Consider the following 366,760-nt stretch of genomic DNA (forward strand, 5'->3'; position numbering starts at 1 on the left):
GTAATATACAGTTTAAAGTGATTTATTTTTTACTATTATTTAGTAGCCTATTACTTGCTTTTATCAAGCCAAAACAAAAATACGATGAGTTAGCTGAAAATTATAAAAAAGATTTGGAACAAAAAAATAATATTAATTTATCTAACTTATTTAAAGTTATGCAACAAAGAAAAGAGTTTTTCCATAAATTGGATGAGAATTATATCCAGCTATTTAAATCCTTACATACCGAAATAGGAAAATTAGGAGAAAATATTGAAAATTCCAAAAAACAGGAAATAGTTAAAGAAAAAGCTGATTTGCTAAAAATAACTGATAAGTTAAGAGACGGAGCTGAGTATCTAGATGAAGTAATTTCAGAAATCAAAAATGAAACTCAAATAAAGCTTTCAAAAATAGAATTAAAACCATTCTTTGCCACGATAATCAAATATTATAAAAAAAATAATTTCAATTCTACAGTAGACATCAGCACTATTTTTAGAACACAACATAAAGAGCTGGAAATTGATGAACAGCTAATACTGAATACCGTAATTACTTTACTCGATTATGGTCGACTAAGTTCCGAAAGTAATGTTGCACATTTTATATTCGAAGATACGTGCCTTGACTACGATATAAATTCTACTGATTTACCTCTAACTATCAGTGATGCCGTAAAAATAACTTTAATTTTTGCCCGAGTTAAACCAAGGCAGGATAATATCAATAATTTATTAAGCACCTCAAATGAAATATATAATAATTTTGTTTTTTTAGAAATAGCAAAAATAATTAAGGCTCATCAGGGTAAAATAGAAATTACCTTAAATAATGCGCAGGAATTAATATACACTTTAATAATTCCAACAAAATTTAGGGAAATTAAAGCAAAAAGAAAAACTGTACGGTGAGATAAAAGATTATTTCAGGTTTTGTAACTTTTCCTGTACGGCATTTTGACGCAAACGATTTTTTAGACTTGAGAAATCAATTATTTCGGCATTTTGATCTTGGCAAGCGCAAGCAAAAATATAACTCTTGTCTCCTTTGGTTTTTTGTAGACATTGCCCACAAATTCCTTTCATCATACATTGCATTAAAGAATTAACGCTAACAATTAATTCAACATTTTCACCAAATATTTCATTTTTTATATTTTGTACTGCTTCCATCATTTCGCTAGATCCGATAGCTATAATTCTATTGACGCTAGAATAATCTCCTCCCTGTGTTTGTATATATTTAATACCATCTATTACAGTACCGTGTGTGTATAGTATTTTATCCTTAAGCAAATGCGGCTTAAGTTTTATGTCATCCCCGTGAAAACGGGGAGCCAGCCTTTTGTCATGCTGAACTTGTTTCAGAATCTCTTTATTAGTTCTTGAAATAAATTTAGAAGGACTATTATTTTCTGGATTCCTGCCTTCGCGGGAATGACATTGGAGATGTTTGGAAGAGTCTTGAAACAAAGTAGGCAGATGAGAAAGCCCCTCCTCCTCATAACACCATATTACTTTATCTGCTATTTCTGCAATTTTTTCTGCATAAAACCTATCTGTTAATTTCTTATAGCCAGCAAAATACGTAATTTTACAATTATTTTTCTTCAAAGCTTGACCGATACTTAGTAAGACCGCATTACCGAGTCCCCCGCCGATAAGTACCACATTACTATCTTTTAATATTTCAGTCGGCGCACCGGTCGGCCCCATCAAAGCAACGGATTCCCCTATAGATAAATGTCTACATAAGTTACTAGATTGACCGCTTTCAAGAACTATTAAATAAATTAAACTTCTTTCTAAATCAACATATGCACCGGTAAGAGCCAGTGGCTCCATTAATTTTGTTACGTCATCTGAATAATTCTGTAAGCGGAAAAATTGCCCGGGCTTAAAATTTTGAGCAGCTGCTGGCGCGTGAATTACCAACTCAACTATTTTATCAGCTAAAATATTTATTTTTTCAATTTTGCTATTTAGTAAAGAATCAAGTTTAACAAAAAATTCTTTATAATTTTCTACTCTGAAAAATTTGTCATTCCGTGTCTTGATCACAGAATCTAATTTTTTATTTATACTTTCATACCCTTCTTTACTGCTAGCAAGAGCCTTAACTACACTACCGGCATATTTAGGGTCACAATCACCAAAGTAACTATATCTTTCTTCCTGCATTTCAATTTTTGCATTTTCAGTGCCGACTGCCATGATCACAGTTTTGGCTTTTACAGTTTTTAGCTGTATAGTTTTTTCTGCATTCTCGCTTTTACAGGAATGACCCCGAAATTCCACAGATTCAACATAATCATATTTATCGACGTTAATAGTATGTAACTGCATATTTTCAGCAAAATTTATACCGACCGCCATCGTCTGCATTAACTCCTCGTGATTTAATTTATAAGCAGGAGAATTTTGTAAATTTCCTCGATAATAAATAGTAATCCCTCCAAGTTCGTTAAAAATTTGTTTTACTTCACAAAAGTCTTTTGCATTCTTAAATAATTTTGTATGGCTAACAAATTCATTAGCTATTTCTCTATCTTCGAGCGTCCAGTCTTTTTCAACATAGCTTTTTCCGTGTTTTTTGACTGCTAATTCATATTTAGCAAAAAACTTTGCTACCTGCATTTTATAGTAATAAAAACTCTCCGTTGCTACATCAAGCGAAGTAAGCCCGCCACCGATTATTGCTATCGGCATTCTAATTACCATATTAGTAATGGATTTCTCCAAAAATGCACCGCTACTTTGTAATGTCATCAGAAAATCGGAAGCAGTTTTAACTCCCTTAGCAGCAAAATTAGCTGTTTCTAAAATTTTAGGCTGACCTGCCCCAATGCAAAAAGCTATATGATCAAACCCAAGCTCGAAAGCCTTGCTAGTTGTTATGTTACTGCCTAAACGTATTGCGCCGTAATATTTAAAATTTTTATTCCTTTCTAATATTAGCCTTAATATATCTAAATTATTTTTATCCCACCTACTAGTTATACCGTATTCAGCTACGCCGCCGAAGCCTTTCGGTATTCTTTCAGATAATCGCTGTTTATATTCTAACCAATATTTTATAGGCTTATTAATATTAAACGGCAGAGGCGTAACTTTCAGGCCGTCTATTGCTACAACGTTATGACCGGAACGCAGTAAATAATAACTAAGGCTAAAACCGGCAGGACCAAGGCCCGTTACTAAAATATTATATCCAGTTAATTTTTTTGGTAGTGGAGCAACAATATTCAAGGGATTCCAACGAGTGAGAAGTAAATATATCTCAAGCCCGTAAGGTAGCTTAAGCGTTTCCTCTAAAATATTTGACTCAATTAATGGAATATCTACCGATTCCTGTTTTTGATAAATACACGCTTTTAAACAATCATTACAAATTTTATGGCCTGTTGCCGCTACCATCGGGTTGTCAATAACGATGATTGCCAGAGCCGCTAAATTAAAACCTTGCGCTTTAACGTAATTCATCTCGGAAATTTTTTGTTTTAATGGGCAGCCTTTTAATGCCTCGTCGCTCCGTTCTTTACAATCACCATCATGCGCAAATCCTTTAGAACATGAATCTTTTTCTTGTTTATGGCAATAAATACAGTAATGAGCATTATTTAACGCTGCATTTAGGTTAAGAGAAGGATCAAAATAATCAAAATCGATTCTAACGTTTTTTTGATATTTAGCTATTTTTTTAGGATTAATTAGGTTATCTTTATCGACTTTTTGGGGTATGGTGAATAATACATTTTCGTTATTTAAGATGTCATTCTCACCATTTTTTATGTCATGCTGAACTTGTTTCAGCATCCCTTTATTAGCTCCTAAAATAGATTCAGGTCGACTATTGTTTTCTAGATTCCCGCTTTCGCGGGAATAACACTGAGCAACTCTACACGCTGCATATTGCGCTGCTATTTCCAGTTCCTTTGCAAAACTTTCTTCCTCTAATTGCCATTTAATTACTTGCTCAGCAAATTTTTGAGAAGTAAAATTTGTTCCTAAAAAATTATTTAGCTTTACATAAACATCGTCAAAATCAATTTCTTTTATTTTTTCAACAGGATATTTTTTTAAGGCATAACGCTGAATAAATTTTCTTTTACATTCGTAAATTATATCAAACTCTTTATGCTCTTGCCTTAATTTATTAACCGATTTAGAAATACTAAATAATTCAGCTAAAAAATCATCTAAAAAAGGGGCGATTTTTAATAAAAAATTTGAATAATCTTTTGGGAAAATATTATGAGGAGTAGAACGAAAAAATAAAATATCGTTATAAAGGAATTCGTCGTTTTCAAGCAAAAAACTTAAAAATATTCGGTCTAGTTTTTTAAGACCTTCTAAATCTAAATCATCTAAATTTAGATTGAAACCTAACTTCATAGGCTGAGCTTCATAAATAATAAATAACTTTTTTAGAAAAGCGTTTATAAAAAAGATAACTTACGCAAACAATAATAAATGCCACAATAATGGATTTAACAATTAGTAATAACTCCGGTAGCCTTCCTTCAATTACTAAAAATTGTGCAGGCCTAATAACTACAAAAAATGGATTAAGTTCAAAGAAAATCCTTTTTGATTCCGGTATCATAGAATATGGATAGACGATTGGAATAGTCCAATAAACCACGCTTAAAATAACAGTTAATATCTGAGGTATATCCCTGATATAGGGAGTTAAAAACGCCACTGCAATAGAGCCACTAACTACACAAATTATTAATGGTAATATAAGAACTGGAAAAAATATTATTTGCCAACTAAATTTTTCTGGAAATAATAAAATAAACGCAAAATACATTGCCGCAAATGAGCAAATTAAATTATAAACTTGCGATAAACTATCGGCTACTGGAAAGAAAGTTTTTGAAATCCTAACCTTTTTAACTATTTGATCACGTGTTACTAACGAATTTGATGATATAGTTAAGCTATTTATTATAAAAGTCCATAAAGGAAGACCTCCTACCAGATTCATTATCATGAATTCTCTTGGCTGTTTTAATAAAAAAGCAAAAAAGTAAGAAATTACCATTATGTGTACGAAAGGTTGTATCAAACTCCATAAAGACCCTAAAAAAGAATTTTTATTTTGGCGAGCTATAGATATTTTTACCAGTAATACTACTGATCTCCAGTATTTTTTTGAAAAAAAATACTTTATCATTTATGAATTTCTCTATTAAAAATTTTAAATATTTCGTTTGGGCTGCCGTCTGCAACAATACTTCCTTCTTGCAACAATATACATCTATTACAATTATCCTTAATGATGTCCTCTTCATGACTTACAATAATTGAAATAGGAGTATTCTTAAATTTATTTTTCATCAGCTTAAGCGACTTCTCTATAAAATATTTATCACCTGCAGCAAAAACTTCATCAAGTAAAAGAATTTGAGGATTTTGAAATATTGAAACCGAAAAAGCAAGACGTGATAGCATTCCTGAGCTATAATTTTTTATCAATAAATCAATTTTACTACCAAGGCCAGAAAATTCTATAATTTCTTGCTCAACACTTTTGCTATATTTATCTAACATATTATTATATAGCATCAGCATTTTAATATTTTCTCGGCCTGTTTGTTCAGGTTCGAAACCTACGCCCATATCAATAATAGCAGCAATATTTCCGTGAACTTTTATTTTTCCAGATTTTAACGGGTAAATTCCTGCAATTACTTTTAGAAGAGAACTTTTACTAGAGCCGTTACTACCTATAAAAGCAATCTTCTCTCCCTCATAACAAGAAAAATTAATATTATTTAATATAGGGATTTTTAAAGAAAATAATTCTCCTTTACCTAAAAAAAAATGTTTTAATCCTTGCGCTCTTTTATGTGTATCAATTCCCTCAACATACCCGTTGGCTATTTTTATAAAAATATTTGAAGGTTTGGATAACATATTAAACAGATTTATTAATCCATTCTAAAAGAGCTTTTTTTTCTGGTGCTCCTATTTTTATATCAACTTGTTTACCTTCTTTAAACAATATTAAAGTCGGAATACTCCGTATACCATATTTTGAAGGAATTTCTGGATTTTCTTCAATATTCATTTTTAGAATTTTTACCTTACTTTGTAATTCTTGGCTTAATTCTTCTATTATAGGTGTTAACATTTTACAAGGTCCACACCACTCTGCCCAAAAATCAACTACTACTGGTAAATCTGATTTCAATACTTCTTCTTCGAAAGAATTATCCGTTACATTATTTGTCATAATCACCTTAATTTTTTAATTTTCGATATTGTTTGTTGAGGTCATCCACATACGCGGAAATACTAATTATTTTTTAATGAGCTCTATAATAACGCTCCGCTCGAATTAGAAGGATATTTTACCTAACTTAAATTATAAGGTACTAGATTATAGTTGTAAACTATGAAAATTTTTTATTTTTTATAAATAGTTTTTTTTTGATTATAATATATTTTCATTATCAAGGCAGAGGTTTCTTCTATTGATTTCGTTGACACGTCTATAACAGGCCAATTTTTTTGATCACAAATCTTTTTAACTGCCAAACATTCTGCTTGGACTATTTTAAAATCCGTATAATTGTTATTTTCATTAATTTGCAGTAAAGTCATTCTAGCTTCACGTATTTGAATAAGCCTAGTGGGATTAATAACCAATCCTACTACTAACTGTTCAGTAATTTTTTCTAAAAAGTCAGGAAATGGACAATTATAAACATAAGGTATATTTGCAGTTTTCAAACCGTTATAAGCTAAATATACGGAAGTAGGAGTTTTCGAGGTTCTTGACGGGCCTATTAAAATAACATCGGCTTCAGATAATTCATTAACCATTTGTCCATCATCATGCCTGATAGCATAATCAATAGCATTAACCGTATCAAAATAAGTCTTATCAAATTTATAATTATAGCTTTGTTCTTTTTCTATTTCTATTCCTGAAAATGCCGATACTTCTTTAATGATTTTACCTATTACTGAAATACAGGGTATTTTTAACTCGTAACAAAATTTCATTAATGTTTTACGCAATTCCGGATCGGCGATAGTATATAAAACCATACCCTGTTTAGAATTAATTTTACTTAATACCTCATTTAATAATTCTAGGTTTCTAATCATCGGCCAATGATATAATTTCGGTTTAATAGTAGTAAATTGTACAAGCGCAGAGTTTGCCGCATATTTAGCAGTTTGAACAGAAGAATCTGAAACAAGGTGAATAATGAGCTTTGTCATAGGTTATACGCCTTATTGTGGATAATTTTCTTAATAACTTATTATTTTAGTACTAATTCTTATTAAAACATGTGCTAAATCCTTATTAAATAAGGCCTTTAGCGGCTAATTTTCCTTATGTGTTTAATTTGTGGATAAAATTGTGAATAACTACTCGAACGCCTTATAAAATAAAGTTTTTCGAGGATATAAACAAATATAACACCTAGTTATCCACTTTATAAAACTTACTATAAATTTATGTGGATTATTCTTATAAATACTGAATTGTTCACTAGTAATTAGAAAAAGAATTATGTTGATAACAATGTTGAAAAGAATTAATCTACATAAAATCAACCTCATATACAACTATAAAGAATATATTAATATAGTTATTTAATAGTAGCATGAATCAAATTTACGAACTTCTAAAAAACAACAATACCAAAATTCCAATCTGGCTTATGCGTCAAGCAGGTAGATACTTACCTGAATATATGAAAGTTAGAAAAACAGTAGGAAATTTTCTTGAATTATGTTATGACGTTGATAGAGCTACTGAAGTAACATTGCAGCCGATAAAACGTTATGGCTTCGATGCAGCAATAATTTTCTCCGATATCTTAGTATTGCCTCATGCTCTTGGCTGGGATGTAAGGTTTGAAGAAAATATAGGTCCGATATTAAAGCAATTTAAATCAAGAGAAGATTTTAAATATTTAGAAAATGATCCTAGTAAAAAGCTAGCGCCTGTTTATCAAATAGTTAAGAAAGTAAAATCTCAGTTGCCGAAAGGTACTTCGTTAATAGGGTTTGCAGGTAGTCCGTGGACAGTAATGAGCTATATATTGGAAGGAAAAGGTAAACAGGATTTTAAAACTAGTAAAAAATTTATTTATGAAAATAAACAATTAGCTAAAGAGCTTTTAGATGTTATTACTAAAAAAACCGCCGATCACCTTATAAATCAGGCAAAAGCGGGAGCGGATATATTAAAACTTTTTGATTCCTGGTCAGGAGTTTTAAGTAGTGAGGAATATATAGATTTTGTGGTGCAACCTACTAAAAAAATAATATCGGAAATAAAAAAATATTTTCCTAATATTCCGATTATAGGTTTTCCCAAGGGTTCAGGCTGGTTATATGAAAAATATATAGCAGAAACAGGCATAGATATTATAGCTTGTGATCAATATGTGCCGCTTGAAATAATGAAGTCGTGGAGTGACAAAATAACGGTACAAGGTAATTTAGATCCAATAGTGTTGCTTACAAATAAAGAAATTATTAAGGAAAAACTTGATAAAATTTTATCAAACTTTAAAGGCAAAAATTTTATTTTCAATCTTGGTCACGGTATTATGCCGGAAACTCCTCCAGAAAATGTTGAATTTTTAGTAAATTATATTAGGGAGCTTAGAATATAAAATTTAGTATGTCTAAAAAAATTGCCATTGTTCTTTTTAATTTAGGCGGGCCTGACAGCTTAAAATCGGTAAAGCCGTTTTTATTTAATCTATTCTATGATAAGGCAATTATTAATTTGCCGAATCCATTGCGCTTTATTATCGCTAAAATAATCTCTATCACGAGAAATAAAAAATCTCAAAAAATATATTCGCTAATCGGTAATAAATCACCTCTATTAGCTGAAACGAAAGAGCAAAAATTAGCACTAACCGAGGAACTACAAAAAAATATAAAAGAAGATTTTGAAATTTTTATAAGCATGCGCTATTTTTCACCGACTTCAAAAGAAATAACTAAGCAAATAGAAAAATATCAGCCATCAGAAATAATTTTATTACCATTATATCCGCAATTTTCAAGCACCACTACCGGCTCATCGATTAAAGATTTTATAAATAATTTTAATAGCAATATTGAGGTAAAAACAATTTGTTGTTATCCTGTACAAGAAGATTTTATCCGATCTCATATTTCATTGATTAAAGAAAAATTAATAGATAAAGTAAATTTCCGCATGATATTCTCGGCGCACGGGTTACCAGAAAAAATAATAAAAGCAGGTGACCCTTATCAATGGCAAATAGAACAAACCGTAAGATCCGTAGTCAAAGGGCTAAATATAGATGATTTGGATTATAAAATAACCTATCAAAGCAAGGTAGGACCGGTAGAATGGTTAAAACCGAATACCGAAGATGAAATAGAAATAGCCGGCAAGTTAAAGAAAAATATAATTATCGTTCCTATTGCTTTTGTTTCCGAGCATGTTGAGACTTTAGTAGAGCTTGATATGGAATATAAATTAATTGCAGATAAATACGGGATAGATTATACTCGTATACCGACCTTGAGAGTTACCAAAAATTTTATTAAAGGCTTAGCAAAAATAATATCAAAATTAATTAATATTAAAGCTAGTCAAGATAATAATTTAATAGTGAGCGCTGAAGGTAAAAGAATATGTCCAGAAAAATTTACAATGTGTTTGTGTAAAAATTAAGAATAAGTATTAAAAAATGGCAAATTATTACCTGTGGTTTAAAGCAATTCATCTGATATCAGCAATATGCTGGATGGTAGGATTGTTGTATTTACCTCGCGTGTATGTTTACCATACCAAGGCAAAAATTGGTGGAGAAGCCGATAAAATGCTGCAGGTGATGGAATTAAAGTTAATACGGGTTATTATGAACCCTGCTATGATCAGTACTTTTATTTTCGGTATCATAAATGCCTATATTTATGGAATAGTTGCGCTAGGAGTCTGGTTCCATGTTAAAATGTTAGCAGTTGTAATTTTAACTATTTTTCATGGATTACTTGCCAGATGGCGTAAAGATTTTGCCAATGGTAAAAATACTCATTCTGAAAAATTTTACCGACTTCTTAATGAAGTTCCCACTTTCTGTATGGTTGTAGCCGTAACCATGGTTATAGTAAAACCCTTTGAATAACCTAAAAAATTTCGTCATTGCGAGGAGGCATTTATGCCAACGTGGCAATCCAGGAAAAAATAACTAGATTGCTTCGCTTCGCTCGCAGTGACGGTATAGAGAGTCTTAGATTACCGCATCGTGGCTATCGAATTTCCTCACCACCAATATAACGGGGTAGAATCAATCCACGCAACAATGCCTTCTCACGATGACGTTTAAGGGTGTCCACGCCACAGAGTTTAGTTAAAATATATAAAAACACGTAATAATAACTTCTCCTAAATTCTCATCTTCATCTTTCAACCTTGTGGTAAAATTACGTCTAGTTAATTTTTTACCGTAGAACTAATTAGTTATTTATTCAACTTACAAAACAAAAATGCTTTTATATTTTGGTTGAGCAAAATAAATAAACAATCAATTTGTAAGGCATAGTATGAAAAATAATAACGAAGATAATAACGAAGATAATAACAAAGATAATAATAGTGGGTTTTTGAGTAGTTTGGTTGATTTGTCTAGTAGTATTGTCAGTAACCCTAGTAGTTATATCCCTAAATTTAATTCCCCCACCCCACCTAGACTCCTTCTTTCATTTAAAGAAATATTAGAGAATTATTTTAAAGATAAAGATAAAAGCCAACCGTTAGAATTTAATTTAACGAATATAGTAAAATCTTTTTCTTCTGAGATTGAAGCAGCTTACGCAGGTAGTAATATAACATTATCTTATAAAAATTCTACCGGTGTCAAAACTCTTATATGTCCAGAAAATATTTTAAGTTGGATTGAAGAAAATGCAAAATGGTGTGATAAGAGATGGTGGACTGAAGGAGTAAAAAGTGAACATGTATTATTACCTCTTCATATTAAGGAGCTTAATCTTCGCAATATAGTTTTTGAGGATGATAATATCTTAAGGCTCGCAAACTGGCTTAGAAACAATGATACAGTTTTAGAGTTATGTTTAATAGGACTCGGTTTAAATGACAAGAAAGTAATAGCTTTAGCAGATATGCTTAATATTAATAAAACTATAACACTACTTCATTTAGGACGTAACCCGGAAATAACAGAAGCAGGAAAAAAAGCTTTATTAGAAACAAGAGAGTTTAATGAGGTAATAAAGACTATTTTCGTTGATTGCAACCTAGGAGATAAAGGTACAAAATCTATAAATATTTTTGATGATAATGTTAAAGAATTTTTTTCAGAATATCTTGAAGATACAGCACTTACCAAAAAATTAAAATATTTAGAAGAGTTAGATAAGAAAGAGCAAGACAAAAAATTGGGTTTAGAAGTGTCTCCTGATTTTAAAGTTTCTTTGACTAAGCAAGAATTGCAAGAACTAATTTCTCAAAACGAACAGGTTAAAACAATATTAACTTCAATGATGATTGGAGATAATGAAATAAAAGGAATTAATGGAAAGGTTTCAGTAATTTTTGGAGCAAAAGGGTCAGGTAGAGATGACATTGCTGAGCTACTAAGTAATATAACAGAAGAAGCAGTAGTTCCTAACCGTATGGAAGTTTATGAAACAAAAAATACTAATTTTAAAATTCCGAGGAAATTGGAAGGACAAAATTCAACAATTATTGAATGCCCGAATATTGGAGATACAGGCGAAAGAAATAGTGAAGATATAATTCCCGCTATGTATTACCTTTGGCAAATATTTAATAATACAAAGTTATGTAATTTTGTACTTACTACCGATTATTTATTTAGAAATGATTTGTTTATTACTACTTTAATTAAGCATTTCGCTGAGGTTTTTAAAGATACAAATATCAATAATTGGTTACAAAATATTGATAAATTGAAAAATAGCATATTGTTAATAGTAACTTACGTAGATGAGGGAATAGGAGAAGACAAGATAAAAGCTTTTCTTGATTCATATGTAATAAAAAATGAATCCTCGAAACCAGATTCTGAAATTTATATAAAAATAGCAGAGGTTTTAAAAAATGCTGTAAATATTTTCTATAAGCCATCTAACGATAATAACAATCAAGCCTCTGAGTTAATAGAAATTAAAAATTTAGATAAGTTTGTTGAAGCTAAAGAATTGGCAGCATGTTCAACTATTTTTCCTGCAAACGCTTCGGCCGGATCACCGGAATTAGCAAAAGACTTATATGCTCAAGTCCGTAATAACATTTCTTTAATTAATGAAATTATATTAAATTTCTTTAATAGTAACCTGACAAATTTAACTGATGCTTATAAATCCTTTCATTCTCCTATTTTAAAACATTTACATCATGAATTAGAGACCAAAGCATTTTTTGAATATTGGCCTATTCTAAGATATTGCTTTCCTATAGATATCAAGCCTGAAAATAATGAATCCACAATTGTAGAATCTTACTTTCCCACGTTAGAGGAAATAATAAAGCTCAGAGAAGTTAAGACTGATAAAGATGAAGTGCAGGTGTTAGTTCAATATTTAAAGGTTATAAAAGACTTTTTCGGAAAAGAAAAAATTAGCAAAAAAAATAATAACACATTAGAGCTTAAGGCTCGAATAGATGATTTTATTCATATTTTAGAGCAACAAGCCAGATTCTTAAAATTCTTTGAAAAATTAACCAAAAAACCACCGATAAATCCATTTGAATCGGTAGTAAAAGAGATTAAAACTATTATAGAAAAAATGCTTGTTTCAGCTGTTAAGTGTATGAAGCTAGATGCAAAGCAACATTTAGAGTATTACGAAAAAGCAGTAGATTTAATAAAAGAATACCAAAGGCTTATAGGTATTAAAGTTAAGACTATTAAAAAAATAGAAGAATATCAAGAGCTTATAGATGCTGGAGTTATAGGCATTAAGGAGGTACAAAAATATCTAGCACTTATAGAAGTTGAAGTTAAAAGTATTAATGAGATACAAAAATATCTAGCACTTATAGCTGTTGAAGATAAAATTATTAAGAGAATAGATGAATATGTAGAGTGTACAGCTAATGGAGATAAAAGAGTTGAGGAAATAAAGTCGATTCTAGCCAGGGTTGAGAATGCTGAAAGTGCTGAGGATGCAACAAAGACGCTTAAAGATTATAAAATTAAAAGTATTGAGAAAACAAAAGAATATCAGGAGCTTATAGAAGTTGAAGTTGAAAATATTAAGAAAATAGGAGAAAGGAAGAAACTTATAGCTGCTGGAGATAAAAATATTAAGTCAATAGAAGAACGTAAGAAGCTTATAGCTTCTGGAACTAAAGATGTTGAAGAAATAGACCCTACAGCTGTTGTAACTAGAATTACTAAGAAAATAGAAGAATATCAGAAGCTTATAGCTGCTTTAAATATAAGTACTAAGGAGATGCAAGAAAATTTGGGTGAAGCCTATTATAATATAGGATTACTAAACCTCGAAAAAGCAAAAGCAATGACTAAATCGACAAAAGTCAAGAAATTGCAGCTAGAAATTGAAAAGTTAGAGAAAGCGATTAAGCAAATAGGAACTAATCAAGAAGAAATTAAAAAAGAAACAAAAAAAAATATTGAGCAAAATCAGCAAAAACTTGAAGAAATAGATAATATTAGGCAGAAGTATAGCGAGTTGCAAGAGAAGCTAGCAAAGGAAAAAGGTGAGCTAGTGTTTGAGCAAAAAAAGCTTAAACAAAAGGAGCAAGAAGCTAAAAAATTTGAGAAAATACTTAAACCAGAAAAAGAAGAGGAAAAAAATAAATATTTTAGTAAGGCTATAGAAAGTTTTATGGACTCTATCCAAGCTTATCACCATGTTTATAAACTTTCTCCTACTTCACAGAATTTATCTAAATTAGAGAAGCCATATAAAGCATTAGCTGATTCTTTGTTTAAGCTAGAAGATGAAACCGCATTAGGCTGCGCGCGCAAATATTATAGTATGATCGGTCATGAAACAGAGGTGCAAAAATATTTTCTACTTTTTGAAAATTTACTAGAAAAATTGGAGGGAAATTTATGGGAGCAAAGATCATTAGAAACTAATCGTGACAATCGGACAAAATTATCGGATAAAATAAAAGAAATAGTCAGTAAAAAAATAGCTAACAAAATAGCACAAGGTAATTATTTTAAAGATAAAGGGCGAACTGAGGCTGCTGAAAAATATTATGCAAAAGCAAAAGAATTAGAAATTGGAAATCTAAAAAAACAAGACGAGATAGAGGGAATGATTGAGGAATTAGTAAAAAATGCTACATCTTTAAAAAATGCTGCTAAAGATAAATTTATGGTGCCAAGAGATAAACAATTAAAAACCGGTCAGTTCTGGACTCCTTCTAAATTTACTGAACAAGAAAGACAAGAAATTAAAAAGGTAATAGCAACACATTTTCCTTGTAAGGATAACGCTAGTAATCAGTTGCAATATGAAATACCACCAGCCCTCAGTTCCTACGAAGAACTTTATGAGGTACAATTAGGAGGAGGGCTTTAACCAAAGCTTTCTCCCGGTTGATGTTATTTGCAAATTAATTCTAATTAATGGCTCAGGAAGTAAATGCTCGATTATTTCCGGCCATTCTATTAAGCATAAATTACCTTGCAACGCATCTTCTATACCGAGTTCATAAATTTCTTCAGGTGATTTTAACCGGTAAAGATCAAAATGATAGATCGTAAAATTCGGGGCTTGATAAGTTTGAAGAATATTAAAAGTCGGGCTACTAACTTGGGTATTAGAGCCGCAAAAATATTTAATAATTTCTCTACATAAAAATGTTTTGCCTGAGCCTAAATCGCCGGTAAATAATACAACGCTGTCAGGCCTTAAATTCTGCGCTAGACTTCTAGCAAAATCTTTTGACTCTTCTTCATTATTTAATAAGATTTCACGATTTAGCATAATGGAATTATTGTATGTGTATGTTAAGCACGCTTGATATCATTCTAGTTCAAACGGGAATCCAGATTTTCTTTGCCATGCTGAACTTGTTTCAGCATCTAATGCAAGAGATCCTGAAATAAATTCAGGATGACTATAATTTTCTGGATTCCTGTTTGAACTAGAATGATGTCCTATCGATTTTAGCGCACCATAAACAACGATCGGCTTGACCACGAGGATAGCGAGTGTTTAAGCTACTAACTTTTCACGTAATACTTCTACTAATTTATTAATTGCCTCGGTAGGATGCATATTCTCGAGGATAGCAAGTTCGCCTGCCAATCTATTTAATGCAGATTCGTAAAGCGTTCTTTCACTATAAGAACGATCATTATCAACATTTTTATGAAGATCACGTAATACTTCGGCGACGGCAACAATATTTCCCGAATTAATCTTACTTTCATATTCTTGGGCTCGTCTACTCCACATTCTATTGCCTTGTTTAGCTTTACCTTGGAGTGTAGAGTATATTACATCGAGATCTTTTTTACTTGCAACCGCTCTAAGACCAACAACAGCCGCTCGACTAACGGGAACTTTTAGCGTCATTTTATCTTGCGGGAAGGAAATCACATAAACTTTAATTTCTGTTCCAGCTAGAGTATGGAATTCTATATTTGTTACTTCTCCTACTCCATGAGATGGGTATACGATTCTTTGCCCTATTTTAAACTCAGATTGTGTTGACATATTTTAGTTCCTCCGTAAAATATTTAGACTTATACTAAGCTTAATATAGCATATTTTACTATAGTTAGAAAGTACTAAGTTTTATTATAATATATAGGCGCTATTAACAAAATTTATTTTACGGAGAGAGTCTAATTTAGTATTGTAATAATATTAATAAAATCCTATAACTTAATTATTAATTAAAAATAAACATTCATGTATAATATTTTTGTTACGATAATATTTTTATTATTTTTAAGCTCTTGTTCCGAAGATAAAACAACAGAGCAAGAGGTAAAGCCGATTCAGGCTACAAAACAAAATAGCGAGGTTTTAGTAGAGCAAACAAAAAATCCCGCAAGTATAAGTGAGCAGGTAACTCCTCAAAATAATGAGAATAATTTAGATGAACCGCCTACAGAAGCGGTTATTTCTGAAGAAGATAATAATCAAAAAATTGCTCCGCAAGATGAGACGCAAAACGAACCGGTAACAAGCAGTAATGAATTATCAGACGAATCTATCGTAAATTTCAATATAAACAAAAATGACATGGTTCTCGGAAATAAAGAAGCAAAGGCGATTATGGTAGAATATTTTTCTCCTACTTGTCCCCACTGTGCTTATTACCATACGGTAATTTTTCCGGAAATTAAGAAAAAATATATTGATACTAATAAAATAGCGTATGTTATTCGAGAATTTATTGGTAATAAACAAGACTTGGATGCCGCAATTTTAGCTCGTTGCAAAGGTGACATGGATAGTTTTCTGCAATTTCATAAAGTAATCTTAGAGCAGCAAGATAAATGGGCATATAGTAATAAATATCGTGAGTTGTTAACAAGTATCGGGCAAATAGGTGGTATTTCTCCTGAAGCTTACAAACAATGTTTAAGTAATGATAAAATTACGGAAATATTACTTGCTAATACTAATTTTATAGCAAAAACTCCAAATTTTAAAGGTACTCCGTCATTTTTTATAAATGGTGTACCAATTGAAGGATATGCTGTTAATAATATTTCAAAGGCCATAGAGAAAGTTTTAGAAAATGATAAAGAGAAGATTTAGCACTTCTTGATAGTAATGGACCCAGAAAAATTAAAAAATATAAAAAGAAGAATTAAGGAGTTTAAAACAACTGAGCTTACCCACTTAAAACCGAAGCAGCAAATTAATGCATTTACCCTAGCTGTAGATTTAGTTTCAGGAACAATGGTTGGAGTGTTTATAGGCATAACTATAGATAAATTATTTAATTCCACACCGTTATTTCTTATATTATGTATGATAATAGGAATTATTGCCGGATTAAATATAATTTGGCAGAGGTTAAAATAAAAAATGTCCCATAGCCCTTTACTTCAATTCAACGTAAATAAATTGGTCGAAATCAATTTATTCGGTATTGATATTAGTTTTAATAATTCAAGCGGTTATATGTTACTTGCCGTTATTTTAGCTCTAACTTATTTTTACATATCTCTACAAAAAAAACTTCTTATTCCTTCAAGGCTTCAGGCAAGTGCTGAAATGATATACGCCCTGGTTACCGGTATGTTAAATCAAAGTGTCGGAGCGAATGGACGTAAATTTATTCCGCTAATCTTCAGTTTATTCGTATTTATTTTATTTTGTAATTTACTTGGTATGATCCCTTATGGATTTACCGTTACTAGCCATATCTCGATAACTTTTGCTTTAGCTATCATGATATTTTTAACAATAACAATTGTCGGTTTTTACAATTACGGACTACGTTTTTTTACTATTTTTTTACCGCACGGTACACCGCTATGGCTTGCTCCTTTAATGATAATAATTGAATTATTTACTTATCTTGCAAGACCGGTAAGCTTATCGCTGCGGCTTGCTGCCAATATGATGGCCGGTCATATTTTGCTGAAAGTAATAGCAGGCTTCATGGTTTCTCTAATGATTTACTTGAAATTTATCCCACTTCCTCTTATAATTGTGCTAATCGGGTTTGAAATTTTTGTTGCAATCCTTCAGGCTTATATTTTTGCTATTCTTTCTTGTGTGTACCTTAATGATGCTATTAATTTACACTAGGTTCTGTGAACAAAATTTAAGTTATTTATATTTTAAGAGATTTTTTAGCGAAAATTAATAAGATTTTTGTAGGAATAGTTATTCATATTTCAAAAAAATCTTATAATTTGCAGCAAAAAAGAACTAAAATAGATTAATTTAAATTTTGTTCACAGAACCTAATATACTGCTCGTCTTTTAAGGATTGTTTTTTTCATTTTGATCTTAGGATTTATGTGCTCACTTAACTTAAGTTTTACGCTGCGCTCATTCACCTCCAAAATAAAACCTATTTCTTAAAATACTTCGCGTATACTACCGAAATTATGGTATAATATTTATTAATTAAAGTCGGAATTTAAATATGGATATGATCTCTTTAAAATATATAGGTGTCGGGTTTATGGCTATCGGTATGTTTGGTGCAGCACTCGGTGTAAGTAATATATTTAGCTCATTGTTAAATTCAATAGCTCGTAACCCTTCAGCTGCCGAGCAACTTCAAAGAATGGCATTAATCGGTGCCGGACTTGCCGAAGCGATGGGGCTATTTTCTTTTGTGATAGCGATGTTGCTTATATTTTCCTAACACCTTTGTCATTTTCACGCGGCGTTGTTGCATGGATACCCATGTCATTCCCGTGAAAACGGGAATCCAGTAAAAAACTTAAGTCATCCTGAATTTATTTCAGGATCTATTACAAAAAGATGCTGAAACAAGTTCAGCATGACAAAAACAGTCTGGATTCCCGTTTTTATGGGAATGAATCGAATCAGTTTTATCGATCCATGCAACAATGCCCACCTAGAGCGGGAATAACATTATAACAGTCCTTCATTTATGAGCAACATATGCCGCAATTTGATATCAACAATTATTATTCACAAATTTTTTGGTTAATTGTTACCTTTGGCATGCTGTATATTGCTACTTATAAATTTATAGTGCCTATTGCCGAGAAAATTTTAAGTAACAGACAGGTAAATATTCAGGCTAATGTAGAACAGGCGGATAAATTAACTTTAGAAGTAGAAAAATTAACTAAACACTATAATGAAGAATTAACTAAAATATCAAGTGAGATAGAAATCCATAAAAAAGAAGTAATAAATTCTTTAAAAGTTGATTTTTTGTTAAAAAAAACTAGTTTGGAAGAAGAATTAAAGCAGCAGTTAAAACAAAATTTTGAAGATATAAATATAGAAAAAAAAGTTTTTTGGTCTAATGAAAACGGTGTTTTAGCAAATCTAGCTTCCGATATAATTAAAAAAATTACCGGCGTGCAAGCTGATATAAATTTATTAAAGAAAATTACAAAAAAATAAGATGATGAATTTTTTAGATGAAAGCTTTTGGCTCGCTATTAGTTTTATATTTTTTATATATCTGGTTTACAGACCGATAAAAAAAACAATTTTAAAATCCCTGGATACTAAAGTTTTAGAAGTGCAGGAAAGGCTTTTAAAAGCCGAAAAGTTAAAAGATGATGCTGTTTTGTTATTCACTCAAATTAGTGAACAACTAAAAAAATTAGAAGTTTTGCGTAATCAAATGCTACAAGAAGGGCAAAAACATAATGAAGAAATAGTTGAAGAAAAAAATAAGGAAATAGGAGAATTTTTAGAACGTAAAAAGATAGAAGCTATTAAGTCAATTGAAAATTACAAAAGTCAAGCCAATAAAAATTTACAAGCCGAATTTTGCGAGGAAGTAATCAAATTAGTTTCGGAATATTTTCAATCATCCAAAAATCCTGATTTATTAGATAGCGATATTGCTAAAAATTTAATGAATAATCAAATTAAAAATTCGGATTATAAATATAATTAATTTTTAATGTTATTGCAGAGTATTGGTATCAAAGTGATATTAGCTTATCGTGATAACGTTGTTGTACGACTCAAGCTTTCTATATTCAAATCCCCCGCAGGCCGTTGTTGCGTGGATCAAAAACAGTGTTATCTCCGTCATTGCGAGGCGCTATAAGCGGCGTGGCAATCTAGAAATAGTAAATTTCATAGCATTTTTGCTCTTTTTTCTTAGATTGCTACGTCGAGAATACGTCTCTCCTCGCAATGACGATGTGTTTGTCAGCGTTTTCGATTTACGCAACAATACCTTTTTGCAAATGCAAGGAATTCAGAAAAATCCTAAAAAGTCATCCTAAATTTACTTCAAGATCAAATACGAAAAAATGCTGAACTTTGTTTCAGTATGACAAAAAAAGCCTGGATTCCTCACCTAGGTTCTGTGCACCTAATTGAATTATTATAATTTTGAGTTAATTTTTAGTGAAAATTAATAAGATTTTTGTAGGAATAGTTATTCATATTTCAAAAAAATCTTATAATTTGCAACAAAAAAGAACCAAAATTAGATTTATTTTAATTAGGTGCACAGAACCTAGAGTGGGATAACAATAACATCATTGTATATTACACCCCGTGACGTTCTGCGATTAAACTCTTTATCTCTCCGATGGCTTTGGCAGGATTTAGACCTTTTGGACAAGTTTTTGTACAGTTCATAATCGTATGACAACGGTAAAGTTTGAATGGATCTTCTAAATCATTAAGCCGCTCGCCAGTATGGTCATCTCTGGAATCCGCAATCCACCTATAAGCTTGCAGTAGAATAGCTGGACCTAAATATTTATCGCCGTTCCACCAGTAGCTAGGGCAAGCGGTAGAGCAGCAAGCACATAATATACATTCATATAAGCCGTCAAGTTTTTCTCGCTCTTTCAGAGACTGTAGTCGTTCACTGTTTGAAGGAGGTGGGCTATCAGCCTTAAGCCACGGCTCTATAGATTCATATTGAGCATAGAAATGGGCCATATCCGCTACTAAATCTTTGACCACTTTCATATGAGGAAGCGGATAGATTTTTATATCGCCGGAAATTTCTTCTATCGGTTTGATACAAGCTAAAGTATTTGTGCCATCTATATTCATGGCGCAGCTGCCGCAAATCCCTTCTCGGCAAGAACGCCTAAAGGTTAAAGTAGCATCTATTTCATTTTTAATTTTAATTAAAATATCCAAAACCATTGGACCGGTTTTGCTTAAATCTATCTCATAGCTGTCCATACTCGGATTCTCTTCCGTATCAGGATCATATCGGTAAATTTTAACAATGCGTGGCTGCTTTGCCGTAGCAGTTGCTTTATATAGCTTGCCGCCTCGTACAACAGAATTCGGTGGTAATCTTAACTCCGCCATAATTACCTCACATGCTTTTTCTTTTATATATGTTTTATGACATTCTCATAAAGGTGTAGTGTTGCATGGCTCAATAAAAGTGGCAATATGTCATTCCTGCGAAAGCAGGAATCCAGAAAAACCCTAGGAAGTCATCCTGAATTTATTTCAGGATCTATACTACAAGAGATACTGAACCAAGTTCAGCATGACTTAAAGGTATTGTCCTGGATTCCTGCCTCCGCAGAAATGACATAGAACGCGCTTTAAAATTATCCGTGCAACAAGGCCGGTCATACCTACGAAGACAGGAACGCTATAGAGGATTTCAAGACAACTTGTCATCCTTAACTTTGTTAGGCCGGCTTTTTGCTTTACTAACGGCTTTTTCGTTATCTATCTTAATCACCTGTGAAGCAGGTAAAGGAAAAGTGTTTTCCTCCTCAGAATCTAAAGGTTTGCTACTAAGTAGATTTTTAATCTGCTGCCCTGATAATGTTTCATACTCTATTAAAGCTTTAGCAAGTATATGCAATTGCTCAATATGCTTAGTTAAAATATTTTTTGCAAAATCATACCCTTCAGTAATAATTTTTTTCACCTCGAAATCTATTAATTCAGAAGTTTTTTCTGATCTTTCATCGTTACTTCTTCTGGTATATAAATCTTCATTGTTAGAGCCATAAAATATTGGTCCAACCGCATTACTTAAACCCCAGTCGGTAACCATGGCTTTGGCCATTCTAGTTGCCATTTGTATATCTGACGATGCACCAGAAGTTACTTTATCTTCACCAAATATAATTTCTTCGGCTACTCTGCCTGCCATGGCAACTGCAATATCTGCCTTCATTTTGTCACGTGCCATTGAGAAACGATCATTTTCCGGTAATCTCATAACCATTCCAAGCGCTCTACCTCTCGGAATAATAGTAGCTTTGTGAATAGGGTCTGAAGCGGAACAATAGAGGCCCACTAAAGCATGTCCACCTTCGTGATAAGCAGTTAATTTTTTTTCTGCATCGGACATAGCCATGGAACGACGCTCTACTCCCATTAAAACCTTATCTTTTGCTTCTTCTAAATCTGTCATATCTACTTCTTTTTTGCCTCGACGTGCAGCAAGTAAAGCAGCTTCGTTGACTAAATTAGCAAGTTCGGCGCCTGAAAATCCTGGAGTACCTCTAGCGATAATTCTAGGTAAAACTTTAGAGTTATATTTTATTTTTTTCAAATGTACTTGTAATATTTGTTCTCTGCCGTCAATGTCAGGATTAGATACTGTAATTTGTCGGTCAAATCTTCCAGGTCTTAGTAATGCTGGATCAAGAACGTCGGGGCGGTTAGTAGCTGCAATAATAACAACTCCCTCATTTGTTTCAAAGCCATCCATCTCAACTAGCATTTGATTAAGTGTTTGCTCACGCTCATCATTGCCTCCTCCCATGCCGATACCTCTATGGCGGCCTACCGCATCAATCTCATCAATAAAAATAATACAAGGTGCATTACGTTTGCCTTGTTCAAACATATCTCTCACACGGCTTGCTCCGACTCCAACAAACATCTCAACAAAATCAGAGCCTGATATGCTGAAAAATGGTACGTTGGCTTCGCCGGCTATTGCTTTTGCTAAAAGTGTTTTTCCTGTTCCGGGTAACCCTATTAATAAACACCCTTTCGGAATTTTACCACCAAGTTTTTGAAATTTACTAGGGTCTCTTAAAAAATCGACGATTTCAGTTAATTCTTCTTTTGCTTCATTAATACCTGCTACGTCTTTAAATGTAACTTTAGGTCCTTTATCCGATAATAATTTAGCTTTAGATTTTCCGAAACCCATTGCCTTACCGCCGCTATGCATTTGGCGCATAAAGAAAACCCAAACGCCGATTAATAAGAGCATCGGAAACCAAGAAATAAAAATACCAAATAAAGAATTCATTTTTGTATCAGGTGGTACGACTTCAATACTTACTTCATTATTGTTAAGGCGGTTTATTAAATCAGGATAATCAGGAGCATAGGTAGTAAAAGAAGAACCGTCGGAAGACGTTCCTTCAATTATTCTGCCTTGAATTTTTACCGAACTAACAGTTTTCTCATCAATTTTCGATAGAAAATCTGAAAAAGTAATATTATTTTTTCCGCCCATTAAACTATCGGACTGGAGAACATTAAAAAGCAATATTGTGAAAATAAAAATTGCTGCCCAGATTATAATATTTCTACTTTGATTATTCATTCTATACAACCTAACAAAAATGCGTAAAGCGTGATACGAAGCTTGGATTAAAAGAGACTTCAAAAATCTTCTTTGAAACCTTCATTTCGCTATCATAATATGATATATGTGGTATTGCTATAACTTTTTCAAGTATTTTAATCACCGGCAGGGTAAATAAAATTGCTATGTGGTTTCTGAAAGTTAACTCTTTTAATAATTCAGTATTTAAATATTTTCGTATCATGCTATAATCTTTCATTGTTAAGTTAGTTATATAGTACTTATTGCTCTGATCATTTTGTAGAATACGAAATCTATTATCCCAAATCTTTTCCCTGTTCTGTAATATTATATTTTGAGGGGGCTTTTTACCAAATTCCCGATATATTAGTAAATTATTTTGTACTCGTTTAACAACGCAACCGTGGATAGTATTTTTAAATATTATAGTAGTTTCAATCAAAGTTAATATCGGAGCTAGTGAGTAAAAACGTGCAGTATTTTTATTACCGCTAATTATTATTAGCAAAAAACTAATTAGCTGCACTTTTACTTCATCAGAAAATTTAGCAAATTTTATCAAATTTAACCGAGCAAAGCCATATTCATAAATTTTTACTGATGCCGCTATTGCAGCTATTAGCTCAGGTTTAAATTTACTTTCTAGCAGTTCATTAGCTCTAGCTTGCCTTAGCTGTATATCGGCTTTAACATATTCTATGCCCTTAGCTAATTTTTTTCTAATAACATTACGTTGATATTTATCCGATAAGTTAGATTCATCTTCAAACCATTTAATATTATTAGCAATTAAATAATTAACCAGTTCATTTTTTGGGATGTTAAATAAAGGCCTGGCTATTTGGATGTTATTATACCAATTAATATTACTACTACTTAAACCGAATATACCGCTTTTACGTTCTAATCTTATACAAAAATTTTCAATATAATCATCTTCATGATGAGCTGTTAAAAGAATTAATATATCAAGCTCGGTGCATAAATTCGTCATTAACTCATAGCGACCTTCCCTAGCTCTTTCTTGCAAATTGGAAAAATTATTTTGATGATCGAAATGTAATTGATAATGAGGATGTCCTAACTTATCGCTGACTTCTTTAATATATTTGTTTTCTAATTTTGATTGCTCTCTTAAATTATGATCGACGGAGATAACAAATAATTTAATATTATGCTCTTTTGCCCAAATATTTGTAAGATGTAAAAGAGCTATTGAGTCGCTACCTCCTGAAACGGCAATGGCAATTTTGGAGATAGGAAAACTATCAACTAGTTCATTAATATTATATTGAAATTTTTGATAGAGCATGTGTTTTATATTTTCTTGTATAACTTAGGATGTTATTCTAAAATGCGATATAAAAAAATAGGGTAATAAAGCATGTCGCCAAAATTTATGAATTTTTACGAAAAATATATGACTTTTGCTGGAACGATAGGTAATCTTATGTTTTATGTACAAGCGTATAAAATATTTACTTGTAAATCTGCAAGCTCGGTTTCGCTGCCAGCTTTTACGATTAGTGCCGTCGCTCTTACTAGTTGGTTATTATACGGTATTTTTTTAAAAAACACTCCTATTATAGTAGCCAATATAGTAGGGTTAGTAGGAGCTTTAATTGTTTTAGTGGCTATAATGGTTTATTAGTGTCATACAAAAAGTTTGATACAGGTAGATTTTTTGGATTTACCTGTATCCCGTATTTCTCTAGGTGCACAGAGCCTAGTATACTCCCTCCCAAATTCATCTTTTCTAAATCTTTCTAAATTTAGCTAGACTATTTCGTATCTTTTCCACTCATACCTTGTTTCTCAGAATATATTATAAATAACGTTGCAGGGATTATTATTAAAGCACCATGTAAGGTAGTCTTGTCAGGAAATTCATTAAAAACTATATAGGCCGCCAGCGCTGAAATTATTAATTCTAAATACCTATAAGGAGCGGTGGCTGTAGCATCCACCAAGGTAAAAGCTTTAAGTAAAAAGAACAAAATTAGACTGCCGCTACAGCCCAGAATAAATAATAAAGTTAACTCGAACATTGTTGGGGTTTGCCAATATTGTACTGCAGGAGGAACCGATACTATAGCGGTAACTATTGCTGAGTAAAATAACATACTAATCATCGACTCTTTTACCACAAACTTTTTGTTAATAATATCTAGCATGGCGAATGATATAGCTGCCAAAACAAAAAACAATATTTCGGGATTAAAGTCTGAAGCATGAGGTTTTAAAGTTATTACAACTCCTATAAAACCGATTAAGGTTACTACCCATCTTTGCCAAATAATATTTTCGTTAAGAAAAAATATGGCAAGCACCAATGTAAATAAAGGTATTGAGAAGCTAATAACGGTTGCGGTAGTTACGGGGGCAATAGTAAGGCCGTAAGTCCAAGAGGTCATACCGAAGAATAATAACAATCCTCTTAATATATGAACAAACGGGCGGCTAGTTTTTAAAGTCTCTGTACCGTAATAAACAACAAACGGCAGTAAAATTAGTGCGCTGAAAAGAAAACGGAAAAAAGCTACTTCAAAACTATGTAAACGAATACCAAGATATTTAGCTATAATATCGTTACCGGCACTACTTATCAAACTTAGCACAAACCAGCTAATACCGATAAGATATGTTTTTAGCGTACTATTCATTAATATATACTCCAACTTTATTATTATTTAATTTAATATCTTGCTTTTATTATAGAAGGAATTTATCTTTTATGATAATATACTGTACATCTTTATAAAAATTTAAAAAAGTTTATATATAGTACAGCAATATGTTTTAAGCAAGAAAAGGTTAGGATTTATGATAAACATAGTTAAAAAATTAGGTATATTCGTGTTTATCGCGGGTATTAGTGTTAACAGTTTAGCACAAGCTACAAGTCATGATGATAGTTCGAATTATGATACGGATTATTATGAGAACGAAGGTAGCTTAACATTTAAAGTACGATTAAGTGGTATACAGTCTAGTGCATCTCAAAAAGGCTTGCCTGCTCCCACGTCTTCTACTCCAGTTTCAGTCGGCAAATTTGTTGAAAATGGTTATGGTGGTGATGCTTCAACTACTATATTTTTCAATAACTATTTTGCAGCAGAATTATCACTTGGCATAAATCTCTTACGTACTAAATATGCCTCTTTAACTAATATAGCAAATAATTACAACGGTAATGTTGAAATCGGAAAAAGAAAAGATCTTTATATGATTCCCGGAACCGTTACAGCTCAATATCATATCGCACCTTACGGCGGGATAAGACCTTATATAGGTGCAGGATATCACGGTTCTTATTTTTATAATCAAGCGAAAGGTTTCAAAATAAAAAATGGTCATGGAGCAGTTGCGCAAATAGGTGTGGATTTTTATGCCAAGGATGATACGTTAATCAATCTGGATGTAAGACAATTTTTCTTAAGTCCAAAAGTTACTTATAAACCAAATTTAGTCGGCACTAATAACGTAACTTCTAAAGTTAAGCTTAATCCTTTGGTGATTTCCGCAGGTATCGGTTTTAATTTTTAAGTGGTATATGGTCATTTAAAATATTAGGTTATGATATATTTAAGTATACTGCTCGTATTTCAAGAATTAGATTTTATTTTGATGGGTGAGTGCGCGCAGCTTATACTTAATAAGTGAGCACACGAATCCCTGATAAAATGAAATCTAATTCTTGAAATACGAGTAGTATAATGTCATTACAAATTATCCAGTTATTATATTTAGTTTCGGCGATTTGCTTCATTTTATCGTTAAAGTTTTTATCTTCTCCTAAACAGGCTCGCCTTGGTAGTTATGTCGGTATTGGCGGCATGATAATCGCGGTTGGTATTACTTTTACCCTTCCTGATTTTGTTCATAAACTTCCTATTATAATAACTATTTTAGCTGGCGGATTAGTTGGCGGAGGCATAGCTAAAAAAATTTCGATGACAGCAATGCCCCAGTTAGTTGCTGGGTTTCATTCTTTTGTCGGGCTTGCCGCGGTATTTGTAGCCTATGCTGCCATATTGTCGCCGGAAAATTTGGGAATAGGAATAGCGGGCAATTTATTGGTTAGTTCCTTAATAGAGATTTCTCTTGGAGCGGCAATCGGTGCATTAACTTTTAGTGGTTCGATAATAGCTTTCCTCAAGCTACAGGGATTAATGAGAAGTGTGCCGATGAAATTTGACGGTCAACAATATATATGTTTGTTAGTAATGGTAATATTGGTAATTTTAACAATATTATTTATTCGTTCGGAAAGTATATTTTTATTTAATCTAATAATAATTTTATCTCTGCTAGCAGGAATATTGTTAATAATACCGGTTGGCGGGGCCGATATGCCGGTCATCGTCTCAATGTTAAACTCTTATTCCGGATTTGCAGCTGCAGGAATCGGCTTTACGCTTAGTAATAGCTTGTTAATTATTACCGGTGCATTGGTCGGAAGTAGTGGAGCGATACTTAGTTACATAATGTGCAAAGCGATGAATCGCTCGCTCATAAAAGTTATTTTTGGTGCGTTTTTAGCCGCACCTACAAGCTCTAGCAGTAGCATCGATAACGATAAAATAGCAAAAGTAAGTTGTCCTGAGGATGCAGCAGGTTTATTACGTAATGCCTCATCTATTATAATAGTTCCAGGTTACGGCATGGCGGTTGCGCAGTCGCAGCATATTATAAAAGAAATGGTTGATATATTAGAGCGTTCGGATATTAACGTTAGATTTGCCGTACATCCGGTTGCCGGAAGGATGCCAGGGCATATGAATGTACTACTTGCCGAGGCGAATATTGATTATGAAAAAGTATTAGAACTTGAAGAAATTAACCGAGATTTTGCTAATACTGATGTGGTGCTAGTTATAGGCGCAAACGACGTGACCAATCCTGCTGCTAAAAATGATCCGACTAGTCCGATTTATGGAATGCCAGTGCTTGATGTAGAAAAAGCTCGAACGATTTTATTTATAAAACGTTCAATGGCTGCCGGTTATGCCGGAATAGAAAATGAATTATTTTATTACGATAATACTTTGATGTTGTTCGGCGATGCTAAGAAGGTTGTTGAAGAAATCGTTAGATTTTTAAATGATGATTGACTTAAAGCTAATGTTTTGTTAAAAGTAATAGTCAAGTGATTTGAACTCGCCTACATCGTCGCTCGTCGGCTCACCTATTAGTTATAGGCTTCGCTCCTCGCTCCTTGTATGCAAATTCAACTGACTTGACTATATATAAATTTGCTTATTAATAGAAGCAGTATAACACAAACATTTTTAAATAATATTAACTATCATGAATGCGCAGAAAATGCTACCGCTTCTTCCAAAAGCCACGGCTATATGGTTACTTGAGAATACTTCTTTGACTTTCAAACAAATTGCTGATTTTTGCGGTATTCATGAATTCGAAATAAAAGGCATGGCAGACGGCGAAGTAGCACAATCCATAAAAGGATTAGACCCTGTTGCAAACGGTCAATTAACGTTGGAAGAGATTGAGCGCTGTAACAAAGACCCGAAGGCCAGCCTACAAATTGTTATTAGTTCAGCTTATGAGCTAGTGAATAGTAAAAAAAAGCAACGTGCTAAATACACTCCTATCGCTAGGCGCCAAGATAAACCTAGTGCAATTTACTGGTTACTAAGAAATTATCCGGCTATTCAAGATAATCAAATTATTAAATTAATCGGTACTACTAAATCTACTATAGCAGCTATTAGAGATCGTAGTCACTGGAATATGCACAGTATTCAACCGCGCGATCCTGTGTTACTCGGTATATGCAGTCAGGTAGAATTAAATAAAATAGTAGAAAAATTAGAATTTGCTTTAGGAAAAGCCCTAGAACGAGAAAATACTAATTCTTAGTTTTGTATTTAAAACCCCGTCATTGCGAGGAGAAATATAGTTTCGACGTGGCAATTCAGTTCTTGTCATGCTGAACTTGTTTCAGCATCTCAATAATGGATCCTAAATAAATTCAGAATAACTTTTTTCTGGATACCGTGGCGAGGCCTCGGTATGACAAAAGAAAAGGCTGGATTCCTGCTTTCGCAGGAATGACATAGAATGCGCTTTAAACCTACCCACCCAATAAAACTATCCCTCTCTTAATATTATCCTTTTATTATTTAGCTTCTGTGAACAAAATTAAAATTAATCTGTTTTAATTCTTTTTAGCTGCAAATTATAAGATTTTTTAGAAATAGATTAGCTATTCCAGCAAAAATCTTATTAATTTTCGCATAAAAATAGCTTAAAATATAAATAATTTAAATTTTGTTCACAGAACCTAGTTTTTTTATTATTATTAACATTAATAAAATTATAAATATTTATATGTCATACAAGTATCTTATTATTGGGGCTTTAATTATTATTCTTGCCGCTTTGTGTTTTCGTAATTATTTGCCTTCTCTTTCATTTTTTAATAATAAACCTCAATCGGTTATGAATAATTATGAGGAAGAACTGGCGGCATGCGAAGAGGCGATAAAGCTAAACCCGAATGACTTTGAAGCGTATGTTAATAAAGGAAATGTTTTTTTTGATTTAGAAAAATATGATCTAGCCCTTGAATTATATAATAAGGCAATTGAAGTAAATCCTAAAGATTCCACAGCATATTTTAATAAAGGTATAGTGTTTAACGAATTAGGAGAATACGAGCTAGCTATTGAGGCATATAATAAAGCAATTAAGGTAGATCCTGACAATTTTGAACGATATTATAACCTAGCAAATATTTTACTTGATTTAGAAAAGTATGATTTGGCAATTGAAGCATACAATAAAGTAATTAAATTAAATCCTGATTATGGAAAGGCATATCTTAATAAAGGTATAGTATTAGGAAAATTAGGTAAATATAATTTATCTCTTAAGTTATTTGATAAAGCAATTGAGTTAACTCCTCATAATCCCAAAGCATATTTTAATAAAGGCATGACATTACAAGAATTAGGAAAATATGATTTAGCTATCAAAGCATATAATAAAGCAATAGAGCTAGATTCCTATAAGCCTGATGCTTATGTTAATAAGGGAATAATATTTGGCATACTAAATGAGTACGATTTATCTATTGAGACATATAATGAAGCGATTAAGTTATACCCTAATTACTATAATGCCTATTTTAATAAAGGTACTACATTGTTATACGAATTTAAAAAATATAATTTAGCTATTGAAGCATTTAATGAAGCAATTGAGCTAAATCCTAAAGAACCCGATGTATACTTCAATCAAGGTACGGCTTTAGAAAAATTAGGCAAATACGACTTAGCTATTGAATCCTATAACAAAGCACTAGAACTAAATCCAAATGACTCGGAAGCAAAAACTCGAAAACAAGCGATATTAGATATACAAAAAGCTAAATCATAATTACACGGAAATATTTATATGCAGCAATTTAGTATTTATCAAACGACGCAGGAGTTGTTATTGAAAGCAATAATTCTTTTGGTAGAGAAATGCTATCACGGTAACCTTAAAAGTGTTGTTTTAGTAGCGGATAGTGAACAGCAAGAATTGTTAAACAAAACACTTTGGACATATTCAAGAAGGCAATTTATCCCGCACGGCAGTAAGCTTGACCCACTACCTGAAAAACAACCTGTATATATTACCGATGAGCTACAAAACCCTAATGACGCTAGCGTTTTATTAATTATTTCGCCTGCTCATTTAGAGAAGATTTTACAGAATAAAGAATATATTAATCACTTTCAAAGAATAATTATAATTTATGATGCACCAATCGAGTTAAAAGAATTGGTTTTAAAGGTGGAGAAACTAACTGTTGCGGAAAAGTTAGTTGATTGCTATAAACAAAATCCAAACAGCTCGTGGGTGAAGGTGGATATTTGAATACGTTATCGTCATGCCGTGGCTTGACCACGGCATGACAAGAGAAAAAGCTGGATTCCCGTCTTCACAGGAATGACAAAGGAGGAGTAGGAATGATATCCTATATACCAGAGTGATCAAAACATTACAAAATATGAAAAAACTATCATTTCAACAAATTATCCTAACCCTACAAAATTATTGGCAGGATTATGGTTGTGCGATTTTGCAGCCTTATGATGCACATGTCGGAGCGGGTACGTTCCACCCTGCGACAGTGCTGCGCTCGCTTGGTACTAAGCCGTGGAATGTGGCATATGTTCAGCCCTCAAGACGTCCAGGTGATAGTCGTTATGCAATGCACCCCAATAGAATGCAGCATTATTATCAATTTCAGGTCATCTTAAAACCCTCCCCCGATAATATTCAAGAGCTATATCTTAAAAGCTTAGAATGTTTAGGTATAGATTTAAAAACTCACGATATTAGATTTGTTGAAGATGATTGGGAGTCGCCGACTATCGGAGCTTCAGGGCTTGGTTGGGAAGTATGGTGTAATGGTATGGAAGTCTCGCAATTTACTTATATGCAGCAAATTGGCGGAATTGAATGCCGTCCTGTTGCCGGTGAGATTACTTATGGATTAGAGCGGTTAGCTTTATATATCCAAGGTATCGATGAGGTAAAAAATCTTGATTGGAACGGACAAACGGGTGAAAAAGCCTTAAAATACGGTGAAGTTGATTTTGAAGCAGAAAAACAGTTTTCCGAATTTAATTTAGAGCTGGCAGATAGTGATATGCTGCTAAGGCATTTTACTGATTATGAACAGCAATGCGCAGTATTAATTGAAAAAAATTTACCGTTACCTGCTTATTATTATTGTAGCCAGGCAAGCCATGTATTTAACCTGTTAAATGCTCGTGGTGTAATTAGTGTAACCGAGCGTGCTGCTTATATTTTAAGAGTACGTAATTTGGCAAAATTATGCTGTGGTAAATGGTTGGAGATGAATCAATGAGTGAATTATTATTAGAGCTTTTTAGTGAAGAAATACCGGCTTTTATGCAGAAAGGCGCCGAAGAGGCATATTTAAGTATCTTTACAAAAATTTTTGAAGAACAAGAAATATTTGCCAAAGTTCAGGTATTTTCAGGATCTCGTAGAATTACGGTTCATGTCACTCATTTACCGCAAGCTATTTTGCCGCAGGAAATAGAGATTAAAGGTCCGGCAGTAGAGGCTTCTGACGCTGCTATTCAAGGATTTTGTAAAGCTCATAATACTAGTAAATTAAAACTTTCTACTAAATTAATAAATAATCATTTATATTATTTTTTCGTTAAAAAAATAGCTGAAAAAGATACGAAAGAAATTTTACCGGAAATTATAGTTGCAGCTATTAATAGATATAGCTGGCCGAAATCGATGTATTGGGGGGATTATAAAATAAAATGGATTCGTCCCTTGCGTAATATCTTATGTATATTTGACGGTGAAATATTACCTTTAAAATTTGGTCATTTAACGGCTAATAATATTACCTATGCCCACAGGCTTAAAGATAATAAAGCCATAACAATTAATAATTTTGCTGAATATAAAAGTAAGCTTTTAGAAAATGATGTTATTTTAGAAAGATTAGAACGACAAGAAATGATCAGAATCGGTTTGCTTGAATTTGCAAATTCTCATAATTTAAGTTTGAAAGAAGATGAGCGTTTAATTGAAGAAGTAGCGGGGCTTGCTGAATTTCCTGTGGTAATGATCGGCAAGGTACCAGAAAAATTTTTAAAATTACCTAAAGAAGTGCTGATTTCTTCAATGCGAACTCATCAAAAATATTTTTGTTTGTTTGATAATAAAGGTAATTTTGCGCCATATTTTTTATTTATAGCTAACGGCAAATTTGCTGAGTCTGAGTTAGTTATTAAAGGTAATGAAAAAGTATTAGCGGCAAGGCTTGCCGATGCTTTATATTTCTATAAACAGGATTTATCTCATACCCTCGAATCACGATTGCCAAAAGTTGAGAGAGTAACATTTCATGCCAAGCTTGGTAATTTAAAGCAAAAAACGGCAAGGCTAGAAAGGATTTGTTATTATTTAGCTCCACAAAATAAATCACTACATTTAGCGGCTAAACTTTGCAAAAGTGATTTAGTTAGTGAAATGGTGGGAGAGTTTCCGGAATTACAAGGGATTATGGGTTATTATTATGCAACGCATGAAGGGCTTGAAGAGGAAGTAGCTAATGCAATTAGAGACCATTATAAACCGCAAGGCCCTTCAGATAATGTACCTACCGGCAACGCAGCGTTGCTAGCGATGGCCGATAAATTAGACAGCTTAGTTGGATTGATGTTAGCAGGTGAAGCCCCTAGCAGTTCAGGTGATCCTTACGCATTAAGACGCCAAGCACTTGGCATAATTAGAATAATATTAGAGAATAAGCTGCAAATAAATATTATAAAATTAATTAATTTTGCTGCTGATTTATATAAAGATTTATCTAGTAAGGATAATGATTTAATAAATTCATTCTTTGAAGAGCGAGCAAAATTTTATTTTAAGAATCGATATGATAGTTCATTAATTAATGCTGTACTCGATTTAAAAACAGATAATGATTTAGTTAATACCCAATTAAAACTTGATGCTTTACAAAAATTCCTAGCGAATGATGAAGGAAAAGAATTATTAAACGTTTATAAAAGAGTGAGTAATATTTTAGGTGAGAAGAGAATAGATGGCGAAATTGATACTAATATTTTTACTTCGAAATATGAAAAAGAATTATTTAACTTAATAACAAATCTTTCCGATCAAATTATGAATAGTGTTACTAATAAAGATTTTACCCAAGCTTTAACTTTATTAACTTCACTATTAGCGCCTGTTGCGGGCTTCTTTGATAATGTCCTTGTTAATGATGAAGACTCTAAAATTGCCAATAATCGCTTATTATTATTACAGGTAATATATAGTTTATTTCATAAAGTAGCAAAATTTAATTGTTTATGAATAAATTTCCGATGTCATTCCCGCGAAGGCATACTTATGTAGATATTCTAAGCGTCATTGCGAGCGACTATAAGGAGTGCGGCAATCTAAAAATAATAATTTCTCTGGTATTCTTTGCTATTTTTTCTAGATTGCCGCGTCGAGGTTATGCCTCTCCTCGCAATGACGTTTGATTATATGTATGAGCAAAATATGATCAATAAAGCAGCGAAATTTATTAGAGAAGGAAGAGTGGTTGCTTTTCCGACCGAAACAGTCTACGGGCTCGGAGCTGATGCTACCAATGAAGAAGCTTGCTTAAAAATCTTTCGGCTAAAAAATCGCCCTGCTATTAATCCACTAATTGTTCATGTGGCAAGCCTAGAACAAGCCAAAACTATTGGTGAGTTTAATGAAATTGCCGAGCTTCTAGCAACCAAACTCTGGCCCGGTCCTTTATCGTTAGTTGTGCCTTTAAAAGATATTGCAAATATAGCAGCGGCAGTTACGGCAGGACTTAAAACCGTAGCATTGCGTATGCCTGCTCACCCTTTAGCTTTAGAATTAATAGAAAAATCAGGAAAGCCAATTGCGGCGCCGAGTGCTAACCCTTCTAATTATATTAGTCCGACTAACGAGCAGCATGTTCAGGAACATTTTTTAGATAATCCAGAAGTTTTTATTTTATCGCCTGAATCCTATCAATCTAAATATGGTTTAGAGTCGACAATAATAGATACAACTTTAGAGCAGCCAACAATTTTAAGAGAAGGATTTATTACCGCGGAAACGTTAGAAAGAATATTAGGAATAAAAGTTTTTACTGTTGATTCAGCAGCAAAAGTTAAAGCTCCGGGAATGTTAGCTAAACACTATTCTCCAAAAGTGCCTGTTAGATTAAACGCAACAAATTTAGAAGATGGAGAAATAGCTTTGAATTTTGGCAGTAGCAATTTACAAGGTGAGTTTGCGTTAAATTTAAGTATAAGCGGCGATTTAGCTGAGGCGGCAGCAAATCTTTATACGCATCTAAGAACGCTGGATAACTACGCTATAAACCATAATATAACAAAAATTGCTATCGTTCCAATCCCTTCTATAAGTATCGGTATTGCTATCAATGACCGATTAAAAAGAGCTGCGTTTTAACACAATAGAGTTAAGGGTGAGTTGCAGTTTTTACCTCATTTAATACTACTTTATCAAAAGTAACAAAACGTCTTGAACTACATTGTTCGCCTTCAGCAATGATCATATAATCGCCAAAATCTGCTTTTCCTTTGCTATATTTTTCAAGTGCTGTTGTTATTACTTCTCTCTGTCCTATAGTTAGGCTAGGGCTATCGACAAGGGTTATTATTGCGTCATAAATTTCTTTTCGTGTAAATTTTTTTACTTTTAATACCCATGCAAACTCTAATATTGCATATGAAGAAATAAAAATAGAATTATTTTTTAAAAACGCTTGAGCTGTTTGTGCTTGTACTGCATCATCTTCAAGGAAAGCGCGTACCAAAATGTTAGTGTCAATTCCTATCATTTTCGATAACCGCAATACTGATAGCCTTATCTATATCAACTTTTTCATTTTGTACTCTATGCTTACCTTTGCCAAAAAATTTATCAATATTTTTTTGTATTGGGTATAACTCTAATACTTTATTATTTTTATAATTGATAATTAATTCAGAGCCTGAATGTAGTCCAAGTTTCGTTCTTATATTTTTAGGTATGACCACTTGACCTTTTGAAGAAACTATAACTTTATTGTTCATAAAATAATGTAAGTTGTATTGACTTACTTTATTAAAGTATATTTTATTATTTCTGTCAATGTATAATTTAATTAGGTGTACAGAGCTTAAGTCTAATTCTCACAATATTTTTCTATTAAAGAGTCCAAAATAGCCGCTGTTTCACTGTCTAAAATCCCTGAGAAATTACTAGGACGAAAATGTATTTGAAAAGAAGTTATTACTTGATGTGTTTGAGAATCCATTATGCCGGTGGCTTCAAGTCCATAGCCGTATTTTATAAATTTTTCCTGAATAGTTTTTATATCAAGAATATCTATATGAGGCATTAAAGATTTAACTTTTCCTACGTCATACCAAGCGCCTATGCCATTATCATAAAGTTGTTTCCATGGAAATAAAGGTCCTGGGTCCACTTTTCTGCTCGGCGCAATATCGGAATGAGCTATAATATCCGTGGGCTTAATATCGTAATTGTGAATAATTTGCTGGCATAAATTAATTACGCTATTAATTTGTTCTAGAGGATAAGGATGCCAAATTTTCTGATTTTTTTCATCTAGAGTAAAGCCTAAATTAACGATTTCAATACCGATTGAAGTGTCATTAATATTATTGCGTCCTTTCCAGTTGCTAACCCCTGCATGCCAAGCTCTATTTTGTTCTTCTACTAGCTGAAATATATGATTCGGATTTTGATCGTTTACTAAATAATGAGCACTTACCCTTGATCCAGTCAAGGATTCAATAGATTTTTCAAAATTCTGCTCAGTGTAATGTAATATTAAAAATTTAATACGGTTATCAAAAATTGTTGCTTTATAAGTAGTTTTGTCAATCGTGATCATATATTTAGTTCTTTTTATTTATAAATATACTCTTATAATAACAATAAATTATCCATAATGAAACCATGAAGCTATATTTGTATAATACTCTTACCGGCAATAAAGAAATTTTTCAGCCTCTAGATAAAGATTTGATAAAAATGTATGTTTGCGGCCCTACTGTTTATGATTATCCGCACATTGGTAATGCCAGATCGGTAGTAGTATACGATATATTATATCGTTTGCTTAAAAAAAATTTTAGTGCAACGAAGGTAAAATATGTACGTAATATTACTGACGTAGATGATAAAATCATTACTAGAGCAGCAGAGCTTAAAATTACTATAGGAGAGTTGACTAAAAAAATTACTGCTGAATTTCATCAAAATATGAATTATTTAGGGTGTGAGCCTCCGAATTTAGAGCCGCGAGCTACTGAACATATTGATGAAATGATCGAGATAATACAAAAATTGCTAGCAACAAATCATGCTTATATTGCTGATAATCATGTGTATTTTGATGTTTCAACTGCGCTGAATTATACGGAGTTATCTAATCGTGATTTAGAGGAAATGACTGCAGGTGTACGCATAGAAAATAGTAAAGCAAAAAAACACCCGCATGATTTTGTCCTATGGAAGCCGGCAAAACTAGATGAATTTTTACAAGCAAATTTTGAAAGCCCTTGGGGGCTTGGGAGACCTGGTTGGCATATTGAATGCTCAGCAATGAGTTATAAATATTTAGGCGAGAATTTTGATATTCATGGAGGGGGTAGCGACTTAATTTTTCCTCACCATACTAATGAAATTGCACAAAGTAGATGCGCTTTCCCTGGTTCGTTATATGCCAAATATTGGGTTCATAACGGATTTCTAACATCAAACGGAGAAAAAATGAGCAAGTCTCTCGGGAATTTTATTACCGTTAAAGACTTAATAGATAAAAAAATTTCCGGTGATGTAATGCGGTTATTTTTGTTAACTGCTCATTATCGTAAGCCCCTTGATTATAATGAGAAAGCTATAGAGGACGCTAAAAAAACCATAGATTACTGGTATAGGGCAACCCTGAATATTAGTATAACGAGTATCTCTATCCTACCGCAGGATTTTATGGAAGCGCTAAATGATGATATGAACACTCCGCTAGCGATAAAAATAATCAATGATTATGCTAAGCTAGTTTTTTCTGCGTCAAATGAAGAAGAAAAGCGTGTTAATGCCTCTTCTCTTCTAGCTTGTGCAAATTTTATCGGGTTAATGATAACGAAACCGCAAGAATGGTTTCATGCCGGGATAGATGAGGTTTATATTAATCAATTAATTGATCAGCGGCTAGAAGCAAAGAAACAAAAAGATTGGTCGCTTGCCGACCAGATCCGTAAACAGCTATTAGAGGAAGGAGTGATCCTTGAAGATAAAACGGATGGCACGACTATTTGGAGAAAAAACAAGTAGACTCTTGTAAATATTGAAATAAATATATATAATAATAGGGCTTATATTTTAGATTTTGTTATGAAGTCTATTTGGTGTCATTCCTGCTTTCGCGGGAATGACACCAACATGAAAAAGCCCTAGAAAATAAGCAAAAATTCACACGTAAGATATTAGAGTTAGTTCGTTTATTGAAATGAATCACATCTTGCGGAGGTACAAAACTAACAATTAAAGAGAATTATCATAATGTCAAAAATACAACCAGTTAATATTAAAAACCTACTTGACGCCGGCGTACATTTTGGTCACAAAACTACCCGCTGGAACCCTAAAATGGCTCCCTATATTTATGGCGATCGTGATGACGTCCATGTTATTGATTTAAGGCAGACCTCCGTATTAATGGGTGTTGCATTAAATGCAATTTATGAAACGGTAAAAAAAGACGGTAAAGTATTATTTGTAAGTACTAAAATTCAGGCAAGCGACATAATCGCTGAATATGCTGAAAAATGCGGTCAATATTATGTAAATCATAGATGGCTTGGCGGTATGCTTACTAACTGGAAAACTATTTCTGGTTCGATAGAGAAATTGAATAAACTTGAAAAAACTTTAGAAAACGAAGAAGCTTGTGCTGGTTATACTAAAAAAGAAATATTAGATATGAGTCGCAAGAAAGATAAATTACTTCTTTCATTGGGAGGAATTAGAAACATTCATTCTAAACCCGATTTATTAGTAGTAATTGACACTAACAAAGAGCATATTGCAATTAATGAAGCTGTAAAACTTGGAGTTCCGATCGTTGCGATTGTTGATACCAATTCTAACCCTGATAATATAGACTATCCAATTCCGGGAAATGATGATGCGATCAGATCAATTAGGCTTTATTGTAGTTTATTTGCCGATGCAGCTCTACAAGGGCTTGAGGAAGCAATGAAAGCTTCGGGAGTTGACTTGGGAGCTATAGAAGATCATGCAGAAAGAAATAATAAATCACCTCAAAATATTTCTAAATTTAAATCAAATAAAAAATTCTCTCAAACTAAAAATATAGGTGAAGAGATAACTACCGAGTTTGAGCAGGCATTAACTGCAACACCGGATAAAAAGGAAGTTTAAAATAGACAACTAAGTCTTGTCATTATAAAGAGGTGTCGCAATAGGTTATAGTATGTTCGATATCATTCCCGCGCAGGCGGGAATCCAGTCCTGTCATCCTGAGCTTGTTTTAGGATCTACTAAAAAGATGCTGAAATAAATTCAGCATGACAAAGAAAAGCCTAGATTCCTGTTTTCACGGGAGACACCCTTACGTAAAATAGAACAAAATACAAGGAGAAAATAAAATATGAGTGAAATAAACATAAGTGCTGCAAGTGTTAAGGAATTAAGAGAAAAGACCGGCGTTGGTATGATGGACTGCAAAAAAGCCTTAGTTGAAAATAATGGCGATTTTGAAGCGTCTATTGACTGGTTAAGAAAAAAAGGTTTATCTGCCGCAGCAAAAAAAGCCGGTAGAATTGCTGCAGAAGGTTTAACTGGCGTAAAAGTTGATGGTCCGGTTGGTGTTATTGTGGAAGTAAATTCTGAGACAGATTTTGTTGCACGTAATGAGAAATTTCAAGATCTAGTAAAAAATATTGCCGATCTTGCTCTGAAAGTAAAAAATATTGATGAATTAAAAGAAGCTAGATTATCAAACGGCAAATCGATTAATGAAGAAATCTTAGAAAATATTGCTACTATTGGCGAAAATTTAACTTTGCGTCGTATAGAGAAATTAGAAATCTCGGAAGGAGTAATCGGTTCATATATCCATAACGAAGTTACAAAAAATTTAGGCAAAATTTCCGTATTAGTAGGGCTTGAGTCACAAGCTAAAGATAAAGCTAAGTTAGAAGAAATAGCAAAGCAGATCGCCGTTCATATTGCGGGTAATAATCCACAAAGTTTGGATGAAACAGGTTTAGATTCTCAGTTAATAGAACGTGAGCGCAAAATATTTTTTGAACAATCAAAAGCAGCTGGTAAACCTGATGATATCATTGCTAAAATGGTGGAAGGAAGAATACGTAAATTCTTAGCGGAAGTTGTATTGCTAGAGCAGAATTTTTTATTTGAGCCTAAACTGCGAGTGTCTGAAGTTATTGCGAATGCTGCTAAGGAATTAGGTGCCGAGATAAAAATTACCAAGTTTATTAGATGTGAAGTTGGTGAAGGTATAGAGCAGGAAGAAAAAAACTTTGCGGATGAAGTAGCTTCTGTAATGCAAAGGTAATAATTATATTATAGTTATTACAAGTGTGAATACTCTAAACGTCCTTGTTGTCATTCCCGCGTAGGCGGGAATCCAGACTTTTCTACCTCCGTCATTGCGAAGAGACATTTATGCCAACGAAGCAATCTAATGAAATTTAAGAGAGATTGCCGCACAGCTCAGCTCCTCGCAATGACGTTGGGGGTATATCCACGTATCCACGCGGGTAATGCCACCTCACAATGACAGTGTTTTTGTAATGATTTCGATCCATGCAACAAGGCTTATAGTCGCTTACAATGACGAGTCTGAATATTTTCTAGATTCTCGTTTTCACATGAATGACATCAAAAATTCAAAATACCTACAAAATGTAAAAAATACAATTATATGAATAGAAGTAGATTAATTTTTTCTACCGGGGTTGCTAATACCTTTGAGTGGTACGATTATGTGCTATTTGGTCATTTCGCGCCTATTATCGGAGCTAAATTTTTCCCGAATGATGATCCAAATATTTCTTTACTGCAAGCTTTTCTAGTATTTGCAATAGGTTATTTGATGAGACCAGTCGGAGGAATATTTTTCGGCATTATCGGTGATAAATTTGGCAGAAAAATCGCCTTAACTACGGCTATATTTTGTATGTCCATTCCGACCGTACTAATTGGTATATTACCTACTTTCCATACTATAGGCATTACGGCCACTATATTAATGCTCATTGTTCGGATGCTACAAGGTCTTTCTATGGGCGGAGCACTTACAAGCTCTATTTCCTTTGTTATCGAACATACAAATAAGAAACAGCGAGGTTTTACCGGTAGTATCTCGATGTCGAGTATTTGCCTTGGTTTATTGCTTGGTTCTTTTGTCTCTTATCTTACAAAAAATATTTTAACCGCTGATCAATTTGACTATTTCGGCTGGAGAATTCCGTTTTTGCTGGGCTTTTTTATATTATTTGCCGGTCTCTATATTCAAAAATATGCTCCTGAAACTCCTGATTTTAAAAATCTTAAAAAACAGCATAAAGTTTTACAGTCACCTCTAAAAAAAGTGTTGGTTAAACATTGGTTTGATATACTAGTATCTATATTTATTAACGCTCCCGGTTCATTAATATTTTATCTGCATGCAATTTACCTAGTCTCATTTTTAAAAATTAATCGTGGTTTTACAGAAAATGAAGTAAATAGCCTTGCTAGCATATGCTATATAATTATGGCAGCTATAACTTTGCTTAGCGGTTATTTATCGGATTTAATAGGTCGCAAGCGAATTTTTGTCATAAATTTATTGATTATTATTGCAGCAACGCCGTTTTTGATTAAAATATTTGAAACTGGTAGTTTTGTTGAAGTTATTATCTCGCAAATGATACTGGCGGTTTTAGTGGCTAGCTATATCGGCCCAGAGCCAGCGCTGCAGGCAGAATTTTATCCAACAAATATCCGGAACACTGCGCTTTCTCTGTCCTATAACACGGCCACTAGTATTTTTGGCGGTACTACCCCGCTTGTTTTGGAGTATTTAGTACAAAAAACGGGGCATGTAACTTCAGCGGTTTATTATATAATGTTATTAAGTATACTAGGATTAATTGCGTTGTACTTTTATAAAGATCGATCAGAAATAAAAGAACTATAAAGGTAAAATGTTAATTTTTCCTTGACCTATATAATAATATATGGCAAAAGAGTTTTTATTGATGTTATTCTTGCAAAAGCGTTGTTATGTGGGGTAACGAAAAAAATGTCATTGCAAGGCGTAGCAACGTGGCAATCTAGAAAATAATAAATTTTATAGTATGTTTACTATTTTTTTAGATTGCTACGTCGGTACTACGCCTCTCTTCGCAATGACGATGTTTTTACAATTATCTAACTCATAAAAAATAAATAAAATTTTTGCTGCCATAGCTCAGCGGTAGAGCACTTCATTGGTAATGAAGAGGTCGGAGGTTCAATCCCTCTTGGCAGCACCAGTTCCTCTAAGGGTTGTAGGGCTTTACGCCTCTACATTCAAAACTCCGTATGCTCCTTTTATTCGCCTTTTGGATTGATTTTCGAGTGGTGTGATAGCTCGCTAAGTATTGCTCGTGTGGATCATAATTATCATATTTATTATAAGTAGATGGTCATACCGTGAAGCCGACGTTGTTATATGGGTGTTATACCATCATTGTGAGGGAGACATTGTTGAGTGGATCGAAATCGTTACAAAAATAACGTCATTGCGAGCGAAGCGAAGCAATCTAATCATAAAATTGCTACGTCGCCTAGCGGCTTCCTCGCAATGACGTTGAGAGTCTTAGAGTGCCGCAGCCACTTCATGGCTTCGCAATGACGAGTTCTTTGTTAATTTTCGAGCCATGCAACAATGCTGGTCAAGCCACAGTATTATAGCATTGAAAGCTTTGCAAAAATTTGATCCGTACAATAATGCTTCCTCACTACAACTTATAGGATTTAAATATATTAATATAAGCTAATAAATACATCCCGTGTATTTAAGAATTGTTGTAAATTATAAGTTAAAAAAATCTTTCTTCTTGCAATTTAGCGCTTTTAATCTTTAATAGAAAATGTTATAAGGATTAATCTAATAAATTAGGTTAATTTTCATGGAAGACATTAATTGCTGGGAAGAAAAATTTGAAGTTTGTGAGTATGCTGCAAGGCTGTTAGATAAGGTTGCTTATTTAAATAAATCAGCCCACCATCCCATAGATATTCGAGAAATCAAAAAAGGTATTTATTACGCTCGGAAGTATCACGGCACACAAATGCGCCAATCAGGCGATCCGTATTACTCTCACCCGATAGAAGTAGCTTATTTGTTAGCCGAGTATACGGCAATCGAAGTACCTAAGCTTTTTATACCTAGTATGTTAAATGCTGCATTGTTACATGATACGATAGAGGATACATCACTTACAGAAGAAAATATTGCTATTATTTTTGATAGAATTACAGCAACCCATGTAGAAGGTTTAACACGAGTGAAGCCTTACGGAAAGATCACTGCCGCAGAAAGTTTAAAGTTATTAATTCAACAAAAAAGGTATAATGTGGGGCTTATTAAAGTTTTTGATAGAATTCATAACTTACAAACGTTAGAAGCTAAATCTCTAGAAAAAGCTAAGAAAATTATACAAGAAACTATCAAAAGTTTTATCCCTTTTACTATATATCTCGGTATAACTCAAATAGAAGAAAAATTAACTGAATTATGTTATAAACATTTATCTCTTAATGCTCAAAAAAATTATAATATAATTTCTAAGAATAATTTCCAGCTTGACGCTCCAACTTTTCAAAATGATTTACCCCGAACTTACATCCTATAAGTAAAGGGATCATAACAATAAGCAAACCATATTGACCAAAATATTTTGTTAAATAGATTATCCCAAAAGAAGTAATAAGATACATTAAAGCTCTCGAAAGAGCATATATCATACTGCTATAGGTAAAACGTTTAAAAACTGGAAAATGTCTAAAAAATATTGAAACAGCGGGTACGGTATCAAATGAAAACATAACAAGACATAATTGTACCACAAGCACCTGTGATGGACTATTTAGCCTATTTAACAAATACGGAGAAACTAACATAAAGATAAATAATAAAAATAGCTTTACTTTTAGTATTTTAAAAGGATGTATTTTATAACTTAAATAACTTATAAACCCCAATGATCCTAAGTGAACCATTGAAACAATAAAATTTTGATGAATAACTTGTGGAGCAGTATAGCCAAAAGAATTTTTTAAAATTTCTCCACACGTAATATAAGTAAAATAAAAACATATTGGCCATGCACAACTTACTACAAAGAAATATATAGTTGTTTTTTTATCAACTTTTTCATTAAAAAGTACATCATTCTTTAGTTCTTCTTTATCAATATTCGCTTCTTCATATTTTTCTAAAAGCCTAAGTTTTGCATTTGCAAAATCTGGTGTTTCTCTTAGTGTAGTCCTTGCAAAACCACCAACTACAGCAATTATAGCCCCCATCCAAAAAGCAAGACGCCAATTAAGCCCAAAAGACGAGGTAACTAAAGCAGCCATACCTAGCGCAGCTGTCGTCCCTATTACTGAAGCAACCGCGATAAAAGAAACTACTGGATATTGAATTGGAGGTTTTGTAACTTCAGTTAAATAAAGTTCTGCTCCTACTATTTCACCTACAGAAGACATCCCTTGAACAGCACGACAAATTGTAACTAATACAGAAGCAAAAAATCCCATTGTCTGAAAAGTAGGAGCATTTGCCATAATAACACAAGAAAATGCCATTAAAATAGTTGTCATAATAACAGTTGATTTACGACCTAATTTATCTCCAATTCGACCGAAGATATAAGCCCCAATCGGCCTAAACATAAAAGTAGAGCAAAAGGTAAAGGCTGCAAGAAGAGAGGCCGCGTGAGGTTCATATTTTGGAAAGAATAGCTCATTAAGTAGTACTGCTAAATGAACATATAGCATTAAGTCAAAATACTCAAGAAAAGTGCCTATGGACAACAATCCAACCGCTTGTTTTTGATTTTTAGTTAAACTCCTCTGCTCTTTTTCATAATTTAACATTATTCTTTATATTTTAATTAAATTGCAAAGAAAATATGCTTTTTCTATTATAAGTCAAGAAAATTTTTATTTATTTAATTTTTTTGAAGTTTTTAGGAAAGGCGTTAATAAAACGCTTGAGGTCAGGGGTTCTGGGTGGTGCTCTAAACGTCATTGCGAGTAGCTGCAAGCGGTGTGGCAATCTAGCTTTTTTTTGTCATACCGCGGGCCCGCTACTGCACCCACATATCGGCACGATGTGCGCCTCCTCGCAATGACGCATGGGGTATATACACGCAACAACGCCTGCGTGGGAATGACATAAAGAGCGTAAGTAATTAGATTGCAGCAAAGCTACGCTCCTCGCAATGACTATTTTTGTAATGATTTCAAGTCATGCAACAATGCCAACTTTATAACTAAAAAATTTAAGGTTAGGATATAAGGCAGTCAGAAGTTATTTCTCCTTGCCCTACTCCCATAAGTTTTAATGAATTAATCTTAGATTTGATAGGAAAAGACTGTATTCCCTCACAAGATGTTTCCCAAGGTACTAATATCCATTCTTCGTCTATATTTAAATCCATAGGTTTCAAATCTTCATAACATACATGTAAACGCTCTAAATCAATAATTAAATTAATGACTTCTTCGTCGGCAGTTATATCATTTATAATATCAAATACTATTTTTTTCATCTTTGCAGAATTTTTCGGATATTTTAATTCAGCTTCCAAACATTCTTTATTTCCTAACTGTTGTCCTATAAGTATTGTTAAGTCGCCTATATTTGGGTTGGGCAATATATTATAACCGTTTCCATGATAATATAATTTTGCAAGTAAAAAACACGCTTCTTTTTCTTTACAAAGCATGGCAACCGTTAATAATACTACGAAATGATCAAATAATTTTGTTTGAACGATTTCTTTCTGAGTATTATAGATTGTAATTTTAGTCGATAATATTTTCGGTTTCAGAAATTTGTTAATAAATATTTTCATTTTCCAGGCAACCATAATAACGATAAAAAGTTAGGTAAGAACGATGGTTTTTATTGTAATTGCATGTAGTTTTGTATTTAATATTTCTCCAAGAGCATTTTTAACTAATTTATGTTGGTTAATTAAAGTAAGCCCATTAAACTGATGATCAGATATTTCGAGCGAGTAATGATCCTGATCCCCAACGAGATCAGTGATTTTTATTATACTATCCGGAAAATTTTTGCGGAGTGTTGCCTCGAGCTGTTCTATAGATATTGCCATTATTTTTTACTTTTTTGATATAAGATTAAATTGTATACTACTAATAAATTAAGAATTCTATTATAAAGTCTTAAACATACATTGATAAAATGCGTTCTTAGGCATATAATTGTTATCAACCAATTAAATTCTATATATTAATAACTATATGACAAAAGATACAGAAGAATTAAAAGAATTTATCATTGCCTGTTTGGAAGAAAAGAAAGCTGATAATATTGATATAATAGATTTAAGAAGCAGGAATAAATTAGCGGATTATATTATATTTGCCAGCGGTCGTTCTACTAAAAACGTCGGTGCAATAGCTGAATATATAGCTCTAGAGCTAAAACAAAAAGTTAATATCAATACTAATATTGAAGGCTTAGGTAAATCAGAATGGGTATTAATAGATGCAGGAACAATATTAGTAAATATTTTTTATCCCGAAGCACGAGCGCATTTTAAATTAGAAGAAATGTGGAAAAATAAATAGGCATATATTTTCATGAAAATGAAGCGTTATTGTATGGCTCGAGATCATTACAAAAATCGTCATTGCGAGGAGCGTAGCTTTGCTGCAATCTAGAAAATATTAGTCATCCTGAATTTGTTTTAGGATTTATTACAAAAAGATGCTGAAACAAGTTCAGCATGACAAGAGCTAGATTGCCACGTCGAGGCTACGCCTCTCCTCGCAATGACGATTTCGGTAGCCATGTAACAGCTGACTTAACCTTTCATAATTTTATTAATCATAAACGGGTATTTACAAGGTATAGATGAACGAACATATTCTCATCAATGTTATAATTTTGCTTGCTACAGCTGTTTTTGTTGTGTCAATACTTAAGCGCTTTAAATTAAGTCCTGTTTTAGGTTATTTAATTGCCGGTGCAGCGATCGGGGATCACGGTTTTAAAATAGTAACGTATGATCAAACTAAACTGCTTGGTGAATTAGGAGTTGTGTTCTTACTTTTTGCTATAGGCCTTGAGTTATCTTTTGAAAGATTAAAAGCCATGCGGAGATATGTGTTTGGTCTTGGAACATTGCAAGTTGTAACAACGACTATAGTAATTGCTGCCTCAATGGTGCTATTTGACGGTAATAGTAGTGCTGCTATTATCACTGGCGGTGGTCTTGCGCTTTCATCAACCGCTCTTGTTATGCAAGTAATTGAGGAAAGCCGTAGTCAATCAACGCAAGTCGGTAGAATTTCTCTGTCGATCCTCCTATTGCAAGATTTAGCAGTAGTACCCTTACTTGTAATAGTTCCGTTGCTTGCAGATAGTAATACCACATCTCTTGCTACGGCTTTGGGTGTTGCCCTTTTAAAGGCCATTACTGCTCTACTCACTATATTTATAGCTGGCCGAGTTTTATTACGTCCTTTATTTTCTTTTATCTCTGCGGAAAGTAATAGTGCTAACGAGCTACCTATCGCGATGACTTTATTGATAGTATTATCTGCTGCTTGGGCTACCGAGATTTTCGGTTTATCTCTAGCACTTGGAGCCTTTGTGGCGGGTGTATTGGTTGCAGAAACTGAATTTAGAGTACAAGCAGAAGAAAGTATTTATCCTTTCAAAAGCTTATTTTTAGGGTTGTTTTTCATGACAGTCGGGATGAATATTGACGCGTTAGAAATGTATAACAAAATATCGCATATTATTACTTTGTCCGTAGCATTAATTGCTATAAAAACTTTAATTATTACTGCTTTTTGTATCCTATTTGGCTTCAATAAAGGTGTTTCGTTTTATGCGGGCTTATTACTATCGCAAGGTGGTGAATTTGCTTTCATCTTATTTAGTTTAGGTAAAGAAAATGGTATTTTAGAAAAAAATACTGCGAATATATTGTTACTGGTGGTTACTTTTACAATGGCGCTTACTCCTTTACTTGCAGCTTTAGGAAGAAAACTTGCTGAAAAAATTGATAAAGGTCTTGGGAAAACTCCGACACAGTTAATTGAATTGGGGGCTAGAGATCTAACTAACCATGTTATAATTGCAGGGCTTGGTAGTGTTGGTAAAATGATAGCACGAGTTTTAGAAGCTGAGGGAACGAGTTACGTAATATTAGACCTAAATGATGAACGTATTAAAGAAGAGGCATCTAACGGTTTTCCGGTGTTTAAAGGCGACGTATCGCAAATTGATACATTAAAAGCTGTTGGAACTGAACGAGCCTTGGTAGTAATACTTACAATGAATAATCAGGTAACTATTAAAAAGTCGCTAAAGACAATCTCAAGTCATTTTATGGATATGCAAGTCGTCGTTAAGTTAAAAAATCTAAAAAATGCACGAGAATTTTATGATTTAGGAGCAACGACTATTATCCCTGAAAGTTATGAAACCGGTTTACAATTGGGAGGAACGGTTTTAAAACTCATTGGTATTAGCGAGCAAGAAATTAACCGTGTCAAAGGACAATTTAGATTAGGTAATTATATAGCCGCTAAGAGAGAAGATTTATTGGCTACAACAGAAGAAAATGACTAATATACTCGATGAATTTCAAAAATTGCCTAGCCTTCGCCAATTTGATTTTGATAGCGAATTTTGTAAAGCTCGTCTTTACGCATGTATTATTTATACACTTGCGCAGACTCGCTTTAAAATTCATCTATCAAAATCAAATTGTTCTTGGCTTTTGTCGTCTTATAAGATCGAGGGTGCTCACGTATTAAGTATACGCTCCGCTTCGAGGGCTTTAGACTCCTTGCTCTTTTTGAAGTTGATCTTCGTCTACCGTTTTTTCATTTTATTAATTATCATGGCGTTATCACCTACGGTTGAAGCGGATAATAAAAAATTACCTATTCCTCGTTTTGTTTCAATAAAATCTAATGAAGTAAATGCTAGAAGTGGTCCGAAGAGCAAATCCTTAATAGAATGGGTCTTTGTTAAAAAAGGTGAGCCGGTAGAAATCATTGCGGAATATGAACAATGGAGGCAAGTTCGTGATATCAAAGGTGAAGGCGGATGGATACATTCAAGTGTTTTATCAGGTAAAAGATCAGTAATTATCGCCGGTGATGAAGAAGTGGAACTTACCAAAAGTGAAAATCCTAAAAGTAGAGTAATCGCAAAATTAATACCTAAAATTCGCTGCGCTTTAAAAAAATGTAAAGCACAATTTTGTCAAATTTCTTGTAAAGATTACGTCGGATGGATCTCTAAAAAAGCTATTTGGGGAGTATATGAAGATGAGAAGGCGTATTAAGTTAATAACTTAAAAATATTATTTGTGTACGGTATCCAGAAAAATCATATTAAATTTGTTTCAATATTTATAAAAGACATTTGAAGTGAATCCAGAATGATGATAAGGCTGAATATTTTAGGGGCGGCGTATGATATCATGTTTGTAATAACTATATTACGATAATTATAATCTACACAATATTCCAGTTAAATCACGAAATGACAATAGAAAAAATATAAATATATGATTTCCATATTTAGTAAATTAAAGCAAAGTTTATCTAAAACCTCTAATAAAATATCGGAAGGGGTAGATAAAATTTTTTATAAGAAGAAGTTAGATAAAGAAACACTAGAAGAATTAGAAGAATTGCTAATTTCTTCGGATATGGGTGCTTTAGTTGCAAGTAGAATTATCGAAGATTTGAAATCCATAAAATTTGACAAAGAAGTAGATAATAATGTTATTAAAGAAACTTTAATCAAGCTAATACAGCAGTTATTAGCTAAATCTGAAATTCCTTTTACTTTGAATAAAAATAAACTAAACGTGATTTTAGTTTGCGGAGTTAACGGCGCAGGCAAAACTACCACTATAGGTAAGCTTGCATCACTATATCAAATGCAAGGTAAAAAAATAGCGATTGCCGCTTGCGATACCTTTAGAGCTGCTGCCGTAAATCAGCTTAAGGAATGGGCGAATAAAGCAGAGGCGTTATTTGTTACCGGTGAGGAATCAGCAGATCCTGCAAGCGTTGCTTATCTTGCTATACAGGAATCAATAAAACAAAATATCGATATATTATTTATCGATACCGCTGGCAGGTTGCATAACAAAAAAAATCTTATGGATGAACTAACCAAGATTGTAAAAGTTATTAAAAAAGCAGATGAGAACGCGCCTACTCATAGTATTTTAGTCGTGGATTCCATTACCGGTCAAAATGTCTATAATCAGGTAGAGCAATTTAATAATAGTGCTAACTTAACTGGTCTTATTGTTACTAAATTGGACGGTAGCGCAAGAGCTGGAGTAATCGTCGGTATAGTACAAAAATTTTCCTTGCCTATATATTTCATTGGCATAGGTGAGCAAATAGATGATTTAAAGATTTTTAATCGTAACGATTTTGCAAATAGTTTGGTTGGATTATAAAATAATTAATTTAGTTTGAATAAGGTTTTATACAACCTTATTCAAACTAAATTGTTAAAAGAAAAAGTTATTCCTACTTTATATCGATACAGAGTCAGTACTACCTAATAATGTACTTTCATCATCACCATTTTCATCAACCGGTGCTACTACTCCTTCTAATGACTCTAAAACATCTTTATCGGCGCTAATGATAGGTTCATTTGCTTGCGATGTAGGGTTCAATAAGCCTTGAGCTGATGGTATAAATGCCTCTAATATTGGTAAAAATTCGCTAATTTGCGAAGTTAATTTATTTATATTATCAGAAAAATCGGATATAATAACTAAATTTGGAAGCTCTTTTAATAGATCTGCTTGTAAGGATAGCTGATTTAAAGCCTTAAAAAAGTTTTTATCTTGTAGTATTAAATTACTTAAAAGAGCTTGATCAAGTAATTTATTTGCCTCTTCCAAGGAACTTGGTATTGTTGCAATTTGAGTTGTAAGCATTGAAAGTTCTTTAATCAGCGGCGTAGCCTGATTTAGCATATCGATTAATTTAGGAGTTTCTGCTGCAAGCTTTCCAACAGTACTAAGTGATGGAATTACCTCAATTTGTAGAAGGTTCATAATATCAAAAAGATTTTGAGCTTGCATTAGATTGTGGCTTATAATTATTGTCAAACTTTCAATTTTTGAATTAATTTGTGTAATATCAGGTAGTTGATTATTTTCTAAGTCCATATGATTCCTTTTAATTAATTATAATAAAAATAGCTAAAAATGCTATGAAAGTTGTTACTTATAGATTGCCGCCTCGCTTGTATAGGCTTGCAATAACGATTTTAGTTTACGCAACATCGCTAAACTAGAATAACCTCAACGGTAATTTTAATCGTTCGCAAAAATTGCTTAACTTTTATTCAGTAAGGTGTGGCATATCGCCAGCTAACTCTGCTTCTTTTTTTGCAAGATCATCTATATCTTGATAATATGCTGATGACATTAGATCCGTCGATGCTAAAAGTCCCGTTTTTAAAGGAGTATCAGGAATACCTGATTTGAACCACATTTCTGCCTCCACTACTACTGCAGCTACCTCTGTTTCTAAAACTATTTTTAAAGCATTCTTTATCAAATCTGGTTGTTTTTGAGGAGCAGTAGCTAACTCTTTTTGTTCTTCTATAGCAATAGCTAACTCTGTTCCTTTTTCTGGAGAATCATTTATCTCTAGCAAATCAAGTTTTATAGTCACTGGTTTATTAAATGTTAGCCATAAAGGCCCATTTCTTGTTACGGCATATCTTAGACTCCCTGAAACGGTTGCTCCTCCCTCTATTGGTTCTTCTAATGCAGGAGTAATAACAGGTAATGAACTGTTATTAATATCTGCGGTATGGTTTATAACCGATTCATTTTCAGTTGGTTGTTCAGCTATTTCGTCTGGAGAAGATTGGGTTCTTACAGGTAAAGTCGGTTTTTGTAATTCTGTATTCTGGTTTTCTTGTTCTTCTGAATTTTTTGACATATGATTCCTTTTAGTTGGTTATAACAAAAATAGAGAAAAAATAGCTAAAAATGCTATGAAAGTTGTTATTTATAGATTGTCATGTTCTTTCCAGTCGTTTGGAATGACGATTTTGGTTTGTGAAACGATGCCGAACTAGAGTAACTAAAAGTGATATTAAATGTTTACAAAAATTGCTTAACTTTTATTCACTAAAGTGTAGCATATTACCAGATAACTTTGCTCCTACCGGTGTATCTACTTCTGCTCCTATTATACTTTAACATTAAATTCTATAAGTTTAACGCTGGTTACTTTAGACAGTATCAATATCAAGGTTGATGGGCTTTCCTAACTCCTCAACCGCGTCTAATACTGTCGGCTCTATAGTAGCTGCAGCTGCCTCTACTTTTAAAGTTACTATTGAAGCATCAGCCACATCTAATTGCTTTTCTGAAGCGGTTGATCCCTCTATCTGCTCCTTCAGTGCAGGTGTAGTGACAGGTAATATACTATCATTAACATTTGTTATATGCTTTATAACCGATTCATTTTCAGTTTGTTGTCCAGCTATTTCGCCTAGAGAAGATGCGGTTCTTATGAGTGAAGTCGGTCTTTGTGGTTGTGTATTTTGGTTTGTTTGCTCTTCTGAATTTTTTGACATATGATCCCTTTTGATTGATTATAACAAAAACCTTAAGAAAGGTTAATAAACAGTATGACGGGGAAAAATATATAAAGTCAATATTTTAATTAAAAAAATTATTATTTTTTTAATTAAAGAGATAATAATTTTACAATATAATTTTTTGATCACATGTATATTGAGATAAAAAAATTAGGGGATGAGAGAGTAGTAGAGATTATATTTTGAGGTCATTTTTGCAAAAGTGAAAACTTTAATACGACTCAAATTTTTTCGAAATATTTGGTGTTAAGCCGCAATATGACAGCGAAATGACAATCATTTTTTTAATTATAAAGCAAAGTCCCGCTTGAATTAAAATGACATAAGAATGCGAGAAATGACATCGAATATATTAATTATTTTTGTGATTTGTCTTTATCTGAATTATTCAAAAAAGGGCTATTTTTTTGACTGTCTTTTGAAATTGAGATTTTTTCTTTATATTTTTGTTGTTCGGCTAAAAAACTCTGGGCTTCTTGTGATAAGCTATTATATAAATCACGTTTTTTCTTGTTAATTGCAACTATTTCTTCTCTATATTTTCTTATTTCATCACGTATTTCTGGTTTAATGCTACCTGCATATGCGTAAAAATCATCTATTGTTTTTTGTGACGTATTATCGGTATTTGAGAGGAGTTTAGCTGAATCTGTTTCCGGTACTGTAGAGGACGCGCTTGCAAAACTATTCATAGTTGATAAAAATATTGTCAAAATAGTAATATTTAAGGCTTTGTTTTTAATCATATAGCTCTCTTTAATAATATTTAAAAAATTGCAAAAATTTAAAAGCATCGGTATACTTAAGAATAATTAATATTATACAACATGATTATGTCATATAGTCAATTAAAAGATAGTTTCAAAGTTTTTTTTAATATTAAATATCGTGATATTGAAATCTTTGAGAAATTTTTTGTAGAAAAAGCAAGCGGTACGTCAATGTGCGAAATAAAATCCGTTACTATCGAGTCGCAGCCTGATGATATTTGGAGTTTTGAAGCTTATTATAATCATAAACCTAATATAGCTTTGTTAAAAAAACAAATTCAAGAGTTAGCGAAGTCTCATAACCTTGAAATTATTAAAAATTTCCATTTGGAAGAAATTGAGGATAAAGATTGGGTAGCATTCTATCAAAGTCAATTAACTCCTATAGAAACTAAGCGCTTTTTTATTAGCACAAAGCTGCATCAAGATACCTGTCCTAAAAATAAAATGTTGCTACTTATTGAAGCCTCCAGAGTCTTTGGAACCGGTCAGCACGAAACTACCTTAGGATGCCTCGAAGCTATGGAAGATTTAGCAGATATATACTCAAATGATTTGAATATATATAAAATATTAGATATCGGTACCGGCACAGGAATATTATCTTTTGCCGCTGAAAAGCTTTGGAAGAAAACGCAAATTTTTGCCTGTGATATTGATAAAATAGCAGTAGAAATAGCTGAAGAAAATGCTAGATTTAATGATTCCAAAGTAATTTTTTATAAAAATAGTGAAGATAAAATTTTACCTTCTAACTATAAAAATATTAAGTTCAGTTTGATAGTCGGTAACATTTTAGCTTTGCCGTTAATGGAATTATCAAGTGAAATCGGTTCGATGACTGAAATTGGTGGGTATCTTATATTATCGGGATTTCTTGATTACCAAATGGAACAGGTTAAAAATGCTTACCAATCGCTAGGGTTTACCGTTAAGAATGCCATATATAAAAATTCCTGGGTAATATTGATATTGCAGTTTATAGATAAGTAAATGATTGGAATTGACTTTTTGAACATATATCAGTATAATAACAAGCTATTTAACAGGGAAATTTAAACTTATGAGTACCACGAAAAGTGATGCTGAAAAAAATAATAATTATATTTCAGAGCTGAGAAGAATAATTTGGCCCATCGAGTGGCATGAAAACAAAAAATTCTTGCCGATGGCTTTTATGATGTTTTGTATTTTATTAAACTATTCGACACTTCGCTCAATTAAAGACGGTTTTGTAGTAACAGCTATCGGACCTGAATCAATAAGCTTCTTAAAAACTTATATAGTTTTACCATCGGCAGTTCTTGCGATGATAATCTATGTGAAGCTTTGCGATATTTTAAAACCAGAAAATGTTTTTTATACAGTAACGTCATTTTTCTTAATATATTTTGCAGTATTTGCTTTCATTTTATACCCATATCCTGATTTAATTCACCCTAATCCTGAATATATAGACTCCTTAAGTAGTAATTATCCGAATTTCAAATGGTTTATCAGAATAATCGGTAAATGGAGTTTTGCTTCTTTTTACGCAATGGCAGAGCTTTGGGGAACATTAATGTTAAGCTTGCTATTTTGGCAATTTGCCAACCAAATTACTAAAACTGAAGAAGCAAAGCGTTTCTATTCAATGTTTGGCTTACTTGCTAATTTGGCTTTGCCTGTTACCGCAGTAATTATCGGGTATTTTTTAAGTGAAAAAACTCAAATATTTGCTGAGCATTTGAAATTTATGCCGTTATTTATCATTATGATAGCAAGTAGCTTTATTATTCTACTATTATATAGATGGATGAATAAACATGTTCTTACCGATCCAAGGCTTTACGACTCTGCACTTGTTAAAGAGAAAAAAAGTAAAGCAAAATTATCGTTAGTCGAAAGTTTTAAAATGATTTTTGCTTCTAAATATATCGGTTTTATTGCTCTATTAGTTATAGCTTACGGTATTTCGGTAAATCTTGTGGAGGGTGTTTGGAAATCAAAGGTTCATCAATTACACCCGACAAAAGAAGCTTATACAATGTATATGGGGCAATTCCAAGCTTATCAGGGTGTAGCAGCGATTGCTTTCATGATTATAGGAAGTAATATTTTAAGAAAAGTATCGTGGATGACAGCAGCAATGATCACTCCTTTAATGATGCTAATTACCGGCATAGCTTTCTTTGTTTTCATTTTCTTCGATAGTACAATTGCTATGTATCTTACCGGTATATTAGCTTCTGGACCTCTAGCATTAGCGGTTATGATTGGTATGATTCAAAATGTTTTAAGTAAAGGTGTAAAATACTCGTTGTTTGATGCTACTAAAAATATGGCATATATTCCACTTGATAAAGATTTGAGAGTAAAAGGACAAGCTGCAGTAGAAGTTATAGGCGGAAGACTCGGTAAATCAGGAGGAGCGATTATTCAATCGACTTTCTTTATTTTATTCCCAGCTTTAGGTTTTGTTGAAGCTACACCGTTCTTTGCATCTGTATTTTTTGTTATAGTAGTATTGTGGTTGTATGCGGTTAAAGGGTTAAATAAGCAATATCAAGCTTTAATAACTACTAAATAATTGTTTATAGATTAAGGTTCTGCAGAGGAAGCGAGTTGTATTGTAGTTACCCGAATTGTCTTGCGAGAAGGCATTTATGTTGAGGTAGTAATCTGGTCTTTGTCAGGCTGAGCTTGTTTCAGCCTCTATTTTAGATACTGAAACAAGCTCAGCCTGACTATGTTTTTCTGGATTTTCGTTTGAACTAGCATGACATATTCAAAGCTAGATCTTCGTTTTAATAATATATTAAGTTGCATAGCATGAATATGAAAGCTAAAGCTAAAAGCCAAAGATCGCCATATGTTAAGAACTATAATAGTTGGCGTGTGAGAATTTTGTATTCTATCATTATCGGTTATGCAACTTTTTATTTTTGTCGGCAAAATTTTAGTATAGCAACACCTGCTCTAATAAATTATTTTGGTGTTACAAAAACTCAAATCGGCTGGATATTAACGGCCTCCTCTATAACTTATGGCATTAGTAAGTTTTGTAACGGCTTTATTAGTGACAGGACTAGCGCTCGTATATTTATGGTGTCCGGACTTTTAATAGTTGGTATTATTACTATAGCCTTAGGTTTTGCTGATTCCTTAATCGTAATTGGGATTTTGTGGATTGTTAGTAACTGGTTTCAATCAATGGGGTGGCCACCAGCAACACGGATGTTAACTCATTGGTTTGCTCCTAAAGAGCTTGGTACTAAATGGGCTTTAGGCGCTACTTCTAACCAGATAGGTGGTGCTTTTGCCATGGTAATTTGTGGTTATTTGGTTGAAGCTTATGGTTGGAGAGCGGCATTTTTTGTGCCGGGAGTATTTGCCTGTCTAGTTTCATTGTTTTTATTTAATCGTTTGCGTAATTCACCGAAAGAGGTAGGGCTTGGAACGGTTGAAGAGTATAAAGAATGTGAAGTGCAAACGTTAAATGATTATGAACGTTTATTAACTCCTGTTTTACTTAAAATGGTGTTCGGTAACAAATTAATTTGGTATGTTTGCCTAGCAAATATGTTTGTTTATATTATACGTGCCGGAATAATTTATTGGGCACCGACATTTTTATTGCAGTTAAAAAATATAAGTCTTGCGCATGCCGGTCTACAAATTGGTTTATACGAAGTAGTAGGGATACCCGGAGCTATTATTGCCGGTTCGATGTCCGATAAAATATTTCAGGGGCGCCGCGGCCCAATCGCAGCAATTTATATGTTAATTCTTAGTATAACTCTTATTTTATTTTGGCAAGTACCTATGCAGAGTGAAATATTAAGTATTACGATTCTTGCTTTAATTGGTTTCTTTATATCCGGCCCACAATTATTAGTAGGCGTCGCCGCTGCTGATTTTAGCACACGGCAAGCAGTAGGAACTGCTAACGGCTTTTCAGGTTTGTTCGGCTACCTGGGAGCATCGATTGCCGGGGTGGGTGTTGGCTGGATAAGTGATAAATGGGGATGGGATGGTGTATTTATATTTTTTGGTATGTCGGCCTTTTTAGGAGCGTGTTTATTCGCTTTGACCTGGAATCATTCTGCTAGTACATCAAAAAAACAGATGTCAAAATAAAATTTTAATAAACTATAAAAAAGGTTAATAATGACAATCGAATATACTTTTTCAATGATTAAACCGGATGCTACAAAAAGAAATTTAACCGGTCAACTTAATGCTTATTTAGAGAAAGCCGGTTTAAAAATTGTAGCGCAAAAAATGACTATTTTAACAAAATATCAAGCCGAATGTTTTTACGATGAGCATAGGGCAAGACCATTTTTTAATAGTTTAGTCGAATATATTACTTCCGGGCCAGTGGTTTTGCAAGTTCTTAAGGGTAGTAATGCTATTACTTTAAATCGTAAAATTATGGGTGCTACTAATCCAGGTGAAGCAGAAGCTAGTACAATTCGGAAAGATTTTGGTGAATCGATAGAAGCTAATAGTGTTCACGGTTCCGATAATCAAGATAGTGCTAAGAGAGAAATAAAGTTTTTCTTTGCTAAAAATGAAATTATAGAATAATAAATGCCTGAATATGACGTAATAGTTATTGGAGCAGGACATGCCGGCGCTGAAGCGGCTTCTGCTTCAGCGCGTCTTGGCGTATCCACTCTTTTAATTACGTTAAAACCAGAAAATCTTGGAGAAATGTCGTGTAATCCTGCAATTGGCGGGATTGCAAAAGGTACTTTAGTTAAAGAAGTTGATGCTCTCGACGGTTTAATGGGGAGAATTATAGACCAGGCAGGCATACATTATAAAATGCTAAACGAAACTAAAGGGCCAGCTGTATGGGGGCCTCGTGCTCAGGCTGATCGCAAGCTTTATAAAAAAGCAATGCAGGCTGCATTAACAAATCATGAGAATTTAACTTTACTTTATAACTCAGTAGAGGATATTAAAACTACAGATGAGAAAGTACAGGCTGTCATTTTAAAAGACGGTACAAAAATTCCATGTAAAAAAATTATCCTTACAACTGGGACATTTTTATCGGGTCTTATTCATATAGGTCAGGAAAAAATTCCAGCCGGTAGAGTTGATGAAGAACCTTCTTACGGCTTGTCTACTACATTAAAAAAAATAGGATTCAAGCTCGGTAGATTAAAAACAGGTACGCCGCCACGAATTGATGGACGTACTATTGATTATAGTAAAGTTGAATCTCAACCAGGTGATAAAGTCCCTCGTCCTTTTTCCGAATTAACTACTAATGTTCAAATTCCTCAAATAAATTGTTATATTACTAAAACTACCTCGCAAACGCATGATATTATCAGAAATAATTTAGATAAGTCTGCTATGTATTCAGGGCAAATAGAAGGAACAGGACCTAGATATTGTCCATCTATTGAAGACAAGGTAGTTAGGTTTAGTACTAAATCTGAACATCGCATATTTTTAGAGCCTGAAGGTATAGATGACTATACAATTTACCCTAACGGTATTTCTACTTCATTACCAAAAGATGTGCAGCTTGAATTAATAAAAACGATACCGGGCCTTGAAAATGCTATAGTACTTCGTCCAGGTTATGCTATTGAGTATGATTATGTTGATCCACGCGAGTTGAAAGCTACTTTGGAGACTAAAAGAATTACAGGTTTATATTTTGCTGGGCAAATTAACGGTACTACCGGTTATGAAGAAGCAGCAGGGCAAGGCATCATAGCAGGCATTAACGCTGCTTTAGCCATAAAAAATCAACCTCCTTTTGTATTAACCAGAGCAGCCAGTTATATCGGGGTGATGATAGATGATTTAATAACATTTGGTACTGTAGAGCCTTATCGAATGTTTACCTCAAGATCGGAATATAGATTATCAGTAAGAGCGGATAACGCTGATTTACGATTAACGCAGTTAGGTATCAATATCGGAGTCATATCCAAAAAAAGAGAAAAAATATTTATACGAAAATGCCAAGATATCAAAGAAGCAAAAAATTTAGCTGCCTCTTTATCTATAACTACAAGTCAATTAGCGAAAATCGGTATATTAGTTGCTCAAGATGGAACATATAAATCAGCTTTAGACTTACTAGCAATACCTAATTTTACTATAGATCAAGTAATTAAAATTTTTCCTCAACTCGCTAAAATAAATAATAATATTATACAATTACTTTATATTGATTCAAAATATTCTTCGTATTTAATAAAACAACAGGCAGATATACAATTATTTAAACAAGAAGAATCCTTATTAATTCCTCAAAGTATCAATTACTCCAAAATATCGAGCTTATCTATTGAGGTGTGTGAGAAACTTAGCTATTTTAAGCCAGCAACTATTGGTGCGGCACGAAGAATATCAGGAATAACGCCAGCAGCTGTTACAGCTATTATAATTTATTTAAAAACTAAATACCGTGATTAATGATTTTATTCCACGTGAAATAATAGAGGAATTAAAAGAATATCAAGAGTTAGTGTTAAAGTGGAATAATACTATTAATCTCGTGTCCAATAATAGTATTAAAGATTTTTGGTCGCGTCATATAATCGACTCTTTACAATTGCTACAATATATTGATAATAAAGATATATATTTAATTGATATGGGTTCAGGAGCAGGTTTTCCTGGTATGATATTGTCAATAGCAGGAATAAAATCGGTGATTTTAATAGAGTCGGATATTAGAAAATGCGCATTCTTGAAGAAAGTAGCAAATAGAAATGTTCAAGTCATTAATCAGAGAGTAGAAAAGGTTAAAGCCGCCTGCGAGGTGTTAACCTGTCGAGCTTTTGCTTCGTTAAATATGATATTTAATTATACTGAAAATATTTTGGTAAAAGAAAAATTTTTATTATTGAAAGGAAAAAATTATCACATCGAATTAGAAGAAGCAAGAAAAAATTGGTCATTTGATTATTCGGTGCATAAAAGTATGACATCTGAAGAAGGTAAAATATTAGAAATTCGTAATTTAGTAAAGATTACATGACTGTAAAAATAATCTCTGTAGTTAATCAAAAAGGAGGCGTTGCTAAAACAACCACTACGGTAAATTTAGCAACTGCTCTTGCTGCTATGGATAAGAAAGTTTTAGTGATTGATCTTGATCCTCAGGGAAATAGTAGTACCGGTTTTGGTATTAACCAGCGAGAAAGAAAAAATACTATTTATCAAGTGTTAATAGGTTCAATTAAGTTAAAGGAAGCCATACTCTCTACAAATATTTTAGGGTTAAATATAGTTACTTCAAACTCTAATTTATCTGCTGCAGAATTAGATTTAATAAATATGAAAGGTAGAGAATATTTATTAGTGAATTTACTTAAAGAATTAGAAGCTTGTTACGATTATATCATTATTGATTGTCCTCCCTCTCTTAATTTGCTTACAATAAACGCTTTGGTAGCGGCCGATGAGGTGTTGATCCCTATGCAATGCGATTTTTATTCGTTGGAAGGATTGAGTCATTTGCTAAAGACAATTGAAATTGTAGAAAAAAAGTTAAACCCTAAAATAAAAATTGCCGGCATATTGTTTACTATGTATGATAGGCGAAATCGCTTAACTGAGCAAGTTGAAGCTGATGTAAGGAAATATTTAGGGAAGCTAGTGTTTAAAACTGTTATTCCCAGAAATATTAAATTATCTGAAGCTCCTTCATACGGTCAGCCTGCTATTATTTATGACTATAAATGTTCTGGTTCTATTGCTTACATGGAGCTTACAAAAGAAATTTTAGGAAGACATGATGAAAAATAAAGGTTTAGGAAGAGGTTTGTCGTCGTTACTTGGCGAAGAGGTTATACCAGGTGCAAAAGATGAAATAATCCAAAATATTAATATTGATAAAATTAAGCCGAACGAAAATCAGCCAAGGAAAAATTTTGAATATGATAAAATAAAAGAACTAGCTGATTCTATAGCAAATAACGGTTTGTTGCAGCCGATTATTATTAATCATGATTATAAAATTATAGCAGGTGAAAGACGTTGGCGCGCATGTAAGCTGGCAAAAATTATTGACATACCGGTAATTATAAAAGATTTAGACGCTGGAGAAAGCATGGAAATTGCTCTAGTTGAAAATATACAAAGAGCCGATTTATCTGTAATAGAAGAAGCTGAAGGGTTTAAATATTTGGTAGAAAACTTTCACTATACTCCAGAAATGCTAGCAGAAAAGCTTAGTAAAAGTCGAAGTCATATAGTTAATCTTTTAAGATTGAATAAGCTACCGCAATCAATTAAGGATAAAGTAAACGAAAATCTATTAAGCATGGGACATGCTAGATGTTTGGTAAATCATGAGCATGCAGAAGTAATAGCGGAACATATAGTAGAGCACGGATTGAATGTGCGTCAAACTGAAGAAATAGTTAAAAAATGGTCTAAAGATGAGTATGTAAAATCTCCGGAAGAGGATTATCGAGTCGGAAAGCGTTTTTTAAAGGAAGGTGATAAAAGTAATGATCTACAATTGCTAGCAAAAACATTATCAGAAAAGTTTAATATAAAAGTAACAATAGAAAATTATTCTCTGGGAGGAAAATTAATTTTTCACTATAAAAATTTGGAAGAGCTAGATACAATTTTATTAAAATTCAGTTAAGGTAAAAATGAAAAAATATTTTGTAGAACTGAAGGAAATAAAACTGGTGGGAATTAAAGTACGAACAAATAATGATAAAGAATTTAATACTCAAACTGCTAAAATTGGTACATGTATACAGAAGTTTTTTTCTCAAGATTTAGTGCAGATACCGGATCGTAAAAAACCAGGAGTTACATTTTGTGCATATACCGAGTATGAAAGTGATCATACAGGAGGATACACATTTTTTATCGCGGAAGAGGTAAATTCAATAAATGAAATTCCTTTAAATATGCATAGTTTAATTATACCTCCACAAAAATACATAAAATTTACTACAGAACCAGGTGTAATGCCAGGCGTTGTAATAGATGGCTGGCAAAAAATTTGGAAGATGAATCCAGAACAATTAGGAGGCGATAGAAATTATAAAACTGATTTTGAGTTTTATGATCATAGAGCGGCAGAGTCAAAAAATGCGGTAGTAGATATATTCATCGGCATTAAATAATAATATAAGGAACTAATAATCTATGTCATATCAATATGTTTATGAAATGGATGGTTTGAGTAAAACTATCAACGGTAAACAAATTCTAAAAGAAACACGCTTATCATTTTTGCCCGGTGCTAAAATCGGTATAATAGGTCCCAACGGTGCAGGTAAGTCTACGCTGCTGAAAATTATGGCAGGAATTGACAAGGAATTTGATGGTAGAGCGTCTCCTGCCAACGGCATTAAAGTGGGTTATCTGCCTCAAGAGCCTCATCTTAATCCTAATAAAAATGTTTTTGATAACATTATGGAAGGGTTAAATGAGAAAAAAATACTTATTGATGAATTTAATGAAATAAGTAATAAATTTGCTAGTGAAATGACCGACGAGCAAATGAATAAATTGCTTACTAGACAAGCAGATTTGCAAGAAAAAATAGATGCTTGTGATGCGTGGAATTTAGAGCGTGAAATAGATATTGCAATGTTAGCATTACGTTGTCCGTCAAAAGAAGCTAATGTTGAAAAAATTTCCGGTGGTGAAAAAAGAAGAGTTGCATTATGTAAATTGCTTTTGGAAAAACCAGATATGCTGTTACTTGATGAACCAACAAACCATTTAGATGCAGAATCGGTTTCGTGGCTCGAAGATTTCTTAAAAAACTATAAAGGTACCGTAGTAATTATTACACATGACCGTTATTTTTTGGATAATGTTACCGAATGGATATTGGAAATCGATCGAGGTAATTGTGTTCCCTGGAAATCTAATTATACAAGTTGGCTAGAACAAAAACAAAAAAAGCTGGCATTAGAAAGTAAAGAAGAAGATGATAGGCAGAAACAGCTAAACCGTGAACTTGAATGGATCCGTCAATCGCCGAAAGCTAGGCAGTCTAAAAGTAAAGCTCGTATTACCGCTTATCAGGAGTTGCTTAATAAACACCAGGACCAAAAAAGTGATCCTACTCAAATTATCATACCAAATGGTCCTCGTCTTGGAGATTTAGTAATAGAAGCAGATCATATAGCTAAAAAATTTGGTGACAAAATATTATTATCGGATTTCAGTTTTAAAGTTCCACGTGGAGCAATCGTTGGTATAGTAGGTCCGAACGGCGCAGGCAAATCTACTTTATTTAATATTATTACAGGAAAATTAACATCGGATAACGGCTCAATTAAGCTTGGGCAAACAGTTAAATTAGGTTATGTTGATCAATCACGTGACCACCTTAATGATAATAAAACCGTATGGGAAGAAATTTCTGAAGGGCTTGACGAGTTACAGCTTGGTAGTAGAATAATAAAAAGTAGAGCTTATTGTGCAGCTTTTAATTTTAAAGGCGGAGACCAGCAAAAAAAAGTTGGTCAACTTTCCGGAGGTGAACGTAATAGAGTACATATAGCAAAATTGTTAAAAGAAGGGGCGAATGTCATACTCCTTGATGAACCTTCAAACGATCTCGACTTAGACACCTTAAGAGCGCTCGAAGATGCTATTTTAGATTTTGCTGGCTGTGTTTTAGTAATTAGTCATGATCGCTGGTTTTTGGATAGGATAGCCACGCACATTATCGCTTATGATAAAGAAGGTGATGCGACCTGGTTTGAAGGAAATTATCAGGATTATCACGATTATATGTTAAAAGAGAAAGGCGAAAATACTTTAAACCCTAGATATAAACATAAAAAATTAATTTAATGTCTTTAGGCGAAATAATAGTAGTTATATTAATAGCGTTATTGGTAATAAAGCCAGAAGACATTCCTATAATTATGAAAAAAATCCATGAAATAAAATCTTATTTTACTAATTTTAGAAACAAAACCATATCCTACATTATTAATGATGATGAGGGTAAAGAGCTAAATGAAGATATAGAACAATTAAATTTTTATTTGCAAAAGGTTATTAGTATAAATGGTAAGTATGATGGGGATTATACTTTAGAAAAAGTAAAACAAAAATATCATGTATTAACGAAAGAATCTATTAATAAAGAAGTTATGCAAAAGAATGATTATTAATCACGTTGTATTGGTTGATGAGCACGATAACGTGCTTGGGATAGAAGACAAACCGACCGTTCATAATTCTGCTACACCTTTACACAGAGGGTTTTCAGTTTTTCTTTTTAATAATGAAAAAGAATTATTAATACAAAAAAGAAATTCTAACAAAAAAACCTGGCCTACATTTTGGTCAAATAGCTTTTGCGGTCATCCGCGGCTTAACGAAAACTATGAGGATGCAGTACATAGGCACGCTAAATTTGAATTAGGTATGACCTTAGAAAAATTATACTTTATTAGTAAGTATCGTTATAAATTTACCTTAAATAATATTGTAGAAAATGAAATATGCCCGATTTATTTAGCTGTATCAAATGATGAGATCAATATAAATAAAGACGAAGTCGAAAAAGTAAAATTATTTCAATGGAATGATTTTTTGCTTTATTTAAAAGAATCTTTGCCAAATTTTACTCCTTGGTGTATAGAAGAAGTAAATATATTAGAAAAAAACAATATATTTAAAAAATTTATGGATTCGACTTTATAATTATAGTATAAGCACACCAAATCTCATAAAGCCCTTATTATATTAGGGGGCCTTGGATTGCAACAGTACCAAGAGGTGCTTTTCAATGAAATTTAAGGTATCTACGCGACAATGTATTTGCGGGAGTGACATTGAATATGCTTACCTTATCTGCGAACAATCATGTCCATAATCGGGGTCATAGCTCAGTTGGTAGAGTGCTTGGCTGGCAGCCAAGAGGTCGGGGGTTCGAGACCCCCTGGCTCCACCATTTTTTATTTTTTTTTCCAATTCACGCCAAATATTAAAATATTATATTAAATTCAAGGCTTTCACAGCCTACTAAGTCCCTTATCTATATTTTGTTTAACAAAATATTAAAATATATAGAATTTAATAAGGATATACTTATGTTTAGTTGGTCTCAAGCTTGCAATAAAAAACTAATAGAAGCAATAGAAGAGAGAAAAGAAATAGAAGCAGAAAAGCTAATTGCTAATATGTCTGACCACGCTATTAACTTTATTGATAAAGATAATAAAACAGTTTTGACTTATGCAGCTAGCAAAGGATTAGAGAAAATTTGTGAATTATTGATTAACAAAATGTCTGATCACGCTATTAATTACACATTAGCAGAATCTAGTGGAGAACTAGAAAACTTTATACAAAAGAAAATATCACATAATATCGTCTCTCATTCAGAAAATGAGCCATGGGGAATAGATATGTTAGGACAAAATGATTAAATAGAAATTAAAAATAATATTTTATATTTTAACAAAAACGATTAGCTTATATTAGCCTTTTTCTATATTGCTTGTAAATTTTGTTGTAGAAAATTTGTTGTAGAAAAAAGTGTCATTTATTTGGCTTCTTTGATTCCTTGAGGTTAGCAATCATACACTAGCCTCCACATTACTATTAGGTTTTCACGACTAAAATATACTAAGAATTTTGCCCCGGTTATTTGGCTGTAACTATTTTTTTTGCAATAAAAATTGGGTCACTTAAAGTAGTAACATATTTTTCAGTATTTTCGTTATTTAATAAATAAGTTTCCACTGTAAAGCCAACATCAGAAATAATATTGGGAAAATCCTGACCATAAATACGCTTATGATCCCACCCACAAATTTTTTCCACTTCTTCTTTTGGCATATCGTGCGGAGGGTACCAAGTTTTTTCAAGGCTTGAGTTATATGGAACGCTGAAAAAGGCAATACCACCGTTTTTTAGTACACGATAACATTCTTTAAATCCTTTTATGTGATCTTCCACATGTTCCATAATATGGTTGCATATAACAATATCAAAATAATCATCCGGATAGGAAATATCAGTTATATCAACATAAAATTTTGCATATTTACTTTTCTTAATATCACTAGAAATATAATTAGGATTACGTTTTAAACGTCTAAAAAGATTGGGTTCCGGAGAAAAATGTAAAATATATTTTTCTTCCAAGTTAATATTATGCTGTATCGTATAGTGAGCAAATAATCTATCTCTGGGGCGTGATGCACAATTCGGGCAACGCATTTCAGGAAGATTTTTACGCATACTAATAAAAGTTCCACTATAACCACAACAGGGACAGTTTCGTTTTTTCTTTTTTTTTAATAACTGGCCAGGGTGACGAATTATAGAGCGCATGCGTTCTATAATTTGAGTTAACATATTAATTCGGTAGTTAGAGGTCATTTGCTGACTATGCTAATATTTTGTATAGTATAAAAACAGCAAATTTAGTTGTCAACGTATTTTGCTATTGTCCTTCAGAGTAATTGCTTTCATGTAAATAAAAATCGTTTAAAAAGTGTCTGTTGACATCGTATTAAAGCATATAAGCCTTAACAATCGATTATATAGCGATTATATTTGTAAATTTTTCTGCAAATATCGAAAACGATATAGTAAGATGCTGCCATTCACCTTTACCTTTATCAATAGAAATATGATTTTCTATATCTTTGAGGGTAAGTACTGCAAGTTTTGGAATATCGTTGCTTAAATCCCATAAATGAAAGATTTACACTATTCCGTCATTTTGCCTTGCATATAAAAATCATAGGCTGTTTGGTAAAAACTAATAGCTTCTTCGGTTAAGAGCGGTAAATTAGAAATTTTTTGTTTTTCACCATTTGAGGATAATTTATAAGTTTGGGGTAGAGAGTTCGGACTTAGAATTACTAAATATTCGTTTTTCATAAAACCAAGCAATTGGTAAGTACTTATAAATGCTCTATTAGCAGGGGCGTTTAATATATCTTGCCCCCAGAGCTTACTTTTATATTCAAAATCCAATAAGCCGAAAATCGTTGGTGCTATGTCTATCTGACTTGCTAAATTATCTATTTTTCGAGGAGATAATATTTTAGGAGCATAAATAATTAAAGGTATGTGATACTTATTAACTGGTAATTCTGTTTTACCGGCGCTCGCAGCGCAATGGTCGGCAGTAATTACAAAAATAGTATTATCGAACCACCCTTTAGTTTTTGCTTTCTCTAAAAATTTACCAATTGCGTAATCGGTGTATTTAACTGCGGCATTGCGTCCTCCGCCGGATGGCAAATCAATTTTATTATCAGGAAAAGTATAAGGGCGATGATTAGAGGTAGTCATAATCAAAGAAAAAAACGGCTTACCGTTGCTATAATCCTGATCGGCTGTCTCAAGTGATTTATTAAATATATCTTCGTCGGCTACCCCCCAGATATTTGCAAAGCTTATTTCATTTGCCGTTAAGTTACTACGGTCAATTATATTATAACTGTTGCCAGTAAAATAATTTTGAAAATTATCGAAATAGCTATAGCCGCCGAAAATAAAGTTAATTTGATAGTTTCGATCTTTAAAAACAGTACCGATATTAAATAAATTTTGATTATCAGGTCTTCTAATAATTGAAGAGCCAGGAGTTGGCGGTACAGATAAGGTAATAGCCTCTAAACCTCGGACCGTTCTTGTACCTGTAGCGTATAGATTAGTAAAAAATATGCTGTTATCAGCAAGTTCATCCAAATAAGGCGTTATATTATCTGAACTCCCGAAGCTTTTCATAAATTTTCCGCTGAGGCTCTCAACAGTAATGAGTATAACATTATATTTATTGGCGGATAAAGTTTTTGGAGTAATAATGCGCTCTATGGAATTAATGGATAAAAATTTTGAATTATCTTTTTGAAGTAATGTGCGTACTATATTCAAAGCGTGTTTATCCTCTATTACTGGATAAAAACTATTATAATTTAAGCTATTATTAAAATAAGCAGAGAAAAATTCATAAGGACCGTTTTTACTTAACTCTGAGGCATATCGGTTATTAGAGAATTTAAGTTTTTCAGGACTGTAGAATTTAAAAGCCGTGAAACTACATATACTTAAAATAATTATCGCACTTAAAGAAGATTTAATTTTTATGTTATTTGCGGCAATAATTAAAGTTTTGCGTAACAAATAAGTAATAACTAAAGAGGCGGTCACAATGCCGATTGACATCTCGATATACGGCATGGATTCTTTCACAGTGCCAATAATTTCATGCGTATAAATTAAATAATCGACGGCAATAAAATTAAATTTTGTACTGAATTCGTCCCAAAAGGTAATTTCGGCAATTGTGATAAAGATCAAAAAACTGATGAAACAGCAGAAAAATATATAACAAAGTAATTGATATAAAAATTTCCACTTTGATAAGATTGAATAAAATAACAACGTTAAAATTAATGTTACTGGTAAAAAATAACTAAAGGATATTAGATCGTTAACTTCTCCTAGAATAAATATTAATGGCAAATCGGTAAAAGTAATTTGTCCGTATTGTAAAGCATAAATGCTTAAAACTATCCTAGTGATAAGCTGGAATAGTAAATAGGTTTTAGCGGTTAAATTAAATAGCGTTTTTAGCATGTTACTTAGCTATTTTTTTAGTGGCAAATAATGTAAGTATTGGTGCAGAGATAAAAATTGACGAATATGTCCCTGCAATAATTCCAAAGAATACTAATACACTAAAACTACGAATCGCCTCACCGCCGAAAATTACTAATGCCAAATTAGCAAGTAAAGTAGTAACTACCGTTAAAATAGTTCTTGATAATGTTTCGTTAATACTAATATTAATAATTTGAGAGATAACTTTTTTATGTGATTTGCGTAAATTTTCTCTGATCCTATCGTATATAACTACCGAATCATTGACTGAATAGCCTATTATTGTAAGAATTGCTGCTATGGTACTTAGGTTAAAATCTAGGCCCGTCATGCTCATAAATCCAAGGCTCAAAATAACGTCATGTACTAAAGCTACTAATATCCCGAGACCGAAATACCATTCAAACCTTAACCAAATATAAATCATAATCGCTGCAAAAGAGAATAGCATTGCTAAAATACCTGCCTTAATTAATTGTTGACCAACTTGTGGACCAACGAAATCCACTTTACGATATTCAAATCTATAAGGGAAATTTTCTTGTAAAGTACTTTTAATGAGTTCAATATTTTTCATTAAATTTTCTTCGCTACTGCTACCAAATCTAATAGATAAATCTCGTTTGCTGCCAAAATTTTGTAGTACTACCTCGCCGATACCAAGTCCTCCTAATACTTCGCGCATTTTGGGTAGGTCCGGTGATTGATCAAGTCTTACCTCGATAACGATACCACCGGCAAAATCAATACCGAAATTAAATTTATATACGCCTACCCATAATATGCTAATTAGCGATAATAGAATAGATAACGTATAACTTATTTTTTTAAAACTCATAAAATCAAAATTGATTTTATCGGGTAGCATTTTTAAAGGATATAGCTGCATTATTATAGTTTAATTAATTAATGTTATTTTGATTTCATAACAGCATATACAAAAAATTTGCCTATGCCAAGTATCAGATCGGTTAAAAATTATAGTTTAGGTTTAAATAAAGACATCCCTTAATCTTCTAATTACTAGTTATAATATTGATTGATAAAATATTAATCTCATGTTAGCTTGCTGGCAGTCAATTAAAATATATTTTATATGGAAGGAGGAGAGCCTGAAATAAGTTTTAAAGAATATAAGCAAGCTAAAGAAGCTTATAATAATTTAAAAAAATATAATTCTGCAGTAAAGGAAGTAATCAAAAATGAAAAAGCAGATCGTGCTGATAATCCTATAATAAATTATGCTCAAAACTTAGGGTCACAGCAGTATAAAACTTTACTAGGTTATAGAGTGCTTATTGAAGGATATTTAGCTACTCAAGATATTCCTAATATTAAATTAGCAAATATCAGCCGTCATATTGATGAAATGCGTTTACAAGCTAAAGAATATCAATTTATTTTTTCAACTTTCAGCAAAGCAATAAATAGATTATCTCAAAATGTAGAAAATATTGAGAGTCAAAATTCTGCTTATATTAGTTACATTAATATTTCAGATATAGGAGAAAAGCATGCCAATATTATAAAATATTCAAAAGAAAACGATAAATATTATCGTACTATTTATAATGCTGGTATGGATGCTGATATAGATAATAACAAACTAGATCAAAGTATTAAAGATAAATTAGTAGCAGCTAGCAAAAACAAAAGTTATAAAGGACTTAATGCTCCTCTCATACCTATTTATTCAGCAATTAAGTTTCCACTTAAAACGAAATATCAGTCAAAAGAAGGAATAAAAAAAGTAATGCTGCAGGAATTAAAAGATTCTAGGAATAGTAGCAAAAATAATGTTCGCGCCCATCGCCACACCATTGTGCAACATAAAAAAGATATAGAAGAACATCACAAAAAGTTTTTTGATAATCCTATAGTAGACGACAAAGCATTAATGACTAATGCGCAATTCCTCGGTAATTGTACTACTCGATCTATTCGTGAGGCTTTAAGACATAATATTGATAGTTCAACATTTCGAGAATTATATAATTATGTGACTAAAATTAAACCTTCGGAAATGCTTGAAATGCTAGAGAGTAAAATAAAGTCTTACGAAAACCGCTATGGTAAATCTTTAACAGCACGAATAAAAGATTTTGTTACGGCTGTAATAAAATCAGAAGAAAAAGTTGAAGATTTTTTTGCAGCTACAACCCACAGTTCGCCTACTTATAATAAATTATTATTAGATCGTTTGGCAGAAGAAAATGCAATACCTAATATATCAAAAGAAGAGAATAAAGAGTTATGGCATAAAGCTTTTTCTGCTATGGTTGAAAGTAAAGAGATAACGCTTTTTCCTAAGGATCAGGCAAGAATCAGAAAATGTTTCGAAGATGTTTTATGGACCCCGGATTCTTTTAACAATGAGATCACCGACGAGAATAAAGAGAATTTCATTACAACTTTACAATTAACTTTGTTACAAGATACTAATATTAGTTTAGACACAAAAGTTATAACTTTGGCTAGCATGGATAATATTCCCATAGAAATAGTTAAAAATATTGCATATGATGAGAGTTTAAGTGAAGAAAGAATAACCGAAGATAAATTTACTTATACAAAAATGCAAAAAGTAGAAAGGCCAACTTTTGATAAAGATACTTTTTTAGCCAGGAGAAAAAGTATAGAAAAAAATTTAATTAATAAAATAGCACCAACTGAAGAACTGATACAGCAACCACAACAAAAACAGTTAAAGGCAATTAAGAAAGAATTTGAGCAATATTCTTCTGACATAAGTATAAAAAGTAGTTCAAACCTCCATGCGCCTAAACCAAGGAGTCAAAGCCATCGTAATAGCGTTGATCAAATAACTCACTTATAAACATTAATATATCAAATAGGAAAAATTTTCTTAAAGATGTGTATACAAGTATCTAGGGTGAATATTTCGTCGTTGCTAAAATTATTTATATTCTTTTTTATACAAATAATATTTTCATCATGATTTTTACCGGCTGATTTTTTGCAAGGAAAGTATATATATAATCGATAATTATGATTAGCGATTTCTACAGGGTCTAAAATGATATAAGAATCGTCCGAATCAGAATTCTTTTCAGCAGAATAATTTGATATTATATTTTCTAGCGTTTCTTTAAATATAGGAGCTAAGTTATCATCATTTTTTAAGGAGTTATATTTTATAATCCTTACCTCTTCTAGTTGAAAATACTCTTTAATTTTACGAATAAATTCAAAATCATATTGTCGTTTACTTTCTGATTTAAAACCGTTAGTAACTATATTGTAAATAAGTTTCCTGTCTAAATAAAATTGCATTAATTTGAGATGCTTTTCTTGTAGTTCTTTAGCATATTCTCGTAATTTTACTACGAGAACGATAAAGATTATAAAAATCAACGGGTATGCTAAAAATTCTCCATTCATCATAATTGTACTCTAGTTAAAGATAAATCTTTTGAGGTATTGCTACCTGAAATTTTTCTAGTATTTTTATTAAAATTATATATAAATAACAAGAAAAATAATTCATCTATTTTTCTAATTTTTCAGTTTTGTATATTATATAATAAATTTCAAAAGGTTAAGTAGTTTTTATGTCTGAAGTAATAGTAAAAGAACAATTAGAGCAATATATAAATAAAATAGAGAGATTAGAACAAGAAAAAGCAGAATTATCTGAAGACATAAAAGATATTTTTCAAGATGCTTCTTCTCACGGTTTTGATGCCAAAGCAATGAAAGCTATCTTAAAATTAAAAAAACTTGATAGAGATAAGTTAGCTGAACAAGATGCAATGCTTGAGTTGTATCGCCAAGCTTTAGGTATATAAAATCTAATTAATAAAAAAATTATTAGAAATTTTTTGTTAATTTAATAGTTCCTTGATGGCTTCGGTAATATTTATGTAGGTGATAATTGTAGTCTAGAGAAATCTGGATACCTTTTATATAGGCGAAGATATTTCCTCCAATATTATAAGATAATTTAGGTTGTTTTGGCATAATATAGCTTTGCTCTAAACTACTATTTGCTCGGCTTATTATAGTTTTTGTTAACTTTTGGGTTTTCTCACTAAAACTTTGCTCAATAGAAGCTTGTAACGTTCCTCCTATTTTTATTGATGAAGAAATGTTTTTTGTCGGTAAGAGCAATTTTGTCCCGATAATACCAGTAAAAATATTATGAGATTTAGCTCTAATTAATGGATTTTGTATATTAACATCATTTTCGTTATGTGCAGCGTCATGAGAGCGCACATATTTTAAGCCGAAATTAGGTACGATAATCATTCCGTATTTAATAATATAGTTATAATTTAATAATGTTTCTAGGTTATAACCGTTGTTGAAATACTTGTTTTTAGAAGTGTATTTTATATTGTTAAGTGAATAGTTAGTGATATTTTTTACTTGATTACGTGCAATTGAAGCCACGCCTTGCAGAGTAAAGTTTTTTGGTAATTCTTTCTGCCCATAAATAGAAAATATATGACTTTTAACTAGCTCTTTGTCGCTATCTTTATTAGTTTTAAAATTAAACACTGAGCGTACATTACTATAAGTAATACCAATAATATAATTATTTATTTCAACATCAAAACCTATGCTACTGCCTTGCCATTTAGCTTTGTAACCGGAAATATTACAAATTGAATCTTGATTACTAATGCCATATAGACGACGAATCCAAATCCCTCTTTGAACATTAAAATCTTCATCACCGGCTCCTAGAGCAACTTTATATTGATTAATTCTATCAATAAGAAAATTGTTTACGTTTATACTTTTATGGCTATCAAGCTTAAAGGAAGTAGTTGATGGCTGTAGATTCTTTTCTCTCGTGTCTGTGGTGCTTGTTTCTTGTTGAGGTATTAATTCTTTTTGTTGTACATGGAATGGTTGTCCTTTCTCTGTCATTTCCGATGCTATTGGTTGGCTTAAATTTGCTGTATTTTCTTCTGTACTTTTTAAGTCTATTTCTTTTTCTGTTTCTTGTTGAGGTATTAATTTTTTTTGTTGTACAGGGAATGATTGTCCTTTCTCTGTCATTTCCAAGGCTATCGGTTGGCTTAAATTTGTTTGTTTTTTTTGTTCATCAAAATTATATTCCTCACCCCGCTCTAAAAAATTATCTCGTGCTATAACGTCAATAGTATCTTCAATGCCAACATCTTCGGGATATAAACCGATTAATTCTGTGCCGTCTTCTTCATCCCAAAGCCATTGATCATTATATTCTGATAGTGAGGCGCTATTGCTAGATTCATGATCGTTCTTACTATAATGAGGTAGCGAAGGAGCAGAAGAGGCTTCTACTTGCAAGGGATTTATAATAATTAATAAGCAAATAAAAGCAAAAGCAATAAAAAAATGGTTCAAAAAAGTTATCTTTTTAAACCATTTAGCTGTGAATCTACCGTTACTATTCATGTTAGATAAAACATACTTACTTAAATTTCTGAGTATTATAAGATAAAAGTTAATAAAAATCAAGTTATAGAAACATTTGTATAATAAGAAGCTTAAATTTTATTAATTTATTGGTAATGATATGGATAAATATGCATTTAGAATGTTTTAAAATGATTAGTGAGAACATAACTTTCTAAACATAAATTATTGTACTTAAAAATTAACTACCTATAATACTGGATTTAATCTAAAGTTGCAAAAATGATGCAATGCTTAAGAGGTGTTTTTGAGGAAGAGTATAACAACCTTAGCTTATGGTATTTTGTTAGTTTTATCTGCGGTATCGTTGTTTATTTTTCGCTAAATTTTGAGCCTTCTTTTTTAGTAATTTTTACTATTTTTCTTTTTTCTTTATTATTGCTTCTTACAAAAAAATACGGAATATTTTGGCAATTTAGTAGTGGACTCGTTATCGCTTTTGCCTTTGGTCTATTAATTAGTAAATATAGAGTTTTAAATTTACAAGGTAGTATTATCGGTAAGCCGATAATCACTGAGGTTATAGGTACTATTGAGAGCATCAAGCCGACTATTCACGGCGCACAAATAGTATTAAATGATATAAAAATAAAAAAAATTAATCGTAATATAAAAAAAGTTAGAATAAGTTTACCAAGAAAATATCTTAAAGAAATTATTGTAAGTGATAAAATTGGCTTGCTCGCTAAACTTTATAAACCGCAGGGTAGCATCTTGCCAGGAGGTTATGATTTTGGGTTTTATGCCTATTTATCCGAAATAGGTGCAAATGGCTATGCTATGTCTCCACCGAAAATTTTACTACATAATGACAAATCTACTAATAGTGTAATTTATAAAATTAGATTTGATATTTATCAAAATTTAGTAGAGAAATTAGGCTCGATTAAAGGTAATTTTGCAGCTGCAATATTACTTGGCGAAACGAAAGGCATCAATCGGCAATTAATGCAGGATATGAGGCAAAGCGGTATATCGCATGTACTTTGCGTATCGGGTTTACATTTATCGTTAGTGGCAATGATTTTATTTATATCAGCTCGTTTTTTATTAAATCTCTCTAATTACCTTTCCTACAATTATAATATAAAATTAATAGCTGCGCTTTGCTCGCTAATCGGTAGCTTTGGTTATTTAGAGCTAAGCAGTATGCAGATAGCTGCAACCAGAGCCTTTATTATGGCGGCGATTTTTATCTATGCCATCATTATAGAACGCTCCTGTTTTCCGCTTCGTTCTCTGGCCATTGCGGCTTTCATAATATTATCACTGAATCCTGAATATATATTTCATCCGAGTTTTCAGCTATCTTTTATTGCCGTACTCTCTTTAGTAGCAGGTTATGAATTTTATTTAAAAAATCAATGGTTACTCGGTAATAATAAAGGAATTTTTTCTTCAATAAAATTTTATATGGCATCAAATATTTATTCGAGCTTTTTAGCCAGCATTATAACCGCGCCGGTAGTAATAAATCAGTTTTTCATATTTTCAACTTACTCCATTCCGAATAATCTTATCGTTGTACCGATAATGTCATTTTTTTTAATGCCTTTAGCATTATTATCGCTACCTTTAATGTGGTTAAATATAGATGGCTTCATCTTAAAAATAATGGGTTTTTTCATTGATATAATTATTTACTCGGCAGAGTATTTTAATAACCTTCCGGCGGCAGTATGGTATTTCGGTTATATAACGAATTTGAGTATTATACTCTTTTTATTCGGTTTTTTCTGGATTTGCATCTGGAAAACGAAATGGCGACTTTGGGGGCTTATGATTATGGGCGTATCTTTTATATTAATGCTTTATTCGCCGAAGCCGGATTTAATATTTGATGCTGGCGCAAACGCTGTAGGGATTAAAAATAAAGATAACCAGCTAGAAATTTACGCTGACAAAATGCCGACATTTAACAGGCAGTACTGGGCTAACTGGTTTGGACAGAAAGATAGTCCTGTTTCTCCTTTAACAAATAATATTTTTATAACTAATCAAGGTTACAAAGTCATCATTAACTATGAAAATCTTTCAAAAAATAAAAAATGCGAAGAAGCAGAAATATATATTAATCTTCTTACCAATACTAAATGCCGCGGCAGCCTTGTTACTATTAACAAAGCTTTTTTAAATAGTGCGTCGGTAGTGCTTATCTTTTGTAATAGTACGAAATGCCAAATAAGAACCGGTAATATTAGCAATAGATTTAAGTAAAAATAATATTTATAGTAAACTAATATTAATTGAGAATGATACCGAAGAGCAAATGTATATTATAAAAAAATTCTTACAAATTTCCTCTAAGGGCTATAAAAAAATTTTAACAGAGCTGCGTCGAGAAGGCGGGCAAGCTCGGCTCATTGGCGGTTGTGTGCGTGATGCTTTGCTTAATAAAGATAGTTATGATATTGATATAGCAACTACTTTATTACCTGACGAAGTGATTAAAGTTTTATCAAAAGCGGATATAAAAGTCATCCCTACCGGTATAAAATTCGGGACTGTCACCGCTATCTTAAATAAAGAAAAATTTGAAATTACCACTCTTAGAAAAGACATTGATTGTAACGGACGTCACGCAAAAGTGCTTTTTACCGATAATTTTGCCGTTGATGCTGCAAGAAGAGACTTTACTATTAATGCCTTAAGCTACTGTCCGTTTGAAAATAAGATATATGATTATTTCAAGGGCCTGGAAGATTTAAAACTAAAAAAACTAGTATTTATCGGTCAAGCAAGCCAAAGAATTAAAGAAGATTATTTAAGGATTTTACGATTTTTTCGCTTCTCGAGTTATTATGCCGACCATCTCAACGACGAAGGGTTAGAAGCATGTAAAAATTTACAAGAAGGTTTAAAGATACTTTCACGAGAACGCATAAAAAGCGAAATGGATAAAATAATAATATCAAAAAATTCTCCTACAGTTCTGAAAGTAATGTTTGATACCGGAATATTATCGCTAATATTCTCCGTGAAATATTATGAAGTAAAATTCTTTGAGCAAGCCAGTTTTTTTAACCTGCAATTATCTACACGCTATGCGCTTTTATTATATAAAATAGAAGATTTAAAGCTTAATGTATTGATAAACTGGAAATATTCAAAACAGGATGCAACAAAAATATTTTCGATAATTACCTTAATAAATTCACCTAAAATAACCGAGTTTGATATGAAAAAAATTTGGTGGGAGAATAGCGCTTATAAAGAATATTTATTTGCCGCTACATTAATTGGTAAATTAGAATTTTCACAAATACAAATATTCATTGATAAATACGATCAATTAGAACGTTCTATTTTTCCTCTAACCGGTCATGATCTATTAAGAATAAATATAGAAAATAAAGAAATAGGCAAGCAATTGGAATATGTGAAAAACATCTGGATAGAGAATGATTTTGTGCAAACTAAATCACAATTGCTAACTTTTATAGAAAAATAAAAAAGTTATTGCTAGGAGATTCGAGCGTTGTTGCATGGCTCTTAAAAAGCGGTTAATGTCATTCCCGCGTAGGAGGGAATCCAGTAAAACATATAAAAAAACTTGTTTTTTATATGTTTATTTTATCAAATAATATAATTTTTGTATCCATATTAAGGTTATTTTTTCTGGATCTCCGTTTTCACGGGGATGACATCGAGGGCTTTTTAAAAATTGTCCGATACATAAGGCATAACATCGAACTCAAAAAAATACAATTATGAAAACTAAAATCCTATTCCTGATAATTTCATTATTAATTAGTCTTAAAAGCTTTGGAGATGAACATAAATCCAAGATAGTTACAAGCATTACGCCAATAGCTAGTATTGTTGCAATGTTAGTTAAAGATAAAGTTGTTATAGATAGCTTAGCCGTAAATAGCGGTTGTCCTCATCATTATCATTTAAAGCCAAGTGATCTTGCGAAAGTAAAAAATGCCGATATAGCTATTTATATAGATGAGAGATTTGATAGTTTTGCTGAGAAATTAATGCGAATGCACAGCACAAATATTATAAAGCTTAGTGATATCAAATCTTTAAAAATCATCAAGGATAATAACGAAATTAATTGGCATATTTGGCTAGACCTTGATAATGTTAAGATTTTGTTAGAGGAATTATCATTAATATTAGTGCAGAAACTGCCTAACCTACAGAAAGACATAAATTATAATCTTGATTTAGCTTTAAAACAGCTAGAAGATTTAAGTAAAATCAAAAAATATAAATTTGCTGGACTGCAAGATGTAATTTTACTAAACGATAGTACACAATATTTCTTTATCAATACAAAAATTAAAATTCAAAAATTATATAGCGTAAGTCAAAAAAGTTTAAAATATATAAGTAAGCTAGAAAAATTGTTAAGTAAGTCGGCTAATAAATGCTTAATTTTAGATACGCAGCAAGATGCAAGGCTTTATAAAAAATTAAACGCTAATATAGTGATGCTAGAAAGCGAAAATTGGTCGTTTGCGAATGTTGATCACCAAGTATTTTACCGGCAATATTTACAAATGATTAATCAGCTGGAAATATGTGTTGCTATTAACAAATAGTGATATTTTATTATTCAGCATTATTAACTAAAGATTGATATCGTCATTGCGAACGACTGAAGGAAGGGGCGGCAATCTAAAATTTCACTCGTTATTGCGAGCGAAGCGAAGCAATCTAGCTATTTTTTTTAGATTACCGCGTCGCTACACTCCTCGCAATGACAATATTTTGTAATGATTTCGAGACATGCAATAAAGCCTTCTTGCGCATGCGGGAGTAATATGGAATGTAGGTATAATTTATTTCTTCCATCTATTATGAAACCAAAACCACTGCCCTGGGTTTTGTTTAACCCATTCTCCTAAAATCTGATTAATATTTAACATGATGTTATAATAATCGACTTTATCATTGCCTGTTTGCTGCAATGTAAGAGGTGGATGTAATATTAATTTGAAATAACTGCCATGTGTACGAATTATTTGGCAAGGTATAATCGGATATTTAAATTGCAGAGCAATTTTGGCTATAGCATGCGGTGTCATGGCAGGAAGCCCTAAAAACGGCACTTCTATACCGTCATTCATTTTTTGATCAACCAGCATAGCAATAGCATGTCGTTGTTTTATTGCTTTAATTAAGCCTCTACTGCTTTCTGCGCCTTTTGGAATTAGACTTAATTTATCGCTAGTGCGAATTTCATTGATTAATCGGTTAACATACGGATTATTAGAGCGGCGGTATATTATGGAGAATTCAGGATAAAACTTATGGATAAGTTTAAGTGCGATATCCCAATTGGCAAAATGACCGGTAAATAATAAAAACGGTTGTCCGGTTTTTTGAAATTCTTCAATGTTTTCGATACCTATTATTTTTATTCTTCGCAATAACTCTTGCTCGGACATAGTACTAATATACGGGAATTCGCCGATAAACCTACCGAAATTATCCCAAGTTTGATCGATAATTGCTTCACTATCAAGGCTATCACCAAAAACGGCATGAATATTTTTTCGAGCAATTTTATTAACAGCGAGTAATATGCCGATTTTTCTTGCTATGAAACTACAAATATTTCCGGCTCGATCAATACCGAATAGGCCTAATATTTTCATTGCTGTAATAACAACAAAATATTCAAGTAAATATCTAATATTTTTTAAAAATTTTTGCATAAAGTAAGTCGTCTAGTTTTTGCGGGTTATCTATCAATAGTTCTACGTCACAACAAATTATTTCAGTATCTGCATCCTTTAAAGGCAAAAGTTTTACGTAATCTTTTCTAGTAGTGATAAGCGCGGCGTTATATTTTTTAGCGTTTGCCAGCAAATTTTCTAAATCTTTTTTTGAATAATTATAATGATCAGGAAAAATTTCACAACCTGCTATCGTTAAACCATAATTTTTTAGAGTAAGAAAAAAACGCTCAGGATTGCCGATGCCGCTGAAAGCAAAGTAATTTTTTGTTTTATCTATTTTTTTTGAGAGTACAATTTTCGCTTGTACTAATTTAGCAGTATAGGACATTAAAATATTAGGAGGGTTCCAATTTTCGGCACTTATGGCCATAATTAAATCGGCGGATTTTAGAGCTTTCTTTGGATATTCCCGCAAAGGACCTGCAGGAATTAAAAAACCGTTACCGAAAAGCCGATGAGCATCTACTGCTAAAATGGTACAATCCTTGTGGAAATTGGGGTTTTGTAGAAAATCATCGACTATAATTACACTAGGTTTAATCTCATTGATTAAAGGAATAATTTGTTGAATTTTCCTGGTAGCAATAACCGTACCATACTTGGACAATATTAAAGACTCGTCACCTACTTCTATAGCAGTATGGTGCTTTCTTACGATAATTGCCGTAGTAAGATCGCTGCCGTAAGCCTTAGTAACAATAACAAATTTTATATTCTCTACAGATAATAATTTTGCTAAGTGAATCACTATTTGAGTTTTGCCTGTACCGCCGACGCTGTTATTTCCGACACAAATTATCTTGGCAGGGAAAATAATAGGCCGTGCAAATAGTTTTCTTAAAAAACTTACAAGTAGATATATAAGGCTAAGGTGCCATAATAGATAGGCAATAATATTCCTGCTTTGCCAAAATTTAGGATATATAAGCTTAAACATTAATTATGACTATGTGATATAAAATCAAACGGATTAACGGGTTTATTATTTAACAAAATTTCAAAATGTAAATGCTCACCGGTGGCGTTACCTGTTCTGCCTTGAATACCTATAAGCTGTCCTCTTGTCACCCGACACCCTTCCTTAACATGCATTTCCTTTAAATGAGCGTATTTAGTAGTAATATTACGAAAATGCTTAATTTCTATAAAATTTCCGTAATCGTGAACTCTTGCAACTTTGGTAACTACGCCGGTTGCCGATGCATATACTGGCGCTGCTTTTTTAGCCTGTAAATCAATCCCTCTATGAAAACACTTTTTCTTTCTTTTCTTTTTATGGGGACTTTTCCGAACACCGTAATGGCTGGTAACTTTTGTATCGCATTCAGGCATCATTAAAGGTATAGAGCTAATTATTTTATCAACTTTTAAAAGCTCTGATATATTATTTTTTCCGTCGGGATTATAATTTTTTGCAAAATAACGAGCCTCGGCGCTAGACAAAAACTGATATTTTCCTTGTAATTGTGATAATAAATTTTTGATTACGACTATCTTTGGGCCGGCTGCTTTATTAAACTCTTGCGGCTTTTTGTTATGAAATTTCTGTAAGAAAATTTTATTTTTATTAGGGTTATTGATTATTAGCCCAAGATTTTTAGTATATAAACAGTTTTTACTGCCGTTTTCATTAGTAAGATCATACTGTACGACTAGCTCAGCATGATGTATTTTATATTTTTTCTCTAATTGTTGCGCAGTACTAGTAAGTAAGGTTTTATCGTGAGATGAATTAAAACTATTACATCCTTGTAGGACAAATATAATTAATAACAATAAATAATTTTTGTGTGAAGATAACATTATAAATAATTACTAGTAACTTTTAAATTTAAGGCCATAGTAAGGTAACCGCTTATTTGCATTATGTCATCTTTAATATTAGGCGGGTTAATTATCATCAGTCCACATTTTATCATGTTTTTATCAGAATGTAGAAGCTCATACTCAATAATTAGCGTTTCTTTAAAACCTATATTTTTATACTTGTGATAAAAATCTCTAATCAAAATTCGATCTTTAATTGGATACCAAATAAGAACGCAATTATTAAGTGCTCTGGATTTTATCTCTTTGATTGCTTCGAATAGCCTATCAAATTCATTTTTCACTTCAAAAGGTGGATCAAGAAAAATTAAACCTCTTTTTTCTTTAAAAGGGAGAAAAGCTTTAATAGCCGTATATGCATCCATTTCATAGGTATTCGATAATAAACTTTTTAGGCTTAAATAGTCTGCCGGGTGAAGCTCACAGGCAATTAAGCGATCATTTGGTCTTAATAATTTAGTAATTATCAAAGGTGAGCCCGGATAATAGTCCTGCCTGAAAGTTTTTACCAAATTTAAAAAAATTTGTAAAATATTAGGTAAGTCGGTCACAGACTTTGTAAAGCTTAGTAATTTTTTAATACCGGTTAAACTCTCGGATGTTTTTTGTGCCGCCTCTAAATTTAGGTCATAAATACCAACTCCGGCAAAACCGTCCAAAACCGCGAAAGGCTTTTCTTTTTTTTTTAGCTGTTCAATAAGAGCAATAAGTACTAAATGCTTGACGATATCAGCAAAATTACCTGCATGATAGATATGGCGGTAATTCATATAATGCTTTTTACTTTTTTAAATTATCCTTGTATCAATTTGCCGAATTAGTTATATATTATTAATGGTTTGCAATTTTTTTAGCAATAATTTTTGTGTTATACTATATAAATAAATTTTTTTCCAATAATAAGCTGCAGGCGATTATTTTAGGGGGAATCGGTTTGAGCATTATTTTTGCTTTAACTACTTATAAAACCGATGATCCTTGCTTTAATCTGGTAACAGAGCGTTATTCTGACAATTTGTTAGGAGTTTTTGGGGCGTATTTATCGGATTTTTTATACCAATTTTTTGGCATAGCTGCTTTCATCCTACCTATTTATTGTTTTATTTGGGCTAAAAACCGTTGGTTAGCGCAAAATAAGCGGATATTTGTTCGTATGATTGTAATGTTGTTGACAATCCTTAGTATGGCAACATTATTAGCCAAGCTTGAAATACCTTATTTGCGAGGAAGTGCTGGCGGAGCGATTGGAATAGTTAGTTTTAATTTCTTCAAACAATTTACAGGGCAACTTTATCTTATACTAATCTTTTTGACCTTTATTTTATTTGTTATTCTACTCGAAGTAAAATTTACCTGGTTAAAAGATTCTATAATAAATTTGTATAGATTCCTATCTTATCAAACACGCAATATATTATCCCGCTTATCACTGGCAAAATTTTTATTACCTAAAAAAGAAGAAGTAAATCGCTCAAGAGTTACTCCTTCTTATTTTGCTGCCCCGGAAGCGTTAATAAAGAATAAACCGGACGTTGCCAGGCAGGCAGCTAATATTCAGCCAAAATTTTTTAATAGAGCAGCATTGCCACCTAAAATTGAGCAAAATAGTCTATCGCCGTTACCTCCTGTTTCACTACTAAGGAATGCCGATAACCAACATATAAAAAGTGACTCTTCTTCGGAGCTTAAACAAAAATCAGAAAAATTATTAAGTGTATTAAGTGACTTCGGGGTTAAAGGAAAGATTATTAATATTAGTCAGGGGCCGGTAGTTACTTTATATGAATTCGAGCCAGCTGCAGGAACAAAAACTTCGAGGGTAGTAGGGTTATCAGACGATATAGCCAGATCACTTTCAGCTTTATCAACGAGAATAGCGGTGGTGCCGGGTAAAAACGTTCTTGGCATTGAATTGCCAAATAAGCATAGAGAATTTTTTTGCTTAAAGGAATTAATCGAGACGCCGGAATATCAGGATCATTCTATTTTATTGCCATTAATTTTAGGAAAAGATTTAGCTGGCAAACCTTTAATAGCCGATTTAGCTAAAATGCCTCACTTGCTTGTAGCGGGAACTACTGGCTCCGGTAAGTCGGTCGGAATTAATGCGATGATCGTCTCGTTACTCTATCGTTATACTCCTGAAGAGTGTCGGCTTATTATGATTGATCCAAAGATGTTAGAATTATCCGCTTATGAAGGGATCCCACATTTACTTACGCCTGTCGTAACCGAGCCGGCAAAGGCGGTGGTAGCTCTTAAATGGGCAGTGAAGGAAATGGAAAATCGTTATAGAATGATGTCGAATATCGGTGTTAAAAACATAGCCGGTTATAATGCCAAAATCTTAGAAGCGGCAAAACAAGGTAAAACGCTTGAGCGTACCGTTCAAACGGGATTTGATCACGAGACCGGCAAACCTACTTATGAAACGGTAGAGATGAATATGGAGAAATTACCATTTATTGTCGTAATCGTTGATGAAATGGCGGATTTAATGTTAGTGGCCGGTAAGGATATTGAGCTATCTATTCAAAGACTTGCTCAAATGGCAAGAGCTGCCGGTATTCATATTATTATGGCAACGCAAAGACCTTCGGTAGATGTTATTACCGGTGTAATTAAAGCAAATTTTCCTAGTCGTATTAGTTTTAAAGTTACTTCTAAAATTGATAGCCGAACAATTTTAGGTGAACAGGGTTCTGAGCAGTTACTTGGTATGGGAGATATGTTATTTATGGGTAATACTTCAAAAATTACCAGGGTGCATGGTCCTTTTGTCGATGAAAATGAAATTGAGAAAATTACCGATTATTTGAAAGAAACCGGTACACCCGAATATATTTCAGCAGTGGTTGAGCAATCCGATGAAGACGATAACTCTCTTGATAGTGCTAACGGTGATGGAACATCAGATGAAATGCTGTATAAAAAAGCGGTGCAAATAGTACGGCTTGAGCGTAAAGCTTCAATTAGTTACATTCAAAGGTCGCTCCGAATTGGCTATAATAGAGCTGCCATTTTAGTCGAAAAAATGGAACAGGATGGAATAGTCTCGCCGCCAAATCACACCGGAAAGCGAGAGATATTACTACCGGAGAAGTGAGTAGGCGTTGTTGTGTGAGTCGAATTTTTGATGTCATTCCTGTGAAAACGGGAATCTAGGCTTTACTTTGTCATGCTGAACTTGTTTCAGCATCTTTTTGTAATTAGATCCTGAAATAAATTCAGGATGACTATAATTTTTCTGGATTCCCGTTTTCGCGGGAATGACAGTATCAACTTAAGATCAATCTTTATTATAGAGCGATATATGCTAAAAGAAGAAGATAGAATTTTTACTAATCTGCAAGGTAAGGAAAGTCATGATATAAAAGCTAGTACAAAACGGGGGGATTGGGATAATACAAAGGGTTTAATTAGTAAAGGACAAGAATGGATAATTGAAGAGATTAAAAAATCGGGTTTAAGAGGCCGTGGCGGTGCCGGATTCTCTACCGGTATGAAATGGTCGTTTATGCCAAAAAACTCACTTAAACCATCTTATTTGGTGGTTAATGCCGACGAATCTGAACCGGGTACTTGCAAAGATCGTGATATTTTAAGGTTTGAGCCGCATAAATTAATAGAAGGATGTTTGCTGGCAAGCTTCGCAATATCAGCGCATACATGTTATATCTATATTAGAGGAGAGTTTTACAATGAAGCCTCTAATATTCAAAGAGCTTTAGATGAGGCGTATAATGACGGATTAATAGGTAAAAATGCTTGTAATTCCGGTTTTGATTGTAATATTTATCTACACAGAGGGGCGGGTGCATATATTTGTGGTGAGGAAACGGCATTACTTGAGAGCTTAGAAGGGAAAAAAGGTATGCCAAGGCTAAAGCCACCATTTCCCGCCGGTTACGGTTTATACGGTTGCCCGACCACTATTAATAATGTGGAATCTATAGCAGTAGTCCCAACTATTTTAAGGCGTGGAGCTGAATGGTTTAGCAGTATCGGCAAGCCTAATAATACCGGAACTAAAATTTTCTGTATTTCAGGTCACGTAAACAAGCCTTGTAACGTTGAAGAAAAAATGGGTGTGCCTTTAAAAGAGTTAATTGATAAATATGCCGGCGGAGTACGCGGCGGTTGGAATAACCTTAAGGCTATAATTCCCGGCGGGTCTTCGGTGCCGTTACTGCCTAAATCTTTATGCGAAGTAGATATGGATTTTGATAGTTTAAAGACTGCAGGGTCAAGCCTTGGAACAGGAGGTATTATCGTTATGGATCAATCCACCGATATTATTTATGCTATTGCAAGGCTTAGCAAATTCTATATGCATGAGTCGTGCGGGCAATGTACGCCTTGTAGAGAAGGGACAGGCTGGATGTGGCGGGTTATGATGCGCTTGGTACGAGGAGAGGCAAAAAAGCATGAGATAGATGAGTTACTTGAAGTAACAAAAGAAGTTGAAGGACATACTATTTGCGCTTTAGGTGATGCTGCCGCTTGGCCTATTCAAGGGTTAATACGTCACTTTCGCGGTGAGATTGAAGAGCGTATTAAAGAGTATAGTGTTGCGTGATTTTATCATTCCGAAATTGTCATTGCGACAACTAAAAGGAGCTTAGCAATATAGGCTATGCCAGCAATCGCAAGGAAATGTGAAGATTGTTGCATGGCTCGAATTTTGACCGTCATTGCGAAGAGATTCGTAGAATCGACGCGGTAATCTAGAAAACAATGTTTAGATTGCCACGTCGGCATAGATGCCTCCTCGCAATGACGTGGTAGTCTACGCTTCTTGCAACGATGGGGTAAGGCTATGCTCCTGGCAATGACGTTTAACCGTTTACGAATAACATTTTAATTATTTATAAAATAATATATGCAAACAAATATTGAACCACAGAAAAAACAAATAAATTGGCAGGAATGGCGTTCCTTTTCTTTTGTTATAGTAATTGCTTTAATGATTCGAATATTAGTCATGGAACCTTTTACTGTTCCGACTGCTTCAATGAAAGCGACTATTTTAGAAAATGATTATATCTTTTCAACAAAATATAGTTACGGCTATAGTAATTATTCTTTATCTTTTTTTGACTTTATTCCTCTTTTTAAAGGAAGAATATTTGCGCAGGAGGCACAAAGAGGAGATATAATTGTTTTTCGTCCTCCTCCTAATATGAATGTTAGATATATAAAACGCTTAATCGGTTTGCCCGGTGATAAAGTGCAATTAATTGATGATGTGATATATATCAATGATCAAAAAATAGAACGTGTAGAAATAGGCAACTTTGTAAGTGAGGAAGGGCTCAAATATATCAAATATAAAGAAACGTTACCAAATGGCGCAGCTTATTTTTCTTATAAGATTGCTCCGATCAACGGCAGGTTAGTTGAAAATAAACACGGTAATACAGAAATTTTTTATGTACCGGCGGGTAAATATTTTTTTCTTGGTGATAATAGAGATCAGTCAAATGATAGTCGAGTGGATTTAGGTTATGTACCTTTTGAAAACTTTATTGCTAAAGCACAATTTATTTACTTTTCTACTGAATTAAAGTTATGGGATAATGATATCGGTATTGTAAAACAAATACTTCGCATCGGTCCCTGGCTTTCCTCTATTAGATTTAATAGAATATTTAAAAGCCTTTATAAAATGGACATTGCTAATGACAATAATTGATCAAAAATTAAAATTAGAAAAGTTATTAGGATATAATTTTAAAGATAAGAATCTTTTAATCGAAGCATTAAGTCATCCGTCATTAAAACAACATAATTCTTCAAATCAATATATGGATTATGAACGGCTGGAATTTCTAGGAGATGCTATATTAAGTTTTCTAGTTACCGAAATTTTATTTACTAATTTTGCTGATTACGATGAAGGGAAATTAGCAAAAATTAGAGCTTATTTAGTTTGCAAGGAAACACTTTGCAACGTTGCCACCAAGCTTAATTTGAGTAATTATATTATAATGACCCAAGGGGAGGAACTCTCAGGAGGGCGGGATAATCCAAATAATATAGAAGATGCAATGGAGGCTTTAGTCGCTGCTATTTATCTTGACAGTGATATTAATATTGCACGCAAAATTGTTCAAAATCTCTGGGCTGAGTTTATTACTGTCAAGGATTTAACTAGTTATGACCCTAAAACTCCCTTACAAGAATGGGCGCAAAGTAAAGGATTCCATGTGCCGATATATAAGGTTATTAATAGGAGCGGTGCTTCACACTCTACGACTTTTACAGTCTCGGTAACAATAAAAGACCATTCACAAACCGGCACCGGTCATTCCATTAAAGAAGCCGAAAAAGATGCTGCACGAGAGTTGCTCCGCACAATTGGGCTGTTATGATGAATCAAACTCAAAAAACTATATCTGTCTGCATAATAGGTAGGCCAAATAGCGGTAAGTCGACCTTACTGAATAAACTTATCGGTCAAAAAATTTCCATAGTTACCCCAAAAGTTCAGACTACCCGCTCTATTATCACCGGTATAGTTACCATTAAAGATACGCAAATAATTTTGTATGACACGCCGGGTATATTTGAGCCGAAAAGTCGCCTGGAAAAAGCGATGGTCCGGAGCGCATGGTCAAGTTTACATAGTGCTGATATCGTAATGTTGATTATAGATAGCTTAAAGCCCCTAGACGAAATTACTTATGATATATTAAAAAAACTCTCCTCTCTTGAAATCATACCGGTATTTTTATTAAACAAAATAGATTTTAAATCTCAGTATATTGATGATATTCGAGCTAGTTTAACTACTACTAATCCTGAAAGCTTAATTTTGCTTATTTCTGCTTTATTCGGCACAAATATAGATAAGTTGCTAGAATATATTATATCCCAAGCAAAACCCTCGCCATGGCTTTATGAAGAGGATGATATGACAGATTTACCGATGCGTTTTTTAGCGGCAGAAATTACAAGGGAACAGTTATTTTTAGCTCTTCATCAGGAATTGCCTTATAAGTTGACTGTTCAGACTGAAAGCTGGGAAGAGCGTCCTGACAAATCGGTAAAAATTCACCAAGTTATAGTCGTGACAAGAGAAAGTTATAAAACTATAATACTTGGCAAGAGTGGCAGCAAAATAAAAGAAATCGGTGCGCAAGCTCGACAAGAAATGGAAAAGTTTTTTAATTGCCGAATACATCTTTTTTTATTTGTAAAAATTCGTGAGTTGTGGGAAGATAACCCCGATTTTTATCGTCATATGAAGTTATAATATTATTCCCCCAGGTGCATAGAATCTCGCTTCTCCTTATTAAAAGTCATTGTTTTATAAAAATTGAATTATAAAATCTCAAGCTAATAAAGTTTTATTACTCATAATATATAAAAATCCATGAATCATGGTTTTTTGTTGACAATGAAAATAATATATAGTAAAAATCCTTTCTAGGAATTTCTTTAATTTTTATCAATCTACTAACTTAAATGCTCTTGTTGTCATTAAGCCGATACAAGCTAATACAATAAATCATAACTAAAATTATGGTTGTAAAAATATAAAGCTTTTGCTAAAAGTCAACTGTTTTAAAGCGTAAATAGTTTTAAAACAACTGCTAATATTTAGTTTATAGCATATATATAAAATAAATTATTGAAATATAGTGAGTACAATAATACTATGAGTAAAGATGAAGACGATGAGTATACTGAAACATTAAAAGCTGTAAATAGTAAATTAATGAGCTTATCAGGTAATTTGATAGTGTTTAGATCAGATAGTGTGGAAGAGCAAAAAAAGATATCTAATGACTTAAAGATAGTAGTTAAGCAGTTAAAAAGTATGAGAAGAAATGTAGAAATGTATTTTATTATTATGTTATTACTGGTTATTAGTGTACTTCAAAAAATGTTATGGACGGATACAATTTCTAATCTTTTTTTCTCTTAAAATAAATGCTTACCTTAAAAATTCTTTAATTATGATTTTTGCTGCCGTTAGAGAAGAAGTTTGGCTTGATTTGAAACCTAGTTGCTTTAAAGCTGCTTGGCTTTCTACTATTTGTTCATTAGATTTTTCTGGATTTAATAGTAACTCCTCAAGTTTTGCACTAATCATGGAGGGGATACAATTAAACTGAATAAGTTCGGGTATGACTTCGGTGCCGGCTATAATATTGATTATAGAGGCATATTTTATTTTAATTAATAATTTTATAATAAGAAAACTAAGTAAATTAAGTTTATAAGCGACAATCATCGGGGTATTAGAAGCGGCAATTTCTAATATATTAGTCCCGGATTTTGCTAAAGCTAAGTCTGCCACGGCATAACTTTTTAACCGTTCATTAGAAAATACATAATTAAATTCTACATCTAACAAGAAAGACTTTATTATTTCTTCGTGACTTGGGTCGGCAAGAGGAAATATTACGGTAATATCGGGGTGATTTCTAGCAAGATTATTGATAGCAGCAATAAAAATAGGTAAATGTCTTGATATTTCTCCATATCTACTGCCGACCGTAACGCATAAAACTTTTTTGTTATCTAATATTTTAAACTCTTTGCGCAAAGCTAATTTATCATCATAAAATTTCTGTTCCATAATTGGATGACCAATATACCGACAATCAAGCCCCACTTTAATAAAATAAGGTGGTTCAAAAGGTAGCAACGCAAACAGGCAATTATAAATTTTAGCATATTTTATAGCTCGCCCTGGTTTATATGCCCAAACAGACGGTGCTACTATATGAATCATTTTTAGATTAGGTAAGATTTTTTTTAGCTGTTTTGCTACTCGATAAGTAAAACCGGGAGAATCTATAGTAATTAATATGTCTGGAGCGTTATTAATTATATCTTCTATTGTAAGGTTAATTAACCGCTTGATCTTAAAAATATTTGGTATAATCTCTATAAAACCCATTAGGCTTATTTCGGTAATAGGGAATAAGCTTTTAGTAATTCCTTCCTCCTCCATCAGCTTTCCGCCTATACCGGTGAATTCTAACCCCTGATTATTATTTTTCAGATGCCTGATTATTCTAGAACCGATAAAATCGCCTGATATTTCTCCGGCTATAAAATAGATTTTTGCCATTAATTCATTCTGTACAGCGTCATCGTGATCAATTAATATAAGCGAATTTTTTGGCATTCGCCTGTGCTCACGCAGTTTAGGCATGGCTGCACAAGCTTCTCCTTAAATTCATCTTATTTGAAGTTTTATGAATTTAGCTGTATATATAAAGTTTAAATTGATCTTCCGTCTTTTTTACTAAAAGCAAGGTGTGCTTTCTCAAGATTTTTTATAAATTTAGGGGAGTACGCCTTTATATCTAAGGACTTACCACCTTCATATTTTTTGGCCAAATTCATTCCTCCTTTTATCATATTATAAGCAAAATTCATTTTTTTTGTTTCGCCTGCTATTCTTTTTGGATTCATAAACATATAAATTTGATAAACGGCAAAACTTTTTACCAATCGTTTTAAATTCATCCTTGATTCTTTACTAATACCTTGGAGCTTGTCTTTTGGATTTGCCAGCCCTTGATTAGCTGATTTAACAATTTTAGAACGTTGCTGCATTAAATAACTACTGACATCGGCAACATTTTTATTAATAATTTTTTCACTTATTTTAAAATTAAAATTTTTCAACTTTCCAAAATATTTACGGATTAATATAATAATTTGTGTTTGTAATTTAGTTAAATCCATGCTCTGTTCTGTTAATTGTGCTAGTATCTTCTCTATTTCTTGTTCAAATTCTTCATTGTTGCTAAGCTCGGCAAAAATCTTTTCTGCTTCCGCCGATTCAAGTTGATATTCGCCGATACCCAATAAAGCTTCTTTTATTTGATCGGCAAATTGCTTAACTTCATCCGGTTTTTTTTTATCTTCTGCCATATTTGTCTGTAAAATTAGCTATAGGAAAGTTTATAGTAATATCTTATTTAAATATGTCTATAAAAAACTGTTATTAGAAAGATGTTGTTGCTTGGATCGCGAGGTTAATAAAAATAATTCTAGCATGGTAATGAAGAAGCGACTGTAAGGATTATGACTATCTAGTCATAATCCTTACAGTCGCTCGTAATAACATTTGAGTTATTTGCCCACCTCTAACTTAAAAGATAAAGATAATAATTTTAATTAGAAATTTGTGTAGAATTTAGTTGGTTATATAATTTATAAATAGTTTGCTCGGTGTTGCTAATTTTTTTATTAATCATTTTTAATAATTTCTCAGACGATTTTCCACTCGCTTGTCCTGATGAATGTAATTGTTCCGCTAAATTTTTAAGAGAATCTTGAATTTCTATAAAAGATTTTTTAAATTGTTCTTTAATTAATATAGAAGACCCTTCAAGTTCTTTAATTTTTAAATAAAGATTTTCTATTAATTGGTCTACTTTATTTTGCATTAGATTTAGCTGCTGCTTACGTCCCTCAGTAAGGTAACTAAAAGTCTCTTGCATTTTTGCATGGATTCTTACTTTTGCTGTGCGATCTAAATCCCAAGCTAAACCTACTTTGCTCATTAAATATATTATCCATTTATGAACGTCAAAATGATACCATTTTACGCCGTTACGATAATCTGATGGAAAAGCATGGTGGTAATTATGCCAATTTTCGCCAAGTAAAAATAGTGCCATCCACCAAATATCTCCAGCTGTTCCTTTATAGTATTTTTTGCTTCCGACAAAGTGGCATAGAGAATTAACACAAAACGTTGCCTGTTGTTGCAATGCGCGCCCTATTCCCATAAATAAAAAGGCCATGTAGCTTGACGCAATCGTACCGCCAATTAAATAACCAACAAATAAAGGTACGATAACATTCATAAAAATAGCTATTTGCCAATAATATTTTAATTGCCATTTTAATAATTTATTTCTACCGTGCTTTATCCATGTTATGCGGTCAATAGATTTGTAACTACCTTCGCCGACAAGCATCCATCCAAGATGAGACCATAAAAAACCTTCGATTTTATTATCAAATTTTAAAGGACTATGCGGATCTTGATCGTTGTCGGTATATCTATGATGCTTGAAGTGATTTGATGCCCATGATAAAGCGGGCCCCTGCAGTGTTCCTGCGGAAACTACTAATAAAATAAATTCAACATATTTATTTGTTTTATAAGAATTATGGGACCATAACCTATGCAAGCCGATGCCAACAGAAATATTGTAAATATAATAACTAACAACCATCAAAGTAATCTCGGTCCACCCTATTCCGTTAGTATTCCAATATTTTACTAAAAGTACTGTAAGCAAAAGAGGATAAAATATTAAAGCAAATAATGCGGGTTTATTAACTTTACCTAGCATATAATCAACCTAAATAATTAGTTTATTTTACAAATATAATACCATGTTTATTGATATTGTACAAAAGAATTTTTTATATATACGTTGATCAACTTTAAAAATTGGCTATGTCGTCTTTACAAGAGTTTTGATTTCCACACACCAGATGTAGATTCGATCCTTGCCTTGTAAACCGATTTCTCTTTTTAAGTTGATCTTCGTCTATAATTCAGCTCATGGCTTTCACTGTTCGGAAGCTCAAGACAATAGCCGAAAAAGCGAACTGTTTTTATAAGCTCTTCTTCTCCATTTGTATCTTTTAGTGCTTTTCTAATTCTATTTATATGAACATCTATAATACGAGAGTTATAATCTTTATTATTTTCTCCTAAATATTCCATTATTTTTTGACGGGAAAAAATAGTTGTAGGAAATTGTAAGAAAAGATGTAAAATTTTAAATTCTGTAGGACCAATTCGAACTATCTTGCCATTTTTATAAAGTTTCTGAGTATTTATATCTATATTTATATTCTTAAATTTAATTAAATTATCTTGCAAAATCGGTTTAGATCGCCTTAATAAATTTTTTATCATGTTCAATAATTGATCGGAAGAAAAAGGCTTAGGCAAGAACGAAATAAGATTATTCACCTGCAACTGGTTTGAAACTATTTTTTCAGGTGTAGATAAAAAAATTATAGGTATTTTATATAGTGCTTCTACTTTTCTAATCGCGGTTATTATCATTTTAGGTTCTGTCGGTTGCACACCGATTATAATTATAGTTGGTATAATGTTGCCAGAAAGTGCTTGCTCCAGGGTATTGGCTTTTATTATATCAAATCCCGCTCTTTCAATAATATTATATAATGGAACATTAATGGTTTCCTTAAGCTCTACGATTAGAATCTGAGGTAATAATTTATCAAGCACTTTAAATAACCTCTGTTAATTAATTAAAAATTGTACCTGAAAATTACCTTATTGAAAATTTTATTTAATAGTTTTGAGTTATTATATTAAATTATTAAAGGCTTTATAGCAAAATTCATACAGAAGAAAGATAAAGAAATATTATTTTAACTAAAGATAATACTTGAATTAAATAGTTTTAATTGTTATAAAGAAACTTTATTTTTAAGTTTGCTTGCTGGAGAGTTTTGTATATCATGAGCTTTTACGAATCAGTTTTTATTGTACGTCAAGACGTATCATTGAATGACATAGATAAAATCACCGATGATTTTATCAAAATTGTCAAAAATAATAACGGTATTGTTGTTAAAACCGAATATTGGGGTTTAAGGCCTTTGGCTTATAAAATCGGGAATAATAAAAAAGGGCATTATGTCTTTTTAGGCTTAAATACCGGTCCGGAAACAATAAAGGAACTAGAAAGAAAAATGCAGCTTAATGAAAATATTATTAGATTCCTTACGCAGAGAGTAGAGTCGATTAGTAGTGAGCCTTCACCGATATTAAAAACTCAAAATACAGAAAATGAACCTGTTATTGATGTAACGGTTAATAGTTAATAAGAATAGTCTTAAAGGTAAAGAATGTTGAGAAATAGCACCGAAGAAACAAGAAATCGTAAAATAGGAGAAAAACCCGCTAAAAAAGTATTTTTTAGAAGACGTAAAGGGTGCCCTCTTTCTGTTCCGAATGCTCCTATGATCGATTATAAAAATCCTGATTTGCTAGTAAAGTTTGTTTCTGAAGGTGGAAGAATGTTACCTAGCAGAATTACGAATGTTTGTGCAAAAAAACAAAGAAAATTAAAAAATGCTATTAAAGTTGCAAGAATTTTAGCATTATTACCTTTTGTATTTCAAATTTAAATAAAAGATAGTTAAATGGAAGTCATTTTAATTAAGCCGGTAAGAAAACTAGGAAAAATTGGCGAAATTTTCAAAGTAGCAAGCGGTTTTGGTCGTAATTATCTTTTGCCACAAAAATTAGCAGTGAGAGCTACTGAGTTTAATAAAAATTTAATTATTGAACAAAAACACGAGCTTGAAGAAACAGATAAAGTTATTAAAGAAGAAGTAGAAAAAGTTAACAGTCTTATCAAAGATCAAAAATTAATTTTTATAAGACAAGCATCTGATGATGGGAAGCTTTTTGGATCAGTAAGTAACAAAGAAATCGCCGAAAAATTAACTGAAAGTACATCTCACCCTATTTCATATTTGAATGTGATACTTGACAAGCAAATAAAATCTACGGGAATTTCATCAGTTGAAATAAGATTACATGCAGAGCTTAGTACAAAAGTTACAATAATAGTAGCAAGATCTGAATCCGAATCTCAAAGTTTTTTACAAGAAAGTAAAGCAGAAGAAGATGAATCTTTACCTGAGCAGCTTAACTAATAATCTATTTTTTTAATTATTTGCTCTATTCGTGCAGTGTTTTGCATGGCTCAAGAAAAGCAGCTGTCATTCCTAGCTAAAAGCAAAAATCTAGAAAGAAAACTTAAAATAAACAAAATTATATAAAACTTTGCTATATAATCCGCTTAAATATTTTTTGGATTGCTGTTTTCACGGGAAAGTGCTGTTGCACGACTCAATTTTTTAGCCGTCATTGCGAGGAGATTCATAGAATCGACGCGGCAATCTAAAAAAATAGATTGCTTCGCTTCGTTCGCAATGACGAAGTTATTATTTTTCTCTAGATTGCCACGTCGTTGCTATCGCAACTCCTCGCAATGACGGTGAGAGTCTTAAATTGCCATGTTGGAGCTACATCCCTTCTCGCAATAACGATGTTTTTGTAACGATTCTGATCCATGCGGGCAACGCTAGCGTGGGAATGACATCAAAAATTCGGGCCCCATGCAACAATTTGCACAATAATGCTAAGCTAGAATGTCAACATTAAGCTGGTACTTTCAAAATCTCTATCGCTCTTTTTTCAAAAGCATTAATCATTTTTTCCGCGGCCTTAGCAAAATAAGTGCTTATTAATTTATCTAATATTATTGATTGCATTTTAAAATCGATGTTAAATTCTATTAAGCTTCCTTTAACATTAGGTGAAAATTGCCATATATTCTTTAAATATTTAAAAGGTCCGGAAATAGCTTCGGCATTAATTACATATCTCTCATCATCTAATATTTGATAAGTAACGCTTGATTGATATTTTTCGGAAAAGCCTTTTACCTGTAATACTAGCTCGGCAATAATCTGCTCATCGTTTTTAGAAATAATTTTAGCAGCTGCGCACCAGGGAAGAAATTTAGGATAGGATTCTACATCTAGCACTAAATAAAATAACTCAGCGGGATTATAAGGTAAGATTTTTACTTGATTAAATGATGGCATAAAACTCGGTTAATTTCATATAGGTAAAGTATCCTGTATTGCAATCGTTTGATAAAATAAAAATTGATGAGTAGTGTAGCAAAAAGTATCAAGGTATAGATATTAAATTTCAGAGTGAGCTAAGCTACGCGTATCTCTTATACGTGAGCACAAGCGAGTATTGCAAAATTTAGTGTATAGACCTTAATGGTTGAAGCTATACTAAAAGTCTGTTACTTTGCCTTTATGTTGCCAATCGCCGTAGCGGGTGGGTTCTAAACCTTTAACACCCCCGATTTCTTTTTCTTTTGGCAAATTTTCTTCTTCTAATATATTATCTTTTTTATTATCCATAATCTTAATCCTTTTATGAAATTTTCCAATCTTAATAGAATTTATATTAATAGTACTTTAGCCGTAAATAGTGAAATAGAATTAACAAGCGATCATATACATTATATTAAAACAGTGTTGCGGCTTAAAGTGAATGAACAATTTCGAGTTTTTAATAACACGGATGGAGAGTTTATAGCACAAATTAATGCTATCGGCAAAAATAATTTATCGGTTACTATTACAAATCTCTTAAGAAAACCGACACCGATACTACCACTTACTATTGTCCTTGCGATAATAAAACCAGAAAAATTTTTGTTAGCGGTAAATATGGCCGTACAGCTCGGTGTTACTAAAATTGTGCCGCTAATTACCGAAAGATGTCAATTTAGAAATATTAAAAGCGAGCGTTTGCTAAAATGCGTTATTGAAGCGAACGAACAATCGGAACGTCTTACCATGCCGTTGATCGACACGGCTATTACCCTTGAAAATTATTTAGCCGCTACTGGTGACAATTTACTGTTATATGCCAACGAGCGAGAGGATAAAGCTAATTCGTTGCTTAAAGTCCTGTTACCGAATTCAAGCGATATTTCATTAATTATAGGACCAGAAGGAGGATTTACAGACGAAGAACTCAAAAAATTAGCAGATTACGAAAATGCTAAATCCTTTAGCCTCGGCGCTTATATCTTACGAACCGAAACCGCTGTTGCTGCTGGCCTTGCGCAGATAGCAATGGTTAGAGCATAGATTGTTGCGTGGCTTGAAATCATTACAAAAATCGTCATTGCGAGGAGCCTAGCGACGCAGCAATCTAGATAAAAAATAGATTGCTTCGCTTCGCTCGCAAAGCATTGTTGCGTGGATAATTAAAGCACGTTTTATGTCATTCCCGCGCAGGCGGGAATCTAGGGTAAAAAGCCTTAGCTTGTAAAGCTTTTATCTATGTAATTATCGTTACATCTTTAGTTTAATTTTTCTGGATTCCCGCCTACGCGGGAATGGCATAGGAGCAGCAGGAATGACATCAGAAATTCGCTCTACCCAACAATGCTCTAATATCCTTGCAGTTGCATAATTTTTGTAATATTTTCTAGGCTATCTTATATAATACATAATAATCCATTATGAAAACAATTTTACCCGATCGCTCCCTGCATATCCAAGCTAGGCTTAATTATATAGTAAGCCAAATTTTAGATGTTGCACAAGATAAAATTGCTATGATTATTTTATATGGTTCTTTTGCAAGAGGGGATTGGGTACGTGACCTACCTAACGGCTATCATAGCGATACCGATATTTTAATAATATTAAAAAAAGGTAAATATAAAGGGCATGCTACTTTAAGATTAAAAGATAATATATATAAAAGACTAAAAAAAACCGGAGTAATAAAACCTCAAATTATCCCCTATGATTCACGAATATCAATAATTCTTGAATCAATAGATGAAATAAATAGTCAGTTAGAAAAAGGACGCTATTTTTATACCGATATTAAAAAAGAAGGCATTCTTTTATATGATAATAAAGAATTTACCTTAAGCGAAGCTAAAGATTTACCTTGGATCGAGATGAAAGAAATTGCTGAAGAAGATTACGAATATTGGTTTAGTAGAGGTAAAGGTTTTTCAAAAGGGGCAAACACTTATTTAAATGATTCGGAATATGCTTTGTCAGCCTTTTCACTTCATCAAGCCACCGAAAGTTTTTATAGTACAATTTTATTAGTTTTTTCTAACTATAAACCAAAGCTACATGATATAGAAGAATTGGGCGGCAGAGCAGCAAATTATAATAGTGAATTATGGGAAATATTCCCTAAAGCAACTCCTGAGCAAAATGAATGTTTTGAATTGCTACAAAAAGCTTATGTAGATGCAAGATATGATAAAAATTATAAAATTAATAAAGAGCAATTGCTTTATTTGATTGAAAGAGTAGAAAAATTAAAAATGATAACGGAAAAAATTTGCCTAGAGCGGATTAATGGATAGGAATATTATTAAATATTTATGCAATCAATGATTTGTGTTTAGCACTATAGTAAAAATTCGCTCATCAATAAAATACAGCTAGCTCTTAGATCAAGATCGTAATCTATAGTATTATATATTAAGCGTTTAATGTTGGTGAATTTATCAACTAGTGAAGAAAGATTTTGAGTCGGTAATTTATTTAGTATTTTCTTCTCTAATTCAGTAAGTTCAACATTAATACCCGAAGATTTTTTTATAATTCTGTTCATTAAATGTAAAATACTATCAATAAATTCTAGCCACAATTCTCTATCTTTGCCGGAAAATTGGTTAATGAAAGCCAGCCTACTATTTAAATCCGTGTAATCGGCAATCGGTTTAATGAATCTTGCATATGATTCATTGCCGATAAAATATTTCGGTGATCTGACACTAATCTTAAAACATCGTGATCTTATAGTAGTAAGAATACTTGCGGCTTTTAAAGTAATTAGAAAAATATAGCTGTTTTTAGGGGTGTCTTCGAGAATTTTAAGGCAGGAATTTGCAGCGTTTAAATTCATCAAATCCGCTTGATATATTATAGCAACCTTGAAACCGGAAATAGCTGAACTTTTATTTAAGAATTCTTGCAGCTTTCTTATCTGAGTTATTGAAATATCTTTAGCGTTAGTCGCCCCTGAAATTTCTTTTGCAACAAAATGATAATCGGGATGATTTTCTAAAGCAATATTTTCTCCAAGTAGATTTTTGCAGATAAATTCTTGAACATCTTTTAAAGATTGATCTATATCACTACTTTCGATAAGCCAGCTATTATAAAGTTTTTTTTGCTTAAAACTAAATTTAAGACTTTCAATTATCATATTACTGTTTTTGTGATATTATTAAAAATATTGAGGTAAATATTTGAGGCCTTTCTTGGAGAAAACAAGCCTTGTTGCAAGGACGGATTTTCCATGACATTCCTGGAAAATCGAATCCATTATTCGTCGTTGCGAGGAGAGAGGTACCCCCAGACGTGGCAATCTGATTCTGCCATGCTGAACTTATTTCAGCACTTACTTGTAGTAGATGCCAAAATAAATTCAGGATGAATATTATTTCCTGGGCTGCCACGCTCCTTGCAGTCTCACTCGCAATGACGAGTATTAGTATTTTTCTGGATTCGCCCGTTGCTGAAACCAACATTAAGAGCGTTCGTACAGTATGGTGAGGCAAATCACGATTGACATCTTGCTTTTAAGAATTACTTGCTTCTTTCATTTTGCTACCGGCCTTAAAAACAGGTTGCTTATAAGCAGCGATACGCATTTTCTCACCAGTTTTCGGATTGCGGCCATCTCTTGCTGCTCTATGTTGAACCTCGAATGAACCGAAACCTATTAAGCTTACGCCTTTGCCCTGCTCAATTGCTTTAAGAATGCTTCTAGTAACCAAGTCAAGTGCTCTTTCAGCCTCAGCTTTAGTTAATGATTTATCTGTTTTGGAATGACCTAGATCAACCATTAAATTAATTAATTCTGCTTTATTCATAATGAAATTAACTCCCGTTTAGTGTTAAATCTTAAGTACTAATGATATATATACAACTAGCTATAATATACATCAATAGATATTTTTATTTTCAACGTATAAAAATGATTATAACAAACCATTAATTGACTGCAAACTAGAGTTATTTGAAGAGTTTAAATATTATCGTTTATTATGTAATTTCATAAAAAATGTAACCATTTTACATCAATTTCGGCTTTTAAGCTAAATGTAATTGAATAATTTTGATTGAAACATATAATCGGAAGTAAGATATTTCGTACCTAAATGATTTCGAGAATTAAATTTTATTTTAAGTATTATTCCTACCTCTAATCTGATTAAAGTAATCCCAATGGTTATATAAATGCTATTATCTGAAATTTGTATAAAGCGTCCCGTATTTGCAACGGTTTTAAGCTTAATTATCATAACACTCGGAGCAGTGTTTTTTACCAAGCTGCAAATTAGAGGCACGCCGGATATTTCCGTACCGGTTATTAACGTCACAGCGCTTTACGCAGGGGCTGATGCCTTATATATGGAGAAAGAAATTACTACCCGTATCGAGAAAGCTTTAAAAACAGTAAAAAATCTTGATTTTATAACCTCCCAAAGTTCAACGGGCCAAAGTAATATAACATTATCCTTTCTTTTATCTACCGATATTGAAGTAGCGTTAAACGATGTGCGTTCCAAAGTATCGGACATAACTTATATGTTTCCTAAAGATATGAAAGCTCCGTCGGTAGCGAAACTTGATGCTGATAGTTTTCCAAGTCTTTTTTTAAGTGTTGAAAGCGATCAGTATAATGATTTGGAGTTAACGAAAATTGTTGAAGATAGTTTACAAACCCCTCTAGATAAACTTGAAACAGTCGGGCAGTCAAATGTATATGGCGGAAACGATTATATAATGAAAATAGAACCTGATGCTAAAAAATTATATCAATATAAAATTTCTCCTTTGGAAATTGAAACGGCTATTACCGAACAAAATAAAGATTACCCGGCGGGAGTAATCAAGACGGGTATCAATAATTTTATTGTAACTCTTGCGGGATCTTTAACAAAACCGGAAGAATTCGGTAATATTATACTAAAAACTAGAGATAATGGCGTAATAAAATTAAGAGACGTCGCCAAAGTATATTTAGGTTCACCCGATCAGGACGTAATTTTTAGATATAACGGCAAAAGTTCTATAGCTCTTGGTCTTATAAAAGAGTCAAAAGCTAATATTATAGATTTATCAAATGAAGTCAGAGGGGTTTTAGACCAAATCAAAGCATCATTACCGAAAGGTATAAATGTTACTGTTGCATATGACGGTGCAACGCCGGTTAATGCTTCGGTCGATGCGGTGTTTCATACTATTTTTGAAGCATTAATATTAGTAATTTTAGTTACTTATTTGTTTCTAGCCTCGGCTAGGATTACTTTAATTCCGTTTGTAACGATTCCGGTGTCGTTAGTCGGGACTTTTAGCGTTATGTATGCAATGGGGTTTTCCATTAATATCTTCACTCTTCTTGCGATGATTTTAGCTATCGGCTTGGTGGTAGATGATGCAATTGTTATGCTTGAGAATATTTTTAGGTATAACGAAATGGGACATCCCCCAATGGAGGCAGCTTTTCTTGCTTCCAAAGAAATTGGGTTTGCAATTATTGCGATGACTATAACCCTTGCCGCTGTATTTTTACCTATCGGCTTTATTGAAGGTTTTGTTGGCAAATTATTTATCGAATTTGCCTGGACTTTAGCATTTTGTGTTTTACTTTCGGGCTTTGTTGCGCTGACATTAACACCGATGATGGCGAGCCGTATGATCAAAAAACATGATAAGCCATTACCAAAATTTCTAGCTAAATTTAATGAACTTCTACAATTTGTACAAAGTAAATATCTTTATTTTTTAAATCTTGTCTTTGATAATAAAAAGAAATTTTTGCTGGTTATTGCCTCATCTTTTATAGTGCTAATAATTAGCGGTAAATTTGTGCAAAAAGTTTTTGTACCTCAAGAAGATGACGGATTTTTACAGCTTTCTTTTACCGGTCCTGAAGGGTCGAGTATTGAACAATCGACAGCGGTAACCAAAGAAGCCGAAAAAATACTTGCAAATTATAAGGAAATACTCGGCTATCTAATGGTGGTCGGTTATAACGGTAGCGATAGCGTTTTTGCTTTTGTGCCTCTTAAGGATTGGAGTGAAAGGACACGCTCACAAGAGACTATTAAGAATATGCTTAATGCGCAATTTGCCCAAATACCTGGCATGTCGATTTTTGCCATGGATCCACGATCAATGGTTAGTAATAATGCCAAGAGTCCTATCGAGTTTACAATTCAAACCTCTCTTGAGTATGACGATTTAGATAAATTATCCGATAAATTTGTTGATTTGATGAAAGCAAATCCGATCTTTTCCAACGTAAACCGTGATTTACAATCCGCAATGCCAACAATTAACATCGATATTGATCGTGATAAAGCATATTTATATGGGATGAGTATGGGCAATATAGGAAGAACCGTACAATATTTACTAGCCGGTCAGCAAATAGGCGATTTTAGAATGGGCAACGATTTATATGATGTAATGCTGCAGTATAATTTAAAAGATCGTAGTAATATTAACGATTTTAGTAAAATTCTAGTTCCAGCAAAAAATAATACTATGCTGCCGCTTGAAGTAGTAGCTAAGATGACGGAAAAGGTATCGGTAAAATCATATGGGCACTATAACAATTCAAAAGCAGTTACTATTTCCTCAGACTTAGCTCCCGGCCAGAAAATCGGCGATGCGATAAAAGAAATCAATAATATCGGTGATAAGCTACTCGACCCTAGCACGACAATACTTGAATATATAGGTGAGATTAAACAAATGAACGAGTCGGACGGTAATATGCTTATGACTTTCCTGTTTGCATTAATATTCATCTATTTAGTACTCTCTGCACAATTTGAAAGCTTTGTTGATCCTTTATTAATATTACTGGCTGTACCTTTCTCAATAACAGGTGGAGTGTTAACCCTTTGGGTGTGCGGTAATAGCCTTAATATGTATAGTAATATCGGGCTTATTACTTTGGTCGGGCTTGTTACTAAAAATTCTATTATGATAGTAGAATTTGCAAATCAGCTAAAAGAAAAAGGTGCAAATGTAAGAGAAGCTATAGTTAAATCCTGTAGCCTTCGACTGCGCCCCATATTAATGACAACGCTTGCCGCAATAGTAGGAGCCGTACCGCTAGTAACTGCTTCCGGCGCAGGGGCAGCAGCTCGCAACTCCATCGGTCTCGTAATTGTCGGAGGTATGAGCATCGGGACTATATTTACTATTTTTGTTATTCCGGTGATATATCAAACTTTTAAACGAGATTAGTACAGCGTTGCCGGCGTGGATCGACCTTACCCCGTCATTGCAAGGAGATGCGAAGCATCAACGTGGCAATCTAAGACAACCCGTCCCGTCACTGCGAGCGAAGCGAAGCAATCTAGTTAACTTTATAAGATTGCCGTGCTTCTTTCAGTCGTTCACAATGACGTTTGGGATATCCACGCGGGCAATGCCTCGCAATTGCTTTATGCCAATCGAAAGGGAATTTTTCGGCAAACACTTTCCAAAAGCGCTTTATATAGATTTATTGCAAGCAGATATATCAAATTTATTTTCAGCATCCAAAGCGATTGAGGTAGGAAATTAATGCTCAAAAAGAGCTATCTACTATTATCGATGAAGTGCAAAAAGTGCCACTGCTTCTTGATGAGGTTCATCACTTAATAGAATCAAATAAATCTCTTCAGTTTATTCTTTGCGGTTCAAGTGCTGATTTAAAATCTTTTGTACATACTCTTTACTATAGACTTACTGTAGCTTTTATAAACTTTGCCTTTCTGCCTTCATTAATAGCTTTTTGGTGATATTTGGTTATTATATAATTATCGTGTGGTTGAGAGTAATCGCTATTGATAATTTTGAAATTAGGATTTTGTTGAATTAGCTTAAGGGTTTCATTAAAATAATCCTCAATATCTGAAGCAAATACAAAACTCCCATTGGTTTTTAATTTACTTTGTAAAATATTTAGCCGTTCCTTATTCAAAATACGTTTCTTTTTTTGTTTATTTTTAGGCCATGGATCGGGAAATAAAATATAAATTCCCTCTAATATTTTATTAGGTAATTTGTATAATATTAAATCTAAATTATTCGGCCAAAGTAAGAAATTTGTTACATTTTGTTCTTGCGCTAATTTCAAAGCATTTGCTACGCCATTTAAATATACTTCCGCACCGATAAAAAGCGCTTCTGGATTATTTTTAGCTTGATGGATAAAATGCTCGCCCATGCCAAAGCCTATTTCTAAAAATATCTTACGTTTCTCAGATTTAATTTTTTCAGGAGAAAATAGATGTTTCGGTAATTCTGTATCTAATAAATTTTGTTGCAAAGATGACAAGCTTTTACCGATTCGCCTCGCATAAGACCGATTTAAATTAGGATAAGATATCACGAGTACTCTTGAGTGTCCTTGTAAATCCTTACAAACATGATCGATAATATAACCATAATCAATGAAGATTTTACTTACCACTTCAGCTTGAAGATAGCCGATTTCTATTATCAACTTACCACTTCGCTTTAAAAACCTTTTAGCATTCTGTGCGATTATATAATAAGCCTGTAATCCTTCTTGCTCGGCAAATAATGCAGGATGCGGTTCGTAATTAATTGTCTCAACTGCCATCTCTGATTTTTCGGTGTTCGATATATATGGCGGGTTACTAACAATAAAATCAAATTTTTCGTCTTCTATATTTTCGAACCAGTCGCTATGAATTATTTTTATACGATTACTTACTTGATGCTTTAGAGCATTATTTTTAGCAACGCCTATAGCATCAAGACTTATATCGGTTGCAACTACCGTACTGTTTGGAAGTTCAAGCAATAAAGTGATAGCAATACAGCCGCTACCAGTGCCGAGTTCTAGTATATTGTCATTCCGTGGCTTGACCACGGAATCTAGGTGCGTTTTTTCTGGATTCCTGCTTTCGCGGGAATGACATTGAGAGAGGCGGGAATGACACTGAATTGCAATATCTACTAACAGCTCCGTATCCGCACGCGGGATTAACACATGCTTAGTAACGATAAATTCACGCGAGTAAAATTCTTTAAAACCTGTAATATACGCTATCGGCTCGTGTTTTAATCTTCTTTCTAACAGTTTTTTAAAAGCTTCTAATGATGCTTTAATTAATTGTTCATCCGCATGCGTAAGTAAATATTCAAGCGGCTTGCCTATAACATATTGCAGCAAAATTCTTGCTTCCAACTGCGGTGAATTAATCCCGATTTTTTGTAATTTATAAGCCGCTTTATTAAGACATTGTTGTATGGACATGGTCATAAAGCGGTATTTGTTAAAATGCCCTTCCTGTCATCCATGCTTCTTTTGTCATTCCCGCGAAGGCGGGAATCCAGTTTAAAGTCATGCTGAACTTGTTTTAGTATCTTTTTTAATAAGCACTGAGATAAATTCTGGATGGTTTTAAAAGTATTTTTTCTAGATTCCCGCTTTCGCGAGAATGACATTGAAGGTACTATAATCATTCTATAATTTCTTTCATATCTTCTGGCAGATCACAAGAAAATTCCATAAGTTCACCACTCACAGGATGAGTAAAGCTTAAATACCACGAGTGCAAGGCCTGGCGTTTAAAATTAATTAATTTCGCTTTTAAATCGGACGAGCTATAATTTACTTTTCTATCATTATTGCCGTATATCTGATCACCAACCACTGAATGCTTTAAGTGACTTAGCTGTACCCGAATTTGATGAGTTCTACCTGTGCTAAGTTTGCACTCGATCATGCTAATTGTACTGTTAAAAAACAACTCTATTGTTTTGTAACTCGTTACCGCTTCCTTACCGCCATATTTTAATATGGTCATTTTTTGGCGATCTATGCGGCTACGACCAATATTATTTTTAATAATTCCCTCTAATGGATTAATTACTCCCCATATTAATGCTTTATATTTGCGTATTACCTGACGTTTCTCTATTTGATTTGCAAGTGTCATATGAGCAAAATTATTTTTAGCAACGACCATTAAGCCGGAAGTATCTTTATCTAAGCGATGCACTATACCGGGTCTTTCAGGCGAACCGATATCAGATAAAACTTTAGTATGATAGAGTAAAGCATTAACAAGGGTATCCTGGTAATGACCAGCCCCCGGGTGTACCGTCATACCTGCAGCTTTATTGATTACGATTAAGTCTTCATCCTCATACACTATATCAAGCTTGAGGTTAGCAGCTTTCATTGTTACCGGTTCCGGCTCTTTCAGGGAAAATAATATAACATCATTCTCCTTGACCGAAACGTTGGAATCGGAAATAATTATTTCATTAATGTGTACGCAGGAAGCTTTGATTGCCTTCTGAATTTGACTTCTCGAGATACTCTTTTGCTTCGAAGAATTTGTATCAAAAAGGGCAATTATGGCTTTATCAAGTCTAAAGCCGTTTAGTTCAGGCGGCACATGGTATTTTATCATAGTAACAATTATATATTAAAACATAAAATGGATTATTTATTACAAAAAAACAACCAACTTAAATGGTTGCGAGCAATCGGTATAGAATATTATTGCTCAGAGTCAATAAAAGAAATAGAAATAAATAAAGTAATAAATCAAACAGAACTAGAAAATTCTAAAGTTGAAGTTATGAAAAAAAGTACAGTAATTGTTAACCCGTTATTTGAAGAAAATTCTAATATTAGCTTGGCAAGATCACTTGCTGACAAAGCTAATAATATAGCAGAACTAAAAGAATCGCTACTAAATTTTAATGGCTGTGATTTAAAGAAGCTGGCTAATAATACGGTATTTGGCGACGGCAACCCCAAAGCGCCGATAATGCTAATAGGCGAGGCTCCAGGTAATAATGAAGATTTGAAAGGTATACCTTTTTGCGGCGAAAGCGGAAATTTACTTGATAATATGTTGCTGGCTATCGGAGTTTCAAGAAAAGATAACGCTTATATCACTAATACAGTATTTTGGCGCCCGCCCGCTAATCGTCAACCGACCCTTGAGGAAGTTGATATTTGTCGGCCATTTGTCGAGAAACATATTGCGCTGATTAATCCGAAGCTAATTATTCTAGTCGGTAGTACTGCCGCAACTAGCTTACTCGGTAAAAACGCCGGTATTACCAAAATTAGGCAAGAATATTATTCTTACACTAACAAATATTTAACTGCGCCTATCCAAACCACGGCTATATTCCACCCTGCTTACTTACTACGGCAACCTATGCAAAAACGTACTTCTTGGTATGATTTGCTGAAGATTAAGGAGTATCTTGCGAATAAAAATTTAGTGTGATATATGTAACTAATTTTAGTTACATATATCAATAAGTATGTTATACTAGGATTTTAATTAGAAAGAATATTAAGTTGAGTTCAATAGATAAGCTTCTTAAAAGATTAAAATCAAAACCTAAGGATTTTACATGGGCTGAATTAGCTAGATTATTCGGTAACTTAAATTTTGAAGAAATTACAAGAGGAAAAACCGGGGGTTCTAGAAGAAAATTTTATAATAAGAAAACAGGATTAATTATTAACTTACACAAACCTCATCCCGAACCAATTATAAAGCTTTATTTAATTGAACAAATAATTAAAAAATTAGAAGAAGAAGGATTAATATGATAAGAAACGATTTTATAAGTTATAAAGGTTATCTAGGATCAGTACATTTTGATTCTTCAGAAGAGTTATTTTTTGGTAAAATAGAATTTATAAGAGATTTGATAAGCTATGAGGCTTCTGATGCCAAATCTTTAATATTATCTTTTCATGAAGCGGTAGATAGTTATTTAGAAGATTGTAGTACAGTTGGTAAAACATCTGATAAGCCATTTAAAGGTAGTTTTAATGTTAGAATTGAACCTGAGCTGCATAAAGAAGCAAGTTTATATGCGTTACAACATGGAGATACTTTAAATGGAATAGTTAAAAAAGCTTTAAATAAATTTATCCAATTCTGAAAAATTTTTTACAAAAACTATAATTTATTTTCTAATTTTCCTAAACTGGAGTTATACTTTTAATATACAGCTAAATTCAGAAAGGTTTAGACAGGATAAATTTAAAGACGCCCTTGCGGAGCGTACAAAAGTACGAGATATCAAGCTTTTTTAAAGACACTCTATAAAAAATACAAAGGTATATCCATATGGTTAATGAGAATGACAAGACTTCAGAATTTGCGGAATTAAAAATCAAAGATAAAATATTTAAGTTACCCATAAAAAAAGCTAGTATTGGGGAAGACGTCATTGACGTTAGTAAGATTTATGCCGAAACTGGTTATTTTACTTACGATCCTGGCTTTATGTCAACAGCTTCTTGTCAGTCGACCATAACTTACATAGACGGTGACCTTGGAATACTCCGGCATCGTGGTTATGACATTAAAATCTTAGCCGAACAAAGCGAGTTTTTAGAAGTAGCTTATTTATTAATTAACGGAGAGTTACCGAATAAAGAGCAATATGACAATTTTAATAAACAAATTACTCATCATTCGCTGCTTAATGAGCGGTTGAGAAATTTATTTCCGACATTTTGCAGTTCTGCTCATCCGATGGCTATTATGCTTGCAGCTGTCGGTTCGCTTTCAGGTTTTTATCCGGAGCTATTAAATTTTAAAAGTACCGATTACGAACTAACCGCTATCAGGATGATTGCCAAAATACCGACAATTGCTGCAATGTCTTATAAATATTCCATAGGACAGCCATTCATTTATCCTAACGATAGTTTAGATTTTACCGAAAATTTTTTATATATGATGTTTGCCACTCCCTGTGAAAAATATCAGGTAAATCCAGTAATAAAAAATGCTCTTAACAAAATATTTATTCTACATGCCGATCATGAGCAAAATGCTTCCACTTCGACCGTGCGGCTAGCCGGTTCATCTGGGGCTAATCCTTTTGCTTGCATTAGTACTGGTATTGCTTCTCTATGGGGGCCTGCACATGGTGGTGCTAATGAGGCAGTTATAAATATGCTGAAAGAGATTGGTACGCCCGAGAATATTCCAAAATTTATTGCTAAAGCTAAAGATAAAAACGATCCTTTTAGGCTAATGGGTTTCGGTCACCGGGTATATAAAAATTACGATCCACGCGCGGCGGTTCTTAAAGAAACTTGTAAAGAGGTATTAAACGAGTTAGGGCAGTTGAAAAATAACCCATTGTTACAAATTGCTATAGAGCTTGAAAGTATTGCTCTTAAAGATCAATATTTTATTGAACATAAATTATATCCGAATGTTGATTTTTATTCAGGTATTATTTATCAGGCTATGGGTATACCGTCACAAATGTTTACTGTACTCTTTGCCATAGCTAGAACCGTTGGCTGGATGGCTCAGTGGAAAGAAATGCACGAAGATCCGGAGCAAAAAATTAGTAGACCAAGGCAACTTTACACCGGTCATGTTTTGCGAGAGTATAGGGGAATTAAGGAGAGGTAAAGCATCTTTGATGTTAATATAAATTTTAATTGTATTGTCATTATAGTATGCTAATAATAAGTTAAATTTTATCTATAGAGAACCAAGGCATTATGTTAATCAACGGGCGGTCGGCAGCAGAGAGTACCGAACAAATATTAAAGCAATTAGCTACTTTGCCTTCAAGCTTTCCTGACTATAATAGTAATATAGCACCGAAGCCTATAAAAGAAGAAGACAGAAAAGCCTATAATGAAGCTGTAAATCTATACTATAAAGGAATAGATTTATTTAATAAAGGCGACAATATAAAAGCTTTAGATCAACTCAAAATAGCTGAACAAACTCCTGAGGTACAAAAAGATAATAGCTTTTTATCGTATATTGATACGGTTATGGCACGTACTTATCAAAAGCTTAATAAACCCGATATGGCGGTGCAAAAATTTCAAGACAGTATAAATTATTCTCTTGAAACTAAACAATATTACAATATCGAGAATATTTACAAAGAACTTGCTAATTTACATAAGGAGCAAGGTACTATAGCTCAATATAAAAGAGAACAAAGAAACATTTTATTGGCAAGTCAAGAGAGGGGGGATCAAGAAATAGAGTTAAAAGCAAGGTTAGCGTTAGGAGGAATTTATCGAGTTCAGAATAATCATAATGAAGCTATTGAACAATATTCGGCGGCTTACTCACTACAACAAGGGAAAGTTGATTATGATGCGGTTAGGGTAGAACAGCATGAGGTCGGTTTTTCTAATCAGGAAAAAATAGGTACTGATAATATTCAACAATGTGTAGCGGTAATTTTGTATGATCCTATTAGTAAAAAAACAGCTTTAGCACATGTTGACAAGTTTACCGATGCAAGCTCAATATATAAAGACGTGCTTAGTAAATTTCCGTCTAATACACAATTAAATGCTTACTTAGTTGGAGGGCGTGATAGAAGCGCCCAATCACTTGAAGTATCAGATGCAAATATAAAGAAAGTTACGAACGAATTAAATAAATATTCTACTATTAATATTAAATCGGCAGATATAGGAGATAAAGGCGCACCGTCCGGTATCGTGTTTGATCCTATGACTGCTGAGTTAGTTCATGCGGTTCCGGGTAAGGAAGATAAAACTACTGCTTTAAGGCAAGTAGCGTTAACTGTAGCATTAACTCCTAGGTTAAATTTTGCATTTGATTTAACCGAATCTAAAACTATTAAAGCTCCGATTTTAGCTCAACAACAGCAAGTACAAGTAATACAACAATATTATTATACTCCCCAAACTAAACCTGATAATACATCAGAAGTGTGGCAGAGTAACGCAATACTAACTCCATTTGCTAAAGCTGCAGAGGATATCCGACAAAATCATCCTCAATTAGTTAAAAATATTTTAAAAAGTATTATAGATTATGACGTAAATGAATTAAATATTGATAAGGATAAAAAAAAGGACCTGAAAAAAACTTTAACTAATAGAGCCGTCGAATCCTTAGCAGATAAAACTAAACCGCTATCAGCAATACGTTCAGAAATAAAAGATGAAATTGACAAAAATAACAGTAATGAGCCATTATCTAAATCTCAAGAAAATATATCTCTTCCTAATAAAAAAACTTTGCTAGAAAGAATGGATGATTTCATAGATCGTACTAGGGGAAAAATTATAAATGGATTCAAAAAATTTGGAAAACGTTTATCAAAGGTTTTTAAGACTGAGCAAAAAAAAGAAGCTATACCGCAACAACCTAAACAAATTAATCCTAATACTTCTCAAATAGAGAACAAAGCTATAAAGCCTAAAGATAACATAATACAACCGCCTCTTGCCACGCCGGTTAACAAAACCGTGCAGCAACAAAAGAATAATCAAGAACTATCAACAAGGTTATAGATAATGAAAATCGAAGTTAAATCTATAGAATATAAAATATCTGATCTAGCAGATAATTTAGTGCTTTATACAACTGAACTTAATGACGAAATTGCCTGTAGTTTTTTTTCTGCTGCGCTAGGAAAAGTAGCGCTAGCACGAAATGCTAATAGAGAGCAGTTAAATCAATTAATAAAAGAAATGAACCCTAATAACTTAATAGAAGAAGGGTTAATAAGAGTGCAAATAATCGGCGGTGATGAATCAGAAAAATCTCAAAAATATTTAGAACATCTTATTGCAATGTTAAAAACTATAGATAATCATGATAATATTATAAATGTAGTATCATTAGATACCGGCACAAGATTTCATTCGAATTCTTTTGAATTAGATTGTTATCATGGAGGAATAAGAGCTATCTAGTTTTTGTTGTTCTTCCTGCGTGGATACCAAAATCGTCATGTCGAGGAAGGACGTAGTCCCGACGTGGCAATCTAGTCTTTGTCATGCTGAACTTGTTTCAGCATCTAACTCAAGAGATCCTGAAATAAATTCAGGATGACAGGAAAGTATTATTTCTAGATTGCCGCATTCCCTTTGGTCGCTCGCAATGACGGTGCTGTTGGTAATTTTCGAGCCATACATGTCCCAAAGTTCTTCATCCCTTAGTGCTTATTAAAAAACATGTTATTAATTTTCTTAATAATATGTTGAGCAAGATAAACAGATGGTGGCGGATATTAGATTTGTCAGAGAGTTGAAAATTAGATTAAGTAAACTAAATTTATTGTGTGATAGAGAAATATATGAATCAATCTTATTAAGTTTTATAAAAGCTAACGAGGGGGAGCGATTATACGTATATTTAGATATTAAAAAAAATCATACGATAGGAATCGGCTTTAATATGGATACCTCTTATGCAGAAAAAATTTGGTACAAAATATTTGGTTCTTCTATTTCGTTTCAGCAGGTTAAAGAAGGGGAAAAATCTATTACTAAAGAACAGTCACAGCTATTGTTTAATTACATTAAGGCTAATAATCGCTTAGAACTTCAAACAATTTATAAAGAAATATGGAGTAAGCTTAAGGCTAATGAGCAAGTAATGATAGAGGATATGTATTGGAATGGCGGTAATAAGTTAGTCGGGATAAAAACTAATTTTTATCAAAATATGATTTTATACGGAACAAGTCTGGAATTAAAATATTTAATGATAGCTTTATTAGAAGTAAGGAAAAATTCTAACCCTGAGGGTAACCGTGGTATCCAAAATCGCCGTAACATACAAGCCGAAATGGGAGAGCCTTTATAACACTATTTTAGATTGCATTTGTGTTTGCAAGGCTATACCTTCAACCGTTTAAGCTAAAATGACTCAAGGCTTTATTGCACGGCTCGAAAAAAGCAGCAGTATGTCGCTCCCGCGTAGCATTATTGTGTGGATCGAAAACGCTGACACACACACCGTCATTGCGAGAAGGGACGTAAACTCAACGCCACAACCCAAACTCCACTCGTCATTGCGAGGAAGGGCGTAGCCCCGAAGCGGCAATCTAGAGAAACACTTAAAATAAACAAAATTATATAAAAAATTTGCTATATAATTTACTTAAATATTTTCTGGATGCTCGTTTTTACGGGAATGACATCAAAAATTTGAGCCATGCAACATGCTGTGACTAAAAGGAACGTGGCAATAAAAAATTAAGTCACATCATGAATAGAGAGGCGGAAACAAGTTCAACATGACAAGAACTAGATTGCCACGTTGGCATAAATGCCTCCTCGCAATGACGATTTTAGTAGCCATGCAACAATGCCTTACAAAATTCAAAAGGATAAATAAAAAAGGTCGGATTTTAGGTCCGACCTTTTCCTTAAAGATAATAGATATTGTAAATTTTATTGATGTACAACAGTTACAGCTCTACGATTATAAGCATAAGCTTCTTCGTTATCGCCCGGCATAGCAGGTCTATCTTTACCGTAAGATATAGTGCTTACTCTGCTACGCTCAACTCCTTTTTGAATTAAGAATTTTTGCGCTGCTGCTGCTCTTTTTTCGCCAAGCGCCATGTTATATTCTCTAGTACCTCTGTCATCGCAATGACCTTCAACGGTAGCTTTTACATGAGAGTGTCTAGATAACCAGCAAGCTTGTTTTTCTAATTCTTCTTTAGCTTTTTCAGATAAAGCAGAACTATTATAAGCAAACCATACTGCATTACCGGCATGTTTTTCAAAATCTCTTGTTAAAGAAGTTTCTTCCCCTTGACTCATCATACCGTCATTTTGTACAGCCTTTTTTGTAGTATTACAGCCAGCAAGAACGAACAAAGCAAGAAAAGCTAGTGTGATTTTTTGTATTGTCATAATTAAACTCCTTAAGTTTTAAAATAGTATTATTATTAGTATATTAATTATTTAGTCAATTGCCCCGAACAATAGAGTTCCTAACTAAAAGTTATGAAAATTAGTATATATTATTATTTTATTAGTTAAAAGACTAAAATATAACAAGATAACTTTACTAACTCTTAAATGTGGTAAAAATATCATTTCTATAATGTCTCAATCCGTTATTGCAAAGAGATTCGAAGAATCGATGTGGCAATCTAGTAAAAATACTCTGATTTATTATTTTCTAGATTGCCGCGCTCCTTGCAGTCGCTCGCAATGACGTTTGAGTATCCATGCAACACGCCCACTTTTACTCCTTAATTAAACTCTTTATTTTTTCTACTATATTTGTTAATTTGCTTATATCACTTCCGCCTGCTTGAGCAATAGTTGCTTGTCCACCGCCGCCGGTACCTCCCAAAAACAATGAAAGTTCTTTTGCCATATTACCGGCATTAAATCTATTGCTAATATTTTTACTAACCGCAACGGTAATGGATAATTTTCCGTTAGAATTTGCAATATATATAGCTATCAAATTTTCGGATTTTATTGTTAATTGTTCAGCAGCTTGGCGTAATATTTTATTATCTAAATTCTCAACAAATTTATAAAGTAATTTTATTTCTGCTACTTCTGTAGCTTCTTGAGAAATTTGCTCTATACTTAAATCAAGGGCTGCAACTTGCATTTTTAATAATTCTTTTTCTACTTCTTTAGTGCGGTTAAGAATATTGTTTACTTTATTAATCAGCTCATTTCTGTTGGTTCGTAAAATATTTTCTAACGACTTTAAGAAAAAATCATTATCTTTCATTAACTTTAAAACAAATTCTCCGCAGACGGCTTCTATTCTTCGTACTCCTGCTGCTATAGCGCTTTCGCTAACTATTTTAAAGCAACCGATATCACCAGTTCGCTTTACGTGCGTACCTCCGCATAACTCTAAAGAGTTATCACCTACTGAGACTACTCTTACTTCGGAATCGTATTTTTCGCCAAATAAAGCCATTGCACCGAGTTTAATTGCTTCATCATTGGACATTAAAGCAGTAGTTACTTTATGGTTATCTCTAATAATCTGATTTACTTTATCTTCAATTAAATTTAGTTCTTCAGCGGTTATAGCCTTGGAATGACTAATATCAAAACGTAAATAATCAGGCGCAACTAATGAGCCTTTTTGCGTTACGTGCTTTCCTAATATTTGCTGTAATACTGCATGTAAGATATGAGTAGCTGAATGATGAATTCTCAAATTTTGTCGATATTTTATATCAATAGTAAAATTAGCAGTATCGCCTTGTTTGATTTGTCCTTTCTTTAAAATACATTCGTGAACGATTATAGAACCTAAATATTTTAAAGTGTTAATTACTTGAATTTCACTATTTTGTGAAATAATAAGACCTATATCGCCCATTTGGCCACCCGACTCACCGTAAAAAGGCGTTTGATTGCTAACCAATAAAAATCGTTCACCTATTTCCTTATTATTATCTAATAACGAATTATTTTTTATTAACGCAATTACAGTAGCTTCCGCTTCATTCAACGTATAACCTAAAAACTCGGTGCTGCCGAATTCTTCTTTTATATCAAACCAAAGCCGATCAGTTTTAGATTCACCGGAGCCTAGCCATGATTGTCGTGCACGCTCTTTTTGTTGCTGCATATTTTGGTCAAAACCTGCATGATCAACTGAAATTTGCCTATTTTTCAGAATGTCTTCGGTTAGATCAAGTGGGAAACCGTAAGTATCGTATAGCTTAAATGCTGTTTCTCCCGATAATTTACTACCGCTTATTAATGTTTTTACTTCTTCATCAAGTAATTTTAAGCCACGTTCCAGGGTAGTTTTAAATCTAATTTCTTCTTGCTCTAAAATACTACTGGTAAAATCTTCTGCTCGTCTAAGTTCAGGGTAAGCATCACCCATTAAATCTACTAATTTCGGCAATAACTTATATATTAGAGGCTCTTTGCTGCCGAGTATATGCGCATGCCTCATGGCTCTACGCATAATCCGCCGTAAAACGTAACCTCTGCCTTCATTTGAGGGCATTATCCCATCGGCAATTAAAAAAGCGCTGGCTCGTAAGTGATCGGCAATTACTCGGTAAGAAAACTTAGCTTCGCCTTCTACTTTAACTTTTGCTATATTTTCAGTGAAGCTTATTATTTCTTTAAATAAATCTATCTCATAATTATTATGAACATTTTGCATTACCGCAGTAACCCGCTCAAGCCCCATTCCTGTATCGATCGATTGTTGAGGTAGCGAAATCCTAGTATCTTTATCTATCTGCTCATATTGCATAAATACCATATTCCAGATCTCGATAAAACGATCGCCGTCTTCGTCTTTAGTACCCGGCAAACCGCCCTTTACTTCTTCCCCGTGATCATAAAAAATTTCGGAGCACGGGCCACACGGGCCAGTATCACCCATCGACCAAAAATTATCATTTGTTTTAATTCTGATAATTCGCTCATCACTTAAATTAGCTATTTTTTTCCAATATGAAGCTGCTTCATCGTCAGTATGAAAAACCGTTACATATAGCTTCTCTTTAGGTAATTCAAACTCTTTTGTTAAAAGATTCCAGGCATAATATATAGCTTGTTCTTTAAAATAATCTCCGAAGGAAAAATTACCAAGCATTTCAAAAAATGTGTGATGCCTTGCAGTATAACCGACGTTTTCAAGATCGTTATGCTTACCACCGGCTCTCAGGGATTTCTGAGAGGTTACGGCTGTTTTATACGGCCTTTTTTCTTGGCCAGTAAAAACATTTTTAAACTGAACCATGCCGGAATTAACAAACATAAGACTTGGGTCATTGTGAGGAATTAAGGAACTCGCTGGCATATGAGTATGATTATTTAGAGAAAAGTAACTTATAAATTTACTTCTAACTTCTTCGGTGGTAAATTTAGTCATAATAAGATATTATTTAATGTGTCTTTTAAGTTCAAATCAGTTGATTACAAAATTTCTTTATACCTAAATGGTCATAACCAGTATAGTAAAAAAATATAATTAATTATGATTAAAGTAAAATTGATTTATAGAAAATATGTTTAATTTAAACGAACTACTAAATAGACAATTCTTTACAAAGCTTTTAGATAAACTTAAAATGCATTTCTGGTATAGAAAAAATATTGTTATTTTATTTGGCAATAAAGGCATTTTTCTTAGTGCTTTTATAAGAGATAAATTAGCAGAAAGTTTATTTGTTCCTTTTAGTGATTCCATAGATTTAAACTTATATAAAAGTTTTTTTCATAAATTTAAAAATTTTGATGTTTTTTTCTTGCTTGATGGCCCGGATTGTAAGATGCGCCATGATTCAATACCTATTTTAAAATCTTTAGTTAAAATCGATCCTATTGAACGATTTATCGACGGTTATTTTAATAAAGACGATATAACAGCGCATTATATTTATAAAATTTCTACAATTCCGAGTGAAATTTGGTCTACTTTAATTATGTCTAGCCCTTGCGTGCCTCCTTTAAGCGATGTAGTGAAAGGGGTTTTAGAGACCAGGTCACTAAATTTCAAAGGGATTTACTTTTTAGCTTTAGAATTTAAAGCCATCATTGATAACATAATAAAAAATACCGAACAAAATAAATATACCGATTATTTTCAGATTTGTGTTTTTATTCTAGAAGCAAGTGGAATTAAGTTTATTATAAAATATCAAAATAATATAATTTCTACCCAAACCTTTGAATACCCTCCCGATAAATCGGAGTCATATATTCAAGGGATTATTGAACAAGAGCTAACGGACTGTTTGTTATTATATAAAAATTACATTAGTAATTTAAAAAATGAAGTATGTATAATTTTTATAGTAGGAAATGAATTACAAATTTTATTACAACAATCAAATTTTGAAAATCATCCCATGATTTTTGTTCCTGTAAATGAAATATTAAACGAACCGGCTTTAATCTCCGGTAAATTTCTAGATACGAATATTAGCAAATTATTTATAAAATATAAAAAGTTCCAAGCTGTTAATGCTAACTTAAAAACAATAAAAAAACTTAATTTTGTTAGCTCGTTAATATTTAAATTATTTACTCTAGGAATGTTAATATTATTATTTATAGCCGCCATCATTAAATACCAAGTGTTGAAAAATAATAAAGAGGTGCTTTTTTTTAGTGAAAAATATTATGCCACGACACAAAATTATAATGAGATAAAACGTAAATATCCTTATATTCAAAACACTACCAATCTAGCAGATTTATATGTTATCGAAAAGTTATTGGAAATGCCAGTAATTTTACCTTTTGAACTTATAACCAAGCTAGATTCGGCTTTTAAAATAAAAGAAATTAAATGGGAATTAATAGATGTAGATAACACATTATTAATATCTAAAAGGCAACTAGGTATTAAAATACTTCTTGAGTTTATAACTAATAATTTATCATTAGAAGACTCAATGAAAAATTTAAATAATCATATAAATGATATCCATAATATTTTGAATCAAGGGGATATTGATTTCATCGTCACGATATCTAAAAATAGCATAATTAATATATCGGATAGAATAGTAATACCGTTATTTATTCAATATAAACGAAAAGGATAAAAATATGTTTGCAAGATATATTATGTATTTGAAAAATGTCATATTTTTTCAATTCGTTATATGTTTTTTTTGTTTTTCGTTAATTATTTGGATAATACAAGCTTTTGGAACAGAGTATGCAGACTCTACTGTTCGGGTCCAGAATGCTGAAGAAGCTTTAACGGAAGAAACTTTAAAATTATATTCAATAGTTAATTCTAAAGAAGAGATATTAAGTATTTATAAAAAATATACCGATTTAAGTATTCCCATATATAAAAATTGTTTAAGATACATGGAGCTTATACCGAAAATACAAAATCTTTCTGCTAAATATAAATTAAAAGAGCCTATTACCGTAACGATAGATGAAATATTTTTAAAAAATAATATTAAAGAATTTCAACAAGAGCAGGAAAAAATTAGAATAGACAATTATAGCGTAAACTTGAAATTTGCAACTTTGGATATTGTAACTTTTTTACAATTATTTCAAGAAATTTATTCTTATATGCCGCCTAATACTATTGTAACTTTCGTACGGATACGCAATGAGGAGGTATTAACTCCTAAAACTATTTATAAACTCTCAACTGCTGAACTTCCTGATTTTATTTATGCTAAATTAACTATGTATATTAGGGAATTAGTATCGCATGAATAATATTGATTCGCAGTTATTTAAAAAAGATATTATAGATAATTTTATTAATAATATTTCAAATCTTACCTGCTCAACCCTTGCACATATGATCTCTATAGATTATGCAATAAGACTATTTTCTAAGCCCGATTCTAAAAAATATATTTCTTCCTGTATTCTCAAGCTAAAATCTTTTTTGGGTTATAAAGTTATAAATGATGATAGTTTTTCAGTAGCTTTAACGTTATTTGCCGTGGCTATTGCACCTGTCGCCGGTGTGACTAGTTTTGAAAATAACGTTTTAGCACAATCCCAAGGACAAGACATAGTAGCGGAAAATCTAGTAAATATTTATTTTAGAGATATTGAGATAAATGCTGAAGATAGAGAAATAATAAAAAAAATATTTAAAAGTTTATTAAAAGAAAAAAATTCTAATAGTATAATCAATTATATTGAAGCTAATTCAAAATTATTTTGTACCTCCGTAAAATATGCAATAAAAAAATATCAAGGACAAGATGAGATAAATTTATACGTAAAAAAAGAAATTGATAAAATATTAGCAATTTCTTTAGAATTTACTGAAAAAAATAACACGTTTAAACAAACAACTGGTAAAATTGCCGGTGCTATTTGTGCGTTAGCAGTCGGAGCAATGAGCGTTGCAACGGCCGGCGTTGCTTTCTCTCTAATAGTTATACCAGCTTCTATCTTGGCTATAAAATATGCGCCTAAAATCGGTGAAAAAATCGGCGAGTTACTGTTAAATAGTGATCCGGTAATAAAATTGAAAGAGAAAAAAATTTCTGAATTTAAGACTGAAATTCAGAATAATAATCAAACTTTTTTGGCGAAGGAAAAAGTAAAAGAACGTAATAAAAATAAAGAGGAGGACATTATAGTTTCTCCTAGCAAGATAAATCTTGTAAAAGATAATGTTAATTTAGTTAAAAAATCGCAACAAGAACGCCAAAGATAGATAATTATTTTTTCCTTGTGAATGTAGAGTATTAACCTTATTATTCTTCTTTTGAGATATATAAAATAAAGTAATTTGATGAGAAAGATTGTAATATCTGGCATGATTGGCAACGCTCTTGAGTGGTATGATTATGCGCTGTATGCACAATTTGCTTATATAATCGGGCAACATTTCTTTCCAGATTCAGAAATGCGTGAAACGCTAACTTTTGCTGTATTTGCTGCTGGCTTTGTTGTTAGACCGCTCGGTGGTATCATTTTTGGCAATATCGGTGATAAATTCGGTCGCCGCATTGCTTTAGTATTAGGCATTATAACTATGGCAATACCTACCGCTGGCATTGGTTTATTGCCTGGTTATAACACTATTGGCATCGCTGCACCTATAATCTTGACTCTTATTAGATTAATACAGGGTTTTTCTCTCGGTGGAGAATTTAGCGGTTGTATATCTTATATCGTAGAACACGCTCCTTTAGAGCAAAGAGGTTTGGCGGGAAGTGCTTCTTTCGTTAGTATGTGCGCCGGTATGTTACTCGGTCTTGCTACTGCCGCCGGTTTTGCTTATTTTATGCCTGAAGATATTTTAAACGACTGGGGTTGGAGAATACCTTTTATTGCTGGTTTATTTATTAGTTCCGTAGGGCTGTATATTAGAAAAAATTTATCGGAAAGCCCTATTTATAAAATAGCAAAAGAAACCGGACGTTTGGCACGTTTTCCTCTTCGAGAAACGCTAACTAAATACTGGAAGGAATTAATTATAGCTCTAGGTCTTTATATTACGGTAACGGCGCCTTTTTATACTTCAACAGTTTTTATCGGTAACTTTATGAAAACGCTTGGGTATAATAATAATCAAAGCTCCATAGTTAGCAGTGCAATACTCATAACTATGATGGTTATATTCCCTATATCTGCTTATATTTCTGATAAAATCGGTCGTCGTCCGGTGTTAATATGCGGAATTATACTAATGATTCTGCTGGTTTATCCGATTTTTCTGTGCTTAGGATCGATGAATTTCTGCCTTGCCCTTCTTTCGCAAATAGTCTTTGCAGCGATTATTGCTATTTACATGGGGCCTATTCCAACCGTGCTAGTGGAGATATTTCCGACTAGCGTAAGATTTACGGGAGTTGCTCTTTCCTATAATTTAGCTGCGGCAATATTTGGTGGAACTGCTCCAGTAATGGGAATGATGCTTATAAAACTCACCGGTGATAATTATGCAATATCATATTATTTAATTGTGCTGACGTTAGTATCTTCTATAATCTTGCGGTTTTACAAAGAAACCTATAAAAAAAGTTTGATAGATAATTATGAGTGAAGTTTTTGAATTACCTCAAGGAGAAAATAAAGTTTTACTACATTCCTGTTGTGCGCCTTGCAGTGGTCCTCTTATGGAAAAAATTATAACTTCTGGCATAGATTTAACTATTTTTTTCTATAATCCCAATATTCATCCCAAAAAAGAATATGAATTACGAAAAAATGAAAATATTAGATTTGCCGAAAAGCATAATATAAAATTTATTGATGCTGATTATGATCCACAAAATTGGTTTGTACGAGCTAAAGGGATGGAATATGAGCCGGAAAGAGGTAAACGTTGCACAATGTGTTTCGATATGCGTTTTGAACGTACTGCTCTTTATGCTTACGAAAACGGTTTTAAAATTATTACCAGTTCCCTAGGTATTTCGAGGTGGAAAGACATGAACCAAATTAACGAATCGGGTATTAAAGCCGCTTCAAACTATGAAGGTATTATTTACTGGACTTATAATTGGCGCAAAGATGGCGGCAGTAGTAGAATGTACGAAATTGCTAAAGAAGAAAATTTTTATAAACAAGAATTTTGTGGTTGCGCTCCATCGTTACGAGATACCAATAAATGGCGAATAGCTAATAACCGTCCGAAAATTGAAATCGGTAAGGAATATTATAGCTAAGAAAGGAGAGTATAATATAATGTTACCCTCTATATCCAAGCATGCAGCAGCTCATAATATAATTGCGCTTAAGCGATATGGACAAAATTTCATTTTTGATAGCAGCTTATGCGATAAAATCGTCCGGGCTGCCAAGCTTGAGGAAAATAAATATGTCTTAGAAATTGGTCCGGGTACTGCTGGTTTAACTAGGTCGATATTACAAAAAAATCCTAAATCCCTAACTGTTATAGAAACCGATAACAGATGTGTTCCGTTATTGGAAGAAATCAAAGAAAATTATCCAGCTTTAAATATTATCCAGGGAGATGCGCTTAAAGTTAGTTTAGCTGAGTTAGATATAGTCAAATTAGCTTTATCATGCGGTAATAAAATAAATATTATTTCTAATTTACCTTATAATATAGGCACTGAATTAGTTATTAGATGGCTAAAACAGGCGGAGTTAATAGATAGCATGACTTTAATGTTGCAAAAAGAAGTCGTGGAAAGGATGTATGCGATTCCTGGTACAAAAGCCTATGGCAGATTGTCGGTTATCTGCCAGTTAATCGCTAAAATAGAGAAATGTTTTGATGTAGCTCCTACTGCTTTCTATCCGCCGCCTAAAATATATTCTTCTGTCGTTAAGTTGATGCCTTTAAAAAACTCGCTCCCTATCGCTATAATAAATAAAGTCGAATTAATAACAAAATTAGCCTTTGCAGGAAGGCGCAAAATGATTAAGTCTTCTTTAAAGAATATACCTAACATTAATGAGTTGCTTTTAAAATTACAAATTGATGGTAATTATCGAGCTGAAAACCTTTCACCACAAAATTATTTATCTCTAGCCGAGTTAATTTGTTAAATTTGTCATTCCTACGCAGCATTGTTGCGTGGATACCCTAAACGTCCTCGGTGTCATTCCCACAAAAGCGAGAATCCAGAAAAAAATAGTCATCCTGAATTTATTTCAGGATCTACTACTATAAGAGATGCTGAAACAAGTTCAGCATGACAAAGTAAAGCCTGGATTCCCTCTTTCGAGGGAATGACACCGAGGATGTTTAAGGTATCCACGCAACAATACCTAGCGAGAATGGCATAAAGGGCAGCGAGAATGCGTACTGACGAACCGATCCACACAACAATGCTTGCAGCGGCTTACAATAACACTGTAAAGGTATATTCATTGCGCTGTCCAACCGCCATCTATAAGAAGGCCGCTGCCTGTTATTGATGAAGCTTTTTCATCACATAAAAATAATACCAAATCTGCTATTTCACTTGCTTCAACAAATTTTTTGGTAGCTTGTGATTTAAGAATTACGTCTTTTAAAGCTGATTCTTCACTGATATGTCGAGCCTTAGCGGTATCCGCTATTTGATTCATTACTAGCGGGGTTTTTACGTAGCCCGGACAAATAGCATTTACAGTAATATTATTTTCAGCTACTTCAAGTGCAACAGTTTTTGTAAGGCCGAGAAGCCCATGTTTGGCTGCAACATATGCCGATTTAAAGGGGGAGGCGACGTAAGCATGAGCAGAGGCAATATTAATTATACGCCCGAAGCCGTTTTTTTTCATGCTAGGCAGGGCATATTTTATAGCATAAAAAGCGGCGATTAAATCTATACGTATGATTTGCTCCCATTTATCTGTTGGAAAATCTTCGATAGGAGCAACGTGCTGAATCCCAGCATTATTTATTAATATATCTATTTTGCCGAAATTTTTTATTATCTCTTCAAACATTTTGGTTATTTCAAACGCATTTGCTAAATTTGCTCCTTGATAGTTAATTGTATTAGCACCTAAATTTTTCAGTTCTAGAGATATTTCTTCAATTTCTTCTACTGAAGCAAAACCGTTAATGATGATTTTCGCTTGCAACTTCGCAAAGTGTCTTGCTATTTCAAGCCCTATACCGCTAGTTGAACCGGTAATAACTACTATTTTATCTTTCATTCGTTTCTCCTAACTTCGTATTTGTGCCTAAATTGGCATTTGTATTTTATATGAAAGTAACTTATGCTAGATATTATTTAAAGAAATATTTGATAAATTCATGGAAATTGTTGATAGTTTTTTTACATCTGTAACTTGTGCGGGCAAAGAAGTGCCTTTTGATCATCCCAAAGTTTATTTAGAAATTGATCCGAAAAAGCAAGAAATTAGTTGCCCTTATTGCAGTAAAAAATTTAAATTAGTTAAAAAATGACTATAAAGCTATTATCTGAAAATACTATAAATCAAATAGCTGCTGGTGAAGTTATAGAGCGCCCCGCTTCTGTTGTTAAAGAACTTGTGGAAAATGCCGTTGATGCTGGGGGCACTAAAATCGATGTGATTTTAGAACGAGCAGGAAAAAACTTAATTATTATCTCGGATGACGGCATTGGAATGTCCGATAAAGACTTAGAAATCGCTGTTGAGCGCCATACTACTTCCAAGCTTGATGAAAGTGATTTTTTAAATATTCATACATTCGGTTTTAGAGGTGAAGCATTGCCTTCTATCGGTGCTATTAGCAAGATGCTTATCAGCTCAAGGCTTAGAGGAAGCGATAAAGCCTATCAAATTAAACTAATCGGCGGTAGAGAGAAACAAATTATGCCTTCTATTCATAATGAAGGTACTAAAATTGAGATCCGTGATTTATTTTTTGCAACACCCGCACGGTTAAAATTCCTCCGAACCGATAAAACCGAGCTTACGGCTTCCGTTGACGTTGTCAAAAAAATTGCTTTAGCTCATCCGGAGATTTCCATTAGTTTATCCCATGAAGGCAAAAGCCTTATAAAAGTAAAAGGACAAAATAAAGATTTTGACAGTAATTTAAAACAAAGAATAATTGAAATAATTGGACAAGATTTTATCCAAAACGCTGCTTATATCGACTTTAAAACTCCTGAATTATCTATTTACGGTTATACTAGTATTCCAACATTTAATAGGGCTTCTACTGAGGATCAATTTTTATTTATTAACAACAGACCGGTAAAAGATAAATTATTACAAGTAGCTTTAAGAGTAGCATATCAAGATTATTTAGCAAGAGATCGCCATCCTCTAGCTGTTATATTTCTGCAAATCGATCCGCAATTAGTTGATGTAAACGTTCATCCGGCAAAGGCAGAGGTAAGGTTTCACGATCCCAATACGGTAAGAAATTTATTAATTAATGCTATTAAAGATGCTTTAAAAAACAAAAGTCATATTACTTCTACTAGTATTGCCGAAACTACCTTACAGCTGTTTAAAAATCCGCTTACTAATAATAACATTGCCATAAAAGCTCCAAGCTATAGCAGCCCAAACCATGTTTCGGATAAGATGAGTAGTTACAAACCACAAGCACCGGCTACACAAGGTAACTTTTGTCAAAAATTAATTGATACATTACCGCATGCCAAAATTGAAGCCGCAGTAGAGCAGCATATTCGGCAAGAACCTCAAGTAGTGCAAGAAAGTATAGAGTATAACTACAGACTAGGAGCCGCTAAAGCCCAACTACATAACACTTATATTATTTCGCAAACTGATGATAGTATTATTATAACTGATCAGCATGCAGCACATGAGCGCCTTGGCTATGAAAAAATTAAACAATTAATCGCTAAAGATGGACTAATTAAACAACGATTACTTATACCGGAAATAGTAGAATTGCCTGATGAAAAAAGAGCCGATCATTTATATGAGAATAAAGACAAGTTAGCTAAACTCGGTTTAACTATTGAAAAATTTAGTGAAAAATCAATTATAATTACAGAAATTCCAAGTCTGCTAGGTGAGGTTAACGTTCAACAATTAGTGCATGACTTGGCTGATCATTTATTAGATACTAACGAGAGTATTTCTCTGATCGAGTTAATCGAACACGTAACGGAAACATATGCTTGTCACTATTCTATTAGAGCAGGCCGAAAATTATCAGGTGATGAGATGAACGCTTTACTCCGGAAAATGGAAAATACGCCATTTTCTGGTCAGTGTAATCACGGAAGACCAACCTATATCGAGCTGAAGCTAAAGGATATAGAACGTTTATTCGGTCGTAAATAATTCTTTTTATATTTAAAATAATTAAATAAATCTAGAAAAAATTTATAAATTAATTTTAAAACTATTTTAAAACTATTAAGTTTTCAAAAATTTCTAATCAAAATGTAGAAAAAAATAAGGATAGATTAGTAGAAAAAAATATCAAAAGCTTTAGGTTCAGTGAACAAAATTTAAATTAATCTATTTTAGTTCTTTTTTGCTGCAAATTATAAGATTTTTTTGAAATATGAATAACTATTCCTACAAAAATCTTATTAATTTTCGCTAAAAAATATCTTAAAATATAAATAACTTAAATTTTGTTCACAGAACCTAGTAAAAGATAGGAGTTGGTGGACAAAGGTAAAGAATTTTCTTGGGCTTAAAGAATCGTATGAAGTTTCTAGTAAAGCAATAATAGGCATTGTTAAAAAAGAAGTGGAAACATTAGGGATAGCTTTAGAAGGTGCTGATAAGATTAAAAGTAAAGTCAAGAGCAAGTGATGCCTCAGTCAGTACAAAAAGAGTTAGCAGGACGCTCTCCTCGTTCACGTGGTTGAGTACTATTGTATTTTGTATTTTTGTTTAGATTGCTGAGTCGAGACTGTGTCTCTCCTCGCAAGGCATTGTTGTGTGGATCGGAAAACGAGTGCAATGTCATACCGTGGCCCCTCCCACTGTATCCAAAAAAATAACTTACAATGGTAATTGTTTTAGATTTTTAACTGGATTCCGTGAATAAATCAGGGAATGACATCAGTTTAGCTGTTCCACGCAACAATGCCTTCGAGGGAATGCACTGGAAAACATTTTAGGCATTTACACGGCATGCCTTCTCTTGGCAATGACGGCTAAAATTCGATATCCATGCAGGGGGTTCTTTTCCTCTGCGTGGATATATATCAAATTTACTTAGACTAATAAGGCATTAGCAGCAAATTTTTCTATCATTGGAGCAAATAAAACTTCCAACTCTTTCCTTACTTCTTCTTTATCTTCTATCTTTTTATTATCTTTATTTAAAACTATTTCATCGTTAGCTACATGAGTCATTACGGCATCAATAATTGCTTTTTTATCATGTTTACCGTCCATATATTTTAAAGCAAATTTTTCAAAGAAATTAATCCCGATCGGCTCGTGCTTTAAATTTGTCACCCACATAGCGGGACTATTACTAACTTGATATGACACAAATTTTGATGCTTTAGGTTTATCAAGATTCGGCGCACCTCTTTGTTTTTGCATGGTAATGTTAATATAACCTTGTAATACTAATTTCATGGCATTATTTAAAAGCTCAGCTTTTATTTCATTTAATTTAGTATTATGTAATTTTTTATTAGCTTCAACCGTAATTTTTTCAAAACTTAGCGGGTTATTAATATTTTCACTAAAACTGTAAAGGATAGCTTTCATATAAGGTGAAGAAGTCGTCAAATTAGATTCTTTATTATTGTTTAAAAAGAATTTTAAAGATTCGGTAGAATTATTAAGATCAACCTCGGTGACAGGTTTTTCCGGTACTATATTAAAGACCAGATTAAATTTAGAAATATCATCATTATTGATATCTCTATTTAATTTAATATTATTATGACATAACAAGGTAGTTCTGAAACGGCGATTAGTAATAAAATCTATATATTGCTCGGTTCGGATTATATCGTTCACCGCTTGAAGCTTTTCAGCGACTTTTGGCGGCATGTTACCAAGATACATAGTTGATATGTTACAATCGCTTAAATATTGTAAATTATGTTTTTTAGCTTCATCCATAAATTCATGGAAATAAAATTGAGCGTTATCTTCTGCTAAATGTTCATGACGTAAGTAGTGATCGCTTTGTTTAGCTAGCAGTTCTGCTTCGGTTTTTAATACTTCAGCATAAGGAGTTTTAGAGTTTTCTAAACTGTCTTTAACAAATTCAAGTAATAACCTAGACTGAGCAACTTTATCTTTTACATTGGTAAATGAGCTTGAATGATAAAGCATCATATCACGAATAGTGCGAACTGTATTCCACCCTGGTAGAGTATTATAGCTAATATATACTATACCGTTTTCACTTAAATTTTTATTACATACTTCAAAAATTTTATCTCTAACAAATTTCGGTACCCAGGAGATTACGCCATGGCAAATAATATAATCAAATTTGCCGAAAGACTCATTTATATCTGTTATAGAACAATGATGAAAGTCGATATTTTTAAGACCGAGCCCTGTTTTGTGCTTATTTGCTTCATCAATTTGTACTTTAGATAAATCAACGCCGACAAAGTGAGCTTTAGGATAATTGACCGCATGAGGTATTAGATTACCGCCTGCTGCACACCCAAGCTCTAGCACTTTAGCAGTTTCGAGAGGCGGCGGATTCATACCAAATAAGGTAGCAAGCGTAGTTAAATGATAAGGATTAGTTAGCGCATACGGATAGCTTTCATAAGGCACTTCATCATATGTATTTGGGATAGTTGCAAGTTTTTCGTTCATAGTTCTTCCTTGTAAGTTAAAGTTAGTAATCGTCATTGCGAGTGACTAAAAGGAACGTGGCAATCTAAAAAAACAATAACAATTTCGTCATTGCGAGCGAAGCGATCTAATTTCATAAGATTGCCGCGCTCCTTTTAGTCGCTCGCAATGACGTTTGAAATATCCGCGCAACAATGATTCCTCGCAATGACGGTGTTTTTTGCTGGAGTTTTCGATCCACACAACAATGCCTTCGAGGAAGGACATCAAAATTCCTATAGTAGGTATAACCCCATCACTTAAATATCTTACATTAAAATCTTTTAAATTGGCAACTTATAAGTAAAACCTATACCAAATTCTCCGATACCTATAGTTTTTTTGATAGGGTTTGCGGGTGTAAATTGTTGAGTGTCAATATTTAGAGTATTGTATTTAATTTTTACATTTTGAGCTACTTGCAATTTTGCAGCTAAATCAATGCTGAAATTTGGAGTTACATATTTTGAAACACCGAAACCGGCTTGCCATGCAAAACAATTAGTCGTGGTTCTCTTTACTTTAAAATATTCGGTATTTATTAAATCCCATTTAGAAGAGGTGGCTTTAACTTTTACTTGCGCTATACCGGCGCCGAAAATTACAAAAGGAGTAAAAGTTTTTACTTCTTGAAAATCATAAATAAGATTCATCATATATATGTTAGATACTACTTTAGTTTTACCGGGGGTTTTCGGTATAGTTAATCCATTACTTAAATCTTGCTGTGGTAATACGTAATGAAGGCGATATTTCGGTTGGTAAGTTGCTGAAAATTCAATAGCCATTTGCGGATAAAAAATATAGCCTATTTTACCGCTGTACATAGCCGATCTTTTTAAAGTAATCTCGGTATTTGAATGCTTATGACGAAATTTGCTAACGACCGGCTCTACTATCCCGCCTTCTGCCCCTATATATAAAAATCTTTGATCTGCCCCTACTTCTTCTTCGGCATAAGCAATTCCTACAATAATGCCAAAATAATAAATACAAATTACAGTGAATATTTTAGATAATTTAATCATAGAAAAAATAAATTTAAAAAAAGAACTTATTATATATGCGCTTCCGGCTCGGTCAACTAAAATTCTGCGTCAAATTTTTAGGTTTTATAATAATAGATGTTACAACTCCTGATATTAATAGAGTAATTGTAATGAGAAGAGCAATATAAGGAGGAATTTCTATAAAATGATGAATAAATATTTTTATACCGATAAATATTAATATTAAAGCCAATGAATATTTTATATATCTAAATCTTTCTACGATATTTGATAGGCAAAAGAACAAAGCTCTAAGACCTAAAATAGCAAAAATATTTGAGGTGTAGATTACATAAGGATCATTCGTAATAGCAAATATTGCCGGAATACTATCAATAGCAAACACTAAATCTATAGCTTCTATTAGTAGTAGCGATACGAAAAGAGGAGTGACGTATAATTTTTTGTTTAACGTGATAAAAAATTTATCTCCTTGAAGTTTAGAAGTAATATTTAAATACTTTGTTAGTATTTTATAAATATAGGATTTTTGTATATCAAAAGTTTTGTGTGATATATAGAAAGTTTTTATCCCGGTGATAATTAGTATTATGGCAAAAACATATAATATCCAAGAAAATTTAGTTATAATAATGATACCGCCGTAAATCATAATAGCTCTAAAGACTATTACTCCGATTATACCTAGAAACAATACTCGATGTTGATATTGTGAAGGAATAGCAAAAAATTGAAAAATCAACGAGATAACAAATATATTGTCGAGTGACATAGCTTTTTCGATCAAAAAGCAGGTAAAATATTCTCTAGTTCTATCGCCGCCCATAGTATAAAAGACGTATACACCGAATAAGCAAGCTACCGTAAAATAGAAAAGGCTAAAAAGTAAACTTTTCCGAAAACTCATCACGCTATTTTTTCGATGAGTAAACCCAAGATCGAAAATTAATAAGGCTGAGATTACAGTATAAAAAACAATCCAAGTCAAAGTTATTCCCTTATAAGTTTTTGAAGGTTACTTTTGTATATCAATGTTGTGTGGATACTGCAAACGTCATTGCGAGCGACTGCAAGGAGCGTGGCAATCTGGAAAATAATAATCTTCTCTAGATTGCCACGTCGAGACTACGTCTCTCCTCGCAATGACGAAGTGAAGCTGAGCCACGCAACGCTGTTTTCTCGCAATGACGATTCCGATATCCATTGCCTAATAATTTTCAAGCATTACCTATTTGCGTTGCAAAATGTACTTCATTTATTCCCAAATGCTTTAATGCGTCAGACCATTTATTCTCCGGGTGATCGGCAAAAATAAAATCTTTATCGCAGTCCATTATCAACCATAAATTATCTTCTAGCTCTTGCTCAAGCTGTCCAGCTTTCCAGGCTGTATAACCAACAATAAATAAACTATCTTTTGGGCCTTTGCCAAAAGCTATATCTTCTGAAATTTTGGGATTAGAACTTACCGCTAAATTATTTTGGAATTGCAAAAGCAAATTTTTATCATAATCGTTTGAATGAAGGAAAAATCCTTTTTCATGCTCAACAGGTCCGCCTAGATATATCGGCATCATGTAATTATCATCTATTTTATCATTCTTTATTTTAAAAAATGATTTATATTCTATATGATTTACTACCTGATTAAATATTAGCCCTACTGCTCCCTCCGTTGCGTGAGATAGCATATAAATTAAAGACTTATGAAACATTCCTTCTTTAATAACATGAGGCGTAGCAACTAAGGTCTTACCGGATAAATTATAAAAATCTTTATCGCTCATAATAATCTAATAGTTTAATTGAAATCATATAATTATAATATATGTAGTAGAGTAAATTATTCAATAGCAGTTAATAATAATATCGTTTATATTTATAATATATTACATATTTATATATTATTCTAATGATTACATTATTTGATATTACAATTTTTGCTATTATTACTATTTTTTCATTTGTTGGATTATATCAAGGAATAATAGGGTTTATTATTAGAGCGATAGGATTTATTGCATCTATAGCTCTCACTTATTTTTTATATCCTTACGCATTAGAAATAGTCCATAAATATACTACGAATGAAATTATAGAAATAATTTTTGCCGGTATTGCTTCGTATATTGTTTCTTTAATTATATGTATTTTTATAACCTATAAATTTCTTGCAGTAATTTCTTTCATGCGAGGAGGGTTTGTCGATAAATTATTAGGGTTATTTTCGGGATTTACTATCGGTCTCCTTACTTCAACGGTTTTATTTCTTATTACGGCAATGTTTACTTCTAATAGCTATTTAAAAAGCGAAACTTTTGAAAAATTTATACAAAATGCCGATAGTGATAAATATTCGGGGGTGCTGAAGAGATCGTTAACGACTAATTATTTAGATGAAATAAGCAAAAATGTTATAATGATAATACCTGCGAATAGTTTAGAATCAATCAAGATATTAAATAATAAGAATTCAGATAAGCTTAAAAAGAAATCTAAAAATGATCTACAAGATGAAAAAGATAAAATCTCTGTGCATATAAAAGATGATGAATAAATGAAATTATATAGTTTTGCCGAGCATATTTCAGAACTAAAGGCTCGATTATTTAGAATACTAGGCGTTTTTACTGTTGCTTTTATCATTTGTTACTATTTTAGCGATAATATATATAGTTTTTTATTAGAACCTTTAGCGAAGTTAAATCAGGGTAATTTAAGAAATATAATTTACACAAGCCTTACGGAAGCATTCTCAACATATATTAAACTTTCGGCTTTTTCTGCGTTATTCATTACTATTCCGGTTATAGCAATAGAATGTTATTTATTTATTAGCCCGGGCTTGCATCAGCATGAGAAAAAAATTATTGCCTTTATTCTTTTTATGTCACCGATTCTATTTTGGTGCGGTAGTATCTTCGTATTTTATTTTGTAATGCCGAAAGCGTGGGTTTTTTTCCTTAGCTTTGAAAAGCGTGATATAGTAGTACCGATAATATTAGAAGCAAAAATTAGTGAATATTTAAATTTAGTAATTCAGTTAATTATTGCTTTTGGGGTAGCTTTTCAATTGCCAATTGTTTTAATAATATTAAATATTTTAAAAATAATAAAGGTAAACGGATTACAAAAGAAAAGAAGGTTAGCCGTGGTAATTAACTTTATTCTTGCCGGAATATTAACCCCACCGGATGTACTAAGTCAGTTAGCGCTTGCAATACCGCTGCTTTTATTATATGAAATTTCAATTGTAATGTGTCGTTTTATAGAAAACCGAGGAAATTAAATGCTAGATATTAAATGGATTAGAGAAAATAAAAACATATTTGACGAGCTACTTCGCAAAAGATATATTGAGCCGATGTCGGCTAAAATTGCCAAATTAGATGAAGATAAACGAACAATCACTACTTTAATGCAAGAATTTCAGCATGCTCGTAAAGTAAAATCTAAAATTTTGGGTGAAATGAATCCCAAATCTGGTGAAATTTTCGAAAGCATCAAACGTGACGTAGAACACATAAATGAAAAGCTTGAAGAGCTTAACCTTAATTTAAATAATAATACCGAATTAAACGACATATTAAATATGCTGCCAAATATACCGGAGGATGACGTTCCATACGGTATTGATGAAAGCATGAATAAATTATTGCGCACTGAAGGTGAAACAAAAACTTATTCATATAGCAAACATCATTTTGAATTAGGCGAAGGACTCGGACTAATGAATTTTGAGAAAACGGCCAAAATGTCCGGAAGTAGGTTCGTAACGTTAAAAGGAGGGCTAGCAAAATTAGAACGTGCGTTAATTAATTTTATGATTGATACTCATACTAGCGAGTTTGATTTTGTTGAAATTTCACCACCAGCTTTAGTTCGGGATATAGCTATGTATAACGCCGGGCAATTACCTAAATTTGCTGATGATTCTTTTGAAACTACTAATAATTATAGACTTATACCGACCGCAGAAGTGCCGCTAGTAAATATGGTGGCCGATAAGATTATTGCACGGGAAGAATTGCCGATCCGTTACGTCGCGCATACGCCCTGCTTTAGGTCAGAAGCGGGTAGTAGCGGTAGGGATACCCGTGGAATGATTAGGCTACATCAATTTAGTAAAGTTGAATTAGTATCTATTACTACGCCCGAAGAGTCAAAAGGCGAACATGAGTATATAACGAATGCTGCCGAAACGATTTTGAAAAAACTTGATTTACCTTATCGTGTTATGCTACTTTGTACCGGTGATATGGGATTTTCTGCACAAAAAACTTATGACTTAGAAGTTTGGTTGCCTGGTCAAAAACAATATCGTGAGATTTCTAGCTGTTCTAATTGCGGAAACTTTCAAGCACGTAGAATGAAAGCAAGATATAAAGAGTTCGGTAGCTCGACAACTACTTTGGTTCATACTTTAAATGCTTCCGGTTTAGCAGTAGGGAGGACGATTGTCGCAATTTTAGAAAATTATCAGAATGAGGACGGTTCTATAACAGTGCCGGATGTTTTAGTGTCTTACATGAATGGATTACAAAAAATTTCTATAGGTGAAGAATAAATTGTTTTGTTAACACTAAATATTTAGAGTAAGATTTTAAAGTTAGAAGGATATGTTCATGGTATGATACCATTTTATACGCTTAAAAGCATTAACGTAATAGCGGCTTCTTCATATAACGGACCTTATCGGTAAATACTTATGTTTAGTGATTTAAGAAAAGTCGACAAAGATATATATAATAATAATGCGGAAGATTTTATACCTATCGCCTGTCATTATAACGAGAATACTTTACTCACTAAAGATGGTAAGTTGCTACAAATTATTCAAGTAAACGGCCTTAATTCAGAAAAAATTAGTGATAAATTATTTAATTTACGTGAAATAGTCCGGTCATCTATAAAAAAAAATATAACTAATCATGATTTTGCTTTTTGGATACATACTGTACGTGAAAAGCAAGATTTAGATGATCCTACTTTATATAAAAAATTATTAGCAGCCAACATCCATGAGTTATGGCAAAAGAAAAATTATTGGCACGATAAATTTGTTAATACCTTATATATTTCAATAGTTTATGATTCAACAGAAATTAAAGTTAGTAATTTTAATTCATGGGTAAATTCTTTATCTTCTAAATTAATTGTTGATTTTGAGAATAAATATTTGGATAGTGCTTTTCAAAAATTAAATAATGTTGCTGATAATATTCTTGGGGATTTACAGGAATTTGGCGCAGAAAAATTAGGAATAATATTTGAAGGGGATAAATCTTTTTCTGCTCCTATATATCTATTTAATCGAATAGTTAACCTTAGTGAAGATTATTGCTTAGTGCCGATAACTGATTTATCAAGCGCTTTGGGTAAAAGTAAATATGCAATCGGCGGTGACAAAATTACGGTTATTGATAATGAGGCAAATAAACAATTTATTTCCATACTTTCGATAAAAGAATATCAGGAAACTTCTTCTAACACTCTTGATAAAATTCTTCAATTACCTATCGAGCTGATAATAACAGAAATATTTTACTTTATCGATAAAAAGCAAATAACCGCTGCTTTAAAGGATCAGGATTATATTTTGAAAGTTAGTGGAGATAAGGTACTTAATGAATATAAGGGGATTAATAAGATAATAGAGCTGCCTGATGCGGCAAATCAGTTTTGTAATCACCAAATTTCTATTGCTATTATGGAAAATGAAGTAACCAAACTTGATAAATCTGTTGCTAAAGCCTCTATTGAACTTTCTAAACTTGGTATTGTTCACGTTAGGGAAGATATAAACCTCGAGCAAACATTTTGGGCGCAATTACCTGGTAATTTTGCCTTTATACGAAGAATGACGCCTATAATTTTAGATAATATTGCTGCATTTGCAGCGCTTCATAATGCTCCGCTAGGTAGTCAGTATAGTCCATGGGGTAGAGCGTTAACATTACTTAGAACGGAAAAAGGCACTCCGTATTTTATGAACTTTCATGACAAGACTGGAAAAGGAAATACCTGTATTTTTGGTACACAGAAAACCGGCAAAACTGTGTTGCTAAATTTTTTAATATCCGAAGCTACCAAATATAACCCGACAATATTTTATATCTCCAACAACAACGATTCTAAAATTTTTATTGAAGGCTTGGCAGGTAAATGGCTTACTCCGGAAAAGGAAATTATTAATCCTTTTTTATTAGATAATACAGAAAAATCACAAGCCTTTATTTTTGAGTTTTTAAAAGTAATATGTAACCACTGCGTTTCCCCCCTTACTGAACCGGAAATATCTTTTTTACAAAAATTTAGTATTAAAATCCTTTCTACGGAAAAAGAAAATCGTAATTTTTCTACTATTTTAAAATCAGAAGACTTTAATGTAGAAGGAGGAGAGCAAATACGTATAAAACTAAAAGAATTTATGGAAGGGGGGTTATATGAAGGAGTTTTTGACGGGACAAAGTTTAATATAACAGAGCAGAGTATAATTGGACTAAATTTATATAAGTTTTCAGAAGAATATTTTACGAAGCAATTTTACCCGACGGAGAGAAAGTTTTTAGAACAGTTTAATATAAATTTGCAAAAACACCAAAGTGTTTGTGCGGGCTTGATATATGCGCTTACTTATCATTTAACTTTAAGCGGAACAGCTTCTAAAATATTTGCCGCTGACAATCTTGATAAGCTCTATAAACCTGAGATTTATTATGATAACACAAAGTTGATTTTTGATAATTTAGCTCAAAATAACGGTGTTATGGTAAGTAACTTTGATTTTATTTATCTTAAATTATCCCCGGCTCATATTTTACAAAAATGGTTAGATTTAATTAATACTAAAATTACTTTACCGTCTGACGTAAAAATTGAGGATTTAGATAAAATTTTAGGTTTAAACAAATCTGAAATATCTAAATTATCACAATTTGCACTTTCTTCAAGAATGTTTTTAATTGATAAAGACGGTGAGTCTATTGCTTCTGAGCTAAGTATCGCTGCATTAACGGGTATTGTTCGTATTTTATCGGGTAAGGATAAAGAATTGGCTATTTATCAGGAAATATTAGAAAAATACCAGGGCCCTCCGGATAATTGGATTAATTATTTATATAATGCGTTGAATACAGTATATTAAGCTCAGTGTTATACCGTAGTCAAGTTTGCGTTGTTGCGCCGTGGCTCGATTTTACACTTGGTGTCATACCGGCGAAAGCCGGTATCTAACTTACTAATTTTGTTATGTTACTAAGTAGATTCTCTCTTTTGAGGGAATGACTCCGCTTATAAAATGAAGACGCGCAATAATCCTTTTGTAGGAATGAAATAGAACGCGCTAATCTATCCATAACGAAATTTGTATTATTAGAGTTTTAAATTGTTAAAAAAATATTACTTAGCTTTCTTACTTTTAATTTTTTCCTGTAATATTCAAGCATCTGTTTGGGGAAGCATCGGTACTTGTTTAACCGATCCTTGCAATTGTGGGCTGAGCGATAGAACTGAGGTTTGGAATAGTAACACTACCAACGCAGTATCAAAAACCTTTAAACCAGGCAGTTTATGTCCCCCATGGAATAAAAGCGATGGACGTGATGAAGATACTTGTTTATTACAATTTGATTATCCAGGCAGGTTCGCCCCTTTTTATTTACAAAGATGCGCCGAAGCAACTTCTGATAGTAGTTATTTTACTCCAAAGATTCGTATACGAATTCAAAGTTGTAATGCCGCCGCTTGCTGGGCCCAATCTGCTAATTTAAACTGGGATGGGGGGTGTGTAGTGTGGCCTACCGGTTACGGATTACCCCTAACACGAGTTTGTGCACGAATTGCGATACCTGAAATCCCGGCTGCTCCAGGCTTAAATGCTGACCCTGCGCCAGGTGATCCTGGTTACACTGCAGGAAAACATCTTAACGAGGTCGGTGCTGAAGAAAATGATGATCCGATAATCGGTGTGGACGGTCAAGTAATCACGCTTCAAAGTCCTAAACTTTGTGCTTATAGCGATCCAGGGCTTGTCAATCTTATATCTGATTCCGGAGCTCATATAGATGCACTGGATTGGAATCCTAATAGCCAACCTCTGCACTTTACCACAGAACTTAGCCCCGTTATAAAAGCATTAGAGTTTGTAGTTGATAAGGTCCAAGGGTCAAGCGTACCTAACTTATTAGCAAAGCTATTAGGAATGATAGGAAGTGATAATGAATTTTTTAAGGTTTTACAAAAAATATTTGAAACAATAGGTAAAATTTTTAATTTTTTTCCAAGCTTAATGATGAGCGTTGTTAAACAGTTCGGAACATTAAATCGGTCGGTAGATAGTTTTAACTTTGGCTGTATAAATTTACCTTTAGGACCTTTTCCTCCTCCTTTTTGTCCGTCCCTAGGTCAACTTACCGTTAATCCGCTTCTGCATAATATATGTTACCAAAAAAATTCCGACGGAACATTTAATCAGTCTTCAATTATAGCGCCTTGCGTAGTATCAAAATTACCGAATAATGTCGTGAATAATGCGGTGCGAGTTAGCTTTAATAATCTCATCCCATTATGTACCGGTGATACTCCTGATCTTACTACTTGTGTTAAGTTAGATGGGGTCTTTTCTTCAGCTGAAGGTATTCATGCAGCTACTAGTAATACGGATTTAGTAAAAAAATGTGATGTTGCTACTAAAGGTGCTCTATGTATTAAGACTGACATTCCTTTGTCATGTAGCGTAAAAGAAAATGGTTGTGATGAAGGTTTTAGGATTGTCTATTCTCAAAAAATGGGTAGTAGGTCTACTCCAAATGATTATTATATAAGCGATTTACCTGACTGCAATACAGCTAACCCAGATAATTCTGCCACATGTCAAGAGATATGGGGTGTCAATATCGGTGAGTTCGTTGATGTGAGCGTAAATTTTCCTCTGGTTCAAGATCAAAACAGCCTACCTATACAGCAAACTTTTTCATTAAAAGATAATAATAAAGATAATAATAAAGCTAGAAATTTCTATGCGCAAATTGTTAATACTACTCTTTCTAAAGTTACTGACACTAATATCCCTAAACAAGATCCGAAAAATATTTGTGTGTTTGAATCGGCTAATTTAGTCGATTGTCAAAAAAGAGTAGATAGTGGTTATAATCTTGCTGTTTATACGTGTGAGAGTAATCATGCAGGAATTAGCTGTTCTAATAATAGCTATTTCACTCCTCAGTTTATTGCTTCAATTCAAGTAAAAGATGACAAGGGCGATTTAAAGGAGACTAATAGTGTTGTTACACCTTTATCTTTTGCAGGTGACCCTAGTTCTAGTTCTACCGCGACAGAGAATGTAATAACGCTCGCTGGCTATAATTTTAGTTCTTCCGTAGCGTATATTCCTGCAATACCGCCGAAAGACCCGGCTGATCAATATATTGCAATGCCGTTTTCGGGTGCCAGGTCTTTAAATCAATTAACCATTTATGGAAAATATAAAAACAACGCAAAGCCTTATGATAAGAATTTAATACCTAATCCTAATGCCGTATATTTAAAATATTTGGAATATATAAACGGCAAATATATTCAAGGGGGAACTCATGCTTGCTTAATGCCAAAAGATTTCTTGCATTGTGCACCGCTACCTCCGCCGGCGCCGCCCGCAGACCCGACTGGTGCACCAATTCCGGTAGCACCGCAAACTAATCAGGTTAATTGTGTGCTTGCCAAGTTAACTGGTACTAATAAGGTTGATTGTAAGAAATTTAAAGATATAGCTAGTACTAAATACCTGAATCTTGGAATGTGCCAAGACACGCCAAGTCAATGTGCTTCAGATAATTCATCGGTTCCAGGTATTACTATTTACACTTGCGGAGCTACCGGTGCAACCACCAATTGTTATATTAATAACGATCGTTCAGATAATCCTGTATGCGTTCTAAGTCAGGATTATCAAGAAAGAATTAATCCTTCTGCTAATTTAGGAGCAGTATTAAACGATTCTCAATATTATACAGTTAAATATGAGCCGACTACTGATAATACTATCCCGCCTAATTATCTTGCTCCTGATGATACCGGTAAAGACCAGCCATATACGTTAGATAAGGCCGATGTTCGAGATAAAACTTTCCAGGAATTAAATCTTTGCGTCCCGATACCGATGCTTACTTGCTCTGCAATTACTACTCCTTCAAATGATAGCGGTAATGCTACCTGGCTTAAAACGGATGTAGGAGATATAGCTACCGGCACATGCAAAGATGATTGGATACCTATCGATCCGACTAAACCACTAGAGCGTTATTGTTTATTAAATTTCGATGCCAAAAATGCAAATTTTGAGAAGTTAGACCCAGGTGTTGGTTGTAAGGAGTTTGCCGGTATTGATATAAAACAAGATAATAGCCAATTCGTTGATGTGCCGGCTGGTAAGTATGACTCAAAGAGCAAAATCGGTAATTTTTCAATTGTTAATTCGTATAGTTTAACACAAGGAACGCACGGAGGTAATGGAAAAGTATTTACAACAAATATTTCTGTTGAAGTAGATACTAATATATTGAGAAATATTGAATATATTAAGATAAAAGAAGTCGAATATGATGATTGGTTATTGATAACAGTTAATAATCAAAAAGCATTTGTTGGGCCTAGCAATTTTGATATTAACAAATGTAAGAATAATAATTTAAATGACCAAGGAAAATCCACTAAGTATGAGGATATTGATATACTATCCTTATTAAAACCGAATCAAAAAAATATAATTTCTTTCCAGTTATGCTGTGTAGGAGGAGGAGGGTTATATTATAATATAGAATATAAAATGAAGTGGTGATCAATAGGTCATAATACCAAGGCCTTTCTTACGTGTAGATATTGTTCGTAGATACTAAAACCGTCATTGCGAGCGAACAGAGGGAGTCGGCAATCTAAAAATAATAAATAGATTGCTTCTCTTCGCTCGCAATGACGACGAAAGTTTTTTAGTTTTCCGCGTCGCTAAACGCCTTGCAATGGACTAGAAGTATTTTTAAGGCAGGTTAATAACGATTCATATCTTATAAGATCAGTTTTAAAGATATTTATTTTTGTAGTATTTTCTTCATCATTTATATTATTCTTGAGGTTAGCTATTTTCTCTGCTATTTCGTCATAGCTAAACTTAGTAACATCACTAGCAAATTCAGTTACTATATTAATGTTTTCTCTTGTAACCTCAGTCATACCTTTATAAACAAAATAAATAATATCGTGGTCGCTCAGGTTATTTATAAAAATCTTTACCAACCCCTCTTTTAAACTAGCAATTATCGGTGCATGGTTAGGCAGCACGCCAAATATGCCTTCTTCTCCTGGCATTGTCACCATTTTAGCTTTTGCTTCAAATACTACATTTAAAGGAGTAATTATTTTAACATTAATTGTTTCATTCATATTGATATGATTTTAAATTTCACAGCAAAAGCGGTAGGCGTTGTTGCAACGTCGTCATTGCGAGGAGGGACGTAGTCCCAACGCGGCAATCTAGAACCTTACCCGTCATTGCGAGCGAAGCGAAGCAATCTATTCTTTATTTTTAGATTGCCGCGTCGCTACGCTCCTCGCAATGACGAGAGTGATATATCCTTGCAATGATGGGTTTGTTATTATTCCCCTTTAATAGTTTTAGCCTTCTCTATAGCTTCTTCGATAGTACCGACCATGTAAAATGCGGCTTCCGGCAAATCATCATATTTACCTTCTGCTAAAGCTTTAAATCCTGAAATAGTATCAGCTAAATTTACGAATTTTCCCGGAGCGCCGGTAAATACTTCTGCCACATGGAAAGGCTGCGATAAAAATCTTTGTATTTTCCTTGCTCTACTCACAATTAATTTATCTTCTTCTGATAGCTCATCCATACCTAAAATAGCTATAATATCCTGCAATGATTTATAAGTTTGTAGAATTTGCTGGATCTTTCGTGCAACCTGATAATGCTCTTCTCCCACAATTAATGGATCGAGTATTTGCGAATTACTATCAAGCGGATCAACGGCTGGATAAATACCAAGCTCAGCGATCTGACGGCTTAACACTGTTGTTGCATCTAAATGCGCAAAAGAAGTAGCAGGAGCAGGATCGGTCAAATCATCAGCTGGCACATATATAGCTTGTACTGAAGTTATAGAGCCGTTTTTAGTAGAAGTAATACGTTCTTGTAATTCTCCCATTTCAGTTGCTAGAGTTGGTTGATAACCAACCGCCGAAGGAATGCGGCCTAAAAGTGCTGATACTTCTGAACCCGCCTGAGTAAAACGAAAGATATTATCAACAAAAAATAATACATCTTGCCCTTCATTCATATCTCTGAAACTTTCGGCAATGGTAAGTCCACTTAATGCAACCCTTGCTCTTGCACCCGGTGGCTCATTCATTTGTCCGTAAACAAGTGCTACTTTCGATTTTTTTGGCTCTTCAAGATTAATAACGCCGGCATCAATCATTTCATGATAAAGGTCGTTTCCTTCTCTAGTTCTTTCGCCCACTCCGGCAAATACGGTATATCCGCCGTGCGCCTTTGCGATATTGTTAATAAGTTCCATTATTAATACGGTTTTCCCAACTCCTGCCCCGCCAAATAGGCCGATTTTACCACCTTTTGCATAAGGAGCTAGCAAATCAACTACTTTAATTCCCGTTACTAACATATTTCGCTCGGTTGATTGATCGGTAAAAGCCGGTGCTTCTTTATAGATAGAAGAATAATTTGTAGTTTTAATTTCTCCTCTATTATCAATCGGTTGCCCTGTAACATTAATAATTCTGCCTAAAGTTTCAAGCCCTACCGGTATGCGAATAGGTGTACCAGTATCGGTTACTTCTATCCCGCGAATAAGTCCCTCCGTTGAGTCCATGGCAATACAACGCACCGTATCATCACCGATATGTTGAGCTACCTCTAACACTAATTTTTGATCATCATTATAGCACTCAAGGGCATTCAGAATCTGCGGTAATTTGCTGGTATTTGCAAATTTTACATCAACTACCGCTGAAATAATTTGAGTAATTTTACCGATATTTTTCGTCATTTTTTTGCCTTTAAACTTATGTAGTGTTAGTCTTATTGATGTTATTATTGCTGCTTTTGTCATGCCCGCCGAGGCATTAGAGTTGCCAGCAGCTTGGTTTTTTGGTGTCATACCAGCGAAAGCTGGTATCTCATTTTTGCTAAGTAGATTCCCTCTTTCGAGGGAATGACACCGAAAGCGCTTAGAATATCCACGCGGGAATGACATAAAGAGCAGTAAGAGCGATGTAAATAGGCTATATTGCTTCTGCGCCGGAAATAATCTCTATCAACTCATTAGTGATAATAGCTTGCCTTGATCTGTTTAATTTCAGCGTTAATTTATCAATTATATCATGAGCATTATTTGTCGCATTCTCCATAGCCGTCATTCTTGCACCTTCTTCACTTGCCATATTTTGCAATAATGCATAATTTACTTGAGAATTAACGTATAAATTAATCATATTAGCAATGAGATTTTCTCCTTCATATTCATAAAGAGAATTTATGGCTTTTTCTTCTTTAATCTCTGTATATTGTTCAACGGGTAAAATTTGTTGCGTAGTTGTTATTTGTATCATAGCATTTTTGAATTTATTAAAATATATCGAACAGTGACTAATTTCTGAATTTTCCACCGCTGTCATGATTTTTTGTTTTATTTGAAAAAGTAACTTCTCATCGAGCGTTTTTGACAATTCAAAATAGCTATCGATATAATTTGAATATTTCTTTTTAAGCACCTCATAACCTTTTTTGCCGACAATAATAAGCTTTATCTGTGCTCCTTTATTTTCCAGTTTCGTAATGTCAGTTTTTACCTGCTTAATTATCGAGGAATTAAACGTCCCGCATAATCCCCGTTCAGAAGTTAGCACTATCAACAAATGTGATTTATTTTCTAGAGATTTATTTTGCTGTTCACGCAAAAAAAATTTTTGGTCTTCTTCGGATAGGTTATATATATTATTGCTCGACAATATAGTTGCCATCATTTTTTGTATTGCTTCAACATAGTAACCGGAATTAACAATTTGGTTCTTTACTTTTGCAAGCTTAGCTGCCGATACCAGTTGCATTGCTTTAGTTATTTTTTGAGTAGACTTAATACTTTTTACTCGGGATCTTAGTTGTTTTAAGGTCATATTGTTTAATTTTTTAGGACAAACATTTTTGATGTTGTTCGCTATTGTCATGCCGTGGCTTGACCACGGCATCCAGTCTTTTTATTAAGGTTTTTTTGGATACCGTGGTCAAGCCACGGTATGACACCGAATGCGTTTTCCGTTCCACACAACAATGTGCCGCGCGGGAATGACAAACTAGCTTAAGAACCCTTTGACAAATTCCTCTAAAAACGCTTTTAACTTTTGCTCATTTTCGTCTGTGATACGTTTTTCATTTTTAATAGAGTCGAGAATATCTCTTTTATTAGCTCTCATTTCCTCTAATAATTTATGTTCAAATTCTTTAACTCTTTCTACTGGAACGTTATCTAAATATTTTTTAGTACCGATATAAATACTAATTACTTGTTCTTCTACGGGAAAAGGATGATACTGGCTTTGCTTTAATATCTCAACGAGCTTTTTGCCGTGATCGATAAGCTTCCGAGTAGCTTGGTCTAAATCTGAACCAAATTGTGAGAAAGATTCGAGTTCTCTGAATTGTGCCAGTTCAAGTTTTACTGAACCTGCTACCTGTTTCATAGCTTTTATTTGAGCAGCGGAGCCGACCCTACTGACTGAGATACCAACATTTACTGCCGGTCTTACGCCTTTATAAAAAAGTTCACTTTCTAAAAATATTTGTCCGTCGGTAATTGAAATAACATTAGTCGGGATATATGCCGATACATCGCCTGCTTGCGTCTCAATTATCGGCAGAGCAGTTAACGATCCGCCACCTTCTGCATCGGACATTTTAGCGGCCCGCTCTAGTAACCTTGAATGTAAATAAAACACGTCACCTGGGTAAGCTTCACGCCCTGGAGGTCTTCTAAGTAATAATGAAATTTGTCGATAAGCTACTGCGTGTTTACTTAAATCATCGTAAATAATTAAGGCATGCATACCGTTATCACGAAAATATTCCCCCATACTACAGGCGGAATAAGGTGCAACAAATTGTAATGCAGCCGCTTCCGACGCCGTTGCTGAGACGATAATCGTGTAATCCATTGCACCGGCATCTTCTAATTTTTTGACTATTTGTGCAACATTCGATCTTTTTTGTCCTATAGCTACATATATACAATAAATTTTATCTTTTTCGTCATTGAGGCTATGAGCTTGCTTTTGGTTAATAATAGTGTCGATAGCTATCGCAGTTTTGCCTGTCTGCCTGTCACCGATAATTAGCTCTCTTTGACCTCTACCGATAGGAATCAATGAATCGATAGCTTTAATACCCGTTTGAACAGGTTCGCTAACGCTAGCCCTAGCTATTATTCCCGGAGCTTTCATTTCAATATGCCGATACTTCTCTGCAGCAATATCCCCTTTTCCGTCAATTGGTTTACCTAAAACGTTAACAACACGACCGAGTAAAGCCTTACCGACCGGAACTTCTAAAATTTCTTTAGTTCTTTTAACCTTATCGCCTTGCTCTACTTGATTATCGTCTCCCATAATCACGGCACCTACGCAATCAGTTTCTAAATTAAGAACTAATCCCTTAACGCCTGACTCAAATTCTACTACTTCCCCGACTTTTACGTTATCAATACCGTATATTTTAGCTATCCTGTCCCTGATGGTTATTACCTGTCCTACTTCTTGTAATTCAGTAAGTTGATCGATATTTGCTATTTCTTTTTGCAATATTTCAGCAACTTCAACGGCTTTTAACTTCATTTGTTTATCTCATATCTAGTAGTTTTTAAGGTTTTAGCTATCTTCTCTAAACTTCCTTTTATGGAATAATCTTGCAAGATACTATCGTATTTAATTACTAACCCACCGATGATTGAAGGCTCTAAAGTAAAATGTATATCGATTTTTTGTTTTAATATTTCTTCTATATATTTCTGAGCCCAATCTTGTTCTTGTGACTTTAATATTTTAGCAGAAATAACCTCTACCGCTTTTATATTTTTACTTTCATCCAATAATTGATGATAGATTTTTACTATTTCTTCTAAAATAGACATACGAGAATTTTTTATTAATAACAATAAAAAATTTTGTACTATATTATTAATTTTAAATGTTTTTGCTAGTAATTGTATGGCTTTAATTTTATGAAGCTTATGAATTATAGGGGAAGACATAACTTTTTTGATATCAATATTATCATTGATAGCTTGATTTATAACCTTGATTTGCTCGTAAATTTCTTCTTCGCTGTTATTATCCTTACCATTGTTAAATAACGCAAAAGCATAATTTTTACTTAAGTTTTTTTGAGTCATGGTATTTTTTAAATATGTATAGCTCTCTCAAATGCTTGTAATACTGATTCTGCCGTCATTTCCGATAAAGTCGGATGCGGGAAAATACTATTCATCAAATCTAGTTCCGTACCTTCCAAATTTTTGGTAATTACATAGCCGTGAATTAATTCAGTAACTTCCCCTCCTATTAAGTGAGCGCCGAGTAATTCACCGGTTTTAGCATCAAAAATAGTTTTTATCATTCCTTCACTATCGCCGCTAACTAAAGCTTTACCGTTAGCCATAAAAGGAAATCTCCCGACTTTTAGCTGATAACCCGCTTTTTTAGCCCCCTCTTCCGTTAGTCCGACACTAGCTATTTGCGGAGAGGAATAAGTGCAGCCAGGGATATTCTGTTTATTAATAGGATGAGGTTTAAGTCCTGCAATAAATTCTGCTGCAATAATACCTTCATGACTTGCCTTATGCGCTAGCCAAGGACTACCCGCAACATCACCTATGGCATAAATTCCTGCTTCATCGGTTTGCATAAATTCGTTCGTGACTATATGACTATTTTCTAGTTTGACTTTAGTTTTCTCTAAGCCTAAATTTTCGGTATTTGCTACAATCCCGACTGCCATAAGCAAAATTTCAGTCGATAATTTATGTAATTTTCCGGCTACTTCAATTTCAATTTCTAATTTATCTTTTATTTTAGTTTGCTTTAAAAGTTTGGCATCAGTATAAAATTTTATCCCTTTTTTTTCAAAGCTTTTTCTGGCAATTAAAGAAATTTCGGCATCCTCGACGGGTAATATTCTGCTATGCGCTTCAATCACCGTAACATCCACGCCTAAGCTATTATAGAATGAGGCGAATTCTATCCCGATTGCTCCTGAGCCTACTATAACCATTGACTTAGGTAGTTCGTGCGGTATCATTGCTTCTTTAGAAGTCCAAATTTGTTGACCATTAGGCTCGAATCCTTTTAAAATTCTTGGACGTGCTCCTGTCGCTATAATAATATTTTTTGCTTTTATCGACGATTTACCGAGTGTTGAATCTATATTTATTACTTTATCGCTACTAAGCGTTGCTGTTCCTTCTATGACAGTAACTTTATTTTTTTTAAGTAATAATTTAACGCCGTTCGCTAGTTTACCGGATATTTCTCTTGAACGCTCAACTATTTTTTTTATATTAACCTTCGGGCTACTTGTTTCAATGCCATAATCTTCTGCATGTTTGATATGCTCAAAAATTTCTGCCGATTTAAGTAAAGATTTGGTTGGTATACATCCCCAATTAAGGCATATTCCTCCCAAATGCTCTTTTTCGATTAAAGCAACTTTTTTCTTTAATTGTGCTGTTCTAATTGCGGCAACATATCCACCCGGGCCACCGCCTATTACTACTAAATCGTAATTTTCCATTTCAAACTCGTTTAAGTTGTTTTTCTCTTTTATTTGTATAAATAAAACCTAAATATGTCATTCCCGCGGAAGCGGGAATCCAGAAAATTACAGTCATCCTGAACTTGTTTCAGGATATTTTTCAATAGATGCTGAAATAAATTCAGCATGACAAAAAAAAGCCTTGATTCTCGTTTTCACGGGAATGACACCGAGGATGCTTTTACCTATTCACGCAACAACACCTCCTCGCAATAACGGAGTATACTAATACTCTACACCCACAAAATATAACCCCCATGCTGGAGCGGTTGGACCTGCGGCTTTTCTATCTTTCGCCTCTAGCGCAATTTTAACTTGCTCTGCTTCCCAAAGATCCCGACCGACTAATACTAAACTGCCGACTATATTACGTACCATATGATGTAAAAATGACTGAGCAGTAAAGTAAAATCTTATTTCTTCATTTTCTTGAATAATATCAAGTTGAGATAAGGTTTTTATTGCTGATTTTGCCTGGCAGGCTGTAGCTCTAAATGAAGTAAAGTCATGATTTCCTAAAAGATGCAATGCTGCATTCTTCATAGCCTCTACATTTAGAGGCTCACTAACCCACCATGCCCTGTTAAAATCAATCACTAATCTATGAGGTCTATTAACAATTTTATACATATAATGGCGATTAACGGCTGAAAATCTGGCATGAAAATTATCGTCTACTAGCGTACATGCTCTTACCCCTACTACGTGAGGAAGAACAAAATGATTAATTGCTTTAACCATTTTATACGGTTCTATATATTTAGAAATATCGAAATGCGCTACTTGTTCTACTGCATGAACGCCTGCGTCGGTTCTTCCCGATCCCCAAACCGTTACTTGCTCGCCGCTAAATTTAAAAATTGCATCTTCTAATATCTGTTGAACCGTCATAGCCTCTAATTGCCTTTGCCAGCCTGCGAGACCCGTACCTAAATATTCAACACTAATTTTATATCGATAATGCATAACGTGGTTATTAATTAGAAAGCAAAGCATTGTTCTATGGCATTCTCGTATGGCGTTGTTTGGTAGAACAATTTTACTCCGTTATTGCGAGGAGATGAGTTAGCATCGACGCGGCAATCTAGAAAAAAATAGTAAAAAATACTATGAAATTTATTATTTTTTAGATTGCCACGCGACCGAAGGTCGCTCGCAATGACGATTATAATATTCCCTCAATACTACCTCTTGAAATCTTACCTCTTAAGCCTCCATTATGGAATCGGGATTATCGTTACGCTTCCCGTTGCTCCTGAAGCTGTTAAGCTTTTTAGATCTAATAGGATGTTTCAACTTACGTAAGGCTTTTGATTCAATTTGTCTTATACGCTCTCTAGTTACGTAAAATTGTTGTCCTACTTCCTCTAACGTATGATCGGTAGGCATACCTATGCCGAAACGCATTCTAAGTACTCTTTCTTCACGAGGAGTTAAAGTTGCAAGCACTCTGGTTGTTACTTCACGTAAATTTGATTGAATGGCCGCATCAATAGGTGCTACGGCATTTTTATCTTCAATAAAATCACCTAAATAACTATTTTCGTCATCTCCTACAGGATTTTCCAGACTTATCGGTTCTTTAGCTATTTTCATTACTTTGCGTACTTTATCGAGCGGCATTGAAAGTCGGCTAGCTATTTCTGCTGCCGTAGGCTCATAACCGAGTTCATTAAGCATTTGCCTTGAAGTGCGAATAATCTTGTTGATTGTTTCAATCATATGTACGGGAATACGTATAGTTCTCGCTTGGTCGGCAATAGCTCTGGTTATAGCTTGCCTGATCCACCAGGTAGCGTAAGTAGAAAATTTATAGCCTCTCCGATACTCAAATTTATCTACTGCTTTCATTAAACCGATATTTCCTTCCTGAATTAAATCAAGAAACTGTAAACCTCGATTCGCATATTTTTTAGCAATAGATATAACAAGCCGTAAATTGGCTTCTATCATATCTTTTTTCGCCTGTAAGGTTTGTCTTTCACCTTTTTGGATAGTATTTACTAATTTTTTAAATTCAACTACTGAAATACCTATTGCAGTTTCTATCGAAGATAACTCATTAATCATTTGATCAATATAGTTTACTTCATTGCTAATTAAATCTTTCCAACCGGCTTTTTTATTTTTTTTCAGCTGCTCTTTCCAGGCATTATTAATATTAACACCAATATATTCTGCTAGAAAGTTTTGACGACTAATCCCATATTTTTCAGCTAATTTTAAAAACACCGTTTCTTTATGTATTAAATCACGATTGATGCTATACATTTTACCCAGGATTTCTTCTATTCTTTTTGCGTTAAAATGAATGTCTGAAATTTCATTCACTAATAATTCTAAATTATCATTATATTTTTTACTATTTTGTAATGATTTTGCTTGAGTAGGCTTAGCATAATAGTTTTTTGCTTCCATTAATAATTCTTCGCATATATACGAAATTCTTTTCATTCGCTCAATAATATTCGGTAATATTTGTGATTCCATAGTAGATATCGATACAGTATGTTCTTCCTGCTCTTCATTTTCAGCATCTACACTATGATCTTCTTCAATTTCAGGTTCCTCTTCATGTATTATATTAGCCTCCAAATCGATCAAATCACGTAATAACATATCCCCGTTAACTATTTTTTCATACCAAGTTATAAAAGCTTTCATAGCGACGGGACTTGCGCATAACGACGAAATCATTAACTTCCGACCTTCCTCGATTTTTTTAGCTATCTCTATTTCATTCTCACGTGTCAACAAATCAACACCGCCCATATCCTTTAAGTATAACCTTACTGGGTCGTCAGTAGTCCCTAAAGTTTCTTCTTCCGCTTCTTCTTCAACGTCTTGGTCAACATTACTAGATAACTTAAACTCTTCGTCCATACCAATGTCTAGCTTAATTTCATCATCTTCCCCAGGTTCTAAAATATGAACGCCGGCATCAGCAAATTTTAATATTGCTTCTTCTAACTCGCTTACTTTTAAATTTTTATTGTTAGGAAGAGCTTTATTTATATCGTCATAAGTTACGGCTATTTTTTTAGCTTTAGCTTTTTTAACTAAACTATCTATTGTATTTACGTCGTTATTTATATTTGTCATACGTTATATGCCTAGATCAATTGTTAAAAGATTCATTTAAAATTTGAAGTTCGTTTGTAACTTTTAAAATTTCTTTTTGATATAATAAAGCTTTTTCAAATCCTTCAGTGTCTTTGGTTTGAATAATAGAAATATATTCCTGTTTTAGGCGCGTTAGGTGATATTTTTTAGATAACCATTGCCAAAATAAATCTAAATGATTATTATTTTTATTAAACGGCATACCTAAAAACAAATTGTCAGAGTTAGATAATAGCTTGAAAATCTCAAAAAAGCTAGTATTTTCCACAATCATCTCTATATCGCTTGCGGGGATATTATTATCGATAATCTCTTCAAAATACCAGTTACGGAAGTCTTCAAGTAATTTATTATTAAAATTTAAATTCTGTAAAAACTCTTTTACTTCTTCACTTTGTAGCATTTCAGGAAACTTAATTAATATGGCACAAAATGCCTGCTCCAATATTTCGAGCTCCGAATAATTCGGGCTTGAAGGAACTATGCTTAAATTTTTAGCATTATTTTTTCCCTTACTAACCAGATTTTGCCATATTTGATCTTTAAAAAATCTATAATAATTAGTGTTTAAATCTCTATCTGCTATTTTTCCGCAATAATCTTTTAAATTTTTCTCTAAAGTCGCTTTATCTTCTGCGGTTCTAAAAACTTTGCCGCTATATTCTATATACCAAATCATTTCCGAAAGACTAATTCTTTTCTCTAACAGATCAGTAAAAAATCCTACATTATGTTTATTAACTGCATCATCGGGATCCAAACCCTCCGGCAATCTAACGAAAGAAATTTTTTTATTACTATTTATTAACGGTAAGGCAAGATTAATCGCTCTTATACTTGCTTTCAATCCAGCAGCATCGCCGTCAAGGCATAATATAATTTCATCTCCCGCACGCCATAATTTTTGTAAATGACTTTCGCTAATAGAGGTACCTAAACTTGCTACCGCTTCTGTAAACCCTGCTTGATGAAGAGCAATGACATCAAAATATCCTTCAACTAAAATAGCACTATTTTTTTTATATGCGCTGCTAATTGCCTTATTTTCGCCATATAAAGTTTCGCTTTTCTGAAATACTATAGTTTCCGGTGAGTTCAAATACTTTGGCATGCCATCACCGATTACCCTACCGCCAAATCCGACTATCTTATTATATATATTCCTAATGGGAAAAGTTATACGATCATAGAATATTTCATATATTTTGCCGTTTTCTCGCTTGCCTATCAATCCTGCTTTTTCAAGTTTTGCAGACTCAATATTTTTTTCCTGAAAAAATTTTTGTAATTCTTTATTCGCTGGCGCAAAACCTATCGAGAATTCTCTGATTATTTCTTCCTTAATACCTCGACTATGCAAATAATTTAATATCCTAGGAGAAATTTGTGATTTAAAAAACTTATTTGCCAATTCTAAAATATTTAAAATCTCATCAGATTCTTCGTAAAACTCTTTTTGTTGTTCGGTTAATTTGGGTAATTCAATTCCGTAATCGCTAGCAAGCTTTACGGCTGATTCCGAATAGGATAAGCCGCTAATTTGTGCAGTAAATTTTATTACGTCACCAGATGCAGCGCAGCCAAAGCAATAGTAAAATCTTTTGGAATCGTTAACCGTAAAGGAGGGGGTTTTTTCTCTATGAAAGGGGCATAGCCCGACATAATTACCGGATTTTCTGTTTAAGGTTACTTTTTGCCGTATAACATCCGAGATGTTAATGCGATTTCTTAAAAGTTCGTAAAATTCTAATGGAACTTTCATTATATACTCGGTTAGAACTTGAAAAATTGCCTTACTCTTCTGCTTTCAAAAAATAGGCTCGGCGCAGTCGCTCCTCAAAATAAAATTCAATGTTTGAAATCGTTTGAGTATCCTATAATATAAAATTAAAAATAACAGTAGAAAGGCAATAAGCAAGCGGGATTAACAGGTTATCGTTAACACCGATTTGTTTTGAATAAAATTCGGCGGTAGTTGTGGCTATCGAGCTAATTATTATAACAATAAAACTTGTATTATATCCTATGAAAAAATAAACTAGCATACTGATAAAAATTGCTGAACTTAAGAAAGCGCCCGATCCTGCTATTGATTTGCCGTTATCTAAAGGCTCGCCTATTTTTATTCCAACTAAAGCCGCCAGGCAATCAGAGGTTATCAAAATTAACCATGAACAGATTACTAGATTTTTTGGAAAAAGAAGAGCGGTTATAAAAAACCCTAGCACCATAAAACTAACGCCGCTTAAGCGAAATGTGCCGTTAGCTTCTTCCAGTCTCATAATTTTCGTAAAAAATTTAGTTACAAAATCTCTAATTGTACCGTTATAATGCCTGGAAATATCTAAATATAAAGTAGCTGCTACCGCTATAAATAATAATAAAATAGCTATTAACTTAGAGGTTAATAGATAACATAATGGTACTACTAACGCAGATAAGTGGAAAATTTTACGCTTTAATTCAAAATTCAGGTCTATGTTTTTCATATATTTAAACAGCTTATACTTTTATTGTGTAGGTCGAAATCTTTGCAAAAAACATCGTCATTGCGAGCGACTAAAAGGAGCGCGATAATCTAGAAATAATAGCTGAATTGCTTTGCTTCGCTCGCAATGACGTCTGAGCTTTGTAGATTGTGCCGCACAGCTCAGCTCCTCGCAATGACGTTTAGGGTATCCACGCGCGGGTAACACCATCGCCCGACAACATTTTTATTAATTTATTAAAGGCTCATTTGACAAATTTTATTAATATAAATATACTGGTTTAACTATATTTAGACAAGATAATTATGACAAAATTCCCTATTACCAACAAAGGCTTTGAAAAATTAGAGCAGGAACTTAAACACTTAAAGCATGTAGAGCGCCCGAGAACTACTCAGGATATAGCTACTGCCAGAGAATTTGGCGATTTGTCGGAAAATGCCGAGTATGATGCAGCTAGGGAAAAACAGGCTTTTGTTGAAGGTCGCATTTTACATCTGGAAGATATTACGGCCAGAGCCGAAATTATAGACATATCAAAATTTTCGGGTGATAGTATAAAATTTGGTGCAACAGTTACATTAATTGATGATGAAACCGACGAAAAAGTTACTTATATAATTGTTGGGGAATATGAAGCGGATATAACTAAAAAAAGAGTGTCGATAGCTTCACCGCTTGCCAGGGCCTTGATTGGTAAAACGGCAGGCGACGTTGTAGAAGTTACTACGCCGAAAGGATTAAAATCTTATGAAGTACTAAAAGTAAAATACGAAGATATAGAACTTTAATCAAATTATAATTTATAAAGAAATTTATGTCTAATGACGAACCAATTAACGCTATAAAAATTGATCTCAACGATTTAAATACCTATCGTGATAATTTATCTTTGGAGGAAGCAAATAACTCTCATCCAGTCACAAATTTGTTAATGCTAAAGTCAGAACTTCAAGTTGAAGGGTTAAAAACATTACGTGATTCTCTTAGCTCTTCTACTAAACCTTCTCTTCCTGAATTAAAAGAAAAATTATTAAAAGACCTGGAATTACTTACAAAAAGGAAAGATTTTCAGGATGTTAAAAACATAAAGCGAAAATCAGAAAATTTTGAATTCAAAACAGAATTTTATGAGGAAATCAAAAAACCTTTTACTGAGCGTTCTCCTGAATTAAATAATTTTTTAACCTCGTGTGCTAATCTGATCGATGCTTCAGGAGGAAAAAATACTCTTACTACTACAGAAGTAATCTCGGCCAAAATGCTGCTGGAACTTGATCAACCAGATATAACTTCTGAGAATATGGCAGCTAGTCTGGAAAATAGACTAAATACTTACAAACAGGAAGTGCAGGAGCAAACTACCAAAGATATTGGTGGTACAACCACAGATATAAGAGGTAATACAGTTCAGGTTAATCCGCGGGCAGAAATCTTATTTAAAGATAAATCGGGTAATACCAAAATTATTAACGCAGAAACTCTAAAAAATGAATCATCTTTAACAGGAGAACAAAAAGATTTTATTACTACTTTATGGCATCAGGGTACATTTGGCGCAGGTTGGTTTCCTATTAATGCCTATACTGAGAATTTTCAGGATAAAATGCAGCAGCTTTATCCGAACGGTACTCCTGATATGAATAGGGAAAGAGATTTTTTAATGATTGAAGTAGCAGAAGATAATAAAGTAATAGTTCAAAGTAGATCTAATATGGGTATTCATATTGATCGTGCAACTTCCAACGAATCAGTAGACTATGCTCAAGGAGTGTTGAAAGTAGATATAACTAATTTAAAGGGAAAAGATTTTACCCCTGGCTGTGCCTCAGCAATGCCTGAAATGAATGTTTACATCTCGGAATTTAATAAAAATATTAGATATGACCTACCATTTGAGCTAAAGACTTCTACGGGGCTGCAACATGATGATCCAAGAAAAACTTTAATGAAAGATAAAAAAAATGCTTATACGAATGAAATAATTAATAACGGTCCTAAAGCTGAGCAAGCATTAGATTCATTAAGCGAATTATTAAATATTGATGCTGAGCTTTTGCCGACTGAAGGGCGTCGCCAAAGGCTTGCTGTGGAGTGTTACAATAAAATTGAATCGGGCAAAGAAAAGCAAAAAAAATTTTCTAAAAAACAATTAGAAAAATATTGTGATGAAAATAATATTGTGTTTTTAGATGATAAAGAAATGAAAAGATTAAAAGCCGGAATAATTTCTATACTAGAACCGATAGTTAAAGATGAAAAAGAAAGAGCTACTTTAGAAAATAATATAGGTGCAGCACTTAGAAGATGCGCTAAAATGGAAAACAAAGAAATGAGTTTTGCACAAAAATGGCGTGCAACTATTATTGATCCAATAAAACAACTTTTCAAAAAAGATAAATTAGAAGAAATAATAGCTCAACATCCGGAAATTGTTAAGGTTTTTACGCAAGCCAGTAGTACCAAAACTTCTTTATCTCAACAATCCCCTTTAAAAAGCATTAGAGGTCATGGCAGGTAGTATTTATTTCATATGGTGCAATTTATAACGATACCAGGATTATCAAACTACTTGGATACTTTAAAATTGATGGAAGAGCATGTTAACGGTATAATTGATGGCTCTAAAACAGAAACTATTTTTTTTGTTGAGCATTCGGAAGTTTATACTGCCGGTACTAGTTATCGACAAAATGAATTACTAAACCCCAATAATATCCCAGTAATCTATACCGGTCGAGGAGGAAAATTTACTTTTCACGGTAAGGGACAAAGAGTTATTTATCCTATTCTTAATTTAGCATCTATTAACCGTACCAAAGATTTAAAGTTATATATTAAAATGCTAGAAGAATGGATAATAAATAGTTTGCTTTATTTGGGCATTAAAGCATATATTATTAGTGATAAAGTAGGGATCTGGGTAAAAGAAAAAAATAAGCCTGCTAAAATTGCTGCAATAGGAGTGAGAGTAAAAAAATGGGTTACCTATCATGGGGTAGCTGTAAATATCTCAACGGATTTAGATAAATTTAACGGCATAATTCCTTGTGGACTAATGAATTCGGCTGTAACTTCTTTATCTCAACTCGGCGTTAATATCGACATGAATCAATTTGATAAAATTATTGAAATAGAATTTAAAAAGGTGTTTAATTGATGCGAAATATGCTTCTCGCCATTTTAACAATATTTGTCATGTGGGTTGGCGGTTTTGCATATTATTTCTATACAATCAATTCCTATAAAACAAATAATACTATTACTAACGGTATAGCAGTATTTGCCGGTGGCGGGCGACGAATTGAGACCGCTATCGCTTTATTAAAAGCCGGATATGCTCCTATATTATTCATTACCGGTATAACTTCACAAGATCAATTAAGAAATTTATTAAAAGAAAATGAGGTTAGAGAGGAGCAGGTAATATATGCGCCGAATAATATAATGTCGGAAGAGGATTATGCTAAAAAAACAACTGATTTTATCGTAGCTAATAACCTTACATCTCTGCGTTTAGTAACTTCTGCTTATAATATGCCTATAGCTCTAAAAGAATTAACTAAGGCAATGCCCCTAAATCGTCAAGTTTACGTAATTCCTCACTCAGTAGGTTCGACATCTATAAGCGGACAATATAAAATATTATTTAAATCGTATAATCAATATTTAATGAGTATTTTTTAAGTATTATTAACACCAGTTTAGGATAAGAGAAAATAAAAACCTGATACTTATGGGGTATACAAGCCATTAATAATTAATTTTTTGTTATAAAAAGATATATTACATAAAAATAGTAATAACTTAGATTAGGCATAAGCTAAAAACCTGACCTGAATGCTATATATAAGATAATTTGAAGGTATCCTTATCCTAAACTAGCGTTATTAGTATGTCATTCCCACATAAGCGGGAATGACATACTAGCCTAGAAATTTACTCGTATCTTAAAGCTACCTTGCTGCGCGAAGTATTTATTTGCAATATTCACATTGTAATTAATCCCATACTCCATCATTTTATGTTTAGCAGTCACGCCGGTACCGATGTTGAAGCTAGTTTTAGAATTAGTAATCTCACTACTTGGAAATGGATTCGCCATACCCGGTAACCTTATATCAATTGTGGAGGAATTATCTTTAAAGTGACGATGAACGAAACTATATAATTCCGGGGTTAAAATCATATGACCGGTATTGATATTTTTAGACGCTCTAAAACCGAGTATTCCTTCAAATGAGTCGGAGGTCGCTCCTTTAACCGTTAAATTTTGAAATGAAGTTCCGCTTTCAACATAGCTAGCATCTCTAGAGTTAGAATATCTAACTCCTGCCATCGGTTTTAAATTGAATGATTCGAAAGGCATATAATCATATCCTACTAAAATTTGTCCGATATAAGAGTATGATTTATGTTTACTGATTGCCGTTTGGGAATCCATCATCCCCCCTCCTAATATAACAAAACGTTGAGAATAATTTTTAACCAAACTATTACTATATAATGCAATACCACTAACAAACCAGTTACTATTCGGACAGTCATATAATCCGTATAAAGAGAAAATATCACTATTAATTTTATTTTCATCACCAAGTTTATCGCCTTTATGTTTTACTTTTGTATAAGCTTTAGTATAAGACGCACCAAGCAATAAATCATCAGTTAAAAAAGCGTCAAATCCGATGGTAGCACCGCTTGATTTAGTTTTATAATCATTCATGTCACCTTTCATTTTCTGAGAACTATTACCAATAAAAGGGTTTGCCCATACTCCGGCTTTTGTTGTTGATTCATCGCCTGACGATACTGCAGATACTACGCTACTCATTCTTGTTTCTACCATATTCACAACAAGAGTATTAGAGGGTTTTATGTGCACAGCAGCAGCTTTCGATGGCAGAACTTTATTCTGGTCCCTCAGTTGTGCTACTAGTTTCTCCACCTCTTGCGTGGTACCTTGATCCAGATTTTCTCTAAACTCCTTAAGCTCACCGTCTTCGAGATTATATTTGCTTAAGACTTCAGAGTGTTTATTATTATTTAAACTATATTCAGAATTTTTATCCTCTTTATCACTTACTATAAATAAATTTTCTTTACTCTCGTTATTATTACCTTCTGCATTATTGTTATCTTCTGCAGATAGTAAACTTACGGATTTCTCCTCTGTCGACAGCTCTTCTTTCCCACTTTCTGCTTCCTCTGCAGGATATAAAGTTAGTGAAGAGTTATTACTAGTTATAGACCATCTAACGAAACGTTTTTCTGTATCGTTAACAGAGTTATGAGTGATATTACTAGCTGTTGGCGCTGTTATACTATTTGCCTCTCCTTGTATTAATATGTATTCATCACCCCTTATATTGTTACTATTAAAATTAATTATTAGATTTGTTACTGTTGATAAATCTATACCGCCATTTTCAATTAATATATTACCTTGTGATTGCGCATTAATAGTCAATTGGTCTGAAAAAGCTGCTTTTCCATCATATTTTATTGTTGAATTACCTAAATCAATATTAGTGTTGCTCCCTTCTAAATTTGCCTTAACTTTAAGATTATTAAGGAATACTAAAGTTGCTTCATTTGCCGCAATATTAGCTGCGGTTATGTCGCCTGCAAATTTTGTAGTTGAGCGATTTGATAATGTAATATCACCAGTATTGTTAACTCCCTTCATAAATTTTGTTGTGCCGCGAGTAATGATTTTACCGGTACTGTTAAGATCGCTAGTGAAAATCGCACTATTAAAAATTATATCGGTAGCAAAAATTTCAGATTCTATTGCAAAATTCCCATTGCCTTGAAAAGTTATTTCTTTTAATTTTTTATTGTTAGTACCAAGTGAATAATTTTTAGTAGTTAGTGTTTTACCGCTTTCTGCAGAATCTATTATAATTTTACCATGCTCATTCGCTTGTGGCTCTAAGGATTGACCTAAAGTTATAGTCATATCATCATTTAGGTTAGCATTAGTTAGCATTAATGTAGAATTTTCTTCCTCAAAATTAATTTTATTGCCATTAGCCAGCAAATTAATATTTTGAGCGTTAGCATCAATTGCCAAGGTATTTGCTTGTAAAATTTTAATTGTTTCTATAGTGCCGATAGTTGCATCAGTTGCCGTGAGTCTTGGAGTATTAACAATAATTTCGGCTTTAGCGCCATTTAAGATGCCACCTTCAAATTTATAACCGTTATCTTTATTAGGGCCATCAAATATTAAAACATTTGCTTTATCAGCAAAATCTACTTCCCCTGTTAAATTACCGCCAATCATTATCAGGCTAATCTTAGGGTAGTTAAATATAAGTTTTTTTGTGTAAACATCCTCTTGTAACATCAACTCCTTACTATTTGCCTTTATTACACATAATGAATTATTAATAGTTCCTATCTTTCCGGTCATTATATTAAGTTCATCTCGTGATCTTCCTATATTCAACGTACCTTGACCATCTTTTGTAGTGATAATATTTCCTGCTACTATGGTGTTATTGTAAAAAGTTAAAGTTGTGTTATCAGCAAGATTGATCTTATCAGTTGTTATGTCGCTTTCGAACGTAGCGTCACCTATAATATTTATTGCTTTTAATGAGTTAGTAGCTCCTATTTTGCTGGTTATTAGATTCTCACCGTTTAAATTTAAAATACCCTTACTTTCCTCCCCACTAACATTTTCTATATCGCTAGTTAATACCGTATTTGTAAAAGTCAATATAGAATTAGCTTGTGCAAGTTGAATTACTTTAGGATTGATTGTTCTATTTTTAAATTGAGCTTCCCCCTCATTGATTACTATAAGAGTTGAATCAGTGATTGTGCCCGTGAATTCTGTATCTGTATTAACAGTTACTTGACCTCCTTTTACATCTCCGGCTAATGTTATTTTTTCTGAATTGTCGGAATTTACAATTAATGTTGCCTTTTGCTCTAACTCTATATTACCAAGAGCGGTATAATTATTTAAAGCTGCTTTTGTGCCATCTGTAAAATCTAAGGCTTCTGTACTAGTTCCGGTTAGCGTTAAAGACTGTCCATCTTTAATTTTAACTTTAAGCTTTTTATTGCTTCCTATAATATTATCAACTACTGAGCCTAAGCTAATGTTTCCTCTTATATTAAAAATAGCTGCCTGTCCATGTAAATCCAAGGCAAGTATATTATCGTCTGGACGACCGGTATTAATAGTTGCTTGCTTATCGTTTAATTGTAATGTGGAGCCAGAAACAAATTCTTTTTCGTCATCCAAACCATTTGTACCTTTTAATGGTGCTTGTGTGTTACCTAAATATATATGTCTAGTATTCTCACGACTTACAACACCTTTTGTACCCTTTTCTTTAGCCTGTCTAGCTTCCGGAACTGCTTTCTCTTCTGCTGCAAATGCGCCTTCACTCATTAACAAAGTTAAGCTAGACGCAGTTACTAAACCTGTTTTAAATATCTTGCTGAGAATTTTTTTAGAATTATTCATAATATCTTACCTGTTCTATTTATTAAAAAATCTTATATATTATATTTAAATATATTAACGGGCGGTAATATATGGTAATAGGTTTGTCTTGTCTACTAAATTATTAATAATAAGCAACTTTTGTGATATATAAGAAATTATTGTTATTTTTTAATAACAATTAAAATTTGTTAGTATTAAAGTTAGTATTTAAGGAAAGAAAAGTTGAAAGGTAAGAGTTATTTGAGCGGATCATGCAAGAAGCATTTTTTATATCATTTTGAGCTATTATAAACCATTATACGTAAAGTATGAATTGCTTTAAAGCCTAGGTAAATAGCGATGCGTTCTAATATTATTTCTTGCTGAAAAGAAATTTTTAAAGCGATTGAGGAATTTTCTGTTTGGATGTGCAGGATATTTATTTTTTGCCCTTTATGAATACCGGTAGTTACTTTTAAAGGATGAGTTCTAGTACTAATTTTGCTATCGACTATTTTACTCCAGTTAATCATAATATCCGGGAGAAGAGGATGCTGTTTGCTTAGGGCTCGTCTGATTATTAAATCTAGATTATCTTTAATAGGTTTCATTTGAGCAAACTAACTATAGTGAATGATATTACCGCTAAAGCCAGCATAATAGAGATAATAGGGTGATATAAGGAGGTTATAGACAATATCATTAAAAATATATTACAAACGGCAATGCTGCTTACCACTTGTTTATGAGTTTTGCCGTTTTTTACCGCTTTTTGAAAAAAATGTTTTAAATGAGGTTGCCAAATTTTTTCTTTATTAATAAGTCTAATTAATATAGTAAGCCCGCCATCGGTAATGTAGTAAAGAACTGCAATAGAGCAGGCGATGAATAAATGAAGACTGGAAGAGCTAAGTAAAAGCAAACAAAGCCCTGTTAAAAACCCTAGGCTAATGCTGCCTATATCTCCTAAAAATATTTGTGCCGGATGCCAGTTAAATATTAAAAAACCGGAGCAACACCCAAGTATAATAGTGCTTAAAGTAGTTATAAGATATAGATTTGTGATTGTATGAGATTGTAGGTAGCATAGTAATAATATCGTAATTGATAGATGAATTGTCTGCACGCAGCTAATCCCGTCTATACCGTCCATAAAATTATAAATATTTATAAAACCGCTTAAAGCAATAACTGCCAGGATAAAACTAATATATAAAGGTACAGGGTAAAGAACAAGAGAGGGGGTTAAAAATATGAAAACGGCTAAGGTGGCACAAATTAAATGAACTATTAACCGGATAAAAGCAGATATCGGTTTTAAATCATCCCAAAATGACACTGAGGCAATAATAAATAACAGCGGGATAATTTTTATTGAAGTAACAAACATGTTAGTGGTTAAGTATTCAAACACGCTAAAAGCGATAATTACGACAATTACGACAGCAAGTCCTCCTCCTCGAGGCGTCACTTTATTATGTGAACGGCGGCTACTTGGTATGTCCACTACTCCAAGTGAAGCAAGATAGCTAATTAATAACCGAGTTAGCAAGGTTGTTGCTATCATCGAGAAAATAAATAACAAACTATAGTTATTAATATAAGTCATAATGAGCATTTTTTATTATAAATAATAATAGCAAAAATCCATCATTGCGGAGCGGGCGTTGTTGCGTGGATTGTATGGTTATCACAAGTACAGTGTCATACCCGTGGCTTGACCACGGTATCCAGAAAAAACCTTAATAAAAAGACTGAATGCCGTGATCAGGTTACGGCATGACACCGCACGCTTTGCAAAAATTCGTTCCATGCAACAAAGTCGTCTAGCCCTGACGTCATTTTATGCGTTCATAGCAACATATTAGATTTAAAGCTAAAATAATTATTATTGCCTATGATCACGTGATCATGAACCGAAATATTTACAATAAGGCATGTTTCTACTATTTTAGCAGTCGTATCAATATCAGCTTTTGAAGGTTGCGAGCTACCGCTTGGGTGGTTATGAACCAGTATAATTGCACTCGCTTCATTAAATAAAGCCCGTTTTATTATTTCTCGCGGATATATTGCTGCCTGATCAATAGTACCCTGACTTAAAACTTCATCGGCAATTAAGACATTTTTCTTATTTAAAAATAATACACGAAATTGTTCAAGCGGCATAGTACTCATAGTAACTTTCAGGTAATCGACTAAAGCACTCCATGAGCCGATAATATTCGTATTTATTATTTTTTGTTTTAATACTCTATTTATTAATTCGCGCGTCACGGCAAAATTAATATATAAACTCTCATTTGTACCGTCGATGCTAAGCAATTTGTCTTTATCAAGGCTAACTAAATTATTAAGGCTTTTAAATTTATCCAACAATTTTTTTGCTAAAGGTTTCACATCTTTACGAGGGATAGCTGAAAATAATATAAGCTCTAGTAATTCATAATCAGAAAACCCGGAAGCTCCACTATTAATAAGGCGTTGTTTAACTCGTTTTCTATGTCCTATATAATGCGGTATATCATCTTGGCACTTAGTAATTTCAATAAGGCTTTCAACTTTTTCAATATCATTTTCATAGGTTAAATCCCAAACATTAAAATTGTTTAAATGCGAATTACTTTTCATAACGGTTTTTATACATATGGAGGAAAACAAAAATTTTTTGTTGATAAAGTAAATATTTCAAAACTATCTTTTGTGACTCCTATGGTATGTTCGAATTGTGCTGATAAAGATTTATCACGAGTAGTAACAGTCCAGTTGTCAAGCTTGCTTAAGTGAGTAGCATAACCGCCGGCATTTACCATTGGCTCGATGGTAAAAAACATCCCTTCTTTAAGTATAGCTCCAGTGCCTTTTGTTCCGTAATTTAATACTGCCGGTTCATCATGAAAAACCTGACCTATCCCGTGTCCTGTATAGTCCCTTACTACTGAATAATTATACTTCTCGGCGTAACTTTGAATAGCATAGCCTATATCACCGAGCCGAGTACCAGGCTTAACTATTTCAATGCCTTTCATCATAGCATCATATGTTACCTGAATAAGTCGTTTTGGTTTTATTGCTACATCTCCTACGTAATACATCCTACTGGTATCTCCGTACCACCCATCAACGATTACTGTTACGTCAATATTAATTATATCACCGTTCTTTAATGGTTTATCATTTGGAATACCGTGGCAAACCACATGATTTATGGATGTGCAAATTGATTTTGGAAACCCTTTATAATTTAAAGGTGCAGGAATAGCGTTATTCGTAATAATAAAATTATGACAAAGATCATTCAGGGTATTTGTCGTTACTCCGGGTTTTATATAGTCGGTGATAAAGTCTAAAGTTTCAGCTGCCAATCTCCCCGCTACCCGCATTTTTTGAAAATCTTCGGTTGAATGGATTTTTATATTCATAATACTATTAATTACTTTTTTATCTCATTGATACAGCATAACAGTTTTCTCTGCACGTGTAAATTCTAAGTTATAAGTAGATGTTTTACACTCGCCTAAGCTAGATTCTGTGAACCAAATTAGAATTTGATAAAGTTAATTAATCAGTGTATAATATAACACTTTTTAAATATACAAATTAATTATGAGCAAGAAGCTTTTTATCAAAACTTACGGCTGTCAGATGAATGTCTACGACTCCATAAAAATGCAGGATTTGCTTTATCCGTTTGGTTATGAAGCTACGGAAATTATGACGGATGCCGATATTATTATTTTAAATACCTGTCATATTAGAGAAAAAGCTGCAGAAAAAACATACTCCGAGCTAGGGCGCATTAAAAAGCTCCAGGATCAACGAAAGAGTCAAGGTTTAAATTCAGCAATAATTGTGGTAGCAGGATGTGTAGCACAAGCAGAAGGGGAAGAGATTTTCCAAAGAACGCCGTATGTAGATATTGTAGTCGGACCGCAATCATATTATAACTTACCTGAGTTAATTGCAAAAGTCGTCAGGCATGAAAAACATTTAATCAATCTTGATTTTGTCAAAGAAACAAAATTTGATAATTTACCGGAACAGTTATACCCTCAAGGAGCTAGCGCCTTTATTTCCGTGCAGGAAGGATGTGATAAATTTTGTACTTTTTGCGTAGTGCCTTATACTAGAGGTGCAGAATTTTCAAGAAATCTTGAGCAAATATATAGAGAATCATTAAAGGTGGTTAGCAGCGGTGCTAAAGAGATAACCCTACTTGGTCAAAATGTTAATGCTTATCATGGTAAAGATCCAGAGGATAAAGTTTGTAGTTTGGCAGATTTGATAAAGCATTTGGCCCAAATTCCAAATTTGGAACGAATACGCTATACTACTTCACACCCTATTGATATGTCCGATGATTTAATAAAACTGCATGGCATAGAACCTAAATTAATGCCTTTTCTGCATTTACCTGTCCAATCGGGTTCCAATAAAATTTTAAAAGCGATGAATCGGAAGCATGACCGGGATTATTATTTTGACATTATAAATCGCCTCCGGGCGGCGCGTCCAGATATAGTTTTATCTTCAGATTTTATTGTCGGCTTTCCGGGTGAAACTGATGAAGATTTTACAGATACCCTCGATTTAATTCGCAGAGTTGGATATGGGCAATGTTATTCCTTTAAATATAGTCCACGTCCTGGCACGCCTGGAGCATTAAAAAAAGATCAGATTCCGGAAAATATAAAATCCGAAAGGCTTGGTATATTACAAAAAGAACTGAGCAAACAGCAATTAGCTTTTAATGAGAGTTGTGTCGGCAGGGTTATGGAAGTTTTATTTGATAGAAGTGGTAAATTTGATGATCAAATAATCGGTAAAACTCCATATATGCAATCTGTATACATTCAAAATCCTAATAAAGATTTACTTGGCAAAATTATTGACGTAAAAATTACTAAGGCAGCAAGCAATAGCCTGGCTGGAGAGGTAGTATAGTAAGGGGTCCACGGTATCCAGTCTATAATGTCATAAAAAGACTCTAAAATTAAGTCTAGGCTTTATTTTTCTGGATACCGTGGTCAAGCCACGGTATGACATTATACTTATAATAACTACATAACATAATAAACATAAGATCAATCTTAATGTACAAATCATTATATCTTTATTTTAAAATTTTTAGCGTGCTGGTTTTAGTAGGTTTTGGCGTAGTTGCCTATTTAATCTATTATTATTCACGAGATTTACCGGACTACTCACAACTAGCAAACTATTATCCGCCGTCGGTGACCAGGGTTTATTCGCATGACGGGAAATTAATAGAAGAATATGCTTTTGAGCGTCGCGTATTCGTTCCTATTAATAGCGTGCCGAATTCATTGATTGAGGCTTTTATCGCAGCTGAGGACAAGAATTTTTTTAACCATCCGGGTGTGGACATTCCTGGTATAATTAGGGCGGCGATTTTTAATATCTCTAATTTGCTGCATCACCGTCGAGTGGAAGGAGGGTCTACTATTACCCAGCAAGTAGTCAAAAATTTCTTGCTAACAAATGAAGTATCAATACAGCGTAAGATTAAAGAAGCTATTCTGTCTTATATGATTTCAAACGCCTTTACCAAAGAGCAAATCTTAGAATTATACCTTAATCAAACTTTTTTCGGTCGGGGGGCGTACGGCGTAGCCATGGCAGCGCAGAATTATTTTAACAAATCAATTGAAGAATTAACCATTGCCGAATCAGCCTTTATTGCCGCTCTACCGAAAGCTCCTTCAAACCTTAACCCTGAAAAAAACTATAACAGGGTAAAGGCTCGCCGTGACTATGTAATAATGCGGATGTTAGAAGACGGTTATATTAGTCATGATGCGGCAAAAGAAGCAATAGATACACCGATTATTTTACAGAAACGCGATCGAAATGAAACTGTTACTGCCGGCTATTATGCAGAACAGGTGAGGGAAGAAGTAATTAAATTGCTAGGTAGCAAAGAAGAATTTTACACGGCAGGGCTTACTATTATTACCTCTTTAGATGCAAAAATGCAAAAAGCCGCTGAGAATTCATTAAGAAAAGGTATAAGAGAATATGATCGGAAATACGGTTTTAGAAAGCCGATAGCAAATATTGCTCTGGATAATTGGCAGGAAAATCTAAAAAAATTACCGCCTCCTCTCTCGCTTCTTGAATATAAATTAGCTGTTGTTCTAGAGGTAGCAGATAATTATGCTGAAATAGGACTTGAAAACGACAAAAAAGCTAAAATTCCTATTTCTGAAATGAAATGGGCAAAAAGTAATTTGAAGTCGGTTAAAACTATATTAAAAAAAGGCGATATAATAGCGATTGAGCCGGTAAAAGATCATTATGCCCTTAGACAAATTCCGGCGGTGAACGGTGCTATTATAGTTATGAATCCAAATACCGGTCAGGTACTGGCAAGTGTTGGCGGCTATGATTTTACCGCTAGTAAATTTGATAGAGTAACGCAGGCATTACGGCAACCCGGGTCCTTGAGTAAAACTTTTGTGTATTTAGCTGCATTAGAAAACGGTATTAAGCCTAATCAAATTTTTGAGGATGGACCGATAGAAATCTCTCAGGGTCCAGGCATGCCTAGCTGGCGCCCTAAAAATTATGAAGGAAAATTTTTAGGTCCAATTACCATGCGCACCGGTCTTGAGAAATCTAGAAATCTTATAACTGTCCGAGTGGCTATGAATGTAGGTCTTACAAAAATCGTTGATATAATTAAGCGTTTTGGAATTAATAGTGAGCCGAGGAAAGTTTATTCCATGGTACTCGGATCTATCGAAACTACGCTTGAAAAAATGACTAATGCCTATGCGATTATTGCAAATTCTGGGAAGAAAGTCTCACCGCATTTTGTAGAATTAATCAAGGACCGTAACGGTAAAATAATTTATCGTCGAGATAATAGAAATTGTGAATCTTGTAACGTCTCGGATACTGAGCTAGCAACAACAACGCTGACCATACGGGAAGAAAAATTATATATTGTTATAGATGAGGCTAGCAATTACCAAATTACCTCTCTTTTAACTGGAGCAATTGACAGAGGAACGGCATACTCTGCCAAAAAACTCGGTAAGATTATTGGCGGGAAAACGGGCACAAGTAACGATAGTAAAGATACCTGGTTTATCGGTTTCACGCCAAAAATAGTGGTCGGCAGCTATGTTGGTTATGATACTCCTAAAAGCCTTGGCAGGTCAGCAACGGGTTCTAGCGTGGTGTTGCCTATTTTCATAGATTTTATGCAAAATGCTTATAAAGACGAGCTTTCATTACCGTTTAAAGTACCGGAATCAATAAAGTTATTAGCAGTCGACAGAGCAACCGGCAAAATCACTCCGCAAGGTACTGTTATGGAAGCATTTAAGGTGAATAACATTCAACTACTTGAATCGGATGATTTTATTACGGATAATAATCTTTTTGATTATGTTCCAACTGAAAAAGATAACTCTCAAGAAATATATTAATGATTGAGCAAAATAATTCTTCCAAGCCTATAATAATTTTAGTCTGTCCTCAAATGGGTGAGAATATCGGCGCTACCGCTAGAGCAATGAAGAATTTTGGTCTGGAAGAGCTAAGAATAGTTAGGCCAAGAGACGGTTGGCCAAATGAGCAAGCGAGAAGCACGGCAGTCGGTGCAGTTAATATTATAGATAATACAAAAATTTACGAGACGCTAGAAGAAGCTATTAAAGATATTGAGTATCTTTACGCTACAACCTGCACAAAACGCACTATAAATAAAGAGTATGTATTTTCACGGGAGTTGTCGCTAAATTATCCTTACGAGAAAAAAGTGGGAATAATGTTCGGGCGAGAAAATAATGGGCTTAATAATGAGGAAATTTCGCTAGCTCATAAAATCATTACTATTAACACTACTGAGTTTAGTTCCTTAAATATTGCTCAAGCGGTAATTATTATATGTTACGAGTTATTTCGTAATAGAACTTCAGATAAAGATATTTATAATACCCAAAAATTAGCTACCCGCGCAGAGCTTAATTATTTATTAGAGCATTTATTTACTGAGTTAGACAAAAAGAATTTTTTTAAAGTGCCGGAAAAAACTCCGATAATGAAACAAAACATCACTAATATTTTTACTCGTATTGATAATTTATCCACTTCAGAAGTGCAAACATTGCGAGGAATTATAAAAGCTTTAGTTTCCTAAGCCAATGTTGCGTGGATAGGTTAAGCGTGTTCTATGTCATTCCCGTGAAAACGGGAATCCAGAAAATAATAGTCATCTTGAATTTATTTCAGAATATATTACAAGAGATGCGAACCAAGTTCAGCATGACAAAATAAAGTCTAAATTCCGCATACCTAAAGGGCCTTGTTGCATGGTTTAGAAAAAGCTCTCGATGTTATCTCGTTGATCGCAGGGATCCAAGAGCGAGCTTTTAATTTAAACCTTACTGTATTTATCCTTCTTATTACTGGATTCCTGCTTTCGCAGGAATGACATAAGGGACAGTAGAATGATATATTGCTGATTTTATCGATCCACACAACAATGCCTAGGCAGCTAGTAAACAAATTCACCACCTTACTAAAGCACTACCCCAGGTTAAGCCGGCGCCGATAGCCGTAAAAAGAATAACATCGCCTTTTTTTAATTTGCCGGAAGCTTTTAATTCGTTTAAAGCGAGAGGGATGGAAGCTGCTGAACAATTAGCGTGATTTTTTACCGTTTTGACTATCTTGCTTTGATCTAAATTTAACAATTCGGCAAGTTTATCGATGATTCTAACATTTGCTTGATGAGGAATAAAATAATCAACATCATTCACTGTAAGATTATTATCTCTTAATATTTCCTCTACTGATTTACCCATTTTTTCGATAGCATGACGAAATAATACTTGCCCGTTCATGACAATTTTACCGCTAATACCGTTCATACTTACACCGCCGCTTGTATAAAGCATTTCGGTATGGCTACCGTCAGAGTAAATCTTACTGTCTATTATTCCTGAGCTATCAAGGGTATGTTGTAATATTACGCTTCCTGCTCCGTCACCGAATAAAACACACGTGGATCGATCGTTAAAATTCAGTAGTGACGTCATTTTTTCAGCACCGACAAGCAATATAGTTTTGTATTGACCAGAAGCAATAAGTGAATTCGCTACCTGCAAACCATAGATAAAACCGGCGCACACTGCTTGTAAATCAAATGAAGGTATATTACTGGTAAGACCGAGATAACCGTGAAGTTTGGTAGCAACGGACGGAAAGCTATTATCCGGCGTGGTAGTACAAGTAATAATCAAGTCTATATCAGAGGCCTGTATATTAGCGTCTAATATAGCATTTTTAGCTGCTTTTAAAGCAAGATGGGAAGTATATTCGTCATCTTTTGCAACATGGCGCTCTGATATACCGGTTCTTGTCCTGATCCACTCATCGTCAGTATCTACATATTTTGCAAGTTCGTCATTAGTAACTACCCGCTCAGGTAAATACCCACCGCAACCAATAATTTTACAGCTCATACAAGTAAGCTTATGCTACTTCTTCTTCAACTTCTTTTTTCTTCATAACCACCTGACGACCGTTATATGTGCCGTCAATTTTAGATATGTGATGAGGAAGTTTATATTCTCCTGTTTGCGAATCGACTATTACGTTAACTTTACCAATCGCTAAGTGAGAACGACGCATATTGCGCCTTGATTTAGATGTTTTTTTCTTTGGAACTGCCATATTTAGTCTCTCTTTAATAAATCTATAATATGTAAAAAAAAGTATTTGTCAAATTAGCAGAGCAGTATATTATAATCTGGTAATAAAATCTAGGTATTTCAAATATAAATTTATGAAATCTTTTATAATTCCTGTTTTCAGTATATTAATCCTCCTAATGCTTGGCGGTTGTCAGACCATCGAAACTAGAGGGCAATTTATAGATAATACTTTACTTTCGCAGCTAGAAACTCGAAAACTTAATAAATTAGAAGTGAAGGAATTAATTGGCAGCCCGACTATCATACCTGATTATTCTCCAAATAATTGGTATTATATCGAAAGAACTATGTCGCAGCGGGCCTGGTTTAATCCAAAAGTTGAGCAGCAAAGAATAGTAAAAGTTACCTTTAATAATAATTTAGTACAGGAAGTTACGGTAATTAACGATTCTTATAAAGAAGATGTCGAAGTAATCCGGGAATATACCAAAACATACGGCACGGAACTTAACGGTTTACAAAAATTTGTTAAAAATTTCGGTAGGTTCAATGCAACTACTAAAAGCAGCAAGAAGAAGAAATAGGGGTAAGACACATCGTCATTGTGAGTAGTATGTTGCATAGCTCGTTTATGTCATTCCCGCGCAGGCGGGAATCTAGTAAAACCTATAAAAATTTGTTTTTTATAGGTTTATTTTATCAAATATGTAACTTTTATATCAATATTGAAACTATTTTTCTGGATTCCCGCCTGCGCGGGAATGACATCAAGTAAGTTTTATCGATCCACACAACACACTTAATCACCATCAATTTCCTGCTTGCAATATATTTAAGTATGATGTATAAAACTCTAGCTTCTTCCTCTTAAAACTATTCATTTTTAAAAGATGAATGTAATAAGACGGCCCCTTCGTCTAGCGGTTAGGACACCACCCTTTCACGGTGGGAACACGGGTTCGATTCCCGTAGGGGTCACCACATTTTTACATCTACAAAACTTTCCACACTAGATAATATTTTACAATTCTCGCGAAGGTGTTGTTGCGTGGATACTTCTACCATCATTGCGAGAAGGGGCGTAGCCCCGACGTGGCAATCTAAGACTCTTACCGTCATTGTGAGCGAAGCGAAGCAATCTAGCTAATTTCATAAAGATTGCCACGTCGGCATAAATTCCTCCTCGCAATGACGAACAAAATATTTTAGATTGCCGCGCTCCCTATGGTCGCTCGCAATGACGGTTTTGGATTCACGCAACGACGCTACCGTGGTCAAGTCTCGATATAACACTGTGCTTGTAATAACCGTAATGTGGTAAATCACAAGCCATACAACAACATTCCATGCTACAGCAAAATACTCAAGTTATCCCTTTATAGATGTTAATTCAAAAATTTTGTTTTTATATAACCTTTAGTGTTGTACTATAGAACCTAAAGTACCTCAAGTTTTAAATAAAATTTATTCGAAGCTGCTTATGAGTTCGGTATATCACATTCTTGACCATGCACCGGCAATTTATGCCGAAGATATGCAAGTAGAATATGAATTATTAGCGCAGCAATTAATTAAATCGGGGAAGCTGCGGGTAGATACGGACGATACTAGTAATTTTGCAAGATTCTCTGACCCTTCGGCAAATCTTAGTTTAATGGTGAGTAAAGAGGAATTAACGTTACCTTCTTTAATACCGGAAACCGCTAATCTTTTTAAAGCTTTATATAAAAATTCAATTTCCGATAAAAAAATTGAATCAATCTTCATCGATCTAAAAAAGCAAATCCACAAATTACGCCCCGTAAATAAAGAAATTACAGAAAAATTAGCGCGAATTTTCGTTCAATCGGCTCACCCGATTGTCATAAAATGGCTATTACTTGATAAAGTCGAAGTTTATATTACTTACTCCCATAATATCGGTGATATGATGGATATTGTCGATTGGCAACGTTCGGGATCTAATAGCGGTATGCAAAGTACTAACGGTAAGGATGTGGCTATTTTTGTTTCATGCGGCGGCAATCCATTTGCTGAGACAAACAAAGATCATCCGACTGTCGGTAATGGTTGGCCGGCTGTTGCCAGAATGCAAATTATTGCTGCTCAGGAACTTGGTCATTTTGCCGATATAAGGCGTGATGAGCATGGTAGACAAATCGGCCGCCATTCCGCTAATTTCTCTGGTACGAAAGCTACTCCTATTGCTCGAAAAGCGAGAAAGGACGACATAACAAATTGTAATGTCTTACTTCATAAATTACTTAAAGCCGGTATGAATAAACAAATTCACTATGAGACAAAGCTTAAATTTTATCACAAAAATAATATTCATGGTTTTAAAACCTATTGGCTAAATTTAATGATCTTGATATATAAATATAAGCTTTTAAATTACGCAAATAAGCACGAGCTAATTTTTGTTAGGAAATTCAAAGATGATCGATATATGGGTTTAATTATTGAAGCAATGTTTAAAGATATGCAAGCTAATTTATCGCCCGTAGCGGATGTTTACAAAAATAAAGACCCTGAAATTGAAGAGGCTATTGCGTGCATAGAAGCATTAGCACGAGTTCCGCAGCAAGCGATGAAATGGGGATATTTAACAACGATGGCGACTATGAAAAACCTTTATAAAATATATTATAATGAGGTTATACCTTCGCTAATAACAAATTATACGCTTATGACCGGCAAGCCTTACAAACGCAATTTTACAAAACCAAAATCCTGGATGAATTTATTTACTAAAATCAATATTTTTGGTAGTAGGAAATTGGAACTTAAGCCTGTAAGAGAGTTGTAGATATGTTATACTGTAACTGACTAAAGCATATGTTCTGTGTCATTCCCGTGAAAACGGGAATCCAAACTTTTATTTTGTCATGCTGAACTTGTTTCAGCATCTTTTTAATATATCCTGAAATAAATTCAGGATGACTTAAAAGTAGTTTTCTGGATTCCCCCCTCCGCGGGAATGACATAAGGAGCAGAGGGAATGACATCAAAAATTTGCATTAATAAGCATAAAATGATAATCTTGATTATTTGAGTTAACATAAATTACTATGCAACAAAATGATTCAGCTGAGCCGGCGGCCTTGTCAAAAAAGCAATTATTTGCTTTTTTTGGCATGGTTGTCGGAATGTTCATGGCAGTACTCGATATCCAAATCGTTGCAAGCTCCTTATCGGTGATAGCTGCAGGGCTTGCTGCTTCGACCGATGAACTTTCCTGGGTTCAGACATCTTATTTGATAGCTGAAGTAATTATAATACCTATTACCGGCTTTTTAGCTAGGTTACTCTCAACTAGAATATCCTATTTTATTGCTGCCTTCGGCTTTACTATCATGAGTATATTATGCTCTCTTGCTACTAATATTGAATCAATGATTATCTGTAGGGCTTTGCAAGGTTTTTTCGGCGGCGCAATGATACCCACCGTATTTAGTACTGTTTTTATAATTTTTCCTGCTTCTCAGCGTCCTAAGGTAACGATATTAATTGGTCTAGTAGTAACTGTTGCGCCGACGCTTGGTCCAACTCTTGGAGGTTATATTACAGAAGTTTTGTCATGGCATTTTATGTTTTTGCTTAACGTTATACCTGGGATTTTTGTATGTACTGTAGTTTTTCTTTATGCCGACTTTGATAAACCTAATTATAATTTACTGAAAAATTTTGACTTTATCGGTATAGCACTGCTAGCTATAACTCTTGGAACATTACAATATGTTTTAGAGGAGGGGAATAAAAAAGGGTGGCTGGAAGATACTGAAATATTGCTTTTAACTATTATGGTAGCTAGCGGTTTTATCGCATTAATTATTTGGGAGCTGACATTTGTTAATCCAATTTTAGATCTTCGAACGTTCTTATATAAGGATTTTACTTTTGGCTGCCTTTATTCTTTTGTGATGGGTATCGGCTTGTACGGAGCGGTGTATATATTGCCGTTATTTTTATTTACGATAGCAGGGTATGATACTGTACAAATCGGTATTACCATGATGGTAACGGGAGCGGCGCAATTTTTATCTGCACCAATTGCTGGCAGGATGCTCGGCGCTGGTGTCGATTTAAGAATAATGCTGATTATGGGGCTTGGAGGATTTGCTCTAGGCTGTCATTTAAACAGTTTTTTAACGCCGGATTCAAGATTTGCGGAGTTTGTTTTACCGCAATTTGTCAGAGGCTTATCTTTAATGTTCTGCTTTATTCCGACTAATAATATTGCGCTCGGTAATATGCCAAGAGAAAGAGTAGGGAATGCTAGCGGTCTTTATAACCTTACTCGTAACCTTGGCGGAGCCGTCGGTCTTGCGGTAATTAGTACTATTCTTACTAACTATACTAAAACTTTTTCCGGGTATTTGGGAGAAAATATTTCTTCTACTTCTATAAAAGCGGCAGAGCAACTGGCTTTTTTTACTCAATTATTAGACGGAAAAGTTAGCGATCCCGAAAAAGCTTCATATTTGTTACTTGCGGATCAAATAAATGCCGATGCGTTTGTAATTGCAATAAATAATATATTTAATATGATAGGGTTGATATTTGTGATGATTATGATTTTAATCCCTTTTACTTCTAATATAAAATTAACAAAAGCAGTAGATGCACACTAAAATATACTTAATTTATAAAGCTCCATTATATTTTTGCTGGTTACTGGTGGAAATATATAAATCTGCTTTTGCGGTTATTAAAATCGTTTGGCGCTGCAATATAAAAATAGAACCGACTTTTGAATGGGTTGATGCAGAAGGGTTGCCGGAAATAGGGCAAGTAATTTACGGTAATTCGATTACCTTAACGCCGGGTACTGTAACACTTGATATAAATAACAATATGTTATTAGTGCATGCGCTTGACAAATCATCAATTGACGATTTAAAAAACGGGGTTATGCTTAATAAGGTTAAGGGGATGTTGGGTGGATGTCACCCCGCGGCTTGATCGGTGTTGTTGCATGGCTCGGAAATTATACCAAATTTTCTGATGTCATTCTAGCTAAAGGCGGGAATCTAGAAAAAATACTTTTAAGTCATCCTGAATTTATTTCAGGATCTACATCTACTATAAGAGATGCTGAAACAAGTTCAGCATGACGTAAGTAAGACTGGATTCCCGCCTTCGCGGGAATGACATCGAGCGCTTTTAAGAGCCATGCAACAACGCTGGCTTGACCACGAGGGGACAACTTTGCAGGTTAATTGAATACATGACTATTTAGGAAAATATTATTTATGGATGAATATTTTAAACAAACAGGATTTTTATTTGGCGGTAATGCTGTTTTTATAGAAGAGTTATACAGGCAGTATTTAGCAAATCCGAATTCTGTTGATCAAACCTGGCAAGTATTTTTTGCGCAGATTAAAGATAATGAGACTGCAAAAGTTAATAAAACTACAGCTAAAGTAATTTTAGAAACAGAATCTATAAAATCACAAATTTCAGAAAAATCTATATTCACTACAAATAAATTTAATGTAGGAGCGCTAATAAAAAATTATCGTAAATACGCCCATTATTGTACGGAGCTTGATCCTCTAGAGCTTGAAGTTACTAAAACTAAAGCGGATTTAAAGCTTGGTATAGAGAATTTTGGTTTTACAAATGAGCAGCTAAATAATGTAATAGAACATAAATTTTTAGAAAAAACATATACGCTAGGCGAGTTAATTAATTTTCTTGATAAAACTTATGCAGGTCATATCGGCGTTGAATTTGAACAAATAGACAGTGCTGAAGAAAAAAATTGGTTATATAGTAAGCTAGAAAGTGAAACTACATTATCACCCGAGGAAAAAAAGATTATATTAAATGATTTAGCTGAAGTAGAAGGCTTTGAGCAGTATTTACATACAAAATTTCCAGGAGCGAAGCGTTTTTCGGTTGAAGGTGGGGACTCATCAGTTGTTGCTATGGATAAAGCTATAAACTTATCTTCTAGCTATGGCGTTGAAGAAATCGTTATAGGTATGGCACATCGAGGTAGGTTAAATACTGTTACTAAAATAGTCGGCAAACCTTACAAAGCTGTTATTGCCGGATTTATTAACGGCAGCGTATTTCCCGATGATTTAAACGTGTCGGGAGATGTAAAATATCATTTAGGATATTCATCAGATAGAATTGTAGGCGATAAAAAAGTTCATTTATCGATGGCTGATAACCCATCACATTTAGAAGCGGTAAATCCAATAGTTGCCGGAAAAGTTAGAGCCAAGCAAGATGCTAAACAAGATACGGAGCGTAAAAAAGTTAAAGCTATTTTAGTTCATGGTGATTCTGCTTTTTGCGGTCAAGGAGTAGTAGCCGAATGCTTGTCTATGTCAAATTTAGCTGCTTATAATACTGGTGGTATATTGCATTTTGTTATTAATAATCAATTGGGATTTACGGCTAATGCCAAGGACACCAGGTCGAGTAGATATTCTACTGAATTTGCTAAAATAATTGCTGCACCTATTTTACACGTCAACGGCGATGATATGGAGGCGGTGTTAAAAGTAACTAATATTGCCATAGAGTATCAACAAAAATTTAATAAAGATATTGTAGTTGAAATTATTTGCTATCGTAAATACGGGCATAACGAAGGCGATGAGCCAATGTATACGCAATCTATTATGTATAATGCGATTAAAAATAAATCGACGCCCGGTGCAGTTTATGCCGATAAGCTAGTACAGGAAGGAATAATTGATAAAAATTATTTTGCTAAACTAAAAGAACAATTTAAAGCTAAACTAGATCAAGAATATGAGCAAGCTAAAAACTATAAACAAGAGGCGCATTTTCTAGGCGGTTTATGGCAAGGCTTAACTCGCTCTAATGCTGAAATAGTTGCCACCGGTGTTAATAAAAAAACGTTGCAAGAAATAGGCGTAAAGCTATGTGAAGCGCCTAAAGACTTTGCAATTAACCCGAAACTTGTTAAATTATTTAACGCACGTAAAGCCGATTTAACAGAAGATAAACCTATTGATTGGGCAACTGCCGAGCAGCTTGCTTTTGCTAGCTTGCTTATTTCAGGCACAAAAATAAGATTTACCGGGCAAGATTCAGGGCGAGGTACTTTCTCACATCGCCATTCGGTATTACATAGTCAAATTGATGATACAAAATACATACCGCTAAATAATTTAACCGAGAAGCAAGCAAAATATGAAATAGCTGACAGTATTTTATCGGAATATGCAGTGCTTGGTTTTGAATATGGTTATTCTTTAGCCGATCCTCGGAACTTAGTTATATGGGAGGCACAATTTGGTGATTTTGCTAACGGTGCACAGATTATATTTGATCAATTTATTTCGAGCAGTGAAACTAAATGGTTACGTTTGAGCGGTCTTGTCGTTTTATTGCCTCATGCTTTTGAAGGACAGGGACCCGAACATAGCTCGGCAAGGCTTGAGCGATTTTTACAACTAGCGGCGGAGGATAATATGTATGTTGCTTATCCAACAACTCCCGCTTCTATTTTTCACTTACTTCGTCGTCAAATATTAAATACTACTCGTAAGCCGTTAATAGTGATGTCACCAAAATCATTATTAAGACATAAATTAGCCGTTTCATCACTTGCGGAGCTTGATGAGAAAACCAGTTTTAGACCAGTTTTAGACGAAGCCAATATCGACGCAAACAAAGTTACAAAAGTGATTTTATGTAGCGGTAAGGTTTATTATGATTTAAGTGAAATGCGCACGGCTAACAATATTACAAGTACGGTAATTATAAGACTAGAACAATTATATCCTTTTGAAAAAAATATAGTAGTAGAGCTATTAAAGAAATATAGTAAAGCTAAGGAATTTATTTGGTGTCAGGAAGAGCCAAAAAATATGGGAGCATGGAGTTATATAGTTTCTTATTTGGATGAAGCATTAAAAGAAGCAGGAATTAATGAACGATTTAAATATGTCGGGCGAGAGCTTTCAGCATCTCCTGCTGCCGGATCGTTGCACGTACATAACGCGCAGCAGCAGAAACTAGTGAGAAATGCGTTGGGGGTTTAATACCGATGTCATTCCCGCAAAGGCGTTGGTTCGCGTGGATATCCCAATCGTCATTGTGAGCGACTAAAGGGAGCGTGGCAATCTAACAAATAATAGATTGCATAGTATTTTTTGCTCTTTTTCTTAGATTGTCGCGTCGATGCTACGCATCTCCTCGCCATGACGAGGTAAGGTCGATCCACGCGGGCAATGCCTCCTCGCCATGACGTTTTAGGTATAATAATACCATACAGAAATGATATATTAGTAATTAAGGAGAAAACAATATGAGCGTTAAAATTACAGTACCTTCTCTCGGCGAATCGGTGACGGAAGCGACTATTGCCAAATGGTATAAAAAAGAAGGCGATGCCGTTAAAGTTGATGAGTTATTGTTAGAGCTTGAGACGGAAAAAGTCACGTTAGAAGTGAATGCTTCCGTTAACGGTACTATCGGTAAAATATTAAAAAATGAAGGAACGAATGTAGCAGTTGGTGAAGAGATAGGCGAAATTACTGAAGGAGCGGCAGGTGGTGTTGCAGAGCGGAAAGATGTTATAAGTTCTACGCCTCCTAAAGCTGCTCCACCGCAAGATGCTAATAAAACACCTACACCAATAACACCGGAAAAAATAGTAACAGCTAACAGCAGCCTTGCGCCATCCGTACAAAAATTGGTAACTGAGAATAAACTTGATTCGAATAATATAAAAGGTTCAGGCAGAGATGGAAGAGTCACTAAAGGTGATGTATTAGAAGTATTAAATACTCCTGTAAGTCAAACATCGAGCCCACAAGCAAGTCCTACAGTAAAAACAAATGACGATAGAGTGGAGCGTGTTCGTATGTCACGTTTACGTAAAACTATTGCCCAACGTTTAAAAGACTCACAAAATACGGCGGCTATTTTGACGACCTTTAACGAAATTGACATGTCGAAAGTAATAGCGCTGCGAGCACAATATAAAGAAGAATTTGAAAAAAAGCATAATGTAAAACTTGGCTTTATGTCTTTTTTCGTTAAAGCTACTATTGAAGCTTTAAAAGCGATTCCTTCGGTAAATGCTGAAATAGATGGCGATGATATTGTTTATAAGAATTATTACGATATCGGCGTAGCCGTTGGAACACCTCAAGGTCTTGTGGTTCCTGTTATTAGAAATGCGGATAGTTTAAGTTTTGCCGGCGTGGAACAGGAAATAGGAAGCTTAGCCAAAAAAGCACGAGAAGGGAAATTATCAATGACGGATTTATCCGGCGGAACGTTTTCGATTTCTAACGGCGGAGTATATGGCTCGTTGTTATCAACACCAATTATTAACCCACCACAATCCGGTATTTTAGGACTGCATAAAACAGAAGAAAGAGCCGTAGTAATAAACGGCAAAATTGAAGTGCGCCCGATGATGTATATTGCATTGTCTTATGATCATCGAATAATAGACGGCAAGGAAGGAGTTACTTTTTTGGTAAAAATTAAGGAACTTATTGAAAACCCCGAGAGATTGCTGTTAAATTTATAAATGTATTTGTTTCTCCTCACAAAATTTTGTTGTGTGGATACCAAAACCGTCGTTGCGAGGAGCGTAGAGACATGGCAATTTATTTAGAAGTCGTCTGCGTGTCATTGCGAGCGACCTTCGGTCGCGCGGCAATCTAGAAATAATAGTTTAGATTGCTTCGCTTCGCTCGCAATGACGGGAGTTTGATTGCCGCGTCGATGCTACGCATCTCCTCGCAATGACGGTTGAAGTATCCAAGCAACAACGTCCGTTCGTGATGACGAGTATTGGTTTTTTTCCGGATTCCTGTTTGAATAGAATGACATAGAAGTTAGAAATGCAAATTAATTAACTTGCAAGAATTCATTGTTTTGGAGTATAGTTCTTTATTAATAAAATGTTTAGAACTTACAAATAATGATAAAATGTACTCGCCGTATTGAATTTGATGCAGGGCACAGAATTATCGGTCATCAAAATAAATGTCAATTTTTGCACGGTCATCGATATAGCCTTGAGATAACCGCTGCTGCTAAAGAGACCAACAAATTAGGTATGATAGTTGATTTTGGTGAAATTAAGCTCTTCGCCAAAAACTGGATAGACGATAACTTTGATCATAGCCTTATATTACATCAGGACGATAAGGAAATAGGAGATAAAATAGCTAGCTGGACAGGTCAAAAAATATACTATATGCAGAACAACCCCACTGCCGAAAATATTGCATTGCATTTAAAAAATGATATTTTTCCTAAACTGTTCGTAAATCAGAGTTTTATTATTACTAGCATTAAGTTATTTGAAACGCCTAACTGTTTCGTTGAGGTATAAAAGAATGCGGCAATATTGTATAATTTTAACTACTATAAATAATTTACAAATTGCTCAAAAAATAACTTCTACTTTATTAGAATTAAATTTAGCCGGTTGCGTCCAAATAGATAATGTTAAAAGTTATTTTAAATGGGAAGGAAACATAGTTTCCGAAGATGAACACAGAATTTTAATCAAAGCTAACTCGGATAATTATCAAAAAATTGAAGAAGTAATTGTAAAAATTCATAATTATGAAGTGCCGCAAATAATAAAAATTGATATAGATGATGGTTTAAAAATATATTTAGATTGGATAGATTCAGAAGGAAAGAGGTTATAGCGAAACAACAATGCTCGATGTCATTCCTAGCTAAAAGCGGGAATCTAGAAAATTATAGTCATCCTGAATTTATTTCAGGATCTACTATAAGAGATGCGGCAAACTTGTTCAGTATGACAAAAAAAGTCTAGATTCCCGCCTTCGCGGGAATGACATCGGAGAATTTGGTATAATTTTCGAGCCATTCAATAACACCCCGTTTTCACGGGAATGACATCGGAGTACTTTTACCGCAGCTTACAACAATACCATAGGGTATAAGCATGACATCGACAAATTAAAGATTTAAAACTTAATAAGTATAGTATGAAATTATGGAAAAAAGTTACCCTAGGGTTAATCTTAGGGATTATATTCGGTATTTATTTATCTAACTATGTTTCTTACGTTAAGCCGGTAGGTGATATTTTTTTACGCCTGATTAAAATGATCATTGCGCCGTTAATTTTCTTTAGCCTGGTTTCGGGTATAACGAGTATGAAAGATTCGTCTGCACTCGGTAGGGTAGGGATGAAAGCAGTGTTAGCGTTTTTAGGAACCACTTTTTTTGCAACGGTTTTCGGGCTTGCGGTAGCTCTTATATTAAAACCAGGGCATGGAGTTAATATAGATTTCGGCGTTTCTCAGAATGTTTCAGTGGTAACCTCTTCTTTTAATATATTTGATTTTTTCGTACGCATCGTACCGGACAATGCTATAGGAGCTTTTGCTCAAGCGGATGTATTACAAATCGTATTTTTTGCAATATTTACTGGTGTTACTTTAAATAAAATGGGTACTACTGCTGAACCGATTATAGATTTAATTCATTTAATGTCGAAAATGATTTTGAAGATGATTTCATTTGTTATTCAGCTGTCGCCATACGGAGCTTTTGCTTTAACCGCTTGGATAGTCGGTACGCAAGGGATAGAAGTTATGGTGAGCTTGTCAAAACTGGTGGTAGCAGTAGTCATAGCAATGATATTCCAGTATTTGGTTTTCGGGGCGTTGATTTATATATTTTGTCGAGTATCACCGCTGCCATTTTATAAGAAAAGTTTAGAATATCAGATTTTAGCTTTTTCTACTTCAAGTAGTAAAGCTACGCTTGCAACAACAATGCAGGTTTGCCGTGAACGTTTAGGGATATCTGAGGCAAGCACCTCATTTATATTGCCTATTGGAGCCTCTATTAATATGGACGGTTTCGCTATAAATTTATCCCTCACTACCATATTTTTTGCCCAAATGATGGGAGTAACACTTGCGCCTCATGATTATTTAGTTATCATTTTAACCTCCACGCTTGGCTCTATCGGCGGTGCAGGTATTCCGGGAGCTTCTTTAATAATGTTACCTATGGTTCTCTCGTCTGTTCATTTACCTATAGAAGGGGTGGCTATAATTGCTGGTATTGATAGGATACTTGATATGTTGCGTACTACAATTAATATTACGGGTGATGCGACAATTACTATGATTATTGATAGTAGCGAAGGTACTTTAGATAAAGAAAAATATTTATCTTAAAAGTTTCTAGGTTCTGTGCACCTAATTGAATTATTATAATTTTGAGTTAATTTTTAGTGAAAATTAATAAGATTTTTGTAGGAATAGTTATTCATATTTCAAAAAAATCTTATAATTTGCAACAAAAAAGAACCAAAATTAGATTTATTTTAATTAGGTGCACAGAGCCTAGATTTGCAGGTGAATAGGTGAACGTCATTGCGAGGAGCGTAGCGACGTGGCAATCTAAACAATAATCATTCTGAATTTATTTCAGGATATTTTTCAGTAGATGCTGAAACAAGTTCAGCATGATAAAAGTCAGTGTTTTACACTCCTAAATTTTGTCCTTTCAAATTTTGTTCAGCAGATTGAGCATGAGATTTTGCCTGTTTTGCAGCAAGATCAACTACATGCTCATATTTTCCGCCGTTATTCAGTAATGAATGACCGCATTCATGTACTTTTTCTACATCTTCTTTGGAAAATTTATTAATAATCATATCTGTAATGGCATATAAAAATTTCCAGGATAATTCTATTCTTTCTTGCGTGGTAAGTTTCTTATATTCTTGTTTTTTATTATTAATTCCTAGGGGTGTTGTAATATCAGCAGTATTTTCTACCTTATTAACATTATCTCGACGAGTTGAGATTTTTTTATAAATTAGAAATATTATTAGTAGTAATAATATTGTTATAGCTATTAAAATATTGATATCTAGCATTGTTGTTCCTTCTTGATTAATTTGATTTAAGCTTTGCCTCTAGATTGACCTGGCACTTGTATTTTAGATATTACTGCAAGGATAGTCTGAGTTATGCCTACTATATTTTTTATCGCAGGAGCTAAATCTTTAAAATTACTAATCCCTTTAGGTAGTATAGCTTCCATACTTTTTTTAATAGTGTTCTCAACTGTTGCTACTAAAGTTTTTCCACTTGGGGATGTTTCTAACGTTGTTTTTAATTTTTCACCGATTTCTTTAACATTAGCAGCTGCATTACAACATGCGGATATTTTTTCAGCAAAAGAAGTTTGCGGATTAACAACTTTTAGCAATTCTTCTTTTGTTTTAGTTAAAGTATCTGAAATAGTTTTTTTTACAGCCAGTAATTTATCACTATTAATGTTTGCAGGAATAATTTCTTCCAAATCAGTTTTCATTTTCGATATTTTTTCTTCCACTTCCTTTGTACTAGTAGGAAGTGTTGCTGCAACTTCTATCACCTTCTTTAATGAATCTTTATTTTGAGTACTATTTTTAACTTCACTATTTACTTTTTCTAATGAATCTTTACCTAAATTTAAGTTAGCCACCTTATGCGGCGCTACTTCAATTTCCTCTGCAATCTCGGCTGTTTTTTCTGCTTTTTCATAAATAGGCCCAAGTTTTTTATCTTCTGCTAGTTTTGTCTGTATTGCTTGAATTTGTCCGCGCCATTCTTTTATTTTAGGTAATAGATTCTTATGATCAATAACATTATTTATCTTATCAAAAACCCCGCTCATTTTTATAAAAATACCGACTAACGGTGATTGTGTAGAAATAACACCGATTAATAAGGTTTCTAACGATTCAATAATTTTTTTAGAAGTTCCGGGATACATCTCATCTAACTTTTTTTCAAATTCCAGAATTTTTTGAAGAACGTCTAAAATTTTTTCTGCAACAGCACCATCAAATAGAAAAATATCCGTTGTTTTAAGTTGTTCCTGATAAGTATTTTCTATAGTTTCTAATAAGGCATCCTGAGCTTTGCCGATAGTGTTATTAAAAAGTGCTTCTATTGTTTCGGGATTTATTTCTTCCGTCTTTGAAAGCTCTAATAAAGAAGCTCTTAAAATATCCTGTAATTTTTTTTGTAAATCTTTTAGATTCAAGCCAAAAGCTTTGGTGACATTATAGGCTTTAGTAGAAAGTTTTTGCAATTGTACCTTTTGTTCTTCAGTTAAATTAGTAAGTTGGGTTAAACTAATAAATGACTGGGCCATAATCTCTCCAATTTGTTTACAGGCTTTAATACTTAACTTAAATCCTAACGTTAATAAAGTAAAATGTAAAACCTCTTACATAGTTATATTGCTCTTACCATTAATTTTTGTTATATTACGTGCTGGCATTGCTACAAAAATCTGTATTTTTTAGTTTTAAAACATCTATATCTTGCAGAGAGGAGCAAAATTCCTTAATCTTAAGTTATTTATAAAGAGATTTATGCGTAAATTAACTCTATTCATCATCATCCTATCTTTTGCTTCCTCGGCTTTTACTATTAATTTAGAAGAAGCTTTAATATCGGGGTATAATAATAATGATGATTTAAAATCTATTAGAACTAAATTTTTAAATGAAATTGAGGAATTTCCACAAGCTTTCTCCGGCTTTATGCCTAGAGCTTCGTTAGAAGCGGGTAGAGCGAATACTAAAAATAAATATAATAGTCAACTTATTAACCGAGCCTCACGAGATGTGGATAGTCAGCAAGGAGCATTAAAAATAGAGCAACCGGTATTTAACGGCGGTTCTAGTGTAGCTGCGCTTAAATCAGCACAATCTGCTTTTAGAGCAGCGCGGGGTGACTATTATGCTCAGGAGCAAAAAATTCTTTTAAGTTTGATCAATGATTATCTTAATTATTATGAAACTAAAGAAAAATATGAAATTTCTGAAAGTCGTCTGCGTACTAATATTCAGCAAGTAAGGACAGTCGAAGAGAAATTAAGGCTTGGCGAAGCAACTGAAATAGATATGGCGACGGCAAGAGCTGGTCTTGCTGCAGCAGAAACAGACAAACTGATTGCTTATGCTAATTTTCAATCAAAAAAAGCTGCATTTACTAAATCATTTGGTATGGAACCAAGCGGTATAAAAATGCCTCCTTTGCCTGAAAATTTACCAACTTCCTCAGATGAATTAATACAGAAAGCTATTAAGCTAAACCCTAAGATAGATTCGGTAAGGCATAGCGTGCATGCTAATAAAGCGCAAGAAATGGTACTAAAAGGCAAGTTATTACCACAAGTAGGCTTTAGCGTTCAAACAGGTAAAGCTTATTATAATCCGGAAGACCTTGGGAATAATAACATTAATAATAGAAGCACAACCTCGACTCTTTCTGTTACGATACCTATTTATTCGAAAGGAGGGGCAGAATATTCAGATATTAGAAAAGCAAAGAATCAAACTAGAAGTACGGCAATTCAACTTGATAATACGATAAAACAAGTTGAGGCTGACGCTATAAGTAGCTGGGAAGAATTTGCGGCAGCAAAATCCCGCATTATTTCTACTAATCATGGAGTAGAGGCGGCGCAAATATCATATGACGGAACAGTACAAGAAGAAATAGTCGGTTCTAAAACAGTATTAGATGTTTTGAGTGCCGAAGATAAATTATATGAGGCAAAAACATCACGTGTTGATGCCTATAAAGCTTCCATACTTGCAGCCTATCAGATAAAGTCCTTAACAGGTGAATTAACCGCTAAAAGCTTAAAGCTTAAAGTAAAATATTTCAGTCCTGAAGATGAGTTTAAAAATATTAAAAAGAAACTTATTATAGGTTTTTAAGTGAATAAGGAAGATAAAAAAACTCAAGATATGTCGATAGAGGAAATACTCAAATCAATCAAGGGTGTAATTAACGAACGTAAGCAATTAAATAATACCGAGCATGATGAAGATATACTTGAATTAACGGAAATAATGAACGATAAAGAAGAAGAGGAATCGAATGAATCGCTGAATACTAAAGATAAATTTAATTCTACTAACGAAGAGCCTTTAATATCACCGAAATTTGCTGCAGAAACCAGCAATATTTTAAAGAATTTTGCGCATACAATAAAAGATAAGCATTTAGAGGCTGTCACTTCTCCAAAAAATGTTCTTGAGGAATTAATAATCGAAATGTTAAGGCCGGAGTTAAGTAAGTGGCTGAACGAGAACTTGCCGACACTGGTAAAACAATTAGTAGAACGTGAAATAAAAAAATTGATACCGAATAATAAAAAATAAGGCTGTGATGTCATTATTGCGTGAATCGTTTTATGTCATTCCCGCGTAGGCGGGAATCCAGTAAAACCTATAAAAAACTTGTTTTTTATAGGTTTATTTTGTCAAATATGTAACTTCTATATCAATATTGAAGTTATTTTTCTGGATCTCCGCCTGCGCGGGATGACATCGAATAAGTTTTACCGATCCATGCAACAACGCCGGTCAAGCCATGGCATGACATTGTACTTGTAATAACCATAATACGGTAATTATGATCCATGCAGAGATGACTTCAAAAGTACTTTTAAAAAATAAATTAATAGGGGTATATGTTAAGTAAAATATACAAGATATTATTTTTCAATATATTATTGCTTACGGTACAAAGCTATGCAGTGCCGCCTTTACCTCCAGGTTCGCCGCCGCCCTTACCTATTCAAGAAACGGAGTCCGCCGTTTCTGTAAATGAAAAACCGCAAGAACTATCAACATTTGCTAAAATAAAACAATTTTTTTATAAACCGAAAGTTTCGCCTGCCCCTCAAACTATAGAAAAAGAAAACAAATTAGCTAGTAAGACAAATATTACTAATATAAATGAAGAGCCGGAAAAAGATAATGCGGAAGGAGAAAATTTAGAGCCGTTTATTGATCTTGGGGACGCTAAACTACCTACCGCCGCATCACACAATGTAGATCACGAATTAAAATCTCCTAATGATTTTCCTACTAATATAAATTTAGCATCTAATAATATTAAAGCTACTCCTATACCTATGACACCTAACGTACCAGCTCCAATGGTAAGCGTGCCTCCGCCGGCAGTAGTAAATCCTCCTACAGTAGCGCCTCAAGCGGTATCATCGCCGCCGCCGGTTCCTAGCTTTCCGCCTACGCCTATGCCAATAATTAATTCTCCTGTAAATGCTAAGGCAGTAAATACCACTACAACGCCTACTGCTCCGGTAGATAGTCCAGTTTCACCGCCGCAAGTCGTGCCGGCAACTGAATCCACCGATGAGACAAATTCCTCTAAAGGGCAAGCTTTACCTATAACGCCTAACGTACCTCCGCCGTTAATAACTACACCGCCGTCCACTCCTGTAAATATACCGCCGCCGCAAACGCCTTCTCTGCCTAATTCATCTATGCCTGAAGCAAATCCTGCCATTACAACTCAAACAGCCTCTCCTGCTGACGTAAAAGAAGATTGGGATGCGCCACTGCAACCGGTTAGGGTAGTCTCTATTGCTCAAAATCAATCAACTCCTTCACCCGTTTTAACTCAAAAAGTACAACAATTGACTTCCTCACCGATTGATGACAAAAAAATTACACCTACTCAGCCGGCAGAAGAGATTGAGTCTAACGTAATGTCCAGTGCAGCTACGAAATTTGCTAAAGATGAAACGCAGATGCTGCTTTTACCTAATGACGATATAGTTTTGGGTAAATTAACGGATCAGGCGAAATTAGAACAAATGGATATGTATTCTTACATAAAATTAGCACAGAAAAAAGAAGAATGGCTAGCAAATGCTACTCGACGAGAAGCGGTAAATAATTTCATTAAGTATGATGATAATTTAAACAAAAAGGCAATAATTTATTCAAATTTATCTTATTGTGATGCAATACAAAATGCTTTTACGGCGGTGAAAAAAAATAATCTTTTTTCGTTAAGAGCATTACTTGACGTTTATCCGATTTTACAAGACAAGAACAAAAGAGGCGAAACGCTTTTAACCGTAGCCGCTCAAAACGATAATTATTATTTAGCAAAATTTCTAGTAATTCGTGGTATTAGAATTTCCGCCCTTAATTCCGAATGTCAAAATGCTCTAGACATTGCTTTAGCAAGAAATAACAACAATATTACCTGTATGTTAACAAAAGCTAAAGGGTGGTGAATGTTAATATCGTCATTGTAAGAAGACACTGTTGTGGGGCGTCGGTGTCATTCCCGCGGAGGCGGGAATCCAGAAAAAATAGTCATTACTTTATTTATTTCAGCATAGAAAAAAAGTCTAGATTCCCGCTTTCGCGGGAATGACATAAGAGGCAGAGGGAATAACAGAATGCTGCTTTTATTAATCCACGCAACGCTTGCTTTCTTTAGGAGAATAGTTTAATTTATTCAAAAAATTATACTCTTTTGATTTCAAGAATTGCTCTTTCATTTTATCGAGGATTCCTGTACTCCCTACTAAGTTGTATGCTGCGTGCAGTCACCTCTCAAAATAAAATTCAATTCTCGAAATCATGCGAGTATACAATCAAATTTACCAATATATGAGTGATCTTTTCAGTTTTAACAACGAAAAAAAAACTAAAATCATCAATTCTTATAGTGCAAAAGATATTGAAGTATTAGAAGGTCTTGAGCCTGTTCGGAAAAGACCAGGGATGTATATAGGTGGTACTGATAGTACCGCTATGCATCATCTAGTTTCCGAGGTGCTGGATAACGCTATGGATGAAGCGGTTGCCGGCTTTGCGAATGTTATCGCTATAAAAATGCATGCAGATCATAGTCTTACTATCTGGGATAATGGCCGCGGGATACCTATAGACAACCATCCTAAATTTCCTGATAAATCAGCATTGGAAGTGATTTTAACTACGCTGCACTCCGGCGGCAAATTCTCAAGTAACGTCTATCAAACAGCTGGCGGATTGCACGGCGTTGGCATATCAGTAGTTAATGCTTTATCAAAATATTTAGAAGTAAAAGTTTATCAACAAGGAAAATTGTATAAGCAATCATATTCCAAAGGAGAAAAATTAACGGAATTAGTATGTGAGGATATACTTAAAAAACTAAAAGGTACAGCTATAAGCTTTGTTCCCGATCCTGAAATTTTCGGTGAGAATATATATTTTAATCCTAAAAAAATCTACGAACTTGCTCGTTCAAAAGCTTATTTATATCGCGGTGTTACTATCGAATGGGAATGTGAACTTGAAACAACGGCAGATATACCGAGCAAGGCTTTAATAAATTTCCCAAACGGTTTAAAAGATTATTTAACCTCAAAAATTACTACTGAAGATTTAATAACTCCTAATATTTTTTCGGGGAATACGGAAGGAGAACAAGGAGGAGCAAAAATTGAATGGGCAATTTGTTGGCAAAATAGTGAACAACAAGCATTTATCCAATCATATTGTAATACGGTGCCGACCCCTCTTGGCGGTACTCACGAACAGGGGTTAAAAAGTGCTTTATTACGAGGCCTCAAAGTATATGGTGAGATGGTCGGTAATAAGAAAGCCGCTAATATAACAATCGAAGATATTTTGGAAACCGCTTTAATAGTACTGTCGATCTTTATCCCTGAACCGTCATTTCAAGGACAAACTAAAGAAAAGCTAGTATCAAACGGTGTCAGTAAAATCGTTGAGAATATGATAAAAGATCATTTTGATCATTGGCTTAGTAGTGATAAGACAGCTGCAACTGCACTAGTTGAGCATATTATTAATATAGCCGAATATCGTATAAATAAGAAAAATGAAAAAAATATTTCTCGTAAAACCGCTACTCAAAAATTACGTTTGCCTGGTAAACTTGCCGATTGTACACGAACTTCGCCGATCGGTACGGAATTATTTATAGTAGAAGGCGATTCGGCTGGGGGTTCTGCTAAACAGGCGAGGAATAGAGAAACTCAGGCCGTACTTCCTTTATGGGGAAAAGTATTAAATGTTGCAAGTTCCACCGTGGAGAAAATTGTTAATAATCAATCGATTCAGGATTTAGAAATAGCGCTTGCCTGCGGTAGCTTGAAAAATTATCGTAGCGAAAATTTACGGTATGAAAAGATAATTATCATGACCGATGCGGATGTTGATGGTGCGCATATAGCCGCGCTTTTAATGACGTTCTTTTTTCTTAGAATGCCTAAATTGGTAGAGGAGGGGCATCTATATTTAGCAAAGCCGCCGCTTTATCGCTTAACTCAATCTAACAAAACTCATTATGCCGGCGATGAAGACGAAAAAACTGGCATGATAGCTAAATTATCTAAAGCCAGTAAAGCTAAAATTGAAATCGGTAGGTTTAAAGGTCTTGGCGAAATGATGCCTGCCCAGTTAAAAGAAACTACCATGAATCCTGAAAAAAGATCGCTAATAAAAGTTACTCTGGAAAATTTTAAGAATGTTGATAAAATAGTAGATGATTTAATGGGCAAGAAGCCAGAAAAGCGTTTTCAATTTATCTATGAGCAAGCTTTAGTTAAAATGGATAAAATAATAAATAACCTGGATATTTAGCTTTGTGGTTGTCGATGTCGTTCCTGTTATCCCTTATGTCATTCCTGCGAAGGCGGGAATGACATAAGGGGCAGTAGGAATGACATAGGGAACAGCTGGAATGACATCGAAGTTCAGGAGTAACATCCTATAATTAATTATATTTGGAATATTATGTATTTACGTTTAATTTTACTATTATTTTTTATCGCAAATATCACTTCTGCTTTTGCTGAAGAAGAGGAAGAAGTCAAAAATATCATAACTGATCAAGAAGGTTATAAACAGTTTCAAGAAGTATTTGAGTTGGTAGATAAAGATTATGTACAAGTTCCTGATAAGCAAAAAATGATTGATGAGGCAATTAATGGTATGTTAAGTTCTCTTGATCCTCATTCAAACTATTTTACCGGTGAAGATTTAGAAGATATATTAACTTTTACCGAAGGTGAATTTGGTGGAATTGGTGTTGAAATAATGTATGATAACGGCGCCATTAAAGTAATATCGCCAATTGATGATTTGCCTGCTTATAAAGCGGGCATTAAAGCTGGTGATTATATAGTTGGAGTAAATGATGAATTAGTTTCTTCTTTAGGTTTTAATAAAGCTGTAAAAACGATGAGAGGACCGTCTGGCAGTAAAGTTAAATTATTAGTGATTAAAGAAGAAGAGCCTAAACCACAAGAAATAGAAATTACTCGTGAAATAGTTAAGATAAAGCCGGTAAAAGCGCATTTAGAAAAAAGTAATATTGCTTATATTCGTATAACCACTTTTAATAAATTAACGATTTCAGAATTAAAAGATGCTGTAAAAAGATTAAAAACTGAAAGTAAAGATAATATTCAGGGCATTATATTAGATTTACGTAATAATGCAGGTGGTATATTAGAGCAAGCTATTGCTGTTAGTGAGTATTTTATTGATTCCGGAATAATCGTTACAACTAAAGGAAGAACTAAGGCAAGTAATAGTAAAGTTAGTGCTAATAGATTTTCATCAAAAGCTCCGAAAGTACCCGTAATAATTTTAATAAATGGTGGTTCTGCTTCTGCATCAGAGATAGTAGCTGGTGCTTTGCAAGATCATAAGAGAGCATTATTAATGGGTACAAAATCTTTCGGCAAAGGATCAGTTCAATCACTAATGCAAATTAGCCCAAGAGCTGCTATAAAATTTACTATTGCTAAGTACTATACGCCAAATGGTCGTTCCATTCAAGCAGAAGGTATTGAACCGGACATTATTATAAAACCAGAAAAAATTGAATATACGGAAGAAAAAAAGTTGGACATACGTTTTTCTGAAAGTTCTTTAAAAAATTATTTAAAAAATGATAAGGAAAAAGATAATGATAAAAAGTCTGATTCATCTAAAAATAAAGATAGTAAAAAAGAAACAAAAAAGAAAAATAATAAATCAGAAGAGGAGCAATTATCAGAATTATATAAAAAAGATTATCAATTTGCACGGGCTTATGATGTAATTAAAGGATTAATTATTAATAATCAGAATAGTCAGTTAAATACAAAAATTGAGGGTAAGTAAGTATACTCGATGCTCTATGTCATTCCTGCGAAGGCAGGAATCCAAACTTTCTAACTTTTGTCAGGCTGAACTTGTTTCAGCATCTTTTTTAGTAGATACTGAAATAAATTCAGGATGACGACAAGACTGGATTCCGTGGTCAAGCCGGTGTTGTTGCATAGCTCGGAAATTATACCAAATTCTCCGATGTCATTCCCACGAAGGTGGGAATCTAGAAACTAAAAGGTGTAACACTATAAATTTTACAACTAAAAGCTTAAATTATTTTACCTTTTTCTGGATTCCCGCCTTTAGCTAGAATGACATCGAGCGCTTTTAAGAGCCATGCAACAACGTCGGTCAAGCCACGGAATGACAAACGCCGTAAGCCAATGCCCTAAGGCAATCTTTACAACAAAAAGATCAAATATAATGAACCAAAATAAATATATAGTAAGGTTGTCATTCATTATATTATTTCTTAATATTATCATAAATATAATGCTTTATCGTTATTTTATGATAAAGGAAATGATCTTAAAGCAAGTTGCCGCAGAGAATAATCAAATTTCCGAACTTTACATAAAAAATATTTGGAATGCTCATCCAATAGCAACAGGTAAGTTGCATAACGTTGGGTATATGAGTCTATTAAAAGATCAAGATTTTATTGAATTTGCTAGCGCTTCTGCTAACTGGTTTACTAACCTTAACGCTAATATTTCTTTATACGATCTTAAAGGTAATAAATTTATCACTAGTAATCTGCTTAATATGTATAGTGTAAAACGTTACCGAAGCGATAATTTATATGAAATAATTACTACAAAAATTGATAGATATTTTTTAAGAGAATTTATTGCGAGTGATACACTTAATAAAGTGTTTCAAGGAATTACAAGCCATGTATTATTACCTAAAGTAATAATAGAAAATGAAAGTAATAATACAATAACAAAAGCTTCTTTTGTTACAAGCTATATCCCTATAATAGATAAAGATGTATATAATTTTCCAGTGGACGGCGTATTAGAAATTAATACTGATATTACTGCTCAATGGGCAAATATATTAGAACTTGAAAAAAAAGTTTTTATAACATTTATCATTATTTTCATAATATTCTGTACGATAATAATTAGTAATACTAATTATGCTAGGCAGATTATAGATCAGCAGCTTACAACAAATAGGAATTTAAAAGCTGAGATAATTAAAGTAGAAAATACTAGCTCGTCAAATACTAAGTTTTTTGCTAATATCAGTCATGAACTGCGTACCCCTCTTAATGCCATAATAGGTTTTTCGGAGATTTTAATGTCAGAAAAAGACATTACGAAAAATAGTAATTATATAAAAGATATTAATGATGCCGGTAAACATTTACTTGCAATGATTAACGATATTTTAGACCTTTCTAAAGCCTCTGCCGATAAATTAAAAGTAGATAATATCGATCTCGATTTAAATAAATTAATAATCTCTTCAATAACCCTTGTTAAACCAAGGGCGGATCAAGCAGGAGTAACACTAATTGATAACCTGCCAAAGGATCATATTATTATAAAAGCTGACCCTAAGAGGCTTAAACAAGTATTATTAAATCTTTTATCAAATGCAGTTAAATTTACTAATGCAGGCGGGAGCGTAACAATAAATATTGAACAAAATGAGCCAGAAAAATCTGTATATATAAAAGTTATAGATACTGGTATCGGTATTGAAGAAAAAGATATACCGAAAACATTATCGGCATTCGGGCAAATTGATAGTGAGCTTAGTCGAAAATATGAAGGTACGGGGCTTGGATTGCCCTTAACAAAAAAGCTAGTTGAGCTTATGCATGGTAAGTTTAATTTAGAAAGTAAAATAAATGAAGGAACAACGGTAACTTTGACTTTTTTCTGTGACGGAAGTATGGAAGTATAAAAAAATATGGAATAATAGAAATTTTTTGGTATACTGCTCCTGGATGAAGAGTTAAGAGCGGTCACCTCGTGGCTTGACCATGGGGTCTAGAAAAAAGTCATGCTGAACAAGTTTGCCGCATCTTTTTAGTAGATCCTGAAATAAATTCAGGATGACAACAAGACTGGATTCCGTGGTCCAAGCCACGGCGTGACAACCGTTTTCTTTAAATTGACACCATTGCTAGAACGACATCAAAAAAATAAAAAATATATGAAAATAATTACATTAATAATTACTGTTTTATTACCCTTCTACGCATTTGGAGATAGCCAGGCAATAAAAAGTAAAAGCTTAAATTTTGTAGTAAATAACGATTATGAAAGTAGATTAGATGAGCAAGAAAAAGAAATTCAGCGCTTACTAGGGAAGATTGAAATTTTAGAACATAAAATTGGAATAATCACAAATCAGTCAAATATTATAAAATCTGATGAAAGCATTAACCAAGCAGCAGAAGTTGATTCTGCTCCTGATGTATTTGATGTATCAACTTTAGAAGAAATAAATAATAGCCCTAATTCTCAAATTCCTGTAGAAAGCAAAAAAAATGTAGAAATAACCGACAAACAGGCTTATGATCTAGCTCTTGCTTCTTTTAAAGATGGCAATTTTGCAGAAGCCGAGAAAAAATTTGCTGCTTTTATCAATACTTATCCAAAAAGTGCAGTAATTAGTAATGCTTATTTTTGGTATGGTGAAAGTTTTTTTAAACGCAAGGATTTTAACAAGGCGGCAATTAATTATTTAAAATGTTATAAGGAATCGCAAAAAGGTCCTAAATCTTCTGATGCTTTACTAAAATTATCACTATCACTTGGTGAATTAAAGAAAACCCAAGAAGCTTGTAACATACTTGTAAAACTTGATAAAGAGTTTCCGACTAATCGTTCTGCAACGTCTAAAAAAATGGCAGAGGATGCGAAAGTTAAGTTTGGTTGTAAAAATAAACAAAGTAAATAAAAATGTCTGATATTTTAGAAGAAGTATTAAACGATCAAAATGAAGAAAAAAGGTTAAAATTTTTCAAAAAGATTTTGCCTGTCATTATAGTTTTTGCAATAATTATTGTGATTATAATGATAGTCAATAATAAGTATAAAGATAAACAAATTAAAAATAATCAGGAAAACGGTGACATTTTTGTTAAAGCCATAGCTATTGAAACAATCGAAGGCAATAAGGCTTTGGCATTTAATACCTTGGAAAGTTTAAGTAATACAAGTAATAACAGAATAAAAGAAATTGCTTTATTAGAGCAAGTTGCTATAAAAATTTCTGAAAAGAATTATTCAGATGCTAAAGCTTTATTAGAAAAAATTATTCAAAATACCGATTATCAAGAAATAACAACGGCTTATGCCCGTGTTTCATGGTTAAGTTTAATTATTGACGAAGAAAATTTAAACAATTTGGATAGAGAAAAGGCGTTAACATATTTAAAATATTTTAACGATGAAGAAAAGGCTTTTTGGGCTACCGCCAATCTTATAAAAGCAATTTGGGATATCAAAAATGATATGCCGTATGCAGCAAAAGAAACTTTAAAAATACTAATAGCATCAAATAACGCCCCGGAGCTAACAAAAGATCAAGCCAGAGCTTTGCTTTCAAATTTAGATATTAATAAGGACAAGAGAATATGAATAAACTAGCAATCTTATTACTACCTTTTATTTTAATTTCTTGTAATGGGCTTGGACCTAAAAGGGTAAAAAATATTGTGGAATTAACTCCAAGGCTTTCTGAGCAAACTAACGAAGCTGTATATTTGGATTCTAATAAAAATAGCTTTTTTACCCCTGAACTGTTAAAAAATAAAGCATATTCTTTTAGTAAGTATAAAACTATCACCGAACCGGTTTTTGTTGATAACATAATTTATACCTTAGATATGCGATCAAATATATCGGCATTTTCGAAAGACAAGAAAAGTACAATCTGGTCGTATAATATTAGTAGACATAAACAAGATAATTATATTGGCGGCGGGATTTTGCATCATAATGGTAAATTATATATAACATACGGTTCAAGGTTACTAGTAGTATTAGATGCAAAAACAGGGCATGAATTAATAAGGAAAGAGTTACCCGATATTATTAGAATTAAGCCGATTATGCTAAGCGAAAATACTATTTTAGTTCAAACTATTAGTAACCAGGTTATTGCTTTAAATATGCAAACCCTAAATACTACTTGGCAACATGAGGGAATGGTTGAGGTTTTATCGACTAGCTATCAAGTGGCGCCTATATTAGTTCATGATCGTGTTATAGTTACTTATAGTTCAGGGCAGATTTTGGCTATTAATATTAAAAATGGGGAGATCCTTTGGAGTTTTGAGCCTGTAAATCCTGAAAGTACGGCTTTGCCAAATTTTGAAGAAACAGGTATTTTATGCTCGCCTATTAGTGATAATGATAATTTATATATTGCAAACGGCATGGGTAAAATAATAAAACTAAATATAACAACTGGAAGAATTGTTTGGCAAACTGATGCTAAAGATGTTCAATCAATGTCATTAATCGGGAATAGCTTATTCGTAACAAATAATGCTCGGCAAATTGCCGGTATAAGCCTTGCGTCAGGTCAAATAAAATTTGTTGCTGATTTAAATGAGGGTAAGGATATTAAAAAATTAAAATCAGCAATTTTCTTAGCGCCATTAATAAGTAAAGATAATACAGGTCAAAATTTAGATATTATTTCCGTTAACGGAGTTTTGTATAGTTTTCGATTAGATGAAAATGGTCATTTAAAAACGGCGCCGACAATTACAAAAATTATCAAAAATATTCAATATTATGGGATAAACGATAATGATATGTATTTTTCTACAGATAAAGAAATAATATTCGGTATGAAAAATCTGTAAATCTGTGAAATTATATACTGCTCGTATTTTGAGAATTGAATTTTATTTTGAAGGGTGAACGCACGCAGCCTATACTTAATAGGTGCCAAAATATAATAACTTTAATGATTGAATCCCCTGATAAAATGAAAAAACAATTCTTGAAAGATGAGTAGTATATTTAACTTGACAAATAACCTGATTTAATGCTATTTAATGAACTCAAAATAATCTTAATTTAAATAATTATAATTAAAAAGATATTACTGTGAAAACTTATTCTGCAAAACCCTCGGAAATTCAAAAAAAATGGTGGGTTATAGACGCACAAGACCTTGTTCTTGGAAGGCTTGCTAGTAAAGTCGCTAATATATTGCGTGGTAAACATAAGCCTACTTTCACTCCTCATATGGATTGTGGAGATAACGTAATTATAATTAACGCCGAACATATAAAATTAACCGGTAAAAAAGCCGCATTAAAAGACGGTAAAATATATTACAGACATACAGGGTTTCCAGGTGGAATAAAGGAAACTACTGCCGGGAAAATTTTAAGCGGTAAATATCCTGAGCGTGTTGTTAAGATGGCCGTAAAAAGAATGATTACCAGAAATGTCTTGGGTACAAAACAAATGAGTAATTTATATGTTTACGCTAAAGAAGATCATCCTCATCAAGCACAACAACCGGTAGCTTATGATTTTGCTGCTCAGAACCCTAAAAATAAAAAATAATTTATAATATGACAGAATTAAAAATTAAAACTGAAAAAGAACCTTTAATTCAAAAAAAATTATCGGTTATACCTTCTAAAGAAATATCTGATAAGAAAGATTCAGGAAGTATCGGCAAATTTTATGCTACTGGTAAAAGAAAAAACGCTATCGCCAGAGTTTGGATAAAAGCCGGTAAAGGAAAAATAACCGTTAACGAAAAAAATATAGATCAATATTTTACTTCTAATACTCATGTTAAAACTATTTTACAACCGTTTATTTTAACAAAAACTAGCGGACAATATGATGTAATTTGTACTGTTAAAGGCGGGGGGATTTCTGGACAAAAAGGTGCTATTTTACATGGGATTGCTAAAGCGCTTGATATATCAGCTCCGGAATTTCATCCGCTATTACGTAAAGGTGGATTTTTAACACGTGATTCTAGAGTTGTAGAACGTAAAAAATACGGTCAACGTAAAGCACGTAAGAAAACACAATTCTCTAAACGTTAAGATATTATTTGCAACTATTTATGTCGTTCCCGTGAAAGCAGGAGTTGTTTCTGTGGCTTGAAAAAAGTGTTGTGTGTCATTCCTGCTTTAGGTGTGGGATCCAGAAAAATAATAGTCATCCTGAATTTATTTCAGGATATACTAAAAGATGCTGAACCAAGTTCAGCATGACAAGGAAAAGTCTGGATTCCCGCCTTTAGCTAGGAATGACATAAGAATGCAGGAAATGACATAATAATACTGCCTATTTAATAACTCTTATAACTTTTTTAGTTCCTCTGGCGGGGTAGCTCAGTTGGTTAGAGCGACGGAATCATAATCCGTATGTCGGGGGTTCAAATCCCTCCCTCGCTACCATCAATATCACGATTAATAAAATATATAAATTATAGTTCATTGTATATTATTCTAGTTCAGCATTGCTATTATCGATACTTCAAATCTCATTGCGTAACTTGATAAGCCTTGTTGCATGGTTCAAATTTTGGTGTCAATTCTAGCTGCGGCATTGCTCACGTGTATATCTTCAACCGTTAAGAGGTATTCACGCAACAATACCTTTTCTCAAAAGAGGGAATCTACTTAACAATATAACAAAAGTTAGATACCAGCTTTCGCTGGTATGACACCAAAAATTTGAATCATGAAGCAATGCTTGTAGAGGTAAGCCATGACGATTTGAGTATTCAAGCAAAACGGCCCCGCGGAAATAACATAAACGTCATTGCGAGCGACTAAAAGAAGCACAGCAATCTAGAAAAAACAATGTTTAGATTGCCACATCGGCATAAAGGCCTTTTCTTGCAACGACGGGGTAAGGGTCTGGCCCTGCAACAAGACCTTTAGTTGCTCGCAATAATAAATTTTATTGATTAATACGCTCTAGGCAAATTTTTTCTGTAATATTTTTTAATTTTTCTACTCTCTCAATAAGATATTGTAGTTGCTCTTTAGTAATTTTATAATTTCTGTTATATCTCGCTTCAACATAAGCTTTTTTTAGTAATTCAAAACATTCTTTTTGTTCAGGAGTTGCTTTAGGGAATACTTGCCATAATTCACTATTATAATTTGCTACTCTGCTCTCTATTTTTTTTATGTCGTGTAGTTTTGGTTTATAATTAGAAAAAACTAATAAAATGCTACTGTAAAAACTTTCCGTAGCTTGATGAAGATAAAAAGCACTATGTCTAAGGCTTTCTCTTTCTAAATTACTTTTAGAATCTATAAGAAATCCTGCTCCAAAATCAAACCACTCTTCATAATAATCTTTAGCAATTTCTTTCATCTCGCTCCAGGGCAAATCTTTAGCGTTGCTAAGTGTAAATTCACCGCTATCATATAAAAGAATACCCTCTTTTTTGATATCCGTGTAAAAATAACGCCTTTTTTCTAATTGCTCATTTATCTCCTCCATTGATTCAAGAATTATAGATATCTCTGAATCATATGGGATAATTTGAGGTTTTATAATTCCTTTTTTTTCTACCTTTTATATATTTTATCTTCTACCCTTAAGGTAGCGTGTCCTTTATATTTACCTTTTTTGAGAATTATCAAAATATCAGTATCGCTATGATAGCCATTAGGTAGGTCACGCACCCAATCGCCTCTTGCAAAAGAGCCATACAAGATAATCATAGCGATTTTATCTTGTGCAATATCTAAGATTTGGCTTACTACATAATTAAGCCTAACTTGGATATGCAGGGATCGATCAGGTAAAATTGTCTTCATAATGGATTATTATGTATTATATAAGATAGCCTAAGAAAATATTACAAAAACTAGACTACTGCAAGGGTATTAGATGTATTGCTTGGTGGATTAATTCTACATCGTCATTGCGAGGAGATTCGTAGAATCGACGTGGCAATCTAGAAAAAACAATGTTTAGATTGCCGCGTCGGCATAAATACCTCCTCGCAATGACGTAGTGGTCTACGCTCCTCACGTTGAGATATCCACACAACAACGCCATCCGACGTTGTTGCATGGCTCTTAAAAGCGCTCGATGTCATTCTAGCTAAAGGCGGGAATCCAGAAAAAGGTAAAATAATTTAAGCTTTTAGTTGTAAAATTTATAGTGTTTACACCTTTTAGTTTCTAGGTTCCCGCCTTTAGCTAGAATGACATCGGAGAATTTGGTATAATTTCCGAGCTATGCAACAACACCACGCCATCCTCGCAATGACGATTGAGGGTATCCTCGCACGCAACAATGCAGAACTAGAATGACATAAAACACATTTTAATTTTCTATATAACAATGCTTTGGGGGAATATATTTACAATTAGAAGTAAGGAATTTTGGTTGCGGGGGCTGGATTTGAACCAACGACCTTCAGGTTATGAGCCTGACGAGCTACCGGGCTGCTCCACCCCGCGATAATAATACGAATCTAGAAAATAATAAATCTCATAGCATTTTTGCTATTTTTTTCTAGATTGCCAAGTCGACACGAGGTGCTTCCTCGCAATGACGGTGTTTTTTGTAACGATTTCGATCCATACGACAATGCTTTTCTACAAGACGTTGTTGCGTGGGTCAAATTTTTGCAAAGCGTTCAATGTCAGCCGTGTCTTGACCCCGGCATCCAGTCTTTTTACTAAGATTTTTTCTGGATACCCTGGCGCGGGGCCACGATCTACTTGTAATAACTTAATCTTACTCTGCTTCCGGTTTTTTTGGTGCACCAAAAGAAAGACCGGAGAATTTTTTATTAAAATCACTAATGCTTTTATTAGATTGATTAACAACATTTCCCATATCTTTGTTCCAAGCCGGATGCTTTCTATAATCAACATCCATTAAAATCTCACCGGTAGGATGAGCGGACATTGTCTTAAAAGTATCGCTACTAATCTTAATTAAAAAATCTTTATATTCGGGATGTATGCCGCTTTTCATAATGTCCCTGCCAATTTATTCTGAATTATTTTTCTTTTAATAGCTTTTGCATTATCGGATAAAATATTATTAGACACTTTTATCATATATTCATCAAAACCACCGGCTTTTTCTACCGAACGTATGCATTTTGCATTTACTGACAGTCTATATTCCTGAGCGGTTGCATCGCTTGTAAATTTAACGGATCTTAAATTAGGCTCAAAACGCCTTCTGGTTTTGCGTTGCGAATGAGATACATTATTGCCGTACAAAACACCCACACCAGTGAGCTCACACCTACGAGACATAAGTCAAATACCTTAAACTTAACTATAAATAATTTATGAGAATATAATGTAAATATAAAGAGGTGTCAAGGGCTCTTTAGAGATAAAAGCTTTTTAATTTAACTATTTCAAACTTAAATTTCAAATACATCTAGCATAGAATATAAGCCGGGAGGTTTATCGGCTAACCAAATAGCGGCTTTAATTGCGCCCTCGGCAAAAGAATTCTTATTAAGAGCCTGATGCTGCAAGGTTATAGTTTCATCGTTCCCCAAGAAATATATATCATGTATGCCGGGGATATTCCCGCCGCGTATTGAAGTAATGCCGATTTCGTTATCTTTCCTTGTAGTGTTACCACGATTAAACACCGCATATTCATGAAAGTTTAAACCCTTTGCCGCTGCAATTATTTCACCAAGTAAGATAGCCGTTCCGGAAGGTGCATCTTTTTTAGCTCGGTGATGGGTATCTAAAATTTCAATATCATAACTGCTATTAAGAGTTTGGGCAGCTATTTTAGCTAAAACTCCTAGTAAATTAGCCCCCAGGCTCATATTAGCAGAATATAAAATAGGCAAAGTTTTTGCAGCTGCTTTTATATAATCCAATTGTTGCGGTATTAATCCGGTAGTGCCGATTACTAATTTAGTATTGTGCTTAAGAGCATAATCTATAAGTTTTTCTAACAGTGTCGGGGTCGAAAAATCAATAATCACGTCAGAATTTTTACAAAAATTATCAAGTTTTTTTAAATCACTTGAGCTATTAAATTTTTCAGAAATTTTACAATGACTGAATTTTTCGATTCTTTCTATAATCGTTTGTCCCATTTTACCGCTGAAACCACAAATTCCAATATTTATAATCATTTTAATTCTTTATATGATTTTAAGAAGTATAATAATGGGTTTGAATCATTTTTTATAGCGGTATGAATAACCTCACCAATAAATATAATATGATCGCCGGCGTTATAGCTTGTAACTTTCTGGCATTCAATATGACAAGTTGCCCCATCTATTAACGGGCATTCGCTATATTCTCCTTGCGTATAGGAAATATTTAAAAATTTATCTGACTGATGCCTGGAAAAATGCTTTGAGATATCAATTTGATTTTCTGCTAAAATACTCACAGCAAATTTATCGCTATTATTAAAACCGTCAATACTAAAAGCCTTTTCATCAAGACAAAAAGATACCAGAGACGGCTTTAAAGACACGGAAGTAAAAGAATTTGCCGTAAATCCGAAAAGTTTACTGTCATAAGAAGTTGTTATAACAGTAACGCCGGTAGGGAAGCGACTCATTGCTTTTTTAAATGCCTCTTCCTTTATTGTACTAACCATTTTTTCATAATTTTATTGAGAGTCCCATCTTTTTTCAGCGAGTTGATTGCTTCATTAACTTCTTTAACAAGTCCTGAGTTTTTAGACATGGCTATAGCAAATTTTGAAGAAAAGCCTTCTAAATTACAACTTGCTAAATTTTGGTTATTTTCTTTAAACTTTATAGACTGGAATTCTTCAAGAATAACAACGTCTATAACTTTTGATTTTAATTCTTCGACTAACATTAAATTATTTGATAAAGAATTAATTTTAATATTGATTTTTTGCGCTAGTTCTTGAGCGGTTTTTTCCCAGCTGCTACCGAGTTGTGCGCCTACTATTTTATCGTTTAAATCGTCAATGGTTTGTATGTTATCATCAACTCTATATAACATTGATAATTTTGATTCTCCGTAATTACCGGAAAAACTAATATATTCTTCACGTTCCGGCGTAGCGGAAAGTGCGGCTATAACAACATCAACATTTTGACTAACCAGGGCTGCAAGTAATCCGTTGAAATCAAAGTTTTTTATTACGACTTTTTTGTTTAAACGTTCGCCTATCGCATTAATAATATCAATATCAATCCCAACAATTTCACCATTTTGAATAAATTCATAGGGTGGGTTATCCGCAGAAGTGCCGACGATTATATTACTCTCAGCTGCTTTCTTATCGCAGCTAATTAGTAAAAGGGATAATAAAAATATTTTTAGTAATTTCATAAAAATAATCTTTTAAATTAAAAGTATGGTGTCACACCATGGCTTAAATAGCCTTATTGTATGACTCGAATTTTCAATGTCCTTCCCGCGAAGGTGTTGTTGCGTGGATACCCTAAACGTCATTGCGAGGAGCTGTGCTGTGCGGCATCTAGAAAATAATAATTTCATAGCATTTTTAGCTATTTTTTCTTAGATCGCCGTGTCAATTCTTCGCCTCGACACGCAATGAAGGTGTGTTTGTCGGCGTTTTCGATCCACGCAACAATACCTTCCCGCGTAGGTGGAAATCCAGAAATTTTTTAAACAAATTATAGAGTAAAATTTATTATGCGATTATACTCGCTCTAAGCTTTTTTTGAATTCCCGTTTTCATGAGAATGATATAGAACATGCTTTAACCTATTCATGCCACCATATTATAAGCAAATCATCAAACTCTTAGTAACTCGTTAACAGCAACTTTACTTCTGGTATTCTTATCAACCTGCTTTACGATAACTGCGCAATAAAGTGAAGGCTTGCCGGTCTCTTTTGCCGGAAGAGTACCCGGTACTACTACCGAATAAGGCGGTACCCTGCCGTAAATAATTTCTCCGGTCTCTCTATATACTATCTTTGTGGAGGCGGAAATAAATACCCCCATACTAATTACGGCCCCTTCCTCTACTATTACGCCTTCTGCTATTTCTGATCTGGCGCCGATGAAACAGTTATCCTCTATTATTACCGGCTTTGCCTGCAATGGTTCCAATACTCCGCCTATTCCTGTGCCACCTGAAATATGACAGTTTTTACCGATTTGAGCGCAAGAGCCAATAGTTGCCCAGCTATCAACCATTGTTCCTTCATCTATATAAGCGCCGATATTAATAAAAGAAGGCATAATAATAACATTTTTAGCAATATAACAGCCAGTTCTGATAAAAGCTCCTGGTACTATACGTACTCCGGCTTTTTTAAAAACGCTGTCATCGGTATCCGGTAAGAATTTAGCAGGGATTTTATCGTACCAGTTTTTATAACTACCGGTGTAAATTTGCGACTCGGTAATAATAAAATATAACAATAGTGCTTTTTTTACCCATTCATTTACCTGCCAGTTATTTTCTCTTTTTTCACAAGCCCTAATAATACCATGATTTAAATCATGTATAATAATATTAAGTAGCTTTCTAACATCTTTTAGCTTTGCGGGAGTGTGAATTAGTTGATCTTTTATTTGCCAAGCTTCTTCAATTTCTTTAATATAAGCTATACTATTCATATTTCAGGAATTATTTTTTTATTTTATCAGGGAATTCGCATACTCACCTATTAAGTATAGGCTGCGTGTGCTCACCCTTCAAAATAAAATCTAATTCCTGAAATATGAGCAGTATAGCATAATACTGTATAGGTCTATATGATAAAAATAATAAATCACTTTACTATTAAGTCAATTTATAAAATATAATAATTCAATGTATATTAACTGTCCTGGCTGCCATACGAAATTTATTGTCTTAAACGAACAAATAGGCATAAACGGTCGTAAAGTTAAATGCTCTAAATGTCGGGAAGTATGGTATCAAAAATTAGATTGTAAGATTACCAAGTTAACTGATTTCGGTAAAATTGAAGAAAATTTTGAATCTATTAAAAATGAAGTATATATAAACCCTGGCAGTTTGCCAGTATTGTTACCTTCCAAGCCTCCCAGCTATAGTTTTTTTCCTTTGTTATGGATAAGTTTTATTATTTTTTCTTTAATAATATTGTTAGAGGATAATTGTCGATTTTTATTTAAATATAACGAGTTAAAAATTGAAAATATTTTAATAAGAGATATTAAAGATACTAATAAAATAAAAGTCTCGTGTAAAATAGTTAATCCATTAAATTATCAAATATCAATACCTTTAATTAGGGTCAGAATAATTGATAAAGATCGAAAAGTTTTAGCTTCTTATGTAGTTGATAAGATGAATATTAATATTTCTGCTAAGCAAAAGTTAAATATAGAAATGGAGGTTGATAACATGCCCTATTCTGCTAAGTATTTGGATATTACCTTGGGTAATAAATTAGATTTTTTGCTTAAATAAAATTTATTAAAGCTTTTTAAGTGGCGATTAGAGATCAACTACTATTCTTTTTCTTGGAGGAAGATAGACGCTTTCATCATCTGTAGACGAAATTTTTTCCAAAAGCCCAATAAAACGCCCTTTATTGGGTACTAATTTTACTATTGACCACCCTTCCTGTATAAATTCCTTTATTTGCTCTATTTCTAATTTGTGCTCAGAAAAAGATACAATTTTTTGTGCTAAATTTTGCATTTCCTTCCCTATTAATTAATAAAAGTTAGCTATTGTAATATATTAATAATAAAAATCAATTAATTTTTGTTTATTTGTGAAGAATAAAAATTATAAAGCCTAAGAAACAATAATTATTAAGTATATTTTTTAGTATAAATATATTTAATAATAATAACGTTTTAGTTGAATAATAAATAATTTAGTGGAATATTAAAAATAATGCAATAATAAATATAATAAAAAGTTAAAATAGTATGGGTTTTTACACTAATTATTAATAATTTATTACATATATATGGTTATTGTAGGTAAATATTGTTGTGCGGATGGTTAAAACATGTTTTATGCTAGGTGCACAGAACCTACCTCTCCATAAGATAAAATGCAAAAATATAGTTATCATTTTGCAGTATCTCAGAATATTTGTAATAAATTTGGCAAACTTGTTTGGTATAACAAAAAAAGTCTAAATTTTTTATCTAAAGCAGAAATGATGTAATAGAGAAGAACTTTGTTGCTTGGCTACCAAAATCCTCATGATGAAGCGCCTCTTAACGTCATATACATCAAGTATAAGCATATTTTTATATTAATTTTGTCGCCTAATAAATGTTGGCATTCCAATTAAATTTTTCATATATTTAGGACAATTTAGACAAGCCGTAGTCATTTCGCGGCTTCACTATGGTGGGTAATTTTCGGTCCATATAATGTACTACTGCGTATTAGTACTCATAAAATTCAAGCTTTTTTCCATTCAAAAATAATTATAAGGTTAAAAAACATCTCTTCTTGCAATTTATTACTTTAAATTTTAAATAGAAAATGTTATAAGGATTAATCTAATAATTTAAGTTAATTTTATGCAAGATATTAATTACTGGGAAGAAAAGTTTGAAGACTGTTGTTATTCTAAAAGATTATTAGATAAGATTACTTATTTAAATAGATTAGTAAAGCACCAAGTGGATCTTAGAGAAATTAAAAAGGGGATTTACTACGCACGAAAATATCATGGCGCACAAATGCGTCAATCGGGTGAGCCTTATTATTCTCATCCGATAGAAGTTGCGTATATGGTAGCAGAGTTTGGCGCTTATGAAGCTCCAAGACTTTTTACTTCTACTATATTAAATGCAACTTTATTACACGATACTATTGAAGATACAAAACTTACAGAGGAGGAAATTAGTAATATTTTTGATAAAGATATTGCCAAACATGTAGAAGGCTTAACGCGCATTAAACCTTACGGAAAAATTAGCGTTGAAGAAAGTATAAATTTACTAATGAAACAAAAAAGACATGACACAGCACTTATAAAAATCTTTGATCGAGTACATAACTTGCAAACTTTGGGAGTCAAATCACCTGAAAAAATTCAGAAAATTATAAAGGAAACATTAGAACATTTTCTATATATTTGTGCATATTTTGAGATATATACTGTAGAACATACCTTAGTCAAACTTTGCCGTGAAATGTTCGAACAACAAGCTAATTTAAAAAGAATGGCTTTAAAGGAAAAAATCCTTAAGGCTGATAATTACCTCGAAGTTTTTCAAGCAATTCAAAATGGGTAACCCCCCAATAAAAAGCTATTCCAACCGGCATCATAATGAGAAGGATACTATAAGTGCCTAAAATATTTACTAGAAAAACCATACCAAACGAAGTAATTGCATATATAAAAATTGTTGAGAAAGCATATAAAACAGTAGAGTAAGTAAATCGCTTAAATACCGGAAAGCTTTTGAGAATTATAGGAGTAGCCGTACTAGTAGTGATGCTAGTCATGATTAATAATATTTGTATTTTAAATATATCAAAGTCGGTAGTGGCATTATTTAAAAAATAAATACTAATCGGCATAGCCACTAAAAACATAATTGCTCTAACTTTTAGTATTTTAAGCGGAGGAAATTTTAAGGTTAATAAAACTAACAAAACCATTAAAACTAATTGAGCAACAGAAACATAAAAATTATTTTTCATGACTTCAGCAGGAGAATAATTGAAATTTGTTTTTAGTAAAGATGCACAATGAACGTAAATAAGGTAAAAACAAGCTGAGCCTGAAATTACAACTAAAAAATAAGCTAAGGCAGTTTTTTTATTAACTTTTTCCTCAATATATTCTTTGTAAGGTAGCTTTTGAGTGTTTATGCCAAAATCTTCTAAAGTATTTTTTATTCGTCGTTTTGCATCAACAAATTCTGTTGATTCTCGGAGTCTAGTTCTAGCTACCAGTCCTACCAAGGCTATTATAGCGCCGCCCCAAAAAGCGTAACGCCAGTTTAAAAGATAATTGGCACTAATAACACCAAATGCCAATGCGGCCATACCGCCAAAAAGAGAAGCGATAAGTATGATACCTACATATATATATTGAGCAGGCGGTTTAGTTGTTTCTGTTATATACAATTCTGCTCCTACTATTTCTCCCATTGAAGATACGCCTTGTGACATACGGCAAATTATCATAATCCAAGAAACTATAATCCCCTTTTCCTCAAAAGTTGATAGATTAGCCATAACTAAACATGATATCGCCATTATAAAGGTAGTAATAATCACGGTAGATTTACGCCCGATATTATCTCCAATCCAACCTAATATAAAAGCTGCAAATGGTCTTAAGACATAAGTAGAGCAAAAAGCCGCTGCCGATAAAAGTGAAGCAACTTTAGGATCTGATTTAGGAAAAAATAAATCATTAAGTAGCACCGCCATATGAACATACAGCATTAGGTCAAAATATTCTAAAAAAGTGCCGATAGATAGTAAGCCGATAGCTTCTTTTTGCTTACGGGTTAAGCTTCTTTGCTCATCATGATAGCCTAGCATATGGTATTTTATATTTAATTAAAATTGCAAAAATTGGTTTTTCTTTCCTGAAAATTAAGAAGTTTTTTATAGGTATAACTTCTATTACAATAATTTTTAGTATCAAGTTTAATAATTTTATCTTTAAATCGTCATTTTCAAACTAATCAAAAATAGGTGCTAGGGGATAAACTCAATCATTGAAAACAATAATTTCCCGTTGCATGAATACTGCAGCGCTCATACAACGGCCCCCTAGCATAATTTACTAAGGTCTTAATACAAATGTTTTGCAACGATGGAGTTTAAACACCATTAACGGAGGTTATTGTAACAAAATAATAAAGATAATCAAGTAAATTAAGTTGTTCCTGGGGGTTATCAATCTAATTTTTGGTTGTAGTGATATTTAAAATACACAAAATAATATTTTAACCTTACTATTGTAGATATAAATTATTTAAATTAATAAAAAATTCAAAATAGTCTTTGATTTTTTGATACCAATAGTTTATTTTATCTATAATTAAATCTACTTATGAGAAAATAATGAAAACTGCAATCGATGAGGTTAGTTCACAAAATTTGTTAAAAGCAGTTATTAATGATGAGAAAATGAATTTAAAACTGCTTCTTGACGAAGGAGTCAATCCTAATTTTATTTGTGAAAACGATAACACACCATTACATTTTGCAGTTATATTAGGTTTTGAGGAAGTAGCAAAAGCTTTGTTAGGGGCCGGGGCGTCTCCTATTGCTTGTGCAATCCATGGCCTTAATTCTTTTCATTTAGCGGTTATGTATAATCATTTCCCTATAGCGCAGTTTTTTCTAGCCGATGAAAAAATTAGCAAGAATATAATAAATATTCCTGACGGTTATGGATTTACTGCTCTCCATCATGCGGCTAAAGGAGGTTTTATAAATATGGCTAAGCTTTTAATACAAAAAAATGCCGATCCTAATATTAAAATCTCTGACGGTTACTATTCAGGTAAAACCCCTTTAGATTTAGCGCCGCAAGTTTTATTAGATGAAATTAAAGAAGAGTTAGATTTATTGGGTAGTTGGTAAAGTTAGGCTCTATGAACAAAATTTAAATTATTTATATTTTAAGATATTTAGGTACGATAATTAATAAGATTTTTACAGTAATAGCTAACCTATTTCTAAAAAATCTTATAATTGGAAGTATAAAAAGAACTAAAATAGATTAATTTAAATTTTATTCACAGAGCCTAGATAATTATGCCCTTAATATTACCTAATAAAAACTAAATTATTGTCTGAAGAATCGCCAATACTAAATTTGTAATTTAGATATGAGAAATTTTTTAACTCTGCAGGGTTATCGATTAAGTGAGTAGCTATAACATTAACCATATTCCCACGGGCTTTTTTAGCGTTTATACCGATAGTTTGTAATTTACCGTTTTTGTGTTCTTTAAAAAATACGTTAATTATCGGATATTTGAGAATAGTAAGGTCAATTGCAGAAGAATATTCTGCAGAAGCGAGATTGAGTAAATATTTATTCTGGTGTAGATCAAGCAGCCTGTTAATATAATTCGTAATCTTTTCCTGCCAAAAGTTAGCAAGATTTTTTATTTCAGGTAATCTGCCTGCCATTTCCAAACGATAAGGTCTAATAGCGTCTAAAGGTTTTAAGGCGCCGTATAATCCCGATATAATAAATAAATGTGACTGTAAAAAATTTAATTGCTCCAAATTAAATTCTTCAGCCTTGATATTATTATAAACATCCCCTGCATAAGCAAAAATTGCCTGTTTAGTTTGCTGGACCTCAAAATTCTGAAATCTTTGTCTATTAATTTGTGCAAGATTTGGGCTTACATTCATTATGTGTATTAATTGTTCCTCAGAATAATTTTTAAGTATTGCAGTAAGAGAGTTTGTTGTACTTAAAAATGCTGGTATACTCGAATCATTAAAGGAAATAGATTTATCAAAGTTAAGAGTTTTTGCAGGAGAAATTATACTAAGCATATTTATTAACTAGGATTGTGGATAGCATTATGTCATTCTGCGAAAGCAGGAATCTAGGTTCTGTGCAGCTAATTAAAATAAATCTAATTTGGTTCTTTTTTGTTGCAAATTATAAGATTTTTTTGAAATATGAATAACTATTCCAGCAAAAATCTTATTAATTTTCACTAAAAATTAACTCAAAATTATAATAATTCAATTAGGTGCACAGAACCTAGAAAAAAGAAAAAATACTTTTAGCGGCAACCTGAATTTATTTTAGGATATACTAAAAGACTCTGAAACAATTTCAGCATGATAGGCACTGGATTGCTACGTCGAGATTACGTCTCTCCTCGCAATGACAAGGGCTTGAAAGAGCTTAAGGAATACGTGCGACAGTGCTAGCTATATTTCTATTTGTGTCTTCTATTGTTTTAGTAATAGCCGGAGTCGGGTCAGCCTGAACCGTTAAATTAGGATTCGGCTTACTATTAGCTTTATCTTTGCAGCCTATTAAGACAGCAGCGGCGCAAAAAATTATTAAATAATTTTTATTCATAAAAGACCTGAATTTAATAAATATAATATAAAGTAACTTGTTGCTTAGTCAATGTCAATATTATTAAATTATCTATAACGGATATTGCCTAATAACTACAGATACGTCATTGCGAGCGACCAAAAAGAGCAGGGCAATTTTATGAAATTAGCTAGATTGCTTCGCTTTGCGATCTTGTTGCATGGCTCAATAAAAGTGGCAATATGTCATTCCGTTGATCGCAGGAATCTAGGAAATATTTATACTTGTCATTGCGAGGAGCTGAGCTGTGCGGCAATCTCTCTTAAATTTCATTAGATTGCTTCGTCGCGGCATAAACGCCTCCTCACAATGACGGAGGTAGAAAAGTCTAGATTTCCGTTTTCGTGGGAATGACGTCCGAAATTCGATCCATGCAACAAGGCCTTCCTTCGCTTGCAATAACGTAAGGTTGTAACGCTTGAATAATAATCGATGCTATCGTTATCACATGAATGCCGGCTATATTTTTTAGATCAGAAGAGTGTATAGTGTCTGTTATATAAACATTACGTATCGCAGAATTTTTAATATTTTCTAGCGAGCCGGCTGAAAGTACCGCATGAGTTACAAATGCATCAACTGCTAAAGCAGAGTTATCCATCAAAAATTTAGCAGCTTTACAAATAGTCTCGCCACTATCAATTATATCATCGATTAATATACAATTTTTTCCTTTAACATTGCCGGTTATTGCTATCATTTCGCAAATATTATTAATATCTCTTTGTTTATTAATAGTGGCTATATCTATATTAAATACATTATTAATTTTCTGAGCGCGTTCTATACTACCTTTATCAGGCGCAACTATAGTAAAATCATTATAGTTTTTTAGAAAAGGTAAATACAAACCTAAAGGACTAAGATTTTGAATAGGAATTTCAAAAAAATTTTCTATTTCGGGAGAGTGTAAGTCAACAGTTATTATAGAAGTTGCACCGGTGGTTTTTAAAAGATTGGCTATTAATTGCGCCGGCATTGCAGTGTTATTAGAAAATTTACGATCTTGTCGACTATAACCGAAATAGGGCATTACTACGATAATTTGTTTAGCATAGCTTTTTTTTGCGACATCTATTAATAATAACAATTCAATTAAATGATCATTTGCTGGTCTTGAAGTCGACTGAACTATAACTACATCCTCATTATAAACAGATTGTAGAATTTCTACCTTTATTTCAGTATCGTTAAAATGTATAGTTAAAGATTCTATATAATCGGCATTTAATTCTAGGGCCAGATGTTTTGCTAAAGCTTTGTTACTATTGCCAGCTAAAATTTTCATTTGAGGTTTGTATTTTTTCAGGATTGACCGGTATTGTTGCTAGTGTTGATATGTCATTCCCGCAGAGGCGGGAATCCAGAAAATAATACTCATTACTTCATTTATTTCAGGATCTACTACAAGAGTTGCTGAACCAAGTTCAGCATGACAAAAGGAAAGACTGGATTCCCGCTTTCGCGGGAATGACATACTACTACTTTATAGAGCCATATAACGATTTCCGTTTTCACGGGAATGACATAGAGCGTGCTTTAACTTGATTCACTCAAGAATAAACTAAATAGAATGCTTTTGTAAATTTTCTACTAATTTATCAAATCCTTCATTTTGTAGGGTATTAGTGAATTCTTCCTGTTGAGCATTGATAAGGCTGATGCCTTCAGTTGTTATATTAGCGACTTTAAAAATTCCTTTTTTTATTTCATGTATTAAATATTCTACTGTAATGGGTTCTTGACCCTTATTGTTAATTATCTTCATCGTTACTATAAAATCTGTAGGGTTAGGTCCTGAGCGAACTCCTGTTATTTTTGGTTGTTCACCTTTATAGTCTTTTATTAAATCAGTGTAAGCTTTAGTAACATATTCAGAATATACCCCGACAAATTTTTTAATTTGCCCTGGGGATAAAGTTTGTCTACCAATTCGACCAATAGTATAATGAGCCATCCAGTCAAAATCTAGATTATTTTTCATTAAGTTCTGTGCTTTCGCAATTTTGGCTTTTTGAGTTAAGTTAGGATTATTAAGTATAGCGGAAGCATCTTGTGTAAGCTTGGTAATATATTCGTTCAAGCCTGCAGGAACGGTATTATCTAAAGAATAAGCAGCGAAAGAAATACATAATAAAAATATACCGGTAATAATTTTCTTCATATGAGCCTCTATGATTTAATTAATATTTTGTTTTAATTGTCGGGCATTTAAAATTTGTCGGGTATTGAATTGATGCTTCACGAGCTTGGTGTAAAGCCGATCTAATAGCAATATAAGGATCAGTAGAGTTTTTCATAACATAATCACTGAATGGTAGTACGACATATCGGTCATTTATTTTGTTAACTCCTAAAATTATTAATTCAAAATCCCTATGAGTATAATAAGTTGTAGGATTAAGTGCGTAGTTTGTAAATAGCGAATCTGTCATATCACGACCGTTAGTACTTCCAATTATGGGTAACACTAAATAAGGACCGGGCCCGACACCGTAATGCGCTAAAGTGCTACCGAAAGTTTGTCTGTCCGCAGGAAGGCCTACTTTGTTTGCTACATCAAACAAACCTCCTACTCCAAGTGTTGTATTGATCAGAAATCTCCAAACACTCTTCATAGTTTTATTATAGTTTAACTGTAGCCCAAAATTTACGGTAGTAAGAGGCGTATCAATATTATCGACGAAACTGCTAATTCTGGCTTTAGTATAATCGTTGGTAACTTTCTTATAACCCACAGCTAAAGGACGTAAGAACAAATAATCTAGTACCGAATTAAAAGCAAAAATTTTGCGATTTAATTTTTCATACGGATCGTAAATTTGGCTGCAGCCTACAGTGCTATTATTATAATTATATTTATCATCATCAACATACTCAAGATCAGCATTAGCAGTAAAAGAGCAAAGGATGGTAATGAATAAAGTAAAGGGTATTAATATCTTCATAATTTAATTAGTTTTTTTGCACACTACAATACAATATTTATTATTTTCTGCCAGTATTAATTTTTGAGAATTTAATATTGTAAATTTAGTGGCATTTAAGGTGGTGATAATTTCATCAAAATTAAAAATAAATTCTTTTCTTTTGGAAGAAAAGCTTGTACTTGCAGCAATCGGTAGACAAAAGGCAAAATATCCTGAATTATTTAGTAAGGAATAAACGGCATCAAAATAAGTTTTTAAATTGTTAGTAAAGGATAAGGCGCAAAAACTCAATATTACGTCAAACTTATCAGACGATTGTTTTATAAAATCCGGTATCGAAATATCTAATATTTGATCATAAATTTTGGTATTAGGATAATATGCGCTTACTAAATTATTCATGCGATTAGAGACTTCAACACCGCTTAGGCTAAAGCTTTCGGGGAAACGTTTTTGAATTTCGTAGCCTACAAGCCCAGTATTACTACCTAATTCTAAAATAGTATAATTATCAGGTAAATCAGTGATATTATCTAAAGTTTGACGGATGAAGCTATAAGGAAGGTGAGTGTTATTGTCGTTATGAAAATTATTAGTATAGTAACTTGCTATTAAATCCCTATATTGTTGCCATAATGCTTGCGGTATCTCATTAGCATTTTTATAATTTTGTAAAAAAGTTTTTAGTCCAATTTTATCTTCTATGGAAGATTTTTGTGCGTAATCTAAGGCGGTTGAATAATCATTTTTTAAAAAATAAGTTAAAGCTAGCCAATAATATACTTTAAGGTCAGAAGTTTTTTGCTCTCGGGACGCAAAGAATTTATCGACTAATTTAAATCTTAATATTGCATCACTTAGATTTCCTTTATATAAATGATCGATTCCCAGGGCAAAGTTGGTCTCTTTTAAATGACTAAATTTATATTTACAGTCATTATAGTAATTTATAACTTCTAAAATCCTGGTTTTGTACCAGTTAGGAATATTTTTTATTTTATAACAATAAAGTTTTATCTTATCTTTTATTTTGGAAATTAGTTTACTACCAAACATGATATCTAAATTTTATTTAATAATACAAATATATATCTTACCAATGTCATCGTCAACAAATTAGAGGGTAGTTATGTCCGTTATTTCTAAACGCTTAAGCGCTATTAAGCCTTCACCAACTTTAGCAGTGGTGAAAAAGACGCTTGAACTGAAAAAAGCTGGAGTAGATATTATTTCACTCGGAGCAGGAGAACCTGATTTTGATACGCCGGATAATATTAAAGAGGCGGCAATTAAAGGAATAAAAAGCGGATTTACCAAATATACCAATGTTGACGGTATGCCTCTTCTTAAACAAGCTGTACAAAATAAATTTAAACGTGAAAATAATTTAGATTATGAACTTGATGAGATAATAATATCTACCGGTGGTAAGCAGGTTATCTATAATTTATTCATGGCCTCTTTAAATGAGGGGGATGAGGTGATTATTCCTGCGCCATACTGGGTTTCCTATCCTGATATGGTATTACTTGCAGGAGGTAAGCCGGTATTTGCTAATTGCGGAATTGAAAGTAAATTTAAGCTAAGTAGCGACATATTAGATGGTTTAATTACACTCAAAACTAAATGGCTTATTATTAATTCACCAAGCAATCCGACTGGCGCCGGTTATTCTTATGAAGAGTTAGAAAATATCGCTAAATTACTACGAAAATACCCACATGTTAATGTAATGTCGGATGATATTTATGAGCATATTATTTTTGATGATTTTAAATTTTATACTTTAGCGCAAATAGCAAATGATTTAAAAGATAGGATATTTACTGTAAACGGCGTATCTAAAGCCTACTCTATGACGGGATGGCGAATAGGCTACGGCGCGGGTTCTAAATCTTTAATTAAAGCTATGGGGATTATACAATCACAAAGTACCTCAAACCCTTGTTCGATTAGTCAAATGGCGGCTATCGAAGCTTTAAACGGTCCACAAAATTTTATTAAGCAAAATGCTTTGAATTTTCAGAAAAAGCGTGATTTAGCTTTATCAATTTTAGAAAGAATGAAATATTTTAGCTGCTATAGACCGGAAGGGGCGTTTTATCTATTCGTTAAATGTGATGAAATATTTGGATTAAAAACTTTGGCAGGAATGGTTATTAAAGATAGTAATGATTTAGGGGAATATTTACTTGAAGAAGCAAAAGTTGCAGTAGTACCCGGAATTGCTTTCGGTTTGGAAGGGTATTTCAGAATTTCTTATGCGATGTCTATTGAAGATTTAGAAGAGGCTTGCTTGAGAATAGAGAAAGCCTGTAATATACTAAACTAAGTTGATTAAAGTATTTTTATTATAAGCACTTTCGATGGTATTCCCGCTAAGTGTTGTTGCGTGGAACGATTTTACCTCGTCATTGCGAGCGACTCCCTCCCTCGTCATTGCGAGGAGGGGCGTGGCTCCGACGAAGCAATCTAAACAAAAAACATTATGAGCTTTATTGTTTTTTAGATTGCCGCACTCCCTTCGGTCGTTTGCAATGACGGGGTGGTATCCACGCAACAACGCCTCCTCGTAATGACGGTGAGAGTTTTAGAGTGCCACGCCCTGACTTCTCGCAATGACGGTGTTTTTGCGCCGATTCTGATCCACGCGGGCAATGTCTACGCAGGAATGATATAAAAACCACCTAAACCAACAAAAAAACATGAGAAAAGCTTTTAAGAAATTTCTAAAAAATAATAATTGTGCAACTAACATAATCACGGTTTTATTATATGGTTATCTAAAATTTGTTTATTTTACTTCAAGGCAGAAATTTATATTTCCGGAAGGAGTTAATAAAGAAAAATTTTTAGCAGAGCAAGGAGTGATTTTTGCTTTTTGGCATAATATGCTTGCTTTAAGTCCCTGTATGTTTAAAGAGCATAAATATCTTTATGCTTTGATATCTCCGCATTTAGATGGTAAATTTTTAAATAATATAGTTAGTAAATTCGGTTGCGGGGTTATAGTCGGCTCTACTAATAAAAATCCTATTGGAGCATTGAAAATAATCATTCAAAAATTATCTAAAGGCGATAATGTAATAATTACACCCGACGGTCCTAAAGGGCCGGTTTACAAAATAAATAGCGGTATTACTGAAATTGCACGTAAATATAATAAAAAATTAATCCCGGTAGTTAGTAATACCTCAAAATATTTTTTGCTAAAAAGTTGGGATAAATTAATAATGCCGCTGCCTTTCGGTAATATAACAGTTATATTCGGCTCACCCCTACAGCTTACTAATGATAAAGAACAAAATGATATTAACCTTGAGAAACAGTTAGTTAGTTTAACACAGAGTTTACCAAAAAAATGATGTACTTATATAATATATTAAGTTTTGTACTTTTCCCGGTATATTTTATCATAATTTTTATTCGGTTACTAGTAGGCAAAGAAGATATAAGTCGAGTAAGAGAGCGATTTGCTTTAGGGAAGAAAAGGAAAAATAAAGAGTTTTTAATCTGGATACATGCGGCGAGTGTTGGGGAGTCAGTAGCTGCTTTGAATCTGATCAGGAGTATCAATAAACAATTTCCAAAAGTACGTTTTCTGGTTACTTCCTGGACAGCTAGCTCTGCGAGAATATTAACGGCTAAATTGCCTGAAATAGCGGTTCATCAATTCCTGCCGATTGATAATATTATTTTCGTCAGGAAATTTTTAAGGAATTGGCAACCTGATTTAGGAATTTTTATTGAATCCGAATTATGGCCGTGCGTAATTAGTGAAGGAGCTAAATATAGTAAATTATTATTATTAAACGCGCGCATTTCTGATAAATCATTTAAAGCATGGCAAAAAGCAAAAAGTTTTTTTACTTTAATCGTTAAAAATTTTAGTAAAATTATTGTACAAAGCGAAGTTGATCGTCGAAAATTTAATGATTTAGGCGTTACCGATGTAACCAACCTGGGTAACATTAAATTTGCCAATCAAAAACTTGAGGTAAATAAGCAAGAATTAGCTTTGTTAGTTACGCATCTTAAAGATAAGCGTATTATTGTGTTTGCCAGTACTCATCCGGAAGACGAGAAAATAATTTTTCCTATTCTTCTTAACTTAAAGCGACAATTTCCCGATTGTTATTTTATTTTAATCCCACGTCATCCTGAACGTATAAAGTCAATAATTGATAATTGTGTTTCGTTAAATTTAGCAGTTACCGCTAAGTCACAAAGTAACTTACCAGTTTTAAGTGATGACCTTTATGTTGTTGATAAATTCGGTGAAATGGGCTTGTTTTTTTCTTTAGCGGCAATTTCTTTTATTGGCGGTTCTTTTAAGCAAGGTGGGCATAATATATTAGAAGCAGCATATTTTGCTAATTGTATTATCTTCGGTCCGGATATGAGTAAAAATACCGATATTGCCAAAGGCATACTACAACATAAAGCTGCTGTCCAAATCAAAAACGGTGAAGATTTACTAACTAAACTAAAGTATCTACTTGAGCATAATAATTCTCTAAAGCTTAAAAATTATCGTGAAAATGCTTTAAAATTTGTTGAGAGCAACCAAAAAGTCTTAGATGAATATTTAAAAATAATTACTAAGTTTTTACCATAGCTGAAATTTAGTTAATAAAAGTAGAATTTCTGAAATAATATTTGACTTTTAATTGCGATATGATTAAATAATCCTATTTACTTATGAAAGGAATATTTATGTTTACACAAGATCCAGAAACTATACGTAAAATTGCAAATCAACAGGTTGCTGAAGATCTTCGTTATCAAAAACAAAGAAATAAATCTTCATCTGACAGTAAAGATGGAGAATTGCTTGGGGCGGTAATAGTAGTCACAGGCTATGTGGCATATCAAGGAGTAAAATTTCTGGGGAAAGCTGCTGTGGAAGGCGGGAAGGTGGCAATAAAAGGAAGTAAAATTGCTGGTAAAACTGCAACAAATGCTTATAAATTACACAAAGGAGATATTGAAATTGTAAGTAGGGATAATGAAGGGAATATTATAGCAAAAGCACCGGAGCTTGCTCTCGCTGAACCTCAGGAGAATGATACTTTTTCTAAAAGGGAAAAAATAAAAGAATGGATTGGCAAAGGAGTAAAAAGAAGTAAATCAGCTAGTGAATTGATAACAAGTGCTTATAAATTAACTACTAGTACAACAGAAGTAGTCAGTACTGATGAGGAAGGTAAACAAAAAATTATTATTACAGCTCCTAAACCGACAATGCAATGTATATCTTCTAAAATGACGCCTTTTATTTATGAGAAACATACTTACGGCGAAGTGCGTGAAGATATTATAAACATTATAAATGTTCCGCTAAAATATAAGTTTGATAACAAAATTATTGAAGTTACGGCATATAGAAATCTTACTTTTACCGATACTATAAAGTCAGGTAGTTCATTTGTGTTAAAATACGCTTTAAGTAATCGAGTTGATGAAAGAACCGACTTTAATAAAGCTTGCTTTGAAATTAATTATGATGCGAACGGTAAATTACAAAAATTAGCTTTACCGACTCCTCCGTTACTTTGCCATATTCCTCATTATCCTGTGTTAATCGGCTATAACAATGATCTATATGTTGTCCCGGTAAATAGCGGACATTATGTGCATTTAATTCATAAAATAGCTGAAAATTACGGAGTGATAGAAATCGGGAGTAATAATCCTAAATATCATATAGAAGCTATATATGATTAATAATTCCTACTTTAAATTTAGACTTCTTTTTGCAATAAGCGAATTATTATAATCTGCTATCCGCATTGTTTTAAAAAGAATTTATAAAGTATGAGTGAATCATAACAAATCCCCGCAGTTTTAAGATTACCGCCTAAGTTATTAGTTTCCTTGCATAAAGTACTTCAAGATGTTATGTTATCCGCACTAGATTTATCGTAAAACATAATGCTTGAATATTTTATAAAATTTTCTCCTCATATTCTTTTTATTGTTAAAGGAACGCTAATAACTTTAAAATATAGTGTGATTGCCGTTATATTAGGTTTACTAATAGGGGTGTTATTAGCAATTTGTAAAGTGAGCAAAAATTTTGTATTACAATTATTTGCAAATTTTTATACTTCTATTTTTCGCGGTACGCCTTTGCTTATTCAGCTAAGTATTATGTATTTCGGCTTGCCTTATTTAATCGATATTAAGCTTAGCGTGTTTGTTGCAGGAATTATTGCTTTTTCTCTTAATTCAGGGGCGTATGTTTCGGAAATAATTAGAGCCGGTATTAATGCGGTTGATAAGGGGCAAGTTGAGGCGGCAGAAGCGCTTGCGATACCTAAGGCGTTAATAATGAAAGATATAATTTTACCGCAAGCAATTAAAAATATATTTCCTTCATTAATAAATGAGTTGATCAATTTGATAAAGGAATCGGCAATTATTTCCACGATCGGTGAAATGGATTTAATGCGCAGAGCAACAATAGTTTCAGGGGAGACGTATAATTACTTTTTCCCTGCTCTTATTGCCGCTTTCTGTTATTACATTTTGGTAATGATAATCAGTAGTGCAGCAAAAATAATAGAGAAAAAGCTAATAGTTAGTTAAAACGTTCTTGCTTTTATGGAAAAAGTAATTATAATTTAAATTTAGTGCTGTCTAAATCTAAAAAAATCTAAATAATTAACCTAATATACGTGTCAAGTATTTAAGAATTGGATTTTATAAGCTTGGATAAAGAGTTTATAAAGCATAATAATATTGTGAATAAAGTTTTTTTGGAGTGTTTTTTTAATGCCGACATATAATCAATTAGTGCGTTTTGGGAGAAAATCAAAAACTCGTAAAACGAAATCTCCGGCCCTAGAGGCTAATCCTTTCAAAAGTGGTGTTTGTCTGGTGGTCAAAACAGTGACTCCCAAAAAGCCTAACTCTGCTCTACGTAAAATTGCCACGGTGCGTTTAAGTAATAAAAGAAGTGTTAATGCTTATATACCAGGTGAAAAGCATAGTGTGAAAGAGCATGATAGAGTTTTGGTTAGAGGGGGGCAGGTGCCTGATCTTCCAGGGGTGAAATATCACATAGTACTTGGTGCTTATGATATTCAGGGTGTTAAAGGACGTAAGCAGGGTCGCTCACGTTATGGCGCTTCCCGCAAACAGGCAGTAGCTGCAAAAAAATAATTAATAGATAGAGAGAAAATAAGATGTCACGTCGTCACGCCGCGGAAAAGCGGGTAATTTTACCTGATATGAAATATAACAGCTCTTTGCTGTCAAGATTTATTAATAATATTATGAAAGAGGGTAAAAAAACTCTTGCAGAAAAAATAGTCTATTCGGCCTTTAGTAAGATAGAAAGAAAGCATAAAGTTGATCCTTACGAGGCTTTTAATAATGCTATGAATAATGTAAAGCCATATCTGGAAGTGACTTCGGTTAGAGTCGGCGGGGCTAATTATCAAGTGCCAGCTCCTGTAGATGAAAGACGGGGCTATGCTCTTGCATCTCGTTGGATTATTATTGCTGCATCGAAACGATCCGAAAAAATGATGATCGATAAACTGGCGGAAGAGTTATTTGAGGCGTCAAATAATAGAGGTGCGGCTATTAAGAAAAAAGAAGATACTCATAAAATGGCTGAAGCTAATAAAGCTTTTTCTCATTTTAGTCCTAAAAAAATGAAATAAGGTAAGATGTTGAATGAGTGAGAAAGCGAAGCTTGACGATATTCGTAATATCGGTATATGTGCGCATATTGATGCAGGTAAAACTACGACTACGGAGCGTATTTTATTTTATACGGGAAAATCGTATAAAATAGGTGAGGTCCATGACGGTGGTGCAACCATGGACTGGATGGAACAGGAGCAGGAGCGTGGTATTACCATTACTTCGGCTGCTACTACCTGTACATGGAATGGAAAGCAGATTAATATTATCGACACGCCCGGACACGTTGATTTTACTATTGAAGTAGAAAGATCCTTGCGTGTTCTTGATGGTGCGGTTGCCGTATTTGACGGTGTAGCAGGTGTTGAGCCCCAATCAGAAACCGTTTGGAGACAGGCGGATAAGTATAATGTTCCCAGAATGTGCTTTGTTAATAAAATGGATAGAATGGGGGCAAATTTCTATAGATGCGTAGAAATGATAAAAGATCGTTTGGGTGCAAAGCCGCTTGTTCTGCAATTACCTATCGGGATTGAGGAGCATTTTAAAGGTCTGGTGGATTTAGTAAAAATGCAGGCTGTAATCTGGAAAGATGAATCTTTGGGTGCCGAGTATTCTTATGAAGAAATTCCTGCAGATATGTTGGAGTTAGCTAAAAAATACCGTGCTAGTTTGCTTGATATGGTTGCTGATCTAGATGATCAGGTGATGGAAAAATATTTGTCGGGTGAAGAAGTAACGGAAGAGGAAATTAAGAGATTAATAAGGATAGGTACAATAGGAGCTAAATTTTATCCGATTTTATGCGGTAGTGCTTTTAAAAATAAAGGTGTACAGCCTTTACTAGATGCGGTAGTAGATTATTTACCTTCGCCAGTTGATATCGGAACAGTAAAAGGTGTGGAAGTTGATACGGAAGAAGAGCAGGAATTTCCAATTTCGGTAACAGAGCCTTTTTCTGCGCTAGCTTTTAAAGTAATGACTGATAAATATGTAGGTACTTTAACATTTATTAGAATATATTCCGGTAAAATTACCGTGGGTACGACGGTCATGAATACCGTAAAAGAGAAAAAAGAAAGAGTCGGTAGAATGCTTTTAATGCATGCTAATGAGCGTGAAGATATAGAAGAGGCGGGTGCTGGTGCTATTGTAGCATTAGCGGGGCTTAAAAATACTACTACCGGTGATACTTTGTCTGATATGGATAGACAGGTTATATTAGAAAGAATGGAATTTCCGGAGCCGGTTATTGAGTTGGCTGTAGAGCCTAAATCAACTGCCGATCAGGAAAAAATGGGTCTCGCGCTTGCGCGTCTTGCGTCTGAAGATCCGTCATTGAGAGTGTCTAGCGATCAGGAAACAGGTCAAACAGTTATTAAGGGGATGGGTGAGCTTCATCTGGAAATCATCATTGACCGTATGAGAAGAGAATTTAATGTTGAGGCAAATATCGGTGCGCCTCAGGTAGCTTATCGTGAAACTATTACCAAGGCTTGTGAAATTGATTATACGCATAAAAAACAATCAGGCGGTGCTGGTCAGTTTGCTCGTGTAAAAATAATGTTTGAACCGCAAGAGGCGGGATTGGGATTTGTTTTTGAAAGTAAAATTGTCGGTGGAGCGATTCCAAAAGAATATATTCCCGGAGTAGAAAAAGGATTAGAAAATATTCGGGAAACCGGCGTTATTGCAGGTTATCCGATGATTGATTTTAAGGCTACTTTGCTTGATGGAGCATTTCATGATGTGGATTCTAGTGTTTTGGCATTTGAAATTGCTGCAAAAGCTGCTTTTAGAGAGGGTATGCCGAAGGGTAGTCCAAAACTACTTGAGCCAATTATGAAGGTTGAGGTTATTACCGCTAATGAGTATATGGGTGATATTGTTGGTAATTTAAATAGCCGTAGAGGCTCTATTCAAAGTATGGAGCCACGTGCTAATGCGCAAGTAATTACTGCTGATGTGCCTTTAGCCGAAATGTTTGGTTATGTTAATATACTTAGATCTTTATCACAGGGAAGAGCTCAATATAGTATGGTATTCTCCCATTATGACCAGGTGCCAACGCAAATAGCGGAGGCTATTAAAGCTAAAAAATAAAGATAAAGATAAAGATAAAGATAAAGATAAAGATAAAGATAAAGATAAAGATAAAGATAAAGATATAAAAACGCGCCTTGTATTGATAAGGATTTTTGTAAATTATATTGATTTGTTTTTAAAAATATGATAGGAGTGTAGCTCAATTGGTAGAGCGCCGGTCTCCAAAACCGGAGGTTGCGGGTTCGATGCCTGTCGCTCCTGCCACCTTTGTACAAAGTAAAAATAATTTGGAATTGGCAATTTAAGGCATATGTTTAAGGAAAATAAAATCTATAAGTTTTTTGAACAAGTCAAACAGGAAACTTATAAAGTTGTTTGGCCTACAAAAAAAGAATTAATTGCTTCAACGTCCATAGTGGTGGTGGCGGTTTTTATTTTTAGTCTGATTTGTTTGGTATTAGATTACGGTATACATAATATAATACAAATTTTACTTAACATTGGTAAATAGCCGGTAAATAGGAAAAATTGTGATAGAGCAAAGCATTAACGATATATTGTTGACAGATTCTAAAAAATATGAAATGCGTTGGTACGCTATTCATACAGTGTCGGGTTCTGAGAAGCGCATAAAGCAAATGATAATTGATCAGATTAATAAACAAAAAATGTCAGAATTTTTTGAAGATATAGTGGTGCCGGTTTATGGTGTGCCTGAGGTTAAGCGAGGAAAGAACGTTAATACCGAAAAGAAATTTATGCCGAGTTACATCTTAATAAAGATGTATATGAATGATAAAGTTTGGCATCTAGTGAAAAATATACCGGGGGTGACAGGTTTCTTAGGAAGTAAAACTACACCGACTGCTCTTCCGGAAAGTGAAGTACAAAGAGTTTTTAATAAGGTAGAATCAGAAGCTAAAGAAGCTAAAGATTTTAATTTATTTGAAATTGGTGAGTTGGTAATAGTGACTGAAGGGCCATTTGAAACTTTTACCGGCATGGTGGAGGAAGTCGATAATGAAAAAAATAAGCTATGGGTTTCAATATCAATTTTTGGTAATAAAGCAACTCCAACAGAATTAAGTTTTACCCAGGTAAGGAAAAATAATTAAAGTTAAGATTTATATAAATAGCTACTAAAACAGTTTTTTATAAACAAAAGTTTTTCATAAAAACTAAAAATTAAATTTGCTGCTTTAAAAAAATAATAAGAGCAAATAAAGTAAGGATTTATCAATGGCAAAAAAAATAAAAGGTTATATTAATTTAATTATTCCGGCAGCTAAGGCTGCTCCGGCTCCGCCTATTGGGCCCGCGCTCGGTCAGCGAAAAGTCAATATTATGGAATTTTGTAAAGCCTTTAATGCCGCAACACAAAATATTGCTCCTAATACGCCTTTGCCTACTGTAATTACTGTTTATGAAGACAGTAGTTTTACTTTTAAAATTAAAACACCTCCTGCGTCTTATTATTTGAAGCAGTATGCTAAAATTGAAAAAGGATCAAAGGCTACTAAAAAAGAGGTAGTAATTGGTAAAGTTACTATGGATGATTGTCGTGAGATTGCTAAACTTAAAATAGTTGATCTTAATACTAATGATATTGAAGCGGCGGCAAAAATTATTCGTGGTACCGCTGAGTCTATGGGATTGGAAGTTGTAGGGAATTAATCATATGTCAATAAACAAAAAAACTGCTAACATTAAAGCTAGCGGCGGTAAAAAAATAAGACAAGCTAGAGAAAAATTAGATATATCTGCTTTATATAATTTAACAAGCGGTATTGAATTTTTAAAGTCTACATCATATGTAAAATTTGATGAAACTTTAGAAGTAGTAATGAAATTAGGCGTGGATCCAAGACATTCAGATCAGATGGTACGGGGAGTTATTACTTTGCCTGCTGGTACAGGTAAAGAAGTAAAAGTCGCGGTTATTTGTAAAGAAGACAGAGTAGAAGAGGCAAAAAAAGCTGGGGCGGATCTTGTTGGCTCAGTAGATATTGTTGAAGAAATTAAAGCCGGCAAAATTAATTTTGATATTTGTATAGCAACCCCAGATATGATGTCTGTGATCGGTTCGGTTGCACGAATTTTAGGACCTAAAGGTTTAATGCCTAACCCTAAGCTTGGTACCGTAACCGTAGATATTACAACTGCCATAAAAAATGCTAAAAGCGGGCAGGTAGAATATAGAGCAGAAAAAGCAGGTATAATCCATGCGGGAATCGGAAAATTATCTTTTTCGGCAGCGGATTTATTGAAAAATTTACAAGCTTTTATTACAGCGGTCGTCAAAGCAAAGCCTTCAGGTGTTAAAGGAAATTATTTAAAGGCAATATATTTATCATCTACTATGGGACCGTCGGTAAAAATAGATTTAGCTAGTATAGTATAGTAAAAAGCATTAATACATAGACTTAAATTTTAGAGCAAAATAAGCTATGCGTATCTTCAAGCGCAAAGGAAAATTGTAAAATATTTAACGTGTAAACTTAATGATTAAAAATTATACTATAAATTAAGTGTATAATAAGTATAAGGAGTAATTAAAAGTGTTAAGATCGGAAAAACCAATAGTTGTAGAAGAGCTTGAAAAGATTTGCAAAGAATCAGCGTCTATAATTGTTGCCCATTATCATGGATTAACTGTTAGCCAAATTAGTTCACTTAGAGAATCTCTTAAAGTTAAAGGAGCCGGTTTTAAAGTTGTTAAAAATACTTTGGCCAAAATAGTTATTAATAGGATAGCCGCCAACAACGTAGGGCTAGATAAAGCTGCTAACTTATTTACGGGTCCTACCGCAATTGCTTACTCTAAAGATCCAGTTGAAGCAGCGAAACTAGTTGTAGATTTTGTTAAAGCTAATGACAATCTTAAAATAGTAGGTGGTATAGTTAATGATCAAGTATTAAATGAACAGTCAATAAGAGAGCTTTCTAAGTTGCCATCCTTAAATGAACTTAGAGGTAAAATTATAGGATTGTTACAAGCTCCTGCTACAAAATTAGCAGGTGTATTACAAGCGCCGGCTTCAAGTTTGGCACGAGTGGTGCAAGCGTATGTTAATAAAAATTAATTAAGATATTTAAAGTAAAAAGGAAAAAACTATGACAGATTTAGCTAAACTTGAAAAAGAATTATCAAGCTTAACAGTAATGCAAGCAGCTGACCTTGCAAAAATTCTTGAAGAAAAATGGGGTGTTTCTGCTGCTGCACCTGTTGCTATGGCTGCTGCTGCACCTGCTGCTGCTGAGGCTGCTGCTGAAAAAACAGATTTTGATGTGATCTTAGTGAGTAGTGGTGAGAAAAAAATCGAAGTAATTAAAGTGGTAAGAGAAATTACCGGGCTTGGCTTAATAGAAGCTAAAAATTTAGTAAGTGAAGCTCCTAAACCGATTAAACATGGTGTAAACAAGGAAGAAGCTGAAAAAATTAAAGCAAGCTTAGAAACGGCTGGCGCAAAAGTTGAATTAAAATAATCCAAGCTTAATTTTTAATTATAAAATTTATAATAGTATATTTGCATTTATGTAGATGTTTAAGAGATTGTGTCTTGTTAATGCATTTAGAATTATTATAAAGATTATTATTAGAACAATAAAAACGTCTTGATGTTATTTTTGTAAAGTTAAAGATTCAGAAAATAAAATATCCTAAATTTATTTTAAGATATAATTATAGAGAGATGCCAAACTTATTCGATATGACAAAAAGTTCAAACTTTTGTTTTTACAAAAAGCTATTTATTGTATGGATCAAAACTATTAAAAAAGACCCCTCGCTGTGAATGGGTTCGATAGTCACGGCTTGGAGGTCTAAAAAAATAATACAAAAATACTTTGAAATTATTATTCTTGAACCGTTGTACTGCTTTCAATGGTTTGTAATGATGTTTTATGGTATGCAACAATAATAATGCCCTTATCAAGAATGATATCAAAAGTTTGAGTCGCGCAACATGGTGTTACTATGAATGTAATATCTATGCAAAAATAATATCAAAGGGTTGTCGTTCATGCAGATAGCACATTCTTAACAATATTTTTTTATAGGTTAACCTAAACAATAACGTGGTAATCCAAAAAAATATCAATGGTCTAGCTAGAAGTACTCACAATACAAAAATTATTATGAAATTTATAGTAATTTAGTCACCTTAAAATAAATTTAAGATATTTTAAGGTGACTAATAAATAAAATAACTACTATAATTTTTTTAAATTTCTGTGGTATTTTCTATACTTTTTTGTAAATAGGGATAAGTAAAGTATATTTAGCACTATTTTATAAAAGCAACAATTTAAGAAAAAGCTTAAAATAAGAAAAATTATCTGATTTAGGTTTTACTTATTGATTAAATTAAAAAATTTAAGTCATTTCAATTAGTAATGGCGTCAAAAATACGCTTCATGCAACAATAGCTTCTTGCTGTATAATATTTTATCGGCAAAAAGAAGTAAAAATTTATCGGCAACAGTTTTATTAGGAGATTATATGGCTTCATTAAGGGATAATATTACAACTCAGCCCTTGTCAAATAGTAAAAGAATAAGAAAAAATTTTGGACACATAAATTTAGTAGCAGATATACCAAATTTAATTGAAATTCAAAAAAATTCCTACGAGAAAAATTTTTTACAGCTTACGATAAAAGATGTAGACAGAAAAAATAAAGGATTGCAATCAATATTAAACTCTATTTTTCCTATTTCTGATCCTTCAAATATTGCTAATTTAGAATTTGTTAAATATGAATTTGATGCGCCGAAATATGACGTAGAAGAGTGCAGTCAAAGAAGCTTAAGTTATGCTGCTCCTCTTAAAGTAACTTTAAGGCTTAGTATCTGGGATATTGATGAAGATACAGGCGCAAGAGAAATTAAAGGTATTAAAGAGCAAGAAGTCTATATGGGAGATATCCCGTTAATGACAAAAAACGGTACTTTTATTATTAATGGTACGGAGCGAGTAGTAGTTTCTCAAATGCATCGTTCTCCTGGAGTATTTTTCTACCATGATGAAGGTAAAGTCCACTCCTCAGGAAAGTTACTATATTCCGCTAGAGTTATTCCGTATAGAGGATCATGGCTTGATTTAGAATTTGATGCTAAAGATATCGTTTATTTTAGAATAGATAGAAAAAGAAAGCTCTATGCTACGAGTTTACTTAGAGCAATAGGGATGACTACTAATGAAATTATAAAATTTTACTATCAAACGGTAAATTACTTAGCTAAAGATAAAGGTTGGGCGGTTGAGTTCATGCCAAAATCTATTGCTGCTCATCGTTTAACAAGTGATTTAATAAATGCTGATACGGGGGAAGTAATACTTGAGGCGGGTCAAAAAATTACTCCACGCTTAGCTAAAAAATATGTAAGCGAAGGAATAAAACATATTTTAGTAACGCATGAATCTCTAATCGGTAAATACCTGTCAGAAGATTTAGTAGATCCGATTAGTAATGAAATACTAGCCGGTGTTGGTGAAATGATTACTGCCGATATGCTGAAAGTTATTTCCGAGCTAAAAATTACATCTGTCGGAGTGTTGGTTATAAATCCTCAGTCAGGTCCTTATATAAGAAATACTTTGTTTGCTGATAAAAATCAGGACCGTGAGTCAGCTTTATTTGATATAGTTAGGGTATTAAGACCTGGAGAGCCAGCAAATATTGAAGCTGCGGAAGCTTTATTTCATAATTTATTTTTTGAGCCGGAAAGATATGATCTTTCAGAAGTTGGTCGGATAAAAATGAATTCCAGGTTAGAGCTTAATATACCTGAAGAAAATACTATTCTTACCACTGACGATATCAAGCATATTTTAAGGGTTTTGGTAGAGCTTAAGGATGGCAGGGGGATCATAGATGATATCGATCATTTGGGTAATAGAAGAGTTAGATCTGTTGGAGAATTGATTGAAAATCAGTTTAGAATAGGTCTTGTCCGTATGGAGAAGTCGGTAATTGAAAGAATGTCGGCAGGTGACGTTGATACCGTAATGCCTCATGACCTGGTGAATTCTAAAATTTTGGTTTCCGTAGTAAAAGAATTTTTCAGTACTTCGCAACTATCGCAGTTTATGGATCAAACTAATCCATTATCGGAAATAACTCATAAAAGAAGATTGTCGGCCCTTGGTCCCGGAGGCTTAAGCCGTGACAGAGCCGGTTTTGAAGTGCGTGACGTACATCCTACTCATTACGGTCGTATTTGCCCTATTGAAACGCCGGAAGGTCAAAATATCGGTTTAATTAATTCGATGGCTACTTATGCTAGAATTAATAAACACGGTTTTATTGAAAGTCCTTATAGAAAAGTTATAAACGGAAAAGTAACAGACGAAGTAATTTATTTATCTGCGATTGAAGAAGGAAAATATAAAATCGGTCAAGCTAATTCTAAAGTTGATAAAAATGGCGTACTGCAGGACGAAGTTATCAATTGCCGAATTGAAGGCGGTAATTTTGCTTTGACAGAACCGAATGAAGTAGATTTCATTGATATTACTCCTATGCAAATCGTGTCTATTGCGGCCTCGCTTATTCCATTCCTTGAGAATGACGATGCTAACCGTGCTTTAATGGGATCAAACATGCAACGGCAAGCCGTGCCTTTAATTAAGTCAGATGCGCCTTTTGTCGGTACAGGAGTTGAAGGAGTAGTAGCAAAGGATTCGGGGGCGTCTGTGCTTGCTTTACATGATGGGATAGTTGAGCAGGTGGATTCAAATAGAATTGTAATTAGAACCATGCAGGAAAGATCTGACGGATCACCTTCTGTTGATATCTATAATTTATTAAAATTCCAGAAATCTAACCATAATACCTGTATCAATCAAAAACCTTTGGTTCAGGTCGGTTATCATGTTAAGAAAAATGATATTATCGCTGACGGGCCGAGTACCGATAATGGGGAGATTGCATTAGGCAGAAATGTGCTGGTCGCCTTTATTCCATGGAGCGGTTATAATTTTGAAGATTCAATTTTAATATCGGAAAGGATAGTAAAAGAAGATGTTTTTACCTCTATTCATATTGAAGAATTTGAAGTTATTGCCAGAGATACGCGACTTGGTCCTGAAGAAATTACCCGTGATATACCTAATGCAAGTGAGGAAAGTCTGCGCCACCTTGATGAGGTAGGAATTATTTACGTCGGTGCAGAGGTAAAATCCGGAGATATTCTGGTCGGGAAAGTAACGCCAAAAAGTGAATCGCCGATTACGCCGGAAGAAAAATTACTCAGAGCAATTTTCGGAGAAAAAGCTTTTGATGTTAAGGACTCGTCATTGCATGTGCCTTCAGGAGTTAGCGGTACGGTAGTAGAAGTGAGAGTATTTTCTCGTCGGGGAGTCGAAAAAGATGAGAGAGCTATAGCTATCGAAAAGCAGCAAATAGAAAAACTTGCTAAAGATAGGGATGATGAATTAGAAATTATTGAGCATTTTGTTTTTGCAAGGTTAGAAAAAATTCTTATAGATCAAATAATCGTTAACGGACCTAAATCTGTCAAAGCCGGTCAAACGATTACTAAAAAAATGTTAGAAAATTTATCTAAAGGACAATTCTGGCAGCTCATAGTTGAAGATTCGACCATAATGAGTGAAATTGAGCAAATAAAACATCATTATGATGAGAAAAAAGATATTCTTAATAAAAGATTTACTGGTAAGGTAGAGAAGTTACAAAGTGGTGATGATTTGCCGCAAGGTGCTTTAAAGGTGGTCAAAGTATTTATTGCTACTAAACATAAATTACAACCTGGTGATAAAATGGCCGGAAGGCATGGTAACAAAGGGGTTATTTCTCGTATAATGCCGGAGGAAGATATGCCGTTTTTAGAAGATGGGACAGTAGTAGATATTGTGCTTAATCCTCTTGGGTTGCCTTCAAGGATGAATATCGGGCAAATTTTAGAAACGCATCTCGGTTGGGCATCAGTCAATTTAGCCAAAAAAATATCCGGGTTAATTACTCAATATAAAAATGAAGAAATAAGTATAAAAGAGATTAAGTCTTTTATCTCTCATTTATATGGTGAAAGTGCTAACCAAATACTAAACATGTCGGATGAAGAGATTATTAATTTTGGTCGTGAAGTTAGTAAGGGAGTATATTTTGCAACGCCGGTATTTGATGGGGCAAAAGTTGAGGATGTTAAGGAAATGCTAAAGCTTGCCGATCAGGATACTTCAGGGCAGGTAAAACTAATTGACGGCAGAACGGGCGAATATTTTGATCGTCGTGTTACCGTTGGGCAAAAATATTTACTAAAATTACATCACTTGGTTGATAATAAAATTCATGCACGTTCTATCGGGCCTTATAGTTTAGTGACTCAACAGCCTCTGGGCGGAAAATCACATTTCGGTGGGCAACGTTTTGGAGAAATGGAATGTTGGGCATTACAGGCTTACGGTGCTGCTTATACATTACAGGAAATGTTAACCGTTAAGTCGGATGATGTAAACGGCAGAATCAAAATTTATGATTCCATAGTACGTGGAGACAATAATTTTGAGTCAGGTATCCCTGAATCTTTTAATGTAATGATAAAAGAATTCAGGTCTTTATGTCTTAACGTAAAACTTGAAGATACAACTTCAAGTTAGAAGTTTGATCAAGCTATCATTGTGATAGGAAATTGTTGAGAGGTTACCAAAATCGTCATGGCGAGGCGCTGCAGGTCTTGTCGCATGGCTCGAATTTTTGGTGTCATACCAGCGAAAGCTGGTATCTAATTTTTGTTATATTGTTAAGTAGATTCCCTCTTTCGAGGGAATGACGCCTAGGACGTTTAGGGTATCTACGCAACAATACCTTCCTGCGAAAGCAGGAATCCAGAGAATATTTAAGCGGATTATATAGTAAATTTTTATATAATGCTGCTTGTTTTAAGTGTTTTTTCTGGATTCCCATTTTCACGGGAATGACAATTGCCACATAACAATGCTGGCTTGCAATAACGGCCTAGATATTGAATAGAAATACGAATAATATAAACCGTCTTATAAATTTTAAGGAAAAATATTTATGACTGGAGTGGTAAATTTTTACGGGCAATTAAGTAATACTCAGCAATTTGATCAAATAAGGATCAATATAGCTAGTCCGGATCAAGTGCGTTCATGGTCTTTCGGTGAAGTAATGAAGCCGGAGACTATTAATTATCGTACTTTTAAACCAGAAAAAGATGGTTTATTTTGTGCTAGAATTTTTGGTCCCGTAAAAGATTACGAATGCCTTTGCGGTAAATATAAGCGTATGAAAAACCGTGGTATTACCTGTGAAAAATGCGGTGTTGAAGTTACTGTTTCCAGAGTAAGACGTGAAAGAATGGGACATATAGAGCTTGCAGCTCCTGTAGCTCATATCTGGTTTTTAAAATCATTACCGTCAAGAATTAGCACACTTCTTGATATGACGATGAGAGATATAGAAAAGATATTATATTTTGAAAGTTATGTGGTTACTGATCCGGGCTTATCGGTTTTACAAAAAGGTGAACTTTTATCGGAAGAAGAATTACAGAAAGCTAAAGATAAATACGGCGAGGATGCGTTTACCGCTTCTATCGGGGCTGAGGTTGTTCAGCAAATGCTTGCCGAACTAGATTTTCCAAAATTAAAAGAACAGTTATATGAAGAATTATTAAATACTTCTTCAGAAGTTAAAAAGAAAAAGTTAGTAAAACGTTTAAAATTAGTTGAAGATTTTCTTGAGTCGGAAAATAAACCTGAATGGATGATTATGAACGTCTTACCGGTTATTCCGCCGGAAATAAGACCGCTTGTTATGCTTGACGGAGGGCGGTTTGCAACATCTGATCTTAATGAACTTTATCGTCGGGTAATTAATAGAAATAATCGTTTAAAAAGACTTATTGATTTAAGAGCTCCTGACATAATAGTTAGAAACGAAAAAAGAATGCTACAGGAAGCGGTTGATGCTTTACTTGATAACGGTCGTCGCGGTAAAGCAGTAAAAAATGCTAACAAGCGTCCTTTTAAATCATTAAGCGATATGTTAAAAGGTAAACAAGGGCGTTTCCGTCAGAATCTTTTAGGTAAAAGGGTCGATTATTCCGGTCGTTCCGTTATCGTGGTAGGGCCTGAGCTTAAATTACATCAGTGCGGTTTACCGAAAAAAATGGCTTTGGAATTATTCAAACCGTTTATTTATTCCAAGCTTGAATTATACGGAATTGCTACCACCATAAAAGCAGCTAAAAAAATGGTTGAAGCTGAAAAGCCAGAAGTGTGGGATGTATTAGAAGAAGTTATAAGAGAGCATCCCGTATTACTTAATAGAGCGCCTACCTTACACCGCCTTGGAATACAAGCATTTGAGCCTTTACTGATAGAGGGTAAGGCTATCCAGCTTCATCCGTTAGTTTGTGCTGCCTTTAATGCAGATTTTGACGGCGATCAGATGGCTGTACATATACCTCTCTCGATTGAAGCCCAGCTGGAAGCTAGGGTGTTTATGATGTCTACTAATAATATCTTAAGCCCTGCAAACGGTAGACCGATTATTGTTCCGGATAAAGATATAGTTCTTGGTCTTTACTACTTAACCCTTACTTTTGATAATGAAGTAGGTGAAGGGATGATCTTTGCTGATTTAGCAGAAATGGAACATGCTTTATATGAAAAAGCCATAACTATTCATACGAAAATAAAATTTCGTCGGAATCAGTTGAATGCCGAAGGAGAAATGAGTGCTACTATAGTTGATACTACTTTCGGTAGATTAATGGTCGGCGAATTATTGCCTCCTAGTCCTAATATAGGATTTAAATTTATTAATAAACCGCTAACTAAAAAAGATATATCGGCAGTAATAGATTTAGTATATCGTCATTGTGGTCAGAAAGCGACAGTGATTTTTGCTGATCAATTAATGAAGCTCGGATTTAAATATGCCTGTTCTTCAGGTATTTCCTTTGGTATGGACGACATGGTTGTGCCAAAATCCAAATGGAATCATATAGAAGAAACACGCACTGAAGTAAAAGAATTCGAACAGCAATATTCCAACGGTTTAATTACCTACGGTGAAAAATATAACAAAGTAGTGGATTCATGGTCAAGATGTACCGATAGGGTGGCAAATGACATGATGAAAGAAATTGCAACGCCTGTAGTTAATGATGAGCCAAATCATCAGAAAATAAATTCTATTTACATGATGGCTATTTCAGGTGCCAGAGGGTCATTTGCACAAATTAAACAGTTAGGCGGTATGCGCGGTTCAATGACTAAATCAAATGGTCAAATTATTGAGACGCCAATTATTTCCAATTTCTATGAAGGGTTAACAGAATTTGAGTGTTTTATCTCTGCCAATGGGATGCGTAAAGGGCAGATAGATACAGCTCTAAAAACTGCAAGTTCCGGTTATTTAACAAGGAAATTAGTAGATGTTGCGCAAGACTGTATTATTACGGAAATGGATTGTGGAACAAGTAAAGGTATCGAAGTAAAAACTATTATTGATGGCGGTGAAGTTATGGTAACGCTTGCCGATCAAATTTTAGGGCGTACAGCCGCTATTAATACTTATCATCCAGTTACTAATGATTTAATTCTAAGTACGGGTGAGTTAATTGACGAAGCTAAATTAGAAGAAATCGAATCTGCGGGTTTAGACAGGTTAATGGTTAAATCGGTTCTAACGTGCGAAAGTACTACTAGTATATGTAGTACATGCTACGGTAGAGATCTTGCTACTGGCGCATTAGTGGCTGAAGGTGAGGCTATCGGAGTAATTGCAGCGCAATCTATCGGTGAGCCAGGGACGCAGTTAACTATGAGAACTTTCCATATTGGCGGTGCTGCAACTAAAGGAGCAGAAATTTCTTCGGTAGAAGCCTCATATGATGCAAAAGTTAAAATTTTAAGCCGTAACGTAGTTATTAACTCCGAAGGGCGTAAAATTGTTATGAGCCGTGCTTGTGAATTATTATTACTTGATGCTAACGGTAATGAGAAAGCACGTCATAAAATACCATACGGTGCTAGGTTGATCGTTGATGACGGAGATATGGTTATTAAAACACAAAAATTAGCCGAGTGGGATCCTTATACCGTGCCGATTATCACGGAAAAATCTGGTAAAGTCTTGTTTAAAGATATGGTAGAGGGAATGTCAATTCGCGACGTAACTGATGAAGCAACAGGTATTGCCAGCAAAGTAATTATAGAATCAAAACAATATTCACGTGGTGCAGAATTGCGCCCCCGTATTCAGTTACTTGATAGTAAGGGAGAAGTTATTACCTTATCAAACGGTTTAGAAGCTAGATATTACTTACCGGTCGGAGCAATTTTAAGCGTAGAAGATGGAGTACAAATATCGGTGGGTGATATAGTTGCGCGTATTCCGAAAGAATCAACTATGACAAAAGATATTACTGGCGGATTGCCAAGAGTTGCAGAGCTAGTAGAAGCAAGGCGTCCGAAAGATCATGCCGTGATTGCCGAAATAGATGGAAGAGTTGAATTTGGTAAAGATTATAAGTCGAAGAGGCGTTTAGTTATTCATCCAAGCGACGGCTCGATGCCTATTGAATTTATGGTACCGAAAGGTAAACACGTAGTAATCAATGAAGGCGATTTTGTTAAAAAAGGTGATTTGTTGATTGACGGTAACCCAGTACTTCAAGATATTTTAAAAGTAATGGGAGTAGAAGTACTCGCTAATTATATAGTAAAAGAAATTCAAGCTGTGTATCGCCTGCAAGGGGTAAAAATTGACGATAAACATATAGAAGTAATAATTCGTCAAATGTTACAAAAAGTAGAAATTACTGATTCCGGTGGAACTACTTTATTAGTAGGCGAAAAAATAGATCGTCGTGAATTTGCAGAGTTCAATGAAAAAGCTACTAAAAATGGTTTGAAACCTGCTGAAGCTCAGGCAATATTACAGGGTATTACTAAAGCTTCTCTGCAAACTCGTTCATTTATTTCTGCTGCTTCATTCCAGGAAACTACAAGAGTTCTAACCGAAGCTGCTATTGCAGGTAAAGTTGATAAGTTACTAGGGTTAAAAGAGAATGTTATTGTCGGACGTTTAGTACCGGCGGGAACAGGTTTCTATATGAACAAAATGCGTAAGCTCGCAGCAAAACTCGATCAAGAGAATGCCTCTTAGTATTTCGGTTTCATTGTCATTCCCGTGAAGGTATTGTTGCATAGATCAACCAAACATGTTATTCCGTGATTTATTCACGGAATCCAGGTAAAAATCTAAAACAATTACCATTGTATGTTTTTCTGGATACAGTGGGAGGGGCCTCGGTATGACATTATACTCGTTTTGTCATCCACGTAACAATACCTTCTCACCTGTGCGGAAAGGTATTATTATATGAGTATCTCAAACGTCATTGCGAGGAGATTCAAAAAACCGCGTGACAATCTAAAAAAACGGTAAAAACTCTATAAAATTTATTATTTTTAGATTACCGAGCGACCAAAGGTCGCTCGCAATGACGATTATAAGGCCACGCAACAACCTCTACTCTTTCGCTTCCTCTATCTGCTCAATCTTATCATTTACTTCAACTTCGATAATTTCTGATTTAGAGGAAACGATTTGATAACGCTCTAGCGATTGTAGTAATGTTTTACTGCCTGAATCAATTCCGAGTTTTTGAATATTTTTAACTCGTGAAATAAAACTACGATTAAATGAGCCGGCAAATTTATCATAATTAGTAACCATATTTTGTAAATTATTACCAATTTTTTGGGAATAATCAGCCATAGTACCTATTGAACCTAATAACTTCCTGACTTCTTCTATAATTACTTTATAGTTTTCTGAGCGGCGATGATCGGTAATTTGAAATCTAGCAAATGATAACATATTCATAATCCCGCTAGGGCCTACCGGAAATATATTATTTGTCCAAGCTTTTTGTAGGAAATTAGGATCGGCGATAAGGATTTTCTCAACGGCTTGTTCGGTCGGTAAAAACATTAATGTTATAATATTATTATAATGTTCTTCTTTATTATGTAAATTGGCTAAAATATTTTCAGCATAATCTTTATTAGCAAGAGATTTTAAATGATAATTCATAGTTTTGCTAAGATTTGCCGGATTTTGCTCATCTACTAAAAACTTAGAAGCTTTAGCATCAATAACCATTAAATTACCGGAAGGAAGAAAAATTAATGCGTCAGGTCGCAGGCGTGCGTTATCTTGCGTTGTTAAACCGTATTGAATGATGAAATCTAAATTAGGGCGTAAGCCCGATGATTTCAAAATATTCTCTAAAGTAATTTCGGCAAGTAAACCTGCGCCGATTGGGGAGAGTAGAGACTGCTTAATTAAATCGACAGTCCCTTTTGACTGCTCGATATCTTTATTTAATGCTCCTACCATCGTAATTAACCGCTCAAACTCGCTGTTAAATTTTCCTGAAGCAGTAGCGATATTTTTCTCCGACAGTTCCCTTGCTGCCGTATTCTCCATTTTATGAATTTCAATTAATTGCTTGGATAAATCCTTGCCTAAATCAAATAAGGCAGCTTTTGCTGATGAAAATGATTCACTTCTTATTCTTTCAGAATCTTTAATAGTCTGCTCTTGATATTCTATTTTACAACTAAGTTGTTCGATTTTTTGTAAATACGTTATTTTTTCTTGATTAAGCAACTGCTGGCTATTAGTTAGCTCTATATTATGATCGGCTAAAAATTTTAACTCAGTTTTTAAGGTTTTAATTTTAATATAAAACAAAATTATTAGAGCTAATAAGCTAATTGCTGTAGTTATGATAGTGCATAATAAATAAGGCATAGATATAGAAATAATTTTTAATATTAGATAATAACTAATACAAAATATATTTGCACTAGTTATTTCACTCTATCCTCTAGCGGCCCTAAAGGCTGTGCGGGTTTTAGAAGGGCCGGAGTTAGCAAGAACTTTGTTTTTTTTTCGATATTGGTTAAAAAAGAAAGATGATTATTATGAGGTTGTTGTATAACTGCATATTTATCCCATTCCGAATATTGTCTATTAAGATTTCCTTGAGGTTTTTGTGGACCATAAACTTCTATATTACCGAATTGATATTTTCTTAGCGGAAATAGCTCATGATCGTAAAAATAATCATTTGGAAATCTTTTACGTACACTCATATTAGTATATATAAATTTATTATCTTCTTGGTGAAAGATAAAAATATCTAAGCAGACTTTTTTACATATGGTATAAATTTGGTCATGTCTTATTTCGTAGCCAAGTTTTGTAAATTCTGGGAATATTTTTTGAAGTTTTATTTCCTCCTCATGTATTATGCCAATATCCAGGTCATCATCAAAAGGGATTATTCCTTTATGTCTTACGGCACCTAAAAGAGTACCACCTTCAACCCAGTAATTTATGTGATGTTTGACAAGTATCTCATGCGTATCTTTCATTAATTGATACATATTAAGTGCTGTAGTTTCACTAATAGTATAGTTTTTCACTTGTTTATCGGTAGGTGTAACATAGCGCCAATCATGCTCCCATACATAAATATAAGTAAGCCAGGAACCAAAAATAATTATTGCTAGTCCTGCAAGTTTATTGGAAGTTTTATTTATAGACATAATTTAGTTTTGAGTAATGTTAATCTCAATTTTATCTTCCGGTAAATAATATTTTATAGATACCGCTGATGTTACGCTCTTTAAATCTGCTGTTAAATCAGGCGATAATTCTATACCTTTAACCTCAATTAGAGTGATAGGAGCTTTAATTGAAAGATTTTTCTCAGCTTTAAATTTGCGCACTAGATCCAGGATTTCTAATAAACCTTCTGCCTGTTTTGAATCTATAATGTAGTTTAAATTATTATAATTCGGCCAATTTCCTTTTTCATGTATGGATTTCCCTTCACTATATAAAAGCTGATAAATCTCTTCAGTGATATGAGGCACGAAAGGAGCAAACAGCTTCAATAAGACCTGCATTACATGATAAAGAGTAAGGATAGCACTATATTGTCCTATAGTATTTGTATTGTTTTCGTTATAACTTCTGGTTTTACTAATTTCCAGATAATTATCACAAAATACCGACCAAAAGAATTTTTCTATCCAATGCATAGCATTTGCATATTCATAATTCTGCATCTCAACTGTTACCTGTCTGATTAACTCTATTAGCTTGTTAATCATCCATTTATCTAAATTATGAGTAATTTTTTCGCTTACTTTTAAAAGATCGCTATTTTTGTCTTTTTCATCTAACTTATCAAAATGAATAGAAACGAATTTTGCGGCATTCCATAGTTTATTAACTAATCGTTTGCCATTTTTCATTACGTCTTCAGAATAAGCGGTATCAGCTCCAAGTTTTGAGCTTGCTGACCAATAACGAATAACGTCAGCGCCGTACTGTTCTAACAGCTTTTCAGGTATTAAAACATTGTCTTTTGATTTGGACATTTTACTGCGATCTTCAGCCAAACACCAACCGCTAACCATAATATTTTTCCATGGCAAAGTATTTTGATGTAAATGAGCCTTTAAGATAGTGTAAAATGCCCATGTTCTAATTATTTCATGAGCTTGCGGTCTTAAATCCATCGGAAATAATTTGGCGTGTCTATCTCCATTAACGGCTAAATTATCAGAAATGCCATGAGTTGAAAGGTGCGGCGATACCGAGCTCGTTGCCCAAGTATCCATTACGTCATAATCAGGCTCTACTTCATCTGCGGTATAACCGGCAGGCAAATCCTTTAGCGGATCAATCGGCAATTGTGAAATGTCGGCGTATAAAACTTTGCCTTCTTCGCCGACTCGTTTGGAATACCAAACAGGGAAAGGCACACCAAAATAACGCTGGCGGCTTATACACCAGTCCCAAGCTATAGAGTTAATCCAATTCTGTAGCCGAATTTTCATATTTTCAGGATGCCAGTTTAATTCATTTGCTCGCTTAAGCAATTCCTCTTTATGGTCTATCGTTTTCACAAACCATTGCGGTACGGTTAATATTTCAAGCGGCGCTCCTGAACGCTCAGCACATTTTACGGTATGAGTAATCTCTATTTGTTTTATAAGTAAATTTTGCTCTTTTAAAATAGCTATTATTTTCTCTCTAGCTTCTTTAATTTTTAAACCGTCTATAGCAATATTATGCGGAAAATCTATCGTGCCTTTTTTAGTAATGATGGTTTTTAAAGGTAAATTATGAGTTTTCCACCAGGTAATGTCGGTTTGATCGCCGAAAGTACAACACATTACAAGCCCCGTACCTTTATCGAGTTGTACTAAAGGATCGGCAAGTAGAGGTACTTTAACATTAAAAAGCGGCGTTACGGCAAATTGACCTACTAAATGTTTATAGCGCTCATCTTCGGGGTGATAAAACACTGCTACGCAGGCAGGTAATAACTCCGGTCTTGTAGTAGCTATAGTAATAGGTTCATCCTTTTCAGTTTTAAAGTTAATATAATTCATCTGAGAGGTTTTCTCGATGTCTTCAATATCGGCTTGAGCAAGAGCCGTACCGTCAACTGGATCCCACAAAATAGGTTGATTATTGCGATAAACCTCGCCTTTCTGTACTAAGTCTAAAAAAGACATTTGAGATATTTTGCGAGATAGCGGGCTAATAGTTTGATATTCTAAATTCCAGTCTACGGATAAGGCAATTTGATTAAATAAATTTCTAAATTTTTCTTCTTCGCTTTGAACTACCTCCTCGCAAACCTTAATAAATTGTTCACGATCCATGTGAGACGCTTTAATTTTTTTTTGTTTCTCTACTAAACGTTCCGTCGGGAGACCGTTATCGTCAAATCCCATCGGGTAAAAAATATTTTTGCCCATCATACGCTGAAATCGTACGATAAAATCCGTTTGCGTATAGCTATAAACATGCCCGATATGTAATTGTCCTGAAACCGTCGGCGGAGGAGTATCGACTACAAATGTTTCTTTTTTAGCTATATTTTCGTCATAAGCATAAATTTGCTTTTCTTGCCAAAATTGTTGTAACTTTTTTTCACTTTCAGAAAAATTATAATTCTTTGGAAATTCTTTCATATGATTTGTAATTATTAAGAATACTATTATAAAGGTTATAAGTTATTATGACAATAGATGACGCTACATAAAAAGATTTTTATATTTTTTATTTAATTTTGTGGGTACATGTTCATAAAGTATTAATATAATCAAACAAGTCATCGAAATTAATATTGATGTAAATGTGTAACCAATAAAGTCGACGCAGATCGATGATATACTTATAAAGATAATCATTAATAAAGTAATAGCAATATTTATAAATGTGATTACATAACCTATTTTAGAGCTATTAGTATCATTTAATATATTGGATAATGAGATTGAATAAATTGATTGATATATGAAGATTAAGGTAAAATATAATAACAATGCTAAGAACTCAGTATCAATATAATTTATTACAGATATGATAATACAGTTTGTAATTATACCCAGTAATACAAAAGTATTTTTTTTAAACTTGGTTGCTGCATACACGGTCCCTAAAACTACTGCTATATTTGCTATTATTTGAAACAATGCCACATGATTATAACTACCCACCTCAAATTTTGATGGAATAAATATTCTAGATATTTGGTAATACCCAAAAAAGAAGAAATTGGATAAAATTATATAAAATAAATTTTGTAATTGAGATTTATCCCTTACAATATCTTGAAAGCATCTGGATAAGGAATATGATAATACTGGTGCTTTATCATTTTTTAGATCAAATTTATAACATTTAAAAAAAATGTAGCAGTAGCATAATAAAGATATTATACAATTTATTAAATTAATATTTAATATTTGTATAAAATTATTGATATTGGGGATATATATTAGTAGCATTCCTGCTAAAAAAGATCCTAAAGTTTTAGAATTATTAAAAAAAGAAAAACACTGTTGATGTAATTTAGGGTCAATGTATCTTTTAATAGATGTAACAGCTGTACTTCTATTTAATGCTTCTAGTAATCCTCGCAGCGAAATTATTATATACAATATATGTAAGTCATTTAAAGTTATATAAAACGTAGTAGTAATTAATAGTAAATTAAGAATGTTATTAATTAACAACACGTTAATGCTACGAGAATGATTGCTTATTTTAGCAATCAAACTACCGCTTATTATAGGAAGAACCCAAATAATTGAAAAAACTGAAGACGATAAAAAAAGGGAATGTGTGTCATCTAAAATTTTTTTAGATACAAAAATTAACAATACAACGTTTGATATTGCATGGTTTAGAGAAGCGATATAAATTAGTAAAAAACGTATATCTTTGAAAATATTAAACAATTTGTTAATTTATATATATTTCTTCAGTTTCATATAATTCTTCTTGAAACTCTTTTTTATAGAATAGTAAAGTATTTTCAAAAGCTTTTAAAAGTTCGTCTTTATTTTTACCTATACCAAAATAAGGATTATGATGTTGATAATATCCAAATATTTTTTGACAATCTTCATGATATTTACGAGTATCTAGTATATGATAATGCCAGAATGTATCAATGTCTTTAGAAGGTGGTAAATCTAGAAATTCATATTTTACTCATAAAAACAACATACGCTTATATTGTTCTTCTACTATATTCAATTTTTGTTTACTCCACCCTTCAAATTCTTTTTCTTGCATTTTATTTTTTTGTTTTATAATATCAAGAGATATTATATTATTCCATATAGTATTTAATTCTTTGTTTTTTTCTATTATATTACTCATAATATTGCTTCAGATATAAACTAACTTCTTAATTTAATAAAGGGATATAATTTAATATCCCTTTATTATTATTCAATCTGTACAACATGCTGGAGTAGCTGGTTTTTTTATTAAAATAATGTTTTCCATATTTTCCTCATTAATTATTATTAGTTCTCAAATATGAGAACCGGAATTAATAAAATAGCATAAAACAATTTTTAATAAAAACTATTAGCTAAAAGTTAGTTATATATTTAAATTTTGTTGTAAAATTACACCTTTTAGTTGCGTCAATTAAAACCATTATAAATTTTTGTCAATTTTAAAAATGCCAAACAAATTCTTTCTTGCTTTGAAGCTGATGAGGCTAAATAGCCCTACCGGTTATCTATTAGTATTTTTCCCAGCGCTTTTTGGGATATTACTTGCTAAGCCTACAATAGTAGAATTAATAAAATTAGTATCAATATTTTTTTTGGGTAGTGTAATTACCAGAAGCGCAGGCTGTATAATTAATGATATATTTGATAAGAATTTTGACAAACACATTGCTAGGACTAAGGAAAGACCTTTAGCAAATGGGTCGTTAACTGTTAAAGATGCCTTACTTTTACTAATTATATTATTAATTTCCTCCTTATTAATTTTATTATCATTAAATAAGACGGCTATATATATCGGTTTTCTCGCCTTTATAATGATTATATTATATCCGTTAATGAAACGTTTTACTCATTTCCCACAAATATTTTTAGGTTTTACTTTTAATATAGGTATTCTCATAGGTTATACTGCGGTAACAAATACAGTTACTTTAGCGGCTTTTATAATGTATTTAGCTTGTTGTAGCTGGACAGTCGGGTATGACACGATTTATGGTTTTATGGATTTAGTAGATGATAAGAAAATAGGTGTGAAATCACTAAGTATATATTTAGAGAACAGACATTATAAATTTTGGCTATATAGTTTTTATATAATTTTTATATTATTATTTATCTTATCTACAAATATTGCTAACTATAATGTCGACCATCTACCTATTTTAGCTGCGTTAATATTATTAATATTGCAAGTAGGCACTTTAAATATTTATAATCCTGCTAACTGCCTTATAAGATTTAAGGCTAATAATTATGTTGGGTTAATTTTAAGCTTAAGTTTGCTGTATTAACTATTTTACATTACGAGATCAAAATTGCTAGAAAGAAAAAATTAATCGTTTTCCAAATGATCTTTTAAAAATTCAGGAGCAAAATCGGCACCATTAGACCACGTAATAGTTTGTAACTCTGCATCTAGCATTACTTTTTTAAAAAAATTTTTATCTTTCAGAGGTTCAAACATTAAGCCTTTTAGATGTTGATATAAATCTATATTACCTCTCGTACCGTCATCAAAAGATAGGTATAGAGAATAATCTTGAATATATTTTACTGATGTTACATGTAGCATTTTTTTACTCTAAAGGCGCAATAGAATTTAATGGTTCACCGGTTTGAGTTCTACGCCAATTATCTAATAATTCTTCTTTGTGTAAAGAAAGCCATTCTATAACTAATTGTAAAGCTCTTTTTGGAAATTTTCCTTCCATTACTTTACCTCGCATTGAAACTATTATCTCATAATCACCATATTTAGCATGAAAATGAGGAGGATTATGATCTTTCCAATACATCATAATTACAATACCAAGGAAACGGCTAATTACAGGCACAATAAATATCTTTACAAATCTATTAATAGCTTATTTTAATATATTTCTAATGTTATTTCAAGTTTCTTTACTACGATTAGGTTTAGTAATACCAGCTTTATCGTTTTTATAGATAAAATTCTTAATAACCGGTACGATAAACTGCTTAAATTTACTACCACTAAATACGCCGTAATGTCCTGCTCCTTCTTGCAAATGATATTGTTTCATTTCAGATGGAATATTAGGACAAAGCTCTAATGCTGCTTTTGTTTGACCAACCGCTGCAATATCATCAAGTTCTCCTTCTATTCCAAGTAAGGCACATTTTGTAATATTTTTCAAATCGATATGCCGATCTTCAGAGACTAATTTTCCTTGCGCTAAAGAAAATTCCTGAAATACTTCTTCGATTGTTTGCAAATAAAATTCCGCAGTCATATCCATGGTAGCTAGATATTCATCGTAAAATTTAATAGTATGATCGGCTTTTTGAGTATTACCTTCTAGCAAATTCTGTAACAATTCTAGATGTGAATCTATATGGCGCATTATATTCAAACTCATAAAGCCCGAGAGTTGTAAAAATCCTGGGTAAACTCTTCTCCCGTGCCCAGGATAATTAGGGGGAACATTCATAGTAACGTTTTTACAAAACCATTCCATGCTTTTGCTTAAAGCAAATTCGTTAACTGCTGTGGGGTTTTTTCGTGCATCAATTGGTCCGCCCATCAAAATCATTGAGTTTGGCACGTTAGGGCTATTATTGCCAGACATTATACTAATCGCAGCAAGTAGTGGTACAGTAGGCTGACAAACCGCCATAGTGTGAGTATTAGGTCCTATGAAATTTATAAATTCGATTATATAGTCGATAAAATTATCCATATCAAAATTGCCAACTTCCGTAGGTACCTCATTTGCTTCTGTCCAGTCGGTAATATATATATCACAATAAGGTAATAATTCCTGTGCGGTAGAGCGGAGTAGGGTAGCATGGTGGCCAGCCATCGGAGCAATTATTAATAATTTCGGCATTTCCTGTTTAACGCCTGCTTTAGAAAAATGCTTTAATTCACAAAACGGTTTCTCTAAAATAACCTTTTCATTAATTTTATAGGTTACTTTATCAATAATAGTTTCAGTTATATTAAATTGAGGTTTTTCATATTTCCGGAGCATGCGTTCGGAAAGGGTGAGATAAGCATGCATAATTCTTGCATAACCGTTGTCTTTTAACGATTCATCTTCTAAAGCTTCCGTTAAAATTTTTATGCCTAAATGAGCGGGTGCAATTTGTGCTCTAAGCCCTTCTAGCATATAATACGTATAATTATCCATATTTCCCCTTTTTGGTAAATAATAATTAATTTAGTTTAATATTAAAACTTAACTAAAGCATCAATTTTATATTTTAATGTTTAAGTTTTTATAATTAAGTGGTAATAATATACTAGGCTCTGTGAACAAAATATAAATAATTTAAATTTTGTTCACAGAGCCTCCTCATCTTGCGAAAATTGTTCCTGCATTTTGTTAGGGATTCACGTGCTCACTTATTTTATATAGGTTGTGCTCGCTAACCCCTCAAAATAAAGTTCAATTTTCGAAATATAAGCAGTATATTTGAGCACTGTAAACATTTAAAAAAAATTTTTTGATATGAATAAAAAGACTATAGCTTTAGTCGGTAGACCGAATGTTGGAAAATCGACCTTATTTAATCGTTTAAGCATTAGGAAAAAGGCTGTTGTCCACGATCAACCTGGTGTTACGAGAGATAGGAAATATGCGGATGCTGCAATTGCTTCGTTGGAGTTCAGAGTAATTGATACGCCTGGGCTTGAAGAAATAAAGCACGAAACAGGTCGAGAGTTAAATGTACGATTAATGGAGCAAACAACTAAGGCTATTATTGAATCGGATATAATTTGTTTTATGGTCGACAGCAAAAGTGGCATACTGCCCGATGATACATTACTTGCTCATTTTATTAGGCAATACAATAAGCCGACTATACTGATAATAAATAAATGTGAAGGGCGTTTTGATTTTGCTAAAGAATATTATCAACTTGGTTTTGATAATATGGTAGTTATTTCAGCCGAGCATGGCGTCGGTATGGCAGAGCTTTATGATGCAATAGTTGTAGAGCCTTCTAAAGAAGAGAGTGAAGAAAATAACATTAGTGATCCTATAAAAGCTGATTATATTCAAATAGTAGTAAGCGGTCGACCAAATGCCGGAAAATCTACTTTTATAAATAGCCTAATCAATGATGAAAGATTATTAACCGGGCCTGAGGCCGGATTAACCCGTGAATCAATTGAAATTGATTGGCAATATAAAGGCAATAAAATAAAATTAATAGATACTGCGGGTTTGCGTAAAAAATCTACTATCAGTGAATCACTTGAAAAATTATCCGCTTCAGATGCTATTAATAGCATCAAATTTGCTAACGTAGTAATTTTAATGATTGACGCCTTAGCACCGCTTAAGCAACAAGATTTAAATATAGCAAGCCATGTAGTAGATGAAGGGAGAAGTATTGTTATAGTAGTGAATAAATGGGATTTGGTTAAGGAATCCGAAAAGCAGAAATTTAAAGAGGAATTTGATTATCAGGTATCTACTAATTTACCGCAAATTAAGGGCGTACCAGTAATATATATTTCGGCCATTAATAAGAAAAATATAGAGCAAGTACTTGACGCTTGCGTTAACATTTACAATATCTGGAATAAGAAAATAACGACTAGTAAATTAAATGAATGGCTTGGGTTTACTACTGAGGAACATCCATTGCCCCTGCAGAAAGGCGGTAAGCGCATTCGGGTAAAATATATGACGCAAATAAAAACACGCCCACCGACTTTTAAATTATTCTCTAATAACCCGGAAAAAATTACTGACAGCTATACAAAATACTTAGTAAATAATTTACGGGAAGCTTTTGAATTACCAGGTATTCCTATTAGGTTTATTTATGTTAAAACTAAGAATCCGTATGTATAGCTTTTTGTTTAGATTGCCACGTCGATTCTTCGAATCTTCTCGCAATGACGAAATCATCGCTTCCAGGTAACAATGCCATTTAAATAAGTTGTATGTTAGATAATAATCTCTTTCTATCATCCTAGTAATTTCATAATGACAATTTGAATTTACAATATAGTTTTAATAAAATAAAGGCAAGTTTTAAGTGTAATGTCTATTTTGAATACCCTTCAATTTTATTATACAACTCCTCTATATAATGCTTTACTATTCTTAAAATTTTAGCTTCAGGGCTGAGATTTTTAGCTGCCCATTTTTGTATCCACGGCTCGGCTAGCTGCCACATATTAACGTTCGTATCTAGCTGTTGCCCAATTCCTTCAACCATGACTAAAGTTTTTTGTAACAACAATAACTGCGGTTGCACCTCCATGCCGAAATCTTCAGTTATTTTAAATAAATGCGCTAGTAATTTACCCACAGAAATATTTTTAGTAGCTAGCCCGACGATGGGTTCAGTAACAGCCCGACAGCTTTGCGCGAATAAATCTAAATCTGTATTTGCAGGAATATAACCTGCTTTTAAATGTGTTTTAGCAACTAATTTGTAATCACGATTAAGAAAACCGAATAAACTTTCAGCAACCGCTAACCGATCTTTTTCGGTGAGTCTTCCCATAATACCAAAATCAAGCAGAATTATTTTACCTTGCTCGTTTACTAAAATATTCCCGGGATGTAAATCGGCGTGAAAAAAACCGTCTCTATAGGCTTGATTAAAAAACATCACGGCAAATTTTTGAGCTATTACTGAAAGGTTTAATCCTAATTCTTTAAGTTTGTGAGTTTCATATATGGAAATTCCATCCACCCATTCAGTAGTTAATATATTTTCAGACGTAAACTGCCAGTATATTTTAGGGATACATATATCGAGATCATTACGAAAATTATCGGTAAGTTCAGAAGCTGCAGCGGCTTCAAGGCGGAGGTCAAGCTCATGTTTCATGGTTTCCCTAAATTTCCTGATCACTGCGAGTGGTTTTAACCTCTTTAGCTTGGTAAATTTAGAAGCAAGTTTAGCAAGAAAATATAGTAACTTAATATCTCTATTATATTTTTGATGAATATCAGGACGTAAAATCTTTATTGCAACAAATTCACCGGTGATCAATTGGGCTTTATGAACTTGTGAGATTGAAGCTGCAGCTATTGGGGTGTCATCAAAGTGTTCAATGTCGTTCTCATCTCTCTTTATGTCATTCCCGCGTAGGCGGGAATCCAGTTTTTCTTTGTCATGTTGAACAAGTTTGCCGCATCTCATAATAGATCCTGAAATAAATTCAGGATGACTATTATTTTCTGGATTCCCGCTTTCGCGGGAATGACCTTGGTAGCTGCGGGAATGATATTGACTTTGAAAAGCCTTTTGAACCAATCCCCTCGCTACCCTACTATCAAAGGGCGGTAATTTATCTTGTAAAAATTTTAGGTGTTTTGTTACATCTAAGCCTACCAAATCAGGTCTTGTAGAAAGTGTTTGACCGAACTTAATATAGATGGGTCCAAGCTGCTGTAAACAATTAGTCAGTCGTTTCCCGAAATCCTCCCGCGGTTTCTTTATTAGAGATAGCGGGGAAAATATTAGCGTCAAAATATAGCCGATAATTTTAATATGTAGGGGTATTTTAATATTGCCCGGGTAGATTAAAATTTGCTCTTTACTAATACTTCTGAGTATATGTAATAAATTAAAAAATATATTCATAATTTGTAAGCGCTGTGAATGGCGACAACGCCGTTAGTAAGGTTCTTATATCGTGCTTCTTCAAAGCCGGCATTCTGAATCATTATTTTAAAATCATCCTGCGAAGGAAATAGCTTAATACTTTCAACTAAATATTGATAAGCTTCTTGATTATTAGTAATCATTTGCCCGATTTTTGGAATAATATTAAAAGAATAAAATTCATAAAAATTTTTGAAATAACTTTCATTTACTTTAGAAAACTCAAGACATAAAAACTTCCCCATAGGCTTTAAAACCCGATAAGCTTCCTTTAAAGCTTTATCAATATCAGGGACGTTTCGAATCCCAAATGCTATGATGTAATAATCAAAACTATTATCGGGAAACGGCAAATTTTCAGCATCAGCAATAGTATAATTAAGGTTTTGTAACAAATTAAGATCGATTGCCCGTTTTTTAGCATTGTCAAGCATCTCTTTATTAATATCACAAAGAGTTATGTGCAGCTCCGAGCTACGAGCTTTAGCTTTTTGAGCAAGTTTTAAGGCAATGTCACCCGTGCCACTAGCAACATCTAGTATATTTGCGTTCAAATTTGGAATTTGCTTGATAAATTCAGCTTTCCATAAACGATGAACTCCAAAGCTCATTAGATCATTCATTAAATCATATTTGCCTGCAACCTGCGAGAAAACATCATTTACCAAATTCTGTTTATTAGCAAAATCAACTTTTTTGAAGCCAAAATTTGTCTGGTTCATAATTTATAATAATTTATAATATTAGCAATTATAAAACACGTAGCACAAAATGCCAGAACTTCCTGAAATAGAAACACTAAAAAACTCTCTTGAGCAAAAGCTAATAGGGCTTGCTATAAAAAATATAGAGCAGAAAAGAGATAATTTACGTTATAAATTATCATCAAATCTAGCCGCAGAAATTTTATATGCAAATATTTTGATAGTAAGGCGCCGTGCAAAATATCTCATTATTGATTTAAATAATGGTTATTCTTTAATAGTTCATCTTGGTATGAGCGGACGCTTCACACTGCAGCCGTATGATTATAAAATTAAAAAACATGATCATATAATTCTTGATCTTACCAGTAACGAAAAACTAGTTTTTAACGATGCCAGGCGTTTTGGAATGATTTACAGTTATGAAACCAGGTTTTTAGAAGAAAAGTTTTTTAACAATTTAGCCATTGAGCCTTTGTCGGATCTACTAACTAGTGAATATTTAAAGAGTAAACTTATTAATCGCAAAGTACCGATAAAAAATTTGTTAATGGATAATAAAATTATCGTTGGGGTGGGCAATATTTATGCTTCCGAAAGCTTGTTTTTAGCTAAAATTAATCCAAGTAAATTAGGTGCCGATTTAACTCTTGAGGAAATAACTAAATTAACTACTGCAATCAAAACTGTTTTGGCAAAAGCTATTCTGGCCGGCGGCACTACTCTTAAGGATTTTGTTAGTGGTGATAACAACCCAGGATATTTCAAACAGCAACTTGCAGTTTATAACAGAGAAGATAAAAAATGTCTGAATTGCGACGGAATAATTATTAAATTAAAACAATCAGGCCGGAGTAGTTTTTATTGTTCTGCTTGTCAAAAATAATGTTATGCCGTGTTCAGCCAAGAAGTGTGCTAACGCTCCCGATGTCATTCCCGCGAAGGCGGGAATCTAGGCTTTTTTGTCATGCTGAACTTGGTTCAGCATCTAATTTAAAAGATCCTGAAATAAATTCAGGATGACTTTGATTTTCTGGATTTCCGTTTTCACGGGAATGACATCAAAAAATGCTACACAATAAATATAATTTTGAAAAGATTTAAAACTATTAGTTGACATTTATTTTATTAGTGTCTATAAGCCTTTTCACTAAACAAATTTCAATTAATAGTTATTTTGAATATGAAAATAAAACCCGTTATTATGGCAGGTGGTCAAGGCACAAGATTATGGCCGTTATCACTCTCAATAAAGCCAAAGCAATTTTTGAAGACTTCCCTAGAGCTAAGTTCATTACAAAAAACCCTGATTCGGAATAAATCATTCGGTGTGCCACTGGTAATTACCGGTGAAAGATATGAATTTATAGCTAAAGAACAAGCAGCAGAAATTAATGCAGAAATAGAATTAATTACCGAACCGTTGGCAAAAAATACTGCTATGTGTGCGGTTATTACGGCGTTAACTGCAAAGAATGACGGTTTTGATACTGTGATATTGTTACCGTCAGACCATTATATATCGGATGAAGAGAAATATTTAGCAACTATTAATAAGGCTTTAAGTTATGTAGAAAAATGGGCAATTTGTACTATCGGTATTCCTATTGATCGACCAAATACCGAATATGGATATATAAAAGCAGAGACTATTTTTGCTGAAAATATTTATCAAGCTAATCATTTTATTGAAAAACCTTCCTTAGAGCATATCCATAACTATATACAAAGCGGGGGGTATTTTTGGAATTCGGGAATTTTTATTTATAACATCGATTTTTTATTAAATCAAATACAAGAATTTCAGCCTGATTTGCTCGATATAGCAGAAAAAGCACTAAATTTGGCTAAAAAAGATAAAAATATTACAAAACTGGATTTAGAAATTTATAATAAAGCTAAAGCCGTTTCTATCGATCATGCCGTAATAGAGCATATTCCTCAAATGATTATGATAAAAGCAAATTTTGCTTGGAGCGATGTCGGTACCTGGCACTCATTGTGGCAAACTAAACAAAAGGATATAACCGATAATTATTGTGAGGGAAACGTTGTAGTTAGCGATACGACAAATTCTTATATTAGCTCCGATAATAAACTCACCACGGTAGTGGGACTTGATAATATAATTGTTATCAATAGTAAAAACGGTTTGTTAGTAGCGGATAAATCAAAAGCTGCCGAAATAAAACAGCTAGTGATGCACATGGAAGAATATAGAATATAACAATATTTATAATGATTAATAAATTTTTACTAATATAATGCAAATAACTAAAAATATTTTAATCAAAAAAGAAAAAATGAAAACTAATTTTGAAAAAGCTAAAATACTTATTGATACACTTGTCGCAGCAAATTTATATTCTTGCCCGCATTACGAAATTTTTAAAGATACTTTTTCTCAAGTAATAAACGATGAATTAAAAAATTTTGAAATAAGTTTACAGATCGGTGATAATAAAACATGTTATTACCTTTCTAAAATTTATGAATTAGGAATTGGTGGACAACAAGATAAATATATAGCAGATTTATTTATAGTAATTGGTAAAGAATTAGAAGATGAAAAATGCAGTAAAATATTTGCGTCGAATCCTGCTAAATATGTATGGTATGAGCCTGCTGCAAGTAAATTTATTACAGGTTATATAGGAAAAAGCTCAAATATTCCTTTTGAAGATGCAATAATTTCTGCTCACCAGCCTCCTGGTTATAATGAGCTTTTTGACTCTAATTCTAATGAATTTATCCAACCATTAGGAGCTATCGCCTCTTATGAAACAAATTTTTAATCTGAAGTTTTAATTGCCCATAATGCTCCAAGAGCTGCTACAGTTATATATATCCCGATCGATAAAGAACTATTTGTTACATGCCAGAGCCCTAAACAAATCGAAGGAGTGAGGCGGCCAATTAGTGAAGAGCCAATACTACTGCCGATTCCGACTAACATATATTTATCGGGTGTTTTAAATAAATCATTTAACCAACAATTTAATGGGCATAGAAATGTTATTCCCAAAATTATAATCCATATTCGGACAAAATTAACATACCATAAAGAAGCGTTATTAAGAAATAGCCATAAGGGAATTATGGTTAAAACCATGATGCTAAGAGTATAACCAAGTATTTTTATGTAAGGTAATTTTTCTACTAAACGCCCAATGATCGATATCATTACCATATCAAAAATTAATAGCGCCGTATTAAAAGCCATCATTGTTTCCAGAGAGATATTAGTAATAAGCGGAATAAAGCTATTCATAAACACAAAAGGTAGAATATAAGTTAAGTAAGAAAAACCGACTGTAAGACTAACTCGCAAAATATTTAGTTTGTTATTCCAAATTGTAATGAGATCATGCAAAACTGTCATTCCTGCGAACGCAGGAATCCAGTAATTTTTTTTGTCATGCTGAACTTGTTTCAGCATCTTATTAATAGATCCTGAAATAAATTCAGGATGACTATTATTTTCTGGATTCCCGTCTTCGCGGGGATGACATAAAGGAATATGGGAATGACATATAATAGAATCACTTTTCCTTAAAAAATAACCTATAAGCGCTGTGAGCCCGCCGAATATAAAACACACTCGCCAATATTTATTATAATCTATATCTAAAATTATAGTACTAATAAACGAGGCAAAAATAATGCCGACCATAGTAGAGGTTTGATAAAGATATGAAGCTTTAAGTGCTTTTCGCTGTTCTTTATTCTCTAAAATGTATAATTTAGCAATAGCGCATTCACCTTCAGAATATATTCCCTGTAATGTTCTGATAATTACCAATAATAGTGGAGCAAGCCAACCTATTTGGGCATGAGAGGGTATTAAGCCAATTAGAGCGGTGGTTAGAGCAACGCCAATTAAAGAGTGAGATAGAGCAAAAACCCCGCCGTATTTTTTAGCAATAATGCCAAAAAAATAAGAGCCGATCGGACGTGTAAATAAAGAGGTTGCAAGAACGCTATAAGTAAGTATTAGACCTACTATTTTATCATGATTCGGAAAAAAAATCTTGGCAAGCAGAGGCGCAAGAAATCCGTAAATTGCAGTATCGAAATGATCAAGCGCATTACCGATCAGGATTGATATATCTCTTTTATTAAAAGAACTTTTCATCTATAGTATTTTTAACTTTTTATGAATACGATTATAATAAATGAATAACTTAAAGCCAGGAAAATTTATTACTTTTGAAGGTGGAGAAGGGTGCGGTAAATCTACGCAAAGTAAGATGTTGCACCAATATTTATTATCAAAAAATGTTCCTGTTGTTTTAACGAGAGAAATAGGCGGAACTGGCGTAGCTGAAAAGATGCGGGATATTTTGATTCATGAGGATTTACTTCCCATGTCAGAATTATTACAAGTTATGGCAGCTCGCTATGATCATATTCATAAAAAAATTCTTCCTAGTCTTCAGGAAGGTTACACCGTTATTTGCGACAGATTTATAGATTCTACCGCTTGTTATCAAGGGCAATATCCAAAGATAGGCAGAGATTTGGTCTATAATTTGCATAAATCTTTAATGACGGATATTATGCCAGATATTACATTTTTTATAGACGTGAAACCGGAAATTGCTATAGAGAGAATAGCTAAACGAGATGCTAATAATAAATTTGATATAAAAGATTTAGATTTTCATCAAAATATTTATAATGGCTTTAAAGAGTTAGCAGAAAAATTCCCAGAGCGGATAATAACTATTGATGCCTCAAATTTTGATACCCAGATAATACATAAAATGATAATAAATCGGTTAATATGAATAATACTTATTACATCACCACCCCTATATATTACGTTAACGACGTGCCACATATTGGGCATGCTTATACTAGCGTTGCGAGTGATGTGATTGCGCGTTTTATGCGCCTCAGTGGTAAGGAAGTCATGTTCTTAACTGGTACCGATGAACACGGACAGAAGGTAGAAAAGGCGGCACTAAATAAAAATATAGAACCACAAATATTTACCAATCAAACCTCGGCAAGTTTCCGTAATCTTATGGAATCAATGAATATTTCCAATGATGATTTTATTAGAACAACGGAGGCAAGGCATAAAGGAGCAGTCGCTATTTTCTGGCAAAAACTATTAGCTAATGGTGCTATTTACGAAGGTTTTTATGAAGGCTGGTATGCGGTGCGTGATGAAGCTTTTTATGATGAATCGGAATTAACAAGCGAAGGGCTAGCTCCAACAGGTGCGCCTGTTGAGTGGGTCAAAGAACCGAGTTATTTTTTTAACCTGTCAAAATGGCAAGATAAGCTCCTTGCTTTTTATGAAGCAAATCCTGACTTTATTAAGCCGGTAACTAGGCGTAATGAAGTGATCAGCTTTGTTAAATCCGGCTTGCATGATTTATCTGTATCCCGTACTAGTTTTAATTGGGGAATTAAAGTCCCAAATGATAAAGAACATGTAATTTATGTTTGGCTTGATGCTTTAGTTAATTATATTTCTGCTTTAGGCTATCCTGACGAGAGCGGTAAATACGGTAAATTTTGGCCAGCTAATTTGCATGTTGTCGGTAAAGATATCGTTCGCTTTCATGCAGTTTATTGGCCGGCTTTTTTAATGGCAGCAGATGCGCCTTTACCTATTTCCGTCATGGCTCATGGTTGGTGGACAAATGAGGGGCAAAAAATTTCCAAGTCGCTCGGTAATGTTATCGATCCGTTTGAACTAGTAAAAGAGTTCGGGGTTGATCAGGTTCGATATTTCTTAATGCGAGAAGTTACTTTCGGCGCGGATGGTAATTATTCCAGAGCAGCTTTAATTAGTAGGATTAACAGCGAGTTATCAAATAAAATAGGTAACTTAATGCAAAGGACATTAGCTTTTGTTTATAAAAATAATGAAGCCTGTGTGCCTCTGGTCGATATAAATCGGGTATATGAATTACCTTTGTTAGCAACGGCTAGTAAAATTGCCGTACATAATATAGAATTAATGAAAAATCTTGAGATTAATAAAATACTCGAAAATATTCTTAGTTTAACCGAAGAAGCAAATATTTATATTGATAAAGAAGCACCTTGGAATTTAAAAAAAACCGACCCGATAAAAATGCTGGAAGTATTATATACTCTTCTAGAATCATTGCGTTATATTGCTATCATGCTCCAGCCTTTTACGCCTTCGGCGGCAAATAAAATGCTTGATCAATTGGGAATAGCGGAAGAAAAGCGAAGCTTTAAATATTTAAGCCATGAATATGCTTTAACGCCTTCAGCAAGTATTTCAGAGCCTAGCGTAGTGTTTCCAAGAGTAGAAAATGCTTAGAGAATCACCATTTCTGCAAATATTTATGTCATTCCCGCGCAGGCGAGAATCCAGTAAATACCTAGTTATTCTGGATTTATTTTAGGATATATTAAAAGATACTGAAACAAGTTCAGCATGACAAAAAAATCTGGATTCCCGCCTGCGCGGGAATGACATAGAATACGCTTAACCTATGTATAAATATAGAAATATGAACAATGATATGTTAATAGATTCTCATTGCCATCTTAATTTGCTTGCAGAGGCAGATAATTTAGACGAAATAATTAAAAGAGCAGAAGAGAATAACGTTAAATATCTTCAAACTATTTGTACTAAGTTAGAGGAATTACCTAATATTTTGTGCATAGCAGAGAAATATAAAAATGTCTTTGCGAGCGTAGGCGTACATCCTTGTGAAGTAATAAATAATATGGGGCAATGTCATTCCCGCGAAGGCGGGAATCCAGAAAAAAATATAAATAAGTTATCAGACAAGCTTATTACTCTAACTTCTCATCCTAAAATTATCGGAATTGGCGAGACTGGTCTTGATTATTACCATACGCCTTATGATAAACAGCAGCAAAAAGATTCTTTTGTACAACATATGTATGCAGCAAGTGTAACAAAATTACCTATTATTGTACATACAAGAGAGGCTGAAGAAGATACAATTGATATCCTAACTAGCGAAATGAAAAATGCTAATTTTCCTGGGTTAATACATTGTTTTACTTCTTCAAAAGATTTAGCAAAAAAGATGTTGGATATCGGTTTATATATCTCTATGTCAGGGATTATAACGTTTAAAAATGCGTTAGAGTTACAAGAGATAGTTAAATACGTACCGCTTGAAAGGTTATTAATTGAAACCGACTCGCCTTATCTCGCTCCCATTCCTATGCGAGGCAAACAAAATGAACCGGCTTTTGTCAGATATGTTACTGAAAAAGTTGCTGAACTAAAGGGTATAACTAGTATAGAAGTAGCAGATGCTACTACTCATAACTTCAAAAAATTATTTTTTAAATTTGAGAAGTATATAGATAACAATCTATAATTATCTCAACTAGCAATTTAAGATTGAAAATTTTTGTTAACCAATATATTATTTTTAATAGTATGTTAATTAATAATTCATATCGGTAATTATTATGGAATTTAATCGTAAAAATGCAATTATTAGTTTTTTAAAAGAACATGAAAATCAAAAATTCACTCCTTATGATATAGCTAATGGCTCGTAGCAAACTATCCCGAAGAAGCTAGAAGAAAAGCAAATACAAGTAAAAATAAGCAAATAGTAAAAGCCAAAACTCAAAAAGAAAAAATTAAAGAAGTTACAAAGGCTTACGCAGGTGAAATTAGTAGAGGTAGGTTTGATGAGTGGAGATCAGTATCTAATATCAAGACAGAATCAGAACCTCAAGTAATGTTATATTATACTCGAAATCCTAACTACCAAATTGATAATCAACGAGTAACAAATTTAAAAGATGAAGTAAGCAAAGAAGAGGATATAACAGAAGAAGAAGCCTATAAATTACTAAAATTATATCTTGATGAATTAGGTATCTATAGTATGCAAATTAAACATAATTTTTCCTCAAATAAACAAGGAGCTGGAGGAAATATATGGTTACATCCTGATTGGGTAGGGATGGAAGTTCTTAATAAAAAATGGAGTAAACTGATCAAAGATTGTGCTAAATATCATGGAGGGAAGCAAGCAAGGCTTTGGTCTTTTGAAGTAAAAAAGAAAATAAGCCGTAGTAACGTAAGAGAGTTTTTCTTTCAAGCTTTATCAAATTCTTCATGGGCACATTATGGCTATTTAGCTGCTCCTATTCTAGATAACCCTGGAGATGATACTAGGCATGAACTCGAAATGTTATGCACTAGGCACGGAATAGGTTTTATTTTAATAAATACGATATTCCCTGAAGATAGTAAAATATTAATTCCTGCTAGAGAAAGATTTGATATAGATTGGAATATGGCTAATAGGTTAGCAGATGAAAATAAGGATTTTGAAAATTATCTCAATAAGGTTGATATGTTTTGTATGAAACCAGAAAAAAACGTGCTAGAAAATACCTGGTCTAATATTAATAAACTTAAAGAAAATATAATAAAAAGAAAAAATAACTACTAGCATTTTCTTATATTTATTAAATACAAATATAGGAAGCTTTTTGATTTGCTAATTATAGTAAATTAGTTTGAATTAGGAATAATTTCTATATCATCTTTTAATTTTTTTGAAACATATCTCATACCGTAACTGGACTACATTAGCGTTATTCGCTACCTCTCCAAAAAAATAAAATATTTCCTATAAATCATCCCTAATTCAAACTAATTCACTATAAATCTGCTCAATAACCCAATTTCCATTGTAATAAATATGGGTGCCTAATAACTATAGACCTCGTCATTGCGAAGCTGCGAAGTGGTTAGGCGTTGGTTGTAGGGCTCGATTTTCATCGTCATTGCGAGGAGATTCGTAGAATCGACGCGGCAATCCAGGAAAGAATAGCTAAAAATGCTATGAAACCTATTATTTCTAGATTGCCGCAGCCACTTCGTGGCTTCGCAATAACGTTTGGGGAGTACCCACGCAACAATACCTCCTCGCAATGACAAGTATAAATATATTATTCCGGTAAATATTTTACCAATATATAAGCTGGAATAAAGCAAAGAGTCGATAATATAAAAAAGCATGGCCACCCAAGATAAGTAGCATTAAGCCCTGATATACTGCCTAAAAATATAGGAGTAATAGAAGCAATAGAAGTTAATATCGCAATTTGCGTTATACAATATTTTTGAGTGCAGCACTTTAGTTGATAAGAAAAAAATGGGGCAAGTGTTAAGCCCATAGTAAATTGTTGAAGAAAAACTACTATATATAATGCTATAAGATCTTTGGCGCAGTAATAAAGAAATAAAAAAGATAAAGCGGATAAAGCGTGGCAAACTAATACTTTTCTGAATAACAACCGATAATCATATTTACGACATAAATACCCTCCTAAAAACCCCCCAAAAGTAGCAGCACACAAGCCTAAAGCTTTATAACCGAATGCAAGCTGTGTTTTTGAATAACCGATATCTACGTAAAACATGTTAGGCATAACGGACAGAAAGCTATCTTGTAACCTATAAAGTAGCATAAAGCTGACGATCAGAAGCCATTTAGGTTTTTTGATAAAATCGTGAAAAGCGGACAAAAATTTTGATCGATTTTGAAGAGTATTAGAATTATTAATATTAAAAGAATAAAAAATTATTAAGAATAATGATGGCAGACATAAAATTGCCATAATTCGATAAATACTTTCCCAGGAGATTATAGTCGATAAATATAATGCGCCGGAGCCTGCAACTAATATACCGATTCTAAATCCTGTAGTACAAGCTGCTTCGCTTAAGCCCCAATTTTTACTATTAACAAGTAATATTTGGGATGACTGAATAAGTATTCCATAGATGGAGGAAAAAAATCCTAAAATTATTAAAGATAGAGCAAATAATACAAAATTATTATCAGGTTTGAAAAATGTTAAAGCATATAAACATATAATACAACCAAGTAATGAAAGGATTAAGCAGTATTTATATCCTTGAGATACAAGCTTTGAAAAACTTATTTTTTCAAGCAATGGGCCCCATAAAAATTTAAATATGTGAAGGACGTTTACTAAACTAAAAAGCCCGATAGTTATTTTACTAAAACCAGATTCTCGAAGCCAAAATGACAAAGTAGAACCACTAAGTAAAAAAAATAATCCGGAAGGAAAAGTTATCGTTAAAATAAATAAAATACTAAAAGCAGGTTTTAGTTTTACAATAATAAAATTTATGAATTTAAACCTCGTTGTTGTTTATAGTTAATATTTTTGATGTCACTCTCGTGGGAGCGTTGTTGCGTAGATCGAATTTTAGCCGTCATTGCGATGGGAGGTACGTAGTCCCGACGTGGCAATCTAGTTCTTGTCATGCTGAACTTGATTCAGCATCTCTTGCAAAAGATCCTGAAATAAATTCAGGATGACTTAATTTTCTAGATTACTTCGCTTCGTTCGCAATGACGAGTTTTTATTATTTTACTGGATTGCCACGTCCTAACTACGACCCTTCTCGCAATGACGAGTATAAGTCTTTCCTGGATTCCCGTTTTCACGGGAATGACATCGAGTACGCTTTAACTGATCCGTTCAACAGTGCCTTTGTATAATATACTAGGATGCCTTGCTGTTCCTGTTACTACTATTAAAAGTTCTTTTACGAGAATTATCAAAAGCACCTGCCTTTCTTGGCGAATTATTTCTCGGGTTATTATCATCTCTCCTATTATTACCACCGAAAGATTTTCTACCATTATCAGTACCAAAAGGCTTTCTACGGTTATTTTTCCCCATAAGTTCGCTACGTTCAGTAGATTCTCCTTGATTTATTAAACGATCAATAGCTTTCCATCTCATAATATCATCAGGGCAAATAAATGATAAAGCATTACCTGTTGCGCCGGCTCTACCGGTTCTACCTATTCTATGTAAATAATCCTCTGGGCACATCGGCAAGTCATAATTAATAACATGCTGGGTATGAGGTATATCAAGACCACGAGCAGCGACATCCGTTGCTACCATTATTCTATGGCGTGACTGGCGGAAGGATAAAATTACCCGTTCACGTTGACGCTGACTTAAATCTCCATGAATAGCTTCCGCTTTATGGTTTTCTGATTTTAGCATCTTAGCCAACTGATCTGCCGAACGTTTTGTTTTAACAAAAATAATAACAGAACCGTCGCGAGTATCTAGCTGTTTTGTAAGTTCACCAAATTTTTCTCTATCCGATATCCTTAAAGATTCTTGTTTTATTTCCGGTGCGGCTTTATTAGCTGAACCTACGGTAATACGAACAGGATCCTTTAAATATTTTTGTGACAAGCTAACAATATGCTTGGGCATAGTAGCAGAAAACATTAAAACCTGTCTTTTTTCAGGAAGATATTTATTAATTTCTTCTAGCTGCTCTTTCATTCCCATATCAAGCATTCTGTCCATTTCGTCAAGTACTACTATACCGATACTATTTAGTTTTAAGGTACCGCGAGTTAAGTGATCGATAATTCTTCCTGGCGTTCCGATAACTACTTTAGGGTTGTTTTTTAGCTGTCTAAATTGCTCAGGCATCGGTTCACCGCCAATTAATACCGCACTACTCATTTTTAATTCTTTTGTTACGCTTTTTAAAGCATTGCATATTTGACTTGCTAGTTCTCTTGTCGGTACAAGCACTAAAGCAGTAGATTTAGTATTAATAAAGGAATTGATAATAGGTAATAGGTAGGCAAGGGTTTTTCCTGAACCTGTTTGACTAGAAGCAAGAATATCTGCTCCGTTCATCGCAAGCGGTATCGCCTGTTTTTGAATTTCAGTTGCGGTAGTGATGTTTATTTTTTCGAGTGATGAAATTAATTCATCGGGTAAATTAAAATTTTTCATTATATATAAATCCAATGTTAGTTATTTATAGTCAATTTCTCTAGGTTTGTAAGATAACGACCTCGCTATCCGATTTCTCTAGAATCGACTATATGATTAAGTTAGAATATGCACATTAATTAGCGCTGTTAATAAAATTAATTTTAAAGCTAATTAAAGCTTTTTGTTGTAAAAAATAAAAGTAATTATTCCTACAAAAATCTATTTAATTACCAATTTAAAAATTTTTTAGCAGTGCTTAGATTATGATAAATTATCCCTATATAAAAATCGTTGTATAGCATAAATTTTTAATACCATCTTAAAACAGAAGAGCAAAAATCATTTGAGCAAAGTAAATCAGCAGGTTTACTATATAATTTTACTTTTCAAATATCTCCTGAATTTCTATTTCTAACTAGAAATGATATAAAAAAAACAATTTGCCGATCCATGTAACAACTTTGCATTTAGTATTAAAGATAAGTTATTTTTTCATAATTTCAAAAAGACTTAATGTAATCTGTGAGATAAAATACATAATTTATTTAATAATACTTAAATAAGCTTAAATTTTTATCAAGTGCATAGTAAAAACTTATTCTTGAAAACTAAATTAGTATATTATGTATAAAAACAAAATATTTTATCTTGATGAAAATGACAAGGCTATCCAAAACTTAAGGTCTTGTTAACGTTAGTTTTGGATAACTGCTTTTGGTATTTTTAAGTATGTTTATTTAAGTTGGAGGTTAACAGCGGAAACTTTTCCTTTGTTATCTTCAAGATCATAACTTATAGCTTGGTCTTCGTTAAGATTACGAATTCCTGCTTCTTCAACAGCCGAGATATGGACGAACACATCTTTACTACCGTCATCCGGTTGAATGAACCCATAACCTTTTGTTGAATTAAACCATTTAACTTTACCTGTAGACATAAAAACCTTTATTAGATAGAAATTGCTTATCTGAATTTAATTGTAAAATCTTTAACAAAAATTTAGACTTATTACCGATTGATAACAGAAAATTATTTTGTTAAAAAGTGTACTTACATAAACTCATTATGTAATAACTACCTTATATTGTGCTACTTGTCAATAATATGCAAAAGAAATTTTTACTTTCTGACTTTAATTTAACATATTATTACTATTTTGTCACTATTAAAGTTAAACACTATTAAAGTTAAATAGCATAAATTTATAAAAGTACTTGCATTTTTATATTTTTTTTATTAGTCTGTCACCTTGAATTGTATACAGTATACAAATGCCCGCGTGATGGAATGGTAGACATAACGGACTTAAAATCCGTGGGGCGCAAGCCCTTGCCGGTTCAAGTCCGGCCGCGGGTACCATTAGCCAGTTTTTGGCAGCTCTATCTTACCACACCCCACATTACTTTAGTCATTTTTAATATCATCATTTCCTCTTTATTGGCTACTCTCTAGCACACAACTGCCACTTTTGTATTACAGTAGAAATTTTTTTACATTAATATTATTAATTATTTATATTATTTTAAATAAAACATGCTCTTATTAATTAAATGAAAATATTAATAGTTCAGTATGTCGAAAGCAGTAACTAATGATCTCACCAAACCTAAAGAATTAAAAGCCCTTTATATATTGGGGCCTAACATGCGTCCTAATCCTCAAGTTTTAGAGCTGTATAACAGAGAAGATTGCTTGGTAATAGGAGATGGAAAAAAAGAAATTAAAATAAATGATATAGCAAAAGCGCTCAAAAAGCAGAATTTGCAAATAGGAGCTAATACTAGAACTGATATTTCAGCTCATGGTCTAAGAAATAATAAAGAGCATACTTTATCTTTAGAAAATGTGGAAATTAAAACAAAAGATTTTTTACAACAATTACAAGAATTGTCACTATCTAGTCCCTTATATGTTCACATATGGTCATGTTATGGAGGAACCGCAAACAAAGATATAAAAGTTTTAAAACCCGGCAGCATAATAGTAACACATATAAAATCCAGTTACACTGAACTTACAGACTGTGGATATTTCTCTCTTCTGCATTCTCTTACTCGTTATATAAAAGATAATAGTTTAACTCCTCATTTGCAGTATCTTTATGATCAGCTGGAAAATTATCAGGCTACCACTTTTAATCAAAAAGAGAATGATAATAACATTATAAAATTCAAAACTATTCGCAACCCTGCAGAAGGTTCAAGCGCTAATATAATTTCCAATATTTTACAAAAAAAAGTTTCTGAGGAAGAATTGCATAAGGAATTACAAAATTATTTAAATTTTGAAGAAAAACGTTTTTATGAATTAGTAGGAAAATATTTAACTTCTGAAGATATTGAAAAATTTCAGAGTTATATCGGTAATATTACTAATGAAAATGTTAAAAATTATATTGCAGGTACATTAACAAATTTAGTTAATTCCGTTGCTGGAGGCGCAATCATCAAATCTAAAATCGAAATAAGGGCTATTTTAACTAATATACTAAATAATTTAGATACTGAGTTAATAAACCGGAGTATTTTAAATATTACGCCTTTGTGGGTTGCTGTTTGGAGTAACAATTTAGATTTGGTTAAAGCTTTATTAGATAAAGGAGCAGACCCTAATACCATATATACGATAGGCGTATCAGTGTTATATAATGCCTGTAGTAAAGATTTTAATGAGGTAGCAAAATTATTATTAAATCAACCAGAAATCAACCCTAATTTTCATCCTAATATAAACGCTATACCTTTAATGAGTGCATGCGCTAGAGAAAATTTAGAATTAGTAGAAATTTTACTGCAAAAAGGAGCTTCTCCCAACTGTGTAAATAGTAAAAAGAATACGCCATTAATTACAGCTTGTAATAATAATTCTACAAAAATAGTAGAGCTTTTGTTAGAGAAAGGAGCAAATCCTAATTCAGTAGGCCTTAAAGGGCTTATTCCATTAATTATAGCTTGTAATAATAATTCTACAGGGATAGTAAAGAGTTTATTAAATAAAGGAGCAGACCCTAATGTTAGCGATCCGCTAGGGAATACCCCTTTATTTGTCGCCTATAAATATCATTCTTCAAAAATAACTGCAATGTTATTAGAAAAAGGAGCAAATCCTAATATTTTTGATCATAATACAGGTGCTACCCTCTTATACAGTACATGTAATTATGGAGATGCTAGAATAACAGAACTTCTAATAAAATATAAAGTTGATCTTAATTTACCTAATGTTGATGGCTCTACTGCCTTGTTTACTGTATGCGACCAAGGTGATTTGAGGTTGGCAAAACTTTTATTAAAAAATGGAGCTGACATAAATAAATCTAATAAAAATGGTGAAACCCCTTTACTTTTAGCTTGCAGGAGCGGAAATTTAGAATTAGTAAAACTTTTAATAGAAAAGGGAGCAAATTTAGAAATAGAAAACAGCAAGAATAATCTTATAGCTACTGCTGAAAAATATAGAAATATGAAACTAAAAGCATTTTTGGAGGAAAAAATTAATGGAAGTAAAGAATTAATCAACCTTGATAACCCAGGCAACTTATTCTATTTTGGCCCTCCCCCTAAAAATTCTAGACCTTATAAAAGCCTACCTATTAATAAACAACCTGAAGGAATAAACCAGCAGAATGAGAGAACATGGGTAAAATCATTAAATACTAATCTATCATCAAGCCTTGCGCGGCATAATTTTTTTCAGCAAAATCCTGGTGCTACTAATAAAGCATTAAAGGAGATAAATTTAGTAATAGACACAGCGCTAGAAAGAATAGAAAAGGTAAATCATGTCGGTAATCAGGAAAGTGTACAAATAAGAAACGCCTTATCTGATGTGCTTAAAGAAATGCCTATTGATAATTTAATACAAAATAAAAAAGAAATAGCAAATTTAATTACTGAAGAATTAAAAGCTAATAGAACAATTGATAATAACAACAATAATACGGAGTATAAAATTTCTACAGAAAACTTAATAAAAATAAAAAGGCGGTTACTAATTACGTATGGTCATAAAGTACAATCACAAATAGCAAATACTACCAGAAATATTAAAGCAACTAAATGGCAAAGCTATATTAAAGATAATTCAGGTAAAGATAATAAAGGCAGAGGTTAAGAATAAGAAAATTCCTCTCCTGTTAAATCTACGGGATATTTTTTTAAATAATCTTCCTCAAAATCTGTAAAACTTTCTGTAGATAATGATTCGGTAGTGTGGTATCCATTAATTATCTTTTCTAAAAACATTTTTACTGGTTTATTTGTAAAATACTCATATTCTTCTAGGAATTCATTAAGAATTTCTAACTTTTTAATATATCCTGCTAAAGCTTCTTTATCGTTTTTAACATGACTAACTTCTAAAACTTCTAATTTTAATTTTACAAACTCTTCTAAAAATTTAATATATTTGTCTTTATCATGATTAATAAATCCTATTGATTTAATAAACGTAGTTGGAGACTCGTCTATTATTATATCCATATCAAGAATAATATCTATCGTTCTAAAATCTTCATCAAAAAATGCCATTTCAAGTTTGATCAAATCTTTAAGTTTAGTATTACTTTTTTTTACTAGATGCGGGATAAATTTACTAAACTCTCCAAGTTTATTAAACTTTACAGTAAAATCAGCATTATGTTTTAATAGTATTTTCACTCCTTCTAAATTCTGAGTGCGAGTAAGTATCTCAATAAGTCGCTCGCCTTTATCATTTTCAGCATCTACATTAAAACCGATAGAAAGCAAAAACTCCAGCCGTTTCATACTATTTTGTTCAATTGCTCTAAATAAAGATGCTTCTTTTGCTTTTTCGGGTAACATTTAAAATTTCTATTAGTAAATTAAATATTAATAAATAAATTATATTAGCTAAAATGTCAATAAACAGTATGGTCTTAATTAATTTGGACTCACCTGTTTGCCTCGATCCATTAAAAGTTTTAGCGATTTGCTTATAGTTCTGGCGTGTAAGAAAGGCATTGCTCAAGTAATTTCTTTAAGCTATTATAGTGAACAAATTATATATCTGGTGTATGTTCATAATTAGTGATACTCCTCTGCCACCGTCATTGCAAGCAAAGCAATCTAGCTATTTTTTCTAGACTGCCACGTCGATTTTATGAATCTCCTCGCAATGACGGTGTTATAGTGAAATATATTAAATTATACATACCCTGGGTAACTCTTATTACATTAATTATATTTATTGATTTATATGTTTATTCAAACTGAAAATACTCCTAATCCAAATGCCATTAAATTCTTTCCGGGGTTGCAGGTTAGTCCTGAACAGCCGATATTTTTTAGTGAATTGCCTGAGGTAAAAGGAAAAAGTAAATTAGCGGAATTATTATTCGGGATAATTAATGTAAAATCAGTATTTTTCGGTAGCGATTTTATTACTATTACCAAGCATGATGAAGGGAATTGGCAAACATTAAAGCCAGAAATTTTAATGGTTATTATGGATCATTTCATTGCTGGTTTTCCGGTGTTTGATGATTCAAGCGTACCTGTAGATATCGCTGATAAATATAATACCGAAAATCTTTCCGAAATTGAAAAACAGATTATAGAAATTATTGAAACCAGAGTCCGTCCATCTGTTGCTATGGATGGCGGTGATATAGTCTATAAAGGATTTGAAAATGGTATAGTAAAGCTGGAGCTTCACGGATCGTGTGCCGGATGTCCGAGTTCTAGTATTACTTTAAAAAACGGTATCGAATCAATGCTAAAACATTTTGTCCCGGAAGTTGAAGCAGTTGAAGCGGTAGACGAAGAGTAAAGCTTAAATATATCTTTATTATGGGACTTATACTAGAGCCATTTAGAAAAGCAGCTTAAAGTGTAAAGAAGTTTACAGAGCCATACAAAAACGTCCATTCTTTATTATAAAAAATTTTTTTAAGAAATGCTTATCTATAGATATATAGTAAATTATGCTTAAAGTTAAAAAGTAAAAAAATCCTTTGCTTTTTAACTAAATAGTAATATCTTCCTTTAAATTTTTTAAAGGAGTAAATTTATGAAAGAAAAAGAATTACCGTTGTTATTGCAAAGAATTAATAGCCGTTGTGAAGCAAAAGAAGTTGAAGAGATATTAAGTAAAGGTGTTAATATTAATGCTACTGATGAAGTAGGGAAGAATGCTTTACATTATTCTGTATTAAATTATTTAGATGTTTATGCTGACATAATTAAAGTTTTAATAAAAGATGGAATCAATATTAATCATTCAGATGCCCCAGGTAATACACCATTATATTATGCAGCTCATCTGAGGAATAATATAGTTGTAAAGCTTTTAATAGAAAATGGCGCTAAAATTAATATTACTAATACACAAGGTAAAAAGCCTATAGATATTATACAAGATCGCACAGAAGAGACAGCACAAATATTAAATATAGCAGAATTAGTAGACCAATTTGTTGAAGGGAAAGAATTAAACAAAATAAATATTAAGTTATTAGATGATCAATGGGGCAAGGGAATATTTTTAAATAGGTTACAAAATATTATTGATAATAAAGGATTGCCATATGATTTAGATGCACAAAAATATAGCGGTACAATATCTTCTGAACTTTCTAATAAAATAGAAGAAAAAATTAGTCTATACTCCGAAGCTAATGAAAATTTAAATATATTAGAAGCTAATCTTCTTAATCGCTGTGAAGATTTGTCACCGGTGCCTATAAGTTTACTTAAAAACCAAAAATTCTTTCTTCAGGAGGAAGGTGAAAAATTAGAACATTTTTATAACTCTAATTCACAATTTAAAATACCAGGGAATTATTTACTTGATCTGGTAAATAATCATTATCAAACATTTATTGACTTTATTACTGCTCCAGAGGGAAGGGTTATTTTACAACAATTACTAAATATTAGTAATGAAAATAAGGTTAATAAAAATATAAAAGATACAATAAAGCGTATAGCACATCACTGGGAAAATATTGAGTTAAATACTGACTTTTTAAGTAAGTATAGTCTCAAAGAAACTACAGAAATGCTTTTAGGAGATGAAGTTAAGTCTATAGGAGACAAAAATGGATTTATAGAAGAAGAATAAATAGCTCTAATATTTTAGGGTAAAAAATTGTCCTGAAATATTTCTTGTCCGGGTTTTGCGTACGATTTCTCACCAATTTACTGTTTTAAAATTTGTAGCAGAAAAGAGTTAGAAATCGTACACAGCCGGCGTTGTTGCGTGGATATCCCACGCGTCATTGCGAGCGACTATAGGGAGCGCGGCAATCCAGAAAATAATAAATTGCATAATATTTTTTTCTAGATTGCCACGTCGGGGCTACGCCCCTCCTCGCAATGACGGTGTTTTTGCAACAACGCCTACACAGTCTGAAAAGTCTTAATCTCGTTTCTTCCTTAAAAAAGCCGGTATATCGTGAATATCCGATTCCGGTTTAGTCTCTCGGTTATCGTCTGAGGTAACTATAATATTCTTAGTTCTTTCAGGAGTTTGGGAATTCGGAGTTCTCAAAGAATTCCACATTCTGCCTAAAAATGAAGATTTTGAAGCTTCTTCTATCGGTTTATTTGCCGTATTTACCGGCAAGCTTTGAGTATTTTCTGTTAAATCCTGTAAAGAATTCTCTATGACTGTTTCTTCAATATTATACTGATTAAACTCAGGGATTTCTTCTATCTCTGTCGAGTGTGATATATTCTCGATATTTTTACTTTCCTGCGATGTTAAAGTAATTGAAGCTTTTGAAGCTATTATTTTATCAGCATCAATGCCTGTTGCTACAACCGATACCCTAACAAGGCCGTTTAATTCGGGGTTAAAGGTTGAACCGAAAATAATATTTGCTTCCAAGTTATCAACTTCTTCCCTAATTCTGTTAGCTGCATTATCAACTTCAAATAAAGTCATGTCGGAACCGCTAATGTTAATTAACACTGCTTTAGCGCCACGCATTGAGCTGTGATCAAGCAAAGGATTTGAGATCGCTGCTTCTGCTGCTTTAATAGCTCTATCTTCTCCGGTTGCTTCACCCGTACCCATCATTGCTTTACCCATTTCGCTCATTATGGCTCTAATATCGGCGAAATCAAGGTTAATAAGTCCCGGCATAATCATTAAATCCGTTATACCTCGGACTCCTGCATGAAGTACATCATCTGCCATTTTGAAAGCATCAGCAAATGTTGTTTGCTCGTTTGCTATACGAAATAAATTTTGATTTGGTATGACAATTAAGGTGTCGACGAATTGCTGTAATTCTATCAGCCCTTTATCGGCTGTTTTCATACGATGACCGCCTTCAAAATGGAAAGGTTTAGTCACTACGCCGACCGTAAGAATACCTAATTCCTTAGCAATCTTGGCAATAACTGGTGAAGCGCCCGTACCGGTGCCACCGCCCATACCGGCGGTAATAAATACCATGTTACTACCTTCTAAATAACTGCGAATTTCATTCTCCGATTCTTGAGCGGCCATAGCCCCGACTTCCGGTGATGCTCCTGCTCCAAGACCTCTGGTAGTTGTGACGCCTAGCTGGATTTTATTGTTACATAAGGAATGCTCAAGCGATTGGGCATCAGTATTGGCTACCACAAAATTAGCACCTTGTAGCTTAGAAGTGATCATATTATTTACTGCGTTACTGCCGGCTCCGCCTATGCCGAAAACCGTAATAACCGGCTTAAGTACTATATTTTCTGGTGCTTTAATGCCTAGGTTCATAATTATTTTTTACCTGATAAGTATTTTTGCTTAAGTATAATAAAAATTAAGCAATATTTCTATAGTCTTTTATGAAAAATGCGGATTATTTTCCTTTAATAATAGTACGCCGTTATTATGACATGCTTTAATTAATGCTTTATCGTTAGTAGCTATAGGAAGTCCCTCATGTATGGCAGTTAATAAATAAGTTGTATCATATGAAGTAAGATTGTTATTTCTTGCGGTTTGGGTAATTTCATGTATAGAAAAATTAAAATTTGATATGTTAAGAGGTAGAGAATTATATAAATCTATAAATTTAACGGTATCGGCTATATGTAATCTATTACGTTTTTCTGATACCAATAATGTATTAGTTATTTCAAGTTTCCAAAGAGAAGGTACTATAGCTCCGTGCTTCATACAATAATTTAACACAAATTTTGAATATTCATTATTCTCATCTTCAAAACACCATGTTATAGCTATAGAACAATCTAGTATAAAAGAGAGATTATTCATCTTTTGCCTTCATCTCTAAGCTCATTAATAGTATAAGGTGCCAATGTCTTGCCTTTACTAAATTCAGCAAATTTTTCTACAATATTTTCTATTTTAGGTCTTGTCGTGATTGGTATAAGTAGGGCAACTGGTGTATTGTGTTTACATATAGTAATCTTCTCACCGTCTTGTACACGTTGTATAAGGTTTGAAAAATGAGTTTTTGCTTCAAATAAATTAATTTGATTAGGTAGATGTTGTTTCATATAGATAATATAATAAATTAAACTAGTTCAATACTAGTCTATTTTGCTAATATTGTCAACCATATTTTCAGCTACTACTATTTTATCAAATTCTTCTGCCGATAATAAGTTTAATTGTAGTGCCGCTTGCTTTAAAGTTATTCCTTGCTTATAAGCTTCCTTGGCAATTTTTGCTGCATTATCATAACCGATATGAGGGTTAAGAGCAGTAACTAACATAAGAGATTGATCACGTAAATTATTAATTCGTTCTATATTAGGTTCAAGGCCTTTTATACAATGAGTGACAAAGCTATTAACGCTATCCGAAAGTAACTCGATAGACTGTAGAATATTATATATAATTACGGGCTTAAAAACATTCAGTTCAAGATGACCGTTTGAGCCGGCAATCGTCACGGTTACATGATTACCCATTACCTGCGTACACACCATTGTTAAAGCTTCGACTTGTGTCGGATTAACTTTACCGGGCATAATAGAAGAGCCTGGCTCGTTTTCCGGTAGATGTAGCTCACCGAATCCGCACCTTGGACCTGAACCAAGTAATCTTACATCATTGGCTATTTTCATTAAACTAACGGCTATCGTGTTAAGTGTGCCAGAAAATTCTACTAGCGCATCATGAGCGGCCAGTGCTTCAAATTTGTTAGGAGCTGTTTTAAAAGGATGTTTAGTATACTCGGCTACTTTCTCGGCAAATTTTATATCAAATCCTGCAGGTGAATTTATACCTGTCCCGACTGCCGTTCCGCCTTGCGCAAGTAAATAAACTTTTTTAAGGGCGTCCTCTATCCGTTCTAACGCATAAGCGATTTGAGTAATATAACCGGAGAATTCTTGTTTTAAAGTTATCGGAGTAGCATCCTGCAGATGGGTGCGCCCTATCTTAATAATTTTATCCCAATTTTGTGATTTATCTTGCAAACTCGTTAATAAATTTGTAAGTGCCGGTATTAATTGTTCTTTTGTTGCAAGCACGGTTGCTATATGCATGCTGGTTGGAAAAGAGTCATTTGACGATTGTCCATTATTAACATGATCGTTGGGATGAACAGGGGATTTACCGCCTTTTTTGCCTGTTAATTCTTCATTAGCAATAGAGGCTATCACTTCATTCATATTCATGTTTGTCTGTGTACCTGATCCGGTTTGCCATATTACTAACGGAAAATTATCGTTAAATTCGCCACTTAAAATCCTATCGGTAGCTTTGTATATTGCGGCTGCTATTTTAAGTTCAAGGCTACCTAATTCTTGATTAGTGAGTGCTGCACATTTTTTTAAAATCGCTAAAGAGCGAATTAAAACCAAAGGCATTTTCTGCCCACCTATCTTGAAATTTTCTAAGGATCTCTGAGTTTGAGCGCCCCAATAAAATTGCTCTTCTATTTTAATCTCGCCGAACGAATCTGTTTCTGTTCTGTAATTTTTCATATATTGTTTAATTTTTTCGTAAAATGATCGCTTATTAGCTGTAGGCCTAATTGTTTACATAATTTTGCAAAACTATAATATAATTTATCTTTTAATGAAAAAGTTATTAAGCTATTAGAAAGAAAGGTTAAGGTATTATTTAACATAATATCACGATTAAAATTATAGAATTTCTGCCATTGATGTATTTCAGGATCGTTAGACAAAGCATTATGTGGGTAGTTTATATTTTCAATCACTGCCTTACCTTGATAAATATCAAATGTTATTTCGTCAATTAAATTTTTGTCTTTTAAATTACTAATTATATCATCCAAAAATTTACCAAGAATTGCTTTGGTCAGTATTTGCTCTTTTTGTTCTTTTATAAGCTTGTCTACTTGCTGTTCAAAATTTTCAATAATTTTTTTATTTTGTTCTGCATTTTCCTGCATGACGTACTCTTATTGAGGTTATTGTTTATTGTAAAGAAATTTATGAACTTGCGTAAAGCGTGTTATAGACGCTGTTACCAGTATCTCTATATTAGTATAATATCAATTAAATAGGATTTAAATATTATTTTACAGTAGCTTATTCTTTACCTGCAAGTAAATAAAAAATGAACTAAAAATAATATTTATTTAGAATGTTTTATATATAGTGAATGAAAGACTATAGAAGCGGCATTTGATACGTTAAGGCTTTCTACCTTGTTTGAAATAGGTATTTTCACTAAATAATCGCACGTTTCTCGTACCAATTTTCTTATTCCTTTATCTTCTGAGCCAAGTACTACAACGATTTTATCTGAAAGTAATTTATCGTTAAAAGAATTTACCCCTGCGGCATCGAGACCGACAATCCAAAAACCTTGTTTTTTTAGATATTCCATAGTCATACGTAAATTAGTAACTTTTATAATTTGAACTAATTCCAAAGTACCTGATGCGGCTTTAGCAATAGTCGCATTTTCGTCTGGAGAATTATCTGAAGGTAATATTATCGTATTAATTTCAAAGCCGGCGGCGCTACGAATAATCGCGCCAATATTTTGAGGATCGGTTATTTGATCAAGAATCGCAATTTTACAATTTGGATTAGTGGCGTCAATATCCTTAATATTATCAGAAAAAATAGTTTTAACTTTAGCTGCTATTCCTTGATGTACTTGGTTTAAACCTAAATATTTAGAGAAATCATTGTTAGCTATGATTTTGTAAGGGTGTAGGCTTATTAATTCCTTATTATTTTTAAAAATGTCATCCGTGCACAAAATACTGTCAATTTGACGTTTTGGATTTTTAAGAGCTGAATATACCGGGTGTTTTCCGTAAAGATAATAAAAGTTTTTAGAGGGGGTCTCTTTATTTCGCATGTTATTAAAAACCTAGAACAATTTATTCTTGACATAAGTTACTATTTATTATAGAAACTTACAACTAAATAAACGTGCTAGCTGCTATTTGTTTATTTGATGATTCGGCAAAAGATTTTTTTATGTCCTAATACTAATTTCTATTGTGCTTTACAGTGAATTAGTCTATTTATACGGTAAAGTTCTTTAGGAGGGGTGGCCGAGTGGTCAATGGCAGCAGACTGTAAATCTGCCCGCGTAAGCGTACGAAGGTTCAAATCCTTCTCCCTCCACCATACTAAAAGGTTTAGGGGAGCTATCGGTCGTTTTTCAATAATATTATTTTTGAAAAATGATTGGTAATGCGGGTGTAGTTCAATGGTAGAACTCCAGCCTTCCAAGCTGGTCGCGTGGGTTCGATTCCCATCACCCGCTCCAGACATTTAGTAATAAAGTTTGTGAAGATTTAGCAAGATAAATAAATATACACTTTAAAAAAATCAATTTGTATTAAAACTTAAAAAAATTGTAGAGAGTAAATAATATGGCAAAAGCAAAGTTTGAAAGAAATAAACCACACGTTAATATAGGTACTATCGGTCACGTGGATCACGGTAAAACTTCTTTAACGGCGGCAATAACAATAGTGCTTGCCAAAGAAGGTGGAGCAAAGGCAACAGCTTACGATCAAATCGATGCAGCTCCTGAAGAGAAGGAGAGGGGTATAACAATCTCTACTGCACACGTAGAATATGAGACTAAAGCTAGGCATTATGCTCACGTAGATTGTCCGGGCCATGCCGATTATGTAAAAAATATGATAACGGGTGCTGCTCAAATGGATGGAGCAATACTGGTAGTTTCTGCTGCCGACGGCCCAATGCCTCAAACAAGAGAGCATATATTATTAGCTAAGCAGGTGGGTGTTCCAGCTATGGTTGTCTTTTTAAATAAAGTGGATATGGTTGATGATCCTGATTTGCTTGAATTAGTTGAAATGGAAGTAAGAGAGTTATTATCAAAGTACGATTTTCCTGGTGATGATATACCTTTTATTAAGGGTTCTGCACTCCAAGCATTAGAAGGTAAGCCTGAAGGAGAAAAAGCTATTCATGAATTAATGACTGCCGTAGATAGTTATATTCCTCAGCCAAAAAGAGAAACTGAGAAGCCATTCTTAATGCCGATAGAAGATGTGTTTTCTATTTCTGGAAGGGGTACTGTTGTAACTGGTAGGATTGAAGCGGGTGTAATAAAAGTCGGTGAAGCTATAGAGATAGTTGGAATAAAAGATACTCAAACTAGTACTTGTACTGGGGTGGAAATGTTTAGAAAGCTTCTTGACAGCGGTGAAGCAGGGGATAATGTAGGTATATTATTACGCGGAACAAAGAAAGAAGATGTACAACGAGGGCAAGTGCTAGCTAAACCAGGTAGTATAACTCCACATGATGAATTTCAAGCTGAGGTATACGTGCTTAGTAAAGAAGAGGGGGGGCGTCATACTCCATTTACTAATAATTATCGTCCGCAATTCTATTTTAGAACAACGGATGTTACTGGTACGATAGAATTACCGACTGATAAGCAGATGGTTATGCCTGGAGATAATGCTAATTTTAAAGTTAAGTTAATTTCTCCGATTGCTATGCAAGAAGGTCTAAAGTTTTCTATTCGCGAAGGTGGTAGGACGGTTGGAGCAGGAGTTGTATCAAAAATTATAAAATAAGTTGTTTCATAAATGCTCGTTATCCTATATAATAAGCATTTATTATTTTGAGATATATCAAACACATTACTAATAGTGTTGTTTTGGGTAATCTTGCTGTTTGTAAATAAGGTTTACTAAATGAAAAATAGTCAAAAAATCAAGATTCGTTTAAAGTCATTTGATCATCGTATTCTTGATCAAGCTACGAAAGAAATAGTCGGTGCTGTTAAAAGAACTGGTGCTGATGTTAGCGGGCCTATTCCTTTACCAAGAATGATTGAAAGATTTACCGTAAATAGATCTCCTCACGTGCATATAAAATCAAGGGAACAATTCGAGATTAGAACCCAGAAAAGATTGCTTATTATTAGCTATCCAACCCCGCAAACCGTTGATGCTTTAAAGAAAGTTGATTTGCCTGCAGGTATTGATGTTGAGATTAAATTAGAGAGTGGGGAGTAATGAGAACTGGTATAATCGCCCAAAAAATTGGTATGACTTCAGTATTTAACGAAAAGGGAGAAAGGGTTACTCTTACCTTGGTAAAAGTTGATAACTGTCAGGTTGTTGCGCATAAAACTGAAGAAAAGCATGGGTATAATGCTATAGTTATTGGCATAAAAGATAAAAAAATATCGAGAGTAACCAAGCCTCTAAAACAAATATTTGCTAATGCTAAAATAGCTCCTAAAGTCAAACTAAAGGAATTTAGAGTTTCCAAAGACAATTTTATTGATATAGCTGCTAATTTAGAGGTGGATCATTTTGCTGCCGGTCAATTTATTGACGTGTCAGGAACTACTATAGGTAAAGGTTTCGCTGGTAGTATGAAAAGGCATAATTTTAGAGGGCTTGAGGCTTCTCATGGTGTGTCGATATCTCATCGTTCTCACGGTTCTACGGGAGGAAGACAAGATCCGGGTAAAGTTTTTAAAAATAAAAAAATGGCTGGGCATATGGGGTGTCAAAAAATTACCATTCAGAATCTGAGAGTATTTGGAGTCGATAAAGAGCGTGGTGTTATTATGATTAGTGGTAGTATTCCTGGTTCCAAAGGTTCTTACCTTTGTATTAAAGACGCAGTAAAGAAGGTTTTGATAGTTATATAACAGATTTAAGAAAATAAATTAAAGAATTGCCGTGTGATTTGTAAACGCAAGGGAGCATAGGTAATAACTATAAAGAGCAAAAGCCTGGGATGTTGTCGGTGTATGGAAGTATTTATACCGATGCAATCAATTTTTTACCCTGAATCTAATAAAAAATACTGACATAAATTTAGTATAACATTTTTTTCAGCGTGTTCGCAATTACGGTTTCTAGAGTTATAGAAGATTATATAGGTTAAACAAACATGAAGACTAAAATATTAAATCTTGCAAATGAAGAAGTAGGCGAGGTTAATTTAGATGAAGATATATTTGCTTTAGAATTCATCAGGGAAGATATTATAAAGCTTGTTATTGATTGGCAGCGTGTTAAGGTAATGTCTGGTACCCATCAAACTAAAACGGTATCAGGGGTATCCGGTACTACGAAAAAGCCGTTTAAGCAGAAAGGTACAGGTAACGCAAGGCAGGGTTCATTACGGTCTGCTCAAATGCGCGGCGGTGGTGTAGCTCACGGTCCAGTATCCAGAAGTCATGCAACAAAATTACCTAAAAAAGTCAGAAAGCTTGGGTTAATGCATGCTTTGTCAGGAAAATTGGCTGAAGGAAAATTATTGATAATAAATTCTTTAAAGTTAGATGAGCCGAAAACTTCTGTTCTTGCTAATATATTAAATAAATTTCAGGGAAAAAGTTTTTTTGTAATTGACGGAAATGAGGTTGACGTTAACTTTTCTCTGGCGGCAAAAAATATACATAATACCGTGGTGGTTCCACAAATAGGAGCAAACGTTTACGATATAATACGTCATGAATATGTGTTGATGTCAAAAGAGGCGGTAGATGTTTTAGAAAAGAGGTTAAAATGAATTCTTATAAACATTACGACTTAATTAGAAGGCCGGTTATAACGGAAAAAACTACTGCCCTTTCTGAGCAGAATAAGTTTACTTTTTATGTAGATCAGGTTGCTAAAAAACCCTCAGTTAAAAAAGCTATTGAAGAAATATTTAAAGTAAAAGTTAAAAAAGTTAATATTTTAAATGTGAAAGGCAAGAAGAAAAGGTTTAAAGGGTTTAACGGGTGTCAATCTGATAGGAAGAAAGCTATTGTGACATTGGAAAAAGATCATACTATTGATTTTACTGGAGGAATTAAATAAAATGGCTTTAAAGAAATTTAACCCAGTCACCCCTTCACTTAGAGAGTTAATACAAGTTGATAAAGCTAGTCTTTGGAAAGGCGATCCTTTTAAGCCTTTAACTAAAGGAATAACTAAAACTGGTGGAAGAAATAATCAAGGTAGAATTACATCGTGGCATCGAGGCGGCGGGCATAAAAAGTTATATCGTCTTATTGATTTTAAAAGAAATAAATTAGATGTATTTGCTACCGTTGAAAGAATAGAGTATGATCCGAACCGTACTGCTTTTATTGCGTTAATTAAATTTGAAGACGGTGAATATTCTTATATTCTAGCTCCGCAAAAATTATCTATAGGTGAGAAAATAATATCTAGCAAAGAGGCCGATATCAAAATTGGTAATTGCCTGCCTTTAAGATTTATTCCTGTTGGAACTACTTTGCATAATGTTGAAATGAAAATAGGTAAAGGCGGTCAGATTGCAAGATCGGCTGGTACTTCGGTAGATTTGGTGGGTAAAGATTCGGGATATGCGCAAATTAAGCTTAGGTCGGGTGAATTTAGATTAATACTTTTAGATTGTAAAGCTACTATAGGCGTTGTTTCCAACTCGGATCAAAAAAATATTAACTTAGGAAAGGCCGGCAGAAATAGATGGTTAGGGCGTAGGCCACATGTCAGAGGAGTAGCTATGAATCCGGTTGATCATCCACATGGCGGCGGCGAAGGTAAAACTTCCGGCGGGCGTCATCCCGTTACTCCTTGGGGATTCCCGACTAAAGGTAAAAAGACTCGTAAAAATAAATCTACTTCAAAGTTTATTATCAAAAAAAGAAAGTAATTAAAATTAGGTATTAGTTATGGCGCGTTCGGTTTGGAAAGGGCCTTTTGTAGACGGTTATTTAATAAAAAAAGTACATAAGTTAATGGAATCCGGTAAATCAGAAATGATTAAAACCTGGTCCAGAAGGTCAACTATCTTACCTTTTTTTGTCGGTTTTACATTTTCGGTACATAACGGAAATAAGTTTATACCGGTTTCCGTGAGTGAAGAAATGGTTGGAAGAAAATTAGGGGAATTTGCGCCGACTCGAACATTCTACGGTCATGGAGCAGATAAAAAAGTTAAAAGAAAATAAATTATATTATATGGCACAAGTAAGTAAAAATTTTGCTACGGCAAAAGCTAAATCTATTAGAGTTAGTCCAAGAAAGTTAAATTTAGTTGCGGCTTCTATCAGAAATATGAAAGCTTCGCAAGCATTAGTGCAGCTAACTTTTTCACCGAAGCGAATTGCGCACGATGTAAAGAACTGTTTGAATTCTGCGATTGCTAATGCTGAAAATAATTTAGGTCTGGATATAGATAGATTAGTTATTACAAGTGTTACGGTCGGTAAAGCTTTAGTAATGAAAAGAGTGATGCCAAAAGCTAAAGGACGGGCAGCTCGAATTAATAAATTTTTTAGTAATCTCTATATTACTGTTACAGAAAAAGAGGAGAATTAAAATGGGACAAAAAATTTGCCCGCATGGTTTTAGAGTTGGACCAACATTAATTAAAGGATGGGATTCAGTATTATATGCTGAAAAACATTATAAGACTCTTTTTATACAAGATATAAGGATGAGAGAATTAATAAATAAAAATTATACTCAAGCTCAAGTTAGTCGGGTACTTATTGAAAGGCCTTCAAATAAAAGTGTTATAATTAATATTTATGCAAAAAAGCCGAATATCATTATCGGTAAAAGCGGTAGTGAGATTGATAAATTAAAAAAGACTATAGAAAAAATGGCTTCTTTAAAAGAAGTTTATATTAATATTCATGAAGTAAGAAAATCTAATATTGATGCTCCAATAGTTGCGCAAAATATTGCTTCACAACTTGAAAAAAGAGTTTCCTTTAGAAAAGCAATGAAGACAGCTATTCAAGCTTCTTTCAAGCAAGGAGGACTTGGTATAAGAGTTAGTTGTTCAGGGCGTCTTGGTGGAGCTGAAATTGCCAGAACGGAATGGTATAGAGAAGGAAGGGTCCCTTTGCATACCTTAAGAGCCGATATTGATTATTCAACGGCAGAAGCTATAACTACTTACGGAGTTATAGGCGTAAAGGTTTGGATTTACAAAGGTGAGTACACCGAAAATAAAAAATATAATTAATTTTAAAGTGCAAAAATGTTAGCTCCAAAAAAACAAAAATTTAGAAAAGCTCATAAAGGACGAGTCACTTCAAAAGCAAAATCAGGTACTATGCTTGCTTTTGGTTCTTTTGGATTAAAATCTATAGATGGTTGGCGAGTGACTGCAAGGCAAATAGAGGCAGCAAGAAAAGCAGCAACCAGATGTATGAAAAGACAAGGTAGGTTGTGGATAAAAATCTTTCCTGATTTGCCCGTTTCTAAAAAGCCAGCAGAAGTAAGAATGGGTAAAGGTAAAGGAGCGCCAGAATTTTTTGCAGTAAGAGTTTCTCCTGGAAGAATTATGTTTGAAATTGAAGGAGTGGAAGAAAATATAGCCCTTAGAGCTTTAGAGCTTGCTAGCGCTAAACTACCGGTAAGAACAAAGATAGTGAGACGTTATGACTAATTTAAAATCCTTTAAAAAAGAGCTGGCTCCTAAAACTATGGAGGAGCTTAACAAAAATCTTATTGATTTAAAAAAAGAATTATTTAATTTAAGGTTTCAACAGACTTTAGGAGAATTGAAAAACACAAGTAGGTTTTCTTTTGTTAAAAAATCAATTGCGCGTATTAAGACCGAATTAACCAAAAGATCTGAGAGCGAGGAATATTAAAATGCCAAAAAGAATCTTACAAGGCGTTGTAGTGAGTTCAAAGGCTGATAAAACTATTACAGTAAAAGTAGAGCGTAAATTTCAGCATCCAATTTATAAAAAATTCGTAAAAGTATCTAAAAAATATGCCGCTCACGATCCTGAAAATAAATTTCAGGATGGAGATAAAGTTAATATAGTAGAAAGCCGTCCTATCTCAAAAACAAAAACATGGATAGTATTGAATGACGATTATATCGAAAGTAATTAAATTTGCGTACTAGGTAATAAGTAGTAAATCCTGTAAGTAATAGGTAAAACGAAATTAATAACGTAAACAGGTTTAGATCTTTTGCTAATAAAGACTTTTAGTCTTTGACTTTATCGAATAGATTGTTTATTTTGTGTTTTGTTAAAAGTATTTAAGTGGAAGTAATTTATGATTCAGATGCAAAGCATCTTAGATGTTGCGGATAATTCCGGTGCTAAAAAAGTTATGTGTATTAAAGTCTTAGGAGGTTCTCATCATATGGTAGCTAAACTTGGTGATGTTATCGTAGTTTCGATTAAGGTAGCTATACCTGGAGGAAAAGTTAAAAAAGGTGATGTATACAAAGGATTAATAGTTAGAACTAGAAAAGGAGTTGGAAGAGCTGACGGTAGTACAATAAAATTTGATAAAAATGCAATAGTACTTTTAAATAAGCAAGGTGAGCCTATAGGTACTAGAGTTTTCGGTCCTGTAACTAGAGAATTAAGAGCTAAAAAATTTGTTAGAATAATGTCGCTTGCAGAGGAAGTATTATAAATGATTAAGTTAAAAGTTAAAAAAGGTGATGAAGTTATCGTTATTACTGGAAAATACAAAGGGAAAAAAGGAAAAATACTAAAGGTTTTTCCTGAAGATAATAAAATTATCGTTTCTGGTATAAATTTGGTGAAAAAACATACCAAACCAAGCCAAGTAAGTGAGGGTGGAATAATAACTAAAGAATTACCTATACATATCTCGAATGTCGCTCATATCGATCCTAAAACCGGTCAATCTACAAAAGTAGGTTTTAAAATTTTAGCAGACGGTTCTAAAGTAAGGGTGGCGAAAAAATCAGGAGAGATTATCGGTAAGGAAGGTAAATAATGTTATTAAGATTTAAAGAGTTATATACTCAAGAAATTATAAAAAATTTGCAAAAAGAATTTTCTTATAAAAATAAACATGAAATACCGGAAATAAAAAAAATCGTTATAAATATGGGGGTAGGTGCTGCGGTAGCCGACTCTAAAGTAATGAATAACGTTGTTAATGACTTAACTTTAATTTCTGGACAAAAGCCTGTTGTAACGTTAGCAAGAAAATCTATAGCAACTTTTAAGCTTCGTGAAGGAATGAAAATAGGGTGTAAAGTTACTTTACGTAAAGATAGAATGTATGATTTTCTCGAAAGATTAGTAATTGTAGCGCTGCCGCGTGTTAAAGAGTTTAGAGGCTTTTCCTATAAAAGTTTTGATGGGAAGGGGAATTTTACTTTTGGATTAAAGGAGCAAATAGTTTTTCCTGAAATTAACTATGATAAAATTGACGTAATAAGGGGTATGGATATTACTATTGTTACAACAGCTAAAAACGATAAAGAGGGTAAATTATTACTTTCGGGCTTTAATTTACCTTTTTATAATTAATTTTTAGGATATGTAAATGGCAAAATTAAGTTCTATAAAAAAAAATGAAAGAAGAAAAAAAATTTCACAAAGTTTGTATAGTAAGCGTACAAAATTAAAAAACAAAATTTACGATAAAAATATCTCGTTAGAAGAGCGTTTTTCACTAGTTATAACTCTTGCTCAATTACCAAGAAATTCAGCTGCTATTAGAGTAAGAAATAGATGTGAATTAACAGGGAGACCAAGAGGTGTGAGCAAAAAATTTGGTATTTCAAGAAATATGTTGAGAGTTTTAGCTGGTAAAGGTTTGGTACCTGGGGTAATTAAGGCAAGTTGGTAAGAATTAAGGGGTATATAATATGTCAATGAGTGATAACGTAGCAGATATGTTAACTAGAATTAGAAACGCTTATAAAAGTAAATTAATAAGCGTTTATCTTCCTAGTTCAAAAATGAAATGTGCAATTTTAGACGTGCTACAAAAAGAAGGATATATAAAAGAGTATAGAATTACTCAAGAAAATAATATTAGCCATATTGAAGTAGATTTAAAATATTCTAGCAAGGGTGAGGCTTCTATACGTGAAGTTCATAAAGTTTCTACCCCTGGAAGAAGGGTATATTCAGCAATCAAGGATTTAAAAGGATACTATAATAATATGGGTATTTATATTCTTTCTACTTCGCATGGAGTAATGTCAGATAGAGAAGCTCATATTCAAAATGTTGGCGGTGAAGTAATTTGTAAAGTGTTTTAAGGTAAAAAAATGTCACGTGTTGGAAAATTACCGATTATTGTACCGGAAGGAGTAAAGATTGGCTTAGAAGGGTTAGAGGTGAATGTGTCGGGACCCAAAGGTCAATTATCGAAAGCTTTTAAAGGAAATATAGAAATTTTATTAGAAGATAATAAAATTTTAGTAAAGCCATTAGCTCAAAATAAAAGTGCTCGTTCTATGTGGGGTACTACAAGAAGTATAATATCTGGTATGGTTAAAGGGGTAAAAGAAGGTTTTAAGTTAGAGCTGGAAATTAATGGCGTCGGTTATAGGGCTATGGTGAAAGGAGATTATTTAAATCTAATGCTTGCCAAAAGTCATAATACAAAAATTGAAATACCTAAAAATATCAAGGTTGATGTTCCTAAACAAAATATAATTATTTTAGAAGGAGTTGATAAAGAAAAATTAGGTCAATTTGCAGCCATTATTATAAAACAAAGGCCGCCTGAGCCTTATAAAGGTAAAGGCATTAAGTTTAAAGGTCAGTATATACCAAGAAAAGAAGGCAAGAAAAATTAAAATTTAAGAGTTAAATATGCATAGTGCGAAACTTAAGTTTAAAAGAAGGCAAAGTAGAGTAAGATATAAAATATCTAAATTGTCTAATAGACCTAGATTATCTATTTTTAAATCAGGAAGGCATATATACGCTCAATTAATTGATGACTCAAAATCAATAACGATTGCTTCTGCTTCAACTTTAGACGAAAAAATTAAAAAATTAAAAAAATCTAATTGCAATGTAGATAACGCTACCAAAATTGGTGAATTAATAGCCGAAAAAGCTATTTTAAAAGGAATAGAAGAGGTTGTGTTTGATCGAGGCGGATATAAATACCACGGTGTTATAAAAGCTCTAGCTGATGCAGCAAGGAAAAAATTAAGATTTTAGGTTAAGGTTATTATAAATGTCTAAAGTTAAAAAAAACGAAGAAGCTGTAAGTGAAACTTTAGTTGACGTAAATAGGGTTACTAAAGTAGTGAAAGGTGGACGAAGATTTTCTTTTTCTGCATGTGTAGTTGCTGGGGATCGAGCAGGTAAGGTAGGTTATGGTCACGGTAAAGCAAAAGAAGTGACCGAAGCAAGAGGAAAGGCAACTCAAGAAGCTAGAAGAAAAATGGTAAAGATACCTCTTTATCAAAATAGAACAATTCATCATGATGTTATAGGGAAAAGTGGAGCTGCTAAAGTAATTTTAAGAAGGGCAAAAGCAGGTACGGGCGTTATTGCCGGTGGTGCTATGAGGGCAATTTTTGATTCTTTAGGAGTACATGATATTGTTGCTAAGTCGTTAGGTTCTAGTAATGTATATGCGATGATTGCAGCAACATTTGATGCCTTGAATAAACTTTCTTCTCCCAAAACTATTGGGCTAAGAAGAGATAAAAAAATAAACGAAGTATCAATAAAAGCTACTGATCTTCAAATAAATGAATAAAATTGTTTAATAATATCATACTGTAAATGCTAGAAGGTTTGAGGGTGATTAAGAAACTATGAGTAATACAAAAGAAAAAAAATTAACCGAAGCACAATTTAAAGTTACTCAAATTAAAAGTAGTATAGGTCGTAAATATGATCAAAAACAAACTTTAATTGGACTTGGTTTAAATAAAATTGGTAGAGTTGTTATTGTTGAAGCTACTAACTCAATCAAAGGCATGCTTAAAAAAGTTGAGCATTTATTAAAAATAGAAAATATTAATTAGAGTCTCAAAATGAAATTAAACGAATTATATAATAATTTTGGTTCTAAAAAAAATAGAAAAAGAGTAGGACGCGGTATCGGAAGCGGAAAAGGCAAAACTTGCGGAAGAGGTGTGAAGGGTCAAAAATCTAGGTCAGGTGTGGCAATAAAAGGTTTTGAAGGGGGGCAAACTCCTATAATAAAAAGGTTGCCAAAAAGAGGTTTTAATTCTTTGTCGCCTAAAAAATATAATATCGTAAATATTTACGATATTGAAGCTTTATTATTAGAAGGCCGTTTGAACGAAACGGAAGTAATTACTAAAGAAAAATTAGTAGAGGTCGGATTAATTAAAAATAGTAAAGCACTAGTTAAATTATTATCGGTCAGTAGCGAAGATTTTGCTGCTCCTCTATCATTTAAGCTAGACTCCTATTCTGCTAAAACTAAAGAATTGATTGAAAAAGCCGGCGGGCAGACATTATAATTTATGAATTCATCTTCTTCAAAAAAGACTGGCAATGATCTTGTTAATCGTATTATTTTTACGGTTTTAGTTCTTGTAGTATGCAGATTTGGATCGTTTATACCTATTGCAGGTATTGATTCAGTAGTTTTGAATAGTGTTGCTGAGCAAAATCAATCTGGCATACTTGGTATGTTTAATATGTTATCGGGCGGTTCTTTGGGTAGAATGTCTATTTTTGCTTTAGCGGTTATGCCTTATATAACTGCTTCGATCATTATTCAATTGATGTCGGTAGCTTATAAGCCTTTAGAGAATTTAAAAAAAGAAGGTGAAGTAGGAAAAAGAAAAGTCAATCAACTATCAAGATATTTAACAGTTGTATTAGCTTCTTTTCAAGCTTATGGAGTAGCTATAGGTTTAGAATCGATAATCACTGCTACCGGACCGGTAGTAACTATATCAGGTGTTTTTTTTAAAGTTACTACGGTAATTACCTTAGTTGTTGGAACAATGTTTTTGATGTGGCTCGGAGAGCAGATCACTTCTCGAGGTATAGGAAACGGTACTTCTCTAATTATATTTATCGGTATAATTTCAGGCGTACCCAGTGCTATTATAAATATGTTTGAATTATCTCGTAAAGGAGCTCTATCGCCGTTAGTAGGAATAACTGTTTGTATAGGCGTAGTTATACTAATAGCGATAATAATTTTTTTTGAAAAAGCGCAGAGAAAATTATTAGTTCAATACCCTAAAAGGCAAGTAGGAAATAAGATTTATGGCGGAGAAGCAACGCATATGCCGCTCAAGCTTAATACTGCGGGAGTGATCCCTCCTATATTCGCTAGTTCGATTTTGTTATTTCCTGCGACTCTTGCAAATTTCTCTACTAATAATTCAGAAATTATGGGAAGGTTAACATATTATCTAGGTCATGGAAAACCTATATATATTTTGTTTTATATTGCTTTAATAATGTTTTTTAGCTTTTTCTATACAGCTATAGTATTTAATTCTGAAGAAACAGCAAATAATTTGAGAAAATACGGTGCTTATCTTCCTGGAAAAAGGCCGGGCAAAAATACGGCGGAATATTTTGATTATATACTCACTAGACTTACGGTTATAGGGGGGGGGTATTTAACTATAATATGTGTTATACCTGAGCTATTAATGAACAAATATGTAGTGTCACTTTCTTTAGGAGGAACAAGTTTTTTAATTGTAGTAAATGTAGTTCTTGATACATTTACCCAAATTCAAACTCACTTATTTAGTAGTAAATATGAAGGGTTAATGAAAAAAGTAAAATTAAAAAATTAAAAATGGACGAGAAGTGATAATAATTCTTATAGGTCCACCAGGCGCAGGAAAAGGAACTCAAGGAAAGAAATTAGCTGAGAAATGTCATTTACCACATATATCAGTCGGAGATATATTTAGAATAATTACTACTTCTGTAAGTGAAGAGAGTAATTTGATTAACAGCTATATAAAACAAGGAAAACTTATTCCTGATAAAATAGTAAATGAAACAATTAAAAATTTTTTATTATCAGATAAGTACAAGAACGGTTATATATTAGATGGATATCCTCGTAATTTAGAACAAGCAAAATTTTTTAAAACTATTGTTGAGCAGCAAACAAAAACTATCTACTTTAATATTTCTAACGAAGCAGTGGTTAAAAGAATCTTGGGTAGATATAGCTGCAAAAATTGTGGCAAAATATATAATGATTATTTTTTTAAGCCTAAAGTTGAAAATATTTGTGATAACTGTGGTTTAAGCGTGTTTATTCATAGAAAAGACGATAATGAAGAAACTATAAAAAAAAGAATAGAAGAGTATAAAATTGAAACATCTCCATTAATAAACTATTATAAAAATAATGGAGAGTTTTATATGATCGATGCGAGTAGAAAAGAAGAAGAAATAGAAAATGAATTAGATAAAATATTAAAAACAAATTGACTTTATAAAAGATTTTTATATTATTTTTTTAGTCATTAGTGAAATTTTGGAGATTATTTGTGGCAAGAATTGCGAGCGTTAACATCCCGGACAATAAACGTCTAGTAATAAGTTTAACGTATATTTACGGACTTGGTAATACTATTGCAAAAGAAATTTGTGATAAGACAAAAATTCCGGAAAGTAAAAAAGTTAAAGATTTAAATGATCAAGAACTTATCAGCTTACGTAATATTATTGAAAAAGAATATAAAGTGGAAGGGGATTTAAGACGAGAAGTTAACCTGAACATTAAAAAGAAAAAAGATATAAGATGCTTTCAAGGTCTTAGGCATATACGCAAATTGCCAGTTAGAGGGCAAAATACTCATTCTAATGCTCGTACTAGAAAAGGAAAAGCCGTGGCAATTGCCGGTAAGAAAAAAGCCGTAAAATAATAGAGTAAAATATAAGATGAATCAGATTAAAGTTAAGAAAAAAAAGAAAACAATTACACTTGGTATTGCGCATATACAAGCAACGTTTAATAATACTATCATCACTTTTACTGATGTTCAAGGTAATGCAATATCTTCATCATCGGCAGGAAGAAGCGGCTTTAAAGGTGCTAGGAAAGCAACCCCTTATGCTGCACAAATAACTGCGGATAAAGCTTCTGAAGAAGCAAAAGAATATGGGCTTAAAACTATTTCTATTAGAATTCAAGGGCCGGGAGCACAGCGTGAATCGGCAATGCGCGCTTTGTTTGGGCAAAATTTTGTAATTACATCAATTTTAGATGTTTCAGCCGTTGCACATAATGGAGTAAGGGCGCCAAAAAGAAGAAGAGTATAAGAGAGATATAGGTATAGAATGTTATCGCTAAGTAAAAATTGGAACTCTTTAATAAAGCCACATAAAGTAGCTTATCAAAGCTCTCCTGAAACTAACAATATTGCAAAAATTATAGTTGAGCCATTAGAGAGAAGCTTTGGTTTAACTCTAGGTAATGCTATGAGAAGAGTTTTGCTTTCTTCGTTACAGGGAGCAGCTATAACCTCTATAAAAATTCCTGGAGTAGTGCATGAATTTTCTTCTGTTCCCGGAATAAAAGAAGATTTAGTTGACATAGTTTTAAATATTAAGGCTATAGCGATAAAAATGCATGTAGCAGAGAAAAAAGTTGTAAAATTAAAAGTTTTGGGCCCGTGTGTAGTGACGGCCGGAATGATTGAAACAGGTCATGACGTAGAAATATTAAATCCAGAACATGTAATTTGTAATTTAGCTAAAGGTAAACAGCTAGAAATGGAATTAACCTGTAGAGTTGGAAAAGGCTATGTAACTAGTATAGGTAATAACGAAGAGAATTTACCTATCGGAGAAATTGCTATAGATGCTTTATTTAGTCCTGTAAAAAGAGTTACTTATAGAGTTGAAAATACTAGAGTTGCTCAGGTTACTGATTACGACAAATTAATTATGATAGTAGAAACTAAAGGAGATGTTTCTCCAGAGATGGCTATAGGTTTAGCTGCTCGTATTTTACAAGAGCAATTGCAACCTTTTATTTCTTTTGAAGAGCAAGAAGAAGATAAGCAAGATAAATCAGAATCTTTACCTTTTTCACCTTATTTACTTAAAAAGATAGAGGAGCTAGAATTATCCGTTCGCTCACAAAATTGTTTACAAAATGAAAATATAGTTTATATCGGTGATCTTGTTAAAAAAACAGAAGCTGAAATGCTGAAAACACCAAATTTCGGTAGGAAATCTTTAAATGAAATTAAAGAGATATTATTAAAATTTAATTTAAAATTTGGTATGGATTTACCTGACTGGCCACCAGAAAATATACAAGAGTTATCTAAACGATACGAGGACTTCTATTAATTTTTAAGGCTAAATTTAGGATATATAACACAAATGCGACATAAAATTAAAGGTAGAAAGCTCAATAAAACTAGTAGTCACAGACAAGCAATGTTTGCTAATATGGCTGTAGCGCTTGTTATGCATGAGCAAATACAAACAACGTTACCAAAAGCTAAAGAATTAAGACCTTATATAGAAGCTTTAGTAACTAAAGCTAAAAATAATAATCTTATAGCTCGAAGAAGCGTATTATCTAAGATAAAAGATAAAGTTGCAGTAGAAAAGCTTATTACTGTCTTAGGAAAAAGGTATAGTGACCGTCCGGGAGGATATACTAGAATAATAAAAGCTGGTTTTCGTTACGGTGATTTAGCACCGATAGCTTATATTGAGTTTGTTGATAGAGATATCAAGGCTAAAGGAAACTTAAATAATCAAGAGCTTGATACTAAAGAAAAGATTAAAAAATAAGTAATAAATTTGTACAGGGATTAAGATGGCTAATCATTCTTCAGCAAAAAAAGCTGCAAGGCAAACTATAAAAAAAACTTTAATTAATAAAAAAAGAGCAAGCGCAATAAAAACTTATATTAAAAAAGTTCTACATGAAATTAATCAAGGTTCAAAAGATAATGCTAACCTTGCTTTTGTTACGGCGCAATCTAAAATAATGAAAGGAGTGAAAAAAAATATTATTAAATTGAATACTGCTTCACGAAAAATTAGTCAATTATCTCAAAGAATTAAACAAATGTCTCAAAAAGAGGCTTAACCGCATAATTATTTTTCGAGATTTGTTAGCTAATTGAAAATAATGATCTAACTCTTAAATTCTTAATTTTTTTATTAAACAATATCAATATTAACTTGGTTATTTATTAAAACTAGCACATATTTTGCTTATAATTAAGGGCGATTAGCTCAGTTGGTAGAGTATCTCGTTTACACCGAGAGTGTCGGCGGTTCGAGTCCGTCATCGCCCACCATTCGCCATTTTCTGACAAATTCACGAAGATATCAAACGGCGGACGCAAGCAATAATCAGGCTCTTCGGCGTTTAAAGAAAGGTTAGATAACATTAAATCTTTCTAGTAATTCTTCTTTAAATTAACCTCAACTCATTATTTATATTTCTAGTTAAGTTTCTATTGCATTCTTAAAACTCCTTATTAAATTCTATTATTTTTAATAAAATATTAAAAATAATAGAATTTAATAAGGATATAATTATGTTTTTACAACAGCTTCAAACTTCACAAGAAACAACGTCAATAAAAACACCGAATGAAAGATTAATAGAATTTTTAATTTTAAATAAAAAAGGCTTAGTAATAGAAGCCTGTAGTTTAAGAGAAGATGCTACGACGCTTAGTCTTAGAAAAAAGAACATGAGTGATACTGAAATAATAGAAATAGCTGAAATGCTTAAAGTTAATTCTACTCTTAGAACTCTTGATCTTGGGTGTAATGAAATAGGCGATATAGGAGCGAAAAAATAACTGAAATGCTTAAAGTTAATTCTACTCTCACATCGCTTAATCTTTCCTACAACAACATAAGCGAGAATGGAGCAAAGGAAATAACTGCAGCACTTAAAGACAATTCTACTCTTACATCACTTTATCTTTACTGTAACAACATAGGCGAGAATGGAGCAAAGGAAATAGCTGCAGCACTTAAAGATAATTCTACTCTTACATCACTTTATCTTTACTGTAACAACATAGGCGAGAATGGAGCAAAGGAAATAGCGGCAGCACTTAAAGTTAATTCTACTCTTAGAACTCTTGATCTTTATGATACCAACATAGGCGAGAATGGAGCAAAGGAAATAGCGGCAGCACTTAAAGTTAATTCTACTCTTACATCGCTTAATCTCAACTGTAACAACATAGGCGAGAACGGAGCAAATGAAATAGCTGAAATGCTTAAAGATAATTCTACTCTTACATCGCTTTCTCTTTATGATACCAACATAGGCAAGAATGGAGCAAAGAAAATAGCTGCAGCACTTAAAGATAACTCTACTCTTAGAACGCTTGATCTTGGAGATAATAAAATATATGACAGCGGAGCAAAAGAATTAATTGAAATGCTTGAAGATAATTATACTCTTACAGAGTTTAACCGTTTTCGCAACCAAATAAGCAAAAACAATATAGAGCTTATTAATAGTTATGTAAAAAGAAACAAGCGTATAGATGATCTTGTAAAAGAAAAAATTACTGCAAAGACTATAGTTTTAGAAAAAGACTTAAAAATAGAATGGCAGACTGAATTAAACGCGCAGATACGCATTGAAAAACTTACTACATTTGAGAATATAGTAGCAAAAATGTCAGCTAAATTAAAAGATGACATTAATATTGGCAAAAAAGATAAAGATATAATACAAAACAGCCTAAAGAAAATAATAAATAAGGTACAAAAGATTATCCGATAAAACTGATATAAAAAAGGTAACGGAGAGTGTAAAAGAACTTATAAGCGATAAAATTACTAAAGCAAAAATTGCAGTCGTGGAAGAGGATTTAATTGAAATGATAGAACAACAAAGTAAGCCAAGCTATGATGTTACCGTAAATAAAGCAGAAGAAATAATTTACGATAATAATGAGCTTTTTTTAACCGGGTTAAGCTTAGAGAATGATCAAACACCAACAGCAGGTTGATATCATGTTAGGTAACGAATAAAAGTCCTATTTTAAATTTTTATACTGCTTGTGAATTTTGTTGCATAATAAAGCTGCACTTATTACTGTCTTTTTTTATAGTAGAGGTTAGCAAATTGTACACTAACCTCTATAAATTCTAAAAGGCTTTCAAGGCCTTTTAGAATTTCTTCAAAAATCTGTACGCTTTTTTATTAGCTTTCCGACTTAATTTTTGCTCAATATAATTCTCTTTCGAGCCGTATAGAGTTTCTGTACAACTAATTAAAAGAATCCTAAATTAATTATTGTATTAAATACCCTTAAGATAAAAATAATTTAAATTTTATTTGTAGAGTCTAGGTTCAGTGAACAAAATTTAAATTAATCTATTTTAGTTCTTTTTTGCTGCAAATTATAAGATTTTTTTGAAATATGAATCACTATTCCTACAAAAATCTTATTAATTTTCGCTAAAAAATATCTTAAAATATAAATAACTTAAATTTTGTTCACAGAACCTAGTTAATTTTTGAGAAAATGTAATCTTTACTTTAAGTTTGACCAAATACGATTTTTGGCAATATAAAATAATATGGTAAATATTACCAGGAACATCATTACTTTGAGCCCCATCGATTTACGATGTTCCATTTCCGGCTCTGCTGCCCATTGTAGGAATATCGCAACGTCTCTGGTCATTTGCTCGATGGTGGCAGGAGTGCTGTCTATATAAGTTACCTGTCCATTTGTGAGCGGCGGCGGCATAGCGATTTGGTCATTAGCAAAATATGGATTATAGTTTAGCCCAGGCATTAATTTAAAGTCAGCAGGCGCATCAGCATAACCAGTAAGCAATGAATATAAATAATCCGCTCCGTCATGACGAGCTTTAATAATCAGCGACAAATCCGGCGGGTGAGCACCATTATTTGCAGCCCTTGCCGCTTGCTCATTTGGATAAGGTTCTACAAAACGATCAGACGGCAAAGCAGGTCTATCAAACATTTCACCTTCATCATTAGGCCCGTCCTTGACAGTATAACCCTTGGCTATTTCTTTTATTTCCTCCTCGGAAAAACCTATATCCTTCAAATTTCGATAGGATAAATTATGTAGACCGTGACAAACACTACAAACTTCTTTATAGACCTGAAAGCCCCGTTGTGCTGCCTCGCGGTCAACACTACCAAACACCCCTCCAAACGGCCAGCTCATCTTTTTCGGCGGTAAAGCTTCGTTGGCAAGTGTTAGAGTGGAAATCAAGAATAATATAAAAAAACAAGAAAATAATTTATTGTACATATATCATCATTTTTATAAGCGTTATTGCATGGATTTAGTTCTCGATGTCATTCCTGCTCCCCGTATGTCATTCCCGCGTAGGCGGGAATCTAGAAAATACTTATAATCGTCATTGCGAGGAGCGTAGAGACGCGGCAATCTTTCTAAAATTTCATGAGATTGCTTCGCTCGCAATGACGTGAGAGATTAGCTGAAATTGCCATGCCATGACTACGTTTCTCCAATGACGGAGGTAGAAAAGTCTGGATTCCCGCCTACGCGGGAATGACATAGACCATGCTTTTATTATCCACGCGGACAATACCTTTAGCTAGGAATGACATACTGCTACTTTCTCATATTCAAAATCTCGGCCACTTCAAGAGCTGCATAGGTGAATATGCTACTTGCTCCTGCGCGTTTAAAGCTTATTAACGATTCTAATAAAGCTTTATGCCAGTCCAAGGCTCCCGCTTGGGCGGCAAATTTTAGCATAGCATACTCACCACTAACCTGATAGGCAAAAATTTTAGTATTAAAATTATTGGTGGCTTCTCGAATGACATCCAAAAATGGCATACCCGGTTTGATCATTACCATATCCGCTCCTTCAGCTATATCATGTTCTATTTCAAGCATTGCCTCTTTTATATTGCGAATATCCATCTGATAGCTGGACTTATCTAAATAATTCTTTTTATTACTCCCTAATCCATCTCGAAAAGGACCGTAAAAGCTTGAAGCATATTTAGCGGCGTAAGCAAGAATATTAACATTGATAAAACCTTCATGATCCAAATACTCCCTGATAGCCATAATACGCCCGTCCATCATATCGGAAGGCGCAACAACATCTGCGCCGGCTTTAGCAAGAACCAGAGCCTGATTACATAAAGCTTTAACAGATTTGTCGTTATCGACTTCATCGTGATGAATAATACCGTCATGACCGCTAAGAGTATAAGGGTCTAACGCAACATCACATATTATACCGATATCGATATTAGCGTTTCTAATACTGCGTATTGTGCGGCAAATTAGATTATCCAGATTATAAGCCTCATCAGCATTATCACTTTTTAGTTTTTCATCAATACAAGGAAATAAAGCAATAGCTTTAATACCTAACTCCGCTGCTTGTTTAGCAGTTTCTATAACCTGGTCAATAGATAAGCGGTATATATCGGGCATAGTTTTAATTTCCTGCCTTTGATTATGCCCCTCAACAACAAATAACGGCAAGATTAAATCATTTACCGTTAAATGATTCTCTGCTAACAGTTCACGCAGCCAATAGGTTTTTCTATTTCTTCTTAAGCGTACTAATGGATACATAGATTTAAGCTCTTTTATTTTTAATTATACTAATAAGATCGCTTACTAATTTCAATAGTTTATTAGGCTCTTGTAATTTTTTATCAAGAATATTATAATGCCTTAATTTTTTAATAAATAATTAATTTCTAAAGTAAGTGTCATGCCTAAGAAAAATAATAAAAAACAAATTCAACCTAATACCAATCAAACTAGTAGCTATTCAGTAAAAGCTGACACACAATTTTTAAAAGAAGCAATAAAGTTTTTAACAACAGATGCTGTTAATAGGACAAATTTAATTAGTGTGGCTATAGACAGTAAGAATTTACAAATATTTGAATTGTTTGAGAAGAATAATGGCAAACTAACAGCAAGAGAAGCTTTTGAAGCATCAAAATATGTTATAGCTAATGATAGAGTAGATATTTTAAAATATTTTATGGAAACATTAAAGTTAGATTTTGGTAAATTTCAAAAAAATCAACTTTAACACCTATTTTTCACTTATCTGTAGTATATGAAGCTAAAAAGTGTATTGCGTATCTTCTTGATAAGAAATATGACATAAATGAGTTAGATAAGGATAAATGTAAACCAATAGAGGCTGCTATAGTATTTAAGCATACAGAAATTGTTAAATTGCTTATACAAAAAGGAGCCGAAATTGATTTATCCGTAATGTGTAAATTAGCAATAACATATAATAAAAATGAAGCATTAAAATTAATAAATTTTATGCCTGATAAATTGCAAAGTTTTTTCCTTTCTTTAAATTATTCCAATATTATAGGTGATATCGTTGTAGATGAAAATATATCTAATGGTTTAAAAAAGCAGACGGAATCGTTTCGACAAGGTTTAGTATATATAACAGAACAAGCTAAAGTTAGAGAAAACTATTATAAACTTATATTAGGTAAAGAATATCATTTACTTTCTAAGGTAATAAGAGAACAACAAGAATTTGTTAATAATAAAATTTTTCAATTAAACTCTGCAACTTATGATAATGATACTAAAGAAGAAATTATAGAGAACGTATTATACGTAATTTCGGAAGCAATTAATATTCATAAAATCTTTAAGTTTAACACAAGAAAAAAATTAGAAGATTCTATTATAGAAATTTTAGAAAAAAATAAAAAATTCTCAAAATATTTTTCAGAAAAATTAGTATCATTTTGTCTTAATTTAATGAAAGAGACTCATAATACAGGAAAATATTTAGAATCTATAAAATATGCTAAACTAATTGAAGAAAATTTAGAGGTAATAGAGGTTTGGTCAGAAAAGAATAAATCAAATTTTTTAAGAGAGCTAGGATTGGTTTATTCTAATTCTGACTTTTTAAAAGGATTGGATTATTTGTCTAAAGCAGAGTTGTTAGCATCTGACGATAATATAGTAATAAATAAATATAATATTTATCTTGATCATTTGAAGGATTACAATGCAGCGTTTGTAGAAGCAGAAAAAATAACTGATAGCGATCTTAAACTTTTAACAATAATGTTTACTTATAAAAAAATTTTGATTCCACAAAATATATCAGCTTTTAACGATATATTATTGAAATATAATTTTGATAAGTTATCTCCTGAAGAATTTAAAAATGATACTTCTAAGACTAAGATATATTATTCTATACAAGCACAAATACATCAAAATGCCGAAGAACATCAATTAGCTCGTAACATATACGATAAACAATTGGATCAAGCTATAGTTAACAATAAAACAATTTGGTTTTATGAAGTAATGTATGACTATTTATTGTCATTTCTTGATCAAAAAGACTGGAGTAATGGATGCAAATTTTTAAGCAAAATATACAAAAAGTATCCTAACATTTTAAATACTCATAATATTTTAGCATTAAAAGCTTTAGAGTTCTTTTTTTTCAATCAAGACGAGAAATATTTAGCCAAGAGTGATGAAATTTTAGCGAATATTAAAAAGGAAATGTTGAGTGATGAAAAATGGACAAATTTTATTCAAGAAGCTTACTTGGACAAGTTATATAGTACATGGAATAATCAAAAAACAAAAGAAAATTTGCCTATTTATATAAAAAATATAAAAGGATTATATGAATATTCTTTAAATAATTCTAATATCTCTGCTGAGAATATTGAAAAACTCTCAAATTTATTAAAGTTTGGAACGGTAATACAAAATTTAATAAAATCTTCGAATTTATCTACCGATCGAAATCTTGATGATTCTACACATATAGAGAAGCCACACGAGAAAGAAATAGAAATAATAGAAAGTTCTATTTCCAATATAATACTACAAGAGCCGTTTATGAGAGCTTTACCTAAAGCACCAAAAATAGGTTTTGAAAGCATAGAAGAACTGATAAAAGCAGAAGATTATGTAACCCTTGCACAGCATCAAAAACAAGTTTTTAATTATTTTAAATTCAAAAAAGCAGAATTACAACAACAACAAATACAAGAATTCTTTGGTATTAAAAAATCAATTTTATGGCATGCTGAGGAAGGCGAGTTTAGCTCAGAATCAGAGGAAGTCGTCAAAATAAATAGTAAAAAAAATCTTTATGCTGTAATTGATCCTAAATTAAGCAATACGCTCGACCCTATAACTCATGATATATTTGTTAAAGCTTTACATAAGGAAGAGGTTGACAGAGCAAAAGGCCTCTCAGGCATAAAATATTTTTTTAGTGATTCTATAGCAGAATTAAAATCACTTAGTTTAGATCTTAGATTATATGCCAGTAAGACATATTATAACGGTAAGAATGAATTAATAGTGTTTAATAAAGCAGGAAATCATGACGCTATATCTAGAGTCGCACACGAAAAAATGCAGCATATAGACGTAAGCGGGTATGATGATCCAGTATCGGTTACTGGGGATTATTCATTAAACATTGAGTAATAAGGAATTCAATAAAAACTTTTAGGATCGATATCGATTTTAACAAGACAACTTGCTGGAATTTTAATTAAGCTTAACCAGAATTTTAAATATTTTTGGAGATTGAATTTTTTATCAGCTACAACGAGGATTCGAAAGCGATATTTGCCGGCAAGTTTTGACATTAAAGAGCTAGCTGGTCCTAGAATTTTTGCCCTAGTATTTGGGGCAATTCTTACTAAATTTTTAGCTATTGCAAGTATTTTATGCTCATCGGTACCGGATAAAATTATCGAAGCCATTTTCGTAAAGGGCGGCATATCTGCGGTTTTTCTTGTTTGCAATTCATACTGAAAAAATGCCTCTTCATCTGAGTTAATAATATGACTAAAAATCATATTATCAGGATAATAGCTTTGCATTAATACGATGCCTTTTGCTTCACCTCTTCCTGCTCTACCTCCTACTTGATGGAGTAACTGATACGTTCGCTCGCTTGAACGTAAGTCAGCGTTACTACTCCCAAGATCGGCATCAATTACACCGACTAGAGTAAGATTCGGGAAATGATAACCTTTAGTAATCATCTGTGTTCCTATCAGAATATCAATTTCTGAATACTCCATTTTATGAAGCAGGTCGGCTATCTTTTCCGGCTTCCCTAAATGGTCTTTACTGATTACGGCAATTCTACCATTCGGAAAAAGGGATTTTGTTTCTTCTTCTATTCGCTCTATTCCAGGCCCGCAGATTGTCAGCGCTTCATCTTCCTTACATTCCGGACAATTCGTCGGGATTCTGCTCGTATAACCGCAATGATGACATTCAAGTTTTTTAGTTCTTTTATGCACGACTAACCAAGCTGAGCAAGATTTACAAGTAAAGCGATGACCGCAAAGCTTGCAGAGCATTAAAGGGGCATAACCTCGGCGATTAAGAAATAGCAGGGTTTGCTTATTATTTTTTAAATTTTCAGCAATAGCAGTTATTAAAGGCTTAGATAAATAAGAGTTTTTTGACAAATCCTCCTTTTTCATATTAATTATTTCTATTGTTGGCATAGCAGCATCTTTATACCGAGAAGCCAAAATAATTAACTGATATTTTCCTTGCTCTACATTATATATTGTTTCGATAGAAGGAGTAGCGGAGCATAAAATAATTTGTGCCTTGTCAAGTCCTGCTCTTATTACCGCCGTATCCCGTGCATTATATAATATGCCGTCATCTTGCTTATAAGAATCATCATGCTCCTCATCAACAACTATTAAACCGAGGTTTTTATACGGCAAAAAAAGGCTACTACGTGCTCCTATTATTATTTTGACTTTATCGCTTAATATCCCTCTTAAAATCGCTTTCTTTTTAGCTTTGGATACTCCGGAATTCCACACCACCGGCTCAAAACCGAAACGCTCAGTGAAGCGGTTAATAATTTGCATGCTTAAAGCAATTTCCGGCAGCATAACTAGCACCTGTTTACCCTGTTTCAGGTAATCGGTAATTAGATTAAAATAAACTTCCGTCTTACCAGAGCCAGTAACTCCTTTAATTATTATAGGCTTATCGGTTTGCTTTATTAACTTAACTGCCTGGTGCTGTTCGTTAGATAAATCCGGCAACGTAAAATCTGTTTTTATTAACTGTTCTTTAATTTTAATTGGTTTCTCGGCAATATCTATGGGTAGTACTAATTTAGCAATCCCTCCTAATTCACTTAAATAATATTCACTCATCCATTTTATTAATTCTAAAATTTCTGAATTAAGCCTAAAACCCAGCGATATTTTTTCTATTATCGCTTTAAGCTTTGCTTTATCGGAAGTAACATTAAGCTCCCATACTATCCCCGTTATTTCTTTATTTCGAAAAGGCACTGTTACCAAATCACCGATATGTAAATCTAGCTCGAGCGGAACTATATAATCCAATGGAAATAACTTCGGTAGCGGTAATAATATTTTAGCTATTTGCATAATTGGTCATATATTTTATATAGTTACTAAAAATACTATTAGGTACTATATCTTTTTCATGGTACATTATTATATACTATTTTAAATTAATATAGAACTAATTATGATATGTAGAGCAAAACTAGCAAAAGGAGGAAAAGTTTCTATACCTTCTTTATGCCGGAAGTACTTAAATCTAAAAGACGGAGAAGAAATAATTTTTACTCTTAAAGAAGGAGAAGTAATTATATCTCCTTTGAGATTTATTCTAAAAAAAGCTCGTAATACAGTTAATAAATATCATCCTTCTGAAGAAAGCTTAGTAGACAAATTAATCGAGCAGCGCAGAAAAGAGGCTAAAGATGAATAAGGTAATATTTGATGCCTCTACCCTTCTTGCTTTAATAAAAAATGAACCAGTAAAGGTAAATCTAGAAGAGTTTTTAGGCAATGTGATTATGTCAACTGTTAATGTTTCCGAAGTAGCAGCAATTTTATTACAATCAGATATGTCAGAACAGGAATGTAAAGATTCTATCGAACCTTTTATTAATTCTATTATTTCTTTTGACCAAGAACAATCTTTTCTTACAGCTTCTCTTAAGAAAACAACAAAACATAAAGGTCTATCACTTGGAGATAGAGCATGTATTGCTCTTGGCATGAAACTAAACCTGCCTATCTATACTGGTGATAAAGCTTGGAACGATTTAAAAATTATTAATATAAATATTATATTAATAAGATAAGGTTTTTATTTAAAATGGAGCAAAAGAAAAAAATAGTTATAGCGATTTCCGGGGCATCGGGAGCCATCTACGGCATCCGGTTACTTGAAATATTAAAAGAGCAGAATATTGAAACTCATTTAGTAATTTCAAAAGCTGCGTGTATTACCATAACCGTAGAAACCAAATATTCTATAGAGCAAGTTAAAAATTTGGCAAGTTATCATTATAACGTTATGGATATGGGCGCTGCTATCTCAAGCGGTTCATTTAAAACTCTAGGTATGATAATAGCGCCGTGCAGTATGAAAACCGTAGCATCAATTGCTCATTCATTTGAAGATACTTTAATTAGCAGAGCCGCAGGAGTAGTATTAAAGGATAAAAGAAAGCTTATTTTAATGGTTAGAGAAACTCCCTTTCATACGGGGCATTTAGAAAACATGCTAAAAATTTCTAATTACGGCGGAATAATAGCACCGCCTGTACCGGCTTTTTATAGTAAACCGGAAAAAATAGACGATATAATTAATCATTCGGTTAGCAGAGTATTGGATTTCTTTGATATAGATACTAAATTAATTAAACGCTGGCATGGATTATAAGAAGGTTTGTTGCGTAGATTCTTCTTCAATTATTATTGCGAGCTGTACCGCAAGCAGATTGGCAATCTCAAGTATCTCCGTTATTGCGAGGAGATATTTTACGTGGAGGCCCCAACGTTATTGCGAGGAGATTTGCAGAATCGACGCAGCAATCTAAGATAACCCATCCCGTCATTGCAAGCAAAGTGAAGCAATCTCGCTGTTATTTTTCTCTAGATTGCCGCGTCGTTGCTATCGCAATTCCTCGCAATGACAGTTGAGATATCCACGCAACAATGCCACGCGGAAATAACATAAACGTCATTGCGAGCGACTAAAAGGAGCGTGGCAATCTAATGCAATAACAAATTTTATTGATTAATCCGCTCTAGGCAAATTTTTTCTGTTAGCATTTTTAATTTTTCTACTCTCTCAATTAGATAAAGTAACTGCTCTTCACTAATTCTATAACTTTTATCGTATCTTGCTTTAACATAAGCATCTCGGAGTAATTTAAAACACTCTTTTCGTTCAGGCGTTGCCATAGGAAAAACTTGCAATAATTCACTATTATAATTTGCTGCTCTGCTCCCTAATTTTTTTATGTCGTGTAGTTTTGGTTTGTAGCGAGAAAAAACTAATAAAATGCTACTGTAAAAACTTTCAGTGGCTTGATGGAGCAAAAAAGCACCAATTTTAAAAGCTTTTTCTTCTAAAGCATTTTTAGAAGCTTTTAAAAAATATTTACCACTCTCAAACCACTCTTCGTAATCATCTTTTGCAATTTCTTTTACTTCACCCCAAGGTAAATCTTTAGCTTCACTAAGTGTAAATTCTTCGCTATCATATAAAAGAATACCCTCTTTTTTAATATCGGTATAAAAATAACGTCCTTTTTCAAGCTGAGTATTTACCTCATCTATTGATTCAAGAATTATAGATATCTCTGAATCATATGGAATAATCTGATCTTTTATTACTCCCGTCTTCTCTAACCTTTTATATATTTTATCTTCTAATCTTAAGGTAGCGTGTCCTTTATATTTACCTTTTTTGAGAATTATCAAAATATCAATATCGCTATGATAGCCATTAGGTAGGTCACGTACCCAATCACCTCTTGCAAAAGAGCCATACAAGATAATCATAGCGATTTTATCTTGTGCAATATCTAAGATTTGACTTACTATATAATCAAGCTTAGCTTGGATTTTAAGAGAGCGATCAGGTAAAACGGTTTTCATGGTTGATTTTCGGAATCGTTAATGAGGTAATTCACTCTCTGAATCATCTAATCCTCCAAGAAGGGTTGTTGCTAAGTCTTCTGATTCTTCAGAAAAGTTATTGATTATTGAAGCGAAAATTGCTACCCAAGTGTTTACAAAATTTTTTGCAGTTTCTTCTACATAAATTGTTAGTTGATTAAGTAATGAATGTTCTTCAGCTTTTGCAAAATATTCATTGCTTTCTGTAGTTTTTCCCAACTTTTTATAACAATTTCCAATTTTTATTAAAAGTCTATTTGCGGTTAGAAAATAGTATATAAATGTTGTCTCTTTTCGTGTTTCTTCAAGTACATTAAATTCTTCAAGTGATATTTTTAATAATTCTTTTATATCATCTGTTTTCATTAAAATATTCCTTATTTCTTTATTAAAATTGTCTTGCGTAAAATAAAGTCTAACCCTGGAAATAATTTTAAATAACTTACTTTTCTAAATAATTAAGAAGAAAATAAAAAAATAGTAAAAGGCTAGCTAAAAAAGGTAAAGAAAAAAAGAAATTTTTTTTACCCGGCCTGTGAATATTTTTAAATCCTATTTGAGGTTCTTCAGCATTTTTAATTGCAAATAAGTTTTCATCTTTGTTAATCATTTTTAACCCTTACAGTAAATTTATGTGTATCTCATATCTATATAAATTACAATCTGCTAGCAGTTAAAAAGGTGCCAGGGGTTAAGCTCCGTCATTGAAAACAACAACCTTCCATTACACTTCATGACGTTTGATCACTTATAGTAACAGACCCCTGGCATAATTCTATTAACCAGGCTTAACAGATTGGTTTTGTAACAATGGAGCTTAAACATTATTAGCGGCTTTCTACATTAATATAATAATTTAAAGAGTCAAGAGATTTTAGTTGTTAACATAAAGAAAAATGTAATTCTTAGTTACTAATTAGCTTCTAAAAATTAAAAATATTCTCAGCATAGATAATTTTTGCTAAAATTTGCTTTTAAATATGTAATAAGTTAGTATCTTACTGTGAAGAAAATATATTTTTCAATAAAGTGAAATTACTAAATATGAGTCAAGAAATAATCTCTATAAATCAAAATTCAAAAATTAAGCCTCATTTATTTCATCTTGTAGAGCCAAGCCCTTGGCCGATACTTATATCATTTGCCTTACTTGTTTTAGTTAGCGGTGCTACTCTATTTATGCATGATTATAGATTCGGAACTTATGTTTTGATATGCGGTGTTGTTTCAGTAGTTCTTTGTTTATATTTATGGTGGAGAGACGTAATAAAAGAAGGGATAATAGAGAAGCAACATACCACGCCTGTTAGAGCCGGTCTTAGAATAGGGATGGCACTATTTATTTTAACGGAAATAGTATTTTTCGGGGTGTTTTTTGCTTCTTTTTTTAAAGCTAGCTTATCCCCGGTGGGTATTCTTGATGGCGTATGGGTAGTAACAGAAGGTATTTGGCCTCCTCTTTCTATTAAGACTTTTGATCCTTTTGATATTCCTTTTATTAATACCTTAATATTGCTGTTATCCGGTAGTACGGTTACTTGGGCGCATTATGCACTGGAAGAAAAGAATCAGAAAGATTGTATTACCGCTCTGGGTCTTACCGTATTGCTCGGAATATTTTTTACTTTAATGCAAGCCTATGAATATCATCATGCAGCTTTTAATTTTACGGATGGAATATATGCGTCTAATTTTTACTTAGCCACCGGTTTCCATGGCGCTCATGTAATAATTGGGACTATATTCTTAATAGTGTGTTACTTTAGAGCAAAAAGAGGAGATTTTACAAATAACGATAATGGCCATTTAGGTTTTGAATTTGCTGCGTGGTATTGGCATTTTGTCGACGTAGTGTGGTTATTTTTATATACCTTTGTATATGTATTAGGTAAATGATCATAATTTGTGATTATAATGTTACTTAAAATATTTGTTTTATACTTATTTTATCATATAAAATAAGTATATTTGCATATACTAAGAAGTTGATTAATATGTAAATAGAGTGTAACATAATTTAAATATAATTATCGAGGTAAATTTATGAATCTTAAGAAGTTAAATACAGAACCAATAGAGCAAGACGTACTAGCGCGTCTATTGCTAGCCTTTTTTAGCGTAGCTATTATTATGATGTCATTTGATAGTTTTGCAAGTGGTACGACTACTGATCCTGTCGGGAATGCGCTATGTAACATGATAGTGATTTTTAGAGGCAATACAGCAAGGGGAATAGCGATTGTTGGTATAATCGTTCTAGGGATTCAAACTCTTAGAGGTAAATTACAATGGGAAGTAGCTTTAGTGATAATAGCTGCTATTATCATATTATTTAAAGCGCCCGCTATAGTAGACATGGTATCAGATAGTACTAATGCAGCCTGTGGAATTACAAGTATTCCATAACCAACAATAAAATATTAATTAATTATCGAGGTAAATTTATGAATTTTAAGAAGTTAAATACAGAACCGCTAGAGCAAGATGTAATAGTGCGTCTATTGCTGGCATTTTTGGGCCTGGCTATTATTATGATGTCATTTGATAGTTTTGCAAGTGATGCGACTGCGACTGCTGATCCTGTGGGGAATACTCTTTGTAAGTTGATAAGTACATTTCAAGGAAATACGGCTAGAGCAATAGCAATTATCGGTATAATTGTTTTAGGAATTCAAACTCTTAGAGGTAAATTACAGTGGGAAGTAGCTATAGTTATAATAACGGCAATTATAATATTATTTAAAGCGCAGGATATAGTTAGTGTGATAGCCGGTAGTGGTACCTGCACAACTGGTTAATAAGAGTTTAATAAGGAGTAGAGTTTTAAAAACTCTACTCCTTTGTTACAATGTCATGCCGTGGATTGACTACGGTAGGCGTTGTTGTGCATGGAGTGATTCTACATCGTCATTGCGAGGAGATACTAGTATCTCCTCGCAATCTAAAATAAAATTTTCTCGATTGTTGGGTTGCTTGCAGTGGCTCGCACAATGGCGGTTTTGTTATTAATTTTGTGAGCCATGCAAAAACGCTGATTTGAACATGAAATTCAGTTTTACTAAGCTTTTTTCTGGATACCGTGGTCAAGCCACGATATGACACTTGATTAACCTCGGAATTATATAGCTATGTAGCATTAATCCTTTATCTGTTAGATAGATATTTTTATCTGATTTTATTAAGTTTAATGTTTGGTAATACTGTAATAGGTCGATATCTAATATATCAGTTAACTTCATGCCGATTTTTTGCTCTAGACTATCAATATTTATTCCGCCTTTAAGACGTAACCCCATCATTAATATTTCCTCCACCATTTCCTGCGTCGATAACTTAATTTTAGATTGAATTCCTACATTTGAATCATTAACGATTTGAAGCCATTTTTCCGGTTTATGCCACATCATTATACTATGAGCTATTTGTGGTTTTGAATTTTCAATAATTCTACTATGCGCGCCAGGCCCGATACCTAAATAATTATCATAATGCCAGTAAGCCAGGTTATGCATACATTCGTGATTTGGTATTGCATAGTTAGAGATTTCATATCTAAAATAATTATTAGATTCTAGATAGTGATTGGTCCATTCATACATTTCGGCAGCTTGATCAGAGTCTGGAATTGTTAAACTACCTTCTTTGAATAGTTTATAAAATAAAGTACCTTTTTCAATAGTTAACTGATATAAGGAAATATGCCCGCTAGTGAGTTGCATAGCTTCCTGTAATTCCTGTTGCCAATCTTTTAAAGTTTGGTTACTTCGAGCATATATTAAATCAAAAGATATTTTAGAAAAAATTTTGCGAGCTGCTTCAATTGTTTTTATAGCCTGCGCAGCGTCATGCTGCCTGCCTAATTGTTTTAAGTCATCTTTTCTTAAAGATTGTACACCGATTGAAACACGATTTACTCCGGCTAATTTAAATGATTGAAATTTGTTAGTCTCAAAAGATGTTGGGTTTGTTTCTAACGTTATTTCTGTTTGATCATTAATATTTGCCAGTTCTTTTAGTTTATTTATTATTCCTTCTACTACAAATGGCTCCATCAAAGAAGGAGTGCCGCCGCCGAAAAAAATAGATTTTATGTATCTGCTGTGAATTATATCTTTAAAATGATCAATTTCTTTTTCATAAGATTTAAGCCAAAGATGATGATCTACTTTATTTGTAACATGCGAATTAAAATCACAATAGGGACATTTTGACAAGCAAAACGGCCAATGGATGTAGATACTTAAGTGTTGCATAAAGGAAAATGTATGTTGCGTGGACTCGGATCGTCATTGCGAGCATTTGCTAGTGTTGTTGCATGGCTCGAATTTTTAATGTCATTCCTGCGAAAGCAGGAATCCAGTAAAACATATAAAAAACTTGTTTTTTATATGTTTATTTTATCAAATATATAATTTTTGTACCAATATTAAGGTTATTTTTTCTGGATTCCCGCTTTTGCGGGAATGACATCGAGCGCTTTTAAGAGCCATGCAACAACGCTTGTGCCTCCTCGTAATGACGAGCTTTTGCTACTTTTATCGAACTGTAAGCTGTTTATTATTATCAATAATCTGGTTTAAAACGAATTTTTTTACTTTTTCGAAAGCAGTATTCTCGATTTGTCTGATACGTTCTTTAGAAATGTTATATTCAGTGCTTAAGATGTCCAAAGTTTTAGGAGAATCTTGTAATTTACGTTCAGTTAAAATACGAAGCTCTCTAGCATTTAAAATTTTCATTGCTTTAGATAATAAACTTCTTTTGTTAGTAAAATCTTGTTTATTAATGAGTAAAGTCTCTTGATTTGGGCGAGTTTCGGGCAAAAGTTCAATTAATTCTCCTACACTACTATCATCATTATTAATAGAATTATTTAAGGATATATCAGCTCCAGAAAGTCGAGCATTCATTTCCGCCACTTCATTTGTCGTTACCCCAAGTTCGCTTGCAATTTGAGTAAAATCTTGAACTGTGACGGCTCTTGAATATAAATTAGTAATTTTATGTTTAATTTTGCTGAGACTAAAGAATAACTTTTTTTGCGCGACGGTAGTACCCATCTTTACTAACGACCAAGATTTTAATATATATTCTTGAATAGAGGCTTTAATCCACCACATAGCATAAGTAGATAAACGAAAACCTAAATCGGGATTATATTTTTTTACTGCCTGCATTAGACCAATATTTCCTTCTGAAACGAGTTCTGTTAAAGGAAGCCCGTAAGTTCTATAGCCGCTAGCGATTTTTGCTACTAATTTAAGGTGGCTAGTTACTAATTTGTGAGCAGCTTGCAGATTATTGTCTTCAAGGTAAGATTTTGCCAGTGAAAATTCTTCTTCCTGTGAGAGAGAAGGTATTTTATTAATTTTTTGTAAATAGCTATAAAATCCTGATTCAACAGAAACTGCTAGTGCATTAATATTATTAGCCATATTATTACTATTATCATTAAATTATTTTCCTATAATACCATATATATTATCTAAAATAAACTAATTAAAGGGCAGCGTTGAAAAAATCCAATAAAAATTTAGCAACTTCTTTATTAGGGCTAATAGTTAGTATGATATTACTAAGTTTTGCCTCCGTGCCGATTTACAATTTATTTTGTAAAGTCACGGGGTACGGCGGTACTACCACGCGGGAAGTAATAAATATATACTCTCCTGAAAAGGGAAGTAGAGAGATAACTATAGAATTTGATTCAAATGTCGATAAAAATTTGCCTTGGCGTTTTGTACCTAAACAACAGAAAGTTCAACTTGTACCCGGACAAAATACTTTAGTTTTTTATGAAACAGAAAATTTAGGTGATAACGATATAATAGGTACTTCTATTTATAACGTTACACCTAATAAAGCCGGTAAATATTTTGTTAAAATTCATTGTTTCTGTTTTGAAGAACAATTATTAAAAGCCGGCGAGAAAATACTTATGCCGGTAACATTTTTTATAGATAAAGACTTTGAAAATGATCCGGAAATGAACGATGTAAAAGTGATTACCTTGTCTTATAGCTTTTTTAAAGTAAGAAACAACTAAAAATCTTAGTTATTATTAATTTTTAAATAGCTTATTGTAATTTACTTAAAAATCTATTATAATGCACTGTTTGTTTAAAGTCTTAAGTGAGGCACAACTAAATATTTTTACCATGATGAACTGGATTAATGAAGAGTCTACTGTGGTGGTGGCAATGTCTGGAGGAGTTGATAGCTCAACGGTTGCTGCTATGCTATGTGAGCAGGGGCATAAAGTAATCGGGATTACCTTGCAATTATATGATCACGGTTTAGCCGTTAGTAAAAAAAACGCCTGTTGTGCGGGGCAAGATATTTATGATGCAAAAATGGTAGCGGCGAAATTAGGTATTCCTCACTACGTACTTGATTATGAAAGTAAATTTAAAGATTCAGTAATTGATAATTTTGTTGATAGCTATATGCAAGGGGAAACACCTTTGCCTTGCGTCCAGTGTAATCAATCGGTAAAATTTAAAGATTTATTAAAAACGGCGAAGGAACTTGGGGCGAGGCGCTTGGCTACCGGTCATTATGTTCGAAAAGTTATTGGAGATAACGGGGCAGAGCTGCATACTGGGCTTGATCCTCTAAAAGATCAGAGTTATTTTTTATTTGCTACTACGCAAGAGCAGCTTGATTATCTGCATTTTCCTTTAGGGGGTTTAACTAAAGAAGAAACACGGCAAGCGGCAACTAGATTCGGTCTTGGGGTAGCAGATAAACCGGACAGCCAGGATATTTGTTTTGTACCGGATGGAGATTATCGTTCAGTAATTAGTAAAATTCGTAAAGATGCTAATGAAAAAGGTAAAATAATTCACATTAATGGTTTTGAGCTAGGTACTCATAACGGGATTATCAATTATACTGTTGGGCAGCGTCGTGGGCTTGGTATATCATCTCATGAACCTTTATATGTAGTAAAAATTGATCCGATAACAAAAATAATATATGTAGGACCAGAATCAGCTTTAGAAGCGTACGAATTTATTATAAAAGATGTTAATTGGCTAGGGAAAGAAATTAAGGAAGGTGAAAAACTTGAAGTAACTGTTAAAATTCGTTCAATGAGACCGCCTACGCCTGCTTATGTAAGTAAAGTAAGCAATTCTAAAATGAAAATAAAATTATTGGCACCGGAAAAAGCGGTAGCTCCAGGGCAGGCATGTGTTATATACGATAATAACAGAGTACTCGGTGGCGGCTGGATTACTAGGGAGATAGGGAGTGTAATACCAGAATCGTCATCGCGAGGAGATTCGTAGAATCGACGTGGCAATCTGCTTTTGTCATGCTGAACCTGTTTCAGCTTTATTAAGAACATCCTAAAAAAATTCAGGATGACTTATTTTCCAGATCGCCATGTCGTTACGCTCCTCGCAATGACGATGTTTTTACAATGACACTATGGAACAACTAAAAATTTATTTTATAATTTGAGGAAATAATGAGTTTTTTAAATAAAAAAAGTTTTGCATCGGTAAAGGAATTAGGAAGTGCTAGCGGTCTTGCTAAGACCCTTGGAGCATTTGATTTGGTAATGTTGGGATTGGGTGCGATGATTGGTACTGGGGTATTCGTTACTACCGGGATGATTGCTGCAAAATTTTCTGGCCCAGCAGTAATGTTATCTTATGCGATTGCAGGTGTCACATGTATTTTCGTAGCGCTTGTTTATACCGAGCTTGCTACAATGCTTCCGACTTCCGGAAGTATTTATACTTATTCCTATGTTGCATTCGGTGAAATATTTGCCTGGTTAATAGGTAGTGTAATAATTCTTGAGCTTGGTGTCGCAGCAGGAATTGTTGCAGCTGGATGGTCAGGTTATTTTCAGGGAATATTAGAAGCTGGGGGAGTATATTTACCAAAAATGTTGACGACTGTACCAGCGAATGGTGGAATAATAAATTTGCCAGCTTTTTTAATTTCGGTGTTTATAGGATTTATTTTATTTTTGGGAACTAAAGACAGTAAAAGGCTAAATGCAATTTTAGTTTTTATAAAAATGGCAGCGATTTTTGCTTTTATACTTGCGTCAGCTCCTCATTTTAATCCAGTAAATTGGGAAAATTTTATGCCGTTTGGCTTTGGTAATGTTATAGTTGGTTCTTCAATATTATTCTTGGCGTTTACAGGATTTGGAACAATCGCAACGGCTGCTGAAGAATGTAAAAATCCAAAACGTGATATAATGATTGGCATAATATTTTCGCTTGTTTTAACTACTTTAGTATATGTTATTATGTCAGGTCTTGTTACAGGTATAGCACCTTTTGATCAATTAAATAATGATCAGCCTCTTGCGTATGCACTAGCACTTAATAACAGTAAAATTGGCTCAGCAATTGTTTCAACTGGTGCAGTTTGCGGTATGATGACAGTTCTTATGATGAATATATATGGAACTTCCCGTATTTTTTATGCTATTGCCCGTGATGGCTTACTACCGAAAAGCTTTGCAAAATTGCACCCTAAATATGATAGCCCGTACATTACAATTATAATATTTTCAGCACTTGCAGCGTTGCTTGGAGGTTTTTGTCCTATTGATATTACAATGCAATTAACTTCTATGGGTTCTTTAATTGATTATACTACTGTTGCTATAATAGTAATGCTTTTCAGAATTAAATTACCAACTGCACAACGTCCTTTTAAATGTCCTATTGTATTTATTATTGCTCCCCTTATTATTTTTGCTTGTATATATTTATTATTTGCACAAATGTATGGCAATGAAATATATAAGGGCAATTTTACTCTATTAACAGCAGGGCGTGCCTTAATATATTGGTTTATTGCAATATTTGGGTTATATATAGTAAGATCGTTTTTTATGAAGAAAGGACAAGAGTAGATAAGCCAAAATGACCGATAAGCTTAGACCTTTACGTGGAATGAAAGATCTGTTGCCAGATGATTATAAAGTTCACGATTATATAATCAACAAAGCAAAAGCTATCGGGACATTATACGGCTATAAACAAATGAGTACGCCTATCTTGGAATATACCAAGGTCTTTAATCGCTCAATGGGCGAAAGCTCCGACGTCATCAGTAAAGAGATTTATAGTTTTTTAGATAAAAGCGACGAATCTGTAGCTTTACGTCCCGAATTTACTGCCGGGATTGTTAGGGCCTTCATCTCAAACGGTTTGCAGCAAAAACTCCCCTTAAAATTTTTCTCATACGGTCCTGTTTTTCGTTATGATAGACCGCAAGCAGGACGTCAAAGGCAATTTCATCAACTAAATTATGAGTATATCGGTGCTAGCGGTTCTTATTCCGATGCTGAAAGTATAAAGCTGGCGGTTGATATTCTCGCAATTCTTGAAATAGAAAAAGATGTAATTTTAGAGCTTAACTCTTTAGGATGTGCAGAGTCCAGGGTAAATTATCAGCAAAAATTAGTAGAATATTTAAATGATTTTAAAAATGAATTATCAGAAGAGAGCAAAATAAGGCTGCTTAAAAATCCTATGCGAATTCTTGATTCAAAAAATGAAAATGATCAAAAAATAGTAGCAAACGCTCCGATCTTATCTGAATATTATACTGATGAAGCTAAAAAATATTTTGATGAATTACTAAAATATCTTGATGGCTTAAAGGTTAAATATAAGATTAATTCTCGCTTAGTTCGCGGGCTTGATTATTACTGCCATACTGCTTTTGAGTTTACTACTACAAAACTTGGGGCGCAATCGACTATACTTGCCGGCGGGCGTTATGACGGTCTTAGTAAAGTTATGGGCGGTGAGAATGTTCCTGCGATCGGCTTTGCTGCCGGAATTGAGCGGCTTGCGCTAATAAAAGAATATAATATATCTTCAATAAGACCGGTATTTATTTTACCTATCAGTGAAAATAATATTGAACATTGTTTAATAATTGCCGATAAATTTCGCGGGCAGAGTATTCCCATAATTATGGATGCTGCAGGAAAAATGACCAAAAGAATGCAGCGAGCAATTGCCGAAAATGCTAAATTTGTTATTTTTATCGGTGATGCCGAGCAGGAAAATAATAATCTCAAATTAAAGGATTTGGACAAGGAAGAAGAATATTTAATAAGCTTTGAACAAGCTATTACTGCTTTAAAGTGAAATCCTCCTGGTTTGAACCTTTTAACTAAAAAACTGGTAGTAATTGTATTATTTTTTATCCCGCAGGAACTGTGTGTTCAAGAGTTAAACCTACCATATAAAGGTACTGCTTTTATTTATACCTTACCTTTAACGTTACCACTAATTGATAACCCTGTTGATACTGGATGGTCTGAGGTTAAGCAAAACCCGATACGTGTATAATTGTTACTAGTAGTAGTATAATATACTGCTACTTTAAATAATCTATTTTGAGAAGGTAACGCAGGAATGATATGGTTTAATTAACTAAATTTTTTAAGGTATATCATGCTGGCGAAAATAATATAATTGATAACAGGGTAAAAGATTCAAACCAAGTAGTACAGGAATTGTCGGAAGCTAAATCTTTTGAGGTTTTTGAACATCTAATGTTAGGGGCATCCCAAGCAGAGTTAGCAAGGTTGGGTGGAGAGGGTGAGGCAGAAAAAGCACTAGAATCAACTAATAAAGCTCTCAGTCTTGATCCTTCAAACGATGAAGCTCTTCTGTTAAAAGCGATAATATTAAATTATTTGTTAGCTAGACACACGTATTTAATATACTATAATGATATAGGCTCTGTGAACAAAATTATTAAAGCTCTGGATGAAATATTAAATACAAATCCTCAAAGTAAAAGTGCTTTGATATTAAAAGTGCGTGCACTGTTTGATTTAAAAAAACATGAAGAAGCGTTAAATATCTGTAATAAATTATTTGAATTAAAACCGGTTAGTCCAGTAATTATACATATTAAAGGAGTAGTGTTAATACTTTTAGGGCAAAATGAAGAAGCTATCAAGCTTATAGATGAATCTATTTTATTAGATAGCGCGTTTGCTGTATGGCAGGAAGCTAAAGAAACTTGTTTAAACCATATAACTGAATCTAGAGCAGTTGTACATAATATATAATCTTGTCAAAAAATTTTAATACTTACTATTCGGTTGCAAATATTGTTTTTTTGCAACCGAATTAAAAAATAATTAATTGCAGTGCTTCTATATTAGTAATAATTTGAAACATTAACGCAATTAACATATTCTTAAACAAATTAGATCAAAAAAATATTAACCTCATTTTTTTAGTTAATTCAAATGTTTTATCAGTACTGTAAGGATAAATAAGGTTTATAAATGGCTGACGATAAGGATAAACAGGATGATGCGCAGCTAAAAAATGCGATTAGTGCCATCAAAGCGCAGCTTACCGCTGCTACAAATCCTGCCGAATTCGCAAGGTTAGGCGGTGAAGTTGCTGGTCTTTTATCCAGTACTAACAATCCAGAATTAACAGAGCAGATTAAGAATCTGCAAGCTGCCGTAACTGCCAAAGAAGAAAACGCTCAGCAAAGAGTTTCCTCTGGTATAAATTCCCAAAATAATGAAGCAGAAATTTTAAGGCAAGTAGACCCGCAGGAACTCGCAGAACAGCAAAAATTAGAGGATTTACATAATGAGCATAAAAGACTTGGCGAGAAGTATGAGGAATTTTTAAAGAATTCTGATAAATATATTGAAGAAAGAAAAAAAGAGAATGAGTTATTAAAGGGTATAAATGCTGATCTTGATGCTGGTAAAGAAATTGACCCAGAAAGATTAAAGGAATTAATTAAAACCCCCGAACAAATCAAAGCTCAACTTGCAGAGCGGCAGGAATTATATAAGTATCACGCTGAAACTAATAAGCATCACGATACTGTTATAGCTCAAGATAAAAAGAATAGGGAAAAGCTTGCTAAGCTTGAAAGAGAACGAGAAGAAAAGCTTAAAGCCATCAAAATTCCTGAGCAGCCTACCCCTATTGAAAAGTCAGGACTTAAAGTTGTCGACAATAATATAGATCAACAAAAAAAGGTGATAGCCGACTTCCAACCTACAGTCAAAGAAGCTGCTGAGCGGAAAGCAGGAGCGGATAAAAGCATTGCAGATGTAAAGAAAGAATATAAAAATATAGAAAATGAAACTATTGGTCTTAAAGAAAGAATAGCTAAACTTAAAGAAAAAAATCCTCAACAGCATGAAATATTAAGCAATACAGTTAATTTATTAGAAGCTCAACAAGAGGCGATTAATACTGGCATAGTCAAAGATACTGAGCAAAATAATACACTTTCAAAAGATGATATTAAATTTCCTCCAAAAACAGATGAAATTAAATTACCAATACCTCCTCCTTTTGAAGAAATTCCTATAGCTGCACAACAAAAACTTTCACCTGAAAAAATTACCAAGCAAACAGTATTGGAAAAATTAAAGCATACAGTTGGTGATATAGTCATAGGTTTAAAAGAAAAATTTGGCTTTCAGCCGGTACCTGATAATGAAGCAGCAACAGCAAAGAAGCAATTAAGAATCGGTTTGGAAAACCAGAAATCAACACCAGTAAATAGCAAAGGACCTGAATCTGCTAAACAATTAGCTAAAAATAACCAGAAAAATAAAAATGAAGGTCGTACTAGGTAAAATAAATTAAGAGGAGTAATATGGCAAAAGAAAAGTTATTAACAATTAATGAGGGATATAACAGAGCTCTAGAAACGTTAGAAATGCTTAAGGAAGTTCCGGCAGGAAGCAGAAACGAATTTATAAAAGATTATAATAATGTTAAAATCGGTTTAAGTGATGCTTTACTTTTTGGTAAAGCTGAAACTTGTATAAATCTTGCTTATATTAATAGAGAGGGCTTACATGGCAAAAAGAGTGAATATAATTATAAGTTATTTTTAGTTATAGGAAGCAAGCTAGGCAATAATGCTTGCACAAAACAATTATCGACTTTACATAATATAAATGAAGTTGAAAGAGAAGCTTCAATATGGGTAGGTTTTATAAACACTAATACTAATAAGAAAAAGCCGGATGAAGAAATAACAGCCAGAGACATATCAGATATACGTATCCGATTAGAAGCCACTCTTTCAGATAATGCAATTAAACTAGATACATTTAAGGAACATTACTGGCTTAAATCTCATGATGACCAAATAGTAGTAAGTACTCACGATAACCATACTTCTCACTCTACTTATCATAATGACGATGTTCATCTTGGTGGACAAACTGATTTTCCTAACACAAATGCCAAGCCTGTTAAAAAATCTTTTAATTGCGATATATTATAATTTCTTCTTAAAATTCTCTGCTCAAAATGAAGCGTTTTAACCCACGCTTCACCCAAAGTTAAGGCAATGTATTAACGCTCTTCTTAAAATCTTCAAAAAATTTAATAAATAAAAAATATCTCTTGACTTATAATAGAAAAAGCATATTTTATTTGCAATTTTAATGAAAAATGTAAAGAAAATGTTAGGTTATGACATAGAGCAGCGACTTTTAACAAAAGAACAAAAACAAGCTATCGGGTTGTTATCTGTCGGCACCTTTCTTGAATATTTTGATCTAATGCTTTATGTACATATGGCCGTATTGCTTAATGAGTTGTTTTTTCCTAAAGCCGACCCTCAGGTTGCTTTTATTTATTCTGCTGCTGCTTTTTGTTCAACATATTTACTAAGACCACTAGGTGCTTTAATATTCGGCTGGATTGGCGATACTATAGGTCGTAAATCAACAGTTATTATTACAACTATCATGATGTCTTTATCATGTTTAGTAATGGCTAATTTACAAACTTATGAAGAAGCCGGAGCTAAAGCAGCATGGCTAGTAACAGCTTGTCGTATAGTACAAGGTATGGCGTGTATGGGGGAAGCTGTAGGAGCAGAACTTTATTTGGCGGAGATGGTAAAGCTTCCTGCAAGATACATGGCTGTATCTTTAGTAACAGTTTTTGCAACTTTAGGAGGAGCTGCAGCTTTAGGTGTAGCCTCACTTGTTACCTCTTTTGGATTTAACTGGCGTTTAGCATTTTGGTTTGGAGCAGTAGTCGCCTTCATTGGTTCATTAGCTAGAACAAATTTAAGAGAAACCCCAGAGTTTGTTGATGCAAAAAGAAGAATTAAAAAAACCTTTGAAAAAGCTAAGATAGATACAAAATATTTAGAATCTAATCCCGCTTGGCAACAAAAAGTTAGTAAAAAAACATCTTTGGCTTACTTTTTAATTGAATGCACAGGACCTTTATGGTTTTGTATAACATATATTCATTGCGGGAACATTCTTAAGGAAAATTTTAATTTTACTCCCGCACAAGTAATACATCAGAATCTTATTGTCGGTTTGGTAGAATTAATAGCTACGATTGTCCTTTCTTATTTGGTTTATAGAATACACCCCTTAAAAATTCTTAAAGTAAGGTTAATTATATTCAGTATTTTTGCTATAATATCACCTATCTTATTAAGAAATGTATCTAATTTTTATGAATTATTCTTTTTTCAAATATTTATTGTAATATTTGCACCAACAGGCTTTACCGCATTTGCAGTATTTTGTATGTATTTTCCTGTTTTTAAACGTTTTAAGTATACTAGCTTTATTTTTGCAACATCTCGTGCATTAATGTATGCTGTTGCCTCTTTTGGTATTGTTTTTTTAACTAATCATTTTGGTTATTGGGGATTATTATTAATTATTATTCCCGTGCTTGTAGGCTATAGATTTGGATTAAACCATTTTAAAAAGTTAGAGATAGCATCTGGAAATTATTTTTAGCAAGAAAATTAGCATTTTCTTCATGTTCATTTAAAATGCTTAAACAAAGTTGAATAAGCTTATTTTCTAATTCATAATGAACGGTGCTAGCAATAGGCAAGAATGTCACTAAAGTTTCATGAACAGTCTTCCTTTGTTTTTCTGGAGATTGTGCTCTAATAGTTTGTAAATTATGAAAACGATCGCATAATTTAATAATTAATAACTTTGTATTTTCATTATAAAATAATATATTCATTATTTCAGCTGCGCTAAGCTTGTTATCTATTTTTACTCTTGTTAGCGCCTCTACTTGAATAGCTATCTCTCTTCCAAAAATTTTTGTGATCATTTTTTCACTAAGATATGTGTCTTCAATAGTATCATGAAGCAAACTAGTAATAATCGTATCAGCCGTGAAAAAATTTACTTTTCTGTAAGCAGTAAACTCTGCTGCCATATAAGCAACTTCTATCGGATGAGAATAATACGGGTCGCCTGATTGGCGCATTTGTGTGCCGTGATATTTTCGTGCGTAATAAATACCCTTTTTGATTTCTCGAAGGTCTACCGGCTGCTTTACTAACGTGTTTAAATAAGTAACCTTATCTAACAGCCTTGCAGCATACTCACAAACTTCAAACTTTTCTTCCCAGCAATTAATGTCTTGCATAAAATTAACCAAAATTATTAGATTAATCCTTATAACATTTTCTATTGAAAATAGAAAGCAGAAAATTGCAAGAGGAAGTATTTTTTTAACTTATAATTTATAATAATCTTTAAATATTATAAAATAAAACATTAAATTAGCTTAACTTTATTGCTGCTGTTTTATGGGATGCACAATTAAACTTAAAATTCGCTCTTGTAAATCATAACGTCGTCATTGCGAGGAGGCATTTATGCCGACGTGGCAATCTAGTTAAATCTAAGAAAGATTGCCGCGCTCCTTTTAGTCGCTCGTAATGACGGCGCAAACCTAAAGTTAAGGCGTTTTATTAACGCCTATCCTAAAAACTTCAAAAAATTTAAATAAATAAAGTGATAATGAAGCGTTTAAGCCACATTTCATTTTTTTATCGCAAAAGGCGAAAACTCTTCTTGACTTTCAACAAAAAAGATATAGTTTTTTAGCATTCAATTAATAAGTTAAGAAAATGTTAGGCTATAAGAAAGAGCAAAGAAGTTTAACAGGAGAACAAAAAAAAGCCGTAGGCATACTTTCTATAGGGACTTTTCTTGAATATTTCGATTTAATGCTATATGTTCATATGGCAATACTTTTAAATAAATTATTCTTTCCTGAATATGATCCTTTCACCTATTCTTTACTAGCTGCTTTTTCTTTTTGTTCTACTTATTTGTTACGACCTCTCGGTGCTTTAATATTTGGCTATATTGGAGATCATTTAGGAAGAAAAACAGTAGTTATTTTAACTACTATGTTAATGGGTGTAGCTTGTGCTATTATAGGAAGTTTTCCTACCTATGCAACAATAGGTATAACTGCTTCTTGGGTTCTTACTACATGTCGAATAGTTCAAGGTATGTCGGCAACAGCAGAATCTAGAGGAGCGGAATTATATTTAACCGAAAGTTCAGCTCCTCCTATACAATATCCGTTAGTAGCGATGATAACAGTTTTTTCTGCCTTAGGTACTACCTTTGCTTTAGGTATTGCATCAATTTTTACTAATCAAAATATTTATCAACATGAATCAAGTTGGCGAATAGCTTTTTTGATTGGTGCAGGTATTGCATTTGTTGGAACAATTGCAAGAACTAGTTTAAAAGAAGCCGACGAATTTTCAAATAAAAAAAATAAGCTAAAGTTAATGCTTAAAGAAAATGGCATTGAATTTAATGAAATTAATGAAGAAATCGATAAAGATTTTATAGATCAAAAAGTTCCTAAAGCAACCTCAGTTTGGTATTTCTTTATTCAATGTGCTAGGCCCCCATGCTTTTATTTCGTATATATTTATTGTGGTGATATATTAAGAAGAGAATGCGGATTTACCCCTAATCAAATTATTAGTCAAAATTTTTGGGTATCAATAGTAGATTTGATAGGTATTATAGGTCTTACATTTATAAGCTATAAAATCCATCCTTTAAAAATACTTAAAACAAAACTCTATTTGTTTTTTATTTCTCTTGTCTTTTTTCCTATAATGTTAAGATATAATCCTACTCCTGATTATATCTTTATTTTTCAATGTTTAGCTGCATTATTTGTATTTGATCATGTACCCGCTGCTCCAATATTTTATAAGTATTTTCCAGTTTTTAAAAGATTTACGTATACTAGTATGCTAAGCGCAATAGCAAAACTACTTACTTATGTTATAACATCATTTGGTTTAGTGTATACTACTAATTATTTAGGGTACTGGGGATTATTCTTAATTTTTATTCCAGTAGGTATAACATTTTTTATGGGAGTATCTTATTTTGAAAGAATGGAGAAAAACGAAACATAGAATTTACATTAATATTATCATTTTTCACGATATTAAATTTACTAGCATGTTTATAACATTCTTTGTATAGAAGATCGCTAATTAAAGGCATTTCAAGAACTTCGCTTAAAATTAAAAAGCTTTTTAAAGTTTCTTTTATAATTTTTTGGATTTTTTCAGGAGATTTAGCTCCCAAGGTTTGTAAGTTATGAATTCTATCAAAAATTTTAATAAGTCCCGTATCATGCCTTTTTTGCTTAAACAATAAAATTAAGCTTTCTTCCGCACTGATTTTACCATAAGGTTTGACACGCGTTAAACCTTCTACATGTCTTGCAGTGGTGTCATCAAAAAGCTTTCTAATTTCCTCTTCTGTAAGCTTTGTATCCTCTACCGTATCATGCAACAATGCCCCATTTAGCATACTTGGGATAAAAAGCTTAGGTACTTCGGTTGCCGTATACTCGGCTAACAAATACGCCACTTCTATTGGATGAGAGTAATAAGGGTCGCCTGATTGGCGCATTTGTGTGCCGTGATATTTCCGTGCGTAATAAATACCCTTTTTGATTTCTCGAATATCTACGGGCTGCTTTACTAACGTGTTTAAATAAGTAACCTTATCTAACAGTCTTGCGGCATACTCGCAAACTTCAAATTTTTCTTCCCAGCAATTAATGTCTTCCATGAAAATTAACCAAAATTATTAGATTAATCCTTATAACATTTTCTATTGAAAATAGAAAGCAGAAAATTGCAAGAGACGGTGTTTTTTTAACTTATAATTTATAATAATTCTTAAATATTAGAAATAAAAATATTAAGTTAGCTTAACTTTTTCTACATTTCTGCTATTCTTGCTCTACCTTTTTATTCAGCAAAGATAAATCCACCTCGCTTAAAAACACTACTCGTTCTACCTTAGGAACTATCCGACAATTACCGGCATTACTTGCAGTGGCAAACCAGCACACAACGACTGCTACCCACTCTAAATTTGGTAAAGTTTTTGCCATCTGTTCCATGGCAAGCAGCATATTAGCTTTACCGGAATAGTTATGTATATTGAGGTAATTTTTACCCCAAAAATCAACTGTTTTCCTGCCAACTTTAGTACGGTATTGTTTGTAATGTACTGTGTTTGAGTAAACAAATTCTCCGGCTCCTGGAATAAGAACGATTTCCTTGATTTTATCCTCAACACTCGGCTTAATTTGTGTTTTCTTTCTAACTTCAAAAGTAAAATTAGGGATGCAATTACCAAATTGTGCAAGCGGTAAATCTTCAAATACTATGTAACATAATCCTCTATAAGCGGGGTAAGTACCTGGAGTTTTATATTTAGCGATAATATCATCGGGTAATTGCTCTTCAGTTCCTAAATGAATATTAAATTTACCTTGGCTAGCTCTAAGCGTTCCTTCAGTTAACAAAGTACCATCTGCCCAAATACGTATTATTTCCTCGATTTCCCCCTCGCATATAGCTATAGCAAGACTTGCGGAGTAATTATAATTAATTACTCTTCTAAAATCATCTTCGCCATATTCTTCAAAACCCTTAGTCTCAAACTCCTTAATATCTGTTGCCCAAATGATGTTACCTGCAAGCCTTATAGTTCCGTAAACTTTTGGGATTACCTCACCATAACTTGAGATTTGTACTTTAAGATCATTTAATCTCGCCCCTTCTCTTATATTAGAGCTAAAATTGTCATTAGTTTTTTTCTTTTTACCAAATAAATTACCGATGGCTGCCCCTAGCACCGCACCTTTGATAGCTCCTCCGGAACCTCCAAGCATTAGCCCAAAAGCTCCGCCTACTACCGGCAGTATTGCACCCAAACCAAACATTATCTTGAACTTAACCTATCAATACCAGGCAGATCAGGCTCACCACGGAAATTGATAATGTTGTTAAATTTCTCTAGGCAGGTGCGGCTAGCTTTATCGCAGCCGGCAACTATAGTAAACTCATCGCCTATATTAATAATATAAGGCATCGGTAAAACTAAATTGATGCGACTATTAATAAAACTTTTTACTTCCATTTGTAGATTAATATTTTTGCCTGTCTGCCAGCTGATATAGCCATAAGTAAACCAATTATTATCTTGCGTTAAAGAAGCAGCAGTAAAAATTTGTTGGTCAATTATTTCAGTTACTGCGGCATTAACTGTAAAAGCTGGTTGATTTAAATTAAATCTGCAACGCTGATCTCCTAAGTTCGCTCTGCAGTGTGGAGTATAACTTTCGCACATAGTTTGTGATAAGAATTGCGTTAATCCCCTTACTTCAGCATGAAACAGGTTTTTATTTAAAGTGACTTCCCCGAGCACACCACGCTTTTGTATTATCTTTCCACTTTCAGGTAGCAGGTAATTTACTAAGAATATTTCTACTTCTGCAAAATCATATTTGCCGGCTAGCAACTTTATTTTCGTTATTTTATTGTCATGAAATTGTCCTGCTAAATCCAAATTGTCGACTGCCATGTTACTATTGCTTTCTACGTTAGTCGGAGTAAAACCTGCTATAGAGTCATATTTTATATTATCAATAAATAAGGCTTGGTCATGGTCGGTAAAGGTGAAAACTCTATTATCTTTTCTGGTTAGCTTCCAGCAAGTAGCGAGTGTTGTTACCTCATTACTTAGATGATTTTTAAGTTGTGAGGATAAATTTCTCATGAATTTTATTATACTCGTATCTCAACCAAAGGAATATTGCCCCAAGACCCTATAGCGAAACTATCTAGTGACAAATCTAAATGATCGGTATCAAAACGCACTGGGACGTCAAATTCAAAATCGGCGGTTATTTCTTCACCATTTCGTGGAGCTAGGTTAAACGTTACAATACCGGTGGTAAAATCAATGCTAAATCCTTGATCTATAGGCATCGAGTCAATATAAATTTTACAAAAATTATTATTTACCGGTTTATTGATGATGCGGGTGTAGTTATAATCACCGCTTATATATTGTTTTACTAATTGAAATTCTTTTTGCTGACCGTTGCCGTTGCCGATTATTTGATGAGCAGCTCGATAATCTGCGAAATCTTTATAACGAAACCCTATCGCTCTGCCTCGTCTACTTCTGAAAAAAGCTATTAGCTGCTGCCATTGCTTCTCAGTTTTTATGCCGCTACTTATATCGTATCTAGCTCGCGCCTCTTGCCAATTAATATTACGCTGCTCATGTCCACTAAAGGTTGTGACTATGTCAGTTGAAAATTGCGGTCCACCCTTAGAGCCGTAAGATATTTCCGGCGGAAATTGTACCTCAGCAAAAGCAGTTATCATTATAAATTACGTTTACTTCGGGAAATCTGCCTTGCCATATCAGCGGTAATTTGATTGCGGCTTTGATTAAATGAAGCAATATCGGGCGTTTGAATATTCATATTAACAACGATATTACCGCTATTTGCTGATTGTATTTGGCTTAAAGGTGTTACAGTGCCGATAGAATTTGGGATAAATAACTCCGGCTCACCACCATCACCGACAATATGGGCTTTATTTGGGCGAACTGTGCCACCTTTTGCAAAGAATCCACCGAATTTAGAGCCAAAACCTGATAAAATTCCGCTCGCTCCTGATTGACCACTTCCGTTACTACTACCGAGTAACCCACCGCCGCCGCTTGTGCCTATGATATTCTCTTTCAGAGTCATTTTTAAAATATCACTTTGCAGTTCCTTAAAAAAATCACTGCACACTTCCTTTAAACTTTTAATATGACCGCCTGCACCAAAAGCCGCATCGGCAAAATTATCAATTAAACTATTAGCACTTTCTTGTGATTTTTCCTTAATTAAATCAAATACATCTTTGCTATGTTCGCCGAATTTATCTAACTGCTCTTCGCTTTGTTTTAAGGCTCTGTTATAAGTATCTTGATCTATTAAGCCTTGTTTTAGTAATTTATTTAGCTTCTCAATTTGACCGTTATGTTTTTCAAGGGGTGTTCTAGTTTGCTTAAATATTTGTGTAGCATCACTCATTAGCTCGTTACTTTTACTCATAACTGCCATATCTTCTTTTTAGGAAGATTTAGTTTAAAGGTTTCAACTATGCGTGGCGATTCAAGTACTTTATTATGCTTCTCTGCAGCTTCGCTGCTTTTGTTGAACCATTTTGTTAAAGTCACAAGTCCTGCAACTGTTGCCGATATTGCAATTGCCGTTAACCCCAAAGGATTTGCCATCAAAGCTACTGTAAAAGCTCTTACTGCCATAGTAGCAGTGACAAACCAAACGGCAAGCTTCAAAGCAAGGATCACCTCTATAGCCGTTATAATAAAAGTACTTGCCTGATGACCTTCACGTATAGCTCCAAAAAAGCTTGTTACAACTGGCAATATCGGCACTAAGCAAGAGGTAATTAAACTTATCAGCACTGTCTGTAATTTATTCAATTCATTATTAAATTGTGCCATGGCTTTACAATCCTCTTCGGATAAAGAAACGCCGAGCCTTTGTGCTTCTTCTCGCATTTGCTGAATTCCAACTGCCCCTTGCTCCGCAATTTGTGCTAATGCTGAACTCTCAGAACCAAATAATTTAGTAGCAATAGTTGCTTTATCTGAAGAATTATTTAATCTCTCAAACTGGGTTGCGATCTTCTCTAATTGCTGATCAGGACTTAAAGCTACTAGCTCCTTAGCCGATAAACCAAGAGCCGCAAGTGCATCTTTTGCCTCACCACTACCGCAAGCTGCCTCCTGAATTTTCGCAGACATCGCAGTCAAACCTGAAGTTAAAGCATCAAACTCCACACCTGAGCTACTAGCTACATATTTTAACTCCGATAAACTGCGAGTCGATATATCAAGTTTAGCTGACAATTTACCAATCTGCTCGCCGCTATCGATTATTTTCTTCAAAGCATGAGTGCTGAAGGCAGCAGTAAGAGCTGTACCGATCTTACCAAAACCAAAACTTACTTTACTGGTTAATTCTTGCAGTTTCTTAAAATTCTGCTTCAGCCTGCCAAACGCTTCTCTAGTCTTATCAATTCCTCGAAATGTTACCCTGACTTCTTTAGTAGTCATACTACCTAATTATAATAATTTTTATTTCTTCTAATAATTTATTTTTGGTGTATTTTTATACTAAAATTTAATCTATAAAGAAAATATGCAGAAGTATCGACAATATTTAATTTTAAGTCTTACATTAATGTTTATTCAAGTTAACCAAGGCTTGGCATTAGATAATGCAACTAATTATTCGATAGATTATTATAATAAGGGGAATGATTTAGCTACTTTAGGAAAATACGAGTTAGCTATTGAAGCTTATGATAAAGCTATTGAACTAAATTATAATAATTTTACTATATATAATAACAAAGGAAATGCTTTAGTAGAGTTAGGAAAATATGACCTAGCTCTTGAGGCTTATGATAAAGCAATAGAGTTAAACTCTAATGACCCTAATACATATTATAATCAAGGTATTGTTTTAGAAAAATTAGGTAAATATGACCCAGCTCTTGAAGCTTATAATAAAGCAATTGACTTAAGTCCTAATGACCCTGAGATATATAATAATAAAGGTCTTCTTTTAGCCAAATCAGATAAGTATGATTTAGCTCTTGAGGCTTTTAATAAAGCGATTGAGTTAAATCCTAATAATTCTGAATTATATAATAATAAAGGTACCGCTTTATATAGTTTACATAAGCTAGATAAATATGACTTAACTCTTGAGGCTTATAATAAAGCAATTGAGTTGAACCCTAAGAATTCTGAAGCATATTATAACAAAGGCCTTATCTTAGGTAAATTAGCTAAATATAAATTGGCACTTGAAGTTTTTAATAAAGCTATTGAATTAAATCCAAATGATTCTGAATTGTATTATAATAAAGGTCTTGTTTTATACTATTTAAATAAATATGATTTAGCCATAGAATCTTATGATAAAGCCATTGAGTTAAATAGTGATCCTGCAGCATATAACAATAAAGGTACTATTTTATACAGTAAAAGAAAATATAATTTAGCTATTGAAGCTTATAATAAAGCTATTGAACTTGATCCTACTAATTCCAAGGCCCAACGTAATAAAAAACGCTTATTGAATTTTATTAAATAAAAAATACTTAGATACTTTGACCGTATTATTTTCTTAATTTACCCTGTTCTCTAATTTTCTTAATTTTAAAATAAGCGAGCCAATGATACCATTCGTCTACCGTCATTTGCTCTATTTCTGCAACTGTTTTATGTAACACTTCAGCGAGTGCAAATTTGATTTATATAAAAACTTCTGGATTATTTTCCTTTGTTCTGTAACTTACCGAAAATAGAAGAGTTGCAACAGATACTAGTTGATCACCCTCTGTATTCAAAGTTATATCGGTTGACAACAAACGGCAGTCCTTACAAAGCTTCTTTAACGTTAAACTATTTGCTACCAACTTTTCAACCTCTGCCGTTATATTATCAATCGTAACATTCACGTCCCTGGTTGCTTTGGTATAACATTCAACAACTATCTTAACGTTGCGATCCTGCGAACGAGGTGGGCTTATGGTTGAGGTAATTACCTCTTCATTAGGAGAAAATACGATAATACCGGGTAGCGACGTAAACTCCATAGTGTAAAGCCTGCTATCATAAACCTTAGTACCTACCGAAGTTTTACCCTGCAATAGTTCAACAAAAGCGTGCCTTATCTTGGTTCTTGCGTGCATAATTTAGTTTTGTCGCTCTAAAAGTAGGCTAGCCCAGCCGCTGCCGTCAGGTTTAATCTCAATAATGAGGTAATCCTTTTTTTTCACTGTTAGGAGGTCACCATATTCAACTTCCGTAATATCATCCTCGCTACACTCAAATATCGGCTTACTACTAGCAATTCCGCTCATGCCACTATCTACTTCAAAATATTCCTCGCTCATAATTCCCTGAATTAATTACATAAGGCTCTCCAAGTGCTGGCGTTAAAGTAGCATTAATTGCGAATCCTTATTCAACATCTAAAAACTCGTTAAAATCTTCTTGAAACGGCATAATTATAATTTTTACTTTAATTTTTTATAATTTAATGATATACTTACTTAAGTAACTACTTAGATGAGGTAAATATAATGACTAGGTTAAGTATAGATATTTCAGATGAATTACATAAATTTTTAAAAGTTCATACTGCTTATAAAAATGAGACAATAATGAATTATGTAAGAGAAGCTATTTATAGCAAAATAGAGCAGGAAAAAGAATTAAATGCAGATTCTATTAAAGCTTTAGAAGAATCAAAACAAGGTTCTAATATAAATGAATATTCCTCTTATCAAGAAATGTATAAAAAGCTTAATTTAATATGATTCTACAAACCTCTACCAAGCGTTTTGAAAAAGAATTATTACTTATGCATAAACGTGGTAAAGATATCAAGAAGCTAATTAAAGTTACTAACTTATTAGTAGAAAATATTAATGCTGGTATGGCTCATCATTTGTTATTACCGCCAAAATATTGCCTACATAAAATTGTAAATATGAGTAATATCTGGGATTGTCATATTGAGCCTGATTGGCTACTACTTTATTACCTAGATAGTGAAGTTTTAAGATTAGAACGTACCGGTACACATAGTGATTTATTCAAATAGAAAATTTAATTATTTCTTGCCACTGCAAAAGATTCGGGGTGTCTAATGGCGATGTCAATGTCTTGCATAAGCCTGATGCGGATCCCGCCGCTAGTGCCTAAAGCGTATGGATCCACTAACACGTCAAGTACGCCCCATTGTCCGATGATTAAATCAGCAAAATTACCGAATAATAAAGTATCAGCTGGCATTTGATTAGTTGTTCCGACTTTGTAGCCGTTTAAATAGCCAAAGCTCGCATCGTTACCTTTGCTTTCCCAGATGAATTGGGCAGTACCATCTGCTTTTTCGGTCTGCTTTAAGTGTCCCCGAAGTGCTGCATTACATAAATATCCAAGACTGCCGATATCAGCATTTTTGGCGGCTATGCTACTCTCTAAATCTACTATTTTACCAAAATCAATCTGCTCATTATCAGCAATATTAATTCTATTTATTTTGTGATTTAATATGCCCAAAGGTTCAGCGCCTTTGCCGCTTCCCATTATAGCTGCTCTATCAATCTCAAGTGCGATAGTGGTTGCTAAATCATCTCGTACTAATTGCTCAATATCAGGGCTTGCTTGTAATATCAGCTTACGGCTAAAATCGGTATAAGCTGCTATGCTTTTTGGAGATAATGTTACCTGCCCAAACGTTTGCTGCGATTTCTGCGGCGATTCTCCTTCAGCTACCCAAAAAGCTGTAGCTCCTCCCATTTGCTTTGGTATAGCAATATCACCCTGCAAGCCACTCATGACTTTAGCACCCATCTGCCGTACTAACATTTTATTGCGTAGCAGCTCTATAAAATTACCTCTTAAATAATCGGTAGGAACTAAATAACCACCAGCAGTATTAACTAATTTTTGTAAGTCTCTTTTTTCATAATTTTGCTCTAGCATCACATCCATTGGAATGAAAAAGCTGGCAGGCTCTCTTCCCATACGCTTTGCTACTTCAAATGAAGCGTCATGCTCAAGCTCTGCGCCTTTCCAATTTCCAGCAGTTGCTGCTTTCAGCTCGAACTTGTAATCTAATTCCGCTATTACCGATTACATTAGTTGAGGTACGCTTTAAAAATCTTCTGGCATAATCGTTATTAATACATAATTCTCGTGATCTATTACGCATTAACTTAAGGCTCTTGTAAATTTCGGCATCTGCGGACAAGCCGCTACTTATCCAGTCGGACGTTAGCCTATTTATGCTTGCTGCACTATATCCGCGCTTTGATTGCGTCTTTTGCTTGAACAAATTGAATATGTTAGGGAGTTTCATTGATAGGAGAGTTATTGATTTAAAGAGCAGTAAATTTTACTTTAACTAAATTGTTACCGCTAATTCCTTTGTTAAGCTGTTCTTCTTGCAAATTTCGTGCATATTCAGATTTGTAAACATCACGCCATTTTAGCAGTTCTGCAGGACTTAAGCGTGATAGACTTCTGCCACTAATTGAGTAAGAAAGCTGATCACGGCTGGCTTTACCGAGTATGGTTGCTTGTAGCGCATCAAGTACTTGTTTAACGTGACTACGACCGTCGTAAGAATCAAGCAGCGCTAGATTAGGCTTAATGGTTAACTCACCATTTTCAATAATATATTGTAGTTCTTCTTTGATAACTCTTGACTGCCACCAATAAATAGCAGGAGAAAATTTACTAGTTTCTTCAGAACTTAAACGAATAGTATAATAATTATTTTCAGCTACAGCCTTAACCTCAAACCTATTCTCAAAATTACGAAAGCAATAAATTAATTGCCAACCGTCTTTTGTAGGATAATCAGTTAACTCCTTCTGCCACTGCACAGTTTCACCGACTGTAAAGCTGTTGGGTTCAATATTTGAAATAGTCATTTTATATTTACCAGTTTTTGACAAAACTGCTAGAGACAGGTTTTCTGACAGGGATATAGTTAACTAATTCTACTTTTTCCTCTTCTTGAATTTGAGGTTTTACTGCCTGCATCTTGCTTGCCAGAACTTCTAAATTTGGATTTAATATATGCAGTGCCGCCAAAGCATAAACCCTGCAGTCTAAAGCTTCATTACGTCGGCCGCTAGGCTTTTCCCACTTGCGAACAGGAAAACCTTTATTATAACGAGTTACGCATTTCTCCGCCGTTAACTGCTTAAAATATTGCTCGTCGTATTTAGCTGGGAAATGACAATAACCAGCTCCTACTTCAGTGATCTTAAGCCTACTATAAATCATTTCTTTTGCTGTATCAGTACCGATAGAAAATAATTTAACTCGCATTTTATTAGCAATCGAAGGACGGCTTACTAATGCTTTACCGGTAATAGATGAGCCTTTAACGGCAAATACTCGGCGCATTTGTCTTTTTTTGCAGTAGCTATAAACGCTTTGCGTATGATGACCGCCTGAGTCTATGCAAACGCAGGAGATGCGAAGCTTGATGCCTATATTATTCGTAAAATTTTGCTCTAAAATATTATCTAAATCTTGCCATACTTCATTTTGAGCAGGGTCGCCGTAAATTACTTTATAACCAAGCGACCAACTCTCTTCGCCTACTGCCCAGCCGACTATTTCCAGCTCTAACCGATCATTTTGGACATCTACGCCAGCGGTAATTATGACGATTTCTTTTGGAATTAAATTGCCCCAGTTTTCTTTGCGAGCTAATAAATTCGTTTCATCAACGCTATCGCCTGCTTCTTCCCACGTTTCACCGAGTGTGGTATTTACCCAAGTTTTAAGAGTTTCAGGCATTAGCTTTGCTTTAAGGAATTCACAAGCTATTTTACTCCAACTAACCCAAGGCGAATAAAGCTCGCTCAAATGAAATCCTGCAACGTTACCGCTTATCCCTTCCGCTCGCCACTGCCCATTTTTTAGCATTAACTGCTTATCAGTATCATAAAGAATGCACCGCTGAGCTTCACAAATATAATGCGCTTCTTCAGGCTTACCTTCATCCCATTTAACTTGTGACCATTTTAAAATTTGATATTTACCGCAATGCTTACAAGGTACGTAATAGCGTCTTTGATCACTTTGTAAATATGCTTGTTCAATTCGGCTTAAATCTTTGATGGTAGGGGTAGAAGTTAGAACTATTTTACGATTCCAGAAGGTAGTGGCTCGTTTTTTGGCTAAATTAACTGGATCGCCTTCAGCCCCGGCACTTGCTGGGTATCTGTCGACTTCATCACATAAAACAATCCGAACAGGTCTGCTTGCAAGTGAAGACGGCGAATTACTACCAGCCATAGTAATATGACCGCCGGGGAATTTCTTATATAATATTTTATTGCCGGAGTCTCTACTTCTCGGGTCTTTAACCAGATTCCTGAATACCTCACTATCTCGCAGCATTGGACTTAACCGATCAGTTGACCAACTCTCCGCCAGTTTCTCGGTAGGCTGTACTACCAACATCGGTGCGGGGTCTTGGTGAATGTGATAGCCGACTATATTATTGATGATTTCCGTTTTGCCGACCTGCGCCGAGGACATTACAACGATCATCTCTATTCGTGAGTCATTCAGAGCATCCATAATAGCCCGCTGATACGGGGCTTTATTAGTGTTCCAGCTACCGGGCTCGGAACTTGCTTCACTCGATAATTTGCGATACCGATCCGCCCACTGTGATACAGTTAATTTGGGCGGTGGTTTTACTATCTTTACTGTCTTCTGAATAATCGTCTTCTGATTCACAACTATAATTACTTAACTCTAATAAAGCTGTATGTATTTCTTTCTCAAGTAAATTAGATACTGCTGCAAAATCATTATTAAGAGCTATTATTTGCCTTGCTAGATTGTTTGGAAGTCCTAGCATCCTTGCTCTAAAAGCAAGTAGCAGATTTGCCCAGCTCAATTCCACTTCCGTAACCGATAAATATTTACCCCCTAATATTGCTACCTCGAGTTCCGCCTTATCTGCTTGGGCTTTTAATAATCGAAGTTTTTGAGTATGTAAGTTACCGGTATTATTATTTTTATTTGTTACTTGTTGTTGTAAATATTTCTCATAAGCTCGGATACAACTTACTAAATCGTAATTGCTGTTAACAGGCTTGGGCAATATACCCTCCTTAACTAACTGCTGAATTCTACGAGTAGTTAAACTCAACGCTTTGGCTATGTCAGATAATTTGTAAATAGTAGAATTCATATTTAGTATATTTACTAAAAGGGAGGGGGCAAATTGTCCCTATCCTTTATATTAAACTTTAACCCATTACAAATTGTCACGACTTGGTTATTTCTAGGTTGTGACGAAATAGTAAATTGTTATATTTCGCTTTTTATTGTTATTGTACAAACTGAAACCCTTATATTTACAAGATTTCTGCTGTTTAAATTCTTAAAACGAAGCGAAATGCTAAAAAATTCCTATCGCTAGGAGAGGTGTGGGGTGGTCAGTTACCCGCGAAACGAAATCACGGGAAGTACCTTTTGAGTATATTAGACTCTTAAGTTTAAGTTGACTTAATATTTAATGTTAGTATATCTTTAATGTTTTAATTAGTTTAAATTATTATGCTACCTACAAGCGAAGATAAACCGCTACGATGTCAAGTCAAAATTATAGCCTACTCTACGTCTCTAATCCCTGAACATATCAAAAAAAATTTACATGAAATAATTTTAGAACCACAGGTTAAGGCAATTATTGGAGAAGAGTCTATCGAATTAAGTAATAATACGTTTGATAGAATACATACCTATGCCGTTGTTAATAACGAGTATAATCTTATAGGAGATGTGCCGTATTCATAATAATATTTTATTATTTAGCTGTATTAAGTGCATAGTTAAAGCTTTCTGTAAACACACGATCCCAATGTTTGTTGAACGTTGTTACCGCCATATCTTTAAAACCAAAGCGTGCCTTTATGTTGGCTTTAGGTGTGAGGCTGTACAACCTCTGCAACCTACTACCTGGCAGGCGCTTGTATATGGAGTTACCTAACTTAAATACATTTTTGTTACCTTCTTCCTTTCTTAAAGCATTCGATGCTCGTGCCTTGCGTGGTACGTTAGCGGTTGGAACGGCTATTAACTTACCTGAATAAGGTCTTTTTATGCCGCCTTCCTCTTGAATGTTTGCAAAGTGAGCTTTAGTATAAACAGCTGAGCTTCGTACATATTTGGTTGCAAACTGGACCTTAATACCTGTTCTTTGTCTTCTATCCCACCAGTTCCTACTGTTATTGAAGATACGAGGGATAGCTTTGCAAATTCTATCTTGAGATAGTAGTGCTATTTTATTCAAAGCAAGTGTAGTCCCAAATGGTAACTGCTTTTTCTCCAATATATCCATATAACGTTCTATATATTTGATGTTACTATTAACGTTGATAACAAAGCTCATCGTTTTAATTTATTCCAACCGGTTTATATTTTGGATTATGCAGTAATGCAGCTATACCTATTATTACCCCATCATTCCCAAAGTTATCAGTTACCGTTATTACCGATCTAACATAATTTTTAGCTCCAATATAGCCCATCATAAATCTTGTATTAATATCGGGTGCTGCTTTTAGCTCAATAATATTGCCGTGATTCTGTTCGTTACTTACTATTTCGTCATCGGTACAATCTACAAAATTAGCATTTTGATCGTCTGAGTGTTGCAGTTTAATTTGTATATACCGATTATTATTTAACTGACCCAATGAAGCTCCGACTAACACCAAAAAAGTTAAGCTATCGAATCCAGCTGTTTTTACTGCTTCGATATTATCTTTGTTTGCGTTGATTGCTACCGGCGGTAATAATTGCTCTAAATCACTATTGCTAATTTCTTCTCTAATTATTGCCATATCCCCCTTTGTCTTGCTCTACTAATTTCATTCTTACATACCATTATACTACTCGGATTCCCTGATAGCAATAGGGTTTTAGAAGTATTATTTTTAAAATAATTTAGCTTTATCTACATCCTTATTATATTAATTAATTCTTCTTGAAATTATTATTTTAAAACTAAATCGCTATGGCTTTTTTAGGTAATTTTTGGTAAATTTCAACTAAATCATCGAGTGCTTCACGTAGCCGTACGCTGCCAGCTCCTTTAATCCATTGGGGTATTTGCTTCAATTCAAATTGCCGTATTGGCAGCTCCTGCAAACAAAAATGCTCTATGATTTCCTGCGATTTCTTATTTAGTTTGGTAAATATCAGCTTGTGGTTATGCAGTGCATCAATTTGGTTCTCAAGTCTAGCCGTGTTATAGCTGCTTTTAATCTTGCTTAGTGCTTCAATCTTAATAAAACTCCCTCCTGATCGTAAACTTAAAGCTCGTTCGTAATTACTCACTAACCGATCAGCTGCCCTAAATTGCTCGTAACTTATACCACGACATTTGCCGGGCGTAACTCCATTCTTTAAGTCTTCAGCGCGGCAACGGTAAAACTTAGCAATGGGTCTTTTGTCGTGTTTTGATATTTCTACTGTTTTTAATACTTTCATTTTTTTCTCAATATTTTTTTAACTTAAACTTTTTACTTTTTACCCGCACCGATTATCCCGTTAAATAAAATTGGGCTTACTAAAAGTAGCTCTTTATTTATAAAGGGGGTAAAATGCAACAATCAACAAAACCTCTGTAGCTTGTATTAGGAATAGGCTTGTAGCACATTCTATAATTGCACTCTTGATTGCAGAACAAATGCAATTATAAAAGCCCGTGGAACACCCATAAGTAATAGGCTTACAAGCTATTTCATGATTGCATTCTTGATTGCAGCAAATACAATCATCGCTGCAATCATTCTATTACCCATAACTGATTATTAGGCATTTTTTCTTTACGTTCGTCTCCTTCATTTTTAAAATGAGTAGGTAGTATTTTTATGTAATCTGATTGAAAAAGAAAAAATAGAATTACATTTTTATACGGAAAATTGTATTATTCATAGATATTCTACTTCCCAAGAGCGGATGATGTGGAATTTATTTGTTATGCTTGCTCAAAACTACGTTGACAGTCTTAAGGATAATATAAACCGAGCTATTGCACAAAAATTACGTGAGGAAGGCTGGGTAAGTACTGCTCCTATAGGCTATTTACATGCTAAGGATGATATCTCGGGAAGAGGGAAAAGTACCATTGTTGTTGATGAAACTAGAGCACCACTAGTAAAGAAGATATTTGAGTTTTACGCTACCGGTAATTATAGCCTTATACAAATCCTTAAGAAAACCAAAGAATGGGGTTTAACTAATTCAAGAGGTAATCAAGGACATTTGTGTAAATCACATATTTATAAAATAATATAGAATCCTTTTTATTACGGAGTAATGAGATTGCTAAAAACGGGCAAAGAATACCCGCATAAATACCCTACTATTATTGATAAAAGCTTATTTGATGCTTGCCAAAAAGTACGGCTTAATTGGGGCAGAAAGTCGCAAGGTAAATATAGAGAAAAGGAATTTATATTTAGAGGATTAATTAGGTGTGCTAATAGTGATCGTATAGTAACTCCCGACCTTAAAAAGAAAACTTACACTAATGGCAAAGTAGGGCAGTGGATTTATTTAAGAATGTGGAAAGCAGAGGATCATACAAAAGCTATATATATACCTGAAAAAATACCGTTGCAAGAAGTCGAGAATGTATTTAAATCGATGAAACTAACTCCTGAATTTCGGCAGGAAGTAATTACCTATATAAAAATTCTGCAAATGCTGAGAAAGATTACCATAAAAGGCGATTAACCGAGCTTTATACCGAAAATACTAAAATTAAAACTCGTATGGATAGATTAATGGATTATTTCCTTGATGGCGAATTAAGTAAAGAATAACACGAAGCAAAACGATTAGAATTGAAACAAAAACGAGAAGATAACATAAAAGAAATCGAAGCACATAATAAAGCGGATGATAGCTTTGCAAAAATGCTAATTTCCTTAGTGGGATTGGCTTCTAACGCCTATCAGACCTTTATAGGTTCGACTATTGCAGAAAAAAGGGGTTTAATAAATTTAGTGTTTGCTAACCTAACGTTAAAACCTGAAAAGCTTGAGTTTATGCTGCGTCCGCCGTTTGATAGCTTCATAAAAACACGTGAAATCTGCGAGTGGCGCACCCGAGAGGAGTCGAACCCCTAACCTCATGATCCGTAGTCATGTACTCTATCCAATTGAGCTACGGGTGCTAGTGAAAAATGTTTTTAAAATTAAACATAATAGAAGAAAATTTCCTCTATAAGCAAATCAAATCACAATATTACTGATACTTTGCAGCATATCTAAAAGCTCATGTCTTGTCAAGGAAACATACTTTTAAAAAACTACAATTAATAGTTGCAAATTTAAAATAAATAAAATATATTAGCTCGCATAAAATTAACAAGAGAAAAAGATGACTAAAATTTTTAAATTTATAATAATGGGTTTATTTTTTATAAGTAACCTAAGCTATGCAGAGAATATATCGGAGGCAGCTAAAAAAAATCTGCAAATTATTAATTCCTTAAAAGTTGAAGAAAAATGGCAAAAAGGAGAAATCATTAATTGTAAAACTGGTGAAATTATAGAGCAGTATACAGGTGAGCATAAAAAAACCGGCAGTCGGCTTACACATGACGGTTGTTTTGTTTACGCTGTTTTATCTTCTCTTAATATTTCTAAAAATTCCTTACCGCCTCATCCTGAATTAGATACGGGTTTTATTCCATTACTAGCAAATAAACAAGCTGACTGGTATGAGACGGAAGGAAATAAATGCGGATGGAGTTATATTAAAAATAAGGATAGAGAGGATAATTTTATCCAGGCACAAAAACTAGCTAATCAAGGATATCTGGTTGTAGCAACATATAAAAATATCAATCCTAAAAGAGCCGGTCATACTGCTATCGTTATTCCAAGTGACAAAGATATAGAAAAAATTAAGAAAGATGGACCGGATATTGCTCAGGCCGGTACATATAATTCCTCATGCAGTTCCCTGAAAAAAGGTTTTAGAAATAAAAAAGATGTGTTCAAAAATAATGAAATTAAATTTTATTATTATAAAAATTAATAGCTAATAAATACGCATATTATAAGCTAAAAAGGGGGATACTAAACGATAAGGCGAATATTTTAAATTTATAAAAATGAATAGATAAAATTTGTCAGCTGCAATGTAGGGTAGTGAGGGGAATATAATACCAATAGCGGGCATTGCTAACTAACGAGAGATTAGCTAAGAATTTAACGTCATTGCGAGGAAAATTACGAAGTAATGGACGAAGCAATCTAGTAAAAAAACGCTAAAATTAACACTTTTTTATTATTTTTATGGATTGCCGCAGCCACTTCGTGGCTTCGCAATGACAGTATCTCTCGTTAGTTAGCAATGCCCGATAGCGTTGCTGAATAGCTTAAATTGTGTAGACCTAAAATATTAAAAGTTGTCCTCTTAGGTTATTTAATATATTATTTTAATGAAAAATTTTATAAGAAAATACTGTGAAAAAACATTGGCAATATTTATTTTTTATTTTTCTGTTAATTACAGGACAAAACTATAAAGCTTGGTCATTAGATGAAAAACCTCCTTCTTATGTTGATTACTATAACAAAGGCGCCGATTTATATAAGCTAGGTAAATACGATTTAGCCCTTAAGGCTTTTAATAAAGCTATTGAGTTAAACTCTAATTATTTTGAAGCATACAATAATAGAGGAATAGTTTTTAGAAAATTAGGTAAATATGATTTAGCTCTTGAGACTTATAATAAAGCTATTGAGTTAAATCCTAATTTTACAGAAGCATATAACAATAAAGGCTTTACATTATATAAGTTAGGTAAATATGATTTAGCTCTTGAGGCTTATAATAAGGCTATTAAATTGAATTCTAGTTATTTTGAAGCTTATAACAATAAAGGAGTAGTGTTAAACGAGTTAGGTAAATATGATTTAGCCCTTAAGGATTATAATAAAGCTATTAAGTTAAATCCTAATTGTACGGAAGCATATAACAATAAAGGGAATGTTTTAAGTAATTTAGGTAAATACAATTTAGCCCTCAAGGCTTATAATAAGTCTATCGAGTTAAATCCTTTTTATTTTGAAGCTCTATATAATAAGCAACTATTATTAGAAAAAATGAAAGGTCATAGCCATTAGTTATAGTTATTGATTATTAAAGCTTTATTGCAAAGAAAGTATTATTGCGTGGATTATAATTATTACAAGTAATAGTGTCATGCCGAGGTCTCACCACGGCATCCAGTCTTTCATTAAGATATTTTTTCTGGATATTGTGGGTTAAGCCACCATATGACACCGCACGCTTTGTGCAAAAATTCGAGCCACGCAACAATGCCTCGCAGAAATGATAAGGTTTAATTATCACAACAAACTTTTGATCTGTTCTTGCTGTAACTTTTCCTCTTCCTCTAACTTATTTAAAAATTTCTTATAAAAATTATCCGTAACATAGGTAAGTTCCATATCAAAGCCGAGTTCAGGAGCTTCAAGTATAATTGAACAATCCTCATCTGTAAAAGCGGCGCTTTTATTTCCTCCCATTTTTATATCTTTTTTTATTAACACATATTTATTTGTTAAAGCGGTGTAAAATTCTTCAAATCGGTTTTTATCGATTGTTAAAATTACGGCTTCTACGATGTTGAAATCATTACATATTACCAACGCCTGTGATATTTTTTCTAAATTAATGTCTTTAATATCTATAAAATAATTATATCCTTGCCAATAATTGGATTCTTTCTTAATAACTTTGTATTTTTTTATTATGTCACTTACTGTTGCTTTATTTAACTCAAGACCTATAGGAACAGGCATTGCATAAGAATTCATACAAAAAAATATGACAAGTATAAAAAACAAAATATTTAAGGGCATGAGAAGGATGTATTTATTTTATACCCCTTAAATAACATACATGTTATAAATTTTCAACTGAAAATTGCACAGTAATTTTTATTATTAATCAAAAAATGAAATTAATATATATTATTATAGTTAGTATAGAAATTATTTGCTATTTTTATTAAGGTCCAGTAGGTTCTCTAATGGTTTGTGATAGTTATTTTTGGATTTTTCCATGTTGATATTTAGTATAGTTTTCTTTAAAACTGTTTCTGTATTACTAAGCGTTGTAATAGGTTTTTTGGCAGGTAAATACTCAAATGTCGAAAAAGATAGTATTTCTTCCTTATTATTTTATTTTATCTCGCCTATAGTATTTTTTACTATTCCTGCTAGTACTACCCTTACACTTTCTGCCTTAAGTGTTACAGTCGTAACGTTTATCATTGCTACTTTACTCTCATTATTTTCTTATTATTTCTTTGGTAAATTCTGGCAAGATCATACCCGTAATATTATAGCATTATCAGCAGGCACAGCAAATGGCGGCTATTTTATGTTGCCTATAGCTGCCGCTCTCTTTGATGACTATACTTTAGGTATTTATATGATGGCGGTGATAGGCGTAAATATTTATGAGTCTTCAGTAGGGTTTTATATTTGCATGCGAAGTTTTGCTAATACTACGGATAGTATTTTAAAAGTAATCAAGCTGCCTATTTTAAATGCTTTTTTATTAGGCTGTTTATTTAGTTTTTGCGGTCTTACCTTACCAGATTTTTTAGATGACTTTTTGTATAATATGAGAGGAGCTTTTTCTATACTCGGTATGGTCATGGTCGGTCTTGCCCTTTCAAGTCTTCAAAAATTTGAGGTAGATATAAAATTTACTCTGGCTACTTTTACGGCAAAATTTTTGTTTTATCCCATTGGAGTAGGTATTTTTATTTTATTTGATCATTTTGTTACCAAATGGTATAATAATGATCATTATAATGCTTTAAAGCTGCTTTCTACGGCACCGCTTGCTGCGAATACCATAGTTATAGCTAATTTGCAAAAATTTTATCCCGAGAAGGTTGCCGCTACAGTTTTTTTATCTCTGCTTTTTGTAGTAATATATATGCCGACTATGGTAAGTATATTTTTAAATAATTTAAATTAACCCTTTAAACTATAAGAATATCGGTAGCACGAATGCAAATAAATTCAATTAAAATCAACTCTTATATTAATTGGTTCTCTGCTCAATATGTCCCCTCTCATAAAATTTCCTATCTAGAATTTGGTAATCCTGAAAACCCTAACGTAATAGTATGCGCGCATGGTTTAACCAGAAATGCTCACGATTTCGATAAAATAGCCGAGGGGTTAAGTAGTAAATTTAGAGTAATCGCTTTAAGTTATCCGGGGCGCGGCGATAGCGAAAATTTTGAAATAAATAAGCATTATAACTATCATGTCTATGTTAAAGATACTTTGATTTTTTTAAAAAAATTAAATATTAAAAAACCAATTTGGCTTGGTAGCTCTATGGGCGGCATAATTGGCATGATACTTGCAAGTCGATATAAAGATTTCTTTAAGGCGATGATATTAAACGATATTGGTCCGTTTATCTCTTCTGCTCCTCTAGTTAAAATCGGCAGGTATGCTAAAAAAACCGTTATTTTTGATGATTTAGATAGTGCAAAACAATATTTAAAACTTATTTACTCTCAATTCGGTATTAGTGACGAAGAAGATTGGGACTATTTAACTAAATATAGCTTTATTCCTACTCTTGGAGGGAAATATAAAATGAATTATGACCCCGGCATAGTTCACGGCATGTCAATTGACAATACTACGCCAAAAGATGTAAATATGTGGACGATATGGAAACGAATGGTATGTAAATTATTAGTGATTCACGGGGTAAAATCTGATATTTTAACAGAATCCACTATTGAAGAAATGCAAAAAACGAAAGACTTTGACCTTTATGAAGTAAGCTATGCCGGTCACGCTCCTTCATTAATGAATCCTGATCAAATTAATTATATAAAATCGTGGTTGGAAAAAATTTAATAGGTAATGTAACGCCATATAACCATTTTCGCGCGAAGATTAAAACGCTCTTGATGTCATTCCCGCGAAAGCGGGAATCCAGTCTTTTCTTTGTCATGCTGAACTTGTTTCAGCATCTTTTTTAGTAGATCCTGAAATAAATTCAGGATGACTATAATTTTCCTGGCTTCCCGCTTTCGCGGGAATGACATAGTAGCGACAAGACTAAACCCTATATAATACATATAGCCACATTAATAAAACAATAAAATACATATTATGAAAATTACAACAAAAGTGTTAATAATAGGTTCAGGTCCTGCAGGGCTTAGCGCAGCAATTTATACGGCAAGAGCAGCCTTAAAACCAATACTAATTCACGGCAATCAACCAGGAGGGCAGCTTACTATTACTACTGATGTTGAAAATTATCCGGGCTTTGCGGCAAGCGTGCAAGGACCATGGCTTATGGAGCAAATGACTTTACAGGCAAAGAATGTCGGTACTGAGATTATAAGTGATTATGTAGAAAAAGTTGATTTATCAAAAAAACCTTTTTTAGTTTTTACTGGTTCCGGCGTGGAATACGAAGCAGAAAGTATAATTATTTGTACTGGTGCGGAAGCAAGGTGGCTTAATATTCCTTCAGAGAAAAAATTCCAAGGATTTGGGGTATCGGCTTGCGCTACCTGTGATGGGTTTTTCTTTAAAAAACAGGAAATAATAGTAGTGGGCGGAGGTAATAGCGCTGTTGAAGAAGCATTATATCTAACTAACCATGCAAGTAAAGTTACGATAATACATCGCCGCGATGGCTTTAGAGCCGAAAAAATATTACAAGAGAGATTGTTTAAAAATCCAAAAATATCGGTAATTTGGGATCATGTTGTCCATGAAATAACCGGCAGTGAAAACCCGGCTTCAGTCACCGGCGTAAAAATTCAAAATGTTCATAATAAAGAAGTAAGTTTAATTAATTGCAGTGGAGTATTTATAGCTATCGGTCATCAACCTAATACCGGTTTATTTAAAGGACAAATTGAAATGGATAGTGAAGGATATATCATCACCAAACCGAATTCGACTAGGACTAGTGTAGAAGGAGTATTTGCTGCTGGCGACGTACAGGATAAAATTTTCCGGCAAGCTGTCACCGCCGCAGGCACCGGTTGTATGGCAGCCCTTGAAGCAGAGAAATTTTTAAATAGATGATATTATAACTTTAAGTTGTGTGGATACCTACCCTGTCATTGCGAGCGACTGAAAAGGAGCGTGGCAATCTAATCATAAGATTGCCACGTCGCCTAGCGGCTCCTCGCAATGACGGAGAAGTTGGATGGCCACGGGGCGCCAAGAGCACCTCGCCATGACGTTTGAGCGAACAGTATTATAATTTCCCCTGGTTACTTATCAATGCTATTACTTGCGGAACTATTTCCCAAATTTGCTTCTTTAAGGTCAGTAAAACTTTTTTTGGCAGATACCGACTTGTCTACAGCTTTTTGTATTTGTAAATTTTTTTGCTGTATCTCTTGAGTGGTTTCTTTCAATAAATCGTGAAGCTCTAGAGGGTTATTAACAGCAGGGACTTTTACTGCCTGCTGCGTTGACTGATTTTTACTTAAATTTCCTTTTATTTGATCTTTTTGCATATTTAAATACTCCTATATTTCACGGTTTTTAAATATTATAGTATTGTTAACTAACAGTACCTGTCAAGATCAAAATTATTTATAATCATTAACCGGTTTAAATATCAAAAGCAGCTTCAATACAAGCAAAAGTTGCAATTTTTAATATCTCATTAGCACTAGCGCCGGTTTGTAAAATTTGAACAGGCTTTTCAAAACCGTTGATTATTGGGCCAATAAAGCTATTTGAAGAAAATTCCTGTAGTAATTCGGTAGAAATAGCTGCAGTATTTAAACCGGGCATAATTAGTACATTTGCTGCCCCTGACAATCGACAAAATTTATATAATTTACGTGAATTAGGATTTAATGCAACACTTACCGACATCTCTCCGTCATACTCAAAATCTCGTTGCTCACTATCTAAAATCCTTACTGCATCATTTATACGCATCATCTTTTCTTTATCAGAACTACCAAAATTTGCATATGAAAGAAGTGCAACTTTCGGCATCATTCCCATATTTTTAGCGATGTCGGCTGTTTGAATAGCAATTTGTGCTAATTCCTCGCTGGTCGGATATTCAGTAATACTATTATCGGCAATAATAATGTTATGATCTTTAGCTATCATAATGGAATAGCCTAAAATCCTGTTGTTAACTTTAGGAGAAATTACTTTTATAATATCTGCTAAACTGCTTGCATAGCTCTTAGTAATCCCTGTTAGAACCGCATCGCCATCACCACATGCTACCATACAGGCGGCAAAAATATTTTTATCCGTTTTGACTAATTTTGCACAATCTCGGTAGAGATATCCTTTGCGCTGCAACCTTTCATATAAATAATCAATATATTTATCAATATTCTCATTAATAGCCGCATTCATTATTTCTATGTCATCTAAATTAGTATCTTGCCCTATTTTTTTTAAAGTCGCTTCTATTCTTTCAGCCCGTCCCACTATAATAGGATGACCTAGCTTATCATCACGCATCATAATTGCCGCCATAATTACTTCTTCCTCTTCTCCTTCGGCAAATACGATTCTTTTAAGAGGAGCATTATGGATTTTTTCGGCAAGCAAACTCATGTAATTAGAGGTAGGATTTAACCTGCTTGCTAATTCTTTCTTATATTTATTAATATTAAAGTCGGTGATTTTAGCAACTCCACTATCGATAGCAGCTTTAGCAACAGCAAGCGGGATAACGGTAATTAACCGGGGGTCGAAAGGCACCGGGATAATATAATCGGGCCCAAAAACCATTTTATAGCCAAAATAAGCCTTATATACTTCTTCTGGTACCGGTTTTCTGGCAAGTTTTGCTATCGCCTGGGCAGCTGCTATTTTCATTTCCTGATTAATAGTTTTAGCTCGAACGTCCAACGCTCCACGAAAGATATACGGAAAACCCATAACGTTATTAATCTGGTTATTATAATCAGAGCGGCCCGTAGCAATAATTGCATCGCTTCTAACTGATCTTATTTCCTCTGGAGTAATTTCCGGATCAGGGTTAGCCATGGCAAAAATAATCGGATTTTTTGCCATTTTTGCCACCATTTCTTTTGATACCGCACCTTTTGCAGATAAGCCAAGAAATACGTTAGCCGACTCCATAGCTTCTGAAAGAGTACGTAAATCTGTCTTTTGTGCATACATCTCTTTCCATTTATTCATACCGCTAGTACGACCTTGATATATTACTCCCTTCGTATCGCACAAAATTATATTTGACCTGTCAGCTCCAAGAGCTATCAACAACTCAATACAAGCAATAGCTGCTGCTCCTGCTCCGTTTACAACAATTTTAAGATCATTAAACGAGCGGTTAGTAAGGTATGCAGCATTTATCAGCCCGGCAGCCGTAATAATTGCTGTCCCATGTTGATCGTCATGAAATACCGGTATATCCATTATAGATTTTAACTTTTCTTCAATTATAAAACATTCAGGAGCTTTAATATCTTCAAGATTAATCCCTCCGAAACTATAATTAAGGTATTTTACCGCATTAATAAATTCCTCAGGATCTTCCGTATTAATTTCCAAATCTATGGCATCAATATCAGCAAAATTTTTGAACAAAACTGCCTTTCCTTCCATTACTGGTTTTGAAGCAGCGGCCCCTAAATTACCGAGCCCCAAAACTGCAGTGCCGTTAGATATCACAGCAACCATATTGCCCCTAGCAGAATATTTATAAATATTATCAATATTCTTAGCAATCTCAAGGCAAGGAGCCGCAACACCCGGAGAATAAGCTAGCGATAAATCTTGCTGTGTTACTAGCGGCTTAGTTGCTAAAATAGCAATTTTACCCGGCTTACCTTTGTTATGATATTCTAATGCTTCAGCGTAATTGATTTTATTCATTTCTTCCATGATAACTTATATTTATATTACTTGATTGTAATTTATAGCTTCTAGCGTTTTAGAGCAAGAAATTATTGATAGGTTTTTTAATCTTGCTCGTGTGAACTGATTATGTCATTCCTGCATAGGCGTTGCTTGGATCGAAAAAGCGTTCGATGTCACCCCGTGGCTTGACCACGGGGTCCAGGAAAAATAAACTGGTATTACTGACCCCGTGGTCAAGCCACGGGGTGACAGAATTGAAACTAACCCACACAAGCAACGCCGGTTTTTTATGCACAAATATTTTAAGTATTAACTAATTAAAGTATTATTAATTAGTTAATTGATTTATTAATAATAATTACCTATAGTGACGTTCTAATTAATAATTAAATGAAGTAAAATAATATGCCTAAATTAATAGTAAAAGAGAACGCTTTAAGCCCTCATGTAATATTAAGTACAAATAATGCTCAGCTTAATTTAGCTGGACCAAGCATTGCTATGATTAATATTCCTGTTTCTGCTCTCTATATAATAAATGGAATTACTGATGTTGAAGTTTTTGATAATTGTGATCTTATAATTGATAGTAGTGAACTACCTTTAAATAATATTAATATTTTTCAGGGCACTATAAATTTAAATAATAATTATGAAGGAACAGTGCCAGTAGCTATTTCTATAGAGGAAAATAGTAAATTCACTCAAACCGGTAAGGATTTGCCGATGAGTTCAGTAACTATAAGTGCTCAAGCAGACTTTAATTTCACTCATTATGGAGTAGATTATAATATTCATAATTCAGCGCCCTCGCTTAGTAGTCAATCGTCTGCCAATGGAGCAAATATTACTTTACTTCCTGGAACTGGAGCTAAAATAGACATAAAAAATCCCCATGAAAAACTAAGCATTCTTAAAAAGCTTGAATCAACAAAACTTAAACTTAACGATTTCAAATACTGTGAAAAGTTTTTAGATTTACTATCAGAAAATAATAGTTTATCTGAGGATATAACCGAGATTAATTCTTATATCAATCGGCATTATTTTGAGCTTACAGGAGTTGTAAAACAACATTCTACTATACATTTAGGGCAGAAGAAAGAGAATGCTTTAGGAGTGCTACCTGATGAAGTCTTAACGCATATTTGCTCTTATTTAAATTTGAATGATGTAGTACAATCAGAGTTAGCAGGAGAAGCCCCTAGTTTTACAGGGGAGTAAAATTAAGTTTTTATGTCATTCCCGTGAAAACGGGAATCCAGAAAATATATAGTCATCCTGAATTTATTTCAGGATATATTAGTGAGATGCTGAAACAAGTTCAGCATGACAATAAAAAGACTGGATTCCTGCCTCCGCGAGAATGACATAGAAGGTAGCAGGAATGACATCGAAAACATATACCTCACCCCAGTATATACATAATAATCGACAAAGTGATGAGTGAGAAAAAAGTAGTAAATGTTATAATCGACGCCATTGATTCCGGATCGCCGCCAAGTTGACGGGATAATACGTAAGCCGTGCTTGCACAAGGCAAACAGCTATATAATACTCCTACAGATTTGTTAACACCGTCAATTGACATTAGCCATAAAACTATTACTGTAACCAACGGGAAAGCTATTAATTTAATAAAGCTAGTTAATAAAACATTAAACAGCAGTTCTTTATGAATAGTAAATCTAAGACCTGCGCCGACATTTAACATTCCGATCGCTAAAGCAGCATTTGATAGGCTATCTAATGTTTTCTTCAAACCTAAATGCAGCTCAAGATTAGAATAATTAAACATAAATCCGACAATACTTGCGATAATTAACGGATTACGAATTATTAACTTAACCATTAAAAGAATGCTAGTTTTAAGAGTAGTTGCCACTGATTTATCGGGAATATAATAAGCAAAACTTATGACTGATAAAATATTAGTGAAAATAATCATATAAGAAGAGATAACGGCAACTATAGCCAGTCCTTCTTGACCTAGTAACGGAGCGCTTACGCCAAAAAAAATATAACTATTGTAACGAATCGAACCTTGAAATATTGAGGTAAATTGTGCTTTATCAATATTATATTTTTTCTGATAAATAGCTAAGCTAATAGAGATAATACAAGTAGATATAATAAGAGCGAGTACTAGTTTAATTATTGATGAAACGCTTAAATCGGCAGTAGATACATAATTAAAAAGCATTGCCGGAAATAATACGAAATATGATAGTTTTTCTATCCCTCGCCAAAATTCCTCAGAAGTCAACCATTTTGTTTTGATAATACTACCAAGGATAGTAATCAAAAAAATAGGTAAAGTACTGGAAAAAATATCGTTCATTGTTTGCGTAACATAATTTAGGTCGTTATTAGTAGAGAGGCAGTATTATTGTAAGAGCTATGTCATTGCGAGGAGGCATTTATGCCGACGTGGCAATCTAGAAAATAATAATTTTCATAGCCTTTTTATTATTTTTCTTTAGATTGCCGCGTCGTTGCTATCGCAACTCCTCGCAATGACGATGTTTTTTGCAACAATTTCCGATTCAAGCAATTATGCTGAGCTAGAATGACATCTTAAGCACTTTTACTCAACTTCTCTTTAATCAATTTTATCGTTTCTGCTACTCCGAAAAGCTTTATAAAAGTTCCAAGTCTTGGACCTTCATTTTGTCCGAGCAATATTTGATAGAGTTCTTTAAAATAATCACGTAGATTTTCATAGCCGGCTTGCATGCCAATATCATATATTTTTTCTTGAATTTGTTCAGCGCTTATATCATCTGTTAAACTAGCTAGCATTTTTAAAACATCTTCTAAAATAACTCTATGTTTAGCTGCGGGCGTTAAATATGATTTATGTGCTTTAACAAAATCATTAAAATATTTTACTGCAAAATCTGCTAAATGATCAAGATATAAAGCAGTTTTAGCTGTTGCTTTGGGCTCATATCTTGTAATAAATGCCCAAAGCGCTGATTTATCTGAAGGATTACATACCGATGCCAGATTCAAAAGTAATGCGTAAGTGATGCCGAAAGTTTCAATTTTTGGCACATGCCCATGATGAATATGATAAACAGGATTAGCTAATTTTTTTACGAAGTCTTCTTCTGCATGATATTTTTTATTAAAAGTAATATATTCATCAACATTTTTGGGAATTATATCAAAATATAACCTTTTTGCTCTGGTCGGTGATTGATACATAAAAAGTGACATACTTTCAAGCGGTGCATATTTTAGCCAATCATCAACACTAATACTATTGCCTTTAGATTTAGAAATTTTTTCGCCGTTTTCATCTAAAAACAATTCACAACATAATTGTACCGGCGGAGTGCCTCCAAGAATTCGGCAAATCTCGGAATAAAGTCGTGCATTGGCCAGATGATCCTTGCCGTACATTTCATAATCAACGTTTAAAGCTGCCCATCGCATCCCAAAATCCGGCTTCCACTGTAATTTACAATGTCCTCTTGTTACTGGTACTTCGACAAATTTACCTGCGTCATCCTTGTAGGTAACTGTTCCACTAGTCGGATCAATTTTTTCAATAGATACCTGTAAAACTTTACCAGTATCAGGACAAATAGGCATAAAAGGTGAATAGGTTGCCTTTCGCTCTTCTCGAAAAGTTGGCAACATTAACTCCATTATTTCGTCATATTTCTCAAGCACTCGTATCATCATCTCATCAAACATGCCTGACTTATAACACTGCGTACTACTAAAAAACTCATATTTAAAGCCGAATTTATCAAGGAATGATCGCAATTTAGCATTCATATGATGACCGTAACTTTCATATTCGCCGAACGGATCAGGAATAGCGGTTAACGGTTGATCCATATGCGCAGCTACCATTTCAGGATTAGGGATATTACTCGGCACTTTACGTAATCCGTCCATATCATCAGAGAAGCAAATTAATTTTGTCGGAATATCGGATAATTGTTTAAATGCTTCTTGCACCATAATTGTTCGGGCATTTTCCCCGAAAGTGCCTATATGCGGTAGTCCTGAAGGGCCGTAACCCGTTTCAAATAATACATAACCTTTAGCAGGAGCTTTACCTTGCAAATGATCTAATATTTTTTTAGCCTCTAAAAAAGGCCAAGCATTCGACTTTATTGCATCTTCAAATATTTCTGACATTCTTTTTTATTTTATTTGTGCTATATTAACAATAAAAGCAATCTACACTAAATTTAACGAATTGTAAAATATGACTTGCGTTTTTTATAGTTTTAGACAATTTTATTCTTTAAGGTTATAAAAATATTCAGATATAATTATGTTAATTACTTCAATTATAAATTTCATTCGAAAAGATAATTTTCGTGTCCTTCATTTAGGAGTAATTGCGATTTCCATACTAGCTCTTTCTGCTGCGTATTTTGCTGAATATATATTACATTACACCCCTTGCCCTTTATGTGTATATGAAAGATTTCCTTATCTAACTTTAATTAAAATTTCCTTAACTGCTTTAATAATTAAAAAATTAAGTAAATATAGTTTAATTTGTGTTCTCCTTACTATCCTCAGTTCTTGCGTATTATCAAGCTATCATAGTATGGTAGAGCGAGGAATAGTACAGCCAAGCAGCCTCTGCTCCTCAATGATCCGTATCCCTAAAGGCTTATCTATAGCCCACATCAAACAAATGCTCTACTCGCAGCCGATTACTTCCTGCACTAAACCTGCAATCAAAATCCTTGGTGTTTCTATGACTGAGTATAATTTGTTGTTAAATCTTTGCCTTTTAGTAGGACTATTAGTCATTTGGTTTTATCCAAAGGATAAGTACAGCGTCATACCGTGATCAAGTCAGCGTTGTGTTGCATGGTTTTGATGTCATTCCCGCGTAGGCGGGAATCCAGAAAAAATAGTCATCCTGAATTTATTCAGGATCTATTACCAAAAGATGCTAAAACAAGTTCAGCACGACAAAGGAAAGCCTGGATTCCTGCTTTCGCAGGAATGACATTAACCGCTTTTTAAGAGCCAAACAACAACGCCGACTTGGATCGCCGCATGACACCATACTCAACTATATTAGTGTTGCCGGGTTGATATGATAATATCAAATCATATCAATTAAAATACATAAAATTATGCTCGGTAAGATATTTGGCTCGCTCGGTGGCGCACTAGGTAAATCTATAGGCGGCGGTATATTCTCCACAATAGGTAGATTCGCCGGTAAAACTTTCGGTGATTATCTGGACCAGTTAAACCATAAGCCCGAAGAATATCATCAATATAAAAATATCAGGGAAAGTTTTCATTTATCTACTGCTCATTACGGTGAGCCAATACCACTAATTTTTGGCCTGGCACGAGTTAACGGTAAAATAATCTGGGCAAAACAAATTAAACAAATTGAGAATACTACTTCCTCCAAGGAATATTTTCCTTACTTTCATCAAATTAGAACTACTCATAGTTTGACGGAATATAAATATTATTTATCATTTGCTATTAGCATCTGCGAAGGAGAAATTGCAGAAATTACAAGAGTGTGGGCAAATGATGAACTAATAAATTTAGGTAAATATAAATTTCGATTATATTTGGGTTCAGAAACTCAAACACCTGATCCTTTAATTGAAAACTCTTGCGGTATCGGTAAAACTCCTGCTTTTCGCTCTCTTAGTTATTTAGTATTTGAAGATTTACCGCTAGAGGATTTCAACGATTCTATCCCAAATTTTTCATTTGAGGTAACAAGAAAACCTAATATACCTATAGCAGCCAATCACGTAATTACTGAGAATTTAATAAGCGCAATCAATATGATCCCAGGATCAGGCGAATATGTCTATGATACGATAGTACAATATAAAACAATAGAAAGCTCTTACGGCAGCTTCATCAACCGCGCACCAATTAACTCACATAATTATCTTAATATTGCCAATAGCATATTTAGCCTTAATCAATTACAAACTACCTGCCCAAATATAAAATGGGTAGCACCGGTAGTTTCTTGGTTTGCCGATAATCTAAATACTGAATTATGTAGCATAAAACCCGCTATAGAGTTTAACGATTCTTATACTAAATATTCAGCAGAGTGGCAAGTAAGTCATTATACTCGCAAGACCGCTAAAATTATTTCTAAAGATAATAACAATAATCCTAATTACGGCGGTAGCATTAACGATGCTAGTTTACTTCGTTATCTGCAGGAACTTAAAAAGCGTAATCTAAAAATTATGTTTTATCCAATGTTTTTTATGGATGTACCAGGCAAGCCGTGGCGTGGTTATGTCACCGGCGCATCCGATTCTATCCATCAATTTTTTAACAAGGCAGATGGCTATAATAATTTCATCCTTCATTATGCAAGGCTTGTTAAAGATTATGCTGATGCTTTTATTATTGGTTCGGAGCTTATCGGTATTACGAGTATTAAAGATTCTGCTGATAATTTCCCCGGAGTTAATGAACTTATAAGACTCGCTAAATTGGTTAAAGAAATAGTTGGGGTGAGAGTATTAGTCACTTATGCAGCCGACTGGTCGGAATATCATCATACAAACGGCGGCTGGTATAATTTAGATCCGTTATTTGCTTCTCCCGATATTGATTTCGTTGGTATAGATGCCTATTTTCCTTTAACTCGCACTCTAAACTCGCAAATAACGCGCGATGAAATTATTAAAGGCTGCCAATCAGGAGAAGGCTATGATTATTATTTAGACTATGAAAGGCAACAACAATCTTTATCTGCTGCCTATGCTTGGAAAAATTTAAGATATTGGTGGGAAAATCATCATTATAACCCTAACGGCTTGGTTACAACTTGGCAGCCGAAAATGAAAAAAATATGGTTTACCGAGTTTGGCTTTCCTTCGATCGATAAAGCACCGAATCAACCAAATGTATTTTTTGATCCTTTCTGTCAAGACGGTGGAGTGCCTAAATATTCCTCCGGTGCTACGGATTTTACGGTGCAACGTAGCGCTATCAAGGCTTTTTTAGAATATTGGCAAGAAGAGGAGTATATTGAAGAAATGTTTTTATGGACTTGGGATGCGCGCCCTTATCCTGCTTGGCCGCATGGTAATATTTGGAGTGATAATCATTTATGGGAAAAGGGACATTGGGTTAATGGTAAATTTGGTGTTTGTAGTTTAGCAGCGATAATTCTAGAATTATCTAATAAATGCGGTATTGCATTGCACAAAGTCGACATCTCTACTATTGATGAGACAATAGAAGGGTTAGTGCTAAATAAAGCTTTATCAACGATAGATATTATCAATTCTTTAAGAATATTTTATTTTTTTGATATTTTAGCTAATAATCATAAGCAAATTAAATTTATTAAGCGGGGTTACGGTGATTCGCATAATTTAGATCAAGGAGCTTTAGTAAAATTATCGGATAATAGTTATTTAAAACAAACCGAAATACCTAAAGAAAATATTATCAGTAAAATTACGATTAACTTTATTGATCGTTTTAATAATTATCAAAATTGTTATTGTTACATAAATAACGAAAATTCTTCAAATAACCCACCTTTAGCCATAAAAATCCCTGTTATTTTATCTCTTGCGGATGTTGAGAGGGTAGGACAATTAATTTTAAAAAATGCTGCTTTGGAAAGTAAAATAATAAAATTCGTAATATTTTCCATCTTTCATGGTTACAAACCTGGTGATTTTGTAATATTAAATTATTTTAGTTATCGATATCAAATAAGAATAGTTAGTATTGAACTATCAAACCTTACTTCTTTAATTACCGGTATTATCGATGAAGCAGGTGCCTATTATTTACCAACAACAGGCACCTCTAATATAATAGAATCAACTAGCTTGGAGGAAACTAAATGCACCCTTCTTGATTTACCTTTTAATGTCGTAAATACCAATGATAAACCTTATCTAGCCGTTTATTTACAAAGTAATATTAATCAATTTTTATATGTCTCTGATTCCAACGACAATTATGTAAAAATAGCTAATTTAACTAAACGTACTTATATAGGATATGTAGTTAAGTTTGAAAATGCTACAAATATTAATGTTTCAGAAACTGATACAATATCTAAAATTGTTGTTAGCTGTAAAAATTTTGAGGATTTAGTAAAGAATGATTGGAATTTGGCAATATGGGGTTCTGAAATTATTAAATTTCAAAAATGGCAAAAATTAGATATTAATACTTATCAAATTCAAGAAATAATGAGAGGAAATTTTTCTACTCAACAATTCATATCTTCTCATGGAAATAATGAACACTTTATTATATTAGAGCATAGTCCTAATATAATACCGGTATCGTCTAAATTAGAAAATAAAGAGATATATTTTAAAGTCGGTGACCTTAAAGCACAAAAAATTAAATTTCAAAATAGGGCTAAAATTGGTTAAAACTGTTTTTTCTCGCAACGGCATTATTGCGCGTGTTTATTCTAGACGTCTGGGCTAAGCGATTGCAAGGAGAGTGGCAATCTAAGACTCTCAGCGTCATTGCTTCGCCTCGACAGCGTTGTTTCATGGCTCTTAAAAAGCAGTTAATGTCATTCCCGCGCAGGCGGGAATCTAGTAAAACATATAAAAAACTTGTTTTTATATGTTTATTTTATCAAATAATATAATTCTTACATATATATTAAGGTTATTTTTTCTGGATTCCCGCCTGCGCGGGAATGACATCGGAGCCATGCAACAATGCCCGAATCTCCTCGCAATGACGCTTAGGCATTCACGCAACAATGCTTTAATTAGGTGCGAGTTTTTTTCTTTCCTAGTTTAGGCTTGGCTTTAATTTTATTATTAGAAGCAAGTTTAATAGAAGATTTAGATGAAGGAACATTAAAATGCTGATCTAATAAATCTATCATTTGTTTATCCCTGGAAATTGCTGTTTTGCCGCCGGTAACTACGGCAATTAGAGATTTACTGTTTCTGGAAGCAGTAGTTACTAAATTAAAACCGGCAGGGGTATGATAACCAGTTTTTAACCCATTTGCACCCGCATAATTTTTAGTAACTCTATTATGACCCTGTACAATATTACCTCTAAAAACAAAGCTAGTTTTTGAAAATAAAGGATAAAATGAAGGGTAATTTTTTTGTAATGCCAATGCTAATTTAGCAATATCTCTTGTCGTAGTTTGCTGCAAAGGATCATGCCAACCTGAAGCATTTTTAAAGTAAGTATCTTTCATCCCTAATTGACGTGCACGAACATTCATTAAATGAGCAAAATTTTTCTCTGAGCCTTTCATATCTTCCGCTACCGTTACTGAAATGTCATTAGCAGATTTTACGATTAAAGCTAAAATTGCTTCTTTTACGGTAATAGTTTCACCAGCTTTCAAACCAAGTTTACACGGAGGCATTTTGGCTGCTTTTTCCGATACGATTAATTTTTTATTTAGGGGTAACTTGCCGGATTCGATTGCTTCAAACATTAAGTATAAAGTCATAAGCTTTGTTAGAGAAGCGGGATAAATCCTGATTTGAGAATTACGAGCATGTAAAACCTTGCCGGTTTTTGCATCTACTACCAGGCTAGTTTGAATAGGGGCCTTCGGTGAAATTTTGATAGTTTTTTTGGCGTAGCTTATCGGCGCAGTAAAAGTTACAATAAAAATGATAAAAGATAACAGAGATTTTTTTAACATAAAATTTTTTTATAAATTTTAGATGTATCTTAAAGATATCATTATCGTATGATTGGCAACGACGAAATTTAACTATTCATGCAGGTATAGCATATTATAAATTTTAATTCAAATCCACTTTATTATTAAGATAAACTAATATACCAAGCCCAGGCAAGGCTAAAATTATAGTTAATACAAAAAAACCGTCCCATCCGAGTATATTTACTAATTTGCCGGCATAGATAGTGACCGTATTGTTACATAATGTGGCGGCACTACTAAGTAACGCATATTGCGTAGCTGAATATTTTTTATTACACAAATTGCCTATATAACCGACTAAAGCCGTAGCACCCATAGCAGCAGCAAAATTTTCTATGGAAATAGCAACTAATAATGCTTCAAAAGAAGGTGCTTGATGATTAAGCCAAATAAATGCAAAATGTGTAAAGCTTTGTACTATGCCGGTGATAATCAACCCTTTGAAATTTCCAAGTCTATGCATTACAATTCCGCCGGCAAAACCTCCTACCAGCGTTGCAATTAATCCATAAAATTTAGCAATTAAGGCTATTTGTCCTTTGGTATAGCCGAGTTCTATATAAAAAGGTGATGCAACGGCGCCAAGCATAGCATCGCCTAATTTGAAAAATATTACGGCTAAGAGTATAGTTATTGCAAATTTGCGAGTAAAAAATTCTTTAAAAGGATTAATTACGGCATGCGACCAGGAAGCAAAGGAAATGATGTTAATTGTTTCTCGTATTATTTTTTTTTCTTTAACGGTTATGATAAAAATTGTTGCAATGGCAAAAATTACTCCCATACCGAAAAATGTTGCCTGCCAATTGTCACCTGTTATTTCTGCAAAATATAAAGCACCGGCACCGGTAATAAGCATGCCGATTCGGTAACCAAGTACGGCTGTGGCACTAGCTAAGCTTTGTGTATCCTGATCAAATTTATCAATACGTAGAGCATCAGCGGCAATATCAAATGTGGCGGATAAAAAACCAAGGGCTATAGTCAAAAAATATAATAAAGTTAAAGAGATTGCTGGCTTGACACTGCTCATAATAATCAGCACTATGGCAATTAAACTAGAGCATAATATAAGCCAGCCTTTTCTATGGCCGAACTTACTTAATAACGGCACCTTAAAACTATCAATCAAAGGTGACCAAAATACTTTTAAAGAGTAGGATAATCTAGCAACTGCAAAGGTAGTAATAACGGCAATGTCAATTCCTGATTCCTTTAACCATACCGAGAGCGTGGAAAAAATTATAGCAAGAGGCATGCCGCTAATCGCTCCTAAAATTAATATTTCAAATAATCGATAATCCTTGAAGGTTTTTTTTAAGAGCATAGATTTAATTAAGTAATTTATTAAAGAACGATTTACATAATTCTGTATTTAAAGGTGGGATATTTTAAATTTTTGTTGTTGCAAGTAAAAGTATATCTACTATATACAAGTTATTAATATAAATAAGTAAAAGTTATTATGCAATCAGAGAAAAATTTTATCCTGCAACCTGTGCCGAAAACATGGAAAGAAATATTTCAAGAACTTGCTTCAATTTCAACTGATGATATTTTAATTGATAGAGAAGATTTACCTTTGCAAGAAAGGAAGATTTTGAATGATATATTTATTTAAAAAATTTCTAAATTTCTGTTGGCACTAGAATAACATTGCTCTAGGTATTTTCTAATCCACGCAATAATACTCGCTCATTTAATTCTCATCTACCCCTTAGTGCTAGCATTTTTTCAGTTATATTATCTTTAGCTTTTACAATTAAAGGTAATATATGAAAAAGATAATATATAGCAGTCAAACTTTCCAAAATATGATAATAAAGTCGTCTACTAATAATGAAGTAGTAATTTCTGGTTATGCGAGTGTTTATAATGTTACGGATCATCATAACGATTTAATCATTAAAGGAGCTTTTGCGTCAGCCTGTCATAATAACGTTAGGTTTCTCTGGCAGCATGATAGCAAGAAACCGATAGGTATTATTACACATCTATCGGAAGATGATTACGGTTTAAAAATGGAAGCGGTAATTAATAATAAAGTTAAAGCGGGTAGTGAGGCAATAGAGTTAGTAAAGCAGGGAGCGATAGACGGCTTATCTATTGGATTCTACGTCAAAATGTCAAATTACAACGAATCAAAACAAAGAGTAATTACCGAAGCAGAATTAGTGGAGGTAAGTATTGTCACTTTTCCGGCTAACCATAATGCTAAAATTTTATATATAACTAAGCAAGCGGATAATATGGAGCAAGATATAATAACCAAAGATGTAATAACCGATCAAATTAATCGGTTACAAGAAAAAATGCATAATATGCACAATTTTTTAGAAAGGCCGCACGGTTTAAATATAGAAGATAACGAGTATAAAACTGCTTTTATCGACTATGTACGTAAAGGAGAGGAAAGTGCATTTATCCGTAAGTCATCTTTGAATAGTAATATTGAAGAGGGCGGCGTACTGATATTGCAAACTTTGTATAATAGTATTATTAGCGAAATTAATGCTAGATCGCCGATGAGGCAAATAGCTTCAATTGAAACAATTTCTACCAATGCTCTTGATGTGATAAGCGAAAATGGTAAATTTACCAGTGGTTGGGTTGGAGAAGTTGATTTAAGGGAAGAAACACCGTCTGCAAAGTTAAAACAACAAAGGATTTTTGTACATGAGCTTTATGCCCAGCCGAAAGCAAGCCAAGCATTACTTGATGATACAACGATTAGGGTGGAGAACTGGTTAACGGAGCGTTTACGGGATAGTTTTGTTAAAATGGAGAATGACGCTTTTATTAATGGTGATGGAGTAAAAAAACCGAAGGGTATATTATCGCCTGATAACAGTAAAATAGAAAAAATTAAGATGGGTAACAAAATCGAGCCGGAAAAATTGTTAGATTTTATTAATTCTCTTAAAGAAGAGTATTTAGCAAATGCAACGCTGTTAATGAATCGTGTTACCTTATCGGAAATACAAAAACTAAAAGACAATAACGGGCGTTTTATTTGGCAGCAATCGCTTTCCGAGTCGTTTAAACAAACTATTTTTGGAGTGCCAGTTATTTGCTGTTCGGATATGAAGGCGATTGGAAAAGACAACTGCGCTATTGCCATCGGTGATTTTAAAGCAGGCTATAAAATAGTTGATCGTAGCGGCATTAATATTATGCGTGATCCTTATACCGAAAAGCCTTTTGTTAAATTCTATGCAGTAAAAAGGGTAGGGGGCGACGTAGTAAATCCTGAAGCTATTAAGCTTGGGTTGTTTGGCTAAATTGTCACCCCGTGGCTTGACCACGGGAGCTAGTATTTTTCTGGATGCCGTAGTCAAGCCACACCATGATATGAGGGTTAAAATATGTTCCACAAAAATAATTTTCAGATTATTAAAATATTTCCACAAAAAATATGGAGTTTAGAACAGGTAAAAAATTATATGCGAATTGAAGGTAATTATGATGATGACTTAATATTAGGAATAATTGATGCGGCAATCACTGCGGCAGAGAATTTTACCAAATTAAACTTTATCTCAAAATATGTAAAATTTATTTGTAACACTCAAGGTAAAAATAATTTTGCCCTAAAATATCAGCCTATAAAAGAAATAGTGAAAGTAACAAAACAATTGAAAGATCAAATAGTGGAGCTGACTAATGATCAATATTTTTTTGATAACGATATTTTAAGGTTAAAGCAGAAATTAGCGAATGATGAATTGATTGTAGAATATGTTAGCGGTTTTGAGGAGAATAATATTCCTCACTCGATAAAACACGGAATTATGCTGCATATTGCTGAAATGTATGATCGTCAGGGGCAAAGCTCAGTCGGCTTATCACCGGAAGTAAAGAATTTATATTTGCCATATAGAAATATCCAGATTTAGGTAAGAAAATGACAAAATCAATAGTAAGAAATTTTCAACATCAAATTAAGTTTTTAGAGAATTTTGCTGCAAATGTTATAGATAAAGATCGTTGGGAAGAGAAGTTAACCGTTTATGCTGAAATAAAACCTTTATGCGATAATAAATTTATTGCCCTGGAAAATATTAGTTTCAGGCATGTAATAACAGAAGGTTTTTTTCTTTTTAAAATTAGGTTTGTAAAAAACATCACTACTAAAATGCGTATTTTATTTAAAGAGCGACAATTTGAGATTAAACGCATTATTAATATTAATGAAAAAAGTAAATTTTTAAATATTATAGCGTTAGAAATATATGTATTATAATGTTATCGGTGATTTTCAGTTAAGCTTATATAAGTTGCTTGCAAACGATATTGAAATAAAGCAAAGCGTTGATCAAATATATCTTTCTGTTATGCAAGATGCAAAATATCCGTTTTTGTTAATTAATATGCTAAATATTGATAATATGGCAAATCTGAAACAAAATATTTCCAGAATAGAATTTGAAATATGTATTTTTGCTAATGATAAAAATCGTAATATTTCAGTATCACTTGCTGATAAAATTATGAATAAAATAGCCGTAGATTCATTTGAATTACAAAATTATATATTAGCCGGTATAAAAGCCGGTAATATGAAATTCCAAAATAGTAAAGATTTAATTACTACAAAACTAACGATAAATTATCAAGCTTTATTAAAACAGGAAATAATTAGGTAAATTATGGTACATTTAATCGAGGGAATCGATATTAGTAATTTAATTCGAGCAACAAATAAGTTCGAAGAGTTTCGCTTGCATTTAGACACAGAGCAAAATAAAGCAGGTAGTATTAAGGCGTTTGAATTTTGTTATGAATTGAGCTGGAAAACAATGAAGCGTTTCTGTGAAAAAGCTGGCAAAACTCCTTACACTTTAAAAGAAATATTTCGAGAGGCTGCCATTAGCGGTTTAATTTCAGATCCTCGTATATGGTTTAAATTTATTGAAATTCGTAATATTACTGTTCATACCTATAATGAAGAAAATATTGAAAAAGTTATTAGTATTTTTGATGATTTTTCAAATGCGTTAAATGAACTTTTAAGGAATTTGGAGAAGTATAATGATCTATCTTGATAAACAGGATTTATTGATATTACACTCTATACTACAAAAATATCCATATAAGTTTTATGCTTATGGGTCACGAGTTAAAAATACTTATAAAAAATTTTCTGACCTTGATCTTTGTATTATGGAAAATATTAGTGATGACATATTTTTTGAAATTCAAAATGCTCTTGAGGAATCTGATATATCGATAAAAATTGATATAAAAAGATGGTTTGTAGATATGAACGCAGGGTTTCGTTCATTGATTGAAAAGGATATAACTCCTCTATTACTCAAGAATTAATGAAGTAAATCTATGAATTTTCATAATATACGTATGCCGGAATTTATTGAAGTTTGTGCAGTAGGAAAGGCGGAGTTTTCTACTTCTCATGCTTTAACTATGTCGGGGCGAGAAGTGCGGCATTTAGACTGCGCCCATGCCTGTCAAAAATACTTAATTAAAAATTGCTTTTTAAGTAATAACGAATTTAATCAGTTTAATAGTTTTTTTAAAGCTCGGCGAGGTAGTAATTTTAGCTTTAGGTTTAGAGATTATGCGGATTATAAAGTAACTGGTGAATTTATTGCTAAAGGCGATGGAAGTCAAAAGCAATTTTACTTAAGTAAATTATATGATGATCCTATTTTTCCTTATAACCGAGCTATTACTAAACCCGTAGAAGATAGTATAGTATTATATATTAATAATGTGAAAACTGATTATGCTGTGGATTATAATCAGGGAATAATAACTTTACCAAAAGCTTTGGAACAGGAACAAATTTTAACTGCCGATTTTATGTTTGATGTAGCTGTAAGATTTAAAGGGGATAGTTTTGAATATACTTATTGTAGCGATGGATCAATTGCCTTGTCAGATTTAGAGTTAACGGAAGTAATAGTATGAGTATTTTATCATCCTTGAATATTTCAAAGCTAGAAAATTTTATTTATTGTTTTCAAATTAAATTGCCTGAAGGAAGAGAGTTATTTTTGACAAGTAGCGATCAAATTATTAAAAATAATGAAATAAGTTTTTTGCCAAATTCAGGTTTATTTGTAAAGCAAGGGGAGTTTAACGATTCTGCACAAAATTATATTATTATAGAGGGAATATTTGAAAACGGCGGGATAGAGAAATTTATGGATTTAAGAAATGCGGAAGTAAAAATAATGCTATATACCGACAATATTTTCGAGCATTTCATAACATATTATTGTAGTATCTATACAAAATATGATCTAAATTTTAAAATGTATTTACAGCCCGAAACGGTAAAATATAATCAAACTGTAATTAATAGCTTTAGTAAAAGCTGCCGTACGAATTTCGGTGATGCTAAATGCAGCGTAGATAAAAGTTTATATAGTGTGACCTATAACGTAAAAGAAGTTTTTAAGAAAAGCTTTACTATAACAAATATGGATAAGGAAAGCGGATATTATATAAGCGGAGAAGTTAGGTTCGGGGATAATTTATTTAACAGTAGGATACTTGATCATTTAAATAATTTAATTATAGTTGAAAATGTTATACCGGAAAATGTTAAAGCGGTAGGAAGTGTAACGCTTACTAGCGGCTGTGATAAAAAATTTATAACTTGTTGCAATAAATTTAATAATGCTATAAATTTCAGAGGTGAACCTTTAATCCCTGATTATAATTTTATAAATGTTAATTTAAATGAATAAAAATTTCATATGGCTTGATTCTATAAAACTTATTTGGCAGGAGAGTGTCAATATATTTGATTGCTTCAAAGCTATGCATAAGAGGAAAGAAATATATTTAGCTGATTATTTTAAAATAATTGAAGATGATTTAAATTGTGCATTTCACAAAATAAGAAATGACAAAAAATAGAAATTAGTATGAAAGAGACTAAAAGTTTTTTTACAAAGAATAATAGATTGAATAAAGGTTATTCAAGGTCTTTAAATTCGCGTGAGTTGGATAATAATTTTTACCGTAAGAAATTTGAGCATATTTTGCCACCGATTGATTTAATGACTGAGTATGAAAATATTTATCCCGGTACTTTAGAAAAATTAGTAAATATGGCGCAGAAAGAACAGGCGCATCGACATAATTTAGAGTTGAAAAATCTAGGCATTCAAGAAAAAGCTGCTAAAATTAGTAAAGTATGTGCACTAGTATTTGGAATATTTTTATTAAGTTCAATAATATTTCTTATTTTACTTGAAAAATATATTGTTGCTAGTATTTTAGTATTATTTATTATTGGTTTTGGGGTAATCCTTTTACAAAAGATTAATAAGAAAAATGAGCATATAAAAAGTAAAACTTACACAAATTCATAGGTTTATAAGTATAATTACTTATAACTGTTGTGAGTAATATAATAATTTAAAATAATACGGAGATAGGTTTATTTCTAAAGTTAAAAATAATTTTCCTAAAGCGAATAAAGATATTAGAGCTAGTAAAGTTCGTTTAGTCGGCGAAAATGGTGAAATGCACGGTATTGTAAGTATCAGGGAAGCAATAGAGGCAGCAGAAAAGGCTGGGCTCGATTTGGTAGAGATTTCCCCCAATGCTGAACCACCGGTGTGTAAGATTTTAGATTTCGGTAAATTTAAGTATGAAAGCAAAAAACGTGTACATGATGCACGTAAAAAGCAAAGAGTTATAGTACTTAAGGAGATGAAATTTAAGCCTAACATTAGCCAGGGTGATTTTGACGTTAAAGTTCGTAAGATAAAAGAGTTTTTAAAAGACGGCGATAAGGTAAAAATTTCGCTATGGTTTAAGGGTAGGGAAATTATTCATAATGAACTCGGTAAAAAATTATTTGAGCGTATCGAAACAGAATTAGAAGGCCTAGCAAAGATTGATCAAGCTGCTAAAATGGAAGGTAAGCAGATTATTATGATAGTAAGCCCTGACGTTAAAGTAGTAGTGAAGTAAAAATTTGTCTCGTCCTTGCGAGAAGATTCGATAGCTACGACGCGGCAATCTAGAAAATAAATAGTCATTGACTTCATTTATTTCAGGATCTACTACAAATGGATGCTGAAACAAGTTCAGCATGACAAAGAAAAGCCTGGGTTCCCGCCTCTGCGGAAATGACATAACTAACTCAGGTTATACAACATAATACTCATCTCACAAATCTTAAAAATTAAATTATGCCAATTAAAATTTTAATGCCGGCCTTATCTCCTACAATGACTGAGGGTAATATTGCTAGGTGGTTAAAAAAAGAAGGGGATCAAATTAATCCTGGAGAAGTAATTGCCGAAATCGAAACTGATAAGGCAACCATGGAAGTAGAAGCGGTTGACGAAGGTATTCTTGCTAAAATATTAATAGCTGAAGGAGCAGAAAACGTACCAGTCAATTCTCTCATTGCCGTTTTGACTGAAGAAGGAGAAGACGCTTCTTTAGTTGATAATTTTATTAAAAATAATTCTGCCGTGAAATCTGCAGAAAAATCATCCACTGAGCCTCAATCATTGCCAGCTAATAATGCAAAAGCAGAAAACTTCTTAACAGAAAAACCTGAAAATAATAATAATGGAATATACTCAAAACAAAAGAGTATATTTGCATCACCGCTTGCAAGAAGACTAGCCGCTATTGATAATATTAGTCTTGAAAATATTAAAGGTACTGGTCCGCACGGTAGAATCATTAAGAAAGACATATTAGAAGCTTCTACCACTTCTGTTAAATCAAATGAAAAAACCATATCAAGAAATGCAGAAGAATATTATTTGGTTCCGAATAATAATATTCGTAAAATTATAGCTAAACGTTTGCTTGAATCAAAACAGACAATCCCGCATTTTTATTTGTCTATTGAGTGTAATGTCGATAAGTTACTGGATATAAGAGAAGATATTAATAAATCATTTGGCAATGATAAATCTCAAAAAATTTCCGTAAATGATTTTATTATTTTAGCAGTAGGAAAAGCTTTAAAAGAAGTGCCTGCTGCAAATGCTAGCTGGCAAGATGAAGCAATTAAATATTATAGTAATATAGATATTTCGGTGGCAGTAGCAATTGAGGGCGGTTTAATTACTCCCGTGGTTAGAAATGCTGATCAAAAAAACATTGTTAATTTATCTCGTGAAATGAAAGAATTAATAAAAAAAGCTAGAGAAAATAAACTTACGCCGTCTGAATTTCAGGGCGGGGGGTTTAGTATTTCAAATCTCGGCATGTACGGTATCAAAAATTTCAATCCTATTATTAATCCCCCACAAAGTTGTATCATAGGGGTAGGTGCTAGCTCAAAACGTCCGATAATAGTAAATGATCAAGTGAAAATAGCAACTATTATGGATGTTACGCTCTCTTCCGATCACCGAGTTGTGGATGGAGCGGTGGGGGCGGAGTTCCTAGCTTCATTCAAAAAGTTTATAGAGAGCCCTGCGTTGATGCTGTTGTAGTATGGAAGGTTAAACATGTTCAATGTCATTACCGCGAAAGCGGGAATTCAGGCTTTGTCATTGCAGACTTTATCATTGCGAAGAGATACGCAAGTACCGACTTGGCAATCTCTCTTAAATTTCATGAGATTCCCTTCGTTGGCATAGATGCCTTCTCACAATGACGGATAAAGGAGCTGAATTCCTGCTTTTAGCGAGGAATGACATACTACTACTTTTAATGACATCTTAATTTGATAACAACAAAAATATATGAGTTTTTCCGATAATTTAACAAAGATTTTAGATAAACACGAAGAGTTATCTAAAAAATTATCTACTGGTATAATCGGAGAGGAATTTGTTAAAGCTTCTAAAGAATATTCAGAACTTGAAAATATAGTTGAGAATATTAAAGAATATAATAAAACTATAGAGGAACTTCGGCAGGTAAGAGCGCTTAAGCTAGAGCCGAATTTAGATAATGAAACTTATGAAATGGCTAATGATGAAGTGAATCGCCTTGAAGATTTGACTCCTAAATTAGAACGTGCAGTAAAAATAGCACTTTTGCCGAAAGATGAAGCAGATAGTAAAAGCGCTATTATTGAAGTGCGAGCTGGTAGTGGCGGTGAAGAAGCTGCACTTTTCGCGGCAGTATTATTTAATATGTATCAAAGATATGCAGAATTAAAAAAATGGCGTTTTGAGATATTGTCAATTTCTGATACTGGTATAGGCGGCTATAAAGAGGCTACTGCTTCAATAAAAGGAAAAGACGTATTTTCTAAATTAAAATTTGAGTCCGGTGTTCATAGGGTGCAAAGAGTACCGGAAACTGAATCAAACGGTCGAACTCACACTTCTGCTGCAACCGTTGCCGTACTTCCTGAAGTGGAAGAAGTTGACATAAAACTTGAGGAAAAAGATTTAAGGATTGATACTTATCGTGCTTCAGGTGCCGGAGGTCAGCACGTTAATACGACGGATTCGGCAGTTCGGATTACTCATATTCCTACCGGTATCGTGGTTGCATTACAGGATGAAAAATCTCAACATAAAAATAAAGCTAAAGCGTTAAAAATTTTAAGAGCTAGAATTTACGAAGAAGAACGCCGTAAAAAAGACCAATCCCGCGCAGATACTCGTAAAGATCAAATCGGTTCAGGCGATAGATCAGAGCGTATACGTACCTACAACTTTCCTCAAAATCGTGTATCCGACCATAGAATAAATTTAACTCTTTATAAAATAGAAGAAATAGTAAAAAACGGTCAATTAGATGAACTTATAGAGGCACTAGTTGCAGATGATGAAGCAAAAAAGCTTTCAGAAGTGTAATATTTCTCTGCGTTAAAGAATTGACTCGCGTTGTAGGGAATTCATGTAAGATATTATTGTGTAGGTCAAAATCGTTAAAAATATCGTTATTGCAAGCGCCTAAAAGGAGCGTGGCAATATAGCTTTGTCATGCTGAACTCGTTTTTGCATTGTTGCATGCCTCAATAAAAACAGTGATATGTCATTCCGCGTAGGCAAGTATCCAAAAAATATTTATATTTATCATTGCGAAGAGATGTGACAAGCTATCTTAAATTTCATAAATTGCTTCTTTGGCATAAATGCTTTTTTGCAATGACAGAGAGACGACCCTTATGCCGGAATGACATAAAAAATTCGAACTATGCAATAACGCTACTTTTCCTAGGCTCTAATACAAAAATATCGTGAAATAAATGAAGTAACGACTATCTTTATTCTAAATTGCTTGTTGCTATCGCGACTCCTCGCAATGACGTTTAATATATGATACAATTGGCATTTTTAAATTTTTAAAATAAGTTCCTCCTGCAAATTTTCGTTGCAAGAGGAACCCTAACTATACTAATTTAATAATAACTATTTCTCACTATGGGAGCTTCTAGAGTGAGAACTATGGGTATTATCATGACTATGTTTTCCACCTTCATGACCCATGGCAGAAGCAGCTTTACTTCTTTCTTCGGCAGAAGAATCTTTACTCTTCATCGTAGCCGCTGCATGAGATAGGTTATTATTATGTTTGTCTTCAGTTTTATGATTATTATGGGTATTTTTATGATTGGTCATAATAGCCTCCTTAATTAAAACGGTTGAACATTATTAGCAAGTCTGTAGATTAAAACAATCTACGATAGTAAAATATTTACATGTTAATTTTATGTCAACTATTTTTTTATATTTTTATAATTTAATTTTTTCCAATTAATATTATAGTTGTTTTTCAATCTTGACTTGTTAAAATAACAGGAATATATTTAAATTATAAAATATTCAAACAGGGAGGAAATTATGACAACTTTAGTTGGAACTCAAAAAAATTTTGTTACCGCTCTTAAAGAACTTATAGAGCTTGATTATGACGCAATAGAAGCTTATGAAGCAGCTATTAATAGAATTAAAAATGAAGAATATAAAAACAGACTGCAAAAATTTAAAGAAGATCACGAGAGGCATGTGAAAGAATTAAATAATCTGTTAGTTATTCATAAAGAAGAAGTTGTAAAAGGTCCGAGTGTAAAACAGTGGCTAACCAAAGGTAAGGTAGTACTAGCTAATTTAGTAGGAGATGAGGCTATATTACATGCTATGCTAACAAATGAGGAAGATACGAATATGGCGTATGAAAGATTAAATAACCATCCCGAAAAATGGCAGGATGCAGCAGAAATCCTAAAACAGGGGCTTTCTGATGAGAGAACTCATAAAAGATGGATTGAAGAAAACGAAAATAAATTAATTTAAATTTTGTTCACAGAGCCTAGT

Annotated in this window: 352 protein-coding genes, 11 tRNA genes and 6 pseudogenes (1 of these 369 only partly in view); 229 read left to right on the forward strand and 140 right to left on the reverse strand. The window is 33.2% G+C overall.

All coding sequences use genetic code 11. The features are described from left to right. On the forward strand, positions 1-896 hold the end of the coding sequence (locus tag OTR29_RS00490; RefSeq protein ID WP_422228712.1) for a sodium:solute symporter family protein. It extends 1,942 nt beyond the left edge of the window; 896 of the gene's 2,838 nt are visible here — the last part of the coding sequence; its start codon lies beyond the left edge, outside the window; the stop codon is at positions 894-896. A gap of 9 nt (positions 897-905) precedes the next feature. Here OTR29_RS00490 and OTR29_RS00495 read toward each other — a convergent pair whose 3' ends face one another. From OTR29_RS00495 to OTR29_RS00515, 5 genes are all read right to left on the reverse strand, one after another. Then, positions 906-4,379, reverse strand: a complete 3,474-nt coding sequence (locus OTR29_RS00495) for an FAD-dependent oxidoreductase (RefSeq protein ID WP_422228713.1) — start codon at positions 4,377-4,379, stop codon at positions 906-908. Between the two features lie 10 nt (positions 4,380-4,389). Next, positions 4,390-5,166 carry an ABC transporter permease gene (locus OTR29_RS00500; RefSeq protein WP_422228714.1) on the reverse strand — a complete coding sequence of 259 codons (777 nt, stop codon included), beginning with the start codon at positions 5,164-5,166 and terminating at the stop codon, positions 4,390-4,392. After that, positions 5,163-5,909, reverse strand: coding sequence for an ABC transporter ATP-binding protein (locus OTR29_RS00505; protein ID WP_422228715.1), 747 nt, complete (start codon positions 5,907-5,909; stop codon positions 5,163-5,165). Before OTR29_RS00505 ends, OTR29_RS00500 begins: the two co-directional genes overlap by 4 nt. Position 5,910: 1 nt before the next feature. Then, positions 5,911-6,228 (reverse strand): thioredoxin, encoded by a 318-nt coding sequence (gene trxA, locus OTR29_RS00510; protein ID WP_422228716.1) that lies wholly within the window; start codon positions 6,226-6,228, stop codon positions 5,911-5,913. A 173-nt stretch (positions 6,229-6,401) separates the two neighbouring features. Beyond that, the gene (locus OTR29_RS00515; RefSeq protein WP_422228717.1) at positions 6,402-7,226 is read right to left on the reverse strand and encodes a pyruvate, water dikinase regulatory protein; all 825 of its coding nucleotides are present in this window, start codon (positions 7,224-7,226) and stop codon (positions 6,402-6,404) included. 389 nt (positions 7,227-7,615) lie between these two features. Between OTR29_RS00515 and hemE the strand changes: the two genes are divergently transcribed. From hemE to OTR29_RS00535, 4 genes are all read left to right on the forward strand, one after another. Next, a complete protein-coding gene (hemE, locus tag OTR29_RS00520) occupies positions 7,616-8,635 on the forward strand; it encodes a uroporphyrinogen decarboxylase (protein ID WP_422228718.1) in 1,020 nt (339 codons plus the stop codon). Positions 8,636-8,643: 8 nt separating this feature from the next. Next, positions 8,644-9,678 carry a ferrochelatase gene (hemH, locus tag OTR29_RS00525; protein ID WP_422228719.1) on the forward strand — a complete coding sequence of 345 codons (1,035 nt, stop codon included), beginning with the start codon at positions 8,644-8,646 and terminating at the stop codon, positions 9,676-9,678. A gap of 16 nt (positions 9,679-9,694) precedes the next feature. After that, positions 9,695-10,132: a protoporphyrinogen oxidase HemJ gene (gene hemJ / locus OTR29_RS00530; protein ID WP_422228720.1), complete on the forward strand. Its 438-nt coding sequence runs from the start codon at positions 9,695-9,697 to the stop codon at positions 10,130-10,132. A gap of 418 nt (positions 10,133-10,550) precedes the next feature. After that, positions 10,551-14,552, forward strand: a complete 4,002-nt coding sequence (locus OTR29_RS00535; protein ID WP_422228721.1) for a hypothetical protein — start codon at positions 10,551-10,553, stop codon at positions 14,550-14,552. On the opposite strand, the gene tsaE is transcribed toward OTR29_RS00535, so the two are convergent. The 3 genes from tsaE to OTR29_RS00550 are packed head-to-tail and all read right to left on the reverse strand — an operon-like array spanning position 14,535 to position 15,695. Then, complete coding sequence (gene tsaE / locus OTR29_RS00540) at positions 14,535-14,960, reverse strand: tRNA (adenosine(37)-N6)-threonylcarbamoyltransferase complex ATPase subunit type 1 TsaE (protein ID WP_422228722.1); 426 nt, start codon at positions 14,958-14,960, stop codon at positions 14,535-14,537. The genes OTR29_RS00535 and tsaE overlap by 18 nt on opposite strands. A 39-nt stretch (positions 14,961-14,999) precedes the next feature. Further along, positions 15,000-15,176, reverse strand: coding sequence for a hypothetical protein (locus OTR29_RS00545; RefSeq protein ID WP_422228723.1), 177 nt, complete (start codon positions 15,174-15,176; stop codon positions 15,000-15,002). 15 nt (positions 15,177-15,191) lie between these two features. Then, the gene (locus tag OTR29_RS00550; RefSeq protein ID WP_422228724.1) at positions 15,192-15,695 is read right to left on the reverse strand and encodes a CarD family transcriptional regulator; all 504 of its coding nucleotides are present in this window, start codon (positions 15,693-15,695) and stop codon (positions 15,192-15,194) included. A 198-nt stretch (positions 15,696-15,893) separates the two neighbouring features. On the opposite strand from OTR29_RS00550, the gene OTR29_RS00555 reads away from it, so the two are divergent. From OTR29_RS00555 to OTR29_RS00580, 6 genes are all read left to right on the forward strand, one after another. Continuing rightward, positions 15,894-16,751: a DsbA family protein gene (locus OTR29_RS00555; protein ID WP_422228725.1), complete on the forward strand. Its 858-nt coding sequence runs from the start codon at positions 15,894-15,896 to the stop codon at positions 16,749-16,751. Positions 16,752-16,766: 15 nt separating this feature from the next. Beyond that, positions 16,767-17,021 (forward strand): AtpZ/AtpI family protein, encoded by a 255-nt coding sequence (locus tag OTR29_RS00560; protein ID WP_422228726.1) that lies wholly within the window; start codon positions 16,767-16,769, stop codon positions 17,019-17,021. A gap of 3 nt (positions 17,022-17,024) precedes the next feature. Next, positions 17,025-17,753 (forward strand): F0F1 ATP synthase subunit A, encoded by a 729-nt coding sequence (locus OTR29_RS00565; protein WP_422228727.1) that lies wholly within the window; start codon positions 17,025-17,027, stop codon positions 17,751-17,753. Positions 17,754-18,096: 343 nt separating this feature from the next. Further along, positions 18,097-18,321: a F0F1 ATP synthase subunit C gene (locus tag OTR29_RS00570; protein WP_422228728.1), complete on the forward strand. Its 225-nt coding sequence runs from the start codon at positions 18,097-18,099 to the stop codon at positions 18,319-18,321. Between the two features lie 263 nt (positions 18,322-18,584). Next, entirely contained in the window at positions 18,585-19,058 is a 474-nt protein-coding gene (locus tag OTR29_RS00575; RefSeq protein WP_422228729.1) for a F0F1 ATP synthase subunit B family protein, read from the forward strand. A gap of 4 nt (positions 19,059-19,062) precedes the next feature. Continuing rightward, positions 19,063-19,563 (forward strand): F0F1 ATP synthase subunit B family protein, encoded by a 501-nt coding sequence (locus OTR29_RS00580; RefSeq protein WP_422229051.1) that lies wholly within the window; start codon positions 19,063-19,065, stop codon positions 19,561-19,563. A 605-nt stretch (positions 19,564-20,168) separates the two neighbouring features. On the opposite strand, the gene OTR29_RS00585 is transcribed toward OTR29_RS00580, so the two are convergent. The 3 genes from OTR29_RS00585 to tilS all read right to left on the reverse strand — a co-directional run bounded on the left by OTR29_RS00585 (position 20,169) and on the right by tilS (position 24,493). After that, complete coding sequence (locus OTR29_RS00585; RefSeq protein ID WP_422228730.1) at positions 20,169-20,954, reverse strand: succinate dehydrogenase iron-sulfur subunit; 786 nt, start codon at positions 20,952-20,954, stop codon at positions 20,169-20,171. A gap of 307 nt (positions 20,955-21,261) precedes the next feature. Further along, on the reverse strand, positions 21,262-23,178 hold the full coding sequence (ftsH, locus tag OTR29_RS00590; RefSeq protein WP_422228731.1) for an ATP-dependent zinc metalloprotease FtsH: 1,917 nt from the start codon (positions 23,176-23,178) through the stop codon (positions 21,262-21,264). Positions 23,179-23,188: 10 nt separating this feature from the next. Beyond that, positions 23,189-24,493: a tRNA lysidine(34) synthetase TilS gene (gene tilS, locus OTR29_RS00595; protein WP_422228732.1), complete on the reverse strand. Its 1,305-nt coding sequence runs from the start codon at positions 24,491-24,493 to the stop codon at positions 23,189-23,191. 72 nt (positions 24,494-24,565) lie between these two features. Here tilS and OTR29_RS00600 point away from each other — a divergent pair, with 72 nt between their 5' ends. Next, on the forward strand, positions 24,566-24,832 hold the full coding sequence (locus OTR29_RS00600; RefSeq protein ID WP_422228733.1) for a SemiSWEET family sugar transporter: 267 nt from the start codon (positions 24,566-24,568) through the stop codon (positions 24,830-24,832). A gap of 130 nt (positions 24,833-24,962) precedes the next feature. Here OTR29_RS00600 and OTR29_RS00605 read toward each other — a convergent pair whose 3' ends face one another. Continuing rightward, positions 24,963-25,844 (reverse strand): DMT family transporter, encoded by an 882-nt coding sequence (locus tag OTR29_RS00605; protein ID WP_422228734.1) that lies wholly within the window; start codon positions 25,842-25,844, stop codon positions 24,963-24,965. Between the two features lie 160 nt (positions 25,845-26,004). Here OTR29_RS00605 and OTR29_RS00610 point away from each other — a divergent pair, with 160 nt between their 5' ends. The 8 genes from OTR29_RS00610 to OTR29_RS00645 all read left to right on the forward strand — a co-directional run bounded on the left by OTR29_RS00610 (position 26,005) and on the right by OTR29_RS00645 (position 35,205). After that, a complete protein-coding gene (locus tag OTR29_RS00610; RefSeq protein WP_422228735.1) occupies positions 26,005-26,727 on the forward strand; it encodes an OmpW family outer membrane protein in 723 nt (240 codons plus the stop codon). A 170-nt stretch (positions 26,728-26,897) separates the two neighbouring features. Then, the gene (locus tag OTR29_RS00615; protein ID WP_422228736.1) at positions 26,898-28,295 is read left to right on the forward strand and encodes an NAD(P)(+) transhydrogenase (Re/Si-specific) subunit beta; all 1,398 of its coding nucleotides are present in this window, start codon (positions 26,898-26,900) and stop codon (positions 28,293-28,295) included. Between the two features lie 196 nt (positions 28,296-28,491). Next, on the forward strand, positions 28,492-29,067 hold the full coding sequence (locus OTR29_RS00620; protein WP_422228737.1) for a cell cycle transcriptional regulator TrcR: 576 nt from the start codon (positions 28,492-28,494) through the stop codon (positions 29,065-29,067). 471 nt (positions 29,068-29,538) lie between these two features. Next, positions 29,539-30,588, forward strand: a complete 1,050-nt coding sequence (locus tag OTR29_RS00625) for a tetratricopeptide repeat protein (RefSeq protein WP_422228738.1) — start codon at positions 29,539-29,541, stop codon at positions 30,586-30,588. Between the two features lie 18 nt (positions 30,589-30,606). Further along, positions 30,607-31,074, forward strand: coding sequence for a DNA polymerase III subunit chi (locus OTR29_RS00630; protein ID WP_422228739.1), 468 nt, complete (start codon positions 30,607-30,609; stop codon positions 31,072-31,074). Between the two features lie 133 nt (positions 31,075-31,207). Continuing rightward, positions 31,208-32,074 (forward strand): glycine--tRNA ligase subunit alpha, encoded by an 867-nt coding sequence (locus OTR29_RS00635; protein ID WP_422228740.1) that lies wholly within the window; start codon positions 31,208-31,210, stop codon positions 32,072-32,074. Next, on the forward strand, positions 32,071-34,077 hold the full coding sequence (gene glyS, locus OTR29_RS00640) for a glycine--tRNA ligase subunit beta (protein ID WP_422228741.1): 2,007 nt from the start codon (positions 32,071-32,073) through the stop codon (positions 34,075-34,077). Before OTR29_RS00635 ends, glyS begins: the two co-directional genes overlap by 4 nt. Before the next feature lie 192 nt (positions 34,078-34,269). After that, positions 34,270-35,205, forward strand: a complete 936-nt coding sequence (locus OTR29_RS00645; protein WP_422228742.1) for an L-threonylcarbamoyladenylate synthase — start codon at positions 34,270-34,272, stop codon at positions 35,203-35,205. A gap of 10 nt (positions 35,206-35,215) precedes the next feature. Here the strand turns inward: OTR29_RS00645 and OTR29_RS00650 are convergent, their stop codons facing one another. The 3 genes from OTR29_RS00650 to OTR29_RS00660 all read right to left on the reverse strand — a co-directional run bounded on the left by OTR29_RS00650 (position 35,216) and on the right by OTR29_RS00660 (position 36,658). Next, on the reverse strand, positions 35,216-35,596 hold the full coding sequence (locus OTR29_RS00650) for a type II toxin-antitoxin system VapC family toxin (RefSeq protein ID WP_422228743.1): 381 nt from the start codon (positions 35,594-35,596) through the stop codon (positions 35,216-35,218). Further along, on the reverse strand, positions 35,583-35,831 hold the full coding sequence (locus OTR29_RS00655) for an AbrB/MazE/SpoVT family DNA-binding domain-containing protein (RefSeq protein WP_422228744.1): 249 nt from the start codon (positions 35,829-35,831) through the stop codon (positions 35,583-35,585). The genes OTR29_RS00650 and OTR29_RS00655 overlap by 14 nt, the downstream gene beginning before the upstream one ends. Positions 35,832-35,923: 92 nt before the next feature. After that, positions 35,924-36,658, reverse strand: a complete 735-nt coding sequence (locus tag OTR29_RS00660) for an N-acetylmuramoyl-L-alanine amidase (protein ID WP_422228745.1) — start codon at positions 36,656-36,658, stop codon at positions 35,924-35,926. 65 nt (positions 36,659-36,723) lie between these two features. Between OTR29_RS00660 and cysS the strand changes: the two genes are divergently transcribed. The 6 genes from cysS (at position 36,724) to OTR29_RS00690 (ending at position 43,703) form a co-directional block, all read left to right on the forward strand. After that, the gene (gene cysS, locus OTR29_RS00665) at positions 36,724-38,103 is read left to right on the forward strand and encodes a cysteine--tRNA ligase (protein ID WP_422228746.1); all 1,380 of its coding nucleotides are present in this window, start codon (positions 36,724-36,726) and stop codon (positions 38,101-38,103) included. Positions 38,104-38,331: 228 nt separating this feature from the next. Further along, positions 38,332-39,213, forward strand: a complete 882-nt coding sequence (gene rpsB / locus OTR29_RS00670; protein ID WP_422228747.1) for a 30S ribosomal protein S2 — start codon at positions 38,332-38,334, stop codon at positions 39,211-39,213. A gap of 229 nt (positions 39,214-39,442) precedes the next feature. Then, positions 39,443-40,372 carry a translation elongation factor Ts gene (gene tsf, locus OTR29_RS00675; RefSeq protein WP_422228748.1) on the forward strand — a complete coding sequence of 310 codons (930 nt, stop codon included), beginning with the start codon at positions 39,443-39,445 and terminating at the stop codon, positions 40,370-40,372. A 369-nt stretch (positions 40,373-40,741) separates the two neighbouring features. Continuing rightward, positions 40,742-42,001: an MFS transporter gene (locus OTR29_RS00680; protein WP_422228749.1), complete on the forward strand. Its 1,260-nt coding sequence runs from the start codon at positions 40,742-40,744 to the stop codon at positions 41,999-42,001. Between the two features lie 262 nt (positions 42,002-42,263). After that, a tRNA-Thr gene (locus OTR29_RS00685) sits at positions 42,264-42,338 on the forward strand. A gap of 639 nt (positions 42,339-42,977) precedes the next feature. Further along, a complete protein-coding gene (locus OTR29_RS00690) occupies positions 42,978-43,703 on the forward strand; it encodes an HD domain-containing protein (RefSeq protein WP_422228750.1) in 726 nt (241 codons plus the stop codon). On the opposite strand, the gene OTR29_RS00695 is transcribed toward OTR29_RS00690, so the two are convergent. The 3 genes from OTR29_RS00695 to OTR29_RS00705 form a co-directional block, all read right to left on the reverse strand. Further along, a complete protein-coding gene (locus OTR29_RS00695; protein WP_422228751.1) occupies positions 43,636-44,949 on the reverse strand; it encodes an MFS transporter in 1,314 nt (437 codons plus the stop codon). The genes OTR29_RS00690 and OTR29_RS00695 overlap by 68 nt on opposite strands. Before the next feature lie 413 nt (positions 44,950-45,362). Beyond that, entirely contained in the window at positions 45,363-45,932 is a 570-nt protein-coding gene (locus tag OTR29_RS00700) for a hypothetical protein (protein WP_422228752.1), read from the reverse strand. Between the two features lie 30 nt (positions 45,933-45,962). Then, positions 45,963-46,196, reverse strand: coding sequence for a BolA/IbaG family iron-sulfur metabolism protein (locus OTR29_RS00705; protein ID WP_422228753.1), 234 nt, complete (start codon positions 46,194-46,196; stop codon positions 45,963-45,965). A 148-nt stretch (positions 46,197-46,344) separates the two neighbouring features. Between OTR29_RS00705 and rsfS the strand changes: the two genes are divergently transcribed. The 4 genes from rsfS to ftsY all read left to right on the forward strand — a co-directional run bounded on the left by rsfS (position 46,345) and on the right by ftsY (position 50,549). After that, the gene (gene rsfS, locus OTR29_RS00710) at positions 46,345-46,674 is read left to right on the forward strand and encodes a ribosome silencing factor (protein ID WP_422228754.1); all 330 of its coding nucleotides are present in this window, start codon (positions 46,345-46,347) and stop codon (positions 46,672-46,674) included. Between the two features lie 286 nt (positions 46,675-46,960). Beyond that, a complete protein-coding gene (locus OTR29_RS00715) occupies positions 46,961-48,688 on the forward strand; it encodes a monovalent cation:proton antiporter-2 (CPA2) family protein (RefSeq protein WP_422228755.1) in 1,728 nt (575 codons plus the stop codon). Between the two features lie 274 nt (positions 48,689-48,962). Next, entirely contained in the window at positions 48,963-49,412 is a 450-nt protein-coding gene (locus tag OTR29_RS00720) for an SH3 domain-containing protein (RefSeq protein WP_422228756.1), read from the forward strand. Positions 49,413-49,637: 225 nt separating this feature from the next. Next, complete coding sequence (ftsY, locus tag OTR29_RS00725) at positions 49,638-50,549, forward strand: signal recognition particle-docking protein FtsY (protein ID WP_422228757.1); 912 nt, start codon at positions 49,638-49,640, stop codon at positions 50,547-50,549. 78 nt (positions 50,550-50,627) lie between these two features. Here the strand turns inward: ftsY and OTR29_RS00730 are convergent, their stop codons facing one another. The 4 genes from OTR29_RS00730 to OTR29_RS00745 all read right to left on the reverse strand — a co-directional run bounded on the left by OTR29_RS00730 (position 50,628) and on the right by OTR29_RS00745 (position 53,472). Then, complete coding sequence (locus OTR29_RS00730) at positions 50,628-51,275, reverse strand: hypothetical protein (RefSeq protein ID WP_422228758.1); 648 nt, start codon at positions 51,273-51,275, stop codon at positions 50,628-50,630. Positions 51,276-51,450: 175 nt separating this feature from the next. After that, positions 51,451-52,059 carry a hypothetical protein gene (locus OTR29_RS00735; protein WP_422228759.1) on the reverse strand — a complete coding sequence of 203 codons (609 nt, stop codon included), beginning with the start codon at positions 52,057-52,059 and terminating at the stop codon, positions 51,451-51,453. A gap of 295 nt (positions 52,060-52,354) precedes the next feature. After that, positions 52,355-52,702 (reverse strand): hypothetical protein, encoded by a 348-nt coding sequence (locus tag OTR29_RS00740; RefSeq protein ID WP_422228760.1) that lies wholly within the window; start codon positions 52,700-52,702, stop codon positions 52,355-52,357. A 380-nt stretch (positions 52,703-53,082) separates the two neighbouring features. Then, positions 53,083-53,472 carry a hypothetical protein gene (locus OTR29_RS00745; RefSeq protein WP_422228761.1) on the reverse strand — a complete coding sequence of 130 codons (390 nt, stop codon included), beginning with the start codon at positions 53,470-53,472 and terminating at the stop codon, positions 53,083-53,085. A gap of 87 nt (positions 53,473-53,559) precedes the next feature. Between OTR29_RS00745 and OTR29_RS00750 the strand changes: the two genes are divergently transcribed. The 14 genes from OTR29_RS00750 to OTR29_RS00815 all read left to right on the forward strand — a co-directional run bounded on the left by OTR29_RS00750 (position 53,560) and on the right by OTR29_RS00815 (position 65,885). Next, on the forward strand, positions 53,560-54,489 hold the full coding sequence (locus tag OTR29_RS00750) for a 50S ribosomal protein L11 methyltransferase (protein ID WP_422228762.1): 930 nt from the start codon (positions 53,560-53,562) through the stop codon (positions 54,487-54,489). A gap of 70 nt (positions 54,490-54,559) precedes the next feature. After that, the gene (tlc1, locus tag OTR29_RS00755) at positions 54,560-56,065 is read left to right on the forward strand and encodes an ATP/ADP exchange transporter Tlc1 (protein WP_422228763.1); all 1,506 of its coding nucleotides are present in this window, start codon (positions 54,560-54,562) and stop codon (positions 56,063-56,065) included. Positions 56,066-56,307: 242 nt separating this feature from the next. Continuing rightward, complete coding sequence (locus OTR29_RS00760) at positions 56,308-57,615, forward strand: MFS transporter (RefSeq protein ID WP_422228764.1); 1,308 nt, start codon at positions 56,308-56,310, stop codon at positions 57,613-57,615. 30 nt (positions 57,616-57,645) lie between these two features. Next, positions 57,646-58,068, forward strand: a complete 423-nt coding sequence (ndk, locus tag OTR29_RS00765) for a nucleoside-diphosphate kinase (protein ID WP_422228765.1) — start codon at positions 57,646-57,648, stop codon at positions 58,066-58,068. Positions 58,069-58,071: 3 nt separating this feature from the next. Beyond that, complete coding sequence (mnmG, locus tag OTR29_RS00770; RefSeq protein ID WP_422228766.1) at positions 58,072-59,925, forward strand: tRNA uridine-5-carboxymethylaminomethyl(34) synthesis enzyme MnmG; 1,854 nt, start codon at positions 58,072-58,074, stop codon at positions 59,923-59,925. Further along, on the forward strand, positions 59,921-60,493 hold the full coding sequence (rsmG, locus tag OTR29_RS00775) for a 16S rRNA (guanine(527)-N(7))-methyltransferase RsmG (RefSeq protein WP_422229052.1): 573 nt from the start codon (positions 59,921-59,923) through the stop codon (positions 60,491-60,493). The genes mnmG and rsmG overlap by 5 nt, the downstream gene beginning before the upstream one ends. Beyond that, positions 60,490-61,263 carry a ParA family protein gene (locus OTR29_RS00780; protein ID WP_422228767.1) on the forward strand — a complete coding sequence of 258 codons (774 nt, stop codon included), beginning with the start codon at positions 60,490-60,492 and terminating at the stop codon, positions 61,261-61,263. Before rsmG ends, OTR29_RS00780 begins: the two co-directional genes overlap by 4 nt. Then, positions 61,250-62,113, forward strand: a complete 864-nt coding sequence (locus OTR29_RS00785; RefSeq protein WP_422228768.1) for a ParB/RepB/Spo0J family partition protein — start codon at positions 61,250-61,252, stop codon at positions 62,111-62,113. The genes OTR29_RS00780 and OTR29_RS00785 overlap by 14 nt, the downstream gene beginning before the upstream one ends. 7 nt (positions 62,114-62,120) lie before the next feature. Further along, positions 62,121-62,606, forward strand: coding sequence for a GyrI-like domain-containing protein (locus OTR29_RS00790; protein WP_422228769.1), 486 nt, complete (start codon positions 62,121-62,123; stop codon positions 62,604-62,606). 22 nt (positions 62,607-62,628) lie between these two features. Further along, positions 62,629-64,296: an energy-dependent translational throttle protein EttA gene (gene ettA / locus OTR29_RS00795; RefSeq protein ID WP_422228770.1), complete on the forward strand. Its 1,668-nt coding sequence runs from the start codon at positions 62,629-62,631 to the stop codon at positions 64,294-64,296. Continuing rightward, positions 64,296-64,622: a Sec-independent protein translocase subunit TatA/TatB gene (locus tag OTR29_RS00800; RefSeq protein ID WP_422228771.1), complete on the forward strand. Its 327-nt coding sequence runs from the start codon at positions 64,296-64,298 to the stop codon at positions 64,620-64,622. The genes ettA and OTR29_RS00800 overlap by 1 nt, the downstream gene beginning before the upstream one ends. After that, positions 64,612-65,157, forward strand: coding sequence for an isopentenyl-diphosphate Delta-isomerase (gene idi / locus OTR29_RS00805; RefSeq protein ID WP_422228772.1), 546 nt, complete (start codon positions 64,612-64,614; stop codon positions 65,155-65,157). Before OTR29_RS00800 ends, idi begins: the two co-directional genes overlap by 11 nt. 174 nt (positions 65,158-65,331) lie before the next feature. Continuing rightward, a tRNA-Ala gene (locus OTR29_RS00810) sits at positions 65,332-65,407 on the forward strand. A gap of 139 nt (positions 65,408-65,546) precedes the next feature. Beyond that, on the forward strand, positions 65,547-65,885 hold the full coding sequence (locus tag OTR29_RS00815; RefSeq protein ID WP_422228773.1) for a hypothetical protein: 339 nt from the start codon (positions 65,547-65,549) through the stop codon (positions 65,883-65,885). Between the two features lie 217 nt (positions 65,886-66,102). On the opposite strand, the gene OTR29_RS00820 is transcribed toward OTR29_RS00815, so the two are convergent. The 3 genes from OTR29_RS00820 to secF all read right to left on the reverse strand — a co-directional run bounded on the left by OTR29_RS00820 (position 66,103) and on the right by secF (position 69,970). Beyond that, the gene (locus OTR29_RS00820; RefSeq protein WP_422228774.1) at positions 66,103-66,819 is read right to left on the reverse strand and encodes a class I SAM-dependent methyltransferase; all 717 of its coding nucleotides are present in this window, start codon (positions 66,817-66,819) and stop codon (positions 66,103-66,105) included. Positions 66,820-67,176: 357 nt separating this feature from the next. Beyond that, entirely contained in the window at positions 67,177-69,057 is a 1,881-nt protein-coding gene (locus tag OTR29_RS00825) for an LTA synthase family protein (RefSeq protein WP_422228775.1), read from the reverse strand. 1 nt (position 69,058) lies between these two features. Then, positions 69,059-69,970 (reverse strand): protein translocase subunit SecF, encoded by a 912-nt coding sequence (gene secF / locus OTR29_RS00830; protein ID WP_422228776.1) that lies wholly within the window; start codon positions 69,968-69,970, stop codon positions 69,059-69,061. 207 nt (positions 69,971-70,177) lie between these two features. Here secF and OTR29_RS00835 point away from each other — a divergent pair, with 207 nt between their 5' ends. Then, positions 70,178-71,917, forward strand: a complete 1,740-nt coding sequence (locus OTR29_RS00835) for a hypothetical protein (RefSeq protein ID WP_422228777.1) — start codon at positions 70,178-70,180, stop codon at positions 71,915-71,917. 11 nt (positions 71,918-71,928) lie between these two features. Here the strand turns inward: OTR29_RS00835 and OTR29_RS00840 are convergent, their stop codons facing one another. Then, positions 71,929-72,486 carry a hypothetical protein gene (locus OTR29_RS00840; protein ID WP_422228778.1) on the reverse strand — a complete coding sequence of 186 codons (558 nt, stop codon included), beginning with the start codon at positions 72,484-72,486 and terminating at the stop codon, positions 71,929-71,931. 167 nt (positions 72,487-72,653) lie between these two features. Here OTR29_RS00840 and OTR29_RS00845 point away from each other — a divergent pair, with 167 nt between their 5' ends. Continuing rightward, positions 72,654-72,890 (forward strand): DUF2312 domain-containing protein, encoded by a 237-nt coding sequence (locus tag OTR29_RS00845; RefSeq protein WP_422228779.1) that lies wholly within the window; start codon positions 72,654-72,656, stop codon positions 72,888-72,890. Between the two features lie 22 nt (positions 72,891-72,912). Here OTR29_RS00845 and OTR29_RS00850 read toward each other — a convergent pair whose 3' ends face one another. Then, entirely contained in the window at positions 72,913-74,439 is a 1,527-nt protein-coding gene (locus OTR29_RS00850; protein WP_422228780.1) for an autotransporter outer membrane beta-barrel domain-containing protein, read from the reverse strand. Positions 74,440-74,736: 297 nt separating this feature from the next. Between OTR29_RS00850 and OTR29_RS00855 the strand changes: the two are divergent. From OTR29_RS00855 to OTR29_RS00870, 4 genes and pseudogenes are all read left to right on the forward strand, one after another. After that, a pseudogene (locus OTR29_RS00855) lies at positions 74,737-75,243 on the forward strand (hypothetical protein); the annotation flags it as partial. Between the two features lie 225 nt (positions 75,244-75,468). After that, positions 75,469-76,728: pseudogene (locus OTR29_RS00860) on the forward strand (ComEC/Rec2 family competence protein); the annotation flags it as partial. 52 nt (positions 76,729-76,780) lie between these two features. Further along, positions 76,781-77,962, forward strand: a complete 1,182-nt coding sequence (locus tag OTR29_RS00865) for a CCA tRNA nucleotidyltransferase (protein WP_422228781.1) — start codon at positions 76,781-76,783, stop codon at positions 77,960-77,962. A gap of 259 nt (positions 77,963-78,221) precedes the next feature. Next, on the forward strand, positions 78,222-79,064 hold the full coding sequence (locus tag OTR29_RS00870) for a metal ABC transporter solute-binding protein, Zn/Mn family (RefSeq protein WP_422228782.1): 843 nt from the start codon (positions 78,222-78,224) through the stop codon (positions 79,062-79,064). Between the two features lie 240 nt (positions 79,065-79,304). Here OTR29_RS00870 and OTR29_RS00875 read toward each other — a convergent pair whose 3' ends face one another. The 4 genes from OTR29_RS00875 to OTR29_RS00890 are packed head-to-tail and all read right to left on the reverse strand — an operon-like array spanning position 79,305 to position 82,804. Continuing rightward, on the reverse strand, positions 79,305-80,183 hold the full coding sequence (locus OTR29_RS00875; protein ID WP_422228783.1) for an LpxL/LpxP family acyltransferase: 879 nt from the start codon (positions 80,181-80,183) through the stop codon (positions 79,305-79,307). Further along, a complete protein-coding gene (gene lpxK, locus OTR29_RS00880) occupies positions 80,158-81,144 on the reverse strand; it encodes a tetraacyldisaccharide 4'-kinase (RefSeq protein ID WP_422228784.1) in 987 nt (328 codons plus the stop codon). The genes OTR29_RS00875 and lpxK overlap by 26 nt, the downstream gene beginning before the upstream one ends. Next, positions 81,144-82,010: a M23 family metallopeptidase gene (locus OTR29_RS00885; protein WP_422228785.1), complete on the reverse strand. Its 867-nt coding sequence runs from the start codon at positions 82,008-82,010 to the stop codon at positions 81,144-81,146. Before OTR29_RS00885 ends, lpxK begins: the two co-directional genes overlap by 1 nt. After that, complete coding sequence (locus OTR29_RS00890; protein ID WP_422228786.1) at positions 82,010-82,804, reverse strand: 23S rRNA (adenine(2030)-N(6))-methyltransferase RlmJ; 795 nt, start codon at positions 82,802-82,804, stop codon at positions 82,010-82,012. Before OTR29_RS00890 ends, OTR29_RS00885 begins: the two co-directional genes overlap by 1 nt. Before the next feature lie 95 nt (positions 82,805-82,899). On the opposite strand from OTR29_RS00890, the gene OTR29_RS00895 reads away from it, so the two are divergent. The 6 genes from OTR29_RS00895 (at position 82,900) to OTR29_RS00920 (ending at position 89,967) form a co-directional block, all read left to right on the forward strand. Further along, positions 82,900-85,140 (forward strand): DNA translocase FtsK, encoded by a 2,241-nt coding sequence (locus OTR29_RS00895; RefSeq protein WP_422228787.1) that lies wholly within the window; start codon positions 82,900-82,902, stop codon positions 85,138-85,140. Between the two features lie 207 nt (positions 85,141-85,347). Then, on the forward strand, positions 85,348-86,613 hold the full coding sequence (nuoF, locus tag OTR29_RS00900; protein WP_422228788.1) for an NADH-quinone oxidoreductase subunit NuoF: 1,266 nt from the start codon (positions 85,348-85,350) through the stop codon (positions 86,611-86,613). Between the two features lie 303 nt (positions 86,614-86,916). After that, the gene (gene lepB / locus OTR29_RS00905) at positions 86,917-87,729 is read left to right on the forward strand and encodes a signal peptidase I (protein ID WP_422228789.1); all 813 of its coding nucleotides are present in this window, start codon (positions 86,917-86,919) and stop codon (positions 87,727-87,729) included. After that, on the forward strand, positions 87,716-88,408 hold the full coding sequence (gene rnc / locus OTR29_RS00910; protein WP_422228790.1) for a ribonuclease III: 693 nt from the start codon (positions 87,716-87,718) through the stop codon (positions 88,406-88,408). The genes lepB and rnc overlap by 14 nt, the downstream gene beginning before the upstream one ends. Beyond that, a complete protein-coding gene (gene era / locus OTR29_RS00915) occupies positions 88,405-89,292 on the forward strand; it encodes a GTPase Era (protein WP_422228791.1) in 888 nt (295 codons plus the stop codon). The genes rnc and era overlap by 4 nt, the downstream gene beginning before the upstream one ends. Before the next feature lie 405 nt (positions 89,293-89,697). After that, positions 89,698-89,967 carry a hypothetical protein gene (locus tag OTR29_RS00920; RefSeq protein ID WP_422228792.1) on the forward strand — a complete coding sequence of 90 codons (270 nt, stop codon included), beginning with the start codon at positions 89,698-89,700 and terminating at the stop codon, positions 89,965-89,967. Between the two features lie 9 nt (positions 89,968-89,976). Here OTR29_RS00920 and lpxB read toward each other — a convergent pair whose 3' ends face one another. The 4 genes from lpxB to OTR29_RS00940 form a co-directional block, all read right to left on the reverse strand. Continuing rightward, the gene (gene lpxB / locus OTR29_RS00925; RefSeq protein WP_422229053.1) at positions 89,977-91,122 is read right to left on the reverse strand and encodes a lipid-A-disaccharide synthase; all 1,146 of its coding nucleotides are present in this window, start codon (positions 91,120-91,122) and stop codon (positions 89,977-89,979) included. A gap of 152 nt (positions 91,123-91,274) precedes the next feature. Continuing rightward, positions 91,275-91,934: a DUF5394 family protein gene (locus tag OTR29_RS00930; protein ID WP_422228793.1), complete on the reverse strand. Its 660-nt coding sequence runs from the start codon at positions 91,932-91,934 to the stop codon at positions 91,275-91,277. 242 nt (positions 91,935-92,176) lie between these two features. Beyond that, positions 92,177-93,370: an acyl-CoA desaturase gene (locus OTR29_RS00935; RefSeq protein WP_422228794.1), complete on the reverse strand. Its 1,194-nt coding sequence runs from the start codon at positions 93,368-93,370 to the stop codon at positions 92,177-92,179. Between the two features lie 185 nt (positions 93,371-93,555). Further along, positions 93,556-94,284 carry a winged helix-turn-helix domain-containing protein gene (locus OTR29_RS00940; protein WP_422228795.1) on the reverse strand — a complete coding sequence of 243 codons (729 nt, stop codon included), beginning with the start codon at positions 94,282-94,284 and terminating at the stop codon, positions 93,556-93,558. Between the two features lie 236 nt (positions 94,285-94,520). On the opposite strand from OTR29_RS00940, the gene rpsF reads away from it, so the two are divergent. From rpsF to rplI, 3 genes are read left to right on the forward strand one after another with little or no spacing between them, the layout of a single operon-like run. Beyond that, positions 94,521-94,886 carry a 30S ribosomal protein S6 gene (gene rpsF, locus OTR29_RS00945; protein WP_422228796.1) on the forward strand — a complete coding sequence of 122 codons (366 nt, stop codon included), beginning with the start codon at positions 94,521-94,523 and terminating at the stop codon, positions 94,884-94,886. Positions 94,887-94,910: 24 nt separating this feature from the next. Then, on the forward strand, positions 94,911-95,192 hold the full coding sequence (gene rpsR, locus OTR29_RS00950; RefSeq protein ID WP_422228797.1) for a 30S ribosomal protein S18: 282 nt from the start codon (positions 94,911-94,913) through the stop codon (positions 95,190-95,192). Between the two features lie 15 nt (positions 95,193-95,207). Next, entirely contained in the window at positions 95,208-95,726 is a 519-nt protein-coding gene (gene rplI / locus OTR29_RS00955) for a 50S ribosomal protein L9 (protein WP_422228798.1), read from the forward strand. Positions 95,727-96,233: 507 nt separating this feature from the next. Here the strand turns inward: rplI and OTR29_RS00960 are convergent. Then, positions 96,234-96,683, reverse strand: coding sequence for a type II toxin-antitoxin system RatA family toxin (locus OTR29_RS00960; RefSeq protein ID WP_422228799.1), 450 nt, complete (start codon positions 96,681-96,683; stop codon positions 96,234-96,236). Positions 96,684-96,884: 201 nt separating this feature from the next. After that, positions 96,885-96,998, reverse strand: a pseudogene (locus OTR29_RS00965) (DUF1674 domain-containing protein); the annotation flags it as partial. Between the two features lie 33 nt (positions 96,999-97,031). On the opposite strand from OTR29_RS00965, the gene OTR29_RS00970 reads away from it, so the two are divergent. Both OTR29_RS00970 and OTR29_RS00975 read left to right on the forward strand, forming a co-directional pair. After that, positions 97,032-97,754, forward strand: coding sequence for a 16S rRNA (uracil(1498)-N(3))-methyltransferase (locus OTR29_RS00970; protein ID WP_422228800.1), 723 nt, complete (start codon positions 97,032-97,034; stop codon positions 97,752-97,754). A 377-nt stretch (positions 97,755-98,131) separates the two neighbouring features. Beyond that, complete coding sequence (locus OTR29_RS00975) at positions 98,132-99,004, forward strand: HEPN domain-containing protein (RefSeq protein WP_422228801.1); 873 nt, start codon at positions 98,132-98,134, stop codon at positions 99,002-99,004. Between the two features lie 44 nt (positions 99,005-99,048). Here OTR29_RS00975 and OTR29_RS00980 read toward each other — a convergent pair whose 3' ends face one another. Further along, on the reverse strand, positions 99,049-99,852 hold the full coding sequence (locus OTR29_RS00980) for a DNA polymerase III subunit delta' (protein ID WP_422228802.1): 804 nt from the start codon (positions 99,850-99,852) through the stop codon (positions 99,049-99,051). A 376-nt stretch (positions 99,853-100,228) separates the two neighbouring features. Continuing rightward, a complete protein-coding gene (locus OTR29_RS00985; RefSeq protein ID WP_422228803.1) occupies positions 100,229-100,522 on the reverse strand; it encodes an HU family DNA-binding protein in 294 nt (97 codons plus the stop codon). 367 nt (positions 100,523-100,889) lie between these two features. On the opposite strand from OTR29_RS00985, the gene OTR29_RS00990 reads away from it, so the two are divergent. Next, on the forward strand, positions 100,890-103,916 hold the full coding sequence (locus OTR29_RS00990) for an efflux RND transporter permease subunit (RefSeq protein ID WP_422228804.1): 3,027 nt from the start codon (positions 100,890-100,892) through the stop codon (positions 103,914-103,916). A 365-nt stretch (positions 103,917-104,281) separates the two neighbouring features. After that, positions 104,282-104,455, forward strand: a complete 174-nt coding sequence (locus OTR29_RS00995; RefSeq protein ID WP_422229054.1) for a hypothetical protein — start codon at positions 104,282-104,284, stop codon at positions 104,453-104,455. Here OTR29_RS00995 and trmB read toward each other — a convergent pair. Further along, positions 104,392-105,948 carry a bifunctional peptide chain release factor N(5)-glutamine methyltransferase PrmC/tRNA (guanosine(46)-N7)-methyltransferase TrmB gene (gene trmB / locus OTR29_RS01000; protein WP_422228805.1) on the reverse strand — a complete coding sequence of 519 codons (1,557 nt, stop codon included), beginning with the start codon at positions 105,946-105,948 and terminating at the stop codon, positions 104,392-104,394. The genes OTR29_RS00995 and trmB overlap by 64 nt on opposite strands. 199 nt (positions 105,949-106,147) lie before the next feature. Continuing rightward, positions 106,148-107,107: an RluA family pseudouridine synthase gene (locus OTR29_RS01005; RefSeq protein ID WP_422228806.1), complete on the reverse strand. Its 960-nt coding sequence runs from the start codon at positions 107,105-107,107 to the stop codon at positions 106,148-106,150. A gap of 27 nt (positions 107,108-107,134) precedes the next feature. Here OTR29_RS01005 and OTR29_RS01010 point away from each other — a divergent pair, with 27 nt between their 5' ends. The 6 genes and pseudogenes from OTR29_RS01010 (at position 107,135) to OTR29_RS01035 (ending at position 112,395) form a co-directional block, all read left to right on the forward strand. Then, positions 107,135-107,941 carry a uracil-DNA glycosylase family protein gene (locus tag OTR29_RS01010; protein ID WP_422229055.1) on the forward strand — a complete coding sequence of 269 codons (807 nt, stop codon included), beginning with the start codon at positions 107,135-107,137 and terminating at the stop codon, positions 107,939-107,941. 74 nt (positions 107,942-108,015) lie between these two features. Further along, positions 108,016-108,273, forward strand: coding sequence for a type II toxin-antitoxin system HicA family toxin (locus OTR29_RS01015; protein WP_422228807.1), 258 nt, complete (start codon positions 108,016-108,018; stop codon positions 108,271-108,273). Further along, positions 108,270-108,611, forward strand: coding sequence for a type II toxin-antitoxin system HicB family antitoxin (locus OTR29_RS01020; protein WP_422228808.1), 342 nt, complete (start codon positions 108,270-108,272; stop codon positions 108,609-108,611). Before OTR29_RS01015 ends, OTR29_RS01020 begins: the two co-directional genes overlap by 4 nt. Before the next feature lie 188 nt (positions 108,612-108,799). After that, a complete protein-coding gene (locus OTR29_RS01025) occupies positions 108,800-110,107 on the forward strand; it encodes a citrate synthase (protein ID WP_422228809.1) in 1,308 nt (435 codons plus the stop codon). A 590-nt stretch (positions 110,108-110,697) separates the two neighbouring features. Further along, a pseudogene (locus OTR29_RS01030) lies at positions 110,698-111,189 on the forward strand (hypothetical protein); the annotation flags it as partial. Positions 111,190-111,993: 804 nt separating this feature from the next. After that, positions 111,994-112,395: a hypothetical protein gene (locus OTR29_RS01035; protein WP_422228810.1), complete on the forward strand. Its 402-nt coding sequence runs from the start codon at positions 111,994-111,996 to the stop codon at positions 112,393-112,395. Positions 112,396-112,476: 81 nt separating this feature from the next. On the opposite strand, the gene OTR29_RS01040 is transcribed toward OTR29_RS01035, so the two are convergent. Beyond that, on the reverse strand, positions 112,477-112,617 hold the full coding sequence (locus tag OTR29_RS01040) for a hypothetical protein (protein WP_422228811.1): 141 nt from the start codon (positions 112,615-112,617) through the stop codon (positions 112,477-112,479). Positions 112,618-112,699: 82 nt separating this feature from the next. Here OTR29_RS01040 and OTR29_RS01045 point away from each other — a divergent pair, with 82 nt between their 5' ends. Beyond that, entirely contained in the window at positions 112,700-113,290 is a 591-nt protein-coding gene (locus OTR29_RS01045) for a hypothetical protein (protein WP_422228812.1), read from the forward strand. A gap of 590 nt (positions 113,291-113,880) precedes the next feature. Here the strand turns inward: OTR29_RS01045 and pal are convergent. Next, positions 113,881-114,351: a peptidoglycan-associated lipoprotein Pal gene (pal, locus tag OTR29_RS01050; RefSeq protein WP_422228813.1), complete on the reverse strand. Its 471-nt coding sequence runs from the start codon at positions 114,349-114,351 to the stop codon at positions 113,881-113,883. 337 nt (positions 114,352-114,688) lie between these two features. Next, on the reverse strand, positions 114,689-117,322 hold the full coding sequence (gene alaS, locus OTR29_RS01055) for an alanine--tRNA ligase (protein WP_422228814.1): 2,634 nt from the start codon (positions 117,320-117,322) through the stop codon (positions 114,689-114,691). A 136-nt stretch (positions 117,323-117,458) separates the two neighbouring features. Here alaS and OTR29_RS01060 point away from each other — a divergent pair, with 136 nt between their 5' ends. The 6 genes from OTR29_RS01060 to rsmA all read left to right on the forward strand — a co-directional run bounded on the left by OTR29_RS01060 (position 117,459) and on the right by rsmA (position 123,417). Next, the gene (locus tag OTR29_RS01060; RefSeq protein WP_422228815.1) at positions 117,459-119,003 is read left to right on the forward strand and encodes a hypothetical protein; all 1,545 of its coding nucleotides are present in this window, start codon (positions 117,459-117,461) and stop codon (positions 119,001-119,003) included. A gap of 4 nt (positions 119,004-119,007) precedes the next feature. Continuing rightward, positions 119,008-119,646, forward strand: a complete 639-nt coding sequence (locus tag OTR29_RS01065) for a hypothetical protein (RefSeq protein ID WP_422228816.1) — start codon at positions 119,008-119,010, stop codon at positions 119,644-119,646. Further along, entirely contained in the window at positions 119,639-120,607 is a 969-nt protein-coding gene (locus OTR29_RS01070) for an RP853 family protein (protein ID WP_422228817.1), read from the forward strand. Before OTR29_RS01065 ends, OTR29_RS01070 begins: the two co-directional genes overlap by 8 nt. 78 nt (positions 120,608-120,685) lie before the next feature. Then, complete coding sequence (locus OTR29_RS01075; RefSeq protein WP_422228818.1) at positions 120,686-121,942, forward strand: metabolite/H+ symporter; 1,257 nt, start codon at positions 120,686-120,688, stop codon at positions 121,940-121,942. Beyond that, complete coding sequence (locus OTR29_RS01080; protein WP_422228819.1) at positions 121,935-122,567, forward strand: epoxyqueuosine reductase QueH; 633 nt, start codon at positions 121,935-121,937, stop codon at positions 122,565-122,567. The genes OTR29_RS01075 and OTR29_RS01080 overlap by 8 nt, the downstream gene beginning before the upstream one ends. A 19-nt stretch (positions 122,568-122,586) precedes the next feature. Then, on the forward strand, positions 122,587-123,417 hold the full coding sequence (rsmA, locus tag OTR29_RS01085) for a 16S rRNA (adenine(1518)-N(6)/adenine(1519)-N(6))-dimethyltransferase RsmA (protein ID WP_422228820.1): 831 nt from the start codon (positions 122,587-122,589) through the stop codon (positions 123,415-123,417). A 321-nt stretch (positions 123,418-123,738) separates the two neighbouring features. Here rsmA and OTR29_RS01090 read toward each other — a convergent pair whose 3' ends face one another. Then, on the reverse strand, positions 123,739-124,518 hold the full coding sequence (locus OTR29_RS01090) for a 3-hydroxybutyrate dehydrogenase (RefSeq protein WP_422228821.1): 780 nt from the start codon (positions 124,516-124,518) through the stop codon (positions 123,739-123,741). A gap of 100 nt (positions 124,519-124,618) precedes the next feature. Here OTR29_RS01090 and OTR29_RS01095 point away from each other — a divergent pair, with 100 nt between their 5' ends. Next, a complete protein-coding gene (locus tag OTR29_RS01095) occupies positions 124,619-124,771 on the forward strand; it encodes a zinc-finger domain-containing protein (RefSeq protein ID WP_422228822.1) in 153 nt (50 codons plus the stop codon). Beyond that, positions 124,768-126,618, forward strand: a complete 1,851-nt coding sequence (gene mutL / locus OTR29_RS01100) for a DNA mismatch repair endonuclease MutL (protein WP_422228823.1) — start codon at positions 124,768-124,770, stop codon at positions 126,616-126,618. The genes OTR29_RS01095 and mutL overlap by 4 nt, the downstream gene beginning before the upstream one ends. A gap of 891 nt (positions 126,619-127,509) precedes the next feature. On the opposite strand, the gene OTR29_RS01105 is transcribed toward mutL, so the two are convergent. The 4 genes from OTR29_RS01105 to OTR29_RS01120 all read right to left on the reverse strand — a co-directional run bounded on the left by OTR29_RS01105 (position 127,510) and on the right by OTR29_RS01120 (position 131,908). Continuing rightward, positions 127,510-129,093 carry a methyltransferase regulatory domain-containing protein gene (locus tag OTR29_RS01105; protein ID WP_422228824.1) on the reverse strand — a complete coding sequence of 528 codons (1,584 nt, stop codon included), beginning with the start codon at positions 129,091-129,093 and terminating at the stop codon, positions 127,510-127,512. Positions 129,094-129,395: 302 nt separating this feature from the next. Next, positions 129,396-130,139: an outer membrane protein gene (locus OTR29_RS01110; RefSeq protein ID WP_422228825.1), complete on the reverse strand. Its 744-nt coding sequence runs from the start codon at positions 130,137-130,139 to the stop codon at positions 129,396-129,398. 52 nt (positions 130,140-130,191) lie between these two features. Continuing rightward, entirely contained in the window at positions 130,192-131,109 is a 918-nt protein-coding gene (locus OTR29_RS01115; RefSeq protein ID WP_422228826.1) for a TerC/Alx family metal homeostasis membrane protein, read from the reverse strand. Between the two features lie 229 nt (positions 131,110-131,338). Next, positions 131,339-131,908: a YqgE/AlgH family protein gene (locus tag OTR29_RS01120; protein ID WP_422228827.1), complete on the reverse strand. Its 570-nt coding sequence runs from the start codon at positions 131,906-131,908 to the stop codon at positions 131,339-131,341. 125 nt (positions 131,909-132,033) lie between these two features. On the opposite strand from OTR29_RS01120, the gene OTR29_RS01125 reads away from it, so the two are divergent. The 5 genes and pseudogenes from OTR29_RS01125 (at position 132,034) to OTR29_RS01145 (ending at position 140,958) form a co-directional block, all read left to right on the forward strand. Beyond that, positions 132,034-132,678: a CvpA family protein gene (locus tag OTR29_RS01125; protein ID WP_422228828.1), complete on the forward strand. Its 645-nt coding sequence runs from the start codon at positions 132,034-132,036 to the stop codon at positions 132,676-132,678. After that, positions 132,679-133,424, forward strand: a pseudogene (gene tatC, locus OTR29_RS01130) (twin-arginine translocase subunit TatC). It abuts the gene before it with no gap. Then, positions 133,411-134,688: a serine--tRNA ligase gene (gene serS, locus OTR29_RS01135; protein ID WP_422228829.1), complete on the forward strand. Its 1,278-nt coding sequence runs from the start codon at positions 133,411-133,413 to the stop codon at positions 134,686-134,688. The pseudogene tatC and the gene serS overlap by 14 nt, the downstream one beginning before the upstream one ends. A 141-nt stretch (positions 134,689-134,829) precedes the next feature. Beyond that, a complete protein-coding gene (locus OTR29_RS01140) occupies positions 134,830-137,268 on the forward strand; it encodes a VirB4 family type IV secretion/conjugal transfer ATPase (protein WP_422228830.1) in 2,439 nt (812 codons plus the stop codon). Between the two features lie 240 nt (positions 137,269-137,508). Continuing rightward, complete coding sequence (locus OTR29_RS01145; RefSeq protein ID WP_422228831.1) at positions 137,509-140,958, forward strand: hypothetical protein; 3,450 nt, start codon at positions 137,509-137,511, stop codon at positions 140,956-140,958. Between the two features lie 164 nt (positions 140,959-141,122). On the opposite strand, the gene OTR29_RS01150 is transcribed toward OTR29_RS01145, so the two are convergent. The 10 genes from OTR29_RS01150 to OTR29_RS01195 all read right to left on the reverse strand — a co-directional run bounded on the left by OTR29_RS01150 (position 141,123) and on the right by OTR29_RS01195 (position 153,620). Beyond that, complete coding sequence (locus OTR29_RS01150; RefSeq protein ID WP_422228832.1) at positions 141,123-141,557, reverse strand: F0F1 ATP synthase subunit epsilon; 435 nt, start codon at positions 141,555-141,557, stop codon at positions 141,123-141,125. Positions 141,558-141,769: 212 nt separating this feature from the next. Beyond that, complete coding sequence (gene atpD, locus OTR29_RS01155) at positions 141,770-143,197, reverse strand: F0F1 ATP synthase subunit beta (RefSeq protein WP_422229056.1); 1,428 nt, start codon at positions 143,195-143,197, stop codon at positions 141,770-141,772. 235 nt (positions 143,198-143,432) lie between these two features. After that, a complete protein-coding gene (gene atpG, locus OTR29_RS01160) occupies positions 143,433-144,323 on the reverse strand; it encodes an ATP synthase F1 subunit gamma (protein WP_422229057.1) in 891 nt (296 codons plus the stop codon). Positions 144,324-144,500: 177 nt separating this feature from the next. After that, complete coding sequence (gene atpA / locus OTR29_RS01165) at positions 144,501-146,033, reverse strand: F0F1 ATP synthase subunit alpha (RefSeq protein ID WP_422228833.1); 1,533 nt, start codon at positions 146,031-146,033, stop codon at positions 144,501-144,503. Next, the gene (gene atpH, locus OTR29_RS01170; RefSeq protein ID WP_422228834.1) at positions 146,030-146,590 is read right to left on the reverse strand and encodes an ATP synthase F1 subunit delta; all 561 of its coding nucleotides are present in this window, start codon (positions 146,588-146,590) and stop codon (positions 146,030-146,032) included. Before atpH ends, atpA begins: the two co-directional genes overlap by 4 nt. 8 nt (positions 146,591-146,598) lie before the next feature. Next, positions 146,599-147,987: a dihydrolipoyl dehydrogenase gene (gene lpdA / locus OTR29_RS01175; RefSeq protein WP_422228835.1), complete on the reverse strand. Its 1,389-nt coding sequence runs from the start codon at positions 147,985-147,987 to the stop codon at positions 146,599-146,601. Positions 147,988-148,233: 246 nt separating this feature from the next. Beyond that, positions 148,234-148,974 (reverse strand): tRNA pseudouridine(38-40) synthase TruA, encoded by a 741-nt coding sequence (truA, locus tag OTR29_RS01180; protein WP_422228836.1) that lies wholly within the window; start codon positions 148,972-148,974, stop codon positions 148,234-148,236. A 240-nt stretch (positions 148,975-149,214) separates the two neighbouring features. Next, positions 149,215-151,110, reverse strand: coding sequence for an RNA polymerase sigma factor RpoD (rpoD, locus tag OTR29_RS01185; RefSeq protein WP_422228837.1), 1,896 nt, complete (start codon positions 151,108-151,110; stop codon positions 149,215-149,217). A gap of 16 nt (positions 151,111-151,126) precedes the next feature. Beyond that, positions 151,127-152,893: a DNA primase gene (gene dnaG, locus OTR29_RS01190; RefSeq protein WP_422228838.1), complete on the reverse strand. Its 1,767-nt coding sequence runs from the start codon at positions 152,891-152,893 to the stop codon at positions 151,127-151,129. A gap of 112 nt (positions 152,894-153,005) precedes the next feature. Further along, positions 153,006-153,620, reverse strand: coding sequence for a hypothetical protein (locus OTR29_RS01195; RefSeq protein WP_422228839.1), 615 nt, complete (start codon positions 153,618-153,620; stop codon positions 153,006-153,008). Positions 153,621-153,922: 302 nt separating this feature from the next. Here OTR29_RS01195 and greA point away from each other — a divergent pair, with 302 nt between their 5' ends. From greA to OTR29_RS01215, 4 genes are read left to right on the forward strand one after another with little or no spacing between them, the layout of a single operon-like run. Continuing rightward, complete coding sequence (gene greA / locus OTR29_RS01200; protein WP_422229058.1) at positions 153,923-154,411, forward strand: transcription elongation factor GreA; 489 nt, start codon at positions 153,923-153,925, stop codon at positions 154,409-154,411. 26 nt (positions 154,412-154,437) lie between these two features. After that, positions 154,438-156,141 (forward strand): hypothetical protein, encoded by a 1,704-nt coding sequence (locus tag OTR29_RS01205; protein WP_422228840.1) that lies wholly within the window; start codon positions 154,438-154,440, stop codon positions 156,139-156,141. A 12-nt stretch (positions 156,142-156,153) separates the two neighbouring features. After that, on the forward strand, positions 156,154-156,780 hold the full coding sequence (gene lipB, locus OTR29_RS01210; RefSeq protein WP_422228841.1) for a lipoyl(octanoyl) transferase LipB: 627 nt from the start codon (positions 156,154-156,156) through the stop codon (positions 156,778-156,780). Continuing rightward, a complete protein-coding gene (locus tag OTR29_RS01215; protein WP_422228842.1) occupies positions 156,777-157,307 on the forward strand; it encodes an ElyC/SanA/YdcF family protein in 531 nt (176 codons plus the stop codon). The genes lipB and OTR29_RS01215 overlap by 4 nt, the downstream gene beginning before the upstream one ends. Positions 157,308-157,551: 244 nt before the next feature. On the opposite strand, the gene OTR29_RS01220 is transcribed toward OTR29_RS01215, so the two are convergent. The 5 genes from OTR29_RS01220 to map all read right to left on the reverse strand — a co-directional run bounded on the left by OTR29_RS01220 (position 157,552) and on the right by map (position 164,489). Beyond that, positions 157,552-161,106 carry an autotransporter family protein gene (locus tag OTR29_RS01220; RefSeq protein WP_422228843.1) on the reverse strand — a complete coding sequence of 1,185 codons (3,555 nt, stop codon included), beginning with the start codon at positions 161,104-161,106 and terminating at the stop codon, positions 157,552-157,554. Positions 161,107-161,360: 254 nt separating this feature from the next. After that, on the reverse strand, positions 161,361-161,678 hold the full coding sequence (locus OTR29_RS01225; RefSeq protein WP_422228844.1) for a DciA family protein: 318 nt from the start codon (positions 161,676-161,678) through the stop codon (positions 161,361-161,363). Beyond that, on the reverse strand, positions 161,675-162,676 hold the full coding sequence (locus OTR29_RS01230) for an MraY family glycosyltransferase (RefSeq protein ID WP_422228845.1): 1,002 nt from the start codon (positions 162,674-162,676) through the stop codon (positions 161,675-161,677). Before OTR29_RS01230 ends, OTR29_RS01225 begins: the two co-directional genes overlap by 4 nt. 242 nt (positions 162,677-162,918) lie before the next feature. After that, positions 162,919-163,698, reverse strand: coding sequence for a RadC family protein (gene radC, locus OTR29_RS01235; protein ID WP_422228846.1), 780 nt, complete (start codon positions 163,696-163,698; stop codon positions 162,919-162,921). Positions 163,699-163,706: 8 nt separating this feature from the next. Next, entirely contained in the window at positions 163,707-164,489 is a 783-nt protein-coding gene (gene map, locus OTR29_RS01240; RefSeq protein WP_422228847.1) for a type I methionyl aminopeptidase, read from the reverse strand. Between the two features lie 184 nt (positions 164,490-164,673). Between map and miaB the strand changes: the two genes are divergently transcribed. The 3 genes from miaB (at position 164,674) to OTR29_RS01255 (ending at position 169,237) form a co-directional block, all read left to right on the forward strand. Then, entirely contained in the window at positions 164,674-166,011 is a 1,338-nt protein-coding gene (miaB, locus tag OTR29_RS01245; RefSeq protein ID WP_422228848.1) for a tRNA (N6-isopentenyl adenosine(37)-C2)-methylthiotransferase MiaB, read from the forward strand. A gap of 149 nt (positions 166,012-166,160) precedes the next feature. After that, a complete protein-coding gene (locus OTR29_RS01250; RefSeq protein ID WP_422228849.1) occupies positions 166,161-168,524 on the forward strand; it encodes a penicillin-binding protein 1A in 2,364 nt (787 codons plus the stop codon). After that, positions 168,524-169,237 carry an RNA methyltransferase gene (locus OTR29_RS01255; protein WP_422228850.1) on the forward strand — a complete coding sequence of 238 codons (714 nt, stop codon included), beginning with the start codon at positions 168,524-168,526 and terminating at the stop codon, positions 169,235-169,237. The genes OTR29_RS01250 and OTR29_RS01255 overlap by 1 nt, the downstream gene beginning before the upstream one ends. 370 nt (positions 169,238-169,607) lie before the next feature. On the opposite strand, the gene OTR29_RS01260 is transcribed toward OTR29_RS01255, so the two are convergent. Continuing rightward, positions 169,608-170,564, reverse strand: coding sequence for a beta-ketoacyl-ACP synthase III (locus OTR29_RS01260; protein ID WP_422228851.1), 957 nt, complete (start codon positions 170,562-170,564; stop codon positions 169,608-169,610). 10 nt (positions 170,565-170,574) lie between these two features. Beyond that, a complete protein-coding gene (rpmF, locus tag OTR29_RS01265) occupies positions 170,575-170,775 on the reverse strand; it encodes a 50S ribosomal protein L32 (RefSeq protein ID WP_422228852.1) in 201 nt (66 codons plus the stop codon). A gap of 112 nt (positions 170,776-170,887) precedes the next feature. On the opposite strand from rpmF, the gene OTR29_RS01270 reads away from it, so the two are divergent. The 11 genes from OTR29_RS01270 to OTR29_RS01320 all read left to right on the forward strand — a co-directional run bounded on the left by OTR29_RS01270 (position 170,888) and on the right by OTR29_RS01320 (position 182,944). Then, positions 170,888-171,340 (forward strand): outer membrane protein assembly factor BamE, encoded by a 453-nt coding sequence (locus OTR29_RS01270; protein WP_422228853.1) that lies wholly within the window; start codon positions 170,888-170,890, stop codon positions 171,338-171,340. A gap of 322 nt (positions 171,341-171,662) precedes the next feature. Continuing rightward, a tRNA-Glu gene (locus OTR29_RS01275) sits at positions 171,663-171,737 on the forward strand. Positions 171,738-172,236: 499 nt separating this feature from the next. After that, positions 172,237-173,565: a DUF2748 family protein gene (locus OTR29_RS01280; protein ID WP_422228854.1), complete on the forward strand. Its 1,329-nt coding sequence runs from the start codon at positions 172,237-172,239 to the stop codon at positions 173,563-173,565. Positions 173,566-173,827: 262 nt separating this feature from the next. Then, positions 173,828-175,390, forward strand: a complete 1,563-nt coding sequence (locus tag OTR29_RS01285) for a DHA2 family efflux MFS transporter permease subunit (RefSeq protein WP_422228855.1) — start codon at positions 173,828-173,830, stop codon at positions 175,388-175,390. Next, complete coding sequence (locus tag OTR29_RS01290; protein ID WP_422228856.1) at positions 175,380-175,721, forward strand: Na+/H+ antiporter subunit E; 342 nt, start codon at positions 175,380-175,382, stop codon at positions 175,719-175,721. Before OTR29_RS01285 ends, OTR29_RS01290 begins: the two co-directional genes overlap by 11 nt. Beyond that, positions 175,703-175,873, forward strand: coding sequence for a hypothetical protein (locus tag OTR29_RS01295; RefSeq protein WP_422228857.1), 171 nt, complete (start codon positions 175,703-175,705; stop codon positions 175,871-175,873). Before OTR29_RS01290 ends, OTR29_RS01295 begins: the two co-directional genes overlap by 19 nt. A 138-nt stretch (positions 175,874-176,011) precedes the next feature. Then, positions 176,012-178,792: a 2-oxoglutarate dehydrogenase E1 component gene (locus tag OTR29_RS01300; RefSeq protein WP_422228858.1), complete on the forward strand. Its 2,781-nt coding sequence runs from the start codon at positions 176,012-176,014 to the stop codon at positions 178,790-178,792. A gap of 266 nt (positions 178,793-179,058) precedes the next feature. Beyond that, entirely contained in the window at positions 179,059-180,294 is a 1,236-nt protein-coding gene (odhB, locus tag OTR29_RS01305) for a 2-oxoglutarate dehydrogenase complex dihydrolipoyllysine-residue succinyltransferase (protein WP_422228859.1), read from the forward strand. Positions 180,295-180,690: 396 nt separating this feature from the next. After that, positions 180,691-181,107 (forward strand): 6-pyruvoyl trahydropterin synthase family protein, encoded by a 417-nt coding sequence (locus tag OTR29_RS01310; RefSeq protein ID WP_422228860.1) that lies wholly within the window; start codon positions 180,691-180,693, stop codon positions 181,105-181,107. Positions 181,108-181,111: 4 nt separating this feature from the next. Beyond that, on the forward strand, positions 181,112-181,432 hold the full coding sequence (gene cutA / locus OTR29_RS01315) for a divalent-cation tolerance protein CutA (protein ID WP_422228861.1): 321 nt from the start codon (positions 181,112-181,114) through the stop codon (positions 181,430-181,432). Between the two features lie 306 nt (positions 181,433-181,738). Beyond that, on the forward strand, positions 181,739-182,944 hold the full coding sequence (locus OTR29_RS01320; protein WP_422228862.1) for a dicarboxylate/amino acid:cation symporter: 1,206 nt from the start codon (positions 181,739-181,741) through the stop codon (positions 182,942-182,944). Positions 182,945-183,252: 308 nt separating this feature from the next. Here OTR29_RS01320 and OTR29_RS01325 read toward each other — a convergent pair whose 3' ends face one another. Both OTR29_RS01325 and OTR29_RS01330 read right to left on the reverse strand, forming a co-directional pair. Further along, positions 183,253-183,651 carry a DUF2660 domain-containing protein gene (locus tag OTR29_RS01325; protein WP_422228863.1) on the reverse strand — a complete coding sequence of 133 codons (399 nt, stop codon included), beginning with the start codon at positions 183,649-183,651 and terminating at the stop codon, positions 183,253-183,255. Between the two features lie 26 nt (positions 183,652-183,677). Then, positions 183,678-184,919: a hypothetical protein gene (locus OTR29_RS01330; RefSeq protein WP_422228864.1), complete on the reverse strand. Its 1,242-nt coding sequence runs from the start codon at positions 184,917-184,919 to the stop codon at positions 183,678-183,680. Between the two features lie 223 nt (positions 184,920-185,142). Between OTR29_RS01330 and OTR29_RS01335 the strand changes: the two genes are divergently transcribed. The 12 genes from OTR29_RS01335 (at position 185,143) to OTR29_RS01390 (ending at position 199,132) form a co-directional block, all read left to right on the forward strand. Further along, a complete protein-coding gene (locus tag OTR29_RS01335; RefSeq protein ID WP_422228865.1) occupies positions 185,143-186,498 on the forward strand; it encodes a TolC family protein in 1,356 nt (451 codons plus the stop codon). After that, complete coding sequence (locus tag OTR29_RS01340) at positions 186,499-186,945, forward strand: DUF2497 domain-containing protein (protein ID WP_422228866.1); 447 nt, start codon at positions 186,499-186,501, stop codon at positions 186,943-186,945. A gap of 311 nt (positions 186,946-187,256) precedes the next feature. Further along, the gene (locus OTR29_RS01345; RefSeq protein ID WP_422228867.1) at positions 187,257-188,837 is read left to right on the forward strand and encodes a hypothetical protein; all 1,581 of its coding nucleotides are present in this window, start codon (positions 187,257-187,259) and stop codon (positions 188,835-188,837) included. Positions 188,838-189,219: 382 nt separating this feature from the next. Continuing rightward, positions 189,220-191,205, forward strand: coding sequence for a DNA topoisomerase IV subunit B (gene parE / locus OTR29_RS01350; protein WP_422228868.1), 1,986 nt, complete (start codon positions 189,220-189,222; stop codon positions 191,203-191,205). 153 nt (positions 191,206-191,358) lie between these two features. After that, positions 191,359-192,735: a S41 family peptidase gene (locus OTR29_RS01355; protein ID WP_422228869.1), complete on the forward strand. Its 1,377-nt coding sequence runs from the start codon at positions 191,359-191,361 to the stop codon at positions 192,733-192,735. 411 nt (positions 192,736-193,146) lie between these two features. Beyond that, entirely contained in the window at positions 193,147-194,643 is a 1,497-nt protein-coding gene (locus tag OTR29_RS01360; protein WP_422228870.1) for a sensor histidine kinase, read from the forward strand. Between the two features lie 252 nt (positions 194,644-194,895). Next, positions 194,896-195,645 carry a tol-pal system protein YbgF gene (gene ybgF, locus OTR29_RS01365; RefSeq protein ID WP_422228871.1) on the forward strand — a complete coding sequence of 250 codons (750 nt, stop codon included), beginning with the start codon at positions 194,896-194,898 and terminating at the stop codon, positions 195,643-195,645. A gap of 2 nt (positions 195,646-195,647) precedes the next feature. Beyond that, the gene (locus OTR29_RS01370; RefSeq protein ID WP_422228872.1) at positions 195,648-196,328 is read left to right on the forward strand and encodes a DUF2659 family protein; all 681 of its coding nucleotides are present in this window, start codon (positions 195,648-195,650) and stop codon (positions 196,326-196,328) included. Further along, on the forward strand, positions 196,325-197,563 hold the full coding sequence (locus OTR29_RS01375; RefSeq protein ID WP_422228873.1) for an outer membrane protein assembly factor BamB family protein: 1,239 nt from the start codon (positions 196,325-196,327) through the stop codon (positions 197,561-197,563). The genes OTR29_RS01370 and OTR29_RS01375 overlap by 4 nt, the downstream gene beginning before the upstream one ends. A gap of 247 nt (positions 197,564-197,810) precedes the next feature. Continuing rightward, a complete protein-coding gene (gene rplM / locus OTR29_RS01380) occupies positions 197,811-198,278 on the forward strand; it encodes a 50S ribosomal protein L13 (RefSeq protein ID WP_422228874.1) in 468 nt (155 codons plus the stop codon). Between the two features lie 8 nt (positions 198,279-198,286). Then, positions 198,287-198,775 (forward strand): 30S ribosomal protein S9, encoded by a 489-nt coding sequence (gene rpsI, locus OTR29_RS01385; protein WP_422228875.1) that lies wholly within the window; start codon positions 198,287-198,289, stop codon positions 198,773-198,775. 280 nt (positions 198,776-199,055) lie between these two features. After that, positions 199,056-199,132, forward strand: a tRNA-Met gene (locus OTR29_RS01390). A 508-nt stretch (positions 199,133-199,640) separates the two neighbouring features. Here the strand turns inward: OTR29_RS01390 and OTR29_RS01395 are convergent. The 9 genes from OTR29_RS01395 to dapD all read right to left on the reverse strand — a co-directional run bounded on the left by OTR29_RS01395 (position 199,641) and on the right by dapD (position 205,280). Further along, the gene (locus OTR29_RS01395; RefSeq protein ID WP_422228876.1) at positions 199,641-200,192 is read right to left on the reverse strand and encodes a HEPN domain-containing protein; all 552 of its coding nucleotides are present in this window, start codon (positions 200,190-200,192) and stop codon (positions 199,641-199,643) included. Positions 200,193-200,260: 68 nt separating this feature from the next. Further along, positions 200,261-200,512, reverse strand: a complete 252-nt coding sequence (locus tag OTR29_RS01400; RefSeq protein WP_422228877.1) for a nucleotidyltransferase domain-containing protein — start codon at positions 200,510-200,512, stop codon at positions 200,261-200,263. A 574-nt stretch (positions 200,513-201,086) separates the two neighbouring features. Beyond that, a tRNA-Met gene (locus tag OTR29_RS01405) sits at positions 201,087-201,163 on the reverse strand. Between the two features lie 280 nt (positions 201,164-201,443). Beyond that, positions 201,444-201,686 (reverse strand): 50S ribosomal protein L31, encoded by a 243-nt coding sequence (locus OTR29_RS01410; RefSeq protein ID WP_422228878.1) that lies wholly within the window; start codon positions 201,684-201,686, stop codon positions 201,444-201,446. Beyond that, positions 201,683-201,976 carry a 50S ribosomal protein L28 gene (gene rpmB / locus OTR29_RS01415; RefSeq protein ID WP_422228879.1) on the reverse strand — a complete coding sequence of 98 codons (294 nt, stop codon included), beginning with the start codon at positions 201,974-201,976 and terminating at the stop codon, positions 201,683-201,685. The genes OTR29_RS01410 and rpmB overlap by 4 nt, the downstream gene beginning before the upstream one ends. A 113-nt stretch (positions 201,977-202,089) precedes the next feature. Beyond that, positions 202,090-202,824, reverse strand: coding sequence for a 4-hydroxy-tetrahydrodipicolinate reductase (dapB, locus tag OTR29_RS01420; protein WP_422229059.1), 735 nt, complete (start codon positions 202,822-202,824; stop codon positions 202,090-202,092). Next, positions 202,824-203,306 (reverse strand): flavin reductase family protein, encoded by a 483-nt coding sequence (locus OTR29_RS01425; protein ID WP_422228880.1) that lies wholly within the window; start codon positions 203,304-203,306, stop codon positions 202,824-202,826. The genes dapB and OTR29_RS01425 overlap by 1 nt, the downstream gene beginning before the upstream one ends. Further along, positions 203,291-204,016, reverse strand: coding sequence for a substrate-binding periplasmic protein (locus tag OTR29_RS01430; protein ID WP_422228881.1), 726 nt, complete (start codon positions 204,014-204,016; stop codon positions 203,291-203,293). Before OTR29_RS01430 ends, OTR29_RS01425 begins: the two co-directional genes overlap by 16 nt. Before the next feature lie 430 nt (positions 204,017-204,446). Continuing rightward, on the reverse strand, positions 204,447-205,280 hold the full coding sequence (gene dapD / locus OTR29_RS01435) for a 2,3,4,5-tetrahydropyridine-2,6-dicarboxylate N-succinyltransferase (RefSeq protein ID WP_422228882.1): 834 nt from the start codon (positions 205,278-205,280) through the stop codon (positions 204,447-204,449). Positions 205,281-205,476: 196 nt separating this feature from the next. On the opposite strand from dapD, the gene OTR29_RS01440 reads away from it, so the two are divergent. Then, complete coding sequence (locus tag OTR29_RS01440; protein WP_422228883.1) at positions 205,477-206,100, forward strand: MJ0042-type zinc finger domain-containing protein; 624 nt, start codon at positions 205,477-205,479, stop codon at positions 206,098-206,100. Positions 206,101-206,127: 27 nt separating this feature from the next. Here the strand turns inward: OTR29_RS01440 and OTR29_RS01445 are convergent, their stop codons facing one another. After that, positions 206,128-206,334: a DUF2674 domain-containing protein gene (locus tag OTR29_RS01445; RefSeq protein ID WP_422228884.1), complete on the reverse strand. Its 207-nt coding sequence runs from the start codon at positions 206,332-206,334 to the stop codon at positions 206,128-206,130. Between the two features lie 845 nt (positions 206,335-207,179). On the opposite strand from OTR29_RS01445, the gene OTR29_RS01450 reads away from it, so the two are divergent. Further along, entirely contained in the window at positions 207,180-207,899 is a 720-nt protein-coding gene (locus tag OTR29_RS01450; protein WP_422228885.1) for an HD domain-containing protein, read from the forward strand. Here OTR29_RS01450 and OTR29_RS01455 read toward each other — a convergent pair. Then, positions 207,850-209,163, reverse strand: a complete 1,314-nt coding sequence (locus OTR29_RS01455) for an MFS transporter (RefSeq protein WP_422228886.1) — start codon at positions 209,161-209,163, stop codon at positions 207,850-207,852. The two genes, OTR29_RS01450 and OTR29_RS01455, sit on opposite strands and share 50 nt — an antisense overlap. 528 nt (positions 209,164-209,691) lie before the next feature. Here OTR29_RS01455 and OTR29_RS01460 point away from each other — a divergent pair. Next, positions 209,692-210,216 carry an ankyrin repeat domain-containing protein gene (locus OTR29_RS01460; protein WP_422228887.1) on the forward strand — a complete coding sequence of 175 codons (525 nt, stop codon included), beginning with the start codon at positions 209,692-209,694 and terminating at the stop codon, positions 210,214-210,216. A 186-nt stretch (positions 210,217-210,402) separates the two neighbouring features. Here the strand turns inward: OTR29_RS01460 and OTR29_RS01465 are convergent, their stop codons facing one another. From OTR29_RS01465 to OTR29_RS01490, 6 genes are all read right to left on the reverse strand, one after another. After that, positions 210,403-211,149, reverse strand: a complete 747-nt coding sequence (locus OTR29_RS01465; protein ID WP_422228888.1) for a YaaA family protein — start codon at positions 211,147-211,149, stop codon at positions 210,403-210,405. A 361-nt stretch (positions 211,150-211,510) separates the two neighbouring features. Then, complete coding sequence (locus OTR29_RS01470; RefSeq protein ID WP_422228889.1) at positions 211,511-211,690, reverse strand: hypothetical protein; 180 nt, start codon at positions 211,688-211,690, stop codon at positions 211,511-211,513. Positions 211,691-212,039: 349 nt separating this feature from the next. Continuing rightward, the gene (locus tag OTR29_RS01475; protein WP_422228890.1) at positions 212,040-212,999 is read right to left on the reverse strand and encodes a ribose-phosphate diphosphokinase; all 960 of its coding nucleotides are present in this window, start codon (positions 212,997-212,999) and stop codon (positions 212,040-212,042) included. Between the two features lie 276 nt (positions 213,000-213,275). Beyond that, on the reverse strand, positions 213,276-213,875 hold the full coding sequence (locus OTR29_RS01480; protein WP_422228891.1) for an MlaC/ttg2D family ABC transporter substrate-binding protein: 600 nt from the start codon (positions 213,873-213,875) through the stop codon (positions 213,276-213,278). A 19-nt stretch (positions 213,876-213,894) separates the two neighbouring features. Continuing rightward, positions 213,895-214,659: an MlaA family lipoprotein gene (locus OTR29_RS01485; protein WP_422228892.1), complete on the reverse strand. Its 765-nt coding sequence runs from the start codon at positions 214,657-214,659 to the stop codon at positions 213,895-213,897. Positions 214,660-214,662: 3 nt separating this feature from the next. Beyond that, positions 214,663-215,697: a methyltransferase gene (locus OTR29_RS01490; RefSeq protein ID WP_422228893.1), complete on the reverse strand. Its 1,035-nt coding sequence runs from the start codon at positions 215,695-215,697 to the stop codon at positions 214,663-214,665. Between the two features lie 73 nt (positions 215,698-215,770). Between OTR29_RS01490 and OTR29_RS01495 the strand changes: the two genes are divergently transcribed. From OTR29_RS01495 to rpoC, 17 genes are all read left to right on the forward strand, one after another. Further along, complete coding sequence (locus tag OTR29_RS01495; RefSeq protein WP_422228894.1) at positions 215,771-216,973, forward strand: pyridoxal phosphate-dependent aminotransferase; 1,203 nt, start codon at positions 215,771-215,773, stop codon at positions 216,971-216,973. Between the two features lie 373 nt (positions 216,974-217,346). Then, on the forward strand, positions 217,347-218,006 hold the full coding sequence (locus OTR29_RS01500) for a lysophospholipid acyltransferase family protein (RefSeq protein WP_422228895.1): 660 nt from the start codon (positions 217,347-217,349) through the stop codon (positions 218,004-218,006). Beyond that, entirely contained in the window at positions 218,003-219,259 is a 1,257-nt protein-coding gene (gene waaA / locus OTR29_RS01505) for a lipid IV(A) 3-deoxy-D-manno-octulosonic acid transferase (RefSeq protein WP_422228896.1), read from the forward strand. The genes OTR29_RS01500 and waaA overlap by 4 nt, the downstream gene beginning before the upstream one ends. 98 nt (positions 219,260-219,357) lie before the next feature. Beyond that, the gene (locus tag OTR29_RS01510) at positions 219,358-220,368 is read left to right on the forward strand and encodes a hypothetical protein (RefSeq protein WP_422228897.1); all 1,011 of its coding nucleotides are present in this window, start codon (positions 219,358-219,360) and stop codon (positions 220,366-220,368) included. Positions 220,369-220,575: 207 nt separating this feature from the next. Beyond that, entirely contained in the window at positions 220,576-221,232 is a 657-nt protein-coding gene (locus OTR29_RS01515; protein ID WP_422228898.1) for an amino acid ABC transporter permease, read from the forward strand. Between the two features lie 186 nt (positions 221,233-221,418). Beyond that, positions 221,419-221,808 (forward strand): 30S ribosomal protein S12, encoded by a 390-nt coding sequence (gene rpsL, locus OTR29_RS01520; protein ID WP_253310106.1) that lies wholly within the window; start codon positions 221,419-221,421, stop codon positions 221,806-221,808. Between the two features lie 23 nt (positions 221,809-221,831). Continuing rightward, positions 221,832-222,314, forward strand: a complete 483-nt coding sequence (gene rpsG, locus OTR29_RS01525) for a 30S ribosomal protein S7 (protein WP_422228899.1) — start codon at positions 221,832-221,834, stop codon at positions 222,312-222,314. 13 nt (positions 222,315-222,327) lie between these two features. Next, positions 222,328-224,400 carry an elongation factor G gene (gene fusA / locus OTR29_RS01530; protein WP_422228900.1) on the forward strand — a complete coding sequence of 691 codons (2,073 nt, stop codon included), beginning with the start codon at positions 222,328-222,330 and terminating at the stop codon, positions 224,398-224,400. A 131-nt stretch (positions 224,401-224,531) separates the two neighbouring features. Next, positions 224,532-224,607 (forward strand) — tRNA-Trp (locus tag OTR29_RS01535). A 46-nt stretch (positions 224,608-224,653) separates the two neighbouring features. After that, a complete protein-coding gene (gene secE, locus OTR29_RS01540; RefSeq protein ID WP_422228901.1) occupies positions 224,654-224,854 on the forward strand; it encodes a preprotein translocase subunit SecE in 201 nt (66 codons plus the stop codon). 19 nt (positions 224,855-224,873) lie between these two features. Then, a complete protein-coding gene (gene nusG, locus OTR29_RS01545) occupies positions 224,874-225,458 on the forward strand; it encodes a transcription termination/antitermination protein NusG (RefSeq protein ID WP_422228902.1) in 585 nt (194 codons plus the stop codon). Between the two features lie 124 nt (positions 225,459-225,582). Further along, positions 225,583-226,017 (forward strand): 50S ribosomal protein L11, encoded by a 435-nt coding sequence (gene rplK / locus OTR29_RS01550; RefSeq protein ID WP_422228903.1) that lies wholly within the window; start codon positions 225,583-225,585, stop codon positions 226,015-226,017. A 4-nt stretch (positions 226,018-226,021) separates the two neighbouring features. Continuing rightward, positions 226,022-226,744 carry a 50S ribosomal protein L1 gene (gene rplA / locus OTR29_RS01555; protein WP_422228904.1) on the forward strand — a complete coding sequence of 241 codons (723 nt, stop codon included), beginning with the start codon at positions 226,022-226,024 and terminating at the stop codon, positions 226,742-226,744. A gap of 157 nt (positions 226,745-226,901) precedes the next feature. Next, the gene (gene rplJ / locus OTR29_RS01560) at positions 226,902-227,426 is read left to right on the forward strand and encodes a 50S ribosomal protein L10 (protein WP_422228905.1); all 525 of its coding nucleotides are present in this window, start codon (positions 226,902-226,904) and stop codon (positions 227,424-227,426) included. A 31-nt stretch (positions 227,427-227,457) separates the two neighbouring features. Then, positions 227,458-227,829, forward strand: coding sequence for a 50S ribosomal protein L7/L12 (gene rplL, locus OTR29_RS01565; RefSeq protein WP_422228906.1), 372 nt, complete (start codon positions 227,458-227,460; stop codon positions 227,827-227,829). 1,015 nt (positions 227,830-228,844) lie between these two features. Then, the gene (gene rpoB, locus OTR29_RS01570; RefSeq protein WP_422228907.1) at positions 228,845-232,966 is read left to right on the forward strand and encodes a DNA-directed RNA polymerase subunit beta; all 4,122 of its coding nucleotides are present in this window, start codon (positions 228,845-228,847) and stop codon (positions 232,964-232,966) included. Positions 232,967-233,387: 421 nt separating this feature from the next. Beyond that, a complete protein-coding gene (gene rpoC / locus OTR29_RS01575; RefSeq protein ID WP_422228908.1) occupies positions 233,388-237,512 on the forward strand; it encodes a DNA-directed RNA polymerase subunit beta' in 4,125 nt (1,374 codons plus the stop codon). Positions 237,513-237,878: 366 nt separating this feature from the next. Here rpoC and OTR29_RS01580 read toward each other — a convergent pair whose 3' ends face one another. From OTR29_RS01580 to OTR29_RS01600, 5 genes are all read right to left on the reverse strand, one after another. Beyond that, on the reverse strand, positions 237,879-239,168 hold the full coding sequence (locus OTR29_RS01580) for a DNA recombination protein RmuC (RefSeq protein WP_422228909.1): 1,290 nt from the start codon (positions 239,166-239,168) through the stop codon (positions 237,879-237,881). Positions 239,169-239,227: 59 nt separating this feature from the next. After that, entirely contained in the window at positions 239,228-239,968 is a 741-nt protein-coding gene (locus OTR29_RS01585) for a LicD family protein (RefSeq protein WP_422228910.1), read from the reverse strand. A 3-nt stretch (positions 239,969-239,971) separates the two neighbouring features. Further along, complete coding sequence (locus OTR29_RS01590) at positions 239,972-242,416, reverse strand: valine--tRNA ligase (protein ID WP_422228911.1); 2,445 nt, start codon at positions 242,414-242,416, stop codon at positions 239,972-239,974. A 63-nt stretch (positions 242,417-242,479) separates the two neighbouring features. After that, positions 242,480-243,688: an MFS transporter gene (locus tag OTR29_RS01595; RefSeq protein ID WP_422228912.1), complete on the reverse strand. Its 1,209-nt coding sequence runs from the start codon at positions 243,686-243,688 to the stop codon at positions 242,480-242,482. A 256-nt stretch (positions 243,689-243,944) separates the two neighbouring features. Next, complete coding sequence (locus OTR29_RS01600; RefSeq protein WP_422228913.1) at positions 243,945-244,115, reverse strand: hypothetical protein; 171 nt, start codon at positions 244,113-244,115, stop codon at positions 243,945-243,947. A gap of 310 nt (positions 244,116-244,425) precedes the next feature. Between OTR29_RS01600 and ubiA the strand changes: the two genes are divergently transcribed. After that, on the forward strand, positions 244,426-245,271 hold the full coding sequence (gene ubiA / locus OTR29_RS01605; RefSeq protein WP_422228914.1) for a 4-hydroxybenzoate octaprenyltransferase: 846 nt from the start codon (positions 244,426-244,428) through the stop codon (positions 245,269-245,271). Positions 245,272-245,312: 41 nt separating this feature from the next. Here ubiA and OTR29_RS01610 read toward each other — a convergent pair whose 3' ends face one another. From OTR29_RS01610 to OTR29_RS01620, 3 genes are read right to left on the reverse strand one after another with little or no spacing between them, the layout of a single operon-like run. After that, positions 245,313-245,552, reverse strand: coding sequence for a DUF2442 domain-containing protein (locus OTR29_RS01610; RefSeq protein ID WP_422228915.1), 240 nt, complete (start codon positions 245,550-245,552; stop codon positions 245,313-245,315). 4 nt (positions 245,553-245,556) lie between these two features. Beyond that, entirely contained in the window at positions 245,557-245,814 is a 258-nt protein-coding gene (locus OTR29_RS01615) for a DUF4160 domain-containing protein (RefSeq protein WP_422228916.1), read from the reverse strand. 57 nt (positions 245,815-245,871) lie between these two features. Beyond that, positions 245,872-247,134, reverse strand: a complete 1,263-nt coding sequence (locus tag OTR29_RS01620; RefSeq protein ID WP_422228917.1) for a polyhydroxyalkanoate depolymerase — start codon at positions 247,132-247,134, stop codon at positions 245,872-245,874. Positions 247,135-247,455: 321 nt separating this feature from the next. On the opposite strand from OTR29_RS01620, the gene der reads away from it, so the two are divergent. Beyond that, on the forward strand, positions 247,456-248,811 hold the full coding sequence (gene der, locus OTR29_RS01625; RefSeq protein WP_422228918.1) for a ribosome biogenesis GTPase Der: 1,356 nt from the start codon (positions 247,456-247,458) through the stop codon (positions 248,809-248,811). 196 nt (positions 248,812-249,007) lie between these two features. On the opposite strand, the gene ubiB is transcribed toward der, so the two are convergent. Both ubiB and ubiE read right to left on the reverse strand, forming a co-directional pair. Further along, complete coding sequence (gene ubiB / locus OTR29_RS01630; protein WP_422228919.1) at positions 249,008-250,561, reverse strand: 2-polyprenylphenol 6-hydroxylase; 1,554 nt, start codon at positions 250,559-250,561, stop codon at positions 249,008-249,010. Beyond that, positions 250,558-251,304 carry a bifunctional demethylmenaquinone methyltransferase/2-methoxy-6-polyprenyl-1,4-benzoquinol methylase UbiE gene (gene ubiE / locus OTR29_RS01635; protein ID WP_422228920.1) on the reverse strand — a complete coding sequence of 249 codons (747 nt, stop codon included), beginning with the start codon at positions 251,302-251,304 and terminating at the stop codon, positions 250,558-250,560. Before ubiE ends, ubiB begins: the two co-directional genes overlap by 4 nt. Before the next feature lie 49 nt (positions 251,305-251,353). Between ubiE and mutM the strand changes: the two genes are divergently transcribed. From mutM to OTR29_RS01650, 3 genes are all read left to right on the forward strand, one after another. Beyond that, on the forward strand, positions 251,354-252,172 hold the full coding sequence (gene mutM / locus OTR29_RS01640) for a bifunctional DNA-formamidopyrimidine glycosylase/DNA-(apurinic or apyrimidinic site) lyase (RefSeq protein WP_422228921.1): 819 nt from the start codon (positions 251,354-251,356) through the stop codon (positions 252,170-252,172). 297 nt (positions 252,173-252,469) lie between these two features. Continuing rightward, positions 252,470-253,513 (forward strand): mannose-1-phosphate guanylyltransferase, encoded by a 1,044-nt coding sequence (locus OTR29_RS01645; RefSeq protein ID WP_422228922.1) that lies wholly within the window; start codon positions 252,470-252,472, stop codon positions 253,511-253,513. A gap of 37 nt (positions 253,514-253,550) precedes the next feature. Next, on the forward strand, positions 253,551-254,081 hold the full coding sequence (locus OTR29_RS01650) for a hypothetical protein (RefSeq protein WP_422228923.1): 531 nt from the start codon (positions 253,551-253,553) through the stop codon (positions 254,079-254,081). Here OTR29_RS01650 and OTR29_RS01655 read toward each other — a convergent pair. Then, positions 254,078-255,421 (reverse strand): MFS transporter, encoded by a 1,344-nt coding sequence (locus OTR29_RS01655; protein WP_422228924.1) that lies wholly within the window; start codon positions 255,419-255,421, stop codon positions 254,078-254,080. The two genes, OTR29_RS01650 and OTR29_RS01655, sit on opposite strands and share 4 nt — an antisense overlap. Before the next feature lie 40 nt (positions 255,422-255,461). Here OTR29_RS01655 and tmk point away from each other — a divergent pair, with 40 nt between their 5' ends. From tmk to OTR29_RS01675, 4 genes are all read left to right on the forward strand, one after another. Continuing rightward, complete coding sequence (tmk, locus tag OTR29_RS01660) at positions 255,462-256,076, forward strand: dTMP kinase (RefSeq protein ID WP_422228925.1); 615 nt, start codon at positions 255,462-255,464, stop codon at positions 256,074-256,076. Then, the gene (metG, locus tag OTR29_RS01665; protein WP_422228926.1) at positions 256,073-257,596 is read left to right on the forward strand and encodes a methionine--tRNA ligase; all 1,524 of its coding nucleotides are present in this window, start codon (positions 256,073-256,075) and stop codon (positions 257,594-257,596) included. Before tmk ends, metG begins: the two co-directional genes overlap by 4 nt. Positions 257,597-257,789: 193 nt before the next feature. Beyond that, a complete protein-coding gene (locus OTR29_RS01670; protein ID WP_422228927.1) occupies positions 257,790-258,641 on the forward strand; it encodes a TatD family hydrolase in 852 nt (283 codons plus the stop codon). A gap of 372 nt (positions 258,642-259,013) precedes the next feature. Continuing rightward, entirely contained in the window at positions 259,014-259,736 is a 723-nt protein-coding gene (locus OTR29_RS01675) for a hypothetical protein (protein ID WP_422228928.1), read from the forward strand. A 502-nt stretch (positions 259,737-260,238) separates the two neighbouring features. Here the strand turns inward: OTR29_RS01675 and OTR29_RS01680 are convergent. The 3 genes from OTR29_RS01680 to OTR29_RS01690 all read right to left on the reverse strand — a co-directional run bounded on the left by OTR29_RS01680 (position 260,239) and on the right by OTR29_RS01690 (position 264,019). Then, positions 260,239-261,450, reverse strand: coding sequence for an MFS transporter (locus OTR29_RS01680; RefSeq protein WP_422229060.1), 1,212 nt, complete (start codon positions 261,448-261,450; stop codon positions 260,239-260,241). 378 nt (positions 261,451-261,828) lie between these two features. Then, a complete protein-coding gene (locus tag OTR29_RS01685) occupies positions 261,829-263,100 on the reverse strand; it encodes a DEAD/DEAH box helicase (RefSeq protein WP_422228929.1) in 1,272 nt (423 codons plus the stop codon). Positions 263,101-263,815: 715 nt separating this feature from the next. After that, a complete protein-coding gene (locus OTR29_RS01690; RefSeq protein ID WP_422228930.1) occupies positions 263,816-264,019 on the reverse strand; it encodes a cold-shock protein in 204 nt (67 codons plus the stop codon). A 336-nt stretch (positions 264,020-264,355) separates the two neighbouring features. Between OTR29_RS01690 and OTR29_RS01695 the strand changes: the two genes are divergently transcribed. Beyond that, a tRNA-Leu gene (locus tag OTR29_RS01695) sits at positions 264,356-264,441 on the forward strand. A gap of 213 nt (positions 264,442-264,654) precedes the next feature. After that, the gene (locus OTR29_RS01700) at positions 264,655-267,195 is read left to right on the forward strand and encodes an ankyrin repeat domain-containing protein (protein WP_422228931.1); all 2,541 of its coding nucleotides are present in this window, start codon (positions 264,655-264,657) and stop codon (positions 267,193-267,195) included. On the opposite strand, the gene OTR29_RS01705 is transcribed toward OTR29_RS01700, so the two are convergent. Further along, entirely contained in the window at positions 267,192-267,905 is a 714-nt protein-coding gene (locus OTR29_RS01705) for a hypothetical protein (protein ID WP_422228932.1), read from the reverse strand. The two genes, OTR29_RS01700 and OTR29_RS01705, sit on opposite strands and share 4 nt — an antisense overlap. 394 nt (positions 267,906-268,299) lie before the next feature. Here OTR29_RS01705 and OTR29_RS01710 point away from each other — a divergent pair, with 394 nt between their 5' ends. Continuing rightward, positions 268,300-268,872 carry a NifU family protein gene (locus tag OTR29_RS01710; protein WP_422228933.1) on the forward strand — a complete coding sequence of 191 codons (573 nt, stop codon included), beginning with the start codon at positions 268,300-268,302 and terminating at the stop codon, positions 268,870-268,872. A gap of 240 nt (positions 268,873-269,112) precedes the next feature. Next, entirely contained in the window at positions 269,113-270,165 is a 1,053-nt protein-coding gene (locus OTR29_RS01715; protein WP_422228934.1) for an ankyrin repeat domain-containing protein, read from the forward strand. Positions 270,166-270,462: 297 nt separating this feature from the next. Here the strand turns inward: OTR29_RS01715 and ftsZ are convergent, their stop codons facing one another. The 6 genes from ftsZ to rlmB form a co-directional block, all read right to left on the reverse strand. Beyond that, positions 270,463-271,806, reverse strand: coding sequence for a cell division protein FtsZ (ftsZ, locus tag OTR29_RS01720; protein WP_422228935.1), 1,344 nt, complete (start codon positions 271,804-271,806; stop codon positions 270,463-270,465). Positions 271,807-271,875: 69 nt separating this feature from the next. Beyond that, positions 271,876-272,310: a type II toxin-antitoxin system VapC family toxin gene (locus tag OTR29_RS01725; RefSeq protein ID WP_422228936.1), complete on the reverse strand. Its 435-nt coding sequence runs from the start codon at positions 272,308-272,310 to the stop codon at positions 271,876-271,878. Further along, complete coding sequence (locus tag OTR29_RS01730) at positions 272,307-272,555, reverse strand: type II toxin-antitoxin system Phd/YefM family antitoxin (RefSeq protein ID WP_422228937.1); 249 nt, start codon at positions 272,553-272,555, stop codon at positions 272,307-272,309. The genes OTR29_RS01725 and OTR29_RS01730 overlap by 4 nt, the downstream gene beginning before the upstream one ends. A gap of 33 nt (positions 272,556-272,588) precedes the next feature. Further along, a complete protein-coding gene (gene fumC / locus OTR29_RS01735; protein ID WP_422228938.1) occupies positions 272,589-273,992 on the reverse strand; it encodes a class II fumarate hydratase in 1,404 nt (467 codons plus the stop codon). Next, a complete protein-coding gene (locus OTR29_RS01740) occupies positions 273,989-274,426 on the reverse strand; it encodes a hypothetical protein (RefSeq protein WP_422228939.1) in 438 nt (145 codons plus the stop codon). Before OTR29_RS01740 ends, fumC begins: the two co-directional genes overlap by 4 nt. A gap of 185 nt (positions 274,427-274,611) precedes the next feature. Further along, positions 274,612-275,349 (reverse strand): 23S rRNA (guanosine(2251)-2'-O)-methyltransferase RlmB, encoded by a 738-nt coding sequence (gene rlmB, locus OTR29_RS01745; protein ID WP_422228940.1) that lies wholly within the window; start codon positions 275,347-275,349, stop codon positions 274,612-274,614. 189 nt (positions 275,350-275,538) lie between these two features. Here rlmB and OTR29_RS01750 point away from each other — a divergent pair. From OTR29_RS01750 to OTR29_RS01920, 35 genes are all read left to right on the forward strand, one after another. Then, positions 275,539-275,624: transfer RNA gene (locus OTR29_RS01750), tRNA-Tyr, on the forward strand. Between the two features lie 68 nt (positions 275,625-275,692). Then, positions 275,693-275,766: transfer RNA gene (locus tag OTR29_RS01755), tRNA-Gly, on the forward strand. Positions 275,767-275,872: 106 nt separating this feature from the next. Continuing rightward, positions 275,873-277,057 (forward strand): elongation factor Tu, encoded by a 1,185-nt coding sequence (gene tuf / locus OTR29_RS01760; RefSeq protein WP_422228941.1) that lies wholly within the window; start codon positions 275,873-275,875, stop codon positions 277,055-277,057. Positions 277,058-277,177: 120 nt separating this feature from the next. Then, on the forward strand, positions 277,178-277,501 hold the full coding sequence (rpsJ, locus tag OTR29_RS01765) for a 30S ribosomal protein S10 (protein WP_341789527.1): 324 nt from the start codon (positions 277,178-277,180) through the stop codon (positions 277,499-277,501). Beyond that, positions 277,501-278,148 (forward strand): 50S ribosomal protein L3, encoded by a 648-nt coding sequence (gene rplC, locus OTR29_RS01770; protein ID WP_422228942.1) that lies wholly within the window; start codon positions 277,501-277,503, stop codon positions 278,146-278,148. The genes rpsJ and rplC overlap by 1 nt, the downstream gene beginning before the upstream one ends. Positions 278,149-278,393: 245 nt before the next feature. Beyond that, positions 278,394-279,017, forward strand: coding sequence for a 50S ribosomal protein L4 (gene rplD, locus OTR29_RS01775; RefSeq protein ID WP_422228943.1), 624 nt, complete (start codon positions 278,394-278,396; stop codon positions 279,015-279,017). After that, positions 279,014-279,310 carry a 50S ribosomal protein L23 gene (rplW, locus tag OTR29_RS01780; protein ID WP_422228944.1) on the forward strand — a complete coding sequence of 99 codons (297 nt, stop codon included), beginning with the start codon at positions 279,014-279,016 and terminating at the stop codon, positions 279,308-279,310. Before rplD ends, rplW begins: the two co-directional genes overlap by 4 nt. A gap of 1 nt (position 279,311) precedes the next feature. Then, positions 279,312-280,133, forward strand: coding sequence for a 50S ribosomal protein L2 (gene rplB, locus OTR29_RS01785; protein WP_422228945.1), 822 nt, complete (start codon positions 279,312-279,314; stop codon positions 280,131-280,133). 19 nt (positions 280,134-280,152) lie between these two features. Next, on the forward strand, positions 280,153-280,431 hold the full coding sequence (gene rpsS, locus OTR29_RS01790) for a 30S ribosomal protein S19 (protein WP_253308017.1): 279 nt from the start codon (positions 280,153-280,155) through the stop codon (positions 280,429-280,431). A gap of 10 nt (positions 280,432-280,441) precedes the next feature. Next, the gene (rplV, locus tag OTR29_RS01795; RefSeq protein ID WP_422228946.1) at positions 280,442-280,801 is read left to right on the forward strand and encodes a 50S ribosomal protein L22; all 360 of its coding nucleotides are present in this window, start codon (positions 280,442-280,444) and stop codon (positions 280,799-280,801) included. Between the two features lies 1 nt (position 280,802). Further along, positions 280,803-281,456 carry a 30S ribosomal protein S3 gene (gene rpsC, locus OTR29_RS01800; protein WP_422228947.1) on the forward strand — a complete coding sequence of 218 codons (654 nt, stop codon included), beginning with the start codon at positions 280,803-280,805 and terminating at the stop codon, positions 281,454-281,456. 15 nt (positions 281,457-281,471) lie between these two features. Further along, the gene (gene rplP / locus OTR29_RS01805) at positions 281,472-281,882 is read left to right on the forward strand and encodes a 50S ribosomal protein L16 (protein ID WP_422228948.1); all 411 of its coding nucleotides are present in this window, start codon (positions 281,472-281,474) and stop codon (positions 281,880-281,882) included. Next, on the forward strand, positions 281,875-282,090 hold the full coding sequence (rpmC, locus tag OTR29_RS01810; protein WP_422228949.1) for a 50S ribosomal protein L29: 216 nt from the start codon (positions 281,875-281,877) through the stop codon (positions 282,088-282,090). The genes rplP and rpmC overlap by 8 nt, the downstream gene beginning before the upstream one ends. A gap of 1 nt (position 282,091) precedes the next feature. Further along, positions 282,092-282,340 (forward strand): 30S ribosomal protein S17, encoded by a 249-nt coding sequence (gene rpsQ, locus OTR29_RS01815; protein ID WP_422228950.1) that lies wholly within the window; start codon positions 282,092-282,094, stop codon positions 282,338-282,340. 168 nt (positions 282,341-282,508) lie between these two features. Next, entirely contained in the window at positions 282,509-282,877 is a 369-nt protein-coding gene (gene rplN / locus OTR29_RS01820) for a 50S ribosomal protein L14 (RefSeq protein WP_422228951.1), read from the forward strand. Then, complete coding sequence (gene rplX / locus OTR29_RS01825) at positions 282,878-283,207, forward strand: 50S ribosomal protein L24 (protein ID WP_422228952.1); 330 nt, start codon at positions 282,878-282,880, stop codon at positions 283,205-283,207. Further along, complete coding sequence (gene rplE, locus OTR29_RS01830; RefSeq protein ID WP_341789515.1) at positions 283,207-283,749, forward strand: 50S ribosomal protein L5; 543 nt, start codon at positions 283,207-283,209, stop codon at positions 283,747-283,749. The genes rplX and rplE overlap by 1 nt, the downstream gene beginning before the upstream one ends. 16 nt (positions 283,750-283,765) lie before the next feature. Beyond that, positions 283,766-284,071, forward strand: coding sequence for a 30S ribosomal protein S14 (rpsN, locus tag OTR29_RS01835; RefSeq protein WP_422228953.1), 306 nt, complete (start codon positions 283,766-283,768; stop codon positions 284,069-284,071). Positions 284,072-284,090: 19 nt separating this feature from the next. Continuing rightward, positions 284,091-284,489: a 30S ribosomal protein S8 gene (gene rpsH / locus OTR29_RS01840; RefSeq protein ID WP_422228954.1), complete on the forward strand. Its 399-nt coding sequence runs from the start codon at positions 284,091-284,093 to the stop codon at positions 284,487-284,489. Positions 284,490-284,498: 9 nt separating this feature from the next. Beyond that, positions 284,499-285,032, forward strand: coding sequence for a 50S ribosomal protein L6 (gene rplF / locus OTR29_RS01845; RefSeq protein WP_422228955.1), 534 nt, complete (start codon positions 284,499-284,501; stop codon positions 285,030-285,032). 16 nt (positions 285,033-285,048) lie between these two features. Beyond that, complete coding sequence (rplR, locus tag OTR29_RS01850) at positions 285,049-285,405, forward strand: 50S ribosomal protein L18 (RefSeq protein ID WP_422228956.1); 357 nt, start codon at positions 285,049-285,051, stop codon at positions 285,403-285,405. A gap of 16 nt (positions 285,406-285,421) precedes the next feature. Continuing rightward, a complete protein-coding gene (rpsE, locus tag OTR29_RS01855; RefSeq protein WP_422228957.1) occupies positions 285,422-285,952 on the forward strand; it encodes a 30S ribosomal protein S5 in 531 nt (176 codons plus the stop codon). Between the two features lie 58 nt (positions 285,953-286,010). Continuing rightward, complete coding sequence (rpmD, locus tag OTR29_RS01860; protein ID WP_422228958.1) at positions 286,011-286,223, forward strand: 50S ribosomal protein L30; 213 nt, start codon at positions 286,011-286,013, stop codon at positions 286,221-286,223. 9 nt (positions 286,224-286,232) lie between these two features. Continuing rightward, positions 286,233-286,688 carry a 50S ribosomal protein L15 gene (gene rplO, locus OTR29_RS01865; protein WP_422228959.1) on the forward strand — a complete coding sequence of 152 codons (456 nt, stop codon included), beginning with the start codon at positions 286,233-286,235 and terminating at the stop codon, positions 286,686-286,688. A 3-nt stretch (positions 286,689-286,691) separates the two neighbouring features. After that, positions 286,692-287,993, forward strand: coding sequence for a preprotein translocase subunit SecY (gene secY / locus OTR29_RS01870; RefSeq protein WP_422228960.1), 1,302 nt, complete (start codon positions 286,692-286,694; stop codon positions 287,991-287,993). Between the two features lie 13 nt (positions 287,994-288,006). Then, positions 288,007-288,645 (forward strand): adenylate kinase, encoded by a 639-nt coding sequence (locus tag OTR29_RS01875; RefSeq protein WP_422228961.1) that lies wholly within the window; start codon positions 288,007-288,009, stop codon positions 288,643-288,645. A 59-nt stretch (positions 288,646-288,704) separates the two neighbouring features. Continuing rightward, positions 288,705-289,082: a 30S ribosomal protein S13 gene (gene rpsM / locus OTR29_RS01880; RefSeq protein ID WP_422228962.1), complete on the forward strand. Its 378-nt coding sequence runs from the start codon at positions 288,705-288,707 to the stop codon at positions 289,080-289,082. A gap of 16 nt (positions 289,083-289,098) precedes the next feature. Next, the gene (rpsK, locus tag OTR29_RS01885; protein WP_422228963.1) at positions 289,099-289,479 is read left to right on the forward strand and encodes a 30S ribosomal protein S11; all 381 of its coding nucleotides are present in this window, start codon (positions 289,099-289,101) and stop codon (positions 289,477-289,479) included. A gap of 18 nt (positions 289,480-289,497) precedes the next feature. Beyond that, positions 289,498-290,517: a DNA-directed RNA polymerase subunit alpha gene (locus tag OTR29_RS01890; protein ID WP_422228964.1), complete on the forward strand. Its 1,020-nt coding sequence runs from the start codon at positions 289,498-289,500 to the stop codon at positions 290,515-290,517. Between the two features lie 33 nt (positions 290,518-290,550). Further along, on the forward strand, positions 290,551-290,970 hold the full coding sequence (gene rplQ / locus OTR29_RS01895) for a 50S ribosomal protein L17 (protein WP_422228965.1): 420 nt from the start codon (positions 290,551-290,553) through the stop codon (positions 290,968-290,970). 25 nt (positions 290,971-290,995) lie between these two features. Next, on the forward strand, positions 290,996-291,271 hold the full coding sequence (gene rpsT / locus OTR29_RS01900) for a 30S ribosomal protein S20 (protein WP_422228966.1): 276 nt from the start codon (positions 290,996-290,998) through the stop codon (positions 291,269-291,271). A 138-nt stretch (positions 291,272-291,409) separates the two neighbouring features. Then, a tRNA-Val gene (locus OTR29_RS01905) sits at positions 291,410-291,485 on the forward strand. Positions 291,486-291,728: 243 nt separating this feature from the next. Beyond that, positions 291,729-291,998 carry a hypothetical protein gene (locus OTR29_RS01910; RefSeq protein ID WP_422228967.1) on the forward strand — a complete coding sequence of 90 codons (270 nt, stop codon included), beginning with the start codon at positions 291,729-291,731 and terminating at the stop codon, positions 291,996-291,998. A gap of 5 nt (positions 291,999-292,003) precedes the next feature. Beyond that, positions 292,004-292,942, forward strand: coding sequence for a leucine-rich repeat domain-containing protein (locus OTR29_RS01915; RefSeq protein ID WP_422228968.1), 939 nt, complete (start codon positions 292,004-292,006; stop codon positions 292,940-292,942). A 97-nt stretch (positions 292,943-293,039) separates the two neighbouring features. After that, positions 293,040-293,171, forward strand: coding sequence for a hypothetical protein (locus OTR29_RS01920; RefSeq protein ID WP_422228969.1), 132 nt, complete (start codon positions 293,040-293,042; stop codon positions 293,169-293,171). 528 nt (positions 293,172-293,699) lie between these two features. Here the strand turns inward: OTR29_RS01920 and OTR29_RS01925 are convergent. Continuing rightward, complete coding sequence (locus OTR29_RS01925) at positions 293,700-294,455, reverse strand: cytochrome c1 (RefSeq protein ID WP_422228970.1); 756 nt, start codon at positions 294,453-294,455, stop codon at positions 293,700-293,702. Between the two features lie 327 nt (positions 294,456-294,782). Then, entirely contained in the window at positions 294,783-295,769 is a 987-nt protein-coding gene (hemB, locus tag OTR29_RS01930) for a porphobilinogen synthase (protein WP_422228971.1), read from the reverse strand. A 142-nt stretch (positions 295,770-295,911) separates the two neighbouring features. On the opposite strand from hemB, the gene OTR29_RS01935 reads away from it, so the two are divergent. Both OTR29_RS01935 and OTR29_RS01940 read left to right on the forward strand, forming a co-directional pair. Beyond that, complete coding sequence (locus tag OTR29_RS01935) at positions 295,912-296,241, forward strand: hypothetical protein (RefSeq protein ID WP_422228972.1); 330 nt, start codon at positions 295,912-295,914, stop codon at positions 296,239-296,241. A gap of 5 nt (positions 296,242-296,246) precedes the next feature. Then, positions 296,247-298,658 (forward strand): hypothetical protein, encoded by a 2,412-nt coding sequence (locus OTR29_RS01940; protein WP_422229061.1) that lies wholly within the window; start codon positions 296,247-296,249, stop codon positions 298,656-298,658. A gap of 8 nt (positions 298,659-298,666) precedes the next feature. Here OTR29_RS01940 and OTR29_RS01945 read toward each other — a convergent pair whose 3' ends face one another. Further along, a complete protein-coding gene (locus OTR29_RS01945) occupies positions 298,667-300,613 on the reverse strand; it encodes a primosomal protein N' (protein WP_422228973.1) in 1,947 nt (648 codons plus the stop codon). Positions 300,614-300,716: 103 nt separating this feature from the next. Between OTR29_RS01945 and OTR29_RS01950 the strand changes: the two genes are divergently transcribed. From OTR29_RS01950 to OTR29_RS01960, 3 genes are read left to right on the forward strand one after another with little or no spacing between them, the layout of a single operon-like run. Further along, entirely contained in the window at positions 300,717-300,962 is a 246-nt protein-coding gene (locus tag OTR29_RS01950) for an AbrB/MazE/SpoVT family DNA-binding domain-containing protein (RefSeq protein WP_422228974.1), read from the forward strand. Beyond that, positions 300,955-301,341, forward strand: coding sequence for a type II toxin-antitoxin system VapC family toxin (locus OTR29_RS01955; RefSeq protein ID WP_422228975.1), 387 nt, complete (start codon positions 300,955-300,957; stop codon positions 301,339-301,341). The genes OTR29_RS01950 and OTR29_RS01955 overlap by 8 nt, the downstream gene beginning before the upstream one ends. Positions 301,342-301,355: 14 nt before the next feature. After that, on the forward strand, positions 301,356-301,925 hold the full coding sequence (locus OTR29_RS01960; protein ID WP_422228976.1) for a UbiX family flavin prenyltransferase: 570 nt from the start codon (positions 301,356-301,358) through the stop codon (positions 301,923-301,925). Positions 301,926-302,275: 350 nt separating this feature from the next. Here the strand turns inward: OTR29_RS01960 and OTR29_RS01965 are convergent, their stop codons facing one another. From OTR29_RS01965 to OTR29_RS01975, 3 genes are all read right to left on the reverse strand, one after another. Then, on the reverse strand, positions 302,276-303,148 hold the full coding sequence (locus OTR29_RS01965) for a HEPN domain-containing protein (protein WP_422228977.1): 873 nt from the start codon (positions 303,146-303,148) through the stop codon (positions 302,276-302,278). Between the two features lie 18 nt (positions 303,149-303,166). Beyond that, on the reverse strand, positions 303,167-303,535 hold the full coding sequence (locus tag OTR29_RS01970) for a hypothetical protein (protein ID WP_422228978.1): 369 nt from the start codon (positions 303,533-303,535) through the stop codon (positions 303,167-303,169). A 76-nt stretch (positions 303,536-303,611) separates the two neighbouring features. Further along, positions 303,612-303,779 (reverse strand): hypothetical protein, encoded by a 168-nt coding sequence (locus tag OTR29_RS01975; protein WP_422228979.1) that lies wholly within the window; start codon positions 303,777-303,779, stop codon positions 303,612-303,614. A gap of 434 nt (positions 303,780-304,213) precedes the next feature. Here OTR29_RS01975 and OTR29_RS01980 point away from each other — a divergent pair, with 434 nt between their 5' ends. From OTR29_RS01980 to OTR29_RS01990, 3 genes are all read left to right on the forward strand, one after another. Continuing rightward, on the forward strand, positions 304,214-305,065 hold the full coding sequence (locus tag OTR29_RS01980) for a cytochrome c oxidase subunit 3 (protein WP_422228980.1): 852 nt from the start codon (positions 304,214-304,216) through the stop codon (positions 305,063-305,065). Positions 305,066-305,212: 147 nt separating this feature from the next. Next, entirely contained in the window at positions 305,213-305,575 is a 363-nt protein-coding gene (locus OTR29_RS01985; RefSeq protein ID WP_422228981.1) for a TrbC/VirB2 family type IV secretion system protein, read from the forward strand. A gap of 38 nt (positions 305,576-305,613) precedes the next feature. Beyond that, complete coding sequence (locus OTR29_RS01990; RefSeq protein WP_422228982.1) at positions 305,614-305,967, forward strand: TrbC/VirB2 family protein; 354 nt, start codon at positions 305,614-305,616, stop codon at positions 305,965-305,967. 285 nt (positions 305,968-306,252) lie between these two features. Here the strand turns inward: OTR29_RS01990 and hemW are convergent, their stop codons facing one another. Together hemW and rpoH are read right to left on the reverse strand one after the other, a co-directional pair. Next, on the reverse strand, positions 306,253-307,422 hold the full coding sequence (hemW, locus tag OTR29_RS01995; RefSeq protein ID WP_422228983.1) for a radical SAM family heme chaperone HemW: 1,170 nt from the start codon (positions 307,420-307,422) through the stop codon (positions 306,253-306,255). Between the two features lie 282 nt (positions 307,423-307,704). After that, the gene (gene rpoH, locus OTR29_RS02000; RefSeq protein WP_422228984.1) at positions 307,705-308,604 is read right to left on the reverse strand and encodes an RNA polymerase sigma factor RpoH; all 900 of its coding nucleotides are present in this window, start codon (positions 308,602-308,604) and stop codon (positions 307,705-307,707) included. Positions 308,605-308,681: 77 nt separating this feature from the next. Here rpoH and OTR29_RS02005 point away from each other — a divergent pair, with 77 nt between their 5' ends. The 9 genes from OTR29_RS02005 (at position 308,682) to OTR29_RS02045 (ending at position 317,942) form a co-directional block, all read left to right on the forward strand. Then, entirely contained in the window at positions 308,682-309,215 is a 534-nt protein-coding gene (locus tag OTR29_RS02005; protein ID WP_422228985.1) for a cytochrome c oxidase assembly protein, read from the forward strand. A 112-nt stretch (positions 309,216-309,327) separates the two neighbouring features. After that, positions 309,328-310,461 carry a tRNA 2-thiouridine(34) synthase MnmA gene (mnmA, locus tag OTR29_RS02010; RefSeq protein ID WP_422229062.1) on the forward strand — a complete coding sequence of 378 codons (1,134 nt, stop codon included), beginning with the start codon at positions 309,328-309,330 and terminating at the stop codon, positions 310,459-310,461. A gap of 182 nt (positions 310,462-310,643) precedes the next feature. Further along, complete coding sequence (locus OTR29_RS02015) at positions 310,644-312,056, forward strand: amino acid permease (RefSeq protein WP_422228986.1); 1,413 nt, start codon at positions 310,644-310,646, stop codon at positions 312,054-312,056. 10 nt (positions 312,057-312,066) lie between these two features. Beyond that, positions 312,067-313,305: a histidine--tRNA ligase gene (hisS, locus tag OTR29_RS02020; protein WP_422228987.1), complete on the forward strand. Its 1,239-nt coding sequence runs from the start codon at positions 312,067-312,069 to the stop codon at positions 313,303-313,305. A 12-nt stretch (positions 313,306-313,317) separates the two neighbouring features. Next, positions 313,318-313,509 carry a hypothetical protein gene (locus tag OTR29_RS02025; RefSeq protein WP_422228988.1) on the forward strand — a complete coding sequence of 64 codons (192 nt, stop codon included), beginning with the start codon at positions 313,318-313,320 and terminating at the stop codon, positions 313,507-313,509. 167 nt (positions 313,510-313,676) lie between these two features. Further along, on the forward strand, positions 313,677-314,240 hold the full coding sequence (locus OTR29_RS02030) for a tetratricopeptide repeat protein (protein ID WP_422228989.1): 564 nt from the start codon (positions 313,677-313,679) through the stop codon (positions 314,238-314,240). A gap of 222 nt (positions 314,241-314,462) precedes the next feature. Then, a complete protein-coding gene (locus OTR29_RS02035; RefSeq protein WP_422228990.1) occupies positions 314,463-315,791 on the forward strand; it encodes a coiled-coil domain-containing protein in 1,329 nt (442 codons plus the stop codon). Between the two features lie 20 nt (positions 315,792-315,811). Continuing rightward, on the forward strand, positions 315,812-316,450 hold the full coding sequence (locus tag OTR29_RS02040) for a hypothetical protein (protein ID WP_422228991.1): 639 nt from the start codon (positions 315,812-315,814) through the stop codon (positions 316,448-316,450). Between the two features lie 181 nt (positions 316,451-316,631). Further along, positions 316,632-317,942: an MFS transporter gene (locus tag OTR29_RS02045; RefSeq protein ID WP_422229063.1), complete on the forward strand. Its 1,311-nt coding sequence runs from the start codon at positions 316,632-316,634 to the stop codon at positions 317,940-317,942. On the opposite strand, the gene OTR29_RS02050 is transcribed toward OTR29_RS02045, so the two are convergent. After that, positions 317,905-318,594 carry an HD domain-containing protein gene (locus tag OTR29_RS02050; protein WP_422228992.1) on the reverse strand — a complete coding sequence of 230 codons (690 nt, stop codon included), beginning with the start codon at positions 318,592-318,594 and terminating at the stop codon, positions 317,905-317,907. The genes OTR29_RS02045 and OTR29_RS02050 overlap by 38 nt on opposite strands. A 487-nt stretch (positions 318,595-319,081) precedes the next feature. Here OTR29_RS02050 and OTR29_RS02055 point away from each other — a divergent pair, with 487 nt between their 5' ends. Further along, complete coding sequence (locus OTR29_RS02055) at positions 319,082-320,407, forward strand: MFS transporter (protein ID WP_422228993.1); 1,326 nt, start codon at positions 319,082-319,084, stop codon at positions 320,405-320,407. On the opposite strand, the gene OTR29_RS02060 is transcribed toward OTR29_RS02055, so the two are convergent. The 6 genes from OTR29_RS02060 to OTR29_RS02085 form a co-directional block, all read right to left on the reverse strand. After that, positions 320,361-321,074 (reverse strand): HD domain-containing protein, encoded by a 714-nt coding sequence (locus OTR29_RS02060; RefSeq protein WP_422228994.1) that lies wholly within the window; start codon positions 321,072-321,074, stop codon positions 320,361-320,363. The genes OTR29_RS02055 and OTR29_RS02060 overlap by 47 nt on opposite strands. A gap of 163 nt (positions 321,075-321,237) precedes the next feature. After that, complete coding sequence (locus OTR29_RS02065) at positions 321,238-322,239, reverse strand: hypothetical protein (RefSeq protein ID WP_422228995.1); 1,002 nt, start codon at positions 322,237-322,239, stop codon at positions 321,238-321,240. Next, positions 322,239-323,075 (reverse strand): DUF2163 domain-containing protein, encoded by an 837-nt coding sequence (locus tag OTR29_RS02070; RefSeq protein ID WP_422228996.1) that lies wholly within the window; start codon positions 323,073-323,075, stop codon positions 322,239-322,241. Before OTR29_RS02070 ends, OTR29_RS02065 begins: the two co-directional genes overlap by 1 nt. 8 nt (positions 323,076-323,083) lie before the next feature. Further along, complete coding sequence (locus OTR29_RS02075; protein WP_422228997.1) at positions 323,084-323,692, reverse strand: DUF2460 domain-containing protein; 609 nt, start codon at positions 323,690-323,692, stop codon at positions 323,084-323,086. Then, positions 323,692-324,417 carry a hypothetical protein gene (locus OTR29_RS02080; protein ID WP_422228998.1) on the reverse strand — a complete coding sequence of 242 codons (726 nt, stop codon included), beginning with the start codon at positions 324,415-324,417 and terminating at the stop codon, positions 323,692-323,694. The genes OTR29_RS02075 and OTR29_RS02080 overlap by 1 nt, the downstream gene beginning before the upstream one ends. Continuing rightward, on the reverse strand, positions 324,414-325,445 hold the full coding sequence (locus OTR29_RS02085) for a phage tail tape measure protein (protein ID WP_422228999.1): 1,032 nt from the start codon (positions 325,443-325,445) through the stop codon (positions 324,414-324,416). The genes OTR29_RS02080 and OTR29_RS02085 overlap by 4 nt, the downstream gene beginning before the upstream one ends. Positions 325,446-325,530: 85 nt before the next feature. Between OTR29_RS02085 and OTR29_RS02090 the strand changes: the two genes are divergently transcribed. Continuing rightward, complete coding sequence (locus tag OTR29_RS02090; protein ID WP_422229000.1) at positions 325,531-326,493, forward strand: tetratricopeptide repeat protein; 963 nt, start codon at positions 325,531-325,533, stop codon at positions 326,491-326,493. A 160-nt stretch (positions 326,494-326,653) separates the two neighbouring features. Here the strand turns inward: OTR29_RS02090 and OTR29_RS02095 are convergent, their stop codons facing one another. After that, positions 326,654-327,094: a hypothetical protein gene (locus tag OTR29_RS02095; RefSeq protein WP_422229001.1), complete on the reverse strand. Its 441-nt coding sequence runs from the start codon at positions 327,092-327,094 to the stop codon at positions 326,654-326,656. A 3-nt stretch (positions 327,095-327,097) separates the two neighbouring features. Then, entirely contained in the window at positions 327,098-327,298 is a 201-nt protein-coding gene (locus OTR29_RS02100) for a head-tail joining protein (protein WP_422229002.1), read from the reverse strand. 189 nt (positions 327,299-327,487) lie between these two features. On the opposite strand from OTR29_RS02100, the gene OTR29_RS02105 reads away from it, so the two are divergent. Together OTR29_RS02105 and OTR29_RS02110 are read left to right on the forward strand one after the other, a co-directional pair. Further along, entirely contained in the window at positions 327,488-327,724 is a 237-nt protein-coding gene (locus OTR29_RS02105; RefSeq protein WP_422229003.1) for a hypothetical protein, read from the forward strand. Next, positions 327,721-328,011 (forward strand): type II toxin-antitoxin system RelE/ParE family toxin, encoded by a 291-nt coding sequence (locus OTR29_RS02110; protein WP_422229004.1) that lies wholly within the window; start codon positions 327,721-327,723, stop codon positions 328,009-328,011. Before OTR29_RS02105 ends, OTR29_RS02110 begins: the two co-directional genes overlap by 4 nt. A gap of 5 nt (positions 328,012-328,016) precedes the next feature. Here the strand turns inward: OTR29_RS02110 and OTR29_RS02115 are convergent, their stop codons facing one another. From OTR29_RS02115 to OTR29_RS02135, 5 genes are read right to left on the reverse strand one after another with little or no spacing between them, the layout of a single operon-like run. Then, complete coding sequence (locus tag OTR29_RS02115) at positions 328,017-328,937, reverse strand: phage major capsid protein (protein WP_422229005.1); 921 nt, start codon at positions 328,935-328,937, stop codon at positions 328,017-328,019. A gap of 31 nt (positions 328,938-328,968) precedes the next feature. Next, complete coding sequence (locus OTR29_RS02120; RefSeq protein ID WP_422229006.1) at positions 328,969-329,271, reverse strand: phage portal protein; 303 nt, start codon at positions 329,269-329,271, stop codon at positions 328,969-328,971. Positions 329,272-329,290: 19 nt separating this feature from the next. Next, positions 329,291-329,848: a hypothetical protein gene (locus OTR29_RS02125; RefSeq protein WP_422229007.1), complete on the reverse strand. Its 558-nt coding sequence runs from the start codon at positions 329,846-329,848 to the stop codon at positions 329,291-329,293. Positions 329,849-329,855: 7 nt separating this feature from the next. Then, entirely contained in the window at positions 329,856-331,679 is a 1,824-nt protein-coding gene (locus tag OTR29_RS02130; RefSeq protein WP_422229008.1) for a phage terminase large subunit family protein, read from the reverse strand. Further along, positions 331,576-332,139 (reverse strand): hypothetical protein, encoded by a 564-nt coding sequence (locus tag OTR29_RS02135; protein ID WP_422229009.1) that lies wholly within the window; start codon positions 332,137-332,139, stop codon positions 331,576-331,578. Before OTR29_RS02135 ends, OTR29_RS02130 begins: the two co-directional genes overlap by 104 nt. Positions 332,140-332,507: 368 nt before the next feature. On the opposite strand from OTR29_RS02135, the gene OTR29_RS02140 reads away from it, so the two are divergent. Next, positions 332,508-332,747, forward strand: a complete 240-nt coding sequence (locus tag OTR29_RS02140; RefSeq protein ID WP_422229010.1) for a hypothetical protein — start codon at positions 332,508-332,510, stop codon at positions 332,745-332,747. Positions 332,748-332,757: 10 nt separating this feature from the next. On the opposite strand, the gene OTR29_RS02145 is transcribed toward OTR29_RS02140, so the two are convergent. The 3 genes from OTR29_RS02145 to OTR29_RS02155 form a co-directional block, all read right to left on the reverse strand. Further along, positions 332,758-333,342, reverse strand: coding sequence for a hypothetical protein (locus OTR29_RS02145; protein WP_422229011.1), 585 nt, complete (start codon positions 333,340-333,342; stop codon positions 332,758-332,760). Between the two features lie 4 nt (positions 333,343-333,346). Continuing rightward, positions 333,347-333,796, reverse strand: coding sequence for a hypothetical protein (locus OTR29_RS02150; protein ID WP_422229012.1), 450 nt, complete (start codon positions 333,794-333,796; stop codon positions 333,347-333,349). Between the two features lie 163 nt (positions 333,797-333,959). Beyond that, positions 333,960-334,445 carry a hypothetical protein gene (locus tag OTR29_RS02155; protein WP_422229013.1) on the reverse strand — a complete coding sequence of 162 codons (486 nt, stop codon included), beginning with the start codon at positions 334,443-334,445 and terminating at the stop codon, positions 333,960-333,962. 471 nt (positions 334,446-334,916) lie between these two features. Between OTR29_RS02155 and OTR29_RS02160 the strand changes: the two genes are divergently transcribed. From OTR29_RS02160 to OTR29_RS02170, 3 genes are all read left to right on the forward strand, one after another. After that, positions 334,917-335,255 (forward strand): serine integrase family protein, encoded by a 339-nt coding sequence (locus OTR29_RS02160; protein WP_422229014.1) that lies wholly within the window; start codon positions 334,917-334,919, stop codon positions 335,253-335,255. Between the two features lie 21 nt (positions 335,256-335,276). Continuing rightward, positions 335,277-335,696 carry a hypothetical protein gene (locus OTR29_RS02165; protein ID WP_422229015.1) on the forward strand — a complete coding sequence of 140 codons (420 nt, stop codon included), beginning with the start codon at positions 335,277-335,279 and terminating at the stop codon, positions 335,694-335,696. 110 nt (positions 335,697-335,806) lie between these two features. Beyond that, the gene (locus OTR29_RS02170) at positions 335,807-336,091 is read left to right on the forward strand and encodes a recombinase RecB (protein WP_422229016.1); all 285 of its coding nucleotides are present in this window, start codon (positions 335,807-335,809) and stop codon (positions 336,089-336,091) included. Here the strand turns inward: OTR29_RS02170 and OTR29_RS02175 are convergent. After that, positions 336,062-336,138: transfer RNA gene (locus OTR29_RS02175), tRNA-Arg, on the reverse strand. The genes OTR29_RS02170 and OTR29_RS02175 overlap by 30 nt on opposite strands. Before the next feature lie 206 nt (positions 336,139-336,344). Here OTR29_RS02175 and OTR29_RS02180 point away from each other — a divergent pair. Both OTR29_RS02180 and OTR29_RS02185 read left to right on the forward strand, forming a co-directional pair. Next, positions 336,345-337,007, forward strand: coding sequence for a hypothetical protein (locus OTR29_RS02180; RefSeq protein WP_422229017.1), 663 nt, complete (start codon positions 336,345-336,347; stop codon positions 337,005-337,007). Positions 337,008-337,438: 431 nt separating this feature from the next. Further along, a complete protein-coding gene (locus OTR29_RS02185; protein ID WP_422229018.1) occupies positions 337,439-338,101 on the forward strand; it encodes a tetratricopeptide repeat protein in 663 nt (220 codons plus the stop codon). Positions 338,102-338,326: 225 nt separating this feature from the next. Here OTR29_RS02185 and OTR29_RS02190 read toward each other — a convergent pair whose 3' ends face one another. Further along, positions 338,327-338,797, reverse strand: a complete 471-nt coding sequence (locus OTR29_RS02190) for a hypothetical protein (RefSeq protein WP_422229019.1) — start codon at positions 338,795-338,797, stop codon at positions 338,327-338,329. Positions 338,798-339,044: 247 nt separating this feature from the next. On the opposite strand from OTR29_RS02190, the gene OTR29_RS02195 reads away from it, so the two are divergent. From OTR29_RS02195 to trxB, 3 genes are all read left to right on the forward strand, one after another. Beyond that, entirely contained in the window at positions 339,045-339,974 is a 930-nt protein-coding gene (locus tag OTR29_RS02195; RefSeq protein ID WP_422229020.1) for an AEC family transporter, read from the forward strand. Positions 339,975-340,006: 32 nt separating this feature from the next. Further along, positions 340,007-340,879 (forward strand): alpha/beta fold hydrolase, encoded by an 873-nt coding sequence (locus OTR29_RS02200; RefSeq protein WP_422229021.1) that lies wholly within the window; start codon positions 340,007-340,009, stop codon positions 340,877-340,879. 258 nt (positions 340,880-341,137) lie between these two features. Next, the gene (trxB, locus tag OTR29_RS02205) at positions 341,138-342,070 is read left to right on the forward strand and encodes a thioredoxin-disulfide reductase (RefSeq protein ID WP_422229022.1); all 933 of its coding nucleotides are present in this window, start codon (positions 341,138-341,140) and stop codon (positions 342,068-342,070) included. A 191-nt stretch (positions 342,071-342,261) separates the two neighbouring features. Here trxB and OTR29_RS02210 read toward each other — a convergent pair whose 3' ends face one another. Both OTR29_RS02210 and OTR29_RS02215 read right to left on the reverse strand, forming a co-directional pair. Then, positions 342,262-342,510: a hypothetical protein gene (locus OTR29_RS02210; RefSeq protein ID WP_422229023.1), complete on the reverse strand. Its 249-nt coding sequence runs from the start codon at positions 342,508-342,510 to the stop codon at positions 342,262-342,264. 97 nt (positions 342,511-342,607) lie between these two features. Next, a complete protein-coding gene (locus OTR29_RS02215) occupies positions 342,608-344,881 on the reverse strand; it encodes an NADP-dependent malic enzyme (protein ID WP_422229024.1) in 2,274 nt (757 codons plus the stop codon). A gap of 381 nt (positions 344,882-345,262) precedes the next feature. Here OTR29_RS02215 and OTR29_RS02220 point away from each other — a divergent pair, with 381 nt between their 5' ends. Beyond that, positions 345,263-346,081 (forward strand): F-box protein, encoded by an 819-nt coding sequence (locus OTR29_RS02220; RefSeq protein ID WP_422229025.1) that lies wholly within the window; start codon positions 345,263-345,265, stop codon positions 346,079-346,081. A gap of 184 nt (positions 346,082-346,265) precedes the next feature. On the opposite strand, the gene OTR29_RS02225 is transcribed toward OTR29_RS02220, so the two are convergent. Together OTR29_RS02225 and OTR29_RS02230 are read right to left on the reverse strand one after the other, a co-directional pair. After that, a complete protein-coding gene (locus OTR29_RS02225; RefSeq protein ID WP_422229026.1) occupies positions 346,266-347,198 on the reverse strand; it encodes an AEC family transporter in 933 nt (310 codons plus the stop codon). Positions 347,199-347,434: 236 nt separating this feature from the next. Beyond that, a complete protein-coding gene (locus tag OTR29_RS02230; RefSeq protein ID WP_422229027.1) occupies positions 347,435-349,015 on the reverse strand; it encodes a lysine--tRNA ligase in 1,581 nt (526 codons plus the stop codon). Between the two features lie 139 nt (positions 349,016-349,154). Here OTR29_RS02230 and OTR29_RS02235 point away from each other — a divergent pair, with 139 nt between their 5' ends. After that, positions 349,155-349,685 (forward strand): disulfide bond formation protein B, encoded by a 531-nt coding sequence (locus OTR29_RS02235; protein ID WP_422229028.1) that lies wholly within the window; start codon positions 349,155-349,157, stop codon positions 349,683-349,685. A gap of 292 nt (positions 349,686-349,977) precedes the next feature. Further along, positions 349,978-353,250, forward strand: a complete 3,273-nt coding sequence (locus OTR29_RS02240; RefSeq protein ID WP_422229029.1) for a baseplate megatron protein TIM-barrel domain-containing protein — start codon at positions 349,978-349,980, stop codon at positions 353,248-353,250. A 353-nt stretch (positions 353,251-353,603) separates the two neighbouring features. On the opposite strand, the gene OTR29_RS02245 is transcribed toward OTR29_RS02240, so the two are convergent. Further along, positions 353,604-354,509: a D-alanyl-D-alanine carboxypeptidase family protein gene (locus OTR29_RS02245; protein WP_422229030.1), complete on the reverse strand. Its 906-nt coding sequence runs from the start codon at positions 354,507-354,509 to the stop codon at positions 353,604-353,606. A 103-nt stretch (positions 354,510-354,612) separates the two neighbouring features. Continuing rightward, positions 354,613-355,860, reverse strand: coding sequence for an AmpG family muropeptide MFS transporter (locus OTR29_RS02250; RefSeq protein WP_422229031.1), 1,248 nt, complete (start codon positions 355,858-355,860; stop codon positions 354,613-354,615). A 138-nt stretch (positions 355,861-355,998) separates the two neighbouring features. On the opposite strand from OTR29_RS02250, the gene OTR29_RS02255 reads away from it, so the two are divergent. The 14 genes and pseudogenes from OTR29_RS02255 (at position 355,999) to prfA (ending at position 365,296) form a co-directional block, all read left to right on the forward strand. After that, a complete protein-coding gene (locus tag OTR29_RS02255) occupies positions 355,999-356,154 on the forward strand; it encodes an AbrB/MazE/SpoVT family DNA-binding domain-containing protein (RefSeq protein ID WP_422229032.1) in 156 nt (51 codons plus the stop codon). A gap of 154 nt (positions 356,155-356,308) precedes the next feature. After that, positions 356,309-357,814: a phage major capsid protein gene (locus tag OTR29_RS02260; RefSeq protein ID WP_422229033.1), complete on the forward strand. Its 1,506-nt coding sequence runs from the start codon at positions 356,309-356,311 to the stop codon at positions 357,812-357,814. A gap of 84 nt (positions 357,815-357,898) precedes the next feature. Next, positions 357,899-358,429, forward strand: coding sequence for a head-tail connector protein (locus OTR29_RS02265; RefSeq protein ID WP_422229034.1), 531 nt, complete (start codon positions 357,899-357,901; stop codon positions 358,427-358,429). Positions 358,430-358,437: 8 nt separating this feature from the next. Further along, positions 358,438-358,776 carry a phage head closure protein gene (locus tag OTR29_RS02270; RefSeq protein ID WP_422229035.1) on the forward strand — a complete coding sequence of 113 codons (339 nt, stop codon included), beginning with the start codon at positions 358,438-358,440 and terminating at the stop codon, positions 358,774-358,776. Further along, complete coding sequence (locus tag OTR29_RS02275) at positions 358,766-359,179, forward strand: hypothetical protein (RefSeq protein WP_422229036.1); 414 nt, start codon at positions 358,766-358,768, stop codon at positions 359,177-359,179. The genes OTR29_RS02270 and OTR29_RS02275 overlap by 11 nt, the downstream gene beginning before the upstream one ends. A 3-nt stretch (positions 359,180-359,182) precedes the next feature. After that, positions 359,183-359,578: an HI0074 family nucleotidyltransferase substrate-binding subunit gene (locus OTR29_RS02280; RefSeq protein ID WP_422229037.1), complete on the forward strand. Its 396-nt coding sequence runs from the start codon at positions 359,183-359,185 to the stop codon at positions 359,576-359,578. Then, positions 359,565-359,858: a nucleotidyltransferase domain-containing protein gene (locus OTR29_RS02285; protein ID WP_422229038.1), complete on the forward strand. Its 294-nt coding sequence runs from the start codon at positions 359,565-359,567 to the stop codon at positions 359,856-359,858. The genes OTR29_RS02280 and OTR29_RS02285 overlap by 14 nt, the downstream gene beginning before the upstream one ends. Positions 359,859-359,870: 12 nt before the next feature. Next, positions 359,871-360,464, forward strand: a complete 594-nt coding sequence (locus OTR29_RS02290; RefSeq protein ID WP_422229039.1) for a phage distal tail protein, Rcc01695 family — start codon at positions 359,871-359,873, stop codon at positions 360,462-360,464. After that, positions 360,461-361,249, forward strand: coding sequence for a DUF2163 domain-containing protein (locus OTR29_RS02295; RefSeq protein ID WP_422229040.1), 789 nt, complete (start codon positions 360,461-360,463; stop codon positions 361,247-361,249). The genes OTR29_RS02290 and OTR29_RS02295 overlap by 4 nt, the downstream gene beginning before the upstream one ends. Beyond that, positions 361,242-361,421 carry a hypothetical protein gene (locus OTR29_RS02300; RefSeq protein WP_422229041.1) on the forward strand — a complete coding sequence of 60 codons (180 nt, stop codon included), beginning with the start codon at positions 361,242-361,244 and terminating at the stop codon, positions 361,419-361,421. The genes OTR29_RS02295 and OTR29_RS02300 overlap by 8 nt, the downstream gene beginning before the upstream one ends. An 8-nt stretch (positions 361,422-361,429) precedes the next feature. Beyond that, positions 361,430-361,747, forward strand: a pseudogene (locus OTR29_RS02305) (DUF2335 domain-containing protein); the annotation flags it as partial. A gap of 202 nt (positions 361,748-361,949) precedes the next feature. Continuing rightward, positions 361,950-362,486: a translation initiation factor IF-3 gene (gene infC / locus OTR29_RS02310; RefSeq protein ID WP_422229064.1), complete on the forward strand. Its 537-nt coding sequence runs from the start codon at positions 361,950-361,952 to the stop codon at positions 362,484-362,486. Between the two features lie 221 nt (positions 362,487-362,707). Then, complete coding sequence (locus tag OTR29_RS02315) at positions 362,708-363,976, forward strand: pyruvate dehydrogenase complex dihydrolipoamide acetyltransferase (protein WP_422229042.1); 1,269 nt, start codon at positions 362,708-362,710, stop codon at positions 363,974-363,976. A 252-nt stretch (positions 363,977-364,228) separates the two neighbouring features. Then, the gene (prfA, locus tag OTR29_RS02320) at positions 364,229-365,296 is read left to right on the forward strand and encodes a peptide chain release factor 1 (protein WP_422229043.1); all 1,068 of its coding nucleotides are present in this window, start codon (positions 364,229-364,231) and stop codon (positions 365,294-365,296) included. A gap of 558 nt (positions 365,297-365,854) precedes the next feature. Here prfA and OTR29_RS02325 read toward each other — a convergent pair. Continuing rightward, complete coding sequence (locus tag OTR29_RS02325; protein ID WP_422229044.1) at positions 365,855-366,064, reverse strand: hypothetical protein; 210 nt, start codon at positions 366,062-366,064, stop codon at positions 365,855-365,857. A gap of 222 nt (positions 366,065-366,286) precedes the next feature. Between OTR29_RS02325 and OTR29_RS02330 the strand changes: the two genes are divergently transcribed. Next, positions 366,287-366,739: a DUF892 family protein gene (locus OTR29_RS02330; RefSeq protein ID WP_422229045.1), complete on the forward strand. Its 453-nt coding sequence runs from the start codon at positions 366,287-366,289 to the stop codon at positions 366,737-366,739. Positions 366,740-366,760 lie beyond the last annotated feature (21 nt).

It is taken from the genome of Rickettsia endosymbiont of Halotydeus destructor (assembly GCF_049278075.1).
Classification (GTDB): Bacteria; Pseudomonadota; Alphaproteobacteria; order Rickettsiales; family Rickettsiaceae; genus Rickettsia.

Excerpts from the sequence above, each read along its gene's own strand:
- OTR29_RS00495 (WP_422228713.1), bottom strand. The coding sequence starts at position 4,379 with ATGAAGTTAGGTTTCAATCTAAATTTAGATGATTTAGATTTAGAAGGT.
- OTR29_RS00500 (WP_422228714.1), bottom strand. The coding sequence starts at position 5,166 with ATGATAAAGTATTTTTTTTCAAAAAAATACTGGAGATCAGTAGTATTA.
- OTR29_RS00505 (WP_422228715.1), bottom strand. The coding sequence starts at position 5,909 with ATGTTATCCAAACCTTCAAATATTTTTATAAAAATAGCCAACGGGTAT.
- trxA (WP_422228716.1), bottom strand. The coding sequence starts at position 6,228 with ATGACAAATAATGTAACGGATAATTCTTTCGAAGAAGAAGTATTGAAA.
- OTR29_RS00515 (WP_422228717.1), bottom strand. The coding sequence starts at position 7,226 with ATGACAAAGCTCATTATTCACCTTGTTTCAGATTCTTCTGTTCAAACT.
- hemE (WP_422228718.1), top strand. The coding sequence starts at position 7,616 with ATGAATCAAATTTACGAACTTCTAAAAAACAACAATACCAAAATTCCA.
- hemH (WP_422228719.1), top strand. The coding sequence starts at position 8,644 with ATGTCTAAAAAAATTGCCATTGTTCTTTTTAATTTAGGCGGGCCTGAC.
- hemJ (WP_422228720.1), top strand. The coding sequence starts at position 9,695 with ATGGCAAATTATTACCTGTGGTTTAAAGCAATTCATCTGATATCAGCA.
- OTR29_RS00535 (WP_422228721.1), top strand. The coding sequence starts at position 10,551 with ATGAAAAATAATAACGAAGATAATAACGAAGATAATAACAAAGATAAT.
- tsaE (WP_422228722.1), bottom strand. The coding sequence starts at position 14,960 with ATGCTAAATCGTGAAATCTTATTAAATAATGAAGAAGAGTCAAAAGAT.
- OTR29_RS00550 (WP_422228724.1), bottom strand. The coding sequence starts at position 15,695 with ATGTCAACACAATCTGAGTTTAAAATAGGGCAAAGAATCGTATACCCA.
- OTR29_RS00555 (WP_422228725.1), top strand. The coding sequence starts at position 15,894 with ATGTATAATATTTTTGTTACGATAATATTTTTATTATTTTTAAGCTCT.
- OTR29_RS00560 (WP_422228726.1), top strand. The coding sequence starts at position 16,767 with ATGGACCCAGAAAAATTAAAAAATATAAAAAGAAGAATTAAGGAGTTT.
- OTR29_RS00565 (WP_422228727.1), top strand. The coding sequence starts at position 17,025 with ATGTCCCATAGCCCTTTACTTCAATTCAACGTAAATAAATTGGTCGAA.
- OTR29_RS00570 (WP_422228728.1), top strand. The coding sequence starts at position 18,097 with ATGGATATGATCTCTTTAAAATATATAGGTGTCGGGTTTATGGCTATC.
- OTR29_RS00575 (WP_422228729.1), top strand. The coding sequence starts at position 18,585 with ATGCCGCAATTTGATATCAACAATTATTATTCACAAATTTTTTGGTTA.
- OTR29_RS00580 (WP_422229051.1), top strand. The coding sequence starts at position 19,063 with ATGAATTTTTTAGATGAAAGCTTTTGGCTCGCTATTAGTTTTATATTT.
- OTR29_RS00585 (WP_422228730.1), bottom strand. The coding sequence starts at position 20,954 with ATGGCGGAGTTAAGATTACCACCGAATTCTGTTGTACGAGGCGGCAAG.
- ftsH (WP_422228731.1), bottom strand. The coding sequence starts at position 23,178 with ATGAATAATCAAAGTAGAAATATTATAATCTGGGCAGCAATTTTTATT.
- tilS (WP_422228732.1), bottom strand. The coding sequence starts at position 24,493 with ATGCTCTATCAAAAATTTCAATATAATATTAATGAACTAGTTGATAGT.
- OTR29_RS00600 (WP_422228733.1), top strand. The coding sequence starts at position 24,566 with ATGTCGCCAAAATTTATGAATTTTTACGAAAAATATATGACTTTTGCT.
- OTR29_RS00605 (WP_422228734.1), bottom strand. The coding sequence starts at position 25,844 with ATGAATAGTACGCTAAAAACATATCTTATCGGTATTAGCTGGTTTGTG.
- OTR29_RS00610 (WP_422228735.1), top strand. The coding sequence starts at position 26,005 with ATGATAAACATAGTTAAAAAATTAGGTATATTCGTGTTTATCGCGGGT.
- OTR29_RS00615 (WP_422228736.1), top strand. The coding sequence starts at position 26,898 with ATGTCATTACAAATTATCCAGTTATTATATTTAGTTTCGGCGATTTGC.
- OTR29_RS00620 (WP_422228737.1), top strand. The coding sequence starts at position 28,492 with ATGAATGCGCAGAAAATGCTACCGCTTCTTCCAAAAGCCACGGCTATA.
- OTR29_RS00625 (WP_422228738.1), top strand. The coding sequence starts at position 29,539 with ATGTCATACAAGTATCTTATTATTGGGGCTTTAATTATTATTCTTGCC.
- OTR29_RS00630 (WP_422228739.1), top strand. The coding sequence starts at position 30,607 with ATGCAGCAATTTAGTATTTATCAAACGACGCAGGAGTTGTTATTGAAA.
- OTR29_RS00635 (WP_422228740.1), top strand. The coding sequence starts at position 31,208 with ATGAAAAAACTATCATTTCAACAAATTATCCTAACCCTACAAAATTAT.
- glyS (WP_422228741.1), top strand. The coding sequence starts at position 32,071 with ATGAGTGAATTATTATTAGAGCTTTTTAGTGAAGAAATACCGGCTTTT.
- OTR29_RS00645 (WP_422228742.1), top strand. The coding sequence starts at position 34,270 with ATGATCAATAAAGCAGCGAAATTTATTAGAGAAGGAAGAGTGGTTGCT.
- OTR29_RS00650 (WP_422228743.1), bottom strand. The coding sequence starts at position 35,596 with ATGATAGGAATTGACACTAACATTTTGGTACGCGCTTTCCTTGAAGAT.
- OTR29_RS00655 (WP_422228744.1), bottom strand. The coding sequence starts at position 35,831 with ATGAACAATAAAGTTATAGTTTCTTCAAAAGGTCAAGTGGTCATACCT.
- OTR29_RS00660 (WP_422228745.1), bottom strand. The coding sequence starts at position 36,658 with ATGATCACGATTGACAAAACTACTTATAAAGCAACAATTTTTGATAAC.
- cysS (WP_422228746.1), top strand. The coding sequence starts at position 36,724 with ATGAAGCTATATTTGTATAATACTCTTACCGGCAATAAAGAAATTTTT.
- rpsB (WP_422228747.1), top strand. The coding sequence starts at position 38,332 with ATGTCAAAAATACAACCAGTTAATATTAAAAACCTACTTGACGCCGGC.
- tsf (WP_422228748.1), top strand. The coding sequence starts at position 39,443 with ATGAGTGAAATAAACATAAGTGCTGCAAGTGTTAAGGAATTAAGAGAA.
- OTR29_RS00680 (WP_422228749.1), top strand. The coding sequence starts at position 40,742 with ATGAATAGAAGTAGATTAATTTTTTCTACCGGGGTTGCTAATACCTTT.
- OTR29_RS00690 (WP_422228750.1), top strand. The coding sequence starts at position 42,978 with ATGGAAGACATTAATTGCTGGGAAGAAAAATTTGAAGTTTGTGAGTAT.
- OTR29_RS00695 (WP_422228751.1), bottom strand. The coding sequence starts at position 44,949 with ATGTTAAATTATGAAAAAGAGCAGAGGAGTTTAACTAAAAATCAAAAA.
- OTR29_RS00700 (WP_422228752.1), bottom strand. The coding sequence starts at position 45,932 with ATGAAAATATTTATTAACAAATTTCTGAAACCGAAAATATTATCGACT.
- OTR29_RS00705 (WP_422228753.1), bottom strand. The coding sequence starts at position 46,196 with ATGGCAATATCTATAGAACAGCTCGAGGCAACACTCCGCAAAAATTTT.
- rsfS (WP_422228754.1), top strand. The coding sequence starts at position 46,345 with ATGACAAAAGATACAGAAGAATTAAAAGAATTTATCATTGCCTGTTTG.
- OTR29_RS00715 (WP_422228755.1), top strand. The coding sequence starts at position 46,961 with ATGAACGAACATATTCTCATCAATGTTATAATTTTGCTTGCTACAGCT.
- OTR29_RS00720 (WP_422228756.1), top strand. The coding sequence starts at position 48,963 with ATGGCGTTATCACCTACGGTTGAAGCGGATAATAAAAAATTACCTATT.
- ftsY (WP_422228757.1), top strand. The coding sequence starts at position 49,638 with ATGATTTCCATATTTAGTAAATTAAAGCAAAGTTTATCTAAAACCTCT.
- OTR29_RS00730 (WP_422228758.1), bottom strand. The coding sequence starts at position 51,275 with ATGGACTTAGAAAATAATCAACTACCTGATATTACACAAATTAATTCA.
- OTR29_RS00735 (WP_422228759.1), bottom strand. The coding sequence starts at position 52,059 with ATGTCAAAAAATTCAGAAGAACAAGAAAACCAGAATACAGAATTACAA.
- OTR29_RS00740 (WP_422228760.1), bottom strand. The coding sequence starts at position 52,702 with ATGTCAAAAAATTCAGAAGAGCAAACAAACCAAAATACACAACCACAA.
- OTR29_RS00745 (WP_422228761.1), bottom strand. The coding sequence starts at position 53,472 with ATGATTAAAAACAAAGCCTTAAATATTACTATTTTGACAATATTTTTA.
- OTR29_RS00750 (WP_422228762.1), top strand. The coding sequence starts at position 53,560 with ATGTCATATAGTCAATTAAAAGATAGTTTCAAAGTTTTTTTTAATATT.
- tlc1 (WP_422228763.1), top strand. The coding sequence starts at position 54,560 with ATGAGTACCACGAAAAGTGATGCTGAAAAAAATAATAATTATATTTCA.
- OTR29_RS00760 (WP_422228764.1), top strand. The coding sequence starts at position 56,308 with ATGAATATGAAAGCTAAAGCTAAAAGCCAAAGATCGCCATATGTTAAG.
- ndk (WP_422228765.1), top strand. The coding sequence starts at position 57,646 with ATGACAATCGAATATACTTTTTCAATGATTAAACCGGATGCTACAAAA.
- mnmG (WP_422228766.1), top strand. The coding sequence starts at position 58,072 with ATGCCTGAATATGACGTAATAGTTATTGGAGCAGGACATGCCGGCGCT.
- OTR29_RS00780 (WP_422228767.1), top strand. The coding sequence starts at position 60,490 with ATGACTGTAAAAATAATCTCTGTAGTTAATCAAAAAGGAGGCGTTGCT.
- OTR29_RS00785 (WP_422228768.1), top strand. The coding sequence starts at position 61,250 with ATGATGAAAAATAAAGGTTTAGGAAGAGGTTTGTCGTCGTTACTTGGC.
- OTR29_RS00790 (WP_422228769.1), top strand. The coding sequence starts at position 62,121 with ATGAAAAAATATTTTGTAGAACTGAAGGAAATAAAACTGGTGGGAATT.
- ettA (WP_422228770.1), top strand. The coding sequence starts at position 62,629 with ATGTCATATCAATATGTTTATGAAATGGATGGTTTGAGTAAAACTATC.
- OTR29_RS00800 (WP_422228771.1), top strand. The coding sequence starts at position 64,296 with ATGTCTTTAGGCGAAATAATAGTAGTTATATTAATAGCGTTATTGGTA.
- idi (WP_422228772.1), top strand. The coding sequence starts at position 64,612 with ATGATTATTAATCACGTTGTATTGGTTGATGAGCACGATAACGTGCTT.
- OTR29_RS00815 (WP_422228773.1), top strand. The coding sequence starts at position 65,547 with ATGTTTAGTTGGTCTCAAGCTTGCAATAAAAAACTAATAGAAGCAATA.
- OTR29_RS00820 (WP_422228774.1), bottom strand. The coding sequence starts at position 66,819 with ATGTTAACTCAAATTATAGAACGCATGCGCTCTATAATTCGTCACCCT.
- OTR29_RS00825 (WP_422228775.1), bottom strand. The coding sequence starts at position 69,057 with ATGCTAAAAACGCTATTTAATTTAACCGCTAAAACCTATTTACTATTC.
- secF (WP_422228776.1), bottom strand. The coding sequence starts at position 69,970 with ATGCAGCTATATCCTTTAAAAATGCTACCCGATAAAATCAATTTTGAT.
- OTR29_RS00835 (WP_422228777.1), top strand. The coding sequence starts at position 70,178 with ATGGAAGGAGGAGAGCCTGAAATAAGTTTTAAAGAATATAAGCAAGCT.
- OTR29_RS00840 (WP_422228778.1), bottom strand. The coding sequence starts at position 72,486 with ATGATGAATGGAGAATTTTTAGCATACCCGTTGATTTTTATAATCTTT.
- OTR29_RS00845 (WP_422228779.1), top strand. The coding sequence starts at position 72,654 with ATGTCTGAAGTAATAGTAAAAGAACAATTAGAGCAATATATAAATAAA.
- OTR29_RS00865 (WP_422228781.1), top strand. The coding sequence starts at position 76,781 with ATGTATATTATAAAAAAATTCTTACAAATTTCCTCTAAGGGCTATAAA.
- OTR29_RS00870 (WP_422228782.1), top strand. The coding sequence starts at position 78,222 with ATGAAAACTAAAATCCTATTCCTGATAATTTCATTATTAATTAGTCTT.
- OTR29_RS00875 (WP_422228783.1), bottom strand. The coding sequence starts at position 80,183 with ATGCAAAAATTTTTAAAAAATATTAGATATTTACTTGAATATTTTGTT.
- lpxK (WP_422228784.1), bottom strand. The coding sequence starts at position 81,144 with ATGTTTAAGCTTATATATCCTAAATTTTGGCAAAGCAGGAATATTATT.
- OTR29_RS00885 (WP_422228785.1), bottom strand. The coding sequence starts at position 82,010 with ATGTTATCTTCACACAAAAATTATTTATTGTTATTAATTATATTTGTC.
- OTR29_RS00890 (WP_422228786.1), bottom strand. The coding sequence starts at position 82,804 with ATGAATTACCGCCATATCTATCATGCAGGTAATTTTGCTGATATCGTC.
- nuoF (WP_422228788.1), top strand. The coding sequence starts at position 85,348 with ATGCTAAAAGAAGAAGATAGAATTTTTACTAATCTGCAAGGTAAGGAA.
- lepB (WP_422228789.1), top strand. The coding sequence starts at position 86,917 with ATGCAAACAAATATTGAACCACAGAAAAAACAAATAAATTGGCAGGAA.
- rnc (WP_422228790.1), top strand. The coding sequence starts at position 87,716 with ATGACAATAATTGATCAAAAATTAAAATTAGAAAAGTTATTAGGATAT.
- era (WP_422228791.1), top strand. The coding sequence starts at position 88,405 with ATGATGAATCAAACTCAAAAAACTATATCTGTCTGCATAATAGGTAGG.
- OTR29_RS00920 (WP_422228792.1), top strand. The coding sequence starts at position 89,698 with ATGAGTAAAGATGAAGACGATGAGTATACTGAAACATTAAAAGCTGTA.
- lpxB (WP_422229053.1), bottom strand. The coding sequence starts at position 91,122 with ATGGCAAAAATCTATTTTATAGCCGGAGAAATATCAGGCGATTTTATC.
- OTR29_RS00930 (WP_422228793.1), bottom strand. The coding sequence starts at position 91,934 with ATGGCAGAAGATAAAAAAAAACCGGATGAAGTTAAGCAATTTGCCGAT.
- OTR29_RS00935 (WP_422228794.1), bottom strand. The coding sequence starts at position 93,370 with ATGCTAGGTAAAGTTAATAAACCCGCATTATTTGCTTTAATATTTTAT.
- rpsF (WP_422228796.1), top strand. The coding sequence starts at position 94,521 with ATGAGCTTTTACGAATCAGTTTTTATTGTACGTCAAGACGTATCATTG.
- rpsR (WP_422228797.1), top strand. The coding sequence starts at position 94,911 with ATGTTGAGAAATAGCACCGAAGAAACAAGAAATCGTAAAATAGGAGAA.
- rplI (WP_422228798.1), top strand. The coding sequence starts at position 95,208 with ATGGAAGTCATTTTAATTAAGCCGGTAAGAAAACTAGGAAAAATTGGC.
- OTR29_RS00960 (WP_422228799.1), bottom strand. The coding sequence starts at position 96,683 with ATGCCATCATTTAATCAAGTAAAAATCTTACCTTATAATCCCGCTGAG.
- OTR29_RS00970 (WP_422228800.1), top strand. The coding sequence starts at position 97,032 with ATGAAATTTTCCAATCTTAATAGAATTTATATTAATAGTACTTTAGCC.
- OTR29_RS00975 (WP_422228801.1), top strand. The coding sequence starts at position 98,132 with ATGAAAACAATTTTACCCGATCGCTCCCTGCATATCCAAGCTAGGCTT.
- OTR29_RS00980 (WP_422228802.1), bottom strand. The coding sequence starts at position 99,852 with ATGATAATTGAAAGTCTTAAATTTAGTTTTAAGCAAAAAAAACTTTAT.
- OTR29_RS00985 (WP_422228803.1), bottom strand. The coding sequence starts at position 100,522 with ATGAATAAAGCAGAATTAATTAATTTAATGGTTGATCTAGGTCATTCC.
- OTR29_RS00990 (WP_422228804.1), top strand. The coding sequence starts at position 100,890 with ATGCTATTATCTGAAATTTGTATAAAGCGTCCCGTATTTGCAACGGTT.
- trmB (WP_422228805.1), bottom strand. The coding sequence starts at position 105,948 with ATGACCATGTCCATACAACAATGTCTTAATAAAGCGGCTTATAAATTA.
- OTR29_RS01005 (WP_422228806.1), bottom strand. The coding sequence starts at position 107,107 with ATGATAAAATACCATGTGCCGCCTGAACTAAACGGCTTTAGACTTGAT.
- OTR29_RS01010 (WP_422229055.1), top strand. The coding sequence starts at position 107,135 with ATGGATTATTTATTACAAAAAAACAACCAACTTAAATGGTTGCGAGCA.
- OTR29_RS01020 (WP_422228808.1), top strand. The coding sequence starts at position 108,270 with ATGATAAGAAACGATTTTATAAGTTATAAAGGTTATCTAGGATCAGTA.
- OTR29_RS01025 (WP_422228809.1), top strand. The coding sequence starts at position 108,800 with ATGGTTAATGAGAATGACAAGACTTCAGAATTTGCGGAATTAAAAATC.
- OTR29_RS01035 (WP_422228810.1), top strand. The coding sequence starts at position 111,994 with ATGAAAATCGAAGTTAAATCTATAGAATATAAAATATCTGATCTAGCA.
- OTR29_RS01040 (WP_422228811.1), bottom strand. The coding sequence starts at position 112,617 with ATGTATGGCTCGAAAATTACCAACAGCACCGTCATTGCGAGCGACCAA.
- OTR29_RS01045 (WP_422228812.1), top strand. The coding sequence starts at position 112,700 with ATGGTGGCGGATATTAGATTTGTCAGAGAGTTGAAAATTAGATTAAGT.
- pal (WP_422228813.1), bottom strand. The coding sequence starts at position 114,351 with ATGACAATACAAAAAATCACACTAGCTTTTCTTGCTTTGTTCGTTCTT.
- alaS (WP_422228814.1), bottom strand. The coding sequence starts at position 117,322 with ATGACTAAATTTACCACCGAAGAAGTTAGAAGTAAATTTATAAGTTAC.
- OTR29_RS01060 (WP_422228815.1), top strand. The coding sequence starts at position 117,459 with ATGTTTAATTTAAACGAACTACTAAATAGACAATTCTTTACAAAGCTT.
- OTR29_RS01065 (WP_422228816.1), top strand. The coding sequence starts at position 119,008 with ATGTTTGCAAGATATATTATGTATTTGAAAAATGTCATATTTTTTCAA.
- OTR29_RS01070 (WP_422228817.1), top strand. The coding sequence starts at position 119,639 with ATGAATAATATTGATTCGCAGTTATTTAAAAAAGATATTATAGATAAT.
- OTR29_RS01075 (WP_422228818.1), top strand. The coding sequence starts at position 120,686 with ATGAGAAAGATTGTAATATCTGGCATGATTGGCAACGCTCTTGAGTGG.
- OTR29_RS01080 (WP_422228819.1), top strand. The coding sequence starts at position 121,935 with ATGAGTGAAGTTTTTGAATTACCTCAAGGAGAAAATAAAGTTTTACTA.
- rsmA (WP_422228820.1), top strand. The coding sequence starts at position 122,587 with ATGTTACCCTCTATATCCAAGCATGCAGCAGCTCATAATATAATTGCG.
- OTR29_RS01090 (WP_422228821.1), bottom strand. The coding sequence starts at position 124,518 with ATGAAAGATAAAATAGTAGTTATTACCGGTTCAACTAGCGGTATAGGG.
- OTR29_RS01095 (WP_422228822.1), top strand. The coding sequence starts at position 124,619 with ATGGAAATTGTTGATAGTTTTTTTACATCTGTAACTTGTGCGGGCAAA.
- mutL (WP_422228823.1), top strand. The coding sequence starts at position 124,768 with ATGACTATAAAGCTATTATCTGAAAATACTATAAATCAAATAGCTGCT.
- OTR29_RS01105 (WP_422228824.1), bottom strand. The coding sequence starts at position 129,093 with ATGAACGAAAAACTTGCAACTATCCCAAATACATATGATGAAGTGCCT.
- OTR29_RS01110 (WP_422228825.1), bottom strand. The coding sequence starts at position 130,139 with ATGATTAAATTATCTAAAATATTCACTGTAATTTGTATTTATTATTTT.
- OTR29_RS01120 (WP_422228827.1), bottom strand. The coding sequence starts at position 131,908 with ATGAGCGATAAAGATTTTTATAATTTATCCGGTAAGACCTTAGTTGCT.
- OTR29_RS01125 (WP_422228828.1), top strand. The coding sequence starts at position 132,034 with ATGATTACATTATTTGATATTACAATTTTTGCTATTATTACTATTTTT.
- serS (WP_422228829.1), top strand. The coding sequence starts at position 133,411 with ATGCTAGATATTAAATGGATTAGAGAAAATAAAAACATATTTGACGAG.
- OTR29_RS01140 (WP_422228830.1), top strand. The coding sequence starts at position 134,830 with ATGTTTAGTGATTTAAGAAAAGTCGACAAAGATATATATAATAATAAT.
- OTR29_RS01150 (WP_422228832.1), bottom strand. The coding sequence starts at position 141,557 with ATGAATGAAACAATTAATGTTAAAATAATTACTCCTTTAAATGTAGTA.
- atpD (WP_422229056.1), bottom strand. The coding sequence starts at position 143,197 with ATGACGAAAAATATCGGTAAAATTACTCAAATTATTTCAGCGGTAGTT.
- atpG (WP_422229057.1), bottom strand. The coding sequence starts at position 144,323 with ATGACCTTAAAACAACTAAGATCCCGAGTAAAAAGTATTAAGTCTACT.
- atpA (WP_422228833.1), bottom strand. The coding sequence starts at position 146,033 with ATGAAGTTAAAAGCCGTTGAAGTTGCTGAAATATTGCAAAAAGAAATA.
- atpH (WP_422228834.1), bottom strand. The coding sequence starts at position 146,590 with ATGACTCAAAAAAACTTAAGTAAAAATTATGCTTTTGCGTTATTTAAC.
- lpdA (WP_422228835.1), bottom strand. The coding sequence starts at position 147,987 with ATGGAAAATTACGATTTAGTAGTAATAGGCGGTGGCCCGGGTGGATAT.
- truA (WP_422228836.1), bottom strand. The coding sequence starts at position 148,974 with ATGCATTATCGATATAAAATTAGTGTTGAATATTTAGGTACGGGTCTC.
- rpoD (WP_422228837.1), bottom strand. The coding sequence starts at position 151,110 with ATGACAAATATAAATAACGACGTAAATACAATAGATAGTTTAGTTAAA.
- dnaG (WP_422228838.1), bottom strand. The coding sequence starts at position 152,893 with ATGAAAGTTCCATTAGAATTTTACGAACTTTTAAGAAATCGCATTAAC.
- OTR29_RS01195 (WP_422228839.1), bottom strand. The coding sequence starts at position 153,620 with ATGAAAAACATAGACCTGAATTTTGAATTAAAGCGTAAAATTTTCCAC.
- OTR29_RS01205 (WP_422228840.1), top strand. The coding sequence starts at position 154,438 with ATGTCTAATGACGAACCAATTAACGCTATAAAAATTGATCTCAACGAT.
- lipB (WP_422228841.1), top strand. The coding sequence starts at position 156,154 with ATGGTGCAATTTATAACGATACCAGGATTATCAAACTACTTGGATACT.
- OTR29_RS01220 (WP_422228843.1), bottom strand. The coding sequence starts at position 161,106 with ATGAATAATTCTAAAAAAATTCTCAGCAAGATATTTAAAACAGGTTTA.
- OTR29_RS01225 (WP_422228844.1), bottom strand. The coding sequence starts at position 161,678 with ATGAAACCTATTAAAGATAATCTAGATTTAATAATCAGACGAGCCCTA.
- OTR29_RS01230 (WP_422228845.1), bottom strand. The coding sequence starts at position 162,676 with ATGACTTATATTAATAACTATAGTTTGTTATTTATTTTCTCGATGATA.
- radC (WP_422228846.1), bottom strand. The coding sequence starts at position 163,698 with ATGAAAAGTAATTCGCATTTAAACAATTTTAATGTTTGGGATTTAACC.
- map (WP_422228847.1), bottom strand. The coding sequence starts at position 164,489 with ATGAATATAAAAATCCATTCAACCGAAGATTTTCAAAAAATGCGGGTA.
- miaB (WP_422228848.1), top strand. The coding sequence starts at position 164,674 with ATGAGCAAGAAGCTTTTTATCAAAACTTACGGCTGTCAGATGAATGTC.
- OTR29_RS01250 (WP_422228849.1), top strand. The coding sequence starts at position 166,161 with ATGTACAAATCATTATATCTTTATTTTAAAATTTTTAGCGTGCTGGTT.
- OTR29_RS01255 (WP_422228850.1), top strand. The coding sequence starts at position 168,524 with ATGATTGAGCAAAATAATTCTTCCAAGCCTATAATAATTTTAGTCTGT.
- OTR29_RS01260 (WP_422228851.1), bottom strand. The coding sequence starts at position 170,564 with ATGAGCTGTAAAATTATTGGTTGCGGTGGGTATTTACCTGAGCGGGTA.
- rpmF (WP_422228852.1), bottom strand. The coding sequence starts at position 170,775 with ATGGCAGTTCCAAAGAAAAAAACATCTAAATCAAGGCGCAATATGCGT.
- OTR29_RS01270 (WP_422228853.1), top strand. The coding sequence starts at position 170,888 with ATGAAATCTTTTATAATTCCTGTTTTCAGTATATTAATCCTCCTAATG.
- OTR29_RS01280 (WP_422228854.1), top strand. The coding sequence starts at position 172,237 with ATGAGTTCGGTATATCACATTCTTGACCATGCACCGGCAATTTATGCC.
- OTR29_RS01285 (WP_422228855.1), top strand. The coding sequence starts at position 173,828 with ATGCAACAAAATGATTCAGCTGAGCCGGCGGCCTTGTCAAAAAAGCAA.
- OTR29_RS01290 (WP_422228856.1), top strand. The coding sequence starts at position 175,380 with ATGCACACTAAAATATACTTAATTTATAAAGCTCCATTATATTTTTGC.
- OTR29_RS01295 (WP_422228857.1), top strand. The coding sequence starts at position 175,703 with ATGTCACCCCGCGGCTTGATCGGTGTTGTTGCATGGCTCGGAAATTAT.
- OTR29_RS01300 (WP_422228858.1), top strand. The coding sequence starts at position 176,012 with ATGGATGAATATTTTAAACAAACAGGATTTTTATTTGGCGGTAATGCT.
- odhB (WP_422228859.1), top strand. The coding sequence starts at position 179,059 with ATGAGCGTTAAAATTACAGTACCTTCTCTCGGCGAATCGGTGACGGAA.
- OTR29_RS01310 (WP_422228860.1), top strand. The coding sequence starts at position 180,691 with ATGATAAAATGTACTCGCCGTATTGAATTTGATGCAGGGCACAGAATT.
- cutA (WP_422228861.1), top strand. The coding sequence starts at position 181,112 with ATGCGGCAATATTGTATAATTTTAACTACTATAAATAATTTACAAATT.
- OTR29_RS01320 (WP_422228862.1), top strand. The coding sequence starts at position 181,739 with ATGAAATTATGGAAAAAAGTTACCCTAGGGTTAATCTTAGGGATTATA.
- OTR29_RS01325 (WP_422228863.1), bottom strand. The coding sequence starts at position 183,651 with ATGCTAGATATCAATATTTTAATAGCTATAACAATATTATTACTACTA.
- OTR29_RS01330 (WP_422228864.1), bottom strand. The coding sequence starts at position 184,919 with ATGGCCCAGTCATTTATTAGTTTAACCCAACTTACTAATTTAACTGAA.
- OTR29_RS01335 (WP_422228865.1), top strand. The coding sequence starts at position 185,143 with ATGCGTAAATTAACTCTATTCATCATCATCCTATCTTTTGCTTCCTCG.
- OTR29_RS01345 (WP_422228867.1), top strand. The coding sequence starts at position 187,257 with ATGTTAAGTAAAATATACAAGATATTATTTTTCAATATATTATTGCTT.
- parE (WP_422228868.1), top strand. The coding sequence starts at position 189,220 with ATGAGTGATCTTTTCAGTTTTAACAACGAAAAAAAAACTAAAATCATC.
- OTR29_RS01355 (WP_422228869.1), top strand. The coding sequence starts at position 191,359 with ATGTATTTACGTTTAATTTTACTATTATTTTTTATCGCAAATATCACT.
- OTR29_RS01360 (WP_422228870.1), top strand. The coding sequence starts at position 193,147 with ATGAACCAAAATAAATATATAGTAAGGTTGTCATTCATTATATTATTT.
- ybgF (WP_422228871.1), top strand. The coding sequence starts at position 194,896 with ATGAAAATAATTACATTAATAATTACTGTTTTATTACCCTTCTACGCA.
- OTR29_RS01370 (WP_422228872.1), top strand. The coding sequence starts at position 195,648 with ATGTCTGATATTTTAGAAGAAGTATTAAACGATCAAAATGAAGAAAAA.
- OTR29_RS01375 (WP_422228873.1), top strand. The coding sequence starts at position 196,325 with ATGAATAAACTAGCAATCTTATTACTACCTTTTATTTTAATTTCTTGT.
- rpsI (WP_422228875.1), top strand. The coding sequence starts at position 198,287 with ATGACAGAATTAAAAATTAAAACTGAAAAAGAACCTTTAATTCAAAAA.
- OTR29_RS01395 (WP_422228876.1), bottom strand. The coding sequence starts at position 200,192 with ATGGAGGAGATAAATGAGCAATTAGAAAAAAGGCGTTATTTTTACACG.
- OTR29_RS01400 (WP_422228877.1), bottom strand. The coding sequence starts at position 200,512 with ATGAAGACAATTTTACCTGATCGATCCCTGCATATCCAAGTTAGGCTT.
- OTR29_RS01410 (WP_422228878.1), bottom strand. The coding sequence starts at position 201,686 with ATGAAAAGCGGCATACATCCCGAATATAAAGATTTTTTAATTAAGATT.
- rpmB (WP_422228879.1), bottom strand. The coding sequence starts at position 201,976 with ATGTCTCGTAGGTGTGAGCTCACTGGTGTGGGTGTTTTGTACGGCAAT.
- OTR29_RS01425 (WP_422228880.1), bottom strand. The coding sequence starts at position 203,306 with ATGGTTAGTACAATAAAGGAAGAGGCATTTAAAAAAGCAATGAGTCGC.
- OTR29_RS01430 (WP_422228881.1), bottom strand. The coding sequence starts at position 204,016 with ATGAAATTACTAAAAATATTTTTATTATCCCTTTTACTAATTAGCTGC.
- dapD (WP_422228882.1), bottom strand. The coding sequence starts at position 205,280 with ATGAATAGTATAGCTTATATTAAAGAAATTGAAGAAGCTTGGCAAATA.
- OTR29_RS01440 (WP_422228883.1), top strand. The coding sequence starts at position 205,477 with ATGTATATTAACTGTCCTGGCTGCCATACGAAATTTATTGTCTTAAAC.
- OTR29_RS01445 (WP_422228884.1), bottom strand. The coding sequence starts at position 206,334 with ATGCAAAATTTAGCACAAAAAATTGTATCTTTTTCTGAGCACAAATTA.
- OTR29_RS01450 (WP_422228885.1), top strand. The coding sequence starts at position 207,180 with ATGCAAGATATTAATTACTGGGAAGAAAAGTTTGAAGACTGTTGTTAT.
- OTR29_RS01455 (WP_422228886.1), bottom strand. The coding sequence starts at position 209,163 with ATGCTAGGCTATCATGATGAGCAAAGAAGCTTAACCCGTAAGCAAAAA.
- OTR29_RS01460 (WP_422228887.1), top strand. The coding sequence starts at position 209,692 with ATGAAAACTGCAATCGATGAGGTTAGTTCACAAAATTTGTTAAAAGCA.
- OTR29_RS01465 (WP_422228888.1), bottom strand. The coding sequence starts at position 211,149 with ATGCTTAGTATAATTTCTCCTGCAAAAACTCTTAACTTTGATAAATCT.
- OTR29_RS01470 (WP_422228889.1), bottom strand. The coding sequence starts at position 211,690 with ATGAATAAAAATTATTTAATAATTTTTTGCGCCGCTGCTGTCTTAATA.
- OTR29_RS01475 (WP_422228890.1), bottom strand. The coding sequence starts at position 212,999 with ATGAAAATTTTAGCTGGCAATAGTAACAAAGCTTTAGCAAAACATCTG.
- OTR29_RS01480 (WP_422228891.1), bottom strand. The coding sequence starts at position 213,875 with ATGAAGAAAATTATTACCGGTATATTTTTATTATGTATTTCTTTCGCT.
- OTR29_RS01485 (WP_422228892.1), bottom strand. The coding sequence starts at position 214,659 with ATGAAGATATTAATACCCTTTACTTTATTCATTACCATCCTTTGCTCT.
- OTR29_RS01490 (WP_422228893.1), bottom strand. The coding sequence starts at position 215,697 with ATGTTTGGTAGTAAACTAATTTCCAAAATAAAAGATAAGATAAAACTT.
- OTR29_RS01495 (WP_422228894.1), top strand. The coding sequence starts at position 215,771 with ATGTCCGTTATTTCTAAACGCTTAAGCGCTATTAAGCCTTCACCAACT.
- OTR29_RS01500 (WP_422228895.1), top strand. The coding sequence starts at position 217,347 with ATGAGAAAAGCTTTTAAGAAATTTCTAAAAAATAATAATTGTGCAACT.
- waaA (WP_422228896.1), top strand. The coding sequence starts at position 218,003 with ATGATGTACTTATATAATATATTAAGTTTTGTACTTTTCCCGGTATAT.
- OTR29_RS01510 (WP_422228897.1), top strand. The coding sequence starts at position 219,358 with ATGTTTACACAAGATCCAGAAACTATACGTAAAATTGCAAATCAACAG.
- OTR29_RS01515 (WP_422228898.1), top strand. The coding sequence starts at position 220,576 with ATGCTTGAATATTTTATAAAATTTTCTCCTCATATTCTTTTTATTGTT.
- rpsL (WP_253310106.1), top strand. The coding sequence starts at position 221,419 with ATGCCGACATATAATCAATTAGTGCGTTTTGGGAGAAAATCAAAAACT.
- rpsG (WP_422228899.1), top strand. The coding sequence starts at position 221,832 with ATGTCACGTCGTCACGCCGCGGAAAAGCGGGTAATTTTACCTGATATG.
- fusA (WP_422228900.1), top strand. The coding sequence starts at position 222,328 with ATGAGTGAGAAAGCGAAGCTTGACGATATTCGTAATATCGGTATATGT.
- secE (WP_422228901.1), top strand. The coding sequence starts at position 224,654 with ATGTTTAAGGAAAATAAAATCTATAAGTTTTTTGAACAAGTCAAACAG.
- rplK (WP_422228903.1), top strand. The coding sequence starts at position 225,583 with ATGGCAAAAAAAATAAAAGGTTATATTAATTTAATTATTCCGGCAGCT.
- rplA (WP_422228904.1), top strand. The coding sequence starts at position 226,022 with ATGTCAATAAACAAAAAAACTGCTAACATTAAAGCTAGCGGCGGTAAA.
- rplL (WP_422228906.1), top strand. The coding sequence starts at position 227,458 with ATGACAGATTTAGCTAAACTTGAAAAAGAATTATCAAGCTTAACAGTA.
- rpoB (WP_422228907.1), top strand. The coding sequence starts at position 228,845 with ATGGCTTCATTAAGGGATAATATTACAACTCAGCCCTTGTCAAATAGT.
- rpoC (WP_422228908.1), top strand. The coding sequence starts at position 233,388 with ATGACTGGAGTGGTAAATTTTTACGGGCAATTAAGTAATACTCAGCAA.
- OTR29_RS01580 (WP_422228909.1), bottom strand. The coding sequence starts at position 239,168 with ATGCCTTATTTATTATGCACTATCATAACTACAGCAATTAGCTTATTA.
- OTR29_RS01585 (WP_422228910.1), bottom strand. The coding sequence starts at position 239,968 with ATGTCTATAAATAAAACTTCCAATAAACTTGCAGGACTAGCAATAATT.
- OTR29_RS01590 (WP_422228911.1), bottom strand. The coding sequence starts at position 242,416 with ATGAAAGAATTTCCAAAGAATTATAATTTTTCTGAAAGTGAAAAAAAG.
- OTR29_RS01600 (WP_422228913.1), bottom strand. The coding sequence starts at position 244,115 with ATGAGTAATATAATAGAAAAAAACAAAGAATTAAATACTATATGGAAT.
- ubiA (WP_422228914.1), top strand. The coding sequence starts at position 244,426 with ATGCCAAACAAATTCTTTCTTGCTTTGAAGCTGATGAGGCTAAATAGC.
- OTR29_RS01610 (WP_422228915.1), bottom strand. The coding sequence starts at position 245,552 with ATGCTACATGTAACATCAGTAAAATATATTCAAGATTATTCTCTATAC.
- OTR29_RS01620 (WP_422228917.1), bottom strand. The coding sequence starts at position 247,134 with ATGGATAATTATACGTATTATATGCTAGAAGGGCTTAGAGCACAAATT.
- der (WP_422228918.1), top strand. The coding sequence starts at position 247,456 with ATGAATAAAAAGACTATAGCTTTAGTCGGTAGACCGAATGTTGGAAAA.
- ubiB (WP_422228919.1), bottom strand. The coding sequence starts at position 250,561 with ATGAATATATTTTTTAATTTATTACATATACTCAGAAGTATTAGTAAA.
- ubiE (WP_422228920.1), bottom strand. The coding sequence starts at position 251,304 with ATGAACCAGACAAATTTTGGCTTCAAAAAAGTTGATTTTGCTAATAAA.
- mutM (WP_422228921.1), top strand. The coding sequence starts at position 251,354 with ATGCCAGAACTTCCTGAAATAGAAACACTAAAAAACTCTCTTGAGCAA.
- OTR29_RS01645 (WP_422228922.1), top strand. The coding sequence starts at position 252,470 with ATGAAAATAAAACCCGTTATTATGGCAGGTGGTCAAGGCACAAGATTA.
- OTR29_RS01650 (WP_422228923.1), top strand. The coding sequence starts at position 253,551 with ATGCAAATAACTAAAAATATTTTAATCAAAAAAGAAAAAATGAAAACT.
- OTR29_RS01655 (WP_422228924.1), bottom strand. The coding sequence starts at position 255,421 with ATGAAAAGTTCTTTTAATAAAAGAGATATATCAATCCTGATCGGTAAT.
- tmk (WP_422228925.1), top strand. The coding sequence starts at position 255,462 with ATGAATAACTTAAAGCCAGGAAAATTTATTACTTTTGAAGGTGGAGAA.
- metG (WP_422228926.1), top strand. The coding sequence starts at position 256,073 with ATGAATAATACTTATTACATCACCACCCCTATATATTACGTTAACGAC.
- OTR29_RS01670 (WP_422228927.1), top strand. The coding sequence starts at position 257,790 with ATGAACAATGATATGTTAATAGATTCTCATTGCCATCTTAATTTGCTT.
- OTR29_RS01675 (WP_422228928.1), top strand. The coding sequence starts at position 259,014 with ATGTTATATTATACTCGAAATCCTAACTACCAAATTGATAATCAACGA.
- OTR29_RS01685 (WP_422228929.1), bottom strand. The coding sequence starts at position 263,100 with ATGAAAAATTTTAATTTACCCGATGAATTAATTTCATCACTCGAAAAA.
- OTR29_RS01690 (WP_422228930.1), bottom strand. The coding sequence starts at position 264,019 with ATGTCTACAGGTAAAGTTAAATGGTTTAATTCAACAAAAGGTTATGGG.
- OTR29_RS01700 (WP_422228931.1), top strand. The coding sequence starts at position 264,655 with ATGTCGAAAGCAGTAACTAATGATCTCACCAAACCTAAAGAATTAAAA.
- OTR29_RS01705 (WP_422228932.1), bottom strand. The coding sequence starts at position 267,905 with ATGTTACCCGAAAAAGCAAAAGAAGCATCTTTATTTAGAGCAATTGAA.
- OTR29_RS01710 (WP_422228933.1), top strand. The coding sequence starts at position 268,300 with ATGTTTATTCAAACTGAAAATACTCCTAATCCAAATGCCATTAAATTC.
- OTR29_RS01715 (WP_422228934.1), top strand. The coding sequence starts at position 269,113 with ATGAAAGAAAAAGAATTACCGTTGTTATTGCAAAGAATTAATAGCCGT.
- ftsZ (WP_422228935.1), bottom strand. The coding sequence starts at position 271,806 with ATGAACCTAGGCATTAAAGCACCAGAAAATATAGTACTTAAGCCGGTT.
- OTR29_RS01725 (WP_422228936.1), bottom strand. The coding sequence starts at position 272,310 with ATGAATAATCTCTCTTTTATACTAGATTGTTCTATAGCTATAACATGG.
- OTR29_RS01730 (WP_422228937.1), bottom strand. The coding sequence starts at position 272,555 with ATGAAACAACATCTACCTAATCAAATTAATTTATTTGAAGCAAAAACT.
- fumC (WP_422228938.1), bottom strand. The coding sequence starts at position 273,992 with ATGAAAAATTACAGAACAGAAACAGATTCGTTCGGCGAGATTAAAATA.
- OTR29_RS01740 (WP_422228939.1), bottom strand. The coding sequence starts at position 274,426 with ATGCAGGAAAATGCAGAACAAAATAAAAAAATTATTGAAAATTTTGAA.
- rlmB (WP_422228940.1), bottom strand. The coding sequence starts at position 275,349 with ATGCGAAATAAAGAGACCCCCTCTAAAAACTTTTATTATCTTTACGGA.
- tuf (WP_422228941.1), top strand. The coding sequence starts at position 275,873 with ATGGCAAAAGCAAAGTTTGAAAGAAATAAACCACACGTTAATATAGGT.
- rpsJ (WP_341789527.1), top strand. The coding sequence starts at position 277,178 with ATGAAAAATAGTCAAAAAATCAAGATTCGTTTAAAGTCATTTGATCAT.
- rplC (WP_422228942.1), top strand. The coding sequence starts at position 277,501 with ATGAGAACTGGTATAATCGCCCAAAAAATTGGTATGACTTCAGTATTT.
- rplD (WP_422228943.1), top strand. The coding sequence starts at position 278,394 with ATGAAGACTAAAATATTAAATCTTGCAAATGAAGAAGTAGGCGAGGTT.
- rplW (WP_422228944.1), top strand. The coding sequence starts at position 279,014 with ATGAATTCTTATAAACATTACGACTTAATTAGAAGGCCGGTTATAACG.
- rplB (WP_422228945.1), top strand. The coding sequence starts at position 279,312 with ATGGCTTTAAAGAAATTTAACCCAGTCACCCCTTCACTTAGAGAGTTA.
- rpsS (WP_253308017.1), top strand. The coding sequence starts at position 280,153 with ATGGCGCGTTCGGTTTGGAAAGGGCCTTTTGTAGACGGTTATTTAATA.
- rplV (WP_422228946.1), top strand. The coding sequence starts at position 280,442 with ATGGCACAAGTAAGTAAAAATTTTGCTACGGCAAAAGCTAAATCTATT.
- rpsC (WP_422228947.1), top strand. The coding sequence starts at position 280,803 with ATGGGACAAAAAATTTGCCCGCATGGTTTTAGAGTTGGACCAACATTA.
- rplP (WP_422228948.1), top strand. The coding sequence starts at position 281,472 with ATGTTAGCTCCAAAAAAACAAAAATTTAGAAAAGCTCATAAAGGACGA.
- rpmC (WP_422228949.1), top strand. The coding sequence starts at position 281,875 with ATGACTAATTTAAAATCCTTTAAAAAAGAGCTGGCTCCTAAAACTATG.
- rpsQ (WP_422228950.1), top strand. The coding sequence starts at position 282,092 with ATGCCAAAAAGAATCTTACAAGGCGTTGTAGTGAGTTCAAAGGCTGAT.
- rplN (WP_422228951.1), top strand. The coding sequence starts at position 282,509 with ATGATTCAGATGCAAAGCATCTTAGATGTTGCGGATAATTCCGGTGCT.
- rplX (WP_422228952.1), top strand. The coding sequence starts at position 282,878 with ATGATTAAGTTAAAAGTTAAAAAAGGTGATGAAGTTATCGTTATTACT.
- rplE (WP_341789515.1), top strand. The coding sequence starts at position 283,207 with ATGTTATTAAGATTTAAAGAGTTATATACTCAAGAAATTATAAAAAAT.
- rpsN (WP_422228953.1), top strand. The coding sequence starts at position 283,766 with ATGGCAAAATTAAGTTCTATAAAAAAAAATGAAAGAAGAAAAAAAATT.
- rpsH (WP_422228954.1), top strand. The coding sequence starts at position 284,091 with ATGTCAATGAGTGATAACGTAGCAGATATGTTAACTAGAATTAGAAAC.
- rplF (WP_422228955.1), top strand. The coding sequence starts at position 284,499 with ATGTCACGTGTTGGAAAATTACCGATTATTGTACCGGAAGGAGTAAAG.
- rplR (WP_422228956.1), top strand. The coding sequence starts at position 285,049 with ATGCATAGTGCGAAACTTAAGTTTAAAAGAAGGCAAAGTAGAGTAAGA.
- rpsE (WP_422228957.1), top strand. The coding sequence starts at position 285,422 with ATGTCTAAAGTTAAAAAAAACGAAGAAGCTGTAAGTGAAACTTTAGTT.
- rpmD (WP_422228958.1), top strand. The coding sequence starts at position 286,011 with ATGAGTAATACAAAAGAAAAAAAATTAACCGAAGCACAATTTAAAGTT.
- rplO (WP_422228959.1), top strand. The coding sequence starts at position 286,233 with ATGAAATTAAACGAATTATATAATAATTTTGGTTCTAAAAAAAATAGA.
- secY (WP_422228960.1), top strand. The coding sequence starts at position 286,692 with ATGAATTCATCTTCTTCAAAAAAGACTGGCAATGATCTTGTTAATCGT.
- rpsK (WP_422228963.1), top strand. The coding sequence starts at position 289,099 with ATGAATCAGATTAAAGTTAAGAAAAAAAAGAAAACAATTACACTTGGT.
- OTR29_RS01890 (WP_422228964.1), top strand. The coding sequence starts at position 289,498 with ATGTTATCGCTAAGTAAAAATTGGAACTCTTTAATAAAGCCACATAAA.
- rplQ (WP_422228965.1), top strand. The coding sequence starts at position 290,551 with ATGCGACATAAAATTAAAGGTAGAAAGCTCAATAAAACTAGTAGTCAC.
- rpsT (WP_422228966.1), top strand. The coding sequence starts at position 290,996 with ATGGCTAATCATTCTTCAGCAAAAAAAGCTGCAAGGCAAACTATAAAA.
- OTR29_RS01910 (WP_422228967.1), top strand. The coding sequence starts at position 291,729 with ATGTTTTTACAACAGCTTCAAACTTCACAAGAAACAACGTCAATAAAA.
- OTR29_RS01915 (WP_422228968.1), top strand. The coding sequence starts at position 292,004 with ATGCTTAAAGTTAATTCTACTCTCACATCGCTTAATCTTTCCTACAAC.
- OTR29_RS01920 (WP_422228969.1), top strand. The coding sequence starts at position 293,040 with ATGATAGAACAACAAAGTAAGCCAAGCTATGATGTTACCGTAAATAAA.
- OTR29_RS01925 (WP_422228970.1), bottom strand. The coding sequence starts at position 294,455 with ATGTACAATAAATTATTTTCTTGTTTTTTTATATTATTCTTGATTTCC.
- hemB (WP_422228971.1), bottom strand. The coding sequence starts at position 295,769 with ATGTATCCATTAGTACGCTTAAGAAGAAATAGAAAAACCTATTGGCTG.
- OTR29_RS01935 (WP_422228972.1), top strand. The coding sequence starts at position 295,912 with ATGCCTAAGAAAAATAATAAAAAACAAATTCAACCTAATACCAATCAA.
- OTR29_RS01945 (WP_422228973.1), bottom strand. The coding sequence starts at position 300,613 with ATGCAAATAGCTAAAATATTATTACCGCTACCGAAGTTATTTCCATTG.
- OTR29_RS01950 (WP_422228974.1), top strand. The coding sequence starts at position 300,717 with ATGATATGTAGAGCAAAACTAGCAAAAGGAGGAAAAGTTTCTATACCT.
- OTR29_RS01955 (WP_422228975.1), top strand. The coding sequence starts at position 300,955 with ATGAATAAGGTAATATTTGATGCCTCTACCCTTCTTGCTTTAATAAAA.
- OTR29_RS01960 (WP_422228976.1), top strand. The coding sequence starts at position 301,356 with ATGGAGCAAAAGAAAAAAATAGTTATAGCGATTTCCGGGGCATCGGGA.
- OTR29_RS01965 (WP_422228977.1), bottom strand. The coding sequence starts at position 303,148 with ATGAAAACCGTTTTACCTGATCGCTCTCTTAAAATCCAAGCTAAGCTT.
- OTR29_RS01970 (WP_422228978.1), bottom strand. The coding sequence starts at position 303,535 with ATGAAAACAGATGATATAAAAGAATTATTAAAAATATCACTTGAAGAA.
- OTR29_RS01975 (WP_422228979.1), bottom strand. The coding sequence starts at position 303,779 with ATGATTAACAAAGATGAAAACTTATTTGCAATTAAAAATGCTGAAGAA.
- OTR29_RS01980 (WP_422228980.1), top strand. The coding sequence starts at position 304,214 with ATGAGTCAAGAAATAATCTCTATAAATCAAAATTCAAAAATTAAGCCT.
- OTR29_RS01985 (WP_422228981.1), top strand. The coding sequence starts at position 305,213 with ATGAATCTTAAGAAGTTAAATACAGAACCAATAGAGCAAGACGTACTA.
- OTR29_RS01990 (WP_422228982.1), top strand. The coding sequence starts at position 305,614 with ATGAATTTTAAGAAGTTAAATACAGAACCGCTAGAGCAAGATGTAATA.
- hemW (WP_422228983.1), bottom strand. The coding sequence starts at position 307,422 with ATGCAACACTTAAGTATCTACATCCATTGGCCGTTTTGCTTGTCAAAA.
- rpoH (WP_422228984.1), bottom strand. The coding sequence starts at position 308,604 with ATGGCTAATAATATTAATGCACTAGCAGTTTCTGTTGAATCAGGATTT.
- mnmA (WP_422229062.1), top strand. The coding sequence starts at position 309,328 with ATGATGAACTGGATTAATGAAGAGTCTACTGTGGTGGTGGCAATGTCT.
- OTR29_RS02015 (WP_422228986.1), top strand. The coding sequence starts at position 310,644 with ATGAGTTTTTTAAATAAAAAAAGTTTTGCATCGGTAAAGGAATTAGGA.
- hisS (WP_422228987.1), top strand. The coding sequence starts at position 312,067 with ATGACCGATAAGCTTAGACCTTTACGTGGAATGAAAGATCTGTTGCCA.
- OTR29_RS02035 (WP_422228990.1), top strand. The coding sequence starts at position 314,463 with ATGGCTGACGATAAGGATAAACAGGATGATGCGCAGCTAAAAAATGCG.
- OTR29_RS02040 (WP_422228991.1), top strand. The coding sequence starts at position 315,812 with ATGGCAAAAGAAAAGTTATTAACAATTAATGAGGGATATAACAGAGCT.
- OTR29_RS02045 (WP_422229063.1), top strand. The coding sequence starts at position 316,632 with ATGTTAGGTTATGACATAGAGCAGCGACTTTTAACAAAAGAACAAAAA.
- OTR29_RS02050 (WP_422228992.1), bottom strand. The coding sequence starts at position 318,594 with ATGCAAGACATTAATTGCTGGGAAGAAAAGTTTGAAGTTTGTGAGTAT.
- OTR29_RS02055 (WP_422228993.1), top strand. The coding sequence starts at position 319,082 with ATGTTAGGCTATAAGAAAGAGCAAAGAAGTTTAACAGGAGAACAAAAA.
- OTR29_RS02060 (WP_422228994.1), bottom strand. The coding sequence starts at position 321,074 with ATGGAAGACATTAATTGCTGGGAAGAAAAATTTGAAGTTTGCGAGTAT.
- OTR29_RS02065 (WP_422228995.1), bottom strand. The coding sequence starts at position 322,239 with ATGTTTGGTTTGGGTGCAATACTGCCGGTAGTAGGCGGAGCTTTTGGG.
- OTR29_RS02070 (WP_422228996.1), bottom strand. The coding sequence starts at position 323,075 with ATGAGAAATTTATCCTCACAACTTAAAAATCATCTAAGTAATGAGGTA.
- OTR29_RS02075 (WP_422228997.1), bottom strand. The coding sequence starts at position 323,692 with ATGATAACTGCTTTTGCTGAGGTACAATTTCCGCCGGAAATATCTTAC.
- OTR29_RS02080 (WP_422228998.1), bottom strand. The coding sequence starts at position 324,417 with ATGAGTAAAAGTAACGAGCTAATGAGTGATGCTACACAAATATTTAAG.
- OTR29_RS02085 (WP_422228999.1), bottom strand. The coding sequence starts at position 325,445 with ATGACTACTAAAGAAGTCAGGGTAACATTTCGAGGAATTGATAAGACT.
- OTR29_RS02090 (WP_422229000.1), top strand. The coding sequence starts at position 325,531 with ATGCAGAAGTATCGACAATATTTAATTTTAAGTCTTACATTAATGTTT.
- OTR29_RS02095 (WP_422229001.1), bottom strand. The coding sequence starts at position 327,094 with ATGCACGCAAGAACCAAGATAAGGCACGCTTTTGTTGAACTATTGCAG.
- OTR29_RS02100 (WP_422229002.1), bottom strand. The coding sequence starts at position 327,298 with ATGAGCGAGGAATATTTTGAAGTAGATAGTGGCATGAGCGGAATTGCT.
- OTR29_RS02105 (WP_422229003.1), top strand. The coding sequence starts at position 327,488 with ATGACTAGGTTAAGTATAGATATTTCAGATGAATTACATAAATTTTTA.
- OTR29_RS02110 (WP_422229004.1), top strand. The coding sequence starts at position 327,721 with ATGATTCTACAAACCTCTACCAAGCGTTTTGAAAAAGAATTATTACTT.
- OTR29_RS02115 (WP_422229005.1), bottom strand. The coding sequence starts at position 328,937 with ATGGGAAGAGAGCCTGCCAGCTTTTTCATTCCAATGGATGTGATGCTA.
- OTR29_RS02120 (WP_422229006.1), bottom strand. The coding sequence starts at position 329,271 with ATGAAACTCCCTAACATATTCAATTTGTTCAAGCAAAAGACGCAATCA.
- OTR29_RS02125 (WP_422229007.1), bottom strand. The coding sequence starts at position 329,848 with ATGACTATTTCAAATATTGAACCCAACAGCTTTACAGTCGGTGAAACT.
- OTR29_RS02135 (WP_422229009.1), bottom strand. The coding sequence starts at position 332,139 with ATGAATTCTACTATTTACAAATTATCTGACATAGCCAAAGCGTTGAGT.
- OTR29_RS02140 (WP_422229010.1), top strand. The coding sequence starts at position 332,508 with ATGCTACCTACAAGCGAAGATAAACCGCTACGATGTCAAGTCAAAATT.
- OTR29_RS02145 (WP_422229011.1), bottom strand. The coding sequence starts at position 333,342 with ATGAGCTTTGTTATCAACGTTAATAGTAACATCAAATATATAGAACGT.
- OTR29_RS02150 (WP_422229012.1), bottom strand. The coding sequence starts at position 333,796 with ATGGCAATAATTAGAGAAGAAATTAGCAATAGTGATTTAGAGCAATTA.
- OTR29_RS02155 (WP_422229013.1), bottom strand. The coding sequence starts at position 334,445 with ATGAAAGTATTAAAAACAGTAGAAATATCAAAACACGACAAAAGACCC.
- OTR29_RS02160 (WP_422229014.1), top strand. The coding sequence starts at position 334,917 with ATGATGTGGAATTTATTTGTTATGCTTGCTCAAAACTACGTTGACAGT.
- OTR29_RS02165 (WP_422229015.1), top strand. The coding sequence starts at position 335,277 with ATGAGATTGCTAAAAACGGGCAAAGAATACCCGCATAAATACCCTACT.
- OTR29_RS02180 (WP_422229017.1), top strand. The coding sequence starts at position 336,345 with ATGACTAAAATTTTTAAATTTATAATAATGGGTTTATTTTTTATAAGT.
- OTR29_RS02190 (WP_422229019.1), bottom strand. The coding sequence starts at position 338,797 with ATGAATTCTTATGCAATGCCTGTTCCTATAGGTCTTGAGTTAAATAAA.
- OTR29_RS02195 (WP_422229020.1), top strand. The coding sequence starts at position 339,045 with ATGTTGATATTTAGTATAGTTTTCTTTAAAACTGTTTCTGTATTACTA.
- OTR29_RS02200 (WP_422229021.1), top strand. The coding sequence starts at position 340,007 with ATGCAAATAAATTCAATTAAAATCAACTCTTATATTAATTGGTTCTCT.
- trxB (WP_422229022.1), top strand. The coding sequence starts at position 341,138 with ATGAAAATTACAACAAAAGTGTTAATAATAGGTTCAGGTCCTGCAGGG.
- OTR29_RS02210 (WP_422229023.1), bottom strand. The coding sequence starts at position 342,510 with ATGCAAAAAGATCAAATAAAAGGAAATTTAAGTAAAAATCAGTCAACG.
- OTR29_RS02215 (WP_422229024.1), bottom strand. The coding sequence starts at position 344,881 with ATGGAAGAAATGAATAAAATCAATTACGCTGAAGCATTAGAATATCAT.
- OTR29_RS02220 (WP_422229025.1), top strand. The coding sequence starts at position 345,263 with ATGCCTAAATTAATAGTAAAAGAGAACGCTTTAAGCCCTCATGTAATA.
- OTR29_RS02225 (WP_422229026.1), bottom strand. The coding sequence starts at position 347,198 with ATGAACGATATTTTTTCCAGTACTTTACCTATTTTTTTGATTACTATC.
- OTR29_RS02230 (WP_422229027.1), bottom strand. The coding sequence starts at position 349,015 with ATGTCAGAAATATTTGAAGATGCAATAAAGTCGAATGCTTGGCCTTTT.
- OTR29_RS02235 (WP_422229028.1), top strand. The coding sequence starts at position 349,155 with ATGTTAATTACTTCAATTATAAATTTCATTCGAAAAGATAATTTTCGT.
- OTR29_RS02240 (WP_422229029.1), top strand. The coding sequence starts at position 349,978 with ATGCTCGGTAAGATATTTGGCTCGCTCGGTGGCGCACTAGGTAAATCT.
- OTR29_RS02245 (WP_422229030.1), bottom strand. The coding sequence starts at position 354,509 with ATGTTAAAAAAATCTCTGTTATCTTTTATCATTTTTATTGTAACTTTT.
- OTR29_RS02250 (WP_422229031.1), bottom strand. The coding sequence starts at position 355,860 with ATGCTCTTAAAAAAAACCTTCAAGGATTATCGATTATTTGAAATATTA.
- OTR29_RS02255 (WP_422229032.1), top strand. The coding sequence starts at position 355,999 with ATGCAATCAGAGAAAAATTTTATCCTGCAACCTGTGCCGAAAACATGG.
- OTR29_RS02260 (WP_422229033.1), top strand. The coding sequence starts at position 356,309 with ATGAAAAAGATAATATATAGCAGTCAAACTTTCCAAAATATGATAATA.
- OTR29_RS02265 (WP_422229034.1), top strand. The coding sequence starts at position 357,899 with ATGTTCCACAAAAATAATTTTCAGATTATTAAAATATTTCCACAAAAA.
- OTR29_RS02270 (WP_422229035.1), top strand. The coding sequence starts at position 358,438 with ATGACAAAATCAATAGTAAGAAATTTTCAACATCAAATTAAGTTTTTA.
- OTR29_RS02275 (WP_422229036.1), top strand. The coding sequence starts at position 358,766 with ATGTATTATAATGTTATCGGTGATTTTCAGTTAAGCTTATATAAGTTG.
- OTR29_RS02280 (WP_422229037.1), top strand. The coding sequence starts at position 359,183 with ATGGTACATTTAATCGAGGGAATCGATATTAGTAATTTAATTCGAGCA.
- OTR29_RS02285 (WP_422229038.1), top strand. The coding sequence starts at position 359,565 with ATGATCTATCTTGATAAACAGGATTTATTGATATTACACTCTATACTA.
- OTR29_RS02290 (WP_422229039.1), top strand. The coding sequence starts at position 359,871 with ATGAATTTTCATAATATACGTATGCCGGAATTTATTGAAGTTTGTGCA.
- OTR29_RS02295 (WP_422229040.1), top strand. The coding sequence starts at position 360,461 with ATGAGTATTTTATCATCCTTGAATATTTCAAAGCTAGAAAATTTTATT.
- OTR29_RS02300 (WP_422229041.1), top strand. The coding sequence starts at position 361,242 with ATGAATAAAAATTTCATATGGCTTGATTCTATAAAACTTATTTGGCAG.
- OTR29_RS02315 (WP_422229042.1), top strand. The coding sequence starts at position 362,708 with ATGCCAATTAAAATTTTAATGCCGGCCTTATCTCCTACAATGACTGAG.
- prfA (WP_422229043.1), top strand. The coding sequence starts at position 364,229 with ATGAGTTTTTCCGATAATTTAACAAAGATTTTAGATAAACACGAAGAG.
- OTR29_RS02325 (WP_422229044.1), bottom strand. The coding sequence starts at position 366,064 with ATGACCAATCATAAAAATACCCATAATAATCATAAAACTGAAGACAAA.
- OTR29_RS02330 (WP_422229045.1), top strand. The coding sequence starts at position 366,287 with ATGACAACTTTAGTTGGAACTCAAAAAAATTTTGTTACCGCTCTTAAA.